Genomic DNA, 351,745 nt, shown 5'->3' with positions numbered 1-351,745 from the left:
GGGTAAGGGGGGGCACTCTAAGCTATCCCCTTTAGTTCCTTACTTAAAGCTCTTTACTCTAAGTCTCTTACTTAAAGCTCTCACTACGGGTTATTGTGATTAATATTATTAACAATCACAATTAACTTTAAGTCAGACCTTCCAGTAACAGACTCTGAGCCTCATACCAGAATGCCTAATCGATGGTCTGAGCAATCTCCATTTTCTCTTTACACCTCCAGTCTCCTACTTTGGGGTCTGGAGTTCTTTTTGTACCAGTCAACTAGTACAGACATCCAGTCACCAACCTCAAGAGGAGACGTCATGCATGAGCCCCTTGTTCATCATCTGGCTGTTACTCTGGGTCATCGACCATCTGGTTCTTTGGCTGGCAGCTAGAATGTTTTCTACCACAAAAATCTGAGTACCCATCTAATACTTCATTCCTGACCAGTTTCCCCCATAGGGTCTGGCAGGGCTAGATTAATGATATGTTATAACAACACGACCCAACAAAGACCACTGGTCATCCACCCAGCTCCAGCCGCAGCTCAGACACAAGGTGAGGCACAAGGTAGACACAAAGTCATTGACTCAATGGTCTCAGCTGCCCTATCGTTGCGACTCCACACCCTTCTCGTTACTTACCGGATAGTTATCAATAATCAGGAGAAGATTATTATGGCAACGGCAAAGAAAGCAGCGAAAACCCATATCGGCCTCGACAGTAAACAATCGGCAAAACTCGCCGAAGCGCTGAACGCGCTGTTGGCGAACTATCAGGTGCTGTATATGAACGTGCGCGGCTATCATTGGAACATTACCGGCCCGCAGTTCTTTGAACTGCACGCGAAGTTCGAAGAGACATATAACGATCTGCTGACCAAGGTGGACGAGCTGGCGGAACGTATTCTGACGCTGGGCTCGCAGCCGCGTCACGCTTTCAGCGACTATCTGAAAACCGCCGACATCAAGGAACACACCAACGTGACCGATGATAAGGGCACGCTGCGCGGCCTGTTGGAAGGGTATTCAATCTTGCTGCAACAGCAGCGTGAACTGCTGACGGTGGCGGCGGACGCCGGCGACGAAGGCACCGCGTCGCTGATGAGCGATTACATCAAAGAGCAGGAAAAACAGGTCTGGATGCTCAACGCCTATCTGGGTAAATAACCCTGGCGCCATAACAAAACAGTCCCTTACGGGACTGTTTTCGTTTTACCACTCGCAGGATACCGCAAACAGCAGCGCGCGCCGATGCTGATCGTCCAGGCGGCGCCGCACCCGGATGATATGGCGATTGCTGCACGACTGGCGCTCCAGCCAGCGATGCCGGCGGCGTTGGCTCTGCCGCAACATGCGCCAGCGGCCCACTTCATTTCTACTGCGTCTCATAATTCCGTCACTCGTTCGTCTAATGCCAACCGCGGGCATTATAGCCCTTTCCGCCCGTGATCCAAGCCGCCGTTATCGGCGGCACAGCGGACGCCGCGCGGGCAAAAGCCGCCCTTTCATTTTCAGCAAGTGCCTTAACTTCATCATATTTATGTAACATAAGCGCCGATAAAAGGTTTCGCCTTGCCCGATCTGTGCGTACACTCATCATTGGTGGTTTGCGAACGGGATTTTTCGCCTTTATGACAACATTTTATACCGTAATCAGTTGGCTCATGGTGTTCGGCTACTGGCTGCTGATCGCCGGCGTGACGATGCGCATTTTAATGAAACGCCGTGCGGTTCCCTCTGCCATGGCCTGGCTGCTGGTTATCTACATTCTGCCGCTGTTCGGCATCGTGGCCTATTTATCGTTCGGCGAGCTGCATCTGGGCAAGCGCCGGGCCGAGCGCGCCAAGGCCATGTGGCCGTCGACCGCCCGTTGGTTGAAGGAGCTGAAAGAGAGCCGCCGCATCTTCGCCACCGAATACAGCGAAGTCGCCGAACCGCTGTTCCAACTGTGCAACCGCCGCCAGGGCATTGACGGCGTCAAGGGCAACCAGCTGCAGCTGCTCACCACCACCGACGACACGCTGAAAGCGCTGATCCGCGACATCGAGCTGGCGCGCCACAACATCGAAATGGTGTTCTATATCTGGCAGCCCGGCGGCCTGGTCGATCAGGTGGCCGAATCGTTGATGGCCGCCGCGCGGCGCGGCGTACACTGCCGCCTGATGCTCGACTCCGCCGGCAGCCTGCAATTTTTCCGCAGCCCCTACCCGGCGATGATGCGCAATGCCGGCATCGAAGTGGTGGAAGCGCTGAAGGTCAACCTGCTGCGCGTGTTCCTGCGCCGCATGGATCTGCGTCAGCACCGCAAAGTGGTGCTGATCGACAACTACATCGCCTATACCGGCAGCATGAACATGGTCGACCCGCGCTACTTCAAGCAGGATGCGGGCGTCGGCCAGTGGATCGACCTGATGGCGCGCATGGAAGGCCCGGTGGCCACCACCATGGGCATCGTCTATGCCTGCGACTGGGAGATTGAAACCGGCAAGCGCATTCTGCCGCCGCCGCCGGACGTCAACATCATGCCGTTCGAACAGGAGAGCGGCCACACCATTCAGGTGATCGCCTCCGGCCCCGGCTTCCCCGAGGAGATGATCCACCAGGCGCTGCTGACCGCGGTCTATTCCGCCCGCGAGCAGCTGATCATGACCACGCCGTACTTCGTGCCGAGCGACGATCTGCTGCACGCCATCTGCACCGCCGCCCTGCGCGGCGTCGAGGTCAGCATCATCGTGCCGCGCGACAACGATTCGATGATGGTGCGCTGGGCCAGCCGCGCGTTCTTCTCCGAGCTGCTGGAGGCCGGCGTCAGGATCTATCAGTTCGAAGGCGGCCTGCTGCATACCAAGAGCGTGCTGGTGGACGGGCAACTCAGCCTGGTCGGCACCGTCAATCTGGATATGCGCAGCCTGTGGCTGAATTTCGAGATCACGCTGGTGATCGATGATGACGGCTTCGGCAGCGATTTGGCCTGCGTGCAGGAAGATTACATTGCCCGTTCCAAACTGCTGAACGCCAAAGAGTGGCTGAAGCGGCCGTTCTGGCATCGCCTGGTCGAGCGCCTGTTCTACTTTTTCAGCCCGCTGCTGTAAAAGCCGCGACGAGCGTGCTTTAATAGCGCCAAATCATTTGTTATCAGGATTTTTTTATGGATTTGAATAACCGCCTTACCGAAGACGAAACGCTGGAACAGGCCTACGACATCTTCCTCGAATTGGCCGGCGACAATCTGGATCCGGCGGATATTCTGCTGTTCAACCTGCAGTTTGAAGAGCGCGGCGGCGCCGAACTGTACGACCCCTCCGAAGACTGGAGCGAGCACGTGGATTACGATCTGAACCCGGACTTCTTCGCCGAGGTGGTGATCGGTCTGGCGGACAGCGACGGCGAGCCGATCAACGACGTGTTCGCCCGCGTGCTGATCTGCCGCGAGAAAGACCACAAGCTGTGCCACATTCTGTGGAAAGAGTGATTCGCCGATAGCATATCGGATAAAAAAAAGCCCCGCTCATTCAGCGGGGCTTTTTGTTGCCGGCTAGCGGCGCATTACAGCGGATCGACCTTCAGGCACGAAACCGCATGGCGGAAACTGCCCTCCAGCAGCGGGCGCGTCTTGGCGCACTCCGGCCCGGCGATCGGGCAGCGGGTGCGGAACACGCAGCCGGTCGGCGGGTTGATCGGCGAAGGCAGCTCCCCTTCCAACAGCTGGATCTGCTTTTCCTTCTCCTTGTCCGGATCCGGGATCGGCACCGCCGACATCAGCGCTTTGGTGTAAGGGTGCTGCGGATTGTGGTACACCTCGTCATAGGTGCCCAGCTCCACCGCATGGCCCAGATACATCACCAGCACGCGATCGGAAATGTGCTTCACCACCGCCAAGTCGTGGGCGATAAAGATCAGTGACAGCCCCATCTCGCGCTGCAGCTGCTGCAGCAGGTTCACCACCTGCGCCTGAATCGACACGTCCAGCGCGGAGACCGGCTCGTCGCAGATCACCAGCTTCGGCTCGAGGATCAGCGCGCGCGCGATGCCGATACGCTGGCACTGGCCGCCGGAAAACTCGTGCGGGTAGCGGTTGATCAGGTTAGGCAGCAGGCCGACCTTCAGCATCATCGCCTTGACCTTGTCCTTCACTTCCTGACGCGGCATTTTCGGGTAGTAGGTGCGCAGCGGCTCGGCGATGATCTCGCCGATGGTCATGCGCGGGTTGAGCGAAGCCAGCGGATCCTGGAAAATCATCTGGATATCGCTGCGGGTTTTGCGCCAGTCGGCGTCGCTCATGCCCAGCAGATCTTTGCCCAGCCAGGCGACGCGCCCGCTGGTGGCTTTCACCAGGCCGATGATGGCGCGCGCGAAGGTGGACTTGCCGCAGCCGGACTCGCCGACCACGCCCAGGGTTTCCCCCTCGAACAGCCGCAGCGTGACGCCATCGACCGCTTTCAGGGTTTTCGGCGGCTGCCAGAACCACTGTTTGTCGTCATGAATGTCGAAGTGCACTTTCAAATCGGCCACTTCGAGCAGCACTTTCTTGTCGGTTACCGCTGTCATACCAACGCCTCCACCGGTTTAAAGCAGGCGCGCAGGCGCCCTTCCCCAAATTGCTCCAACGGCGGAGCGCTCGCACACTGTTCCATGGCGTACGGGCAGCGCGGCTGGAACGGGCAGCCTTTCGGCAACCGCAGCAGGTTCGGCGGGTTGCCGGGAATGGTCAGCAACGCTTCGCCTTCGGCGTCGAGGCGCGGCACCGCGTTCAACAGGCCGATGGAGTACGGATGGCTCGGCTGGTAGAACACCTCGCGCGCGCTGCCGTATTCCATGGTGCGGCCGGCGTACATCACCAGCACCTTGTTGCAGATGCCGGCCACCACGCCCAGGTCGTGGGTGATCATGATGATGGCGGTGTTGAATTCGCGCTTCAGTTCGTTGAGCAGCGTCATGATCTGCGCCTGGACGGTCACGTCCAGCGCGGTGGTCGGTTCGTCGGCGATCAGCAGCTTCGGCCGGCACAGCAGCGCCATGGCGATCATCACGCGCTGGCGCATGCCGCCGGAAAACTCGTGCGGATACATGCGCATGCGCTTGCGCGCTTCCGGCATTTTCACCGCGTCGAGCATGCGTACCGACTCTTCGAAGGCTTCGCTTTTGCTCATTTTCTTATGCAGCATCAGCACTTCCATCAGCTGTTCGCCAACGCGCATATAAGGGTTGAGCGAGGTCATCGGGTCCTGGAAGATCATCGAGATCTCTTCGGCCCGCAGCTTGTTGAGCTGATTTTCCGGCAGGTTGAGAATTTCACGGCCGTTGAATTTGGCCGAGCCGCCGATGCGGCCATTGCTGGCCAGCAACCCCATCAGGGCGAACGCGGTCTGCGATTTGCCGGAACCGGATTCACCGACGATGCCCAGCGTTTCGCCGGCGCGCAGGTCGAAGTTCAGATCGTTCACCGCCGTCACGTCGCCGTCCGGGGTGGAGAACGTGACGCGCAGGTCTTTCACGTCCAGCAGCGGCGACGTTTTGACGCCGGCGCCGGTTTGCAGTTGAGGATGTTCAATGGTGCTCATGATTGCACTCCTTAACGATCTTTCGGGTCGAGGGCGTCACGCAGGCCATCGCCGATAAAGTTGAAACAGAACAGAGTGACAACCAGGAAACCCGCCGGGAACAGCAGCAACCACGGTGAAACTTCCATTGAGTTGGCGCCGTCGCTGAGCAATGCGCCCCAGCTGCTGAGCGGCTCCTGCGTGCCCAGCCCCAGGAAGCTGAGGAAGGATTCGAACAGGATCATGCTCGGCACCAGCAGCGAGGCATACACCACCACCACGCCGAGCACGTTCGGCACAATATGGCGCAGCACGATATTGCGCGTGGAGACGCCGCACACCAGCGCCGCTTCGATGAACTCCTTGCGCTTGAGACCGAGGGTTTGGCCGCGCACGATACGCGCCATATCCAGCCACGACACCATGCCGATCGCCACGAAGATAAGCAGGATGTTCTGGCCGAAAAAGGTCACCAGCAGGATCACGAAGAACATGAACGGGAAGGAGTTGAGGATCTCCAGCAGGCGCATCATCACCGAGTCGACCTTGCCGCCCAGATAGCCGGACATCGCGCCGTACAGGGTGCCGACGATCACCGCCACCAGCGCCGCCGCCACGCCGACCATCAGCGAGATTCGCCCGCCGATCGCCACGCGCACCAGCAGATCGCGCCCGGAGGAATCGGTGCCGAAATAGTGCCCCGATTCCACGCTTGGCGCGGCGGACATCATCGCCCAATCGGTATCGTCGTAGGCAAACTGCGACAGCATCGGCGCCAGCACCACAAACAGCGTGATCAACACCAGAATGAACAGGCTGCTGACCGCCGCACGGTTGTGCATAAAGCGCCGGCGCGCGTCTTGCCACAGGCTGCGTCCTTCCACTTCCAGCTTCTCGCTGAAGTGTTCCAGAGCTTCGCTGTTCTTTTTAGTCAACATCATTCGCGTGCTCCAGATTAATAACGGATTTTCGGATCGATGACCGCATACAGCACATCGACGATCGCGTTGAACAGAATGGTCAGTGCGCCCACCAGAATGGTCAGGCTCAATACCAGGGAGTAGTCGCGGTTCAGCGCGCCGTTAACGAACAGCTGGCCGATCCCCGGCAGACCGTAGATGGTTTCGATCACCATCGAACCGGTGATGATGCCGACGAACGCCGGGCCCATGTAGGACAGCACCGGCAGCAGCGCCGGCTTCAGCGCGTGGCGGAAAATGATGCGACGCATCGGCAAGCCTTTGGCGCGCGCGGTGCGGATGAAGTTGGAGTGCAGCACTTCAATCATCGAGCCGCGCGTGATACGGGCGATGCTGGCAATATAGGCCAGCGACAGCGCCACCATCGGCAGGATGATGAATTTAGGCGCGCCGCCGTTCCAGCCACCGCCCGGCAGCCATTTCAGCGTGATGGCGAAGATCAGCACCAACAGCGGCGCCACCACGAAACTGGGTATCACCACCCCGGTCATGGCGAACCCCATCACCGTGTAGTCCCATTTGGTGTTCTGATTCAGCGCGGCGACAACGCCGGCGCTCACCCCCAGCACCACCGCCAGCAGAAACGCGGCCAGGCCGAGTTTGGCAGAAACCGGGAAAGAGCCGGCGACCAGATCGTTGACCGAATAGTCCTTGTATTTAAAGGACGGGCCGAAGTCTCCCTGCGCAAGCTGCGCCAGATAATGACCGTACTGTTTCCAGATCGGGTCGTTCAAATGATATTTGGCTTCGATATTCGCCATAACTTCCGGCGGCAATGCGCGCTCCCCGGTAAATGGACTGCCGGGCGCCAGGCGCATCATGAAGAATGAGATGGTGATAAGGATAAATAGTGTCGGGATCGCTTCCAGCAAGCGACGAAGTATAAATTTAAGCATTGCCCTAACCCTGTGCGACAGCCTGATGACGGCTTATTATTCTCAACATGGGCCGGCGGCCTGCGCCGCCGGCTCTTACCGTATCAATGCTTGATGATGTACAGGTTTTTGTCGTACACGTTATCAAGCGGGTCTTTGCCGGTGTAGCCACCGACGTAAGGTTTCACCAAACGGGCGTTCACGTAGTAATACAGCGGAACGATGGCGGAATCCTTATCCAGCTGAACTTCCGCTTTCTGATACAGATCGGCGCGCTCGTCTTTGGTCTTCGCGGTCAGCACGTTGGCCATCAGCTTGTCGAACTCGGCGCTCTTGTAGTGCGGGGTGTTACTGCTGCTGTCGGACAACATCATGTTCAGGAACGAACTCGGTTCGTTGTAGTCGGCGCACCAGCCGGCGCGCGCCACGTCATAGGTGCCCTGATGGCGGGTATCCAGGAAGGTTTTCCACTCCTGGTTCACCAGCTTCACGTCCACGCCCAGGTTTTTCTTCCAGATGGAGGCGGCGGCGATCGCCAGCTTCTTGTGCAGGTCTGAAGTGTTGTACAGCAGGGAGAAGGTCAGCGGTTTGCCCGGGCCGTAGCCGGCTTCCGCCAGCAGTTTCTTCGCCGCTTCGTTGCGTTTTTCCTGCGTCCAGCCGAACCACTCCGGCGGGGTCAGCTTGGCGCCGTCGGTGTATGGCGGCGTAAAGCTGTAGGCCGGCAGATCGCCCTGGTTTTTCACCTTGTTGACGATGATGTCGCGATCCATGCCCAGCTTCAGCGCTTCACGCACGCGCGCATCGGTGAACGGCGCCTTCTGGTTGTTGATTTCGTAGTAATAGGTGCACAGGTAAGGATCGACATGCACCTCTTTCGGGATCTCTTTTTTCAGCTTCTGGAACAGTTCGATCGGCATGTTGTTGTAGGTCATGTCGATTTCGCCGGTGCGGTAGCGGTTAACGTCGGTCACTTCCGACGAAATAGGCAGGAACGTCACTTTATTGATGATGGTTTTGGCGTTATCCCAATATTCCGGGTTGCGTTCCAGTACGATGCGTTCGTTGACAATCCAGTCTTTCAGTTTGTAGGCGCCGTTGCTGACGTAGTTGGCCGGCAGCGTCCACTTCTCGCCAAACTTCTCCACCGCGTCTTTGTAAACCGGCTTCATGGCGTAGTGCGGGGTCATTTCAACCAGATAAGGCACCGACTCGCTCAGGGTCACCTGGAAGGTGTGGTCGTCGATGGCCTTCACGCCCAGCGTCGACTTGTCTTTTTTACCGGCGATGATGTCATCGACGTTTTCCACATGGGCGTACTGCAGGTAGCTGGCGTAAGGCGACGCGGTTTTCGGATCCACCACGCGCTGCCAGCTGTAGACGAAATCTTGCGCCGTTACCGGCTTGCCGTTGGACCATTTGGCGTCTTTACGCAGGTGGAAGGTCCAGACTTTGAAATCCTTGTTATCCCAGCTTTCCGCGACGCCCGGCACGATGGAACCGTCCGGGCTGTTGTTCGCCAGGCCTTCCATCAGATCGCGGGTGACGTTGTTTTCCGGCACGCCCTCGATTTTGTGCGGATCCAGCGACTGCACTTCGGAACCGTTGTTTTTGACGATTTCTTGCTTGTCGGCCAGCTGCACGCCTGCAGGAACGTCGGCGGCAAAGGCGGAGGTGGTTGCTGTGATGCCCAGCGCGGCGATGACGCCGGCGGCAATGAGCGTTTTCTTCGTGATGTTGGTCATACTTATCGACTCCAGTTTTTTATTATCACAGGCTCTTCGTGGAACCTGCGTTGCCCGTAAGCGGACTCTGTTTTCCCGCCGCCGCGGAACGAATGCGGCGGCCGGCCTTCCCTATATTCCTCAGCGAACTAGCGCCAGGAATACCCCTTTTACTGCTTGATAATGTACAGATTTTTAACGTCGGTATAGTCCAGCGGATCTTTGCCGGTGAACCCGCCCACCGTCGGCTTGATCAACCGCGCGCTGACGCGGTAATAAACCGGGACCAACGCGGAGTCTTTGTCCAGCTGCGCTTCCGCCTGCTGATAGAGCGCGGCGCGCGCGGCCTCATCCGGCGCCTTCAGCGTGGCGGCCATGATGGCGTCGAACGCCGGGCTCTTATAGAACACGGTATTGATGCTGCTGTTGGACAGCACCAGGTTCAGGAACGCGCTGGGCTCGTTGTAATCCCCGCACCAGGTGGCGCGCGCCACGTCGTATTGCCCCTGATGGCGGCTCTCCAGCGACGTTTTCCATTCCTGGTTGCGCAGCGTGACCTCAGCGCCCAGGTTCTTCTTCCACATCGACGCAGCGGCGATCGCCTGCTGTTTGTTTTGATCGGAGGTGTTGTACAGCAGCGAGAATTTCAGCGGCTTGGCGTCGCTGTAGCCCGCTTCCGCCAGCAGTTTCCTGGCTTCGGCGTTGCGCTGTTCCTGGCTCCAGCCGGCCCACGCGGGCGGCGTGAAGTTAGCGCCTTCCGTGAAGGTCGGCGTGAAGCTGTAGGCTGGGATCTGCCCCTGGCCCATGATCTTGTTGGCGATGATGTCGCGATCCAGCGTCATCTTCACCGCCGTACGCACGCGCGCATCGGTGAACGGCGCCTGCTTGTTATTGAGCTCGTAATAGAAGGTGCACAGATAAGGGTTAACGTGCAGCTGTTCAGGCATTTCGCGTTTCATCTTGACGTACAGGTATGGCGGAATGGCGCTGTTGGTGATATCGATCTCGCCGCTGCGGAAGCGGTTAACGTCGCTGACTTCCGAGGTAATCGGCAGGAAGGTCGCCTGATTGATCACCGTCTGCTTGTTGTTCCAGTAGCTCGGGCTGCGCTCCAGCACGATGCGCTCGTTCACCACCCACTCTTTCAGGCGGTAAGCGCCGTTGCCGACGTAGTTGGCAGGCAGCGTCCATTTATCGCCGAATTTCTCCACCACCGCCCGCTTGACCGGTTTGAGCGACGTGTGGCTCAGCATGCTGATGAAATACGGCACCGGCTCGCTCAGCGTCACCTGCAGCGTTTGATCGTCCAGCGCCTTGACGCCGAGGGTCTGCGGGCTCTTCTTACCGGTCAGGATGTCGTCGATATTCTCGACTTTGGTGTATTGCAGGTAGCTGGCATAGGGCGAGGCGATTTTCGGATCGGCCAGACGCTGCCAGCTGTAGACGAAATCTTGCGCGGTCACCGGGCTGCCGTCGCTCCACACCGCGCCGGGGCGCAGGTGGAAGGTCCATTGCTGATAATTCTGGTTTTCCCAGCTCGCCGCCGCCGCCGGCACCACATGCCCGTTGGCGTCGGTGCTCACCAGCCCTTCCAGCAGGTTAAGAATGATATTGCTTTCCGGTACGCCCTCGACCTTATGCGGATCCAATGAAGCCACTTCGCTACCGTTGTTGATCACAATATTCTGCTGCTGCGCCAACTGAACGCCGGCCGGCACCTGCGCCGCCCAACCGCTATTTACGGCGCCGGCGCCCAGCGCGCCGCTAATCAACAAGGTCAAAGAAGTACGCTTCAGGGTTTGCTGCATAATCGAGGCTCCTTTTCACCGACAAGCATCGCTTATCGAAGTTTGTGAAGTGTTTATAAGAATTCTAAATAAACGGATACCAGCAAAAATCATTCCCGTTTTTATGGCGCATTTCAGTTAATTGACCACGGGAAAGTTGCTCGGAAATTAGCAGAAGCCAAATTCCATAGCCAATAAATTTTACGAAAATGTTAAGCAATTCTCTTTTATCGCACGAAGCCCGATCCGTCCCCTGCGTTAGAGGCCAAGAAAAATCAATGTCATTGATATGATTTTAAAGGCAAAAAAACCGAATTCATTTCAATTGAAACCGTCAGCACGATCTCACCGCCGCGAAAAGAAACATTCAGTTAACAATCCAATCATTCAAAGAACAAACACCTGTCTACGGGCGGTTAATCACTAATAACACCTGGATGAAAGTGAGACAAGCCCCACAGAATGATGTGACTAATTTAACAACAGCTTTACCGTTGAACGGGGGCAAAATGCGCGAAAAGGGGGGAGGAAAAGTGTTTGAAATAACGCTCAGCGTTTTTTTTGAGCAGCAACATGAGATTTATGCAACATAAGAGTGCAACGGCATAATTTTTATTCACTCTGTGCACTATAATAATGCGAACCAATAAATAATTTAAACTTTAAAATTAATTTTAGCCGCGCCGACGCGAAAGGTACGCGGCTAAACAAAGGGTATTACAACAGGCCGGGGAATATCGCCTTAATGCCGGTAACGATAAACTCGATGCCGAGCGCCATCAGCAGCAGACCCATGATACGGGTGATCACGTTGATGCCGGTCTGCCCCAGCAAACGCACCAACAGCGGCGCGGCGCGGAACAACAGCCAGCAACAAAAGGCGAACAAGGCGATCGCCACCGTAAAGCCGAGCAGGCTTTGCCAGTTGTGATAACGGGAACTCCACACGATGGTGGAACTGATCGCCCCCGGCCCCGCCATCAGCGGCAGCGCTAGCGGCACCACGCCGATGCTTTCGCGGATCGCGCTCTCCGATTTCTCCTGTTTGTTTTGCTTGTCTTCCCCCAGCTTGCCGCTGATCATCGACATGGCGATGGTCACCACCAGAATACCGCCGGCGATGCGGAACGAATCGATAGAGATGCCGAACATCCGCAGGATCCCTTCACCCAGGAACAGCGACGTCCACAAAATGATGGCGACCGACAGGTTGGCGGTCAGGTTGGTTTTATTGCGCCCCGCTTCCGCCTGGTAGCTGGTCATGCTGATAAACACCGGCAAAATGCCCACCGGGTTGACCAGCGCAAACAGACCGACAAAGAACTTGATAAAGCCGGAAAGATCCAACAGAGATTGGCCCACAGATGCTCCGCATTAATCGCTATAAAAAAGGTGTGCTGCCTATGCGCGCTAATGTAATGGAATTGGCGCGGGTAATCCATCCGGCCCAAGCAGCATTTTTGACTGTCAGCAAGTTATGCAACGAAACAAATGCCCTTTGTTAAAGTGATGTATGGCCTTTTGATTTTTTATGTTGAAAAAAGAGTCATCGCTCACAGTTATCAAGAATGATTCCCAACACCGGCAAGCTGAAAGGTGTCAGCTTGCACTTTTCATGATTTAGATCACAAATCGACTACCCAACAGTGGGTAAGCTCTTAGTCGTAGTCAGGGAGTAGAACAAAGTCGGCGGCAGCCCAGCCGGTTCCCTTCTCCTCACTGCCTGCCCCTCCGGTTGGCGTAGGGTGAAGCTCTTTAAGCAAATCAGCAGCATGCGAAGAAATAACGCGGGAAAGCCCCGGTATTCAAATCACCGTTTATTCCCATTATGACTATACTAGTGGCTCGCACGGCTTATTTACTGAAAGAGTTTAACATTATCAGGAGAGCATTATGGCTGTAACGAATGTCGCTGAACTGAACGAGCTTGTCGCACGTGTCAAAAAAGCCCAGCGCGAATATGCCAACTTCACTCAAGAGCAAGTGGATAAAATTTTCCGCGCTGCCGCCCTCGCCGCTGCTGATGCCCGTATCCCGTTGGCCAAAATGGCCGTGGAAGAATCCGGAATGGGTATCGTCGAAGACAAAGTGATCAAAAACCACTTCGCTTCCGAGTACATCTACAATGCCTATAAAGATGAAAAAACCTGTGGCATCCTGTCTGAAGATGACACCTTCGGTACCATCACCATCGCCGAGCCTATCGGCCTGATTTGCGGTATCGTCCCTACCACCAACCCAACTTCTACCGCGATCTTCAAAGCGCTGATCAGCCTGAAAACCCGTAACGGCATCATCTTCTCGCCGCACCCGCGTGCGAAAAATGCCACCAACAAAGCCGCCGATATCGTGCTGCAAGCCGCTATCGCCGCCGGCGCGCCGAAAGACATCATCGGTTGGATCGACCAACCGACCGTCGAGCTGTCCAACCAGCTGATGCACCACCCGGACATCAACCTGATCCTGGCCACCGGTGGCCCGGGCATGGTGAAAGCCGCCTACAGCTCCGGCAAACCGGCCATCGGCGTCGGCGCCGGTAATACGCCGGTGGTGGTAGACGAAACCGCAGACATCAAGCGCGTGGTCGCGTCTATCCTGATGTCCAAAACCTTCGACAGCGGCGTTATCTGCGCTTCCGAACAGTCGGTCATCGTCGTCGACTCTATTTATGATGCGGTACGCGAACGCTTCGCTTCCCACGGCGGCTATCTGCTGCAGGGTAAAGAACTGAAAGCGGTGCAGGACATCATCCTGAAAAACGGCGGTCTGAACGCGGCCATCGTCGGGCAATCCGCACCGAAAATCGCCGAGATGGCAGGCATCAAAGTGCCGGCCAACACCAAAGTGCTGATCGGCGAAGTGAAGCTGGTCGACGAGTCCGAACCTTTCGCCCATGAAAAACTGTCGCCGACGCTGGCGATGTACCGGGCCAAAGACTTCGAAGACGCCGTCGCCAAAGCCGAAAAACTGGTCGCCATGGGCGGTATCGGCCACACTTCCTGCCTGTACACCGACCAGGATAACCAAACGGCTCGCATCGCCTACTTCGGCGATAAAATGAAAACGGCTCGCATCCTGATCAACACCCCTGCTTCTCAGGGCGGTATCGGCGACCTGTATAACTTCAAACTCGCGCCTTCGCTGACGCTGGGTTGCGGCTCCTGGGGTGGTAACTCCATCTCTGAAAACGTCGGACCTAAACACCTGATCAACAAGAAAACTGTAGCGAAGCGAGCAGAAAACATGTTGTGGCATAAACTTCCGAAATCGATCTACTTCCGCCGTGGCTCGCTGCCTATCGCGCTGGAAGAAGTGGCGACCGACGGGGCAAAACGCGCCTTCATCGTGACCGACCGTTTCCTGTTCAACAACGGCTATGCCGACCAGATCACCAAGGTTCTGAAGTCTCACGGCATCGAAACCGAAGTGTTCTTCGAAGTGGAAGCCGACCCGACGCTGAGCATCGTGCGTAAAGGTGCCGAGCAGATGAACTCCTTCAAACCGGACGTCATCATCGCGCTGGGCGGCGGTTCGCCGATGGACGCTGCGAAAATCATGTGGGTGCTGTACGAACATCCTGAAACCCACTTCGAGGATCTGGCGCTGCGCTTCATGGACATTCGCAAGCGTATCTACAAGTTCCCGAAAATGGGCGTGAAAGCGAAGATGATCGCTATCACCACCACCTCAGGCACCGGTTCGGAAGTCACGCCATTCGCCGTCGTGACCGACGACACCACCGGGCAGAAATACCCGCTGGCCGACTATGCGCTGACCCCGGACATGGCGATTGTCGACGCCAACCTGGTGATGAACATGCCGAAATCCCTGTGTGCCTTCGGCGGTCTGGATGCGGTCACCCACGCGCTGGAAGCCTACGTCTCGGTGCTGGCGAACGAATACTCCGACGGCCAGGCGCTGCAGGCGCTGAAACTGTTGAAAGAGTATCTGCCGGCCAGCTATAAAGAAGGCGCGAAAAACCCGGTTGCTCGTGAACGCGTGCACAACGCCGCCACCATCGCCGGTATCGCTTTCGCCAACGCCTTCCTTGGGGTTTGTCACTCCATGGCGCACAAGCTGGGTTCGGAGTTCCACATTCCGCACGGCCTGGCCAACGCGATGCTGATTTCCAACGTTATTCGCTACAATGCGAACGACAACCCGACCAAGCAGACGGCCTTCAGCCAGTACGACCGCCCTCAGGCGCGCCGCCGCTACGCTGAAATCGCCGACCACCTCGGCCTGAGCGCTCCGGGCGACCGCACCGCGCAGAAGATTGAGAAACTGCTGGCCTGGCTGGACGAGCTGAAAACCGAGTTGGGCATCCCAACCTCCATCCGCGAAGCGGGTGTGCAGGAGGCGGACTTCCTGGCGAAAGTCGACAAGCTGTCGGAAGACGCGTTCGACGACCAATGCACCGGCGCCAACCCGCGCTATCCGCTGATTGCCGAACTGAAGCAAATCATGCTGGATACCTTCTACGGCCGCGAATTCAGCGAAGCGGTAGAAGAGGAAGCTGCCGCTCCTGCTGCCGCCAAAACCGCGGTAAAGAAGCCCAAGAAATAACGGTTCCGTGAACCGATAAAAAAACCCGCCACACGGCGGGTTTTTTATTGCGCCCGAGGCGCTGCATTTCGACTCAGGTCACCAAAACGCTTCAGCGGGCTTTGGCGGCGTTTTCTCCCCTACTCCAGGGAGTGAATCGCCTCTTTATAATGCTTGCGGCAGACGGAGACATAGCTCTCGTTACCGCCAATCACCACCTGCTCACCGGCGTGCATCGCCTGGCCGTTTTCATCCAACCGCAACACCATATTGGCTTTGCGCCCGCAGTGGCAGATGGTTTTCAATTCCACCAGCTTATCAGCCCAGGCCAGCAAATATTGGCTGCCGATAAACAGCTCACCGAGAAAATCGGTACGCAGGCCGTAGCACAATACGGGAATGTCCAGTTGGTCCACCACATCGCACAATTGCTCAACCTGGGCCTTGGTCAGGAACTGGCTTTCATCCAGCAGCACACAATGCACCGGCTGCTGTTGATGCTCCTGCTGAATCATGGCGTACAGCATCGAGTCGTTGTTATAGAGCTGGGCCTGCGAGGATAAACCGATGCGCGAGCTGACTTTGCCTACCCCAAAGCGGTGATCGATCTCCGCAGTGAACACCAGCGTGCGCATACCACGTTCTTGATAGTTATATGAAGACTGTAGCAGCGCGGTGGACTTGCCGGCATTCATCGCAGAGTAATAAAAATAAAGTTGAGCCATGGCCCCACAACTCCGATGGTATAAGAAATATTCAAATGTTGATTAGGACGGTGAGTGTACCATAACCCGCCCCCCGGCTCAGCCCAAAGCGAGCGAATATTGCGTTCGCCGTAATAATGCGCTTTCAAGCGAAACATATCCTTCTGTCGGCCCGTTCTTTTTACCGCTATTTACAGGATAATGTATGCCTGTCATCACTATTAATTCTTGCTAATGGTTAAGCCGGTCATTTGCCGATTAATGCATAATCCCCCCTTTCACCTCGGCAGGCGCCGCGACCGCGGCGGAGTGCTTGCCTATTATACGTGAGGCCAATACAGGGCATTTAATCACCTTCGTTCTCCCCCGACGTTTCCTGACGCAATCTTTACCCAGATACCCCTATTGTTTACAATGTCTGCCTCGCCATGACGTGATTAAGCCCACAGAACCCATTGTAATATTGATATAAATTACAGCGATAACTTATCGATGAAAGCCTTGCGCCACGCGCATTTTAAAGCATGCCTGCTGAAATTTTGACTTAAGTGCGGTGAGGGTAATAGTTAACAGCCCTTCCTATATTAGTCGGACAGATCCGATTAACGGTTTTTTAAAAGGTAAATTTGAGTATTCAAGTCAATTTGGCTATTGCAGAAAGGAAAATAGCACTCTATTATTATCGAGACGCCCCCCACCAATATAATTTGAGACTAGGACAATGAGCGAAGCATTAAAGATTTTGAACAACATCCGCACTCTGCGCGCCCAGGCAAGAGAATGCACACTGGAAACGCTGGAAGAAATGCTCGAGAAACTGGAAGTTGTTGTGAACGAACGTCGCGAAGAAGACAGCCAGGCTCAAGCAGAAATCGAAGAACGCACCCGTAAACTGCAGCAATACCGCGAAATGCTGATTGCTGACGGTATCGATCCGAATGAACTGCTGCAAACCATGGCTGCCAACAAGGCTGCCGGCAAAGCAAAACGTGCAGCACGTCCTGCTAAATACCAATATAAAGACGAAAACGGCGAACTGAAAACCTGGACCGGCCAAGGCCGTACCCCTGCGGTGATTAAGAAAGCTATCGAAGAGCAAGGTAAATCTCTGGATGATTTCCTGCTGTAATAGCGATTCAGTCCGTATCTGAAAGGCTCCCTGCGGGGGGCCTTTTCATTTTAAAGCTTATAGCCGTGATCCCGCCTCATCCCTTTTCTTTTAGTAAATATCCTAATTCGCATTTTCCTCCTTGCACGAAATCCCAGTGAAAAAAAAGGGCCCTAAGGCCCCTTTATCGCATTTACCCTCGTTCAATTATTGAACCTGGTAGAATGCCTTATACCAATCAACAAAGCGCTTCACACCCTCTTCAACGCTGGTTTCCGGCTTAAAACCAATGTCACGATAAAGCTCTGCGGTATCCGCGCTGGTATCCATCACGTCGCCAGGTTGCATCGGCAGCATATTCTTGCGGGCCGTTACCCCCAAAGCCTGCTCCAATGCCGTGATATATTCCATCAGTTTAACGGGGGAGTTATTGCCGATATTATAAACATGATACGGCGCGGAACTGGTCGCCGGCGATCCCTGTTCAACGGTCCATGACGGATCTGCCTGCGGAATAACCGCCTGCAGCCGCACAATAGCCTCGGTGATATCATCAATGTAAGTAAAGTCACGGTGCATTTCACCGTGGTTATATACATCGATGCTCTCCCCCGCCAATATGGCCTTGGTAAACTTGAACAGCGCCATATCCGGACGCCCCCAGGGACCATATACGGTAAAGAAGCGCAGCCCCGTCGTCGGAAGACCGTATAAATGAGAGTAGCTGTGTGACATCAGCTCATTGGCTTTTTTGGTTGCCGCATACAGTGACACAGGGTGGTCGACAGAATCTTCGGTAGCAAACGGCAGCTTGCGATTGAGGCCATAAACAGAGCTGGAGGACGCGTAAAGTAAATGCTCGACCTTATTATGCCGGCAGCCTTCCAGCACGTTCAAATGGCCGATCAGGTTGGCGTCCGCATAAGCCAACGGGTTGACCAGCGAATAACGCACGCCGGCTTGCGCGCCCAAATGAATGACGCGCTGAAACTGATGCTCGGCGAACAATGCCGCCATGCCTTCGCGATCGGCCAAATCCAGCTTGATAAAGCAGAATCCCGGCTTATCCGCCAGTCTGTCCAGACGGGCCGTTTTCAGGCCCACGTCATAATAGTCATTCAGGTTATCGATGCCGACAACCTGATGCCCGGCGGTCAACAAACGCTCTGCAACGTGATAACCAATAAACCCTGCGGCGCCTGTAACCAGGAATTTCATGGTCACTCCTTAAATAACCGGTTTAATCGATGCGCCGCGGCCAATCGCATAGTAGGTAAAGCCACGATTCGCCAAACGCTCCGGATCGTACAGGTTACGTCCATCGAAGATCACCGGCTGTTTCAACGCACCCTTGATCACGTCGAAGTCCGGCGCGCGGAAATTCTGCCATTCGGTGCAAATCACCAGCGCATCGGCGCCGTGCAACGCAGCCTCTTTGGTGCCCATCAGTTTCAGATCGTCACGCTGGCCATAGATGCGCTGAACTTCGTTCATCGCTTCCGGATCGTAGGCTTGAACGGTGGCGCCGGCAGCCCACAGTTGCTCCATCAGAACGCGGCTGGAGGCTTCACGCATGTCATCGGTATTCGGCTTGAACGCCAGGCCCCACAGTGCGAAGGTTTTGCCCTTCAAATCGCTGCCGAAATAGTCTTTGATAAAGCTGCTCAGCTTGTCTTTCTGTTGGTAGTTGACCTGCTCTACCGCCTGCAACAGCTTCGGTTGGTAACCGATCTGCTCCGCCGTGCGGATCAAGGCCTGTACATCTTTCGGGAAGCAAGAACCACCGTAGCCACAGCCAGGGTAAATGAAGTGATAGCCGATGCGTGAATCGGAACCGATGCCCTGGCGCACTTTCTCGATGTCCGCGCCCAGCATTTCCGCCAGGTTGGACATTTCGTTCATAAAGCTGATTTTGGTCGCCAGCATGCAGTTGGCGGCGTATTTGGTCAACTCCGCGCTGCGGATATCCATCATGATCATACGATCGTGATTGCGGTTAAACGGCTCGTACAGCTCGCGAATAGGCTCGATCACCTCTTTATTATCGGTACCGATCACGATGCGTTCAGGGCGCATGCAGTCAGCCACCGCAGCGCCTTCCTTCAGGAATTCAGGGTTGGACACCACGTCGAACGGCACGTTGCTGCCGCGCTTAGCCAGCGTTTCCGCCATCACCTGACGCACCTTGTCCGCCGTGCCGACCGGCACGGTGGATTTGTCGATCACCACTTTGCGATCGGTCATGTGCTCGGCGATGGTGCGCGCCACCGCGGTGACATATTTCAGATCGGCTGAGCCGTCCTCATCCGGCGGCGTGCCGACGGCGATAAACTGGATATTCCCGTGCGCCACGCCCGCTTTGGCATCGGTGGTGAAATGCAGGCGCCCGGCCTCATAGTTTTGCTGCACCAGCGGCGCCAGGCCCGGCTCAAAAATCGGGATATTCCCTTTTTTCAGGTTTTCGACTTTTCGCTCATCAACATCGATGCACATAACGTCATGGCCAACTTCAGCCAGCACCGCGGCCTGTACCAGCCCCACATAACCAATACCAAAAACTGTTACTTTCATGTGAAAATCCTAGTTTTTCAAATTAAGACGAAAGATCAAATTACTTCTTGTCAGCGGCAACAACCTGTTGCAGCCACTGAGAAAATTCTTTGCCCAGGCTGGCATGACGCATGCCGTACTCTACAAAAGCCTGCATGTAACCCAGTTTGTTACCGCAGTCATGGCTCACGCCTTTCAGGTGATACGCTTCCACCGTTTCCTGCTGCATCAGCATTTCGATGCTGTCAGTCAGCTGAATTTCATCGCCGGCGCCTGGAGGCGTTTTCGCCAACAGCGGCCAAATATCGGCGGACAACACGTAACGCCCGACAATCGCCAGGTTGGAAGGCGCTTTATCCGGCGACGGCTTCTCGACCACGCTGACCATCGGCGCGCTTTCGCCCGGTTGCAGATCGACGCCCTTGCAGTCGGCTACGCCGTAGTTTCCGACATCCTTATGCGGCACGGGTTCAACCATGATTTGGCTAACGCCGGTGGTTTCGAAGCGCTGCAGCATTTCGTGCAGGTTGTCTTTTTTCGGATCGGCGCTGTATTCGTCGAGGATCACGTCAGGAAGCACCACCGCGACCGGCTCATCGCCCACCATCGGGTAGGCACACATAATTGCGTGCCCCAGGCCTTTGGCATTGCCCTGACGAACCTGCATCACGGTAACGCCTTTCGGGCAGATCGACTGCACTTCATCCAGCAATTGGCGCTTGACGCGTTTTTCCAGCATCGCTTCGAGTTCGAAACTGGTATCAAAATGGTTTTCGATCGAGTTCTTGGAGGAGTGGGTGACCAGCACAATCTCGTTAATCCCCGCCGCAATGCACTCATTGACGACGTATTGGATCAGCGGTTTATCAACCAGCGGCAGCATTTCTTTCGGAATGGCTTTGGTGGCTGGCAACATCCGCGTACCCAAGCCTGCAACCGGGATCACGGCTTTTCTGACTTTGCGATTTACAGCAGGCATTATTTCCTCTCTTAAAGCTAAAGCGCTCATTTTATGAGCTTGGCTCGATATAAAAAAACCTTCGGAGTATACCAGCTTATACGCGCCGAGCATTAGCCGGAACACAAATAGAAAACATTTAGGACTATTACCCGTTCGGATAATCGGGAGAATAAATAAACGGTTTAATTACCGATAAGTGAATAGCTTAAGATCTCGCCGATCGCTGCCTGTTATTCAGCGCTGAGCATCAGCCGCAATCGGCCACCGCTGCCCCATACCTGACACTGCCAGGCGGCACAGCGCTGACTGATCTGATTCATGTAGGTAGCTCCCAGCGTCCCCAGCGGCACGCCGTTGTTCAGCTGGATTTGATTGTCACCGGTATTGACGTTGGCATGCAGCCCGGCGGAAACCAGGATCAGGTTTTTATTTTCGGCGTGATAATATCCCAACAACAGAGGGAATTGACCGTCTAATTTCCCCTGCCGCAATAATTGATTAACCTGCTTTAACAATGCCGACATTTGCGGCAGACGATGCTGTTGATTAGCCAGATGATCTTGCAGCAGCCCATTAAATAACGCGCGCAACAGCAAAGCCGCCAATACGCCATTATCGCCGGCGCGCGTGACGTCCAGACAATAGAATGCCAGATCCTTTTCTGACAAGGCGGCGATATCCAGCACCAGGCCGGGATTTTCGCCGGTGGTTAACTGCCGATAGTTGATCCGGCAATGCGCAATGGTCTGCTGTACCGGCGGCTGCAATTGTTTAAGCAGTTTGACGGCTTCGGAAGGATTTTTGCTCAGCGCGTCCCAATCCTGAAACAGTTCAACCTCTTCAATCGCCTGGGAGGTGAACATATTGGGGTATAAGCACGCCAGCACCGCTTCACGCAGGCGGTTGAGATCGGTCAGCGGCTTGAGCAGCACATCCTGCACGCCCAACCGCAGCACCTTGGCGATGTCAGCCATCTTGTCGGTGGCCGAGATCACCAGCACCGGGATCTGTACCCCCTGCAAACGCAGGTGTTCAACGAATTCGATACCGCCCATTTCCGGCATCGCGAGATCGCACAGAATCAGATCCGGCTTGAAGTCATCGACGGCACTCAACGCCTGTAAACCGTTGGTCGCCTCGCCGGTTTCAGCGCCCAGCGAGGCCAAATAACCGACCAGCACCGAACGAAAAACCTGTTCGTCCTCAACGATCAAGATGCGCTTGTGAGTAAGTGGTAATGCCATCAGCCGAGCCTCGTCCCTTTCCATAGTGTAATAGTGGCTCAAAAAGGTCACTTATGCTCGTCTGAAACAGACTGACCGCGCAATGCCAACCGAGAACCGAGAATTATCTATTTTTTATCAACGGCAACAACCGATCCAGTTGTTTTTCCACCGCCAGCAATCCCGCTTCGATCGCTTCGTTGGCGCGGTGGAAATCCAGCGTCGAGATTTGCGGGCAAAAAGGTTGAATCAGCACATCCGGCGGATCGCTCGCCATCCGGTTGCGCTTCAGGCGATTTTCCAGCATTTGAATCGAGGTGCCCATGACCTCCATCGCCGTGGGCGCCGTCGCCGGTTTGCGCTGCCGCATTCTGCCGATGCGCTCCCGCAGACGCCCGCGCCAGGTGGCCGCAGGCGCATCGTCCGGGCTTTCTTCCTCGATACGTATCGAGAACAGATCCTGCTGCATCAGGTGCGCGTCATGCTGCAGATCGACCGCGATGACGATATCGGCGCCCATGGCGCGGCAAAGCGACACCGGCACCGGATTGACCACCGCGCCATCCACCAGCCAATAGCCGTCGGCCCACACCGGTGCCAACAGGCCAGGCATGCTGCAGGAGGCGCGTATCGCCTGATGAATATCGCCTTCAGTCAGCCACAGCTCACGCCCGGTGCTGAGATTGGTCGTCACGGCGCCGAACTTCAGCGCACATTCGGCGATATCATTGATCTTCAACAACTGTCCGACGGCGTTAAACACCCGCTCGCCGCGCAACAGGCCGCCACGGTGCCAGGAAAAATCCATCAGGCGAATCACGTCCCAATAGCTGAACGATCGCACCCACTGCTCCATCGCCGGCAGACGATGGCTGGCGAACGCCGCCCCCACCAACGCGCCGACGGAGCAACCGGCCACGATATCAACCTCAATCCCCAGTTTCTTTATCGCATTAATCACGCCGATGTGCGCCCAGCCTTTGGCCGAGCCCGCCCCCAGCGCCAGTCCGATCTTGATTTGCCGCATAGCGCCATCCTCGCGGTGAAAGGTGTTCTCTGCTTTCAGGGTAGATTGTCACTGACGAATATTGTTAGGTAACATATGCGCTAAATTCATTTTCTGCCTCGTGTTCTCAGGAGTTATTTTGCCCGAATCATGCCCATGCGGCAGCGGACAGGCGTATAACGCGTGCTGCGCCCCTTTTATCAGCGGTAATCAGCCGGCGCCCACGCCCGGTCAGCTGATGCGTTCACGCTTCACCGCCTACGTGAGTCATAACGTCGACTATCTGATCGCCACCTGGCACCCCGACTGCGGCGCCGAAGCGTGGCGCAATGCAATCGTCGACAGCTTTAAAAATACCGAATGGTTAGGCCTGACGATCGTGGAAGAGAAAGCCGGTCATGAGCCGGAAGAAGGCTTCGTCGAATTCATCGCCCGCTTTATCGATGGCGAAAGCGGCGAACCGCAGGCGATGCATGAGCGCTCGCGCTTCCTTCGTCGCGATCAACGTTGGTATTATATCGACGGCACCAAACCCCAGCCCGGCAGAAATGCGATGTGTCCCTGTGGCTCAGGGAAAAAATACAAGAAGTGCTGCGGGCGCTAGCCGGCCGGCGCTTCACGTTTACGCCTGCGCAGACAGGCCGTTCAGTATCAGACAGGATCCTCAAACCCATGCCACACCAAAATGTACAACGGAAAGTGTTACGCACCATCTGCCCGGACGCCAAAGGGCTGATCGCCAAGATCACCAACATCTGTTACAAGCACGAACTCAATATCGTGCAGAATAATGAGTTCGTCGATCACCGCACCGGGCGTTTCTTCATGCGCACCGAGCTGGAAGGCATTTTCAACGACAACACGCTGCTGGCCGATCTGGACAGCGCGCTGCCGGAAGGTTCGCTGCGTGAGCTGCACAGCACCGGGCGCCGGCGCATCGTGGTGCTGGTCACCAAAGAGGCCCACTGCCTGGGCGATCTGTTGATGAAAAGCGCCTATGGCGGCCTCGACGTTGAAATCGCCGCCGTGATCGGCAACCACGACACGCTGCAATCGCTGGTGGAGCGTTTCGATATTCCTTTCCATCTGGTGAGCCACGAAGGCCTGACGCGTGAACAGCATGACCGCGAAATGACGGCCAAGATCGATCAATATCAGCCGGATTACGTGGTGCTGGCCAAATATATGCGCGTGCTGACCCCGGCCTTCGTGCAACATTACCCGAATCAGGTGATCAACATTCACCATTCGTTCCTGCCGGCGTTTATCGGCGCGCGCCCTTATCACCAGGCCTATGAGCGCGGGGTAAAAATCATCGGCGCCACCGCCCACTACGTTAACGACAATCTCGACGAAGGCCCGATCATCATGCAGGACGTGATCCACGTCGATCACACCTATTCCGCCGAGGATATGATGCGCGCCGGCCGCGACGTGGAGAAAAACGTGCTTAGCCGCGCGCTGTATCAGGTGCTGGCGCAGCGCGTCTTCGTCTACGGCAACCGCACCGTTATTCTTTAATCGCTCAATAAATCGGTGCATTTCGTTCAGGGATGCACCGCCAAGAATAAAAAAACGGCAAACGATTCATTTTCTGCATTTCAATGCTTTACACATCCGCTTCATTTGATATGATGCGCCCCGCTTACCGAGACAGCGCTCTCGCAAGCAAGGCCAGTTAAATAGCCATGTATATGGTGGGGTTCCCGAGCGGCCAAAGGGAGCAGACTGTAAATCTGCCGTCACTGACTTCGAAGGTTCGAATCCTTCCCCCACCACCATCTTCTCTCCGCCAGGAGCGAGGACGCAGTAAAGAAACCGGCCAGGTTTCTTCCGGATAAAACTGGAACGACAATTTGTAAATCCATGAATACCATGGTGGGGTTCCCGAGCGGCCAAAGGGAGCAGACTGTAAATCTGCCGTCACAGACTTCGAAGGTTCGAATCCTTCCCCCACCACCATCTCTTTATAGAAAACCCCAAATAAACTTAAAGCACATCGCCTCCATAATGCTCCGCACCGGGGAAGGATGAGAAGCTTCGATAAGGTTCGAGTCTCACGCAGTGAGACAACGCGCTTCAGCGCGGCCCGCAGGGTGAGTCGCGCAGCGACGAATTATCCTTCCCCCACCACCATCTCTTTATAGAAAATCCCAAATAAACTTAAAGCACATCGCACCCATAATGCTCCGCACTGGGGAAGGATGAGAAGCTTCGATAAGGTTCGAGTCTCACGCAGTGAGACAACGCGCTTCAGCGCGGCCCGCAGGGTGAGTCGTGCAGCGACGAATCATCCTTCCCCCACCACCATCTTTTATAAAATCCCCCAAACCTCATCAAAGCACATCGCATCTATCACTCGCGCTTCGGGAAAACTCACACCGTCGAACGGCGCTCTCATCCGGCGTTTTATTTCCGCCTCCCAGCCGTAACTTGAACTCCGGCCGACAATTCGCTATACCACTGGCTTCTTTTGCGCAGTAAGGAACAGGTGGATGCGAAACAATATTTGCGTTTTTTGTGGCGCCAGCGAAGGCGTCAATCCCGCTTATGCCGAGCAGGCTCGTCAACTGGGGCAGCTGCTGGCCGCACAGGGGCGCCGTTTAATCTACGGCGGCGGCAAAAAAGGATTGATGGGGATCGTGGCGGACGCGGTGTTGGCGGCGGGCGGTGAAGCTGTCGGCATTATCCCCGAGCGCCTGGTTGAAGCGGAAACCGCGCATCGCGGCCTGACTGAATTGGAAGTGGTGCCGGATATGCACACGCGCAAAGCCCGTATGGCGGCGCTGGCGGACAGTTTTATCGCCCTGCCCGGCGGCATCGGCACGCTGGAAGAGCTGTTTGAAATCTGGACCTGGGGGCAAATCGGCTATCACAACAAACCGGTCGGCCTGCTCAACGTCAACGGGTTCTACCGCCCGCTGAGCCAGTTCCTCGAGCACGTCGCCGATCAGGGCTTTATGCGCCACGACTACCTCGGCACCCTGCACATCAGTGAATCGGCGCAAACGCTGCTGCAACAGTTTGACGACTATCAACCCAAAAATTACGACCGCTGGGCGAAATAAAGCCGCTGCGCAGCCAGCGGTCCCGCCGCTGTCTGCGTTACATTTCCCGCCAAACTCTGCTACTATCACAGCACATTTTTCTCGTGAAAACGGCACCGCTCATGAAGTTTGTCTCTTTTAATATCAATGGACTGCGCGCGCGTCCGCATCAGCTGGCGGCAATTATCGAACAGCACCAGCCCGACGTGATCGGTCTGCAAGAAACGAAAGTTCACGACGACATGTTCCCGCTGGAAGAAGTCAGCCAGCACGGCTATCACGTGTTCTATCACGGGCAAAAAGGCCATTACGGCGTAGCGCTGCTGACCAAAGCGGAGCCTCTGGCCGTGCGCCGCGGTTTCCCGACCGATGAAGAAGATGCGCAGCGTCGCATCATCATGGCCGATCTGGCTACGCCGCAGGGCACGCTGACGGTGATCAACGGCTACTTCCCGCAAGGTGAAAGCCGCGACCACCCGATCAAATTCCCGGCTAAAACACGCTTTTATCAGGATCTGCAAAACTACCTGGAGCAGCAGCTGTCGGCTGAATCCCCGGTATTGATCATGGGTGACATGAACATCAGCCCAAGCGATTATGACATTGGCATCGGCGAAGACAGCCGCAAACGCTGGCTGCGCACCGGCAAGTGTTCCTTCCTGCCGGAAGAGCGCGAATGGATGGAGCGCCTGCTGAACTGGGGGCTGGTGGACACCTACCGCCACGCCAACCCGGGGCGCAGCGACGAATTCTCGTGGTTCGACTACCGCTCCAAAGGGTTCGACGACAACCGCGGCCTGCGTATCGATCTGCTGCTGGCCAGCACCCCGCTGGCTTCGCGCTGCATCGCCACCGGCATCGATTACCAAACCCGTGGGATGGAGAAACCTTCCGACCATGCGCCGGTGTGGGCGGAATTTACGCTGTAAACTCATCACCCCGGCGCTCGCCGGGGTTTTACTCTGTGAAGCCAATGAAAATTATCGACGTGGTAGCCGCCATTCTGGAACAGAACGGCCGCATTTTGCTGGCCCAGCGCGGCGCAGGCAGCGATCAGGCCGGTCTGTGGGAGTTTCCCGGCGGCAAGGTTGAAGCCGGCGAAAGCCAGCCAGAGGCGCTGGCGCGCGAGCTGGATGAAGAGTTGGGGATTTGCGCCCGTATCGGCGACCATGTGGGCAGCAATCAGTGGCAGCAAGGCGAACGCCTCATCCGGCTGCATGCCTGGCGAGTCGCGGAGTTCTCCGGTGAATTGCAGCTGCATTGCCACTCGGCGCTGGTCTGGGTCACGCCGCAACAGGCGCAGGAATACGCCCTGGCGCCCGCCGACGTTCCACTGCTGGCGGACTATATCGCCGCGCAAGGCGATGCGCGCTGAGCGCGGCGATAGGTTACATCGTCACTTCTTCAATCGCACCCAAATCAAGGGGTTGGTGCCGATGGTGTTAGGCTCACGCACGCACTGCAGCACTTCCCCTTCGACTTTGAGCACCGCCCCTTCGGAATAATTCTGGTTCTGGTAGACGCAACAGCGATTGCAGGGCTGCGCCGGCGGCGGATTGACGCCGCTTTTGGCCGTGCCCCAAATCTCCGGCGAAACCGGCAACACCACGTCCACATCGCCGCGATTGGCGGCGGCCAGGCCGGAAAACACCAAGACAGCGGCGGCTAAAACCCCACTGAGTCCATGCTTCATTCACTCTTCTCCTGCGCCTTGCCGGCGCTTTTCCTGCGTTTTTTGCCCCCGCTGGAAGGCGGCGGCGGCAACCCACGAAACGCCATGCTCGCCCGGCTCTGCTTGGCCTGATAAATCAGCTCTTGCAGCGTGCCGACCAACGGCTGCATAAAGTCCTGATAGCGGCAGGATTTCTCGCTGATTTGCGTCAGCGTGGCTTCCCAGTTGGCCGTCATATCAGGACGCGCAGCAAGATCCGGCAGCGAGTGAATCAACGCGCGCCCGGTTTCGCTGGAGTGAATATAGCGCCCCTTCTTGTACAGAAACGCCCGTTTGAACAGCAATTCGATGATCCCCGCTCGCGTCGCTTCCGTACCTAAACCATCGGTCGCCCGCAGGATTTTCTTTAACGCTTTATCTTGTACGAACCGCGCGATGCCGGTCATGGCCGACAACAGGCTGGCGTCGGTAAACGGCCGCGGCGGCTGCGTCTGGCGCTCCACCACTTCACCGCGCTCGCACAGCAGCTCATCGTCCTTGGCCACCACCGGCAGCGGCGCGCCTTCGTTTTCCTCGTCGCGCTCCTTGCTGCCCAGCAGCGTACGCCAACCGGCCTCCGCCAGGAAACGCGCCTTGGCGATGAATTTGCCGCCGGCGATATCCAGCTCGATCACGCATTTGCGGAACACCGCATCCGGACAGAACTGCATCAAGTACTGGCGCGCCACCAGCCCATACACATTCCGTTCATCCTGCGTCAGATTCACCTTGCCGGCGCGGGCGGTGGGAATAATGGCGTGGTGCGCATCGACCTTTTTATCGTCCCAGCAGCGGTTGCGGCGATCGCTGTCGATCACCGGCTGCGGATACAGCTCAGGCTGGTGCACGCTGATGGCGTTCAGCACCGCGTGGCGGCCGGCGAAATGTTCTTCCGGCAGATAGCGGCAGTCGGAACGCGGATAGGTGATCAATTTGTGGGTTTCGTACAGCCGCTGGCAAACGTCCAGCACCTGTTGCGCGCTGAGGTTATAGCGCCGGGCCGCCTCGATTTGCAGCGTAGAGAGCGAGAACGGCAGCGGCGCGGTATCTGATTCCCGTTTATCATTATAGGACGTGACCAGGGCCGGCTGCCCCTCGATGCGCTTGACCACGTGCTCCGCCAACGGCCGGTGCAGCAAACGCCCCTCTTCATCCTGATAAGGTTCGCAGGACTCGCTGGGTTGCCACAGCGCCACGAAGCGCTCTTCTTTCGGCGTGACGATGTGCGCCTTGACCTCAAAGAAGTCTTTTGGCACGAAGTTTTCGATCTCTTCATCGCGGCGCACCACCAATCCGAGCACCGGGGTCTGCACCCTGCCCACCGACAGCACGCCGTCGTAACCGGCGTTGCGGCCCAGCAGCGTGTAGGCGCGGGTCATATTGATGCCGTACAGCCAGTCGGCGCGCGAACGCGCCAGCGCAGACACGCACAACGGAATGAAATCACGGTTGTCGCGCAGACGCTCGACAGCACGCTCCACCGCCTGCGGATTGAGATCGTTGATCAGACAGCGGCGCACGTTCTGGCGCTTCTCCGCCGTCAAATCCAGGTAGTCCAGCACCTCATCCACCAGCAGTTGCCCCTCGCGATCCGGGTCACCGGCGTGAACCACTTCATCGGCTTCGTGCAGCAGCTTTTTAATGGCGTTGAGCTGTTTGCTGACCGAAGGGCGTGGCTGCAAGCGCCATTTTTCGGGGATGATTGGCAGATCCGCCAACGACCAGCGCGCATAGCGACTGTCATAGGCGTCAGGCTGGGCCTGCTCCAACAGATGGCCGACACACCAGGTCACCACGTCGTTGTTGCCACAGGCGATATAGCCGTCGCCGCGGCGATGCGGCTTGGGCAAGACGTCGGCAATGGCGCGCGCCAAACTCGGTTTCTCGGCTATGAACAGTCGCATTAATCACCGTTTTTCTGGCTGAACGTCATCAAGAATTCTCTTACTTCTGCATAGTTCCCGCGGAAGACGATCCGCTGGGCTTTCTTTTCCAACTGATAGCAATACATCGGATCGTAGTACTGCTGCAACAGAGGCGCCAACCACTCGCGGTGCGCGTCGCCCTGGCCGCTGAGGCGCTGCGCCCGCAGCGCCGCCTCCAGCCGCTGCGTCAACTGCTGGAAGCGCTCCAGGCCCAAACGGCGGCGAATGGCGAACAGGCCATGATGCAAATAGTCGTCGTACTGCCGCCAGCCCTCTTCCATGCCATAGGCCTGTTCGAACTGTTCGCGCATACCGTCGATATATTCGGCCTGCAAGCGCGCCAGACGAATATCGAACGGATCGTCGATCACCGCCACCGGCGCCTGCTGCATGCCGTTGAACAACGGCAACGGCAGATTGTTGCTGCCGATGATCCGCCCTTCGTCTTCCAGCACCCAACGGCGGCTGCCACCATGCTGTTTTTTCAGCAATAACACAGCCAGACGATTCTCAAAATCTATCTGCGAGCTCTGCCCCGCCAGCGTTCGGCCAAAAGATGAACCGCGATGGCGCGCCGCGCCTTCCAGATCGACGCCGTCGGCCAGTTCGTTGACCAGCAGCGTCTTGCCGCTGCCGGTATTGCCGCCCACCAGGACCATCGGCAATTGCGCGCTTTGCGTCAGTACACCGAGCAGATAATTGCGCAGCGCTTTATAACCGCCAGTGATACGCGGATAATCCACGCCGGCCTCGAGCAGCCATTGCTGCACCAGCTGCGAGCGCAGCCCGCCGCGGAAGCAGTAAATATAGCCTTCGGGCCGCGCTGCGCAGGCCGCCAGCCAGGCGGCGGTGCGCTGTTCGCGCAGTTTGCCGTTCACCAGGCTGTGGCCGAGCGCGATCGCCGCCTGCTGCCCATGCTGCTTATAGCAGGTGCCGACCGCCTGGCGTTCGCTGTCGATCATCAGCGGTAAATTCACCGCCTGTGCGAAGGCGCCCTGCTGAAATTCGATCGGTGCGCGCACGTCAATCAGCGGCACGTCCTGCAGGAAAATGCGTGGGTAATCGTCGCTGTCCGGCCTTCCTTGCATGTCGGACACTACACGACCTCGATCAGCGGCTTACCGGCCGATGCCACATGCAGCTCACCGATGGCGTTGAGGGTGATACCGTGCTGCCCGGCAATCGCCAGCACCTGCGCTTCCGCCTCTGGCAATACCGCCAACAGCAAGCCGCCGGAGGTTTGCGGATCGCACAGCAGCTGGCGCTGCAAATCGCTCATCTCGCCCACCAGATGGCCATAGCTGTCGAAGTTGCGCCCGGTGCCACCCGGCACACAACCTTCGGCGATATACGCTTCGACGTCCGGCAGCTTCGGCACCCGATCGAACCAGACCGTCGCCTGCAGACCGGAGCCCTGGCACACCTCGCTCAGGTGGCCCAGCAGGCCAAAACCGGTGATATCGGTCATCGCCGTGACGCCCGCCACCTCGGCAAAGTCGGCGCCCGGCTTGTTCAGGCGGCACATCACTTCGGTCGCCAGGCCCTGATGCTCAGTGCGCAGTTTGCTTTGTTTCTCGGCGGTCGTGAGCACGCCGATGCCCAGCGGCTTGGTCAGATAGAGTTTCGCCCCGGCCTGTGCCGCGCTGTTTTTCTTCACCCGTTCGGTATTGACCACGCCGGTGACCGCCAGGCCGAAAATAGGTTCCGGCGCATCGATGGAATGGCCGCCGGCCAGCGCGATCCCCGCCTGCTGGCAGGCGAAACGCCCGCCGTCGATCACCTGCTGCGCCACCTCCGGCGGCAGTTTGGCGATCGGCCAGCCAAGAATGGCGATCGCCATGATCGGTTTGCCGCCCATGGCGTACACGTCGCTGATGGCGTTGGCGGCCGCAATGCGGCCGAAATCGAACGGATCGTCGACGATCGGCATGAAAAAGTCGGTGGTGCTGATGATGCCGACGCCGTTGCCGATGTCGTACACCGCCGCGTCGTCGCGGGTTTCATTGCCGACCAGCAGGCGCGGATCGACAAACTTTTCTCGCTCGCTGTGCAAGATGGTTTCGAGAACTTTCGGTGAGATTTTGCAGCCGCAGCCAGCGCCATGGCTGTACTGGGTTAAACGGATCGCTGGCGATGTCATAGTCCACTCCCTTCGGTAACGGCACTCAAGATAACATAGGGTAGCGCTTGCCGAAGGGATTGATAAGAGCAGGTCGCCGATAAGCGAACGGCCTGCTCAGAAACCATGCGATTTTGCGGGGTTTGGCGCATTTTCGCCGCGCCCCGCGGGAGAAAACTCAGAAATAGCTGACGAAAGGCGTGCTGTCCGGCGGCGTCACCTTGGTGGCGGCCTTCAGCTGCGGCGTGCCCAGATAGAGGAAACCGACGATCTCGTCCTGCTCGCGGCAGCCGAAGGCTTCGCGCACCAGCGCATGCTCGGTCCAGGCGCCGGTGCGCCAGATGCCGTTAAAGCCCTGCGCCAGCGCCGCCATCTGCATCGCCTGCACCGCGCAACCGGCGGAAACCACCTGCTCCCAGCGCGGCACCTTGGTCTCTTCAGTGCAGTGCGCAATGACGGTGATGATCAGCGGCGCGCGGAACGGCGCCTTGGTGGCCTTTTCGATCGCCGCTTCGTCCAGTTGATCCTGTTTCGCCGCCGCCTGCAGCAGCTGGCTGAAGCGCTCCAGACCCTGATTTTCGATCATCACGAAACGCCACGGCTGCAGCGCGCCGTGATCGGGCGCACGCAGGCCCGCGTTGATGATATTTTGGCGCACTTCCCCCGCCGGCGCCGGTTCCGCCAGGCGCGAAGCCGAGCGGCGATTCAATAAAAGATCCAGAGCATCCATCGTAAACTCCTGATAACAATTTTCATTCCGGCCACGTTAACATAGCTAAACGACGAGTTACAGCCTCGGCGATAGCGTCTGTGTGCCACGATTTAAAGCTGACATTTCCCCGGCCGCTCATTAGGATAGCGGAACATTCTCGACTCTTGTTGGAGAGCACATGCGCACATTGTGGCAAATTATTGCCGGCATTTTCCGGTGGACATGGCGTCTGCTGAATTTTATCAGGGAACTGATCCTTAACCTGTTCCTGGTCTTGCTGATCCTGGTTGGGGTTGGCATCTATCTGTCCTTCCAAAGTTCCTCCACCACGACGGCCCCGGCGCGCGGCGCGCTGCTGGTCGATTTAAGCGGCGTGGTGGTCGATCAGCCCTCGGTAAACAACCGGGTGCGGCAATGGGGCCGCGAGCTGTTGGGCGCCTCCAGCAGCCGTCTGCAGGAAAACTCGCTGTTCGACGTGGTCGATAGCATCCGCAAGGCCAAAGACGATAAAAACATTACCGGCATGGTGTTGCAGCTGAATGACTTCGTCGGCGCCGATCAGCCGTCGCTGCGCTATATCGGCAAGGCGCTGCGCGAGTTCCGCGACAGCGGCAAGCCGATCTTCGCCATCGGCGACAGCTACAACCAGACGCAATACTTCCTGGCCAGCTACGCCAACAAGGTCTATCTGTCGCCGCAGGGCGCGGTCGATCTGCACGGTTTCGCCACCAACAACCTGTATTACAAGTCGTTGCTGGACATGCTCAAGGTCACCACCAATATCTTCCGCGTCGGCACCTATAAATCGGCGGTCGAACCGCTGATCCGCGACGATATGTCTCCGGCGGCGCGCGAAGCGGACAGCCGCTGGATTGGCGGCCTGTGGCAGAACTATCTGGAAACCGTCGCGGCCAACCGCCAGCTGACGCCACAGCAGCTGTTCCCGGGTGCCGCCGGCGTGCTGAGCGGCCTGCAGGCGGCCGGTGGCGACACCGCTCGCTATGCGCTGGACAATAAGCTGGTGGACGAGCTGGCCTCGCGCACCGCGATCGAAAATCAGCTGGTCAAGACCTTCGGCTGGGATAAACAAGCGAACGATTTCAACGCCATCAGCATCTACGACTACCAGCCGAAGCCGGACGCCAATCAGGGCGGCAAGATCGCCGTGGTCTTCGCCAACGGCGCCATCATGGACGGCCCGCAGACGCCGGGTAACGTCGGGGGTGATACCACCGCCGCCGAACTGCGTCAGGCCCGTCTGGATCCGGCCATCAAGGCCGTGGTGTTCCGCGTCAACAGCCCGGGCGGCAGCGTCAGCGCATCCGAAGTGATCCGCTCCGAACTGGCCGCCGTGCGCGCCGCCGGCAAACCGGTGGTGGTTTCGATGGGCGGCATGGCCGCGTCGGGCGGCTACTGGGTTTCGACGCCGGCCGACTACATCATCGCCAGCCCGAGCACCCTGACCGGTTCCATCGGCATTTTCGGCATCATCAACACCTACGAGAAAACCCTGGATACGCTGGGCGTGCACACCGATGGCGTGGCGACCTCGCCGCTGGCCGACATTGCGGTCACCAAGGCGCTGCCGCAGGAGTTCTCGCAGATGATGCAGCTGAACATCGAAAACGGGTATAAGAACTTCCTCGATTTGGTCGCCAAATCGCGCAAGATGACCCCGCAGCAGGTTGACCAAATCGCCCAGGGCCACGTCTGGCTCGGCAGCGACGCCAAGGCCAACGGCCTGGTCGATCAATTGGGCGATTTCGACGACGCGGTGAAAAAAGCCGCCGAGTTGGCGAAGCTGCAGCAGTGGCAGCTCAACTGGTTCGTCGATACCCCAAGCCTGAGCGATATGGTGCTCAGCCAGTTCGGCGTTTCCGTTCACGCCATGCTGCCGGCGGCGATTCAAGCCATGCTGCCCGCTCCGCTGGCCTCGGTCGCCAACGCGGTGAAAGAACAGCCGGGCTTGTTCAATAACCTGAACGATCCGCAAAACCGTTATGCGATCTGTCTCACCTGCGGAGAAGTCCGCTAACAAATTATTCTGCAGCCCGGCCATCGCCGGGCTTTTTTTCTGCCGCCATGCCCCTATAATTCAGCCCATCTTATCTTTGTTAAAATCATGACCATGCAAAAGAAATCCATTTACGTCGCCTACACCGGCGGCACCATCGGCATGCAGCGTTCCGATCACGGCTATATCCCGGTTTCCGGCCACCTGCAGCGCCAGCTGGCGCTGATGCCCGAATTCCATCGCCCGGAAATGCCGGATTTCACCATTCATGAATATGCGCCATTGATTGACTCTTCGGATATGACGCCGGAAGACTGGCAGCACATCGCCGACGACATCAAGCAGAACTACGATCGCTACGACGGCTTCGTGATCCTGCACGGCACCGACACCATGGCGTTCACCGCGTCGGCACTCTCCTTCATGCTGGAAAACCTGGCTAAACCGGTGATCGTCACCGGCTCGCAGATTCCGCTGGCGGAGCTGCGTTCCGATGGCCAGACCAACCTGCTCAACGCGCTGTATCTGGCGGCCAACCATCCGGTGAATGAAGTCAGCCTGTTCTTCAACAACAAGCTGTTCCGCGGCAACCGCACCACCAAAGCGCACGCCGACGGCTTCGACGCCTTCGCCTCCCCGAATCTGCCGCCGCTGCTGGAAGCCGGTATTCACATTCGCCGCCAGCAAGGCATCGACAGCCCGCCATGCAACGGCGCGCTGCGGGTGCACGACATTACGCCGCAGCCGATCGGCGTGGTCACTATCTATCCGGGCATTTCCGGCGCGGTGGTGCGCAACTTCCTGCTGCAGCCGGTCAAAGCGCTGATCCTGCGTTCCTACGGCGTCGGCAACGCGCCGCAGAAGGCCGAGCTGATCGACGAGTTGCGCGCGGCTTCAGAACGCGGCATCGTGGTGGTGAACCTGACGCAGTGCATCTCCGGGCGCGTCAATATGGAAGGCTACGCCACCGGCAACGCGCTGGCGCACGCCGGGGTGATCAGCGGTTTCGACATGACGGTGGAAGCCGCCCTGACCAAGCTGCACTACCTGCTGAGCCAGCCGCTGACGCCGGAACAAATCCGCGCCCTGATGCAGCAAGACCTGCGCGGCGAACTGAGCATCAACGGTTAACCTACTGAACTCTGGAGCGGCGATGAAAACGGCCCTGTTGTTGATCGATCTGCAAAACGATTTCTGCCCCGGCGGCGCGCTGGCGGTCACTGCGGGCGACGCCGTCATCCCGGTGGCCAATCAGGCGATCGCCGCCTGTCTCGCGCGTGGCGAGCCGGTGGTGGCCAGCCAGGACTGGCATCCCGCCAATCACCGCAGTTTTGCGGTGAACTCCCATGCGCAGGTCGGCACCCTCGGCGAGCTGGAAGGCCTGCCGCAGGTGTGGTGGCCGGTGCACTGCGTGCAAGGGAGCCACGGCGCCGATTTTCACCCCCAGTTACAGCGGCAACATATCAATGCCGTTTTTCGCAAAGGGCAGGATACGGATATCGACAGCTACAGCGCGTTCTTCGATAACGGCCACCGAGCGCAGACCGAACTGCACGGCTGGCTGCAATCGCAGGGCGTCCGGCGGCTGGCAATCATGGGCCTGGCGACCGACTACTGCGTGAAGTTCAGCGTGCTGGATGCGCTGGCTGCCGGCTATCCAACGCTGGTGATCGTCGACGGCTGCCGCGGCGTGAATCTGCAGCCGGACGACAGCGAGCGGGCGCTGCAGGACATGGCGTGCGCCGGTGCGCAACTGGTTACCCTGTCACAGTTTCTCGCCCACTAACCCCTCCCGGGCGCCAGCGGCGCCTTCTCCGAGCGGCGGCGAAACTTCGACGCCGCTCACAATATCGCCCTTCTTCTCCGCCAGCCGCTTGTGAGCAGCAGGCGCTTTTGCTGTTATGGCTGCGACGCTTTTGGCGTCAATCGGTTATACGCATCCGGGGCCCACTGAGCCCGGCTTTATTGTGACCGCCCCTGGCGGTACGGTCGGCCTTGCCGACCCAAGGAGACAGACATGAAAATAACCCGAAAACTGCTGCCTTTGCTGGCAGCGGTGCAGTTGGCTATGGCCGGCGCAGGCACGGCCCAGGCGGCTTATCTCTCCGTCGGCTACTTCAACGGCGGCGGCGACGTCACCGCCGGCCCCGGTGGCGACATCGACAAGCTGGACGTCACGCAAATCACCCACCTCAACTATTCGTTCGGACTGATCTACAACGGCGAGAAAGACGAAACCAATGCGGTGTTGAAAGACCCCGCTCGTCGCCACCAGATCTACCTGTCGCCGAAGGTGATGGCCGATCTGCAACGGCTACCGACGCTGCGCAAGCAGAACCCCGAGCTGAAAGTGCTGCTGTCGGTCGGCGGCTGGGGCGCACGGGGTTTCTCCGCCGCCGCCGCGACTGCGGAAAACCGGGCGATATTCATCCGTTCCGCGCTGCAGGTGATCGCCCAGTATCAGCTGGATGGCATCGATCTGGACTGGGAATATCCGGTGAACGGCGCCTGGGGGCTGGTGGAAAGCCAACCGGCGGATCGCGACAACTTCACCCTGCTGCTGAAAGAGCTTCATCAGGCGCTGGGTAAAGGCAAGCTGTTAACCATCGCCGTCGGGGCCAACGTCAAAAGCCCGCAGGAATGGGTCGATGTGAAAAGCATTGCTCCATACCTCGACTACATCAATCTGATGACCTACGACATGGCTTACGGCACACAGTATTTCAATGCCAACCTGTACGATTCAAAGCGTTGGCCAACCGTGGCGGCCGCCGATCGCTATAGCGCCGATTTCGTGGTCAAGAATTATCTGGCTGCCGGCCTGAAACCGGCGCAGATGAACCTGGGTATCGGTTTCTACGGCCGGGTTCCGAAACGGGCGACCGAGGCGGGTATCGACTGGGACAAGCCGGACGCCGCCAAACATCCGGTGACGCAACCTTACTTCAGCGCGCGAGAAACCGCCCTGTTCAGCGCGCTGGGGCTGGATCTCAGCAAAGACACTTACTTTAAATACCACGATATCGTCAGTAAATTGCTCAACGATCCGCAGCATCGTTTTCGCGAGCACTGGGATGACGACGCCAAAGTGCCTTACCTGACGCTGCAATCCGCCGAAGGCAAGCCGCTGTTCGCAATCTCCTACGAGAATCCGCGTTCGGTGGCCATCAAGGCCGAATACATCAAAAGTCAGGGATTGGGAGGGGCGATGTTCTGGGAGTACGGCGCGGACGATAACAACCAGCTGGCGCAGCAGCTGGCGGAATCGCTGGGGATTAAGGGCGAAAAACGGTGAATCGACGGGGCGATGGCGACATCGCCCCGCTTTCATTAGGGAAGCCTTACTGCGGTTTGAGTTTGGCCAACGGCTCGGCAACGAACTGCTGTTTCAGCTCTTGCTTGCTCTTCATCACGATCTGCCCGTCGGTGCCGATGCTCATGTGCTGCGGATCGACGTTGTTCATCGACTGCCACAGCATCACCGCCTGCAGGCTGTTTTCTTTTTGCTCCGGCGTCAGCGCCACGCCGTCCGGCCATTTGCCCAGCTCAACCGCCTGTACCAGGCGCTGGTATATCTCGGGCGTCATCGCCGCAATCAGATCTTTCACGTCCATCAGAGCCCTTCTCGCTTACGGATGAATAATTAGCTGAATCGATTTTGTTGGTTAAATTACCACTTAACCAGCCGTTTGGTCGCCATTTTCGCCATCGGTAAAGCTCAGTGAAGCGGAATTGACGCAGTAGCGATCGCCGGTCGGCTGCGGGCCATCGGGGAAAACGTGCCCCAGGTGCGCGTTGCAATGGCCGCAGCGGATTTCAACACGATGCATATTATGTGAATTATCATCAAGATAACGGATAGCATCGGCGGAAACCGGCTCATAAAAGCTCGGCCAGCCGCAGCCGGAATCGTATTTGGTCTCGGAATAGAACAGCGGCTGGTTACAGCACAGGCAATGGTACACGCCCTCGCGCTTGTTGTGCAGCAATTTGCCGCTGAACGGCGCTTCGGTGCCGCGCTGTTGCGTCACATAACGTTGGATTTCATTCAGTTCCGTGACCGGGTGACCGGGGGTTGTCTCTTTAGCCATTTGTGCTTATCTCTGAATGTGGATAATGTCAACGAAAACAATGATTAATAATAACAAAAAATTAACACCGCTGCAGGGGTTTTTGGCCTAAACTGTAGCCCATAAAGGCCACGTCACGATGATATGTGATAGCGATCACACATCTTGCGTATGCTGACTTTATACTTGGCGGCTTGTCCCCATATAACGGATGAGGCCGAGCGCAAATGGACTGTGCAATAAGCGTGCAAAACCACCCTTCCGGTTTGACTTGCCGCAAGAATTGACACGATTCCGCTTGACGCTGGGTAAGGTTTTTGTAATTTTACAACCAACCTTTTATTCACTAACAAATAGCTGGTGGAATATATGACTATCAAAGTAGGTATCAACGGTTTTGGCCGTATCGGTCGCATTGTTTTCCGTGCTGCTCAAGAGCGTTCTGACATCGAGATCGTTGCAATCAACGACCTGTTGGACGCAGAGTACATGGCTTACATGCTGAAGTATGACTCTACTCACGGCCGTTTCAACGGTACGGTAGAAGTTAAAGACGGCCACCTGGTTGTTAACGGCAAAACCATCCGTGTTACCGCAGAGAAAGACCCGGCTAACCTGAAGTGGAACGAAGTGGGTGTTGACGTGGTTGCTGAAGCGACCGGTATCTTCCTGACCGACGAAACCGCACGTAAGCACATCACCGCCGGCGCCAAAAAAGTGGTTCTGACTGGCCCATCCAAAGATGCGACCCCGATGTTCGTGCGCGGCGCCAACTTTGATAAATATGCCGGCCAGGACATCGTGTCCAACGCCTCTTGCACCACCAACTGCCTGGCGCCACTGGCTAAAGTCATCAACGACAACTTCGGTATCGTTGAAGGCCTGATGACCACCGTTCACGCGACCACCGCAACTCAGAAAACCGTTGATGGCCCGTCCCACAAAGACTGGCGCGGCGGCCGCGGCGCATCCCAGAACATCATCCCTTCTTCTACCGGCGCAGCGAAAGCGGTTGGCGTTGTTCTGCCAGAGCTGAAAGGCAAACTGACCGGTATGGCGTTCCGCGTACCGACGCCAAACGTATCCGTTGTTGACCTGACCGTGCGTCTGGAAAAAGCGGCTACCTACGAAGAAATCAAGAAAGCCATCAAAGACGCCGCTGAAGGTTCTATGAAAGGCGTTCTGGGCTATGTTGAAGACGACGTGGTTTCCACCGATTTCAACGGCGAAGTGCTGACTTCCGTGTTCGATGCCAAAGCCGGTATCGCACTGAACGACAACTTCGTGAAACTGGTTTCCTGGTACGACAACGAAACCGGTTATTCCAACAAGGTTCTGGATCTGATCGCTCACATCTCCAAGTAATGGCATGATGTTAAGCTGATAATGAGGGCGACATTTTTGTCGCCCTTTTTTATTTGTCTCTCCGGCAAACAATAGGTCATGAAATGAACGAGAAAATTTTCACCCTGCCCGTTTCCGAACAGATTTCGCCATACATCAGCCAGCGGCAACTCGATGAGCTGGGCGTGGTTGTGGTGTCGCATCCGAAAGTGCGCGCGGCCGTCGCGCTGCAGGGCGCCCATTTGCTGGCCTGGCAGCCCAGCGGTGAGCAGCCGGTGATTTGGCTCAGCAACAATACCCCCTTCGCCAAAGGCAAGGCCATCCGCGGCGGCGTGCCGATCTGCTGGCCGTGGTTCGGCCCGGTGGCGCAACCCTCCCACGGTTTTGCCCGCAACCAGCCCTGGAGCCTGACGGCGCACGATGAAGATGACAACGGCGTCATCCTGACCTTTACGCTGAAGGACAATGAGCAGACCCGCAAATTGTGGCCGCACGCTTTCACGCTGATTGCCCGCTTCAAGCTGGGGGCGGAGTGCGAAATCGAACTGGAATCGCACGGCGATTATCAGGCCACGGCGGCGCTGCACAGTTACTTCCAGGTCGGCGACATCGATCGGGTCAGCGTGGCGGGTCTGGGCGAGCCTTATATCGACAAGGTGGCGGGCGGCGCAGAGGCGCTTCAGGAAGGCGAAGTAACCTTCGTCGGCCAAACCGACCGCGTCTATACCCGCCCGGAGGCCTTCAGCCAGATCCGCGATCCGGCGCTCGCGCGCACCATAGAGGTTCACCACCATCATATGAGCGACGTCATCGCCTGGAACCCCGGCGTGGAGCTCTCCTGCAGCATGGGGGATATGCCGAACGACGGTTACAAGACCATGGTCTGCATCGAGACCGGGCGCGTCAGCAAACCGCTGGTCGCCGCCGGCGAGCAGCCCGCCCGTTTGGGCGTGACCTTCCGCAGCCGTAAGAAGGCCTGAGGCGCCGCGCGCGACAGCGCACTGCAGATGTGCAAAAGGGGCGCCAGCGCCCCTTTTTGATGCACGCCATGCACGATAATCGTGCAATGCGTGATTAGAAGGTGTAGCTCACACCCGTCATCAACAAACCGGTGTAGGATTTATCCACCATCGGGCTGTCTTTCACTTCATCCGACAACTTCACATAGCGGCCGAGGAAGAAGGCGTTCCAGCTTTTATTGATCTGGTAATTGGCGCTCAGCTCAAGGTACGGCGCCCAGCTATCGCCTGGGGTGTAGCTGTCCAGGCCGCTGCGGCGCGATTCATTGGCGCTGACGCCGTAGTAATATTTGTTCTGGTTTTTGCTGTTCCACATCACGCCTACGCCCGGGACCAGCGTCAGCGCGTCCAGATCAAACTTGTACAGATAAGCCACATCGCCCACCAGCCCGTTGCTGTAGTTCAACGTGTCGCCGGTGAAGGTGGTGCGGAGGGTGCCCCACTCCGCGTGGTGCGAATAAGCCAGGCCGGCCATCAGCGTGCCGCGGCGTTTGTCGAGACGCTTCATGCGATCGTCATCGCTGTCGCCAGGGCGGTAGCCCCATGGCGTGTAGTAACCCATGATGCTCAGCTGGTTTTCTTGATCTTTCCACAGGTAGTAACCGGCGGTCAGAGTACGGAAGTAGAAGTCGTCACCTTCATAGTCGATGACGGGCACCGGATATACGCGATCCTGATAACCGCGATACGCGTCCGGGCTAACCAGCGCGCCGGCGCCGAGTGACCAGGTTCCCGCCTGAGCACTTTGCGCACAAACCATTGCGGAAGCGATAATTGCTAGCGTTTTGAGTTTTGAAATCTTCACTGGTTCTTTTTCCATAAATTACAGGGTTAATAGCCGCAATAGTTTATGTGAAAATTTAGTTGCGCGCCTAATCTTTACAATAGAAAACGACCAAGATCGAATAACTTATAGCGGAATTATGAATTAATCATGGCGGAACGATGACGTTTCATCCTGCAGGCCGCGCCAGACAAGGCATTTGGCTTCCACTGTAATAACTGAGTCATTGATATGACTTAAAAAAAGCTTTTTCTGCGGCAGGAAATTTTCCGGCAAGCAAACTAAGCTTAAATCAGAAGGTGAATTTATCCTGAGCCCAGTGGCAAACAGCGCAACTCGCGATAATAAGCGCACCAAGTTGGCATACGGGTTGCTGTACTCAGGCGTATTCTCATCTTCCGGGGGCCAGAACACTATCACACGCTCTCTTTAACCTGTGCTAATAACGAAAGGACGGGCATCATGAACATATTTGACCACTATCGCCAGCGCTACGAAGCTGCCAAGGACGAAGAGTTCACACTGCAGGAATTTCTTACCATTTGCCGGCAAGATCGCAGTGCCTATGCCAACGCGGCCGAACGTCTGCTGATGGCTATCGGTGAACCTGTGATGGTCGACACTGCGCTAGAATCACGCCTGTCGCGCCTGTTCTCCAACCGCGTGATCGCACGCTATCCGGCCTTTGAAGAATTCTACGGCATGGAAGAGGCCATCGAACAGATCGTCTCTTACCTGAAACACGCCGCGCAGGGCCTGGAAGAGAAGAAACAGATCCTTTACCTGCTGGGCCCGGTGGGCGGCGGTAAATCCTCGCTGGCGGAGCGTCTTAAGGCGTTGATGCAGCGCGTGCCCATCTACACCCTCAGCGCCAACGGCGAACGCAGCCCGGTCAACGATCATCCGCTGTGCCTGTTCAACCCGCAGGAAGATGCCTCGATCCTGGAGAAAGAGTTCAACATCCCAAGTCGCTATCTCGGCACCATCATGTCGCCGTGGGCGGCGAAGCGCCTGCATGAGTTCGGCGGCGACATCACCAAGTTTAAAGTCGTCAAAGTGCGCCCTTCCATCCTGGAGCAGATCGCCATTGCCAAAACCGAACCGGGCGATGAGAACAACCAGGACATCTCGGCGCTGGTCGGTAAAGTGGACATCCGTAAGCTGGAGAACCATGCGCAGAACGATCCGGACGCCTACGGCTACTCCGGCGCCCTGTGCCGCGCCAACCAGGGGATAATGGAGTTCGTCGAGATGTTCAAAGCGCCGATCAAGGTGCTGCACCCGCTGCTGACGGCGACCCAGGAAGGCAACTACAACGGCACCGAGGGCATCTCCGCCCTGCCGTTCAACGGCATCATTCTGGCGCACTCCAACGAATCCGAGTGGGTGACCTTCCGTAACAACAAGAACAACGAAGCGTTCCTCGATCGCGTGTACATCGTCAAGGTGCCTTACTGCCTGCGCGTGTCGGAAGAGATCAAGATTTACGACAAGCTGCTGGATCACAGCGAGCTGACCCACGCGCCCTGCGCGCCGGGCACCCTTGAGACGCTGGCGCGCTTTAGCGTGCTGTCGCGGCTGAAAGAGCCGGAGAACTCGAGCATTTACTCGAAAATGCGCGTGTATGACGGCGAAAGCCTCAAGGATACCGATCCGAAAGCCAAGTCCTATCAGGAGTACCGCGACTACGCCGGGGTTGACGAAGGCATGAACGGCCTCTCCACCCGTTTCGCCTTTAAAATCCTCTCGCGAGTATTCAACTTCGATCACGCCGAGGTGGCGGCCAACCCGGTACACCTGTTCTATGTATTGGAACAGCAGATCGAACGCGAACAGTTCCCGCAGGATTTGGCAGAGAAATACCTGGAGCACCTGAAAGGTTATCTGATCCCGAAATACGCCGAATTTATCGGCAAAGAGATCCAGACCGCCTATCTGGAATCCTACTCGGAATACGGGCAGAACATTTTTGACCGTTACGTGACCTACGCGGACTTCTGGATCCAGGATCAGGAGTATCGCGATCCCGACACCGGTCAGCTGTTCGACCGCGAGTCGTTGAACGCCGAACTGGAGAAAATCGAGAAGCCGGCCGGCATCAGCAACCCGAAAGATTTCCGTAACGAAATCGTGAACTTCGTGCTGCGCGCCCGCGCCAACAACAACGGCCGTAATCCGAACTGGACCAGCTACGAGAAGCTGCGCACCGTGATCGAGAAGAAAATGTTCTCCAATACCGAAGAGCTGTTGCCGGTCATTTCGTTTAACGCCAAAACATCGACGGACGAGCAGAAGAAACACGACGACTTCGTCGACCGCATGATGGAGAAAGGCTATACCCGCAAGCAGGTGCGCCTGCTGTGTGAATGGTATCTGCGGGTCAGAAAATCCTCATAACGCCTCAGGTAAGCGGCATTATCAGGGCCATGTCCACAGTCATGGACGTTGCAGCGCAGCCCAGGGAGGGGCTGGCATATTGCGCTGTCGCGGCCGGGACATGAAGAGTTGGCAACGTCGTTTGGGGGAAGTATGGCCTATTTCATTGACCGGCGGCTGAACGGCAAAAACAAGAGCATGGTGAACCGCCAGCGCTTCTTGCGCCGTTACAAGTCGCAAATCAAACAGTCGATTGCCGAAGCCATCAACAAGCGTTCGGTCACCGACGTAGACAGCGGGGAGTCGGTCTCCATCCCCACTGACGATATCAACGAACCGATGTTTCATCAGGGGCGCGGCGGCACTCGCCATCGCGTTCACCCGGGCAATGACCACTTCGTGCAGAACGATCGCGTTGAGCGGCCTCAGGGCGGCGCAGGCGGTGGCGGCGGCCAGGGCAACGCCAGCCAGGACGGTGAAGGCCAGGATGAATTCGTCTTCCAGATCTCCAAAGACGAGTACCTCGATCTGCTGTTCGAGGATCTCGCCCTGCCCAACCTGAAAAAGAATCAGTACAAGCAGCTGACCGAGTTCAAAACCCATCGCGCCGGCTATACCGCCAACGGCGTGCCGGCCAACATCAGCGTCGTGCGTTCGCTGCAGAACTCGTTGGCGCGACGTACCGCCATGACCGCCGGTAAAAGACGCGCGTTGCACGAGCTGGAAGACGCGCTGACCCAGCTGGAAAACACCGAACCGGTGCAATTGCTGGAAGAGGAGCGGCTGCGCAAGGAAATTGCCGAACTGCGCAAGAAAATCGAAAGCGTACCGTTTATCGATACCTTCGACCTGCGCTACAAAAACTATGAGCGCCGGCCGGAGCCTTCCAGCCAGGCGGTGATGTTCTGCCTGATGGACGTGTCCGGTTCGATGGATCAGGCGACCAAAGACATGGCCAAGCGCTTTTACATTCTGCTTTATCTGTTCCTGAGCCGAACCTACAAGAACGTCGAGGTGGTCTATATTCGCCATCACACCCAGGCGAAAGAGGTGGACGAACAGGAGTTCTTCTATTCGCAGGAAACCGGCGGCACCATCGTCTCCAGCGCGCTGAAGTTGATGAACGACGTGGTCGAAGAGCGTTATGACCCGGCGCAATGGAATATCTACGCCGCGCAAGCGTCGGACGGCGACAACTGGGCCGACGACTCACCGCTGTGCCATGAGCTGTTGGCGAAAAAGATCCTGCCGATGGTGCGTTATTACAGCTACATAGAAATCACTCGCCGCGCTCACCAAACGCTGTGGCGCGAATATGAGGATCTGCAGGCAAGATTCGATAACTTCGCCATGCAGCATATCCGAGAACCGGACGATATCTATCCGGTATTCCGCGAACTGTTTCGCAAACAGACCGTGTGAATAACGTCGCGTGAATGTCACCACAGCCGGAAAACGCCGTTTTCCGGCTGTTTCTTTTTCGCATTATATATTTACATCACCTATGTTTGATTTTTAGGCAATGGCAATATCAATAATAAGTCAGATTCCCCAGAACGGCCGTCTCTATTATTTGTTCTTCTGAGGTTATTCCTAAACATTCGCCTCTGTGCCCACACGGCTTGATAGGAATATTCCCATTCAGTTATCGTTACCCCGTCGCTTAAGTCTCTTCCTAAGCGAAATTTGCCTCATTTTATTTTTCTATGGCTTCTCAGCCCGCTGCGGCGGGCATTTACCTGTCAGCAGGTTAGACATCATGATCGATTACACCCTCTATGGCCTCAACAAGCACGATGTTGATGAATACCATAAGCAAATATGCTGCCTGCTTGGCAAAAACGTGCTGCTGGTGCTGACCGCCAACAAGCCGATAACCAAACAGAACCTGCTCGCCAGCCTTATCCAGGAGATAGAAAAACAGCCCGATGATTATTTTCAGCGGTTGCATCGTGCAGCCATAGAAATGATCGGCGTTAACGGACGCTAAGGCGATATACGTAAGGCAGGTATCTACGCCATTATTGCCGCCGCCGTCGTGTCGATGATGCTGTTGATTATTAATATCGATAGCGATATCAGCGAAGGGATAGCCTGCCGCAGAATGTCATCTTTTAGTCCGAAAACCCTTTCTGCCCTTGCTGTATTTCGCGCCGGCCACCTCATCAATCAAACCCGCCACCTCATCGGCATGGAAACCAGCGAGGTCAGCGCATTTCCACCGTATGAATCGCCGAATATCCCCTGCGCGACGCCGTCCCAGAATCAGCGTACCAGCACGATAATGGGTTGCGTGCTCATTGCCGACTCCTTCATCTCATAGACTGCGCCGTAGACAGATGAATGGCTCCCCTTAAGGGAGGCGCGTGGCTGCCTTCGGCGCCACGCAGTCCCCATTTTTTATAGTCAGCTTCACGGCGTTCAACAATGGCGACGACGAGTTAGCGTTCCCGGTTTTCCGGCGTCGCCACGGCCTTATCGAAGCGGCTTACGCCGCAAGGGGGGAGAAAAAAACGATTAAAACTAGGATTTTTACCCATGTCGATCTAAAATTTCGCGCAAAAACAAAGAGAAGTAAATTTAGCCCAACGGAAAAAGGAATGAAGTTGTGAAGGAAATGATCTCCATTGTTTTTATGGCATGCCTGCTGGCGCTGCTGTTTTCGTGGCTGTTCGTCTACGGTCTTAACATTCATTAAACCCGCAACGTCCACAATCCCCCTCCCTGGCCGGCTGGCGGCGCATCGTGACTGATGCGCTAGAACCGGCGCCTGAAGGGTTCACGTACCGCCAAACCCACGCCAGCTCACCTTAGCCGTCCGTCCGCCAATACATCATTAATTTTTATGATTCATAACCCCCATCGCGTTCCCCCCTTCACCGGCTCTTTTACTACTTAGGGGAGTCACCTCCAGAAAGAGGGTTTGCCTGACGCGAAATGTTACCGGTAACTATGCTGTTGATTTCTTTTGGTAATAAACGTAAGACCGTTAATAACCCTACGTTCTTTATAGAAATAAATTATGCATTCTTATGGATAAAGGTTTGAATAAACGGCCTTTGGTCATTGATTATCACCCGCCAAGCTCCTAGAATTCGCGCGTAAAAATACAACTGGGATCGGGTTTCATGTCGTCGCTGTGGGTTGCAACGCAATACTGTTATTTTATCGGCCTGTTAGTTTCTATGATTTTCACCTACCTGGTTAGCCGGGACACCGTCAAAATTCGCTGTATCAGCGCGCTGACCATCGGGTTAACCTGGCCGTTAAGCCTGCCGGTGGTGTTGCTGTTTTCGCTGTTCTGACGCCCCCAATACCTCGCGTGGGTTTTTAAACAGGCATGCTAATGAAAAGAGGCCGACCACCGGCGCAGTGGATTTTTGGCGCGGGATAAAAAAACGCCAGCGCAAGGCTGGCATGAAAATTGGAAGCAATGTGAGCAATGTCGTGCCGGATCGGGGGGCACAGAAGGAGACAACCCTTTTCCCCTCACCGGCGATTCAAATGATAATACGTCTCATTATTGAATGTAAAGTCATTTCCCTGCGTAACTCTTCCCCCCTGGAAAAATATCAGCCGCGCGGCGCACGCCAGCGTTGATACAGCCGCCCTGCGCCCCACACCAGCAGCCAGAGAAAAATATTCAACCCCAACCATAACATCAGCAAGTAGAAGAACGTCTGATAACCGGGTATGCCCCGATCGGCTGAAAACGGGTTAAAGTGGAAAAATTTAACGATCGCAAACGGGTTAAGATTGAAACGGTCAAACACGGCCGCCGTCAACAACGGCGGCAACAACGTATAAAACGCCAGGCTGAACAGCAGCAGGATTTTTGTGCCCGAGGTGTTTTTATAATCTTTCATATCAATGTATTACGTCTTCCATTGTGGTGTGAACACCGCCAGGCGTTCACACGCCAATCGACCCCGCAAGCGCAAAAGAGTTCCAGGCAAACGCGGAAATAAAGCCGATCCGGCGTTTAATTGTCATTTAGCGCTCGGGTGATATATACCCTGTGGATTTTAAATTACGATGTCGCCGCGCCGCCTTCAACCGCAGCGTTCGCATGGCATCATCAGGAGGCATTAATGAAACCGGACGCACTCTCTCTGCCGCCGAACCCGAAAAAGCTCAAGGTCATCTACGGCTGGTATATTTACGTGATCTATAGCCTGCTGGTTTTCAACATTTACATGGCGGTCTACAACGTCTGCGTTCGGCATCCGATCGAGGCCCCGCTGCTGTCGCTGTTTCACAGCCTGTTCCTCGCGCTGATGCTGCAGCAGGTGCTCAAGAAGAACGTCGTTTTCGCCTGGGTCTTGCTCAGCTATTTTATTCTGATGCGCCTGTATTACGCCAATGTGCTGCATGTTGAGTTCACGCTGGTGAGCCGTGGCCTGGTGCTGCTGATTCTGACGCTGCTGCTTACCGGCGCCGTGGCCGTCGGGCAACTGGCCACGCCGCCGCAGCGGCATGACTGGCTGGCGAGGCTGGGCTGGCGGCAATGGGGAGCGCTCACGGCGCTGGCGGCCATCCTGACGCCGCTGATTACCACCGACTATCTGGGATAAACAGGGGGCTATTAGGGGATGTGCGGTTCGGAAATGTCTACGATACGGCAGATTTTAGTGTAGTTACCCGCCTTCTCACAGATCTTGTCCGTGACGAACATGCCAAGGTAGCCCAGCAGCAGCAAGTAGCCGACCATGCACAGAATAAAGATAAGCGTTCTCACCGATAGCGACCAACCTGACAAGAGTATCCCGAATATCATAACCTGAACGCGGCGCTTTAAAAGGATTTCATGCGCACACAGCCCTCATCGGCGCACGTTCTGTAGTAACATTAAGCCACCACGCAACCGCCGGATACGCCGATGCACCATCTGATGTTAGACATTGAAACCCTGGATATAAAACCCAGCGCCGTCATTCTGGTGGTGGCGGCGGTGTTTTTCGATCCCCGAACCGGGGAGCTGGGCGCCGAATTCGAAGCCGCCGTCAGCAGCCAGAAAGACCAGCCGGGCCGTACCATTAGCCTGGATACGGTCGCCTGGTGGGCGAAACAGTCCGATGAGGCCCGCAAACAGGCCTTCAGCGGCACCGAGAGCCTGAAACGCGTACTGAGCAGCCTCAGCCGCTTTATCCATATGAACAGCACCGACACGGTGAAAGTCTGGGGCAACGGCAAAGAGTTCGACTGCGCGATCCTCGAACACGCCTTCCAGCAATTTGAAATGCCCTGCCCGTGGAAATTCTGGGATACCCAGGACGTGCGCACGGTGATCACGCTGGCGGAACTGCACGGCTTTAACCCGAAAAAAGCCCGCCCGTTCGAAGGTATGCCGCATCGCGCGCTGGATGATGCTCGCCACCAGGCCCGTTATGTGGCCGATACCGTCTCGGCGCTCTATTACCGCCAAGGGGCGCAGCGCTGACCCGCTTTGCCCCTTTTCATTTGCCGCCAGAGTCTCTACTCTAGCCCTCTTTGTCACTTGGACGTGCCTTTCCTGTTATGCAAAAATTTCTGTTTATGCTTCTCAGCCTGGTGCTGCTCGGCCCATTAGGCATCGATCTTTACCTGCCGACCATTCCCGCCATTGCCGTCGGCCTGGGCAGCAGCGAAGCGCTGATCCAATCCACCATTTCACTGTTTATTCTGGTGCTTGGCCTCGGCCAGGTCATCGCCGGGCCGCTGGTGGATAACTATGGCCGCAAGCCGGTGGCGCTGGCCGGCATTATCCTCTACATGATCGGCGCCGCGATGGCGGCGCTGGCCACCAGCCCGACGGTTTTCATCGCTTCGCGTCTGCTGCAAGGGGTGGCGGTTTGCTGCACCGCCGTCGTCGCCTTCAGCGGCGTGCGCGATCGCCTGAATGGCGACGATGCCGCCCGCGCTTTCGGCTTTCTCAACGGCACGCTGAACATCATCCCGGCGCTGGCGCCCCTGCTCGGCGGCCTGCTCGCCGAAGCCTTCGGCTGGCGCGCCCCCTTCTGGTTCCTGGTCGGCTACGCGCTGCTGGTGTTGGTGCTGATCGCGCTGCGCCTGCCGGAAACTCGCCCTGCCGACACCGTGCCGGTCAAAGGGCTGCCGGTGCGCCAATACGCGCGCATCCTCAGCGATCGCCGTTTCCTCTCCTTTGCGGTGGTGAACTCCGGGGCGATGGGCATGGCGCTGACCTACGTTTCTCTGGCGCCGAACGTGCTGATGGGCACCGCCGGCCTGACCCCGCTGCAATTCTCGCTGGTGTTCGGCGCCAACGGTTTCTGGATCATGCTGGTCAGCTTCTTCGCCAACCGCATCATCCACAAGGTCGGCCGCCCGGTTTGTCTGGCGACCGGCGGCATGTTGATGGGGCTGGGCTGTCTGGGCCTGCTGCTGGGCGTCATGCTACTGCCCGCGACGGCGCAAGCGCACTGGCTGGCGTATATGTTGCCGGTCGCCAGCGCCTGCGCCGGGTTGGCGTTCGTGATGGGCCCGGCCACCAGCTACGCGCTGGAGCCGTATTCCAATGAGGCCGGCGTCGCGTCCGCGCTGGTCGGTTTCGTGCAGATGGCGGGCGGTGCCGCGCTGGGTCTGGTGGCGATGGCGTTGCCGCTGCAACCGAAGCTGTCGCTGGCGCTGGTGATGCTGGCGGGCTGCCTGCTGGCGCTGCACGCGCGGCGGCTCAGCAAGCAGATTAAAGGGCAGATCAGAAAAGTCGCCTGAGCCGCGGCTCAGGCTTCAATGGCGACCGGCACCCGCGCCGCTAACGCCGACAGCAGCTCATAGCCCAACGTTCCTGCCGCCGTGGCCACCTCGTCCACCGGCAGGCGTTTCCCCCACAGCTCCACTTCGGCGCCCAGCTCGACTTGCGGACAGGGCGTCAGATCCACCGCCAGCATATCCATCGATACCGTTCCCAGGGTGCGCGTCAGCACGCCGTCAACCCATACCGGCGTGCCGGTCGGCGCATGACGCGGATAGCCGTCGGCGTAACCGCAGGCCACCACGCCAATACGTTGCGCGCCGGCGGCGCTGTAACGGCCGCCGTAACCCACGCGATCGCCAGACTTCAGCTGCTGAATGCCGATGATCTCGCTGCTCAGCGTCATCGCCGGCTGCAACCCCGTCGCCGCAACGTCATTCCAGCACCCGCTCGGCGAAGCGCCATACAGAATGATCCCAGGGCGTACCCAACTGCCGTGGGCAGAAGAATGCCACAGCGTGGCGGCCGAGTTGGCCAGGCAGCGCGGCAGCGGGATATCGGCAGCGGCCGCCTCGATGGTAGCCATCTGCTGGGTCACGCCTTCCGGGCCGTCGGCGGTGGCGAAATGGCTCATCAGCGTAAGCTCGCCGATGTTGGCAACCACCTGCGCCCTGCGCCACACCTCGTGCAGCCGCTCGGGTGCGAACCCCAGCCGATTCATGCCGCTGTTCACTTTCAGATAGACATTGAGCGGTGCGCTCAGCGTGGCATCGGCGATCGCCGCCAGCTGCCAGTCGCTGTGCACCGCCGTCGTCAGGCGATAACGATCGAGCAACGCCAAATCCTGCGGCTGGAAGAAACCTTCCAGCAGAAGAATCGGCCCTTGCCAACCCGACTCACGCAGCAGCACCGCTTCGGCCAGATCCAGCATGGCGAAGCCGTCGGTTTGCGCCATGCTACGCCAAACGTGTTTGATGCCGTGGCCATAGGCGTTGGCCTTGACCACCGCCCAGACTTTGGCGCCGGGGGCGAAACGGCGCACCACCTGCAGGTTATTTTCAATTGCGCCAAGATGCATCGTGGCGGTTATCGGACGGGGCATCGCTTCTCCTTGGGGCAGCGTACAGCGGCCACGCGCGCCTGCGCGTGGCCGGGAAAGTCTATGACAGCGTCGACGATTAACGCGCGGGATGCACGTCGTTCAGCGGAACCGCGTGTTGCTGGCGAAACCCGGCGCTGTAACGCGCCACCGCCAGATCATCGGAAGGGATCGCCGGCGTAATGCCGGACATCAGATCGGACAACAACTGCCCGGAACCGCAGGCCATCGTCCAGCCCAACGTACCATGCCCGGTATTGAGATACAGGTTCTTCAGCGAAGTGCGGCCGACAATGGGCGTACCGTCCGGCGTCATCGGCCGCAGGCCGGTCCAGAACGTCGCGTCTTCCACTCTACCGCCGTTCGGGTAGAGATCGCGCACCACCATCTCCAGCGTTTCGCGCCGTTTTTGCTCCAGCTGCGTATTGAAACCGACGATCTCCGCCATGCCGCCGACGCGGATGCGCTGATCGAAACGGGTGATGGCGATTTTGTACGTCTCGTCCAACACCGTGGAGAACGGCGCCGCCGCTTCATCGGTGATAGGAATGGTCAGCGAATAGCCCTTCAGCGGATAAACCGGGATAGAAACCAGGCCGCGCAGCAGCGCCGTGGAATACGAACCGAACGCCACCACGTAGCTGTCGGCTTTAAACACGTCCTCGCCGCACTGCACGCCGGCGATCTTGTCGCCCTCCACCAGCAGGCGGTCAACGCTGCGGTTGAACAGGAAGGTTACGCCCGCCTGCTGCGCCATTTTCGCCAGCTGCTGCGTAAACAGCTGGCAATCGCCGGTTTCGTCGTTCGGCAGCTGCAGGCCGCCGGTCAGCTTGTGCGCCACCTGCGCCAGCGCCGGCTCGACGCTGCCGAGCTGGCCGGCTTCCAGCAATCTGTAAGGCACACCGGCATCTTCCAATACCGCAATGTCTTTCGCTGCGTTTTCGAACTGTTGTTGGGTGCGGAACAGCTGCAGCGTGCCGCCCTGGCGACCTTCGTACTGGATGCCGGTCTCCTGACGCAGCGCCTTGATACAGTCGCGGCTGTATTCCGCCAGGCGCACCATGCGGCCTTTGTTGGTCATGTAGTGTTCGGTGTTGCAGTTTTTCAACATCTGCCACATCCAGCTCAGCTGGAAGCTGCTGCCGTCGAGGCGGATCGCCAACGGCGCATGGCGCTGGAACATCCACTTGATGGCCTTCAACGGCACGCCCGGTGCCGCCCAGGGCGCGGCATAGCCCGGTGAAATCTGCCCGGCGTTCGCCGCGCTGGTTTCCAGTGCCGGACCTGGCTGACGATCGATCACCGTCACCTCATGCCCTGCCTTCGCCAAATACCAGGCACTGGCTACGCCCACCACTCCACTACCTAAAATTACCACTCGCATCGCTGACTCCAGCCCAAGGCTTCACAAAGCATAATCTTCTGCTCACAGGAAATTAACTCAGTGAAAAAATCCGTCCAACAACTTCGTCATCAAACGTGACAATATTCACAATTAATTTATCGTCGATGAGCCGAGCATTTGCAATAGCCGCTCGTAAATAGCGATAAGATGCGGTTTAGAAGGGATTATAGCGTCAGACCGCCGCTGAATCGATAGCATTGCTATCAATGATAGCAGCCAAAAAAGGCGTAATAAGCAACATTGATTTAACAGAATATAAAAACATCAGCCAACATATAAACAGAATAAAAACCCAATAAAACAAAAAATACCAACATAACAGACAAAAATGAATCCCCTCTCCCCGCAGCAGAAAAAACGCGTAAAATTTCGGCAAAAAATTAACCTTGTTTTCACTACTGGATTAAAACAGCCGAGCCCTTAGCCCCGCCCGTTTATGTTGAACGCGGCAGCACGATATGAACGTTGAAGCCAGAAGCAGATCCTAAAGTTCACACTGTTGCTTTTCTGGAGAACCCTTTATGTTCATCGCCATCTACCGGTTCTCAGTCAAAACCGGGCACGAACACGCCTTTCGCCTGGCCTGGCTTGAGTTGACCCAAGGGATCTATCTGCAGCGCGGCAGCCTCGGCTCGCGCCTGCATCGAGATATGAGCGGGAAGTTTATCGGCTATGCGCAATGGCCAAGCCGAGCCGCATGGGAAAACGCCGGTGATATTCAGTTGGATGAACGCTACCGGCAAGCCCGGGAGCGAATGCGGGCGACCCTGTTGGCGGATGAAACGCTGTTTGAAATGGCAGTGACGGACGATTACCTGCAAATCAGACCGTTTGACTGAGCACAAGCCCACATAAGCGGGCTTGTGGTGACGTGAGCGAGTGGCATCAATGATGCAGCATCTCGTCCACGACTTCTTTGGTCTGCAGTTGGAATGGGTAATAAGTCGGCCAGTTGTCCATTTCTTTCAGCAACGCTTCCTGCGACGTGTTGCCCATAAAGATATGGAAATGCGCCGATTTGCGCGGGCCGATAATATGATCGCTGAACTGCACGAATTTCGGCGCCAGGCTGCCGGCATCCTGGCATTCGAACAGATAACGCACGCCCTTCTTACCAGAGACATACGTCAGGATCTTATGCCCGGCGTACTTATACTGACAGGCGCTGGATTGGTCGCCGCGATGAAACTCCATGACGCCGTTTTCAATGCCGATGGTATCCACATCGGTAGCATACCCTTTTCGGTAATACGCTTTTACTTCCTCGAAGGTCTTGCTCTTATCCTTTGCCGCTTTCTTCTTGAACACCGGGTCAAGATCCCCATTGAGCAGATAAGGATACACGGATTGCCAGACGCCCTCCCAATCCGCCAGATTGCGATCTTTGACGTCCTTATCGTCGAACACGCCCGCCTCCGCTTTTTTTTCCACCTCCGTCAGCGGCTTGCCATGTGAATGATGCCCGTGGGCAAACGCCTGCCCGCTGATAAACAGTGCGGCCAGCGCCACCGCCAGTTTGCCAAAATGCCTCGCCAAAATGCGCTCCTTGTCCGTTATTGAGAAAAAACTAAAAGTTACAATATAACATAACATTTTTCAATCCCTGTCGCGCAGCAGGCAGTGTGTTGCGCGCCCTTGCCGCAGGGCTATACTCGGAGAGGGAGCCAAGTGCTGAGGCGCTTTCTGCCGGGACGGGCGCCGGATTGACCGCCGCTCGCTCCCGTGCGTACCGGCATTTTTATTTCACTGATTTGCAATGGTTAATTATGACTTGAACTATGCTTGATACAGGGTCTGCCGTTTGAGCAAGACCCGTGAATAATGAGGGTGCGCTGATGACTACTTCAACACATGAAAAGGTCAAGGATGACAAACGTCTGAGCGATGGACCGGACTGGACGTTCGAACTGCTGCAGGTGTATTTGGAGCAGATTGACCGCGTCGCCAAGCATTACCGGCTCGACACCTACCCCCATCAGATCGAGGTGATCACCTCCGAGCAGATGATGGACGCCTATTCGAGCGTCGGCATGCCGATCAACTATACCCATTGGTCCTTCGGCAAGAAATTCATCGAAACCGAACAGCGCTACAAACAGGGCCAGCAAGGGCTGGCGTATGAAATCGTCATCAACTCCAATCCCTGCATCGCCTACCTGATGGAGGAGAACACTATCACCATGCAGGCGCTGGTGATGGCGCACGCCTGCTATGGCCACAACTCGTTCTTCAAGAATAACTATCTGTTCCGCAGTTGGACCGACGCCAGCTCCATCGTCGATTATCTGCTGTTCGCCCGCCACTACATCAGCCAGTGCGAAGAACGCTACGGCGTCGATGAAGTGGAGCGGCTGCTGGACTCCTGCCACGCACTGATGAACTACGGGGTCGACAGGTACAAACGCCCGCAGAAAATCTCACTGGTGGAAGAGAAAGCGCGCCAGAAAAGCCGCGAAGAGTATCTGCAAAGCCAGGTGAACACGCTGTGGAAGACCCTGCCACGCGTCGAACGTGAAGAGTCGCCGGAGCAGGCGCGCCGCTATCCGAGCGAGCCGCAGGAAAACATCCTCTATTTTATCGAGAAAAATGCGCCGCTGCTGGAACCCTGGCAGCGTGAGGTGCTGCGCATCGTGCGCAAAGTCAGCCAGTATTTTTATCCGCAAAAACAGACTCAGGTGATGAACGAGGGCTGGGCCACTTTCTGGCACTACACCATCCTCAACCATTTGTACGACGAGGGCCGTGTGACCGAGCGGTTTATGCTGGAGTTTTTGCACAGCCACACCAACGTGGTGTATCAGCCGCCGTACAACAGCCCGTACTATAACGGCATCAACCCTTATGCGCTGGGCTTCGCCATGTTCCAGGACATCAAGCGAATCTGCCAGTCGCCAACCGAAGAAGACCGCTACTGGTTCCCGGACATCGCCGGCAAAGACTGGCTGGACACCTTGCACTTCGCCATGCGCGACTTCAAGGACGAGAGCTTTATCAGCCAGTTCCTGTCGCCCAAAGTGATGCGCGATTTCCGGTTGTTCACCGTACTGGACGACGATCGCAACAACTATCTGGAAATTGCCGCGATCCACAACGAGGCCGGTTACCGGGCGATCCGCCAGGAGCTGTCGGCGCAATACAACCTGAGCAATCACGAGCCGAACATTCAGATCTGGAACGTGGATCTGCGCGGCGATCGCTCGCTGACGCTGCGCTACATCCCACAGGAACGCGCACCGCTGGATAAGAGCCGCCGCGACGTGTTGAAGCACCTGCATCGCCTGTGGGGCTTCGACGTGATCCTCGAACAGCAAAACGAAGACGGCAGCGTGGAGTTGCTCGATCGCTGCCCGCCGCGGCCGACGCCGCTGTAACCGCCACAACGACAAAGGGCACCGCATGGCGCCCTTCGTTATTTCATCGACACGCGATTAGCGACGCGCTTCGGTCAGATCGCTCGGCATGGTGCCCTGCATGCTCTGCCAAATCGCCCCGCTGTCTTTACCGTAGTTGCGCACGGTATCCATCACCTGGTCGTACAGCTTCTCATGGCACAGCGTGGACAGCTTGCTGTAGAAGGCCAACGCCAGCTTGCGCGCTTCCGGGTTGGAGAAGTAGTAACGGCCCACGCGGGTATACAGCCCTTTCAGGCCGTTGAAAATCAGGCCGTAGATCGGGTTGCCGGAAGCGAACGCCAAGCCGCGGAAGATCTCGTAATCGAGCAGATTGAAAGCGTCCGCCTGATCTTCCACCTCGGCGGCTTTCGCCAGCACTTCCTGCGCCTGCTCAGGATGATTGCGCACCGCGGCGCGAATAAAGATCGACGCGATATTGGTACGCACGGACAACAGGTTATCGATCAGCTGCGGGACGCTTTTGTGATCGAGACGGGCTACGGTCTCAAGGATATTGAGGCCGGACGTTTCCCAGAAATTGTTCACTTTGGTCGGTTTGCCATGCTGAATGGTCAACCAGCCATCGCGGGCCAGACGTTGCAACACTTCACGTAACGTAGTGCGCGTGACGCCAATCAACTCCGAAAGCTCACGCTCCGCGGGCAAAATAGAGCCAGGGGGGAAGCGATTATTCCAAATACTCTCAATAATGTACTCTTCCGCGAAACCGGCAGGACTCTGCGCCTTTATGACCATGTGTTTGACGTTCCGTTGCGACGATAAAATCAGTAAAAGTAATCAGCTCATCATACCAGATCGCGCTGACATGACATAGCGTGAGCGAAAAACAATAAACGAAAGTGTGCATAACGTGGCAAAAAACGAGCAAAAACACCGGCCGGCAGAAATTTGCCGCCGTAAAACAAGCTCCGGTTGCGCCCGCCCCCGCCGCATTGTTAGGGTACGTGCTACGACTGATTTAAGGATGCATAAAGGACAATGGAAACAACCTTGCGCAGCGCCCTGCTCAAAAATTTTCTGGGGCAATCTCCCGACTGGTACAAACTGACCATTCTCATTTTTCTGGCGATCAACCCCCTGGTGTTCTTTTTCGCCAGCCCGTTTATCGCGGGCTGGCTGCTGGTGGTCGAGTTCATCTTTACCCTGGCGATGGCGCTGAAATGCTATCCGCTGCTGCCGGGCGGCCTGCTGGCGCTGGAGGCGGTGGCCATCGGCATGACCAGCCCGGCGCAGGTTTCGCAGGAAATCGAACATAACCTGGAAGTGCTGCTGCTGCTGATCTTTATGGTGGCCGGCATCTACTTTATGAAGCAGCTGCTGCTGTTCGTGTTCACCAAGCTGCTGCTCAACATCCGTTCGAAAACGCTGCTGTCGCTGGCGTTCTGCCTGGCCGCCGCCTTACTTTCCGCCTTCCTCGACGCGCTGACGGTCGTGGCGGTAGTGATCAGCGTGGCCACCGGCTTTTATTCCATCTATCACAACGTGACCTCGAATCGCCCCGATGGCGACATCGGCGATGACAGCGATTTCGCCGGTGAAGAGCGTAAACAGACGCTGGAGCAATTCCGCGCCTTTCTGCGCAGCCTGCTGATGCACGCCGGCGTCGGCACCGCGCTCGGCGGGGTCATGACCATGGTGGGCGAGCCGCAGAACCTGATCATCGCCAAAAACGCGGGCTGGGGCTTTATCGATTTCTTCCTGCGTATGGCGCCGGTCACGCTGCCGGTGCTGGTGTGCGGCCTGCTGGTTTGTTGGCTGGTAGAACGTTTTCGCCTGTTTGGCTACGGCGCGCAGTTGCCGGAGGCGGTGCGCGACGTGCTGAAAGAGTATGACCGCAAGGCCACCGCGGGCCGCAGCAAGCAAGAACGGCTCAAACTGGTGATGCAGGCGCTGATCGGCGTTTGGCTGGTGCTGGCGCTGGCCTTCCACCTGGCGGAAGTGGGGCTGATCGGCCTGTCGGTGATCGTGCTCGCCACCTCCCTGTGCGGCGTGAACGATGAGCACGCCATCGGCAAAGCGTTCCAGGAAGCGCTGCCGTTCACCGCTCTGCTGACGGTGTTTTTCACCGTGGTCGCGGTGATCATCGAACAGCACCTGTTCAGCCCGGTGATCCAGTTCGTGCTGCGCGCCGAGCCCGCCTCTCAGCTTTCGCTGTTCTATCTGTTCAACGGCCTGCTGTCGTCGGTTTCCGACAACGTGTTCGTCGGCACGGTTTACATCAACGAGGCGCGCACCGCGCTGGAAACCGGCGCTATCGGGCTGAAGCAGTTCGAGCTGCTGGCGGTCGCCATCAATACCGGCACCAACCTGCCATCGGTTGCCACCCCTAACGGGCAGGCGGCGTTTCTGTTCCTGCTGACGTCGGCATTGGCGCCGCTGGTGCGTCTGTCGTATGGCCGCATGGTGTGGATGGCCCTGCCTTATACGGTGGTGCTGACGGTGGTTGGCTTGCTGTGCGTCCAGTTCACGCTGGAACCGGCGACCGAGCTGTTGACCCAGTGGCATTGGCTGACGCTGCCGCCCGTCGACGCCGTCGGCCACTGAAACGGTGCCGGCAGGGTGAACCGACTATTTTTACGCTCAATCCAGCCCAGGTGGCTGGCAGCGAGGAGGAATTGGTTTACACTGCCGGTTCAATTGCTTACTGCATGGAAGAATCTAGATATGTTGCAATTCTTTAACCGCTGTTCACAAGGACGCGGCGCCTGGCTGCTAATGGCCCTGACAGCGTTGGTGTTGGAACTGGTCGCGCTCTATTTTCAGCACGTTATGCTGCTGCAGCCGTGCGTGATGTGCATTTATGAGCGTTGTGCGCTGTTCGGCATTCTCGGTGCCTCTCTGGTGGGCGCCATCGCGCCGAAAACCCCGCTGCGCTACGCGGCGATCTTGCTGTGGATCTACAGCGCCTGGGAAGGCCTCCAGCTGGCGTGGAAGCACACCATGATCCAGTTGCACCCTTCGCCGTTCAATACCTGCGACTTCTTCGTGAGCTTCCCTTCGTGGCTGCCGCTGGACAAATGGCTGCCGGCGGTGTTCCACGCTTCCGGCGACTGCTCCGTGCGCCAATGGCAATTCCTGACGCTGGAAATGCCGCAGTGGCTGGTCGGCATCTTCGGCGCCTATCTGCTGGTGGCGCTGATTGTGCTGATCGCACAATTTGTTCGCCCACGTCGCCGCGATCTGTTCGGCCGCTGATCGGCTGACAAACAACAACGGCGCCGAAAGGCGCCGTTTTTTTAGGTATTGCTGTCACATTCCGAGATAAAACCCTCTCAGGTATGTGTAAGGAAGTAAACGAGCACGATCAGCGCTCCAGCCACGGCAAACAGACGGACCATTTTCATTGTTATACTCTCGAACTTGCGGGAGAGCGGCCAAATTACCCAACTTATCGTTTGAAAAGAAGCATCCTGGCGCGGTTAAGCGCGTAATTTACATAACATTAAACTTCTGCGACGCCGGCGGGTAAAAACAGGCTGCGCCAGCGCGGCCCTCCCTACCTACAGGCATCAATAAATTACCGTTACTTATGAACGACTGCACCTTTGTCACATTCAGAGCACAATATTTTGGTGAAGTTTACCCATAAAATCCTTATAGTATCGGCAAAGTGAGTACTACCGATTTCCCTGGTGTTGTTGTGTGTCTTGCCCCTCATCTTTGCAGGGGCTTTTTTCCCCCCTACCTCCTATTACGCAAGCCCCTATCATCCTTGAATCAAATGTTGAAATTTCCCTCTGTCCGGCCTCGAGCGTCAACGCCATTCGCACGCCAATGATTAAAATCGTTAGCTCAATAATGCAAGAGGGCGGCATGTCTGAACACGCCGCCCTCTTGCATGAAGCCCCATTTTGCCCTGCAGGCGCCCGCCTTTATCTGGCCCAGTCCGGCTTGTTGAGGATATGATCCTGCCAGTCCACCACTTCGCTCTCGCGCACCGCGATATGCCGCACCGTGATGCGCTCGCCGTGCATCGCCGCCTTGGATCCGCTCAGCAGCGGATGCCAGGGGAACAGCGGCTTGCCTTCGCCGATCAGGCGATAGGCGCAGGTCGGCGGCAACCAATCGAAGGTGGTGAGGTTCTCGCGCGTCAGTTTGATGCAGTCTTCTTCCAGCTCGAAGCGCCGCTCGTAGTTGCGGCATTGGCAGGATTTGATGTTGAGCTGGTTGCAGGCTACGTTGGTAAAATAAATCTCGTCGGTATCTTCGTCGATCAGCTTATTCAAACAGCATTGCCCGCACCCGTCGCACAGCGATTCCCACTCTTGTTCTGACATTTCCGCCAGCGTTTTCTGTTGCCAAAAAGCGAGTTGTGACATGTTAGCGTCCGGTTTCGGTAAATGGATAAGTCACCTGCGCACAGGTTCGAGGGGGGACTATATAGACATTTTAGCCGCAAGATGCAAGCTTTGCCGCCGACGGCGCCGGCGGCGAGAGATCAGATCACGCGGGTACTGAGCATTTTGCCGTTCAGGCTGATTTTCAGCATGTCGCCGGAGGCCATCGGGCCCACGCCCTGCGGCGTGCCGGTCAGGATGATGTCGCCGGCGCGCAGCGTGAAGAAACGGCTCATGTAACTGATAAGCGGCAGGATCGGCGTGATCATGTCACGCGTATTGCCCTGCTGGCGCAGTTGATCGTTAACGGTCAATGACAGCTCGGCGTTTTGCGGATCGCCAAATTCCGCCACCGGGATAAACCCCGACATCGGGCAGGAACCGTCGAAAGCCTTGGCCTTTTCCCACGGCTGACCGGCCTTTTTAAAACCCGCCTGCAGATCGCGCAGCGTCAGATCGAGCGCCACGCCGTAGCCGGCGATCGCCCGCGCAACGCGGTCTTCGTTGGCCTGTTTCAACGGCGTGCCGATCAATACCGCCAGCTCCACCTCATGGTGCACCGCACCGAACTCTTTGGGGATAGCCACCGGCTGGCGAATATCGCACAGCGCCGTTTCCGGTTTGATGAACACCACCGGCTCGACGGAAACCGCACTGCCCATTTCCTTGATGTGATCGGCGTAGTTGCTGCCGACACAAACCACCTTGTTCACCGGAAAATCGAGCAGCGAACCCTGCCAGTCTCTATGTTGATACATACCGCTTCTCCCAAACTGTGGAGGCTTGGCGCGCCAAGCCGATTATTGGTGTGCCGGATCAATGCCCGATCGCGTCCGCCATCATACCCACGGCGATGGCGAAATAGTAAGAGCGATTCCAGTGCATGAGGGTGCGGAAATTATCATAGACCAGGAACGTCCGCCCCTGGAGATCATCCGGCGCGATGATCCAACCGCGCTGGACGGCATGCGGCAATGCACTGCCATCCGCACGACGCACCCCGCGCTGTTGCCAGGCGTTGACGCTGCGCGCCTGCGCGTCTTTCAACCCCAGCTCGGATCGCTTGAAACCGGCGGGCAGTTTAACCTCGCGCCCCCAGCCGATACCGGGCTGCCAGCCCTCCTTGGACAAATAACTGGCCGTAGACGCAAAGACGTCATCAATGTTATTCCAGATATCGATGCGCCCGTCACCGTCGCCGTCCGCCGCGTAGCGCAAGAAGGAGCTCGGCATAAACTGGCATTGCCCCATCGCGCCGGCCCAGGAGCCTTTCAGCGGCGTATCGCCGACGTGCCCCTGCTCGACTATCTGCAAAGCCGCCATCAGCTCCTGGCTGAAAAAGGCCTCGCGGCGCCCTTCAAACGCCAGCGTCGCCAGCGCGGACACCACGTCTTCCCGCCCCTGAATCTTGCCGTAGGCGCTCTCCATGCCCCACAGCGCAATGATATAGCGCCCCGGCACCCGGTAGCGCTCGCTGGCGCGCGCCCATTGCGCCTGGCGCTGCCGATACAGTTCGCGCCCTTGGCGCACCTTGGCGGGCGACATCACCCGCCGCAGGTAGTCGTCCAGGGTAATTTTCTGCTCCGGCTGATTGCGATCGGCCTTGATCACCCGATCGACGAAATGGATTTGCGCAAAAGCGCGGTCAAGGGTGCCCTGGCTGATGCCCTGCTCCCGCGCCCGGCGCTTGAGCTGCTCGACATACGCCGGGAACTGCGCCGGATCGCGGCCGCTCGCCGCCAGCGTCGTCTCCTGAGCCGCCTGCGGCGCGCCGGGCATCAGCACACCGCCCAGCGCCAGCCAGGCGGCCAATACGGTTCTTCTCGCCGAACGTGTCATCGCGCCTCCCTTGGCCGTGGCGACTGTCTCAGGCCTTGTCGCCCGCCAGATGCTGATTGAGCAGGTTTTCAACCGGCGGCGGGAACTGCAGGTAATAGCCTTCGTCTTTCAACGCCTGCTTCACCTTTTCGATATCCGCCGAGGCCAATTTCTTGCGCTCATCGAGCGAAAGCATCATGGCGAATTGCGGCACGCCGAAACTTTTCATCAGATCCTCTGGCACACGAGAGAAATCGTCTTTTTTTTCGACATAAAGATAAGTTTGATCGCGTTTCGGGCTTCTATAGATCACACAAAGCATTTTTTTAACTCTATTTAATTGAGGGAGCGTCTTGCCTGGATATAACTCTGACTATAACATGCTTATAGTACATCGGAATATCGCACCCCGAGTGGTATTCCGGGGATTTAAAGTTGCTGAGACTGAGTCAGGATAGATGTCACAATCGCCAATTGAGCTAAAAGGCAGCAGTTTTACCCTATCGGTTGTTCATTTGCATAATTCGCAGCCCGAGGTAATACGTCAGGCGTTACAGGAAAAAGTTGAGCAAGCGCCCGCTTTTCTGAAAAACGCCCCTGTTGTTATCAACGTCGCAACGCTGGAAGGCGATGCGAACTGGAAAGAACTTCAACAGGCTGTCGCGGCAGCAGGTCTGCGCGTTGTGGGTATCAGCGGTTGCAGAGATGAGCGTCAAAAGCGCGCGATAGCCCGCGCCGGGCTGCCGCTGCTGAGCGAAGGCAAAGGCCAGAAAATGGCGGCGCCGGAGCCTGCACCTGCGCCAGTGGTGGCGGATAACGCCCCCGCCAAAACGCGCATCATCAGTACGCCTGTCCGTTCCGGCCAACAGATTTACGCCCGCAACTGCGATCTCATCGTGACCAGCAGCGTCAGCGCCGGCGCCGAACTGATTGCCGACGGCAACATTCATGTCTACGGCATGATGCGCGGTCGCGCACTGGCAGGCGCGTCAGGCGACACGCAATGTCAGATTTTTTGCACCCACCTGGCGGCTGAGCTAGTCTCTATCGCAGGGCAGTACTGGTTGAGCGACCAAATCCCGTCCGATTACGTCGGGCAGGCCGTACGACTCAGCCTGTTGGATAACGCTTTAACCATACAACCTTTAAATTAAGCCCTTTTGACAAGGAATCCATTTCATGGCACGCATTATTGTTGTTACATCGGGTAAAGGGGGCGTTGGCAAGACCACTTCGAGCGCGGCCATCGCTACCGGCCTGGCCCAGAAAGGCAAGAAAACCGTCGTGATCGATTTCGATATCGGCCTGCGTAATCTTGACCTGATCATGGGCTGCGAACGTCGGGTAGTGTATGATTTCGTGAACGTGATTCAGGGCGATGCCACGCTGAATCAGGCGTTGATCAAAGACAAACGCACTGAAAACCTCTATATCCTGCCTGCTTCGCAGACGCGCGACAAAGACGCGTTGACCCGCGAAGGCGTTGAAAAAATTCTCAACGATCTCGGCGAGATGGATTTTGACTTCGTGGTGTGCGATTCACCGGCCGGTATCGAAACCGGTGCGCTGATGGCGCTGTATTTCGCCGACGAAGCTATCATCACCACCAACCCGGAAGTGTCTTCGGTACGCGACTCCGACCGTATCCTGGGCATTCTCTCCTCCAAGTCACGCCGCGCCGAGAAAGGCGAGTCGCCCATCAAGGAACACCTGCTGCTGACCCGTTACAACCCGGGCCGCGTCAGCCGTGGCGACATGCTGAGCATGGAAGACGTGCTGGAAATCCTGCGCATTCCACTGGTGGGTGTGATCCCGGAAGACCAGTCCGTGCTGCGCGCTTCCAACCAGGGTGAGCCTGTCATTCTGGATGCCGAGTCAGACGCCGGTAAGGCGTACGACGATACCGTTTGCCGCTTGTTGGGGGAAGAACGCCCATTCCGCTTCATTGAAGAAGAGAAGAAGGGTTTCCTGAAACGCCTTTTTGGGGGATAAACCATGGCCTTATTAGACTTCTTTCTGTCCCGCAAAAAACAGACAGCCAATATAGCCAAGGAACGGCTGCAGATTATCGTCGCAGAGCGTCGTCGGGGGGACAGCGAGCCCCCGTATCTGCCTGATCTGAAACGCGATATTCTGGCGGTTATTTGCAAATACATTCAGATCGATCCTGAAATGCTGCACGTGCAGTTCGAGCAGAAAGGGGACGATATTTCGGTACTTGAACTTAACGTGACATTACCGGAATCGGAAGAAGCAGCTAAATGATTGCGACGCATTAATTACCCCCTGTATATTTTATGCAGGGGGTAACTGTATGTGCATCCAGTTATTAAGCTTTATCGGCAGTAAAAAAGTGATTTTTCCCTTTGGGACTATTCCCAATTAACTTTGCCGCCGCCTCGTTTAAAGTAAATTCTGGCCAGATTTACCTTCAACGCATTATTTCCTGCCTATATTCACCCGAGCAGAGTTTCCCTACCCTGCCCTGGTGATAATCAGCGATTAATAATCTTTCAGGATGTCCTGCAGCGGTGCCATTAATAGATCGCCACGCCAGCCGCTGATTAATTCAGGGCGACTTTCGCCGTCTTTCAGTTGCCAATGCCAGTTCAGCAATTGGTTAATTTGGCGACGGGATGCCAGCAGCTCGCTGCTCAACCCGCTTTGCTCGCTGACGGTAGCGATCGCCGCCTTGATGTCTTTGAACACCTTCTTGTAGCCCGGCTGATCGATCAGGTTAGCCAACGGCGCCGGCAGCTCGGATTCGTCCAGCGCTTCGGCCTCCGCCACCAGCGCCAGCAGCGTTTTACCGTGATAACGGATCTCCGGCCCGCTCAGGCCCAGCGAATCCAGTTCTCCCAGCGAAGACGGCATATAGCGCGCCACCTGCCACAGGTTTTCCTCACGCACAACGAAGTTCACCGCCAGATCGCGCTCGCGCGCCTGGCGCAGCCGCCATTCTGCCAACTTCTGCAAACAACCGAGCTGACGCGGGCGCAGCTGCCAGGCATTGCTGATTTCGCGATAGGCCAATTCCGGCGCCAGCGCCTCACTGCGACGCTGGCACAGCAGTAGGCACTCGTTGTTGGCCGCCGCGGTCCAACCGGCCTCTTCGGTCTCCTGCACCAGCTGTTTGGCCATCGGCAGCAGATAGAACACGTCGGCGGCTGCGTACACGCACTGCCTTTCGGTCAGCGGACGCGCCAGCCAGTCGGTGCGCGACTCGCTCTTGTCCAGCTCAACTTTCATATACTCCGCCACCAGCGTCGCGAAACCGCAGGAGAGCGGCCGGCCGGTAAACGCCGCCAGGATCTGGGTATCGACCATTGGCGTCGGCAGCGTTTTAAAGGCGTTGAGAAACACTTCAAGATCTTCACTGCCGGCATGCAGGAACTTCACCACGGCGGTATCGGCCAGCAGGTCGACAAACGGCTGCCATTGCTTGATCGGCAGAGGATCGATAAGGGAGAGTTGTTCACCGTCGTAGAGCTGGATCAGGCCCAGCTGCGGATAGTAGGTGCGCGTTCTGACAAACTCGGTGTCCAGCGCAATCTGGGCATGCTTTCTCGCCTGCTCGCAGACCTGCTGCAATCCGGCATCGGTAGTGATCAACTGATAATTCAAAACATCATTCTCTTGTAGGATTCAAACACAACAACGCCGGCATTCACCGGCGTTGTCGATAGTCAGGCGCAAGAGCGAAACCTAGGCGGCATCGGCCGGTTTCGGCGTTTTTAGCTCATCGCGCAGTTCTCGCCGCAAAATCTTGCCGACGTTCGACTTCGGCAATTCATCGCGGAACTCAACAATTTTAGGCACTTTATACCCGGTCAGGTGCCGACGGCAATGGGTCAACAGCTCTTCCTTGGTCAGCGAGGCGTCTTTCTTCACCACGCAGATCTTCACCGTCTCGCCGGAGACCTCGCTGGGCACCCCGATCGCCGCACATTCCAGCACCTTCGGATGCTGGCTGACCACGTCCTCGATCTCGTTCGGGTAAACGTTGAAACCAGAGACCAGGATCATGTCTTTCTTACGGTCGACGATGCGCACAAACCCCTGCTCGTCCACGGTCACCACATCACCGGTCGCCAACCAGCCATCTTTCAGCACTTCGTCGGTAGCTTCCGGGCGTTGCCAATAGCCTAACATAACTTGCGGGCCTTTGACCCACAGTTCGCCCGGTTCTCCCGGCGGCACATCCTGGCCATTGTCGTCCAACAGCCGAATATCCGTCGACGGCACCGGTAAGCCGATGCTGCCGCTGTAGTGTTTCAGATCGTAAGGGTTGCCGGCCACCAGCGGCGCGCACTCCGTCAGGCCATAGCCTTCCAGCAGGTGTTTGCCGGTGGTTTTCTCCCACTTCTCGGCCACCGCTTTTTGCACCGACATGCCGCCGCCGACCGAGAAACGCAGCGTGGAGAAGTCGAGTTTGTGGAACTCTTCGTTGTTCAGCAACGCGTTGAACAAGGTATTCACCCCGCTCATGGCGGTGAACGGGTATTTGCCCAGCTCCTTCACCAGCCCCGGAATATCGCGCGGGTTGGTGATCAGCAAATTGCGCCCGCCCAGATCGATAAACAGCAGGCAGTTCACCGTCAGCGCGAAAATGTGGTACAGCGGCAACGCCGTCACCACCAGTTCCTGCCCTTCACGGAACAGCGGCGAGTAGGCGGCTTTGGCCTGTTCGAGGTTGGCCTGCATGTTGCGGTGCGTCAGCATCGCGCCTTTCGCTACGCCGGTGGTACCGCCGGTGTATTGCAGGAAGGCCAAATCGGTATTAATGATGTCCGGCTTTACATATTGCAGACGGCGTCCGCGCTGCAGCGCGCTGCGGAATGAAATGGCGTCCGGCAGGTTATATTTAGGCACCAGGCGCTTGATGTACTTGACCACAAAGTTGACCAGCGTGCCTTTGGCGGCCGAAAGCTGATCGCCCATGCGCGTGAGGATCACGTGCTTGACCTGGGTGTTGAACACCACTTTTTCCAACGTATGGGCAAAGTTGGAGACGATGACGATGGCGCTGGCGCCGCTGTCGTTCAACTGGTGTTCCAGCTCGCGCGGGGTATACAGCGGGTTGACGTTAACCACCACCATACCGGCGCGCAGAATGCCGAACAGGGCGATGGGGTATTGCAACAGGTTAGGCATCATCAGCGCGACGCGGTCGCCCTTCTTCAGGCCCAGTTCATTTTGCAGGTAAGCCGCGAAAGCCCGGCTGCGCTCTTCCAGTTTGCGGAAGGTCATCACCTCGCCCATGTTGATAAAGGCGGGCTGATCGGCATAGCGCTGCACGGCATGCTCAAACATTTCGATCAACGACGAATAGCGATCGGCATCAATCTCTGCGGGCACATCTGCCGGATACCGTTTTAACCAGACCTTATCCAAGGTATTACTCCTGAAATCATTACTAATTATCATCGCAGCCTCAAACTCGCAGCCTAACCATAACAATATTTTAACTCAGCAGACCAGTGCAGGTTTTAAACATTATTCAGGTTGCGATGTACGTCACTAATTGTCGGATATTCCTTATCCCAAAAAGCAAAAGGGCGGCCTGAGCCGCCCTGTCAAATGTGTTCACATCAAGCGTATGCTACTCGGTTACGATGGTTTGCACCTGTGCCGGGCCGGGATTGTACCAACCATAGCCTGCGCCCCAACCGGGTCCCCACGGGCCACCGCGCCAGCCCCAGGGGCCCATTGGCGCAGGCGGCATCACCACCTGCTGCACCAGGTGCCAGCGTTTGAAACCGGTCACGTTCATCGTCACGAAGCGATACGGCGTCATGCCGATACGCCCCTCTTTCAGGCCGGTAATGGGGCCGACGACGGTCACCAACTGGCCTTTGAAATCAACCGGTTCGAGGAAACCGTTTACCGTGGCCAGCAAGCGGCCGCGCGACGGTTCGCCCAAAATCGGCCGCGCACCGCTGTCGAGCGGCACCGCCGCGATCTCCAGCACCGTGCGCCCTTGCTCGTTGGCGACGTTTACTACGGTGCCGCCGAAGCGGGCTTCCGCGCCGGTAAATAGATTAGGTGCATTTTGTACCGAGGAAAGCTGAGTCACCGGCGAAGGGGTGGAACCTTTGATCGCATCCGGTACGGTGACGCACCCGGACAGAACCAGCGCGCCGCAGGCGACGGCCAGCAGCGACAGCTTTTTACTTGCAGTGCGGATTAACATGGTCGCAATCTCCTGAAATGGCTGTAACTTTGACCGCGTTTCATCGTTCAAGTTGCAGGCTTTCATCGCCCGGCCTCAACAACAGCACAATAGGCCGCGCTTACTCGCGGCCCGGCAGTTTTTTCCAGGTGACTTCATTGCGCAGATAGGTCGGCTCGGCGTTTTCCACCGCCACCGCCAGCCCCAGTTGCCAGGCGTGCAGCGCCAGCGGCAGCATGTCTTGCGCCTGCGGCAACAGCATCTGCCCGTCACGCACGCTCAGCGTAGACCCCTTGACCAGATCGGGATAGGTTTGCCAGCCGGTGCCGACGTGGGCCCATTCGCCCTGCAGGCGCTGCGCACGCTCCAGCGCCTGCGCCGGCGACAACACCGCCTCGCCTTCGCTTTCCAACCAGCTACCGTCCGCCTGGCGTTCGAACTGCCCCCAGTAGACTTCGCCCATGCGCGCATCTATCGCCGCCAGCACCCGCTCCGCCCCGCAGACGCGCCAGGCGCCCTGCGCCATGGTTTGCAGCGTGGAAGTACCGAGCATCGGCAGATCGGCGCCCAGCGCCAGGCCCTGAGCGATGCCAATGCCGATGCGCACCCCGGTAAAGCTGCCGGGGCCGCGGCCAAAGGCCAGCGCATCGAGCTGGTTGAGCGCCAGGCCGGATTCCGCCAGCACCTGCTGCACCATAGGTAAAATACGTTGCGTATGCTCGCGTGGGCACAGCTCAAACAGGGCGTGGATTTCGCCTTGATTCCAGACGGCGACGGAACAGGCTTCCGTCGCGGTATCGATCGCTAAAATTCGCGTGGACATGCCAACCTCTGGCGGGAATAAAACTGGGTTTTTCATACAGGGCGCGCATTGTAGCACAGCCCCGTAAGCCCTTCATCTTTCACGTGGCCGACGTGTCGGCAGCCTGCAGGAAGGCGATCGCCTGCTTCAAATCGCGGGTGCGCGGCGTAGGCGGCAGGCTATTGAGGAACACCTCGCCGTAGGGCCGCATGACCAGACGGTTATCGCAAATCACCAGCACGCCGCGATCGTCGGTGTCGCGGATCAAACGGCCCACCCCCTGTTTCAGGGTGATGACCGCATCCGGCAGCTGCACGTCATTGAACGGATCGCCGCCGCGCAGGCGGCAATCTTCAATGCGCGCCTTCAGCAGCGGATCGTCCGGTGAAGTGAACGGCAGCTTATCGATGATGACGCAGGACAGCGCATCGCCGCGCACGTCCACCCCTTCCCAGAAGCTGCTGGTCGCCACCAGCAGCGCGTTACCGGCGGCGACGAACTGCGCCAGCAGCTGCCCTTTGCTGGTTTCCCCTTGCAACAGCACCGGCAGCGTCATCGTGGCGCGGAACTCTTCCGCCAGCTCGCGCATCATCTGGTGCGAGGTGCATAAAAAGAAGCAGCGGCCGTTGTTGGCTTCAATTAGTGGCCGCAGCATGCGCGCCAGCTGGCGCGCTCCGCCGCGCTGATTCGGCGAAGGCAAAAAGCGCGGCACGCACAGCAGCGCCTGCTTGGCATAGTCGAACGGGCTCGGCAACAGCAGCGTTTTGGCCTTGGTCAGCCCCAGCCGTTCGGTGAAGTGGCCCAACCGCTCGTTGACCGACAGCGTGGCCGAGGTAAAGATCCAACTGCCGGGCTTCTCGTCCAGCATTTCGCGGAACCGATCGGCTACCGTCAGCGGCGTCAGCGCCAGCACGAAATGGCGCGAGTTGCATTCATACCAATAGCTGTAGCCCGGCTCCGTCACCGCCTTCAGCCGCTTGAGGCGCGCGCGGTACAGCGTGGCGCGCTCAAAGGCGGCGTCCAGCAGCGCCGAACGCCCCAGCGACAGTTTCATCACGTCATAACACAGCTCCAACGCGTCATCGAGCAGCAACAGAGCGCGCTGCACGTTCGGTTCACCGAGCACGTCACGCAGATTGCCGCGAAAACCCGGCTCGCCCAGATTCAGACGGAAATCTTGCGTGCTCAGGCTGAGACGGTCGGCGCTTTTTTGCAGTTGAGCGGCGTCGCGCACCTCGGTGCGGTAGGCGATGGTGATGTCCTTCGCCAGATCCAACAGTTGGCGGCTGGTGAGCTGTTGGCCGAAATACTGGCTGGCGATGTCGGGGATTTGGTGCGCTTCGTCGAAAATCATCACCTCGGCTTCCGGGATCAGCTCGGCGAAACCGCCCTCTTTCACCACCATATCCGCCAGGAACAGGTGATGGTTTACCACCACCACATCCGCATCCATCGCTCGGCGGCGTGCCTTGACCACGAAGCAATCCTGATACAGCGGGCAATCGCTGCCCAGGCAGTTGTCATTGGTGCTGGTCACCAATGGCCAGACGAAGCTGTCTTCCGCCACTTCGCTGCAGGTGCTGATGTCGCCCTCTTTGGTCTGCGACGACCACTTGCGCAGCTGCACCAGATCGATCAGCGTCTGCCCCGCCAGCTCGCCGCCGGCCATCGACTGCTGCTCCAGCCGCTCCAGACACAGATAATTGGAGCGCCCCTTCAGCAGCGCCAGCTTGCCTTTGTACTTCAACGCCTTGGCGACGGTTGGCAGATCGCGCGCATACAGCTGATCCTGCAACGCTTTCGAACCGGTCGAGATGATCACTTTGCGATCGGCGCGCAGCGCCGGCGCCAGATAAGCGAAGGTTTTGCCGGTGCCGGTGCCGGCTTCCACCACCAGCTCCTGCTTGAAATTGATTGCCTCGGTGACGGCTTGCGCCATCTGCCGCTGCGGCTCACGCGGTTTGAATCCCTTGATAGCCTGCGCCAATGCGCCGTCTGTTGCAAAATCGTCTGTCACGCTGTCTCTCTGCCGGTGTCATTCAGCGGTGATTATGCCAAGCCTGCCGCCCGGCTACCACCCACTTTATCGCCGCGCTTTTTCATTACCGGCTGTGCTACCCTTAGCGGGACTATGATATGGAGATAAGCAAATGAATATCGAAAGAATTGATCCCGATCAGCGCTGGTCCGAAGCCGTGGTGCACAACGAGACCGTTTACTACACCAGCGTGCCGGAGAACCTGGACGACAACGCGACCGCGCAGACCGCCAACGCCCTCGCCGCCATCGACGTGCTGCTGGCGCGCGTAGGTTCGGACAAAAGCCGCATTCTGGACGCCACCATCTTCCTGGCCAACAGCGCCGACTTCGCCGCGATGAACGCCGCCTGGGACGCCTGGGTGGTCGCCGGCAGCGCGCCGGTGCGCTGCACCGTGCAGGCGCAGCTGATGAATCCGAAGTACAAGGTGGAAATCAAAATCATCGCCGCGCTGTAAGCCTGAGCGCAGACGAAAAAAAACCGCAGACGGCAACGCCTGCGGTTTTTTATTGCCCGTTATCAGGACAGTTTAAGGATCACCATCCCCATCAGCAGCAGCGCCAGGCCAATCCAGCCTTTGGCGTTCAACCGCTGGCCGAACATGATCCAGCCTGCGGCGATGGTGGCGGCGATACCGAAACCGCCCCACAGCGCATAAGCGATCGACAGATCGATGCCCTTCACCGCCTGCGCCAGGGCGCTGAACGCGCCGAGCACCGACAGCAGCGACAACAGCCCCAGCCAAACTTTACGGAAGCCGTCCGACATCTTCAGGAAGATGTTGGCGATGATTTCCAGCACGATCGCCAGCCCCAGGAACCCAATGTGGTACAACTCAAACTGTTGCATGGTTGTTACCTCGCGGGCTGACCTGTTTTCGCTCTTTGCGGGTACCGGATTTCACCAGCATGATGCCGGCGATCAGCGTAGCCAGACCCAGCACCTTCAGCGCCGAGATTGGCTCGTCGAACCACAGCACGCTGAACAGGGTAATGAACAGAATACCGATGCCTTCCCACAGCGCATAGGCCACGCCCAGCGCCACGCGTTTTACCGCTACGGACAGCAACACATAAGACGCGGTGATCATCACGTACATCACGATGTGCCCGATCATGCCGCCATTGACGCTGGCGTATTTCATCGACAAGGTGCCGATGATTTCGGTCATGATGGCCAAACCTAAAAAGATCCAATAAATCATAATTTTTCTCCCAAACGGCGAATAACGCGCGCCAAGGCATATTTATCCCGATTTATCTCGTCGAACGGCCGCATTGCGGCGCGCAAGACGCAGAGATCCCTGGGGATAAACTGACCCAAACGCAAAAAGAATGTTTTCCCGGCTGAACGATAGAGCGAAGGCGAAAGCCCGCTACCGGCACCGGTTAAGGGAGAAAGACGCTATAGCTCGCTGCACCAGTGATGCTCACTGGCAAGGATCGCAGACAGGAAGAGTTGGCACGTAGAGGTTCTGAGGGTAATTCCGTTAATAGTCATCATAATCGTTCTCTATTATCAGCCGCACACCGTGCGATTTGCCCAATATCCTCATGAAAGTAAAATTTTCGACTGAGATATTTTTACCACAGCCAAAATAAGAAAGCAAACTGCCGTTTTCATAAAAATCGAAAAAAAACGGGTTAAAAATAAGAACGTTAATCACAATAAAAATTAAAAAAGGCTCAACGGAGCGTTGAGCCTTGCGATATTCGCGGCGCGCAAATAAGCACCAACCCCAGGCGCGGCGCGGGTTACAACGCGGCCCCGCTGACGGCGTTGCGCGCCAGTTCAGTGATGCGCGCGTAGTCGCCGCTTTCGAGCGCGTCCGCCGGTACCAGCCAGGAACCGCCGATGCAAAGTACGCTGTTCAGCGCCAGATAATCGCGGTAGTTGTTCGGCGTAATGCCGCCGGTCGGGCAAAAACGCACCTGCGGGAATGGGCCGCCGATCGCCTGCAGCGCCTTCACGCCGCCGTTGGCTTCCGCCGGGAAGAATTTGAATTCGCGCAGGCCGTGATCCATACCCTGCATCAGCTCCGAAACGGTGCTGATGCCCGGGATCAGCGGGATTGGCCCCGCCGTCGCCGCCTGCAGCAAGGCTTCGGTCAGCCCCGGGCTGATGACGAACTGCGCTCCCGCCTCGGTCACCTCCCGCAGCTGCTGCGGATTGATCACCGTACCGGCGCCGATGATGGCCTCCGGCACCTCTTTGGCGATAGCGCGGATCGCCTCCAGCCCGCAGGCGGTGCGCAGCGTCACCTCCAATACCCGCACGCCGCCGGCAACCAGCGCTTTCGCCAGCGGCACCGCCTGCTCCAGCTTGTTGATCACGATAACAGGCACCACCGGCCCTGCCGTCAGGATCTGCTCGGCGCTGGTTTTCCAGTTTTTCATCGTTATTTCTCCATTACTCGCGGTTAACAATGGCACGCCCCTGCCACAGGGCTCCGCGCAAATGCGCGGACGTCCGGCCGTACCGTAAGTGATGTGGCCCACGCGCAGATCGCAGGCAAAAAAAAGCCGGCAGACAGGCTGCCGGCATTGCGCATTACTCGAACTCGTTCCAGGAACGGCCGTCGCGGGTGATCATCGCCACCGAGGCCACCGGCCCCCAGGTGCCCGCCTGATAAGGCTTCGGCGCCTCGTTGTCGGCTTTCCATGCGTCCATGATGGAGTCGACCCACTTCCAGGCCTCTTCCACTTCATCGCGGCGCACAAACAGCGCCTGAATGCCGCGCATGGTCTCCAGCAGCAGGCGCTCGTAGGCGTCCGCCACGTGCTCCTGGTTGAAGGTTTCCGAGAAGCTCAGATCCAGCTTGGTGGTCTGCAGACGGTGCTTGTGATCCAGCCCCGGCACCTTGTTCAGCACCTGAATTTCGATGCCTTCGTCCGGCTGCAGGCGGATGGTCAGCTTGTTCTGCGGCAGCTGTTGGTAAGAGTCGCTGAACAGGTTAAGCGGTGGGTTTTTGAAGTACACCACCACTTCCGAGCATTTGGTCGGCAGACGTTTACCGGTACGCAGGTAGAACGGCACCCCGGCCCACTGCCAGTTGTCGATATCCACGCGGATGGAGACGAAGGTTTCGGTGCTGCTGCTCTTGTTCGCCCCTTCCTCTTCCAGATAACCCGGCACTTTCTTGCCCTGGACGAAACCGGCGGTGTACTGACCGCGCACGGTGGTTTCCCGTACATTGGTCTGATCGATGCGGCGCAGCGAACGCAGTACCTTCACCTTCTCGTCGCGGATACGGTCGGTGGTCAGATCCGCCGGCGGCGACATGGCGATCATGGTCAAGATCTGCAGCAGGTGGTTCTGGATCATGTCGCGCATCTGGCCGGCCTGGTCGAAGTAACCCCAGCGCCCTTCGATGCCCACCTCTTCCGCCACGGTGATCTGCACCGAATCGATGGTGCGGTTATCCCAGTTGGATGCGAACAGCGAGTTGGCGAAACGCAGCGCCAACAGGTTCAGCACTGTCTCTTTGCCGAGATAGTGGTCGATACGGTAAACCTGGGATTCGTTGAAGTACTCCGCCACCTGGTCGTTGATCACGCGGGAAGACGCCAAATCGGTGCCCAACGGTTTTTCCATTACCACGCGCGCCGGCTCATGGTTCAGTTTGGCTTCGCCCAACCCTTTGCAGATGGCGCCGAAGGTGCTTGGCGGCATGGCGAAGTAGTTGATGGTGGTGCGGTGTTTCTGATCCAGCATTTTACCCAATTTGGTAAAGTTCTTGCTGTCGTTGACGTCCAGGTTGCAGAAGTCCAGGCGTGCGCTCAGCGTGGCCCAGAGTTCGTCATCCAGTTTTTCCTTCATGAAGGTGCCAAGCGCTTCCTTGACCACTTCGGTATAGGCTTTTTTATCCCACTCCGCGCGGCCGACGCCGATGATCCGCGTTTCCGGGTGGATGTGTCCGGCTTTCTCTAACTGGTACAGGGAAGGCAGCAGCTTACGGCGCGCCAAATCACCTTTCGCGCCGAAAATAACCAGGTCACACGCCTGGGCTGTAGAGGTTACCGCCATGTTCATCTCCTCGTTGCAGGATATTTGTAATTTTCTTACATTACTAATGTACTCTGTTTGACTACGGCCAGCAAACCCAGCGCAGAAGCAGAAAAAAAGACCTCAATATTCCAGTGGAAGCGCCAATGTGCGCCAGCGCCCTCGTCCCGGGCAAAACTGTAATTTTTCGTCTTTTTTGACGCTCTGTTACCATTATGAAAGTTAGACACAGGTCATATTCTGGTGAAAAAAGCCTGCATACGCCCTGTCGAGACTGCCAACGGTTACCAGCACGTAGTATATTTTCACTAAACCGGCATTGATTTCTCCTTTGTTTGAAATCGTCATACCCTATCGATTCCAGGTTACAGCCGCTCGTTTGGCGTCTGCTTGCACGGCAAACACGGGCGAGATTCGACGCTGTTGCTTGAAAGCCACAGGGATAAAACCATGAGTGACTCTCGTTATATGAATACGCTGGACAAAATCCAGAGCCATCTGGAACTCCTGAGCAAATCTGAAAGGAAAGTCGCCGAGGTGATCCTGGCCTCCCCGCAGACCGCCATTCACTCCAGCATCGCCACGCTGGCGCGCATGGCCGACGTCAGCGAACCCACCGTCAACCGTTTTTGCCGCCGCCTTGATACCAAAGGCTTTCCCGACTTCAAACTGCATCTCGCCCAAAGCCTGGCTAACGGCACGCCCTACGTAAACCGTAATGTCGAGGAAGACGACAGCGTCGATGCCTATACCAGCAAGATCTTCGAATCGGTCATGGCCAGCCTGGATACAGTAAAGGCAAATTTGGATATTGCCGCAATCAATCGTGCGGTTGACCTGCTCACCCAGGCAAAAAAGATCTCTTTCTTCGGCCTGGGCGCCTCCGCGGCGGTGGCGCACGATGCGATGAACAAATTTTTCCGCTTCAACATTCCGGTGGTCTACTTCGATGACATCGTCATGCAGCGCATGAGCTGCATGAACTCCGGCGAAGGCGACGTGGTGGTGCTGATCTCACACACCGGCCGCACCAAGAATCTGGTGGAGATGGCCCACCTGGCGCGAGAAAACGACGCCACGGTACTGGCTATCACCTCGCGCGACACCCCGCTCGCCCAGGCGGCGACCCTCGCTCTGCTGCTCGACGTGCCCGAAGACACCGACGTTTACATGCCGATGGTGTCGCGGATCGCGCAATTAACGCTCATTGACGTGCTCGCCACCGGATTTACCTTGCGCCGAGGGGCTAAATTCAGAGATAACTTGAAGCGGGTCAAAGAAGCGCTCAAAGAATCGCGCTTTGATAAAGGCGTGGTCATTCCCAACAGTTTTGATTCGTGACCCGACGAAGAAAAAATCGCCGTTCAACAGACATTTGAATGACGGCATCAGAGGCGGTACCCTGTTAACATGCTCATGCGGGTAACCCGGGTGAAATATCAGTGTTGTAAAATTACATTTCACGCCTGGTTTCGTTATCCGACGTTATCGCAACACCAATATTTGCTTCACCAGTCAACGGAGTAATACATGTCCAGACGGCTCAGAAGAACCAAAATCGTTACCACCCTGGGTCCGGCTACTGACCGCGACAATAATCTGGAAAAGATCATTGCCGCCGGCGCCAACGTAGTTCGGCTTAACTTCTCCCACGGCAGCCCGGAAGATCACCAGGCTCGCGCTGACAAAGTGCGCGAAATCGCCGCAAAACTGGGACGTCACGTCGCTATACTCGGCGATCTGCAAGGGCCGAAAATCCGCGTCTCCACCTTCAAGGAAGGCAAAATCTTCCTCAACGTGGGCGATAAATTCCTGCTGGACGCCAACCTGTCAAAAGGCGAAGGCGATAAAGAAAAAGTCGGTATCGACTATAAAGGCCTGCCTGCCGACGTGGTGCCGGGCGATGTCCTGCTGCTCGACGACGGCCGCGTTCAGTTGAAAGTGCTCGAAGTTCAGGGCATGAAAGTGTTTACCGAAGTGACGGTCGGCGGCCCGCTGTCCAATAACAAGGGCATCAATAAGCTCGGCGGTGGCCTGTCGGCCGAAGCGCTGACCGAAAAAGACAAGGCGGACATCGTGACCGCCGCCAAGATTGGCGTCGACTATCTGGCGGTTTCCTTCCCGCGCACCGGTGAAGACCTGAACTATGCCCGCCGCCTGGCGCGCGACGCCGGCTGCAACGCCAAGATCGTGTCCAAGGTTGAGCGCGCCGAAGCGGTCTGCAGCGACGAAGCGATGGACGACATTATTCTGGCCTCCGACGTGGTGATGGTTGCCCGTGGCGATCTCGGCGTCGAAATCGGCGATCCGGAACTGGTCGGCATTCAGAAGAAACTGATCCGCCGCGCCCGTACCCTGAACCGCGCGGTGATCACCGCAACCCAGATGATGGAGTCGATGATCACCAACCCGATGCCGACCCGCGCCGAAGTCATGGACGTGGCCAACGCCGTGCTGGACGGCACCGACGCCGTTATGCTGTCGGCGGAAACCGCCGCCGGCCAATACCCGGCGGAAACCGTGGCGGCGATGGCGCGCGTTTGTCTGGGCGCCGAGAAGATCCCGAGCATCAATGTTTCCAAACACCGCCTGGACGTGCAGTTCGACAACATCGAAGAAGCGATTGCCATGTCTTCGATGTATGCCGCCAACCACCTGAAAGGCGTTACCGCGCTGATCGCCATGACCGAGTCCGGCCGCACCGCGCTGATGATGTCGCGCATCAGCTCCGGCCTGCCGATCTTCGCCATGTCGCGTCATGAGCATACGCTGAATCTGACCGCGCTGTATCGCGGCGTGACGCCGGTGTATTTCGACAGCCACAAAGACGGCGTGATCGCCGCCAATGAAGCCGTCAATCGCCTGCGCGACAAGGGCTTCCTGGTCTCCGGCGATCTGGTGATCGTTACCCAGGGCGACGTGATGGAAACCGTCGGCACCACCAATACCAGCCGTATCCTGCGCGTCGAGTAATCCACGCCGCAGACGAAATGCCGGCCGGCTCACGTTGGCCGGCATTTTTTTTGCCCCTGCACCGCCATGAACGACGGAGAACGCCATGCTCCACCAACACAATCCCGCAGCGAGCGGTGATGAGCTCGATCTCGACGGCCACGGCCTGACGCAGCTCGACGAGTCGCCGTTAGCCGGCCACGCGCTGCGCAAGATTAGCCTGTACGATAATCAGCTGACGACCCTCCCTGTCGCCCTCTTCAGGCACCGAAATCTGCGGGTGCTGAATATCTCCTGCAATCAGCTCGACCGCCTGCCGCCGGAGATTGGCCAGTTGCAACAGCTCGAGATGTTCGACTTTGGCCACAATCGCGCAAACGAACTCCCCGAAGAACTGGGGCAACTGCATCGGTTGAAATACCTCTATCTGAGCGATAACGGCTTTAGCGATCTGCCGCGCTCGCTGGCGCAGCTGCAGCAGTTGGTTTACCTCAACGCGACCGACAACCATTTAACCGTTTTGCCACAGGCGATACCGAGGCTGACGGCATTGCAGGAGCTGCGTTTATACAACAACCGCATCGGCAACCTGCCCGCCGAAATCGGGCAACTGCACGCGCTGCGCGAACTGCATATCATGAAAAATGCCCTGACCTCGCTGCCGGCGGAAATGGCACAGCTCGGTGAGCTGGAGATACTCGACGCGGCAAACAATGCCATCGCCGAGCTGCCGCAGGCCTTCTGTCGGTTGCCGCGGCTGAGCGAGCTGAACCTGCGTTTCAACCAGCTGACGCGCCTGCCGGAAAATATCGGCGAGCTGACGGCGCTGAGAAGTCTGGATCTGCGCGCCAACCGCCTGAGCGACCTGCCGGAAAGCCTCGGCGAACTGAGCCGACTGCGCAAACTGGACCTGCGCTGGAATGATTTCACCCGCACGCCTAAAGTCGTCGACATCCTGCGGGCTCGCGGCTGTAGGGTGCATATATGAAGAGACGCCGGCCGGATTGCGGCCCGGCCGGCGTTAGCGGCAGAAAGGATTAACGATACAGATCGTCGCGCGAGTAAGGTTCAATCTCCCCTTCCTTGCGCGTCTTCAGCAGTTTGAGGATCCAGGTATACTGCTCCGGATTCGGGCCCACCAGATTTTCCACTTCTTCATTCATGCGGCGGGCAATGCGCGGATCGTCGGCTTCGGCCAGATCGTCCATCGGCTCGCGAATATAAATATCCAGCATGCTGGTTTTGCCGTCGTACACCGGGAACAAAGGCACGATCGCCGCGCGACACACCTTCATCAGCCGCCCCACCGCCGGCAGCGTCGCCTTATAGGTGGCGAAGAAATCGACGAACTCGCTGTGCTCGGCGCCGTGATCCTGATCGGGCAGATAGTAACCCCAATACCCCTGCCGCACCGAACTGATAAACGGTTTGATGCCGTCGTTGCGCGCGTGCATGCGGCCGCCGAATTTACGCCGCACGGCGTTCCACAGGTAGTCGATCAGCTGATTGCGCTGGTTGTGGAACATCGCCGCCATCGGTTGGCCGCGCGCGGCCATCAGCATCGCCGGCACATCCACCGCCCAGCCGTGAGGCACCAGGAAAATCACGTTGCGCCCTTCCGCCCGGATCTTGTCCAGCACCTCTTCACCGTGCCAACGCACGCGCTTGAGCACTTTCTCGGGCTTGGTGCAGGCCAGCTCCGCCATCAGCACCATCGACTGCGGCGCACAGGCGAACATCTGGTCGATAATGTGCTCGCGGTCGCTTTCCGGCAGCCCCGGCAAGCAATACAGCAGGTTGATGCGGGCACGGCGGCGCGCGCCCTTCGCCAGCTTGCCGGCCAGTTTGCCGACCGCACCCAGCACCGGATCGCGCAGGCGCGCGGGCACCAGCGAAATGCCAGCCATCAGGCCGGTTCCCAACCACACGCCCCAGTAGCGCGGATATAAAAAGGCTTTTTGAAACTGCGGGATGAACTCTACGTTCGATTTCTTCTCGTTTTGCATGCACATGCTCTTAGCTTAGCGATTCGGCTAATCATAATTGCCATCACCGATTTTGCAATTAACAACCGCGAACCGCCCAGATAAAACAACATCGGCCCGCAATCAGGCCGATGAAATTAGCGGCGCCGAAGCGCCGGAAAAAGGGGGACGTTAATCCAACTGCAGTTGAGGAACCACTTCCTTCACCTGTGCCAGATAATCGCTGCGGTCTTTGCCGCCCAGCCCTTCGGAACGCGGCAGCTTGGCCGTCAGCGGGTTCACCGCCTGTTGGCCGGTCCACAGTTCAAAGTGCAGGTGCGGCCCGGTGGAGCGGCCGGTGTTGCCGGAGAGCGCAATGCGATCGCCGCGTTTCACCTTCTGGCCCGGTTTCACCAGCAGCTTTTTCAGGTGCATATAGCGCGTGGTGTACTGGCGACCGTGACGGATCGCCACATAGTTGCCCGCCGCGCCGCTGCGCTTGGCGATCACCACTTCACCGTCGCCGACCGCCAGCACCGGCGTGCCGACCGGCATGGCGAAATCGACGCCTTTGTGCGGCGCCACGCGGCCGGTCACCGGGTTCACGCGGCGCGGGTTGAAGTTGGAGGAGATGCGGAACTGTTTCATGGTCGGGAAACGCATGAAGCCGCGCGCCAGGCCTGAGCCCTGGCGATCGTAGAATTTGCCGTCTTCGGCGCGGATCGCGTAGTAATCCTTGCCGCCGGTGCGCAGACGCACGCCCAACAGCTGGCTTTGCGATTTCTTGCCGTCGAAATGCTCGCGCGACATCAGCACGGAGAACTGGTCGCCTTTGCGCAGCTTGCGGAAATCGAGCTGCCACTGCAGCGCCTTAATCACCGAGTTGATTTCGTTACGGCTCAGCCCGGCGTCGCCGGCGCTGCTGACGAAGCTGCCGTTGACCCGACCGCTGATCACGTTGTTGCGCCATTCGCCCTGCTGTGCCTCTTTCGACTCTTTGAAGCTGTTGCCGACGCGGTCATAGGTGCGGGTTTCGCGGCGGGAAACTTCCCAGGTCAACTGCTGCAGATCGCCCGCATCGTTCACGGTCCACGACAGCTGTTGGCCGATCTTCAGATTACGCAGGTCGCGGTTTTGCGAGGCCAGCAGCGTGACATCCGACATATCGATGCCATATTGCGTCAGAATGCTGCCGAGGGTGTCGCCGGTGGAAACCACATATTCATGCACGCCATCGTCGCCGGCGTCTTTCTGATCCAGCTCATCCTGCGGGATTTCGTCATCGGGGGTGGGTTGGTCGGCATCAATCGGCTCACTGGCTTCAGGGAGCAATGACCGCATCTGGCTGGATTCTAACTCGACGCTCTTGGCGATGGGATTGTGTTCTGGGTGGTAAACAAAAGGCCGCCAAACAGCGACGGCCAATGTGACGACTGTCAGCGACCCCAGCATGACGCGGTGGGGCCGTGGCAGGTTGTTATACGCCAGAGCGATAGTTCGGACTATCTGCTGCACTCGATATTATCCTCATAAGCTTTACTTCAGGCAGCTCACGTACTGGTTTGACAGCTGAGTCAGGAATTTCCCGTAGCTGTCCTTCCCCAGCGCGATGCCGATGCCCAGCGGGTCCAGCGTTCCGGAACGCACTTTGGTACCCTTGGCGACGGCATTGATTACGGCCGGCCTGAATTGTGGCTCAGCAAAAACGCATACCGCTTTCTGCTCAACCAACTGTGTTCGAATTTGGTGTAGGCGCTGTGCTCCAGGCTGAATTTCGGGATTGACGGTGAAATGGCCCAGCGGACTCAAACCGTAGTGTTTCTCAAAGTAGCCGTAAGCATCATGAAAAACAAAATAACCCTTACCTTGCACAGGCGTAAGCATGTTACCAACATTTTTGTCAGTTTGCGTCAGCAGATTCTCGAACTGGCGCAGGTTTGCGTCTAATTTGTCCTTATTTTGCGGCATAAGTTCCAACAATCTGTCGTGAATCGCGATCGCGGTCACTTTTGCTATCTCCGGCGACAACCAAACGTGCATATTGTGCTCGCCGTGATGATGCCCATGATCGTCATCGGCATGGTTATGCGCTTCGCCTGCATGATCATGATCGTCGTCCTCTTCGCCTTTCATCAGCAGCGGCTTCACCGCCGGCAGTTCGCTGATGGCCAGCTTTCGGGTCGCCGAGATCGGCACCAACGCCTTATTCAGGAACGCCTCCATATCCGGCCCAACCCACAGCACCAGGTCCGCGGAACGCAAGCGCTGGATATCGGAAGGACGCAACGCAAAATCGTGCGGTGAAGCGCCATCCGGCAGCAACACTTCGGTCGGCGTCACGCCGTCGGCGATGGCCGAAGCGATAAAGCCCAACGGACGAATCGAGGTCACGACCGCAGCGGAAGCGCTGCTCAGCGGGCCGGCCATCAACAGTGCGCTGGCCAGCAGCGTGCGCTGCAGCCATTTATTTTTCTTTGCCATCATCAGTAATCCCATCGTTTTCATCAACAAGGCGTGATATTATAACATTCGCTTCGTTCTGCAACCTGTAATCTCGAGATGTCTACACTGATAACGCTAAAAAATATCTCCGTCGCCTTCGGCAGCCGCAAGGTGCTGTCGAACATTTCCCTCAGCCTGCAACCCGGCCGTATTCTCACGCTGCTGGGCCCGAACGGCGCGGGCAAGTCTACGTTGGTGCGCGTGGTGCTGGGATTGGTCAAACCGACCGCCGGCACGCTGGAGCGTGAGCCCGATCTGCGCATCGGCTACGTGCCGCAAAAGTTGCACCTCGACGCCACCTTGCCGCTGACCGTCAGCCGCTTTATGCGCCTCAAGCCCGGCGTAAAGAAAGCCGACATTCTGCCGGCGCTCAAGCGCGTGCACGCCGCTCACCTGCTCGACCAGCCGATGCAAAAGCTCTCCGGCGGTGAAAACCAGCGGGTGTTGCTGGCGCGAGCGCTGCTGAACAAACCGCAGCTGCTGGTGCTGGACGAACCCACGCAGGGAGTGGACGTCAACGGCCAGCTGGCGCTGTACGATCTCATCGATCAGCTGCGTAAAGAGCTGGGCTGCGCCGTGCTGATGGTATCGCACGATCTGCATCTGGTGATGGCGAAAACCGACGAGGTCTTGTGCCTCAATCAGCACATCTGCTGCTCCGGGGCGCCGGAGGTGGTGTCGATTCATCCCGAATTCATCGCCATGTTCGGCAACCGCGGCGCAGAGCAACTGGCGGTGTATCGCCACCATCACAATCACCGCCACGACCTGCAGGGAAGAATTGTCTTGAAGAAAACCGGGAGCCGCGAAGCATGATCGAACTGTTACTTCCCGGCTGGCTGGCCGGCGTGTTGTTGGCCGGCGCCGCCGGGCCGCTGGGCTCCTTTGTGGTCTGGCGCCGCATGTCCTACTTCGGCGACACCCTGGCGCATGCCTCGCTGCTCGGCGTCGCCTTTGGTCTGCTGCTCGACATCAATCCTTTCTATGCGGTGATCGCCATTACGCTGCTGCTGGCTCTGGCCCTGGTGTGGCTGGAACGCCGCCCGCAGCTTTCGGTGGATACCCTGCTCGGCATTCTGGCCCACAGCGCCCTGTCGCTGGGCCTGGTAGTGGTGGCGCTGATGTCCAACGTACGGGTCGATCTGATGGCCTATCTGTTCGGCGATCTGCTGTCGGTCACGCTGAGCGATATCATGATGATCGCCGGCGGCGTCGCCGTGGTGCTGTTGGTGCTGTGGTGGCAGTGGCGCGATCTGCTGTCGATGACCATCAGCCCGGAGCTGGCGCACGTCGACGGCGTCAATCTGGCGCGGGCGCGCACCGTGCTGATGCTGGTGACCGCGTTGACCATCGGCCTGGCGATGAAATTCGTCGGCGCGCTGATCATCACTTCGCTGCTGATCATTCCCGCAGCCACCGCTCGCCGCTTCGCGCGCACGCCGGAACAGATGGCCGGCGTCGCGGTGCTCCTCGGCATGGTGGCCGTCACCGGCGGCCTGACTTTCTCGGCGTGTTACGATACGCCGGCCGGCCCTTCGGTAGTGCTCTGCGCCGCCGTGCTGTTCACGCTGAGCCTGTTAAAAAAACAGCAGGCTTGATTGAAGCCAGAACCAGAATATGACGAGGGCCGCAGATGCGGCCCTTTCTACTGCTGACAGAGGAGGAAAAAACGCGGTTTTTCCTCCTCTGTGGTGAGCAGCCGAAAATCAATGAATTGATTTTCCTTATTTTTTATATGCGCCTTCTATTAATCCGATAACGTCATCAAGTTCAATATTAACGTCAAGGGCCGCAGATGCGGCCCTTTTGTATGGAGGATGGCAAACTTATGCTTCGCGTTCCAGCCCGAAATGCCGGTAGGCATGCTGGGTCGCCAAACGGCCGCGCGGCGTGCGCTGGATAAAGCCCTGCTGGATCAGGAACGGCTCGATCACGTCCTCGATGGTTTCGCGCTCTTCGCCGATCGCCGCAGCCAGGTTGTCCAGCCCGACCGGGCCGCCGGTAAACTTGTCGATAATCGCCAACAGCAGCTTGCGATCCATATAGTCGAAGCCTTCGGCGTCAACGTTGAGCATATCGAGCGCCTGCGCCGCCACCGCGCCGCTGATCACGCCGTTGGCGCGCACCTCGGCAAAGTCGCGCACCCGGCGCAACAGGCGGTTGGCGATACGCGGCGTACCGCGCGCACGGCGGGCCACTTCATGGGCACCCTCGTCGGACAGCTCCAGCCCCAGGCAACCGGCGCTGCGCGAGACGATGTGCTGCAGATCCGCCACCTGATAAAACTCCAACCGCTGGACAATGCCGAAACGATCGCGCAGCGGCGAGGTCAGCGAGCCGGCGCGGGTGGTGGCGCCCACCAAGGTAAACGGCGGCAGATCGAGCTTAATCGAACGCGCCGCCGGCCCTTCGCCGATCATGATATCCAGCTGATAGTCTTCCATCGCCGGATACAGCACCTCTTCCACCACCGGAGACAAACGGTGGATTTCGTCGATGAACAACACGTCGTGCGGTTCGAGGTTGGTCAGCATCGCCGCCAAATCACCCGCCTTCTCCAGCACCGGGCCGGACGTGGTGCGCAGATTCACGCCCATTTCGTTGGCCACGATGTTGGCCAGGGTGGTCTTCCCTAAGCCCGGCGGGCCGAAGATCAGCAGATGGTCGAGCGCGTCGCCGCGCTGCTTGGCCGCCTGGATGAAGATCTCCATCTGCTCGCGCACGTGCGGCTGGCCCACGTATTCGGTCAACAGCTTGGGACGAATGGCGCGATCGAGGACTTCTTCCTCGTTGATCGGTTCGGCGGAGATCAGGCGATCGGCTTCAATCATTATCTACCTCTTAGCGGCCTTACAAAGCCGCGCGCAGCGCGTCGCGGATCAGGGTCTCGCAGTCGGCGCCCGGTTTGGCAATTTTGCTGATCATGCGGCTGGCTTCCTGCGGCTTATAGCCCAGTGCCACCAACGCCGAGACAGCTTCGGCTTCTGCGTCCGCTTCCGGCGCGTTGGCGGCGGCGGACGGCAGGCTGATCTCGCTGCTGCTGTTGAACAGATCGCCGTTCAGCCCTTTGAAGCGGTCTTTCATCTCTACCACCAGGCGCTCGGCGGTTTTCTTGCCTACGCCCGGCAGCTTGACCAGCGCGGTGATCTCTTCGCGCTCCACCGCGCTGACGAACTGCTGCGCGGACATGCCCGACAGGATCGCTAGAGCCAGCTTCGGCCCGACGCCATTGACCTTGATCAGCTCGCGAAACAGCGCGCGCTCCTGCTTGTCGTTGAAACCGTACAGCAGCTGCGCGTCTTCACGCACCACGAAGTGGGTAAACACGATGGCCTCTTGCCCCAGTTCCGGCAGCTCGTAAAAGCAGGTCATCGGCATGTGTACCTCATAGCCCACGCCGTTCGCCTCCAGTAACACCAGCGGCGGCTGCTTTTCCAGAATATTTCCCCTGAGACGACCTATCATTTACCCTCCTGCAGAATGACCGGGCATGGCGCCCTGCCATGCCGTTGCTGGTAAAGCTTATAACATAAAAAAGGCTGGATGAATATCCAGCCTGAGCAATCATCGCTTTGCGTCAGCGCAAACGCCCGCGCGCCAGGTTCAACCGCCCTTCGCTCATCCGCAGCACGTTCTGGCTGAGGTGGCAGTGGGTAATGGCGATGGCCAGGGCATCGGCGGCGTCCGCCTGCGGGTTGGCCGAGAGTTTGAGCAGCGAGCGCACCATGTGCTGTACCTGCGCCTTTTCGGCCGCGCCGGTGCCGACCACGGTCTGTTTGACCTGCCGCGCCGCATACTCGAACACTTCCAGATTCTGATTCACCGCCGCGACGATCGCGACGCCGCGCGCCTGGCCGAGCTTGAGCGCCGAATCCGGGTTCTTGGCCATAAACACCTGTTCGATGGCGAAGAAATCGGGCTGAAACTGGGTGATGATCTCACTGACGCCGGCGTAAATCAGCTTCAGCCGCGTCGGCATGTCGTCCACCACCGTGCGGATGCAGCCGCTGGCGATATAGCTCAACTGACGCCCCTGCTGGCGGATAAGGCCATAGCCGGTGACGCGTGAGCCGGGATCGATACCGAGTATGATCGCCATATCTACATCCACCTTGCATGCACGGCGCCGCCGAACGGCGGCGCCCGTTTTACCGGATTACAGCGTCGCCGCCACTTCGTCGGAGATTTCACCGTTATGGTAAACTTCCTGCACGTCGTCGCAGTCTTCCAGCATATCGATCAGGCGCAGCAGCTTAGGCGCGGTTTCCGCGTCCATGTCGGCCTTGGTCGATGGGATCATCGACACTTCCGCCGCTTCGGCTTCGAAGCCCGCCGCGGTCAGCGCGTCTTTCACCGCGCCCAGGCTTTCCCAGGCGGTGAACACATCGATGGCGCCGTCGTCATAGGTCACGATGTCTTCCGCACCGGCTTCCAGCGCCGCTTCCATCACGCTGTCTTCATCCAGGCCCGGTGCGTAGGTGATCACGCCCTTCTTGGTGAACAGGTAAGCCACGGAACCGTCGGTGCCGAGGTTGCCGCCGCATTTGGTGAAGGCGTGGCGCACTTCCGCCACGGTGCGGTTACGGTTGTCGCTCAGGCATTCGATCATCACGGCGGTGCCGCCAGGGCCGTAACCTTCATAGATGATGGTTTCCATATTGGTATCATCATCGCCGCCCACGCCGCGCGCGATTGCACGGTTCATGGTGTCGCGCGTCATGTTGTTCGACAGCGCCTTGTCCATCGCCGCGCGCAGACGCGGGTTGGAATCCGGATCGCCGCCGCCCAGCTTGGCGGCCGTGACCAGCTCACGAATAATCTTGGTGAAAATTTTACCGCGCTTGGCGTCCTGCGCCGCTTTACGGTGCTTTGTGTTGGCCCACTTACTATGACCTGCCATAAAAAATCTCCGAAAAAAACTACTGGACTGAATTGATCACGAACTCTTCAATCGCCTGCTGATTGCTCCACGACTTGGTCAACTTCACGGCCTCGGCCGCCTCAAGCCATTGGTAAGCGTGATGCTCGGTAATCACCGGATCGCGCTCTTCGGGCAACGCCAGACAGAACCAGTGCTCTTTATTGCGCGTGGTTCCCGGCGCATAGCGATGTCGCAAATGGACAAAGAGTTCAAACTCCACGCAGCGCTGGCAATCGAACAACGGCAGGTGCTCTGCTTCGATATCGATGCCGACTTCTTCCATGACTTCACGCCGCGCGGCATGCGGCGGCGACTCATCCTGTTCCAGGCTGCCGGTGACCGACTGCCAGAACTCGGTATCGTCGCGCCGCTGTAACATCAGCACCCGACCACTGGATTTCGCGTAAATCACTACCAGGATAGATTCAGGGCGCTTGTAACTCATCACTCGCTCTCTTGTTCCGCACCGGCTTTCTTTACCACGCTGATCGCCAGCTCCTGCAGCGCAGCCGGGTTGGCGAAGCTCGGCGCGTCGGTCATCAGACAGGCCGCCGCGGTGGTTTTCGGGAAGGCGATGACGTCGCGGATGTTGTCGGTGCCGGTCAACAGCATCACCAGACGATCCAGGCCGAAGGCCAGGCCGGCGTGCGGCGGCGTACCGTACTTCAGCGCGTCCAGCAGGAAGCCGAACTTCTCGCGCTGTTCGTGTTCGTTAATGCCCAGAATGCTGAACACCGTCTGCTGCATTTCGCTACGGTGGATACGCACCGAACCGCCGCCCACTTCGTAACCGTTGATCACCATGTCATAGGCGTTGGCGATGGCGTTGACCGGCGCTGCCGCCAGCTCTTCCGGGCTCATGTCGCGTGGCGAGGTGAACGGGTGGTGCATGGCCGCCAGGCCGCCCTCTTCGTCTTCTTCGAACATCGGGAAGTCAACCACCCACAGCGGTGCCCAGCTGTCGAGTTGGGTCAGCGCCAGATCGCGCCCCAGCTTCAGGCGCAGCGCGCCCATCGCATCGGTGACAATCTTGACGCTGTCGGCGCCGAAGAACAGGATATCGCCGGTCTGCGCATCGGTGCGCGCCAGGATGCCTTCCAGCACGTCTGCACTGAGGAATTTGGCGATCGGGCTCTGCACGCCTTCCATGCCGGCGGCGCGGTCGTTGACCTTCAGCCACGCCAGGCCTTTGGCGCCGTAGATGTTGACGAAAGCGCCGTACTCGTCGATCTGCTTGCGGGTCAGCTGCGCGCCGCCCGGTACGCGGATCGCCGCCACGCGGCCTTTGGCGTCGTTGGCCGGGCCGGAGAAGACTTTAAACTCGACGTCCTTGACCAGGTCGGCCACGTCCACCAGCTCCAGCGGGTTACGCAGGTCCGGCTTGTCGGAGCCAAAGCGACGCATCGCTTCGGCGAAGGTCATGACCGGGAAATCGCCCAGATCCACGCCCTTCACGTCCAGCCACAGTTCGCGCGCCAACTTCTCCATCACTTCACGCACCTGATCGGCGGTCATGAAGGAGGTTTCGACGTCGATCTGGGTGAATTCAGGCTGACGGTCCGCACGCAGGTCTTCGTCACGGAAGCATTTGACGATCTGGTAGTAACGATCGAAGCCGGACATCATCAGCAGCTGTTTGAACAGCTGCGGGGACTGCGGCAGCGCGTAGAATTTGCCCTTGTGTACGCGGCTCGGCACCAGGTAATCGCGGGCGCCTTCCGGCGTCGCCTTGGTCAGCATCGGCGTTTCGATATCGAGGAAGCCGTGGCTGTCCATGAAGCGGCGCACGAAGCTGGTGATTTTGGCGCGGGTCTTCAGACGCTCGGCCATTTCCGGGCGGCGCAGATCCAGGTAGCGGTATTTCAGGCGCGCTTCTTCGCTGTTGACCTGATTGGAGTCCAGCGGCAGCGGCTCGGAGCGGTTGATGATCTCCAGCGCGTGGGCGAACACTTCCACTTCGCCGGTGGCCATATCTTTATTGATCTGGCTGTCCGGACGCGCACGCACGGTGCCGACGATCTGGATGCAGAACTCATTGCGCAGGTCGTAGGCCTTGTCGAACGCCACTTTCTGGTCCGGATCGAAGAACACCTGCACGATGCCTTCGCGGTCGCGCATATCAATAAAGATCAGGCCGCCGAGATCGCGACGACGATTGACCCAACCACACAGAGTGACTTCCTGGCCCACGTGGGACAGATTCAACTGCCCGCAATATTCAGTACGCATACGCTATCCTTTTACACAGCCGATGCCGCGCCGGGCTACTGCGCCCCTGTCGCGCGGCTGTTATCTGATAAATTCTACTTGTTACCCGGTTTAAAATCCGTCGCATACCAGCCGGTGCCCTTAAGCTGGAAACCGGAGGATGAAATCAACTTGGTCAACGCGGGCTGCCCACACGCCGGGCAGTCTGCCAGCGGCGCATCGGAAAATTTTTGCAATTTCTCTAACCGATGGTTGCAAGCACCACATGCATATTCATAAATCGGCATAGGTCGTTGGATTAAAGAGTGTTGAAAAAAGGGAGTCATTATAAAGGAAATTCATCCGCCCGATAAGTGCGAACACAGCATTGTTACTGCACTAAATGGCGCGTTTTTGCTCGAATCAACACATCGGTTAACAAATTTCCCATTAACCTGCGACAGTTTTTTCACGTAGCCTGATTCTCCCCCGGTTTTGCGCCGAACGCAGCTCGCCCGGCGCGCCGATCAGTTTTTATCCACTTCGCAACGAGATGAAATCCATGCTGAAACTTGACGCCCAAACCACCGCTCTGGTGCTGATCGATTTGCAAAACGGCATTCTGCCCTACGCCGGCGGCCCGCACAGCGCCGACCAGGTGGTGGCGAACGCCGCCCTGCTGGCCGCTCGTTTTCGTCTGCTGAGCGCGCCGGTGCTGCTGGTGCGCGTCGGCTGGTCAGACTCCTTCGCCGAAGCGCTGAAACAGCCGGTGGACAAGCCGGCTCCCGCGCCCGCCGGCGGCTTGCCGGCCAGTTGGTGGGAATTCCCCGCGCCGCTGGCGGTCTGCGACAGCGATATTCTGGTCATCAAGCGCCAATGGGGCGCCTTCTATGGCACCGATCTGGATTTGCAGCTGCGCCGTCGCGGCATCAAATCCGTGGTATTGGGTGGCATATCCACCAATATCGGCGTGGAATCCACCGCCCGCGCCGCCTGGGAGCATGGCTATGAGCTGGTGATCGCCGAAGATGTCTGCAGCGCGCAGAACGCGGAAATGCACCGTTTCGCGTTCGAACACATCTTCCCGCGTTTGGCGCGGGTGCGCGACACCGGCGAAATTCTTGCCGCGCTCGAGCGGTAACGTTAAGTTGTAGCCTGATAAGCCAAGGACAAGTAAAGGAAGACGACGCCGTGATCTATATCGGACTGCCGCAATGGCAACATGCAGCCTGGAATCGCATCGGGCTGCGTGATTTGGCGGATTACAGCCGCTATTTCAACTGCGTGGAAGGCAATACCACCTTCTACGCGCTGCCGAAGCTGGAAATCGTGCAGCGCTGGCGCGACATGACCGGTGACGATTTTCGCTTCTGCTTCAAATTCCCGTCGGACATCAGCCACAAGGCCGCCCTGCGCAACTGCGCCGCCGAGCTGCAGGCGTTTTACCACTGCCTGAGCCCGGTGCATCAACGCATCGGCCAACTGTGGCTGCAGTTGCCCGCCGCCTTCGGCCCCGATGAGCTGCCGCGCATGTGGCAGTTCTTCGCAAGCCTGCCGAAGGAATTCACCTACGGCGTAGAAGTGCGTCATCCGGCGTTTTTCGCCAAGGGCGAGGAAGAGCGTGCGCTGAATCAGGGATTGCACCAGCGCGGCATCAATCGGGTGATCCTCGACAGCCGCCCGGTGCATCACGCCGCCCCCGACACCGCCGCCGTGCGCGATGCCCAGCAGAAAAAGCCAAAGCTGCCGGTGCACGCTCTGGTCACCGCCGACCAACCGCTGGTGCGCTTTATCGGCGGTGACCAATTGGCCGACAACCTGCGCTGGTTCGAGGCCTGGCAGCAAAAACTGCCGCTGTGGCAGCAACAGCATCAGCCCTATCTGTTTATTCATACGCCGGACAACGGCGATTCGCCCCAGCAGGCGCAAAAAATTTGGCAGCAGCTACGGCTGGCGATCCCCGATTTGCCTGCGCCGCCGGACTGGCCAGAACAAGATGCACTGTTTTGACCTATTAATCTGACCAATAACATCAAATATTTCCCCGCGACAGTGAATACAATGACGGCTATGATGCTGGCTGCCAGTTTTGGTTAGGGAACGGAGTTAAAAATGGTAAGCGCGCTTTATGTGGTGCTCGGCGCATTGTTGTTGATCAAACTCTCTTATGACGTAGTCAGATTAAGGATGCAGTACCGCGTAGCCTATGGCGACGGCGGTTTCTACGAATTGCAGACCGCCATCCGCGTGCATGGCAACGCCGTTGAATACATTCCGATTGCTGCCGTCTTGCTGGTGATTATGGAAATGAACGGCGCGGAAATCTGGATGATTCACCTTTGCGGCCTGATGCTGATGGCCGGGCGACTGGTGCATTACTACGGTTTACGCAACCGCGAGGTTCGCTGGCGCCGTTCGGGCATGGCCGCGACCTATATCTCTTTGTTGTTGATGGTTCTGGCAAATATCTTCTATCTGCCCTGGGATCTGATTTTCAGCCTGCACTGATCTCGTTTTATCATCAGGCGGCCGCGCCGCCTGCTTCCGCTCCGCTTTTTTGCGCTTTTCTGTTAGACTACGCAGCTTCGAATTCTGAACTGATTTGCCGCTATGCCAAACCGCGATACCCTTTTTTCCGCCCCCATCGCCAAACTGGGCGACTGGACCTTTGACGAACGCGTCGCCGAAGTGTTCCCCGACATGATCCAACGCTCCGTTCCCGGCTATTCCAACATCATCTCGATGATCGGCATGCTGGCCGAGCGCTTTGTGCAACCCGACAGCCGGGTGTATGACCTGGGCTGCTCGCTGGGTGCGGCGACGCTGTCGATGCGGCGGAATATCAAGGTGCCCGGCTGCAATATCGTCGCCGTCGACAATTCGCCGGCGATGGTGGAACGTTGCCGCCGCCATATCGACGCCTTCCGCGCCGACACGCCGGTCGATGTCATCGAAGCCGACATTCGCGACATCGAGATCGAGAACGCCTCGATGGTGGTACTGAACTTTACGCTGCAGTTCCTCGAACCGGCCGATCGCCTGCGTCTGCTGGAGAAAATCTATCGTGGCCTGCGCCCGGGCGGCGCACTGGTGCTGTCGGAGAAGTTCAGCTTTGAGGACGCTGAAGTCGGCGAGCTGCTGTTCAACATGCACCACGATTTCAAACGCGCCAACGGGTACAGCGAGCTGGAGATCAGCCAAAAACGCAGCATGCTGGAAAACGTGATGCTCACCGACTCGGTGGAAGCGCACAAGGCGCGCCTGCAACAGGCCGGGTTCGAGCATGCCGAAGTGTGGTTCCAATGCTTCAACTTCGGTTCGCTGATCGCCCTGAAAGCGGGGGATGCGCAATGATCGAGTTCGGTGATTTCTATCAACGCATCGCCAAAAGCCCCCTCAGCCATTGGCTGGACACGCTGCCTGCGCAGCTGAGCGCCTGGCAACGCGAATCGCTGCACGGCAAATTCAAACAGTGGTTCAACTCGGTCGAGCATTTGCCGACGCTGACCCCAACCCGTCTCGATCTGCTGCACGGCGTGCGCGCCGAGATGGAGCCGGGCCTGTCGCCGGGCCAGCTTGAAGGCATCGAGAAAATGCTGCGCACCCTGATGCCATGGCGTAAAGGGCCGTTCTCGCTGTATGGTATCGATATCGATACCGAATGGCATTCCGACTGGAAGTGGGATCGCGTGCTGCCGCACATTTCCCCGCTGGCCGGCCGCACCATTCTCGACGTCGGCTGCGGCAGCGGTTATCACCTGTGGCGCATGATTGGCGCCGGCGCACACCTCGCCGTCGGCATCGATCCGATGCAGCTGTTCCTGTGTCAGTTCGAAGCGGTGCGCAAGCTATTAGGCGGCGATCAGCGCGCCCACCTGCTGCCGCTCGGCATCGAGCAATTGCCGGAATTGGCGGCGTTCGACACCGTGTTCTCGATGGGGGTGCTGTATCACCGCCGCTCGCCGCTCGATCATCTGTATCAGTTGAAAAACCAGCTGGTGGCTGAAGGTGAACTGGTGCTGGAAACGCTGGTGGTGGAAGGCGATCGCCACCAGGTGCTGGTGCCGGGCGATCGTTATGCGCAGATGCGTAACGTGTATTTCATCCCTTCCGCCGAGGCGCTGAAATGCTGGTTGGAGAAGTGCGGCTTCGTCGACGTGAAGATCGCCGATATGTGCGTCACCAGCCTCGAAGAGCAGCGCCGCACCGACTGGATGACCAGCGAATCACTGGCCGAATTCCTCGATCCGAACGATCGCAGCAAAACGATCGAAGGCTATCCGGCGCCCCTGCGCGCCGTGCTGACCGCCAAAAAGCCCTAGCGCTCGCTAATCGGGCCGGCCTGGGCCGGCCCGACGTTACCCGTTGTTGACATCGACAATCCGCAGCTCATACACCATGGTCGCGTTCGGCGGGATCTGCGGCGCATAGCCCGTTTCACCGTACGCCAACGCCGGCGGCACCACCATCGTCAGCGAACCATGATTTTTCAGATGGCCGATCGCCTCGCGGAACAACGGCGGATAGGCAGAGAGCGGCTGTGACATCACCTTCCCACTGCGATCCATATCCTGAATCACGCTGCCGTCGGTTAAACTTTCCTTCACCACGATGTCCACCCGCGCGTTTTCCTTAATGGCTTCATCACCCGCATAATCGATGCGATACCAGAAACCGGAAGGCGACTTCTGCGTGCCCTTTTTCTTTTTAAACTCGGTGACGAACGCCTCGCCCTTGCTGGTTTGCACCTTCGCAGCCTGGTTCCGGGCGTCGTTCACCGCTTTTTCCGACTCCGCCAGCGCACGGGTCAACTGCGCATCGCTTAGCTGGTAATGGCCGTTGAAGGTATCGATCACGCCCGCCAGCAGCACGGTTTTATCGGGATTGATGCCCCAATTTTTACGCTCCGCCAGCATCGTTTGAATATCGCGCCCCAAAGCGACACCGGCAGCATAGCTCTGTTGCGCCGGCTTTTTCTCGAGCGCCTGCGCATCCGGCAGCCATTTGGCGCGAGAGCGCAGCCCATCCAGCTCCTCACGCAATGCCTGCTGCGTTTGGTTGGCGTCCGCTAGCGCCAATGCGTTTTTTTTCGCCTGCTCCGTCGTTCTCGCCAGTTGCAGCGTTGATTTTTCGCTTTCCGCCACCGCCGTTGCCAGCCGCTGCGCCAATGCCTTCGCCTGCTCGGTTTGCGTCTTGTTTTTTTCCTGTAGCTGCGCCAGCTGTTGCTGAAGTTCTCCCGTCGCCTTGACGGCTTCGGCCTTTTGCTGTTCCAGCGCCGTTTTCAGGCTTTTCTCTTGCCGCTCGGCCTGTTGCCGTTGTTCATCCAGCTCTTTCTGCCGCAGTGCCAGCTGTTGCTGAAGTTCACCCGTCGCCTTGGCGACTTCGGCCTTTTGCTGTTCCAGTGCCGCTTTCAGGCTTTTCTCTTGCCGCTCAGCCTGTTGGCGTTGTTCATCCAGCTCTTTCTGCCGCAGTGCCAGCTGCTGCTGAAGTTCTCCCGTCGCCTTGGCGGCTTCCGCCTTCTGTTGCGCCAGCTCAGCGGCGGCCGCTTGTTTGTCCTGCTCATAACGCTGGCGCGCTTTATCGTTGGCGGTCTGCGCCGCCGTCAGTTTCTCCTGCCAGGCGTTATCCGCCTGTTCAGGCAACGCCGCCAGCCGTTGTTCCAGCAAGGCGATACGCCGATCGCGCTCCTCGGTTTGTTGTTTTTCCTGCGCTAACGCTGCCTGCGCCTCGGCGATCTGCGCCTGAGCCTTGCGCTCCTGCGGCGTCAGGTTCAGCGCCCGTCGCACGCCGCTGGCGAAGTCGCTCAACGCGCTCAGATCGGGAGCAGCTGTCGGTTTATCGGCAGTCGTCAGGGACGACGCAACCCGCAACGCGGTCAGCTCCTGCTGCAGTGATTGAATAGCGGTTTGCTGTTGCTCCAATCGAGCCTCTTTCTCGCGCAGCGTCTTTTGCAACTGCGCCAGTTGCTTTCTCTGCGAGCTCGTTTCACGCGGTTGAACCGGCCGGGGCGCCGACTTTTGGGTTTCCCGGGAGGGAGTAACCGCGGCGTCAGCTGCCGGTGCGTCCTGCCGCTGGTAGCGCTCGGCGAACTGCAGTAATGCCGGCACATCGTCATCCGCTGCGGCCATCGCTGGCGCAAACGCCAGCGGTATCATCAGGCTCAGTAATGCCTTTCTCGCACGAGGGGTCATTGGGCGCGCTCTCCGCGCTCAGCCAGGCCGGTCATCATGGCAGAACTGATGTCTGCGCACAGACGGCTGGTGCGATAACGATACAGGGCGTCGACGGTTTCCTGCGTGCCCGTGTTGACCCGCTGGCGTACCCCGGCATACTGCGCGGCGCCGCCCATCAAGGTATCGAATTCACGTTTGAATTTTTGGTATTTTTCGTTATCCATGCCGCGCATGGCATCCAACTCGCGCTGGCACTGCTGTATACGCTCGGCTTCACGCTGCCGCTTGTCTTGTTCCGCAATGTCTTCTGCGCTGGGCGGCTTACTTAATGTAGAAACAGGCCGCTTGGCGGTCTGGCACCCGCTCAGGGTCAAGGTCAGCAAAAGCGCAGCGGTCAAACAGTGTGCCGTTCGGGTCATTATCGTTATCTCCTTGTTAAGTCCGCCGCCAACGCGCTCCGCGGCTGCATCGACGGCTCTCCTCATTAATGCTGTGATGTTCCGGCCATAGGCCGGCGATGAACGGGTATGAAAATGCAGACGTGGCGATGAGCGGCAGAGCGCAAATCATTCACCACGAAAATGCATACCAAAAAATCATTTAATATTATGATATTTAAAGGATTTTAACTCACAAACTTATCAGCAGGGCATGATGAGCGCAAGAAGAGATGGGGGGCAGTGCGACAGAGAAACAGCGTGAAACGGGCACCGCGTCTTCGCAAGACATAAAAAAAGCCCCGGCAAAACGCCGGGGCCTGGTACTTGCGTGATCGCCGAGGGCTCAGTGACACGCAAAGGGGTCTTACGGCCCGGAAACCGGTTGTCAAACGCGGTTAGCTGCGTGTTTATGCGCTTTGCGCCAGGGGATCAACCAAGGCCAGCGCGTTTTTCATCGCCTCCACCATTTCGCCATCCACGCAATAATGGCTAAATTCGTCAAACTCGTTATCGGAGCACATGGTGACGCCCGCCTTGCGGTAACGCATGGTCGACGGCACCAGGTGACCGGAAGAGCTGTGCAGTTCATGCAGGCCAATATCGACAAACTTGTGCAGATTGCTGAGGCGCACGCCGGCACCCGCCATGATTACCGGGCCCTGACTGGCCTGGCGCAAATCGCGCAGCAACGGCAGGCCCAGTTCGGCGCTCTGCTGCTGGCCGGAGGTCAGAATGCGCGCCACGCCCAGCTCGCTCAGTTGCTCCAACGCCACCATCGGGTTCTGGCACATGTCGAACGCGCGATGGAACGTCACCGCCATGCCCTCGCACAGCCTCATCACTTCGCGCATGCGCGGCAGATCGATGTGCCCTTCTTCGTCCAGCATGCCAACCACTACGCCGGGGAACCCCATCTCGCGGATCTGGCGGAGATCCTGTTTGATCACCTCGAAATCCACCGCGCCGTAGCAGAAATCGCCACCGCGAGGGCGAACGATCGGATGCACCGGGATCGAAACCCGCTCGCGCGCCAGACGCAGCGTGCCATAGCTCGGCGTCAATCCCCCCTCGCTCTGGCTGGCGCACAACTCAATGCGATCGGCGCCCGCCCGTTCGGCCGTCAGCGCACAGTCGACGCTAAAGCAACAAACTTCCAGTTTTATCATTGTCACCCCCAGATAACGGCCAACATACGGCGGCAATTGTTCATTTCTTCATTTCTCACGTAGGCTCATGCATAGGCATAAACCGGCTCAGGGTTGTAACTATGGCATTCAATTTTGATCAATGGGTAGACCGCAGTCACAGTGACAGCGTTAAGTGGGATAAATATCGCGGCAGCGACATCATCCCGCTTTGGGTCGCCGACAGCGATTTCACCTCACCGCCGGCGGTGATCGAAGCCCTGCAGCGCCGCGTGGCGCACGGCGTATTCGGCTACACTCACCCATCCCCTGATCTTATTGAGGTTTTTACCCGCCGCATGGTAGAGCGCTACGGCTGGCACATCAAGCCCGAATGGATCATTTTCCTGCCTGGGCTGGTGTGCGGCCTGAACCTGTGCGTGCGCGCCTGCACCGAAGAACACCAGAGCACGCTGGCCCCCTCTCCCATTTATCCGCCGTTTCGCAAAGCGGCCAAATTCGCCGGGCGCGAGCACCTCGCGGTGCCGCTGAAGGCGACCGGCCAACGCTGGGTGCTGGATTTTTCCTCGCTGCATGATCGGCTGAGTGGCAACGAGAAACTCCTGTTGCTGTGCAACCCGCAGAATCCCGGTGGCACCGTTTATCGCCGGGATGAGCTGTTGCAGCACCATCAGTTCGCTCGCGAACATGATTTAATCGTCTGTTCGGATGAGATCCACTGCGAACTGCTGCTTGAGCCCGGCGTGCGGCATATCCCTTTCGCCACCCTGAATGACGATGCGGCCCAACGCAGCGTGACGCTGATGTCGCCGTCAAAAACGTTTAATCTCGCCGGACTGGGCGCTTCACTGGCGATTGTTCCCAACGAAGCGCTGCGACAAAAGCTGAAACGCGCGCGCAGCGGTATCGTGCCGGAGGTCAATCTGTTGGCGCTGGTGGCGGCGCAGGCGGCTTATCAATACGGGCAACCCTGGCTGGATGAGCAGTTGATTTATCTGCGCGCCAATCGCGATCGGCTGATAAAGCGTATCAACGCCATGCCGGGTTTGACGTTGCTGCCTGTCGAGGCCACTTACCTGGCCTGGATAGACTGCAGCGCGTTGCCGGTGGATAACCCGCATCAGTTCTTCGAACGTGCGGGCGTTGGGCTAAGCGCCGGTTTGGACTTTGGCGATCGACACTTTGTGCGGCTTAACTTTGGTTGCCGATGGGCCCTGCTCGATGAAGCGCTCGATCGCATGGCGCGAGCCTGTGCGGCACTGCCTGGCTAACCTTGTTCGCTGGCGACGATGTCTCGAATGGAATAAGGATGAAACTTGATCGTGACCGTTCCGTCGGTGATGGCCAGCGTCGGGTTCGGCAGCCGTTCGCCCTCGCCTTTTGGCGAGCTTTGCTTCAGCTTGATCCCCGGTGCCAGCAACGCTTCATCGGCCAGGTGGCTCAACGCCCGGGCGTACAGCGTCTGCGGATCGCCACTGAGCACTAATTCAACGTGTTCCCAGCCTTCGTGCGGATAGCGTTTCTCCCCCGGATACGGCAGTTCGATGCAGTCTATCCGCCACGGCCCAACGGCCAGTGGCTGAGACAAATCGAACAGACAGATAGGTCGCCCGTTGATCATCGATTCGGACAGCAGTGTCCCGCACTGCATCAGCCCCTGGCGCCAGCGCTCGGCGGTGGCGTTCTGGTGACAGCGCAGAGAGATGTGATCGGCGGTAAACGCGGACAGATCAAGCCGCAATTTGGCGGCAAATTGGTGCAACGCCTGTTCGAAACGCGGCAGGTCGAGCTTCAGATCGTCAAGCTCGGCAATGGCCTGCAAGGGAGTGGTCATAGGAACCTCAAAACAACGGGGCGCAAAGTTAAACGCCGTAATTTACACGCTGGCGACAGCGCTCGCCAGCGTTGCGAAGTTTTTCGGCGGCAGTTCAGCATGATTTTTGGTTGCGGGCACGGAGAATAAAAGCCGGATTTTTATTAAGGTGACAGCTTATTAAATCAACGGGAAAATAAAAAATAAGATTTTTCGCAAGACATTATACCTTTTCTTTATGACGCTATGATTTAAGTTATTTTGCACAAAATCCTCTGCAGGCCATTGGTCAAGCCGATTGAATCGCTGGGTTTAATCAAAACGACTCACTTATCAATGTCGCACAAATCCGCAATCACAACCCATTGTAAAAGAAGAAAATAAAACGCATTAATTGATTAAAAGCTAAGGATTATCTTAATTTAACCCCAGACAATTGATTCACCAAGACAACTCGGCTACTTTGGAGGAAATTTAAATTCGAGATGATCATTATGTTATTGCTGACGATATCCTTGGTGTTGATAATTATCGCCGTATACGCCATCTACCGTCATTTCAAATCACGCAGCGTCAACACGCTGGATGCCGGTCGCCGCAATAAAAAGCGCTAGCTTCGCAACTCTCCCCTCCGTACATTCTGTTCAGCTCATTCCGCTTTTCACCTTCCGGCAATCAACGCGCCGCACCCGACAACTGTTTCATCGCAGCGGCCGCGCCAACTGCTGACGGACTCCGTCAGATCGGTTACAATTGCAGGCTGTTTTGTGGCGGTCGCCCATCGCGCCCGCCACCGTTGAATCCCACAGGGGCTGGCTTCAGCCCCTCGTTCGTCATTAAGGTAACCCGGTGAATATTCAGGTTCTTCTTTCAGATAAAGTCAGCCAGGCGCTGATCGCCGCTGGCGCGCCAGCCGATTGCGAAGCGCAGGTCCGCCCTTCCGCCAAGGCGCAGTTTGGTGATTACCAGGCCAACGGCGTGATGTCCGTCGCCAAAAAGCTGGGCATGCCGCCCCGGCAGCTGGCGGAAAAAGTGGTGCAACTGCTGGATCTCGGCGACGTCGCCGGTAAAGTGGAAATCGCCGGTCCCGGCTTTATCAACATTTTCCTGAACAGCGACTGGGTCGCCCGCCAGGCCGACCAGGTGCTGAACGCACCGAAACTGGGCATTGCGCCGGTTGAGCCGCAAACCATCGTTATCGACTACTCCGCGCCGAACGTGGCGAAAGAGATGCACGTCGGCCATCTGCGCTCCACCATCATCGGCGACGCCGCGGCGCGTACCCAGGAGTTTCTGGGCCATAAAGTGATCCGCGCCAACCACGTCGGCGACTGGGGCACCCAGTTCGGCATGCTGATTGCCTACCTGGAAAAAATGCAGAACGAAAACGCCAGCGACATGGGCCTGTCCGATTTGGAACAGTTCTATCGCGAAGCCAAGAAGCATTACGACGAAGACGCCGAGTTCGCCGAGCGCGCGCGCGCTTACGTCGTGAAGCTGCAGGGCGGCGATCAGTACTGCCTGAAAATGTGGCGCAAGCTGGTCGACATCACCATGGCGCAAAACCAGCTGACCTATAACCGCCTGAACGTCACGCTGACCGAAGACGACGTGATGGGCGAAAGCCTGTATAACGCGATGCTGCCGGGCATCGTCGCCGATCTGAAAGCCAAAGGGCTGGCGGTGGAAAGCGAAGGCGCCACCGTGGTGTTCCTCGACGAATACCAGAACAAGGACGGCGATCCGATGGGCGTCATCATCCAGAAAAAGGATGGCGGCTATCTCTACACCACCACCGATATTGCCTGCGCCAAGTACCGCTACGAAACCCTGGGCGCCAATCGCGTGCTGTATTACATCGACTCCCGTCAGCATCAGCACCTGATGCAGGCCTGGACCATCGTGCGCAAGGCCGGTTACGTGCCGGAATCCGTCTCGCTGGAACACCACATGTTCGGCATGATGCTGGGCAAAGACGGCAAGCCGTTCAAAACCCGCTCGGGCGGTACGGTGAAGCTCTCCGATCTGCTGGATGAGGCCATCGAACGCGCCGAACAGCTGATCGCCGGCAAAAACCCGGACATGCCGCAAGACGAAATGAAGACCGTGGCCCGCGTGGTCGGCATCGGCGCGGTGAAATACGCCGATCTGTCGAAAAGCCGCACCACCGACTATGTCTTCGACTGGGATAACATGCTGGCCTTCGAAGGCAATACCGCGCCTTATATGCAATACGCCTATACCCGCGTGGCATCGGTATTCAAGCGCGCCGGGATCGACGAAAGCAGCCTGACGCTGCCGCTGACGCTGACCGAAGAGCGTGAAATTGCGCTGGCTACCCGCCTGCTGCAGTTCGAAGAGGTACTCACCACCGTCGCGCGTGAAGGCACGCCTCACGTCATGTGCAGCTACCTGTACGATCTGGCCGGCTTGTTCTCCGGTTTCTACGAGCACTGCCAGATCCTGAACGCCGACAGCGAAGAAGCGCGTCAGAGCCGCCTGAAGCTGGCGCTGCTGACCTCGAAAACGCTGAAAACCGGTCTGGATACGCTGGGCATCGAAACCGTCGAACGCATGTAAACCGCACCGCGCGGAAAGCAAAAAGGTCGCCTCGGCGACCTTTTTTTGTTCTTGCTTTCGGCTCAGGCGGCGCGGCGCGCAAAGTCGCGCGGGCGGAAGCCCAACCCTACCAGCACGCCAAAGTAGGCCACCACACCGGCCACCACCACCGCAGCCAAACGCAGCAAACGTTCCAGCATATTGCCCTGATCCCAGGCCGGCATCAGCCACATCACGCCAATCAGCACCGCCGACATCACCAGCACGGCGATCACCAGCTTGGTAAGGAACAGCGCCCAACCCGGCTGCGGCTGGAAGATCTTCTGCTTGCGCAGCTGCCAATACAGCAGCGAGGCGTTCAGGCAGGCTGCCAAACCGATCGACAGCGCCAGGCCGGCATGCTTCAGCGGGCCAATAAACGCCAGGTTCATCACCTGCGTCATAATCAGCGTGATGATGGCGATCTTGACCGGCGTTTTAATGTCCTGCCGCGAATAGAAGCCCGGCGCCAGCACTTTAACCACGATCAACCCCATCAGCCCAACCGAGTAAGCCACCAGCGCGCGTTGCGTCATCGCCGCGTCAAAGGCGCTGAACTTGCCGTACTGGAACAGCGAAACGGTCAATGGCTTGGCCAAAATGCCGAGCGCGATGGCGCTCGGCAACGCCAGCAGGAAGCACAGACGCAGCCCCCAATCCATCAGGCGCGAGTACTCGTCATGGTTGCCGCTCGAGAAGCTTTTGGCCAGCGACGGCAGCAGGATGGTGCCCAGCGCCACGCCCAGCACGCCGGAAGGAAACTCCATCAGGCGGTCGGCGTAGTACATCCAGGACACCGAGCCGGACACCAGGAACGAAGCGAAAATGGTGTTGATGATCAGCGAGATTTGGCTCACCGACACCCCGAGGATCGCCGGCCCCATCTGGCGCATCACCCGCCAGACCCCGGCGTCGCCCAGCTTGAGGCGCGGCAGCACCAGCATGCCTATCTTGCGCAGATGCGGCAGCTGATACCCCAGCTGCAGCACGCCGCCCACCACCACCGCCCAGGCCAGCGCCAGCACCGGCGGGTTGAAATACGGGGCGGCGAACAGCGCGAAACCGATCATGCTGACGTTAAGCAGCGTTGGCGCAAAAGCCGGGATCGAGAAGCGGTTCCAGGTATTGAGGATCGCCCCCACCAGCGACGCCAGTGAGATCAACAAAATATAGGGGAAAGTGATGCGCAGCAGCGCCGACGTCAGGGCAAACTTGTCGGGCGTATCGGTAAAGCCCGGCGCAGTAATGTAAATAACCCAGGGCGCGGCCAGCATCCCTAGCACCGTCACCACCGCCAGCACCAGCGTCAGCAGCCCGGAGACGTAGGCAATAAAAGTGCGCGTCGCCTCTTCACCCTGCTGGCTCTTGTATTCGGCCAGGATCGGCACGAAGGCCTGCGAAAACGCCCCTTCGGCAAAGATACGGCGTAACAGATTCGGGAGTTTGAACGCCACGAAAAAGGCGTCCGTTGCCATGCCGGCCCCGAACACGCGCGCGACGATCGCATCGCGGGCAAAGCCCAACACCCGCGAAAACATCGTCATCGAGCTGACGGCAGCCAAGGATTTGAGTAGGTTCATGTGGTTGTCTGATAGGTACCGTAAATATCAACGCCTGCAACAGCAGGCGTCAGTGAAACAATCGGCTCAGTTTACGCATCCGGAAAAGAATAGCTACCGCCATATGTTACATAGAGTTATCCCGCAGCAAACGCTCGACCACCCGCTGGGCGGCCAGCGCCTGTTCGCCGCCGGTTTCCGGCGCGCTCTGGTTGGCGACGGCATCAAGGAAATGCCGCACCGCACCGTCGAAGCCGCGTTGCACCAGCGTGCTTTGCCAGCCCGGCACCGGCTGCTCCAACTCGCCCTGCGCATCTTCACGCAGCCAGTGGCGCATATCGATCAACTGATACAGCGCGCCGTCGGTCACCGCCTGCACGCTTTCGCGCTGGCTGCCGCCGCGGCGATGCATACTGGTCGTCACCTGCGTGTCGCCGCAGGCGAAGTGATGCTCGGCGTACAGCATTTCACCGGCGGCGTTGGCGCGCAGGCTGCCGCTCAGCAGTTGCTCCCGCCCGCCCGCCAGCCACAGCGCAGTGTCCACCACGTGCAGGTAATCATCCAACAGGGTAAAACGCAGATCGTGCGGGCCGACGCTGTCCGCCCGATGTTTATCCATGCGAATGGAGGCCGGCTGATTCATTCGCTGTTTGAGCTGCCGGTAAAGCGGCGCGAAACGGCGGTTGAACCCCACCATCAGCGTTTTGCCTCGCCGCTCGGCCTGCTCAAGCAGCTGCTCGCCCTGCTCCAGCGTCTCCGCCAGCGGTTTATCGACGTAAACGTGCACGCCGCGGTTCAGCAGCTCGCCTATCACCGAAAAATGGCTGGCGGTGCTGCTGTGAACAAAGACCGCATCGCACTGTTCGGCCAGGCTGTCCAGACGGGAGAAACAGGCCATACGGTAGCTGTCGCACAGCGGCTGCGCTTTTTGCTGATTGGGCGAAAAACCGCCCACCAGCGTCCAATCCGCCGCCTGGCCGAGGATTGGCAGATACGCCTTCTGCGCGATACTGCCCAACCCCACCACGCCTACACGCAATTTAGTCATTCGCATCCCTCGCCAACAGCTGTTGCAACTGCCGTTTCAGCTCCGCCACTTCGCTTTCCAATGCGCTGACTCTGGCGCTCAGTTCGCCGTCGTCCTCAGCGTCGAACGCCGCCGGCGGCGCTTCATCAATCTGGCCGCTGAACAGATGCATGAACCGGCTTTCGCGCTTGCCCGGCTCACGCGCTAGGCGCACCACGAACGGGCCATCTTCGCGCGTGGCCAGTTGCTGCAGCACCTGTTCGACCTCGCTGACATCGCTGAACTCGTGCATCCGATTGGTGCGGGTGCGCAACTCGCCCGGCGTTTGCGCGCCGCGCAACAGCAAGGTGGCGATCACCGCCAGTTCGGCAGGCGAGAGTTTCAGCTGGCCAAACTCAGAGTTGCAAAACCGCTGTTCGTACTTCACCACCCGATTGCCGAACCCGCTGAGGGTGCGCAGGAAATGTTTGCGCAGCAACAGATCGAGCAGTTGCTGCACTTCGCTTTCGCTCAGGTCCATCACCGGTTCGCGGTTGGTTTTTTGGTTGCATGCCAGCGTAATGGCATTCAGCGAAAGCGGGTATTGATCCGGTGTCGTGACCTGTTTTTCCAACAGGCAGCCGATAACCCGAGCCTCTCTGGCGTTCAATTCATATTTCATCGTTTGGCCTCAACGTGGGGGTAGCCACTCTTTATTGGTGTATGCCGTCAAAACGTGGTCTTGCCACTGGCCGTCGATCAGCAGGTAATCCTTGGCGTAACCTTCGCGTTCGAATCCCAGACGCGTCAGCAATGCGCCGCTGCGCTGGTTGTGTGGCATATAGTTGGCCATGATGCGGTGCATGCGCTGTTGGCGCAGCATATAGCGGATGGCGGACTGCAAGGCTTCGAACATCAGCCCTTGCCCCTGCCACTTTTCCCCCAGCGAATAGCCGAGGAAACAGGCATGAAACGAACCGCGCAGCACGTTGCTGAAGTTCGCCACGCCGCGCACTTCCTGCTCTTCTGGATCGAGCAGGATAAAATAGTAAGCGCTGCCCTGCTTTTGCATTTCGGTGATCATGCCCAGACGCGCCTGCCAGCCGGAAGGATAACAGTGGCTTTCGTCGCGCACCGGCTCCCAGGGTTTGAGAAAGGCTCGGTTCTCGGCATAATAATCCGCCAGACGGTAGGCATCCCGTTCATTCACTAAACGGACCACCATCCGGTCGGTTGTAAGACGTACTTTTGGCGATGCAGAGCGATAGCCGAACATCATTTCCCCCGCAGTCAAAACGGTTCGATAAGAAGTATTTATTGGGAAGCCGCGTGGATAATTATCCGGCGCCGATCTGATGCCATGACTTTATTTTGCCAATAGCGCCTCAGAACCGCACTTCCCCGCATTCAATATAACCGTAGCCCGCCCCCGAGGTAAAATCCCGGTCGCTCAGTAAATCGCCGAATACGCGTTTTACGGCGTTTTTCCGCCCATTTTGCAGCACAGGTAACACCTTGACGATAAAAAAATATTATCTACACGCCCCCTGTCGCCGTAGGGGAATTGGGTAGAGAATGGAAGCGTTGTTCCCCCCTCTTTCTTTAATTGCTCATGGTGAAGCATGTCTCTGGTGTCGCAAGCACGCAGCTTGGGTAAATATTTTCTGTTGCTCGATAATCTGCTGGTGGTTTTAGGCTTCTTTGTCGTTTTTCCGCTTATTTCGATCCGCTTTGTCGATCAATTAGGATGGGCGGCGCTGATCGTCGGCATCGCGCTGGGTTTGCGGCAGCTGTTGCAACAAGGGCTCGGCATCTTTGGCGGCGCCATCGCCGATCGCTTCGGCGCCAAGCCGATGATCGTCACCGGCATGCTGCTGCGCGCCGCCGGTTTCGCCACCATGGCGATGGCCGATGCCCCCTGGATCCTTTGGTTCTCCTGTGCGCTTTCCGCCCTCGGTGGCACATTATTCGATCCGCCGCGCACCGCTTTGGTGATCAAGCTGACCCGTCCGCACGAACGCGGCCGTTTTTTCTCGCTGCTGATGATGCAGGACAGCGCCGGAGCGGTAGTCGGCGCGCTGATCGGCAGTTGGCTGCTGCAGTACGACTTTCACTTTGTCTGCTGGGTTGGGGCGGCGATCTTCGTGCTGGCCGCCGGCTGGAACGCCTGGCTACTGCCGGCTTATCGCATCTCTACCGTGCGCATACCGATGAAGGAAGGCATGTTGCGGGTCCTGCGCGATCGCCGCTTCCTCACCTATGTCCTGACGCTGACCGGTTACTACATGCTGGCGGTGCAGGTAATGCTGATGATGCCGATCGTGGTCAACGAAATCGCCGGTTCACCGGCGGCGGTGAAATGGATGTATGCGATTGAAGCGGCGCTGTCGCTATCGCTGCTCTATCCGCTGGCGCGTTGGGGAGAAAAACACTTCCGGCTAGAGCAGCGCCTGATGGCGGGCCTGTTGCTGATGACGCTCAGCCTGCTGCCGATCGGTCTCGCCACCAGCTTGCAGGGTGTATTCACGCTGATCTGCTGCTTCTATCTGGGATCGATCATCGCTGAACCGGCGCGCGAAACGCTGAGCGCTTCGCTGGCCGATCCGCGTGCGCGCGGCAGCTATATGGGCTTCAGCCGCCTCGGCCTGGCGCTGGGCGGCGCGTTGGGTTACACCGGCGGCGGCTGGATGTACGATACCGGCCGGACGATGAACATGCCGGAGCTGCCCTGGTTGCTGCTTGGTGCAGTAGGCTTCGCTACGCTGCTGGCGCTGTACTGGCAGTTCAGCCCGCGGCGCGGCGCGTCGATGATGCTGCGCGGCGGTTGACGCCATAGAAATCCGGCCGAATCGGCAACAGCTGCTATCCTGTTAGTAAAAACACCCACAGGAGCCCGTCGGCATGAGTGAAGAAGCAAAATTACCGCAACTACTCGAACATATGATACTGAACTTGCGCATGATTTATGCGCGCGCCACCCTGGTGGAGAAGGCGCTGGCCCATATCCTCGCCAGCGACGCCGGCCTGAAAAACGATATTATCAAACAGCTGCAGGTCGTCACCGCCGCCAACGAACGTGACCGAATCGATCTGGATGAAGCTCGCATTCACCTGATCGATGTGCTCAACTCAGTACCGGCCAAGAAATAACGCCCCCTGGCCCGCGCCGATGCGCGGGCAATTTCGCAATAACGCACCATCCAACACACGCACGTCAAGACAGCCTCGATAAGCTGTGGTAACTATTGCTGTTAAAACCTGACAACCCGGAGCAAGCATGAAACTGTTTATTTACGATCATTGCCCATTCTGCGTGAAAGCCCGCATGATTTTCGGCCTGAAACGTCTGCCGATTCGCCTGGTCACGTTGCTCAACGACGATGAAACGACTCCGTTTAACCTGATCGGCCAAAAAATGGTGCCTATCCTGGTCAAAGACAACGGTGAAGCGATGCCGGAAAGCCTGGATATCGTGCGCTATGTCGATGCTCTGGACGGCAAGCCGGTACTGACCGGCCGCACCAACCCGGCCATCGCCGAGTGGCTGCAGCGGGTCGGCGGTTACAGCGCGAAATTGTTGTTGCCGCGAATTGCGCATGCCGATTTCGAAGAGTTTGCCACCGACAGCGCCCGCCGTTACTTTATCGATAAAAAACAGGCGTCAATCGGGGATTTCGCCGAGCATCTCGCCAATAGCGCGGATCTGATCGCCCAGTTGGAAGCCGATCTGCAAGCGCTGTCGCCGCTGATCGTCTCCCCCGACGCGGTGAACGGCGAACTGTCCGAGGACGATATTCACCTGTTCCCGCTGCTGCGCTCATTGTCGATCGTCGCCGGGGTTGCGCTGCCGGATAACGTGGAAGCCTACCGCAACCGCATGGCGCAGCGCAGCGAGGTGCCGTTGCTGCTGGATATGGAGCAATAACGTTTGAGCAACCAAAAGGATATGGCGTACTGATGCTGAAAATGGTGCTCGCCACCGCTCGCGATCGGGCGCGGCTGAAGGAAATTACCTCCGTTCTGATCCGTTACGGCCTGCAAGACGTTCTGCGTCTGCTGGGCCTGGGGGCTTTGCTGCGCGGCGCCCGCGCTGGATCCGCCCAACAGAACGCCCAACCCCTGCCTGAGCGGCTGCGCGAAGCGCTCGAGGCGCTGGGGCCTACCTTCGTCAAATTCGGCCAGATCCTGGCCACGCGTTCCGACCTGCTGGATCCGGCCTGGACCGACGAACTGGATCGTCTGCACAGCCGGGCAGCGGTGTTGCCATGGGAAACGCTGGCGCCGCAGATCGTTGCCGACCTGGGCGGCGAGCCCGAGCGGCTGTTCGCAGAATTCGATCGTACGCCGCTGGCGGCGGCGTCGATGGCGCAAATCTACCGCGCACGCCTGCACAGCGGCGAACAGGTCGTGGTCAAAGTGCTGCGGCCCGGCCTGGCGAAAACCATCCACGCCGATCTGCGGCTGCTGGCCTCGCTGGCGGAAACCGTGGAGCAGCAGAGCCCCGCGCTGGCGCGCTATCGGCCGCGGCAGATGGTCAGAGCGCTGGCGACGGCGCTCAATCATGAACTGGATTTGACCCACGAAGGGCATAACTGCGACCGCGTCGCCGGGATGTTTGCGCGTCAACCTGACGTCGTCGTGCCGAAAATCTATTGGCAATGGTCTTCCCCGCGCCTGTTAGTGCAGGAATACCTGCCCGGCACCGCGCCGGAAAACCCTCAGCAGCTGGCGGCGGCGGGCTTTGACGGCCCGCTGCTGGCGCAACGCGGCGCCCGCGCCTTTATGAGCATGGTACTGGAGCATCGGCTGTATCACGCCGATCCTCACCCCGGTAACGTCATGGCGCTGAGCGGTGACCGCGTCGGCTTTATCGACTTCGGCATGGTGGGCCAGTTGTCCGAGCGGCGGCGCAACCAGTTGCTCCTGCTGCTGCAGGCCATCGCCGATCGTCAGTCCGAAGGCATCGTCAACACGCTGATCGCCTGGTCGGACAGCGAACCGCTGGATTTGATGGATCTGGAGCTGGCGGCGCAAAACTTTCTCGACAAACAGGCCGCCGCCACTCTGACCTTGGGCAAGGCCCTGACCGACTTGCTGGTGATGGCGCGTGAGCACCAACTGGCGCTGCCGCCCGATCTGGTGCTGCTGTTCAAGGCGTTAATCACCGCCGACGGCGTGCTGCACCGATTGGATCCGGCCTTCGACATCGTCGCCACGCTCAAACCGATGCTGCAACAAACGGTGCTGCAACGTTATGCCCCGGACGCCGTGCGCCAGCGGCTGTTGGCTCTGGGCGGGGAAGCGCTCGACGCCGGAGAAGAACTGCCGCAAACCCTGCGGCTGATGGTGCGCCGTCTGAAACGCGGGCAGCTCAATGCCGATATCAACGTCAGGAACCTCAGTCAGTTGAGCAAAGCGCTGGAGCGCGCCGCCGTCACCCTGGCTATCGCTATCGTCACCGCCGCTTTTGCCCTGGGCCTGGCGCCTTATCTGATGCATTCTTCGCTGCGGCTGTGGGGCATTCCGCTGTTCCCGCTGTTGGGGGGCGCGGCCTGCCTGGCCGGCGTGGCGCTCTTGGCGCTGCGATTGCGGCGTTGACGCTTTCGGCGTTATCCGATAGGTGTCGCCCGCTTTTGCGCGCACTATCCCCTGCACATCGCCGCCTGCCGTTTTCAGGGGCAGGCGGAACGTTTATAATGATTAATCAATTATCTGCAGCACTTTTCGCCAGCAGTCGCAATGAGGCATTAATGAAGAAGATCCTGATGGGCGCAGCCGCCCTGCTGTTCGCCGGCGTATTGGCCGGTTGCAATCAACTGACCCAGTACACCCTGAGCGAGCAGGAAGTGAATGATTACCTGCAGAAACACAACGACTATCAGAAGCAGATCGGCGTGCCCGGCCTGGTGGACGCCAACATCGTACTGACGCAGTTGCAAAGCCAGATTGGCCGCAGCGAGCCGGGCAAGGTCACCCTTTCCGGCGATGCCAAGGTCAATATCACGTCGATTCTCGGCCCGCAGGCGGCGGATCTGAAGCTGACGCTGAAAGCGCAGCCGGTTTACGACCGTGCACAGGGCGCCATTTACCTGAAAGACATGGAACTGACCGATTACAGCGTGCAGCCGGAAAAAATGCAGACGGTGATGAAAGCGCTGACGCCATATCTGAACCAGTCGCTGAAGTCTTACTTCGACCAAAAGCCGGCTTATGTGCTGAATCCTGACAACAGCAAAACCGAAGCGCTGGCGAAAAAACTGGCGAAGGGGTTGGAAGTGAAGCCGGGCGAGTTGGTGATCCCGTTTAGCGACTGACCGCCTCTTGATGCATCAAGCCCGCCGCCAGGCGGGCTTTTTATTGCGGAAAACGATTACTGCGGCGCGCTGTAGGCGATCTCGCCGGTGTTGCAGTTGAGCGTCACGTTGTAGGTTTTATCCGCTTTGGTGCCGCGCACCGTCAGCGGCACCTGCCACACCTGATCCTTGCCGGTGATGGCATCCGGGCTGATCCAGGCGATCGGGGTAGCGGTGCCCAGCAGTTTTTTGTCCGCCTCCCAGCGCGTGATGCGGTTCTGCAAGAAGTCGCGCTTGACCTGGGCGGCGATATCCGCCGGCTGCAGCCCCGCACACTGCCCCACCTTGGCGCTGCGTTGCTCTTGAACCTGCGCCCACACCGCAGTCGATGCTCCCATCATGGCCAACAAGGCGATAGCCAAAGCCGTTTTTTTCATTTCTCCTCCCGTTGTGATTAGCGCTATCCGGGCGCCCATCCCTGGCTCACAACAGGGTTTCGGCAAAGGGTTACCGTTTGACGAACTCGATGACAAACAGCGCATCCAGGCCCGGATAGATTTCCTTGATCACCTGCTTCAGTTCGCCGAGCGACATGTTCTCCTGCTGTGCATGGCGTTCGGTCAGCGCATCCAGGCGCACCGGCGTTACCGACAGCACTTCGATAAAGCAGAAAAATACGCCGTCTTCATTGCGGCTTACGCGCAATACCTCGCCCGGTTCGAAGTGCGACTCACTGGCATCCCGAATGGTGATGGTTTTGCGCCCCGCCAGAATGTCTTGCTCAAAGCGGCTGAAGAAAGTTATTTCACGGCTCATTTTAGATCCTTTTTCATCACAACACCGCAACATAAGCCATTATGCCGCTTGCTTTTCTGACGCAGATCCCTCTTTTGAGTTAGAGACCGTTTTTTTCGCTTTGTTTTCCGCCGGTTTTTTGCCGGTTTCCGCCGGCGATGCGCCGCGCAGAATCAGACCCAGCGCATCCTTATTCTCCGCCAGGAAGAAGCTCAGCCCTTCGCGCTGTTCGTCGTCCAGGTTCAGCGGCGCCTGTTGCAACCACTCTCCGAGGTTATCCGCCAAATCCAGCATTTTGTCGTAGGCGTCGGCTTCTTTCTTGCTCGCGAAAGTCATTTTTTCCTCACCGTTTCTCACCACCACATATTTAACTTCAACCGCCATGCGTGCGTCCTCAAATACTCAAACAACTGTAAATACATACAGTATAAATAGATAACGGCGGGAAGGCAAACCGCCGCCCGCCTTCGGCTTATTTCAGCAGCCGCACCTTGCAGCTCTTGCCTTTGATTTTGCCCTGTTGCAGCTGTTGCAGCGCCTTGCGTGCGCTGGCTTTACGGATCGCGACGTAGGCATGCACCGGGAACATGTCGATCTTGCCCACTTCCGCCGCCGTCAGCCCGGCATCACCGGTCAGCGCGCCGAGGATATCGCCGGGGCGGATCTTCGCCTTGCGGCCGCCGTCGATGCACAGCGTCACCATCTCCGCCTCCAGCGAGCCGTTGGCCGCCCCGCTCAGCTCGGACACCGGCGCCCAATCGACGGTCATCTGCAGGTAGTCTTCAATCGCATGCGCCCGCGCCATTTCCTGCGGCGTGCACAGGCTGATCGCCAGCCCGCTCATGCCGGCACGGCCGGTACGACCGATACGGTGCACGTGCACTTCGGGATCGAACGCCAGTTCGTAGTTAACCACCAGCTCCAGCTCTTTGATGTCCAGCCCGCGAGCGGCGACGTCGGTCGCCACCAGCACCCGGCAACTGCGGTTGGCGAAGCGCACCAACACCTGGTCGCGATCGCGCTGCTCCAGATCGCCATGCAGCGCCAATGCGCTGATGCCGCGGGCCTCCAGGGCCTCAAGCACCGTCTGACAATCGCGTTTGGTATTGCAGAACACCACGCAGGACGCGGGTTGATGATAACGAATGGCCGACACCAGCAGCGCCGGGCGCTGATCGCGCGTGGTCTCATAGAAACGTTGTTCGATGGCGGTCTGCGCTTCGTCATCGCCCACTTCGACGCTCAGCGGCTGGCGCTGAACGCGTTCGCTGATGCGTTCGATACCCGCCGGATAGGTGGCGGAAAACAGCAGCGTCTGACGCTGCGGCGGCGTGTAGCTGATCACATCGTCGATGTCGTCGGCGAAGCCCATGTCCAGCATGCGGTCGGCCTCATCCAGCACCAGCACCTTCAGTTCGTCCAGCAGCAGCGTTTTCTTGCGCAGGTGCTCCTGAATGCGCCCCGGCGTCCCCACCACGATGTGCGGCGCGTGCACCAGCGAATCGAGCTGCGGCCCCATCGGTTGGCCACCGCACAGCGTCAGGATTTTGATGTTTTGCGTGAAACGCGCCAGGCGACGCAGCTCTTTGCTCACCTGATCGGCCAATTCACGGGTGGGACAGAGCACCAGCGCCTGCGTGGCGACCTGAGCGACGACGATATTATTCAGCAGACCAATGCCGAACGCCGCCGTTTTGCCGCTGCCGGTTTTCGCCTTGGCGCGCACGTCCCGCCCTTGCAGAATGGCGGGCAACGCGGCGGCCTGCACCGGCGTCATTTTGGCGTACCCCAGTTCGTTGAGGTTGGCCAACTGTTCGGCTGGCAGCGGCAGGGAAGAAAAAGAAACTGTGCTCACGGCGATAACTCTTATATGACGAATGGAATGGCGGCGCGCCCGCAGGTTGGCGCCGAATCAGCGGCAAATGATAACAGAGATGGGCGGCGTTACGGGCAGCGGGCATAAAAAAACCCGCCGGCGGCGGGTTTCTTGGCGGCTCCGTCGTTAAATGGCGACGACGTTGGCTGCGGCTGGGCCACGTTGGCTGTCCTGGATGGAGAACTCAACCTGCTGGCCTTCAGCCAGGGTCTTGAAACCATCGCTAACGATAGCGGAAAAATGAACGAAAACGTCTTTAGAACCGTCGGCAGGCGTGATGAAGCCGAAACCTTTGCTTTCGTTGAACCATTTAACGTGACCAGTGATCTTGCTCATTTGTGTTTCCTTTACTTGATAAACCTGCCTTGACGGCACGAGACGCGAAAACCATGCGATATGTGGGCCTTCTTTCGTCGTCGGTTATTAACGCATAATCGCCCATGCAGGGCAAATATTTCTGCTTGTTATAAAAACAGCAAGTTAGCAACAAACTTGGCGCAGCGGCTGCGCACGCAATCGTTTTCGTATATACTGCCCGCCGATCATCAATCCGCTTACTTTCACCGATCTAGGTACGAAACTATGTTAACGATTGGAACCGCCCTGCGCCCTTCCGCCACCCGCGTTATGTTGCTCGGCTCCGGGGAGCTGGGTAAAGAAGTCGCCATTGAATGCCAGCGCCTCGGCCTGGAAGTGATCGCCGTCGATCGCTATCCCGACGCCCCCGCCATGCACGTGGCGCACCGCAGCCACGTCATTAATATGCTGGACGGTGACGCGCTGAAAGCCGTTATCGAACAAGAGCGGCCGGACTATATCGTTCCCGAAATCGAAGCGATCGCCACCGCCATGCTGGTCGAGCTTGAACGCCAGGGCCACCGCGTGGTGCCCTGCGCCGAAGCCACGCGCCTGACCATGAACCGTGAAGGCATCCGCCGTCTGTCGGCGGAAGAGCTTGGCCTGCCCACCTCCAGCTACCGCTTTGCCGACAGCGAGGCGACTTTCCGGCAGGCGGTCGAGCACATCGGCTACCCGTGCATCGTCAAACCGGTGATGAGTTCTTCCGGCAAAGGACAAAGCCTGATCCGCACGCCTGAGCAACTGCAAAGCGCCTGGGATTACGCCCAACAGGGCGGCCGCGCCGGCGGCGGCCGGGTGATCGTCGAAGGGCTGGTAAGATTTGATTTTGAAATTACGTTGTTGACCATCAGCGCCGTGGACGGCGTACATTTCTGCGCGCCGATCGGCCATCGTCAGGAGGATGGGGACTATCGCGAATCCTGGCAGCCGCAGAGCATGTCAGCCGCGGCGTTGAGCCGCGCTCAGGCTATCGCGGAGAAGGTGGTGAAGGCCCTGGGCGGTTTCGGCCTGTTCGGCGTGGAGCTGTTCGTCTGTGGTGACGACGTGATCTTCAGCGAGGTGTCTCCGCGGCCGCACGATACCGGCATGGTCACGTTGATCTCACAGGATCTGTCCGAGTTCGCCCTGCACGTTCGCGCATTTCTCGGGTTGCCGATTGGCGCCATCCGCCAGTTCGGCCCTTCCGCTTCGGCGGTGATCCTGCCACAGCTGACCAGCAGCGATGTGCGCTTCGGCGGCCTGGAACACGCGCTGCGCGGGCACAGCCAGCTGCGCCTGTTCGGCAAACCGGAGATCGCCGGGCAGCGTCGCCTGGGCGTAGCGCTGGCGACAGCGGAAACGACGGAACAGGCGGTGGAGCAAGCGAAACAAGCCGCCGCCGCCGTGGCGGTCAACGGCTGATACTCACGGGGCCGCTTACGCGGCCCCGATAACGTCAATAGTCTTCGTCTTCTTCAGCATCGTCATTCCGCGACGCCTCCGGGGCGGCCTCATGCTGCTCGTCTTCATCATCGTCATCGAACAGTACCGCAACCTGAGCGCCCTGATGCTTCTCGCGAATTTCCTGCGCAACGCGAGCAATGGCTTCACCGCTGCTCATACCCTGCTCCATCAGTTGATGGATGCGATCCGCCGCTTCCTGCTGCTCCGCGTGACTCAGTAATGGCATACCTGCATGCATGTGTCGTTTTCTCCGGCAAAAGGGAGAAGGAGTATACGCGCTAACGCGGCGGATCCCAACGTCTTGTGACTCAGGCCGGTTGCGAGCAGCCGTTATCGCTGCGCCACTGCTTCAGCCGATGCCGCCACAGCATGACATGCCACCCCTGTTTCAGGCCGCGCGCATTGGCGAACATCGCTCTGTCGATGCCGCGCTGATAGAACTCTTCGGTGATTTGACTCTGGGCAGCCGGATCCGGCTCACGACGAATGCTGTGGCAAATGCCCAGCGCTTCGCGGGTGATTTGCCAATGGAAAGCCGGGCGAATGGCGACAGTGCCGGCATAGTGCCGGTTGAGCCGCTCCAGCATCTCGACGATTTTCATATAGTGGCGTTGATAATCCACGTTCGCCTGACCGGTGCGACGACGGTTGCTGATCGATTTGTCGTGCACCCGTTGACGGTACAGCGGCGTGCTTAAATATTTGACCCGTTTGGCATTAAACATGACTTCCGTTGTCCAGGGAATATCCTGGTGATGCAATCCCTGCTCGAAATAAAGCCGATGCTGGCGAATAAAGTCGAGGCGATATATTGCCAGCCATACAACGTGAATAAACTTTCGCGATTTCAACGCACGTTCAAACCACTGTACGCCGGTGATAACGTCGGTGGTACGCAAACGCGCCTCGGGAAAAATCGGCTGCAATTCATCCTGGCTGGTGAAATAGCGTTCGCCATTGCATTGCATCACGTCTAATTGGTGTTGTTCCGCCTGTTCCAGCAGCGTGGAATACATGTCCGGCGCCAGCACATCGTCGGCATCGGGAAACGCCACATATTTGCCTCGGGCAACGGCGAGCCCGGCATTGCGCGCGTTAGAAACACCGGCATTGGCTTGATCGATCACACGAATATGCGGATGCGCCGCCGCGTAACGGTGTGCGATCTCCCCCGAACCGTCGGTGGAACCATCGTTAACGATGATCACCTCCAACCGCTGCTCACGCTGGGCCAGCAGCGAGGCCAGGAAAGGCTCCAATAATTCCCCCGCATTGTGCATCGGGACGATCACGCTCAGCATTAACGACATAGGCAGCTCTTTAATGATAATGTAACAAAACAATAATTTTACTTTTCTAAAAGACGCATAGGGTTCAGCGCACGCTGAAATAGCGTGACGCCTGCAAATTCCCGCAGCGGCTAATGGAACCGAACCTGCTTTTCTTTATTCAAACCAGCGCCAGAAAGCGCTGATTAATTAACCCATTAATTCCAAAGGGCGGCGACGCTGGCTAGAATCAGGCAAAACCACGCCGCTCCGCATCTAATCACAAGCAGAAATAATAAATTTATGAAATTAACGAATCTTTTTTTATATTTTTCGGGCCTTGCGCCCGCGGTAAATAGGCTTCCAGTGCATTTGACGTTAAATTTTTAACATATCGAAGTATAATCAATGGCGCAAAAAATGCCTTATTTCAGGTTTATTGAACTGCCGTTTATGTGAACTGTGCTGCATGCCGCGCATGGCAAAACATGCATGACGTGACCGTCTATGGCACACTAGCCGCCAGATATCGCCGCCCTCACAGCCAGGTTTATTGACGTTCATGAGCGTAACCGCCCCAAACATAAAATCGTTGCCCTACAGCCGCAGTGCCCTGATGACGCTTTTCGCCCCGCTTTCAGCACAGCCCTGGGCGATGCTGCTGCATTCTGGCTTCGCCGACCATTCGCATAACCGCTTCGATATCCTGGTCGCACAGCCGCGCGTTACGCTCACCACCCAGGGCGCCGGCACGACAATCGAAAGTGACGGCGTCACCATTGAGTCTCAGGAGGATCCGTTCTCCCTGCTGCAGCAGCAGCTGGCGGCGCAAGGCTGGCAGCCGGTGTTTAACCCGGATCTGCCGTTTCAGGGCGGCGCCCTGGGGCTGTTCGGCTACGATCTCGGGCGCCGGGTGGAAACCTTGCCGCAGTTGGCTGAAGCCGACCTCGCTCTGCCGGACATGGCGGTGGGCATTTATGACTGGGCATTGATCGCCGACCACCAATTGCAAACCCTGACGCTGCTCAGCTATGGCGATGTGGAGCAGCGCTGGCGCTGGCTCACTAGCCAAACCGCGCCGACGGAGCGCCCCTTCACGTTGCTGAGCGGCTGGCGTGCCAATATGAGCCGCCGGCAATACGGCGAGAAGTTCCAACGTATTCAACACTACCTGCGCAGCGGCGACTGTTACCAGATTAATCTGGCGCAGCGGTTCTCCGCCGACTATCAGGGGGATGAATGGCAGGCGTTTTGCCGACTGAGCGCCTGCAACCGCGCGCCGTTCTCCGCTTTCCTGCGGCTGCCGCACAACAGCGTGCTGAGCGTCTCTCCCGAGCGCTTCCTGTGGCTGGCGCAGCAGCGCATCCAAACCCGCCCGATCAAGGGTACGCTGCCGCGGCTGGCGGACGCGGAACAGGACGCCGCACAGGCGCGCCGCTTGGCCGATTCGCCCAAGGATCGCGCTGAAAATCTGATGATCGTCGATCTGCTGCGCAACGATATCGGCCGCGTCGCCCAGCCCGGCAGCGTACGGGTGCCGGAACTGTTCGTCGTGGAGCCGTTCCCCGCCGTGCACCACCTGGTGAGCACCATTACCGCCACCCTGCCGGAGCAGGCCTCAGCCACCGAGCTGCTGCGCGCCTGCTTCCCCGGCGGTTCGATCACCGGCGCGCCCAAGGTGCGCGCGATGGAAATCATCGAAGAGCTGGAGCCGCAGCGGCGCAACGCCTATTGCGGCAGCATCGGTTACCTGAGCGCCTGCGGCACCATGGACACCAACATCACCATCCGCACGCTCGTCACCGAAAACGGCCGCATCCACTGCTCCGCCGGCGGCGGCATCGTGGCGGACAGCCAGGAGCAGGCGGAATACCAGGAGACCTTCGACAAGGTTGGCCGTATTCTGCCGCAGCTTGGGGAGTATGCCCCGTCGTGATCCCATCGAACTCACCGGCCTCGCTGCACGCCTTTATCAGCCGTTTTCAACTGCAGCTGCCGCAGGCGGCGCAGATCTCGCACAATGTGCGCCCGGCGGCGGTGCTTATCCCGATCGTCTGCCGCGCCGAGCCGACGCTGCTGTTGACCCGCCGCGCCGACTCGCTGCGCAAACATGCCGGCCAGGTGGCCTTCCCCGGCGGCAAGACCGACGCCGAAGACGGATCGGCGATCGTCACGGCGCTGCGGGAAGCGCAGGAAGAAGTGGCGATACCGCCGCACGCGGTGACCGTCCTCGGCCAAATGGCGCCGCTCGACAGCAGCACCGGATTTCAGGTCACGCCTATCGTCGGCCTGATCCCGCCGGACGTGCAGTTCCGCGCCAACGAGGGCGAAGTGGCGGACGTGTTCGAGATGCCCCTGCGGGAAGCATTGACCCTGTCGCGTTACTACCCGCTGGATATCCATCGCGCCGGCCGCACGCACCGCATTTACCTCTCCTGGTATCACAGCCAGTTTATCTGGGGGCTGACCGCCGCCATCATTCGCCGCCTGGCGCAACAGGTCAGTATTTAGCCCGCATTGCGTGATCTGACTCGCAATCTGACATGGCCGTCGGCGTCAGCTGCAGGTAAAGCGATCGAAATCACTTCATTTGATCGCTTTTTCAACTACCGTTCCGGTTGAATGGTTTTAAAAAAACTGTAAACCCTCTCTTAAACCTTACGAAATACCTGTAAAATACCACCGTCCGAGATAAACCACTGTAGAAACAGGGATTAAGCCGGCGGCGTTCAGCACGGAAGGCTGGCGCGATTACCGCTAATGGAGCTTGGGCGAAAGCGGATACCCCGCTTAAGGGTTCGCCCCGGGTAATCAGGAAAAAAAGCGACACCACGGATTATTTAATTTCATGCGAAAAAGGCAGCCGAACCCGCACGGCCCTTTTACAATATCGCTGTTCCCTGCGCGGTTTTTAACCGCCGCAGCCATAACAATACGTCTCTTTAAGGAGTTTTAGCGTGATTAGCGTTTTCGACATGTTTAAGATCGGCATCGGCCCGTCCAGCTCTCATACGGTTGGACCGATGAAAGCCGGCAAACAGTTTGTCGACGATCTGGTAAATAAAGGCCTGATGCCTTCTATCACGCGTGTTGCCGTAGACGTTTACGGCTCACTCTCATTGACCGGCAAAGGTCACCATACCGATATCGCCATCATTCTCGGCCTGGCCGGCAACATGCCGGACACCGTCGATATCGATAGCATTCCGGGTTTTATTCGCGATGTAGAACAACGTCAACGCCTGATGCTGGCCAACGGCCTGCATGAAGTCGATTTCCCGCGCGACGGCGGCATGGTCTTCCGCAGCGACAACCTGCCGCTGCATGAAAACGGCATGCAGATCCACGCCTTCGCCGGCGATAAAGAAGTGTACAGCAAGACCTATTACTCTATCGGCGGCGGTTTCATCGTCGACGAGGAGAACTTCGGTAAGGACGCCGAGCAAGAGCTGCAAATGCCCTATCCGTTCAACTCCGCGCGCGAAATGCTCGATCACTGCCGCGAGACCGGGCTGTCGCTGTCCGGCATGGTGATGCAGAACGAACTGGCGCTGCACAGCAAGCAAGAGATCGAGACCTACTTCGGCAACGTCTGGCAAACCATGCGCGCCTGTATCGATCGCGGTCTGAACACCGAAGGCGTGCTGCCGGGGCCGCTGCGCGTGCCGCGCCGTGCCTCCGCGCTGCGCCGCATGCTGGTGGCGTCGGACAAACTGTCCAGCGATCCGATGAACGTGATCGACTGGGTCAACATGTTCGCGCTGGCGGTTAACGAAGAAAACGCCGCCGGCGGCCGCGTGGTCACCGCGCCGACCAACGGCGCCTGCGGCATCGTGCCTGCGGTACTGGCTTACTACGATCACTTCATCGAGTCCGTCAGCCCGGATATCTACATCCGCTACTTTATGGCGGCGGGCGCCATCGGCGCGTTGTACAAGATGAACGCCTCCATTTCCGGCGCCGAAGTCGGCTGCCAGGGTGAAGTCGGCGTAGCCTGCTCCATGGCGGCGGCCGGCCTGGCCGAACTGCTGGGCGGCAGCCCTGAACAGGTGTGCGTGGCGGCGGAGATCGGCATGGAACACAACCTGGGGTTGACCTGTGACCCGGTCGCCGGCCAGGTGCAAGTGCCGTGCATCGAGCGCAACGCCATCGCCTCGGTCAAGGCGATCAACGCCGCCCGCATGGCCCTGCGCCGCACCAGCGAGCCGCGCGTTTCGCTGGATAAGGTGATCGAGACCATGTACGAAACCGGCAAAGACATGAACGCCAAGTACCGCGAAACGTCACGCGGCGGCCTGGCAATCAAGGTGCAATGCGACTGACAGATAACCCCGCCGCCCGGCGGGGTTTTTTATGGGTAATCAATTCATTGAACGTTTTAGTGACAATGTCACAAAAAAAATATCCTGCATTTTTCTCATCGATCCGGCGGTTAGCCTGCAAATTGGCCTTCTGTTTTACCAAACTGAAATAATTTACTGAGTTACCATCAATCTTGTATAACCTCAGGCTAGAATTAGCCGAGCGCAACTTAAGGATCAATGGCCTGACTGTGACTCGGAGCTGGATTACCGAACAAGGATTTACCGGATGTTGATGACCCACCTCGCCGCGTCCCGATATCGTTACTACCGTTGGCTGCTGGCCGGAGCGGTGGGCGCGGCTATTCTGTTGGTATCGCTGTATACCCGTTACTATCAAGAGGTCAAAAGCATCGAGTTGAGCCAACACACGTTGGCCACCCGCACCGTCGGCAAGCTCAACCAGTTGCTGACGCCGGCGCAGCTGCAGGCGGAACGCAGCATGGACATGCTGAACCAGCCCTGCGAGAACGTGTCATCTACCCTGCGCTTTCGCGCCGCGCAAAATCAGGCGCTGCGCGCCATGTTGCTGGTGAAGAACGGCATTATTTATTGCTCCAGCCTATTTGGCGCCCGTCATTATCAGCTGGCCGCGGTGATGCCTACTTTCGTCAACAGCGACGCCAGGCTGGCGCTGCGCCCCTCGCTGGCGGTGAGCAAAGGTCTGCCCACGCTGGTGCTGTGGACGCCATCGCCCCGCGATAAAACCAGCGGCGTGCTGCACGTATTCAATATCGAGCTGCTGTCCAACTTTTTACTCGAGCCGCAGGAGCCTTACGTTCAGCGCGTGGTGCTGAACGTGGCCGACAGCAGCCTGGAATACGGCCGCCGCGAAATCCTGAGCCGCGATACCCTGACCAACGATCTGCGCTACACCGCTGGCTCCGCGCTGTATCCGTTCTCGATTTCGCTGTTCGGCCCGCAGATCGGCATGCTGGCGCTTTCCGCCCTGCCGCGCCATATTCCGCTGGCGCTGCTGATCAGCCTGTTGGCCGCCTATGTGGTCTATCTGCTCACCGCCAACCGCATGAGCCTGTCTTATCACATCGGCCATGCCATCACCCATCGCGAGTTCCGCGTCTACTGCCAGCCGATCATCCACAGCGATACCGGGCGCTGCGCCGGCGTCGAGATGCTGCTGCGTTGGAAAAAGAAACGGCAAGGGTGGATCTCGCCCGACGTGTTTATTCCGCTGGCCGAGCAGCATGAGCTGATCATTCCGCTCACCCGCTACCTGATGAGCACCGTGACGGAAAATCTGCAGCTGTTCCCGCCCCGGCCGTCGTTCTACATCAGCATCAACGTCGCCGCCGAGCATTTTAAAACGCTCAATATCATCGACGATATTCGCCAGATTTGGCTGCCGGCGCACCCGATGCCCTCATTGATGCTGGAGCTGACCGAACGCACCGCGCTGTCGGCAATTCAGTATGACCAGATCCGCACGCTGAAAGACATGGGGATCATGCTGGCCATCGACGATTTCGGCACCGGCCACAGCTCGCTGAGCTACCTGAAGAACCTCAGCCCGGACGTCTTGAAGATCGATCGCGGGTTTACCGCCGCCATCGGCACCGACGCGGTCAACGCCACGGTGACCGACACCATCATTACGCTGGCGCAGCGCCTGAAGCTGAAACTGGTGGCAGAGGGGGTGGAAACGGAGGAACAGGCCGACTATCTGCGCTCACGAGAGGTCAATGCCCTGCAGGGATATTATTTCGCCAAGCCGATGCCGATCCACGTTTTCCCACTGTGGTTGCAACAGTACGAATCGCGCGTCAGGAAAGCGGAAGAGGATCCGCCGGAGGCCTGAGCCCCCGGCGGGAGGGTTACGCGTGCGCCGTCTCGTCCAGGACGACGCGGGTAACGCGCACCAGTTCGATACGGTATTCGGACACCTCAACGATATCGAACCGCAGGTGGTTGAGCTCAATGCTATCTCCCGCCACCGGCATCTGCCCGTAGTGAGCCAACAGCAGCCCCGCCAAGGTGGCGTAGTCGGCGGTGGGGCTGACCAGGTCATCGCAGGCCAGCGCCTGTTCCAGCGAGTGCAGATCGGTTCCGCCCTTCACCAGCCAGCCGTCGCCTTCCGCCACGATGTCCGGCGTTTCGTCCTCGTCCGGGAATTCACCGGCAATCGCTTCCAGCACGTCCAGCGGCGTCACCAGCCCCTGCACCACGCCGAACTCATTGGTGACCACCACCAGACGCCCTTTGGCGCGGCGCAGCACCGCCAGCAGCTTGATGACGTCCATGGTTTCCGGCACCACGATCGGCGGCGTGCGGGCGGCGAACTCGGCGATATCTTCCCCTTGCTCCAGCGCCACCAGCAGATCCTTGGCGCGTACCACGCCGACGATCTCATCCACCGAATCGCGGCACACCGGGAACAGGCTGTGTGGCGTATCCAGCAGCTGTGCGCGCACCTCCTCGCGGGAGCGCTCGCAGTCGACCCAGGAAATGTCAGTGCGCGGCGTCATCACGCTGCGCAATGAACGCGAGGCCAGCGTCAACACGCCGCTGATCATATAGCGCTCTTCCGCCGCAAAGGTTTCATCCCTCGGCAAGGTGACCGCATCGTCCGTCTGCTGCGCACGCTGCTGCCCCATCAGGCGCATGATCGCTTCCGCGGTGCGCTCGCGCATCGGGCGACGCGCTTGATGCTTGATAAAGTTGCGGCGCGCGATCTGGTTGAACAATTCAATCAGGATCGAGAAGCCAATAGCGGCATACAGGTAGCCTTTAGGAATATGCAAGCCGAAGCCTTCGGCGATCAGGCTCAGGCCGATCATCAACAGGAAGCTCAGGCACAGCACCACGATGGTCGGGTGCGCGTTGACGAAGTTGGTCAACGGCTTCGACGCCAACAGCATCACCGCCATCGCGATCACCACCGCCGCCATCATCACCGGCAGATCGTTCACCATGCCCACGGCGGTAATCACCGCATCAAGCGAAAATACCGCGTCGAGGATCACGATTTGCACCACCACCGCCCAGAACTTGGCGTAACCGCGGTTAGCGCCGTCTTGATGCGTCTGCCCTTCCAGCCGTTCATGCAGCTCCATGGTGGCCTTGAACAGCAGGAATACCCCGCCGAACAGCAGGATCAAATCGCGGCCGGAGAAGCTGAAATCGCCGACGCTGAACAGCGGCGTGGTCAGGGTTACCATCCAGGAGATCACCGACAGCAGGCCCAAACGCATCAGCAATGCCAGCGACAGGCCGATAATGCGCGCCTTATCGCGCTGCTTCGGCGGCAGCTTGTCGGCCAAAATGGCGATGAACACCAGGTTGTCGATGCCCAGCACGATTTCCAGCACCACCAGCGTCAGCAACCCCGCCCAAATAGAGGGGTCCATTAAAAATTCCATATCAGACTCCAGAGAAAAGTGGGAATGAGCGCACGCCGCTCAGACGTGACGATGCCGCCGCTGCATGGGTGCAGTCGACAATAGCAAGGTGACGGGATGGGATTGCCGGGAGATGGCCGAAGGGCCGAACAGCATATGCAACGCCAGCGGGTGGCGGGTGAAACCTGGAAAAACAGTAACTTCGGTGACAGTCCATAGGGAGGGCTGAGGCCCTTCACTCCTTAGTAATGAAAGAAGGAATTACTGTATCAGGATTTTTCTGGGGGACAAAGCGGCTTTTTCAACGGCGGTTTAGGGTGACGTCCCCGCCATGTCATCTGCGACAGCTAAGATTTCTCCGAGCATTCAATAGCGGAGCAGCGTCACAAAAAATATTTTTTCACTCACTAAAATAAATGTCGCGTTCGTGAAGTATTGCGCACAGGCATTTGAAACTGCGTGAGAAATGTTAGGCGTGCGTTTCTTTTTTTCTACCATAATGTATCTGAACCGCGGAAGTGACTGCCAAGACGGCGCGGAGAAACGACACAAACCGCGCCTGGAGTTCAACGAGGAGGTAGCGAGTGGCAATAGCTATTATCATCGGCACACACGGGGCTGCAGCGGAACAACTGCTGAAAACGGCGGAGATGCTATTGGGCGAGCAGGACAACGTCGCCTTTATAGACTTCGTTCCCGGTGAGAATGCCGAGACGTTAATCGTCAAGTACAACGAGAAAATCAGTGGGTTGGATACCAGCGGCGGCGTGCTGTTCCTGGTGGATACCTGGGGCGGCAGCCCGTTCAACGCCGCCAGCCGCATTGCGGTCGACAAGGAAAACTATGAGGTCGTCACCGGGGTCAACATTCCGATGCTGGTGGAAACCTTCATGGCGCGGGACGACAACCCCGCCTTCGATGAACTGGTGGCGCTGGCGTTGGAAACCGGCCGTGAAGGCGTGAAAGCGCTGAAAAAACCGCAGGAAGAACCCGCAAAACCCGCAGCACCCGTCGCCAAAGCCGCTGCCCCTCAGGCGCCGCTGGGGCCGAATGACCACATGAAAATCGGCCTGGCGCGCATCGATGACCGCTTGATTCACGGCCAGGTCGCTACCCGCTGGACCAAAGAGACCAACGTCAGCCGCATTATCGTCGTCAGCGATGAAGTCGCCGCCGACCATGTGCGCAAAACCCTGCTGACCCAGGTCGCCCCGCCGGGCGTCACCGCCCACGTGGTGGACGTGGCGAAGGCCATCCGCGTCTGGAACAACCCGAAATACGCCAACGACCGCGTGATGCTGTTGTTTACCAACCCGACCGACGTCTTGCGTCTGGTGGAGGGCGGCGTGGATATTCAATCCGTCAATATCGGCGGCATGGCGTTCCGTCAGGGGAAAACCCAGGTGAACAACGCCGTTTCCGTCGATGAAAAAGATATCGAAGCGTTTAAGAAACTGAACGATCGCGGTATCGAGCTGGAGGTGCGCAAGGTCTCGTCCGACAGCCGGCTAAAAATGATGGACCTGATTAACAAACTCAATTAGTGGCGCCAGCCGCTGATTATTTTACTCAGAGCTTTTTTGGTCATAGGAGAAGTGCAATGGAGATCACCACTCTTCAGATTGTGCTGATATTTATCGTTGCCTGTATCGCCGGGATGGGTTCCGTCCTCGACGAGTTTCAGTTCCACCGTCCGCTGGTCGCCTGTACCCTGATCGGCTTCATTCTCGGCGATATGAAAACCGGCATCATTATCGGCGGTACGCTGGAAATGATCGCCCTGGGCTGGATGAACATCGGCGCGGCGGTCGCGCCGGATGCCGCCCTGGCGTCCATCATCTCGACCATTCTGGTCATCGCCGGCGGGCAAAGCGTCGGCGCCGGTATCGCCCTGGCCATTCCGCTGGCGGCGGCCGGCCAGGTGTTGACCATCATCGTGCGCACCCTCACCGTGGCCTTCCAGCACGCGGCGGACAGCGCGGCGGAGCGCGGCAGCCTGCGGGCCATCACCTGGATCCACATCGGCGCCCTGCTGCTGCAGGCGATGCGTATCGCCATCCCGGCGGTCATCGTCGCCATCTCGGTCGGCACCGCCGGGGTACACGCCCTGCTCAACTCGATCCCGGAAGTGGTCACCAGCGGCCTGAACATCGCCGGCGGCATGATCGTGGTGGTCGGTTACGCGATGGTGATTAACATGATGCGCGCCGGCTACCTGATGCCGTTCTTCTACCTGGGTTTCGTGACCGCCGCCTTCACCAACTTCAACCTGGTGGCGCTCGGCGTCATCGGCGTGGTGATGGCCGTGCTGTATATCCAGCTCAGCCCGAAATACAACAAGTCTCAGGTTGTCCAGGCCGGCCCGGCTAACGCGAACGATCTCGATAACGAACTCGACTAGGAATAGGTGAGAGAAATGGTTGATACAACTGCTCAAAAGAAACTCACGCCGGCCGATATTCGCGGCGTATTCCTGCGCTCGAACCTGTTCCAGGGTTCGTGGAACTTCGAACGCATGCAGGCGCTGGGTTTTTGCTTCTCGATGGTGCCGGTGATCCGTCGCCTGTATCCGGAAAACAATGACGATCGCAAACAGGCGATCAAGCGCCACCTCGAGTTCTTCAACACCCACCCTTACGTGGCGGCGCCGGTGCTCGGCGTAACCATGGCGATGGAAGAGCAACGCGCGAACGGCGCGCCGATCGACGACGGCGCGATCAACGGCATCAAGGTCGGTCTGATGGGGCCGTTGGCGGGCGTCGGTGACCCGATTTTCTGGGGCACCGTGCGGCCGGTGTTCGCCGCGCTCGGCGCCGGCATCGCCATGAGCGGCAGCCTGCTCGGGCCAATCCTGTTCTTCGTGCTGTTCAACCTGGTGCGCCTGTTGACCCGCTACTACGGCGTGGCCTACGGTTACCGTAAAGGGGTGGATATCGTCAACGACATGGGCGGCGGCTTCCTGCAGAAACTGACGGAAGGGGCGTCCATTCTCGGCCTGTTTGTCATGGGGGCGCTGGTCAACAAGTGGACGCACGTGAATATCCCGCTGGTGGTGTCCAAGATCACCGACCAGACCGGGCATACCAACGTGACCACGGTGCAGACCATCCTCGACCAATTGATGCCGGGCCTGGTGCCGTTGCTGCTGACCTTCGCCTGTATGTGGCTGCTGCGCAAGAAAGTCAACGCGCTGTGGATCATCATCGGCTTCTTCGTCATCGGTATCTTTGGCTATTGGATTGGCCTGCTGGGCCTGTAATCGTTCGAAACGGCCGGGGGGCAACCCCCGGCTTTTTTATGTGTGGAGCAAGAGATGTCACTGACCGACGCCGTACTGATGCTGTTTATCACCCTGCTGTTGCTGTACTCGCTGTATGACGAATTCGGCATGGATCTGCTGAAAGGCAAAACGCGCCTCAAGGTGCTGCTCAAACGCCGCCACCGCCTCGACAGCCTGATTTTCGTCGGCCTGATCGCCATTCTGATTTACCGCAATGTCACCGACAATGGTGCGGTATTAACCACCTACCTGCTTATTTCCTTGGCGCTGCTCGCTATCTATGTTTCTTATATTCGCGCTCCAAAGATGGTGTTTAAAGCGCAGGGTTTTTTCTTCGCCAATGTGTTTGTTGAATATAACCGCATTAAAGCCATGAATTTATCGGAGGACGGTATTCTGGCCATCGACCTGGAACAGCGCCGGCTGTTGGTTCAGGTGACACACCTGGACGACCTGGAGAAAATTTATCAATTTTTCGTTGATAATCAATAGATAAATAAATAACCGCTTTGTTACCGCTCAAACCTTGCGCGGCCTGTGGGTAATTAATGGGCTGCGTCACTTTCACTCTGACTATTATTTCCGCAACATTGTTACCCACGTCTACATTATATTCCCACATGAAATTAGATTAATGAAAACGAGTCTCAATTAAGCGCGAACATCACGCCAGAATAAAGTTGTCGGTGGCGGAAATAATATGGTATGGTTGCGCCGTCATTGGGGAGTAGCCGGTTTCTGGAGAATAAAACGCCAGAAACGCCCGTATCAACATACTCGTTTCGCCGTATGAAACGTGGTGCGGGCAGCCAGGTAAGGTTGGCGAGACCATAGACACGTAACTCCGTCGTTTGGTTGGGGGTGGGTTACGTGTATATGGAGCCACCCGGCCGAGGCTATTTCACATGAACCTTTCAGCAACACTCATTCTCGCTTTCGGCATGTCCATGGATGCTTTCGCCGCTTCGATCGGCAAAGGCGCCAGCCTGCATCAACCCCGTTTCCGCGAAGCGATCCGCACCGGCCTGATCTTCGGCGTGGTCGAAGCGATCACCCCGCTCATCGGTTGGGCCATCGGCCTGTTCGCCAGCCAATACATCATGGAATGGGATCACTGGGTCGCCTTCTCGCTGCTGTTCATTCTCGGCATGCGCATGATTGTCGAAGGGGTGCGCAACAAGCCCGATGAAGAAGAGAAGGTCAAACGCCACGGTTTCTGGATCTTGGTGGCTACCGCTATCGCCACCAGCCTCGACGCCATGGCTATCGGCGTCGGCCTGGCCTTCCTGCAGGTCAATATCGTGCACACCGCCATGGCCATCGGTTGCGCCACCATGATCATGGCGACGCTGGGCATGATGATCGGCCGCTTTATCGGCCCGCTGCTGGGCAAACGCGCCGAGATCCTCGGCGGCGTGGTGCTGATCGGTATCGGCGTCAACATTCTGCTGGAGCATCTTGGCTACCTGGCCTGAGGCGCTCGCGCTACAAAAAAACCTGCCGCGGCAGGTTTTTTTGTTTCTGGGCTCACTGCGCCTGTTAAGCACGGCGCCGGTACAACGCCAGCACGAAATCCGTTTCGCACTCAAACTTGCCGCCGTGCGCCAGCCGCTGCTGCACCTCCGGCGTAGCGCGCCAGGCGAACGGTGTCATCTGCAGCAGGTTGGCGGCCTGTGCGCCCGGCAGGACCGTCGTATAGGCCAGCGCCTCTTTACGCTCGCACTCGAAACCGTCGAACTGTTCGTCCTGCTCGGCATGCAGCTGCACCTGCTGGTACACCTGCTCTTTCAGCTGGTACAGATGACGCGGGCCCGGCGAAACCGTCACCACCACGCCGCCCGGCTTCACCACTCGCGCCAGCTCCGCCGCCTTGCAGGGCGCATAGATGCGCAACACCGCATCCAGCGCCGCGTCGGCGAACGGCAGGCGATGGCTGGAGGCGACGCAGAACGAGACCGCGGGATAACGCTTGGCAGCGTAGCGGATCGCCACCTTGGCGACGTCCAGCCCATAAACCGCCATATTGCGCTGCTGCGCCAGCCGTGCGGCCACGGCGGCGGTGTAATACCCTTCCCCACAGCCTATATCCAATAACGCGCCTGCATCGGCCGCCAGCGCCAAATCCAGCCACTCTGCCACCTGCTGTTGCAGCGGCTGATAAAAACCGCCGTCGAGAAACGCGCGCCGCGCCTGCATCATTTCCGCGCTGTCTCCCGGCTGCTTCGATCGCTTGTGCTGTACCGGCAGCAGATTGACGTAGCCTTCTTTGGCTTGATCGAACTGATGATTGCCGTCGCAACGCCAGCGTTGCGATGAAAAATGCAGCGGTTGATGACACAGGGGGCATTGATAGGACATGAATGGGCTTCCAGAAAGACAGGGCGCGGCTAGTCTAAAGAAGGCGTCGGCTCGATGCAAGGCTCATCCCCGCTCGCTGCGGCCGCCAACAACACCTGGTCAAGCGGGGAAAAAGGCTGGCTACACTGTGAGTCTGTTTTCTCACGCAGGTGAAAATAACTTATGAGCGATCGTTCCGCGCTGCTCGATGCGGTGCCCCACATTCAGCACGGCTTCGGCAGCAAACTCGCGCTGCTGCCGGGGCATCTGCTGCCCTACAGCGCCACGCTGCCGGAAAAGAAGCAGGTGCACGGCACCCGTATCGTCGAGGTGCTGCAACCGGCGCAGGCGTGCGGTGAAGCCGACGGCTTCTACACCCGCCAGCCCGGCATTCTGCTCGGCGTGCTGACGGCGGACTGTCTGCCGGTGCTGTTCAGCCGCCGCGACGGCGGCGCCATCGCCGCGGTTCATGCCGGCTGGCGCGGGTTGCTGGACGGCATTCTGGAACAGATGGCAGCGCGCATTCGCCAGGACGGCGACACCGCCGACTGGGTGGTCTCTATCGGCCCCGCCGCCGGCGCGTGCTGCTACGAAGTCGACGAAGCGCTGGTGGAGAATTTTAAACAGCGCCTGCCGCTGCCCGCCACGCTGATCAGCCCGCATTATCGGCACCTGGATCTGGCCGCGATTGCCGAACACAAGCTGGCGGCGCTGGGCTTCGCCGCCGTTGACCGCGCCGGCAGTTGCACCATCTGCACGCCGGACGTCGACCCGCAGCGGCCGCAGCGCTTCAAGTACACCAGCTATCGCCGCAACAGCCATCGGCGCGCGCAGGATCCGACGCATCCGGGGATCAAAGGCCGCAACCAGTATGCCGGCATCATCATCGCCGCCGGATGACGGAAACGAAAAAGCCCGCGCGGAGGCGGGCTTTTTGTACAGCTGACGCTGATTAGATAGCAGTAACGTTTACTGCAGATGGGCCTTTCTGGCCATCTTGGATTTCGAACTCAACGTTCTGGCCTTCAGCCAGGGTTTTGAAGCCGTTACCCTGGATTGCAGAGAAGTGTACGAACACGTCTTTGCTGCCGTCAGCCGGGGTGATGAAACCGAAACCTTTAGACTCGTTGAACCACTTAACTTGACCTTTGATCTTTGCCATCTTGAGTATTTCCTTTGGATTGTTTAAACCGCCCGTGGGCGTTACATAGACAAACTAGAGTCGTTACTGCTTGAGGCACTAAGATAAGGATCGGCAGAGAAGCGGTATTCAACGCTAACGTCTTTACTCAGAACTTCTTTACTGAAAATGCCACACATATACAGAACTGTACCTCGTTTTACCCAGATGCGTTATCACATACTCTGTATGCGATGGCAAGCCATTTTTAATCACTGAACGACATGTCGCACATATTTGAAACGGTCGAGCGCCGCATTTGCTTAAATAGCCCAAAAGATGTTGAAGCATCGGCTATTTTCTGCTTGCCAAAATCACTGCGCCAGACCCCGCATTCTGATAGCGTTTTAACAAAACTTTCATCGTTTTGACGCCTCTCCCTCTCGGCACTTTCGCTTTTTTGCCGCTTATAGCGTTAAAAAATTTGAATCTTTATGGAATGTCATATGCAACATTTGAATATCGATGAACGGGGGCCAATTTATTCAATGCTCCTCCGACCCTTTAGCGCCGGAAAGCGCATTCATCGTCGGTCTTCAACCCTGCCGCCACAGGGTGAGAACCCCATCGCGTCGGAAGGCGCAAGTGAAGCGGGTACCGCGGGCAACGGTTGCATAAGCATGCAACCTCCAGACGCCTCTCCCGCTGGCCGGTTGTTTCATCCTAAATAATCCGAAAGCCACGAGTCTGAATAACCGGAATAATCTTATGAATAGCGAAAGTGTGGCATGGAATTAAATCTTGAAGATCGGGTGGTTATTTGAATCACCACCCGTGCTTATCGATTCTGCTAATTACCGCCACGCTTTCAAACCGTTGATCTTATTCTTTCCCCGGTACCGCAGGGCGAAGAGAGAACGCTTGCTGCGAGTCCTGCAACGCGATGCGCTCGCCAATCTTCAACGGGTGGAATTGATGCTGATCCAGCCCCGCCTCGCTCAGCGCCAGGTTCAACTGCTGCGGCGGCTCGTCGAGCGATTCGTCCGCCAATTCGAATACCCCCCAATGGATGGGAATGGCGCGCGGCTGATTCAGCTCGCGATACAACGTCACCGACTGCTGCGGATCCATATGCTGCTCCTGCATGAACCAGCGCGGCGCATAGGCGCCAATCGGCAGCGCCGCCACGTCGAACGGCCCCAGCCGTTGACCGATCTCCGCCAGCCGTTCCGAATAGCCGCTGTCGCCGGAAAAATAAAACCGCAGCGCCGGATGGTGGATCACCCAGCCGCACCACAACGAGCGATTGCGATCCCACAGCGTGCGCATGCTCCAATGCCGCGCCGGCGTGGCGTAGACCGTCAGTTCGCCCAGCGACAGGCTCTGCCACCAGTCCAGTTCATGCACCTTCAGCCGATAGCGGCGAAACCAGCGCTTCAATCCGAGCGGCACGATAAACTCGGCCTGTGGAAAGCGCCGCGCCAGCTGCCGCACCGTGCGCCTGTCGAGATGATCATAATGATTATGGGAGATCAGCACCGCATCCACCGCCGGCAGTTGCTCCACCGTCAGCGGCGTCGGCGTTCTGCGCTTCGGGCCGTAGAAGCTCAGCGGCGATGCGCGTTCGGACAACACCGGGTCGATCAGGATATAGCGCCCGCCCAGCCGCAGCAGCATTGACGCATGCCCAAGCCACCAAATGCTGTCATCGCCGCCGCTGAGATCTGCGGGTTGCCACCAACGCTCGGTAAATTGCGCGTAGCCCTGCTGCGGCGGCCTGGGCAGCCCCTGCCGCTTGCGTTCATCCTGCCAACGCTGCAGGTCGCCCTCCTGGCGCTGCGAGGGTTCCGGGTTGCGAAATCCCTCCGGCGTGTGATGCGCCTTGGCCGCGTCGTAATAACGGTTGATTCTCTTCATCCTGCCTTTTCTCCCGACCACTGCGCCCTGCACGGGCATGACTTTCAGTGTAACAAACCCGATGAAGCTCGCACTTTGTCAGCCGTGCGCTGCATCTCGGGACCTTTTGCCGTATGCTGTTGTCTCACTCCGGTGAGACAGCCAGGGCCGCCAAGAGCCCGTTAAGACTCTCTTAAGATCTTTGTGATTGACTTGTAGGGCATACAGAAAAGGAGAAGTTATGAGTCGTTCTACATCCCGCAAATCAGGCATCGGCCTGGGGCGCCGTATTCGCAGCGCGCTGCTGGCGCAGAAGCAATACTGGAAAATGTATTTCGCCATGAAGCTGCGCCGTCTGCGCGTACCTGCCCCGCTGGTGGTGCTGGGCGGTTCGCTGCTCGGATTCTTCATGCTGACCCTGCTGATGCTCAGCGTGGTCGCCATCGACGTGATCAGCACCCTGCTGCTGCTGTGTCGGAAACTGCTGGGGCGGGGGCATAGTGAGGGGCGCGCCTTTATGCCGCGCGGCTAACGAGAAAAGAAGCGGAGGCGCGCAATACGCCTCCGCAGCATACCGATTAACGCTTGGTGCCTTTACGGCGCGTCAGCATAAACCCGCACCACAGCACCGCAATCCACACCGGCATCAGCAACACCGAAATGCGGATCCCTTCGCTGAAATACATAATCACCAGAATCAGGCTGAGGAACGCCAGGCACAGGTAGTTGCCGAACGGGTACCACAGCGCCTTAAAGCTGGGAATGACGCCCTGGCGGTTCTTGGCGGCGCGGAATTTCAGGTGCGCCAGGCAGATCATCACCCAGTTGATCACCAACGTTGAAACCACCAGCGCCATCAGCAGCTCAAACGCCTTGCCGGGCATCAGGTAGTTAATCAGCACGCCAATCGAGGTAATCAACGCCGATAGCGCAATGGACAGCACCGGCACGCCGCGCTTGTTAACCCGCGTCAGCGCCTGCGGCGCATTGCCCTGGCTGGCCAGCCCGAACAACATGCGGCTGTTGGCATAAACGCCGCTGTTGTAGACCGACAGCGCGGCGGTCAGCACCACCACGTTGAGCACGGTCGCCACCAGATTGCTGTTCAACGCATGGAAAATCAGCACGAACGGGCTGCCGCCTTCCACCACTTGCCCCCACGGATAGAGCGACAGCAGCACGGTCAGCGAGCCGATATAGAAGATCAGAATGCGGTACACTACCTGATTGGTGGCTTTGGGAATGCTGCGGCGCGGATCGGCGGCTTCCGCCGCGGTGATGCCGACCATTTCCAGGCCGCCGAACGAGAACATGATCACCGCCATCGCCATCACCAGCCCGGAGAAGCCGTGCGGCATAAAGCCGCCCTGCTGCCACAGGTTGGTGATGCTGGCCTGCGGGCCGCCGTTGCCGCTGACCAACAGCCAGGCGCCGAACACGATCATGCCGACAATCGCCACCACTTTGATGATGGCGAACCAGAATTCGGTTTCGCCGTACAGGCGCACGTTCACCAGGTTAATCAGGTTGATCAGCACGAAAAACAGCGCGGCGGAGGCCCAGGTGGGGATCTCCGGCCACCAGTACTGAATGTAGATGCCGACAGCGGTCAGTTCCGCCATGCCGACCAGAATGAACATCGCCCAATAGTTCCAGCCGGAAAGAAAGCCGGCGAAGTCGCCCCAATATTTATAGGCAAAGTGGCTGAACGATCCGGCGACCGGCTCCTCCACCACCATTTCGCCCAGCTGGCGCATGATTAAAAACGCGATAAAACCACCGATGGCGTAACCCAACAGCACGGCGGGGCCGGCCATTTTAATGGTTTGCGCAATGCCGAGAAATAAACCGGTACCGATGGCGCCCCCGAGGGCAATAAGCTGTATATGTCTGTTTTTTAAGCCGCGTTTTAGCGGAGTATCCTGATGCTGACCGCCCATCTTATCCTCATATGGCGTACACCCTTGCCGCTGTCGGCCAAGATTTCACCAATCAATAAATGTATCTGCGGGCGGCTTTTTAACACTTAACCCCGTGAGCATCAAGGAGAAGCGCCCCGAGACGGCGGGCCGGAGCGCGATTTTTTAACCGTGAGAAAGCATGCAACGGTGGCGTTCAGCCAGGCATACCGCACAGTTTGGTCAGGTTGCGCGCGCCGATCATCAGCGTGGCGACATAGGATTGGCGACGCGTGACCACTTCCACCGCCACGCGATCGTTTTGATATTTTATCAGGTAGGTCGAGGGCCAGCCCTGACGGCGCTGGCCGAAGCTTTCGGCATGACGATCGATCGCCGCATGGGCAATCACCAGATGAGACAAGTTTTTATCACCTTTGATAATGCGCTTCATAAACAGCCTCCGCCAACGACAGCTCTGTTATTAGAAAAAGGAGAAACTCTTACCAATCACCGGTATTGTTCGACTCAGTTAGCCTGTCGGCTCATCAGGAAGCAGATCATCGCCGCGCGCAGCGGGCTGGCGCTGTCCGCCTGCCATTCACCGCCCTGGGTGCTCATGCGCGCCTGCCATTGCGGGCTGTCGCTTTGGTTATCGGGGTTCAGACTGATTTTGTTGGCGCAAATGATCGGCCAGGCATCGGAGGGATTCTTGCAGTAATCTTTACCTTTCACACCACCGTAGGGATACCACTTGTCCGGGTTCTCTCCGGTCAGCAGCGCGATGCTGCGGTTCACTTCGGCATCGCTTTCTTCGTACCATTTAATCATCGGCTTCATCCATCTTTCGTAAGGTTCGCGCTACATTACGATGTCTGTACGACAGTTTTATGACAGCGCCGCCGGTTTTCACATTATCTCTACTAATGCTTTGCCCCCTTTATCTTTCCTGAGCGCCTGCGTACACTTTTCTCTCTGTTCTGCGCCCAGGAAACGCATGCATGTTGACCGGCCTCAACCATCTGACGCTTGCCGTCAGCGATCTCGATCGCAGCTTCGATTTTTATCGTCATCTGTTGGGTTTTACCCCGCACGCCCGCTGGCAAGGCGGCGCCTATCTTTCGTTGGGGTCATTGTGGCTATGCCTTTCGCTGGATGAAAGGCGCACGCAACAACGCGAGCGCGATTACACCCATTACGCCTTCAGCGTAGCGCCGGAACACATTGAACAGGCCAGCCAGCGGTTGCGCCAGGCCGGCGTCGAAGAGTGGAAAAGCAATCGCAGCGAAGGCGAATCACTTTATTTTCTCGATCCTGATGGGCATCAATTGGAGATCCATGCCGGCGATTTGGCCAGCCGCCTGGCGGCATGCCGGGAAAAACCTTATCAGGGCATGGTGTTTTACTGAGGCGCCCCGGCGGCAGCGCCAGCCGGAGCATCATGCTCAACGTTCGGGGATAAAACCTTTGAAATCCAGCGCGGGGCTGAGATCGTCGTCGTCAGCAGCAGCGCCGTCAGTGCCAGCGCGGTGCGCCATACGCTTCAACAGCGCCGTTTGCTGACGCTGTTGCTCGGCAATCTCTTGCAGCAGGCGAATCTGCTCGTTGGCGCGCACGCTGGCGCGGTTCACCAGGAACCAAACCCACAGCCCGGCCAGCAACGCCACGGCGGCGAGGGCCAGCGACAACAGGCCGTTCTGGCCAAAACCTAAATCATACATGAAAAACCCTATCTACTGCGACATTCAGGCCGCCATCTTAACACTCGCGGCGGCCGTGCGAACATCCCTGCCGAAAATTGCTTACCAGGGCACGAAGCGGGTCACCGAACAGATGCCCAACGCAAAATTTCCACCATCGTCGCAATAGCTGTCCAGCGCCAGCAGGTAGAAAAACAGGCAGGCAGCGACGGCCGTCATTATCACGAGGATTTTTTTTCGCAACAAATTTAGCAGCCTCATTGTTATCTGGGTAATCTATCGCGCATGTTATCACAGCGAAGTTAAACGAAGTTTAACTTTTCGTTTAGATTTCTGGCTATCGCCCGGTTTTCAGACTGTTACCCTTGCCCTCGCATGCGCGCCGTGGCTAGATGCTCCCTCAGGGACAACGAGGAAATGCGATGAGTAAATTGATTAAGTGGGTACTGGTGTTGGCGGTCATTTACGGCGGCTTTTTGATCTCGGGTTACGGCGTGCTGATCGGCAGCAACAAAAACGTTGGCGGGTTGGGATTGCAGTGCAAATACCTGACGGCGCGTAACGTGGCGATCGCCCAGTACGTGAATGGCGACAACGGTTTCATCGGCGTAGCCGACTGCCCGCTGTTCAAGAAAATCGAAACGGTGGTGGATTAACCGCCACCGCCCGACGCCGCCGCTCTGCGGCGGCCCCGCCTCAGTTGCGGGTAAACTTCATCTCGATCAGCGCAATCGCCTTGTCAATCGCTCGGCGGGTCACCGGATCGGCGCCAGCAGGGTGCGTGGAGAAATCGATGCTTTTGAGCTGACCCGCCATCTTGTCGCGCACTTCGGTCGGCGCAATCACGTCGATAACGTCCAGAATCTGTTTGATGACCAGTTGGCAAGCGACCAGATCGGAAGCCAATTCCTGCTCGTTGCTCAGCATGTCAGACATAATAACTTTCCTTCTTGATTCAAACGCCGCACAGAATAGCATGACGTCCGCGCCATTGCCCGCTCTCCCCGTCTTTTTCCCCTTCTGCGCACCGCCGGGCAAAAGCCCGCGGCGGATTAGCCTATACTTGCAGCATGACGGTGGCAAAAACCACCCCCAAGCCACAACCAACAGGAGAAAGTTATGGCGAATCACAATGTGAAATCCTGGGCGACAGTGCGTGAAACTTCGGTGGAGATCGCCGAAGCCATTTTTGAACTGGCAGGGAACGACGAAGTGTTGGCGCAGAAAATCTGGGAAGAAGGCAGTGACGAAGCGCTGGAGAAGGCCTTTGCCAAAACCACCGCCGACCAGCTTTATTGGGGAGAGGAAACCGTCGAGCGGAAAAACGTTTGAGCGCCTGCGCAACAAAAAGCCCGGGTTTCTGACCCAGGCTTTCCCGATTGGCGTTCGCCCCGCTCAGCGGCGTGCAATATCTCTTGCTCTCACGGTTCTTCACCTCCCACACCTTCCGCGTTTTTCATGCTCATCACCGGCATCGCCATAAAAGCGCCGACGCCCACGATTACAACCAGAGTAATAATCACTGTCATTAACATGCGATCACCCCATCAACGTTGAGTTGTTACGGCTGACTCTGTTTTGGCGGTTACTTGCTGCGGCCTTCTTTGCGTCCCCCACCGAGGCGGTGACCGTCTCAGATTAGCCGTTTTTCCTTTCGGCTGACAAGCGGCGGTTAAGCGGTTTTTCCGAATAATTGCCGCCCGACACCGGCGGCGTTTTTGTCCACGGCGGCAAGTTGTGTATACTTCACCGCTATGTAGGTCTCACACTGACGCACTGATGATACAAGAACACCACCTCTCATTGGTCTGCGCCCTCAGCAAATGGGTCGAAACTCACCTCGGACGAGTGATCCATCTCGAAGAGCTGGCCGAGTACTCCGGCTACTCGCTGTGGCACATGCAGAAGCTGTTCAAAGAAGCGACGGGGATTTCGCTCGGCAAATACATTCGCGAACGCCGTCTGGCCGGCGCGGTCTACCAACTGCGCAGCAGTGAAGCGTCGATCTTCGATATTGCCCTGGACTTTGGCTTCGGTTCACAGTCTCACTTCACGTACATGTTCAGAAAGCGTTTTAATATCACGCCCTATGATTTCCGCCAGGATTTGAGCGTCGATCTGCATATCGATCCGCCGCTGCACGTCATTCACCAAAAATCCGCCTGAAGCCCGCCGCAAACCGGCGGGTTAACGCGCCGCCCATGCCGCCAGTATCGCGATCGCGGCCGGCAGCGCCTGCACCCACAGAATTTTGCGGCTGGCGGTCAGCCCGCCGAACACGCCGGCCGCCAACACGCACCCGAGAAAGAACAGCTGCAGCGCCATATCCCCACGCCAGTAGCTCCATGCCAACCCCACCGCCAGAAAGCCGTTGTACAACCCCTGATTGGCGGCCAACACCCGGGTGGCGGCGGCGAACTCCGCCGTCGTGCCGAATGCGCGCCTGCCGAGTGGCGTACGCCACAGGAACATTTCCAGCACCAGGATATAAAGATGGAGCGCTGCGATGAGCAGCAGCAAAATATCGGCAAAGAACTTCATGAGGATCCCGGTCGTTTATTGAAGATGCCATCAATTATAAACTCCGCCTCTCATCTTCCCACCGGCGGAGATAAAAAAACCCGCCGAGGCGGGTTTATGCAGGAGTCATTTTTTGAGGTTAGTTTAATACGGCGACCAACAATGCCGCGACAGAGGCCCAAAACAGCGCCGTGGCAACCACGACATGGGACAGTCTTGCACGATAGAGTACCTGGCTCATAATGACCTCACTGACATCTGACTAACGGGAGACAACCTTACTTCCTGAGGATTATCCTAAACTTCTTCTCGCTGTCATTATATGCGCCAGATCACTTTTCCGCCGATAAACCTTATATTGTCGTAAAGCTGGAGCCGCGATCACATTAATTGCGCCTTATTAGAGCGAAATAAGCCGAATAATCGCGGCGATTATATCCTAACGCTATCAAACATCGCTCCAGGGCAGGCGTGGCGCGGTCATGCGCTCACCAGAATAACCGCTAACCGCCGGGAAGCGCGGCGCCCCTTGTTCCCAATCATGCTGAGCCCGAGTAATTTCAGCCTTGCTATGGCCAACGAAATTCCACCAGATAAGGATCTCTTCGTTTAATGGCGCCCCACCGATTAATAATCCCCGGCTGCCCTTTTGCGCATTTAACCCAATAGAGTTATTCTTCATGCCCAAATAGGCGAACTCATCAGGTGAAAAAGTTTCACCATTAAGTTCAAATGCACCAATAAGGGGCAAAAAGCCGATTTCATAATCATCGCGCAGCGGCAATTCGATCCTCGCCGCTTCCTGCCATTCCAGATCAATGGCGATTAATGGCGAAAGCGTAAACACCGGTGAACGGTAAGCGCCAAATTCCCCCACCAGCAAACGGTGATTCACGCCGTTATTCTGCCATTGCGGCAAGTCAGGATAATGATCGAAGCGTGGCGCCATGTCGGCATGTTCGGCCGGCAGCGCGATCCATAATTGTGCGGCATGCAATCGCCGTTGCTCACCCACCGACTGTTCGGTATGCGCAATGCCGCGCCCTGCGGTCATCAGATTAACCTGGCCCGGGCGAATCACCTGCTCACTGCCGAGGCTGTCTCGGTGCAGCACCTCCCCCTCTATCATCCAGGTGAACGTTTGCAGCCCGATGTGCGGATGCGGCCCCACATCCATGCCGGGCGAGGTGCCGTTGAATACCGTCGGCCCGGCGTGATCGAGAAAACACCAGGCGCCGACGGTGCGCCGCTCCCGGGTTGGTAACGCGCGGTTGATCGGGATGCCCCCCACTTCTGCGTTACGCACGGCAATACGTTGTATCTGGCGCACGCCGTCAACGACAGGGCATTCGCGTGCAGGTGAAGAGAGCGTAGGACGTGACTGACTCATCGCAAAGACCTCCTGAATGGCGCCGATTCGCCAAGGGTAACCGCCCAAGCTTAACACAGGACAGCTTCCCCACAGAGCGGCGACGCTCCGGCGCAGTTGCGCGGATCAGGACGCTTTGATATAGCAACTCATGATGTCTATATCGTCCTGCGCGTGCCTGAGATCGGAGAAATAGGTCACGCCAAAGAGAATTGATACCACCAGCAGCACGGACACCAACAGGCCGATAATCGCCAGCAGTTTGGTCTCATCATGGAGATTAGGCTCCATTTTATCTCCCCTAGTTAATCGCGTCAGGTCACCCACAGCGTGACCGCCAGCGTAAAGATAATCAGTGAGCAGGACGCCACCGCCAACACGACGATCGCAAATTGCGCATCACCCAAGGTTTCTCGATAGTTTTTATCCGTTGAGGCGTTACGCTGTTGTTTCACTAAATCGGTTTCACTCGTTCAACTGCTGCATTGCTGTTTGACGGGGCAAAACATCCCCTCAGAATAAGGCGCCTACGTTGCCGCCTTGGTCGTTCCGGCTCAACCGGGGGAAGACGCTATCAATTTTCCCCATCAGGGTCAACACCGCGCCTGCCGGCAAGCAAGCGGGTACACAGGGGAAATGTAACCGGCATCAAGATCGCAGGGAAATAAGAGACACCTATTGCAGAGGACAAAAAAAAGCCCGGTACGCAACCGGGCTATGGCAGACCGACGCGTTATTGCGGGATACGCAACACCTGCCCAGGATAAATCTTGTCCGGGCTCGACAGCATCGGCTTGTTGGCTTCGAAAATCTTGTTGTACTGATTGGCGTTGCCGTACATCTCTTTAGAAATGGCGCTCAGCGTATCGCCCTTCTTCACGGTATAGAAGCGGCTCTCGGCGTCGGGTTGCGTCACCGCCACCTTATCCTCCACGCCGCTGATGCCCGCCACGTTGCCGACAGCCACCAGGATCTTCTCTTTTAACTCCTGGCTGACGGCGTCGCCGGTCACTACGGCTTTACCATCGATCACCTGCACATTGACTTTGTCGGTGCCCGGCAAGCCGCTCTTATCGAGATGCTCCTTGAGTTTGGCGCCTTGATCTTCGGCGGAGGCATTGCCGGTGACTGTGTCCCACAGTTTTTCGCCCGCTTCTTTGACGAAGTTAAACAAGCCCATATTCACTCCTTTTGATGGTTTCACTAATGCGTTTAAGTAAGGCTTGTTAAGCTTAGCATCGACAAAAGGATATGCCATCCGCTCACGGCGTCAGAAACGGTTAGAGTATTCCGAAAGTGCAGTCAACGGCGTTTCGGTGGCGATTAATCGCGCAATGATGCTGAAAAATCGCGCTTTTTTACCTACACTGTTGCAGACAGAGCAACTCGACGAAGGAGGCGTGCAACGATGTACGCATTGGTGATGTTTGTCTGTTATCTGGATGGTGGCTGCAGTGAAATGGTGGTCGACATATTGCGCGACGAGCCGCAATGCCTGGTCGCAATGAAGGAACAGAACTTGCGACACGCCGGCTGTTATCCCATGGAAGAGTTTATCGACGGCTTCTGGTTGCCAGCCAGCGAATACTCGGATTTTTAACGCCCTCCCCGCGCGACGCTGAGGAATTTCTGATTTCATCGGAAACTGCGTCTTCCTCCGAGGCATAAGGCCGCTGTTTTGCTAAATTGCGGCTCCCGAAGAAGAAAGAGACAGAGAAAGGTCATGCCAGCATCGGCTCACTCCAACGAGCAATATGAAACTCTGCTGCACGACGTCAGCCTGGCGTTAGGCGACGCAGTGTTGCAGTTAATCCAAAACCATAAAAAGGTCTCCGGCGGCAATATTCTTTCACAGCTGGTGAACGAAATAGAGCGTGAGCAGGATCAGCAACGTTTCGCCGCGCTGCGTTCCGCCATTGAGCTGGTCGGGCTGGCGCCCAAAGGCTGAGATCCCGATAAAACGAAGGCCGGGCTTGCGCCCCGCCTGAGGTTAATGACAAGCCTGATGACATTGCCAGGTTTACCGAAAACAGCATTTAAAATAAGGGAAATCAATTCATTGATTTTCGGTTGCTCACCACAAAGAAGGAGAAACCACGCTTTTTCCGCCTTTGTCAACGAGCTAAGGCGGGGCTTGCGCCCCGCCTGATTACCAATCCCGACACAGGATGAAGGTAAGGGAATTGCAGATTAGAAGCGATACGTCAGGCTGACGGCAACGATATCATCGTTGGCCAGTTTCAGTTTGTTATCGTCGCTCAACTGGTTGATTTGGTAATCAACGTAGGTGTACATATTTTTGTTGAAGTAGTAAGTCGCCCCCACTTCCACGTACTTCACCAGGTCGGCATCACCGATCCCTTCGATATCCTTGCCTTTGGACTGCACGTAAGCCACGGAAGGACGCAGACCGTTCTCGAATTGATACTGGGCCACAACTTCGAAGTTTTGCGTTTTATTGGCGAAACCGGAAGTGCCGTTGACGCTGATCGGCGTCATGTTGCGGGTTTCGGCATACATCGCAGCCAGGTAAACCTGGTTGGCATCGTATTTCACCGCAGTGGTCCATGCGGTGGCGCTGTCGCCTTTACCGTACTGCAGCGCTTTTTGAGCGCTGGTGCGGTTGGAGTCGGAGAACGCCGCCGCTACGCCGATGCCGGAACCGCCGATGTCCTGATAGTCCAGAGACAGGCCGTAACCGTCGCCGTTTTGCTTGGTCACGCTGCGTCCGTCGCCATCGTTTTTACCCTGGTACTGCACCGCCAGATTCAGGCCGTCCACCAAACCGAAGAAATCACGGTTGCGGTAGGTGGCCAAACCGTTGGAACGGGCGGTCATAAAGTTATCGGTATAGCTGTAGGAGTCGCCGCCGAACTCCGGCAGCATGTCGGTGTAAGCCTCGGCGTCATAGACCACACCATAGTTGCGGCCGTAGTCGAAAGAACCGTAGTTGCCGAATTTCAGCCCCGCGAAGCCCAGACGCGTTTTGGTGCCGGTAGTGCCCTGCGCTTCGTCATGATTGGCCTGGACGTTGTATTCCCACTGGCCGTACCCGGTCAACTGATCATTGATTTGCGTTTCGCCTTTGAAGCCCAGGCGAACATAGGTCATATCACCGTCGTTGGATTTACTGTCGCTGAAATAATGCTTGGCGTTAACACGGCCGTACAGGTCGAGTTTATTGCCATCCTTATTGTAGATTTCAGCCGCGTTGGCGAAGGAGGTGATCGCCCCGAGGGCGACAGCTAAGGCTAATACACTGCGTTTCATCATTTATTTTCCTAGATATTATAATTAGAACCCTGCCCGTCACGCCCATTTATAATTTGGGCTGTGATTTTATCTTTTGGTATTTTATGAGCACCCCTAATACGGGGGTGATGTGACATTAGCATCATGAATCAAAACTTAAAATCAAAAAGTTCATGAAACAACGAGGAGAAAGCATGTTTATTTGTAACCAAACATTACAAACCAAGCACCGCACAACTCATTGAATATATGAATATTTTGCCACATAAGTTATAACCAAAATGGTGCAGCGCACTAATATGGTGCATTTAGGTTTCGTTTTGCGTGCTTTCTGCGCGATTCAAAGGTAACAACAAAATTAGCATGGTTATTAAAAACGTTACTTATTTCACATTTTTGTCTTAACATATTCACCAGGCAATTAAGACTTTCAGCTAATCATCTGACACCGCCTTTTATTCATTCACATAAGGGAATCTCTTCGGAACGAATAAAATTCGCCTTACGGCAATTAAAATAGCGGGAAATAGCAGACTAAAATAATGAAGGGAATAACGGCGGCGCGCTGAGGGCGCCGCCGTGGATAAATCAATACAGCGTAGAACGGGAAACTTCGCTCAACAACATACCGGCACGCAGGCCCAACGCCACACCGGGGTTAGGGAACAGTATCCACGCCCCCTCCTGGCCCACGCGATACTCCTCCTGCGGCTGCTCGCACAGCAACATCCCCGGTTTCAGCTCGGTGAAGTTGGCCGTGTCATCCTCCAGGTGCAGCTTGAAATCTTCGCTGTGCTTGATCAACGAGTGCATCACACGGAAAACCCGAATCTCGGCGCCCGCACGCACCGGCGACGGCCCTTCGCTGACCGCCGCCCGCAGCGCGCGATCGATGGCGGCGAACTGCTGCAGATCGTTACTGCCGAACGGCCGCGCCTTGCCCAACTCGAGCGTACAGCTCGCCGCATTGAGATGTTCGCTGGAGTAGTGGCTAAAGGTACCGCCCGGCGCGCTGTGCACCACCAGCGCATCCAGATCGGCGGCATCCAGCAGCTGCAACATCGGCTCGCTGTACGGGCGTTTCTGGAAGGGCAGAATGCCGAAGCGCGGCAAACGCGATTCACGGATGGCGGTGTGCAAATCGTAGTGGAAACGCGCCGCCTGCTCGCCATCGAAAAAGGCGGCGAGCGCACGCTCCAACTGCTGCGCACGCACGGTTTCGCCGCTGGCGGCGAAGTTGCGGTAGCGGCCGCCGAACATGCGGTTCATATCGCTGTGCAGATAACGCTTGCCGGCCCGCATCGCCGCCGGGTTACCCAGCACCACCAACAGCCGCACCTTCAGCGGCAACCGGCCGGCCAGCAGATCGCCGACCAACTGATTGAGCAGTTCAATCGGCGCTGTTTCGTTGCCGTGCACGCCCGCCGACATCACCATCGCCTGGCGGTAAGGCTGCCGCGGCGTGAGCTCCAGCACCCCTTCCCCCTGCCAGCGCCAGCGCAGCTGTGGTGTTTCACCCTGCCATTCGACGGGTTCGTTCCCTTCCAGCGTCAGGGGCAGTAGATCGATCATGCCGCCTCCCTTAGCGTTGGAATGGATAGATGGAACCGAGGCCGAGGATCGACGTCAGCGCATCCAGCGCCTCGCGCCCTTCGCGCAGCAGCAGCGGATCGGCCAGGTCATCCTGCGTCAGGCGATCGCGGTAATGACGATCCACCCATTCGTTCAGCGTCGCAAACAGCCGCTCGTTCATCATCACGCGCGGATTGACCGCTCTCAACTCTTGTTCGTTGAGCGCCACCCGCAACCGCAGGCAGGCCGGGCCGCCGCCGTTGCGCATGCTTTCGCGCAGGTCGAACACGCGGATTTCATCGATCGGGCCGCCGCTGCCGACCATGTCGTTCAGATAACGCCACACGCCGGCGTGCTGACGCGACTCTTCCGGCACCACGATCATCATCCTGCCGTTCGGTTTGGTAAGAATTTGGCTATTGAACAGGTAGGTCGCCACCGCGTCCGCCACCGAAACGCGCTCGGTCGGCACTTCGATCGCCACCAGCTCGCTGTCCAGCGACGCCATCTTGCGGCGCACTTCATCCAGCGCCTGCTGCTGGCGGTGAAACGCCTGCTGGTGGTGGAAAAGTACGTTTTGGTTGCTGACCGCAATCACGTCGTTATGGAACACGCCCTGATCGATCACCGCCGGGTTTTGCTGCACAAAGACCGTATGCTGCTCGTCCAACTGGTGCAGGCGAGCGATCGCCTCACCGGCTTCGCGCGTCTGGCGCGCCGGATAACGCGCCGGCGCCGTTTCGCCGCCGAACTCCTGCCGACCGTAGACGAACACCTGCACGCTGCGCTTGGCGTAGTCGCCGCCCAAACGGTTGTGGTTGGCGGCCCCTTCGTCGCCGAACAACGCCACCTGCGGCAGCGCCTCATGGTGGGCGAAATGCCGATCGTCGCTGAACATCGCCCGCAATACGGCGGTGGTGGTTTCCGCTTCGATGGCGCGGTGGAATTTGTTGTTCAGGTTGGCGGCGGTGAAATGCACCTTGCCGTCGGCGCTGTCCGCCGAAGGCGACACGGTGGCCGCATTGGCGGTCCACATGCAAGATGCCGAGCTGAGCGCCGACAGCAGGCGCGGCGACTGGCGCATCGCCTGCGCCAGCACCGCCTCATCGCTGCCGCTGAAACCCAGGCGCCGCAGCATCGGCACATGCGGCCGCTCCTGCGGCGGCAATACCCCTTGCTGGAAACCGAGATCGGCCAGCGCCTTCATTTTCAGCAAACCTTGTTTCGCCGCCAGCTTTGGGTTAGATACGCTGTTTTGGTGCTGCGTCGAGGCCTCATTGCCGAACGACAGCCCGGCATAGTGGTGCGTCGGCCCCACCAAACCGTCGAAATTGACTTCATATCCTGACATGGCTATCCCCTGGGGATGGTCTGCGGCGGCGCCATCGCGCCGCCGCAGACGATTAACGGAACGACAAGCCCGGCGAGAGCGTCGCCGGCAGCGACAGGCTTTCGCTTTCCAGCGAAGCCATCGGCCAGGCGCAATAGTCCGCCGCATAGAAGGCGCTTGGGCGATGGTTGCCGGAGGCCCCCACGCCACCGAACGGCGCCGCGCTGGACGCCCCGGTCAGCGGCTTGTTCCAGTTGACGATGCCGGCGCGCGCTTCCAGCAGCAAGCGCTCGAACAACTCGCGCTGCGGCGATACCAGCCCCACCGACAGGCCGTAGCGCGTCCGGTTGGCGAGCTGTAGCGCTTCGTCGAAATCGCGGTAACGCACGATGGTGGTCAAGGGGCCGAAATACTCTTCGTCCGGTACGCCGTCCACGCCGGTCAGATCGACGATGCCCGGGCTGAGCAGCGAACTGCCCGGTTCCAGCAGGCGCATGCTCAGCAGCGATTTGCCGCCCAGCGCCAGCAAGCGCTGCTGCGCGTTCAGCATGTTTTCCGCCGCGGCTGCCGACACCACCCCGCCCATGAACGGCTGCGGTTCGGCATCCCAGCGGCCGACGCGCAGTTCGCCCGCCACCTGGACCAAACGTTCGATAAAGGCGTCGCCTTCCGCCCCCTGCTTCACCAGAATACGGCGTGAACAGGTGCAGCGTTGGCCGGCGGAGATAAACGCCGATTGGATAGCCAGGTTGACCGCCGCATCGCGATCGTCAAAACCGTCGACGATCAGCGCGTTGTTGCCGCCCATCTCCAACGCCAGGATCTTCTCCGGCTGCCCCGCCAATTGGCGATGCAGGTGATAGCCGGTGCCGGCGCTGCCGGTGAACAGCAGGCCGTCGATATCCGCACTGGCCGCCAGCGCTTCGCCGGTCTCGCGGCCGCCTTGCACCAGGTTGATCACCCCGTCCGGCAGGCCGGCCTGCAGCCACAGCTTCAGGGTCTCCTCGGCGGTCAGCGGCGTCAGCTCGCTCGGTTTGAATACCACGCAGTTGCCGGCCAACAGCGCCGGCACGATATGGCCGTTCGGCAGATGGCCGGGGAAGTTGTAAGGCCCGAACACCGCCAGCACGCCGTGCGGACGATGGCGCAGCACCGAAGCGCCGTCGGCCATCGCCGTCTGGCTAAAGCCGGTGCGCGTCTGATAGGCCTGCAGCGAAATGCCCACCTTGCCGATCATCGCCTGAATTTCGGTCAGCGTTTCCCAGCGCGGTTTGCCGGTCTCGCGGCTGATGGTTTCCGCCAGCGACTGCTTGTGTTCTTCCAGCAAGGCGGCAAAGCGTTTTACCAGCTGTTCGCGCTGCTCGAACGGCGTACGCGCCCAGGCCGGGAACGCGGCGCGCGCGGCCTCGCAGGCGGCGGCGACGTCGTCGGTATCGGCGGCGTTGGCGCGCCACAGCGGCTGGTTGCCGACCGGATCGGCCTTGCCGAACTCGGCGCCGCGGCCCTGCCGCCAGACGCCGTTAATCAACAGTGCAGGATGAGACATCATGCTTTCTCCTGTGCAATAAGGGGGAGCACCCGCACCGGGCTGCCCTGTTCGACGCCCAGCGCCGCGGCGGTGGCGGCGTTGATATGCAGGCGGTCGTCATACAGTTCGGCATTGACCAACAGTGCGCGGTAGTGCTGATAGTTGTCGTTGGCCACCAGATGCACCGGCGCATCGGCGCGCATCGGCGTGTCATCCAGCACCACTTTCACCAGGCGGCTCTGCTTCACCGCACGGATGTGGTCGATCTCGGCTTCCAGCGTCGGGCCGCCGTCGAAGATATCGACGTAGCCCTGATAGCTCAGGCCTTCCGCCTCCAGCAATCGGCGCGCCGGCAGGGTTTGCGGATGCACTTCGCCGATCACTTTCTGCGCGTCTTCGGCCAGGAAATCGACATACAACGGGTGTTTCGGCATCAGTTCGGCGATAAACGCCTTTTGCCCGGTGCCGCTCAGGTAGTCCGCCTTGGCGAACTCGATGGAGAAGAAATGGCGCCCGACGCTCTCCCAGAACGGCGATCGGCCGTTTTCATCGGAGAAACCGCGCATCTCGGCGATCAGGCGCCGGGAGAAACGTTCGCGGAACGCGGCAATAAACAGGAAACGCACCTTCGACAGCAGCTTGCCGTTCTCGCCGTGACGATAATCCGGATCGAGGAACAGCGTGCACAGCTCCGAATGGCCGGTATGATCGTTGCTGAGGAACAGCGTCGGCACCGATTTATAGACGTTCAGCTGTTTGGAAGCGTGCACCTGCGTGCCGACGCGGAAGCTGTACCAGGGTTCCGCCAGGCCGACGGCCACTTCGATCGCGCAGACCCCGACCACCTGACGGCGCTCGCTGTCTTCCAACACGAACAAATAACACTGGTCACTTTGCGGAAGTTCGCCTTGCCAGGTTTTTAACGCCCGCTCAATGCGTGCCGACAGGGTATCTTCATTTTGCGGCAGTGAAGTGAGACCGATGCCGGATTTACCGGCCAGCGTCAATAAATCCGCCAGATCGCGACGCTCTATAGGGCGAATAATCATCATAATGCGAACCTCTTCTGAATCAGGCTGCGCCGGTGAAGGCGCAGCCCGCTGATTAGCTGCAAATGCGCGCCACGGCGCGCGCGAATCGCGCCAGCCCCTCTTTCACATCCTGCTCAGGGATGATCAGCGACGGCGTGAAACGCACCACGTCCGGGCCGGCGATCAGCGCGATAACGCCTTCTTCGTTGGCCAGTTGGGTGATCTGCTTCGCTTTGCCGGCATAGTCTTTCGTCAATTGGCAGCCGATCAGCAAACCGCCGCCGCGAATGTCGGCGAAGATCGGGTACTGACGGTTGATGTCGTTCAACCCGTCGATAAACCACTGGTGACGCTGTTTGACGCCCTCCAGCACTTCCGGGGTGTTGATGATTGAGAACACCGTCCCCGCCACCGCCGTCGCCAGCGGGTTGCCGCCGTAGGTGGTGCCGTGGGTGCCGACGCCCAGCGTTTTCGCCAGCGCATCGGTGGTCAGCATGGCACCGATCGGGAAGCCGCCGCCCAGCGCTTTGGCGGTGGTCAGCACGTCCGGTACCACGCCGTACTGCATGTAGGCATACAGGTGGCCGGTGCGGCCGACGCCGGTCTGCACTTCGTCGAAGATCAGCAGCGCATTATGGCGATCGCACAGCTCACGCAGCCCCTGCAGGAAACTGGCTTCCGCCGGCAGCACGCCGCCCTCGCCCTGGATCGGCTCGACGATCACCGCGCAGGTGCGATCGTTGATAAGCTCGGCCGCCGCGGCCAGATCGTTGTACGGCGTATGGGTGATGCCGCCCGGCAGCGGCGCAAAGTCCTGCGAGTATTTTGGCTGGCCGCCGGCGGACACGGTAAACAGCGTGCGGCCGTGGAACGCGTTGTTGAACGCCACAATCTGATCTTTACCGGCGCCGTGCTGGTCGTGCGCATGCTTGCGCGCCAGTTTCAGCGCCGCTTCGTTGGCTTCGGCGCCCGAGTTGCAGAAGAACACCTTGTCGGCGAAGGTGGCGTCGATCAATTTTTTGGCCAGGCGCAGTACCGGTTCGTTGGTATAGCCATTGCCCAGATGCCACAGTTTGCCCGCCTGCTCCACCAGCGCCGCCTTGACCGCCGGGTGCGCATGCCCCAACGCGTTAACCGCGATGCCGCCGGCGAAGTCGATGTAAGACTTACCCTGCTGATCCCACACCTGCGAGCCTTCTCCCCGCACCAGAATAAAATCGGCAGGGGCATAAACCGGGACCATCCAGTCATCGAAAGACTGGCGGGTAACTGCGATTGGCTGTTCCATAGTGACCTCATAATCTCAGCAAAGGCTGAATTTTGACTGTAAGGGCCGCTCAGGCCCGGCTAGGCCGCCACATTGCAAAAAAACCGTTGTTCAAAACCGACTTTCACGGCGGAGAAAATGCTGCCCCTTACCGCTGATTTAGAAACAAATCTGTTACATAAAATCGGTTTTTCACTATTTATGGCGTATATCCGGTCCCTGAGCGGGGAGTAAATGTTAACGAGCAGTTAAAATACATGTCGTTTGATAAAGAGTGTAGAGCAGCTATCGTGCCAAAACGGGATTTTTACCGGATTTTGCTATTTTTGACGTTAAAACAACGGCTTATATTGCATAGTTATTCATTTTCTATGCATTGGTAATGCATAAATTAAAAAATAAGGCCTAAAATCATCATTGCGCGCGAAATCCTATTCAATTGCGAAAAACTTCAGGATTTCTGATCGGGCTCGCAAAAATAATTTCGTCCGATTTGCTCGCTATCACACTTTTTGCCCCCAGCGGGTGCAGCGGTGCGCCAGAATGGTGCATCGCGGCAGCGACGCGAGACCCCACCGGTCAAAAGGGGCCACGCTGGCCGCGGCTCCTGCTTTGTGCGCCAGCGACTACACTGTGATCCTGACCGCCCCTTCTCTTCTGCGCACAAGGAGTCCCCATGCCCAAGAAAACCGTCGATCTCAGCCAGCCGCACGCCCAACACGACATCCGCGCGTTTCTCGACGCGCTGAATGCCGGCGGCGGTAAACCTATGGAACAGATGAAGCCCAAAGAGGCGCGCAGGGTGTTGGAGGACGCGCAACGCAGCGTCGAGGTGCCGCTGCGCGAGGTCGAGATCAGCGAGAAAACCATTCACGTAGAAGGTCAGGATATTCTGCTGCAGCTGGTGCGGCCGGCCAGGGTCAAAGAGGCGCTGCCGGTATTCATGTTCTTCCACGGTGGTGGCTGGGTGCTGGGCGATTTTCCCACCCATGAACGGCTGGTGCGCGATCTGGTGCACAGCTCAGGTGCGGCGGCGGTGTTCGTCAATTATCCCCGCTCACCGGAGGTGCGCTACCCTGAGGCGATCAACCTGGCTTACGCCGCCACCGAATGGGTGGCCGAGTACGGCGAGAAGATCAACGTCGACGGCTCGCGGCTGGCGGTGGTCGGCAACAGCGCCGGTGGCAATATGGCGGCGGTGGTCAGCCTGATGGCCAAACAGAAAGGCATACCGGCGCTGCGCTGCCAGATCCTGCTGTGGCCCGTCACCCGCGCCCAGTTTGATACCGATTCCTATCATCAGTTTGCCGAAGGCCATTTCCTGACCCGCAACATGATGAAGTGGTTTTGGGACAGCTACGCGCCCGATAAGGCGCAGCGCAAAGATATCTACGCCTCGCCGCTCAACGCCACGCCGGACCAGCTGCGGGGGTTGCCGCCGGCGCTGGTGCAAACCGCCGAGCTGGACGTGCTGCGCGATGAGGGCGAAGCCTACGCGCGTCTGCTCGATGCCGCCGGCGTCGAGGTCACCTCCACCCGCTATAACGGGCTGATCCACGACTACGGCCTGTTGAATCCGCTCGCCCACGTCCCGGCGGTGCATTCGGCGATCCACCAGGCCGGGCGCGCGTTGAAGCACTATCTGTCCTGACGCCAGGTGTGCCGTTCAGCCTGCCGCCGCTAGCCCCCGGATAAGCTTGGCTAAGGTTTTGATCGCCTCTTCAAAGCGGTCGTTCCATTCAAAAGAGGCGTTGAGACGGAAGCAGTGGTTGAAATGGTCGCCGGTGGTAAACATGCGCCCCGGCGCGATGCTGATGCCCCGGGAAAGGGCCCGCCGGTACAGTTCCATCGACGACAGCGCCGGATCCAGCTCCAGCCACAGGAAGTAGCCGCCGTCGGGCTGGCTGACCTTCACCGTCGGCGGGAAATGGTGGGCGATCGCCTGACGCATCGCGCTTTGGCGCTGGGCCAGCAGGCGCCGCAACCGCCGCAGATGGGTATCGTAGCCGCCGTGCAGCAGATAATCCGCCAGCGCCATCTGGGTCGGCACGCTGGTGGAAACGGTGCTCATCAGCTGCAAACGCTGGATCTGCTGCGCATAACGCCCCGCCGCCACCCAGCCGACGCGAAAGCCCGGCGCCAGGCATTTGGAAAACGACGAGCAGTGCAGGATCTGGCCGCCGCTGTCGAGCGCCTTGGCGGGCAGCGGCCGTTCCGCGCTGAAGTACAGTTCGCCGTAGACGTCGTCTTCAATCAGCGAGATCTGCCGTTCGCGCAGCAGCGTCACCAGCCGTTGCTTGTTGGCCTCCGGCAGGGTGGCGCCCTGCGGGTTCTGGAAATGGGTCATCAGCCAGCAGGCTTTGATCGGATACTGGTCCACCGCCTGCTGCAGCGCGTCCAGATCGATGCCGTCCTGCGGATGGGTGGCGATCGCCACCGCCTTTAACCGCAGCCGTTCCAGCGCCTGCAGCGCGCCGTAAAACGCCGGCGATTCGATCGCCACATAGTCGCCCGGCTGGGTCACCGCCTGCAGGCTGAGGCTGAGCGACTCCATCGCCCCGGCGGTGATGACGATTTCGTCCGGCGCGACCTGCATGCCGCTCAGCGCATAGCGTTGGGCGATGTGCCGCCGCAGCGCGTCGTTGCCCGGCGGCAGGTTGGCCAGCGAACTGTGCGGCGTGAACTTGCGCGCCACGCTGCTCAGCGCGCGCGCCAGCTTCGGCTGGGCGAACAGCGTGGCGTCGGGAAAGGCCGAACCGAAAGGCACGATATCCGGATCCTTGCAGGCCTGCAGCACGTCGAAAATAAAGGCGTTGATGTCCACCTGCTCGCTCAGCAACAGCTTCTCGCCGCGCGAAGGCTGGGGCAGAGGCTGCGGGCGCGCCGCCACGTAGTAGCCCGACTGCGGGCGGGCGACGATCCACCCCTGGCTCTCCAGCAGTTGGTAAGACTGCACCACCGTCATCAGGCTCAGTCCGGCGCGTTTGCCGCTCTCGCGCAGCGAAGGCAGCTTGTCGCCCGCCCGCCACACCCGGTTCTGGATCTGTTCTCTAATCTGCTGCGCAAGCTGCTCGTATCGGGTCATAACCATTAACTGTTATATGAAAAAGTAAAATAACTGTCACTATTATAGTCACTGTACTCCGTGCTTAACTTAACGCCAAGTATTTCACATAAAAATGACAGCTATACTCAAGAGGTTAATTTATGTTCAACCCTAGGAGGCGCCATGCTGGGTCTTGATGCACTGGAACTCGCCAGAATACAGTTCGCCTTCACCGTGTCTTTCCATATCATCTTCCCCGCCATCACCATCGGTTTAGCCAGCTATCTGGCGGTGCTGGAAGGATTATGGTTGAAAACGCACAATGAAGCCTACCGTGAGCTTTACTACTTCTGGTCAAAGATTTTCGCCGTCAACTTCGGCATGGGCGTGGTGTCCGGGCTGGTGATGGCCTATCAGTTCGGCACCAACTGGAGCTTCTTCTCCGAGTTCGCCGGCAGCATTACCGGGCCGCTGCTGACCTATGAAGTGCTGACCGCCTTCTTCCTCGAAGCCGGTTTCCTCGGCGTAATGCTGTTCGGCTGGAACCGCGTCGGCCCCGGCCTGCACTTCTTCGCCACCTGCATGGTGGCGCTCGGCACGCTGATCTCCACCTTCTGGATCCTGGCTTCCAACAGCTGGATGCAGACGCCACAGGGGCATGAAATCATCAACGGCCAGGTGGTACCGGTCGACTGGCTGAAGGTGATCTTCAACCCGTCCTTCCCGTACCGCCTGCTGCACATGTCCACCGCCGCCTTCCTCTCCTCGGCGTTCTTCGTCGGCGCCTCCGCCGCCTGGCATCTGCTGCGCGGCCGCGATACCCCGGCGATGCGCAAAATGCTGTCGATGGCGATGTGGATGGCGCTGATCGTCGCGCCGGTGCAGGCGCTGATCGGCGATGCGCATGGCCTGAATACGCTGAAACACCAGCCGGCGAAGATCGCCGCCATCGAAGGCCACTGGGAAAACCCGCCGGGCGAAGCCACGCCGCTGATCCTGGTCGGCTGGCCGGACATGGAGCGCGAAGAGACCCGCTTCAAGCTGGAAGTACCGTACCTCGGCAGCCTGATCCTGACCCACAGCCTGACCGAACAGGTACCGGCGCTCAAATCCTTCCCGCCGGAAGATCGCCCCAACTCCACCGTGGTGTTCTGGTCGTTCCGCATCATGGTCGGGCTGGGCATGCTGATGATCCTGGCCGGGGTGTGGAGCCTGTGGCTGCGCTGGCGCGGCGGGCTGTATCAGTCGCGTCCGTTCCTGTACTTCATCCTGTGGATGGGTCCTTCCGGGCTGCTGGCGCTGCTGGCGGGCTGGTTCACCACCGAGATCGGCCGCCAGCCGTGGGTGGTGTACGGCCTGCTGCGCACCAAGGACGCGGTCTCCGCGCACGGCGATCTGCACATGAGCATCAGCCTGCTGGCGTTCATCATCGTCTACTGCTCGGTGTTCGGCGTGGGCTATTCCTACATGATGCGCCTGATCCGCAAAGGGCCGCAGCCGCATGAACACCAAGAAGACAATACCGAGGGCCGGCCGGCGCGTCCGCTGTCCGCGGTCAACGATACTCTGGACGACAGGAGCTGAACATGGGCATCGATCTTCCGCTGATTTGGTTTGTGATCATCGTGTTCAGTACCATGATGTACGTGGTGATGGACGGTTTCGACCTGGGCATCGGCATCCTGTTTCCGTGGGTGAAAGAGAGCGGCGACCGCGATCTGATGATGAACACCGTCGCCCCAGTGTGGGACGGCAATGAGACCTGGCTGGTGCTGGGCGGCGCCGCGCTGTTCGGCGCCTTCCCGTTGGCCTACTCGGTGATCCTCGACGCGCTGGCGATCCCGCTGACGCTGATGCTGATCGGGCTGATTTTCCGCGGCGTGGCCTTCGAGTTTCGCTTCAAGGCGACGCCGGAGAAACGCCATATCTGGGACAAGGCGTTCATCTGGGGCTCAATCTTCGCCACCTTCAGCCAGGGTGTGGTGGTGGGCGCCGTGATCAACGGCTTCCCGGTCGAAGGCCGCACCTACGCCGGCGGCGCACTGGACTGGCTGACGCCGTTCGCGTTGTTCTGCGGGCTGGGGCTGGTGGTGACCTACGCCCTGCTAGGCTGCACCTGGCTGGTGATGAAAACCGCCGGTGATCTGCAGGCGCGCATGTATCATCTGGCGACGCCGCTGCTGGCGATCCTGTTGCTGGTGCTGGCCGCGGTCAGTATCTGGACGCCGATCGCGCATCCGGAAATCGCCGCCCGCTGGTTTACGCTGCCGAATTTGTTCTGGCTGCTGCCGGTGCCGGTGCTGGTGCTGCTCAGCGCCTGGGGAATTCAGCGCGGGGTGAAACGCGGCGCGCACTACTCGCCGTTCATGCTGACGCTGCTGCTGGTGTTCCTCGGCCTGAGCGGGCTTGGCATCAGCATCTGGCCGCACCTGATCCCACCGGCCATCAGCCTTTGGGACGCCGCCGCCCCGCCGCAGAGCCTCGGCTTTATGCTGGTGGGCGCGCTGTTCATCATCCCGATCATTCTGGTCTACACCTTCTGGAGCTACTACGTGTTCCGCGGCAAGATCAGCCATGAACACGGCTATCACTGAGAAGGGAGGACGCTATGCAAGATAAAACGGCAACCGCCGCGCCGGCGCCCTGGTGGAAACGCATCGGCTGGCTGGTGATCATCTGGAGCGCCAGCGTGCTGGGGCTGTTCGTGGTCGCCTCGCTGTTCCGCCTGCTGATGACCGCGGCGGGCATGAAGTCGCATTGACGCGGCGCCTTATCTGGCCGCGCTGGTGGGAAAGTAGAAGGAAACCACCAGCGTGACCAGCGGCAAGGCGCCGATCTTCACCAGTTCGAACGTTTGTCCGAGCACTTCATTTTTGTCCCAATACGCGTGGGCGGCGAATACGCCCACGCTGACCGCGAATATCCCGCACAATACCTGGCGCGCCAAGCGCAGACGCTCCATTTCGTCGAAGACCAACACCTGCTCCAGATAAACCTGGCTGGCCTCATCGCGCAGATTACGGCTTTCGATGTTCATGGGAAGATCTCCACGACCCGCCCCACCGCTTCAAGCTGTTCACCCTTCTCCCGTACAATGCCAAGAGAAGTACCATCCTGTTTCATCCAGTACTTATCGGCAAGGGTAATCAGTGCAAACGCCATTTTGATTACCTCGGTTTTTTCCATCCCATGACGCCGGGCAATATCGTTCAGATCATCATCAATTTTATTCGATAACCGAATCGGCAAGCTGCGCATAGTCCACCTCCTGTGGCCGTTGATTCACAGGGGGAAAGTCTACTGGAAGGGCAACTATCGTTCAATTAGTGAACTGCGTAACACCTCGCACAATCCGCATGCAACGCTAATGCGGTTTGCGCCCCATCGCGCTGAGGAAGCGCTGCTGCAGGCGCAACAGCTCCTCCAGCTCCAGCAGGCGGTAGTCGATGCCGAAACGCGGCGCCACCTCGCCGATGATGCGGCTCAGCGCCGGGTAATGACGGTGGCTCCAGTGCGGGAACAGATGATGCGTCAAATGCAGGTTCGCCCCGCCGAGCCAGTATCCCAGCCAACGCGGCCGGGTCAGCCAGTCGAAGGTGGTGGCGAACACATGGTGATACCAGCCGTGCGGCATCGCACCCTGCGCCGGCGCCTGGTAAAAATTGGCCTTGGCCCAGTGGGTGCCGATGATCAACATCACGAACAGCAATGACGAAAGCATCTGGCTCAGCAAATAGACCAGCAGGATTTGCCCGATGCCGATGGCCGGCGGCAGCAGCCAGCACGGGATCGCCAGCGCCAGCAGCAGGTGCGCCGCCTTGCCCGCCAGAAATCCGCACCAGCCGCGCACACCCTGCTGCGCCATGCGTGCCGCCACGCGGGTACGGCCCGCCCGATCCAGCCAGTCGAACAGCCAGATGTAGTACGGGAACGTCAGCGCCGCCACCAGCGGCCAATAGTAGCGCTGGGCGCGCATAAAGGGCCGCCAGCGCTGGAACGGCGTTTGCCGCAGCACGCCGTTGGCGTCGATGTCGGGGTCGTAATGTTCGATATTGTTATGGGCATGGTGGAACAGCACGTGCCGCACACGCCAGCAGTCGGGATCCAGCCCCAGCGGCACGCTCACCAGGGCGTTCAGCCAGCGGTTGGCCCAGGGCCGACGGAAAAACGCGTTATGTGAGGCATCGTGCACCACGTTCACCGTCAGGAACATGCCGATAAAGATAAAACCGAAGTAGCAAGCGAAAAACGCCCAGCCGTTTTGCTGCTGCAGGCTCAACCCGTAACACAGGCCGCACAGCGCCAGCAGCAGCGCCACCTTCGCCAGCATGCCGCCGTCGGCGAAGCGGTGATCGCCGTTGGCCGTCAAATAATGCTGGGCGGCCTGCATCAGCGCACGATGTAGCCCACTGTCGTCACGCCGGTAGGCTAACGGACGCAGCGGCTTCATGGCTGCCCCATCCGGCGTAAGAAGCGCTGTTGCTGCGCCAGCAGTTCGCGATAGCCGATGCAGCGGTACGCCATGCCGTGCCGATGCGCCACTTCCGCCACTGCGGCGGCCAGCGCCGGGTAGTGGCGGTGATTCCAGCCGGGAAACAGGTGATGGGTCAGGTGATAGTTCAGCCCGCCGGTCAGGTGCTCCAGCCAGCGCGGCTCGGGCTGCCAGTCGCAGGCGGTGGCGAAATTGTGCCGGTACCAACCGTGCGGCATGCTGTCACCCGCCGGCGCCGGGTAAAACTCGGCCTGCGCCCAGTGGGTGCCCAGCAGCAGGAACACCACCAGCAGCGAGGCAAACATCTGGCTGAGCACGTAAGCCAACAGCACCCAGCCCCAACCGATGCCGTGCCGGTGGCACAGGATCAGCGGCACCACCAGCACCAGCGCCACATGAAGCAATTTGCACAGCACGAACAGCGTCCAACCGCCGCGCCCCGCCAGCACGCGTTTTTCCCGCAGCGGCGTTTTATCGAGCCGATCGGACCAATCGAAAATCCACGCGATGTAGGGCAGCGAGAGCGCGGCGATCAGCGGCCAGTACAGATGCTGATAGCGCATATGCGGCCGCCAGCGCTGGAACGGCGTCTGGCGGAAAAAGCCGTTCTCTTCGGTGTCCAGATCGTAGTGTTCGACGTTGGCGTAAACGTGGTGGTAATCCACGTGCCGCGTGCGCCAATAGTCCGGATCGACGCCCAGCGGCAGCGTCACCAGCCGCCCCACCAGGCGATTGGCCCAGGGCGCGCGCAAGAAGGCGTTATGCGAAGCATCGTGGTTGACGTTGACGTTGAGCAGCATGCCCATGGCCACGAACAGGAAATAGCAGAGGAAAAACGCCCAGGGCTGATGCTGCATCAGGCTCAGGGCATAAAACCCGACGCACAGCGCCAGCAACAGCGCGGCCTTGGCCAATCGCGCGGCATCGGCATAGCGATGATCGCCCGCCAGGCAGGCGTGCGCCGCGCGCTTGAGATCGCGGTGAAACGCCTGCTCGCCATCGGCGGGAAAACGCAGCGGCGGCAATAAGTCAGCCATGCGGTTCCTCCACGGCGGCCGGCGCGGCCACTCGCCCCCAGCCCAGCGCCACGCACAGGGCATGCAGCGCCACGGCGGCCATGGCGATATGCCAATAGCGCTGCGGCCAGCCAAGATAGCCGATAAACAGCAGCGGCATGCCCAGAGCGATCAGCAGCCAGACGGCGCTCGCCCACCGCCGCCCTTCCGTCATGCCACCCAGCGCTACCGAGCCCAACGCCAGCAGCACCAGCAGCGCCATTTGCGGCCAGCTGATGTCGCCGTAGCCGTAACCGTATTGGTAGACGTAACCGACCACCAACGAGAACAGCAGCATGGCGCCGCTGAAGACGCTGAGCGCCGAACGGCGGTCGCGCGGCCGGCCCGGCGCCGGGCGCCATGCCAGACGGAAATAGCGCAGAAACGGCAGATTGCTCGCCCAGAACGGGTTGGCGGACGGCCGATCGCCCCCGACGCCGTAGCTGAACGGCGTGGTCGGCAACGCCGGGCAGAACGTGCCGAACAGCTTGTCCCAGAAGATAAAGCTGCCGCCGAAGTTCTTATTGGAATACGCCATGTCCTTGACGTGGTGCACCCGGTGGTGCGCCGGCGTGACCAGGATTTTTTCCAGCACGCCCAGCTTCGGCGTCAGCGCATTGTGGTTAAACAGCTGAATGCTGTAGTGAAAAATCGACACCGTGACGAACACCGACAGCGGCACGCCCGCCAGCGCCAGCAGCAAAAAGAACGGGATCGACGTCAACGACGAATACCAGGAGTTGCGCACCCCCAGCGACAGGTTGAAGTGCTCCCCCTGATGGTGCACCACGTGTACCGCCCACAGCACGCGGAAACGGTGATGCAGACGGTGCAGCCAGTAGAAACCGAAGTCCCACGCCAGCAGGGCGAACAGCCACATCAGCAGCGGCGGCCAGGCATTCAGCAGCCCCAGACTGAAATGCGCGGCCACGTAGCCGTAGCAGGTGATCTCCAGCCCGCGGAACAGCCACAGCATGATATGGCCGGAGTTCAGGTTAAACACCAGATCGTGCCAGTTGACCGGCTCACGGCGCCCCCACTGCAGCGCCACCGCCTCGGCCACCACGATGAACAGCATGAACACTATCGGCAACGCCAGATCGCTCATCCCATTTCTCCTTTAACCACCCGCCGGCGCAGGGTCTTGATGCGCAGGGCCAACCACCCGGCGCACAGCGCCAGCAGCGCGCCGCCGGCCAGATCGACAAACAAATGGCGGCGCAGCTGCAGAATGGAGAACGCGATCGCCACGCCCCACAGCATCCACAGCGCCGTTCGCACTTTGCGCTCGCCGTCGCTCAACGCCCACACCGCCAGCACCGTCAGCGCCATATGCAACGAAGGCAGGCAGTTCTGCGGCGAATCCACCTGGGTTAACGCCGCCAGCAGCTGTGCGCTGATCCCAACGCCATCGTTCCGCGGATAGGCCATGGTGGTCGGCCACAGCAGGTAAACAGCCCCGGCGCCCAGCGCCGTCAGCTGCATCGCCAGCGTCAGCCATTTGATTCGCTGCAGCGGCGCCAGCAAATAGCCCGCCGGGACGATGAGGAAGAACGACAGGTAAAGCCAAATGGCCGCCGGGCTGAACGGGATCGCCCGATCAAGCGCCGACGGCGGCAACAAAGTTCCCGTCCCCTGCAGGCGATCGGTCAGGCTATACACCACCCCGACCGTCCCCCAGCCGAGCAACATGTGCCCTAGCCTGAACAGCGTATTTTTCATGCTTCCTCCGCCTGGCGCACGATGCGCCGCCGCTTGCGATCGAACTGCGGCAACACCGCCTGCGCCGTCAACCGCCATTCGAGCCGATCGGTGGCGATGCCCTGGCGAGCGAACAGCGCGATCAGCTGCGCCTGGCAGTGCGCCAACGCCGCCGGGCTGCAATCGGCGATCAACTCCAGCCGCTGCTCGCCGCGCTGGATCAGGCGGTAATCGCTGGTCAGCGGCAGCGCATTGGCGATCGTCCGGCTGCAGGCATCGGCGAACACCGCCTGCGGTTGCCGCTGCGCATCGGGCAGCATCAGCTGATCGTCGCGCCGCCCTTCGATACGCGCGATCGCGCGCGTCGGCTGCCCGCACGGGCAGGGTTCCTTGCGCAGTACCAGCACATCGTCCAGCCGATAACGCACGATCGGCTGCGTGCTGCGGGTGAAATCAGTGATCAGCGGCGTGAAACGCAGTTCGTCGATCCACTGCGGTTCAATATGCAAAAACTCTTCGTTCAGATGCAGGGTGCCGTGCGCGCAGGTCGCGGCCAGAAACCCCTCGGTAGCCTGATACACTTCGCCAACCGCCGGAAACACCTGCATCAGCAGGCGGCGATCCTGTTCTTCCAATACCTCGGCGACCGAAATCACTTTTTTGACCGGCAGCTTCACCTGCCCGGCCAGCACCGCCAGCGCCAGGGCGCGCAGCACCTGCGCCGGCGCCACGATGATGCTGGGCGCCTGCCGTTCCAGTGAGGGCAGATGCTCGCTGAACGGCGCCAGCAAATCGTAAAACGCCAGGCTCAGCCAACGGTTGTTTACGCTGTGATAGAGATTATTGTCCGCCCGCAGAAACAGCGCGACACGCTCACCGGCCAGCAGCCCGTCCGGCAGCATCTTCGCCAGCATGCCGCCGGCCCACACCTGCTGTTCGCGCGGGCTGACGACAAACACGCCGCGCTGCCCAGAGGTGCCGGACGACAACCCGACGCTGTAGCGCCCGATCTTTGGCGTGAAATCGCGATCCGCCTCGCTGCGCTGCGCGCAGGCCAGCACCGCCTCCCGGCTCAGCCCGGCGGTATTCATCCGGTCGAACTGCGCCATCATCAGCGCCTTGTCCATCTGCGGCCATTCGGCGAACGGCCGGCGGCTGAAACACTGAAAATAGGGGCTCTTGCTCAGCACCCGGCGGGCAAAGCCCGCGAGCTGCCGGGCCTGATGCGCCTCCAGCGCCGCACGATCGCCAAAGCGCAGGCGCCGGGCGCGGAAGTAGTGCCAAAGGGTCATGAAGGGGATCACAGGTCCCCCTCGTGGCACAGCAAAATGTTGACCTGGCCGCCCGCCCACAGTTGGTTAAGCCGCTCCAGCGTGCGGGTGTACGCCGCCGCATCGTCCATCACCAGATTGGCCAGGCGCGAGGGTCCGCGCAGCGTCTGGTAGCTCTGCGGCGACCAGGCGGCGTCGCTGGCCAACAGCGTCCAGCCGGCGTCGGTGAGGATAAAGGCGCCGATATGGCCGGCCGCATGCCCCGGCAGCGGCACCAGCACGATTTGTCCTTCACTGCCCGGCAGCGCGTAACCGCGATCGAACGGCGCCAGCAGTGCGGGCAACGCCACCGAGGGAAAAGACTCCATAAACTGCAGGCGGCTCTCGAAATCCGCCGGGATCAGGCCGGGAATAAAGGCGCGCTTGAGCGCCGCGAAACCGCGCAGCCCGCGGGTTTGCTGCCAGCCTTCGCCGCAGCAAATAAAATCGAGGCGGCTGAAATCCTGCAGCCCGGCGATGTGATCCGCGTGAAAGTGCGAGACGATCAGCGCCTGGATGTCGCCTTCGGCGTAACCGGCTTCGCGCAGCTGATGCGCCAACGACTCGGCGGGATCGAAATAGACCGGCGTCATGCGGCGGTAAAGGCTGAACAGCCCCGACTGCGTGTGCTGCTGAAAATAATGCGCATAGCCGGTATCCCACAGCCAGCGGCGCTCTCCCACCTCCAGCAGATAGGCGCGCGCCGGGAATTTACACACCCGGAACCCGGCGCCGCGCAGCGCCATGCAGCCGATATGCGTGCAATAGCCCACTTCAAATACGGTGACCTTAGCCATGCTGTATGCCTCCTTGCTGCCGCAGCCACTCGCCGGTCAGGCGGATCCCCTCTTCCATCGAGTAACGCGGCCGATAGCCCAGCTCTTCGATCGCGCGGGTCTGGCTCAGGGTCATGTCAAAATGCACCGCCGCCACGCTGTAGCGCGTCAGCAGCGGTTCCTTGCCGCTCAGCGTTGCCCACAGCTCCATGCCGCCGGCCAGCGCCTGCAGCAGCGGGTAAGGCACGGCCTGCAGCCGGTAACGCAGCCCCAGCTCCTGGCGCAGCAGTGCATCCAGCATCTCCGCCAGCCGCTGCGGTTGGTGGTTGGTGATGTTATACACGGCGCCGGACGGCAATCCGCGCTGCCGGCTGGCCAGCTCCATGGCGTGCACCACGTTGGGAGCAAAGGTCAGATCCAGCAGCGCTTGCCCGCCGCCGGGCAGCCGCAGCACGCCGCGATCGCGTTCGAGCTGCTGCAACAGCCGCGGCACGATCACCCGATCGTGCGGGCCAAACAGGCCGCGCGGCCGCAGCATAATATAGGTGGTTTGCGGGTAGATTTTCGCCTGCGCCAACAACCGCTGCTCGGCGGCGTGCTTGCTGGCGGCATAGTGATTGGCGAAGCGCCGGGCGCGATAACCCTCATCAAGATCGTAATGCGGCTGAAAATCGAAGTAGATTGCCGGCGTGGAGATATGCACGAAGCGCCGCACGCCGCAGCGCCCGGCCGCCTCCGCCAGTTTCTCCGTCGCCGCGGCGTTGATGCGGTGAAATTCCGCTTTGCTGCCCCAGGGCGAAGACTTGGCCGCACAGTGCCATACCCACTCGCAGTCGGTCACCAGCTCCCGGCACTGCTGCGGCGTGGCCTGCGCCAGATCGCGCGAGTAAAATTCAGCGCCCATCTGCCGCAACGCTTCGCCGGCCCGCTCATCGCGGCCGGTGGCTCGCACCTGATGCCCGGCCTCCAGCAACCACTGCGCCGCGTTGCGCCCCAGCCCGCTGGTCGCCCCGGTCACTAGCACCCTCATGGCAGCAACACCATGCCGGCCAGCGCCAGCCCGGCGGCGGTGCCGATCAGCATCACCGGCTGGCCGGGGTTGAAGCGCCCGCTGGTCACGGCGGCATGCAGCGCGGTCGGGATAGAGGCCGCCACCTGGTTGCCGTGATGGCGGTAGATGTCCACCAGCGCCTCGCTGGAGACGTGCAGCCGTTTGCGCATATGTTCGAGCGACAAATGGCTGGCCTGGTGCGGCACCACGGTGGCGATCTGCCCCAGAGTCAAGCCGCTGGCGCTCAGCAGCCGGTCGAGGTAGTCCTCAATCAGCGCCGATGCCTGACGGAACAGCGGTTTGCCCTGCATATGAAACAGGAAGTCTTGCTCGCACATCCCGGCACGCGGGTTGCGGCGCGTGCCGCCGGCGCGGATCTCGCACAGTTCGCTGCCGGCGGGATAGGTTTCCACCAGGCTGGCGAGGATGCCGCCTGTGCCGTCACCGCGCTCCACGATGGCGCAGGCGGCGCCGTCGCCGAAGATCAGCGACGACTCTTCGTGCTGCCAGTCGATGCCGCGCGAAGCGAGATCCGCCGAGACGATGGCGATACGCCGATACGTCCCGGCGTTCAACAGCCCCGCCGCCACCTGCAGCGCAGAGATAAAGCTGACGCAGCTGCTGTTGATGTCGAAGCCCGGCGTACCCGGCGCCAATCCGGCGATCTTGAGAATATGCGCGGCAGAGCACGGCAGCGCCTGTACCGCTATCGCCGAAGCGGAGATCAGCAGGTCAATCGAAGCGACCGGAATAGTGCTGCGGGCCAGCGCGTCTTGCAGTGCGGCGGCGGCGAGCTCGGCCTGGCTGGCGTCGTCGTCGGCGTGATAGCGGTAAACGATGCCCGAACGCTTTTCAACGTAGCCGGCCGGTTTCCCCAGGCGGGCATCGAGCGTAGAGGAGGCCACGCGGTTGGGCGGCAACGCGGCCCCGGTGGCGATGATTTTCAGAGGCAACAGCTCGGGTGAGCGACATTGTGTGGTCATTATTGTTATTGATTAACCTGACTATCCATAAAGCGATTCTCCCGCGCGGCGCGAAGGCCATGCGGATCATCCCCGGTTTTTATGTCCCAAAAGGCCTTTCATCAAGGCGCTATCTCTTGTTATCGGCTACCACGGGCCGACGTCCGTCGGCGCAAGCATAAGCGTAACATGACTGAGATAGTTAGTTTACGACAAGGCGGCGAGAATGGGCAGACGGCGGGGGAATTATCAGAATAGCGCCGCCGCTGGCGATCGGCGGCGGCGGGGTCAGGCTCAGCGGCGGTTGCGCACCAGCTGGTAACGGCGGGTCAGATACTCTACCGGCGCACTCCAGATATGCACCAGGCGGCAGAACGGGAACAGCACGAACAGCGTCATGCCCAGCACCATGTGCAGTTTGAAGATAATCGCCACCCCTTCCAGGTGCGCGGAAGCGCCGGCGTGGAACGTCACCACCGCCTGCGCCCAGGCCACCAGCTTCATCATTTCGCTGCCGTCCATATGCTGGGCGGAGAACGGAATGGTCAGCAGGCCGAGGCACACCTGCACCACCAGCAACGTCAGGATCATGATGTCGGCGAAGCTGCTGGTGGCGCGCACCCGCGGGTTGGTCAACCGGCGCTTCAGCAGCAGCGCGCCGCCGATCAGCGTCATCAGGCCGCAGGCGCCGCCGGCGATCATCGCCAGCTTCTGCTTCACGTCGATCGGCAGGAAGGCCTCATACATCCAGTGCGGCGTCAGCATGCCGAGGAAGTGGCCTGCGAAGATGCCGATAATGCCGATGTGAAACAGGTTGGACGCCAGCCGCATGCCCTTTTTATCCAGCATCTGGCTGGAGCCGGCGCGCCAGCTGTACTGCCCGTAGTCGTAACGCAACCAGCTGCCAATCAGGAATACCGCGCCGGCCAGATAAGGGTAAATATCGAAGAAGAACTGATTCAAAAATTGCATGATTAGCGTCCTTTGGTTCCGGTTAACGCATCCGTCAGATCCAGATACTGTGGCGCTACCGCGCCGGCGAAGCGCCGCTGGTGCGCCGTCTGCTGGGCGGAGGCGCAGCCCTGTTCGCCGAGAAACTTGACCTGCTCCTCTTCCCACACCGCATCCAGCGCCTGCGGCGTATCGTCACGCGCCTCTTGCGCCACCTGGGTTTCCAGCGTCTGGGCCTGCACCTCGCTGCCGGACAGCAATAGCAGCAGATCGAACAGCACCGCATACGGGCTTTCGCGCTGTTGCAGGCGCGCGCCCAGCAGCGCCAGGATCGGCGCGATGTCCTGCAGCCCTTCCCGCGCCTGCGCCGCGCTGCGGCTGGCCAGATACTCCAGGTACAGCGGCAGGAAATCCGGCAGCTCGCGGCTGTCGATCTCCAGCCCGGCGGCACGGTACTGCGCCATCAGATCGACCATCGCCTGGCCGCGATCGCGCGACTCGCCGTGCACGTGCTCAAACAGCAGCAGCGAGGTGGCGCGGCCGCGATCGAACAGCTCGCAATAGTCGGCCTGCGCGTCCAGCAGCGGGCGGGCGCACAGGCGGCGGATAAACAGAATCAGCTGCGCGCTGTGGTGCAGATCCAGCTCGCTGGCCGGCTCCAGCGCCTCAATCAGCGCTTGCTGATGGTCAAACAGGACCTGCTCCGGGTAATCCAGCAGGCGGGCGATCACTTTCAGGCTGATCATGAGGCGTCCTCCGGCCGCGCGGTTTTCGCGGTCACGTCGATGGCGTCGATGCGGCGGCTGTTGAACAGGTTGAACTTGCCATCGCTGCCGTGGCAGCCGTCGCCGAAGCTGAAACCGCAGCCTTTGCTTTCCGGGAAGGCTTCGCGCGCCAGCTCGCGGTGGCTCGACGGCACCACGAAGCGATCTTCATAGTTGGCGATCGCCAGGTAGCGATACATCTCCTGCGCCTGCGCTTCGCTCAACCCGACCTGCTCCAGCGCGCTGGTGTCCACCACGCCGTCGACGGTTTCCGCCCGCTTGTAGTGGCGCATCGCCAGCATGCGCTTCAGCGCCAGCAGCACCGGCTCGGTATCGCCGGCGGTCAGCAGGTTCGCCAGATACTGCACCGGAATGCGCAGGCTCTCGACGTCCGGCAGCACGCCGCTGTGCGCCAGCTCGCCGGCGTCGGCGGCGGACTGAATCGGCGACAACGGCGGCACGTACCAGACCATCGGCAGAGTGCGGTATTCCGGGTGCAGCGGCAGCGCCAGCTTCCAGTCCATCGCCATTTTGTACACCGGCGACTGCTGGGCGGCTTCAATGACCCCCTGCGGCACGCCGTCCGCCAGCGCCTGAGCAATCACCTTCGGGTCATGCGGATCGAGGAAGATGTCGAGCTGGCTCTGATACAGATCCTTGTCGTTCTCCACCGCCGCCGCCTGCTCGATGCGGTCGGCATCGTACAGCAGCACGCCGAGGTAGCGAATGCGGCCCACGCAGGTCTCCGAACAGACCGTCGGCTGCCCGGCTTCGATGCGCGGGTAGCAGAAGATGCACTTCTCGGACTTGCCGCTCTTCCAGTTGAAGTAGATTTTCTTGTACGGACAGCCGGTCAGGCACATGCGCCAGCCGCGGCACTTGTCCTGGTCGATCAGCACAATACCGTCTTCGCCGCGCTTGTAGATCGCCCCGCTCGGGCAGGTGGCGACGCAGGCCGGGTTGAGGCAGTGCTCGCACAGGCGCGGCAGGTACATCATGAAGGTGTTTTCGAACTGGCCGTACATCGCCTTCTGCAGGTTAACGAAATTCTTGTCCTGCGAGCGTTTTTCGAACTCCCCGCCGAGGATCTCCTCCCAATTCGGGCCGCTTTCGATCTTGTTCATGCGCTGGCCGGTGATCAGCGAGCGCGGGCGGGCCACCGGCTGGTGCTTGCCCTGTTTGGCGGTGTGCAGATGCTGGTAGTCGTAATCGAACGGCTCGTAGTAGTCGTCCAGCGCCGGCACGTCCGGGTTGGCGAAGATTTTCGCCAGTACGCCGACGCGGTTGCCCATGCGCGGTTCCAGCTTGCCGTTGATTTTACGGATCCAGCCGCCCTTCCATTTTTCCTGATCTTCCCAGGCGTGCGGATACCCGACGCCGGGCTTGCTTTCCACGTTATTGAACCAGGCGTATTCCATACCTTCACGGCTGGTCCAGACGTTCTTGCAGGTGACCGAACAGGTGTGGCAACCGATGCACTTGTCCAGATTCAGCACCATGCCGACTTGCGAACGAATTTTCATTTGCTGTTCTCCTGCTGACTGCCCTGCGCGTAGTCGTTGCCTTCGTCGTCCAACCAATCAATGCGGTTCATCTTGCGCACCACCACGAACTCGTCGCGGTTGGAGCCGACGGTGCCGTAGTAGTTGAAGCCGTAGGCCAGCTGCGCATAGCCGCCGATCATGTGGGTCGGCTTCGGACAGGCGCGCGTCACCGAGTTGTGGATGCCGCCGCGCTGGCTGGTGATCTCCGAGCCCGGCAGGTTCACGATGCGCTCCTGCGCGTGGTACATCATGGTCATGCCGGCCGGGATACGCTGGCTGACCACCGCGCGCGCCGTCAGCGCGCCGTTGGCGTTGAAGGCCTCGATCCAGTCGTTGTCCGCAATGCCCAGATCTTTGGCGTCGTCTTCGCTCAGCCAGACGATCGGGCCGCCGCGCGACAGCGTCAGCATCAACAGGTTGTCGCTGTAGGTGGAGTGAATGCCCCACTTCTGGTGCGGCGTCAGGAAGTTCAGCGCCTTCTCCTTGTTGCCGTTCGGTTTGCTGTTGAGCAACGGCTGCGCGGCGCGGGTGTCGATCGGCGGCCGGTATACCAGCAGGCTTTCACCGAAGGCGCGCATCCACTCGTGATCCTGATACAGCTGTTGACGGCCGCTGAGGGTGCGCCACGGGATCAGCTCGTGCACGTTGGTGTAGCAGGCGTTGTAGGATACGTGTTCGTCCTCCAGACCGGACCAGGTCGGGCTGGAGATGATTTTGCGCGGCTGCGCCTGAATGTCGCGGAAGCGAATTTTCTCGTCTTCCTTGTTCAGCGCCAGATGGCGGTGATCGCGGCCGGTGACGTTGCTCAGGGCCTCCCAGGCTTTTACCGCCACCTGGCCGTTGGTTTCCGGCGCCAGCGACAGGATCACTTCCGCCGCGTCTATCGCGCTCTCGATCTTCGGCCGCCCCGCCGCCGGGCCGTCGGCCTTGACGTAGTTAAGCTGCTTGAGGAATTCAACCTCGGTTTGGGTGTTCCAGCTGATGCCCTTGCCGCCGTTGCCCAGTTTGTCCAGCAGCGGCCCCAGCGAGGTGAAGCGCTCGTAGGTGGCCGGGTAATCGCGCTCCACCGCGATGATGTGCGGCGCGGTTTTGCCGGGGATCAGATCGCATTCGCCTTTCTTCCAGTCCTGCACGCCGTAAGGCTGCGCCAGTTCGGCGGCGGAATCGTGCTGGATAGGCAGGGTCACCACGTCGGTTTCCTGGCCCAGATGGCCAACGCACACCTCGGAGAAGGCCTTGGCGATACCCTTGTAGATCTCCCAGTCGCTCTTCGAATCCCAGGCCGGATCGACCGCCGCCGACAGCGGATGGATGAACGGGTGCATGTCGGAGGTGTTCATGTCGTCTTTTTCATACCAGGTGGCGGTCGGCAGCACCACGTCGGAGTACAGGCAGGTGCTCGACATGCGGAAATCGAGCGTCACCACCAAATCCAGCTTGCCTTCGCCGCCCTGCTCGCGCCATTCCACTTCCTGCGGCTTCACGCCGCCCTGCTGGCCGAGATCTTTCCCCTGAATGCCGTTTTCGGTGCCCAACAGGTATTTGAGCATGTACTCATGGCCCTTGCCGGAGGAGCCCAGCAGGTTGGAGCGCCAGACGAAAAGGTTGCGCGGGAAGTTCTGCGGATTGTCCGGCTGCTCGGCGGCGAAGCCCAGCGAGCCATTTTTCAGGCTGTCGACGGTGAACTCGACCGGCGACTGACCGGCCGCGCGGGCCTGCTCCGCCAGGCGCAGCGGGTTGGTGCTCAGCTGCGGCGCCGACGGCAGCCAGCCCATGCGCTCGGCGCGCACGTTGAAGTCGATCAGGCTGCCGCCGAAGCGCGATTTGTCCGCCAGCGGCGACAGCAGCTCGTCGGTGCCGACGGTTTCATAGCGCCATTGGCTGGAATGGTTGTAGAAGAACGAAGTGCTGTTCATGTGGCGCGGCGGACGCTGCCAGTCGAGGCCAAACGCCAGCGGCAGCCAGCCGGTTTGCGGCCGCAGTTTTTCCTGGCCGACGTAGTGCGCCCAGCCGCCGCCGCTCTGGCCGACGCAACCGCAGAAGATCAGCATATTGATCAGGCCGCGGTAGGTCATGTCCATGTGATACCAGTGGTTGACGCCGGCGCCGACGATGATCATCGAACGGCCGTGGGTCTTCTCGGCGTTTTCCGCGAACTCGCGGGCAATGCGGATGATGTTGTGGCGCGACACGCCGGTGATCTGTTCGGCCCAGGCCGGGCTGTAGGCCTTGACCTCGTCATAGTCGGCGGCGCAGTTGGCGTCGCCCAGCCCGCGCTCGAGGCCGTAGTTGGCAAGCGTCAGGTCGTACACGCTGGTCACCAGCGCTTCGCTGCCGTCCGCCAGCTGCAGGCGTTTCACCGGCAGTTTGTGCAGCAGGATCTCGTCCAGCGCCACGCTGTTGAAATGCTCGCTGTCGGCGCCGCCGAAGTACGGGAAGCCCACCTCGGCAACGTCGTCATGCATGCCCAACAGGCTGAGCTGCAGCTCGACTTCCTGTTGCGACTTGCCCTCGCGCTGTTCCAGGTTCCACTTGCCCTTCTCGCCCCAGCGGAAGCCGATGGAGCCCTGCGGCGCCACCAGATCGCCGCTGCGGCTGTCGATAGCGACGGTTTTCCACTCGGGGTTGTTTTCCTGGCCCAGTCCGTCCACCAAATCGGCGGCGCGCAGCAGGCGGCCGGCGGCGTAATGGCCGCCTTCACGCGCTTCCAGCAGCACCAGCATCGGCATGTCGGTATAGCGGCGCACGTAGTCGCGGAAGTAGCCGACTTCGCGATCGAGATGGAACTCTTTCAGCATTACGTGGCCCATCGCCAGCGCCATCGCGCTGTCGGTGCCCTGCTTCGGATTCAACCAGTGGTCGCACAGCTTGGCGACTTCGGCATAGTCCGGCGTCACCGCCACGGTTTTGGTGCCCTTGTAACGCACTTCGGTAAAGAAGTGGGCGTCCGGGGTGCGCGTCTGCGGCACGTTGGAGCCCCAGGCGATAATGTAGGAGGAGTTGTACCAGTCGGCGGATTCCGGCACGTCGGTCTGCTCGCCCCAGGTCATCGGCGAGGCCGGCGGCAGATCGCAATACCAGTCGTAGAAGCTCAGGCAGGCGCCGCCGATCAGCGACAGGTAGCGGGCGCCGGCGGCGTAGGACACCATCGACATCGCCGGGATCGGCGAGAAGCCGATGATACGATCCGGGCCAAAGGTTTTGGCGGTATAGACGTTGGCGGCGGCGATCAGTTCATTGACCTCCTGCCAGCTGGAGCGGACGAAACCGCCGCGGCCGCGCGCCACCTTGTAGCTTTTGGCTTTTTCCGCATCGCCGACGATAGAGCCCCAGGCCGCGACCGGATCGCTGTGCTGCGCTTTCGCCTCGCGCCACAGCTTGAGCAGACGCTTGCGCATCAGCGGGTATTTCAGCCGGTTGGCGCTGTACAGGTACCAGGAGTAGCTGGCGCCGCGCGGGCAGCCGCGCGGTTCATGGTTGGGCAGATCGGGGCGGGTGCGCGGGTAGTCGGTTTGCTGGGTTTCCCAGGTCACCAGGCCATTCTTCACGTAGATCTTCCAACTGCAGGAACCGGTGCAGTTCACGCCGTGGGTGGAACGCACCACTTTGTCGTGCTGCCAACGGCTGCGGTAGCCGTCTTCCCAGTCGCGGTTGGTGTTCAAGGTCTGGCCGTGATCGCCAGAAAAAGGCTCCGCCAACTGCTTGAAATAGCGGAAACGGTCTAAAAATTTGCTCATCCGGAATGCTCCTGAAGGCTCTTGTCGTTATAAGAAGACATGCTCAATCTGCCGCCAGCCTACTGACGGCCAACCGGCGGCAAATTGATTGCGATCAAGAGAAAGCGGGAGGCGATACACGCGCCGAGTGAGAAATACCACCAAAGTATAGGTGCGACAAACGAGATTAATATGTTGAATTTAAATGAATAAATCAGGAGTGGAAGACAGAGACTGACGGGCGAGAGGCAAGATGGGGTATTTGGGGGTAGGACGCGGGAGAAACCTCCCGCGTAACGCTAACTCGACGCTTTCAGCGTTGGAGCCACAGCGTCGCGGTGCCCACGGCGGGCAACGCCAGCTGGATCTCCGCCCCCCCTTCCTGCTGCCGCCAGCCCGCCGGAAGGCGCAATCGGGTGCTTCCCTCTCGATAGTAAGGGTTGGCTACCAGCAGCAAGGCGCGATCGCCCAGAACAAACATCCGCGCCGGCATTTGAGGGTTGCTTCCCGCCAGCGGCGTCGATTTTCCCGTCAGCAGATAAGGGGTGAAGGCGGCGATTTGCTGCGACACGGCGGCCACACCGCGCCAGGTGGCGTCAAACTCCCGTTGGTCGAAGCGGCCGGTTTTGCGCTTGTAAAACAGATCGGTATAAGAATAAAACAACAGCCCCTTGGCGCCGCCGATCAGCGCCTGCCAGGCCTGATTGCGGATTTCCGCCTCTGACGGCGGATGTGGCTTGCGGCGGGCGTCATAAGCGGCATGATCCATGATTTGCATCACCACCCAGGCCCCGCGCGCCTGGCGGGCGGCCTGCACCGTCAGTTCGGTATAACGCGTGGTGCGCGTCAGATCGCGATCGTTCCCCACCGGGTAAGGGTCGGTCGCCAAAATGTCGCTGCTGTTGAAGTGAGCGTCCAACTCCCCGGTTTTGTTCAACACCTGGAAGGTAGGATGATCGCCGTCAAGCCGCTTTATTTGCAGGTTTTTTTCCTCGATCTTATCGAGATATTCCGGCCCCAGCTCATCGTTGATGTACCAGGCGAGCAGGTTGGGCTGAGAGCGCAAGCGCTGCACGTACCAGGCCGTCAGCGCCGCATAATCGCCGCCGCGCACGGCCGGCGCGAAGCGGCTGCCGCGGTACTGATCTTTGACAGAGTAAATGACCAGCAGCCCGCGCTGGCGTGCGTTGCGGAAAAAGGCGTAAGGGTCTTTCTTCTCCCCATAATCATAATTCAGCACCGTGTTGAATCCCGCCGATGCGATGCGCGCCAAATGCTCATCGGTCGCGACGTTGGCGTAAATGCCCAACGGGAAAAGCCGTTGACCGTCGCGCAGGGTAAAGCCTTCGCTGTCGATCGCCACTTTGGCCGCAGGCTGCCCGACGCGAAAAGACAGCTCGCTGTCCGGTGCCGGCCGGGATTGCTGCCCGGTGACCTGCTGACGCAGGCGGTATTCGCCCTGGGCCAGGCCGGCCGGCAGTGGGTATTCGATACGGCGCTGCCCTTCAACCTGATAACGGTCGCGGCTACGGTGAACAACCTGCCCCTCGGCATTGAGCAATTCGCTGTCGACTTGCAAACGCTGCGGCTGCGAAGTGACGACCAGCGTGTCGACCTTCCCCTGTGCCGACGCGCCGAGCTGATACAACGCGGGCGTAGGCGCTCGAGCACACGCATAGGCGTCGTCAAACCAGGCGGTACCGGTGCTCCCCTTGCGCAGATAAACGCCAAACGTGATTCGCGCCGCCTGCGGCGGCACGGTATAGCTGGCGTTCACCTGCCGCCAGCCGCTGTCGCCGGTCACCCCAGCCGGATAGCTGCCTTCCAGAAAGCGCCCCTGCGCATCAAAGCTCTGCAGATAAACCCCGGCGCCGCCGTCGCGGCTTTGCCCGCGTACGCCGCGGGTCTTGAGCCAGACGCCAAAATCGATCGTCTGTCCGGGCGCAACCTGCAGCGCCTGGTTGAAGGTGCGGTACTGCGCGGCATCTGCATTGTCATAGCGCAGACTGCCATTGCCGCTGTGCGTATCGCCGTCGGCCTGCGCGCCCTGCGCTCGCCAGCCGCCGAGCCCCTGCTCAAAGCCGGGGTTGGCCAACAGATTGGGTTGGCAGCTCTGCGCCAGAGCCGAAGCGCCCCACAAGGCGCAACAGCCCAGAACCACCCTCTGATACATCCCCCTCATGGTCATTTCCTTTTCACCACGGCATTGAACAGATAGGTGGCGAACAGATAGCAGGATTTCTGATAAGACAGCCCCAAATGCTGACGGTAAATCCGCCATTGCCAGTCCGCGGCGCGGATTTTGTTGCCCGACAGCGAATGGGTAGACAATCGATAACAGGCCAGCGGTTCGGGAATGCAGTAGGCCAGGCCGTTACGCGCCTTCTGCAGCACCGCCAGCCACATCAAATAGTCCTCATGGCCCACTTTTTGCTGATACACCTTACCGATGCGCTTCTGGTTGTAGATGCCGGTGAGATTGCCGATCCAGTTGCTTTTCAACATGTCCTGATAGCCGATAAGCTCTTCCGCGCCACGGGTATTTTTGATCAATTTCAGGTCGTCTTCGAAGGTGTAGTAATGGGAACACACCACGTCGTAGCGGCGGGTTTGCAAAATGCTCGCCTGGCGCGACAGCTTGTTGGGGAGCCATACGTCATCGCTGTCGCAGAAGGCGATATAGTCGCCGTTCGCCGCCTCAATGCCGATGTTGCGCGTTTCCGCCACGCCCTGATTATGCTCATTGCGTATATAGGTGAGGCGATCGTGGATAAACGGCCGCACCACCTCGGCAGTATCGTCGGTGGACGCATCATCGATCACATACAGGTGATAATCGGTAAATCGCTGGTTCAGCACGCCTAGAATCGACTCTTTGATAGAGTTCGCGGCATTGTAGGCCGGCATGATTACGGATATCTTTTCCATTTTGTCCTCACTCGGTGAGCTGTTGCCACTGGGGATAAATACGTTCGGGAGAAAAACGGCGAGACTTCTCTAACGCGGCGACAGAAAAGTGCTCGCGCAAACCCGGATCGAGCATCAGTTTGATCACCCCTTCGCTGAAGGCGGCGGCGTCGTCATCGGGCACCAGATAGCCGTTGACGCCGTCGTCTATCAACTCGGCCGGGCCGGTCTTGCAGTCGTAGGCCACCAACGGCAGGCCGAAACTCATGGCTTCGATCAACACCATCGGCAATCCCTCATAGCGAGAGGTCATCAAATACAGGCTGGCCTGGCGATAATAGTCCGCCACGTCGGCGGTGGCCGGCAGCAGACTCACCTGCCGCGCCAGCCCGGCGTCTTCAATCTGCCGCCGCAGCGCATCGCGCTCCGGGCCGTCGCCAATAATCAGCAGCCGCCAATCCGGCACCTGCGCCGCCACCCCTCGCCACAGCGCGATCAGACGATCGAAGCCCTTCTGATTGCTCAAGCGCCCCACCGCCAGCGCCACCTTTTGCTGCAGCGCCGGCGTTGGCGCCTGTGCGCGGAACGGCGAAACGTTCTCGATCACCCGACATTTCCCGGCCCCCACCCAGCGAGCGATGGCGTCGCTATCTTGCCGCGTCAGGAAAATCACGCGATCGCTCAGCCGGTAAACCAGCAACTTCAGCCACTTAAATACGCGCGGATACTGGTGAAAGCTGACGTGCTCACTCAACAGCAGCCGGCTGCGGGCACAGAACAAACGCAGGAAAGGCGTCATCACCACCGACAGTTTCCCCATGGAAACGGTAATGATCACGTCCGCGCGTTCACGCCGCAGCGCGAACGCCAGCCGCCACGGCCAGAACAGCGAATCGCCACCGCCGCAGCGCAACCGGACGTCGCTCGCCAGCGGAAAGAAGCTCCGCTCGCCAAACAGCGAAAACACCGCGACCTCGTAACCCGGCAAACGCGCCAGCGCATTGGCCAAACCGCTGGCGACCCGTTCAGTACCGCCCTTGCCCGCCATATTTTCGATAACGATGATTATCTTGCGTGGTTGCATGTCATCTCCTGAATCCCTGGCGCACGTTGCGCAGCAGCCGGCCGCCAACCGAGAACAACCCCAACCGCGCCAGACAATCGCCATACCATTTGATCATCTTGAACTTGCCGCTCAGGCTGTGCCGCACGATGCGCGACGAGTAATAATTGAACGCCTGGGCGTTTTCCGAATACAGCGAGGCCAGCAGATGCTTACAGGCGAATCCGCTGATATGGCGATCGCTGGGGCTGAGGAAGGTATTGATAAAGCGGTCGCTGGCCTCCAGATTAAGCTTCGCCGTCATGCGCCCGTAGCGCCCCACGTCGAGAAACACCCCGCCGCCGGCGTCATGCGCCACTTGCGCGCCCAAATTGGTGGCGTTGACCAGAAAGCCCCAATCCTGATGCTTGTTGAGAAACTCGGGAAATAAAAAGCGGCGATCGCTTTTTTTACGCATGCTGATGGTGGATGACCGAATATCGCCCATTTCCAGAAAAAGAAAATCTTCGCCGGAAGAACCGGATTTGTAGTGGAAGTTGAAGTCGCGTACCGAATCGCCGCTCACCTCCGCATAGTTGCCGAAGATAATATCAATCTGGCGATCTTCATGCTTCTTCATGCGGCGAATAATATAGTTGGTTGTGAAGTAATCATCGGAGTCGAGGAAAAACACGATCTCCGATTGCGCTAACTTGGTGCCTAAGTTGCGCGATACCGCCGCATTGCTCTTCTGTTTTTTCTCATGCAGCATCACATTGCTATTGGTCGCCGCTATCTGGCGGATAGATTTGATGTCATCCTCGTCAGAGCAATCATCAACCAAAATCACCTGATAGTCGAACCCTTGGCAAGCGTTGAAAATTCGCTTCAGCGTTTTAGGCAGGTAGCGCGAACTATTATAAATAGGGATCACGATAGAGAAATCCATTTCTTAACCCTCCAGCTTAGAATTTATTATTTCTTTTCCACGGCAAAGCAACAATAACGACACGTTAAATACCGGGACCAAAAAATAGGTTTCCGTCAAGGTTGTTAACAGGAAAACCACCACCACCCAGCGCATGAATCGACTCAGCCTGCGCATATTGCCCAACAAGTGAAAATAACAAAAAAGCATGACAACAGAGGCGATGCCACCGGCCGAATAAAACATGGCGATGAAGAAGAAATCGACTGGCTTATACGGCTCTATATTCATGCCGAACAGCGGATTGGGTAGCCCCACCGCCTGAAACATCTGCCAGGAGAACCAGATCCGGCCGGTCAGCGCCTGGTTCAAGAGCACGTCCAATGCCGGATTGTTCCCCCAGCGTATAACGCTGGCGAATTGAAAGCCGACAATGACCAACGTCAGCGCGATGCAGACTTTTCTGTTGGGGGCGACACGCAGCAGCGGCGCCAGCCAAAACAGCAGCAGCATCAACAACGCCAGCATAAAACAGGTGCGAGAATAGGAATACATCAGCACCGGGAGAATTAACGCCGATACCGCCAACGAAGCGATATTTTTCATTCCACGCGTTAATTTCGCATGGTCGATCAGGCACAGCAGTGTGGCGAACAAGGCAAAAGAATAATACGCCAGGGTATTCGGGTTATCGAACCCCAGCGTTAATCTGTTGCCATAACGTTCATCAAGGTAAACAAACCCATCAGTGTAAAAGGTATAGGGAATAACCACCAGCAACCCTGCCACCACAAAGGTGATGGCAAACATTTCAGCGCCACGCCCCATTTCGATACGACGAAATAAAATTATCACCGCCGTGCTGAATACCGCACCAAACAGATAATCACCATGCCCGGTGGCAATATTCATAAGAAACAGCAGAACCAAAAAACCCGCAACCGCCTTTTCCGCCAGCGTAGCGATAAAAAATGCATAACCGACATAGAGCAACATCAGGCCATTCAGCCCCAGCACGGCTTTATTAATCAGCTCGCTGTTGAACGATCCCGAGGTCAGGAAGGTTTTCACGAAAAACATCAGCAGGAAGGTCAATACGATGGATTGATTGATCAAATCCCGCGACTGATTATAACCGGCATTGGCATGCATTTGAAAATTGGAGGCGACTCTTTGCATAAGCGTTTACTCAGTAAAATAACTGCCCCATTCCTGCTCAATGTTTTTCGGCATCAGCTTGCTTAGCCCCGCACCAGGCGTAAACGTCAACTCACCGAAATACACCTTCTCGCCGACCTGGTAGAAATCCACGCGCACATAAGAGAACTGCTGCGCCGTCTGGCGAGCCAAACGTATCATTTCATCCAGCCGCGTAGGGCGCGGCATCGGTTCGTCGGCATTGGGCAGGCTGATACGGATTTCGGTGCGGTTCCAGTCGACATCAAAAATATCGCGCCGATGGGTGCCGAAACGCTGATAATCCACCTGGATGAACATGCGAATTTCATGATTGTCGTTGAAACAATGAAACTTGATATCGTTCGGCACCTGTTCGCCATCCAGCAACATGCGCTCCACCATGATGCAGGGTTCAATATCCAGATAATGCTTTTCGCGACTCTGCTCATAAAAGTTGCTGCGCATCCACGCGTTGCTGAGATCGTACAACTCTGCGTAGCTAACCTGCCGCTTGTCGAACACCAACCGGTTATAACCGCTGCCGTGGTTGGCCTTCAGCACAAAGGCGTTGGGCAATTGCCTGAACATCTCGTAGCTGAGTTCAGTGCCATGCGCATACAGCTCCACCAGGTACTCCTCACCCCACAGACCGGCGATAAATTCACGTACCTTGAACTTGTCCGACAAGGTGGTGTAGATGCTGCGCGGGTAAATTTTGCGGCGCATGATCTTTTCGCTGAAGCCGGTCGGTTTTGACAGGTGCGGCAGCTTCTTGAAATAGAGCGCGTATTTAACCTGATGGTGCCAGGCATCGGGCAGGCGCTTGGAAATGTTTTTAACCAGGATGTTTAACATGCTCTCTCCTTAATTTGCTGACAAGACGCGGCAGGCAGTAAAAACAGGTCAGCTGCAGTCGGGTAATTTTTCCGCCACGGAATAAACTGTTCAGCACGAAGAATGAAATGAATTCCGCCAGCAGCGTAGACACCGCCGCGCCGATCAGGCCATAGCGCGGGATCAGCAGCAGATTCATCACCACGTTCGCCACAGCCACCAACGGCATCTTGATGGCAATAAAGCGATAGCCGGCGAACAGCACGATGCTGCGGTACGAAACCGTCCCCATGACCGAAAACAGCGAGGTCAGCGTACAAATAGCCAGGATGCTGGCGGCCGGTTGGAAAGCGGCGCCGTACAGCAGCGCAATGGCCGGGTGGGCGAACCACCACAGGCCCAGCAACACCGGCAACGACAGGCCCAGGACCACCAGATAAAGCACCCGGATACGGTACTCCTGCTCCAACGGATCGCGGCAGCTGGCAATGCCCGGCATCAACGAGGTGATCAGCGCCATCGGCACGAAAACCCAGCCTTGGCTAAGGGTGGTGGCGGCGCTGAACCAGCCTACCGCCTGCTCGCCGACCAGATTGCCCAGCATGATTTGATCGATGCGGGTATAGATCACTATCGACAGGCTGGAGATGGCCAACGGCAGCCCCACCTTTAGCAAGTAACGGCCGTAGCGCCTGGCCTGGCGCGGCGTAACCCGCGGCGAGGCCGCAGCTTCCCCACGGAATAACCAGAGGCGCACCAGGTAAGGCACGGCGCTGCTGAGGATGTAGGGTACCGCGAACCACACCAGCGGCAGCGCGGCGCTCACCAGCGCCAGCCGCAGCCCGATCGACAGCAGCAGCGCCAGGTTGTTGATCAGCGTATTGCGTTTCGACTGCAGGCGGGCATCGTAATAAATCTTGTACACGTCCTGAATCGAGAAATAGGCGCTGACAAGCAGCAACAGCGTCATCAGTTGGCTGGCGGGCGTTTGGCTGAAATAGCTCCATATCAGTATCGGCAGCGCCACCACCAGGAACAGCCGGCGGCGCAGGCGTATTGACGCCAGCATCAGGCGAATGCCGCTCGGCTGTCGGCGGGCGACGCGGTTGAAAATGATGCTGTCGGCGCCCAACTGCACCAGTGGCACCACGATGGCGATCGTCGCCAACAGATAGTTGAGCGCGCCAAACTGCGCGGGCCCCAGATAGCGCGCAACGTAAATGGAGACGAAGATGCCGGACAGGCTGAGCGAAACGCGTTCGAGCATCAGCCACAGGGCATTGGTGATAATGGCCTTCACCCGCTTACTCCCCTGCCTGCGGTCGTTCTTCCCGATGGCTTGGGTAGGCGAAGTTGTAATAGCTCATGTCGGTTGCCGCCTTCTTCACCATGCCGTTGAGGATCACGCCCTTGATCGTCACCCCATTCTGTTCGAAGCGGCGCATGCTGGTTTCGATCTGCTTGACGGTATTCACCTCAAAGCGCACCACCAGCAGCGAGGTGCCCGCGTGATTGCCGACGATCGCCGCGTCCGTCACCGCCAGAATCGGCGGCGTGTCGATCAGCACCAGATCGTAGTTTTGCCCGGCCCAGCGCAGAAAATCGGCGAAACGGCGGTGCATCAGCAGTTCGGACGGGTTCGGCGGCACCTGGCCGCGCGGCACGAAGTCCAGGTTGGCGATGGCGGTTTTCCGCACCGCCTGTTCCGCCGTCACGTTGCCCACCAGCATGTCGGACAGGCCCTGATGCCCATCATCCGCCAACCAGCGGTGCAGGAAGCCTTTGCGCATATCGGCGTCGATCAACAGCACCCGCTGCCCGGCCTGCGCCACCACCACCGCCAGGTTGGTGCTGGTAAAGCTCTTGCCGCTTTCCGGGCTGGCGCCGGAGACCATCAGAATGTTGTTTTTGGCCTCCATCATGGCGAAATGCAGGCTGGTGCGCAGGCTGCGGATCGCTTCCACCGACAGATCCGTCGGTTCGGCCACCGCCAGGATCGGCAAGCGCCGGCCGCCGGATTTGGGCAGCAAATGGCGCTGCTCGCGGTTGCGCTTGACCTGCCACGGCGACAGCGGCACGGTAGCGTAGACGTTGATGCCCCGCTTCTCCAGGGTATCGATATCATTGATGCCGCGATGGAAAGCCGCGCGCAGCAGCACCACCGAGGCGGCGCCTCCCGCCCCCAGCAGCAGCGCCAACAAGACGATCAGCATCTTCTGCGGCTTAATCGGCCGGATAGCGGTTTCCGCTTCGTCGATGATGCGAACGTTGCCCACCGTGCCGGCCTTGCTGATGCTCAGCTCCTGCTGCTTGTTCATCAGCTGCATGTAAACCTGCTGATCCACCTGCACGTCGCGGGTGAGGCGCAGGATCTCCTGCTGCATTTTCGGCAGCGTCTGCACCTGTTTACCCAGCCGCGCCTTTTCCGCCTCCAGCGTGGCGCGCTTTTCCAGCAGCGCCCGGTAAGCCGGGTGCGCGCGGGTATAGAGCTTGGAGATCTCCGCTTCCTTGAAGGTCAGCTCATTGAGCTGGGCTTCGAGCTGCACCTGAGTATCCAGCACCGATTTGGCTTCCAGCGACAGATCCACCGAGTCGTTTTGCTGGCGGAACTGATTGAGCTGGGTTTCGGCATTGTTCAACGAGGTTTGCGTTTGCGGCAATTGCTCTTGCAGGAACGCCAGCATGCGCTGCGCCTCTTCCGTTTTGCGGTCCACGTTCTGTTGCAGGTAGTTGTCGGTGATGTTCTTCAGCATCGCCTCGGCGCTCTGCGGATCTTCGCTCGGCAGCGTAAAGGCCATGATGCCGCTGTCCTTGCCGCCCGGTACCACGTCCAGGTATTTGCGCAGATCGTCCACCGCTTCTTGACGCGCGACTTTGACCACGGTAAAGCTGGCGCCCGGCGCCGCGTCCAGCGCCGAGACGGTCATGTTCCAACCGCCCTGCGCCACCGGCTGCCCGACCACGCCGCTGAACAGTTTGTCGCCGTCATGGCTCAATTCGTAATGCTGCCCGTCGCGCACCGTCAGCGTCAGCGCTTCGCCCTGCATGTCCGCCGGCGTCGTCAGCGTGGTGATGTTCAGCACCGGCGGCTTTTCACCGCTCAACCGGGCAAGGCCTTTACCGAACACCGGGAAATAGTCCGGGCTGACGCGCACCGTCAGGCCGAGGGCGTCCACCGTTTTGCCGAGCACGTAGCGTGACTTGGCCAGCGTCACCTCATCCTGCGTCGCCGAGCTTTGCCCCATCGTGCTGTCCAGCGTTTCACGCAGCAGCGAATCGCCGGACAGCTGCTTCTCCACCTGCACCACCGCCGTGGCCTGATATACCGGGGTGGCCAACAGGGCGTAGGCGACGCCCAGCACGCCGGCCAAACCGGTCACGACGGCGATCCGCCAACGGTTATCCCACAGCGGCCCGATCAGCCGCTCCCACTCCAGCTTTTCATCTTGTTCGGCCACCATCACGGACAGCGCATTGTTTTTCATCTTCTGTTCCTTATTCACCCTGCGGAGTTACCAGTTGCGCACGCGCAAGGTAGCCTCGCTGAGATCGTTAAAGCTGCTGATGGTCGGCACCAGCTGGCTGATCAAACGGTTCCAGCGCGCGATCGGCGCCGCAGTGACGTACACGACGTCGTAAGGTTGCAGCTGAAATTCAGCGCCCATCGCCAGCGCGCTGGCGTCGGAGAGATCGAACTGATACAGCGTCGCCAGCCGCTGCGGCGTTTTACCGCCGCTCGGCCGGATCACGAACACCCCGGTCGCATCCGCCACCGTCTGGCTGATCCCTTCGGAAGATCCGAGGGCTTCGGTCAGGGTCATGCCGCTGCGATCCATCTTCAGCGTCGCTTGCTTGCCCACCTCGCCCATCACGAACACTTTCAATTCGTCATTGCGCGGGATGTAGAGGATGTCGCCCGGCTGCAGCAGCGCGTTCTGGCTGATGTCGCCACGCTGCATCAGCGCCTGCAGCGAAATAGCCCGCTCTTTGCCCTGATGGGTCAGCACCACGTTGCGCCAGTCGGCGTTGTCCGTCAGGCCGCCGGCGGCGTTGATCGCGTCCAGAATGGTCAACGGCACGTTGGTGATCGCCTGTTGGCCGGAGGTTTTCACTTCGCCGGTCACGTAGGCCTTCTGCGAACGAAAAGCGGCGATGCTGACGTCCACCTGCGGGCTTTCCACGTACTGCGCCAAACGGCCGGCGATCAGGCTGCGCACTTCGGTGACGGTCTTGCCCACCACCGCCACTCGCCCGATATAGGGATAAAAGATCGTGCCATCTGCATGCACCCAGTTGCCGGTATCGCTGGCGCTGCGGTACTGCCCGGCCGGCGTGGTCAACTCGGGGTGATCCCAGACGGTGACGTTCAACACGTCGCCGACGCCGATGCGGTATTGATAGTTCTGCAACCGCTGATCCAGCGCCGGATTCGGCCGGGCGACCGGTTCTACGCGCCGCATTTTCTGCAGCAGCATCGGCGACATGCGGTAAACCTGCACCTGGTCATTCAAATCGAAATCGTCGTCCTGCTGCACGACGATGGCTTTTCCGCTGGTCGGTAAATGTGAGCCGGGGACCACCGTACACCCGCTCAACAACGCGGAGGTGAAGGCCAACGGCATCAAAAGAGGCAAATGAAAATTCATGGAAGTACCGTGATAAGCGGGCTGCTGCCGCAGCCCGTGAGGGGATTAACGGCCGACGGTCGGATTATCGCTGAACACCGTCGCCTGACGCGGTTCGCGCAACATGGCGAAATAACCGCAGAAACAAAACAGAAACGCCACCAGCATCAGGCTTTCCTGCAGCTGCAGCACTTCGCTGCAAATGCCGACGCAGGCCAGCGTCACCGCCAGCATGGTGCTCATCGCCAGCGCCTGGCGCGCATTGAGCCCGCGACGCATCAGAATATGGTGCAAATGATCGCGGCCCGCTTTGAAGGGGCTTTGGCGGCGCAACAGGCGGCGCACCATCACGGTCACCATGTCCATCAGCGGAATGGCGATCAGCCACAGCGCGGTGACCGGGCGCATTACCGCCTGCGGCCCCTGAGTCGCCAGCAACACCAGCCACAGCACGCTGAAGCCGATCACCATGCTGCCGGCGTCCCCCATAAAGATCTTGTTGCGCGCGCCGAACAGGCTCAGGTTGAACAGCAGATAAGCCGCCAGCGCAGCGATCAGGCCCAGGCACCACAGCGCCAGATCTTCCCGGCCGCCCAATCCGAACAGGATGGCCAACGCCACGAAGGTGACGCAGGACAAGGCGCCCAGCTGCCCATCGATGCCATCCACCATGTTGTAGGCGTTGATCGCCCCCCAGACCGCCAGCGGCGTAAGCAGCAGCGCGCCATAACCGAGCATCACTTCCTGATGGCCCCAGACATAGCCCAGCGAGGAAAGCTGCATCCCTGCCGCCAGCATCATCGCCAGCGCGATCCCTCCCTGCACCATGACGCGCGGCGCCACGGGCAGATCAAAGCGGTCATCCAGCACGCCCAACACCACCAGCGCCGTAATGCACAGCAGATAGACGGTGCTGTCGGGCAGCCAGGCGGGTTGCCACAGCGTCATCAGCATCAGCGTCAGGTATATGGCGATGCCGCCGACCAGCGGAATATGTCCCAGATGTTGCTTGCGCGCATTGGGCTTATCCACCAATCCCACCGTCAAGGCGGCCCGGCGGGCAATAAGCACCCAGGCGACCGCCAGCACAAATATCACGCTCAGTTGATATAACATCGTTCCTCCAGCGAATAAGCACGCTACCGCCCTTGAGTTACAGCTCCCAATGCGCTATTAACAAAAACAAAATTGATCCGGCCAGGATATAAGTCAGCATGAGTTAATCCTGAAAAATACAGATTTATCCGCTTGTCGGCGGAAATACGTAAATAACGTCAGCGTGCGGTTAAGTTATCTATCAGAAAACTCATATTTAATGGTTCTTTCGATTGCCGAATCAAGTTCAACCGGCGCCACGAAATTATTTTGCACATTACTTTTAAATTGCGTTCTGGCGCAGAATTTCTGCACTCTGACGCGGCTGATTGGGAATTTTTTACGACTTATTTTACTCACGACATCCAATGCGGTCGCCCCGCATATGCCCACCACATAAGGAATGCGAATCGTCTTATTTTCTCTGCCCAGCGAGGAGGAAATTACGTCGACCAATTGATTCATCGTAAAGTCCGGTTTATCGACGTAGTTGCTGACCTGATAACTTGACTGCTGGTCCAACGCATGTTCCAGCCGCGCGGCAATATTTTCAACGTAAGCCATCGACTTCATATTATTGCCGCTGCCAATCATCACGAATCGGCCGCTGGCGATCTGGCGGAACAGGTTATACACATTGCCCCGGTTGCCTTCACCGAATACCACCGTCGGGCGGATGATGGTCAGTTTGTTTGCGCTATCCGCCTTGCGCCACGCTTCATAAACGTATTCCGCTTCGAGCTTGGACTTGCCGTAATGGTTGAAGGGATCGAAACGTCCCCCTTCATCGGTTTCCTGCTCGACGAACCCGTAAACGGCCACCGAGGAAGTGAAAATGATTTGGCGGATATTCAAGGCGGAGGCGGTCATGCAGACATGGCGTGCGCCTTCGACATTGACCTGATAATAGAGCGAAATAGGATCGACGTTGTCCTGATGCTCCGCCGCCAGATTAATGATGGCGTCACAGCCCGCCAGCGGTTCTTGCAGGGTCTGGGGCTGTGTCACGTCGCCATACTGATAGAGCGCCGGAAAATGTGCGCTGGGTTGCTTGTCAACGATGACCAACGTCAGATCATCGCGCGCACTGAGACGTTTTGCCAGGCGTGTTCCGATAAAACCGGAACCCCCGATAATAGCTACTTTACGCTTATCCATAATTTGTCACTCAGCAGGTTCTCATTATTCCTGTCACCTCGATGGAAACAGGACGCTAATATGCGTTAGGTAATGAGTTCCAGACTGGACAAATCGAACCTGGCTTTCAAATAACAAATAATGAAATAAAAGATTTCATCAAATGTAAAATTATCGCTAAAGATAAAACCTCATTCAGCGCTAATTTTTAACATCGTAAGCAACTTGATATTGCAAGGTTTTGTTCGGCAATATGAGATTAATCCGACCTTTACCCGGCGTAGAAGAAGTCTCATATTTTACCGGCAACTTAAGCTGCCCTTGCTTGGGGTCGACACATTCGATGGTCGCCTGCTCCATGCTCTCGCCCTGGTACAGGCAGAGCAAGGTTTGCGGGCTGTTGGTATGGGGATTATTCAGCGTCAGCGTCAACACCACGCGCGTGTTGTTCTGAATATCATTGATCACCGGTGGACGAGTTTGGTTGCCGAGCACATATGAAAAATGTGAAATAACCAGCAACGAAGCGAATACTGTCAGGTATTTCACTACGCGGCTGGCGGGCATGCTGAAAAAACGCCGCACCGTCGTCGACTTTTTTTCACGCGTGGGTTCGTGGGCTGACTCTACCGTTGCAACAGGCGCAGCCACCAGCGTCGATTTACGCGGCTTATCTATTTTTTCATCGTTTGTTTCAGACGACTCACTTTCATTTTCAGAAAGTTCCGCTTGAATATCAACGCCAATATTTTCATCGCCATTTAATATATCATCATCAGCGTAGCCCTCATCCTCGGATATAAAGTGAAAAGCCGATTGATTTTCCACCTTGTAACCCAAACGGGGAATGGTTCTGATAAGCGTATGTTCCGTGTCGCTAATTTTTTGGCGAATAGATTTAATTGTTTGATTTATCGTTGAATCTGAGCAGTAAGTTCCTTTCCAGATATTTTCTATAATTTCCGTTCGGGTAACCAGCTCTGGCGATCTGGCGACAAGCAGCGAAAGAATTTGATACTCCTTCCAACGCAGACGAAATTTCTCCCCGGCAGGAGTCAGAACATCGAGATTCCTAATCTTTATTCTTTTATCAAGATTCACTTTTAATTTCCTTAGCGTGCCTGTCCTGCACACTTTGTATAGAAATATCAAAAAATGTCAAGAAATTAAATGTAAACTCAACAGGTTGCATTCATCGGATATTGGCCTTTATAAAAATTTTCTGATTTCATTTTTTACATTAGGCCTTATTAAGGATGTTCCGTTTACCCAAATGACTCTTTTTCCCTGCTGGCAACATGGATTTCTTTCATGGCTACCGTAAAATTCAAATGGTCACCTCATTGATTTAAAAAGGAAAAACTAACGGTGTTGTTAGATTGTTAATCGAATAAAATTGTGAAATTTCATTCTTATCCGTGAATTCATTGTGTTTTTCCACCTAATCTGATTGTCAGATAGACTACAAAAAGCCGGAAAAAACAGAATGAGAGTTATCTGATTTAACCCCGTTACACATTCCACTCAGTGCGTGCAGCATCTATGACAAAATCCTATTACTGATTTTATAACAATCGCACTAATTATGCCTTACCGTCCCGGAAATTTCATTTAATCTGCGGAAAGATATTAACGCCTTAATGTAAGAATACTCTCAATAAAACGGAAAAAACGTACAAATAATATAATCCGTTTTGGCGAAAATATTCCCACATTGAGAGATAGTGCTATAAAAAAAGAAAAAAACGGCAAGCGGAGATGAGAATTTTACCTAAAGACAGAAAATTTCACTGAGGAGGCGAGGAGAGATGACTCGGAATGAGCGAAATATCCCTCCCCTGCCGGGAGGGATTGAGAAAGACGTTTGATACTCAGGCTTTTTTCTTGCGGCCATACACCGCCCAGGTGATCACCACGCACAAGATATAGAACACCAGGAATACTTTCATTGCCCCCGCCGGCGAACCGGTCAACGCCAGCGAGGTGCCGAATGCCTGGGGAATGAAGAAGCCGCCGGCGGCCCCGATCGCCGAGATAAAGCCCAATGCGGCGGCGGAGTCCGTCACCGCTTCACGCTGCGCGCTCTCGTCGCTGCCGCCGGCCGCTTTCACGCGATCGACAGTGATTTTACGGAAAATGACGGCGATCATTTGGAAAGTCGACCCGCTGCCCAGCCCCGCAGTGAGGAACAGCACCATAAAGATGCCGTAGAAGGCGATGAACGAACCGCCCTCACCCGCCGTCGGCAAGGTCAGGAACAGCAGCGCGGCGAACACGGCCATCACCACAAAGTTGATCAGCGTCACCCGCACGCCGCCGAAACGGTCAGACAGCGCGCCGCCGACCGGCCGCGCCAGCGCACCGAGGAACGGCCCGAAGAATGCGTAATGCAGGATCACGATGTCCGGGAATTGCGTCTTCGACAGCATCGCGAAACCGGCGGAGAAACCGATGAAAGAACCGAAGGTCGCAAGATACAGCAAACTCAGCATCCACAAATGCCCACGCTTGAGCACCGGCAGTTGCTGGCGCAGCGAGGCCTTGGCCGCCGCCAGATCGTTCATGCCGAACCAAGCCGCCAGGGTGGCAACCAGCAGGAAAGGCACCCAGACCCAGGCGGCGTTTTCCAGCCACAGCTGCCCCCCCTCCGCCTGATTTTGCGCCGTGCCGCCAAACAGGCCGAACAGGCTGAAAGAAATCGCCAGCGGCGCGACCAGCTGCATGACGCTGACGCCCAGATTTCCCAACCCGCCGTTGAGCCCTAACGCGCCGCCCTGGCGCGCTTTCGGGAAGAAGAAGCTGATGTTGGCCATGCTGGAGGCAAAGTTGGCGCCGGCGAAGCCGCACAGCAGGGAAATGATGACGAACACGCTGTACGGCGTGCTGCTGTCTTGCACCGCGAACCCCAGCCACAAGCACGGCACCAGCAGGAAGCAGGTGCTGATGGCGGTCCAGCGACGGCCGCCAAACAGCGGGATCACGAATGAATACGGCACGCGTAAAATAGCGCCCGACACCGACGGCAGCGCCGTCAGGAGGAACAGTTGGTCGGTGGTGAAGTTGAAGCCCACCTTGTTCAGGTTGACCGCGACGGCGCTGAACAGCATCCAGACGCAGAAGGCCAGCAGCAGGCAGGGAATGGAAATCCACAGGTTGCGGGTGGCGATGCGATGGCCACGCTGCTGCCAAAAGGCGCTGTCTTCAGGACGCCAGTCCTGAATCAGCGCACCGGTTTTCTTTGATGAAGGCGTTGCAAGTTGCGACATAAAAACCTCAGACACGGGGGATCATTCTGCACACCCTAGGGGGCGGCCCCGGCGGCAAAGTTGATGTATATCAACCCGAATGCAAGTAGTTGGCGGCATAAATAGCGCCTTCATCCCCTTAGGGGTACGCCCCGAATAAAAATTAAATCAATTTAAATCAACGAATTAGGAAAAATCACGCCGCTACTCTCACCGCTTCACCGTCCCGCCGGAAACTAATGGGTACTTCATTCGAGGTATGGGGTTATGCTCAGGGATAATCAAAAATACGGCTGAATCGTTACTTGTTTACCCCGTCGCCGCCTCTCCCCCTGAGTTTCAGCGGCGCCAAATGCCAGGAACCCACGCTTATGAAACGCCTGTTGGCCCCGCTTTCGATCGTGAATCAGGTCGCCCTGCTGATGTTGCTGTCGGGCATTCTGGGCGTGGCCGGCATGGGGATTTCCGCCTGGATGTCGCAAAGCATTCAGGGCAATGCGCACGCCATCAACAAGGCCGGCTCACTGCGTATGCAAAGCTACCGTCTGCTGGCGCAGGTGCCGCTGGATGAACGGCATGAAGCGTTGATTCACGAACTGGAGCGCGACGAAAACAGCCCCGACCTGCAGCGCTCGGTGGAGCAGGAAGGGTTGACGCAACCTTTCGACGCCTTGCGCGACTACTGGCAACAGACCCTGCAACCACGCCTGCGCAGCGCGCAGCGCCCGGCCGACGCCGCGCCGCAGGTGGCGCACTTCGTGCAGCTGCTGGATAAGCTGGTGTCGGATATCGACAGGCAAACCGAGCGCCGCCTGCTGATGGTGACGCTGGTGCAGGCCGGCTTCATCGCGCTGACCCTGCTGCTGCTGATCGGCACCACCTGCTACCTGCGCCGCCGATTGCTGCATCCGTGGCGACAGCTGGTGGAAATGGCGTTGGCGGTGGGCCGCGGCGATTTTAGCCGCCGCTTCGCGCAGCGCGGCCACCAGGATGAAATGGCGTCGCTCGGCGGCGCGTTGAACACCATGTCCGACGAACTGTCGGCCACCTACAGCGGGCTGGAGCAGCGCGTGGCCGAGAAGACCGCGGACCTGCAGCAAAAGAATCAGGTGCTGAGCTTCCTTTATCGCGCCAGCCGCCTGCTGCACGCCAGCGAGCCGCTGTGCAGCCGCCTGACGCCGCTGCTCAACCAGCTGCAAACCCTGACGCCGCTGCGCGCCATTCAGGTGCGACTGTATGAAAACGACAGCCGGGAACCGCTGCTGCAGCTGAGCGGCAACCAGCCGCTGCGGCCGGAGCATTGCCATAACCCGGTGTGCAGCGCCTGCCTGAACGACAGCGACCGCCAGCATCCCGACAATCCGTCGCTGAGCTGGAGCCTGAGCGACAAGCTCGGCGACTACGGCGTGATCGTGGCGCAGCATGCGCCGCAACAGCCGCTGAACGATGAGCACCGCCAGCTGATCAACACCTTGGTGGAGCAGCTGACCAGCGTGCTGGCCATCGAGCGTCAGGTCGACCATCAGCAGCAGCTGATGCTGATGGAAGAACGGGCGGCGATCGCCCGCGAGCTGCACGACTCCATCGCCCAATCGCTTTCCTGCCTGAAAATGCAAATCGCCTGCCTGCAGATGCAGGGCGAAACGCTCTCTTCCGCCAGCCAGGCGCTGGTGCAGCAGATGCGCGAAGAGCTGAACGGCGCCTATCGCCAGCTGCGCGAGCTGCTGACCACCTTCCGCCTGCAATTGACCGAACCGGGCCTGCTGGCGGCGCTGCAATCGACGGTGGCGGAGTTCAATCCCAAACTGGGCCTGACCATCAGCCTCGATTACCAACTGGGGCCACGCACGGTGCCGGCTTACCAGGCCATTCACCTGCTGCAGATCGCCCGCGAGGCGCTCAGCAACATCCTTAAGCATGCCGCCGCCAGCGAGGTGAGCATTCAGGTCATCAACAAGCGGGGCGAAGTGACCCTGAGCGTATGCGACAACGGACGCGGCCTGCCGGCCGAGACGTCTCGCCCCGACCATTACGGCTTGATCATCATGCGCGATCGCGCCAAGAGCCTGCATGGCCGCTGCGATATTTTACCGCGCAGCGGCGGCGGCACCGAGGTGCGGGTCAGCTTCACGCCGGATAACCACGCCATCGACTAACGGAGACACCATGACGACAGAAACCGCCGCCACAATCTTACTGATAGACGACCACCCGATGCTGCGCAACGGCGTAAAACAGCTGATTGGCATGGACGCCCGCCTGCAGGTCATCGCCGAAGCCAGTAACGGTGAACAAGGGGTCACGCTGGCGGAGCAGCACGATCCGGATCTGATCCTGCTCGACCTGAACATGCCCGGCATCAACGGGCTGGAAACGCTGGATCGCCTGCGACAGACCGACCTCTCGGGGCGCGTCGTGGTGTTCAGCGTGTCCAACCATGAAGACGACGTCGTCAGCGCGCTCAAACGCGGCGCCGACGGCTATCTGTTGAAAGATATGGAGCCGGAGGATCTGCTGAAGGCGCTGCATCAGGCGGCGGCCGGGCAGATGGTGCTGAGCGAAACGCTGACGCCGATCCTCGCCGCCAGCCTGCGGGAAAACCGCCCCAGCGCCGATCGCGATATTCAGCAATTGACGCCGCGCGAGCGGGATATCCTGAAGCTGATCGCCCAGGGGCTGCCGAACAAGCTGATCGCCCGCCGCCTGACCATCACCGAGAGCACCGTCAAGGTGCACGTCAAACACCTGCTGAAAAAGATGAAGCTAAAATCCCGCGTCGAGGCCGCGGTGTGGGTGCTGCAGGGTAAAAACGGTTAATCGCCGCCGTACAGCGGCCCGGTTTGCGCCGGGATCGGCGGCGGCGTCAGGGTTTTGATCGGCAGCAGGCTCGCATCATCACCGGCGGTCGCCGTCAGCGGCGGCGCCACTTTCAGCTCTATCCAGTTGGAGGTCACGCGCTGCTGCTTTTCGTCCTCCAGCGTGACCGACAGCCGGTAGCTGTTGGCGGCGCCCGGCGCGTCGTCCCACGGCGGCACGATCGCCGTCCAGCCCTGCGGATCGTTGGCGTTATGCGGCGGCGTCAGGCTCAGCGCCTGCGTATCCCCCTGCCAACTGACGTGAGCGATGCCGTTCAACGCCTTGATTTCCAGCACCAGCGGCACGGTTTCCCCTGCCTGCAGGCTCCACGGCGGCGTGGCCAGGAACACCTGCAGCGTTTTGCGCTGGCGGAATTCCAGCACCGGCACGTTCTTGCGTTCGATGGGATCGTAGCGGCTGCCGCGCAGCGACTTGGCCTGCGCCACATACTCCGGCGAAATCTGCTTCGCCAGCGGCACCCCGAGCCGATAACTCAGCGCCAGTTCGACCTGATCCTGGCTCTGCCCGCCCGCGCCAATCTTATGCAGCGCCTTCATCGTCACCAGCGGTACCGGCGTGTAATTGAGCCCCAGCTGCATCGCGCGCGGATCGTTTTGTTTTTTGCCGCTGCCAAACAGATCGACATTATCGCCCAGATACTGCTCATAGCTGAGCGAACCGCCGATCTGGCGATAAAACGGCAGATAGCCTTGCGTCGTGATGTCGTAACCGCGCGCCGGACGGCTGAAAAACACGCCATCGCCGGGCTGTTGCGCCAGCGCCGACAGCGGGTAGTAATAGTTGGTGGAGAAACGCAGGTAGTCTCCCCAGGCTTCCGCGCCGACGCTGCCGCGATTGCGCTGCCGGGCGAAATCGCTGTCGAGCGCCGTGTTGTAACCCAGCAGCCAGTCGCCGACGATCCAGCGCTGCCCCAGCGCAAAATTGCCGAGCGCCCCGGCGCTTTGCTGCAGCCAGCCGATCTGGCTGTAGGTCAGCAATCCGTCGACGTCGTACAGCGGGCTGAATAACTGCCCGTTGCTGCCGGTAAAGTCCCCCTCACCGGTCATCTTCAGCGATAGCCGGGCGGTGCCCAGCGGTGACAACAGCTCCTGCGCCTGTTGCTGCAGCGTGTCGGCCGCCTGGCCGAGCAGGTAATCCTCGGCGCGGCTGCGCATCTGCTGACGGGAAACGTTATTCAGATCTTTTTCGCCAAACTGCTTGGCCATCTCGGCCCACTGCTTCTCGCGCGCGGCATCGTCGGGCGCACCGCCCAGCTCCGGCAAACTCTCGGCCGGATCCGCGGCTTGCCGTTCGGAAGAAATAACGGCGTCCGGCGCCGGCGGGGATTCGGCGCACACGGGCGCCGCGCCGGCCAGCCACACCAGCGGCCCGGCCAGCCAGGCCGCCCGGCGGCGGCGCCAGAGTCGTTTTTTGATTTTGATGAGTCCTGCCTGAATTTCGTCTTTCATGACACCGTTGGCCTCCCTCCCTCCTGGAGCATGCCAACCCACTGCTTTGCTGCCGCCTTTCCCGCGGCAGATCTGAAAAACCTTACGTCCCGGCCTGTCGGGGCGCCTCTCCCTTAAAGCCTAACGGCTTGACGAGCAGAAACAATAGGATAAACCCCAATCACCTCTCAGTGACGCCGTCACTTACGCCATTGGCCGCTCCATTCCGGCCGCCAGGTGAATTCACACCCTTTTAGCGCCGATTTTGCCGATAAAAAGCGCAGCAACCCACTACTGCGCGCCACCGCGCATGGCATTGTATCACTCTGCAATACCTAAAGTGGCAATGCGCACGACTGCGCATTTCTCACAATCCACCGCATTTCACTCCGATGAAATACGCATTTTGCCGTTATTTTAAACATCTGTTTCACGACTGACGGAGCCTTGATGTTTCTTTTCTCACTGTGGCACGCACTGTTTTTTACCGCGCTGCTGTCGGCAGGAATGGTCGCCTTCGCGCTCATCACCCGGCTGGAGCGAACGGCGGCCGTGCGCGCCAGCCCGCCGAGATTGCGCCGCCGCAGCCTGCTGCTGACGGCCTTGGGTGTGGCGTTGGCGACGCTGCCTTTCGACCCGCCGGCAGCACACCGGCTGTGGTTACCGCCGGCCGCGGCGCTGCTGATCGCCCTGGCCTGGCTGGACTGGCGCCACCGCTGGCTGCCGGACCGGCTGACCCAGCCGCTGCTGTGGGGCGGGCTGTTGTGCAATCTCGACGCTCGCTGGGCGCCGCTGGACGATGCGGTTATCGGCGCCGCCGCCGGCTACGGGGCGTTGTGGCTGCTCAACGCGCTTTATCGACAGCTGCGGCGGCGTAACGGCATCGGCCAAGGCGACTTCAAACTGCTGGCGGCGCTGGGCGCCTGGCTCGGTTGGACGATGCTGCCGCTGCTGGTCTGCCTGGCGGCAATGTTCGGATTAGGCATGGCCTTGGCGCGCGGCCTGCGCAACCGTCGCGCCTGGCGAACGCCGCAACCTTTCGGCATCGCCTTGGCGGCCGCCGGCTGGCTGTTGCTCTTGATGAACGCCGGCCAGAACGCGCCGGCGTTGTTCGGTGAGTTCTTCAGCGTCTCGATCAGCCGATTGAGCAATCCGGCCACTTCTGCCGTGCTGGCCGTTGCCAGATTGGCCAGTGGCTGGAAACCATAAAAACTGTTCCGGCGTCACAACCTCACCGGCGGCGAGCAAGGTTGCCGCGCGCTCCACTGAAGCGTTTCCGTTATTGTCCATAATATCTCCTGAGGTGATGTGTCCGCCTCATTGCGGACAACCGCGGTGAAAGACGTAAACAACGCCGCCTTTCAGCGCCAATTTATCAGCGCCATGTGAGCACGTTATGAAATTTCATTTTATTTCATCCTGACAAAACCTCTCACGATTCCAGGTTGCAGCAGCAAGCGATTTCACGCACGGGCGACCTTTGGTGCGACAGAAAGCTCGGCCAGGCGCGCTGCTTTGGCGCTACTTGTTGACCCGATCCAGATACAGCATGCTGTTGGCGATATCCAACCGGGCACCTTTGACGTTGTCGCGCAATGCCACCAGCGTTTGCCCCTGCAGCGCCACTACATAGGGCGAGCTGGCCTGCAGTTCCCGTTGCAGCGCGGCATAACGTGCGCGGCGCGCGGCGCTGTTGCCCTCTGCGGCCGCGGCACGCGTTTCCGCGCTGATGGCGGGAATGCCCCACTGGGTGCGCCAGGCCAGGGTTTTCGGCCCACCGGGCACGTTGTAGGCAAAGGCGCTGGCGTTGGTGTTCGGATCCAGGTAGTCGGCGCCCCAGTAGGTGAAGATCGCCTGAAAATCGCGGCCGCGCATTTTGCCCCACAGGTCGCTCTCCACCACCGGATGGATATCCAGCCGCAGCCCGGCCTGCGCAAAGCTGGCCTGCAGCGCCTGCGCGATGTCAGTGTACGGCGGCTGATTGATGACGATAAGATCGAGGCGCGTACCTTCGGCAATACCGGCATCGCGCAGGATCTGTTTGGCTTTACCCACGTCGAGCGTAAACGGCCGATCGTCGAGCGCCCCGTCCAATCCCTGCGGCAAGAAGGCCTGATGCACGCGATATTGCCCTTTCAGCAGTTGCTCGGCGATGCTTTGATAATCCACCAGCCAGCGCGCCGCCCGCCACAGCGCCGGATTGCCCAGCGCCGGGTTGTCTTTGCTGCCGGTGTTGAAACCCAAGTAATAGACCCGGGGCGCATCGGCCTGCTCGATGCGCACGCCAGACGCGTTGCGCAGCGAGTCGAACTGGTCGGCGCCCAGATCGTAGGCCACGTCGGCATCTCCTTTCAGCAACAGCAAACGGCGGGTGCCGGCGTCGCTGACGTTCTTGAACAACACCGTTTTCAGCCGGGCCGGCGACGGCGCATAGTCGTTGCGGCCAAACAGCAGCGCTTCGTGCGGCACATAGTTGTTCACCCGATACGGGCCGCCGCCGGCGGAATGGCCGCGCAGCCAGGCATTGCCGTAATCCCCCTGCTGCGCGTGCTCGTTCAGCAGCTTTTCATCCACGATCGAGGCCACATTCGCCGTCAGCAGCCGCAACGCCAACTCGCTGCCGATGTTGGCGGGCCAACTGAGTTGCACCTGGTTATCCCCCACCTTCTTCAGCTGCTGCTCAACGTTATCCGGCGTCCAGCCAAACTCACCGAGAATAAACGACGGCGCCTTGTTCAGCTTCACCGCGCGAACCAGCGAGAAAATCACGTCTTCGGGCCGCAGGGGATTGCCGGAAGCGAAGCGCTGCTGCGGTTTCAGGGTAAAGATCAGGCTGTGGCCATCGGCGCCCGCTTGCCAACTGGCGGCGGCGTCCGGCGCCAGCGTTTGCGGCGCACCGCGATCCGGCGCCACCAGGCGCTGATAGAGGTTGACCAGATTGGCCGAGCTGACGGTTTCAAAACTCTCCGCCGGATCGAGGCTGATAATGCCCTCCAGCGAACTGACCACCACCAAGGTGTCCTGCGGGGTGGCGGCCTGCGCACCTAACGCGGCCGCCAGCGCGCCATACAATAAGGTTGGGATTAACCGTTTCATCGATACACTCTCCACTATCACGCGGTTGCGCTGTTTTTCGAGTGTAGGGGGTAAGAATTAACGGAAGAACGACGATAAATTGCTTTATTTATTACCAGGATGGATATGCCCGCCGCGTTGGCGGGCATAGGGTCAAACGATGATGCGGCCGTGCGCCATCGCCACCGAACGATCGCACATGTGGTCAATCACGTCCGCATCGTGGCTGACCAGCACCATCGTCAGATCGCCCGCCTGTTTCAGCTCGTTGAGCAGGTTGAGGATCTCCGCCTGCACCGACATGTCCAACGCCGAGGTCGGCTCATCCAGCAACAGCAGCTTCGGCCGCAGCAACAATGCGCGCACGATCGCCACACGCTGACGCTGGCCGCCCGACAGCTGATGCGGGTAGCGCTCCAGCAGGCGCGGATCCAACCCCACCTGGCGAAAGCCCGCGCTGATTTTACGTTCAATGTCGCTTTCCTGCAGCAGTTTGAGCGGCTCCGACAGCGTACGCAAAAGCCGGTGCTTGGGGTGTAGCGAAGCATAGGGATCCTGAAACACCATCTGCACCTCGCGCCGCAGTTCGCCGGTAAACGCCTGGCCCGGCTGCAGGCGCCGCCCCAGCAACTCAAAGCCGCCCTGCCAGCTGCCATTCAGCCCGGCCAGCACCCACAGCAACGAGGACTTGCCGCAGCCGGAAGGCCCCACCAGCCCGAAACACTCGCCCGGCTCGATGCACAGGTTAACCTCATGCACCACGGTGCGCAGTTCGTAGCCTTGGCGGTGACTGACGCTCAGGTTCTCCAGTGCAATCACGCTCATTTCAACGTCTCCAACAGCGCGCGATCCAGCACCGGCAGCGGTTTGCCGCGCGTCTCGCGGCTCGGCCGACACGCCCACAGCGTGCGAGTATAAGGATGCGTGGCCTCCGCCAGCTCTGCTGCCGGCAGCTGATCCAACAGCTCGCCTTTGTACATCACCAGCACCCGCTCGCAGTGGTGCGCCACCTGCTGCAAATCGTGGCTGATCAGGATCAGCCCCATATTGCGTTGCGCCACCAGGTTTTCTATTAGCTGCAGCACCTGATCGCGCATCTGGTGATCCAGCGCCGAAGTCGGTTCGTCGGCAATCAACAGCTGTGGATCGTTGATCAACGCAATGGCCAGCATCACCCGCTGCCCCATGCCGCCAGAGAGCTGATGCGGATAGCGGCGGCACAGCGCAGCCGGATCGGGCAAGCCCACCGCCGCCAGCATTTCCAGCACTTTTTCACGCCGCTCGGCGCGGCTCAGCTTCGCATGCAGCACCAGCGGCTCCTCCACCTGACGGCCGATCGGCTGATTGGGATTCAGTGCATGCTTGGGATCTTGCATCACCATCGCCACCCGGTCGCCGCGCAGCCTGCTCCACTGGCGCTCGCTCAGGCGCGTCAAGTCTTCATCGCCCAGCGTCAGGCGCTGCGCCTGCAGCTGCAACGGCGGCGGCAATAGCCCCATCAGCGCACGCGCGGTCAACGATTTGCCGGAGCCGGACTCACCGACCAGCGCCAGCCGCTCCCGCCCCATGCTGAACGAAATATGCTTCACCAACGTCACCGGCTGTGGCCCCGGCACGCCGATCGCCAACCGCTCGACGGTCAATAAGGTGTTATCAGTGTCCATGACGAGGATCCATTTTGTCGCGCAGGCCATCGCCCAGCAGGTTAAACGCCAGGCTGGCGAACAGGATCGCCCCGCCCGGCGCGGCGGCGACCCACCATTGGTCGAAAATCACTTTACTGCCTTCGGCCACCATCGAGCCCCATTCGGCGGTCGGCGGCGCGACGCCCATGCCGAGGAACCCCAGACCGGCGGCGGACAGGATGATGCCGCCCAGGCTGAGCGCTGCGCGCACCACCGCGCTCGGCAGGCATAAAGGCAAAATATGGCCGACCATCAGCCGCAGCCCGTTGATGCCCTGCATGCGCGCCGCCGCCAGGTAATCGCTGCGGCGCAGCGCCAGGGTTTCGGCCCGCGCCTGGCGGGCAAAGGCCGGCCAGCTGGTCAATGCCAGCGCCAGCGCGCCGTTCATCAGCCCCGGCCCCATGACCGCCACGAACGCCAGCGCGATCACCAAGCTCGGCAGCGACAGAAAAATGTCGGTCAGGCGCATCAAAATGCGCTCTACCCAGCCGCCGAGATAACCGGCGCCAATGCCGACCAGCAGGCCGATGGGAATGGTCAACACCAGAATCAGCGACACCAGAATCAGCGTCGGCCGCGCGCCGTAAATCACGCGGGAGAGCAAGTCGCGGCCAAAGCCGTCGGTGCCCAGCCAATGTGCGGCGGAAGGCGGCAGTAACCGCAGCTCGATATGCTGCAGATTGGGATCGAAAGGCGCCAGCCACGGGGCCAGCAGCGCGGTGACGATCAGAATCGCCACCAGCGCCGTGCCCAGCGTCAGCGTGGTCAGGCGCCGGCCACGGCGGTAACCGACGGCCGGCTCGCTTTGCGGTTCGTGTTCAGAGAGATATTGGCTCATCGGGTTCGCGGATCCACTAAATAGGTCAAGGCGTCGGCCAGCGCATTCAACAGCACGAAACAGGTGCCGATCAGCAGCGTGGCACCGAGGATCGCCGGCGTATCGGCGGCAAACAGCGCCGAGGTCAGGTAACGCCCGACGCCGGGCCAGGCGAACACCGTTTCGGTCAATACCGCCCCCTCCAGCAGGCTGGCGTAAGAGAGAGACAGTACGGTGATCAGCGTGCCCAGCACGTTGGGAAACACATGGCGCAGCAGAATGCGCAGGCGCCCGGCCCCCTTGGAACGCGCCAGCGTCACGTATTCCTTGTTGCACTCTTCCAGCATCGCCGCCCGCAGCAACCGAGTAATGCCCGCCATCGACAACAGCGCCAACGCCACTACCGGCAACCACAGGTGGCCGATGGCGTTGTAGAACATGTCGCGATCGCCGGACAGCCAGCTGTCGATCAACACGAAACCGCTACGCGGCTCCATGCTGTACAGGTAGATGTCGTCCAGCCGCCCCGGCCCCGCCGACCAGTGCAGCGTGGCGTAGAACAGCAGCAGCCCGAGCAGGCTCAGCCAGAAAATCGGCACCGAATAACCGATCAGCGAAAGCAAACGCGCCGCGTTATCCAGCCAGCTGCCCGGTTTGAGCACCGCCAGAAACGCCAGCGTAATGCCGCCGAGGGCGCCGAGGATAATGGCGCAGGTGGCCAGCTCCACCGTCGCCGGGAAGGTACGCAGCAAATCGCTCAACACCGGCTGGGCGGTGATGCGCGAAATACCCAAATCGCCGTGCGCCAGGTGCACCAGATAACGCCAAAACTGCACCGGCAACGGCTGATCCAACCCCAACTCATGCCGCACCTGTGCGTAGGTGGCTTCGCTGGCATGATCGCCCGCCACCTGCAGCGCCGGATCGATCGGCGCCAGGTGCGACAGCATGAAGGTGAACAGCAGCAGGCCAAGCAACGTCAACGCCAGCGACAGCGCGCCGCCGAGCAGCCGCCCGCCCCAGCGCCAATACCGCCGGGCCGCCCCGGTGGAGGCGGACAGTTCAGCGGCCATTACTTGCTGACCTTGCTGTAGAACACCATGTCAGGGTTGATGCCCTGCACATAGCCCTTGAGGTTGTCACGCACCGCAATCAGGCTGCGCGCCTGCAGGCCGATGACGAACGGCGAGCTTTGCTGCACCTGTTTTTGCAGTTGCTGGTAGTCGGCCACCCGTTTGGCGGTGTCGTTTTCCGCGGTGGCGGCCAGCGTCAGCTTGCTCAGCGCCGGGATCTGCCAGTTGGCGCGCCAGGCCAGCGTCTTGCTGCCGTCTTCCGGGTTGTAGGCGAAGGCTGCGGCGTTGGTGTTAGGGTCGAAATAATCCGGCCCCCAGGAAGTCAGCGTCGCATCGTAGTTAAGCGTTTTCACCTTGGTGGAGACCTGCGAGCTGATGCCCGGCACCAGTTCCACCTTCACGCCGCCCTGGGCAAAACTGGCCTGCAGCGCCTGGGCGATATCCAGGTACGGCGGCTGGTTGTTGACGTCCAGACGGAAACTGACGTTGCTGAGCCCCGCTTTGGCCAGTATTTCTTTGGCTTTCTGTGGATTGAAGCTGTACGGCTGATCCTTGAGCGCACCCAGATAACCGTCCGGCAGGAATGCCTGATGGCTCTGGAACTGCCCTTTCAGCAGATCGTCGGCGATGCCTTGGTAATCGAACAGCCAGCGCGCCGCCTCCCAGAACGCCGGATTGCCGAGCGCCGGCGACGCCTTGGCGTTGAACTGCAGGAAATAAAGTGAGGCGTAAGGAATGGCCAACGGTTTGACGCCCGGCTTGCCCTTCAGAGCCGCCATCTGGTCTGCCCCCAGGTTGCGCGCGATATCGGCATCGCCCTGCTCGATCAGCAAACGGCGCGCGGCCGGATCGGGCACGTTTTTGATCAGGATAGTTTTCAGCGTCGGCGCCCCTTCCGGCGAGCCTGGGTTGGCGTCCAGCACCACCACCTCGTGCGGCACATAGGTGCGGATTTTGTAAGGGCCGCTGCCGGCGGAGTGGCTGTTCAACCATTGGTGCCCCAGATCGTCGCCCTGCTGGTGCGCCAGCGCCTCTTTGGCGTCGACGATCGACGATACCGGCGCCGACAGCAGGCTGAGCACGAAGGCCGGGCTGACGTTTTCACTCCAGCTGATTTTTACCTGGTGGTCATCCACCTTGCTCAGGTGTTGCTCCACGTTCTTCGCGTTCCAACCCAGCTGCGTCAGGATAAACGACGGCTCCAGATTGAGTTTTACCACCCGTGAAAGCGAGAAGATCACGTCTTCCGGCCGCAGCGGATTGCCGCTGGCGAACCTGGCGTCCGGGCGCAGGCTGAAAGTCAGGCTGCGATTGTCGGCTCCGGCCTGCCAGCTGCTGGCCAGGGTTGGCTTGAGATCGATAGGGTTGTGCGGATCGGACTGGATCAGACGCTGATACAGGCTGTTGAACGACTGCACCGTGGTTAACTCAAATCCCTGGGCCGGGTCAAAGCTGACCACGTCATCGATAGACTGCGCGATCACCAGCGTGTTGGCCGGCGTCGCCGCCTGCGCGTTAACGCTGGCCGCCACGGCTAAAAACAGCAAAGAAGGAACGAGCGCTTTCATCTGAAACTCTCCAAGCGGATGGAATTTATAATAATTTCGCGAGTGTATGCGAGCACGATCGGCAGCTGAAGGTACTTAAATCACTATAGATATTCTTTTTATGTATATAGATGGGGTTTTGATTATTAGGGAGAGTATTGCACGCCAGATCGCACGCTCACGGCAGCTGGCCGCAATGGATAACTGTCTTTGCGGCGCAGTTCGCAGCGATGAAAGGCGGGGTTTGAGTCAGTTTCATTGGGTGATTAACGTCAGTTCGGTCACCCAAGGAACGGGCAAATGGAAAACCATCCATCAGAAAATAGCGTCTCACACCGGCATGAGAGAGCGATAGAGCAAACGCTGGCAGACATGAACAGCGTCCTGCTTGAGTCGGATCTGTTTATGACTCGTCTGACGGTACAAGACCGGCGCTGGCAAAAAGGCAGAAAAAACGGGCATACGTTAAATTGGCGCTCTCTTTTTAAATATCATGCCCAAACGCCGATGAGTTTCGCTTTCGTCTATCGGCAAATGGCCAGCCCGCTGAGCCGCGCCGGCTTTTGCCTGTGCCGTTATCTCCAGGCAGAGAACGTTATCGAACTTGTCGCGTTGGAGAATTTCTCCCTGCGTGAAGCGCAACATCCACTGAAAGGCAATATGCTGCGCAACTGCTTGCAGGTACTGTATCTGTATGGCCTGAACCTGCAAGAGCAGAGGCTGACGCCGGTGCCTCCGCCGGACATACTTATCAGCCACGCAATCAATCACCGCGTGTTGGCGCTGTATACTCGTCAGGCCGGCTTTGAGGTGATACCCGGGACCATGACATGTAAAACCAGCTTCAACGCACTGAAAAAGTACATACAATCGCTGGAAAAGTACGGGGCCAAATGTGATAAGGTGCGTATAAATAACGAGCAGAAAGGAAGCCAAAATGGAAAATAAGGATCTGACCGACCCTACGCTCTCCATTCAAGAGCAAAAACGCATCGCCATCGAGATTTTGCGCCAACACCATCGCTGGGAGATGGCCAACCCACGTCCGCCTGAAGAACTCCCGGAATGGGAAGCCATCGGCCCGTTCAGAAAAAGTAAACGTCACCTGATCGAACGTACCGACGACTAATCCCCCTTCCCCGTGGCAATCCGGCGGGGCCCAGCTGTCCGATTAAATCTGGTAGTCAATCACCGCATCCAGCTGCGACGAGAAAACCTTGTCCTTGATTTCGGTCAGCGACAGCGTCGGGTTGCACAGTTGGATAAAGCGCCAGGCATAGTTGCGCTGCAGCTGGCTGCGCTTGAGGCCCAGCCATACCGTATTGGGTTCAAACAGGTGCTCGGCGTTGAGGCTCACCAACCCGCGATCGCGCTCTTTTTCATACGACATGTCCGCCAGCACGCCCACGCCCAATCCCAGTTCGACGTAGGTTTTAATTACGTCGGAATCCTGCGCGCTGAGCGCGATGTCCGGCGTCAGGCCCGCCGCTTTGAACGCCGCATCCAGCTTCGCGCGCCCGGTAATGCCCTGGCGGTAAGTGATCAGCGGCAAGGTGCTGAGCATCTCCAGCGTCACCTGCGGCTGGCGCGTCAATTCGTGCCCTTCCGGCACCAAAATGGTGTGATGCCAGCGGTAGTACGGGAACGCCGCCAGCGACTCGTCGCTCATCAGCCGCTCGCTGGCGATGCCGATATCGGCTTCGCCGGCGGCCAGCATCGAGACGATCTCTTCGGGGCTGCCCTGATTGAGCACCACCCGCACCCGTGGATAAAGCGCGCGAAACTCTTTGATTACTCCCGGCAGGCTGTAGCGCGCCTGGGTGTGCGTCGTCGCGATATGCAGCTGCCCCGAATCGTTGCTGCTGAAGACGTCCGCCAGGCGACGGATGTTGTTGGCGTCGTTGAGAATGCGTTCCGCCACCACCAGCAGCTCTTTGCCGGGCTCGGTCATGCCCAACAGCCGTTTGCCGCGGCGAATGAATATTTCGATGCCCAGCTCTTCTTCCAGCTCGCGAATATGCCGGCTGACGCCGGACTGCGAAGTAAATAAGGTATTGGCGACCTCGGTCAGGTTGTAGTTGCAGCGCGCCGATTCGCGAATAATTTTTAATTGTTGAAAGTTCATCCCCGTCTCCCTGTTTCTTGCGGTAGCGTCTGCCATATTGATACGGAGTCCTGCGGGGCTGAACAAATAAGAAATAGCCTTTAGTTATGCAATTTAATACTAAGTGAATTATTTATCGTGACTCTCGGGGTGTGAAGACGGAGGAAAATGATGAATGGCTTTAAAAATAACGAGATAAATAACCACACAAAGAGACAGGCTTAAATAATCATGCAGAATAAAGTTATTAAATAGAGGTATTAGATATATGAAAAAGGGCTCCGCACGCTGAGCCCTTTACTGTCTGCCGCCCCGCCAACGCCTCAGGCCGTGGCCCCGAAAGCGCCGGGGCGGTTCTGCTGCAACCATTGCTGCACGTAACGCACCAGATCGCCGATGCAATCATCCTGCATGCCGTGGTGCTTCAGCTCGTTATCCAGCGCAAACAGGTATTGCGCGTTGGTGCCCAGCGGGCCGCTGGCGCTGGCGATCAATGGCGCGATCACCTGGTGGCTGGTGTCTGCTTCAAACAGCGGATGCTGCGGGTTCATCACGAACACCAGCGCCGTGACGGCCTCATCGCCCTCCAGCTGCAGCTCACACCAGGTCGGCACGTAGCAATCGGTGATCATCTCGCGCTTCCACAGCAGCTCCAGCTCTTCGCGCAGCTTGCTCTCCGGCAGACGAAACGCCAATCCGGTGGTCTGGCCGCCCTCTTTCAGCGCCAGCATGCGCCCCGGCTGATGAAGCGTGCCGCGCCCGGCGGTCAAACGCATGCAGAACGCCCGATGCCAGCCCTGCAGTATGGCTGGCCGCACTTCTTCCGATTCGAAAACCGGATTCCACATCAGCGAACCGTAACCGAATACCCATACCGGGCTGTGATCCGGCCGGCGCGATAATGTGCACGCCAACGAGGCTGCGCGCTGTTCAGGCGTCAGCAACAGCGACTCCTCAATAGCGCCAAAGGCGGTTTTGCAATCCGCTTTTTGCAGAAAATCTCGCGTTAACACTGTTACAACCTCCCGGGAATACGATTTCTCGTCCTCCCTCGCCACTACTGAACCTTTGCAATTTTATTTTTTAGTGCGGAATTTTATTAATTCAATAACCGCTCCGATTAATAATGACCATATTCTTTTCCCGCCGCGCAATCAAGTTGCAAAGCGGCGTTAACGTGGAAAAGTATTTGTACTGAGCAGCAATAATATTAATTGCCGAGGTCAGCATAACGTCTGCGCGATTTTTACCGGGCATGAAAGGCGTTACTTTTTGTGCCAGCGCTCATCGTCACCCTTGCGATAGCTTTGTTTGACCGCTGCCCAGGCCACCTTGTGCGCCGTCTCTTCCCGGCCGGCGTCACCGCGTCGATCTTCAGGATCCCGATATTGTTGCCAGGCGCTGTTGAACGCTTCTTTATAAATCGCCTGCGCATGGGCCGGCAGCACATGCTTCACATTGTCCGGCAAGTCGTTCGTGTCTTGGTATGGCATCACGTCCTCCCGTGCGTATTGCGTGAACCTTAAGCCTAGCTCACACGCAGTTGCGCCTCAATGAGCAAACAATTCTCATTATCAAACGGCATGGTATACTCACCGCCAAACGAACTATAAGGAGATCCCCGTGACTACCGAAGCCCCTCGCTCACGCGCCCCCTACCTGATCGCCGTCAGCGCCGTGCAGGACATTACGCCGCACCTGCGCCGCATCACCTTTACCGCGCCCGATCTGCGCTACTACCCGGCCAACGCCGCCGCTGCGCACATCAAAGTCTTTTTGCCGCTCGCCGACCAAACTCAGCCGGATCTGCCGACGCTGACCGAAAACGGCCCGCGCTGGGCCGCGGACGCCGTGCGCCCGATCGTGCGCACCTATTCTATTCGCGCCGTGCGCCCGGAACAGGCGGAAGTGGACATCGAATTTGCGATTCACGATCACCGAGGCCCAGCGGTCGACTTTGCGCGCCAGGCGAAAATCGGCGATAAAATCGGCATCAGCAACCCGGGCGGCCCCAAACCGATGCTGCCGGCGGCCGATTTCTACTGCCTGGCGGGCGATCCTTCCTCGCTGCCTGCGCTGGCCGCGCTGCTGGAAAACCTGCCGCCGCACAGCGCCGGGCGCGCTTTCGTCCGCGTCGACAGCACCGCTGACATGATTGACCTGAAAAAACCCGCTGATGTTGAAGTCAATTGGATCGTCGGCGGCACGGAGAAAACCGACGAACTGATCGCTCAGTTCCGCGCACAGTCCCTGCCGCAGGGCGAAGCGCACTTCTGGCTCGCCGGTGAAGATCGCCTGGTGGTGGGGTTGCGCCGCTACCTGCGCCGTGAACGCCAATGCGATCGCAATCGTCTTTATGCCGTACCTTACTGGCGTGAGGGGCTAAATGAAGAGGGTTACCACAATAAACGGCATGAAATCATGGATAATATTGATGACTGACGGTCTCATTTTCCTTTATTAACCAAGCGGTAAATGAGTAAACACAACTTTTCTCAAATCTAACGTTAAAAATTGGCGTTACTGCGTAAAAGTAAGTAAATAAAACCGCACCCCGTGCGGTTTTTTTGCTACCCTGATCACATAAAGCAAGCAATTGCTTTCTCAGATAAAAACAACATCACACCGGCGCCGCGGGTGTATCCTAATATAAAATACCTACTGGAAACGCAGAGTTGCCGTGCCACGGCGACCGGCGCCGACGGGCTACGCTGTTTGAGAAGGAGTGCCACCCTCATGAAGTCGCAACACGATCCTGGCCGATCCACCAAATCTCGCCACACCGAATACTCGCTGATCTTTCCCATCGCCGCGCTGGTGGTGTTGAATCTGTGGAGCAGCACCGCTAACTTTCCGCTGATCGTCGGCATCAATATTCTCGCGCTGGTGGGGATCCTCAGCAGCGCCTTCAGCGTGGTACGTCACGCCGACGTGCTGGCTCACCGGTTGGGCGAACCCTACGGCTCGCTGATCCTCAGCCTGTCGGTGGTGATCCTCGAGGTCAGCCTGATCTCGGCACTGATGGCCACCGGCGACGCCGCGCCGGCGCTGATGCGCGACACGCTGTACTCCATCATCATGATCGTTTCCGCCGGCCTGGTCGGCTTCGCGCTGCTGCTCGGCGGGCGCAAATTCGCCACCCAGTACGTCAATCTGGGCGGCATCAAACAGTACCTGATGGCGATTTTCCCGCTGGCGGTGATTGTGCTGGTATTCCCGAGCGCGCTGCCGGGCGGCAACTTCAGCACCGGGCAAGCGCTGTTGGTAGCGCTGATCTCCGCCGCCATGTATGGCGTGTTCCTGGTGATCCAGACCAAAACCCACCAGAGCCTGTTCGTGTACGAGCATGAAGACGACGACGGCGACCCGCATCACGGCAAGCCTTCTTCCCACAGCAGCGCCTGGCATGCCGCCTGGCTCATCGTGCACCTGATCGCGGTTATCGCCGTCACCAAGTTCAACGCCAATCCGCTGGAAGGTCTGTTGACCAAAATGAACGCGCCGGCGCAGTTCACCGGTTTCCTGGTGGCGCTGCTGATCCTGTCGCCTGAAGGGCTGGGCGCGCTGCGCGCCGTGTTGAACAATCAGGTGCAACGCGCCATGAACCTGTTCTTCGGCTCGGTGCTGGCGACCATCTCCCTGACCGTGCCGGCGGTCACCATCATCGCCACCCTGACCGGGCAGACGCTGATCTTCGGCCTGCAAACGCCGCATATCGTGGTGATGCTGACGGTGTTGCTGCTGTGCCAGCTGTCGTTCTCGACCGGCCGCACCAACGTGCTGAACGGCACCGCCCACCTGGCGCTGTTCGCCGCCTACATGATGACTATCTTCGCCTGATCAAAAAGGGGCGCACACCGTGCGCCCCCGCCTTCGTTTATACCGAGAAGAATATCGCCGCGGCGATCCCCCCGAACAAAATCCACTTGATGATGTAGTAACCGGTGCGATTCCAGGCCTTTAGGCGTTTCCCCACCCGGCGTATCGCATAGATGTATTTGAACATCTTGTTGACGCCGCCGGTGCGATCGCCCTCTTCATTCGGCGCGGTGGCGGCGCTCATCAGATTGCGCCCCAGCCAGTGGTTCACCGCCTGCGCCCAGCGGTAGCGCATCGGCCGTTCGATGTCGCAGAACAGGATCAGACGGTTCTGCCCGCTCTGGTTTTCCGCGTAGTGCAGATAGGTTTCATCGAACATCACGCCTTCCCCGTCGCGCCAGCTGTAGCGCTCGCCGTCCACCTCAATGAAGCAGCGGTCATCGTTGGGGGTAATCAGCCCCAGGTGATAACGCAGCGAACCGGCGTAAGGGTCGCGGTGGCGCGGCAAACGGCTGCCGTCCGGCAGTTCGGCGAACATCGCCGCCTTGACCGAAGGCAGACTGCGCAGCAGTTCCGTGGTCTGCGGGCACAGGGTCATGGCCGAAGGATGGCTGTCTTCATACCATTTCAGATAAAAGCGCTTCCAACCGGTCTTGAAAAACGAGTTGAAACCGGCGTCGTTGAATTGATCGGACGCCTTGATCTGCTGGATCTCCATCAGCTTCTGTCCTTCGTCGCGGATGGTTTCCCAGTTATCTCTCAACACCGCCAGCTCAGGAAACTGCTCCGGCTTCAGGTACGGCGTGGTCGGCACGCGGGAAAACAGATACATGAAGACGTTCAATGGTGCGGTAAAGGTGGAATGGTCAGACAGCTGCCGCCACACGTTGTAGCGCACCCGTCCGCGGTAATGCACATAGACGACGCATAAAATAAGCAAAATCAGAACGATGTATTTCATGTTTGAATCGCATCAAGGAACCTACACGCTATGCGCCGCACGGCGCACACCCCAGATAATGTCCTTTTGGCGGCACAGGCAAATTGCGCGCCAATCTGGCACTCACTAATCATTGACGCTAACTCAACGAAAATCTATACAAAAAACCACAATAATTTACACAAAGGTTAAACGAAATGATAAATGAGGGGCGATAAAAAAGGCCGCCGAAGCGGCCTTTCCATTAGCGGATAGGTTAACTGTAAGCGTTGAGCGTGCGCTGGCACAAAGCGGAACGCACGCAGTCCTGTTTTTCAAAGCGGATAACGCCGATCATCTCGTCCTCTTCGAAGCGCTCCAGGGCATCGCTGAGGCCGGATTTCACGCCGCGCGGCAAGTCGCACTGGGTCACGTCGCCGTTAACGATAACCGTCACGTTTTCTCCCAGGCGGGTCAGGAACATTTTCATTTGGCTGGCGGTCACGTTCTGGGCTTCATCCAGGATAACGACCGCATTTTCGAAGGTGCGCCCGCGCATATAAGCGAACGGCGCAATCTCTACCTTGCCGATTTCCGGGCGCAGGCAGTACTGCATAAAGGAAGATCCTAAACGACGTACCAGAATGTCATACACCGGGCGGAAATAAGGCGCGAACTTCTCGGAGATATCCCCCGGCAAGAAACCGAGGTCTTCATCCGCCTGCAAAACAGGACGGGTAACGATAATCCGATCCACCTCTTTATGAATCAGCGCCTCCGCCGCCTTGGCGGCGCTGATGAATGTTTTGCCACAGCCGGCTTCGCCGGTGGCGAAGATCAGCTGCTTATTCTCTATGGCTGATAAGTAATGACCCTGAGCTTCGGTTCTAGCCTCGATGGGTGAGCTATCGCGCTTGTCTCGCGCCATGCCGATAGACTCGACTCCCCCCATTTGCACCAGCGAGGTCACAGACTCTTCTTCCAGCTGGCGATGACTACGAGCGTCACGACGAATAACGCGTTTCGCTTCACGACGTGCTTTGATCACTGCTTTCTGTCTACCCATAGTGGCACCTTACAGTTTGTTTCACCTACCGCAACGGCCTGGCCGCGCGATTATGTTTCACACACGTATTAGGTTTTGGCCTCCTCCGAGCCAATAAGAGCCAAGGGACAAGGTGAATTGACGGCAACGCTTAAGCGCCGTGTCTTCACGGGACAACGCGGACTGCATCTGTAAACGTGGAGTAAAAAGTGATGAGATTCGGTAGCGATAAGAGTGCGGAGTTGCCGGTAAAAGAGAGTCGGAGAGAGAACCCTCGTTACAACGAGAAATCAGGTGAGATGTGTTATTTTTTCTTTCCAGCCCAACCAAGGACTTTACCATTAGCGATCCCCGCAGTGATATTTACAGCTTCAAGCTGTGCACCGTGTGAAAACTACCGCCAGACGATTACAGTATAATGACATTCAATCTCGTCGCGTTACTAAAATGTAAAAAATTTTAATATCTTTTGTTTTCAGTTGGCGCTAAAACACTATATCACGCTCTACACGTCATTCCAGAAAAATTTTTACCCCCAAAATATCAATGAATTGCAATTAAAAACCGCAAATGACACTTTGGTTTCTCGATTAAATTTTGCGCAATCCAAAGCCGGTGAGCCGTGCAGATTTTTTTAATCCGCAGGCAAAGCATCGAATTGAACTTCGTCGCGCAATGTCCCGCGCAATAGGCAATACAAAGTAAAACGAGGCGGAAGATCGCGCCTCGTCATTGCGCACTCAGGCCTTGAGCAAGCCGCTGGCCAGATAGTCGCCGCCCTCTTTCACGCCCGGCAATACGAAGAAATACCCGCCGCCGATCGGCTTGATGTATTCCTCCAGCGCTTCGCCGTTGAGCCTTTTTTGCACCGTCAGGAATCCTTTTTCCAGATCGGCCTGATAGCAGACGAACAGCAGCCCCATTTCCAGCTGCCCGGCATTCGAGACGCCAAGGGAATAGCTGTAGCCGCGCCGCAGCATCAGGTTGCTTTGGCTTTCCGGCGTGCGGGGGTTCGCCAACCGAATGTGCGCGTCCATCGGTATCACCTTGCCGTCGGGATCGTTCGCGTAGTTCGGCTCGTCATGTTCATGCTTCATGCCGAGCGGCGCGCCGCTGTGCTTTTCGCGGCCAAAGATGGTTTCCTGCTCCTGCAACGGCGTGCGATCCCAAAACTCGACGCGGAAGCGAATAATGCGCGCCGCCTGGTAGCTGCCGCCCGCCGTCCACGCCGGCTCGCCGGCGCCGTCGCCAACCCAAACCACTTTATCCATCAGCGGTGTGTCGTCGGTTTTCGGGTTGGCGGTGCCGTCTTTGAAGCCCAGCAGGTTAATCGGCGTTTCTTTGCCTTTGCTGCGCGCCGCATGCGCCGAGATGAACCCTTCCCGCTTCCAGCGCACGCTGAGCAGATCCGGCGAATGCTTGATGATATCGCGCAGCGCGTGGAGAGCGGTTTCATTGGTGTTGGCGCAGATCTGCAGCAGCAGGTCGCCGTGGCACAGCGCGGCGTCCAGCGCATCGTTGGGGAAGCGCGTCATCTTCTGCAACCGCAGCGGTTTTTGCGCCTGCAGGCCAAAGCGTTCGTCGAACAGCGATGCGCCGACCGAAACGGTGATGGTCAGGTTGTCCGGGTAAATCTCCGGCCCCATGATGCCCGAATCGAGCGGCGGCAGCTTGGCATCCACTTCCGGCGCCTTGCCGCCGTGGGTCAGGAACGCGATGCGATCGGTCAGCAGCCGGAACAGACGCTCCAGATCCGCTTTGCTGGTCGCCAGCACGTCGAACGCCACCAGCATCATCGCCGCCTGTTGCGGCGTCAGCACCCCAGCCTGATGGCGACCATAAAACGGCTGTTTCTGCCAACGCTCATCCTGCGGCGTCGCCAACGGCTCCGCCGCGTTGCCCGCCGCCTGCGCCAGGCGGCTGCCGCCCAGCGCCAGTGCGCCCAGCCCCAGCCCTTGCAGCAAACGGCGCCGCGAAGGCGAGGCCGCCCCCTGCGATTGCGGATGCGGCCCGCTGTTCGGGCCTGCCTTGTTGCTCATAATCCTATGCCTCAGTCCAGGCCCAACACGCCGCGCAGTTGAGAAAGGTCTTCCGCCAGCGTGGTGATCGGCCCTTTCAACGCGTTGCGATCGGCTTCGCTCAGCTTCTCGTAGGACTCATAGCCCTCTTTGGTTTTGTACTTCGCCAAAATGGTGTCCACGGTTTTGAAGTTGGCGTCAATCTTGTCCAGCAGCGGCTTGTTGGCCTTGACCAGCAGCGGACGCAGCAGGTTGACGATCTTCTGCGCGCCGTCGACGTTGGCCTGGAAATCCCACAGGTCGGTGCGGCTATAGCGGTCTTCTTCACCGCTGATCTTGCTGGCCGCCACTTCTTCGATCAGCCCGGCTGCGCCGCCCACCACCTTGCTCGGCGGGAAGGTCAGTTCACCCACGCGTTTTTGCAGCTCAACGGTGTCCTGATACAGCCGATCGGCGTATTTATCCATGTCTTTGGTCGAGTTGTCGGCAAACAGCGCCTTCTCCAGACGGTGGAAACCGGTGAAGTTAGGGTCCGCCGATTTCTTCTCGTAGTCGTCTTCACGGGCGTCGATACTGCCGTCCAGATCGGAGAACAGCTCGGCGATCGGCTCGATGCGCTCATAGTGCTGACGGGTCGGCGCATACAGCTTGCGCGCTTGCTCCACGTTGCCGGCCTTCACCGCGTCGGTGAACAGCTTGGTCTGTTTCACCAGCCCATCGACTTCTTTGGTGACGTAGACTTTGTATTCGGCGATCGGGCCAACCAGATCCAGCGCGCTCGGCTTGCCGTCGGTGGCGCCGTTGGCCGCCGCAGTGACGGTCAGTTTGCCTTTTGGATTGCTCAGCAGCCCGCAGGTCATATCATATTCGCCCGCTTCCAGCGTGGCTGTCATTTTCTGGGTGAAGCCCGGCGCGATGTTCTCGCGCTCTTCCACCACCATCACCCCTTTCAGGATTTCCCATTCGACGTTTTTCTGGCTGGTGTTATGCACCACAAACTGCGTCTTGCCGGCCGGCACGGTCAGCTGCATCGGTTCGCACTGCTTGTCGTTGACCGTGACCTTGACCTGCGGCACGTCCGCCGCCAGCGCATCGATGCTCAGCGCAAACGCTGGGATAGCCAGTAATGCTGCGTGCAACGCCTTGCGGCGAAATAACGGAGTAGACATACGAGATTCCCTATTAAACATTAATGATTGATTTTACGTTGCGCCGGAGCCGCTGCCGGCTCCGCGCGCTGCGGCAGGAAAAAGAAAATCAGCGCCGGGATCAGATACAGGAAGTAGACCGCCACTTCGCTGACCGTCGGCGCTTCCTGATAACCGAGAATGCCTTCCAGCAGGGTGCCGAACAGCGAATGGGTCGACAGGGTGCTGCTGAAATCGAAGGCGATGTCCTGGAAGTGGTTCCACAGACCGGCCTCATGGAAGGCGCGGATCGCCCCCGCGGCCAGCCCGGCGGCGACGAACAGAATGAACAGGCTGGTCCATTTGAAGAATTTGGCCAGGTGCAGCTTCACCCCGCCCCAGTAAATCATCATGCCCAGCACGATGGCGGCCGCCAGGCCGAGCACCGCGCCGATCGGCGCCGCGGCGCCCACGTCTTGCTGGAACGCCGCCAGCAGGAAGAACACCGACTCCAGCCCTTCGCGCGCCACGGCGAAGAACACCATCGCCACCAGCGCCCAACCCTGCCCTTTGCCGGCGCTGAGCGCCTGATCGATCGCCCCTTCCAGATGCACCTTGACCGACTTGGACACTTTGCGCATCCAGAACACCATATAGGTGAGGATCAGTACCGCCACCACCGCGACGATGCCTTCGAACAGCTCCTGCTGCTTCTGCGGGAACTCGCCGGTGGTTTCATTGATGAAGATGCCGAGCGCCAGACACAGCGCCGCGGCGACAATCACGCCGATCCACACCGCGCCCAGCCATTGGCTGCGCTGCGTGCGTTTCAGGTAGCTGGCGATCAGGCTGACGATCAGCGCGGCCTCCAGCCCTTCACGGAACATGATAAGAAAGGGAACGAACATAAATAATCACCCCTGAAAAGACCGCGGCGGCAGAGAAAGCTGGCTCGACATGCGCTGCGCAACTCTGTAAAGAAACGTAAAATGCAACGAGAGTGATTATCATTCTGCCAAGAAGAAATACAAGAGGCGCCAGCGTGATTTTTTCTAATCAAATGTCACCAGGTGTTGGATGACGGCGATCGGCAGGCAAAAAAAAGGGCGCGTTACGCGCCCCTTGCTGACTGACATCGAACGGCGTTATACCGTTTTATACTCGGCTTCCGCCTGATCGAAACGCTCGGTCATGGTGGCGGATGGCCGGCGGCCCATCAGGCTCACTACCACGATAGCGAGGCAGCCCAGAATAAAGCCCGGGATGATTTCATACAGGCCCAGCCATTCGTACTGTTTCCAGACGATAACCGTCACCGCGCCGACCAGCATGCCGGCCAGCGCGCCGTTGCGGGTCATGCGCGACCACAGCACCGAGATCAGCACGACCGGGCCGAAGGCGGCGCCGAAACCTGCCCAGGCGTAGCTCACCAGGCCCAGCACGCGGTTCTCCGGGTTAGCCGCCAGCGCGATGGCGATCAACGCCACCACCAGCACCATCACGCGGCCGACCCACACCAGCTCACGCTGGCTGGCGCCTTTGCGCAGGAACGCCTTATACAGGTCTTCGGTGATCGCGCTGGAGCACACCAGCAGCTGGCAGCTCAGCGTACTCATGACCGCAGCCAGGATCGCCGACAGCAGCACGCCCGCCACCCATGGGTTGAACAGCAGCATCGCCAGCTCGATGAACACGCGTTCGCCGTTCTGCGACACGTTGCCGGCTTGATCCGGGTTATTGGCGAAGTAAGCGATGCCGAAGAAACCGACGGCGATGGTGCCGGCGAGGCACAGGATCATCCAGGTCATGCTGATGCGGCGCGCGCTGCGGATGGTGCGGTGAGAATCCGCCGCCATGAAACGCGCCAGGATGTGCGGCTGGCCGAAGTAGCCCAGGCCCCAACCCAGCAGCGACAGGATGGCGACGAAGTTCAGCCCCTTCAGCATGTCGAGGTTGGCCGGGTTCTGCGCCTGGATCACCAGCATCGAGGTATCGATGCCGCCGACGGCGAAGATCACGATCACCGGCGTCAGGATCAGCGCGAAAATCATCAGGCTGGCCTGCACGGTGTCGGTCCAGCTCACCGCCAGGAAACCGCCGATAAAGGTATACAGGATGGTCGCTGCGGCGCCGGCCCACAGGGCGGTTTCGTAGCTCATGCCGAAGGTGCTTTCGAACAGGCGCGCGCCGGCCACGATGCCGGAGGCGCAGTAAATGGTGAAGAACACCAGGATGACGATGGCCGAGATCACCCGCAGCAGCTTGCTGTTGTCTTCAAAGCGGCTGGTGAAATAGTCCGGCAGCGTCAGGGCGTTGTTGTTGGCTTCGGTATGCACGCGCAGCCTTCCTGCCACCAGCTTCCAGTTCAGGTAAGCGCCGATGGTCAGGCCGATGGCGATCCAGCTTTCGGAGATGCCGGAGAGGAAGATGGCGCCCGGCAGGCCCATCAGCAGCCAGCCGCTCATGTCGGAAGCGCCGGCGGACAGCGCGGTCACCACGCTGCCCAAACTGCGGCCGCCGAGAATATAGTCATCAAAGTTGTTGGTTGCCCGGTAGGCAAGCAGGCCGATCAGCACCATCCCGAAAATGTACACCAGGAAGGTCACCAGCATAGGTGTGCTCATTGTCATTTAATTCTCCACTTTCATTATTATTCGCGTTTCGCTCCGGCCACGCCGGCGCCGGTAAACCCACGCGCAATGCATTTCACTGGCCGCCGCGCCGGAACGTGGCGCAGCCTGCGAGCGAGTGCAGGTAAAATAGTTTCTGCCCGTAATTGTTGACCGTCGGTTATCCTAGATGAGCCTTTCATCAACCAACAAGATATTTAACAACAAAGTTACACAAAGTTTACCCTGCGTCACATTTACCGGGCTCAAAGGTTGCACTCACGACAAGCAAAATGAGTTGCACCCGGTCATTACCCTTATATACCGCAAGGTAAAACGCCTGCGGCCGCATAAACCCCGCCGCGTTCGCTCAATAACGCAACATTCATGCCAACTGCCGATGTTAAAAAATCGATGAAACTCACACTTCGCTCATCAGCCTGATTTAACAAGGTTGCACAAAGTTGCAACATGCAGGATATTGTCTGCATTCTTAACCCCACACATCTCACGAACCTATCCCAACAGGCTTTCCGGCCTGCCGTTTGTCTAGCCTGTTGGGATAGGTTCTAAACACAGGAGTTGGATTGGCATGGGCACTACCACAATGGGCGTGAAACTCGACGAGGCAACACGCGACCGGATCAAGAGCGCCGCGCAGCGCATCGATCGCACGCCGCACTGGCTCATCAAGCAGGCCATCTTTAATTACCTCGAGCGTCTCGAGAGCGGTACCGATATTCCTGAAATTCCAGCGCTGGCCGCTGCAGGCCAGCCTGAAGCGGACGACATTATGCCGCAAGCGCAGGAAGAGTCACACCAGCCATTCCTCGATTTCGCCGAACAAATTCTGCCGCAGTCGGTCACCCGCGCCGCCATCACCGCCGCCTATCGTCGCCCGGAGACCGAAGCGGTGCCGATGTTGCTCGAACAGGCGCGATTACCCGCCGATCTTGCACAGGCCACTCACAAAATGGCCTATGGCATCGCCGAGAAGTTGCGTAACCAAAAAAGTGCAAACGGCCGCGCCGGCATGGTGCAAGGCCTGCTGCAAGAGTTCTCCCTCTCCTCGCAGGAAGGCGTGGCGCTGATGTGCCTGGCGGAAGCGCTGCTGCGCATTCCGGACAAACCGACCCGCGATGCCCTGATCCGCGACAAGATCAGCAACGGCAACTGGCACTCGCACCTCGGGCGCAGCCCGTCGCTGTTCGTCAACGCCGCTACCTGGGGCCTGCTGTTCACCGGCAAACTGGTGTCCACGCATAACGAAGCCAATCTGTCCCGTTCGCTGAACCGCATTATCGGCAAGAGCGGCGAACCGCTGATCCGCAAAGGCGTGGACATGGCGATGCGCCTGATGGGCGAACAGTTCGTGACCGGCGAAACCATCGCCGAAGCGCTGGCCAACGCGCGCAAGCTCGAAGATAAAGGCTTCCGCTACTCCTACGACATGCTGGGCGAAGCCGCCCTGACCGAGGCCGACGCCCAGGCCTACCTGGTTTCCTACCAGCAGGCGATCCACGCCATCGGCAAAGCCTCCAACGGCCGCGGCATCTATGAAGGCCCCGGCATCTCCATCAAGCTGTCCGCCCTGCACCCGCGCTACAGCCGCGCGCAGTACGAACGCGTCATGGAAGAGCTCTACCCGCGCCTGCTGTCGCTGACCCTGCAGGCACGCCAGTACGATATCGGCATCAACATCGACGCCGAAGAGGCCGACCGCCTGGAGATCTCGCTCGATCTGCTGGAGAAGCTGTGCTTCGAACCGCAGCTGGCCGGCTGGAACGGCATCGGCTTCGTGATTCAGGCCTACCAAAAACGTTGTCCGTTCGCCATCGACGCGGTGATCGACATGGCGCAACGCAGCCGCCGTCGCCTGATGATCCGTCTGGTGAAGGGCGCCTACTGGGACAGCGAAATCAAACGCGCCCAGATGGACGGCCTGGAAGGCTACCCGGTCTACACCCGCAAGGTCTATACCGACGTTTCCTACCTGGCCTGCGCCCGCAAGCTGCTGTCGGTGCCGAACCTGATCTATCCGCAGTTCGCCACCCACAACGCCCATACCCTGAGCGCCATCTATCACCTGGCCGGCAACAACTACTACCCTGGCCAGTATGAGTTCCAGTGCCTGCACGGCATGGGTGAACCGCTGTACGAACAGGTGGTGGGTAAAGTGGCCGACGGCAAACTGAACCGCCCTTGCCGCATCTATGCGCCGGTCGGCACCCATGAAACGCTGCTGGCTTACCTGGTGCGCCGCCTGCTGGAAAACGGCGCCAACACCTCGTTCGTCAACCGCATCGCCGACGCCACCCTGCCGCTAGACGAGCTGGTGGCCGATCCGGTCAGCGCCGTGGAAGCGCTGGCGGCCAGCGAAGGCCAGATTGGCCTGCCGCACCCGCGCATTCCGCTGCCGCGCGAGCTGTACGGCGAGAAGCGCACCAACTCCAGCGGTCTGGATCTGTCCAACGAACAGCGTCTGGCTTCGCTCTCCAGCGCCCTGCTCACCAGCGCCAGCCATCCATGGCGCGCGGAACCTATCATCGATGCCGAGTTGGATCAGGGCGTCGAGCAGCCGGTGATCAACCCGGCAGAGCCAGGCGATGTGGTCGGCTACGTGCGTGAAGCCACCGAAGATGAAGTCAGCCGCGCGCTCGACGCCGCCGCGGCCGCCGGCCCAATCTGGTTCGCTACGCCGCCGACGGAGCGCGCCGCGATCCTCGAACGCGCCGCCGAGCTGATGGAAAGCCAGCTGCAAAGCCTGCTGGGCATTCTGGTGCGCGAAGCCGGTAAAACCTTCAACAACGCCATCGCCGAAGTGCGCGAAGCGGTCGACTTCCTGCACTACTACGCCGGCCAGGTGCGCGACGATTTCGCCAACGACAGCCACCGCCCGCTGGGCCCGGTGGTCTGCATCAGCCCGTGGAACTTCCCGCTGGCGATCTTCACCGGCCAAATCGCCGCCGCGCTGGCGGCCGGCAACAGCGTGCTGGCCAAACCGGCCGAGCAAACGCCGCTGGTGGCCGCGCAGGCGGTGCGTATTCTGCTGGAAGCCGGCATTCCGCAAGGCGTGCTGCAGCTGCTGCCGGGCCAGGGTGAAACCGTCGGCTCAACGCTGGTCAACGACGCCCGCGTACGCGGCGTGATGTTTACCGGCTCCACCGACGTCGCCGGTATTCTGCAGCGCAGCATCGCCGGTCGTCTGGATCCGCAGGGCCGCCCGACGCCGCTGATCGCCGAAACCGGTGGCCTGAACGCCATGATCGTCGACTCTTCCGCCCTGACCGAGCAGGTGGTGACCGACGTGGTGGCCTCCGCCTTCGACAGCGCCGGCCAGCGTTGCTCCGCGCTGCGTATCCTGTGCATTCAGGAAGACGTGGCCGAGCACACGCTGCAAATGCTGCGCGGCGCGATGGCCGAATGCCGCATGGGTAATCCGGAGCGCCTGTCCACCGACGTGGGCCCAGTGATCGACGCCGACGCCAAAACCGGCATCGAACGCCACATCCAGGCGATGCGCGCCAAAGGCCGCAAGGTATACCAGGCCGCCAAAGGCAGCGCGCAGGATGAGAAAGAGTGGGCGCGTGGCACCTTCATCAAGCCGACGCTGATCGAACTCGACAGCTTCGACGAGCTGCAAAAAGAGATCTTCGGCCCGGTGCTGCACGTGGTGCGCTTCCAGCGCAACAATCTGGACGCGCTGGTCGATCAGATCAACGCCGCCGGTTATGGCCTGACGCTGGGCATTCACACCCGCATCGATGAAACCATCGCCCGGGTGACCGAACGCGCCAAGGTCGGCAACCTGTACGTCAACCGTAACATGGTTGGCGCGGTGGTCGGGGTGCAGCCGTTCGGCGGCGAAGGTCTGTCGGGCACCGGCCCGAAAGCCGGCGGCCCGCTGTACCTGTACCGTCTGCTGGCCAACCGCCCGGACGACGCGCTGCAACGTACGCTGCACCGTCAGGACGAAGAGCGCCCGATGGAAGCCACCGCGCGGCCGCCGCTGCTGGGCGCGCTGCAATCGCTGGAGAAATGGGCGGTCACCAGCCAACAAGGCGAACTGGCGGCACTGGCGCAGCGCTATGCGGAGCTAGGCCAGGGTGGCACCGTACGCCCGCTGCCGGGCCCGACCGGCGAGCGCAATACCTATGCCCTGCTGCCGCGTGAACGCGTGCTGTGCCTGGCGGATAACGAAGCCGACGCGCTGATCCAGTTGGCCGCCGTGCTGGCGGTCGGCAGCAGCGCGCTGTGGCCGGAAGCGGAACTGCAGCGCAATCTGTTCCGCCGCCTGCCGAACGATGTGCAGGCGCGCATCGCCTTCAGCAAAGACTGGCAGCAGGACAAGGTCGAGTTCGACGCCGCCATCTACCACGGCGATGCCGACCAGCTGCGCACCCTGTGCGAGCAGATCGCGCAGCGCGGCGGCGCCATCGTCTCGGTGCAAGGCTTCGCCCACGGTGAAACCAACATCCTGTTGGAGCGCCTGCTGATCGAACGTTCGCTGAGCGTCAACACCGCCGCCGCCGGCGGTAACGCCAGCCTGATGACCATCGGTTAACGCATCGTCAAGGCGGCCATACATTGCCGCCTGATTGGCTCACCGCTACGCAAACCCTGCACTCGTGCAGGGTTTTTTTATTGCCCGCAGCCCGGCCAGCCGTTAGCGTCTTGTTATCCTTGCATGAGGATGTGTCGCCTCATGGGCGATAACAATAGGGTGAGCTTAGAACGGATTTGTTTGCTTGAAAGCCGCAGCAGACCGCTACGATTCGCATTGACTCTCGGGTTCGGCAACATCCGGGATACGGCAGCCGCAGCGCGAAACGAATTGTTGAAAGCGGAGTAAATGCGGGCGGGGGAAGCTCCCCCGCCGCCTTATTGATTCCGGAACTTGTCGAGGAATTGCTGAGTGCGCTGGTGCTGCGGGTTGGCGAACAGCGCTTTGGCCGGGCCCTGTTCGACGATGCGGCCGTGATCCATAAAGATAACCCGGTCGGCCACGTCGCGGGCGAAACTCATCTCATGGGTGACGATCACCATGGTGCGTTTCTCTTCCGCCAGTGAGCGCATGGTATTGAGCACTTCCCCTACCAGCTCGGGATCGAGCGCCGACGTCGGCTCATCGAACAAAATCACCTCCGGCTGCATCGCCAGCGCGCGCGCAATAGCCACTCGCTGCTGTTGCCCGCCGGACAGCCGCCGCGGATAAGCCTGCTCCTTGCCGCTCAGCCCCACCTTGGCCAGCAACGCGCGGGCGCGCTGTTCCGCGCTGGCTTTCGCCTCGCCCTTGACGACCACCGGCCCTTCGATGATGTTTTCCAGCACCGAACGATGCGGGAACAGGTTGAAGCTCTGGAACACGAAACCGACCTGCTGACGCAGCGCGCGCACCTGATTTTTCTGTTTGCTCAACGGCTTGCTGCCGTCGATCAGGATGTCGCCGACGCGAATGGTGCCGGAATCCGGCTCCTCCAGCAGGTTGATGCAGCGCAACAAGGTGGTTTTCCCCGAACCGCTCGGGCCGATGATCGCCACCACTTCACCGGCGTCCACCGCCAGATCGATCCCATGCAGCACCGTCTGACCCTTGAACTGCTTGGTCAATTGCTTAACTTCAATGGCACTCATGCGCTACTCCTGATCCTGGCGATTAACGTGGGCTTCCAGACGGTTTTGCAGTGCGGAAAGCAGGGTCGCCATCACCCAGTAAATCAGCGATGCCGCCAGGTACATGGTGAACACTTCCAGCGTGCGCGAGGTGATCAGCTGCGCCTGGCGGAACAGCTCCGGCACCTGAATGGTGGCGGCCAGCGAGGTGTCTTTCACCAGGCCGATGAAGCTGTTGCCCAGCGGCGGCAAGGCGGTGCGCGCCGCCTGCGGCAGGATCACCCGGCGCAGGGTTTGCCAACGGGTCATGCCGATGCTGGCGGCGGCTTCCCACTGCCCTTTGTCGATCGACGAAATCGCCGCGCGCAGCGTTTCCGAGGTGTAGGCGGCGGTATTGAGCGACAGGCCAATCAGCGCCGCCGGGAAAGGATCGAACTCGATGCCGAACTGCGGCAGACCGTAATAGATCATAAACAGCTGGGCGATCAACGGCGTGCCGCGGAACAGCGACACGTAAATGCGCGACAGCCACGCCAGCGGCCAAAGCGGCGAAAGGCGCATCAGCGCCAGCAGAAAACCAAGCAACAGGCCGAACGCCATACCGCCCAGGCTAAGCTGAAGCGTCAGTATTGCGCCCTTCAATAAAAATGGCGCTGAATCCAGCGCCAGTTGAATACTTTCGTGCATTATTTAGTTACGTCCGCGCCAAACCATTTCTCGGAGATCTTCGCCAGCGTGCCATCTTTTTGCATCTCGGCGATCGCCTGGTCAATCGCGGCCAACAGCTCCGGGTTGTTCTTGCGCAGCGCCACGCCGGACTCCTGGCGGGAGAACGCCGGGCCGGCTACCGCCAGCGTATCGCCGGTTTTCTTCACCAGATCCAGCGCCGCCAGGCGATCCACCAGAATGGCGTTGATGCGGCCGACGCGCAAATCCTGATACTTGGTCGGGTCGTCGTCGTAGGTACGCACGTCCACACCCTGCACGTTCGCGCGCAGCCATTGCTCATAGTTGGTGCCCAGGCCAACGCCGACCTTCTTGCCCTTCAGGTCTTCCGGCTTGGTGATGGTGCCTTCGTTGCCTTTTTTCACCAGCGCCTGAATACCGGAAACGGTGTAAGGGGTGGAGAAATCATATTTCTTCTTGCGCTCATCAGAGATGGTCACCTGGTTGATCACCACATCGATGCGTTTTGATTCCAGCGAAGCCAGCATGCCGTCCCACTTGGTCGGGTTCAGCTTGGCCTTCACGCCCAAATGTTCCGCCAGCGCGTTGGCGAAATCCACTTCGAAACCGGTCAATTTGCCGTCTTCACCCTGGAAGCTGAACGGCGGATAGGTGCCTTCCAGCCCGACGATCAGCGTGCCGCGCTGTTTCACCTGCTGCAGCAGATTGTCGGCGGCGTAGGCTTGAGTCGCCAAACCGGCGGCCAACGCGACGCCCACCACGCCCAACAGCCATTGACGACGAACTTTCGCAAACATCATAAACACCCCTGTGTGTTATTTATCTTTTTTGATATCAGCACTTTAACAGTGCGACCGCCCGCATAAAGGAATATAACCTTATAAATATAGTTCAAAATGGAATAACAAGCGGTATTTACACCTGCGGATGGTAGGCGAACAGCGCCGGCGCACCGCCGGTGTGGACGAACAGGATAGGCCCTTCGTCGCGGAAACGCCGCTGGGCGATGCCGTCGATCAAACCGGCCATCGCTTTGCCGGTGTATACCGGATCCAGCAACACGCCTTCTTGCTGCGCCAGCAGCTGCACCGCCGCCATGCCCTCTTCGTTCGGCATGCCGTACTGCGGCGCGAAGTAATCGTCCCACAGCGCGATCGGCGCCAGTTCGTCGATATTCAGCGAACAGGCCAGGGCTTTCTGGATCTGCTCCACCTTCGGCAGCTGATCGATCACGGTGCGCGAGACCGTCACGCCGATCAACTCGGTTTCGGGCAGCAGCTGTTGCAGCCCCACCGCCAGCCCGGCATGGGTGCCGGCGCTGCCGGACGCCACCACCACCGAACTGAACGCCACGTTGCTGCGTTGGCTCTGTTCGGCGATTTCTAATGCGCACTGCACGTATCCCAACGCGCCCAAGGCATTGGAGCCGCCCACCGGCACCACGTAAGGCCGGAAGCCCTGTGCCTCGAGGCGCGTCGCCAGTTCCGCCAACTGCTGCTGCGGATCGTGCAGCGCTTCGCACATCACCACCTCGGCGTTGAACAGGCCGAGCAACAGGCGGTTGCCGTTGGTCAGGTAGTTTTCCGCACGGGTATCGATGGGATTTTCCAGCAGCGCGACGCAGTGCAGGCCCAGTTTCGCCGCCACCGCCGCCGTCTGGCGCACGTGGTTGGATTGAATGGCGCCGGCGGTGACCAGCGTATCGGCGCCTTGACGCAGCGCATCTGCGGCCAAAAACTCCAGCTTTCTCAGCTTGTTGCCGCCCATCGCCATAGGGGTGACATCGTCACGTTTAAGGTAAATTTCACGGCCGAGGTAATCGGAGAGACGGGACAGTTTTTCCAACGGTGTGGCGGTGCCAACCAGATCCAGACGCGGAAATTGCGCCAGTTGTTGTTGCAGGTTCACTACTTCCCCCCAGGGAATCGAATATCGACATCTGATAACCGATAGATTTAGCAGATGTGAACTGAATAATCATCCTTTATCACGGGGGGAGCCGCAGATCCCGGCCAGCGGCCGGGGAAAGTCTCAGTAGCTGCGCTGCCAGGCGAGATACTGATCGTATTTGCGCAGCGCAATGCGGTAGTTGTTGTGCGCCGCGCTAGGCAGATCGTCAATGATGCGCTGATGGCTGGCGCAGTTGGCGAATTTGTCCGCCGGGTAATTGCGCGCCACCAGCATTTCATCCAGCCGGCGCAGCCGCACCACGTACTCGCGAATGGTGCTGTGGCTCATCTCGGTCTGTTCGAACAGATATTGCTTGAACGCCATGATGTCGAAATAACTCGGGTGGCTATTGCAGGAAATCTCGCTGCAAAAGCGGCACAGTGCGGTCAGCTCATGCTGCACGTTTTGCCAGACCGCATCGTCGATCGGCTGATCCATGCGCGCGATGGCTTCTTTATTGATGATTTTGCCGCGAAACACCAGCGCCATGCGGTCCAACAGCTTACCGCACTGGGAGCAATGCGTCTGGCTGTGCTTGTAATCTTTCAGGTAACGGCTAAGCGGCCGTTTCTTCAACAGTATTCCTGGCATAAGGGGCAGTCCGATTGTCGCATGAGTCATCGAGTTGAGGGGCGGCGGGCCGCCGTCAGGTATCGTTCGCCAGCCGCGCGCGCAGGCGCTTGATCGCCTGACTGTGCAGTTGGCTGACGCGGGATTCCCCGACGTCCAGCACGGCGCCGATCTCCTTGAGATTCAACTCTTCCTGGTAATACAGCGTCAGCACCATTTTTTCGCGCTCCGGCAACGCCTCGATGGCGTCGATCACTCGCTGGCGCAGGCTGCCTTCCAACAGGTGATGCAGCGGGTTGGCCTCTTCATGTCCTTCCAGCATCGGTTCCGCGTTCTCGCCATGCTCCTCGCGCCATTCGTCGTAGGAGAAAAGCTGGCTGTTATTGGTGTCCAACAGAATTTGACGGTACTCATCCAGCGAGATATTCAGCGTCTGCGCCACTTCCGTCTCGCTCGCCGGGCGGCCGTAACGCTGTTCCAGCTGCCGCATCACCTGCGCGACCTCGCGCGCATGGCGCCGCACGCTGCGCGGCACCCAGTCGCGGCTGCGCAGCTCGTCGAGCATCGCGCCGCGAATGCGCTGCACCGCATAGGTGGTAAAGGCGGTTCCCTGTAGGGCGTCATAACGCTCAACGGCGTTCAGTAGCCCGATTCCCCCGGCCTGCAGCAGGTCGTCAAGCTCCACGCTGGCGGGCAACCTGACCTGCAGGCGCAACGCCTCGTGGCGCACTAACGGCACGTAGCGCAGCCAGAGAGAATTTTTGTCCATCACGCCTTCGGCGGTATACAGATCGCTCACTATGTCTTAAACCTGCGGATAAGAGAGTCAGCGCTATTATGCGTAGGGGGCGGAATGCCAATCGGCTGAACAGTCGCACAAAACGGGCTTTATTTGCGCCATGTAATAACCGTGCGGTGCGCGAGCATAAAAAAACCCCGCCGAGGCGGGGTTTCTTTGCGACAGTTAATCGGGAGAGACGATTAACGCAGCAGGGACAGAACGTTCTGAGTAGACTGGTTAGCCTGTGCCAGAACAGAGGTGCCAGCCTGTTGCAGGATGTTGGCGCGGCTCATGTTGGACACTTCGGTCGCGTAGTCGGCATCCTGGATACGGGACTGAGAAGCGGACAGGTTGTTAACGGTGCTGTTCAGGTTGTTGATAACAGAATCGAAACGGTTCTGTACCGCACCCAGGGAAGAACGCAGGGAGTCAACCTGAGACAGCGCTTTGTCCAGGGTCGCCAGCGGATCGGCAGTTTTTGGCTCGGTGGACTGCTCAGCGCCCTTGGTCACTTTACCGGTAGCGTCTACGCTCGCCTTGAAATATTTGGCATCGGCACCGGTACCTTCCTGGATCACGTAAGATTTACCGTTGTCGTAAGAGTGCAGGTTAGCCGCATCTGGGCCGCTTGCAGCAACTTCTTCCTTCACAGTTGTTGTCGCGCTGGTATCGGTCAGACCAGTGGTTTCAGCAGCAGCAATTGCAGTGATGTCACCAGAGGTTTTGTCGATGGTTGCTTTATAGTTCTTACCATCGGTACCAACAGCATAGATATCACCGGTAGCATTGTCCTTCAGGAAGCTGGCTGGCGCAGCACCATTTGCTTGTTTGTTCGTGGTGTTGGTGATGGTGAGATCTTTGCCTGTTTGTACGTTAGTCGCTTTTGCACCAACTTTAGTCGTATCAATGCCATCAGCCACGCTGAACTTTTCCAGACCCAGCGTTTTAGCGTTGATGTCTTTCAGTTCGATATCGATGGTTTCGCCGTCGTTCGCGCCAACCTGGATGGTCAGTTTCTGATCTGAGCTCAGCACTTTCACGCCGTTGAAATCGGTCTGCTCGGAGATGCGGTTGATTTCAGACAGACGCTGAGAGATCTCGTCCTGGATGGACTGCAGGTCGCTGGCAGAGTTGGAACCGTTCTGAGACTGTACGGTCAGACGACGGATGTTCTGCAAGTTGTCGTTAACTTCGTTCAGTGCGCCTTCAGTGGTCTGCGCCAGGGAGATACCGTCGTTGGCGTTGCGAGAAGCCTGAGTCAGGCCTTTGATGTTTGCAGTGAAACGGTTGGAGATAGCCTGACCCGCAGCATCGTCTTTCGCGCTGTTGATACGCAGACCGGAAGACAGACGCTCAATCGCAGTGCCCAGAGAAGACTGAGATTTGTTCAGGTTGTTCTGCGCCATCAGCGACAGGCTGTTAGTGTTGATTACTTGTGCCATTGTTTGCTTTCCTTACGAGTCAGTTGCGTTCTTCGCAACACAGTTAAAAGGTTCGGGCTTGTTTGCCCACGGCGTCAACCACCGTCCCCTCAGGTATCGGCCCTCCCCTAACAACCTTTAGCAATTTTTTAAAATTTTTTGCGCGGCCGGCAATGGCAGAAATAACGCGGTTTTTCCCTCTTCTATTGCGCCATCGTTTTTTTGTTTTTTTCAGTAAACTTTTTCACCGCTGGGCCGATAACGCGTAAAGCGAATAAAGTCATTATCAAGGAGAAGCACGAATGGCATCGATCAGTTCATTAGGCATCGGCTCAGGACTCGACCTTAACGGTTTGCTGGACAAGCTGACCAAAGCGGAACAACAGCGTCTGACGCCGTACACCACCCAGCAGACCAGCTATAACGCCCAGTTGACCGCTTACGGTACGCTGAAAAGCTCGCTGGAGAAGTTTGACAATCTGAGCAAAGACCTGGCCAAGCCAGAGTTCTTCAACAACACTACCGCCACCAAGCACGATCAGTTTACCGTGACCACCACCGACAAATCGGTGCCGGGCAACTACTCGATCGAGGTGTTGAAGCTCGCGCAGCCGCAAACGCTGACCACTCAGACGCCGATTGCCGACCAGCAGGCCAAACTGGGCACGCCGGGCAGCAGCGATCGTTCCATCTCTATTACGGCAGGCAACCCGCCGAAAGAGACCAAGATCCCGCTCGGCGACGATCAGACCTCACTGGTCGAGATGCGCGACGCCATCAATAAATCGAAATCCGGCGTCACCGCCAGCATCATGCGCGTCGGCGACAATGACTATCAACTGGCATTAAGCTCCACCACGCCAGGCGAAAAAAACACCATTGCGGTGCAGGTCAATAACGACGACAAGCTCGGCGCCATCCTCAACTACGATCCTAAAAATCCGCCTAAAGATGGCAGCACCGCGATGAAGCAAACCGTGCCCGGCCAGGATGCGGAAATCGTCGTCAACGGCACGAAAATCAAGCGCAGCACCAACTCGATCGCCGATGCTCTGCAGGGCGTAACGCTCGATCTGAAAACCACCACCAAGCCCGGCGAACCGCAAAACCTGGTGATCGGCATCGACAAGAGCGGCAGCGCCGACAAGATTAAAGAGTGGGTAGATAACTACAACTCGCTGCTGGACACCTTCAATTCGCTGACCAAATACACGCCGGTCAAAAGCGGTGAAGCGCAGAATGCCAAAAACGGCGCGCTACTGGGCGACAACACCCTGCGCGGCATCCAGTCTTCGATCAAGAGCGCCCTCAGTTCGGCACAGGACAACCCGGAGTTGAAAGGCCTGGGCAACCTCGGCATCACCACCAACGTCAAAACCGGTAAGCTGGAAATCGACAGCACCAAGCTGAACAAAGCCATCGACGAAAAACCGGATCAGGTTGCCAACTTCTTCGCCGGCAACGGTAAAGACACCGGCATGGCCACCGAAATCCACAACGAGATCCAGAACTACGTCAAATCCGGCGGCATCATCGAGAACTCGACCAAGAGCATCAACACCAACCTCGATCGCCTGAACATTCAGATCACCACGGTCACGGCCAGCATTCAGAACACCATCGACCGCTATAAGCAGCAGTTCGTTCAGTTGGATACCATGATGTCCAAATTGAGCAGCACGGGTAACTATTTACAACAGCAATTCTCGACAAAGTGATCCCTTAACCAGGTAACAGGTAAAAGAAACAACATGTATAACAGAAGCGGCACTCAGGCCTATGCACAGGTCAGTCTGGAAAGCGGCGCCATGAGCGCCAGCCCGCACCAGTTAATCGTGATGTTGTTCGACGGGGCGCTCAGCGCCCTGCTTCGCGCACGCATCCTGATGAACCAGGGCGATATCGCCGGCAAAGGCATGGCGCTGTCCAAAGCCATCAACATCATCGACAACGGCTTGAAAGGCGGCCTGGACCCTCAACAGGGCGGCGAAATCGCCGAAAACCTGGCGGCGTTGTACGACTATATGAAACGGCGCCTGATGCAGGCCAACCTGAACAACGACGAAGCGGCGATCGCCGAAGTGGTCAAACTGCTGGAAAACATCGCCGATGCCTGGCGCCAGATCGGCCCCAACTACCAACCTTCGCAGGACGCCGTGTAATGGAACGTCAACAGCAGCTGTTAGCCGCTTATCAACAAATTTACAGCCTGAGCAGCCAGATGATCGCGCTGGCGCAAACCGGGCGCTGGGAGGAGCTCGTCGAGCTCGAATTCGCTTACGTGACGGCGGTGGAAAAAACCGCCGCCTTTACCGGGCAAGCCGGCCCTTCCATGGCGTTGCAGGAGATGCTGCGCAATAAGCTGCAACAGATCCTCGACAACGAAACCGAGCTCAAACGTCTGTTACAGCAGCGCATGGATGAGCTGAAAATGCTGATCGAACAGTCCACGCGCCAGAACGTGGTCAACAATACCTACGGCCAGTTTCATGACCGTGCGCTGTTGCTGGGGGAGCCACAGGTCCGATAAGATCGACAATACTGACGAAAATGGATTAAATAGCACTATGCGCTATTACTCTCGGGTTACGTTAGGATATTAATCTATGGCATTTGAATTATTCAGTTTATGGGTAATTGGTAAAATGCGCGCTTCGAGCCTGGCTCTCACTTTAATGGATAAACATTATCCCGACACGGACGTTTTCTGTTCAGCAGGAAATTGATTTTTGATAGATAAAACACGCCGCTGTGTTTCACGGCCCATGGAAAAATGTTGCTCCGACGCGGATCAAAGCGTAAAGATATTCTCAGATAATGGCTGCGAAATGAATATCGATGGAACGTACAATTAATCTCTGTCCAGGAATTGGCGCCTCAGCGCACATCATTCAGCATACTGAATTATTATTCCCTTCAGTCTATTTTGAGCAACCACATCTGTATCTGATACAACAGGGCCATAAGCGCGTACGCTGGCAACAACGCGAGGTGGTGGCCCATGCCGGCGAGCTGTTGATAATCGACGGGGGGCAAACGGTGGATATTATTAACGGCCCATCCGAAGAAGGCGTTTTCAGTTGCCAGTTGCTGACCTGCGACCCACTGCTGCTCACCGTTCAGCCTCCGGCCGAGGACTCGCCGGCGCCGATGCCGTTTGATGCCGTCCTGGCGCTGCGCAGCCTCCCCTGCGCCCTGAAGCACAGTTTCGAGACCACCAGCCTGGCGCTGGCGCTCCGGCAGCGCTTTCCCACCATCATCGTGCGGCACAAGATGCTGGAAATTCTGCTGTGGCTGGCCCAATTCGGCATTCGCTTCATCCACAACGAAGCCAAAGACCTGACGCAGCGCGTGCGCCGCTGCCTGGCGACCGACCCGCACAGCATTTGGACGGCGGCGAAAGTGGCGGAAAGCCTGTCGATGAGCGAAGTGATGTTGCGCCGCAAACTGTCGATGGAAAATACCGCGTTGCGCAACCTGATGATCGACGTGCGCATGAGTAGCGCACTGGCCCTGCTGCAGTCGACCGACTGGCCGATTTCCGCCATCGCGCAACATGTCGGCTATGAAAGCGCATCACGTTTCGCCGAACGTTTTCGCAAACGCTTCGGTTTCGCCCCGACCGCCATTCGCGGTCACCAAAGGATTATGGAGCCAACCTCCCAGGGAGTCGAAACGATGGCCACCGGAGAAACCTAAATAGACGCGTAACAAAATGGTTTTATTTGGCACAGGTCCCTAACGATTGTCACAATGCTGCGACATGCAACGCAACGTCGATCCGCCGAAGAGCGAATTAAATGATGCGTAATGAAAAGCGATTATTTTTTCTCTGCCAATCACGTTTGTTGGTGCTGTGGCTGTTGGTATTGCCGTATGAAGAACAGAGGGTGCGTTTGCTTACCGCACAATAAAACGGCCAGGCTTTTTATCGCCTGGCCAGACTTCAGTCCAGTTTAACCAGAACGCCAATTAACACGACGAGTACCGTCAGCATTAAAATACTGATCAGACGCCATCTGGATTCGCTTTTAGTGCTCATTGACCTGCCTCGAATAATAACCCTACTAATCGGGCCATAATAAACGGCTGGCTGCGCACCCAATAAGCCTGACAGCGCCGTTTTCGTCCCTCTATTCGGTACATTAACGCCCATTTCCTGTCGGCTGTCGCGCCGGCCATTACCGGAGCGGCGCAGCAAGCGCCAATTTTCCCGGCAGCTCCGCCACCAGTTTGTCCACCGCCAGCCGCACTTTGAGCGGTTGGTAAGGCATATAGGGCCACACTGCATTCACCGGAAAACTGAGGCTGGACTCACCGCGCATGATCTCCACCAGCGTCCCGGCCATCAGCCGATCGCGTACCAGCCACTCCGGCAGCCAGGCAATACCGGCGCCGGCGGAAACGGCATCGACGATCCCCTGCATGTCATCCATCATCATCTTGGCCGGTGGCCTGAACGGCCGCAGCTCGCCGTTTTCACCGCGAAGTTGCCAGGGCAACACGGCGCCGGCGTGCAGATACCCCACCGCCTGATGCCGGCTTAATGCCTCCACCGAAGTCGGTGCGCCGCAGCGCTGCACGTAGTCGGGCGAAGCGCACAGCAGCATGCCGTGTTCGCCCAGGCGTCGGGCAACCAGACTGCCGCTGTCCGCCAGTTCGCCGATGCGAACCGCCAGATCGAACCCCTCGTCGATCAGATCGATCCTGCGGTCGCTGAACGAAATTTCCAACGACAGTAACGGATGCTCATTCGCCAGCGCCGTCATCAAAGGCGCAATACACAGATGGCCGAACAACACCGGCATCGAGATCCTGAGCCGGCCGCTGACCTGCATCTTGCCGCTGTCCAGCTGGTTTTCCGCCGCCTGAACGTTCGCCAACGCCTGCCGACAGTGCTCATAGTACAGCGCCCCTTCATCCGTCAGGCTCAGGCTGCGGGTGGTGCGCATAAACAACATCACGCCAAGCCGCGCCTCGAGCCGCGACACAATTTTGCTGACCGCAGAACGTGTCAGATGCAGTTTTTCTGCGGCGGCGGCAAAACTGCCGCCTTCCGCCACGGCGACAAAGGCCGGCAGCGCGCTGAGATCGCTTTTCATCTTAATGCTTCCAAATTGGAATCAATGAAGTGAAAACCTATCACCACTGGTGAAGATCGAGCAATGATAACCTGCAGTCATTCCGGAGTGCCCGGTGAAACCGCCAATTACCGTCTGAGGACAACAGCATGAAAAAAATACTGGTGCTCAAATCCAGCATTATGGGAAACGACTCGCAGACCAACAACCTGATTGACCGCTATCTGGCGGAACGTCGGGCCAAAGGATATGAAGATCAGATCGTCGAACACGATCTGACGGCGTTGGATCTGCCGGTATTGGACGGCGAGCTGTTCAATGCGCTGCGCGGCGCAGATAATATCAGCCCACGCGCCAAAGCGGCGGTGGCGCTTTCCGATCGGTTGATCGCCGAACTGAAAGGGAGCGATCTGCTGCTGATCGGCGCGCCGATGTACAACCTCAACGTCCCCACCCAGCTGAAAAACTGGTTCGATCTGGTGGCCCGCGCCCGGCTGACGTTCAACTATACCGCCACCTACCCGGTCGGGCTGGTGGAAGGCGTCAATGCAGTGGTGTTCAGTTCACGCGGCGGCGTACACGCCGGCCAGCCGACCGACGCCGTGACGCCCTACCTGCGCTCGGTGCTGGGGCTGATGGGGATCGGCGAGGTGCAATTTATCTATGCCGAAGGGCTGGATATGAAACCGCACGGCCTCACTCAGGGGCTGGCGAATGCCCACCAGCGGATCTTGGCCTTGGTGGGCTGAAGCAAACGCACGGTAGCATTGATTTGTTATAACATAACAAATATGATGACCACGTCGACGCCACCTCGATGAGGTGTCGACGCTCCTACATCACATAAAGTTTTATCGCACTTTGAGCCAGCTATTCCGATAGCTGGTTTTTTTTGCCTGCGATAATGAAATGCTACCGGAGCCGCGGGTTCAATCGTGGCGGGCAGCGCGTTTCATTTCTCGCTCGCCGGGCGACTGCGTTTTGACGGACAGCGGCGCAACAAACGCTTTCCATTCCTTGCCGGCTTCCTGATGAGCCGCGTTTTTTTGGGCCGATGAATAGTCATCGTTTTGCCCGGCGCATCCGGACAGCGCCATAATGCCCACAGCAAGATACAGCGATTTGCACATCATCCTATCCTGATAATTAACCGTCGCTATAGGGTAACAGCGCCGACCCCAATGTCACTGCAAAATGACCGGCACGTTCATCACACCGGCATATTCATGATGTCCTGGTAGGCCGCGACCAGCTTGTTGCGCACCTGCACGCCCAGCTGCAGCGAGACCGATGATTTCTGCAGATCGACCATCACATCGTTCAGGCTGATGCCCGGCACGCCCAGTTCGAAATCCTGCGCCTGCTTGCGCGCCGTTTGCTGGGTCTCGCTGATCTTGCCGAGCGCCGCAGTCAGTTCGCTGGCGAAGCTGACGCCCTGCGGCGCCGTATTCTGCCCCATCTTGCCGGCCTGAACCGCCATGGTCTGCATCTGCTGCAGCACCCCTTCAATGCCCTGAATCGCCATCTGGTCCTCAATCATCTCGTCTCGCCGGGTGACGTTTCACCCTGCACTTCTCCAATGATGCACACCCTAGCACAGCGTTTTCAGACCTAAAGCGGCTAATTAACTGCAAAAAACCCGGCTTATCGGGCAATCGGAATCGTCTGATAAGGCGAATAATGGCCTGCCCAGAAATGGGAGCGCCGCTATTTAGAAGATATGTGTATCAGGGAGTCTGTTTTGTCACACAACGCTAACCATACCGTTCATCAGCCTGGCAGGGAGCTGCTCAGCGGCCCATACGGGATCGTGAGCGCCATTGAAGGACGAGACCTAAAATGAGTGCTTCGATAACCGCCGGCGAAAGCCGCGACAACGGCCTGCAGGCCATCTGGAATCGTCTGCGCGCCAACCCGAAAATTCCGTTGCTGGTCGCCGCCTCCGCCGCGATCGCCATCGTTGTCGCGCTGCTGTTGTGGGTGAAAAGCCCTGACTACCGCGTGCTGTACAGCAATCTGAACGACCGCGACGGTGGCGCCATCGTCACCCAGCTGACGCAGATGAATATCCCTTACCGCTTCGCCGAGAATGGCGCAGCGCTGCTGATCCCGGCGGAAAAGGTGCATGAAACCCGCCTGCGCCTCGCGCAGCAAGGGCTGCCGAAGGGCGGCGCCGTCGGCTTCGAACTGCTGGATCAGGAAAAATTCGGCATCAGCCAATTCAGCGAACAGATCAACTATCAGCGCGCCCTTGAGGGCGAGCTGTCGCGCACTATCGAATCGCTGGGGCCGGTGCAAAACGCCCGCGTTCACCTGGCGCTGCCTAAACCTTCGCTGTTCGTGCGCGAACAGAAATCCCCTTCCGCGTCGGTGACGCTGACCCTGCAACCCGGCCGTGCGTTGGACGACGGCCAGATCAACGCCATCGTTTATATGGTGTCGAGCAGCGTCGCCGGCCTGCCGCCGGGCAACGTGACCGTGGTCGATCAGGCCGGGCGCCTGCTGACGCAGTCCGACGGCACCGGGCGCGATCTCAACGCCTCGCAGCTGAAATACGCCAACGAAGTCGAAAACGGCTTCCAGCGCCGCATCGAAGCGATCCTCGCCCCGGTGGTCGGCAGCGCCAACGTGCGTGCGCAGGTCACGGCACAGATCGACTTCGCCACTCGCGAACAAACCGATGAACAGTACCAGCCGAACCAGCAGCCGGACAAAGCCGCTATCCGCTCTCAGCAAACCAGCCTGAGCGAGCAGATCGGCGGGCCACAGGTGGGCGGCGTGCCGGGCGCGCTGTCCAATCAGCCGAGCGCGCCGGCCACCGCGCCGATTGAGACCGCCAAGCCGGCCACCGCCTCAGGCAACAATGCCAACGCCAACGCCACAGCGCAAAACGCCGCGACCACCCGCAGCACGGCGGTCAACGGCGTGCCGCAAAATACCCGTCGCGACGCGACCACCAACTACGAGCTCGACCGCACCATTCGTCACACCCAGCAAAAAGCCGGCACCGTGCAGCGTCTGTCGGTCGCCGTGGTGGTCAACTATCTGGGCACCGATAAAGACGGCAAACCGCAGCCGATGAGCAAAGAGCAGCTGGCGCAGATCGAAGCGCTGGTGCGTGAAGCGATGGGCTACTCCAGCAGCCGTGGCGACACCCTGAACGTGGTCAACACGCCGTTTACCGACACTCAGGTGACCGGTGGCGAACTGCCGTTCTGGCAAAGCCAGTCGTTTATCGATCGCCTGATCGATGCGGGCCGCTATCTGCTGGTGCTGCTGGTGGCCTGGCTGCTGTGGCGCAAACTGGTGCGGCCGCAGCTGCAACAGCGCCAGGCGGCGCAACAGGCCGCCGTCGCCGCCGCCAACGCCCCTGCCGCCAAAGCGGTCGACAGCAGCAAACCGAGCAACGAGGAGCTGGCGCAGCGTCGTAAATCGCAGCAGCGCGTCAGCGCAGAAGTCCAGAGCCAGCGGATCCGCGATCTGGCTGACAAAGACCCACGCGTGGTCGCTCTGGTAATCCGCCAATGGATGAGTAACGAGATATGAGCCTGACCGGAACCGACAAAAGCGCCATCCTGCTGATGACGCTGGGTGAAGATCGCGCGGCGGAGGTGTTCAAACACCTCTCCTCGCGCGAAGTACAGCTGCTGAGCGGCACCATGGCCGGCATGAGCCAGGTTTCACACAAACAGCTCGGCGAAATACTGACCGAGTTCGAAGACGACGCCGAGCAATACGCGGCGCTGAGCGTCAACGCCAGCGACTACCTGCGTTCGGTGCTGGTCAAGGCGCTGGGCGAAGAGCGTGCCGCCAGCCTGCTGGAAGACATTCTCGAATCGCGCGAGACCACCACCGGCATGGAAACGCTCAACTTTATGGAGCCGCAGAGCGCCGCCGATCTGATCCGCGACGAACACCCGCAGATCATCGCCACTATCCTGGTGCACCTCAAACGCGGCCAGGCGGCGGATATCCTGGCCCTGTTCGACGAACGCCTGCGCAACGACGTCATGCTGCGTATCGCCACCTTCGGCGGCGTGCAGCCGGCGGCGCTGGCGGAGCTGACCGAAGTGCTGAACAACCTGCTCGACGGCCAGAACCTCAAGCGCAGCAAAATGGGCGGGGTGCGCACCGCCGCCGAGATCATCAACCTGATGAAAACCCAGCAGGAAGAAGCGGTCATCGACGCGATGCGCGAATACGACGGCGAGCTGGCGCAGAAGATCATCGACGAGATGTTCCTGTTCGAAAACCTGGTGGAAGTCGACGATCGCAGTATCCAACGCCTGCTACAGGAAGTGGAAGGCGAGTCGCTGCTGATCGCCTTGAAAGGCGCCGAGCAGCCGCTGCGCGAGAAGTTCCTCAAGAACATGTCGCAACGCGCCGCCGACATCCTGCGCGACGATCTGGCCAACCGTGGGCCGGTGCGCATGTCGCAGGTGGAGAACGAGCAGAAAGCCATCCTGCTGGTGGTGAGACGCTTGGCGGAAAGCGGCGAAATGATCATCGGCGGCGGCGAGGACACCTATGTCTGATCGCATTAACACCCTGCCCTGGCAGCCCTGGTCGCTCAACGATCTGGGCGAACAGAAACCGGCGATCGAACTGCCGCAGTTGCCGGATCTCGAACTTGACGATCCGTCGCCGGACGCACAGGCCGAATTGCAACAGCAGTTGGCGACGCTGCGCCTGCAGGCGGAGCAACAGGGCCAGCAGTTGGGCTATGCCGACGGCCAGCAAAAAGGCTATGAGGCCGGTTTTCAGTCCGGACTGGAGGAAGGCCGCCAGCAAGGGCTGCTGGAAGCGCAACAGCAGCAACAGCCGCTGACCGCCCACTGGCAGCAGCTGGTCACCGAATTCCAGCACACGCTGGACGCGCTCGACAGCGTGATCGCTTCGCGGCTGATGCAGCTGGCGCTGACCGCCGCCAAGCAGGTGCTGGGCCAGCCGCCGGTGTGCGACGGCACCGCCCTGCTGGCGCAGATCCAACAGCTGATCCAGCAGGAACCGATGTTCAACGGCAAGCCGCAGCTGCGGGTGCACCCGGACGACTACTCGCGCGTCGAGCAGCAGTTGGGGGTCACCCTCAGCCTGCACGGCTGGCGCCTGTTGGCGGACGGCGAACTGCATCCGGGCGGCTGCAAAATCAGCGCCGAGGAAGGCGATCTCGACGCCAGCCTGGCGACGCGCTGGCATGAATTGTGCCGCCTGGCGGCACCGGGAGAAGTCTGATGACCGCGCGTCTCGGCCGCTGGCTGAGCTCTCTGGATACGCTGGAAAAACGCATCGCGCGCGCGCCGATGGTGCGCCGCTACGGCCGCCTGACCCGCGCCACCGGATTGGTGTTGGAAGCCACCGGCCTGCAGCTGCCGCTCGGCGCGACCTGCCTTATCGAACGGCACGACGCCGGTGAGGTGCAGGAAGTGGAAAGCGAAGTGGTCGGCTTCAACGGCCAGCGGCTGTTCCTGATGCCGCTGGAAGAGGTGGAAGGCATCGTGCCGGGCGCGCGGGTTTACGCCCGCATCGCGCCGGAAGGCCAAAGCGCCGGCAAACAGCTGCCGCTCGGCCCGGCCCTGTTGGGGCGGGTGCTGGACGGCAGCGCCAAACCGCTCGACGGCCTGCCTTCACCGGACACCGGTTACCGCGCGCCGCTGATCACCGCGCCGTTCAACCCCTTGCAACGCACGCCGATCGAGCAGGTGCTGGACGTGGGGGTGCGCACCATCAACGGCCTGCTGACCGTCGGCCGCGGCCAGCGCATGGGCCTGTTCGCCGGCTCCGGCGTCGGCAAGAGCGTGCTGCTCGGCATGATGGCCCGTTATACCCAGGCGGATGTGATCGTCGTTGGCCTGATCGGCGAGCGTGGCCGCGAGGTCAAAGACTTTATCGAGAACATTCTCGGCGCCGAAGGCCGAGCGCGATCGGTGGTGATCGCCGCGCCGGCGGACGTCTCGCCGCTGCTGCGCATGCAGGGGGCGGCCTACGCCACCCGCATCGCCGAGGATTTCCGCGATCGCGGGCAGCATGTGTTGCTGATCATGGACTCCCTTACCCGCTACGCCATGGCGCAGCGTGAGATCGCCCTGGCCATCGGCGAGCCGCCGGCGACCAAAGGCTACCCGCCTTCGGTCTTCGCCAAGCTGCCCGCGCTGGTGGAACGCGCGGGCAACGGCATCAGCGGCGGCGGTTCCATCACCGCCTTCTACACCGTGTTGACCGAAGGGGACGATCAGCAAGACCCGATCGCCGACTCGGCGCGCGCCATCCTCGATGGCCACGTGGTGCTGTCCCGGCGCCTGGCGGAGGCCGGCCACTACCCGGCGATCGACATCGAAGCGTCAATCAGCCGCGCCATGACGTCGCTGATCGACGAAGAGCATTACCGCCGGGTGCGCACCTTCAAACAGATGCTGGCCAGCTATCAGCGCAACCGCGATCTGATCAGCGTCGGCGCCTACGCGGCGGGCAGCGATCCGTTGCTGGACAAAGCGATGACGCTGTATCCGCAGATGGAAGCCTACCTGCAACAGGGCATCTTTGAACGCAGCGGCTACGATGAAGCCTGTCAACAGCTGCAGCAGTTGATTGTTTAACGTCACCAGAGGCGCACAGCGATGAAATCACAGTCACCCCTGATTACCCTGCGCGATCTGGCGCAGGATGCGGTGGAACAGGCCGCGCAACAGCTGGGCCAGGTACGGCAGGCGCAGCAGGCGGCGGAGCAACAGCTGTCGATGCTGCTCAACTATCAGGACGAATACCGCCAGAAGCTGAATCATACGCTCTGCGACGGCATGGACAGCTCACGCTGGCAAAACTACCAGCAGTTTATCGGCACGCTGGAACAGGCCATCGACCAGCACCGCCAGCAGCTGCTGCAGTGGGGGCAGAAAGTGGATCATGCAGTGAAGCAATGGCAAGACAAACAACAGCGGTTGAACGCTTTCGAGACCCTGCATACCCGCGCCATAACGGCGGAGCAGCAGCAGGAGAACAAACGGGATCAAAAACTGATGGATGAGTTCGCTCAACGCAGTGCACAAAGGAATATCAACCCATGAATCTGAACGCCCTGCCCGGCCTGGCCTTACCCGGCGACGCCGGCGGCCTGGCCGAACTGACCTCGGCGCTGGATGAAAGCCAGCTGTCGTCCGCTTTCGCCCAGCTGCTCGGCGCCCGTTTCGCACCCGCCGCCGACGGCAAACAGCCGCCGGTCGCGCTGAGCACGGACGATGAACGCGCCCCGGCCCTGAGCCGCAACCAGCTCAATCAGCTGCTGGCCACCTTCGGCGAGCGCGGCGGCCTGCTGCAGAACCCGACAACCGCAGCCAACGCGCTTTCGCCTGAGGGCGCCGAGGGCGAGGCGCCCGCCGCCGGCGACAAACCGGCGCAGCCGCCGATCGCCGCCGCCAAAGAGCTGGATGCCGCTACGCTGCAGGCGCTGTACGCCATGCTGCCGGCCGCGATCGTCGCCCAGACTCAGCCAGCCGAAGGCCAACGCTCGCTGCCGGTGGATAGCGCTGACGAAGCAACTGCGCTGCAGCCCGGCAACGGCCAGCTGAACATCGCGGCGGCCGGTGATAAAACCGCCACACATTCATCGGCATCCCCTGCTCCGTCGCCGACGGGCGCGAAAACGCCTGCCGCCGACGGCGATATTGCCACGGCGGTGCTCCCGCAACCGACCAACGGCGAACGCGCAAGCACCGCACAACCGCTACAGGCGGGCGATACGCCACAGCCGCCGCCGCTCAATCACGCCGTCGCCCTGGCCGCCGCCAGCCCGACGCAAACCGCCGCCCCGGCCAGCGCACTGGTGACCGCGCCGCCTGCGCCGCAGCTCAACGCGCAGCTGGGCAGCCCGGAGTGGCAGCAGGCGTTGAGCCAACAGGTGCTGATGTTCCACCGCAACGGCCAGCAGAGCGCCGAGCTGCGCCTGCACCCGCAGGAGTTGGGCGCCCTGCAGATCACGCTGAAGCTGGACGATCAGCAGGCGCAGCTGCACATCGCCTCCGCTCACGGCCAGGTGCGTGCGGCGGTGGAAGCGGCGATGCCGCAGCTGCGTCACGCGCTGGCGGAGAGCGGCATCAACCTGGGGCAAAGCAGCGTGGGCGGCGAGTCCACGCCGCAATGGCAGCAACAGGCGCAGCAGCAGGCTTCCAACGGCCAGGGGCGTGCCAGCTATGCGGAACATCATGGCGGTGACACTGCGGCCGCCGAGGGCGTCAGCGCACCGGTGGCGCTGCAGCGCATGGCCAGTGCGGTCAACGGCGTCGATATTTTCGCCTGAGCCGCCGCAAACGCCCAAGCTGGCACCCATTTCCGCGTCTATTCAGGCTATTGCACGCCGCAATAGACGCGATAATACCTTTACATGTCATGCGTGCGGCTTTGCCGCGCGCTATGCCCGCCGCCTCGCCGGCCGCGGGTGGAACAACAGGAATTAGATTTGGCTATGTCTCAGAACACCCTTCCCGCAGCACCGAAACGCTCCCTTCTGGTCATCCTGCTGGTGTTGATCAGCGTCGTCGCCTGTGGCGCCGCGGGCTACAGCTGGTGGCTGCTGCAACAGCATAAAAACGGCGCCGAACCGGCCGCCGCCAAACAGCAACCGCCGGCCGCGCCGGTGTTCATGCCGCTCGACACCTTTACCGTCAACCTGGTGACGCCGGACAACAACCCGGATCGCGTGCTGTACATCGGCCTCACGCTGCGTCTGCCGGACGAAAGTACCCGCCGTCAGCTGAACGATTTTCTGCCGGAAGTGCGCAGCCGTCTGCTGATGCTGCTCTCCCGTCAGGAAGCGAGCCAGCTGGCCAATGAACAAGGGAAGCAACGGTTGGTGGCGCAGATTAAGGACGTGCTCAGCCCGCCGCTGGTTAAGGGACAACCGAAGCAGGTGGTCAGCGATGTGCTGTTCACCGCCTTCATACTGCGGTAATCACTATGGGCGACAGCATTCTTTCACAGGCAGAGATCGACGCCTTGCTCAACGGCGACAGCGCGGGTGATGAACCCGAAGCGATAGTCGGCAAAGAGAGCGAGGTCAAGCCTTACGATCCGACCACCCAGCGCCGCGTGGTGCGCGAGCGTCTGCACGCGCTGGAAATCATCAACGAACGTTTTGCCCGGCAGTTCCGCATGGGGTTGTTCAACCTGCTGCGCCGCAGCCCGGACATTACCGTCGGCCCGATCAAAATCCAGCCGTATCACGAGTTCGCCCGCAACCTGCCGGTGCCGACCAACCTGAACCTGGTGCATCTGAACCCGCTGCGCGGCACCGCCCTGTTCGTGTTCGCGCCGAGCCTGGTGTTCATCGCCGTCGATAACCTGTTCGGCGGCGACGGCCGCTTCCCGACCAAGGTCGAAGGCCGCGAGTTCACCCCGACCGAACAGCGGGTGATCAAGCGCATGCTGCGCCTGGCGCTGGACGCCTACGGCGACGCCTGGAGCGCCATCTACAAGATCGACGTGGAGTACGTACGCGCCGAAATGCAGGTGAAGTTCACCAACATCACCACTTCGCCGAACGATATCGTGGTCACCACGCCGTTCCAGGTGGAGATCGGCGCGCTGACCGGCGAGTTCAACATCTGCATTCCGTTCGCCATGATTGAGCCGCTGCGCGAGCTGTTGACCAACCCGCCGTTGGAAAACTCGCGGCAGGAAGACAGCCATTGGCGCGAAACGCTGGTGAAGCAGGTGCAGCACTCCGAACTGGAACTGATCGCCAACTTCGTCGATATCCCGATGCGGCTGTCGAAAGTCCTGAAGCTGCAGCCGGGCGATGTATTACCGATAGACAAGCCGGAACGCCTGATTGCCCATGTGGACGGCGTACCGGTTCTGACCAGCCAATACGGCACGTTGAACGGGCAATATGCCCTGCGTGTTGAACATTTGATTAACCCTATTTTGAATGCTCTGAGTGAGGAACAGCCCAATGAGTGATCCTAAGCAACCGTCTGGCGAAGGAAAGGAATCCGTAGACGATCTGTGGGCTGATGCGTTTAACGAGCAGCAGTCCTCAGAGAAATCCGGCGCGAGCACCGAAGGGGTGTTCAAGTCGCTGGAAGCTCAGGATGCGCTCGGCAGCCTGCAGGATATCGACCTGATCCTGGATATTCCGGTCAAGCTGACCGTGGAACTGGGGCGCACCAAGATGACCATCAAAGAGCTGCTGCGCCTGTCGCAAGGCTCGGTGGTAGCGCTGGACGGCCTGGCCGGCGAGCCGCTGGACATCCTGATCAACGGTTACCTGATCGCACAAGGTGAAGTGGTGGTGGTGGCCGACAAGTTCGGCGTGCGCATCACCGACATCATCACCCCGTCCGAACGCATGCGTCGACTGAGCCGCTGATGACCGTCGCGGCGCCCGTTACCGTCCAAAGCAGCCAACCACCCGCCGCGCCGGCCTTGCCGGCCGGTTCGGTGTTGATGCAGGTCAGCAGCGCGCTCGGCGGCATTCTGCTGCTGATCCTGCTGGCCGGTTGGCTGTTCCGCCGGCTGGGCTTCGCCCCGCAGGCGCGCAACAACAAGCTACTCAACCTGCGCGCCAGTTGCCAGGTCGGGCAGCGCGAGCGCGTGGTGGTGGTGGAAGTCGACGACACCTTGCTGGTATTGGGCGTCACCGCCCAGCAGATCACCCCGCTGCACACCCTGCCTGCCCCGCCGAAAGACGAGGGCGCGGCCGACGCGGCGACGCCGGCGGACTTCCGCCAACTGATGCAAAAAGTTCTGAAACGCCCGGAAAAATCGGCATGACCTCAACTCTTCATACCCTCGTCCGCCGTCCGGCGGTTTGGCTCCCTGCCGCCCTGCTGTTCATCAGCCCGGCGGCTTTGGCGCAACTGCCGGGGCTGATCAGCCAGCCGCTGGCCAACGGCGGCCAAAGCTGGTCGCTGCCGGTGCAGACGCTGGTGCTGTTGACCTCGCTGACCTTCCTGCCCGCCATGCTGCTGATGATGACCAGCTTCACCCGCATCATCATCGTGCTCGGGCTGCTGCGCAACGCGCTGGGCACCCCGTCGGCGCCGCCGAACCAGGTGATGCTGGGGCTGGCGCTGTTCCTGACTTTCTTCATCATGTCGCCGGTGTTCGACAAGGTCTATCAGGATGCCTACCTGCCGTTCAGCCAGGACAAGATCGGGTTGGAGGTCGCGCTGGATAAAGGCGCGCAGCCGCTGCGCGAATTCATGCTGCGCCAAACGCGCGAAACCGATCTGGCGCTGTACGCCAGGCTGGCCAATCAGCCACCGCTGGCCGGCCCGGAGGCGGTGCCGATGCGCATCCTGCTGCCCGCCTACGTCACCAGCGAACTGAAAACCGCCTTCCAGATCGGCTTTACGGTGTTCATTCCGTTCCTGATTATCGACCTGGTGGTCGCCAGCGTGCTGATGGCGCTGGGGATGATGATGGTGCCGCCGGCCACCATCTCGCTGCCGTTCAAGCTGATGCTGTTCGTGCTGGTCGATGGCTGGCAGCTGCTGCTCGGCTCGCTGGCGCAGAGTTTCTATTCGTAACCCCCGACCGGAGAACGCGAGATGACACCTGAATCGGTTATGGCGCTCGGCACCGAAGCGATGAAAGTGGCGCTGGCGCTGGCCGCCCCGCTGCTGCTGGCGGCGCTGATCAGCGGCCTGGTGGTCAGCCTGCTGCAGGCCGCCACCCAAATCAACGAAATGACGCTGTCGTTCATCCCCAAAATTCTGGCGGTGGTGGCCACCATCATCATCGCCGGCCCTTGGATGTTGAACCTGCTGCTGGACTACATGCGCACCCTGTTCAGCAACCTGCCCACCCTGATCGGCTAACCGTGCTCACCTTCGACAGCGCGCAGCTCACCGTTTGGCTCAGCCACTATTTTTGGCCGCTGCTGCGCATTCTGGCGCTGATAAGCACCGCGCCGGTATTCAGCGAAAAGCAAATCAGCAAAAAGGTCAAAATCGGCCTTGGCGGGCTGATCGTCATCCTGATCGCGCCGACGCTGCCCGCCAGCAATATCCCGATCTTCTCCGCCGCCGGCCTGTGGCTGGCGATTCAACAGATTCTGATCGGCGTGGCGCTGGGATTGACCATGCAGTTCGCCTTCGCGGCGGTGCGCCTGGCGGGCGAAGTGATCGGCATGCAGATGGGCCTGTCGTTCGCCACCTTCTTCGATCCCAGCGGCGGCCCGAACATGCCGGTGCTGGCGCGCCTGCTCAACCTGCTGGCGATGCTGCTGTTCCTCAGCTTCGACGGCCATCTGTGGCTGATTTCGCTGCTGGCAGACAGCTTCCACACCCTGCCTGTCCAAACGCAGCCGCTGAACGGCAACGGCTTCCTGGTACTGACCCAGGTCGGCTCGCTAATCTTCATCAACGGCATGATGCTGGCGCTGCCGCTGATCTGCCTGCTGTTGACGCTGAACATGGCGCTCGGCTTGCTCAACCGCATGACGCCGCAGCTGTCGGTCTTCGTGATCGGTTTCCCGGTAACCATGACCTTCGGCATCATGACGCTGGGCATGATGATGCCGATGCTGGCGCCGTTCTGCGAACATCTGTTCGGTGAAATCTTCGATCGGCTGGCGGCGGTGATCGGCGGCATGACCTTCTGAATCCCTGCTCCGCCCCTTCTTTCCCTCCCGCTTCCCTCTGAGACAAAATGGCAATAAAAACGCTTTCCTGGAACAAAAGCCTGAGAAACGTCTTTTATCCGGATTAAGGTTCAAATGTCTCCGGCGGCTTGAATAAATAAAACCCCGACCTAGAATAGACCCGGTAACAAAAAAAATATCGCCTTGCACCTCCTTGATTTTCCGCGGCGATAAAATACGTTTATCTCGAGTAAAAAATAAAAACAACTCAGTCACGCATTGTTAAATGCGCGGCAGATAACTGACACCCTGAATAAATGCGTCCGGCGCCTGCCGGCTGCAGGGCGCAGCATCGACCTTTGCTAACCACAGGAGCGAGATCATGATTAAGGCGAAAAGCAACCGCAAGGCACGCCGGTTATTCGGTTTGACCCACTGGAAAAGCAACAAGTTTAGAGTTTCTTTTACCGAGACGGCCGACGGCGGGAAATGGAAAGTGGTGAAGAAAAAGAAATAGCACCACTATTTATCGTCAGGGAAATAATATCCATCACGATTTTTCCGCCACTGATTTCAATAATGCCGTTGCGCATTAAACAGGGGTGACAATCGTATTATTTCTTTCTTGATGAAAAAAAGGCGCGTCACTCAGTCAGTAGTGGGAGAACAAGCGACGCGCCAAACGAGTGCGCCCGGTTTCAAGAAGCCTCCCTCCCCGCGGGGCGGAGAGGGTATTTTCTAAGCGCACTAAAGGGAAACCCGTCGCGGTCAGGCAACGGGGTATTGCTCTTAACGATTCATCTGGAACAGCGACATGCCCTGCATATCGCTGAAGGTTTTATACGACGCCTGCAGCGCCGCCTGCTGCATAAAGTAAGACGAAATAGACTCGGCCAGATCGGCATCCGTCAACGCGCTCATCTGGACCTGGTTGGTCATGTCGCGCTCTTTGCCGATGCTGTCCAGCTGATCCATTTCCTGCAGCTGGCTACCCAGCTCGGCGCGCACGCTCAGCACGTTGTTGTAAGAGTTGTCCAGGCCGCGGTTGGCTTTCGCCAGCGCATCGTTCACCTGCTGCCTGGTGGCCTCATCGGCGCCCTGCAGCGGGGTTTTCAGCGCGTTCAGCGCGATATCGATGCTCTCGAACACGTTGCTGACCGGCGCGCTGCCGTCCGGCTCAGGCTTCGGGTTGCTGGTCAACGACATGAACACCGCGTTGCCGGTATGGCCGATGGTCATGGTGCGGTTGGCGTCCACTTTCTGCTGAACCGTCTTGTCGCCGCCCTGATAGCTGACGGTGCCACCGTTGTCGACGAACGGCGCCTTGTCGTTCACGTATCCGCCGAACATATAGCGGCCGTTGCCGTCGGTGCTATTGGCCTGGTTCAGCAGCTGATCTTTCAGCCCCTGCAGCTGGGTGGCCAGCGACTGACGGTCGTTATCGCTTTCGGTGCCGCCGGCGCTGACGATCAGCGCCTTCATGTCCGCGATGGTGGATGTCGCGCCGGCCAAGACCGTTTCTTCCATCGACACGCTTTGGCGAGCGAAAGTGCGCGCCAGCGTGTATTGGCTGTTTTCCGCCTGCGACTGCGACAACATCACCGCGCGCGACGCCGCCAGCGGATCGTCGGACGGGTTGATCACCCGCTTGCCCGAGGAAAGCTGCTCGGCGGCCTTCATGAACAGCGACTGGTTGCCCGTGATGCCGTTCATGTTCTGTTGGTACATCATGCTGGTGCTCATGCGCATGCTGTGGGTTCCTTACTCTGAGCGGCCGGCGCCGTTATCGGCGCCGGTTAACAATAAAATCAACGAATATTCAGCAGCGCATCGAACAGCGAGCTGGCGGTCTGGATCACCTGCGCGTTGGCCATGTAGTACTGCTGGAAACGCAGCAGCTCACCGTACTCTTCGTCGAGGTTGACGCCGGACATCGACTGCTGTTGCGCGCCCAGCTGCGTCACGATCTTGGCCTGCGACGTGGCGATGGCCTTGGCGGCAGCGGTCTGGTTGCCGACGCCGCTGACGATGCCGGCGTAAGCGCCGCTCAGGGTCGCCTTACCGTCCACCAGGTTTTTGGTTTGCAGATCCAGCAGCTTCTTGGCGTTTTCGTTATCGCCGCGGCCGCTGTCGTCTTTACCGGCGGCGGCAATCTTGGATGAATCGGTGATGGCCACTTTCAGATTGCCCGCCACGTCGCTGACCGGCTTCACGGTGAAGCTGTCTTTGGCCTGCGCATTGCCGTCGATGCTCACTTCCAGCCCGTCGAAGTTCAGCGTCGGTTTGCCGTCGGCGCTGGTGCCCTGCGTGGCGTTGACTTTCACGTTGTCGGGCAGGCGGCTGACCTGCCAGTTGCTGCCGTCGAACTCGACGCGATAATCGTTGGCCTTCACCTTGCCGGTGTCGGTGTAAGCGACCGACAGCGACGCATCGCCGGTGTTGCGGGTGTTATCCACCACCCGGCCGCCGCTGAAGCTGAAGAAGTCGCCGCCCGCGTCGCCGTTCAGGTCGAAACCGGCGCGATGCTGCTGGTTGAAGCTATCCGCCATCGCCAGCGCCAACTGGCCCAGCTGATTGCGCACGCCGTCCAGCGTCTCGCTGCGGAATTTCAGCACGCCGCTCAGCGTGCCGCTGGTGATCTGGCCTTCCGGCACTTCGCTGGCGCCATTGCCGCGGTTATAGCCGATGGTCAGACGAGAAGGATCGCTGCTGGAAGGCACGGCTTCCACCTGATAGGTGTTGCTGCCCTGCACCAGGGTCAAACCGTTGGCGAAGGAGACGGTATAGGCGTCGCCGTCCTGCTGCGTGACCTGTACGCCCACCAGCTGGTTCAGCTCGGTAACCAGCTGATCGCGCTGATCCAGCAACGCATTCGGCTCGCCGCCGGCGCTGCCGCGCAAGCGGGTGATCTCGTCGTTCAGCTTGGCAATCTGTTGGCTGTAGCTGTTGATCTGCTGCGCCGTATCGCTGATCTGCTGATTGACGCCGCTGTCCATGTCGCGCAGGAATTTGTCGGTGTTGTTGAACTGGTTCACCAGGCCGTTGGCCTTGCCCAGCACCGTCTGGCGCGCGGCGTCGTCACCGGCGTTGCTCACCAGGTTCTGCAGATTGGTGAAGAAATCCTGCATGTTGGTCGACAGCGGGTTGGTTTTGCTCGCCAACAGGTTGTCGATCTGCGAAATCTTCTCGTAATAGGCGTTTTGCGCCCCGAACGAACTCTGTGCGCCGCGCAGCTGGTTGGTGATGAACTGGTTGTACTCGCGGTTGACGCTGGTGACGGTGACGCCGTTGCCGATAAAGCCGCTCATGGTGGCCATGCCGCCGTTCTGCGCCAGGATCGCGGTCTGGCGGTTGTAGCCCGCCACGTTGTAGTTGGAGATGTTGTTGCTGACGGTACTGAGCGCCACCTGAGCCGCATTCAGCCCGCTCATCGCGGTATTGATTAAGCTATTGGACATCGGAATTCCTTATGCTGCGGCGCCGGTGGCCCACAGGGTTCAAATTGAGCTGCTGAGCCTGTTCGCTCAGCCTGTCTCGGTTATCGGCAAAAATGAGAAGAACTTGAGGAAAAAAAGCGGCAATGCGGTCAGCCTCCGGCCAGCCTTCATTACCGCCTATCCCCTCAATAATTGGCGCCGCAGCAAGGCGACAAGCATGACGGGGATTTAGAACAACTCGTTCAGATCGTGGGTATAGGCTTTGATCGCCTGTTCCCCCGCGCTCTTCATCTGCTGGATCACGCTGACCAGTTTGCTGGCGTACTGCGGGTCGGTGGCGTATCCGGCGCGCTGCAACGCATGCGCCGCCTGCTCCGGGCTGCGCGCGGCGGCCACGTCGGCGTAGCGCGGGTTGTTGGTCAGCAGTTTGACGTAATCGGCGATCGCTTCGACATACGAACCGTAAACGCGGAACTTCGCCTTCACCTTCTTCGCCGCGCCCTGTTCGAACTCGGTGGTGGTGATCTCCGTCACCGGCCCGTTCCAGCTGCCGCCGGCCTTGATGCCGAACAGGTTGTAGCTCGGCGTGCCGTCTGAGGTCGGGATCTCGCGCTGCCCCCAGCCGGACTCCAGCGCCGCCTGCGCGACGATCAGCTGATGCGGAATGCCGCTCTGCTGGCTGGCGACCTTCGCCGGTATCGACAGGCGAGCGACGAAGTTGCCGTTGTTGAGCGACAGCGGCGCGGCGGCCGGCGGAGCTTTCGGCATCGCGCGGCGCACCATCTGCTCCAGCGCCTGGTTCGGCAGCGTTTGCAGCACCTCGTTATCCAGCGCCATCGGCGACAGGCCCGCCGTTTCGCTCGGCACCGCGTTGGCGTTGCTCATCTGCTTGACCATCATGTCCGCCAGCCCCAGCCCTTTTTGCGACATCTGCTGGGCGATTTGCTGGTCGTACATCGAGGTATAGAGCCGCGTTTGATCGCTGCTCAATACCCCGTCCTGCGGCAAGGCGGAACGCATGCTTTTCAGCATCATCTGCACGAACATGCCTTCCACCTGCTGGGCCACCTGCTTGAGGTTGCCCTGCGGGTCGGCCGCCGCGTCGCGCTTGAGGCCGTTCAGCGCCTGGGCGTCATAGGCCGCGCCCGACATCGCCATCAGATCGCCGGCCATCAGATGATTTCCAGCTTGGCGCGCAGGCAGCCGGCGCTCTGCATCGCCTGCAGGATCGACATCAGGTCGATCGGCGTGGCGCCCAGCGCGTTCAGCGCGCGGATCACGTTGTTCAGGTTGGCGCTGGCGTTCACTTTCTGCAGCGATCCGCCCTGCTGTTGCACCGAGATCTGGGTGTTTGGCGTCACCACCGTCTGGCCGCCGCCGAACGGCGTCGTCGGCTGGCTGACGGTGTTCTGCCGATCGACCACCACCGACAGATTACCCTGAGCGACGGCGCAAGAGTCGAGGATCACATCGCGGTTCATCACCACCGAACCGGTGCGCGAGTTGATGATCACTTTGGCGTCCATCGCGCCGACGTTGACGGTAATGTTTTGAATCTCCGCCAGGAAGCGCACCTGAGAGCTGTTGCCCTGCGGCACCAGCACCTGGATCGTGCGGGCGTCGAGCGGCGTCGCGGTGCCGCCGCCGCGTTGGCGGTTGATGGCGTCGCTGATCTGCTGCGCCAACGTGAAATCCTCGTCGTTCAGCTGCAGGTTGAGAACGCCGCCGCTGCCGAAAGTGGTCGGCAGCTCACGCTCGATGGTGGCGCCGTTGCTGATGCGCCCGCCCGCCAGCTGGTTGACCTGCACGCTGCTGCCGCCGGCCGCCGCGCCCGCGCCGCCGACCAGCACGTTGCCCTGCGCCAGCGCATAAACCTGGTTATCTACGCCTTTGAGCGGCGTCATCAGCAGGGTGCCGCCACGCAGGCTCTTGGCGTTGCCCATCGAAGAAACCACCACGTCGATGTTCTGCCCGGCGCGCGAGAACGGCGGCAGTTTGGCGGTCACCATCACCGCCGCCACGTTTTTCAGCTGCATGTTGGTGCCCGGCGGCACGGTGATGCCCAGCTGCGACAGCATGTTGCTCAGGCTTTGGGTGGTGAACGGCGTCTGCATGGTCTGGTCGCCGGAGCCGTCCAGCCCCACCACCAGGCCGTAGCCGATCAGGGCGTTGTCTCGCACGCCCTGCACCGTCACCAGATCGCGGATGCGCTCCGCCGCCGCCGGCAAGCACACCAGCCCGACGCACAGCGCGATAAACCATTTTTTCAGCATCAGTCAATCCTTAGAACGGTGAAACATTTAAGAAGAAACGCTGCAGCCAGCCCATGGTCTGCGCTTCGTTGATATAGCCATTGCCGACGTATTCGATACGCGCGTCCGCCACCTGCGTCGAGGTCACCGAGTTGTTGCCGCTGATGGTGCGCGGGTTGACGACGCCGGAGAAGCGGATGAATTCCGTGCCCTGGTTGATGGCGATCTGCTTTTCCCCCACCACGTGCAGGTTGCCGTTGGCCAGCACCTGGTTGACCGTCACCGTAATGGTGCCGTTGAAGGTGTTGTTGGCATTGGCGCCGCCCTTGCCGCCGAAGGTGCTGTCGCCGGAAATGTCCATATCGGCGCGCGCATTGCCCAGCAGGCCGTCGAGGTAACGCGGCGAGGTGGCGACGCCGAACTTGCTGGCGCCGTTGCGGCTGGCGTTGGCGGAGGAGCTTTTGCTGGCGCTGACGTTTTCCTGCAGCACGATGGTCAGGGTGTCGCCGACGTTGCGCGGACGGCGGTCTTCGAACAGCGGCTGGTAGCCGTAGTTCATCGGCTGCACCGTCTGGAAGATCGAGCCGTTCGGCATCTGCGCGCTGGCCGGCGCCGGTTGCGCCGTGGTCGCGCCGTCCACCAGCGGTTTGTGCGGGATATAGGCGCAGCCGCTCAGCGTCAGCATCACCATGCCCGCCAGCCAGCGTTGTCCCTGCCGCGGCAGGATTGCCATCGAATATGTGGTTACCACGGGTATCGCCTTTGTTTCACGAAAGAGAATGACGGGCGCGGCAAGCCGGGCCCGTCAATGACAGATTACAGTTGCGTCAGCTTTTGCAGCATCTGATCGGAGGTCGATACCGCTTTGCTGTTGATCTCGTACGCGCGCTGAGTCTGGATCATGTTGACCAGCTCTTCCGCCACGTTGACGTTGGAGGTTTCCACGTAACCCTGATACAGCAAACCGGCGCCGTTCAGCCCCGGGGTGCTCTCGTTCGGCGCACCCGAGCTTTCGGTTTCCTGGTACAGATTCTCGCCCACGCTCTCCAGACCGCTGTCGTTGACGAACGTGGTCAGCGTCAGTTGGCCCACCTGCTGGGCGGCGGTTTGCCCCTGCTGGGTGACGCTGACGATGCCGTCGCGGCCGACGGTGATGGACAGCGCGTTAGCCGGAATGGTGATCGCCGGCTGCACCTGGAAACCGCTGGAGGTCACCAATTGGCCGTTCTGATCGATCTGGAACGACCCGTCGCGGGTATAGGCCTGGGTGCCGTCCGGCAGCATCACCTGGAAGAAACCCTGCCCCTTGATGGCGACGTCTTTACTGTTGTTGGTCTGCGACAGATTGCCCTGGCTGTGCAGACGCTCGGTCGCCACCGGACGCACGCCGGTGCCGATCTGCAGGCCGGAAGGCAGCGTGGTCTGCTCGGAGGACTGCGCCCCCGGCTGACGCATGGTCTGGTACAGCAGATCTTCAAATACCGCACGCTGGCGTTTGAAGCCGTTGGTGCTGACGTTCGCCAGGTTGTTGGCGATCACGTCCATGTTGGTCTGCTGCGCGTCCAGACCGGTTTTGGCAATCCATAAGGATGGAATCATCGGTTATTTCCTTGCTGCTTAACTCACCGAGAGCAGTGAGTTGGCACGCTGTTCGTTTTCATCCACGCTGTGGATGACCTTCATTTGCATTTCAAAACGGCGGGCGTTGGCGATCATGTCGACCATAGTCTCCATCGGCTTGACGTTGCTGCCCTCCAGCACGCCCGGCATCACCCGCACCTGCGGATCGTTTTGCAACTGATTGCCGCGCTGCTGTTGGGTTTCCGGCGTCAGGCGGAACAGCCCGTCGTCACCGCGCATCACTTCGCGCGCATCAGCCTTCACCAGCTTCAGGCGGCCGATCTGCGCGATGGTGTTCGGCGGATCGCCGGCGTTCAGCGCCGAAATGGTGCCGTCGGCCGCAATGGTGATCTCCGCCGACGGCGGCACCTCGATCGGGCCGCCGTCACCCATCACCGGCAGCCCCTGCACCGTCAACTGCCCGGTGGAGGAGATCTGAATGTTGCCGTTGCGGGTATAGGCCTCACCGCCGCCCGGCAGGCTCACCGCCAGGAAACCGTCCTGCTGCAGCGCCACGTCCAGCGGACGCGCGGTGTAGTTCAGCGCCCCCTGGCTCATGTCGGCGCCCGGCGTCGACGCGGTCACCAACGTGCGCGTCGCCAGGCTCGGCCCGTCGACCGGCACCGCGCGCAATGCGGCGAGCTGGGCGCGAAAGCCCGGCGTCGACGCGTTGGCCAGGTTGTTGGCGGTGATGGACTGCTGCTCCAGCGTTTGGCGCGCCGCGCCCATCGCGGTATAAATCGCGTGATCCATAACTCGGCCCTATTAGCGCAGGCTAACCAGCGTCTGCAGGATGGAGTCCTGCGTCTTGATGGTCTGGGCGTTGGACTGGTAGTTACGCTGCGCGACGATCATGTTCACCAGTTCCTGGCTCAGATCGACGTTGGAAGATTCCAGCGCGCCGCTGGTCAGCTTACCGAAGCCGCCACCGCCCGACAGACCGACGCGCGGCTGACCGGACGCGCCGGTTTCCTGCCAAACGTTATCGCCCTGCGACGCCAGCCCTTCCGGGTTGGAGAAGTTGGCCATGACGATCTGGCCCAGCACCTGGGTCTGCTGGTTGGAGTAGATGCCCACGACGGTGCCGTCGTTGTTGATTTGGAAGTTGGTGTATTCACCGGCGGCATAGCCGTCCTGCGCCACTTTGCTCACCGAGTCGCTGCCCACGTTCTGCTGCATGCTGCCGGCGAAGCTCAGGGTGAAGTTTTGCGCCGGTGCGCCGTCTTTGGCAGTCATCGGGATCACCATGCTGAACTCGCCCGGCGCGCCGTTGGTGCTGGTGGTTTTCACCAGGTTGCCGCTGGTGCTGAACTCCATGGTGCCGGCGTTCACTGGCGCGGCGCTGCCATCCTGGGTATAGACCTGCCACTTGTTGTCGTCGGTCTTGACGAAGTAGGCGTTGATGTTGTGCGCGTTGCCCAGCGAGTCGTAAGCGGTGATGGTGTTGACGTAGTTGTAGCTGTCCTGTTTGGTCGGATCGAAGGTCTTGTTCTCCGGCACCTTATGGGTGGACTTCAGGTTGGTCACCATCTCGCCGGAAGTGGACGCCTTGGCGTTCATCATGCCTTCAGGAATGCTCAGCGGCACCGGGTTGGCGCCCTGCTGGATGGTCGGCGGGGAACCGGCCGCCGGATAACCGGTCAGCTGCAGGCCCTGCATGTTGGTCAGGTTACGGTTCTCGTCCAGCTTGAACTGGCCGTTGCGGGTATAGAAGATGCCGCCGTCTTTATCCTGCATGCGGAAGAAGCCGTTGCCGTTGATGGCGATATCCAGCGCACGGCTGGTGCCGGTGGTGGTGCCGCCCTTGAAGTTCTGGGTGATGCCGGACACCTTGACGCCCAGACCAACCTGCGAACCGGCGAACATGTCGGCGAAGGAGACGCTGCCGGATTTGAAGCCCGCGGTCGCGGAGTTGGCGATGTTGTTACCGATCACGTCCAGATTGGTTGCTGCCGCGTTCAAGCCGCTGACTGCCTGAGAAAAGGCCATGTTATTCTCCGAATAGTGGTCAGGCTATCGTCCGATTGAGCCTGATGCTTAGGGTTATAAGATCTGTCGCACGTCTTCCAGGGTGGCGTTGCCCGCCAGGCCGAGATCCAATTTGGCGCCGTTGCCGTCGCGGATCACGCCGTTGACCAGCCCGAAGTGCAGGCTGCGCGCCACCAGCTGCTCGCCGTTGCCTTTGGCGTTAACCGCCACTTTGTAGGCGCCGTCAGGCGCGGTGGTGCCGTCATCCAGCGAACCGTCCCAGGTGAAGGCGTGTACGCCGGCGGTCAGGCCGCCGATTTCGATGGTGCGCACCACCTGCCCGCTGGCGTTGGTGATGGTGGCGGTCACCTGATCGGCGGCGCGCTCCAGTTCCACGCCGAACGGCGTGGTGCTGACCTTGCCGTCCTTGCTGCCGACCAGAATGTTGTTGCCCGGCACCATTACGCCGTGACCGATCAGCGCAGTCGCCTGCAGCGACTGATTGCTGTTGATCTGGCCGGAGATCGACCCCAGCGTGGTGTTGAGCTTTTCGATGCCCTGAACGGTGTTGATCTGCGCCAGCTGCGAAGTCAGTTCGTTGTTCTGCATCGGATTGGTCGGATCCTGGTTTTTCAACTGCGCCACCAGCAGCGTCAGGAAGCTGTTGTGCAGATCCTGGCTGTTGGTATTTTTGCTGTTGTTACCGATGACGGTGTTGTCCAACGACTCGTTGGTGGTTGCGGCGATAGCCATGGGAACCTCCGGTTACTGACCCAGCGTCAGGGTTTTCATCATCATCGACTTGGTGGTGTTGAGCACCTCGACGTTGGCCTGGTAGCTGCGGGAAGCGGAGATGGTGTTGACCATTTCCCCCACCACGTCGACGTTCGGCATGCGCACGTAGCCTTTGGCGTCCGCCAGCGGGTTGCCCGGCTGATACACCAGACGTTCGGGCGCCGGATCGTCCACCACCTGGGCGACGCGCACGCCGCCGGTCGGCTGCCCGGGCGCCGCCGCGACCTGGAACACCACCTGCTTGGCGCGGTAAGGCTCGCCGTCCGGGCCGGTCACGCTGTCGGCGTTGGCCATGTTGCTGGCGCTGACGTTCATGCGCTGGGATTGCGCCGATAGCGCCGAGCCGGAGATATCAAAAATGTTCAGTAAAGACATGCGCCTTATCCTTGTTGCAGCACGGACATCATCCCTTTGATCTGCCCGTTGAGCAGCGTCAGGTCGGTCTGATATTTCAGGCTGTTATCGGCAAAGTTGGTGCGTTCGCGATCCATGTCCACCGTGTTGCCGTCCATCGATGGCTGGTCCGGCACCCGGTACAACAGATCGAGCTGCGGCGGCTGCAGGGTCTGCGCCGGGATGTGGCGCGCCGCCGTCAGGTTCAGCGACATGCCGTTGCCGTTGACGCGCCCTTGTTCCAGCACTTTGTTCAATTGGCTGGCGAAATCGATATCCCGCGCCTGATAACCCGGCGTGTCTGCGTTGGCGATATTGGCGGCCAGAATTTCCTGCCGCTGGGCGCGCAAGTTCAGCGCCTCTTGGCCAAAGCGCAGAGCCGCGTCCAGTTTGTCGAGCATGCTCCCTCCGCGAGGTTAGAATTTGGAGTCGACAGCATAAACGCCCGCCGCGCCACCCTATCGCGGGAATAAACGCAAAATGGGGCGCTATTTATCTGCTTAGCCTGCGCGCGCTGCGGGTACACTTACGCGTATCCCGATGAGGCTTGAGAAGATGACGATGAAAGGTAAAATGCTGCTGCTTATCGGCCTGCTGTGCAGTCTGAACGCGCGCGCCGGCGATCTGGCGACGCAAATCGAAAGCTTCATCCAAGGCAAGTTCAGCGGCGAACCGGTGCAGGTGAAAGTGCGGGTGCGCACGCCGCCGGCCCAATGGCCCGCCTGCGAACTGCCGCAGCTGTCGCTGCCGCCCAACGCGCGGATCGCCGGCAACGTCAGCATTTCGGCGCGCTGTGGCCAGGAGCGGCGTTTTATCCAGACGCAGGTGCAGGTGTTCGGCCGCTATCTGGTTTCAGCGCGCGGCATCAGTGCCGGCAGCCGGTTGACCGCGGCGGATCTGACGTTGAAAGAAGGCCGGCTCGATACCCTGCCGCCGCGCGCGCTGACCGAAGCGGGCAAAGCGTTAGGCGCCGTCAGCCTGCGCAACATCAGCCCCGGCCAACCGCTGACCCTCGCCATGCTGCGCCGCGCCTGGATTATCAAGGCGGGGCAATCGGTGCAGGTCAACGCGCAGGGCGAAGGATTCAACATCAGCGGTGCGGGCAAGGCGATGAACAACGCCGCCGCCGAAGACAGCGTGCGGGTGCGCATGGCGTCCGGGCAGATCGTCAGCGGCGTGGTCGGGGACGACGGCGCGATCCGCATTACGTTATAAAAAAGTAAAGGTTCCGCAAACCTTGCCGATAAGACAAATCAAGCAGCATTTTATCGGCCAGCAGGGCCGCAACACTTTCATTGCAGCGTCGTCGCCCGAGAGCGGTCACGGCGTAAACGGAGATGGACCATGAGTATCGATCGCACCCAGCGGTTACAGCCGGTTTCCACTGTGCAACCGCGTGAAACCCCGGCCGACAACCCGCTCCAACCGCGTAAGGCCGCCGTGGCCGAAACGGCCGTCAGCGGCACGCAGGTCAAGCTGAGCGAGGCGCAGGCGCGCCTGATGCAGCCGGGCACCCAGGATATCGATATGGGCCGGGTCGAGGCCATCAAGCAGGCGATCCGCAGCGGCGAACTGAAGATGGACGCCGGCAAAATCGCCGACGCGCTGCTGCAAGACGCGCAGAGCGACATTCAATGGATCGCCGGGCGCGACTGACGGCGCGGCGGCGAGTAGCGGTAAAGGATAAGTCATCACTATGGAAAACCTGGCACAACTGCTGGATAAACTGTTGGAAACGCTGCAGGCGCTCAATGGCGTGCTGGAGGAAGAGCACGACTTGCTGTGTTCCGGCCAGTTGCCCGGCGTGGCGCTGCAGCGCGTAACCGATGCCAAAAGCCAGCTGCTGGCGACGGTCGCCTACCTCGAGCAACAGCGCCTGGGGCAGGAAAAAGCCTGCGGGCAACGCGCGCCCTACGCCAGCCATGCGCCCCTGGCCGATCGCTGGCAACGCGTTCAACTGCTGAGCCAAACGCTGCGCGAAAAGAATCAGCACAATGGCCTGCTGCTCAATCAGCAGATCGACCATAACGCTCAGGCGCTGGCGATCCTGAGCAAGAACAATAAATCGCTGTATGGCCCGGACGGCCAGTCGCACGCCGGCAGCCTGCTCGGCAGAAAAATCGGCGTCTGACCTGACTCATTTCGCCCGGTGAACGCACCGCCGGGCGCGGGTTTCCCCGGTTATGCGCAGCCTCTCGCATTTTCTTCTTACCGCTTTCTGAATTCCCTTAACGCTATGCGCCAGGCTGCGCAGAACGGATATTTTCCTGTTCCCCATCACTCCCTATTTCGTCATCTTAGCTCGGTCGTTAAACATCTTGATCTGTACCCATCAAGGGTATATTTTCACACGGAGAGTGAATGACCGACATTTATCTCACAAAAGCCTTCCAGACATTTGCCGGCGACGAACGCATCAGTGACGCCACGATAGTGAAAGCGGCGCGAGAGATGCAAAATCAGTTGTACGACGCCAATCTCGGTGGTTGCGTTTACAAAAAACGCATCGCCCGGATGGGGAGTGGAAAACGGCGCGGGTATCGGGTCTTAATCGCAACGGCAGATGAAGGCAGGATCTTTTTCATGTATGGCTTTGCCAAAAACGAAAGAGACAACATCAATCAGGATGAGTTAATTTCCTGGCGGCATTTGGCGGCGCTGTATCTGGATTATTCACCATTCAGACTGTATCAGCTGGTCAACTGCGGGGAATTAATAAGGTTACAACTATGAGCAAGATGCTGAAATCGATCCACCAGGAAGTTCAGGGCCTGCACCGCGCCGGTTTCGTCGACGACGTGACCATGCGCACCTTCGACATGCTGTGCCTGCGGCCGGTGAAACAGTTCGGGCCGGCCGAGATCCGCGCATTGCGCGAACGCGAAAACGTCAGTCAGCCGGTGTTTGCGCTGTATCTTAACGTCAGCAAAAAGGCGGTGCAGAAATGGGAGCGCGGCGAAGCGCAACCGAACTCCGCCGCGATGAAGCTGTTGACGCTGGTGGAACGCAACGGCCTGGCGATCCTGGCCTGAGGCGCCCCTCCCGCCACTTCGCTCACCGGATGAGGTCGGCAGCCGTCGGCCAGACAATCGAAGTTGAAATCAGAACACATTAAACAGCCCTCGATACAACAAGGAACTATCCGATGTATATTATCGATTCTATTAATTGCTTCATATCGAGAGCCAGCGAATCGGCCTATTGAATAAAACGCTTCAGGGTATTTATATTCATGCCATAAATGCCCGTAGCTTACATTTACCTTACCTGTTTTTGTTACTTAAACGGCGTCAATTTAGACGCTCGCAGCTTATAAAGCTCATTGTTTTTCGCTTTAAACTGCCCATCGATAATACCGCCATACCAATCGCCATACATCGGATTCGGGAAGATAATAAAACGCTTGCCAAATTCTTGCTGCACATCCTCCATCATTTTATTCCTTTCAGCCTGGCTTTTACCTTTTGAATCAATAAAGTCAGCCAGATTGTCGCCAAAATACAGCACGACGTCATACTGGCTTTCCAGCGCGTCGCGACGACTCTGTTTACCCTGCATCTCCGGTGTTTTTAACAAAAGATTTTCTTTTTTCGCCTGAGGCAAATTAATGCGGCGTAAATTTTTTAGCGTCACGTCAATCTGCGACTGCTTTCTGTCACTCAGGTAGAAAATGGTAACGCCGTTTTCATCGGCAAACCTCAGGAAATCGATAGCGCCGGGCACGGCTTCCGCCGCTGCCATGTCGACCCATTCGTCCCAACCGTCAAGCAAAAACGACTGGTTCTTTATCAACCAGGCCTGGTGCGGGCTGTCATCCAGCACGGTCTCATCAAGATCCAGCACGACGGCACGCGGCTTCTCCGATTTATTCTTTAATTCCTGCTCAAGTCGGAGCTTGCCCAACTGATACCCTTGATAAAAAGCCGCCCGTGCCTCTGCCGCATTCTGATACCACAATACCGACATGGCGAATTGTTCCGTGAGGCAACTGGCGGGCAGTTCAGTCCGGGAAGGATCGCAGTGATTATTTGACGAAGCGGTGAAAGCCACGCATAAAAGTAATAATGGCATGTATGATTTTAAAATTTTCATAGATACTCCATATAAGTTTAATTTTATGAGAGTACGGCGAGGATTATTTATATAGTTAATACATTGCGCATAATTTACTGAGGGACGGGTAAATTAACGCCCTTCACGCACATTTAATCTTCATAAATTTGAAGATTAAGCGGAAATTACAATAAAACAAAGAGAGAAACAACGTATAAAAATAGGATTATGACTGTTGTCACATAAACAGGCTCCAAATTGTGCCGCGCGACAAAATCGGCCGTGAGTCTTGAATTTCCAGGCTCATTTTATCGCTTAAGCATAACGCCGGCCGGCGCCAAACTACCCCGCCGAACCGGGCGGCGATCTATTCGTAATTGACGATCACCTGATTGCCAATCACCCGCAGCGGCGGGTTCAGCCCGCCTTGTGACTGCACGTAATAGACAAAGCGCAATTCCGCATTGGCCGGTTCGCCCTGCAGACCGTTGCTGCTGCCGCTGCCGCTGCCGAGCGGAATGCAGCGGTTTACCGTGCAGAGCTGGGCCTGCAGCCCGGCCGGCTCCGGCCCCAGCAAACGGTAGCGCCAGCTGACGCGGGTGATGCGCGCATTGGCGTCCGGCAGCGCGTTCGGCGGCCGCAAACCGGCGGACTCATCGCCCATGCCGCCCTGTTCCAACGTCACGCCCGCCCCTTCGGCCACCCAAGAGCCGGACACCGCGCCGGCAGTCAACGGGGCCAGCAAACACAGCACGAACAGACAGCGTTTCATCAAGCGGCTCCGATGGTCGAGGTCATGCGAATCTGGCGATCGTCGTTGATCTCGAGGTTGGACAGCACCACGAGCTGCGGCAGGCTGCGACGCAGGAAGCGCGCCAGTAAAGGCCGCAGCGCATGGTTAACCAACAGCACCGGCGGCGCGCTGAGCATCTCTTGCCGCTGCAGCGCCTGGCGCGCCTGCTCCAGCAGGCGATCGGCCAGCCCCGGCTCCAGACCGCCGCCGCCCTGCAACGCCTGCAGCAACAGACGCTCCAGTTGGGTATCCAGACCGATGACCTGGATCTCGCCGTTGCCCGGGAACCACTGCTGCGTGATCGCCCGGCCCAGCGCCACCCGCACCACGGTGGTCAGTTCATAAGGATCGCTCTGCGCCGGAGCGTGCTCCGCCAACGTTTCGACGATGGTGCGCATATCGCGGATGGAGACGCGCTCGGCCAGCAGGTTTTGCAGCACCTTGTGCAGCGTGGTCAGTGATACCACGCCCGGCACGAAGTCTTCGGTCAGCTTCGGCATCTCCTGCGACACGCGATCCAGTAACTGTTGGGTTTCCTGGCGGCCAAACAGCTCGCTGGCGAACTGGCCGATCAGGTGATTGAGGTGTGTCGCCACCACGGTGCTGGCTTCCACCACGGTAAAGCCTTGGATCTGCGCCTGCTCGCGCAAGGCACTGTCGATCCACACCGCCTCGAGCCCAAAGGCCGGATCGACGGTTTTGTCTCCCGCCAGCTCGCCCACGGCATTGCCGGGGTTGATCGCCAGCCAGCGGCCCGGCTGCGCTTCACCGCTGCCGATTTCGACGCCTTTCATCAGGATGCGGTAGCTGGCAGGCGGCAGTTCCAGGTTGTCGCGAATGTGTACCACCGGCGGCAGATAGCCCATGTCCTGCGCGAATTTCTTGCGGATCCCGCGGATACGCCCCAGCAGCTCGCCGTTTTGTTGAAAATCGACCATCGGAATCAGCCGGTAGCCCACCTCCATTCCCAGCGGATCTTCCAACTGCACGTCGGCCCAGCTGGCTTCGGCGGCCTGCGGGTTGTCCGGCATCACTGGCTCTTCAACCGCTCTCGGCGCCTGTTGTTCACGGCCGCGCAGCCACCAGGCAAGACCCAACAGAGCCGCGGTAAACAGCAGGAACACCAGGTTCGGCATGCCCGGCACCAGGCCCAACAGCCCGAGCACCCCGGCGCTCAACAGCATCACGCGCGGATTGTTGAACAGCTGGCCCACCATCTGCTCGCCGACGTCCTGATCGGTCGCGACGCGGGTGACGATAACGCCGGCGGCGGTGGAGATCACCAGCGCCGGGATCTGCGCCACCAGGCCGTCGCCGATGGTCAGCAGCGTATAGCTTTCCGCCGCCGCCCCCAGCTCCATGCCGTGTTGCACCACGCCGACCAACAGGCCGCCGACCACGTTCAGCACCATGATCATCAGGCCGGCGATGGCGTCGCCGCGCACGAATTTACTGGCGCCGTCCATCGAGCCGTAGAAATCGGCCTCCTGGGTGACTTCGGCGCGGCGTTTCTTCGCTTCGTCCTCGCCGATCAACCCGGCGTTCAGGTCTGCGTCGATCGCCATCTGCTTACCCGGCATGCCGTCCAGCACGAAGCGCGCGCCCACTTCGGCGATACGCCCCGCCCCCTTGGTGATCACCATAAAGTTGATCAACACCAGGATGATGAACACCACGATACCGATGGCGAAGTTGCCGCCCACCAGGAAGTGGCCGAAGGCCTCCACCACGCGGCCGGCGGCGGCGGAACCGGTGTGCCCTTCCAGCAGGATGATGCGCGTCGACGCGACGTTGAGCGACAAACGCAGCAGCGTGGAGAACAGCAGAATGGTCGGGAAGGCGGCGAATTCGAGCGTGCGCTGGGTGAACATCGCCACCAGGAGCACCATGATCGACAGCGCGATGTTGAAGGTAAACAGCAGGTCGAGGATAAACGCCGGCAACGGCAGCACCATCATCGACAGGATCAGCAGGATCAACACCGGGCCGGCCAACACCTGCCACTGCGTATCTTTAAAATTGCCCGGCAAACGAAGCAGGGAGGCCAAATTAGCCATCAGAGTCACTCTCTTTTGCAAAATCCAGTGCTTCCGGCACCGGTAAACGTTCAGGTTTTTTCGGGATCAGGCCGCCCTCGCGCCGCCAGCGGCGCAGCTGGTACACCCAGGCCAGCACTTCGGCGACCGCGGCATACAGGGTGGCCGGAATATGTTGCCCAATCTCGCTGTGTCGATACAGCGCACGCGCCAGCGGCGGCGCTTCCAGCATCGGGATGCGGTGTTCCGCGCCGAGCTCGCGGATGCGCAAGGCGATTTCACCGGCACCCTTGGCCAGCACTTTCGGCGCACTCATTTTTTTATCGTTGTACTGCAACGCGACGGCGTAGTGCGTCGGGTTGGTGACGATCACGTCCGCCTTGGGCACATCGGCCATCATGCGGCGCCGGGCGATCGCCCGCTGCTGCTGACGAATGCGCCCCTTGACGTGCGGGTCCCCTTCCTGATCCTTGAATTCGTCGCGAATATCCTGCTTGGTCATCTTCAGCTTTTTGAAGTGGCTCCACAGCTGATAGAACACGTCGAACGCCACCATCGGCGTCAGCCCCAGCACCACCAGAAAACCGCAGAACAGAATCATCTGCAGCGCATTGCCCAGCGCATCGAGCGGCTGCTGGGTCATCAGATGCAGCATCGCCGCCCAGTTGTGCCACAGATAGAGGCCGGTCACCCAGCCGACCAGCGTCGCTTTCAGGATCCCTTTCAGCAGCTCGGCCAGCACCTGGCTGGAAAAGATGCGCTTCAACCCGGACAACGGGTTCAGCCGTTTCAAGTCGAATTTGATCGACTTGCCGCTGAACAGGATGCCCCCCAACAGCATCGGCGCGGCGAGCGCCACCAGCACCAGCCCCGCCATGATTGGCAACAGCGCCAGCACCGCCTGGCGCAGCAACATGCCCAGTTGGCGCAGCATTTGTTTATCATTGCTGACCATGCCGTGGTCGAAGTTCAAGCCCTGCGTGAGCATCGCCGCCAACTGTTGCGCCATGTTGCTGCCGGACATCAGGATGATCGCCAGGCCCGAGAGCAGCATCAGTACCGAGGTCAGTTCGCGGGAACGCGGGATCTGGCCGTCTTCACGCGCCTTCTCCAGCCTGTGGGGCGTGGGGGCCTCGCTTTTTTCCAGATCGCTGTCTTCAGCCACGAAACGCCGTTCCTGTGTCGGGAGGGTAAAGAATGGCGGTCAGCATGCCAAAAAATTGGCGATGTCATTGAAGGAACAACGGGGGAAAAGGCGGGTTATTTAGGGGATGAGACGAAAACTGCGCGGAATGTTGTCGGGGCGCGCCGCTGCGCGCCCCGATAAGCCTCAGAAACCGAGGCTGTCGAGCAGATCGTCGACCTGCGCCTGGTTGGCGATCACGCCGACGCCGTTCTGGTCGAGCTGCGGGCCGTTCAGCAGGCTGTCGTTCGGCCGTTTTTCCTTCACCGGCTGCTCCGGCATGTTTTCCATCAGCACCATCAGCAGCTGCTTTTCGATCTCCTGCACCACGTCCATCATGCGCTTGATCACCTGACCGGTCAGATCCTGGAAGTCCTGCGCCATCATGATCTCCAGCAGTTGGGCGTTGGTGAAGGCCGTATGGCCCGGCACCTGATCCAGATACTGGCGCGTGTCGTTGACCAGAGAACGCGCGTCGTCCAGTTCGATAGGATTGGCGAACCACTCGTCCCAGCGCCCCTTCAACGCGTTCGCGCCGGATTCCAGCTCCGCCTGGCGCGGTTGCGCCGCCTCCACGCAGTTCAACGCCCGTTCCGCCGCCTGCGCCGTCATGGTTACGACATAGTCAAGACGGTCGCGCGCATCCGGGATCGCCTCTGCCGCCTGGGCGATCGCCTGATCGAGCCCCAGTTCGCGCATGCTGTCGCGCAGCATTCGGGTCAGTTGGCCGATGCGGGAGATGATCTCTCCCGCGGTCGCTGCATCGCTGGCAGGCATTGGAATGTCTCTCATCGCCCTCTCCTTACATGCCCAATTTTTCAAAAATCTTGTTGAGCTTTTCTTCCAGCGTCGCCGCCGTAAATGGTTTCACTACATAACCGCTGGCGCCGGCCTGCGCCGCCGCGATGATATTTTCTTTCTTGGCTTCCGCCGTCACCATCAATACCGGCATCGCGGCCAGCGCGCTATCGGCGCGGATGGTTTGCAGCAGCTCCAGCCCGTCCATGTTCGGCATGTTCCAGTCGGACACCACGAAGTCGAAACCGCCGGCGCGCAGCTTGTTCAGCGCATCCGCGCCGTCTTCAGCTTCTTCGACGTTGTTGAAGCCCAGCTCTTTGAGCAGATTTCTGACGATGCGACGCATGGTGGAAAAATCGTCCACAACCAGAAATCTGAGGTTCTTGTCTGCCATTGTTACTCCTGAAATAGTTAACCGTTTAATGATGCAAAACCGCAGGCCGCCGCGCGGCGAACCTGGGTCATATCGCCGCCGAGTAGACCCTGCGGACTAAAATCAAATGCGCAATGCCTGGCCGCCGGCGATCTGCGCCAACATGCGCTGGCTCATCCTGTCCAGCTCGACCACTTCGCTGACGCCGCCGCCGGCGATCGCCTCGCGCGGCATGCCGAACACCACACAGCTCGCCTCGTTTTGCGCCAGGGTATAGGCCCCGGCGCGGTGCATCTCCAGCATCCCCGCCGCCCCGTCGTTGCCCATGCCGGTGAGGATCACGCCCACCGCATTGCGGCCGGCATATTGCGCCACCGAGCGGAACAGCACGTCGACAGACGGACGATGGCGGTTAACCGCCGGGCCGTCATGCAGCTTCACCTGATAGTTGGCGCCGCTGCGCGCCAGTTCCAGGTGGCGGTCTCCCGGCGCGATGTAGGCATGGCCCGGCAGCACGCGCTCGCCGTCCTCCGCTTCTTTCACCGTGATCTGGCACAGCTTGTTCAGCCGCTCGGCGAACGAACGGGTGAAACCGGGCGGCATGTGCTGGGTGATCAGCAGCGCCGGACTGGTGGCAGGCAGCGGCTGCAGCACCTGGCGGATCGCTTCGGTGCCGCCGGTGGAAGCGCCGATGGCGATCAGTTTTTCACTGCTCAGCAGCGGCGCGTGGCTGAGGATCGCCGGCGCCGGGCTGTTGGAACGCTGCGGCAGGCGCGCCCTGGCGGCGGTGCGGATCTTCTCGGCAATCAGCTCGCTGTAAGCCAACATGCCTTCGCGAATGCCGAGCTGCGGTTTGGTCACGAAGTCCACCGCGCCCAGCTCCAGCGCGCGCAGCGTGATTTCCGAACCTTTGCCGGTCAGCGAAGAGACCATCACCACCGGCATCGGCCGCAGGCGCATAAGCTTCTCAAGGAAATCCAGCCCGTCCATGCGCGGCATCTCGACGTCCAGCGTCAGCACCTGGGGATTAAATTTTTTGATCAGATCGCGCGCCACCAGCGGATCCGGCGCGGTCGCCACCATCTCCATGTCGGCGTGGCCGTTCACGATTTCCGTCATCAGCTGGCGCATCAGTGCCGAATCGTCTACGCATAACACTCTGATTTTACTCATTACCTCTCCTTGGTCAGCCCATACACGGTCTGCCCACGCAAGTAGAAATCCCGGCTGATCTGGCTGAAATTCTCGGAGTGGCCGGCGAACATCAGCCCCCCCGGCTTAAGCAAGGGAACGAAGCGGCGCAGGATGCGCTCCTGCGTCGCCTTATCGAAATAGATCATGACGTTGCGGCAAAAAATGGCGTCGAACTGCCCCGGCAGCGCCCACTCCGGCGCCAGCAGGTTCAGCGGCTGAAAGTTCACCCGCGCCGCCAGCTCCGGCCGCACGCGCACCAGCCCCTGATGCGGCCCGGTGCCGCGCAGGAAATAGCGCTGCATTTGGGTCGGCGTCAGGGTGCGCAAATCTTCCTGGCGGTAAACGCCCGCTTCCGCTTTTTCCAGCACCTGCGTATCGATGTCGCTGGCCCAGACCTGGCAACTGCCGGCCCGCTGGCCCAATGCATCGCTCAGCGTGATGGCGATCGAATACGGCTCTTCGCCGGTCGAGGCTGCGGTGCTCCACACGCTGTAGCCGTTCGGCCGCGAGCGCGCGTGTTCCGCCAGGATCGGGAAGTGATGCGCCTCGCGGAAAAAGGCCGTCAGGTTGGTGGTCAGCGCGTTGATAAACGCCTGCCACTCCGCGCTGTTCGGATCGCTTTCCAGCAGCGCCAGGTAGTCGCCGAAATCGTGCAGTCCCAACAGCCGCAGCCGGCGCACCAGACGGTTGTAAACCATCTCGCGCTTATGCTCCGCCAGCACGATGCCGGCGCGTTGATAAATCAACTGGCTGATACGGCGAAAATGCACGTCCGACAGCGGCAGGCGCTGCACCATTTGCGTCAACATCGACGCAGTATCCCGGTTAGAAGTTGACGGCACCTGTTTCATGCCACCTCACCGGGGAAACACGTGCTGCTTATGCGGTTTAACAATCTTGGGCTTCCTTTACCACGGGTGAAACTGCGTTGTTGCTGTTACCTGGCGCGACGAAGTTATCGTCCGCCAGACGGAATACCGCGACCGCGTCAGCCAGGGTAATGGCCTGCTCTTCCAGCGCGGTGGCGGCAGAAGCGGACTCTTCCACCAGCGCGGCGTTCTGCTGGGTGACCTGATCCATCTGGGTCACCGCCTGCGTCACCTGCTCGATGCCGCGGCTCTGTTCATCCGAAGCCGACGCGATCTCGCCCATGATGTCGGTCACGCGGGTCACCGAACGCACGATGTCCTGCATGGTGGCGCCGGAGTTTTCCACCAGCACCGAGCCGTGTTTGACGCGGCTGACCGATTCATCGATCAGCACCTTGATCTCTTTCGCCGCCTGTGCGCTGCGGCTCGCCAGGTTGCGCACTTCGCCGGCGACCACGGCGAAACCGCGCCCCTGTTCACCGGCGCGCGCCGCTTCCACCGCCGCATTGAGCGCCAGAATGTTGGTCTGGAAGGCGATGCCGTCAATCACGCTGGTGATGGCGCCGATTTTCTGCGAACTGTTGGCGATATCGTGCATGGTGGTCACCACGTCGCCGGCCAGTTCGCCGCCCTTGGCCGCGGTGGCCGAGGCGTCGCGCGCCAGCTGAGAAGCCTGCCGCGCATTGTCGGCGTTCTGTTTCACCGTGGCGGTCAGCTGTTCCATGCTGGCGGCGGTTTCTTCCAGCGACGCGGCCTGCTGCTCGGTGCGGGAAGAGAGATCGTTGTTGCCTTCGGCGATCTCCTGCAGGCCGATCAGAATCGACTCCGCGCCGTCGCGCACCGCGCCGACGGTGCCGATCAGCGACTGCTGCGTGCGTTGCAGGCTGGCGAACAGCATGCTGATTTCATTGCGGCCATACACCTGAATCGGCGTCGCCAAATCGCCGGCGGCGATGCGTTCAAAGTGGCTGCGGATCTGGTTCAGCGGCTGTACCAGCATGGTGCGTAACCACCACATGGCGCTGCCGGTCACCACGATCAGCATCAAGACCGCCCCCGCCAGCATCAGGCCCGCCAGCGTGAAGGAGAACTGGTTGGCGTCTCTGGCTTCGCTGATGTCGCCGTTGACCAACTGCAGGTACTGCACGAAGTCGGCTTCGAACAGGTCCTGGGTTTTCTGCGTCGGCTGATCCATAAACGCCTGCAGCTCCCCTTTCTCCAGGAAGCCGATCAGCTCGCGCAGCGCGCCGCGCAGCCGCTCGTAGCTGGCCTTGGTGGTTGCCGTCTGCTGACTCTGTTGCTCACTGCTGCGCTCAACCGCCATGAACTGATTGAAATAGAGATCGGCCTTCTGCAGCGAACTGCGGGCGCTGCTCATCAATTCGTTCACCTGCTCCTGCGGCAGTTTCAGCGCCGCACGGGTGCCGGCGCGGTTCAGCGTATTGCGCGCCTGCAACAGCGACACCCAGCTCAGGCTGAGCGAATCGCGCTGCTGGCTGCCGAGGGTGATGATGTCGAGGTTGTGGTTATCGGAGCGAAACGCGGAATACGACAGGCCGCTGCTGGCCAACTGCAGAACGCAGAAGGTCATCAACAACAGGAACAAGCTGGTAGAGATACGGATTCGGTTAAACACTGTGAACCTCCTTGCAGCCGGCCGGCGACCGGCCTACGTAGGGGAAAGGGCCGCTGCGAGAGAGGCCCGATACCGGTCAGAACGTTTCCCAGTTATCCTGCAGATCGCTGGCGTTCATTTTCTTATGATTGATTACCGGTGTTACCGTCGCCTTGCTGGTGACAGGCGCTTTAAACTCTTCCTGGCCCTCCGCCCTCAGGCGGAATACCGCCACCGACTGGGTCAGCATGCTGGCCTGTTCTTCCAGCGCCGCCGCCGCCGAGGCGGATTCTTCCACCAACGAGGCGTTCTGCTGGGTCACGCGGTCCATTTCCGCTACCGCCTGGCCAACCTGATCGATCCCGCGGCTCTGTTCGTCCGACGCCGAGGCGATTTCGCCCATGATGTCGGTCACGCGGGTGACGGCGTTGACGATGTCGCCCATGGTTTCACCGGCGCTCTCGACCAATACGGAACCCATATCGACGCGGCTGACCGAGTCTTCGATCAGGCCTTTGATCTCTTTGGCCGCCTGCGCGCTGCGCTGCGCCAGGTTGCGCACTTCACCGGCCACCACCGCGAAGCCGCGGCCCTGCTCGCCGGCGCGCGCCGCTTCCACCGCGGCGTTCAACGCCAGGATGTTGGTCTGGAAGGCGATGCCGTCGATCACGCCGGTGATATCGGCGATTTTCTGCGAGCTGCCGGCGATGTCGTGCATGGTCTGCACCACGTTGGCCACCACCTTGCCGCCCTTCTGCGCGGTTTCGGAGGCGCTCAGCGCCAGCTGTGAAGCCTGACGGGCGTTTTCGGCGTTCTGTTTCACCGTCGCGGTCAGCTGTTCCATGCTGGCGGCGGTCTCTTCCAGCGAAGCGGCCTGCTGCTCGGTGCGGGAAGAGAGATCGTTGTTGCCCGCGGCGATTTCAGACGCGCCGCTGTAGATGGCATCTGCGCCCTGACGCACGCCGCTGACGGTTTCGATCAGTTCGCTTTGCATGTGTTTCAGGCTGGCCGCCAGCACGCCCATTTCGTTGCGGCTGGTGACCACGATCTGCTGAGTCAGGTCGCCGGCGGCGATCTGTTTGATGTGGTCAATCATGCGGTTCAGCGGGCGCACCAGGATATGATGGATGCCGGTCCAAACGAGCACGATCACGGCCAACACGACCAGCAACACGATCACCAGCGTCCAAATGGCCGAGGAGAACGACTTGTTGCTGTCTTCTACCGCGCCTTGGTACAGCGTGTCGTTTTGTGCCAGGTAGGTGTTGTAGATCTGCTCGAAGCCATCCTGATAGCTTTGTGTCGGTTGATCGAAGAAGGCATTGATTTTGCCTTCGCCCAACAGCTGAATCAGTTCGGTCAAAGCACCGTGCAAGATGTCATACTGTTGCTTGAGTTTTTCCGCGGACTGCACGTCCTGACGCGGATCGAGAGGGATTTTTTCATAGGCGGCGTAATGCTGTTCCGCGACCGTCAGCATGCTCTTCGCCGAAGTCAACAGATCGGTGACGGTGGCACCGCTGCCGATTTTGTTGGTATCCATCATGTAACGAATACCCGCTCGGTTCAGGGTATTACGAGTCTGCAGCAGGTTGACCCAGCTTTCGTTCAATTCAGACTGCTGCTGGCGGATCGTTTGCAGGACGGTAAAGTTTTCCTTATCGCTTTTCAGCGAGGAGAAAAAGAGTCCGCCCGAAATCAACTGCAAGGCGCCAAACAGCACCAACACCAGCAACAGGCTGGTGACCACCTTCATACGATTTAACATGATTTCCCTTGTTGAAGCCCGCGCAGACAGGCTCTGATGACGTTGAATGTGAGAGTTATCGGCGCCGTGCGGCAAAACTTTATGCGGGAAAGTAACTATTTTTAGTGGGGGTTCCGGGCGCGGTCTGCGGCGCCGCGACAGGTCAGGAAGAGTGATGGATGAAGGGGGCAGCGCCCTGCCCCCTGGGGTCATGAATCAGACGCTTTTCGCCACGCTGTCGACCAGCGACATCTCTTCGCTGCTCAGCAGCTTTTCGATATCCACCAGGATCAGCATGCGCTCGCCCAGCGAACCGAGACCGGTGAGGTATTCGGTCGCCAGCGTCACCGCGAACTCCGGCGCCGGGCGGATCTGCTCGGCGGTCAGCGACAGCACGTCGGAAACGCCGTCGACCACGATGCCCACCACGCGCTGACCAAAGTTCAGCACGATCACCACGGTGTTTTCATCGTAAGACACGCTTTGCTGCGAGAATTTCACCCGCAGATCGATGATCGGGACAATCACGCCGCGCAGGTTGGTGACACCCTTGATGAACGCCGGCGTGTTGGCGATGCGGGTCACCTGATCGTAGCCGCGAATTTCCTGCACCTTGAGGATATCGATGCCGTACTCCTCATTGCCCAGGGTGAAAATCAGAAACTCTTGCCCTACCGTTTCGCCAGCCAATTTGCTGACGGCTGCCAATCCTGCCATATCATTCACCTTTTAAATCAATAAACTCATTATTATGCGGCGGCGTCCGTCAGACGCTTTTCACGGTTCAAGGTTTGCAACGCCGAGACATCGACGATCAAGGCCACGCTGCCGTCGCCCAAAATGGTCGCGGCGGAGATGCCCGGCACTTTGCGGTAGTTGCTTTCCAGATTCTTCACCACCACCTGGTGCTGGCCGATCAGCTGATCCACCAGCAACGCATAGCGGCGGCCGGCGCTTTGCAGGATAACGACGATGCCCTGCGTGGCGTCGGTTTTGGCGCCGTCCACTTCGAATACCCGATACAGCTCCACCAGCGGCAGGTATTCGCCGCGCACCTGCAGCACGCGTTCGCCCCCGGCCAGCGGATGCAGATCTTCCGCCTGCGGCTGCAGCGATTCCATCACCGCGTTCAGCGGCAGGATAAAGACTTCGTCGTTCACCTTGACCGACATACCGTCGAGGATCGCCAGCGTCAGCGGCAGCAGGATGCGGATGGTGGTGCCTTTACCGGCCTGCGAACGGATCTCGACGTGGCCGCCCATCTCCTGAATATTCCGTTTCACTACGTCCATGCCGACGCCGCGGCCGGAAACGTCGGTCACCTGCTCGGCGGTGGAGAAGCCCGGCGCGAAGATCAGCATGCCGACTTCTTCGTCGCTCATGCTGTCGCTCACCGCCAGCCCTTGCGACGCGGCCTTGGCGAGAATTTTTTCGCGGTTCAGGCCGGCGCCGTCGTCGATAACCTCAATACAGATGTTGCCGCCCTGATGTTCGGCCGACAGCACCAGATTGCCCACCGCCGATTTGCCGGCGGCGATGCGGGTGGCCGGCTCTTCGATACCGTGATCGAGGCTGTTGCGCACCAGGTGCGTCAACGGATCGATGATGCGTTCGATCAGGCTCTTGTCCAGTTCGGTCGAGCTGCCCTGCAGCGTCAGCTCCACCTGCTTGTTCAGCTTGCCGGCCAGATCGCGCACCAGGCGCGGGTAGCGGCTGAAGACGTATTCCATCGGCATCATGCGGATCGACATCACCGACTCCTGCAGATCGCGCGCGTTACGCTCCAGCTGGCTCATGCTGTTCAGCAGATCGCCGTGGTTGACCGGATCGAGCGTGCCGGAGCGCTGCGCCAGCATCGACTGGGTGATCACCAGCTCGCCCACCAGGTTGATCAGCTGATCCACCTTTTCCACCGCCACGCGAATGCTGGTGGACTCGCTCGCCTTGGCGCGCGCTTTCGGCGCTTCCGCCGCTGCGGCGGCCGGTTTGGCGGCAGGCGGCGCGGCGCTGGCGACCGGCGCTGGCGCAGGTTCCGGCACGGCGACCGCTGCCGGTAAGCTAGCTTCTGCGGCGGCCGGTTCGCTCGGCGTCGGCGTCGAGAAGCTGATTTGTTCCGGTTCCAGCACGAAGCACAGCACGGCGCTGATGTCGTCTTCGCTGGCGGAGGTGAGCAACGTCACGTCCAGACTGTGTTCCGTCTGATGAGGGTCTTTAACCTCGCCGAGGTTGCCCAGTTCTTCCAACATCAAGGGAATTTCACTGGCTTTTAGCCCGTTCAGGCTGATGCGCATGCCGCCTTCGATCGCCGCCGGCGCGGCCGCCGGCTTCACGACAGGCTGCTGAACGGCCGGTTGAGCCGCGGGCGCCGCCTGCTGCTGTTGCGCTTCCAACGCCAGCTGGCGCAGCGCCTGGCAAATGTATTCAAAGCTTTCGGCGTCAGGCTGTTGCGAGGTTTTATAGGCGTCCAGTTGCTCCTGCATAATGTCTTTGGTTTCCAGAAACAGGTTGATAATCTCGGTGCTCAGGCTCATTTCCTGGCGTCTTGCACCGTCCAGCAGGTTCTCCAGCAGGTGGGTGGTTTCCTGCAGCACCGAAAAGCCAAAGGTCGCCGCGCCGCCCTTGATCGAGTGCGCCGCGCGGAAGATGGCGTTCAACGGCTCGATATCGGGGGCCAGCGGATCCAGCTCCAGCAGATGTTGCTCCATGTCGGCCAGCAACTCGTCCGCCTCATCAAAGAAGGTCTGATAAAAATCGCTAATGTCCATGCTCACGGGGTCACCTCTGGCTGTGAGTCGCGGTTAGTCGGTGCGGGTGCGGCCGCCGGTTGTTCCGGCGCCTGATCGGCCGGGGCTATCGCCGGGGATACCTGCGCTGGGACGCTCGGCGCTGGCGTTGACGCCGCCGGCTCCGGGGCTGCCGCCGAGGGCTCCGGCGTTTGGCTGGCCGGTGCAGTCGCCGACGGCGCCAGCTGTTTCAGGCTGTCCGGCTGGGCGATATCCATCGCGTTGCTTTCGGCATTTTCATGTTCGATGCCTTCTTGCGTTTGCTTATTCAGCACCAGCACGGTGATGCGACGGTTAATCGCGTCATCGGCGCCGTGCTGTTTCAGGCTCATGGTGGCCGCCATGCCCACCACCCGCAGCACCTTGCCTTCCGCCAGGCCGCCGGCGATCAGCTCGCGTCGGGAGGCGTTGGCGCGATCGGCCGACAGTTCCCAGTTGCTGTAGCCGCGCTCGCCGGTGGCATAAGGGATATCATCGGTGTGGCCGGACAGGCTGATCTTGTTGGGCAAATCGTTGAGGATCGGCGCTATCGCCCGCAGAATATCGCGCATGTAGCTCTCGACCTGCGCGCTGCCGGTTTTGAACATCGGCCGGTTTTGGCTATCGATAATCTGGATGCGCAGCCCCTCGTCCATCATGTTGATCAGCAGATGCGGGCGCAGCGCCTTCAGGCGCGGATCGGACTCAATCAACTCATCCAGCTTTTCGCGCAGCTTGTTCAGGCGCAGCTCTTCGGCGCGCTTGTCCGGCGAATCGACCTGCTTTCTCACCAGGCCGTGCTGCTGCGTAGGATCGTCGCCGCCGCCCGGGATCGGGCTGCTTTCGGAGCTGCTCTTGTCGCCGCTGGTCAGGGCCACCTTGAGCGGCGTGCGGAAATATTCGGCGATTTGCGTCAGCTCCTGCGGGCTGGCGATCGCCAGCAGCCACATCACCAGGAAGAACGCCATCATCGCCGTCATAAAGTCGGCATAGGCGATCTTCCAGGAGCCGCCGTGATGGGCGGCATGATGTGACTTGCGCTTTCTGACCAGAACGACCGGATGATTCTGTTTCATGCTTCTTCTTCTTCCGTCGCCTGCTGCGCCGGCGCTTTCACGCGGCGCACGTGTTCTTCCAGCTCAACGAAAGAAGGACGTTCGGTGGTATACAGCGTTTTGCGGCCAAACTCGACGGCGATCTGCGGCGCGTAGCCGTTCAGGCTCGACAGCAGCGTGACCTTGATGCACTGCATCATCTTGACGTTTTCGGCGCTCTTCTGGCGCAGCAATGTGGCCAGCGGCGAGATGAAGCCGTAGGCCAGCAGAATGCCGAGGAAAGTACCGACCATGGCGTTGGCGATCAGCGCGCCCAGTTCCGCGGCCGGCCGATCGGCCGAAGCCAGGGCGTGCACCACACCCATCACCGCCGCGACGATACCGAACGCCGGCAAGGAGTCGCCCACCATCGCCAGGCTGCCGGCGGGCACTTCGCTTTCCTGCTCGTAGGTTTCGATCTCTTCGTCCATCAGCGCTTCGATCTCGAACGCATTCATATTGCCGCTCACCATCAGCCGTAAATAGTCGGTAATGAACTCCACCAGGGTGTTATCGGCAAGGATGCGCGGATAATTAGAAAAAATTTCACTTTCTTGCGGATTATCGATATCGAACTCGAGCGACAGCATGCCCTGCTGGCGCGATTTGGCCAGCAGGCGGAACAGCAGCGCCATCAGATCCATGTACAGATCTTTGTTGTATTTGGAACGGCGCATCAGCCGCGGCAGCGCGCGCAGCGTGGCTTTGATTGCCTTGCCGTTGTTGCCGACGATGAAAGCGCCGACCCCCGCCCCGCCGATAATCAGAAACTCCGCCGGCTGATACAACGCACCGAGATGGCCGCCCACGATCAGGTAGCCGCCAAACACCGCACCCAATACCACCAGATAACCCAAAATAACTAGCACACGCATTCCTTAAATTAACAATGTGGATGGAAGGTGGGGCAAACGCGCCCTGGCGCACTGACCAGGCTGCGTGTCTGGGGGCGGCATGCCGCCCCTGCGTATCACACGTCGGTATTCATTGCCGAGAGCCGGCAATGTGGCGGCTCAAATGGCGCGTTTGACCTGCTCGTCCAGCAGTTGAGGAATAATATCGGCCAGTTGCGGCGAAAGTTTACGTCTTTTTACGGCGCGGGATGGGGGTTGGCATAAACTGCAGATGAAACCGTTCAGCGGCTGGTGCGCGTGGGTGATAAATGCGCCGCCGCAGCAGCTGCAGGCAGAGAGCTGCAGCATGCCGCTGTCGACGAAACGCACCAGCGTCCAGGCACGGGTCAGCGCCAGCAACGGCGCCTCGCCGGCCTGCTGAGGACACTGCTCCAGGTAGAGGCGATAGGCTTTGATCACCGCCTCCACTCCGCTGCACTGCCCGCTTTTCATCAGAAACAGGTAGGCGTTGTAAAACATCGACGAGTGAATATTTTGTTCCCAGGTCATAAACCAGTCGGTTGAGAACGGTAACATTCCTTTTGGCGGCGGGCTGCCGCGTAACTCCTTGTAAAGTTTAATCAAGCGCCCGCGGCTGAGCTGGGTTTCGCTCTCCAGCATCTGCAATCGGGCTCCCAGCGAAATCAGCTCCATGGCGAGCTGAATGTCCTTGGCTTCTTGAACGATACTTTTCTCAACCATCATCAGGCTCTTTTCTTCGTCGGGCTAGCGTCTTTACTCGATAGCTCTTGCAGTAAATGGCTTGATAGCAAAATGCCGGTATGGATTTGTTGCAGATCGTCGACGCGCGACTCTTTGGTCAGGCGTTCGATGGTCTGGCTTTCGTTAAAGCGGAAGTGGCAAACCAGCTGGTTGGTCTCGGCCAGTTTCACCATTTGCGGCAAAGTCAGCTGCGCCAGCGCATCGGCCATGGCTTCATCAACACCAAGACGGAACATCGCGGAGGCTTTTTCATCGTTGATCAAACGCTGTGCTAAAAGTAAATATGACAGATTGATGTCATAAATATGCTTAAGTAATTCAGACGTACCCATATTCCCCATCCCGACAGACTATGTTTAAAAACATACGCTGGGTGATAAATTTTATCGCCCGTGACCTGGGTTGTTTCCCAAAGCTGGCAAATTAATCTCTCAAAAACGACTGCTATAATTTTCAACAATCGCTAAATTTGACCACTGTTCAGTATTTGCTACGAGCGTAAACCAACGTGTATGGATGTACAGCATTCTGCTTCGATAGTGTTTAGTCACCATGAAACTATTTTTACAAATTTAATAAGATTATTCCTAAAGCAGCGCAACTCTACCCCCGAACCATTAGCACACACAATGTAAGTGAGAGGCAATTTTAAATACAATGTGACATAGATCACAAAAATAAAAAATAATTAAGCCAAATACACCCAAATACGCTCACTTATTAACCGCCATTTTGTTCACAAAACAGCCATAGGTAAAAAAACGTCTTAAAAACAATGTTTATCCGCCAAAAAATTATCTTTTTTAGATCAATTCGAACAAAAGCATCACCAAACCAAAATAACAGAACAAAAATCTGTATATAGGCGACAAACTCAGTATAAATAACCATTTGAGTTACTAAAAAATATCCAAGCTGAAAAATAACCTGCGTAAACTATAAGGTTATTAGCTATCGGATTTGACTTAAGCCCTCAGCCTGAAGCTGTTCTAATTTTCCGCATCAGGTGATTATGGCTTATCAATGATTCGCAGGCGTAGTGAACAAGCTAACAGACGTAACGATATGTTTCCGTATTAGCGCGATGCAAGAATGCTTTTTCTACATTAGAGTTCCCCAAAACGACATATCGGCAGCAATCCATAAAACTTTAATGCCTTTTATTTCTTTTTCTGTCGCCGTGATAATTCTCTCTTCCCCAAAGATTATTTACATGGCTGACGTTTTCATCACTTTATTGTCATAAAATAAAACGCAGTTTTGTTTTACTCTTCATATTTCTCCATCGAGAAAAACGGCTTTTCAGCGCAAGCGACGACGACAAACACCGCCCAAGGCCGCAGCGGCACCACGGACGGTGAAAAAATCACCGCAAAAGATGGCCTGGCGCGGCGCCGCGAGCTTGTGCACGGCAAGAACGACGACGCTTCGGCCGTCAGCCGCCCTGAGACTTTCCCTATTTATCCGTTTATCAGCAGGATGAGATTGCTGACGGCGCACTGGCATATTATGATTTATCAAAGCGCCGCTACGTGCGGCGTGACATCATTACCCGGTGCAATTTATCTACTTGAAATGATTTTTGTCAGGTCGTACATCGCTGCCTCGACGGCGTCGCCGTGAGCCGCCGATGTGTTATTCACCCGGCTTTAACTATTAACAGGCTATATTTTAATCATGACCGATACGCTCGAATATCTGCTGACATTCCGTAAATGCTCCTCTTTGGACAGCCTGGAGAAGGTGTACGACAAACTGAACTACTCCATTGAAAATGATAAAGAAATGAGCAACATGTACCGCGCCGCCGACCACCGTCGCGCCGAGCTGGTTGCCGGTAAATTGTTCGATCTGGGCAAGGTGCCGAAAACGCTGTGGGCGCAGGTGCTTTAATTCAGTGAAATTACGTGCGGCAACGGTTTTATCTTTTATTGCTATATAACCGGGGTAAATTCGGCTTTTATTGCCGCGCGTGATGCGAAACACATTTATTCCCCCCGCCAGGCTCTACCCTTTATCCGACGCAGTACCTCCGCTAAGGCCGCCGATGCAGCAGCCTGGAATGCGATGGATACAACAAGGAGTGGGATATGGGGTATCAAAACGTTCTGGTCACCGTCGCCGTTGCCCCTGACAGCCACCGCCTGGTGGAAAAAGCCGTCTCCATCGTCCGCCCTTACGGCGGCAGCATCACCTTGTTAAGCACCCTCGCCAACCCGGAAATGTACAATAATTTCGCCGGGCCGATGCTGGGGGATTTGCACTCGTTGATGGAGGAGGAAACCCGGCTGTTTATGGAGGAACTGCGTCAACGCGCCGGTTACCCGATCGCCGATGCGCTGATCGTGCATGGCGAGCTGGGTGACAGCCTGGAATACGCCAGCCGCCGTCAGCCGTTCGACCTGCTGATCTGCGGCAATCATCGCGACGGCATGATGAATAAGGTCTCCTGTTCCGCCGCCCGCTTTATCAATATCAGCCACATCGATGTGCTGATCGTTCCGCTCTAAGGCTAAGCACATTCGGTAACGTTGCCTTGCCGCCCCTGGACTAGGCTTAACGCATCTTGTTTGTCGCAACGCAAAGGAGCTTTCGATGTCCCCTTCTTCTCAACAGAACCGCCGCTTCCTGCTGGCCTCGCGTCCGCACGGTGAACCGACGGCGGCCAACTTCCGTCTCGATACCGTCCCCGCACCGCAGCCCGGCGCCGGACAGCTGGTGCTGCGCACCGTTTATCTGTCGCTGGATCCTTATATGCGCGGGCGCATGAGCGATGCCCCCTCCTACGCGCCGCCGGTGGAGATCGGTCAGGTGATGGTGGGCGGCACGGTATCGCGCGTAGCGGCTTCACAGCATCCCGATTTCAACGTCGGCGATTGGGTGTTGGGTTATGACGGCTGGCAGGATTACGCCCTGTCTGACGGCAGCGGCCTGCGCAACCTCGGCCCGCACCTGCCGCATCCTTCCCGCCTGCTGGGCGTGCTGGGCATGCCGGGATTTACCGCTTACATGGGGTTGCTCGACATCGGCCAACCGCAGGCGGGAGAAACGCTGGTGGTGGCCGCCGCCAGCGGTGCGGTCGGTTCGGTGGTCGGCCAAATCGGTAAGCTGAAAGGCTGCCGCGTCGTCGGCATCGCCGGCGGGGCGGAAAAATGCCGCTATGTGGTGGAAGAGTTGGGTTTCGACGCCTGCATCGATCACCGCGCCCCTGACTTTGCCGAACAGCTGGCGGCTGCCTGCCCTAAAGGCATCGACATCTATTACGAAAACGTCGGCGGGGCGGTGTTCGACACCGTACTGCCGCTGTTGAACACCAAAGCGCGCATTCCGGTGTGCGGCATCATCGCCCATTACAATGCCACCGGGTTGCCTGCGGGGCCGGACCGCTTGCCGCTGCTGGAGGGGCTGATCCTGCGCAAACGCATCCGTATGCAGGGCTTTATCATCTTCGACGACTACGGCTCACGCTTTGACGAGTTCCTGCAACAAATGAGCAGTTGGGTCGAGGAGGGGAAAATCAAGTTCCGCGAGGACATCGTCGACGGGCTGGAGCAGGCGCCGCAGGCGTTTATCGGCCTGCTGCAGGGCAAGAACTTCGGCAAGCTGGTGATCCGCGTCGCCGACGAATAACCTCTAGCAGGGCGTGGTACACCACGCCCTGCTTTTAGTCGCCGAATCGCACATCCTCCTCTACCGTCCTCGGCCGTCAGCGTCACCTGCACGATAGTGCGCACCGCTCCCACCCTCGCCGCCAGCGCCCTGCTCGGCTTGCCCGGATGCGCCGCCGCCGGCAAACGCGCAACGCGTACGCATTCTCCCGCTGCCTGACGAATTGGCCATCACGTCTTTCCCCATTGAGCCGATCGCCGGCCGGCAGGCGCAGCGCGACCCGGTCTTAATCTGGCTCTGCGGCCTGATAAGCCAAATCGCCTTCGCTCCCTGTCCACATTAATAATTGCTGCATTATCAACCGCTCACCCCCTCGACCAACGGCCTGCAGAGGGGGCTTTCCACGCCCACCAAATAGGAATCATCCGAATTAACATTCGGAAAATTTATATATTTGATCATCTTTAAGTGGCAAATGGTAAGGATAAAAAACAGTCAGTGACTTTTTTTACGTAAAAAAAGAGTTGTTTTATAAGCACGTTGACTTAAGTGTTACAGATTTATTCTTTGGTATTACCAATTACCCAATAATTTGAGATAAAAAATGGTCTGCGCGCATGTATATGTTTTAGATGATTAAAACCAAGATCGTGAGCAAGTTAACGAATTGAGCATTGATCCACAAGGCTATTTTGCAAATGCAGAGCTCTATTGTAGACTGCACAAATCGTGCCTTTGTGTAAACTTTGTTAAATCTTTCGTCAGTTCCTGTCTCCATTCGTGACAGATACGCCATCGGGATCGCGCGTCAATTCTCGTGCGGTAGCTATGCCTAAAGCGGGGAATAGTATGGATCGCCTTATCATTGCGCACACGCCTTTGCCCTCCCATCAGCTGTTGTTCAGAAGCCTTTCCGGTGAGGAAAAACTGGCCGGATTGTTCGAGTTCGACGTCGAGCTGCTCAGCCCCGACAATCGGCTCGATCTGAAAGCGCTGCTGGGACAAAAAATCACGTTGGAGCTGCGGGGCAATCCGCTGGCGCCGCGCTATCTCAACGGCAATATCACGCGCATGACCCTCTCCGGAAGGGAAGCCGGCGGCAACCGTTACTATATCTACCGCGCCGTGCTGCGCCCCACGCTGTGGTATCTGACGCAAAACCGCGATTTTCGCATCTACCAGGAAAAGACCGTTCCCGACATCCTGACTCAGGTGCTGGGGCAGTATCAGGTGAAAATCGATAACCGCCTGAGTTACGACTACCGCATCTGGGGGTACTGCGTGCAGTACCAGGAGAGCGATTTCGATTTCATCAGTCGCCTGATGGAGCACGAAGGCATCTATTACTATTTCACGCACCAGCAAGACGGCCATACGCTGGTGCTGGCTGACGCGCCGTCGGCGCATCAGGAACTCGCCGGCTACGCCAGCATTCCCTATCAGCTCGCGGAAGGCGGCCTGGTGGAAAACAAAGACAGCATCAACAGCTGGAGCGTTTCGGACGCCATCACGCCCAGCCTGTATAGCCTGGATGACTACGATTTTCGCAAGCCGCGCGCGCGGTTGCTGGAGGCGCGGCAGAATCCCGCCTCGTTCGCGCAGGACAAAGCCGAGGTGTTCGACTGGCCCGGGCGTTATACCGATCACGCCCACGGCCAGTTTTACGTCAAGGTTCGCCAGCAGGAGTTCGAAGCGCAGCACGAGCAGATGAGCGGCGAAGGCAGTTCGCAGGGCATTGCGCCCGGCTACCGTTTTCAACTGATCCAGGCGCCGCGTATGGAGGACAACCGCGCCTACCTGGTGGTCAGCGCGCATTACTTCATGCAGGAAAACAGCTACGCCAGCAATGATAACGACGTCGGCGAGCAGCGTACCGAATTTCAGGTCGTTCCGGCGGACATCAATTGGCGCCCGGCGCGCATCACGCCCTGGCCGAAAACCCACGGCCCGCAAACTGCCGAAGTGGTGGGGCCGGAAGGCGAAAGCATCTGGACCGATAAGTATGGCCGGGTGAAACTCAAATTCCGTTGGGATCGCCACGGCAGCGGCAATGAAACCAGTTCCTGCTGGGTACGCGTCTCCAGCGCCTGGGCCGGCTGGAAATACGGCGGGATCCAGATCCCGCGCGTGGGCGAAGAAGTGGTGGTCGACTTTATCAACGGCGATCCGGATCGCCCTATCATCACCGGCCGCGTTTACAACGAAGACAGCATGCCGCCGTGGGATCTGCCCGGCGACGCCACCAAAATGGGCTTTATGAGCCGCAGCAAAGGCGGCGGCGCCGACAACGCCAGCTTCCTGTTCCTGGAAGACTCGCCCGGCAACGAATCTTTCGACATGCACGCCGAACGCAACATGAACATGACGGTGGAAAACGACAAGAACGTCAATATTGACGGCAGCCGCACCACCACCATCGGCCGCAAGCAGGACGACACCGTCACCGGCGACGCCACGTTCCTGTACAAAGCGAAACGCACCACCACCGTCGATGGGCTGGAAACCGCCAACCTTAACGCCCACCAGACGGTGAACATCAAAGGCGGCCGCGACCTGACGATTATCGACGGCGGCGATAAAATCGACATCACCGGCAATCAGTCCTTCAAGCTTGACGGCGCGCAGACGCAAAACATTACGCAAACCCAACACGTCACGGTGAAGGGCAATCAGACCCTCGACATTACCGAAGGGCAACAAACCAGCACCATCAAGCAAGGGCAAACGGTCAACATCACCTCCGGCGGGCAGCACACCACCATCACCGCCGGCGGGCAGGAATTGACGGTTAAAGGCGGCGGCCAAACCGCTACCGTCACCGGGAATGTCACCGAGACCTACAAAAACGATCAGAGCACGACGATCACCGGTACGCTGACCATCAAAGCGAAAACGATCAACATCACCAGCGCGGACGGCGTGTCGGTGCAGACACCGAGCTGGAAAGATAACTGCCACGGTTGGAAATGGGTGGCGACCGGGGCCAACTTCGCCTTCTACGGCTCCAATCTTGCGTTGACAGGAGCCAGCCTGAAACACACGATGCTGGATATCTCGCACAATCCGCTGGCGATCAGCAAAACCAATTTCAAGCTCAGTAACGATCCCATGACGTTCACTCAGCTTGGCGCGCTGGTGACCAACGGCGCCTTACGGTTGAGCACCAAGGCGCTGGCGATCTTTTTATAAAGGGACTCCCATGTCGAAGGCCAAAAATGTTCTCACCGTTATCGGGTTGATTTTATTGGCTCCTATCCTCAGCCTGGTGGGTTTTTTCAAATTCATCACGGTCGATATCTGGGGTTATTTCAAACATATCGGTTCTTCCCTCAGCGTGATGGAGAACGGTATTTCCGCCTCCGGGCAAATCGTCAGCATTCGCCAGACCAACCTGTGGGACGGGAATCGGCCGGTCTGCGAAGTCGAAGTCAAATACATCGCCCAAGACGGAAAAAACCATACGGCCGTGGCGAAAGGCCCAATTAGCGTCGTGGATCTGCCGCGTTATCAGCCGGGCCATTTCACCGCGATCAAGTACGACCCGAAGAACCCCAAAAAAGCGGTGATCGAAGAGCTTTCCCGGCTTTGAGCGAAAAGGCTCCTTTCAATCACGCGATCCGATTGCAACGCTCTGCCAACGGCTTATCGTTCATCGGTTCGCTAACTCACCTTGCATAAGGAAGTGTCACGATGGGCGCGTTCATTGCCTTTTCGACGCAGGACAGCCTCTGGGGACAAATCCTGTTTACCTTCTTTGGCATCCTGGTTGGCTGCGTCTTGCTCGCCGCGATCGGCAAAACCTTTTTGTCGGCCAGCCGAGCGGCCGCGTTGCCTGCGCGGTTGCTGATCTTTGTCGCGCTGATGCTGGCGCTGCTGAAATACAACCAGCAGGTGATGTCTGCGGTGAATGCCCCCGCAGAATTGATCGGGTTCCTGATTTTGCCCGGCTTTTTGATGGGTTACCTGGGTGCGGCGCCCACCGGCAGACTGGCGCTGGCGATAGAGCTGCCCTGTTTTGCGGCGCTCGCCGCGCTGCTGATTCTGGGCACCGCCGACGTCGAATTTTTTGCCCCCTATCACCTGGAGAGCGCCAGCCAATTTATCGCCAAGGCGATCGCCGCGGCATTGTCCGTCGCCGCCGTGCTGTTGGCTCGCGGAATAAACGGGAAGGACGGCGCACTGTCCTCTTGATCATCCCTTTCGAAGCGGGGCCCTCCCCGCATTAACGATCGGCGCTGAACGCCGCATCGTTTTCTTCATCTGTTGTGACATAGCCTGATATCTATTAAACCGAAAAACGGATTGTTTTTGAGCAGCAGCCTGGCTGCCAGCTGATATCCACAGGAAGCTTTACACACACAATGAAAGTCGTAAAACCTCTGCGCCTCAGCGCGCTTCATCGCCCCTTCTCTTGGCAAGGGCAAAACCATCTGGGCGTTTCCGTTTTGGCCTTGGCCGATATGGGGGCCTCCCCGCGCCTGCGTCCCGAACCGGAGCTGTGGCAGTTGGCCGCCGAAGAACTCACGCTGAGCGGCGGCGTGCTCGATTTGGCTATCCCCAAAGCCTGCGCGGAGTTTCTCGCCACCGGTAACGCCTACACCCACCATCAACAAGACAAAACCGCTTGCGCCGTAAAGATCCAGCTGGATTCGCTGGAAAAAACGCTGGTGGTTTTCGGCGATCGCCATTGGATCAACGATCGTCCCTCCACTCCCCTCCCTTTTGCAGAAATGCGTCTGGACTGGCGCCGGGCTTACGGCGGCACCCAGTTCGCCGATAATCCGCACGGCATCGGCGCCACTCCAGAAACATTTCCGCAGGGCCGCATCCATCGCCTACCCAATATTGAACCGCTGCAGGGGCGCCTCGCGTCTCCTCGGCAAAGCGCGCAACCGGCAAGCTTTGACGCGTTGGATATCACCTGGCCGCGCCGCTTCTCCCGCATCGGTAAAAACTACGACGCCGACTGGTTGAAAAACGGCTTTCCCGGCTTCGCCAACGATATCGACTGGCGCCTGTTCAACATGGCGGAAAGCGATCAGCAGTTTCCTCAACGCGACAGCTTGCCGCCCCGCGCCGCCTATCGAATTTGGAACATGCACCCTTCAGAACCGGTGCAGCAAGGTCATTTGCCGCCGTGGCGCACACGCTGTTTCATCAACCGGCTGCGCGGCGACGAAACGCATTTCGAAGAAATCGCGATGCGCCACACCACCGTCTGGTTCTTCCCCCATCGGGAACAGATGCTGTTGATTTATCAGGGCAGCACACGCATCAATGAAGACGATGCCGCCGACGTGATGCAGCTGATGCCGGCTTTGGAAATCGAAGGCGAGTCCCGCTCCACCGTGCATTATCGGCAGGTGTTGACCCAGCGGCTGGATAAGGAACGGGGTGCTCTGCACGCGTTTCGTGAGCAAGAGTTGTTGCCGGAAGCGTGCATCGGCGCCTGGCTGGATACGGAAACGCCGACGCAGCAAAGCCCGATGGCGGAAAATATCGCCGCCTACGAGCACCGGCAGCGCGAAGAGCACCGCCAGCGCCTGCTGCGTGAAGGCCAGGACATCGATGAACTGTTCCCGCTGCCGTCGCAAGACGCGCCGCCGAAGCTGGACGAGCTTGCCGAATTCGTCGAGCGTCTGGAAAGCCAGGCCGAGGCGCAGTATCAGGACATGCTCAAGCTGGCGCAAGCCGAGGGTATCGATCCGCGCAATCCCGGTGGGGATCACGTGCCGCCATCCGGTGCGGAAAGCTACCAGCAGCAGCGCGATCTGCTGTTCCAGGAGGCGCGCCGGCATCCCGACGCGTTCAGCGAAAAACAGCTGGGGGAAAGCGAGCGCGCGCTGCACCAAATGTATTTAATGTCGGCACAGGCGCAAAGCCCTGCGCTGCGTTTAAGCGGCGATCTGGCGCAAATCATTCGCCAACGCGTCACCGCCGCCATGCTGCGTGATAAGGATCTCAGCGGTCTTGATCTCACCGGCGCCGATCTGTCCGGCATGGATCTCTGCCAGGCTAACTTGCGCGGCGCTTTGCTGGAAAACGCCAACCTGCGCCAAACCCAACTGGTGGGTTGCGACCTTCGCGAGGCGATGCTGGCGCGCGCCGATCTCAGCGGCGCCGTCTTGCAGCAGGCCGATCTGAGCCACGCCTCTTTGGCCCTGGCGAAATGCGAAGCGACGGATTTCGGCGGCGCACAGCTGCACGAAACCAACATTCAGCAAACGTTGTTTCAACGCTGCGATTTCACGATGGCCTCATTACGCGATTTGCTGGGATACGAAACCTTGCTCGGGCAGTGTGATTTCAGCCGCGCCACGCTGGCCAACATTACGCTGATGGAGCTGCAACTGGAGCAGCTGACATTCAGCCACGCCCGGCTCGACAAAGTCAGCTTCGTCAAATGCCGCTTGCAGGCGGTGAACTTCGATCGGGCGCGGCTTGAAAGCTGCGCCTGGGTTGATGCCGAGACGCAGAGTCTCAGTTTCCGCGCCGCACGCCTCACGGCCTGCGCCTTCGCGGCAAAGACGCTGCTGCCGCAGGCGGATTTCAGCGACGCGACGCTAAACCAGTGCAATTTACGCCAGATGCCGTTGCAGCGGGCCAATTTCAGCCGTGCGCGTCTCAATAATTGCGACCTGTCGGAAACCCGGTTGAACGACGCCGATTTCCGTCAGGCCAACGGCAGCGGCAGCCTGTTCATTCGCAGCGATCTGTCTCGCGCCAACCTGCGCGACGCCAATTTCATTGCGGCGATCCTGCAAAAATGCGTGCTGTCAGGCGCCGACCTGCAGGGCGCCAATCTGTTCCGGGCCGACCTGTCGCAGTCGCAAGTGGATCAGGCGACCCGGCTCGAGGGCGCCTATACCGCCAGGGTGAAAACATTGCCTCGCCACAACGGGAAGGAAGTATGACCTCAAAGCCAGAGCAAATACGCCAGCGCGTGAAACGCGGCGAGCTGATTGCCGGTGAGGATTTGCACGGCCTGTCATTCGCCGGTATGGATTTGGCCGGCGGCATGTTCAACGAACTGAACCTGAACGGCGTGAACTTCTCCGATTGCGATCTGCGCGACAGCGTCTTCAGCAATTGCCGGCTCGAACAGGCGCAATTTGCACGGGCGAACCTGAAGCAAACGGCCTTCAACCAGTGCGCCATGTCGGGCGGCCGCTTCAGCGAGAGCCATATCGAACTGACGATGTTCAACGACTGCCGGCTTGAACAGGGCGACTTCAGCCGGCTGGCGCTCAACCAAAGCCACTGGATGTCATGCCAATTGGCCGGCGCGAATTTTTCCGCCACTCAGCACGATCGCACCACCTTTTACGAAAGCCCGCTCGACGGCGCTGCGTTGAATCAGGCGCGGTTATCTCTTGTCACGTTCTTCCGATTAAATCTCCGTGACACAAGGTTTGAAGGGGCAGATTTCGACCGCGTCACGTTTTTTGAATGTGACCACCGCGGCAAAAGTTACGCCGGGCAGCGCCTGATCGCCTGCCAGTTTACCGATAACCAACTGGACGACGTCGATTTCAGCCAGGCGACGCTGCGTCAAAGCAACTTCAAGGGCGCTTCGCTGCGGCGCGCCAACCTGGCGGGCGTGCAGGCGCAGCAGTCACTGTGGCTGGAGGCCAATCTGACCCACGCGCAGTGCCGCGGCGGGCAGTTCGATCAGGCGATCTTCAGCGAAGCGACGTTGGACGCCGCCAACTTCAGCCAGGCGCGCCTGTATCAATGTGTATTCCAGCACAGCCGCGCGGCGCGCTGTGATTTCAGCGACAGCGACCTGACCTACGCCGACTTTTGTTATGCCGACATCGGCGCCGCCGATTTCCGCCGCGCGCGCTTTATGCGCACCCGCATGCACCGCGCCCATCAGCAGCAAACGCGCTGGGGCGATCGCAGCGGAATTCTCGAGCGCGACGAAGAGCTGTACGCCGCCGAAACCTGGAGCGCACAGCGCCAGAGCCGAATCTGAATGCATTGACCACTTCACGAGGGGATCACCATGAGCGTTGCCAACACAACCCGCGCCGTCAACATCGCACCGCCCCAGCAGGCCGCCGGCCAGGTCGTCAACCTGTTGCCGGACGGCAGTCTGGTGGTGGAGTGCGAAGGCCGCGGCTGGCATTGCCGCCGGGCGGCGAGCTGCCTGCTGACGCCGGCACTCGGCGATAACGTGCTGGTCGCCGGCTGCGGCCACCAGCTGTGGGCGATCGCCGTCCTTGAGCGCGCGGAACCGCAAAGTGCGGCGCGGCTGAGCGTTGCAGGCGATCTGCACATTGAAACGCCGAGCGGCTCGCTGTCGCTGCACGGCGCGCAGGCGCTGAAACTGAGCGGCGACGCCATGACGCTGCAGGCCAACAGCGGCGACTGCCAGGTCGACAAGATGAAATACAGCGGCGAAGAGCTGTCGGCCTTCGTCAGCGTCAGCCGCCTGGTCGGCAAACGCTGCGAGTCGCTGTGGCATTCGGTCAGCCAGATCAGCCATTCGCTGTTCCGCAAAGTGCGCCAAACCGAGCACGTGCGCGCCGGGCGGCTGGATTACCAGGCGGAAGATTACGCCCGCATTCATGCCCGCAACACGCTCATTACTTCAAAAGACATCACCAAGCTGGATTCGGAACAAATCCACGTCGGATAACCTGCGGAGGCCTTTTATGTTTGCCAACAGCCAAATGATCGGCGTGGACCTGGCGTTTCCCGACGTCTGTCTGACGCCAAGCCCGGCGCCGGTACCCGTGCCCTACCCGGATATCGCCCTGGCACCGACCGCCATCCCGAACGCGTTCAACATTCTGTTCGTCGGCACCCCGGCGCACAACATGGCGACGGTGACGCCGCTGACCAACGGCGATAACCCCGGCGTGGCCACCGGCGTCGCTTCCGGGACGGTGATGGGGCCGTCCCGCCACCTGACCGGCGCCTTTACCGTGCTGCTCAAAGGCACCCCGGCCACCCGGCTGACCAGCCTCAGCCTGCAGAATTCCACCAACGCGCTCGGCATGCGCATCGTGCCGAGCCAATTAAAAGTGTTGCTGCTTGCGCCCTGATGACGGCGCCCTATTACACAGCCATTCAACAAGAGCAAAGAGGATATTGTGAAAAAACGGATTACCCTGACGCTGCTGACCACCCTGACGCTTGCCGGTTGTTCCACGCCGCCGCCACCGCCGCCGGCGCTCAATAACGACGCCATCGTCAGCAGTGAGGTCAACGGCGTCACGCTAAAGCACCGCGCCGCGGTGAGCGCGCCGCAACAGTTCAAGCCGATCGGTGAGGAGTACCGCAGCCTGTACGCCGCCAGCATCATGAGCAGCCCGAATTATACCGGCACCGCCGTCGGCAGCCTGGACAACGCCGCCGCGTTCTACGCGCTGGGCGAAGTGGAAAACAACTGGCTGGCGATCTCCGCCATCCGGGGCGGCGACCTGGTGGGTTACATCCAGGCCAACGCCGGCGTACCGGAAGCGCGCTACAAATCGACGCTGCGCAAAGATCTGCCGCGCCGCGCGCGCGCCGCCAAACAGGACTGCGTCAAAGTCGGCGGCGACAGCAAGGCGTGTAAAAACGCCGGCTCAGCCACCTGGATCCTCCAGTAGTCAGCACGCCTGCGGGCGACGAGATTCCCATGATGACGACCCCTATCGCTTCCCGCTGGTGCGGGATGCTGTTTTTGCTGCTGGGCGCGTTGGCGCTCGGCGGCTGCATGTCTTCCGCCAAAAGCGTGCCGTCGCGTTACAGCCTGGTGTTCGATGCCGATCGCCAGGTCAACGCCGCCGCCGGCGCGCAACCGGCGCCGATAAAAATTCGCGTGCTGCTGCTGCGTTCGGATGCGGAATTCATGGATGCCGACTTCTTCAGTCTGCAAAACGACGCCAAAAGCGTGCTCGGCAACAGCCTGCTGGACAGCGATCAGTTCTTCCTGACGCCGGGCCAGACCGGCAAAAAACTCGGCGGGCAAAGCGCGTTGGATGCGCGCTACATCGGCGTGATCGCCGAATATCAAAATCTGGACGGCAAAACCTGGCGCCTTTCACTGCCGCTGCCGGAACCCACCGAAACCAATTTCTATAAGGTATGGCAATTCTCGCCGGATGAGCTGGAAGCGCATATCGTCGCGGGCGTGAGTGGCCTGCGCCCCGTAAAAAAGGTCGACTGACCTACCGCTGCGCTGAAGCGAAGTAACTATAGGTGTGATGATGAAAGATGCTCATAAGGTTGTCTGGACGGAGGGGATGTTTTTGCGCCCCCACCATTTCCAGCAGGCGGAAAACTATCTCGAAGGCTATATGCGCAACTGGGGCCAGGCCCACAGCGGCTGTTTCTGGGGTTTCCTCACCCTGGATCTGGACCAAACGCTGCTGCGCCAGGGCAAGATTGCCCTCAACGCCGCCAGCGGCATCATGCCGGACGGCACGCCGTTTCGCTTCGCCGGCGCCCAGCAGGCGCCCGCGCCGCTGACCATCGCCGAAAACAAGACCGGTGAAAACGTAGTGCTGGCCCTGCCGACCTACCGCGCGGGGCGTGAAGACGTGATCTTTCAGGAAAGCCCGGAGGCGCTGGCGCGCTATCTGGCTTACGAGAACGAAGTCGACGATCTCAACGCCGTCTCGGTGGGCAGCGCGGCGCTGCAGTTTGGCCGCCTGCGCCTGCGGCTGATGCTGGAGAGCGAGCTCAACGCCGAATGGACGGCGCTCGGCGTGACCCGCGTGCTGGAAAAACGCGGCGACAACAGCCTGCGCCTCGATACCGCGCAGATCCCGCCGATGCTGAACTGCCAGGGCAACCCGGTACTGAAAACCTTCATCAACGATCTGCAGGGCCTGCTGCAACAGCGCAGCCAGCAGATGAGCCAGCGCCTGCTGCAGCCGGGCCGCGGCGGCAGTTCCGAAATGGTCGATTTCATGCTGCTGCAGCTGATCAACCGCCACCTCGGCCAGGTGAGCCACGCCTACCACCTCGACCATCTGCACCCGGAGCGCCTGTTCGCCGATTGGCTGCAGTTCGCCACCGAGCTCGCCAGCTTCTCGGCGCAGCGCACCCCGGAAGGCCGTCTGCCGGTGTATGACCACGACAACCTGGCGCTGTGCTTCGGCAAGCTGATGCTGTTGCTGCGCCAGGGGCTGTCGGTGGTGCTGGAAGACAACGCCATTCAGCTGACGCTGGTCGAACGCTCCCACGGGCTGAACGTCGCCACCGTGCAGGACGCCAAAATGATGCGCGACTTCGGCTTCGTGCTGGCGGTGCGCGCCGACGTGGCCGCCGAGGTGTTGCTGACCCATTTCCCGGCGCAGATGAAGATCGCCCCGGTCACACGCATCCGCGATTTGGTGCAGCTGCAGCTGCCAGGCATCGGTTTGCGCACCATGCCCGCCGCGCCGCGCCAGATCCCCTATCACGCCGGCTACACCTACTTCGAGCTGGAAAAAGGCGGCGACCTGTGGAAACAGATGGAAAAATCCAGCGCCTTCGCCCTGCACCTGGCGGGCGAATTCCCGGGGCTGGACATGGAATTTTGGGCGATTCGCAGCCATACGGACCGGTAACCTATGACTCAGGAAAATAGCATGGCGCCGGCGGCCAACCCGCTGGTGGACGCCGCCAACCCGCTGCTGAACGCCATTTCGCAGATCCGCCAATCGGCCATGCACGCCAACCCGGCGCAGCTGCGCCAACAGCTGATCGACGAAATGCGCCGCTTCGAGATCCGCGGCCAACGCGCCAACCTGCCGTACGAGGTGATCATCGGCGCGCGTTATTGCCTGTGCACCGCGCTGGATGAAGCGGCGGCGCTGACCCCGTGGGGCAGCAACAGCGTGTGGTCCGGCAGCGGGCTGCTGGTGACCTTCCATAACGAAACCTGGGGCGGCGAGAAATTCTTCCAGCTGCTGGCCAAGCTGTCGCAAAGCCCGCGCGAGCACATCAACCTGCTGGAGCTGATCAATTATTGCCTGCTGCTGGGCTTTGAAGGCCGCTATCGGGTGATGGAAAACGGCCGCTCGCAGCTGGAAACCATGAAGCAGCGCCTGCTGCAGCTGATCCGGTCGGTGCGCGGCGGCTATGCCCCGCCGCTGTCGCCCCATGCGCTGGATCTGCCGGTACAGCAGAAACTGTGGCGCCCGCTGGTGCCGCTGTGGGCCTGCGTGGCGCTGACCGGCTTCCTGGCTTCGCTGCTGTTCATCGCCCTCAACTGGCGGCTGGGCGACAACACCAGCCCGGTGCTGGCGGCGATTTACCAAACCAATCTGCCGCAGGTGGCGATCGGTAACCCGGCGCCGGCCGCGCCGCCGACGCTGAGCCTGAAAAGCTTCCTGCGCAAAGAGATCGCCGAAGGGCTGGTGGTGGTGCGCGACGAAGCGCAGCAAAGCGTGGTGATCCTCAAAGGCGACGGGCTGTTCGACTCCGCCGCCACCACGGTGCGCGCCAACTATATTCCGGTTATCGACCGCATCGCCGCCGCCATGAACGGCGTCAGCGGCAAAATCCTGGTCACCGGCTACAGCGACAACGTGCCGATCCGCAGCGCCCGTTTCGCCTCCAACTGGGAGCTGTCGCTGGCGCGCGCCGAAGCGGTCAGCGCCCGGTTGCAAAAGCACCTCGCCAACCCGCAGCGGGTCAAGGCCGAGGGCCGCGGCGAAAGCAACCCCGTCGCGCCGAACGATAACAAAGTGAACCGCGCGTTGAACCGCCGGGTAGAAATTACGCTGTTGGTCGCCCCGGAAAATACCCAGGCGGAAATCAACGGCTTGCCGCAAGGAACCGGAAAGTAATGCTCAGTACGTTATTCTCCATCATCACCAGCCGCCTGCTGTGGGGCTTTGTCGGCATTACCGCGCTGGCGTTCATCATCTGGATGATCGGCCCGCTGGTGGCCATCGGCGACTATCGCCCGCTGGAGCCGGAACTCAACCGCCAGATCGCCATCGGCGTTATCTACCTGATCTGGTTCCTGTGCCGCCTGATCCCGCGCCTCTACAGCGCCTGGTTCAACAGCCGCCTGCTGAGCAACCTGCGCGCCGCCGAAGCGGTGCCGGCGGAAGACGGCAAGCCCGAGGTCAAACAAGACGATCAGTTGGCGCAGCGCTTCGACGAAGCGGCGCAGCTGCTGAAAAAGGCGCGCTTCACACCGGGCCAGGGCGACGGCAAACACCGCTGGATGACCCGTTTCAGCCGCCAGTACCTGTACCAGCTGCCGTGGTATGTGATCATCGGCGCGCCCGGCGCCGGCAAGACCACCGCGCTGGTCAACTCCGGCCTGCAATTCCCGCTGGCGGATCGCTTCGGCAAATCCGCGCTGCGCGGCGTGGGCGGCACCCGCAACTGCGACTGGTGGTTTACCAACGACGCCGTGCTGCTCGACACCGCCGGCCGCTACACCACGCAGGAAAGCCAGCGCGAAGAAGACGCCGGCGAGTGGCAAAGCTTCGTCGCGCTGCTGAAAAAATACCGCACCCGTCAGCCGATCAACGGCGTGATGGTGACCATCAGCGTCGCCGATCTGCTGAGCGACAGCGCCGAAGCGCGCGCCGCCCAGGCCAGCGCGCTGCGCAAACGCCTGATCGAACTGCACGAACAGCTGGGCATTCACTTCCCGGTCTATGTGCTGGTCACCAAAACCGACCTGCTCAACGGCTTTATGGCCTACTTCGGCAGCTTCGACAAAGCACAGCGCGACCAGATCTGGGGGTTCACCTTCCCTTACGAGCGCTCGCGGCAGTCGGACTTCAACCTGAACGCCGCTTTCGAACAGCAATACGCCCTGCTGCAACAGCGGCTGGACGCGGCGCTGCCTGATACGCTGCTGATGGAGCACGACGCGCGCCAGCGCGCCGAAAGCTACCTGTTCCCGCAGGAGTTCGCCGCGCTGCGCCCGCTGCTGAGCCAATACCTGGAGCAGGTGTTCGCCACCTCCAGTTTTGAAACCCGCTTTACCCCGCGCGGCATCTATTTCACCAGCGGCACCCAGGAAGGCCTACCGTTCGACCGGGTGATGGGCGAGCTGAACCGCTATCTGCAGCTGCCGACGGCAAACTCAGGGGCGCAGGCCAACGCGGCCTGGGACAGCGTGGGCCAGGAAGCGCCAATCCCGGCGGCCAAGGGCCAAAGCTTCTTCCTGAAAGAGACGCTGGAATCGGTGGTCTTCCAGGAATCCGGGCTGGCGGGCAGCAACCGCTGGTGGGAATACCGCAACCGCGCCCTGCACTGGGCGGGTTACATCGCGCTGGCGGTGATCCTGGCGGTGCTGGCGATGCTCTGGTTCACCAGCTACGGCAACAACAAGGCCTATCTGGCGGAAGTGGCCGCCAAAGTGCCCGGCGTCGAGCGCCAGGGGCAAAACCTGACGCAGTTGGGCAACGGCGACATGTTCTCGCTGCTGCCGTTCCTCAACAGCCTGCTGCACCTGCCGGACAGCCAAAACTTTTCGCTGGACGATCCGCCGTTCACCTACCGCATGGGGCTGTTCCGCGGCGATCAGGTGGGCGACGCCGGCAATGCGCTGTACCAAAAAGCGCTGAAAGAGCTGCTGCTGCCGCAGGTGGCGCAACAGATCGCCGCCACGCTGCGCAACGACAACCACGGCGATGCGGACTTCAGCTACGAAGCGCTGAAGGCCTACCAGATGCTGTATCTGCCAAAGCAGTACGACGGCAAATTCCTGCGCGCCTGGGTGATGCTCAACCTGCAGCGCAACCTGCCGCAGGGCAGCACCCAGAAACAGCTGCAGCAGATCGAATGGCATCTGGGCCAGCTGCTGGATGCGCAGATCCAGGCCTCGCCTTACGCCAAAGACGACCCGCTGGTGGCGCAGGCGCAGGCCGCCATCAACCGGGCGCCGCTGTCGCAGCGCGTCTACGGCCGCCTCAAGCGCCTGCTGCTGAAGCAGACCGACATCAAGCCGGTCAGCCTGGTCGATTTGGCCGGCCCGCAGACCGAGCTGGCATTCAGCCGCAAAAGCGGCAAACCGGTGACCGACGGCGTGCCGGGCCTGTTTACCTCGCAGGGATATTGGAAAGCGTTCAACGACAACATCGATCCGGTGACCGACACCCTGCGCAAGGAAGACGTCTGGGTGTTGAACAGCCAGACGCCGGAGCAGAAGAGCGCCGACCTGACCAAGACCATCCGCCAGCTGTACATGCAGGACTTCATCAGCGCCTGGGATGAGCTACTGGGGGATATCCAGCTGGCCAACATCGGCAACCTGACCCAGCGCATCAGCAGCGCGCGCCTGCTGTCCGGCAATCCATCGCCGATGCGTAACCTGCTGGTCAACGTCAGCAAAAACGTCACCCTGCGCGACGAGAAAAGCGACGCCGACTCCCGCTCGCTGCTGGCCAAAACCGAAGACAGACTGAATCAAAACGCCAACCGCACGCTGGAAGCGCTGTTCACCAACCGGCCGGCCAACGCCGACGGCGACGTATCCGCCCAGCCGGAACAGCTGGTGATGGCGCACTTCGCGCCGCTGCTGGAGCTGGCGCAAAGCCAGGGCGAAGGCAATAAGGCGATCCCTTTCGACAGCGTGCTCAAGCAGGTCGATGAGCTGTACAGCTATCTGACGGCGGTTCAGGGCGCGGCCAACAGCGGCATGTCGGCGCCACCGAGCGACATCATCCCGCGTCTGCAGGCCGAATCCGGCCGCTTGCCGGTGCCGTTCAAACAGATGCTGCTGTCGCTGGCGATCGGCGCCAGCAGCGACACCCAGCGCAAAGAGATGGAGAACGTGAAAAAGCGCATCAGCTTCGAGGTCGGCAGTTTCTGCCGCCAGGCGATCGCCGGCCGTTATCCGCTGGTGGCCCGGGCGCGCCAGGAAGTGACGCCGGACGATCTGGCGCGCATGTTCGCGCCGAACAGCGGGCTGATGGACAGCTTCTTCCGCGACAACCTGCAGGGCAAGGTCGACACCACCCGCGCCAACTGGCGCTTTACCCCCGGCGTGGACGGCAAGACGCTGCCCGGCGGCGAGGGCATCCTGCGGTCGTTCCAGCAGGCGCAGCGCATCCGCGACGCCTTTTTCGCCAACGGCACCGCGACGCCCTCTTATCGCGTGACCGTGCGGCCGGTGCGGATGGATAACGACATCCTCAACCTGACGCTGGATATCGACGGGCAGCTGTTCAAATACAGCCACGGCCCGCAGGTGCCGCTGGTGGTCAGTTGGCCGGGCACCCGCAATACCAACCAGGTGCATCTGCAGCTGGCGCTGGCCAACGGCACCACCGCCAGCCTGGTGACCAGCGGGCCGTGGGCGCTGAACCGCCTGGTGGATATGGCGCAGTCTTCGGGCACCGGCGGCCTCGGCCGCCAGGCGACCTTCAATCTTGACGGCCACCGCGTCACGCTGGAGTTCACGCCCAACAGCATTCGCAATCCGTTCCAACTGCCGGCCTTCTCGTGCCCGTAGCCCCGAAAGGACATGACCATGAGCACTGATTCAAGCGCCCCGACGAGCATCGGCTGGTACGGCAAACTCCCTTCCGCCGGCGACTTCCTGCAACGCCGCCTGCCCGATCCGGTGGTCAACAACTGGGCCCACTGGTTCCATAACGGGCTGGTGAATTTGCAGCGCGATGCGCAGGGGCCGAACGGCCACCCGTTCAGCAACGCACCGGTGTGGAACTTCGTGATCCCCGCCACGCTCGGCAGCCCGTACGTGCAGATGGGTTGCCTGTTGCCGGCGCGCGATCGCGTCGGGCGACGCTACCCGATCTGCGCGCTGCGCCTGTTCAGCCAACAGGATTGGCGGCCGCAACAGCTGAACATGGCGGCGAGCTGGTACCAACAGCTCGGTTATACCCTGCTGAACGGCGTGCGCAACGGTTTCTCCGCCGAGCAGATCGACCGCACGTTGCAGGCGATCCCGGCACTGCCCAGCCCGCCGGCGGAAGCGGATTCCGAGATATTGTCGATTATCGGTTTCCAGCATCCGGACGTGCCGGGCCTCGGCTGGCAACAGGCCGCCGACTGTTTCGACCCGGCGCAGTACACCAGTTTCTGGTGGACCAATCAGGCCGACGGACACCCGCTCTACACCCACGTGCACAGCGGCAACCTCACCGTGCAGCTGTTTTCACTGCTGTTCGAGCCCAACGGCTGGGCGCGCCCCGGCCGCGGCGGCCAGTACCCGCAAATGTTTGATTAACATCGCTCGTTGAAGGAAATTTTATGGCTATCGACACCGATACCCTGCTGACCCCGGTCGACGCGGACAATCCCTGCGGCGACAACCTGGAATACGACGCCGACTTTCTGGCAATGGAACAAGCCGCCACCGGCAAGGCCGAACAACAGTTCGGCAGCACCATCATCCCGGAAGAAGCGCCGGATTGGGTGCAGGTCGAACGCCTCGCGACCTCGCTGCTGACGCGCACCAAAGACCTGCGCGTCATGCTGTATCTCACCCGCGCCTGGACCCAGCTGCGCGGGTTGCCGGGCTACGCCGACGGGCTGACGCTGATCCACCAGTCGATGGCCCGTTACTGGGACGCCCTGCAGCCGCCGCTGGAGTTCGACGGCGAGGCCGACCCACTGTTTCGCATCAACGCGCTGGCCGACCTTGGCGACAAAGCCGCGCTGGCCGCCAGCGTGCGCGCCGCGCCGCTGCTGAAAAGCGCCGCCGGTGAAATCTCGCTGCGCGATGCCGGCGCCCTGCTCGACGGCAGCAAGCAGGAGTGCCCCAACTTTCCCGGCGGCCGCGCACGGCTGCAGGATGAACTGGCGCAACAGGATCGCCCCGAAGGCGCCCTGGTGGCGCGCATCGCCAACACCCTGAGCGCCATTCGCGGCGAAGTGACCCGTCATCTGGGGGAAAGCGCGCTGCCGGAAATGAGCGCGCTCACCAAGGTCTTTTCGCTGGTGGCGCTCGCCGGCCAGAGCGATGCCCCGGCCGCCGCCGAACCCGACGCCCCGCCGGAAGCCGCCGCCGTGCAGCCACTAACCGCCGTGCAGAGCGCCACCGCCCCGCTCAACTGGCGCAGCGCGCAGATCCAGTCGCGCGACGACGCCCAGCTGATGCTGGACAAGGTGAAAAACTATTTTCGTCTTCATGAGCCGAGCCACCCGGCGCCGCTGATGATCGATCGGGTCCAGCGGTTGATTACGCTGGACTTTATGCAAATCGTCCGCGATTTGGCGCCCGATGGGCTTAACCAACTGGAGACCATTCTCGGTCGCCCCGACAACGAGGAGAACAGCTAGCCGCCGACCTTTGTTCTCTTGACGCATCCGATACCGTCTGCCCCTGCGCAGACCCGAATCAGAACCTGACTCTCCCAGCCGGACGAGGCGCGTTCCCAATCGCCATTAGATGGAGTAAATCATGTCAAACTCGAAATCCCGCAGCGGGCAGAAATTCATCGCCCGCAACCGCGCGCCGCGCGTACAGATTGAATACGATGTCGAAATTTATGGCGCAGAGCGCAAAATCCAGCTGCCGTTCGTGATGGGCGTGATGGCGGATCTGGTGGGGAAAGCGGTCGATCCGCAAGCCAGCGTAGAAGAGCGCAAGTTCATGGAGATCGACGTCGACAACTTCGACGAGCGCATGAAATCGCTGAAGCCGCGCGTCGCTTATCAGGTCGACAACACCCTGACCGGCGAAGGCAAGCTGAACATCGATCTGACCTTCGAAAGCATGGAAGACTTCTCCCCCGCCGCCATCGCCCGCAAGGTCGACGCGCTGGACAATCTGCTGGACGCCCGCACCCAGCTTTCCAACCTGCTGTCCTACATGGACGGCAAGAACGGTGCCGAAGAGCTGATCTCCAAGATCTTGCAAAATCCGGCGCTGCTGCAATCCCTGACCGACGCGCCGAAGCCGGCGGTTAACGACGAAAACAACGAGCGTGAGGATTAATCGATGAGCAACTCGCCTCAGCAACAAAATGCGTTGCAGACCACCGAGACTTTTTCCAGCGATGAATTCAGCGCGCTGCTGAACAAAGAGTTCCGGCCGAAGACCGATCAGGCCAAAGAAGCGGTCGAGAACGCGGTGAAAACCCTGGCGCAGCAGGCGCTGGAAAACACCGTCACCGTTTCTTCCGACGCCTACCGTACCATTCAGGCGCTGATTGCGGAAATTGACGAAAAGCTGTCGCAGCAGATCAACCAGATCATTCACCACGACGACTTCCAGAAGCTGGAAGGCGCCTGGCACGGCCTGCATTATCTGGTCAACAACTCCGAAACCGACGAGATGCTGAAGATCCGCTTTATGAGCATTTCCAAGCAGGAGCTGGGCCGCACGCTGAAGCGTTATAAAGGCGTGGGTTGGGACCAGAGCCCGATCTTCAAGAAAGTCTACGAAGAAGAGTATGGCCAGTTCGGCGGCGAACCGTTCGGCTGCCTGGTGGGCGACTACTACTTCGATCACAGCCCGCAGGACGTGGAGCTGCTGGGCGAAATGGCCAAGATCGGCGCCGCCTCGCACTGCCCGTTCATCGCCGGCACCGCGCCAAGCGTAATGCAGATGGAGTCCTGGCAGGAGCTCTCCAACCCGCGCGATCTGACCAAAATTTTCCAGAACACCGAGTACGCTGCCTGGCGCAGCCTGCGCGAGTCGGAAGACGCACGCTACCTGGGCCTGGTGATGCCGCGCTTCCTGGCGCGCCTGCCGTACGGCATCCGCACCAACCCGGTGGACGAGTTTGACTTCGAAGAAGACACCGACGGCGCGACCCACGGCAACTACACCTGGACCAACGCCGCCTACGCCATGGCCGCCAACATCAACCGTTCGTTCAAAGAGTTCGGCTGGTGCACCGCCATTCGCGGGGTGGAATCCGGCGGCGCGGTGGAAAACCTGCCGTGCCACACCTTCCCGAGCGACGACGGCGGCGTGGACATGAAGTGCCCGACCGAGATCGCCATCAGCGATCGCCGCGAAGCCGAGCTGGCCAAAAACGGCTTTATGCCGCTGGTGCACCGCAAAAACTCCGACTTCGCCGCCTTTATCGGCGCGCAGTCGCTGCAGAAGCCGGCGGAATACTACGATGCCGACGCCTCCGCCAACGCCCAGCTTTCCGCGCGCCTGCCGTACCTGTTCGCCTGCTGCCGCTTCGCGCATTACCTGAAGTGCATCGTGCGCGACAAAATTGGCTCCTTCCGCGAGCGCGACGACATGGAACGCTGGCTGAACGACTGGATCATGAACTACGTGGACGGCGATCCGGCCAACTCCTCGCAGGAAACCAAGTCGCGCAAACCGCTGGCCGCGGCGGAAGTGCAGGTGGAAGAGATCGAAGACAACCCGGGCTATTACAGCGCCAAGTTCTTCCTGCGCCCGCACTACCAGCTGGAAGGCCTGACCGTCTCCCTGCGCCTGGTGTCGAAGCTGCCTTCGCTGAAGCAAAACGACGCGTCCTGATGGGCTGAAGTCAGGCCGCGATAGTGCGGCCTGGCTGATACATCAACCTCATCACAGGGAAAGAAAGATGAAGACAAAACGGTTTTATCTGGCATCGCTGTTGGCTGTCGTCTGCTCGCTCTCCGCCACGCCGCCAGCTTTCGCAGAGCAGACATCGATAGCGCATTTGACGTCCGATGATGTCAATCTGCCAGGCAGCGACTTTTTCCGTTTCTATCGCAGTGCAGATAAACAGGAAAAAGAGAAAGCGCGAATTTATTTGCTGGGCGTGTTGGACGCGACGGAAGGAAAAAGCTGGTGCCAATACAGCCAGCTACAAACCGTCACTCTGCAGGAGTTTGTGTTCGAATTCTTTAATAAACTTCCCGCTGCGCGCCTGCACGAAAGGGCTGCCCCCCTGATTGAAGAGGCTCTTGCAACTCGCTTCCCGTGCAAAGGAGGCAAAGCATGAAACCTTTATATCGTCAGCTAAAAAGCAGCCATTACTCCTCTGATTACTCTAGCCCGGGATATTTGGCAGCAGAAGCCGTTTACGCTGAGATTGGTTATGAGCTTGATACGCTTCTAAAGCAAAACCCTGGTTATGCCAATACCTGTGCCGTCCGCATGAGCCTGGCGCTGTTGAAAGCCGGCATCAGCTTCAAAGGCCGCCTGCCAATCAAAAAAGGCGCCTATAAGGGTAAAACGATTGAACCTGGAGCCAAACTGCTGGCCGATCAGTTGCATCGCTCCAGTAGTTTTGGCAAAGCCAACATTTTCTTTAATGCTCCAGATGCAGAGAAGGGTATCGGTAATAAAAAAGGCGTCGTGTTCTTCAATAAAATAACCAACTATGATGGCGGACACATTGATCTTATTGAACCAGAAAACTCGCTATTGACCTGCCATTCCCATTGCTATTTTAACTGCAAAGAAGTCTGGTTTTGGGAATTAAGCTAGTGTTCCATCAGCTGACCAGTAAAAGCATGAGGTTTGGTTTAACTGCATGCTTGCTCATAGCAGGCAATCCAGAACGCACATGGACCAAGATAACGCGAAATAATTAAGCATTGAGCCATTAGCACTTAATAGTGGCTCGGTAACCCGTACCGATAGTTTTCGGTATTTAATAAGGTGCATGGCACAAGGATATAAATTGGTAATGCATTACCACACTTGCAATTCCTGCTGCTATTACCTGAGTTTTTCAACGTAACGTTAATACTACTGTTAACCCTTAATAAAGAGTGAAGAAACTATGGCTATTGATATGTTCCTGAAAGTTGAAGGTGCCAGCGGCGAATCTAAAGATTCGAATCACAAAGGCTGGACCGACATTACTTCTTTCTCCTGGGGCGCTTCTCAACCGGGCAATATGGGCGTTGGCGGCGGCGGTGGCGCCGGCAAAGTGTGCTTCAACGATCTGCACGTTAACGCGCTGGTCGACAAGTCAACCCCGGCGCTGCTGAAGCACTGCTCCAGCGGTAAGCACCTGACCAAGGTTGAGTTGTCTGTCTGCAAGGCGGGCGGTACTCAGGTTGAGTACGTTAAAATCACCCTGGACGACGTGCTGGTCACTGCAGTGCAGTACACCGGCGCAGGCGGCGAAGACACCGTGGGCGTCACCTACTCCTTCCAGGCGGCGAAAGTGAAACAGCAATACTGGGAGCAGAGCGACAAAGGCGGCAAAGGCGCCGAAAGCAGCGCAGGTTGGAACATCAAGGAAAACCGCGAAGCTTAATTTGTATGCCCCCCGGTTACGGCCGGGGGTCTAATATAGGGAAATAACAATGAATAATAACCGCCCCATTTTTTCAGCCGCATGGGCTGCAAGCACTAAAATATATAACGCGCAATATTCAGCTCAGAATGTTGCCGAGATTATCGGTGGGCGTGTAGCCATGAATATTGCGCCTAATGGAAAGTGGGAAAACACCTGCGCTGTACGCATGAGCTACATCTTGAATAAATCTGGCTTTCCCATTCCTTATGTAAAAGATCAGACCGTATCAGGTGCCGATCGTCAATGGTATTTTTTTAGAGTTAAAGATCTTATCGCTTATTTGACAAAGATCTGGGGCAAACCCGACCTTCGAGTCAAGTTCCCTCCTCCAGGTGGTGGTGAATTAGCAGGAAAGAAGGGGATCATATTGTTTGAAATTGCAGGTTGGAGCGATGCCGGAGGACATGCTACGCTCTGGAATGGGAACGGCGATTGTTATGATCATTGTTATTTCAATGAACCAGAAGCTCGCTATACAACAAATTACGCTAACTTTTGGGTATTGAGATGAAAAAAATCCTTATCTCCTTTTTTTGTCTATATGCCACTTGTGCTATAGCACAGAAAAATCAAGAAGAACCTATTGAAAAGTGGCCACCGCAGGCAGCATACAGAAACTATTTGCAAAACTATAAAGATATCGCTCTAACCTACTGCATTTCAGTCGCTTATAAGACATCACCAGAAGCCAGCAAAGATGCAATTGCCTCATCGAATGGAATCGATGCGTGGTCATACTATGCAATTCGTGATGAAGAATCCCCTATCATTGCGCTGACAAAGCAGTACTTGCAAAAGAATTACAATGCTAAGGATGGGAAAAGCCGCTTAGACTTAATGAAGTGCATGGATATGTACCATAGTAAAGATCTTGACAAACTTGCGAAAGACTATGTTCAGCGCCCTAATGATAATTGGGTGAAAGACAATCCGGATAGAATAAATGAAAATCCTCCTCGGAAATAATCAGTGAAAAGAATCTTACTGACTGTGGCCATCGCCGCAACGTTGAACGCTAATGCAGCGACAAAAATTGACTACTCCCCTGCCGAGTACCTCAAAAACTACGCGCTTAGCGTTTGTATCGCCGAGGGGTACTCAGCAAAAGAAGTCAAAAACGATGCCGCCGCTGCCGCCAGGGGTTACATGGAGTTCGGCGATTATTCTCTGGAAGCGCATACCGCTGTCAGGGCGCTGGCAAAAGAATTTCTGGCAAAGCCCTATGACAGCATGTCTGGGGAGCCGATGACGATGGCAAAGTGCATCGATCTTGTACATAGCCAAGCGTTGCAAGCCATCATCAAGAAGTACCAAGGGAAAGACGACAACTGATATCAAAGTTGCTCAAACGACGGCTCGTATCAAAGGTTATCTCGGATGAGAAGATATACGTACTTTTTAATGTCTCTGCTGCTCGGAAGCCATGTAGCCCTTGCTGAAAACTCGCTCAATGCTTTATCGCAAGAGGCACTATATAAAAATTGGTTAACCAGCCGCTGCATTGGGAAGTCCATTGACTCAGAAAGAACCAAGCAAGACGCCTTCCGTTCCGCTTCCGCCTATTTAGAATTGAGTAAACTGCCGATGGATGCATTTGAACAAGGTGAAAAACTGGCTGAACAGTACGCAAATAAAAATAGCCAAGGCTCAGTTCAAGGGACTTACCATACTTTAGATTGTCTTTCACTGCAGAACGCCAGTGAAGCTGAAGCCATTTTTAAACGTTACTCTAAGTAATAGTCAGGATTGTTGAATCCAATTTCATAAAGTTATCAACTCAAGAAAATTAAAATTTATTGATTATTAACATGACTCCAGACGTCACGCTATCAACTTACTCATATGGATTCTTACTTTCCTATTTTTCATTGTCACTCATAACTTTAGTGGCATTATATTACTTAAAAAAATTATCGGCTCGCAAACACAATTATCCATTTTTTGTTTTCAACTGTCTCATTGTGGTTGTCATGGGTGTCATACAGCTCTCAATTTTTGCATACGGGAATGATTTTCTTAATCTCTTCTACCCACTAGGCAACGATAACTATGACTCTATACACTACGGCAGTTTGATATTCACCTTTATCTACTTAACTCAACTACCAAAAAAAACCTATTACAAAAAAGAAAAGAATAGAAGTTAGCCATCTGATTAGATGACTAAATCAACATACGCCCAAAGCAGTCTAAAATCCCCATCAGCAGGAATGCCTTATGCGATTTTCCATTGTAAAAAATAAAAGCGGCCAGGTTCCGCCGCAGAGCAGTTGCGATTTTCTGCCGCCGGGCGGCACCATCGGCCGCAGCGTAGACAACAACCTGGTGCTGCCGGACGAAGAGCGCGCCATTTCTCGCCTGCAGGCGATTGTGCATATCTCCGCTGACGGCGAATGCCGCATCACCAACCGCGGCAACGTTACCCGCGTGCTGCTGAACGACATTCCGCTGGAACGTGGCCGCCAGGTTGAACTGCAGGACGGCGACGTGCTCGGCATCGACGATTACCAGATTGAAGTCAGCGCGCTGCAACAGCACGCCGCGCCACAGGCTCAAGCGGTGGCCAAGGCCGCCGCCGTTGCCGCTGTTACGGCCCCTGCAGCCGCCGCCAAAGAAAAATCCGCCGCGCCAATCCCCAACGAAATCTGGGACAGCCTGGTGGAAGAATTCACGCCGAATGCGCCGGCCGCCGCCACAGTCACACCGCCGCCGGTCGCCAATCCAGGCAACCACCCGCTGCTGGATACCCCCGCTCGCGAGCTGAACCCGGCCGATCCGCTGGCGCAGTTGGCGGGCGATGTCGATCTGCGCCAGTTGCAACAGCAGCAAACCGATCCGGCGGCGCTGTTCAACACCGACACCACCTTTGAGCGCGAACACATCCTGGCCGATACCACCCCCAGCGCGCTGCTGGCGGAGCAGGCTGCGCCGCCGCGCCCGGCGGCTCCCACCCAAAAAACGCAGCAACCGGAGCAAGAGCTGGATCCGCTGGCGCTGTTCGGCGGTTCATCCGCTCCCGCTTCGCCAGAAGCGTTGAACAGCAACGATCCGCTGGGGCTGCTGATGGGCGGCGCCGTGCCGCTGGCCCAGCCGGAGGAACCGGTACAGCCGCCCGCGCCGCCGTCTCCGCCGCCGATCGCCGCACAACCGCAAGCGCCGCGCCCACAGCCGACGCCACCGCCCGTGCAAATCCCCGAGCCGCAGCCCCAACCCACGCCGCAGTTCAGCCAGCAGGAACCACCCGTGCAGCCGCCCCGCCCGCGCCAGGGCAACCGCCTGGGTATCGATCCGGTTGCCTACCAGTCCGCCCAGCGGCAACATGCCGCCGCGCCGAATGGCGACACATTGGAAGGGCCGTTGCTGGCGGCGCTGCTGCAAGGCATCGGTCTCGACGATCTGCAGCCGCAGCCGCACTTCGACGAACAACAGATCCGCCAGGCCGGCCGCCTGCTGAGCCTGTTCTCGCAAGGCACCGTCGCCCTGCTCTCATCCCGCTCGATCCTCAAGCGCGGCGTGAAGGCCGAGATGACCATGATCCTCGACGAGGCCAACAACCCGTTCAAGCTGCTGCCTTCGGGCAAAACGGTGCTGATGCAGATGTTCGGCAGCCAGATGCCGGGCTTTATGCCGCCGGAGCAGGCGGTGCGCGACGCGCTGATCGACCTGCAGGCGCACCAGCTGGGGATGATCGCCGGTATTCGCGCCATCATCGCCGCCATGCTGCAGTCGTTCAACCCGGAGCGTCTCGAAGAGGAAGCGCGCAAGGAAGGCGTGGCGCCGCGCCTGTCGCTGCCCGCCAACCGCAAGGCTGCGCTGTGGGACTACTTCGTGAAGAACTATCAGCAAACCTCCGGCGAGATCGAGGACGATTTCCACACCCTGTTCGGCGAAGCCTTCCTGCACGCCTATGACGTTGAAGTGAATCAATACAAAGACTCACAGACCAAACCGGACGCGTAATGAATATCACCATAGCCTCTACCTCCAACCAGGGCGGCCGCGCCTCCAACCAGGATCAGACCGGCGAGGTGCTCGGCAACCGCGCCGCCTGCTTCGTGGTGTGCGACGGCATCGCCGGCTTTCCGGGCGGCGATATCGCCGCCAAACTGGCGCGCGACACCATTTTGCAAAACTTCGACGGCGAAAAGCACCTGAACGCCCAGAGCATTCGCCAGCACATTACGCGCGCCAACGCCGCCATCCACCAGCAGCAGCGGCAGTCGGACGAATACAGCAAGATGGGCACCACGCTGGTCAGCCTGTTTATCGATCGCGATTATCAGCTGGCCTACTGGGCGCACGCCGGCGACAGTCGCCTGTATCTCTTCCGCCGCGGCTACCTGCATGCCGTTACCACCGACCACAGCCTGATCCAACAGATGCAGGACGCCGGTTATCAGACCAACGGCATCAACAGCAACCTGCTGTATTTCGCACTGGGGCTCAATGAAGAGCGCGACGCCACCTACAGCGACGTGCTGCAGCTGGAAGACGGCGACGTTTTCCTGCTGTGCACCGACGGCTTCTGGCACAGCTTCAGCCAGGCCGAACTGGAACAGTCGCTGCACATGGTCAACTCCCCCAACGAGTGGATCGCTCTGATGCAGCAGGCATGGAAGAAAAACAATAACAGCGATAACTACAGCGCTATCGCCGTCTGGATTGGCTCACCGCAGGAAACCACCCTGCTGCATTCGCTGGCGGATGCGGAGCGGTTTCTGAGCCGCGACTGAGCAGCGCACATTCACAGCAAGGTTCACTATGAAATATTGGATGCCGGGGCTCGTCGCCCTGATGGCGGTGCCGACCGCGCAGGCGATGAACTATCGCCTGGTTTACTCCCCCAGCCAGAAGCTGGAAGTGTTTATCGATGACGTCAAAAACAGCAATCCGGCAAGCTGGTGCGGCAAAAGCATCCCGCTGCGCATCGTCTCGGCGCAAAGCCAGGATCCGGCGGTGCTGAACGACTTCCTGCCGCGCGTCGGCAATCTGCTGGAAAAGCAGTGCCCGAAAACCGGCCACCTGCCCTGGACGCTGACCGACAAGCGCGGTGAGAAGCTGGCCAGCGGCGAGGCCGCCAAAGCGCGCGGCTGGAAACCGGTGGTCAAACAGGAGGCCGTCGAGCAGCCGCAGACCCCGCCGCAGCCGGCGATCCCTGCGGCGGTAGCCGTGACCTCTCCGCAAGCGGACACCGCGCCGGCTCAGCGTTTCAGCCTGCCGCAGGGCTGCCACTTCCGCACCTTCTGGCGTGACGAAGCCAACGGCGGCGCGCTGTTCATTCCCGCCGGCGACGCGCTGCGCTGCGGCGAGGACGGCTGGCTGCAGGGCAGCGGCGCGGTCACGCTGCAACAGGGCGGGCAAACCCTCTCGCCGACGCTGTGGTTCCTGCAAGGCTATCCGCTGGCGCAGATCAACGGCGGCGATCGCGCGCTGACCGTCGTCAGCGCCAACGCCCAGCGGCTGGTTCTGGGCGGCAACCCGCAGGCGCCGGGCAGCTTCCTGCTGCTGAGCTTCGAACCGAAGCTGCACGCGTGGGCGTTCAACGGCGAAGCGATCGTTGAAATGCCGCGCGTCGACGCCGCAGACGAGAACAAGATCAAACAGCGCCTGCAGCAGGCGCAAACCGCCTGGCAACCGCTGCTGAGCGCCCCCGCTCCGCTGACCTTCAAGCTGGTGGAAAAGCTGGCCGCAGACCGGGTCGATCCCGCCAGCGGCAGCTACCTGTCGGTTAACGGCGCCACTCACTGATTATAAGGAAAGCCTGTGAAATCATTAGCAAGCATGCTGCAAGGCCAGTCGATCGGCGCGGCCATCACCGCCGTCGAAAACGATATCAAGGCGAAACCGGCGGATGCCGACCTGCGCGCCGCGCTGGTGCAACTGCTGTGCCTGAGCGGCAACTGGACGCGCGCCAACGCGCAGCTGAAATCCTGGCAGGCGTTGAAACCGATCGCTCAACCGACCACGCTGCTGCTGATGCAGTCGGTCAACGCCGAGCTGCAACGCCAGGCGGTGTTTGCCGGCACGGCCGCGCCGGCGCTGCTGCGGCAGGATCAGCCCTGGCTGAAACTGATGGTGCAGGCGCTGCATCAGGATGCGCAAGGGGCGGCCGAACAGGCCCAGGCGTTGCGCGATGAAGCGCTGGAGGCCGCCCCGGCCGGCGCCGGGCGGTTAACGCTGGCCGAAGGCGACCAAGAACGGCAACTGCGTTTCGACTGGCTGACCGACGGTGACGGCCGCCTCGGCCCGGTATGCGAGCTGGCGCTGAACGGCGTTTACTACTGGCTGCCGTTCGCCGACATCGCCGCGATCCAGTTCCAGGCGCCGCAGAGCGCCATCGATCTGGTGTGGAGCCATGCGCTGGTGCGCCTGACCGACGGCCGCGAACAGGTGTGCCAACTGCCCGCCCGCTACCCGCTGGCCGAAGACAGCGACGACGCGCTGCTGCTGGGCAAACGCACCGAATGGCAACCGCTGGGCGACGGCACCCACTATGCGGGGCTGGGCTTGAAGACCTGGCTCAGCGAAAGCGACGAATTCCCGCTGCACAGCCTGCGGCAGCTGAGCTTCGACGCGAGCGCCTGACCATGAACGACAAGCGCCCCCCCCACTACGACGGCGGCGATCTGCACCGCCAGGGCTATCGCTATCGTCAGGACAGCGAACGCCTGACGTCACGCGACAAAATGCAGCCGGTGCTGCTCGACATGCTGACCGACGACGAGCCGCAGAAAAAACAGGAGGCGCAGGTGCGCAACCTGGTGTCGCACAGCGAACTGCGCCGCCGGGTGCTGCGCGATCTGCAGTGGCTGTTCAACTGCGTCAACAGCGAATCCAATCTGGATCTCGGCGATTTTCCGCAGGTGCGGCGCTCCACCCTGAATTACGGCATCGCCTCGCTGGCGGGCAAGCGCATGTCGGACATCGAATGGCTCGACATTCAGCGCGCGCTGACCGAGTCCATTCTCCATTTCGAGCCGCGCATTTTACCTGAGGGGCTGCAGGTGCGCTGCATCTCGGACACCGGCTCACTGGAGCTGCACAACGTGTTGTCGATCGAAATCAAGGGCCGCCTGTGGTGCGTGCCCTATCCGCTGGAGTTTCTGTTCCGTACCGATGTGGATCTGGAAAACGGCCACTTCGATCTGAAAGACATAGGGTAAGGCGATGGACAGTAAACTTTTAGACTATTACAACCGCGAGCTGGCCTATCTGCGCGAGATGGGCGCCGAGTTCGCCGAACAGTACCCGAAGGTCGCGGGCCGTCTCGGCATGCGCGGCATCGACGTGGCGGATCCTTATATCGAGCGCCTGATGGAGGGCTTCGCCTTCCTCACCTCGCGCGTGCAGCTGAAAATGGACGCCGAGTTCCCGCGCTTTTCTCAGCGCTTGCTGGAGATCATCTACCCCAACTACCTGTCGCCGACGCCGTCGATGGCGATCGCCGAACTGCAGCCGGACAGCAGCAAAGGTGACATCAGCAACGGTTTCGTGGTGCCGCGCGGCACCATGATGGACAGCCAGACGCTGAAGAAAAGTGGCATCACCTGCAGCTACGCCACCGCCCATGACGTCACGCTGCAGCCGGTGCGCATCGCCGCCGTCGAGCTGGGCGGCATTCCGGCCGATATCCCGTTGGCCTCGCTGGGGCTGCAGCACAGCGGCTGCGTCAGCGCGCTGCGCATTCGTCTCGAGTGCTACGAAAGCGTGACGCTCAACAACCTGCAGCTGGATCAGCTGATGTTTTACCTGGCCGGGCCGGACATGCAGGCGCAGCAGCTGCTGGAACTGCTGATGCAGCACAGCGTCGGGCTTGTCTGCCAAACGGTGGAGCCGCAGCCGCAGCGGCGGGCGCTGGCGCTGGACGGGCTGCGGCAGGAGGGCTTCGCCGCCGAACAGGCGCTGCTGCCCAACGACCTGCGCAACTTCGAAGGCTACCGGCTGCTGCAGGAGTACTTCGCCTTCCCGGCGCGCTTCCAGTTCTTCAGCGTCAACGGCCTGCGCCCGCTGCTGCAAAGCGTGCGCGAAGGGAAAAAGGCGCTGCGCCAGTTCGAAATCGTGGTGCTGCTGGATCGGCACGACGCCGCGCTGGAGCGGGTGGTCGACGCCGCCCATTTGGCGCTGCACTGCACGCCGGTGATCAACCTGTTTCCGAAGGTCGCCGAACGCATCGCGATCAACGAAAAAAACCACGAATACCATCTGGTGGTCGACAATATCCGGCCGCTGGATTACGAAGTGTTCTCGGTGCAGCGGCTCGGCGGCAGCGCCAGCGAAAAACGCTACGAGCAAGAGTTTCGGCCGTTTTACAGCACCCTGAGCGCGGACGACGGCAACTATGGCGCCTACTTCTCGCTGCGGCGCGAACAGCGCACGCTGTCGGAGCACGCCCGCCGCTACGGCACCCGCACCGGCTATGCCGGTTCGGAAGTGTTCGTGTCGCTGGTGGACGAGCGGCAATCGCCGTGGCACAGCGATCTGAAATACCTCACCGCCGACGTGCTGTGCACCAGCCGCGACCTGCCGTTGATGTTGCTGCAACAGGATCAGGGCAACTTCGTGATGCCCGATTCGATCCCGATCAAGCAGGTCTCGCTGCGCAAAGGCCCCACCCCGCCGCGCCCGGCGCTGGCCGAAGGCATGATCACCTGGCGGCTGATCAGCCAGCTGCAGTTGAACTACCTCAGCATGATGGACGGCGATCCGGAACAGGGCGCCGCCAGCCTGCGCCAGCTGCTGGGGCTGTACGGCAACCTGAGCGAGCCGGCGATCGCCAAACAGATCCAGGGCGTGCGCCACTGCAACCTGCGGCCGGTCTATCGGCGAGTGCCGGAGCCGGGCCCCATCGTGTTCGCGCGCGGCATCGCCATCGATCTGACGGTCGATGAGCAGGCGTTCTCCGGCAACAGCCCTTATCTACTCGGCAGCGTGCTGGAGCGCCTGTTCTCACGCCTGGTGGCGATGAACACCTTCACCGAGATGACGCTCTCCAGCCAGCAGCGCGGCGAAATCGCCCACTGGCAGGCGCGCATGGGCAAAAGGACGCTGATATGAGCGCGGAGATGATTGCCACCGAACTGGCGCCGCAGCAGATCAACGCGCTGTATCGCCTGCCGGACGACTTCTGGCCGCGGCTGCGCAGCGCGCCTTACAAGCACGATCTGTTTCAGCTGCTGCGCCGCATCGACGCCCAGGGCGGCCAGCCTTACCTGCTGGGGCGCGCGCCGCTGCCGCGCCACGAGATGCTGCGCCTGGGCCAGGAGCCGTCGCTGTCGTTCGCGCCCTCCACGCTGGCGCAGGTGGCGCCGCGCGCCAACAGCCCGCTGCACGACGTCTCGATCTTCAGCTTCGGTCTGTTCGGCCCCAACGGGCCGCTGCCGCTGCACCTGACCGAATACGTGCGCGAACGGGTGTACCACCACCAGGACACCACCCTGCTGGCGTTCACCAACCTGTTCCATCACCGGCTGACGCTGCTGTTTTACCGCGCCTGGGCCGACGCGCAGCCGACGGTGTCGCTGGATCGCCCGGACAACCGGAGCTTCGACGAATACCTGTCGAGCCTGATCGGCATCGGCCAGCCGGCGCAGCAGGAACGCGACAGCATCAACGCCCACGCCAAACATTTTATGGCCGGTCATCTGATTCGCCACAGCCGCGATCCGGAAGGCCTGAGCAAGATTTTGCAGCAGTATTTCAAGGTGCCGGTGCGCATCGTCGAAAACGTGCCGCACTGGCTGCGGGTGGAACCGCGCGAACAAGCTCGGCTCAAGGCCGGGCGCGGTGCGCCGCGGCTCGGCGAGTCGGCCTTTCTCGGCATCGCGGTGCGCGATATTCAGCACAAATTCCGCATCGAGCTGGGGCCGATGCCGCAGCAAGACTATGACCGCTTCCTGCCCGGCGCCGACCTGTGCCGGCAGCTGCGCGACTGGGTGCGCCAATATCTGGGCATCGAGTTCGTCTGGGAAGTGCGCCTGATCCTGGCGAAAGAACAGGCGCACGGCATCCAGCTCGGCGGCGCGCAGCGACTGGGCCTGAGCAGCTGGCTGGCCGACGATCGGCGGCAACGCGATCTCGACGATCTGATCTTCAGCCCTGAACCGCTGGAAAATCCGTTCTGACCCTATTTCGGCCGGCGCCCTACGGCGCCAGGCCACTCTGAGACCTGAGGAAAACCATGTCTGAAATCAGCCGCTCGGTATTATTTGGCAAACTGGATAGCCTGTTATTCACCTCTCTGGAAAGTGCGACGGCGTTTTGCAAGCTGCGCGGTAACCCCTACGTCGAACTGGCGCACTGGCTGCATCAGCTGATGCAATCGCCGGACGGCGATCTGCAGCAGATCGTCCGCCACTTCGCGCTGGACGAGGCGCAGCTGGCGCGCGATATCGTCGAGGCGCTCGATCGCCTGCCCCGCGGCGCCAGCGCCATTTCCGATCTGTCCGAGCACATCGACAGCGCGGTAGAACGCGCCTGGGTCTATGGCTCATTGAAATTCGGCGCGGCGCGCATCCGCGGCGGCCACCTGCTGCTCGGCATCCTGAAAACCTACAGCCTGCGCCATCTGCTGAAGGCCATTTCCCCACAGTTCGAGCGCATCAACGCCGATCTGTTGATGGAGCAGTTCGCCGCCATCACCGCTCACTCGGCGGAAAACACCCAGGATGCGCCGGCGGAAAGCGGCGTCGAGAACGTATCCGGCGCGGCGCGCAGCGGTGAAAGCGTGCTGGCGCAGTATGCCCAGGATCTGACCGCCAGAGCGCGCAACGGCGAGATCGATCCGGTGGCCGGGCGCGATGAGGAGATCCGGCAAATCATCGATATCCTGATGCGCCGCCGCCAGAACAACCCGCTGCTGACCGGCGAGGCCGGCGTCGGGAAAACCGCGGTGGTGGAAGGCCTGGCGCTGCGCATCGTGGCCGGCGACGTGCCGCCGCAGCTGCGCGACGTGAAGCTGTGCCTGCTGGACATCGGCATGCTGCAGGCCGGCGCCGGTGTCAAAGGCGAGTTTGAAAAACGGCTGCAGGCGGTGATCGACGAAGTGCAGTCCAGCCCGACGCCGATCATCCTGTTTATCGACGAAATTCACACCCTGATCGGCGCCGGCGGCGCCCAGGGCACCGGTGACGCCGCCAACCTGCTGAAACCGGCGCTGGCGCGCGGCCAGCTGCGCACCCTCGGCGCCACCACCTGGTCGGAATACAAGAAATACATCGAGAAGGATCCGGCGCTCACCCGCCGTTTCCAGGTGGTGCAGGTGCATGAGCCGAGCGAAGACAAAGCGCTGCTGATGCTGCGCAGCACCGTCAGCCCGCTGGAGCAACACCACCGCGTGCTGCTGCTGGATGAAGCGGTGGACGCCGCGGTGCGGCTTTCGCATCGCTATATTCCTGCCCGCCAGTTGCCGGACAAGGCGGTGGCGCTGCTGGATACCGCCTGCGCGCGCGTGGCGGTCAGCCAACATGCCGAGCCTGCTCAGGTCGAAGACTGCCGCCACCGCATCGATGCGCTGCAGATAGAGTTGGATATCGCCCGCCGCGAGGCCAAGGTCGGCATCGGCGATCCCCTGCGCCCGCAGGAGATTGAAGCCCAGCTGACCGCGCTGCGCCAGGAATTGGAACAGCTGACCGACCGCTGGCAGCAGGAGCTGGCGCTGATCCAAGAGATCATCACACTGCGCGCACAGCTGCACCAACAGGAAGCGGAGCCTGCCGACGAAGAGACGCAGGCTGGCCCTGACGCCGACGCGCTGCGAGCTCAGTTGGGCGAACTGCAGCAGCAGTTGAGCGCGCTGCAGGGCGAAGCGCCGCTGATCTTCGCCGCCGTCGACGCCAACATCGTGGCGGCGGTAGTGGCCGACTGGACCGGCATCCCGCTGGGCCGCATGGTGAAAAACGAGATTGAGGCGGTGCTGCAACTCTCCGACACCCTGAACCAGCGCGTGATCGGCCAACGCCATGCGCTGGATCTGATCGCCCGCCGGGTGCGCACTTCGCGGGCGCGGCTGGACGATCCGAACAAGCCGGTCGGGGTGTTCCTGCTGGCCGGGCCGTCCGGCGTCGGCAAGACCGAAACCGCGCTGGCGCTGGCGGAAACCCTGTACGGCGGCGAGCAGAACGTCATCACCATCAACATGAGCGAATTCCAGGAGTCGCACACCGTTTCGACGCTGAAAGGCGCGCCCCCGGGCTATGTCGGCTACGGCGAAGGCGGCGTGCTGACCGAGGCGGTGCGCCGCCGCCCTTACAGCGTGGTGCTGCTGGACGAAATCGAAAAGGCGCACCCGGACGTGCATGAAATCTTCTTCCAGGTGTTCGACAAGGGCTGGATGGAGGACGGCGAAGGCCGCCATATCGATTTCCGCAACACCATCATCATCCTGACCTCCAACGTCGGCACCGATCTGATCGCCGGACTGTGCAGCGATCCGGAGCTGCTGCCGGAGCCGGATGCGCTGAGCGGCGCGCTGCGCCAGCCGCTGCTGTCGGTGTTCCCGGCCGCCTTGCTCGGCCGCCTGCTGGTGGTGCCGTATTACCCGCTGACCGACGCTACGCTGGGCAACATCGTGCGCCTGCAGCTGGGCCGCATCCAGCGTCGCCTGGCGGAGAATCACGACATCGTCTGCACCTTCGACGACGCGGTCATCGAGCAGATCGTCAGCCGCTGCACCGAGGTGGAGTCCGGCGGCCGCATGGTCGACGCCATCCTGACCAACACCCTGCTGCCGCAGATCAGCCACACCCTGCTGACCGGCAGCGCCAACGACCAGCGCTATCGCCAGCTGCATATCGCGCTGCAGAACAACGAATTCATTTGTCAATTTCAGGCATAACGCCGTGGCCGCCGAGACGGCGGCCCTTTGAACACAGAGAGTCATCACTATGTCGGGAACCGGGATAACCAAACCGAATTCGAACAGCCTGCCGAGCGGCTATCGATTCAACGAATTCGAGATCCAGGAAGCGATCGGCGAAGGCGGCTTCGGCATCGTCTACCGCGCCTACGATCACCAACTGGAACGCACCATCGCCATCAAGGAGTACATGCCGACCTCGCTGGCGAAACGCAACGACGATCTCAGCATCGGGCTGCGCGGCGAGCGCTTCGGCAAAACCTTCCAGGCCGGGCTGAACAGCTTTATTCAGGAGGCGCGCCTGCTGGCGCGCTTCTCGCACCCCGGCCTGCTGCACGTGCTGCGCTTCTGGGAAGAGAACGGCACCGCCTACATGGGCACCCAGTTTTACAGCGGCACCACGCTGAAGAACCTGCAGGCGCAGCAGCCGGAGAAGATCGACGAGGCGTGGATCCGGCGGCTTCTGCCGCCGCTGTTCAGCGCCATCAACACCATCCATCAGGAAGGCTACCTGCACCGCGACATCTCGCTGGATAACATCCAAATCCAGGAGAGCCAGCTGCCGGTACTGCTGGACTTCGGGTCGGCGCGCAAAGAGATCGGCAACCTGTCGGACGAAACGGAAATCATGCTGAAACCGGGTTTCGCGCCGATCGAGCAGTACACCGAGAACAGCGACGGCGAACAGGGGCCCTGGACCGATATCTACGCGCTGGGCGCCGTGCTGCACACGCTGATCGTCGGTTCGCCGCCGCCGGTCAGCGTGGTGCGCAGCATCGAAGACAGCTATCAGCCGCTGGCCGAGCGCCGCCCCGCCGGCTACTCGCCGGAGCTGTTGCGCACCGTCGACCGCGCGCTGGCGCTGAAACCGGAGGACCGCCCGCAGACCATCGATGAAATGGCCGAGCTGTTGCATCTGCCGATCGCCGATGAAAATGAAATCATCAGCACCCCGGCCGCCGCGCCGGAGAACCTGCTGGTGGCCGCCAACCCGGCTGCTGCCGCCGCGGCCGCCGGCGCCGTTACCGCGCGCAGCACCCAATTCTCGCGGCCGATGATGGCCGGCGCCGGCGTCGCGGCGCTGCTGGCGATCGGCGCCGTCGCCTGGCTGAGCGGCGGCCAGGATGATACCCAGGCCGTAGCACAAAACACCGAGACGTCACCGGCGCAGAAAACCCTGACGGAGCAGCCGAGCGCGCCGCAAACCGCGCCATCTGCGCCGGTGGAACCGCAAAAGGCGGCGCCGCCACCGCAACCGGTAGCGCTGGTGTACTTCAAACTGCAGCCGGGCGAACAGGTCAGCCTCGACGGCAAGCCGCAGCAGGTGACGCCGGGCGAAAACGGCTTCGCCAGCCTGAATCTGGCGCCGGGCCGTTATCAGCTGGAGATCCGCCACAACGATCGGCTCCGCCAGCAGCAACTCAGCATCGACAACGCCGGCACCTGGCTGGTCAATCCGGCCACCGCCGGTTAATCCCGTTCTGCCCCCCCGCCGCGGCGGGGGTTCCCCTTTTTCATGAGACTGACGCACCACTGCCCACCATCATTGGCCGCGCGGCAAGGCCGCTGCAAGGTCGGGGTATGCAGGGCACGACGTCAATCACAGAGGATGTTCTCATGTTGGATCGCATTATTGCGCACACGCCGCTGGGCCAGGAGCAGCTGCTGTTCCGCTCGCTGGACGGTATCGAGGCGCTTTCCACCCCTTTCGACTTCTCTATTGAATTGCTGAGCACCGACGCGCGGCTCGATCGCAAAGCGCTGCTCGGCCAACCGCTGACGCTGGAGATCCCGACTCAGGGCTTTCTCAGCGCCCCGCGCTACCTGAATGGCAAGATCACCGCCATCGCCGTCAGCAGCGAAGAGATCGGCGGCACGCGCTACGCGGTGTATAACCTGCACGTGCAGCCGGATCTGTGGCCGATGACCAAGGATCGCAACTTCCGCATCTTCCAGGAACAGACGGTGCCGCAGATCGTCAAGACTCTGCTGGCGGAGCACAACGTGCAGTTGGAAGATCAGCTGACCGGCGACTATCGCCTGTGGGGCTACTGCGTGCAGTACAACGAAAGCAGCTTCAACTTCATCAGCCGCCTGATGGAGTTGGAGGGCATCTATTACTATTTCAAACACGAGATGGGCAAACACACGCTGGTGCTCGGGGATGCGCCCCACCACCACCAGCCCTATCCCGGCTACGAGATGATCCCCTACCACCTGACGCCGTCCGGCGGCAGCACCAGCGAGGAAGGCATCAGCCAGTGGACGTTGTCCGATCGCGTCACGCCGGGCATCTACAGCCTGGACGACTACGATTTCCGCAAGCCGAACGCCTGGCTGTTCCAGGCGCGGCAAAACCCGGTCTCGCCGACGCCGGGGCAGATCGACGTCTACGACTGGCCGGGCCGCTACACCGAGCATCAGCAGGGGGAGTTCTACGCCCGCGTGCGCCAGGAGGCCTGGCAGGCTGAGCATCAGCAGATCCGGGGCACCGCCACCGCGATGGGCATCGCTCCCGGCAGCACCTTTACGCTGTATAACGCCCCGCACGCCGACGACAACCGCGAGTACCTGACGCTGCAGGCCAACTACCATCTGAAAGAGAACCGCTACGCCAGCGGCGACGATCAGAGCAGCGAACACCGTATCGACTTCACCGTGCTGCCGGCGGACGTGCCCTGGCACCCGCCGCAGCAGGCCACCTGGCCGAAAACCCACGGGCCGCAGACCGCCCGGGTGGTCGGCCCGGCCGGCGAATCAATTTGGACCGACAAATACGGCCGCATCAAGGTGAAATTCCACTGGGACCGCTTCGGGCCGAAGGACGACGGCAGCTCCTGCTGGGTGCGCGTCTCCAGCGCCTGGGCCGGCCAGGGCTACGGCGGCGTGCAGATCCCGCGCGTCAACGACGAAGTGGTGGTGGACTTTATCAACGGCGATCCGGATCGGCCGATCGTCACCGGGCGCGTTTATAACGAAGCCAGCATGCCGCCGTGGGCGCTGCCGGCCGCCGCCACCCAAATGGGCTTTATGAGCCGTTCCAAGGACGGCACCGCCGACAACGCCAACGCCCTGCGTTTCGAAGACAAGGCCGGCGCCGAACAGGTGTGGATCCAGGCGGAACGCAACATGGACACCCAGGTCAAAAACGATGAGAGCCACAGCATCGCTAACGACCACACCCACCTGGTGGGCGGCAACCAGATCAAACGGGTGGTGCTCAATCAGGCCAGCGGCGTCAAAGGCGAGGCCTCGGCGCTGACCGGCAAAACGCGCAGCGACGCCGTGGTCAACGCCTTTACCCTCGGCTCCGGCGAATCGCTGCGGCTGGAGTGCGGCGAAAGCGTGATCGAGCTGCTGGCGAACGGCCAAATCAACATCACCGGCACCAGCTTCAATATCACGGTGAAAGAGGACGGGGAGATCAATACCGGCGGCCAGCTGGATCTCAACCAGCCCGGCGGCGCCGCGCGCACCGCCGCGCCGGGCGGCGGCCATCAGGCGGCGATCCAGAGCGCCGTCGATCAGCTGTTCCCTAAAGAGTAGCCAAGTGGCACGCAGGGAAAGCCGGTTAACGCCGGCTTTCGGGCGGCGGCGCCGGCAAAACCGGCTGCCGCTGTAACCCCTTTTGGCAAGGAGGCGAATGCGCTGGCGGCAAAGTCACCGACGTTTAGCCAAAACAACGGGCTGAAGCTGTCCCGTTCATCGATTCAGCCTTCCTTATCATCAACGCCCCCTCACCACTTCTTCACCGTCTGGTAAATATCGAGGTCGAAATAGCCGTCGGCTTCGCAGTCGTTGCGATAGTGCTCATAGCTTACCCCCTCAACCGGCTGATAGCCGCTGGCCGGCAACAGCTTCTGGTAGAACTCGCCCCACACCCGCTCGAAGTCGCCATCGCTGATGCGCACGTGGTAGACCGCGTACTGCCCGGCGGGCAGCGTCTGCACGGTAACGCCCTCGCTGCCCGCCGGCAGCGCGAAATCGTCCGCCACGCTCATCACCACGTCGGCGCGCAGCTTTTCCGGCGCCACTTCCGCCGGATCGTCCCAATACAGCACCAGCCATTTGCCGAACGGCACGCCGTGGCGCTGCCGCCATGCCAGCAGTTGCTGCGAGCCCTGTGGGATCGTCTGCGGATACGGCCCCACGACTCTCACCCCCACCACCTTCTCCGCCGCCTTATCGATAATCCTCACGCTCATCGCCCTTCCCCCTCACATTGTCTCAGGCGCCGATTTCGGTGCGCACGTCCAGCAGCTCGGGGAAAAAGGTCAGATCCAACGCCTTTTTCAGGAAGCTGACGCCGCTGGAACCGCCGGTGCCCGACTTAAAGCCGATAATCCGCTCCACCGTTTTCATATGACGGAAGCGCCACAGATGGAAGCTCTCTTCGATATCCACCAGCTTCTCCGCCATTTCATAAGCTTCCCAGTAGGTTTGCGGGTTGTCGTAGATCACTTTGAACGCCGGCAGCAGATCCGGGTTGCGCTGGTAGGGCTGCGTCCAGTCGCGCTCGAGGCACTCCTGCGGGATCGGCAGGCCGTGGCGTGCCAGGTACAGCAAGTATTCGTCGTACAGGCTCGGTGCTTCGAGGATCGCCTTCAACGCGGCGTGTTTTTCCGCGTCGCTGCTGAACACCGCCAGCATCGCCGCATTCTTGTTGCCGAGCAGGAACTCGATCGAGCGATATTGGTGCGACTGGAAGCCCGACGAGCTGCCCAGCACGTCGCGAAACTCGACGTACTCCGACGGCGTCAGCGTTTCCAGCACCGCCCACTGTTCGAACAACAGCCGCTGGATCTGTTTGACGCGCGCGAGGATTTTGAAGCAGTGGCTGAGTTTGTCCTGCTGCACCAGCCGCAGCGCCGCCTGCAGCTCATGCAGCATCAGCTTCATCCACAGCTCGGAGGTTTGGTGCTGTATCACGAACAGCATTTCATCATGATGCGGCGGGTTGGAGAGCGGGTGCTGGCAGTCCAGCAGTTGGTCCAGGCACAGGTAGTCGCCGTAGCTCATGCGTTTGGAAAAATCGGTGACAATCGCGCTTTCTAATTCCCGTTTGTTCATCTGTGATCTCCGTTGCGCCCAGCGCCACATCGGCCTGGAACGTGCCGCAAAGAGAAAACAATAGTACAGAACCCGCCGCCCCGAAGGGCGATAAACGAGAGGTGCTTCGCAGATCTCACTCATCTGCGCCGCCCCTCTCGCCCCGCTTTACCCTATCAGCCCAAACAGGTCGTTGAGCGACTCGCTCATGGTCGGATGGGTGAACAGCTGATCGCGCAGCCGGGTATAGGGCAGCCCGGCGTCCATCGCCGTTTTGACGATGTTGATCATCTCATGAGCATCGCGGCACAGCAGCGCCACGCCGAGGATTTGGCCAGTCTGCGCATCGACCACCGCCTTCAGCAGGCCGCGCGTGTCGCCCAGCACGCGGGCGCGCGGGATCGCCGCCGCCGGCAGAGTGGCGACCTTAATGTCGCGCCCCTGCTGCCGGGCCTGATCTTCGCTGAGGCCGATACGCGAGAAGCTGGGGGTGATGAACACCGAGTAAGGCACCGCGCCGCGATCGGCCGTGCTGCGTTTACCCGCGCCGAACAGGCTGTCGCGCACAATGCGGAAATCGTCCAGCGAGATATAGGTAAACTGCGGCCCGCCGTTGACGTCCCCCAGCGCCCAAATATGCGGCACGCTGCTGCGCAGTTGCGCGTCCACCCGCACGGCGCCGCGCTCATCCGTCTCAACGCCGGCGCGCGCCAGCTGCAAACCTGCGGTGTTCGGCGCGCGCCCGGCCGCCACCAGCAGCGCATCGAACGACTGCACGCCGCCCTGATGCACCACCTCAACGCCCCCTTCCACATCGCGCACCTGCTTCACGCCGGCGTTAAACGTGAAGCTGACCCCGGCGTCGCTCAGGATTTGCTGTATCGCCTGCGCCATATCGCGGTCTTCCCGGCCGAGCAACGCATCCGCCTCTTCGAATACCGTCACGGCGCTGCCGAACTGCGCGAACATCGAAGCGAACTCCAGCCCGATATAACCGCCGCCAATAATGCCCAACCGCGCGGGCCGCTGCGTCAACTGCAGCAGGCCGGTGCTGTCGTAACTCCGCTGCGAGCGATCCAACCCGTCGATCGCCGGCCAGCGGCTGACGGCCCCGGTGTTGATGAAGATGCGCTCGCCGCTCAGCACCTGCGTTCCCGCCGCGCCCTGCACGCTGATGCGATGCGGATCGATAAACTCCGCCCGTCCGTCGATCACCGTGACCTGTTCAAGCCCCGCCAGGTTTTGATAGTTTTTCTCCCGCAGCAGGCCGGTCACCTGCCGCTTGCGCGCCATCGCCTGGCTGAACGCCTGTTCGCCCGGCCCGTGAAGCTCGGCATCGTGCACCAGCGTTTTGGTCGGGATGCAGCCGATGTTGATGCAGGTGCCGCCATACATCTGCGCCGACGCCTCCACCATCGCCACGCGCCATCCCTGCCCGGCCAGAAAGGCCGCCAGCGTTTTGCCGGCCTTGCCAAAACCGATGATAATCGCCTGATAATCGTACATTGTGTCGCCTCGTCTCGTGATGTTCATCGCCGGTCAATCAGCGTATTGCGGCCTCAATTAGCCGCTCCAGCGGCCTCAGCGCCGCGATCTGTCGTTCGTCGGCCCCGGCGCTCCGCTTCAGACTTTCCGCCGGGTGGTAGCTGACCTGCGTTTTGCCCCGTTCGTCTTGCGCAATCAGCACCCTGAACGGCAGATCCAGCGCCAACGCCGGCCGCGCCAGCATCAGCGGCGTGCCCGCCAGCGGGTTGCCCAGCACCAGCACCGTGGTGGGCGGCATCGCCAGATGATGCTCACGCGCCGCTTTCGCGTGATCGAACTCGGCGAACAGCGTCACGCCCTTCTGCTCGGCCGTGCTGATAATGCGCTGACGCGTTTGCTGATAAGCGTAGGCGCTCTCTACCGTTCGGATTTCTTGCCCCATCGTCCCCTCCGCCACGGCAGAACAGGCCAGCATCATCAGGCTGCCGGCCACGGCCCGGTTCATGACGCTCATGCGACCTTCCCCCGCCACTGTTTCTCGAGCAAACTGCGCGCCGAATCCGCCATGATCATCACCGCGCCCGCCAACATCAGGGTGTCCTTCAGCACCAGACGCCCGGCGCCGGAGAGATAAGGGAAACCGTGATGCGCATCGCCCAACGCGGGCACCCAGGCCTCCGGGGTGGTAATCAAAAAGGTCAGCGTCACCAGCGGCGTGCAAAAGGAGAGCATGCCGCCCAATAGCCCCAGCCATTTGGAGAACGGGTTGGCCAGCACCAGCAGCGCGATCGCCACCTCCACCACGCCCAGGCCGTTGGAGAAGCCATAGGTATTGTTGGCCTGCTGCCAGGCGCGGGCGGCGAGGTTCAGTTCGCCTTCGTGCGTTAGGTGCGCCTGATAGTCCTGCGGCATGTCATAGAAAAACGACATCAGCGGGCTGTTGGCGACGAACGGCGTGATGCTGTCCGCTTCGTAAGGGATGAATTTGAGCAGGCCAATCCATAAGAAAACGATGGCGATGCTGAGGCGAATCAGCGTTAATCCCAGCTTGTCGCCCTTGCTCAGAAAGAATAGTATTTTCATTACCGGCTCCATGTCATTGATAACTCATGCATCGCAGCGGCGCCCTCCGCATCGCTGCACTATCGAACCGATCTTAGTGCTTCGCATTACGCCGGCCCATTGCCGAAACAATCAGCTTCTTAGCCAGGAGTCTCAAAATGGATCCGCTCAGCCAACTGTTGATGCTTAACGACATGCGCGGTTATGTGGCGCGCGATTGCCATTTCAGCGGCGAGTGGCGCTCGCCGCATGCCGCCGGGGAGTGGAGTCAGATCCGCTGGCACATGGTGCTGGCGGGCAGCTGTCGGCTGGAGATCCCCGGCGGCCGGCCGGTACCGCTGGAGCAAGGCAGCCTGCTGTTCTTGCCGCACAACTCCGCCCACCGCCTGCTGCCGGAGAGGGCCGACAGCGCCACGCACCTGCTGTGCGGCGTGCAAATCTTGCCGCACAGCGCGTCGCCGCTGCTGGCGAGCCTGCCGGAATGTTTGTTGTTCAACAGCCGCCAACAGGGGCGGCTGGCGCTGCTGCAGGCGACCGGCCAGCTGCTGAGCGATGAGTTCAGCCAACAGGGCCAGGGGCACAACGCCATTGTCAGCCAGACCATGGCGCTGCTGTTCGCGCTGGCGATCCGCGCCTGGCTGGCCCAGCCAAATCAGAGCGGCAATCTGGTCGCCGCGTTGCTGCATCCGCAGTTGGGCAACGTGGTTGAACAGATGCTGCGCCGCCCGCAACATCCCTGGACGCTGGTTGAACTGAGCAAACAGGCCCATATGTCGCGCGCCAACTTCGCCCGCGTCTTTCGTCAGGTCACGCAGCAAACGCCGCTGCAGGCCCTTACCGCCATCCGCATGCAGCTGGCGGCCCGGCTGCTGGCGCGCCAGGCGTTGCCGCTGAGCCGTATCGCCGAACAGGCCGGCTATTCGTCGGAGGTGGCGCTGCACAAAGCCTTCACCCGCCACTTCGGCCTGACGCCGGGAAAATTCCGCCAGCAGGCCGCCGATGCGCCGCCGGACGCTTGCCCGATCCCGGCGTAACCTCCCACCCCGCCTTACTGTTTAGTAAACAACTCGGCCGCCGCCTGACAACTCTCACAAATGCGCGATCCCATGCGGGTTTCGCCCCGGTTGCGGCTTGCCTGCGCCTGTCTTCCCTTATAGATTGCAGGCTAACGGCAGGCAGCAAGGTATCGGCAAATGGCAAATATTCGAGATGTCGCACGGTTGGCCGGCGTCTCTATCAGCAGCGTGTCGAACCTGCTGAATAATCGCAGCCACCAGATGAGCGCGCAGACCCGTGAGCGCATCGAACAAGCGATGGCAACCCTGGGGTATCGGCCGGCCCGAACGGCGGCGTTACCCGCACCGCAGGCGAAGATCATCGGCCTGCTGCTGCCGTCGATCGTCAACCCGAGCTTTTCGGCGCTGGCGCATGCGGTCGACGGTGCGGCGCGGGCTCACCGTTACCGCGTCTTGCTCGGCAACGCCTACCGCCAGGAACAGGAAGAGGCCGCGTTTATCGACGATATGTTCCTGCACGGCGTGCGCGGCATCATCGTGGCGGCGAGCGACATTCGCCAGACTCATTTTGTTCGGGCCGCCGAGCGAGGCATGAAGATTGTCAGCTACGACAGCCCGTTCGCCGAGCCGATGGCCACCGATACCCGGCTGTTCGACAGCGTGTCGATGGACAATATCGCCGCCGGGCGCCTGGCCGCGCAGCACCTGCTCGAACGCGGCTGCCGACACATTGTGTTCGCCACCGAAGCGACGCTGACCGTCGGGCGCAGCCACAAGATCGACGGTTTTCTAAGTGCGCTGGGGCACAGCCTGAGCGAACGCCAACGGGTGATCGAAGGTAAAGCCAACAGCGCCTACGGCGACACGGAAATGTTCGAATTAGGGCTGACGCTGGCGCCGCGCGTGCTCGCGCTGACGCCGCGCCCGGACGGCATCGTGGCGATTAACGATGCGCTGGGCATCGGGCTGATGGTGGGGCTGCGCGCCGCCGGCGTCCAGGTGCCCGCAGACATCTCGGTGATCGGCATCGACAATATCGCGCTGGCCGGCCTGGCCGAACCGGGGCTGACGTCCGTCAGGCCGCCGCTGGCGGAGATGGCGCAGCTGATGGTCGAGCGCCTGATCGGCCGCATCAACGATGATGCGCAACCGCCCGGCGAGTTTCTCTTCCCGCCGACGGTCATCAGCCGGCGCTCGGTCAAAGCCGCCGGCTAACTGAAATAACAGCGTCTTCCCCAGGCGATGCGCCGCGGCATCGTCCGGATCGGTGTCAGCCAAAACAAAGGAACAGGCCGTCGCGCTTAAGGGATGCCCGCGCCTCAATGAATCAGCGTCGTGCCGTTATTTAACGTTCAGCTCAGGGTAATGAGCCGGGCCTCTATTATTCCGATTAACCACATTGGAAATATCAAAATGAAAATAAGCAAGCCGCAGGATATTGAACGCAGCGCTATCAGGAAATTGACGCTGCATATTGTCCCCCTCATGATTTTATTGTATTTCCTGGCGTTTCTCGATCGCAATAACATGGCCTACGCCGCCAAAGCGCTGGAAGATAACCTGGGCCTGACCGCCTCGGCCTTCGGCTTCGCCTCCGGGATTTTCTTTATCGGCTATTTCCTGTTTGAAATACCCAGCAACGCCGGCACCATTAAATTCGGCCCGCGCATCTGGTTCGCCAGAATATTAATTTCCTGGGGCATCTTCGCGACCCTGCTCGGCTTTGTGCGCACGCCGCTGGAGCTGTATATCTGCCGTTTTATGCTGGGCGTATGCGAAGCCGGGTTCTTTCCCTCGGTGGTGTATTACTTTACGGTGTTCTTCCCGGAAAAATACCGCACCAAAATCCTCGGCATGTTCATCATCGTCCAGCCGCTGTCCAACGCCGTCGGCTCGCCGATTTCCGGCTTTATTCTCAATATTCAGCATGACTGGTTCGGGTTCGCTCCCTGGCAGCTGCTGTTTATCCTCGAAGGGTTGCCGCCGATCGTCATCGGCCTGCTGATCCCGTTCCTGATCAAGAACTCGCCCAAGGACGTCGGCTATCTGAACGTGGAGGAAAAGGCCTGGCTGATGAGCAACGCCGGCCGCTCCAAATCCGGCTCTAAAATCACGCTGGGCGACTTCCTGAAAGGGATGAAAAACAAGAAATACCTGCTCTACGCGCTGCTCAACTTCGGCATGGTGTGCGGCATTTACGGCTTCGGCACCTGGCTGCCGTCGATCATTACCGCCCTCTCCGGCAGCGATATCTTCCGCGTCAGCCTGCTGGCACTCATTCCCTACGGCCTGGCCGCGCTGCTGGTGTACCCGTGGAGCCTGTGGGCCAGCAAAACCAAAAAGCTCGGCGTATTCGCCGGCCTCAGCATGGTGGTCGCCGCTATCGGCCTGATGGGGGCGGTGACATTTTTTAAATACGATCCGCTCGTCGCGCTGTCGTTCCTGTGCATCGCCGCCATCGGCATCTACACCGCCGTACCGCCGTTTTTATCCATGCCCGCCAATATTTCCACCGGCGCGGCCGCGGCAGCCGGGCTGGCGGTGGTCAGCTGCATCGGCAATATCGGCGGCTTCGTCGCGCCTTATGCGGTGGGCGTGTTGAACGATCTGACCGGCAGCAGCGCGCCGGGGCTGTTTTTCCTGGCCTCGTGCCTGTTGGCCACCGGGTTGATCTGCATTTTCTACTGCGCGAAACAGCGTGAAGGCGTCATCAATACTTAACGAACCAATAAGGAGTCAATCATGGGCGATCTTGCGGGCAAAAAGGTGTTTATCACCGGGGCGGAACAGGGCATCGGCCGCGCCACCGCAGAGCGGCTGATCAAGGCCGGTTGCGACATCTATTTTCACTATCACAGCGACGAAAGCGGCCCTAAAGCGCTGGTGGCGCTGGCCCATTCATTGGGGCAAAAGGCCGCTTACGGCTACGCCGATCTCATCGATAGCGACGAAACGCGGCGCTGCGTTTCGGCCGGCGCCGAGTTTCTCGGCGGCATCGACATTCTGGTCAATAACGTCGGCGGCATCGTCGGGCGGAAATGGCTGGGCGAGATCGACCGCGCCTTCTGGCAAACCGTGATCGACGTGAACATGACCACCATGCTGAACGTCACGCAAAGCGCGCTGCCGTTCCTGAAGGCGGCAAACGGCGCCAGCATCGTCAACCTGGCGTCGCAAGCCGGCCGCGCCGGCGGGCACTCCGGCTCGCTGGTCTATTCCGCCACCAAGGGCGCGGTACTCACCTGGACGCGCTCGCTGGCGGCAGAGCTGGGCGAACACGGCATCCGAGTGAACGCGGTGGCGCCCGGCCTGATCCTCGGCACCCGCTTCCATAATCGCCACACCACCCAGGCATCGGCGGAGGAAACCGTTCGCGCCATCCCGCTGGGCCGTGCAGGCACGCCGGACGACGTGGCGCGCGCCATCACCTTCCTGGCGGCGGAGTACGACGGCTTCATCTCCGGCGCCACCCTCGACATCAACGGCGGCATCTACCGCATGTAATTCAACCGCGGGCGGCATGGCTGCCGCCCCCTCATTCAGGAATCGCTTTATGATCAAATCCGCCATCACCCACCCGCCGCTGCTCGCCGCGCTGGCGCAATGCGGGCATAAAACCCAGGTACTGATCGCCGACGGCAACTACGCCTGCGTGACGCACGCGCCGAAAGACGCCACCGTGGTCTATCTGAACCTGGCGCCCGGCACGCTCGCCGCCCCGCCGATCCTGGAAAAACTGCTGGCCTGCATCAACGTGGAAAGCGCGGCGCTGATGGCCTGCCCGCCGGACTTCACCAACACCATCGAAGCCGAATACCGGCAACTGCTGCCGGCGCAGTGCCCGGTCGAACACCTGCCGCGCGAGGCGTTCTACGCCGCGGTCAAATCGGATCGGACGCTGCTGGTGATCGCCTCCGGCGAGCAGCGCCGCTTCGCCAACCTGCTGCTGACGGTGGCGCCGGGGGGGTGAACAGCGTGAAGAAATTGAGGATGAGAAAGAGGGGGGGATCCCCCTCTCTTGTCGTTACCGGTTCGCTCGATTTTTCCCATGCGCCAACAAGGCGTCAGTTATAGGTCATGGTGAAGGTGGCAGTGCCATTGGCCTGACCGGCGATTACCCGAGCGTTAGTCTGATAATAGCGGGCGGTAAAGGGATACCATACTTGACCACCGGTTCCTGGATAGGTGCCGAGCAACGTTTGCGTACCGAATTGCACAGGCGCACCATGGTTGTCCAGCACTTCAATCCCCACCCCGCTGGCGGCGATGCCGATACTGGCCGGATCGATCGCCATCACACCCGCCACACCAGAAGCGTCAGCCGTCGCATCAATCGTGATATTGACACGGGTACCGGCATCACAAAGCAGGGGAATAAAAAACGAAGTAGGTGCAGTTCTAAATCCCACGCCGGTAAACTCGCTGCGTTTGATATTTCCCATCGGCACCTGAATGGTGGTATTGGTCACCGAACAGGCCACGGTATTCACATTCGATTCGCCAAAGCTGAAGTTATAAACGTAGGTTCGGCTCACGATGCTGGCCCGAATGCGCCCCGGAATCGTTAACCTGCCGCTGCCGGTGGTGGTGGCGACCTTCACCAGTTCAAAGCGAGTGGCGCCGCCCCAGGACGCACCGCAATACCGCCGCCAGGTCGTTGGCGTATCGGCAACACATCCCCCCCAAGTAGCGTCTCGAGAGAAATCCCCGGTAAATCGCAGGCCATAACCTCCGCCAGGCGTGACTACCCGCATCGCCAACCCCGTGATCCCTACGCTAAACAGTTGCTCGCCGTTATACCTGACGGTGGTGGTGCCTTCCGCCGACCAACGCATGGTTTGAACCACAGATTCATCGCAGTGAACGAAGTTGCCGCGGCTGCTGAGGGAATTTGAAGAAATCGACGCCACCACGCTGCCCACCGGTGCATCGCGCTGGACGATCACATCGCCGAAGTTGATGGATTCGCCGTCCGTCGCGCTGCCGGATAAAAAGGTACAGGTGGCTTGCGCCGCGCTCGAACACAGCCCCAGCAGCGCGAACAGCCCTCCCGCCGCCAGCGTTTTCATCTTAATCATCATGTTATCTACTCTCATCATTCGTTGAATTACCGGCACACGGCCGTAACCGGCAGCACCGCGGCGGCGGCCTCCGCCGACGGTAGCGTGAATGCAACCTGACACTGCTGGCTGGCGGCATTGCCCCACTTCACCTGCAGCTGCCCCTGCTCCGGCACGCCGCTCAGGTACAGCTGGCCATCCGGCCCGACGATGCCGCTGTTCTCCAGTGCGCCAGCCTCCTGCTGCAGCGCGGCAATGGCCCCAAACGGCACCGGTTTGCCCTGATAGCTCAGCGTCATCAGCACGCGGTTGCCTACGCGAGTTTGGAAATCCGCCAGCACCAGTGCCCCCTGGGTTGGGATCACCGTCTGGGTATTGGTGTCGATGTCCACATCACCGCCCAGCGTTTCTGTGTCCAGCGCGATGCGGTTCTTGCGATAGGTGCCGACATAAGGCACCACCGCGTAGCCGCGCCAATCGGTACGCACGCCGGTATTGTTCTGCACTTTCGCCCCCGCCGCGCCCGGCGCCCGCACCAATGCCAGCGTATCCCCTTGCTGCTGCGAGAAGGTCACGCCGTAAGGATGCGCCACAATCCCCCCCTGCAGGCCATAGTTGATCTGCCGCGAGTCGCGGGTGTAGCTGTACCCGGCCTGCATTTCGCCATAGGTGCCCTTGTAGTTGGCGCCGAGACTGCCGCTGGCGCCGTCGCCGCGGTTGCCGTAGCTCTGCTGGAGGCTATAGCTCAGGTTGTTATCCGCCAGTGCAGTGCCGTTCAGCCCTATCTGCTGCGCCGTGCTGCCTCGCTTGCTGCTGTTCAGGCTGTAACTGGCCCAGCTGTTGGGCAACCACTTGCTGAGCGGCACCTGCACGTTGAACGCCACTTGCTGGTCATTGGGGTTGTTGCCCGGCGTCTGGCTGTAGGTGTAGTTCAGCCCGTAGGCGATGCCGTCGTAACTCAGGTTGTAGCCGGCGCTCAGGCTGCGCTCATAGCCGCCCTCTCCCCAGTAGTCCTGCTGGTAGGCCGAGAGCGAAAGGCTGCCATACTCCCTGAAGGCCTGGTTGATGTTGATCTGCGCCCGGCTGCGTTTGTTGTAGTTCTGCCGCCAGTCGTTTTCGTTATACCCCCCCAACTCATTGGCCTCCTGGAAGTCATAGAAGCCGCGGGTCGAGTAGCGGTAGCCCGCCAGGGTGAAAGTGGTGTTGGTAGCCTCAACGTCTTTGGCGTACTGGAAGCGGTAAGACTGGCCGCTGTGGCGGCTGCCGTCGCGCAGCTCGGTTTTCGCCTGCGTGATATCCATCGACAACGAGCCCCAAACGCCAAAGCCGTGTCCGACCCCAAGCACCTGCGCATTGTAGCGGTCGGCCAGCAGCAGACCGCCGTAGGCCGTGGAGTCATGCGGCAGGCCGTAGATCAGGGTTCCCTGGCCAAAGGTGGGCGTCAGCGCCGCATCGGTGCCGGAACGAAACTCCCCGGCGGTGAAGGCGTATTTCATCCGCCCCTCGCGCAGCATCACCGGCACGGCGGCGAACGGCTGTACAAAGTGACGCTCGGCGCCGCTGGCCTCGGTAATGGTCACCTCCAAATCGCCGCTGGAGGCGGTCGGATACAGATCGGTTATCGCAAACGCACCTGGCGAAACATAGGTCTGGTAAATGATGTAGCCGTTTTGACGCACGGTCACCTGGGCGTTGCTCTGGGCGATGCCACGCACCACCGGCGCAAAGCCTCTCAGGCTGTCTGGATACATGTTGTCATCGGAAGCCAACTGCGCCCCGCGGAACTGTACGCTGCCGAACACATCGCCTGGCGTCGCGCTGTCGCCCAGCGTCAGTTGCCCTTTCAGCGATTGAATATCACGCTGCAGGTAGGTATTGACGTTATCCCAATGCCGCTGACCGTTGCCTTCGTTGTAGGTCGAATAGTTACGCAGCCGCCAGGCGCCCAGATTCAGGCCGGAACGCAGGTTGAGGTAGTAATTGTCCTCGGCGCCGGCGCCTTTGTGCCGCTGGGTATTGGCGCCGCTGAACGTGTAGTTGAGCAACGCCGCCGGCATGCCCTGATCCCACTGTGCCGGATCGACATAGCCGCGCGCCTCGCTGGTCAGCGCCGCCTGCGGGATGCTGAGGTTCAAACGCTGCTGGCTGAAGTCGAACTGACTGTCGGCATCGGGGATATAGTGGCCGAGATCGTTCAGCGGCAGTTTGGGCGGCAACTGTTGCAAGGCCGGGAAAGCGTCCACTTTCACGCCCATGGCGTCAAGCTGCGTCGGCGTCAGTTCCGGTCGCAGTTTGCCCGCCACCTCAACAAAGGTGACATCCCGGGTCTCGATCTGATTGCCGTTGAGATAAATATCCACTCGGTAGACGCCGGGAAGTTGCCCGCCGCGCACCGAAAACTGTTCCAGTTCGAGCGCGGAGGCGGCGCTGTTTCCCAGCTCCAACGCGGCAGGGTTAAAGTAATCACGCGCCTGTACGGTCGACGCCGCAAAACCCAGCGCCAACAGCGACGGCATCATCACCGCCAGACGGGTTCTCTGACTGCGCTCGATACCTGCGGCAGCGGGACGGGTGATCCGATTACGGTGCTGTTTTTCCATAACAAAAACGTTCTCCCCCTACGACGGCAAAAGGTTCCCCTCCCACGCGTCGTTATGGGTAAATGGCTGTAGGTATGTTGTGTGGTAATTGCGCGAGGTGTTGCGAGATTGAGCGCTAGAACGCCTGATTGGCCGCCGGCGTGATGCCGCCATAATCGTTGATCGCCTGCCAGCTCACCTGAGCGCCGGCCCCGACCGGCATCGGCCAACTCAGTGAGCCTTTAGGCCCAACGGTGCCCGCCTCTTTGATCTCCTTACCGCCAACCTTGACGCTGTAGAACGCCACATAATAAGGCGTGGGGTTATTCACCCGCAGCTGGTTGCCCTGGCGGCTGAACGTGAGCTTTTGATAGGCTTCGGCGGCATTGCCACTCAACCCTGAAGGCCGATAGATCAGCTTGATGCGCGTCTTGACCGAGATCAGCAAACGGTTTTGATCCGACGGCTCGGTGGAAGGAATGGATTTAATATTCAGCCAATACAGCGATTCCCGATCATCCGGCAGTTTCCCGCCGGTGCGAACGATACGCAGCACGTTTTCCTGGCCGGCATCCAGACGGAACAACGGTGGCGTAATCAGAAACGGCGGCTTGCTGCTGCCGCTCCCCGCGGCATTTTCTACCCAGGACTGGATCAGGTACGGTGCAGTTTTTTCCGGGTTATTGACGGAAATAGCGGCCTCTTTTTTAGCGCCGTCATAAATAACCCGGGTACCGCCGACCACCACGCCGGCCCAAACACACTGCGCGGCGCTCAGCAAACCCACGGCAAGGCAAAGCGATTTAACCCCTGGTAACACGATAGCTTCTCCCACTTTTCATTAACGTGGTGAATCAGATAAACAGCGGCGCCGAATGACGCCGCCACAACAAGATGGGCTTCCCTGCCCGGCGGCGAAATGACGCCCATCTACTTTCGCCGCGCTCATCTCTTAAATGGCGGTGCTGACCGCCAAGCTGGTTTAGTTGTAAGAGATAGTGAAGTCGCTGACGGCATTAGCGGTACCGGCCTGTACGGTCGCCGCTGTCGCCATGTATTTGGCAACGTAGGTAAAGGTGGTTGGTGCCGTGGTGGACAGCGCCTTGCTGGCGGATCGGATGCTGACCGGCAGTTGGGTCACGGAGTCTTCTTCATAGATCCCCACACCGACGCCGGTCGCCACACCGGTGCCCGGGGTCAGCGCCAGCAGGGTGCTGTTGGCGGTATCAGCCTGGCCATCGAAAACAACCGAAGCGGTGGCTGCAGAGGCAGGGCAAGATTCCAGCGTCACGTTGAAACGGGAAGCGCCGGAGACCGCACCCGCCGCGTCAAAGCTGCTTGCACTGATGGTGCCCAGATTTACCGTTTGGGTTTTGGTGCCGGCACTGACCGTACAAGCGGCATCGGTGATATTACCGGTGAAGTTAATGGTACCGTCGGCAGCCTGAGCCACAGAAGCAAACGCGGAACCCGCCAGAATAACCATTGCGATAGTTGTCTTGTTCATCATGATGTTGTTCACTTATATCCTTTGAGTAAATTCCAGCCGTCAGGAACCCTATCAAGCAGGTGAATTGCTCCATAACGGCGACATGAGTGGGCAGTGCCATCTTCTTTATGCAGAGAGTCACTGCGCCAATAAAACCCCTGGGTGTTGGGTTTTACTTTTCCCTCTGCCGAGGCAAAGAGAAAAATAAAATCCGAGCACCTACGCCCCCTATAAAGCATTGCCGATAGCATAATGTTTTTTGCTGGCCAATATTTCATTCAGGCTATTCAACCCAGCACGGCGCAAACCGCTCAATTTATAACGACTGACCGTACGGTAAGAAATCCCCATCGTTCTAGCAATATCGCAAGGACGCTCACCTTTCAATAAGGCGCTTAATACCTCTCGCTCCTGTGGCAAATAGCAATGTTCATCGCCATATTCAGCCACGGCATCTTTTTCTGAAAACAAGATGCGCGCGATTATCGTAATCAATTCATTTAATGCGACCTGTTTGCTGACCACCGCATCGAACCCCGCCGCCAGAAACGTTTTGCTCAACACCGCAGAGGATTTATCCATTAACAGAATACGACCTCTCGTCGGGTATCGGGACAAATTCAGCAACCGAGAAAAATCATCGGAGTGGTTGCCTATTCCGCAAATCACCATATCGATAGGTTTTCTTTCAACCAATCGCAGCAGGTCATAGTATGACTTCGCCACCCCGGCAATATGCCAACCCGGTATTTTTCCGCACAGCAAAGTAATACCTTGCACCGTATATTGACAGCTATCTAAAATAGCGATGCATTTCTCTTTCTTATCCATTGCCACTTTTTTAGCGCCCTCTCTATCGAACCGTTAATTGCGCCGTTCCATAGTGAGCTATATTGACGCACCGCGGCCTAAATAAATATCAGGCAAGGTTGCATTGCGTGTAGTCCACGCATGATTATCGTGTAAGGCAATGATGACAAATTATTTCGTTGCAGTATCTAAATACGCTCATTAAACTGTGTATTACGATGAAGACGGTGTCGCCGCGCAGAAACACCGCCACTTATTAAGCGGGAAGATGAAATGAATAATGTATTGATCGTGGACGATCATCCGGTCGCTCGGCTGGCTGTCAGAATGTTGTTGGAAAAAGACGGCATGGTGATCGTCGGCGAAACGGATGACGGTCTTGAGGCGCTGAAGCTCGCCCGGCAACTTCTCCCCGATCTCATTTTGGTTGATATCGATATTCCCTCACTAAACGGCATTGATGTCGTGCAACGCCTGCGCAATAACGAATTCCGGGGCGGCATTCTGGTATTGACGGGCAAAGATGACGAACACTACATCAAACGCTGCGCCACCGCCGGCGCCGACGGTTTTATCAGCAAACGCAATAATCTCACCGAACTTCATGATGCGGTGCGTGCGATAAGAGGTGGCTACGGTTACTTCCCGCTCAATCGGGCGCGTCTGGAAGCGGCAAATGCGGCGCCGCTGGATGACAAAGGCAAGATCGCTTCGCTTTCCGCCAAAGAGTTGCAGGTGCTGCGTTTAATGGCGCGGGGCTTAAAAATCATCGAAATTGCGCAGCAAATGCGGATCAGCGATAAAACCGTCAGCACCTATAAACGCCGACTGATGCAAAAGCTTGAGCTGCAAAATATGCTCGAACTGTACGACTTCACTCAACGCAACAACCTGGACTGAGCCTCTGCCATGCGCCATATGCTGCTTTGCATTTTGTTGTTGCTGTCAACGCCGCTGCTCGCAGAGCCTCATGCCGAAGCCCCCCAAAGCATGAAGCTGTTCAGCCGCGAAACCGTCACGCCGCTCAATTTCACGCTCAGCGACGACGACTGGCGTTGGCTGGGGCAAAAGCGCGAAGTCAATATCGCCACCTACGCCCCCGAAAATCCACCTTTCGCCATTATTCCCGAATCGGGCACCTTCGAAGGCATCTCCGCCGACTATGCCTTGCTGGTATTGCGCTATCTCGGCCTGAGATTCCACGTACTGCATTATCCTAATCGCAACGCCGCGCTGGATGGGATGCGCAGCGGCAAAGTGGATATTTTGCTGGATGACGACGGCGGCCTGTTGACGCAGCAACCTGGCCTGATTAAGAGCATGCCTTATATGCCGGATCATCCGGCGCTGGTCTCCCGCGAGACGGCCATGTCCAAGCCAATGCCGGTGCTTGCCGAGGCGCGCATCGCGCTGGTGCGCGGATACCTGAGCGACGACTGGGTGGCGAACCATTACCCCAATGCAAAAATCACCCGCTATCCCTCGCCGCAAAGCGCCTTGTCTTCGGTGGCGTTCAGTGAAAACGACTATTTTATCGGCAGTCTGACCACCGCCAGTTTTTTAATCGAGCGCAACTACGCCACCACACTGTCCATCGCGGACATCTTCCCGCAAGAAGATACCGGCCCCCGCTTCGTTTTTCGCGAGGCGGACATTCCGCTGCAACGTTCCGTTGATGCCGTGCTGCAGTCGATATCCCCCGTTCAACACAAGGTCATCTTCCGTCATTGGAGCCAAGGCCCCAATCTGTGGCTGTATCAATCTCGCTTGCCGTTAACCGAACGCGAACAACGCTGGCTGTCGCAACACAGCGAACTGCGCGTAGTCATTAACCCGCTGTATGCACCTTTCACTTTGTTTGACACACAAAAACAGTTTCACGGCATTTCAGCGGACATTTTGCGGCTGATCCATCTGCGCACCGGCTTGAATTTTAAGGCGGTGGAATCCGACACCATCGGCGACATGTTCGATTTGGTCAAACAGCAACGCGCGGATTTTATCGCCGCCATGAGCTACAGCACGCCGCGGGATAAACAGCTGCTGTTTACCCGCCCTTACGTGTTGCCGCCTTTCGTCTTGGTCGTCCGGGATAGCCTGACCGCTCCGCACGCCTTAACGGATCATCTCACAATCGCCATCACCCCCGACAACGCGCTGCGGCCATGGCTCAAAGCGCAATATCCATCGCTGACGCTGATCGATGCCGAAAACGCCAGCGTAGCGATGCAAATGGTCAACGAGGGCAAAGCGGACGGCGCGGTGAACAACCTGATCGGTGCCCGTTACCTGATCGATCGTTATTTTCGCGGGAAACTTAAGATCGCTTTCCGGTTGGGCGAACACCCCGCACGCATCGGTTTTGCCGTGGGGCGCGATCAACCGGAGTTATACAGCATCCTCAACAAAGCGTTAGCCGATATTCCACCGCGTGATATCTCGATGATCGCCAACAAATGGCAAGGCACGCCGGATGTCAAACTGGATACCTGGGCGGTTTATCAGAGTGAGTTTTATTGGTTGGCCGGGGTTTTCGCCGTGTTAGTCATCACCTCGCTAATTTGGAATTACTATCTGCATCGCGAGATTCGCCTGCGCAAAGAGGCGCAGACCAAACTGCAAGAGCAGGCCACATTCCGGGAAACGCTGTTCAACGGCACGCCGGTGCCGGTTTATGTGGTCGATGCCGGCGGCAACCTGATCAACTACAACCCAGCCTGGGCACTGTTTTTTACCGGTGAAGGCGAAAGCCTCAGCCGCTTGCCGTTGAATTCCGCCAAACATCCGCTGGCTGATATTTTCCACGATATTCGCCCGCTGCTTACCGACACCGTGACACCGGCGTCATCACCTAAACACTACCGGGTCTATAACGGCGTGGAAGAGCGGGTCATTGTTCATCAGGCGGTCACCTATCAGGATCATACCGGCGCCGTGGCGGGGCTGATCGGCAGTTGGCAAGACATCACCGAACATGAAACGTTGTTGGCCGCGCTGTCGAATGCCCGGGAACGGGCAGAGCAGGCCAACAGAACCAAAAGCACCTTCCTGGCGACCATGAGCCACGAAATACGCACGCCGATCAGCGCCATTATCGGTCTGCTGGAATTGGCAGTCACTACGCCGGAACAACAACGTGCAGAAACGGAAAAAGACTCCATCCGCGTCGCCTATGACTCCGCCCTGTCGTTGATGGGCCTGATCGGCGACATTCTTGACCTGGCAAAAATCGAATCAGGCAAACTGGAATTAACGCCGGAATGGGTGCGGATAGACGATTTGGCTCTGCCTGTCGTTCACGTCTTCGACGGCCTGGCCAGGCAAAAAGGCATCACGCTCGAATGTCATATCGATGCCTTGCATCCCGACGAAGTGTATCTCGACCCGATGCGCCTGCGGCAAATATTGTCAAATCTGGTGAGCAACGCCATTAAATTCACCGACCAAGGCTTAGTGAACGTGCAAATCCACTGTTTGCCGGAGAATGAAAACCAAGCGATGCTGACGCTTATCGTCACCGATACCGGCGTCGGTATCGCGCCCGAAGAGCAAGCCACCATTTTCGCGCCCTATGTGCAATCCGAGGCCGGTAAGCATCAGCAGGGTACCGGTTTGGGGCTGGCGATCTGTGCACAATTGGTGTCAATGATGCAGGGCACCATCGATTTACACAGCCAACCCGAACGCGGTACGCGAATTACCGTCTGCATTCCGGTAGAGCACCGCCAACATCTGTCGATTGTCGCCAGCGAACGAGAAGTCATCACCAGCACCGAACAACCGCTGTGTATCCTGGCGGTTGACGATCACCCGGCGAATCGGCTTTTGCTCACCCGCCAGCTTTCCCGCCTGGGTCACCAGGTCATTGAAGCGGAAAACGGGCGGCAAGCGCTGGAGCTTTGGCTGACTCAGCCCATCGATCTGGTGATCACCGACTGCAATATGCCCGTTATGGACGGACTCGAACTCACCCGCCAGCTTCGCCAACAACAGAGGAAACCGCTCATCATCCTGGGCTTGACGGCCAATGCGCAACCGGAAGAACGCGTGCGTTGCATTGCCGCCGGCATGGACGACTGTTTGTTCAAACCGTTGCGTTTATCGCAGTTGGATGCGCTATTAAAACGGCTCCCAAGGCAGTCTGCCGAATGGGGGAAGGAAAGCCGCGTTACCCTGCAGGAATTGGTCGACCTGCCCGCGTTGGAGGGCCTGGCGCAGCAGGATAAAACGTTGTTGCGTCATCTGCTGCTTGCTACTCGCGAAGAAAATGCGCGTGACATGCAACATAGCCGTCAGTTGCTCGATGAGGAGAATTGGCAGGGATTGGCTCGCAGCCTGCACCGCCTGGCCGGTGCGACCCAAATCGTCGGCGCCGCCGAAGCGGAAAATCATTGCCGCAGTTTGGAGCAGTATTGTGAAAATACCGCCGCCCCGGATAAAGAACAGGTTGCGCAAAAATTGCACCTGGCCCTCTCCGCGCTTCAGCGCCTGAATCAGGCGATTGACGACTTTACCGCAGAGTGATGACGTCCCCCAGCGCGATAATCGCGGGGGGGAAGGTCTCTACTTCACCTTGAGATGAAACTCTTTGCGATAGCGTGATGGGGACGTTTTGAATTGCTGTTGAAAATGCCGCCGCATGGAAAGCGTAGAGCTGAAGCCAGCCACCAGGGCAATTTGTTCAATCGATTGGTCGGTTTTTTCCAGGAATCGCTGGGCGAGAGCCAGCCGTTGGCTTAACAGCCATTGCGTGAGGGTTGTCCCCGTCGACTGTTGGAATCGCCGGGTAAACGTTCGACGACTCATGTACGCTTTATCCGCCAAAGCCTCGACGGTATGAGGAAGTTGCAGATTGCTGACCGCCCAATCCAACGCCTTCATAAAGCGGTCTCCCCCCTGAGTATTGCATACCGCATGTTCAATAAACTGCGCTTGCCCCCCCTGGCGATGCGGCGGCACGACTAATTGGCGGGCCACCCTATTGGCGACTTCGGCGCCGCATTGCTGCCTGACCAAATGCAGGCAACAGTCAATACTGGCCGCCGTACCGGCTGATGTGATCACATCGCCATCGTCCACATACAGCACGTCACGATCGATAGAAACGGATGGATAACGCCGCATAAAATGCGGCATCCAATTCCAATGGGTTGTCGCGGGACGACCATGCAACATCCCGCTCTCAGCCAAAACGAACGCCCCCATACACAACCCGACCACTTTTGCGCCGCGCGAATGGGCGCGCTGCAGGGCCGAGATTAATTCCGCAGGCGGCATGACGGTGGGGTCGACCCAACTGGGGATAATGACGATATCGGCGTCATCCAACACCGATAAATCATGCTCCGCGATAATGGAAAAACCGGCGTTCGTTCTTAATGGTCCTGGCTGAGCGGCGCAAACCGTCATCTGATAATAAGGCATACCTTGCGGATTAAGGGCTTTTTCGAATACGGCACAGGGCACGGAAAGATGAAAGGGAATGATGCCATCAAAAACGACAATCCCTATCTTGGTTAATGACATGAGATTTCCTCAGCGTTTTCCCTCAAGTTTGGCTCAAAACGCTCGTTATTGCGTAGTTATGTATCTCGTCTCTGTGCGATAACGGTGACAAGATTTATACGTCTTCAAGACGTGGATACTTTATTTTAATGATAAATCGGGAGAAATGAGATGCGAAAAATGATCGCTTACAGTGCATTGGCTTTGTCTATGGCAGCATATAGCATGGGTTCACATGGCGCAATAAAACCCGCCGACCAGGCGCCTACCATTCGCACGCTGTCCGGTGCGGAAAATACCCGGAGTTTAGACAAAAACGCCACGGCGCTGATCGTTATTGATTTCCAAAATGAATACTTCGAGGGGAAAATGCCGATTCCCGACGGGAGAAAGGCATTGGACAACACCAAACGATTGATCGACTTTGCACATAAACATAGCATGCCGGTCTATTTCGTCCGTCATATTGGCCCGGCAAATGGCGCCTTATTTGCTGAAAACAGCAGGTTCGCCGAATTTCATCCGGCATTGCAACCCACACGCGCTGATTATGTCGTCACAAAAACAACGCCGAGTTCATTTGTCGGCACCGATCTTGACAAACAGCTCAAACAACGCGGCATCAAACAACTGATTGTCACCGGATTAATGACGCATATGTGCGTGTCTTCCACCGCGCGCGACGCTGTGCCATTAGGGTATAACGTGATCATTCCCGAAGACGCTACCGCTACGCGCGATCTGGCTACCTGGGACAATAAAGTGGTCGATCATAGAACATTGCAGCAGGCCGCCCTTGCCGGCGTCGCCGACGTTTTTGCTGAAATCAAAACCACACAGCAAGTTCTGGCGCTGCCTGTCGTAGGCGATTAAACATTCAACTCGGGTTGCCACTCAGGCAACCCGATATTCGGCGCTGCGACGGCATAACAACCTCACCGAATTATCGAAAGGATGACAAGACTATCATCCTTTCCTTACAAAACACTCAGGAATAGCTGATATTTTCCACCCCCTGAAATACATATAGTTTTCTCGTTGTCAGCGTGGCTGCAATTAAACATCATAAAGGCATAAGGGTTCCCATGTTTCGATATATTCTTTACGAACTGCCATTCGGAGTCCTGTTTTCCGTCATGATGACACTCGCTCTAATTCTCATTAGCGGGATTGCCTATTTTATTTTTTCAGGACTTTGACACTAAGGTAAATTCACATGAAAAACCGCGCAATGCTTTTTATTTTACTCTCCGCTATCGCGGCCGGCGCCGGCGCAAAATCGCTATCAACGCCGTCACTTTCTCTCTCGCAAGCCACTCAGCTGGCCAATACGGCGATCAAAGCGTGCGCCGCTAAAGGTTATAACGTCAGCGTGACCGTAGTAGACGCCGCAGGCTTGACCCGCGCCGTTCAACGTATGGATAACGCCGGGCCTCATACCCTCGAAGCCAGCTATAAAAAAGCCTATACCGCCGCGTCAAGCGGTGTGATGACCAGCCAATTGCTGGAGACCTCGCAGAAATACCCGGCGGCGCAAAACCTCTCCGACATTCCGGGTTTCTTGCTACTGGGCGGCGGGGTGCCGGTCAAAGAGAACGACAAAGTCATCGGCGCCATCGGCATTGGCGGTGCACCTAGCGGCAGTGTCGATGAGGCTTGTGCATTGGAAGCCATCACGCAAGCCCGCTGAAAACAGCAATAACTCATCATCGTGACGCACACTCTCGGAAAACGGAAGGCAGCGCCCTCTTGCCTGCCCATTTAACAAGGACATAATCATGAAACATCACTCTCGCCTGCTCTTGCTGCCCCTGATTTCATTGGGCGTATCTGCCGCCATGGCGGCCGAAGATCCCAAGAGCGGTTACTACGGCGCAATCAATGCCATCGAGACCCGCCAGCAAGCGCACAATATGGATCTCAGCGAGCGCCCCGGCATCGGTTCCTTCGTCGCCGGCAACGAGAAGCAAAACTTCCTCAATGGTTCACTGGCCGCCGGTTATCAATACGGCAACGGCTGGCGAACCGAGGGAGAATATGTTTTCAAGAAAAGCAATGAGTACACCAGCGGCTCATCGACCTTCGCTACCAGCTTCAACCACATGACAACCGATTCGCAGCGCCTGATGCTCAACGTTTATCGTGACTTCATGCTCACGGATAAATTCGCCGTCTACGCCACGGCCGGCGTCGGCATCGCCAAAATCGACGTCGGCGGTTGGCAGGGCAATGATACTCGCCACTTCGCCGACAGCACACAAACTAATTTCACCTATTCCCTGGGTGCCGGCGTGTCTTATGAGGTGCTGGAGAATCTGACCGCTTATGCCGGTTACCGTTATGTCGATATGGGCAATGTGGAGAGCGGGCGCAACACGTTCGTCAACGCCCGAGGGCTACAGGATGAAAACTTGCGCGCTCGCCTGACGAACAATGAATACCTGATTGGTATCCGTTATACGCTGTAAGATATATGACGCTTATCACCTGCACCGCCAAATGATGATAACCATGGCTCATAACTTTATTTTATTAATGAGCTTCAATAATTTCTATGGCACTCTTCACTGATTTATTACTGATTATATCGTTGACACTTTTAAGTCTTTTTAGCTTTCATCAACATATTAAGAAAAAAAGAGGAAAGAAACTGCTCCCCAACAAATACTTACCGGGCAGAGCACCACGAAACAGATTACGCTGAACTTATTTACTCTCATTCTCTTACTTTGTGTCTATCCCCAAGCGCCTGTTTCTCTCAGGCGCTTTTATTCTCATCCGCACGAGTATTCATGGAGAAAAAAAATGAAAATAGCGATCGGGCTGGCAATAGGTTTTACTCTCTCACCGTTATCTTTCCCTACCCTGGCCGAAACAATGAAGAATCCAATCAGCATTCACGTTTTAAACCTCCAGTCCGGGGAACCCTCGATCGGGATGACGGTGCTCCTGGAGCGGCAAGAGGGGCAGAACTGGCTCCGACTCTCTTCACAGACCACCGATTCTCAAGGTCGCATTGCTGCACTTTACCCGAAAAATGAGATCGTTAAGCCAGGGGTTTATAAAGTCACGTTCGAAACGCAAGCGTATTTCACTCAGTATCAGCAAATTTCATTTTATCCAGAAGTCCCCGTTATCATTCATATCGAAGACCCAAACAGGCATTATCACATACCGCTGTTAGTCAGCCAATATGGCTATTCAACCTACCGTGGCAGTTGACGTGGCATTATCCTCTCCCTCTTCCGGCGGCGGTGATGACACCCGCCGTCATCTTTCTCTTACAGTCATTCACGCCTTCCTTTCAATAAAAACCGGTAATGCTGACAGCCAATAAATCGCCTCCTGATATAAATGTCACTCCCTTTTCCTTACGATGAATTCAAAAAAGTGAAATGAATGAGATTCACGTCTTCTAATTTAAATATTACCTATGGGAACCCCATGATGAAAAATAAGATACTTATGCTAAAGGCTATCGCCATTTCCTATTTGATTACGATGGCACCGGCATACGCCACACCATCCGGAAACATCACCTTTTATGGTTTCATTACGGAGCCCACCTGTCTTTCGTCAGTACTGAATGAAAAATTCAACGTGGATTGTTCCAAGCGCAGCGATAAACCAGAGTCAGTCTGGGAACTCATCACCCATACCGAATTGGAATATCTTGGAACCAATAAAAATCTGGCGATCGCCCATATCGTCTATCGCTAAAGTTTCAGCCCACGCCGCCAGTGTTCACCCACGGCGTTTTTCTTCCTTCGGCTCGGCAGCGCGCGTCTCCCCCAGCCGCACCACCGGTATGTCTGCCAGCCGGGTGGTGTAGGCCGGCGACAGCATTTCGCGCTTCATTTGCCACGGCTTGACGATCCCCTGCCCGGCGAACCACACGCGCCCGCGCCCTTCCTGATTCAGGCGATCGAGGGTCGCCATCAACCGCTCGCTGTTGCGGCGCGGCGGGCAGTCGTCGAACAGATCGATTTGCGCCATGGCGGCGGCGCTGAAATCCCCCAGCACCACGCCGCCCTTCAGGTAACGTCGCCCTTCCTGCCAGATGCTTTCCAGCGCGCGCACCGCCATGGCGATGATGTCGCGGCTGTCGTTGCTCGGGGTTTGCAGCCGGGCGGTGCCCATATTGCTGTAATACCCTTCGCCCGCCGAATGCGGGCTGGTTTTGATAAACACCGACACGTTGCGGCAGTAGCGCTTTTCCTGCCGCAGCTTTTCGGCGGCGCGTTCGGCATAGCTGCAGATGGCCTCGCGCATGTGCGGGTAATGCGTCAGCCGCTGGCCGAACGAGCGGGAGCAGATGATCTGCTCTTTGGCGGCCGCCTCATCTTCCCACCGCAGGCACGATTCGCCGCGCAGCTCGCGTATCGTGCGCTCCAGCACCACGCTGAAGGTTTTACGCGCCAGTCGGGTATCGCAGTCCGCCAACTGCAGCGCTGTGTGAATACCCATCACCTGCAGCTGGCGAGTCAGGCGGCGCCCCACGCCCCATACCTCTTCCACCGGGATCAGCGCCAGCAGCTTGCGCTGGCGCGCTGGATCGGATAAATCCACCACGCCGCCGGTGCCGCGCCATTTCTTGGCGGCGAAGTTGGCCAGTTTGGCCAGCGTTTTGCTCGGCGCAATGCCGACCCCGACCGTTAAATGCAGCTCGCGCCGGATGCGATCGCGCACCCGCTGGCCGAACTGCTCCAGCGCTTCGCAGTGCGCCACGCCGTCCAGCCGCAGAAAGGCTTCATCCAGCGAGTAGATCTCCACCGCCGGCGCCATCTCTTCCAGCGTATCCATCACCCGGCGGGACATATCGGCGTACAGCGCGTAGTTAGAGGAGAACACCGCGACGTTGCGGCGGCGCATCTCCTCTTTGATCTTGAAATAAGGCGCGCCCATCGGCACGCCCAGCGCCTTCGCCTCGGCGCTGCGGGCGATCACGCAGCCGTCGTTGTTGGACAGCACGATCACCGGCCGCCCGCGCAGATCGGGCCGAAAGATGGTCTCGCAGGAGGCATAGAAGCTGTTGACGTCTACCAGGGCGAACATGGTTACCGACCTTTCATCGTCAGTGGGTTGTTATTCATAACGGCACCAAATTACTGTTCATGTATACAGTATTTGTATTTTTCTGGTGACGATCAAGTAGAAACCACCCCATCGCTGCTATCCGTTTGATGCGCATTGGCTTTTAACTCAGCCTCCGTTTACCTGGAGCCAGGTTTTTCATTAACGGCGAACTTCACGCAGATCGAAACGAATCGGAATGTTCACGCTGAATTCCGCCTGCCCCGCTGCGATCTCGTTGCCGGGCGCGGGCAGTGGAGAAGCGCGCTGCGGTAACTGAAGCGCCTCCCGGTCGAGCGAAGCAACCCCACTCGATCGCAATAGCTTCACGCCCAGCACGTTCCCCTGCCGATCCAACGTCACGGCAACCTGAACAATGCCCTGGCGCTGCTGGCGTACCGCCAGGGCCGGGTAGCGTTTGAAACGGCTCAAATGCGCCAACAGCAGGCCGCTCCAGACCGAGGCATCCTGGCTCGGCTGCGACGCCACGCTGGTTTGCGGCGCGGCAACACGCTTTCCATCCAGAGACGGCGGCGCGCTGGTGCTTGATGCTATTGAGCTTGCAGACGCTATTTTTTCCTGTTCCTTTTGCCTTGGACGCGGCAGTTCCGTCTTCGGTCTGATGGGGTCGTTCCGTTGCCCTTTGGCCTTGCTCTGCTGCTCCGTCGCACGCGGCGCATGAATCAGCGGAGGCATCGCCGCCTCCGGTTCCCGGTTGGCCTGCCGTTGCGCCACCGCCTGCACCTGGCGCACGCCGGTTGGCATCGGCTCTGCGTTGGGGATCGATTCCGCCTGCTCGGCAACCATCATCAACACCATCGGTTGCGCCGCGGGCAGCAACGGTGGCACCAGGTGATAACCAAGGCCAAACAACAACGCACCATGCAGACCCAACGCCAACACATTGGCGGTAGCCCAGCGCAATCGCCCGCCTGTAGGCGGTAAAGATAAATCGGCAGGTAATACGTTGTGATTCAACATGGAAAACGATACTCAGGTTAAGCGTGAAACAGACCAACGTACGCAGCGGTCAACGGCGGTCGGGGTATGTCAGAAAGGTCGTTTAGGCACGCGGCACCGGGCAGGGAACGAGAAAGAACAGACTAAACGAAAAGGAAATACCATAATGGCAGAGTAAAAAACTTTATGACACGGTAATGAAGTATTTTGACAGCATATTTACCCTAACCGGCAGCGCACCGGGCAGAGCCGCAATGACGCGCTCGGGGTCAGCCAGCGGGAACGCACCGGAGAGCCGCAGGCCGGCTACCTCCGGCCGGCAGCGAATAACGCCCTGACGATAACGCCCCAGCTCCATCAGGAAGTCGTCCAGCCGCATGTTGTCGGCCAACAGCATGCCTTGCCGCCAACCGGGCTCTTGCGTCACGCGGTACGGATCGCCAATGCCTTGCCGTCTTAATCTGCCGCCCTGACCGGCGTTGAGCACCGCGTTCCGATGCGCCGGCGAAAGGATCGTGACTCGGCCAAGATAAACGGCGATATCACTGTAGGTTTCCCACAGGCGAACGCTGAAGCGAGCAGCCTGCGCCACGATCTCGCCCTGCGGCAGCCTCACCGTCAACGCGCCGCTTTCCGGCGGCAGATTCACCATCATTTCACCTTCCAGCAATGCGGCCTGCTGAAGGCTGACGTTGACCGCCGTTTGCGTGTTCAGCATCAACTGCGCGCCATCCGCCAACGCGACGGTTTGCTGCTCCCCCACCGCCGTGCGGTAATCCGCCAGCCAGGGGCGCCATGGCAGCGCGCCAGAACCGATGCCAACCGACCCTACCACGCCGATGGCCGCCAGGCTTCTCAGCAACCGGCGGCGTTGCGGGTTTGGCAACTGCGACAGACTACGCTGCGCCGCCGCCCCGTTAAGCAGAGAAAAACGGGATGAAAACGCGGCGATATGCCGCCAGGCGCGTTCATTTTCCGGTTTCGCCTGATACCAACGCCGCCAGTTTTCCCTATCCGCGTCGCTTGCCTCTTCCGACATCAGCTGGGTTAACCAGGCGGCGGCCTCACGCGCGCTCTGCCGATCGATATCCGATTCCATCATGGGTTCCGCACCTGCCGTTACGCCGCCAATGCAAAGAAACAGTGCAAATTGGCGCGCTGCAGATATTGCTTTACCGAACTGGTCGACACCCGCAAACGTTCAGCGATGTCGCAATAACGCATGCCCTGCAGGTGCGCCAACAGGAAAGCCTCGCGAACGTGCGCCGGCAATCCGTCCAACGCCTGATCCAACTGTTCGAGCATTTCGAGGGTTTGTTGACGGACCTCCGGCGAGGGCGCCTCGATCGCCGGCAGCTCGCTCAAGGCCTGCAGATAGCTCTCTTCGATTGTTTTACGCCGGTAATAATTCGCCACCAGCCGGCGCGCCACGGTCGCCAGGAAGGGGCGTGGTTGCCGAATGGCAAGCAACTGCGGACTCAGTAAAATACTGATGAACGTATCCTGCGCCAGGTCTTCGGCGTGATGCGCGCACCCGACCTTCTGTCTCAGCCAATGGCATAGCCAACTGTGGTGCTCAAGGTAAAGCTGTTGAGCAAACCCGTTGGCTGCCGCGGCCTCTTTCCTTGCCATTCGGTGACACCAATTGATAATGAGATTGAAAATGATAATTATTATTATTTTAAAATTGTAACTTCTGTGTCAAGCGATTGCTGATGATTTATAAACGGCGAAAAAGTAGGGAAATACGGGAGAGAAAACGTGAAAAGGGGCCAAAATGGCCCCTGTTAGCAGGATATTCAGAAACGTTGGCTAACGCTAAACTTGATGTTGCGCCCTACGCCGGACACCGATTCGCCCAGGTAAGGGTAATAATCGCGGTTGAACAGGTTGTCCACCGCGACGCGAGCTTCGAAGCCCTGCAAACCGCTGGGCTGCCACGAGGCGAACAGGCCGTGCAATGCATAACCCGACGTTTTCGGCAGCGCCCAGACAACGGCCATCGGATCGCCGTCGGCCGGTGAACGATCCTGTTTACGCACAAAATCGCCGGTCCAGCCGAAGGCCATGTCCCACTGCGGTACTTTCATACCCAGCATCGCGTGTGCCGTAACGGGTGGAATTTCGGCAATCCAGGTTTCGTTGCCCCACGGATCGCGCGGTGAAGCGTCGCGTTTGCCGCGAATCGAGGAGAACGACAGGCTGCCGAACAGGCTTTCGCTGTCATAAAACGATTCGAGCTCCACGCCCTCAATGGTATAGCCCGGCAAGTTGCGATAGTTCGACAACGGTTGCCCACATTGGCCCCCATGCCGTGCGGCGTCGCACACTACGCCGCGACGATAGAAAATCTCGTCCTTGCCGCGATTGCGGAACAGCGTAGTGCGGATCTGCAGGCTGTCTCGCGCCATCAACACATCGTTGAAGTCCAGCACCGCGCCAAGGCGCACGCCCGTCATGCGTTCCACCTGCAGGCCGCGGCTGGTGCCGGGCACGCTGGAAGCGGCGTATTGCACTTCGTACTGTTCGTCGATCACCGGGGCGCGCCAGGTGCGGCTAACGTCGGCAAACAGGGACAGATTCGACGTCGCTTTCCACATCACGCCCAAATGCGGCGACCAGCCGGTATAGGTCACGCTGCTGTAATCATGGCCCACGAGCGGATCGCTGTCGTTATAGCGCGGCGCCCGGTTCGGTTGCCCGGTATTGGTCACATGATCGTAACGCACGCCCGGCGTCACGGTCAGGCTGCCGAAGCTGACCGCATCCTGTAGATAAACGCTGCGGGTTTCCTGTTCGCCCGCCGGCATGTAATACGGCTGGAAATAGCCGTAGTTGTAACTGGCGTTTTTCACCTGCGAGGGGTAATACATCAGGGTATCGCGCTGGTGTTTATGCCAACGCGCGCCGAGCAACAGCTTGTGTTCCAGCGGCCCGCTGGCGAAACGGCTTTCATTGCTGACGTCAAACTGCCGATCGGTATAGTTCACCCAGCTTTCATTGCCCAACGTACCGAGATAGCTGAACTTTGAAGCGGAATCCGGCCGCTTGTCATGCTGTTCTGTCTTCGAATAGGCATAAGACAGCGTCAGATTCAGCAACGGCTGCGCTTCCGGCGCCAGATTCCATTTCACCGAGTAATTGGTGTCCGTCTGGTCGCGATACACCAGAATGCGGCGCCACGCTTCTTCCCGGCCATATTTATCGATATCCGCCTGGCTGGGCGCGGCGATATCGTCCCGCTTGGCGGCAAAAGGCTGCCAGCCATCGGAATCGGAGCGCATCGCCGATAGCGTCAGCGTTTGCGCCTCGCTCAGATAAATATTGGTTTTTAACAGGTAGGAAGCCTGATCGTTGGCGGAATAGGCAAAGCGCGTGCCGTCCGGCCGCTTCAGGTTGCCGCCGTCACGCTTGCTCATGTAGATCAAACCGTCGGCAAATCCTTCCGGCGTACGGCCGTACAACGCACCGCTGTAAATGCCCTGGCGATCGTTGGTGTGGTAGCTGTATTTCAGCAAGCCGCCAAAATCTTCGCCCGGCAGCAGCATATCCCCGGCATCTTTGGTCTCCAGCGTAATGGTTCCGCCAAAGCCGCCATTGCCGTTCAACAGATTGTGCGGCCCCTTATCGACCTCAACCTTTTTCAGCAATTCGGGTTCAATGAATACCGAACCCTGCCGATATTTCTCAAATCCCTTCGGCGCCCCGTCCAGCACCACCTTCACATCTTCCATGTCGCCCATGCCCCAGATATTCAGGCTTTGGCCGCCCGGGCGCGGCGATCCCGCCATCCCTACGCCGGGCAAGCGATCAAGCAAACTGGCGATATTGTCTGCCTGCACGCGTTCGATGTCTTCTTTATCCAGCACCGAACGGCCGGCGGCGACGCTGTCGGACAAACCGCCGACCACCGACAGCTCCGGTATCGTCAACGGCTGAACCGGCCCGGCGTCGACCAACCGATATCCCTGTGCGGTTTGCTGAGCGCGCAATCCGCTGCCCGCCAACAGCGTATTGAACGCGTCGGTGAGGCGATAATGTCCCTGCAGGCCCGCGGTGCTTTTTCCACGCGTCTGTTCGGGCGTGAAAATCACTATCACGCCGGCCTTAGCGGCCGCCGTCTGCAAGGCGGGCGCCAGATCACCGGCGGGAATGGCGAAAGAAAGGATAGCGGGCTGTTCGACCGCCGAGGGTGATGCCGACGCACCGGGTGCCGCCATCGCGGAGGTAAGCATGCCCGATAGTGCGCATCCTATCCCGATAGCGACGCGCTTCCCGGTAATGCGTTTGGCTGATGTGAACGTACGCCCTGCGCCGTTCTTGTTTTTTATGGCCATGAAGGATTCCCCTGAGTGTATTGAACTGGAAACTCAGTAGAGAGGTCACGCCAACGAAAAGATCGGGCAGAAAAAAATGAAAAAAAGGGCCGAAGTTACCGCGCCGCGTAGACGATAAAGGTCACCACGCCGAAGATCTCCAGCTGCGCCTCGTCGTCGAACACGATCGGCGCATAGGCGGGATTCATCGGCAACAGCCGCACGTCGGGGTGGCGCTGCAGCTTTTTGACGGTGAATTCGCCGTCCACCGCGGCGATCACGATATTGCCGTGCTCCGGCGTCAGGGCGCTGTCGACGATCAGCAGATCGCCATCCTGGATATTGCCGTCGATCATCGACTCGCCGCTGGCGCGCACGAAGTAAGTGGCGTTGGGGTGCCGCACCAGCAGCTTGCCGATGTCCAGCCTGCTCTCGACATAGTCCTGCGCCGGGGAAGGAAAGCCGCAGGCCACGCGATCGGCAAACAGCGGTAACGTTAGGGGTTCACCTGGTGAAAAAGCATACAACCTTGAATTGCTCAGCATAATCATAACCAACCTGTATATTTATACAGTTAAGCATAAACAAAACGCGAACGCGTGCAACCCCCAATCCCCCTGCGGATCGCGCTTTCCCGCGTAATATAATAATTTTCTGAGTGATTTTTCCTGCAGCTTTTGGCGTTCTTCGCGTGTGTTTACACACATGATACCCACCAAAACTGTGGATAATGCGGCCCTCAGACCGTTGGCGTATCGATGGGCAGGATGAGTGAGGGATTGTCATTGCGAACGGCGCCGACGGCGGGCGATACCGGTTGCCAGACGAAACCCTCTGCCTGCAGGCTGTACACGTCAGCCTGCATTTGACCAGAGGGCGGGACTAAGCGGGTGTCGCGCGCGGCCGTCGGTCTCTGCTGCGTACAGCGCCGCAAAGAACAGCGGCAGGCCTTGCCTCACGGGAGGAACGGCGGACGGCTTTACAAAATGACGCCAATAAAATTGCGACTGGCAATGGCATCAATGGGACGGCCAGAGACGAAAGTCAGTACGTTATGCCAGGAGCTTGGGATAACCCGACAAACGCTGTACCGCCACATTTCCCCTGATGGTCCACTGCGAGCTGACGGTATAAAGCTGATCAACCGGGGATAATTTTAGCGGACGGAAAAATCTGGAGTTCCGGCGTAGAACCCCGAATAAGGAATAATCCTTAATTCATTTCAGGATTATTAATTCCATCTAAAACCTCTCGGCAATATTCTTTTTTATAGGCTTCATCATTACTTAATGACTTAACCAAAAAATCAGCATTTTTCCAACCATTATCCCAATGCGTATCGAATCCTGACTGTTCATACTTTAATGTTCTAGTTAATGAGTCTTTTATTTGTTTTTTATATTTATCAATTTTCTCATTGGTTGCCCCACAAACATCATGTGCAACACGAGCATTTGAGCCAGAAAAACCTATTGCTGAAATTGCCATCGCTTCATTTGATTTGTCGAAATCATTCGCATATGCCACAGCATTAGATAAAGCGAATATGACAAGAGCAGGTATGGTTTTTTTGTATGAAATCATCTTTCACCTCTACTCATTGATTGTTCATGGGGTCAGTTTGGATATCGAAAATTATTGTACATTAAGGCTGCTTTTTAATCAGTCTCAACTTCTTTATAGAAGGCCTGAATGCGACAAACTTGGGAAGTACTGTAGCCTGTCGCGTCTGCTGTTTCTCGGATGCTCAGTTTCCTAATCTGTCGGTAGTGCCTGATCCATCCTGCACGCTCCATCTCGCCGCTGGCGCGCACGAAGTAGGTGGCGTTGGGGTGCCGCACCAGCAGCTTGCCGATATCCAGCCTGCTCTCGACATAGTCCTGCGCCGGGGAAGGAAAGCCGCAGGCCACGCGATCGGCAAACAGCGGTAACGTCAGGGGTTCAGCTGGTGAAAAAGCATACAACCTTGAATTGCTCAGCATAATCATAACCAAACTGTATATTTATACAGTAAAGCATAAACAAAACGCGAACGCGTGCAACCCCCAATCCCCCTGCAGATCGCGCTTTGCCGCGTAATATAATAATTTTCTGAGCGATTTTTTTTTACGCCTGCTAAGGGTTTCACCGACCCTTGCACACACGTTATCCACCAAAACTGTGGATAACCTGGTGGGGTCGCCGGCAGACGTCATTCCCTGCGCGAGCGGGATCAGAATCCTGTATAATCCCCACACCTGCTAATAAGAATTCATCCCCGTCGGCGCCTCGTCACCGACGGTCACGAGAACGTTATGAACAAGCACCTGCTCCTCGCAGAAACCGACGATATCAAACAGGAATGCCTGTCGCGCCACGCGGTCTGGCAGCGCAACGATCTGGCCCAGGCGCAACAGGATTGGCTGGCGGAAGAAGTGCCGGTCGCCCTGGTGTACAACGGCATTTCCCACGTGGTGATGATGGCGACGCCGAAAGATCTGGCGGCCTTCGCCATCGGTTTTTCGCTGTCCGAAGGCATCATCGCCTCCCCCGACGATATCTACGACATCCGCCAACAGCCGGCCTGCAACGGCATTGAAGTGCATGTGGAACTCTCGAGCCGCCGTTTTATGCAGCTGAAAGAGAAGCGCCGCAGCCTGGCCGGCCGCACCGGCTGCGGCGTCTGCGGGGTGGAGCAACTGCAGGAGGTCGCCCAGCCCATCGCGCCGCTGCCCTTCACGCAACGCTTCGATTTGGCCCTGCTCGACCGGGCGTTGGCGCAGCTGCAGGAGGTGCAAACGGTGGGAAAACTGACCGGCTGCACCCACGCGGCGGCCTGGATCCAGCCGGATGGCGCGCTCAGCGGCGGGTGTGAAGACGTCGGCCGCCACGTGGCGCTCGACAAGCTGCTGGGCTACCGCAGCCAACAGGCGTGGCTGCAAGGGGCGGCGCTGGTGTCGAGCCGCGCCAGCTATGAAATGGTGCAAAAATCCGCCATGTGCGGCGTCGAGATCCTGTTCGCCGTTTCCGCCGCCACCCGCCTGGCGGTCGAGGTGGCCGAGCGCAGCAACCTGACGCTGGTGGGCTTCAGCAAGCCAGGGCGCGCCACCGTCTATACGCACCCGCAGCGGCTCTGGCAATCGACGACGGCGGCATAGCGCCGCCGGATAAGAATCGACTATTCTCAATAGCAGGACACCAGGAAGCACCCACGTCATGATAATTCGCCCGAACCAGAACTGGTTTTTTCGCCTGTTCGCCTGGCACGGTTCCGTGCTGTCAAAGATCACCTTTCGCCTGTCGCTGAACGTGCTGATGTCGATAGTGGCGGTGATCAGCTATCAATGGTACGAACAGCTCGGCGTGCATTTGACCATCGCGCCGTTCAGCCTGCTGGGTATCGCCATCGCGATTTTTCTCGGCTTTCGCAATAACGCCGGCTACAGCCGCTTTGTCGAAGCGCGCAACCTGTGGGGCTCGCTGCTGATTACCGAGCGATCCCTGCTGCGCCAGATAAAAAGCCTGCTGCCGGACGAACCGGCGGTGCACCAGAAGGTCGCCAAGCTGCTGATCGCCTTCAGCTGGAGCCTGAAGCATCAGCTGCGCGCCACCGATCCGACCGCCGATCTGTACCACAACCTCAGCAGCAAAGAGCTGGCGGAGGTGATCGCCAGCCCGATGCCGACCAACCGCATCCTGCTGATGCTGGGCCAGGAGATCGGCAAGCTGCGCCGACGGGGGCTGCTGAGCGACATCACCTTCGAGCTGCTCGACAACAAGCTGAGCGAGCTGTCCCACGCCCTCGGCGGCTGTGAACGGCTCGCCAGCACGCCGGTGCCGTTCGCCTATACCCTGATCCTGCAGCGCACCGTTTACCTGTTCTGCAGCCTGTTGCCTTTTGCCCTGGTGACCGATCTGCATTACATGACACCGTTTGTTTCGGTGTTCATTTCCTATACCTTCTTATCCTGGGACTCACTGGCCGAAGAGCT

At 59.2% G+C, this 351,745-nt stretch carries 344 protein-coding genes, 2 tRNA genes, 2 other RNA genes, 2 pseudogenes and 1 riboswitch (1 of these 351 only partly in view); of the genes and pseudogenes, 161 read left to right on the top strand and 189 right to left on the bottom strand.

The window, feature by feature from the left end; genetic code table 11:
• Positions 1–660 precede the first annotated feature (660 nt).
• Positions 661–1,152, top strand: coding sequence for a Dps family protein (locus ABTW55_RS20520; RefSeq protein WP_004932132.1), 492 nt, complete (start codon positions 661–663; stop codon positions 1,150–1,152).
• A gap of 45 nt (positions 1,153–1,197) precedes the next feature.
• On the opposite strand, the gene ABTW55_RS20515 is transcribed toward ABTW55_RS20520, so the two are convergent.
• Positions 1,198–1,374, bottom strand: a complete 177-nt coding sequence (locus ABTW55_RS20515; protein WP_025159792.1) for a YciY family protein — start codon at positions 1,372–1,374, stop codon at positions 1,198–1,200.
• Between the two features lie 242 nt (positions 1,375–1,616).
• Between ABTW55_RS20515 and cls the strand changes: the two genes are divergently transcribed.
• Positions 1,617–3,077: a cardiolipin synthase gene (gene cls, locus ABTW55_RS20510; protein WP_033634781.1), complete on the top strand. Its 1,461-nt coding sequence runs from the start codon at positions 1,617–1,619 to the stop codon at positions 3,075–3,077.
• 56 nt (positions 3,078–3,133) lie between these two features.
• Complete coding sequence (locus ABTW55_RS20505; protein WP_004932139.1) at positions 3,134–3,457, top strand: HI1450 family dsDNA-mimic protein; 324 nt, start codon at positions 3,134–3,136, stop codon at positions 3,455–3,457.
• Positions 3,458–3,531: 74 nt separating this feature from the next.
• Here ABTW55_RS20505 and oppF read toward each other — a convergent pair whose 3' ends face one another.
• The 7 genes from oppF to ABTW55_RS20470 all read right to left on the bottom strand — a co-directional run bounded on the left by oppF (position 3,532) and on the right by ABTW55_RS20470 (position 12,250).
• Positions 3,532–4,533, bottom strand: a complete 1,002-nt coding sequence (oppF, locus tag ABTW55_RS20500; RefSeq protein WP_025303071.1) for a murein tripeptide/oligopeptide ABC transporter ATP binding protein OppF — start codon at positions 4,531–4,533, stop codon at positions 3,532–3,534.
• Positions 4,530–5,546, bottom strand: a complete 1,017-nt coding sequence (locus ABTW55_RS20495; protein ID WP_033634782.1) for an ABC transporter ATP-binding protein — start codon at positions 5,544–5,546, stop codon at positions 4,530–4,532. The genes oppF and ABTW55_RS20495 overlap by 4 nt, the downstream gene beginning before the upstream one ends.
• A gap of 11 nt (positions 5,547–5,557) precedes the next feature.
• Positions 5,558–6,466, bottom strand: a complete 909-nt coding sequence (gene oppC / locus ABTW55_RS20490) for an oligopeptide ABC transporter permease OppC (RefSeq protein ID WP_033634783.1) — start codon at positions 6,464–6,466, stop codon at positions 5,558–5,560.
• A 14-nt stretch (positions 6,467–6,480) separates the two neighbouring features.
• On the bottom strand, positions 6,481–7,401 hold the full coding sequence (gene oppB / locus ABTW55_RS20485) for an oligopeptide ABC transporter permease OppB (RefSeq protein ID WP_033634784.1): 921 nt from the start codon (positions 7,399–7,401) through the stop codon (positions 6,481–6,483).
• 83 nt (positions 7,402–7,484) lie between these two features.
• Entirely contained in the window at positions 7,485–9,122 is a 1,638-nt protein-coding gene (gene oppA / locus ABTW55_RS20480) for an oligopeptide ABC transporter substrate-binding protein OppA (protein WP_033647597.1), read from the bottom strand.
• Positions 9,123–9,271: 149 nt separating this feature from the next.
• Positions 9,272–10,909 (bottom strand): ABC transporter substrate-binding protein, encoded by a 1,638-nt coding sequence (locus ABTW55_RS20475; RefSeq protein ID WP_039565814.1) that lies wholly within the window; start codon positions 10,907–10,909, stop codon positions 9,272–9,274.
• A gap of 696 nt (positions 10,910–11,605) precedes the next feature.
• The gene (locus tag ABTW55_RS20470; protein ID WP_015378089.1) at positions 11,606–12,250 is read right to left on the bottom strand and encodes a YchE family NAAT transporter; all 645 of its coding nucleotides are present in this window, start codon (positions 12,248–12,250) and stop codon (positions 11,606–11,608) included.
• A gap of 531 nt (positions 12,251–12,781) precedes the next feature.
• On the opposite strand from ABTW55_RS20470, the gene adhE reads away from it, so the two are divergent.
• Positions 12,782–15,454 (top strand): bifunctional acetaldehyde-CoA/alcohol dehydrogenase, encoded by a 2,673-nt coding sequence (gene adhE / locus ABTW55_RS20465; protein ID WP_038877249.1) that lies wholly within the window; start codon positions 12,782–12,784, stop codon positions 15,452–15,454.
• Positions 15,455–15,573: 119 nt separating this feature from the next.
• Here adhE and ABTW55_RS20460 read toward each other — a convergent pair whose 3' ends face one another.
• Complete coding sequence (locus ABTW55_RS20460; RefSeq protein WP_033634789.1) at positions 15,574–16,158, bottom strand: thymidine kinase; 585 nt, start codon at positions 16,156–16,158, stop codon at positions 15,574–15,576.
• 700 nt (positions 16,159–16,858) lie between these two features.
• Here ABTW55_RS20460 and hns point away from each other — a divergent pair.
• Entirely contained in the window at positions 16,859–17,266 is a 408-nt protein-coding gene (gene hns, locus ABTW55_RS20455) for a histone-like nucleoid-structuring protein H-NS (protein WP_004932170.1), read from the top strand.
• Between the two features lie 186 nt (positions 17,267–17,452).
• Here hns and ABTW55_RS20450 read toward each other — a convergent pair whose 3' ends face one another.
• The 5 genes from ABTW55_RS20450 to rssA form a co-directional block, all read right to left on the bottom strand.
• Complete coding sequence (locus ABTW55_RS20450; protein ID WP_033654362.1) at positions 17,453–18,463, bottom strand: NAD-dependent epimerase; 1,011 nt, start codon at positions 18,461–18,463, stop codon at positions 17,453–17,455.
• Positions 18,464–18,472: 9 nt separating this feature from the next.
• Entirely contained in the window at positions 18,473–19,816 is a 1,344-nt protein-coding gene (locus tag ABTW55_RS20445) for a UDP-glucose/GDP-mannose dehydrogenase family protein (RefSeq protein WP_033634791.1), read from the bottom strand.
• Positions 19,817–19,856: 40 nt separating this feature from the next.
• Positions 19,857–20,774 carry a UTP--glucose-1-phosphate uridylyltransferase GalU gene (galU, locus tag ABTW55_RS20440; protein WP_033634792.1) on the bottom strand — a complete coding sequence of 306 codons (918 nt, stop codon included), beginning with the start codon at positions 20,772–20,774 and terminating at the stop codon, positions 19,857–19,859.
• Positions 20,775–20,986: 212 nt separating this feature from the next.
• Positions 20,987–22,000: a two-component system response regulator RssB gene (gene rssB, locus ABTW55_RS20435; protein ID WP_033634794.1), complete on the bottom strand. Its 1,014-nt coding sequence runs from the start codon at positions 21,998–22,000 to the stop codon at positions 20,987–20,989.
• Between the two features lie 103 nt (positions 22,001–22,103).
• Positions 22,104–23,006: a patatin-like phospholipase RssA gene (rssA, locus tag ABTW55_RS20430; RefSeq protein ID WP_033654364.1), complete on the bottom strand. Its 903-nt coding sequence runs from the start codon at positions 23,004–23,006 to the stop codon at positions 22,104–22,106.
• Positions 23,007–23,124: 118 nt separating this feature from the next.
• On the opposite strand from rssA, the gene ABTW55_RS20425 reads away from it, so the two are divergent.
• The 9 genes from ABTW55_RS20425 (at position 23,125) to ABTW55_RS20385 (ending at position 27,407) form a co-directional block, all read left to right on the top strand.
• Positions 23,125–23,589: a YchJ family protein gene (locus ABTW55_RS20425; protein WP_039565804.1), complete on the top strand. Its 465-nt coding sequence runs from the start codon at positions 23,125–23,127 to the stop codon at positions 23,587–23,589.
• 68 nt (positions 23,590–23,657) lie between these two features.
• Entirely contained in the window at positions 23,658–24,506 is an 849-nt protein-coding gene (purU, locus tag ABTW55_RS20420) for a formyltetrahydrofolate deformylase (protein ID WP_016927485.1), read from the top strand.
• A gap of 175 nt (positions 24,507–24,681) precedes the next feature.
• Positions 24,682–24,766 (top strand) — tRNA-Tyr (locus ABTW55_RS20415).
• Between the two features lie 96 nt (positions 24,767–24,862).
• Positions 24,863–24,947, top strand: a tRNA-Tyr gene (locus tag ABTW55_RS20410).
• Between the two features lie 47 nt (positions 24,948–24,994).
• Positions 24,995–25,121, top strand: a non-coding RNA gene (locus tag ABTW55_RS20405) — RtT sRNA.
• 47 nt (positions 25,122–25,168) lie between these two features.
• Positions 25,169–25,295, top strand: a non-coding RNA gene (locus tag ABTW55_RS20400) — RtT sRNA.
• A 185-nt stretch (positions 25,296–25,480) separates the two neighbouring features.
• Positions 25,481–26,053 carry a TIGR00730 family Rossman fold protein gene (locus ABTW55_RS20395; RefSeq protein ID WP_004932190.1) on the top strand — a complete coding sequence of 191 codons (573 nt, stop codon included), beginning with the start codon at positions 25,481–25,483 and terminating at the stop codon, positions 26,051–26,053.
• A gap of 101 nt (positions 26,054–26,154) precedes the next feature.
• The gene (xthA, locus tag ABTW55_RS20390; RefSeq protein ID WP_033647602.1) at positions 26,155–26,961 is read left to right on the top strand and encodes an exodeoxyribonuclease III; all 807 of its coding nucleotides are present in this window, start codon (positions 26,155–26,157) and stop codon (positions 26,959–26,961) included.
• 44 nt (positions 26,962–27,005) lie between these two features.
• Positions 27,006–27,407: a pyrimidine (deoxy)nucleoside triphosphate diphosphatase gene (locus tag ABTW55_RS20385; RefSeq protein ID WP_033654369.1), complete on the top strand. Its 402-nt coding sequence runs from the start codon at positions 27,006–27,008 to the stop codon at positions 27,405–27,407.
• A gap of 21 nt (positions 27,408–27,428) precedes the next feature.
• Here the strand turns inward: ABTW55_RS20385 and ABTW55_RS20380 are convergent, their stop codons facing one another.
• From ABTW55_RS20380 to ABTW55_RS20360, 5 genes are all read right to left on the bottom strand, one after another.
• A complete protein-coding gene (locus tag ABTW55_RS20380) occupies positions 27,429–27,725 on the bottom strand; it encodes a YnjH family protein (protein ID WP_033654371.1) in 297 nt (98 codons plus the stop codon).
• A complete protein-coding gene (locus ABTW55_RS20375; protein ID WP_033647606.1) occupies positions 27,722–29,647 on the bottom strand; it encodes a DNA topoisomerase III in 1,926 nt (641 codons plus the stop codon). The genes ABTW55_RS20380 and ABTW55_RS20375 overlap by 4 nt, the downstream gene beginning before the upstream one ends.
• On the bottom strand, positions 29,647–30,756 hold the full coding sequence (gene mnmH, locus ABTW55_RS20370; RefSeq protein ID WP_041035426.1) for a tRNA 2-selenouridine(34) synthase MnmH: 1,110 nt from the start codon (positions 30,754–30,756) through the stop codon (positions 29,647–29,649). Before mnmH ends, ABTW55_RS20375 begins: the two co-directional genes overlap by 1 nt.
• A gap of 8 nt (positions 30,757–30,764) precedes the next feature.
• Positions 30,765–31,808 carry a selenide, water dikinase SelD gene (gene selD / locus ABTW55_RS20365; RefSeq protein WP_060421347.1) on the bottom strand — a complete coding sequence of 348 codons (1,044 nt, stop codon included), beginning with the start codon at positions 31,806–31,808 and terminating at the stop codon, positions 30,765–30,767.
• Positions 31,809–31,965: 157 nt separating this feature from the next.
• Positions 31,966–32,517, bottom strand: a complete 552-nt coding sequence (locus ABTW55_RS20360) for an NAD(P)H nitroreductase (RefSeq protein WP_004932204.1) — start codon at positions 32,515–32,517, stop codon at positions 31,966–31,968.
• A gap of 160 nt (positions 32,518–32,677) precedes the next feature.
• Here ABTW55_RS20360 and sppA point away from each other — a divergent pair, with 160 nt between their 5' ends.
• From sppA to ABTW55_RS20340, 4 genes are all read left to right on the top strand, one after another.
• On the top strand, positions 32,678–34,534 hold the full coding sequence (gene sppA, locus ABTW55_RS20355; RefSeq protein WP_033634806.1) for a signal peptide peptidase SppA: 1,857 nt from the start codon (positions 32,678–32,680) through the stop codon (positions 34,532–34,534).
• Positions 34,535–34,627: 93 nt separating this feature from the next.
• Entirely contained in the window at positions 34,628–35,644 is a 1,017-nt protein-coding gene (gene ansA / locus ABTW55_RS20350; RefSeq protein WP_033638505.1) for an asparaginase, read from the top strand.
• A 22-nt stretch (positions 35,645–35,666) separates the two neighbouring features.
• Positions 35,667–36,299 carry a bifunctional nicotinamidase/pyrazinamidase gene (gene pncA / locus ABTW55_RS20345; protein WP_060421349.1) on the top strand — a complete coding sequence of 211 codons (633 nt, stop codon included), beginning with the start codon at positions 35,667–35,669 and terminating at the stop codon, positions 36,297–36,299.
• A 231-nt stretch (positions 36,300–36,530) separates the two neighbouring features.
• Complete coding sequence (locus ABTW55_RS20340; protein WP_060421350.1) at positions 36,531–37,808, top strand: glycoside hydrolase family 18 protein; 1,278 nt, start codon at positions 36,531–36,533, stop codon at positions 37,806–37,808.
• 46 nt (positions 37,809–37,854) lie between these two features.
• Here ABTW55_RS20340 and ABTW55_RS20335 read toward each other — a convergent pair whose 3' ends face one another.
• Positions 37,855–38,127 (bottom strand): YeaC family protein, encoded by a 273-nt coding sequence (locus ABTW55_RS20335; protein ID WP_033634809.1) that lies wholly within the window; start codon positions 38,125–38,127, stop codon positions 37,855–37,857.
• Positions 38,128–38,190: 63 nt separating this feature from the next.
• Positions 38,191–38,604, bottom strand: coding sequence for a peptide-methionine (R)-S-oxide reductase MsrB (msrB, locus tag ABTW55_RS20330; protein ID WP_060421351.1), 414 nt, complete (start codon positions 38,602–38,604; stop codon positions 38,191–38,193).
• Between the two features lie 348 nt (positions 38,605–38,952).
• Between msrB and gapA the strand changes: the two genes are divergently transcribed.
• Positions 38,953–39,948 (top strand): glyceraldehyde-3-phosphate dehydrogenase, encoded by a 996-nt coding sequence (gene gapA / locus ABTW55_RS20325; RefSeq protein WP_004932222.1) that lies wholly within the window; start codon positions 38,953–38,955, stop codon positions 39,946–39,948.
• Positions 39,949–40,031: 83 nt separating this feature from the next.
• Complete coding sequence (locus ABTW55_RS20320) at positions 40,032–40,907, top strand: D-hexose-6-phosphate mutarotase (RefSeq protein WP_033634810.1); 876 nt, start codon at positions 40,032–40,034, stop codon at positions 40,905–40,907.
• Between the two features lie 94 nt (positions 40,908–41,001).
• On the opposite strand, the gene ABTW55_RS20315 is transcribed toward ABTW55_RS20320, so the two are convergent.
• Positions 41,002–41,766, bottom strand: coding sequence for a MipA/OmpV family protein (locus tag ABTW55_RS20315; RefSeq protein ID WP_033647613.1), 765 nt, complete (start codon positions 41,764–41,766; stop codon positions 41,002–41,004).
• Between the two features lie 108 nt (positions 41,767–41,874).
• Positions 41,875–42,150: a hypothetical protein gene (locus ABTW55_RS20310; RefSeq protein WP_154067234.1), complete on the bottom strand. Its 276-nt coding sequence runs from the start codon at positions 42,148–42,150 to the stop codon at positions 41,875–41,877.
• A gap of 42 nt (positions 42,151–42,192) precedes the next feature.
• Between ABTW55_RS20310 and yeaG the strand changes: the two genes are divergently transcribed.
• From yeaG to ABTW55_RS20280, 6 genes are all read left to right on the top strand, one after another.
• A complete protein-coding gene (yeaG, locus tag ABTW55_RS20305; RefSeq protein ID WP_004932230.1) occupies positions 42,193–44,127 on the top strand; it encodes a protein kinase YeaG in 1,935 nt (644 codons plus the stop codon).
• A 132-nt stretch (positions 44,128–44,259) separates the two neighbouring features.
• The gene (locus ABTW55_RS20300; RefSeq protein WP_033634813.1) at positions 44,260–45,528 is read left to right on the top strand and encodes a YeaH/YhbH family protein; all 1,269 of its coding nucleotides are present in this window, start codon (positions 44,260–44,262) and stop codon (positions 45,526–45,528) included.
• 337 nt (positions 45,529–45,865) lie between these two features.
• Entirely contained in the window at positions 45,866–46,096 is a 231-nt protein-coding gene (locus ABTW55_RS20295) for a hypothetical protein (RefSeq protein WP_004932237.1), read from the top strand.
• 54 nt (positions 46,097–46,150) lie between these two features.
• Positions 46,151–46,429, top strand: coding sequence for a hypothetical protein (locus tag ABTW55_RS20290; RefSeq protein WP_146224370.1), 279 nt, complete (start codon positions 46,151–46,153; stop codon positions 46,427–46,429).
• Between the two features lie 43 nt (positions 46,430–46,472).
• Positions 46,473–46,718 carry a hypothetical protein gene (locus ABTW55_RS20285; protein ID WP_060421355.1) on the top strand — a complete coding sequence of 82 codons (246 nt, stop codon included), beginning with the start codon at positions 46,473–46,475 and terminating at the stop codon, positions 46,716–46,718.
• Positions 46,719–47,234: 516 nt separating this feature from the next.
• Entirely contained in the window at positions 47,235–47,411 is a 177-nt protein-coding gene (locus tag ABTW55_RS20280; protein ID WP_033634815.1) for a GhoT/OrtT family toxin, read from the top strand.
• 267 nt (positions 47,412–47,678) lie between these two features.
• Here the strand turns inward: ABTW55_RS20280 and ABTW55_RS20275 are convergent, their stop codons facing one another.
• A complete protein-coding gene (locus ABTW55_RS20275) occupies positions 47,679–47,972 on the bottom strand; it encodes a hypothetical protein (protein WP_033647615.1) in 294 nt (97 codons plus the stop codon).
• A 225-nt stretch (positions 47,973–48,197) separates the two neighbouring features.
• Between ABTW55_RS20275 and ABTW55_RS20270 the strand changes: the two genes are divergently transcribed.
• Positions 48,198–48,680 (top strand): hypothetical protein, encoded by a 483-nt coding sequence (locus ABTW55_RS20270; protein ID WP_033654383.1) that lies wholly within the window; start codon positions 48,198–48,200, stop codon positions 48,678–48,680.
• Between the two features lie 11 nt (positions 48,681–48,691).
• On the opposite strand, the gene ABTW55_RS20265 is transcribed toward ABTW55_RS20270, so the two are convergent.
• Positions 48,692–48,844 (bottom strand): hypothetical protein, encoded by a 153-nt coding sequence (locus ABTW55_RS20265; protein ID WP_223479875.1) that lies wholly within the window; start codon positions 48,842–48,844, stop codon positions 48,692–48,694.
• Between the two features lie 141 nt (positions 48,845–48,985).
• On the opposite strand from ABTW55_RS20265, the gene ABTW55_RS20260 reads away from it, so the two are divergent.
• Complete coding sequence (locus tag ABTW55_RS20260; protein ID WP_060421360.1) at positions 48,986–49,546, top strand: 3'-5' exonuclease; 561 nt, start codon at positions 48,986–48,988, stop codon at positions 49,544–49,546.
• Positions 49,547–49,623: 77 nt separating this feature from the next.
• Complete coding sequence (locus ABTW55_RS20255; protein ID WP_033634821.1) at positions 49,624–50,817, top strand: multidrug effflux MFS transporter; 1,194 nt, start codon at positions 49,624–49,626, stop codon at positions 50,815–50,817.
• 8 nt (positions 50,818–50,825) lie between these two features.
• Here the strand turns inward: ABTW55_RS20255 and dadX are convergent, their stop codons facing one another.
• Together dadX and ABTW55_RS20245 are read right to left on the bottom strand one after the other, a co-directional pair.
• Positions 50,826–51,899 carry a catabolic alanine racemase DadX gene (gene dadX / locus ABTW55_RS20250; RefSeq protein ID WP_033654386.1) on the bottom strand — a complete coding sequence of 358 codons (1,074 nt, stop codon included), beginning with the start codon at positions 51,897–51,899 and terminating at the stop codon, positions 50,826–50,828.
• 76 nt (positions 51,900–51,975) lie between these two features.
• Positions 51,976–53,280 carry a D-amino acid dehydrogenase gene (locus tag ABTW55_RS20245; protein ID WP_033647620.1) on the bottom strand — a complete coding sequence of 435 codons (1,305 nt, stop codon included), beginning with the start codon at positions 53,278–53,280 and terminating at the stop codon, positions 51,976–51,978.
• Positions 53,281–53,822: 542 nt separating this feature from the next.
• Here ABTW55_RS20245 and ABTW55_RS20240 point away from each other — a divergent pair.
• Complete coding sequence (locus tag ABTW55_RS20240; protein WP_060418882.1) at positions 53,823–54,140, top strand: antibiotic biosynthesis monooxygenase; 318 nt, start codon at positions 53,823–53,825, stop codon at positions 54,138–54,140.
• A gap of 46 nt (positions 54,141–54,186) precedes the next feature.
• On the opposite strand, the gene zinT is transcribed toward ABTW55_RS20240, so the two are convergent.
• Positions 54,187–54,837: a metal-binding protein ZinT gene (zinT, locus tag ABTW55_RS20235; RefSeq protein WP_060421363.1), complete on the bottom strand. Its 651-nt coding sequence runs from the start codon at positions 54,835–54,837 to the stop codon at positions 54,187–54,189.
• Positions 54,838–55,136: 299 nt separating this feature from the next.
• Here zinT and ABTW55_RS20230 point away from each other — a divergent pair, with 299 nt between their 5' ends.
• Positions 55,137–56,672 (top strand): SpoVR family protein, encoded by a 1,536-nt coding sequence (locus tag ABTW55_RS20230; protein ID WP_004932268.1) that lies wholly within the window; start codon positions 55,137–55,139, stop codon positions 56,670–56,672.
• A gap of 57 nt (positions 56,673–56,729) precedes the next feature.
• Here ABTW55_RS20230 and fadR read toward each other — a convergent pair whose 3' ends face one another.
• Positions 56,730–57,449 (bottom strand): fatty acid metabolism transcriptional regulator FadR, encoded by a 720-nt coding sequence (gene fadR, locus ABTW55_RS20225; RefSeq protein ID WP_033634827.1) that lies wholly within the window; start codon positions 57,447–57,449, stop codon positions 56,730–56,732.
• Between the two features lie 243 nt (positions 57,450–57,692).
• On the opposite strand from fadR, the gene nhaB reads away from it, so the two are divergent.
• Entirely contained in the window at positions 57,693–59,258 is a 1,566-nt protein-coding gene (gene nhaB / locus ABTW55_RS20220) for a sodium/proton antiporter NhaB (RefSeq protein ID WP_049212905.1), read from the top strand.
• 120 nt (positions 59,259–59,378) lie between these two features.
• Entirely contained in the window at positions 59,379–59,909 is a 531-nt protein-coding gene (dsbB, locus tag ABTW55_RS20215) for a disulfide bond formation protein DsbB (protein ID WP_033634829.1), read from the top strand.
• 677 nt (positions 59,910–60,586) lie between these two features.
• Here the strand turns inward: dsbB and ABTW55_RS20210 are convergent.
• The 4 genes from ABTW55_RS20210 to ABTW55_RS20195 all read right to left on the bottom strand — a co-directional run bounded on the left by ABTW55_RS20210 (position 60,587) and on the right by ABTW55_RS20195 (position 63,191).
• On the bottom strand, positions 60,587–61,033 hold the full coding sequence (locus ABTW55_RS20210; RefSeq protein WP_025159803.1) for a YcgN family cysteine cluster protein: 447 nt from the start codon (positions 61,031–61,033) through the stop codon (positions 60,587–60,589).
• Between the two features lie 119 nt (positions 61,034–61,152).
• Positions 61,153–61,809 carry a fumarylacetoacetate hydrolase family protein gene (locus ABTW55_RS20205; RefSeq protein WP_033634830.1) on the bottom strand — a complete coding sequence of 219 codons (657 nt, stop codon included), beginning with the start codon at positions 61,807–61,809 and terminating at the stop codon, positions 61,153–61,155.
• Between the two features lie 58 nt (positions 61,810–61,867).
• Positions 61,868–62,890 (bottom strand): lytic transglycosylase domain-containing protein, encoded by a 1,023-nt coding sequence (locus ABTW55_RS20200; protein WP_060421365.1) that lies wholly within the window; start codon positions 62,888–62,890, stop codon positions 61,868–61,870.
• Positions 62,891–62,918: 28 nt separating this feature from the next.
• A complete protein-coding gene (locus tag ABTW55_RS20195; protein ID WP_033634832.1) occupies positions 62,919–63,191 on the bottom strand; it encodes a YcgL domain-containing protein in 273 nt (90 codons plus the stop codon).
• Between the two features lie 136 nt (positions 63,192–63,327).
• Here ABTW55_RS20195 and minC point away from each other — a divergent pair, with 136 nt between their 5' ends.
• The 3 genes from minC to minE are packed head-to-tail and all read left to right on the top strand — an operon-like array spanning position 63,328 to position 65,134.
• Positions 63,328–64,023: a septum site-determining protein MinC gene (minC, locus tag ABTW55_RS20190; protein ID WP_025303113.1), complete on the top strand. Its 696-nt coding sequence runs from the start codon at positions 63,328–63,330 to the stop codon at positions 64,021–64,023.
• A gap of 25 nt (positions 64,024–64,048) precedes the next feature.
• Complete coding sequence (gene minD / locus ABTW55_RS20185; protein WP_016927452.1) at positions 64,049–64,861, top strand: septum site-determining protein MinD; 813 nt, start codon at positions 64,049–64,051, stop codon at positions 64,859–64,861.
• Between the two features lie 3 nt (positions 64,862–64,864).
• Positions 64,865–65,134 carry a cell division topological specificity factor MinE gene (gene minE / locus ABTW55_RS20180; RefSeq protein ID WP_004932303.1) on the top strand — a complete coding sequence of 90 codons (270 nt, stop codon included), beginning with the start codon at positions 64,865–64,867 and terminating at the stop codon, positions 65,132–65,134.
• A gap of 237 nt (positions 65,135–65,371) precedes the next feature.
• Here minE and rnd read toward each other — a convergent pair whose 3' ends face one another.
• From rnd to ABTW55_RS20155, 5 genes are all read right to left on the bottom strand, one after another.
• Positions 65,372–66,493 (bottom strand): ribonuclease D, encoded by a 1,122-nt coding sequence (rnd, locus tag ABTW55_RS20175; RefSeq protein ID WP_033634833.1) that lies wholly within the window; start codon positions 66,491–66,493, stop codon positions 65,372–65,374.
• A gap of 81 nt (positions 66,494–66,574) precedes the next feature.
• Positions 66,575–68,263, bottom strand: a complete 1,689-nt coding sequence (fadD, locus tag ABTW55_RS20170; RefSeq protein ID WP_033654397.1) for a long-chain-fatty-acid--CoA ligase FadD — start codon at positions 68,261–68,263, stop codon at positions 66,575–66,577.
• 208 nt (positions 68,264–68,471) lie between these two features.
• The gene (locus tag ABTW55_RS20165) at positions 68,472–69,062 is read right to left on the bottom strand and encodes a Slp family lipoprotein (protein ID WP_033638506.1); all 591 of its coding nucleotides are present in this window, start codon (positions 69,060–69,062) and stop codon (positions 68,472–68,474) included.
• A 100-nt stretch (positions 69,063–69,162) separates the two neighbouring features.
• Positions 69,163–69,864: a tRNA (adenosine(37)-N6)-threonylcarbamoyltransferase complex dimerization subunit type 1 TsaB gene (gene tsaB / locus ABTW55_RS20160; RefSeq protein WP_060421368.1), complete on the bottom strand. Its 702-nt coding sequence runs from the start codon at positions 69,862–69,864 to the stop codon at positions 69,163–69,165.
• Between the two features lie 79 nt (positions 69,865–69,943).
• Complete coding sequence (locus tag ABTW55_RS20155; RefSeq protein WP_049211978.1) at positions 69,944–71,860, bottom strand: ATP-dependent DNA helicase; 1,917 nt, start codon at positions 71,858–71,860, stop codon at positions 69,944–69,946.
• 133 nt (positions 71,861–71,993) lie between these two features.
• Between ABTW55_RS20155 and ABTW55_RS20150 the strand changes: the two genes are divergently transcribed.
• A complete protein-coding gene (locus ABTW55_RS20150; protein ID WP_060421372.1) occupies positions 71,994–72,338 on the top strand; it encodes a RidA family protein in 345 nt (114 codons plus the stop codon).
• A gap of 62 nt (positions 72,339–72,400) precedes the next feature.
• Here ABTW55_RS20150 and mdtI read toward each other — a convergent pair whose 3' ends face one another.
• The 4 genes from mdtI to zwf form a co-directional block, all read right to left on the bottom strand.
• Positions 72,401–72,730, bottom strand: a complete 330-nt coding sequence (gene mdtI / locus ABTW55_RS20145; RefSeq protein ID WP_060421374.1) for a multidrug/spermidine efflux SMR transporter subunit MdtI — start codon at positions 72,728–72,730, stop codon at positions 72,401–72,403.
• A complete protein-coding gene (mdtJ, locus tag ABTW55_RS20140; protein WP_033634840.1) occupies positions 72,717–73,085 on the bottom strand; it encodes a multidrug/spermidine efflux SMR transporter subunit MdtJ in 369 nt (122 codons plus the stop codon). Before mdtJ ends, mdtI begins: the two co-directional genes overlap by 14 nt.
• 550 nt (positions 73,086–73,635) lie before the next feature.
• On the bottom strand, positions 73,636–74,277 hold the full coding sequence (locus ABTW55_RS20135) for a bifunctional 4-hydroxy-2-oxoglutarate aldolase/2-dehydro-3-deoxy-phosphogluconate aldolase (protein ID WP_060421376.1): 642 nt from the start codon (positions 74,275–74,277) through the stop codon (positions 73,636–73,638).
• Positions 74,278–74,431: 154 nt separating this feature from the next.
• Entirely contained in the window at positions 74,432–75,907 is a 1,476-nt protein-coding gene (zwf, locus tag ABTW55_RS20130; RefSeq protein ID WP_033634844.1) for a glucose-6-phosphate dehydrogenase, read from the bottom strand.
• Positions 75,908–76,354: 447 nt separating this feature from the next.
• On the opposite strand from zwf, the gene ABTW55_RS20125 reads away from it, so the two are divergent.
• The 3 genes from ABTW55_RS20125 (at position 76,355) to ABTW55_RS20115 (ending at position 79,826) form a co-directional block, all read left to right on the top strand.
• Positions 76,355–77,227: a MurR/RpiR family transcriptional regulator gene (locus ABTW55_RS20125; protein ID WP_033634845.1), complete on the top strand. Its 873-nt coding sequence runs from the start codon at positions 76,355–76,357 to the stop codon at positions 77,225–77,227.
• Between the two features lie 189 nt (positions 77,228–77,416).
• Positions 77,417–78,859, top strand: coding sequence for a pyruvate kinase (gene pyk / locus ABTW55_RS20120; RefSeq protein WP_019452801.1), 1,443 nt, complete (start codon positions 77,417–77,419; stop codon positions 78,857–78,859).
• Between the two features lie 85 nt (positions 78,860–78,944).
• Positions 78,945–79,826: a leucine-rich repeat domain-containing protein gene (locus ABTW55_RS20115; protein WP_060421378.1), complete on the top strand. Its 882-nt coding sequence runs from the start codon at positions 78,945–78,947 to the stop codon at positions 79,824–79,826.
• A gap of 49 nt (positions 79,827–79,875) precedes the next feature.
• Here the strand turns inward: ABTW55_RS20115 and lpxM are convergent, their stop codons facing one another.
• From lpxM to znuA, 3 genes are all read right to left on the bottom strand, one after another.
• On the bottom strand, positions 79,876–80,844 hold the full coding sequence (lpxM, locus tag ABTW55_RS20110) for a lauroyl-Kdo(2)-lipid IV(A) myristoyltransferase (protein ID WP_033638507.1): 969 nt from the start codon (positions 80,842–80,844) through the stop codon (positions 79,876–79,878).
• Between the two features lie 150 nt (positions 80,845–80,994).
• On the bottom strand, positions 80,995–82,317 hold the full coding sequence (mepM, locus tag ABTW55_RS20105) for a murein DD-endopeptidase MepM (RefSeq protein ID WP_033654402.1): 1,323 nt from the start codon (positions 82,315–82,317) through the stop codon (positions 80,995–80,997).
• A 21-nt stretch (positions 82,318–82,338) separates the two neighbouring features.
• A complete protein-coding gene (gene znuA / locus ABTW55_RS20100; protein WP_060422318.1) occupies positions 82,339–83,283 on the bottom strand; it encodes a zinc ABC transporter substrate-binding protein ZnuA in 945 nt (314 codons plus the stop codon).
• A 78-nt stretch (positions 83,284–83,361) separates the two neighbouring features.
• Between znuA and znuC the strand changes: the two genes are divergently transcribed.
• Together znuC and znuB are read left to right on the top strand one after the other, a co-directional pair.
• Complete coding sequence (znuC, locus tag ABTW55_RS20095) at positions 83,362–84,120, top strand: zinc ABC transporter ATP-binding protein ZnuC (protein WP_060421383.1); 759 nt, start codon at positions 83,362–83,364, stop codon at positions 84,118–84,120.
• Complete coding sequence (znuB, locus tag ABTW55_RS20090) at positions 84,117–84,902, top strand: zinc ABC transporter permease subunit ZnuB (protein WP_060421135.1); 786 nt, start codon at positions 84,117–84,119, stop codon at positions 84,900–84,902. The genes znuC and znuB overlap by 4 nt, the downstream gene beginning before the upstream one ends.
• A gap of 228 nt (positions 84,903–85,130) precedes the next feature.
• On the opposite strand, the gene ruvB is transcribed toward znuB, so the two are convergent.
• The 7 genes from ruvB to ABTW55_RS20055 form a co-directional block, all read right to left on the bottom strand.
• A complete protein-coding gene (gene ruvB / locus ABTW55_RS20085; RefSeq protein ID WP_025303125.1) occupies positions 85,131–86,135 on the bottom strand; it encodes a Holliday junction branch migration DNA helicase RuvB in 1,005 nt (334 codons plus the stop codon).
• A gap of 19 nt (positions 86,136–86,154) precedes the next feature.
• Positions 86,155–86,769 carry a Holliday junction branch migration protein RuvA gene (gene ruvA, locus ABTW55_RS20080; RefSeq protein ID WP_033634852.1) on the bottom strand — a complete coding sequence of 205 codons (615 nt, stop codon included), beginning with the start codon at positions 86,767–86,769 and terminating at the stop codon, positions 86,155–86,157.
• A gap of 112 nt (positions 86,770–86,881) precedes the next feature.
• Complete coding sequence (gene ruvC / locus ABTW55_RS20075) at positions 86,882–87,403, bottom strand: crossover junction endodeoxyribonuclease RuvC (protein ID WP_004932367.1); 522 nt, start codon at positions 87,401–87,403, stop codon at positions 86,882–86,884.
• A gap of 57 nt (positions 87,404–87,460) precedes the next feature.
• A complete protein-coding gene (locus ABTW55_RS20070; protein ID WP_004932370.1) occupies positions 87,461–88,204 on the bottom strand; it encodes a YebC/PmpR family DNA-binding transcriptional regulator in 744 nt (247 codons plus the stop codon).
• 19 nt (positions 88,205–88,223) lie between these two features.
• Positions 88,224–88,670, bottom strand: a complete 447-nt coding sequence (gene nudB / locus ABTW55_RS20065; protein WP_004932373.1) for a dihydroneopterin triphosphate diphosphatase — start codon at positions 88,668–88,670, stop codon at positions 88,224–88,226.
• Positions 88,670–90,454 carry an aspartate--tRNA ligase gene (gene aspS, locus ABTW55_RS20060; protein WP_043147580.1) on the bottom strand — a complete coding sequence of 595 codons (1,785 nt, stop codon included), beginning with the start codon at positions 90,452–90,454 and terminating at the stop codon, positions 88,670–88,672. The genes nudB and aspS overlap by 1 nt, the downstream gene beginning before the upstream one ends.
• A gap of 74 nt (positions 90,455–90,528) precedes the next feature.
• Entirely contained in the window at positions 90,529–90,720 is a 192-nt protein-coding gene (locus ABTW55_RS20055; protein WP_033632845.1) for an FmdB family zinc ribbon protein, read from the bottom strand.
• Positions 90,721–90,974: 254 nt separating this feature from the next.
• Here ABTW55_RS20055 and ABTW55_RS20050 point away from each other — a divergent pair, with 254 nt between their 5' ends.
• The 5 genes from ABTW55_RS20050 to cmoB all read left to right on the top strand — a co-directional run bounded on the left by ABTW55_RS20050 (position 90,975) and on the right by cmoB (position 94,734).
• Positions 90,975–91,553 carry a hydrolase gene (locus tag ABTW55_RS20050; protein ID WP_060422320.1) on the top strand — a complete coding sequence of 193 codons (579 nt, stop codon included), beginning with the start codon at positions 90,975–90,977 and terminating at the stop codon, positions 91,551–91,553.
• 53 nt (positions 91,554–91,606) lie between these two features.
• Positions 91,607–92,422: a DUF72 domain-containing protein gene (locus ABTW55_RS20045; RefSeq protein WP_101428030.1), complete on the top strand. Its 816-nt coding sequence runs from the start codon at positions 91,607–91,609 to the stop codon at positions 92,420–92,422.
• A gap of 102 nt (positions 92,423–92,524) precedes the next feature.
• Complete coding sequence (locus ABTW55_RS20040) at positions 92,525–92,920, top strand: MAPEG family protein (protein ID WP_004932387.1); 396 nt, start codon at positions 92,525–92,527, stop codon at positions 92,918–92,920.
• Between the two features lie 102 nt (positions 92,921–93,022).
• Entirely contained in the window at positions 93,023–93,766 is a 744-nt protein-coding gene (gene cmoA, locus ABTW55_RS20035; RefSeq protein ID WP_033634856.1) for a carboxy-S-adenosyl-L-methionine synthase CmoA, read from the top strand.
• On the top strand, positions 93,763–94,734 hold the full coding sequence (gene cmoB / locus ABTW55_RS20030) for a tRNA 5-methoxyuridine(34)/uridine 5-oxyacetic acid(34) synthase CmoB (RefSeq protein WP_041035475.1): 972 nt from the start codon (positions 93,763–93,765) through the stop codon (positions 94,732–94,734). Before cmoA ends, cmoB begins: the two co-directional genes overlap by 4 nt.
• 36 nt (positions 94,735–94,770) lie before the next feature.
• On the opposite strand, the gene ABTW55_RS20025 is transcribed toward cmoB, so the two are convergent.
• From ABTW55_RS20025 to cutC, 3 genes are all read right to left on the bottom strand, one after another.
• Positions 94,771–96,603, bottom strand: coding sequence for an FKBP-type peptidyl-prolyl cis-trans isomerase N-terminal domain-containing protein (locus ABTW55_RS20025; RefSeq protein ID WP_060421389.1), 1,833 nt, complete (start codon positions 96,601–96,603; stop codon positions 94,771–94,773).
• Complete coding sequence (locus ABTW55_RS20020; protein WP_033654407.1) at positions 96,600–97,004, bottom strand: hypothetical protein; 405 nt, start codon at positions 97,002–97,004, stop codon at positions 96,600–96,602. The genes ABTW55_RS20025 and ABTW55_RS20020 overlap by 4 nt, the downstream gene beginning before the upstream one ends.
• 428 nt (positions 97,005–97,432) lie before the next feature.
• Positions 97,433–98,191: a copper homeostasis protein CutC gene (cutC, locus tag ABTW55_RS20015; RefSeq protein WP_033634860.1), complete on the bottom strand. Its 759-nt coding sequence runs from the start codon at positions 98,189–98,191 to the stop codon at positions 97,433–97,435.
• Between the two features lie 101 nt (positions 98,192–98,292).
• Between cutC and ABTW55_RS20010 the strand changes: the two genes are divergently transcribed.
• Entirely contained in the window at positions 98,293–99,441 is a 1,149-nt protein-coding gene (locus tag ABTW55_RS20010) for a MalY/PatB family protein (RefSeq protein WP_060421391.1), read from the top strand.
• On the opposite strand, the gene ABTW55_RS20005 is transcribed toward ABTW55_RS20010, so the two are convergent.
• The gene (locus ABTW55_RS20005; RefSeq protein ID WP_033647652.1) at positions 99,438–100,004 is read right to left on the bottom strand and encodes a VOC family protein; all 567 of its coding nucleotides are present in this window, start codon (positions 100,002–100,004) and stop codon (positions 99,438–99,440) included. The two genes, ABTW55_RS20010 and ABTW55_RS20005, sit on opposite strands and share 4 nt — an antisense overlap.
• Positions 100,005–100,832: 828 nt before the next feature.
• On the opposite strand from ABTW55_RS20005, the gene argS reads away from it, so the two are divergent.
• Positions 100,833–102,563 (top strand): arginine--tRNA ligase, encoded by a 1,731-nt coding sequence (argS, locus tag ABTW55_RS20000; RefSeq protein ID WP_033634864.1) that lies wholly within the window; start codon positions 100,833–100,835, stop codon positions 102,561–102,563.
• A 62-nt stretch (positions 102,564–102,625) separates the two neighbouring features.
• Here argS and murJ read toward each other — a convergent pair whose 3' ends face one another.
• From murJ to rimJ, 4 genes are all read right to left on the bottom strand, one after another.
• Complete coding sequence (murJ, locus tag ABTW55_RS19995; protein WP_033654412.1) at positions 102,626–104,161, bottom strand: murein biosynthesis integral membrane protein MurJ; 1,536 nt, start codon at positions 104,159–104,161, stop codon at positions 102,626–102,628.
• 106 nt (positions 104,162–104,267) lie between these two features.
• Positions 104,268–105,188: a Gfo/Idh/MocA family protein gene (locus tag ABTW55_RS19990; protein ID WP_060387872.1), complete on the bottom strand. Its 921-nt coding sequence runs from the start codon at positions 105,186–105,188 to the stop codon at positions 104,268–104,270.
• The gene (locus ABTW55_RS19985; protein WP_033647660.1) at positions 105,181–105,828 is read right to left on the bottom strand and encodes a YceH family protein; all 648 of its coding nucleotides are present in this window, start codon (positions 105,826–105,828) and stop codon (positions 105,181–105,183) included. Before ABTW55_RS19985 ends, ABTW55_RS19990 begins: the two co-directional genes overlap by 8 nt.
• Positions 105,829–105,837: 9 nt before the next feature.
• Positions 105,838–106,422, bottom strand: a complete 585-nt coding sequence (rimJ, locus tag ABTW55_RS19980) for a ribosomal protein S5-alanine N-acetyltransferase (RefSeq protein ID WP_033638511.1) — start codon at positions 106,420–106,422, stop codon at positions 105,838–105,840.
• 346 nt (positions 106,423–106,768) lie between these two features.
• Between rimJ and mdtH the strand changes: the two genes are divergently transcribed.
• The 5 genes from mdtH (at position 106,769) to ABTW55_RS19955 (ending at position 111,460) form a co-directional block, all read left to right on the top strand.
• On the top strand, positions 106,769–107,974 hold the full coding sequence (gene mdtH, locus ABTW55_RS19975) for a multidrug efflux MFS transporter MdtH (protein ID WP_060387873.1): 1,206 nt from the start codon (positions 106,769–106,771) through the stop codon (positions 107,972–107,974).
• A 73-nt stretch (positions 107,975–108,047) separates the two neighbouring features.
• Positions 108,048–108,296 carry a hypothetical protein gene (locus tag ABTW55_RS19970; RefSeq protein WP_033634870.1) on the top strand — a complete coding sequence of 83 codons (249 nt, stop codon included), beginning with the start codon at positions 108,048–108,050 and terminating at the stop codon, positions 108,294–108,296.
• A gap of 127 nt (positions 108,297–108,423) precedes the next feature.
• Positions 108,424–109,071, top strand: coding sequence for a glutaredoxin 2 (grxB, locus tag ABTW55_RS19965; protein ID WP_060421394.1), 648 nt, complete (start codon positions 108,424–108,426; stop codon positions 109,069–109,071).
• Positions 109,072–109,103: 32 nt separating this feature from the next.
• Positions 109,104–110,744 carry an AarF/ABC1/UbiB kinase family protein gene (locus ABTW55_RS19960; RefSeq protein ID WP_060421396.1) on the top strand — a complete coding sequence of 547 codons (1,641 nt, stop codon included), beginning with the start codon at positions 109,104–109,106 and terminating at the stop codon, positions 110,742–110,744.
• A 152-nt stretch (positions 110,745–110,896) separates the two neighbouring features.
• Positions 110,897–111,460 (top strand): lipoprotein, encoded by a 564-nt coding sequence (locus ABTW55_RS19955; RefSeq protein ID WP_004927555.1) that lies wholly within the window; start codon positions 110,897–110,899, stop codon positions 111,458–111,460.
• A 56-nt stretch (positions 111,461–111,516) separates the two neighbouring features.
• Here the strand turns inward: ABTW55_RS19955 and yebF are convergent, their stop codons facing one another.
• From yebF to cspC, 5 genes are all read right to left on the bottom strand, one after another.
• A complete protein-coding gene (gene yebF / locus ABTW55_RS19950; protein WP_041035491.1) occupies positions 111,517–111,876 on the bottom strand; it encodes a protein YebF in 360 nt (119 codons plus the stop codon).
• Positions 111,877–111,946: 70 nt separating this feature from the next.
• Positions 111,947–112,255 carry a N(4)-acetylcytidine aminohydrolase gene (gene yqfB / locus ABTW55_RS19945; RefSeq protein ID WP_004927562.1) on the bottom strand — a complete coding sequence of 103 codons (309 nt, stop codon included), beginning with the start codon at positions 112,253–112,255 and terminating at the stop codon, positions 111,947–111,949.
• A gap of 39 nt (positions 112,256–112,294) precedes the next feature.
• Positions 112,295–112,618: a YebG family protein gene (locus ABTW55_RS19940; protein ID WP_033634876.1), complete on the bottom strand. Its 324-nt coding sequence runs from the start codon at positions 112,616–112,618 to the stop codon at positions 112,295–112,297.
• Positions 112,619–112,706: 88 nt separating this feature from the next.
• A complete protein-coding gene (gene dbpA, locus ABTW55_RS19935; RefSeq protein WP_060421399.1) occupies positions 112,707–114,089 on the bottom strand; it encodes an ATP-dependent RNA helicase DbpA in 1,383 nt (460 codons plus the stop codon).
• A gap of 147 nt (positions 114,090–114,236) precedes the next feature.
• Positions 114,237–114,446: a cold shock-like protein CspC gene (gene cspC / locus ABTW55_RS19930; protein ID WP_004927572.1), complete on the bottom strand. Its 210-nt coding sequence runs from the start codon at positions 114,444–114,446 to the stop codon at positions 114,237–114,239.
• 246 nt (positions 114,447–114,692) lie between these two features.
• Between cspC and purT the strand changes: the two genes are divergently transcribed.
• Positions 114,693–115,871: a formate-dependent phosphoribosylglycinamide formyltransferase gene (gene purT / locus ABTW55_RS19925; protein ID WP_060421401.1), complete on the top strand. Its 1,179-nt coding sequence runs from the start codon at positions 114,693–114,695 to the stop codon at positions 115,869–115,871.
• A 34-nt stretch (positions 115,872–115,905) separates the two neighbouring features.
• On the opposite strand, the gene ABTW55_RS19920 is transcribed toward purT, so the two are convergent.
• Both ABTW55_RS19920 and ABTW55_RS19915 read right to left on the bottom strand, forming a co-directional pair.
• Positions 115,906–116,151 (bottom strand): YoaH family protein, encoded by a 246-nt coding sequence (locus ABTW55_RS19920; RefSeq protein WP_033634881.1) that lies wholly within the window; start codon positions 116,149–116,151, stop codon positions 115,906–115,908.
• A 70-nt stretch (positions 116,152–116,221) separates the two neighbouring features.
• Complete coding sequence (locus ABTW55_RS19915; RefSeq protein ID WP_060421404.1) at positions 116,222–117,223, bottom strand: glycosyltransferase; 1,002 nt, start codon at positions 117,221–117,223, stop codon at positions 116,222–116,224.
• A gap of 520 nt (positions 117,224–117,743) precedes the next feature.
• Here ABTW55_RS19915 and pabB point away from each other — a divergent pair.
• The 4 genes from pabB to ABTW55_RS19895 all read left to right on the top strand — a co-directional run bounded on the left by pabB (position 117,744) and on the right by ABTW55_RS19895 (position 123,358).
• The gene (gene pabB / locus ABTW55_RS19910; protein ID WP_060422323.1) at positions 117,744–119,117 is read left to right on the top strand and encodes an aminodeoxychorismate synthase component 1; all 1,374 of its coding nucleotides are present in this window, start codon (positions 117,744–117,746) and stop codon (positions 119,115–119,117) included.
• Positions 119,114–119,692, top strand: coding sequence for a CoA pyrophosphatase (locus ABTW55_RS19905; protein WP_033654422.1), 579 nt, complete (start codon positions 119,114–119,116; stop codon positions 119,690–119,692). The genes pabB and ABTW55_RS19905 overlap by 4 nt, the downstream gene beginning before the upstream one ends.
• A 446-nt stretch (positions 119,693–120,138) precedes the next feature.
• Positions 120,139–121,503: an L-serine ammonia-lyase gene (gene sdaA, locus ABTW55_RS19900; RefSeq protein ID WP_033634884.1), complete on the top strand. Its 1,365-nt coding sequence runs from the start codon at positions 120,139–120,141 to the stop codon at positions 121,501–121,503.
• Positions 121,504–121,771: 268 nt separating this feature from the next.
• Positions 121,772–123,358, top strand: coding sequence for an EAL domain-containing protein (locus ABTW55_RS19895; protein ID WP_033634885.1), 1,587 nt, complete (start codon positions 121,772–121,774; stop codon positions 123,356–123,358).
• Between the two features lie 16 nt (positions 123,359–123,374).
• On the opposite strand, the gene ABTW55_RS19890 is transcribed toward ABTW55_RS19895, so the two are convergent.
• Positions 123,375–124,919 carry a TerC family protein gene (locus ABTW55_RS19890; RefSeq protein ID WP_033654423.1) on the bottom strand — a complete coding sequence of 515 codons (1,545 nt, stop codon included), beginning with the start codon at positions 124,917–124,919 and terminating at the stop codon, positions 123,375–123,377.
• Positions 124,920–125,482: 563 nt separating this feature from the next.
• On the opposite strand from ABTW55_RS19890, the gene manX reads away from it, so the two are divergent.
• From manX to mntP, 5 genes are all read left to right on the top strand, one after another.
• Positions 125,483–126,442 (top strand): PTS mannose transporter subunit IIAB, encoded by a 960-nt coding sequence (manX, locus tag ABTW55_RS19885; RefSeq protein ID WP_033654424.1) that lies wholly within the window; start codon positions 125,483–125,485, stop codon positions 126,440–126,442.
• Between the two features lie 56 nt (positions 126,443–126,498).
• A complete protein-coding gene (locus ABTW55_RS19880) occupies positions 126,499–127,299 on the top strand; it encodes a PTS mannose/fructose/sorbose transporter subunit IIC (RefSeq protein WP_033634888.1) in 801 nt (266 codons plus the stop codon).
• Between the two features lie 15 nt (positions 127,300–127,314).
• Positions 127,315–128,157, top strand: coding sequence for a PTS mannose transporter subunit IID (locus ABTW55_RS19875; protein WP_033634889.1), 843 nt, complete (start codon positions 127,315–127,317; stop codon positions 128,155–128,157).
• A gap of 54 nt (positions 128,158–128,211) precedes the next feature.
• A complete protein-coding gene (locus ABTW55_RS19870; RefSeq protein WP_033647681.1) occupies positions 128,212–128,670 on the top strand; it encodes a DUF986 family protein in 459 nt (152 codons plus the stop codon).
• Positions 128,671–128,888: 218 nt separating this feature from the next.
• A riboswitch (yybP-ykoY riboswitch) is annotated at positions 128,889–129,076 on the top strand.
• Positions 129,077–129,083: 7 nt separating this feature from the next.
• A complete protein-coding gene (gene mntP, locus ABTW55_RS19865) occupies positions 129,084–129,653 on the top strand; it encodes a manganese efflux pump MntP (RefSeq protein WP_033647683.1) in 570 nt (189 codons plus the stop codon).
• Between the two features lie 64 nt (positions 129,654–129,717).
• On the opposite strand, the gene rlmA is transcribed toward mntP, so the two are convergent.
• A complete protein-coding gene (gene rlmA, locus ABTW55_RS19860) occupies positions 129,718–130,536 on the bottom strand; it encodes a 23S rRNA (guanine(745)-N(1))-methyltransferase (protein WP_060421406.1) in 819 nt (272 codons plus the stop codon).
• 162 nt (positions 130,537–130,698) lie between these two features.
• Between rlmA and pgeF the strand changes: the two genes are divergently transcribed.
• Positions 130,699–131,415, top strand: a complete 717-nt coding sequence (gene pgeF, locus ABTW55_RS19855; protein WP_033634893.1) for a peptidoglycan editing factor PgeF — start codon at positions 130,699–130,701, stop codon at positions 131,413–131,415.
• A gap of 52 nt (positions 131,416–131,467) precedes the next feature.
• On the opposite strand, the gene cspE is transcribed toward pgeF, so the two are convergent.
• The 3 genes from cspE to ABTW55_RS19840 form a co-directional block, all read right to left on the bottom strand.
• Positions 131,468–131,677: a transcription antiterminator/RNA stability regulator CspE gene (gene cspE / locus ABTW55_RS19850; RefSeq protein WP_002221949.1), complete on the bottom strand. Its 210-nt coding sequence runs from the start codon at positions 131,675–131,677 to the stop codon at positions 131,468–131,470.
• 41 nt (positions 131,678–131,718) lie between these two features.
• Positions 131,719–131,835: a DUF2627 domain-containing protein gene (locus ABTW55_RS19845; RefSeq protein ID WP_002211058.1), complete on the bottom strand. Its 117-nt coding sequence runs from the start codon at positions 131,833–131,835 to the stop codon at positions 131,719–131,721.
• A 682-nt stretch (positions 131,836–132,517) separates the two neighbouring features.
• Entirely contained in the window at positions 132,518–133,552 is a 1,035-nt protein-coding gene (locus ABTW55_RS19840) for an MBL fold metallo-hydrolase (protein ID WP_060421409.1), read from the bottom strand.
• Positions 133,553–133,772: 220 nt separating this feature from the next.
• Between ABTW55_RS19840 and ABTW55_RS19835 the strand changes: the two genes are divergently transcribed.
• The gene (locus ABTW55_RS19835; protein ID WP_033647690.1) at positions 133,773–134,063 is read left to right on the top strand and encodes a hypothetical protein; all 291 of its coding nucleotides are present in this window, start codon (positions 133,773–133,775) and stop codon (positions 134,061–134,063) included.
• Positions 134,064–134,109: 46 nt separating this feature from the next.
• Here ABTW55_RS19835 and ABTW55_RS19830 read toward each other — a convergent pair whose 3' ends face one another.
• The 3 genes from ABTW55_RS19830 to ABTW55_RS19820 form a co-directional block, all read right to left on the bottom strand.
• The gene (locus ABTW55_RS19830) at positions 134,110–135,471 is read right to left on the bottom strand and encodes an amino acid permease (protein ID WP_060421412.1); all 1,362 of its coding nucleotides are present in this window, start codon (positions 135,469–135,471) and stop codon (positions 134,110–134,112) included.
• Between the two features lie 175 nt (positions 135,472–135,646).
• Positions 135,647–135,883: a DUF4060 family protein gene (locus ABTW55_RS19825; protein WP_025303167.1), complete on the bottom strand. Its 237-nt coding sequence runs from the start codon at positions 135,881–135,883 to the stop codon at positions 135,647–135,649.
• A 74-nt stretch (positions 135,884–135,957) separates the two neighbouring features.
• Positions 135,958–136,260, bottom strand: a complete 303-nt coding sequence (locus tag ABTW55_RS19820) for a phage protein NinX family protein (protein ID WP_004927682.1) — start codon at positions 136,258–136,260, stop codon at positions 135,958–135,960.
• 170 nt (positions 136,261–136,430) lie between these two features.
• Here ABTW55_RS19820 and fos point away from each other — a divergent pair, with 170 nt between their 5' ends.
• Positions 136,431–136,838 carry a fosfomycin resistance glutathione transferase gene (gene fos / locus ABTW55_RS19815; RefSeq protein ID WP_060421415.1) on the top strand — a complete coding sequence of 136 codons (408 nt, stop codon included), beginning with the start codon at positions 136,431–136,433 and terminating at the stop codon, positions 136,836–136,838.
• 36 nt (positions 136,839–136,874) lie between these two features.
• Here fos and ABTW55_RS19810 read toward each other — a convergent pair whose 3' ends face one another.
• Together ABTW55_RS19810 and ABTW55_RS19805 are read right to left on the bottom strand one after the other, a co-directional pair.
• A complete protein-coding gene (locus tag ABTW55_RS19810; protein WP_033647694.1) occupies positions 136,875–137,150 on the bottom strand; it encodes a YebO family protein in 276 nt (91 codons plus the stop codon).
• Between the two features lie 81 nt (positions 137,151–137,231).
• On the bottom strand, positions 137,232–137,390 hold the full coding sequence (locus ABTW55_RS19805) for a PhoP/PhoQ regulator MgrB (RefSeq protein ID WP_004927688.1): 159 nt from the start codon (positions 137,388–137,390) through the stop codon (positions 137,232–137,234).
• 161 nt (positions 137,391–137,551) lie between these two features.
• On the opposite strand from ABTW55_RS19805, the gene ABTW55_RS19800 reads away from it, so the two are divergent.
• Positions 137,552–137,785, top strand: a complete 234-nt coding sequence (locus tag ABTW55_RS19800; protein ID WP_004927690.1) for a YobH family protein — start codon at positions 137,552–137,554, stop codon at positions 137,783–137,785.
• Positions 137,786–137,825: 40 nt separating this feature from the next.
• On the opposite strand, the gene ABTW55_RS19795 is transcribed toward ABTW55_RS19800, so the two are convergent.
• Entirely contained in the window at positions 137,826–138,065 is a 240-nt protein-coding gene (locus tag ABTW55_RS19795; RefSeq protein ID WP_004927692.1) for a DUF2766 family protein, read from the bottom strand.
• Positions 138,066–138,248: 183 nt separating this feature from the next.
• Between ABTW55_RS19795 and ABTW55_RS19790 the strand changes: the two genes are divergently transcribed.
• Together ABTW55_RS19790 and ABTW55_RS19785 are read left to right on the top strand one after the other, a co-directional pair.
• Entirely contained in the window at positions 138,249–138,461 is a 213-nt protein-coding gene (locus tag ABTW55_RS19790; protein ID WP_004927694.1) for a YccJ family protein, read from the top strand.
• A 447-nt stretch (positions 138,462–138,908) separates the two neighbouring features.
• Positions 138,909–139,295, top strand: a complete 387-nt coding sequence (locus ABTW55_RS19785; protein ID WP_004927697.1) for a helix-turn-helix domain-containing protein — start codon at positions 138,909–138,911, stop codon at positions 139,293–139,295.
• Positions 139,296–139,316: 21 nt separating this feature from the next.
• On the opposite strand, the gene ABTW55_RS19780 is transcribed toward ABTW55_RS19785, so the two are convergent.
• From ABTW55_RS19780 to lysM, 5 genes are all read right to left on the bottom strand, one after another.
• A complete protein-coding gene (locus ABTW55_RS19780) occupies positions 139,317–139,670 on the bottom strand; it encodes a DUF1304 domain-containing protein (protein ID WP_033634900.1) in 354 nt (117 codons plus the stop codon).
• A gap of 427 nt (positions 139,671–140,097) precedes the next feature.
• Entirely contained in the window at positions 140,098–141,039 is a 942-nt protein-coding gene (locus tag ABTW55_RS19775) for a pirin family protein (RefSeq protein ID WP_033634901.1), read from the bottom strand.
• 105 nt (positions 141,040–141,144) lie between these two features.
• Positions 141,145–141,309, bottom strand: coding sequence for a hypothetical protein (locus tag ABTW55_RS19770; protein ID WP_162846224.1), 165 nt, complete (start codon positions 141,307–141,309; stop codon positions 141,145–141,147).
• Positions 141,310–141,332: 23 nt separating this feature from the next.
• Complete coding sequence (locus ABTW55_RS19765) at positions 141,333–141,473, bottom strand: hypothetical protein (RefSeq protein WP_162846225.1); 141 nt, start codon at positions 141,471–141,473, stop codon at positions 141,333–141,335.
• A 278-nt stretch (positions 141,474–141,751) separates the two neighbouring features.
• Positions 141,752–142,198 carry a peptidoglycan-binding protein LysM gene (lysM, locus tag ABTW55_RS19760; protein WP_033634902.1) on the bottom strand — a complete coding sequence of 149 codons (447 nt, stop codon included), beginning with the start codon at positions 142,196–142,198 and terminating at the stop codon, positions 141,752–141,754.
• A gap of 228 nt (positions 142,199–142,426) precedes the next feature.
• Here lysM and ABTW55_RS19755 point away from each other — a divergent pair, with 228 nt between their 5' ends.
• Positions 142,427–142,618, top strand: coding sequence for a YebW family protein (locus tag ABTW55_RS19755; protein WP_004934567.1), 192 nt, complete (start codon positions 142,427–142,429; stop codon positions 142,616–142,618).
• Positions 142,619–142,741: 123 nt separating this feature from the next.
• Positions 142,742–142,966, top strand: coding sequence for a biofilm development regulator YmgB/AriR family protein (locus tag ABTW55_RS19750; RefSeq protein ID WP_033634903.1), 225 nt, complete (start codon positions 142,742–142,744; stop codon positions 142,964–142,966).
• Positions 142,967–143,208: 242 nt separating this feature from the next.
• Here ABTW55_RS19750 and ompC read toward each other — a convergent pair whose 3' ends face one another.
• The 6 genes from ompC to ABTW55_RS19720 all read right to left on the bottom strand — a co-directional run bounded on the left by ompC (position 143,209) and on the right by ABTW55_RS19720 (position 151,019).
• Positions 143,209–144,291, bottom strand: a complete 1,083-nt coding sequence (gene ompC, locus ABTW55_RS19745; RefSeq protein ID WP_033634904.1) for a porin OmpC — start codon at positions 144,289–144,291, stop codon at positions 143,209–143,211.
• A 567-nt stretch (positions 144,292–144,858) separates the two neighbouring features.
• Entirely contained in the window at positions 144,859–145,842 is a 984-nt protein-coding gene (gene astE, locus ABTW55_RS19740) for a succinylglutamate desuccinylase (RefSeq protein WP_060421418.1), read from the bottom strand.
• A 10-nt stretch (positions 145,843–145,852) separates the two neighbouring features.
• Positions 145,853–147,193, bottom strand: coding sequence for an N-succinylarginine dihydrolase (gene astB, locus ABTW55_RS19735; protein WP_060421421.1), 1,341 nt, complete (start codon positions 147,191–147,193; stop codon positions 145,853–145,855).
• A 52-nt stretch (positions 147,194–147,245) separates the two neighbouring features.
• Positions 147,246–148,718, bottom strand: a complete 1,473-nt coding sequence (gene astD / locus ABTW55_RS19730; RefSeq protein WP_060422326.1) for a succinylglutamate-semialdehyde dehydrogenase — start codon at positions 148,716–148,718, stop codon at positions 147,246–147,248.
• Entirely contained in the window at positions 148,718–149,752 is a 1,035-nt protein-coding gene (astA, locus tag ABTW55_RS19725; RefSeq protein ID WP_060421424.1) for an arginine N-succinyltransferase, read from the bottom strand. The genes astD and astA overlap by 1 nt, the downstream gene beginning before the upstream one ends.
• 52 nt (positions 149,753–149,804) lie before the next feature.
• Positions 149,805–151,019: an aspartate aminotransferase family protein gene (locus ABTW55_RS19720; RefSeq protein ID WP_033647702.1), complete on the bottom strand. Its 1,215-nt coding sequence runs from the start codon at positions 151,017–151,019 to the stop codon at positions 149,805–149,807.
• Between the two features lie 655 nt (positions 151,020–151,674).
• Between ABTW55_RS19720 and ABTW55_RS19715 the strand changes: the two genes are divergently transcribed.
• Positions 151,675–152,649, top strand: coding sequence for an alpha/beta hydrolase (locus tag ABTW55_RS19715; protein ID WP_043147591.1), 975 nt, complete (start codon positions 151,675–151,677; stop codon positions 152,647–152,649).
• 15 nt (positions 152,650–152,664) lie between these two features.
• On the opposite strand, the gene ABTW55_RS19710 is transcribed toward ABTW55_RS19715, so the two are convergent.
• Positions 152,665–154,083 (bottom strand): PLP-dependent aminotransferase family protein, encoded by a 1,419-nt coding sequence (locus ABTW55_RS19710; RefSeq protein WP_033647705.1) that lies wholly within the window; start codon positions 154,081–154,083, stop codon positions 152,665–152,667.
• Positions 154,084–154,227: 144 nt separating this feature from the next.
• Here ABTW55_RS19710 and ABTW55_RS19705 point away from each other — a divergent pair, with 144 nt between their 5' ends.
• The 3 genes from ABTW55_RS19705 to ABTW55_RS19695 are packed head-to-tail and all read left to right on the top strand — an operon-like array spanning position 154,228 to position 156,805.
• Complete coding sequence (locus ABTW55_RS19705; RefSeq protein ID WP_060421427.1) at positions 154,228–155,628, top strand: cytochrome ubiquinol oxidase subunit I; 1,401 nt, start codon at positions 154,228–154,230, stop codon at positions 155,626–155,628.
• 2 nt (positions 155,629–155,630) lie between these two features.
• Positions 155,631–156,638 carry a cytochrome d ubiquinol oxidase subunit II gene (gene cydB / locus ABTW55_RS19700; RefSeq protein ID WP_033634913.1) on the top strand — a complete coding sequence of 336 codons (1,008 nt, stop codon included), beginning with the start codon at positions 155,631–155,633 and terminating at the stop codon, positions 156,636–156,638.
• Positions 156,639–156,652: 14 nt separating this feature from the next.
• Positions 156,653–156,805 carry a DUF2474 domain-containing protein gene (locus ABTW55_RS19695; protein WP_071605360.1) on the top strand — a complete coding sequence of 51 codons (153 nt, stop codon included), beginning with the start codon at positions 156,653–156,655 and terminating at the stop codon, positions 156,803–156,805.
• Between the two features lie 9 nt (positions 156,806–156,814).
• Here the strand turns inward: ABTW55_RS19695 and ABTW55_RS19690 are convergent, their stop codons facing one another.
• The 27 genes from ABTW55_RS19690 to ABTW55_RS19560 form a co-directional block, all read right to left on the bottom strand.
• Positions 156,815–157,081 carry a hypothetical protein gene (locus ABTW55_RS19690; RefSeq protein ID WP_060421429.1) on the bottom strand — a complete coding sequence of 89 codons (267 nt, stop codon included), beginning with the start codon at positions 157,079–157,081 and terminating at the stop codon, positions 156,815–156,817.
• Entirely contained in the window at positions 157,078–157,302 is a 225-nt protein-coding gene (locus tag ABTW55_RS19685) for a hypothetical protein (RefSeq protein WP_025303190.1), read from the bottom strand. Before ABTW55_RS19685 ends, ABTW55_RS19690 begins: the two co-directional genes overlap by 4 nt.
• A gap of 106 nt (positions 157,303–157,408) precedes the next feature.
• Positions 157,409–158,494 carry an acyl-CoA desaturase gene (locus tag ABTW55_RS19680; RefSeq protein ID WP_060421434.1) on the bottom strand — a complete coding sequence of 362 codons (1,086 nt, stop codon included), beginning with the start codon at positions 158,492–158,494 and terminating at the stop codon, positions 157,409–157,411.
• The gene (locus ABTW55_RS19675; RefSeq protein WP_060421437.1) at positions 158,491–159,573 is read right to left on the bottom strand and encodes an acyl-CoA desaturase; all 1,083 of its coding nucleotides are present in this window, start codon (positions 159,571–159,573) and stop codon (positions 158,491–158,493) included. Before ABTW55_RS19675 ends, ABTW55_RS19680 begins: the two co-directional genes overlap by 4 nt.
• Positions 159,566–160,699: a sterol desaturase family protein gene (locus ABTW55_RS19670; protein WP_060421440.1), complete on the bottom strand. Its 1,134-nt coding sequence runs from the start codon at positions 160,697–160,699 to the stop codon at positions 159,566–159,568. The genes ABTW55_RS19675 and ABTW55_RS19670 overlap by 8 nt, the downstream gene beginning before the upstream one ends.
• Positions 160,696–161,313, bottom strand: a complete 618-nt coding sequence (locus ABTW55_RS19665; protein ID WP_033647711.1) for a phosphatase PAP2 family protein — start codon at positions 161,311–161,313, stop codon at positions 160,696–160,698. The genes ABTW55_RS19670 and ABTW55_RS19665 overlap by 4 nt, the downstream gene beginning before the upstream one ends.
• A complete protein-coding gene (locus tag ABTW55_RS19660; protein WP_060421446.1) occupies positions 161,310–162,596 on the bottom strand; it encodes a F390 synthetase-related protein in 1,287 nt (428 codons plus the stop codon). Before ABTW55_RS19660 ends, ABTW55_RS19665 begins: the two co-directional genes overlap by 4 nt.
• Positions 162,593–163,399, bottom strand: coding sequence for an MBL fold metallo-hydrolase (locus ABTW55_RS19655; protein WP_049212719.1), 807 nt, complete (start codon positions 163,397–163,399; stop codon positions 162,593–162,595). The genes ABTW55_RS19660 and ABTW55_RS19655 overlap by 4 nt, the downstream gene beginning before the upstream one ends.
• Entirely contained in the window at positions 163,392–164,408 is a 1,017-nt protein-coding gene (locus ABTW55_RS19650; protein WP_049212717.1) for an NAD(P)-dependent oxidoreductase, read from the bottom strand. Before ABTW55_RS19650 ends, ABTW55_RS19655 begins: the two co-directional genes overlap by 8 nt.
• Positions 164,405–165,412, bottom strand: coding sequence for a 3-oxoacyl-[acyl-carrier-protein] synthase III C-terminal domain-containing protein (locus ABTW55_RS19645; RefSeq protein WP_060421449.1), 1,008 nt, complete (start codon positions 165,410–165,412; stop codon positions 164,405–164,407). The genes ABTW55_RS19650 and ABTW55_RS19645 overlap by 4 nt, the downstream gene beginning before the upstream one ends.
• 273 nt (positions 165,413–165,685) lie before the next feature.
• Complete coding sequence (gene narI, locus ABTW55_RS19640) at positions 165,686–166,363, bottom strand: respiratory nitrate reductase subunit gamma (protein WP_025303199.1); 678 nt, start codon at positions 166,361–166,363, stop codon at positions 165,686–165,688.
• A 2-nt stretch (positions 166,364–166,365) separates the two neighbouring features.
• Positions 166,366–167,088 (bottom strand): nitrate reductase molybdenum cofactor assembly chaperone, encoded by a 723-nt coding sequence (narJ, locus tag ABTW55_RS19635; protein WP_033647718.1) that lies wholly within the window; start codon positions 167,086–167,088, stop codon positions 166,366–166,368.
• Complete coding sequence (gene narH, locus ABTW55_RS19630) at positions 167,085–168,629, bottom strand: nitrate reductase subunit beta (protein WP_060421453.1); 1,545 nt, start codon at positions 168,627–168,629, stop codon at positions 167,085–167,087. The genes narJ and narH overlap by 4 nt, the downstream gene beginning before the upstream one ends.
• Positions 168,626–172,387: a nitrate reductase subunit alpha gene (locus ABTW55_RS19625; RefSeq protein WP_060421455.1), complete on the bottom strand. Its 3,762-nt coding sequence runs from the start codon at positions 172,385–172,387 to the stop codon at positions 168,626–168,628. Before ABTW55_RS19625 ends, narH begins: the two co-directional genes overlap by 4 nt.
• Before the next feature lie 292 nt (positions 172,388–172,679).
• Complete coding sequence (locus ABTW55_RS19620; protein ID WP_060421458.1) at positions 172,680–174,539, bottom strand: carbohydrate-binding protein CenC; 1,860 nt, start codon at positions 174,537–174,539, stop codon at positions 172,680–172,682.
• Between the two features lie 11 nt (positions 174,540–174,550).
• Positions 174,551–175,294: a glycosyltransferase family 2 protein gene (locus ABTW55_RS19615; RefSeq protein WP_033634927.1), complete on the bottom strand. Its 744-nt coding sequence runs from the start codon at positions 175,292–175,294 to the stop codon at positions 174,551–174,553.
• A 7-nt stretch (positions 175,295–175,301) separates the two neighbouring features.
• Complete coding sequence (locus ABTW55_RS19610; RefSeq protein WP_033653670.1) at positions 175,302–176,357, bottom strand: glycosyltransferase family 4 protein; 1,056 nt, start codon at positions 176,355–176,357, stop codon at positions 175,302–175,304.
• Position 176,358: 1 nt separating this feature from the next.
• A complete protein-coding gene (locus tag ABTW55_RS19605) occupies positions 176,359–177,264 on the bottom strand; it encodes a glycosyltransferase family A protein (protein WP_033647723.1) in 906 nt (301 codons plus the stop codon).
• A gap of 3 nt (positions 177,265–177,267) precedes the next feature.
• Complete coding sequence (locus ABTW55_RS19600) at positions 177,268–178,422, bottom strand: hypothetical protein (RefSeq protein WP_033647724.1); 1,155 nt, start codon at positions 178,420–178,422, stop codon at positions 177,268–177,270.
• A gap of 6 nt (positions 178,423–178,428) precedes the next feature.
• On the bottom strand, positions 178,429–179,277 hold the full coding sequence (locus ABTW55_RS19595) for an ATP-grasp fold amidoligase family protein (RefSeq protein ID WP_048321684.1): 849 nt from the start codon (positions 179,275–179,277) through the stop codon (positions 178,429–178,431).
• Complete coding sequence (locus ABTW55_RS19590) at positions 179,258–180,556, bottom strand: flippase (RefSeq protein WP_039565578.1); 1,299 nt, start codon at positions 180,554–180,556, stop codon at positions 179,258–179,260. Before ABTW55_RS19590 ends, ABTW55_RS19595 begins: the two co-directional genes overlap by 20 nt.
• A gap of 4 nt (positions 180,557–180,560) precedes the next feature.
• On the bottom strand, positions 180,561–182,741 hold the full coding sequence (locus tag ABTW55_RS19585; RefSeq protein ID WP_033647729.1) for a polysaccharide biosynthesis tyrosine autokinase: 2,181 nt from the start codon (positions 182,739–182,741) through the stop codon (positions 180,561–180,563).
• Between the two features lie 27 nt (positions 182,742–182,768).
• A complete protein-coding gene (locus ABTW55_RS19580; RefSeq protein ID WP_033647730.1) occupies positions 182,769–183,902 on the bottom strand; it encodes a polysaccharide export protein in 1,134 nt (377 codons plus the stop codon).
• Positions 183,903–183,947: 45 nt separating this feature from the next.
• On the bottom strand, positions 183,948–184,997 hold the full coding sequence (wecA, locus tag ABTW55_RS19575; RefSeq protein ID WP_060421461.1) for a UDP-N-acetylglucosamine--undecaprenyl-phosphate N-acetylglucosaminephosphotransferase: 1,050 nt from the start codon (positions 184,995–184,997) through the stop codon (positions 183,948–183,950).
• Positions 184,998–185,171: 174 nt separating this feature from the next.
• A complete protein-coding gene (locus tag ABTW55_RS19570; protein WP_060421464.1) occupies positions 185,172–186,134 on the bottom strand; it encodes an NAD(P)-dependent oxidoreductase in 963 nt (320 codons plus the stop codon).
• Positions 186,135–186,314: 180 nt separating this feature from the next.
• Positions 186,315–187,214 carry a helix-turn-helix domain-containing protein gene (locus tag ABTW55_RS19565; RefSeq protein WP_033647733.1) on the bottom strand — a complete coding sequence of 300 codons (900 nt, stop codon included), beginning with the start codon at positions 187,212–187,214 and terminating at the stop codon, positions 186,315–186,317.
• 770 nt (positions 187,215–187,984) lie between these two features.
• On the bottom strand, positions 187,985–189,379 hold the full coding sequence (locus tag ABTW55_RS19560; protein ID WP_033647734.1) for a NarK family nitrate/nitrite MFS transporter: 1,395 nt from the start codon (positions 189,377–189,379) through the stop codon (positions 187,985–187,987).
• 350 nt (positions 189,380–189,729) lie between these two features.
• Between ABTW55_RS19560 and narX the strand changes: the two genes are divergently transcribed.
• Positions 189,730–191,514, top strand: a complete 1,785-nt coding sequence (gene narX / locus ABTW55_RS19555; RefSeq protein ID WP_060421467.1) for a nitrate/nitrite two-component system sensor histidine kinase NarX — start codon at positions 189,730–189,732, stop codon at positions 191,512–191,514.
• 10 nt (positions 191,515–191,524) lie between these two features.
• Positions 191,525–192,175: a two-component system response regulator NarL gene (narL, locus tag ABTW55_RS19550; RefSeq protein ID WP_016927346.1), complete on the top strand. Its 651-nt coding sequence runs from the start codon at positions 191,525–191,527 to the stop codon at positions 192,173–192,175.
• Here the strand turns inward: narL and ABTW55_RS19545 are convergent.
• Positions 192,172–193,683 carry a YchO/YchP family invasin gene (locus ABTW55_RS19545; RefSeq protein ID WP_033653663.1) on the bottom strand — a complete coding sequence of 504 codons (1,512 nt, stop codon included), beginning with the start codon at positions 193,681–193,683 and terminating at the stop codon, positions 192,172–192,174. The genes narL and ABTW55_RS19545 overlap by 4 nt on opposite strands.
• Positions 193,684–194,112: 429 nt before the next feature.
• On the opposite strand from ABTW55_RS19545, the gene ABTW55_RS19540 reads away from it, so the two are divergent.
• Positions 194,113–194,871 carry an A24 family peptidase gene (locus tag ABTW55_RS19540; protein ID WP_230199929.1) on the top strand — a complete coding sequence of 253 codons (759 nt, stop codon included), beginning with the start codon at positions 194,113–194,115 and terminating at the stop codon, positions 194,869–194,871.
• 312 nt (positions 194,872–195,183) lie between these two features.
• On the opposite strand, the gene ABTW55_RS19535 is transcribed toward ABTW55_RS19540, so the two are convergent.
• From ABTW55_RS19535 to ABTW55_RS19510, 6 genes are all read right to left on the bottom strand, one after another.
• Positions 195,184–196,758: an ABC transporter substrate-binding protein gene (locus tag ABTW55_RS19535; RefSeq protein WP_060421470.1), complete on the bottom strand. Its 1,575-nt coding sequence runs from the start codon at positions 196,756–196,758 to the stop codon at positions 195,184–195,186.
• Between the two features lie 132 nt (positions 196,759–196,890).
• Positions 196,891–197,562, bottom strand: coding sequence for an ABC transporter ATP-binding protein (locus ABTW55_RS19530; RefSeq protein ID WP_060421473.1), 672 nt, complete (start codon positions 197,560–197,562; stop codon positions 196,891–196,893).
• A complete protein-coding gene (locus tag ABTW55_RS19525) occupies positions 197,559–198,401 on the bottom strand; it encodes an ABC transporter ATP-binding protein (protein WP_060421477.1) in 843 nt (280 codons plus the stop codon). Before ABTW55_RS19525 ends, ABTW55_RS19530 begins: the two co-directional genes overlap by 4 nt.
• The gene (locus ABTW55_RS19520) at positions 198,391–199,260 is read right to left on the bottom strand and encodes an ABC transporter permease (protein WP_043147604.1); all 870 of its coding nucleotides are present in this window, start codon (positions 199,258–199,260) and stop codon (positions 198,391–198,393) included. Before ABTW55_RS19520 ends, ABTW55_RS19525 begins: the two co-directional genes overlap by 11 nt.
• Positions 199,257–200,312, bottom strand: coding sequence for an ABC transporter permease (locus ABTW55_RS19515; protein ID WP_060421480.1), 1,056 nt, complete (start codon positions 200,310–200,312; stop codon positions 199,257–199,259). The genes ABTW55_RS19520 and ABTW55_RS19515 overlap by 4 nt, the downstream gene beginning before the upstream one ends.
• Complete coding sequence (locus tag ABTW55_RS19510; protein WP_033647743.1) at positions 200,312–201,880, bottom strand: ABC transporter substrate-binding protein; 1,569 nt, start codon at positions 201,878–201,880, stop codon at positions 200,312–200,314. Before ABTW55_RS19510 ends, ABTW55_RS19515 begins: the two co-directional genes overlap by 1 nt.
• A 279-nt stretch (positions 201,881–202,159) precedes the next feature.
• Here ABTW55_RS19510 and ABTW55_RS19505 point away from each other — a divergent pair, with 279 nt between their 5' ends.
• The gene (locus tag ABTW55_RS19505) at positions 202,160–202,807 is read left to right on the top strand and encodes a hypothetical protein (protein WP_060421483.1); all 648 of its coding nucleotides are present in this window, start codon (positions 202,160–202,162) and stop codon (positions 202,805–202,807) included.
• Positions 202,797–202,988, top strand: coding sequence for a hypothetical protein (locus ABTW55_RS19500; protein WP_033634949.1), 192 nt, complete (start codon positions 202,797–202,799; stop codon positions 202,986–202,988). Before ABTW55_RS19505 ends, ABTW55_RS19500 begins: the two co-directional genes overlap by 11 nt.
• A 42-nt stretch (positions 202,989–203,030) precedes the next feature.
• Here ABTW55_RS19500 and cbl read toward each other — a convergent pair whose 3' ends face one another.
• The 3 genes from cbl to chaB form a co-directional block, all read right to left on the bottom strand.
• On the bottom strand, positions 203,031–203,984 hold the full coding sequence (gene cbl / locus ABTW55_RS19495; protein ID WP_033634950.1) for an HTH-type transcriptional regulator Cbl: 954 nt from the start codon (positions 203,982–203,984) through the stop codon (positions 203,031–203,033).
• A 302-nt stretch (positions 203,985–204,286) separates the two neighbouring features.
• On the bottom strand, positions 204,287–204,976 hold the full coding sequence (locus ABTW55_RS19490; RefSeq protein WP_060421485.1) for a gamma-glutamylcyclotransferase: 690 nt from the start codon (positions 204,974–204,976) through the stop codon (positions 204,287–204,289).
• Positions 204,977–205,228: 252 nt separating this feature from the next.
• Positions 205,229–205,456: a putative cation transport regulator ChaB gene (gene chaB / locus ABTW55_RS19485; RefSeq protein WP_033647745.1), complete on the bottom strand. Its 228-nt coding sequence runs from the start codon at positions 205,454–205,456 to the stop codon at positions 205,229–205,231.
• Positions 205,457–205,586: 130 nt separating this feature from the next.
• Here chaB and ABTW55_RS19480 point away from each other — a divergent pair, with 130 nt between their 5' ends.
• Both ABTW55_RS19480 and chaA read left to right on the top strand, forming a co-directional pair.
• Positions 205,587–206,405: a siderophore-interacting protein gene (locus ABTW55_RS19480; RefSeq protein WP_033634954.1), complete on the top strand. Its 819-nt coding sequence runs from the start codon at positions 205,587–205,589 to the stop codon at positions 206,403–206,405.
• A 294-nt stretch (positions 206,406–206,699) separates the two neighbouring features.
• Positions 206,700–207,803: a sodium-potassium/proton antiporter ChaA gene (gene chaA, locus ABTW55_RS19475; protein WP_033647747.1), complete on the top strand. Its 1,104-nt coding sequence runs from the start codon at positions 206,700–206,702 to the stop codon at positions 207,801–207,803.
• A gap of 37 nt (positions 207,804–207,840) precedes the next feature.
• On the opposite strand, the gene lpxO is transcribed toward chaA, so the two are convergent.
• From lpxO to putP, 6 genes are all read right to left on the bottom strand, one after another.
• Positions 207,841–208,743: a lipid A hydroxylase LpxO gene (lpxO, locus tag ABTW55_RS19470; protein ID WP_033634956.1), complete on the bottom strand. Its 903-nt coding sequence runs from the start codon at positions 208,741–208,743 to the stop codon at positions 207,841–207,843.
• 235 nt (positions 208,744–208,978) lie between these two features.
• Positions 208,979–209,767 (bottom strand): phosphate starvation-inducible protein PhoH, encoded by a 789-nt coding sequence (phoH, locus tag ABTW55_RS19465; RefSeq protein WP_015378226.1) that lies wholly within the window; start codon positions 209,765–209,767, stop codon positions 208,979–208,981.
• A gap of 719 nt (positions 209,768–210,486) precedes the next feature.
• On the bottom strand, positions 210,487–211,785 hold the full coding sequence (gene efeB, locus ABTW55_RS19460; RefSeq protein ID WP_033647748.1) for an iron uptake transporter deferrochelatase/peroxidase subunit: 1,299 nt from the start codon (positions 211,783–211,785) through the stop codon (positions 210,487–210,489).
• A gap of 11 nt (positions 211,786–211,796) precedes the next feature.
• Complete coding sequence (efeO, locus tag ABTW55_RS19455) at positions 211,797–212,933, bottom strand: iron uptake system protein EfeO (protein ID WP_033647749.1); 1,137 nt, start codon at positions 212,931–212,933, stop codon at positions 211,797–211,799.
• A 20-nt stretch (positions 212,934–212,953) separates the two neighbouring features.
• The gene (gene efeU / locus ABTW55_RS19450) at positions 212,954–213,799 is read right to left on the bottom strand and encodes an iron uptake transporter permease EfeU (protein WP_049212392.1); all 846 of its coding nucleotides are present in this window, start codon (positions 213,797–213,799) and stop codon (positions 212,954–212,956) included.
• Positions 213,800–214,036: 237 nt separating this feature from the next.
• Entirely contained in the window at positions 214,037–215,521 is a 1,485-nt protein-coding gene (putP, locus tag ABTW55_RS19445) for a sodium/proline symporter PutP (RefSeq protein WP_033647752.1), read from the bottom strand.
• A 571-nt stretch (positions 215,522–216,092) separates the two neighbouring features.
• Here putP and putA point away from each other — a divergent pair.
• A complete protein-coding gene (gene putA, locus ABTW55_RS19440; RefSeq protein WP_060421488.1) occupies positions 216,093–220,064 on the top strand; it encodes a trifunctional transcriptional regulator/proline dehydrogenase/L-glutamate gamma-semialdehyde dehydrogenase in 3,972 nt (1,323 codons plus the stop codon).
• A gap of 317 nt (positions 220,065–220,381) precedes the next feature.
• Here the strand turns inward: putA and tcyN are convergent, their stop codons facing one another.
• From tcyN to ABTW55_RS19405, 7 genes are all read right to left on the bottom strand, one after another.
• The gene (tcyN, locus tag ABTW55_RS19435; RefSeq protein WP_033647754.1) at positions 220,382–221,134 is read right to left on the bottom strand and encodes an L-cystine ABC transporter ATP-binding protein TcyN; all 753 of its coding nucleotides are present in this window, start codon (positions 221,132–221,134) and stop codon (positions 220,382–220,384) included.
• A 3-nt stretch (positions 221,135–221,137) separates the two neighbouring features.
• A complete protein-coding gene (gene tcyL / locus ABTW55_RS19430; RefSeq protein WP_033634963.1) occupies positions 221,138–221,800 on the bottom strand; it encodes a cystine ABC transporter permease in 663 nt (220 codons plus the stop codon).
• Positions 221,800–222,600: a cystine ABC transporter substrate-binding protein gene (tcyJ, locus tag ABTW55_RS19425; RefSeq protein ID WP_033653651.1), complete on the bottom strand. Its 801-nt coding sequence runs from the start codon at positions 222,598–222,600 to the stop codon at positions 221,800–221,802. Before tcyJ ends, tcyL begins: the two co-directional genes overlap by 1 nt.
• Before the next feature lie 115 nt (positions 222,601–222,715).
• Positions 222,716–223,708 (bottom strand): D-cysteine desulfhydrase, encoded by a 993-nt coding sequence (locus ABTW55_RS19420; protein ID WP_025303239.1) that lies wholly within the window; start codon positions 223,706–223,708, stop codon positions 222,716–222,718.
• A 123-nt stretch (positions 223,709–223,831) separates the two neighbouring features.
• The gene (gene fliZ / locus ABTW55_RS19415; RefSeq protein WP_033647756.1) at positions 223,832–224,341 is read right to left on the bottom strand and encodes a flagella biosynthesis regulatory protein FliZ; all 510 of its coding nucleotides are present in this window, start codon (positions 224,339–224,341) and stop codon (positions 223,832–223,834) included.
• A 55-nt stretch (positions 224,342–224,396) separates the two neighbouring features.
• Entirely contained in the window at positions 224,397–225,119 is a 723-nt protein-coding gene (locus tag ABTW55_RS19410) for an RNA polymerase sigma factor FliA (RefSeq protein WP_004934752.1), read from the bottom strand.
• 182 nt (positions 225,120–225,301) lie between these two features.
• Positions 225,302–226,543, bottom strand: coding sequence for a flagellin FliC (locus ABTW55_RS19405; protein WP_033647757.1), 1,242 nt, complete (start codon positions 226,541–226,543; stop codon positions 225,302–225,304).
• Between the two features lie 281 nt (positions 226,544–226,824).
• Between ABTW55_RS19405 and fliD the strand changes: the two genes are divergently transcribed.
• The 4 genes from fliD to ABTW55_RS19385 all read left to right on the top strand — a co-directional run bounded on the left by fliD (position 226,825) and on the right by ABTW55_RS19385 (position 230,221).
• Positions 226,825–228,240: a flagellar filament capping protein FliD gene (fliD, locus tag ABTW55_RS19400; RefSeq protein WP_033653648.1), complete on the top strand. Its 1,416-nt coding sequence runs from the start codon at positions 226,825–226,827 to the stop codon at positions 228,238–228,240.
• A gap of 33 nt (positions 228,241–228,273) precedes the next feature.
• On the top strand, positions 228,274–228,684 hold the full coding sequence (fliS, locus tag ABTW55_RS19395) for a flagellar export chaperone FliS (protein WP_033634970.1): 411 nt from the start codon (positions 228,274–228,276) through the stop codon (positions 228,682–228,684).
• Positions 228,684–229,052 (top strand): flagella biosynthesis regulatory protein FliT, encoded by a 369-nt coding sequence (fliT, locus tag ABTW55_RS19390; protein WP_004934765.1) that lies wholly within the window; start codon positions 228,684–228,686, stop codon positions 229,050–229,052. Before fliS ends, fliT begins: the two co-directional genes overlap by 1 nt.
• A gap of 308 nt (positions 229,053–229,360) precedes the next feature.
• Positions 229,361–230,221: a helix-turn-helix transcriptional regulator gene (locus ABTW55_RS19385; protein WP_041035600.1), complete on the top strand. Its 861-nt coding sequence runs from the start codon at positions 229,361–229,363 to the stop codon at positions 230,219–230,221.
• A 482-nt stretch (positions 230,222–230,703) separates the two neighbouring features.
• Here the strand turns inward: ABTW55_RS19385 and ABTW55_RS19380 are convergent, their stop codons facing one another.
• Positions 230,704–231,624 (bottom strand): LysR family transcriptional regulator, encoded by a 921-nt coding sequence (locus tag ABTW55_RS19380; RefSeq protein WP_041035602.1) that lies wholly within the window; start codon positions 231,622–231,624, stop codon positions 230,704–230,706.
• Positions 231,625–231,752: 128 nt separating this feature from the next.
• Between ABTW55_RS19380 and ABTW55_RS19375 the strand changes: the two genes are divergently transcribed.
• A complete protein-coding gene (locus ABTW55_RS19375) occupies positions 231,753–232,352 on the top strand; it encodes an FMN-dependent NADH-azoreductase (protein ID WP_060421495.1) in 600 nt (199 codons plus the stop codon).
• 180 nt (positions 232,353–232,532) lie between these two features.
• Here ABTW55_RS19375 and ABTW55_RS19370 read toward each other — a convergent pair whose 3' ends face one another.
• Both ABTW55_RS19370 and fliE read right to left on the bottom strand, forming a co-directional pair.
• A complete protein-coding gene (locus ABTW55_RS19370) occupies positions 232,533–232,733 on the bottom strand; it encodes a hypothetical protein (RefSeq protein ID WP_039565525.1) in 201 nt (66 codons plus the stop codon).
• Positions 232,734–232,813: 80 nt separating this feature from the next.
• Positions 232,814–233,128, bottom strand: coding sequence for a flagellar hook-basal body complex protein FliE (fliE, locus tag ABTW55_RS19365; protein ID WP_033638515.1), 315 nt, complete (start codon positions 233,126–233,128; stop codon positions 232,814–232,816).
• Between the two features lie 314 nt (positions 233,129–233,442).
• On the opposite strand from fliE, the gene fliF reads away from it, so the two are divergent.
• The 14 genes from fliF (at position 233,443) to sra (ending at position 244,697) form a co-directional block, all read left to right on the top strand.
• Entirely contained in the window at positions 233,443–235,149 is a 1,707-nt protein-coding gene (fliF, locus tag ABTW55_RS19360) for a flagellar basal-body MS-ring/collar protein FliF (protein WP_060425363.1), read from the top strand.
• Positions 235,146–236,138, top strand: a complete 993-nt coding sequence (gene fliG, locus ABTW55_RS19355) for a flagellar motor switch protein FliG (RefSeq protein WP_033634975.1) — start codon at positions 235,146–235,148, stop codon at positions 236,136–236,138. The genes fliF and fliG overlap by 4 nt, the downstream gene beginning before the upstream one ends.
• Complete coding sequence (gene fliH, locus ABTW55_RS19350; RefSeq protein ID WP_060421498.1) at positions 236,131–236,835, top strand: flagellar assembly protein FliH; 705 nt, start codon at positions 236,131–236,133, stop codon at positions 236,833–236,835. The genes fliG and fliH overlap by 8 nt, the downstream gene beginning before the upstream one ends.
• Complete coding sequence (gene fliI, locus ABTW55_RS19345; RefSeq protein ID WP_060421501.1) at positions 236,835–238,196, top strand: flagellar protein export ATPase FliI; 1,362 nt, start codon at positions 236,835–236,837, stop codon at positions 238,194–238,196. The genes fliH and fliI overlap by 1 nt, the downstream gene beginning before the upstream one ends.
• Positions 238,197–238,217: 21 nt before the next feature.
• Positions 238,218–238,664, top strand: coding sequence for a flagellar export protein FliJ (gene fliJ, locus ABTW55_RS19340; RefSeq protein ID WP_047571550.1), 447 nt, complete (start codon positions 238,218–238,220; stop codon positions 238,662–238,664).
• Positions 238,661–239,893: a flagellar hook-length control protein FliK gene (locus ABTW55_RS19335; RefSeq protein ID WP_060421504.1), complete on the top strand. Its 1,233-nt coding sequence runs from the start codon at positions 238,661–238,663 to the stop codon at positions 239,891–239,893. Before fliJ ends, ABTW55_RS19335 begins: the two co-directional genes overlap by 4 nt.
• 165 nt (positions 239,894–240,058) lie before the next feature.
• A complete protein-coding gene (gene fliL, locus ABTW55_RS19330; RefSeq protein ID WP_033634980.1) occupies positions 240,059–240,544 on the top strand; it encodes a flagellar basal body-associated protein FliL in 486 nt (161 codons plus the stop codon).
• Positions 240,545–240,549: 5 nt separating this feature from the next.
• A complete protein-coding gene (fliM, locus tag ABTW55_RS19325) occupies positions 240,550–241,554 on the top strand; it encodes a flagellar motor switch protein FliM (protein ID WP_033634981.1) in 1,005 nt (334 codons plus the stop codon).
• Positions 241,547–241,963, top strand: a complete 417-nt coding sequence (gene fliN / locus ABTW55_RS19320; protein ID WP_004934799.1) for a flagellar motor switch protein FliN — start codon at positions 241,547–241,549, stop codon at positions 241,961–241,963. Before fliM ends, fliN begins: the two co-directional genes overlap by 8 nt.
• Positions 241,963–242,367 (top strand): flagellar biosynthetic protein FliO, encoded by a 405-nt coding sequence (gene fliO, locus ABTW55_RS19315; protein ID WP_033647771.1) that lies wholly within the window; start codon positions 241,963–241,965, stop codon positions 242,365–242,367. Before fliN ends, fliO begins: the two co-directional genes overlap by 1 nt.
• Positions 242,364–243,125 (top strand): flagellar type III secretion system pore protein FliP, encoded by a 762-nt coding sequence (fliP, locus tag ABTW55_RS19310; RefSeq protein WP_025303257.1) that lies wholly within the window; start codon positions 242,364–242,366, stop codon positions 243,123–243,125. The genes fliO and fliP overlap by 4 nt, the downstream gene beginning before the upstream one ends.
• Positions 243,126–243,146: 21 nt before the next feature.
• The gene (gene fliQ / locus ABTW55_RS19305) at positions 243,147–243,416 is read left to right on the top strand and encodes a flagellar biosynthesis protein FliQ (protein WP_004934803.1); all 270 of its coding nucleotides are present in this window, start codon (positions 243,147–243,149) and stop codon (positions 243,414–243,416) included.
• A 2-nt stretch (positions 243,417–243,418) separates the two neighbouring features.
• Positions 243,419–244,201 carry a flagellar biosynthetic protein FliR gene (gene fliR, locus ABTW55_RS19300; RefSeq protein WP_033647774.1) on the top strand — a complete coding sequence of 261 codons (783 nt, stop codon included), beginning with the start codon at positions 243,419–243,421 and terminating at the stop codon, positions 244,199–244,201.
• A gap of 361 nt (positions 244,202–244,562) precedes the next feature.
• The gene (gene sra / locus ABTW55_RS19295) at positions 244,563–244,697 is read left to right on the top strand and encodes a stationary-phase-induced ribosome-associated protein (RefSeq protein ID WP_086556932.1); all 135 of its coding nucleotides are present in this window, start codon (positions 244,563–244,565) and stop codon (positions 244,695–244,697) included.
• Between the two features lie 272 nt (positions 244,698–244,969).
• On the opposite strand, the gene flgL is transcribed toward sra, so the two are convergent.
• Both flgL and flgK read right to left on the bottom strand, forming a co-directional pair.
• On the bottom strand, positions 244,970–245,929 hold the full coding sequence (gene flgL / locus ABTW55_RS19290) for a flagellar hook-associated protein FlgL (protein ID WP_041035613.1): 960 nt from the start codon (positions 245,927–245,929) through the stop codon (positions 244,970–244,972).
• Between the two features lie 59 nt (positions 245,930–245,988).
• A complete protein-coding gene (gene flgK / locus ABTW55_RS19285; protein WP_060421507.1) occupies positions 245,989–247,638 on the bottom strand; it encodes a flagellar hook-associated protein FlgK in 1,650 nt (549 codons plus the stop codon).
• Here flgK and ABTW55_RS19280 point away from each other — a divergent pair.
• Positions 247,631–247,849 (top strand): hypothetical protein, encoded by a 219-nt coding sequence (locus tag ABTW55_RS19280; protein ID WP_033653639.1) that lies wholly within the window; start codon positions 247,631–247,633, stop codon positions 247,847–247,849. The two genes, flgK and ABTW55_RS19280, sit on opposite strands and share 8 nt — an antisense overlap.
• On the opposite strand, the gene flgJ is transcribed toward ABTW55_RS19280, so the two are convergent.
• The 9 genes from flgJ to flgB all read right to left on the bottom strand — a co-directional run bounded on the left by flgJ (position 247,846) and on the right by flgB (position 255,046).
• Positions 247,846–248,790, bottom strand: a complete 945-nt coding sequence (gene flgJ, locus ABTW55_RS19275; RefSeq protein ID WP_060421510.1) for a flagellar assembly peptidoglycan hydrolase FlgJ — start codon at positions 248,788–248,790, stop codon at positions 247,846–247,848. The genes ABTW55_RS19280 and flgJ overlap by 4 nt on opposite strands.
• A complete protein-coding gene (locus tag ABTW55_RS19270) occupies positions 248,790–249,890 on the bottom strand; it encodes a flagellar basal body P-ring protein FlgI (protein ID WP_004934816.1) in 1,101 nt (366 codons plus the stop codon). Before ABTW55_RS19270 ends, flgJ begins: the two co-directional genes overlap by 1 nt.
• A gap of 10 nt (positions 249,891–249,900) precedes the next feature.
• Positions 249,901–250,602, bottom strand: coding sequence for a flagellar basal body L-ring protein FlgH (gene flgH, locus ABTW55_RS19265; RefSeq protein ID WP_060421513.1), 702 nt, complete (start codon positions 250,600–250,602; stop codon positions 249,901–249,903).
• 83 nt (positions 250,603–250,685) lie between these two features.
• Positions 250,686–251,468 (bottom strand): flagellar basal-body rod protein FlgG, encoded by a 783-nt coding sequence (flgG, locus tag ABTW55_RS19260; protein WP_004934819.1) that lies wholly within the window; start codon positions 251,466–251,468, stop codon positions 250,686–250,688.
• 18 nt (positions 251,469–251,486) lie between these two features.
• On the bottom strand, positions 251,487–252,242 hold the full coding sequence (locus ABTW55_RS19255) for a flagellar basal body rod protein FlgF (protein ID WP_060421516.1): 756 nt from the start codon (positions 252,240–252,242) through the stop codon (positions 251,487–251,489).
• 12 nt (positions 252,243–252,254) lie between these two features.
• Positions 252,255–253,478 (bottom strand): flagellar hook protein FlgE, encoded by a 1,224-nt coding sequence (gene flgE / locus ABTW55_RS19250; protein ID WP_033634993.1) that lies wholly within the window; start codon positions 253,476–253,478, stop codon positions 252,255–252,257.
• A gap of 54 nt (positions 253,479–253,532) precedes the next feature.
• Positions 253,533–254,210, bottom strand: coding sequence for a flagellar hook assembly protein FlgD (flgD, locus tag ABTW55_RS19245; RefSeq protein ID WP_033634994.1), 678 nt, complete (start codon positions 254,208–254,210; stop codon positions 253,533–253,535).
• Between the two features lie 12 nt (positions 254,211–254,222).
• Positions 254,223–254,627: a flagellar basal body rod protein FlgC gene (flgC, locus tag ABTW55_RS19240; RefSeq protein ID WP_004934826.1), complete on the bottom strand. Its 405-nt coding sequence runs from the start codon at positions 254,625–254,627 to the stop codon at positions 254,223–254,225.
• A 5-nt stretch (positions 254,628–254,632) separates the two neighbouring features.
• Complete coding sequence (gene flgB / locus ABTW55_RS19235; protein ID WP_033634995.1) at positions 254,633–255,046, bottom strand: flagellar basal body rod protein FlgB; 414 nt, start codon at positions 255,044–255,046, stop codon at positions 254,633–254,635.
• A 160-nt stretch (positions 255,047–255,206) separates the two neighbouring features.
• On the opposite strand from flgB, the gene flgA reads away from it, so the two are divergent.
• From flgA to ABTW55_RS19210, 5 genes are all read left to right on the top strand, one after another.
• Entirely contained in the window at positions 255,207–255,860 is a 654-nt protein-coding gene (gene flgA / locus ABTW55_RS19230; protein WP_060421519.1) for a flagellar basal body P-ring formation chaperone FlgA, read from the top strand.
• A 129-nt stretch (positions 255,861–255,989) separates the two neighbouring features.
• Positions 255,990–256,301 carry a flagellar biosynthesis anti-sigma factor FlgM gene (flgM, locus tag ABTW55_RS19225; protein ID WP_033653635.1) on the top strand — a complete coding sequence of 104 codons (312 nt, stop codon included), beginning with the start codon at positions 255,990–255,992 and terminating at the stop codon, positions 256,299–256,301.
• A 40-nt stretch (positions 256,302–256,341) separates the two neighbouring features.
• Positions 256,342–256,776, top strand: a complete 435-nt coding sequence (locus ABTW55_RS19220) for a flagella synthesis protein FlgN (protein ID WP_033634998.1) — start codon at positions 256,342–256,344, stop codon at positions 256,774–256,776.
• Between the two features lie 230 nt (positions 256,777–257,006).
• Positions 257,007–257,378: a type II toxin-antitoxin system RelE/ParE family toxin gene (locus ABTW55_RS19215; protein ID WP_033647787.1), complete on the top strand. Its 372-nt coding sequence runs from the start codon at positions 257,007–257,009 to the stop codon at positions 257,376–257,378.
• A complete protein-coding gene (locus ABTW55_RS19210) occupies positions 257,375–257,677 on the top strand; it encodes a DNA-binding transcriptional regulator (protein WP_033653634.1) in 303 nt (100 codons plus the stop codon). Before ABTW55_RS19215 ends, ABTW55_RS19210 begins: the two co-directional genes overlap by 4 nt.
• 244 nt (positions 257,678–257,921) lie before the next feature.
• Here ABTW55_RS19210 and ABTW55_RS19205 read toward each other — a convergent pair whose 3' ends face one another.
• The 16 genes from ABTW55_RS19205 to flhD form a co-directional block, all read right to left on the bottom strand.
• Positions 257,922–258,737 (bottom strand): 5'-nucleotidase, lipoprotein e(P4) family, encoded by an 816-nt coding sequence (locus ABTW55_RS19205; protein ID WP_033653633.1) that lies wholly within the window; start codon positions 258,735–258,737, stop codon positions 257,922–257,924.
• A gap of 328 nt (positions 258,738–259,065) precedes the next feature.
• Positions 259,066–259,470, bottom strand: a complete 405-nt coding sequence (locus ABTW55_RS19200) for a flagellar protein FlhE (RefSeq protein WP_033653632.1) — start codon at positions 259,468–259,470, stop codon at positions 259,066–259,068.
• Positions 259,470–261,548: a flagellar biosynthesis protein FlhA gene (gene flhA / locus ABTW55_RS19195; protein ID WP_033635001.1), complete on the bottom strand. Its 2,079-nt coding sequence runs from the start codon at positions 261,546–261,548 to the stop codon at positions 259,470–259,472. Before flhA ends, ABTW55_RS19200 begins: the two co-directional genes overlap by 1 nt.
• Positions 261,541–262,692: a flagellar biosynthesis protein FlhB gene (gene flhB, locus ABTW55_RS19190; protein ID WP_015378261.1), complete on the bottom strand. Its 1,152-nt coding sequence runs from the start codon at positions 262,690–262,692 to the stop codon at positions 261,541–261,543. The genes flhA and flhB overlap by 8 nt, the downstream gene beginning before the upstream one ends.
• 165 nt (positions 262,693–262,857) lie before the next feature.
• The gene (gene cheZ, locus ABTW55_RS19185; RefSeq protein ID WP_004934858.1) at positions 262,858–263,502 is read right to left on the bottom strand and encodes a protein phosphatase CheZ; all 645 of its coding nucleotides are present in this window, start codon (positions 263,500–263,502) and stop codon (positions 262,858–262,860) included.
• Positions 263,503–263,512: 10 nt separating this feature from the next.
• A complete protein-coding gene (gene cheY, locus ABTW55_RS19180) occupies positions 263,513–263,902 on the bottom strand; it encodes a chemotaxis response regulator CheY (protein WP_004934862.1) in 390 nt (129 codons plus the stop codon).
• Between the two features lie 102 nt (positions 263,903–264,004).
• Complete coding sequence (locus ABTW55_RS19175) at positions 264,005–265,054, bottom strand: chemotaxis response regulator protein-glutamate methylesterase (RefSeq protein ID WP_033635003.1); 1,050 nt, start codon at positions 265,052–265,054, stop codon at positions 264,005–264,007.
• Positions 265,054–265,926, bottom strand: coding sequence for a protein-glutamate O-methyltransferase CheR (gene cheR / locus ABTW55_RS19170; protein WP_033653631.1), 873 nt, complete (start codon positions 265,924–265,926; stop codon positions 265,054–265,056). The genes ABTW55_RS19175 and cheR overlap by 1 nt, the downstream gene beginning before the upstream one ends.
• Before the next feature lie 37 nt (positions 265,927–265,963).
• Positions 265,964–267,580: a methyl-accepting chemotaxis protein gene (locus ABTW55_RS19165; RefSeq protein WP_033653630.1), complete on the bottom strand. Its 1,617-nt coding sequence runs from the start codon at positions 267,578–267,580 to the stop codon at positions 265,964–265,966.
• 76 nt (positions 267,581–267,656) lie between these two features.
• Complete coding sequence (tsr, locus tag ABTW55_RS19160; RefSeq protein WP_060421521.1) at positions 267,657–269,327, bottom strand: methyl-accepting chemotaxis protein; 1,671 nt, start codon at positions 269,325–269,327, stop codon at positions 267,657–267,659.
• 195 nt (positions 269,328–269,522) lie between these two features.
• Entirely contained in the window at positions 269,523–270,023 is a 501-nt protein-coding gene (cheW, locus tag ABTW55_RS19155; RefSeq protein WP_025303271.1) for a chemotaxis protein CheW, read from the bottom strand.
• A gap of 32 nt (positions 270,024–270,055) precedes the next feature.
• Positions 270,056–272,077: a chemotaxis protein CheA gene (cheA, locus tag ABTW55_RS19150; RefSeq protein ID WP_060421524.1), complete on the bottom strand. Its 2,022-nt coding sequence runs from the start codon at positions 272,075–272,077 to the stop codon at positions 270,056–270,058.
• Positions 272,074–273,144, bottom strand: a complete 1,071-nt coding sequence (gene motB / locus ABTW55_RS19145; protein ID WP_060421526.1) for a flagellar motor protein MotB — start codon at positions 273,142–273,144, stop codon at positions 272,074–272,076. The genes cheA and motB overlap by 4 nt, the downstream gene beginning before the upstream one ends.
• Positions 273,141–274,031, bottom strand: coding sequence for a flagellar motor stator protein MotA (motA, locus tag ABTW55_RS19140; protein ID WP_015378266.1), 891 nt, complete (start codon positions 274,029–274,031; stop codon positions 273,141–273,143). Before motA ends, motB begins: the two co-directional genes overlap by 4 nt.
• A 144-nt stretch (positions 274,032–274,175) precedes the next feature.
• A complete protein-coding gene (gene flhC, locus ABTW55_RS19135) occupies positions 274,176–274,760 on the bottom strand; it encodes a flagellar transcriptional regulator FlhC (RefSeq protein WP_016927281.1) in 585 nt (194 codons plus the stop codon).
• Positions 274,760–275,110 carry a flagellar transcriptional regulator FlhD gene (gene flhD / locus ABTW55_RS19130; RefSeq protein ID WP_060421529.1) on the bottom strand — a complete coding sequence of 117 codons (351 nt, stop codon included), beginning with the start codon at positions 275,108–275,110 and terminating at the stop codon, positions 274,760–274,762. Before flhD ends, flhC begins: the two co-directional genes overlap by 1 nt.
• Before the next feature lie 928 nt (positions 275,111–276,038).
• Between flhD and ABTW55_RS19125 the strand changes: the two genes are divergently transcribed.
• The 37 genes from ABTW55_RS19125 to ABTW55_RS18945 all read left to right on the top strand — a co-directional run bounded on the left by ABTW55_RS19125 (position 276,039) and on the right by ABTW55_RS18945 (position 316,916).
• The gene (locus ABTW55_RS19125; protein ID WP_060421533.1) at positions 276,039–276,401 is read left to right on the top strand and encodes a hypothetical protein; all 363 of its coding nucleotides are present in this window, start codon (positions 276,039–276,041) and stop codon (positions 276,399–276,401) included.
• Between the two features lie 54 nt (positions 276,402–276,455).
• Entirely contained in the window at positions 276,456–276,671 is a 216-nt protein-coding gene (gene ydgT / locus ABTW55_RS19120) for a transcription modulator YdgT (RefSeq protein ID WP_033635010.1), read from the top strand.
• A 197-nt stretch (positions 276,672–276,868) separates the two neighbouring features.
• Positions 276,869–277,288, top strand: a complete 420-nt coding sequence (gene uspC, locus ABTW55_RS19115) for a universal stress protein UspC (protein WP_033653626.1) — start codon at positions 276,869–276,871, stop codon at positions 277,286–277,288.
• 85 nt (positions 277,289–277,373) lie between these two features.
• Positions 277,374–278,408, top strand: coding sequence for an NADP-dependent oxidoreductase (locus tag ABTW55_RS19110; protein WP_033653625.1), 1,035 nt, complete (start codon positions 277,374–277,376; stop codon positions 278,406–278,408).
• 828 nt (positions 278,409–279,236) lie between these two features.
• On the top strand, positions 279,237–281,576 hold the full coding sequence (locus ABTW55_RS19105) for a type VI secretion system Vgr family protein (protein WP_033647800.1): 2,340 nt from the start codon (positions 279,237–279,239) through the stop codon (positions 281,574–281,576).
• Positions 281,577–281,586: 10 nt separating this feature from the next.
• Positions 281,587–281,976: a DUF3592 domain-containing protein gene (locus tag ABTW55_RS19100; RefSeq protein ID WP_033647801.1), complete on the top strand. Its 390-nt coding sequence runs from the start codon at positions 281,587–281,589 to the stop codon at positions 281,974–281,976.
• 101 nt (positions 281,977–282,077) lie between these two features.
• Complete coding sequence (locus ABTW55_RS19095; protein WP_060421536.1) at positions 282,078–282,578, top strand: hypothetical protein; 501 nt, start codon at positions 282,078–282,080, stop codon at positions 282,576–282,578.
• 170 nt (positions 282,579–282,748) lie between these two features.
• Entirely contained in the window at positions 282,749–285,301 is a 2,553-nt protein-coding gene (locus ABTW55_RS19090; protein ID WP_060421539.1) for a DUF2169 domain-containing protein, read from the top strand.
• Positions 285,298–286,365, top strand: a complete 1,068-nt coding sequence (locus tag ABTW55_RS19085; protein ID WP_033635019.1) for a pentapeptide repeat-containing protein — start codon at positions 285,298–285,300, stop codon at positions 286,363–286,365. Before ABTW55_RS19090 ends, ABTW55_RS19085 begins: the two co-directional genes overlap by 4 nt.
• Before the next feature lie 30 nt (positions 286,366–286,395).
• On the top strand, positions 286,396–287,031 hold the full coding sequence (locus ABTW55_RS19080; RefSeq protein WP_060421542.1) for a DUF3540 domain-containing protein: 636 nt from the start codon (positions 286,396–286,398) through the stop codon (positions 287,029–287,031).
• Between the two features lie 16 nt (positions 287,032–287,047).
• Positions 287,048–287,440: a DUF4150 domain-containing protein gene (locus ABTW55_RS19075; RefSeq protein ID WP_004934933.1), complete on the top strand. Its 393-nt coding sequence runs from the start codon at positions 287,048–287,050 to the stop codon at positions 287,438–287,440.
• A gap of 48 nt (positions 287,441–287,488) precedes the next feature.
• Complete coding sequence (gene tagV / locus ABTW55_RS19070) at positions 287,489–287,989, top strand: type VI secretion system accessory protein TagV (protein WP_060421546.1); 501 nt, start codon at positions 287,489–287,491, stop codon at positions 287,987–287,989.
• 29 nt (positions 287,990–288,018) lie between these two features.
• Complete coding sequence (gene tssJ, locus ABTW55_RS19065; protein ID WP_048321733.1) at positions 288,019–288,549, top strand: type VI secretion system lipoprotein TssJ; 531 nt, start codon at positions 288,019–288,021, stop codon at positions 288,547–288,549.
• 40 nt (positions 288,550–288,589) lie between these two features.
• Positions 288,590–289,936, top strand: a complete 1,347-nt coding sequence (tssK, locus tag ABTW55_RS19060) for a type VI secretion system baseplate subunit TssK (RefSeq protein WP_033638522.1) — start codon at positions 288,590–288,592, stop codon at positions 289,934–289,936.
• A 21-nt stretch (positions 289,937–289,957) separates the two neighbouring features.
• Entirely contained in the window at positions 289,958–291,160 is a 1,203-nt protein-coding gene (locus tag ABTW55_RS19055; protein WP_080431134.1) for a DotU family type VI secretion system protein, read from the top strand.
• Entirely contained in the window at positions 291,160–294,795 is a 3,636-nt protein-coding gene (gene tssM, locus ABTW55_RS19050) for a type VI secretion system membrane subunit TssM (protein ID WP_060421552.1), read from the top strand. Before ABTW55_RS19055 ends, tssM begins: the two co-directional genes overlap by 1 nt.
• Positions 294,796–294,813: 18 nt before the next feature.
• Positions 294,814–295,533, top strand: coding sequence for a type VI secretion system-associated protein TagF (gene tagF / locus ABTW55_RS19045; protein ID WP_033647808.1), 720 nt, complete (start codon positions 294,814–294,816; stop codon positions 295,531–295,533).
• A 23-nt stretch (positions 295,534–295,556) separates the two neighbouring features.
• Positions 295,557–296,588, top strand: a complete 1,032-nt coding sequence (gene tssA / locus ABTW55_RS19040) for a type VI secretion system protein TssA (protein ID WP_060421555.1) — start codon at positions 295,557–295,559, stop codon at positions 296,586–296,588.
• Positions 296,589–296,709: 121 nt separating this feature from the next.
• On the top strand, positions 296,710–297,246 hold the full coding sequence (tssB, locus tag ABTW55_RS19035) for a type VI secretion system contractile sheath small subunit (protein WP_033635026.1): 537 nt from the start codon (positions 296,710–296,712) through the stop codon (positions 297,244–297,246).
• Between the two features lie 3 nt (positions 297,247–297,249).
• Positions 297,250–298,755, top strand: a complete 1,506-nt coding sequence (tssC, locus tag ABTW55_RS19030; protein ID WP_016927259.1) for a type VI secretion system contractile sheath large subunit — start codon at positions 297,250–297,252, stop codon at positions 298,753–298,755.
• Between the two features lie 67 nt (positions 298,756–298,822).
• Complete coding sequence (locus tag ABTW55_RS19025) at positions 298,823–299,206, top strand: Rap1a/Tai family immunity protein (protein WP_060421560.1); 384 nt, start codon at positions 298,823–298,825, stop codon at positions 299,204–299,206.
• On the top strand, positions 299,203–299,694 hold the full coding sequence (locus ABTW55_RS19020; protein ID WP_033653618.1) for a T6SS effector amidase Tae4 family protein: 492 nt from the start codon (positions 299,203–299,205) through the stop codon (positions 299,692–299,694). The genes ABTW55_RS19025 and ABTW55_RS19020 overlap by 4 nt, the downstream gene beginning before the upstream one ends.
• Before the next feature lie 298 nt (positions 299,695–299,992).
• A complete protein-coding gene (locus ABTW55_RS19015) occupies positions 299,993–300,475 on the top strand; it encodes a type VI secretion system tube protein Hcp (protein WP_004961372.1) in 483 nt (160 codons plus the stop codon).
• Positions 300,476–300,524: 49 nt separating this feature from the next.
• Positions 300,525–301,028: a type VI secretion system amidase effector protein Tae4 gene (locus tag ABTW55_RS19010; protein WP_071883819.1), complete on the top strand. Its 504-nt coding sequence runs from the start codon at positions 300,525–300,527 to the stop codon at positions 301,026–301,028.
• On the top strand, positions 301,025–301,483 hold the full coding sequence (locus ABTW55_RS19005) for a T6SS amidase immunity protein Tai4 family protein (protein ID WP_033653617.1): 459 nt from the start codon (positions 301,025–301,027) through the stop codon (positions 301,481–301,483). The genes ABTW55_RS19010 and ABTW55_RS19005 overlap by 4 nt, the downstream gene beginning before the upstream one ends.
• An 18-nt stretch (positions 301,484–301,501) precedes the next feature.
• Positions 301,502–301,849 carry a T6SS amidase immunity protein Tai4 family protein gene (locus ABTW55_RS19000; protein ID WP_202637606.1) on the top strand — a complete coding sequence of 116 codons (348 nt, stop codon included), beginning with the start codon at positions 301,502–301,504 and terminating at the stop codon, positions 301,847–301,849.
• Positions 301,850–301,918: 69 nt separating this feature from the next.
• On the top strand, positions 301,919–302,254 hold the full coding sequence (locus ABTW55_RS18995) for a T6SS amidase immunity protein Tai4 family protein (protein WP_230199928.1): 336 nt from the start codon (positions 301,919–301,921) through the stop codon (positions 302,252–302,254).
• 480 nt (positions 302,255–302,734) lie between these two features.
• Positions 302,735–304,477, top strand: a complete 1,743-nt coding sequence (tagH, locus tag ABTW55_RS18990; protein ID WP_060421563.1) for a type VI secretion system-associated FHA domain protein TagH — start codon at positions 302,735–302,737, stop codon at positions 304,475–304,477.
• A complete protein-coding gene (locus ABTW55_RS18985; protein WP_049234725.1) occupies positions 304,477–305,250 on the top strand; it encodes a PP2C family serine/threonine-protein phosphatase in 774 nt (257 codons plus the stop codon). The genes tagH and ABTW55_RS18985 overlap by 1 nt, the downstream gene beginning before the upstream one ends.
• Before the next feature lie 28 nt (positions 305,251–305,278).
• Positions 305,279–306,265, top strand: coding sequence for a hypothetical protein (locus ABTW55_RS18980; protein ID WP_039565453.1), 987 nt, complete (start codon positions 305,279–305,281; stop codon positions 306,263–306,265).
• Positions 306,266–306,280: 15 nt separating this feature from the next.
• Positions 306,281–307,102 carry a type VI secretion system accessory protein TagJ gene (locus tag ABTW55_RS18975; RefSeq protein ID WP_265093611.1) on the top strand — a complete coding sequence of 274 codons (822 nt, stop codon included), beginning with the start codon at positions 306,281–306,283 and terminating at the stop codon, positions 307,100–307,102.
• 2 nt (positions 307,103–307,104) lie between these two features.
• Complete coding sequence (locus tag ABTW55_RS18970; RefSeq protein WP_047571529.1) at positions 307,105–307,680, top strand: type VI secretion system baseplate subunit TssE; 576 nt, start codon at positions 307,105–307,107, stop codon at positions 307,678–307,680.
• 4 nt (positions 307,681–307,684) lie between these two features.
• Positions 307,685–309,571, top strand: a complete 1,887-nt coding sequence (gene tssF / locus ABTW55_RS18965) for a type VI secretion system baseplate subunit TssF (RefSeq protein ID WP_049211930.1) — start codon at positions 307,685–307,687, stop codon at positions 309,569–309,571.
• On the top strand, positions 309,568–310,638 hold the full coding sequence (gene tssG / locus ABTW55_RS18960; protein WP_060421565.1) for a type VI secretion system baseplate subunit TssG: 1,071 nt from the start codon (positions 309,568–309,570) through the stop codon (positions 310,636–310,638). Before tssF ends, tssG begins: the two co-directional genes overlap by 4 nt.
• Positions 310,639–310,694: 56 nt before the next feature.
• Positions 310,695–313,349: a type VI secretion system ATPase TssH gene (tssH, locus tag ABTW55_RS18955; protein WP_060421568.1), complete on the top strand. Its 2,655-nt coding sequence runs from the start codon at positions 310,695–310,697 to the stop codon at positions 313,347–313,349.
• 49 nt (positions 313,350–313,398) lie between these two features.
• Positions 313,399–314,844: a serine/threonine-protein kinase gene (locus ABTW55_RS18950; protein WP_060421570.1), complete on the top strand. Its 1,446-nt coding sequence runs from the start codon at positions 313,399–313,401 to the stop codon at positions 314,842–314,844.
• Between the two features lie 143 nt (positions 314,845–314,987).
• Positions 314,988–316,916, top strand: coding sequence for a type VI secretion system Vgr family protein (locus ABTW55_RS18945; protein ID WP_033653607.1), 1,929 nt, complete (start codon positions 314,988–314,990; stop codon positions 316,914–316,916).
• Between the two features lie 191 nt (positions 316,917–317,107).
• On the opposite strand, the gene sbmC is transcribed toward ABTW55_RS18945, so the two are convergent.
• The 5 genes from sbmC to rclC form a co-directional block, all read right to left on the bottom strand.
• Positions 317,108–317,575, bottom strand: coding sequence for a DNA gyrase inhibitor SbmC (gene sbmC / locus ABTW55_RS18940; protein ID WP_060421573.1), 468 nt, complete (start codon positions 317,573–317,575; stop codon positions 317,108–317,110).
• A gap of 22 nt (positions 317,576–317,597) precedes the next feature.
• Positions 317,598–318,440: a tryptophan 2,3-dioxygenase gene (kynA, locus tag ABTW55_RS18935; RefSeq protein WP_033635042.1), complete on the bottom strand. Its 843-nt coding sequence runs from the start codon at positions 318,438–318,440 to the stop codon at positions 317,598–317,600.
• A 147-nt stretch (positions 318,441–318,587) separates the two neighbouring features.
• Positions 318,588–319,925, bottom strand: a complete 1,338-nt coding sequence (gene rclA, locus ABTW55_RS18930) for a reactive chlorine resistance oxidoreductase RclA (RefSeq protein WP_060421575.1) — start codon at positions 319,923–319,925, stop codon at positions 318,588–318,590.
• A gap of 37 nt (positions 319,926–319,962) precedes the next feature.
• The gene (locus ABTW55_RS18925) at positions 319,963–320,379 is read right to left on the bottom strand and encodes a DUF302 domain-containing protein (protein ID WP_060422329.1); all 417 of its coding nucleotides are present in this window, start codon (positions 320,377–320,379) and stop codon (positions 319,963–319,965) included.
• Positions 320,380–320,414: 35 nt separating this feature from the next.
• Positions 320,415–320,987, bottom strand: coding sequence for a reactive chlorine resistance membrane protein RclC (gene rclC, locus ABTW55_RS18920; RefSeq protein ID WP_089185404.1), 573 nt, complete (start codon positions 320,985–320,987; stop codon positions 320,415–320,417).
• 137 nt (positions 320,988–321,124) lie between these two features.
• On the opposite strand from rclC, the gene ABTW55_RS18915 reads away from it, so the two are divergent.
• The 5 genes from ABTW55_RS18915 (at position 321,125) to ABTW55_RS18895 (ending at position 325,952) form a co-directional block, all read left to right on the top strand.
• The gene (locus ABTW55_RS18915) at positions 321,125–322,000 is read left to right on the top strand and encodes an AraC family transcriptional regulator (protein ID WP_048321737.1); all 876 of its coding nucleotides are present in this window, start codon (positions 321,125–321,127) and stop codon (positions 321,998–322,000) included.
• A gap of 159 nt (positions 322,001–322,159) precedes the next feature.
• The gene (locus tag ABTW55_RS18910) at positions 322,160–323,197 is read left to right on the top strand and encodes a LacI family DNA-binding transcriptional regulator (protein ID WP_060421580.1); all 1,038 of its coding nucleotides are present in this window, start codon (positions 322,160–322,162) and stop codon (positions 323,195–323,197) included.
• A gap of 270 nt (positions 323,198–323,467) precedes the next feature.
• Positions 323,468–324,703, top strand: coding sequence for an MFS transporter (locus ABTW55_RS18905; RefSeq protein ID WP_174158565.1), 1,236 nt, complete (start codon positions 323,468–323,470; stop codon positions 324,701–324,703).
• A gap of 21 nt (positions 324,704–324,724) precedes the next feature.
• Entirely contained in the window at positions 324,725–325,486 is a 762-nt protein-coding gene (locus ABTW55_RS18900; RefSeq protein WP_060421585.1) for an SDR family NAD(P)-dependent oxidoreductase, read from the top strand.
• A gap of 49 nt (positions 325,487–325,535) precedes the next feature.
• The gene (locus ABTW55_RS18895; RefSeq protein ID WP_041035686.1) at positions 325,536–325,952 is read left to right on the top strand and encodes an RbsD/FucU domain-containing protein; all 417 of its coding nucleotides are present in this window, start codon (positions 325,536–325,538) and stop codon (positions 325,950–325,952) included.
• Positions 325,953–326,046: 94 nt separating this feature from the next.
• Here ABTW55_RS18895 and ABTW55_RS18890 read toward each other — a convergent pair whose 3' ends face one another.
• The 5 genes from ABTW55_RS18890 to ABTW55_RS18870 all read right to left on the bottom strand — a co-directional run bounded on the left by ABTW55_RS18890 (position 326,047) and on the right by ABTW55_RS18870 (position 331,941).
• Entirely contained in the window at positions 326,047–327,063 is a 1,017-nt protein-coding gene (locus tag ABTW55_RS18890; protein ID WP_060421588.1) for a fimbrial protein, read from the bottom strand.
• A 26-nt stretch (positions 327,064–327,089) separates the two neighbouring features.
• Complete coding sequence (locus ABTW55_RS18885) at positions 327,090–329,642, bottom strand: fimbria/pilus outer membrane usher protein (protein ID WP_080431176.1); 2,553 nt, start codon at positions 329,640–329,642, stop codon at positions 327,090–327,092.
• 115 nt (positions 329,643–329,757) lie between these two features.
• Entirely contained in the window at positions 329,758–330,444 is a 687-nt protein-coding gene (locus ABTW55_RS18880) for a molecular chaperone (RefSeq protein ID WP_373681957.1), read from the bottom strand.
• A gap of 159 nt (positions 330,445–330,603) precedes the next feature.
• A complete protein-coding gene (locus tag ABTW55_RS18875) occupies positions 330,604–331,131 on the bottom strand; it encodes a fimbrial protein (RefSeq protein ID WP_230200587.1) in 528 nt (175 codons plus the stop codon).
• A 207-nt stretch (positions 331,132–331,338) separates the two neighbouring features.
• Positions 331,339–331,941 carry a LuxR C-terminal-related transcriptional regulator gene (locus tag ABTW55_RS18870; RefSeq protein WP_060421596.1) on the bottom strand — a complete coding sequence of 201 codons (603 nt, stop codon included), beginning with the start codon at positions 331,939–331,941 and terminating at the stop codon, positions 331,339–331,341.
• 252 nt (positions 331,942–332,193) lie between these two features.
• On the opposite strand from ABTW55_RS18870, the gene ABTW55_RS18865 reads away from it, so the two are divergent.
• Both ABTW55_RS18865 and ABTW55_RS18860 read left to right on the top strand, forming a co-directional pair.
• Positions 332,194–332,820: a response regulator gene (locus ABTW55_RS18865; protein WP_033635052.1), complete on the top strand. Its 627-nt coding sequence runs from the start codon at positions 332,194–332,196 to the stop codon at positions 332,818–332,820.
• Positions 332,821–332,910: 90 nt separating this feature from the next.
• On the top strand, positions 332,911–336,444 hold the full coding sequence (locus ABTW55_RS18860) for an ATP-binding protein (protein ID WP_080432591.1): 3,534 nt from the start codon (positions 332,911–332,913) through the stop codon (positions 336,442–336,444).
• Positions 336,445–336,483: 39 nt separating this feature from the next.
• On the opposite strand, the gene ABTW55_RS18855 is transcribed toward ABTW55_RS18860, so the two are convergent.
• Positions 336,484–337,446 carry a GlxA family transcriptional regulator gene (locus tag ABTW55_RS18855; RefSeq protein ID WP_033635053.1) on the bottom strand — a complete coding sequence of 321 codons (963 nt, stop codon included), beginning with the start codon at positions 337,444–337,446 and terminating at the stop codon, positions 336,484–336,486.
• Between the two features lie 150 nt (positions 337,447–337,596).
• Here ABTW55_RS18855 and ABTW55_RS18850 point away from each other — a divergent pair, with 150 nt between their 5' ends.
• The 5 genes from ABTW55_RS18850 (at position 337,597) to ABTW55_RS18830 (ending at position 341,145) form a co-directional block, all read left to right on the top strand.
• Positions 337,597–338,298, top strand: coding sequence for a cysteine hydrolase family protein (locus tag ABTW55_RS18850; protein ID WP_060421599.1), 702 nt, complete (start codon positions 337,597–337,599; stop codon positions 338,296–338,298).
• Positions 338,299–338,641: 343 nt separating this feature from the next.
• Positions 338,642–339,115, top strand: a complete 474-nt coding sequence (locus tag ABTW55_RS18845; RefSeq protein ID WP_033635055.1) for a heme-binding protein — start codon at positions 338,642–338,644, stop codon at positions 339,113–339,115.
• Positions 339,116–339,203: 88 nt separating this feature from the next.
• A complete protein-coding gene (locus ABTW55_RS18840; RefSeq protein WP_060421602.1) occupies positions 339,204–339,893 on the top strand; it encodes an outer membrane protein in 690 nt (229 codons plus the stop codon).
• Between the two features lie 337 nt (positions 339,894–340,230).
• Positions 340,231–340,647 (top strand): hydroxyisourate hydrolase, encoded by a 417-nt coding sequence (uraH, locus tag ABTW55_RS18835; RefSeq protein WP_060421604.1) that lies wholly within the window; start codon positions 340,231–340,233, stop codon positions 340,645–340,647.
• 222 nt (positions 340,648–340,869) lie between these two features.
• A complete protein-coding gene (locus ABTW55_RS18830) occupies positions 340,870–341,145 on the top strand; it encodes a type 1 fimbrial protein (protein WP_060421607.1) in 276 nt (91 codons plus the stop codon).
• Between the two features lie 24 nt (positions 341,146–341,169).
• Here ABTW55_RS18830 and umuC read toward each other — a convergent pair whose 3' ends face one another.
• The 6 genes from umuC to umuD all read right to left on the bottom strand — a co-directional run bounded on the left by umuC (position 341,170) and on the right by umuD (position 348,325).
• Positions 341,170–342,480, bottom strand: a complete 1,311-nt coding sequence (umuC, locus tag ABTW55_RS18825) for a translesion error-prone DNA polymerase V subunit UmuC (protein ID WP_060421610.1) — start codon at positions 342,478–342,480, stop codon at positions 341,170–341,172.
• 180 nt (positions 342,481–342,660) lie between these two features.
• The gene (locus ABTW55_RS18820) at positions 342,661–343,371 is read right to left on the bottom strand and encodes an energy transducer TonB (RefSeq protein ID WP_200761770.1); all 711 of its coding nucleotides are present in this window, start codon (positions 343,369–343,371) and stop codon (positions 342,661–342,663) included.
• 271 nt (positions 343,372–343,642) lie between these two features.
• A complete protein-coding gene (locus tag ABTW55_RS18815) occupies positions 343,643–344,560 on the bottom strand; it encodes a FecR domain-containing protein (protein WP_060421612.1) in 918 nt (305 codons plus the stop codon).
• A 17-nt stretch (positions 344,561–344,577) separates the two neighbouring features.
• Entirely contained in the window at positions 344,578–345,090 is a 513-nt protein-coding gene (locus ABTW55_RS18810; protein WP_025303329.1) for a sigma-70 family RNA polymerase sigma factor, read from the bottom strand.
• Between the two features lie 167 nt (positions 345,091–345,257).
• Positions 345,258–347,795: a TonB-dependent receptor gene (locus tag ABTW55_RS18805; protein ID WP_049234747.1), complete on the bottom strand. Its 2,538-nt coding sequence runs from the start codon at positions 347,793–347,795 to the stop codon at positions 345,258–345,260.
• 95 nt (positions 347,796–347,890) lie between these two features.
• Entirely contained in the window at positions 347,891–348,325 is a 435-nt protein-coding gene (umuD, locus tag ABTW55_RS18800) for a translesion error-prone DNA polymerase V autoproteolytic subunit (protein ID WP_033635060.1), read from the bottom strand.
• A gap of 396 nt (positions 348,326–348,721) precedes the next feature.
• On the opposite strand from umuD, the pseudogene ABTW55_RS18795 reads away from it, so the two are divergent.
• Positions 348,722–348,928, top strand: a pseudogene (locus tag ABTW55_RS18795) (resolvase); the annotation flags it as partial.
• A 58-nt stretch (positions 348,929–348,986) separates the two neighbouring features.
• On the opposite strand, the gene ABTW55_RS18790 reads toward ABTW55_RS18795, so the two are convergent.
• Both ABTW55_RS18790 and ABTW55_RS18785 read right to left on the bottom strand, forming a co-directional pair.
• Positions 348,987–349,358, bottom strand: a complete 372-nt coding sequence (locus ABTW55_RS18790; RefSeq protein ID WP_126171699.1) for a hypothetical protein — start codon at positions 349,356–349,358, stop codon at positions 348,987–348,989.
• A 212-nt stretch (positions 349,359–349,570) separates the two neighbouring features.
• Positions 349,571–349,762 (bottom strand): annotated as a pseudogene (locus ABTW55_RS18785) (DNA polymerase V); the annotation flags it as partial.
• Positions 349,763–350,068: 306 nt separating this feature from the next.
• Between ABTW55_RS18785 and fdhD the strand changes: the two are divergent.
• Positions 350,069–350,911 (top strand): formate dehydrogenase accessory sulfurtransferase FdhD, encoded by an 843-nt coding sequence (fdhD, locus tag ABTW55_RS18780; RefSeq protein ID WP_025303336.1) that lies wholly within the window; start codon positions 350,069–350,071, stop codon positions 350,909–350,911.
• A gap of 58 nt (positions 350,912–350,969) precedes the next feature.
• Positions 350,970–351,745, top strand: the 5' portion of a protein-coding gene (locus ABTW55_RS18775; protein ID WP_033635062.1) for a bestrophin family protein. It continues 142 nt past the right edge of the window; only the first 776 of its 918 coding nucleotides appear in the window; its start codon is at positions 350,970–350,972; its stop codon lies off the right edge, out of view.

It is taken from the genome of Serratia sp. SM04 (assembly GCF_040280225.1).
Classification (GTDB): Bacteria; Pseudomonadota; Gammaproteobacteria; order Enterobacterales; family Enterobacteriaceae; genus Serratia; species Serratia sarumanii.
The sequence above is the reverse complement of the archived record's forward strand: the minus strand, read 5'-3'. Positions and strand labels throughout refer to the sequence as shown.

Bases quoted from the DNA above. Each gene is read 5' to 3' on its own strand.
- fliN (WP_004934799.1), top strand. From the start codon at position 241,547: ATGAGTGATCCTAAGCAACCGTCTGGCGAAGGAAAGGAATCCGTAGAC.
- grxB (WP_060421394.1), top strand. From the start codon at position 108,424: ATGAAACTGTTTATTTACGATCATTGCCCATTCTGCGTGAAAGCCCGC.
- ABTW55_RS19775 (WP_033634901.1), bottom strand. From the start codon at position 141,039: ATGAGTCAGTCACGTCCTACGCTCTCTTCACCTGCACGCGAATGCCCT.
- ABTW55_RS19010 (WP_071883819.1), top strand. From the start codon at position 300,525: ATGAATAATAACCGCCCCATTTTTTCAGCCGCATGGGCTGCAAGCACT.
- ABTW55_RS20315 (WP_033647613.1), bottom strand. From the start codon at position 41,766: ATGGAAAAAGAACCAGTGAAGATTTCAAAACTCAAAACGCTAGCAATT.
- ABTW55_RS19015 (WP_004961372.1), top strand. From the start codon at position 299,993: ATGGCTATTGATATGTTCCTGAAAGTTGAAGGTGCCAGCGGCGAATCT.
- fdhD (WP_025303336.1), top strand. From the start codon at position 350,069: ATGAACAAGCACCTGCTCCTCGCAGAAACCGACGATATCAAACAGGAA.
- sbmC (WP_060421573.1), bottom strand. From the start codon at position 317,575: ATGAGCGTGAGGATTATCGATAAGGCGGCGGAGAAGGTGGTGGGGGTG.
- ABTW55_RS19085 (WP_033635019.1), top strand. From the start codon at position 285,298: ATGACCTCAAAGCCAGAGCAAATACGCCAGCGCGTGAAACGCGGCGAG.
- ABTW55_RS19100 (WP_033647801.1), top strand. From the start codon at position 281,587: ATGTCGAAGGCCAAAAATGTTCTCACCGTTATCGGGTTGATTTTATTG.
- ABTW55_RS19960 (WP_060421396.1), top strand. From the start codon at position 109,104: ATGCTGAAAATGGTGCTCGCCACCGCTCGCGATCGGGCGCGGCTGAAG.
- cspE (WP_002221949.1), bottom strand. From the start codon at position 131,677: ATGGCAAAGATCAAAGGTCAAGTTAAGTGGTTCAACGAGTCTAAAGGT.
- ABTW55_RS19780 (WP_033634900.1), bottom strand. From the start codon at position 139,670: ATGAAGTTCTTTGCCGATATTTTGCTGCTGCTCATCGCAGCGCTCCAT.
- chaA (WP_033647747.1), top strand. From the start codon at position 206,700: ATGAAGTCGCAACACGATCCTGGCCGATCCACCAAATCTCGCCACACC.
- ABTW55_RS18995 (WP_230199928.1), top strand. From the start codon at position 301,919: ATGTCTCTGCTGCTCGGAAGCCATGTAGCCCTTGCTGAAAACTCGCTC.
- fliZ (WP_033647756.1), bottom strand. From the start codon at position 224,341: ATGCCAGGAATACTGTTGAAGAAACGGCCGCTTAGCCGTTACCTGAAA.
- sppA (WP_033634806.1), top strand. From the start codon at position 32,678: ATGCGCACATTGTGGCAAATTATTGCCGGCATTTTCCGGTGGACATGG.
- cheY (WP_004934862.1), bottom strand. From the start codon at position 263,902: ATGGCAGACAAGAACCTCAGATTTCTGGTTGTGGACGATTTTTCCACC.
- ABTW55_RS20495 (WP_033634782.1), bottom strand. From the start codon at position 5,546: ATGAGCACCATTGAACATCCTCAACTGCAAACCGGCGCCGGCGTCAAA.
- purU (WP_016927485.1), top strand. From the start codon at position 23,658: ATGCCACACCAAAATGTACAACGGAAAGTGTTACGCACCATCTGCCCG.
- ABTW55_RS20340 (WP_060421350.1), top strand. From the start codon at position 36,531: ATGAAAATAACCCGAAAACTGCTGCCTTTGCTGGCAGCGGTGCAGTTG.
- ABTW55_RS19535 (WP_060421470.1), bottom strand. From the start codon at position 196,758: ATGAAACGGTTAATCCCAACCTTATTGTATGGCGCGCTGGCGGCCGCG.
- ABTW55_RS19090 (WP_060421539.1), top strand. From the start codon at position 282,749: ATGAAAGTCGTAAAACCTCTGCGCCTCAGCGCGCTTCATCGCCCCTTC.
- tssB (WP_033635026.1), top strand. From the start codon at position 296,710: ATGTCAAACTCGAAATCCCGCAGCGGGCAGAAATTCATCGCCCGCAAC.
- gapA (WP_004932222.1), top strand. From the start codon at position 38,953: ATGACTATCAAAGTAGGTATCAACGGTTTTGGCCGTATCGGTCGCATT.
- ABTW55_RS19205 (WP_033653633.1), bottom strand. From the start codon at position 258,737: ATGAAAATTTTAAAATCATACATGCCATTATTACTTTTATGCGTGGCT.
- efeB (WP_033647748.1), bottom strand. From the start codon at position 211,785: ATGAGCAACAAGGCAGGCCCGAACAGCGGGCCGCATCCGCAATCGCAG.
- ABTW55_RS19685 (WP_025303190.1), bottom strand. From the start codon at position 157,302: ATGCGCAGCTTGCCGATTCGGTTATCGAATAAAATTGATGATGATCTG.
- selD (WP_060421347.1), bottom strand. From the start codon at position 31,808: ATGACATCGCCAGCGATCCGTTTAACCCAGTACAGCCATGGCGCTGGC.
- ABTW55_RS19655 (WP_049212719.1), bottom strand. From the start codon at position 163,399: ATGGCTAAGGTCACCGTATTTGAAGTGGGCTATTGCACGCATATCGGC.
- uraH (WP_060421604.1), top strand. From the start codon at position 340,231: ATGAAAATAGCGATCGGGCTGGCAATAGGTTTTACTCTCTCACCGTTA.
- purT (WP_060421401.1), top strand. From the start codon at position 114,693: ATGTTAACGATTGGAACCGCCCTGCGCCCTTCCGCCACCCGCGTTATG.
- wecA (WP_060421461.1), bottom strand. From the start codon at position 184,997: ATGTTATATCAACTGAGCGTGATATTTGTGCTGGCGGTCGCCTGGGTG.
- rclC (WP_089185404.1), bottom strand. From the start codon at position 320,987: ATGAAAATACTATTCTTTCTGAGCAAGGGCGACAAGCTGGGATTAACG.
- ABTW55_RS19500 (WP_033634949.1), top strand. From the start codon at position 202,797: ATGGAAAATAAGGATCTGACCGACCCTACGCTCTCCATTCAAGAGCAA.
- ABTW55_RS19600 (WP_033647724.1), bottom strand. From the start codon at position 178,422: ATGCAAAGAGTCGCCTCCAATTTTCAAATGCATGCCAATGCCGGTTAT.
- ABTW55_RS18790 (WP_126171699.1), bottom strand. From the start codon at position 349,358: ATGATTTCATACAAAAAAACCATACCTGCTCTTGTCATATTCGCTTTA.
- adhE (WP_038877249.1), top strand. From the start codon at position 12,782: ATGGCTGTAACGAATGTCGCTGAACTGAACGAGCTTGTCGCACGTGTC.
- tssC (WP_016927259.1), top strand. From the start codon at position 297,250: ATGAGCAACTCGCCTCAGCAACAAAATGCGTTGCAGACCACCGAGACT.
- fliD (WP_033653648.1), top strand. From the start codon at position 226,825: ATGGCATCGATCAGTTCATTAGGCATCGGCTCAGGACTCGACCTTAAC.
- ABTW55_RS19375 (WP_060421495.1), top strand. From the start codon at position 231,753: ATGAAAAAAATACTGGTGCTCAAATCCAGCATTATGGGAAACGACTCG.
- flgG (WP_004934819.1), bottom strand. From the start codon at position 251,468: ATGATTCCATCCTTATGGATTGCCAAAACCGGTCTGGACGCGCAGCAG.
- ABTW55_RS19615 (WP_033634927.1), bottom strand. From the start codon at position 175,294: ATGGAAAAGATATCCGTAATCATGCCGGCCTACAATGCCGCGAACTCT.
- astB (WP_060421421.1), bottom strand. From the start codon at position 147,193: ATGTCAGGATATGAAGTCAATTTCGACGGTTTGGTGGGGCCGACGCAC.
- ABTW55_RS19710 (WP_033647705.1), bottom strand. From the start codon at position 154,083: ATGACCCGATACGAGCAGCTTGCGCAGCAGATTAGAGAACAGATCCAG.
- ABTW55_RS19805 (WP_004927688.1), bottom strand. From the start codon at position 137,390: ATGAGGCTGCTAAATTTGTTGCGAAAAAAAATCCTCGTGATAATGACG.
- ABTW55_RS20230 (WP_004932268.1), top strand. From the start codon at position 55,137: ATGACTACTTCAACACATGAAAAGGTCAAGGATGACAAACGTCTGAGC.
- galU (WP_033634792.1), bottom strand. From the start codon at position 20,774: ATGCCTGCTGTAAATCGCAAAGTCAGAAAAGCCGTGATCCCGGTTGCA.
- ABTW55_RS19675 (WP_060421437.1), bottom strand. From the start codon at position 159,573: ATGGCTGACTTATTGCCGCCGCTGCGTTTTCCCGCCGATGGCGAGCAG.
- fliO (WP_033647771.1), top strand. From the start codon at position 241,963: ATGACCGTCGCGGCGCCCGTTACCGTCCAAAGCAGCCAACCACCCGCC.
- rimJ (WP_033638511.1), bottom strand. From the start codon at position 106,422: ATGTTCGGCTATCGCTCTGCATCGCCAAAAGTACGTCTTACAACCGAC.
- ABTW55_RS18985 (WP_049234725.1), top strand. From the start codon at position 304,477: ATGAATATCACCATAGCCTCTACCTCCAACCAGGGCGGCCGCGCCTCC.
- aspS (WP_043147580.1), bottom strand. From the start codon at position 90,454: ATGCGTACTGAATATTGCGGGCAGTTGAATCTGTCCCACGTGGGCCAG.
- ABTW55_RS19020 (WP_033653618.1), top strand. From the start codon at position 299,203: ATGAAACCTTTATATCGTCAGCTAAAAAGCAGCCATTACTCCTCTGAT.
- ABTW55_RS19560 (WP_033647734.1), bottom strand. From the start codon at position 189,379: ATGTCGCAACTTGCAACGCCTTCATCAAAGAAAACCGGTGCGCTGATT.
- ABTW55_RS20205 (WP_033634830.1), bottom strand. From the start codon at position 61,809: ATGTATCAACATAGAGACTGGCAGGGTTCGCTGCTCGATTTTCCGGTG.
- lpxO (WP_033634956.1), bottom strand. From the start codon at position 208,743: ATGAAATACATCGTTCTGATTTTGCTTATTTTATGCGTCGTCTATGTG.
- znuC (WP_060421383.1), top strand. From the start codon at position 83,362: ATGTCTACACTGATAACGCTAAAAAATATCTCCGTCGCCTTCGGCAGC.
- ABTW55_RS18855 (WP_033635053.1), bottom strand. From the start codon at position 337,446: ATGTCATTAACCAAGATAGGGATTGTCGTTTTTGATGGCATCATTCCC.
- astD (WP_060422326.1), bottom strand. From the start codon at position 148,718: ATGTCTCATCCTGCACTGTTGATTAACGGCGTCTGGCGGCAGGGCCGC.
- rssB (WP_033634794.1), bottom strand. From the start codon at position 22,000: ATGGCATTACCACTTACTCACAAGCGCATCTTGATCGTTGAGGACGAA.
- ABTW55_RS19810 (WP_033647694.1), bottom strand. From the start codon at position 137,150: ATGTATGATTTAGGTTTTGGCCAGAACGGCCTGTTGTCGCTGGCCCTC.
- ABTW55_RS20460 (WP_033634789.1), bottom strand. From the start codon at position 16,158: ATGGCTCAACTTTATTTTTATTACTCTGCGATGAATGCCGGCAAGTCC.
- ABTW55_RS19800 (WP_004927690.1), top strand. From the start codon at position 137,552: ATGAGTAAATTGATTAAGTGGGTACTGGTGTTGGCGGTCATTTACGGC.
- ABTW55_RS19110 (WP_033653625.1), top strand. From the start codon at position 277,374: ATGTCCCCTTCTTCTCAACAGAACCGCCGCTTCCTGCTGGCCTCGCGT.
- ABTW55_RS20125 (WP_033634845.1), top strand. From the start codon at position 76,355: ATGAATACGCTGGACAAAATCCAGAGCCATCTGGAACTCCTGAGCAAA.
- fliG (WP_033634975.1), top strand. From the start codon at position 235,146: ATGAGCCTGACCGGAACCGACAAAAGCGCCATCCTGCTGATGACGCTG.
- oppA (WP_033647597.1), bottom strand. From the start codon at position 9,122: ATGACCAACATCACGAAGAAAACGCTCATTGCCGCCGGCGTCATCGCC.
- ABTW55_RS20320 (WP_033634810.1), top strand. From the start codon at position 40,032: ATGAACGAGAAAATTTTCACCCTGCCCGTTTCCGAACAGATTTCGCCA.
- ABTW55_RS19380 (WP_041035602.1), bottom strand. From the start codon at position 231,624: ATGAAAAGCGATCTCAGCGCGCTGCCGGCCTTTGTCGCCGTGGCGGAA.
- ABTW55_RS19715 (WP_043147591.1), top strand. From the start codon at position 151,675: ATGCCCAAGAAAACCGTCGATCTCAGCCAGCCGCACGCCCAACACGAC.
- ABTW55_RS20385 (WP_033654369.1), top strand. From the start codon at position 27,006: ATGAAAATTATCGACGTGGTAGCCGCCATTCTGGAACAGAACGGCCGC.
- ABTW55_RS19080 (WP_060421542.1), top strand. From the start codon at position 286,396: ATGAGCGTTGCCAACACAACCCGCGCCGTCAACATCGCACCGCCCCAG.
- ABTW55_RS19750 (WP_033634903.1), top strand. From the start codon at position 142,742: ATGCCAGCATCGGCTCACTCCAACGAGCAATATGAAACTCTGCTGCAC.
- fliI (WP_060421501.1), top strand. From the start codon at position 236,835: ATGACCGCGCGTCTCGGCCGCTGGCTGAGCTCTCTGGATACGCTGGAA.
- ABTW55_RS20070 (WP_004932370.1), bottom strand. From the start codon at position 88,204: ATGGCAGGTCATAGTAAGTGGGCCAACACAAAGCACCGTAAAGCGGCG.
- ABTW55_RS19175 (WP_033635003.1), bottom strand. From the start codon at position 265,054: ATGAGTAAAATCAGAGTGTTATGCGTAGACGATTCGGCACTGATGCGC.
- ABTW55_RS20200 (WP_060421365.1), bottom strand. From the start codon at position 62,890: ATGACACGTTCGGCGAGAAGAACCGTATTGGCCGCCTGGCTGGCGCTG.
- ABTW55_RS19595 (WP_048321684.1), bottom strand. From the start codon at position 179,277: ATGTTAAACATCCTGGTTAAAAACATTTCCAAGCGCCTGCCCGATGCC.
- cls (WP_033634781.1), top strand. From the start codon at position 1,617: ATGACAACATTTTATACCGTAATCAGTTGGCTCATGGTGTTCGGCTAC.
- flgK (WP_060421507.1), bottom strand. From the start codon at position 247,638: ATGTCCAATAGCTTAATCAATACCGCGATGAGCGGGCTGAATGCGGCT.
- ABTW55_RS19790 (WP_004927694.1), top strand. From the start codon at position 138,249: ATGGCGAATCACAATGTGAAATCCTGGGCGACAGTGCGTGAAACTTCG.
- flgH (WP_060421513.1), bottom strand. From the start codon at position 250,602: ATGGCAATCCTGCCGCGGCAGGGACAACGCTGGCTGGCGGGCATGGTG.
- ABTW55_RS19955 (WP_004927555.1), top strand. From the start codon at position 110,897: ATGAAGAAGATCCTGATGGGCGCAGCCGCCCTGCTGTTCGCCGGCGTA.
- mdtI (WP_060421374.1), bottom strand. From the start codon at position 72,730: ATGCAACAGTTTGAGTTGTACCACATTGGGTTCCTGGGGCTGGCGATC.
- minD (WP_016927452.1), top strand. From the start codon at position 64,049: ATGGCACGCATTATTGTTGTTACATCGGGTAAAGGGGGCGTTGGCAAG.
- ABTW55_RS19580 (WP_033647730.1), bottom strand. From the start codon at position 183,902: ATGAATTTTCATTTGCCTCTTTTGATGCCGTTGGCCTTCACCTCCGCG.
- ABTW55_RS20020 (WP_033654407.1), bottom strand. From the start codon at position 97,004: ATGACCCGAACGGCACACTGTTTGACCGCTGCGCTTTTGCTGACCTTG.
- ABTW55_RS19215 (WP_033647787.1), top strand. From the start codon at position 257,007: ATGACCGACATTTATCTCACAAAAGCCTTCCAGACATTTGCCGGCGAC.
- lpxM (WP_033638507.1), bottom strand. From the start codon at position 80,844: ATGCAAAACGAGAAGAAATCGAACGTAGAGTTCATCCCGCAGTTTCAA.
- tsaB (WP_060421368.1), bottom strand. From the start codon at position 69,864: ATGTCCACGCGAATTTTAGCGATCGATACCGCGACGGAAGCCTGTTCC.
- efeO (WP_033647749.1), bottom strand. From the start codon at position 212,933: ATGTCTACTCCGTTATTTCGCCGCAAGGCGTTGCACGCAGCATTACTG.
- ABTW55_RS19695 (WP_071605360.1), top strand. From the start codon at position 156,653: ATGCAAGATAAAACGGCAACCGCCGCGCCGGCGCCCTGGTGGAAACGC.
- ompC (WP_033634904.1), bottom strand. From the start codon at position 144,291: ATGATGAAACGCAGTGTATTAGCCTTAGCTGTCGCCCTCGGGGCGATC.
- ABTW55_RS20335 (WP_033634809.1), bottom strand. From the start codon at position 38,127: ATGGACGTGAAAGATCTGATTGCGGCGATGACGCCCGAGATATACCAG.
- ABTW55_RS19940 (WP_033634876.1), bottom strand. From the start codon at position 112,618: ATGGCGGTTGAAGTTAAATATGTGGTGGTGAGAAACGGTGAGGAAAAA.
- ABTW55_RS19525 (WP_060421477.1), bottom strand. From the start codon at position 198,401: ATGGACACTGATAACACCTTATTGACCGTCGAGCGGTTGGCGATCGGC.
- efeU (WP_049212392.1), bottom strand. From the start codon at position 213,799: ATGTTCGTTCCCTTTCTTATCATGTTCCGTGAAGGGCTGGAGGCCGCG.
- ABTW55_RS18865 (WP_033635052.1), top strand. From the start codon at position 332,194: ATGAATAATGTATTGATCGTGGACGATCATCCGGTCGCTCGGCTGGCT.
- ABTW55_RS19385 (WP_041035600.1), top strand. From the start codon at position 229,361: ATGGAACGTACAATTAATCTCTGTCCAGGAATTGGCGCCTCAGCGCAC.
- cspC (WP_004927572.1), bottom strand. From the start codon at position 114,446: ATGAGCAAGATCACTGGTCACGTTAAATGGTTCAACGAAAGCAAAGGT.
- ABTW55_RS19880 (WP_033634888.1), top strand. From the start codon at position 126,499: ATGGAGATCACCACTCTTCAGATTGTGCTGATATTTATCGTTGCCTGT.
- ABTW55_RS19545 (WP_033653663.1), bottom strand. From the start codon at position 193,683: ATGAAAGACGAAATTCAGGCAGGACTCATCAAAATCAAAAAACGACTC.
- ABTW55_RS20515 (WP_025159792.1), bottom strand. From the start codon at position 1,374: ATGAGACGCAGTAGAAATGAAGTGGGCCGCTGGCGCATGTTGCGGCAG.
- ABTW55_RS19680 (WP_060421434.1), bottom strand. From the start codon at position 158,494: ATGAAGCCGCTGCGTCCGTTAGCCTACCGGCGTGACGACAGTGGGCTA.
- ABTW55_RS19610 (WP_033653670.1), bottom strand. From the start codon at position 176,357: ATGCAACCACGCAAGATAATCATCGTTATCGAAAATATGGCGGGCAAG.
- ABTW55_RS20295 (WP_004932237.1), top strand. From the start codon at position 45,866: ATGATCGATTACACCCTCTATGGCCTCAACAAGCACGATGTTGATGAA.
- ABTW55_RS20260 (WP_060421360.1), top strand. From the start codon at position 48,986: ATGCACCATCTGATGTTAGACATTGAAACCCTGGATATAAAACCCAGC.
- oppF (WP_025303071.1), bottom strand. From the start codon at position 4,533: ATGACAGCGGTAACCGACAAGAAAGTGCTGCTCGAAGTGGCCGATTTG.
- ABTW55_RS20210 (WP_025159803.1), bottom strand. From the start codon at position 61,033: ATGTCACAACTCGCTTTTTGGCAACAGAAAACGCTGGCGGAAATGTCA.
- lysM (WP_033634902.1), bottom strand. From the start codon at position 142,198: ATGGGCTTGTTTAACTTCGTCAAAGAAGCGGGCGAAAAACTGTGGGAC.
- ABTW55_RS19570 (WP_060421464.1), bottom strand. From the start codon at position 186,134: ATGGATAAGCGTAAAGTAGCTATTATCGGGGGTTCCGGTTTTATCGGA.
- tagH (WP_060421563.1), top strand. From the start codon at position 302,735: ATGCGATTTTCCATTGTAAAAAATAAAAGCGGCCAGGTTCCGCCGCAG.
- rssA (WP_033654364.1), bottom strand. From the start codon at position 23,006: ATGCGGCAAATCAAGATCGGACTGGCGCTGGGGGCGGGCTCGGCCAAA.
- xthA (WP_033647602.1), top strand. From the start codon at position 26,155: ATGAAGTTTGTCTCTTTTAATATCAATGGACTGCGCGCGCGTCCGCAT.
- ABTW55_RS19785 (WP_004927697.1), top strand. From the start codon at position 138,909: ATGATACAAGAACACCACCTCTCATTGGTCTGCGCCCTCAGCAAATGG.
- ABTW55_RS20195 (WP_033634832.1), bottom strand. From the start codon at position 63,191: ATGCTTTGTGTGATCTATAGAAGCCCGAAACGCGATCAAACTTATCTT.
- dsbB (WP_033634829.1), top strand. From the start codon at position 59,379: ATGTTGCAATTCTTTAACCGCTGTTCACAAGGACGCGGCGCCTGGCTG.
- ABTW55_RS18805 (WP_049234747.1), bottom strand. From the start codon at position 347,795: ATGGCCATAAAAAACAAGAACGGCGCAGGGCGTACGTTCACATCAGCC.
- zwf (WP_033634844.1), bottom strand. From the start codon at position 75,907: ATGGCGGTAACCTCTACAGCCCAGGCGTGTGACCTGGTTATTTTCGGC.
- ABTW55_RS20135 (WP_060421376.1), bottom strand. From the start codon at position 74,277: ATGAAAAACTGGAAAACCAGCGCCGAGCAGATCCTGACGGCAGGGCCG.
- ABTW55_RS18870 (WP_060421596.1), bottom strand. From the start codon at position 331,941: ATGGATAAGAAAGAGAAATGCATCGCTATTTTAGATAGCTGTCAATAT.
- ABTW55_RS20445 (WP_033634791.1), bottom strand. From the start codon at position 19,816: ATGAAAGTAACAGTTTTTGGTATTGGTTATGTGGGGCTGGTACAGGCC.
- ABTW55_RS18850 (WP_060421599.1), top strand. From the start codon at position 337,597: ATGCGAAAAATGATCGCTTACAGTGCATTGGCTTTGTCTATGGCAGCA.
- ABTW55_RS19645 (WP_060421449.1), bottom strand. From the start codon at position 165,412: ATGACCACACAATGTCGCTCACCCGAGCTGTTGCCTCTGAAAATCATC.
- ABTW55_RS18830 (WP_060421607.1), top strand. From the start codon at position 340,870: ATGATGAAAAATAAGATACTTATGCTAAAGGCTATCGCCATTTCCTAT.
- minE (WP_004932303.1), top strand. From the start codon at position 64,865: ATGGCCTTATTAGACTTCTTTCTGTCCCGCAAAAAACAGACAGCCAAT.
- ABTW55_RS19840 (WP_060421409.1), bottom strand. From the start codon at position 133,552: ATGAAGAGAATCAACCGTTATTACGACGCGGCCAAGGCGCATCACACG.
- ABTW55_RS18895 (WP_041035686.1), top strand. From the start codon at position 325,536: ATGATCAAATCCGCCATCACCCACCCGCCGCTGCTCGCCGCGCTGGCG.
- fliF (WP_060425363.1), top strand. From the start codon at position 233,443: ATGAGTGCTTCGATAACCGCCGGCGAAAGCCGCGACAACGGCCTGCAG.
- kynA (WP_033635042.1), bottom strand. From the start codon at position 318,440: ATGAACAAACGGGAATTAGAAAGCGCGATTGTCACCGATTTTTCCAAA.
- ABTW55_RS18890 (WP_060421588.1), bottom strand. From the start codon at position 327,063: ATGATGATTAAGATGAAAACGCTGGCGGCGGGAGGGCTGTTCGCGCTG.
- ABTW55_RS19335 (WP_060421504.1), top strand. From the start codon at position 238,661: ATGAATCTGAACGCCCTGCCCGGCCTGGCCTTACCCGGCGACGCCGGC.
- tssA (WP_060421555.1), top strand. From the start codon at position 295,557: ATGGCTATCGACACCGATACCCTGCTGACCCCGGTCGACGCGGACAAT.
- ABTW55_RS19270 (WP_004934816.1), bottom strand. From the start codon at position 249,890: ATGCTGAAAAAATGGTTTATCGCGCTGTGCGTCGGGCTGGTGTGCTTG.
- tcyJ (WP_033653651.1), bottom strand. From the start codon at position 222,600: ATGATGTTTGCGAAAGTTCGTCGTCAATGGCTGTTGGGCGTGGTGGGC.
- ruvB (WP_025303125.1), bottom strand. From the start codon at position 86,135: ATGATTGAAGCCGATCGCCTGATCTCCGCCGAACCGATCAACGAGGAA.
- ABTW55_RS20520 (WP_004932132.1), top strand. From the start codon at position 661: ATGGCAACGGCAAAGAAAGCAGCGAAAACCCATATCGGCCTCGACAGT.
- ABTW55_RS19620 (WP_060421458.1), bottom strand. From the start codon at position 174,539: ATGTATCAGAGGGTGGTTCTGGGCTGTTGCGCCTTGTGGGGCGCTTCG.
- ABTW55_RS19520 (WP_043147604.1), bottom strand. From the start codon at position 199,260: ATGAGCCAATATCTCTCTGAACACGAACCGCAAAGCGAGCCGGCCGTC.
- ABTW55_RS20395 (WP_004932190.1), top strand. From the start codon at position 25,481: ATGCGAAACAATATTTGCGTTTTTTGTGGCGCCAGCGAAGGCGTCAAT.
- ABTW55_RS18910 (WP_060421580.1), top strand. From the start codon at position 322,160: ATGGCAAATATTCGAGATGTCGCACGGTTGGCCGGCGTCTCTATCAGC.
- fliE (WP_033638515.1), bottom strand. From the start codon at position 233,128: ATGGCGATTCAGGGCATTGAAGGGGTGCTGCAGCAGATGCAGACCATG.
- narL (WP_016927346.1), top strand. From the start codon at position 191,525: ATGACGACAGAAACCGCCGCCACAATCTTACTGATAGACGACCACCCG.
- ABTW55_RS18810 (WP_025303329.1), bottom strand. From the start codon at position 345,090: ATGGCAAGGAAAGAGGCCGCGGCAGCCAACGGGTTTGCTCAACAGCTT.
- ABTW55_RS19720 (WP_033647702.1), bottom strand. From the start codon at position 151,019: ATGGAACAGCCAATCGCAGTTACCCGCCAGTCTTTCGATGACTGGATG.
- ABTW55_RS18980 (WP_039565453.1), top strand. From the start codon at position 305,279: ATGAAATATTGGATGCCGGGGCTCGTCGCCCTGATGGCGGTGCCGACC.
- ABTW55_RS19920 (WP_033634881.1), bottom strand. From the start codon at position 116,151: ATGCATGCAGGTATGCCATTACTGAGTCACGCGGAGCAGCAGGAAGCG.
- ABTW55_RS18915 (WP_048321737.1), top strand. From the start codon at position 321,125: ATGGATCCGCTCAGCCAACTGTTGATGCTTAACGACATGCGCGGTTAT.
- ABTW55_RS19870 (WP_033647681.1), top strand. From the start codon at position 128,212: ATGTCACTGACCGACGCCGTACTGATGCTGTTTATCACCCTGCTGTTG.
- ABTW55_RS20505 (WP_004932139.1), top strand. From the start codon at position 3,134: ATGGATTTGAATAACCGCCTTACCGAAGACGAAACGCTGGAACAGGCC.
- ABTW55_RS20055 (WP_033632845.1), bottom strand. From the start codon at position 90,720: ATGCCGATTTATGAATATGCATGTGGTGCTTGCAACCATCGGTTAGAG.
- yebF (WP_041035491.1), bottom strand. From the start codon at position 111,876: ATGAAAAAAACGGCTTTGGCTATCGCCTTGTTGGCCATGATGGGAGCA.
- ABTW55_RS19845 (WP_002211058.1), bottom strand. From the start codon at position 131,835: ATGTGTGGCATTTTCAGTAAAGAAGTTCTGAGTAAAGACGTTAGCGTT.
- mdtJ (WP_033634840.1), bottom strand. From the start codon at position 73,085: ATGATTTATTGGATCTTTTTAGGTTTGGCCATCATGACCGAAATCATC.
- fliJ (WP_047571550.1), top strand. From the start codon at position 238,218: ATGAAATCACAGTCACCCCTGATTACCCTGCGCGATCTGGCGCAGGAT.
- flgL (WP_041035613.1), bottom strand. From the start codon at position 245,929: ATGCGCATGAGCACCAGCATGATGTACCAACAGAACATGAACGGCATC.
- fliL (WP_033634980.1), top strand. From the start codon at position 240,059: ATGTCTCAGAACACCCTTCCCGCAGCACCGAAACGCTCCCTTCTGGTC.
- rlmA (WP_060421406.1), bottom strand. From the start codon at position 130,536: ATGTCCTATCAATGCCCCCTGTGTCATCAACCGCTGCATTTTTCATCG.
- ABTW55_RS19795 (WP_004927692.1), bottom strand. From the start codon at position 138,065: ATGTCTGACATGCTGAGCAACGAGCAGGAATTGGCTTCCGATCTGGTC.
- oppB (WP_033634784.1), bottom strand. From the start codon at position 7,401: ATGCTTAAATTTATACTTCGTCGCTTGCTGGAAGCGATCCCGACACTA.
- tssG (WP_060421565.1), top strand. From the start codon at position 309,568: ATGAGCGCGGAGATGATTGCCACCGAACTGGCGCCGCAGCAGATCAAC.
- motB (WP_060421526.1), bottom strand. From the start codon at position 273,144: ATGAAACAGAATCATCCGGTCGTTCTGGTCAGAAAGCGCAAGTCACAT.
- nudB (WP_004932373.1), bottom strand. From the start codon at position 88,670: ATGAGTTACAAGCGCCCTGAATCTATCCTGGTAGTGATTTACGCGAAA.
- narH (WP_060421453.1), bottom strand. From the start codon at position 168,629: ATGAAAATTCGTTCGCAAGTCGGCATGGTGCTGAATCTGGACAAGTGC.
- ABTW55_RS19830 (WP_060421412.1), bottom strand. From the start codon at position 135,471: ATGGGCGGTCAGCATCAGGATACTCCGCTAAAACGCGGCTTAAAAAAC.
- ABTW55_RS20025 (WP_060421389.1), bottom strand. From the start codon at position 96,603: ATGACCCCTCGTGCGAGAAAGGCATTACTGAGCCTGATGATACCGCTG.
- ABTW55_RS19705 (WP_060421427.1), top strand. From the start codon at position 154,228: ATGCTGGGTCTTGATGCACTGGAACTCGCCAGAATACAGTTCGCCTTC.
- ABTW55_RS19890 (WP_033654423.1), bottom strand. From the start codon at position 124,919: ATGGAATTTTTAATGGACCCCTCTATTTGGGCGGGGTTGCTGACGCTG.
- ABTW55_RS20050 (WP_060422320.1), top strand. From the start codon at position 90,975: ATGCTGAAACTTGACGCCCAAACCACCGCTCTGGTGCTGATCGATTTG.
- tcyL (WP_033634963.1), bottom strand. From the start codon at position 221,800: ATGCACGAAAGTATTCAACTGGCGCTGGATTCAGCGCCATTTTTATTG.
- ABTW55_RS20375 (WP_033647606.1), bottom strand. From the start codon at position 29,647: ATGCGACTGTTCATAGCCGAGAAACCGAGTTTGGCGCGCGCCATTGCC.
- astE (WP_060421418.1), bottom strand. From the start codon at position 145,842: ATGATCGATCTACTGCCCCTGACGCTGGAAGGGAACGAACCCGTCGAA.
- ABTW55_RS19825 (WP_025303167.1), bottom strand. From the start codon at position 135,883: ATGAAGCGCATTATCAAAGGTGATAAAAACTTGTCTCATCTGGTGATT.
- mdtH (WP_060387873.1), top strand. From the start codon at position 106,769: ATGTCTCTGGTGTCGCAAGCACGCAGCTTGGGTAAATATTTTCTGTTG.
- pabB (WP_060422323.1), top strand. From the start codon at position 117,744: ATGAGCGTAACCGCCCCAAACATAAAATCGTTGCCCTACAGCCGCAGT.
- ABTW55_RS19585 (WP_033647729.1), bottom strand. From the start codon at position 182,741: ATGAAAAACAATGCGCTGTCCGTGATGGTGGCCGAACAAGATGAAAAG.
- ABTW55_RS20245 (WP_033647620.1), bottom strand. From the start codon at position 53,280: ATGCGAGTGGTAATTTTAGGTAGTGGAGTGGTGGGCGTAGCCAGTGCC.
- msrB (WP_060421351.1), bottom strand. From the start codon at position 38,604: ATGGCTAAAGAGACAACCCCCGGTCACCCGGTCACGGAACTGAATGAA.
- ABTW55_RS19095 (WP_060421536.1), top strand. From the start codon at position 282,078: ATGGGCGCGTTCATTGCCTTTTCGACGCAGGACAGCCTCTGGGGACAA.
- minC (WP_025303113.1), top strand. From the start codon at position 63,328: ATGTCACAATCGCCAATTGAGCTAAAAGGCAGCAGTTTTACCCTATCG.
- ABTW55_RS20270 (WP_033654383.1), top strand. From the start codon at position 48,198: ATGAAACCGGACGCACTCTCTCTGCCGCCGAACCCGAAAAAGCTCAAG.
- dadX (WP_033654386.1), bottom strand. From the start codon at position 51,899: ATGCCCCGTCCGATAACCGCCACGATGCATCTTGGCGCAATTGAAAAT.
- flgB (WP_033634995.1), bottom strand. From the start codon at position 255,046: ATGCTCGACAAACTGGACGCGGCTCTGCGCTTTGGCCAAGAGGCGCTG.
- ABTW55_RS20010 (WP_060421391.1), top strand. From the start codon at position 98,293: ATGGCATTCAATTTTGATCAATGGGTAGACCGCAGTCACAGTGACAGC.
- rclA (WP_060421575.1), bottom strand. From the start codon at position 319,925: ATGTACGATTATCAGGCGATTATCATCGGTTTTGGCAAGGCCGGCAAA.
- ABTW55_RS19625 (WP_060421455.1), bottom strand. From the start codon at position 172,387: ATGAGCAAATTTTTAGACCGTTTCCGCTATTTCAAGCAGTTGGCGGAG.
- fliS (WP_033634970.1), top strand. From the start codon at position 228,274: ATGTATAACAGAAGCGGCACTCAGGCCTATGCACAGGTCAGTCTGGAA.
- fliP (WP_025303257.1), top strand. From the start codon at position 242,364: ATGACCTCAACTCTTCATACCCTCGTCCGCCGTCCGGCGGTTTGGCTC.
- cmoB (WP_041035475.1), top strand. From the start codon at position 93,763: ATGATCGAGTTCGGTGATTTCTATCAACGCATCGCCAAAAGCCCCCTC.
- ABTW55_RS19875 (WP_033634889.1), top strand. From the start codon at position 127,315: ATGGTTGATACAACTGCTCAAAAGAAACTCACGCCGGCCGATATTCGC.
- ABTW55_RS20475 (WP_039565814.1), bottom strand. From the start codon at position 10,909: ATGCAGCAAACCCTGAAGCGTACTTCTTTGACCTTGTTGATTAGCGGC.
- ABTW55_RS19770 (WP_162846224.1), bottom strand. From the start codon at position 141,309: ATGGAGCCTAATCTCCATGATGAGACCAAACTGCTGGCGATTATCGGC.
- ABTW55_RS19670 (WP_060421440.1), bottom strand. From the start codon at position 160,699: ATGAGCGATCTGGCGTTGCCGATAGTGTTCATGCTGTTCATCGTGGTG.
- putP (WP_033647752.1), bottom strand. From the start codon at position 215,521: ATGACAATGAGCACACCTATGCTGGTGACCTTCCTGGTGTACATTTTC.
- flgA (WP_060421519.1), top strand. From the start codon at position 255,207: ATGAAAGGTAAAATGCTGCTGCTTATCGGCCTGCTGTGCAGTCTGAAC.
- tssF (WP_049211930.1), top strand. From the start codon at position 307,685: ATGGACAGTAAACTTTTAGACTATTACAACCGCGAGCTGGCCTATCTG.
- narJ (WP_033647718.1), bottom strand. From the start codon at position 167,088: ATGATCAGCCTGAAAGTGATCGCCCGCCTGCTGGATTACCCGGAGCAG.
- ABTW55_RS19915 (WP_060421404.1), bottom strand. From the start codon at position 117,223: ATGTCGTTAATGCTGAGCGTGATCGTCCCGATGCACAATGCGGGGGAA.
- ABTW55_RS19530 (WP_060421473.1), bottom strand. From the start codon at position 197,562: ATGAGCGTGATTGCACTGGAGAACCTGAGCGTCAGTCACCGCCAAGGC.
- ABTW55_RS19210 (WP_033653634.1), top strand. From the start codon at position 257,375: ATGAGCAAGATGCTGAAATCGATCCACCAGGAAGTTCAGGGCCTGCAC.
- tssJ (WP_048321733.1), top strand. From the start codon at position 288,019: ATGATGACGACCCCTATCGCTTCCCGCTGGTGCGGGATGCTGTTTTTG.
- ABTW55_RS19025 (WP_060421560.1), top strand. From the start codon at position 298,823: ATGAAGACAAAACGGTTTTATCTGGCATCGCTGTTGGCTGTCGTCTGC.
- ABTW55_RS18885 (WP_080431176.1), bottom strand. From the start codon at position 329,642: ATGGAAAAACAGCACCGTAATCGGATCACCCGTCCCGCTGCCGCAGGT.
- ABTW55_RS20240 (WP_060418882.1), top strand. From the start codon at position 53,823: ATGTTCATCGCCATCTACCGGTTCTCAGTCAAAACCGGGCACGAACAC.
- nhaB (WP_049212905.1), top strand. From the start codon at position 57,693: ATGGAAACAACCTTGCGCAGCGCCCTGCTCAAAAATTTTCTGGGGCAA.
- tcyN (WP_033647754.1), bottom strand. From the start codon at position 221,134: ATGAGTGCCATTGAAGTTAAGCAATTGACCAAGCAGTTCAAGGGTCAG.
- ABTW55_RS20275 (WP_033647615.1), bottom strand. From the start codon at position 47,972: ATGAAAGATTATAAAAACACCTCGGGCACAAAAATCCTGCTGCTGTTC.
- ABTW55_RS20005 (WP_033647652.1), bottom strand. From the start codon at position 100,004: ATGACCACTCCCTTGCAGGCCATTGCCGAGCTTGACGATCTGAAGCTC.
- pyk (WP_019452801.1), top strand. From the start codon at position 77,417: ATGTCCAGACGGCTCAGAAGAACCAAAATCGTTACCACCCTGGGTCCG.
- ABTW55_RS19665 (WP_033647711.1), bottom strand. From the start codon at position 161,313: ATGAAAAATACGCTGTTCAGGCTAGGGCACATGTTGCTCGGCTGGGGG.
- ABTW55_RS19075 (WP_004934933.1), top strand. From the start codon at position 287,048: ATGTTTGCCAACAGCCAAATGATCGGCGTGGACCTGGCGTTTCCCGAC.
- cheR (WP_033653631.1), bottom strand. From the start codon at position 265,926: ATGAAACAGGTGCCGTCAACTTCTAACCGGGATACTGCGTCGATGTTG.
- cheZ (WP_004934858.1), bottom strand. From the start codon at position 263,502: ATGAGAGACATTCCAATGCCTGCCAGCGATGCAGCGACCGCGGGAGAG.
- yqfB (WP_004927562.1), bottom strand. From the start codon at position 112,255: ATGAGCCGTGAAATAACTTTCTTCAGCCGCTTTGAGCAAGACATTCTG.
- chaB (WP_033647745.1), bottom strand. From the start codon at position 205,456: ATGCCATACCAAGACACGAACGACTTGCCGGACAATGTGAAGCATGTG.
- ABTW55_RS18945 (WP_033653607.1), top strand. From the start codon at position 314,988: ATGTTGGATCGCATTATTGCGCACACGCCGCTGGGCCAGGAGCAGCTG.
- cmoA (WP_033634856.1), top strand. From the start codon at position 93,023: ATGCCAAACCGCGATACCCTTTTTTCCGCCCCCATCGCCAAACTGGGC.
- pgeF (WP_033634893.1), top strand. From the start codon at position 130,699: ATGAGCGATCGTTCCGCGCTGCTCGATGCGGTGCCCCACATTCAGCAC.
- cheW (WP_025303271.1), bottom strand. From the start codon at position 270,023: ATGGCAGGATTGGCAGCCGTCAGCAAATTGGCTGGCGAAACGGTAGGG.
- ABTW55_RS20165 (WP_033638506.1), bottom strand. From the start codon at position 69,062: ATGTTAATCCGCACTGCAAGTAAAAAGCTGTCGCTGCTGGCCGTCGCC.
- hns (WP_004932170.1), top strand. From the start codon at position 16,859: ATGAGCGAAGCATTAAAGATTTTGAACAACATCCGCACTCTGCGCGCC.
- ABTW55_RS19755 (WP_004934567.1), top strand. From the start codon at position 142,427: ATGTACGCATTGGTGATGTTTGTCTGTTATCTGGATGGTGGCTGCAGT.
- ydgT (WP_033635010.1), top strand. From the start codon at position 276,456: ATGACCGATACGCTCGAATATCTGCTGACATTCCGTAAATGCTCCTCT.
- ABTW55_RS18845 (WP_033635055.1), top strand. From the start codon at position 338,642: ATGAAAAACCGCGCAATGCTTTTTATTTTACTCTCCGCTATCGCGGCC.
- ABTW55_RS19690 (WP_060421429.1), bottom strand. From the start codon at position 157,081: ATGAACATCGAAAGCCGTAATCTGCGCGATGAGGCCAGCCAGGTTTAT.
- tssH (WP_060421568.1), top strand. From the start codon at position 310,695: ATGTCTGAAATCAGCCGCTCGGTATTATTTGGCAAACTGGATAGCCTG.
- ABTW55_RS20150 (WP_060421372.1), top strand. From the start codon at position 71,994: ATGAATATCGAAAGAATTGATCCCGATCAGCGCTGGTCCGAAGCCGTG.
- phoH (WP_015378226.1), bottom strand. From the start codon at position 209,767: ATGGGTAGACAGAAAGCAGTGATCAAAGCACGTCGTGAAGCGAAACGC.
- ABTW55_RS18900 (WP_060421585.1), top strand. From the start codon at position 324,725: ATGGGCGATCTTGCGGGCAAAAAGGTGTTTATCACCGGGGCGGAACAG.
- flhA (WP_033635001.1), bottom strand. From the start codon at position 261,548: ATGGCTAATTTGGCCTCCCTGCTTCGTTTGCCGGGCAATTTTAAAGAT.
- ABTW55_RS19895 (WP_033634885.1), top strand. From the start codon at position 121,772: ATGTTGATGACCCACCTCGCCGCGTCCCGATATCGTTACTACCGTTGG.
- fos (WP_060421415.1), top strand. From the start codon at position 136,431: ATGTTGACCGGCCTCAACCATCTGACGCTTGCCGTCAGCGATCTCGAT.
- ABTW55_RS18860 (WP_080432591.1), top strand. From the start codon at position 332,911: ATGAAGCTGTTCAGCCGCGAAACCGTCACGCCGCTCAATTTCACGCTC.
- ruvC (WP_004932367.1), bottom strand. From the start codon at position 87,403: ATGGCGATCATACTCGGTATCGATCCCGGCTCACGCGTCACCGGCTAT.
- flgE (WP_033634993.1), bottom strand. From the start codon at position 253,478: ATGGCCTTTTCTCAGGCAGTCAGCGGCTTGAACGCGGCAGCAACCAAT.
- ABTW55_RS19055 (WP_080431134.1), top strand. From the start codon at position 289,958: ATGGCGCCGGCGGCCAACCCGCTGGTGGACGCCGCCAACCCGCTGCTG.
- cydB (WP_033634913.1), top strand. From the start codon at position 155,631: ATGGGCATCGATCTTCCGCTGATTTGGTTTGTGATCATCGTGTTCAGT.
- ABTW55_RS19835 (WP_033647690.1), top strand. From the start codon at position 133,773: ATGAGTCGTTCTACATCCCGCAAATCAGGCATCGGCCTGGGGCGCCGT.
- ABTW55_RS20255 (WP_033634821.1), top strand. From the start codon at position 49,624: ATGCAAAAATTTCTGTTTATGCTTCTCAGCCTGGTGCTGCTCGGCCCA.
- znuB (WP_060421135.1), top strand. From the start codon at position 84,117: ATGATCGAACTGTTACTTCCCGGCTGGCTGGCCGGCGTGTTGTTGGCC.
- ABTW55_RS20290 (WP_146224370.1), top strand. From the start codon at position 46,151: ATGATGCTGTTGATTATTAATATCGATAGCGATATCAGCGAAGGGATA.
- putA (WP_060421488.1), top strand. From the start codon at position 216,093: ATGGGCACTACCACAATGGGCGTGAAACTCGACGAGGCAACACGCGAC.
- fliQ (WP_004934803.1), top strand. From the start codon at position 243,147: ATGACACCTGAATCGGTTATGGCGCTCGGCACCGAAGCGATGAAAGTG.
- ABTW55_RS18925 (WP_060422329.1), bottom strand. From the start codon at position 320,379: ATGCTGGCCTGTTCTGCCGTGGCGGAGGGGACGATGGGGCAAGAAATC.
- ansA (WP_033638505.1), top strand. From the start codon at position 34,628: ATGCAAAAGAAATCCATTTACGTCGCCTACACCGGCGGCACCATCGGC.
- tssK (WP_033638522.1), top strand. From the start codon at position 288,590: ATGAAAGATGCTCATAAGGTTGTCTGGACGGAGGGGATGTTTTTGCGC.
- fliH (WP_060421498.1), top strand. From the start codon at position 236,131: ATGTCTGATCGCATTAACACCCTGCCCTGGCAGCCCTGGTCGCTCAAC.
- ABTW55_RS19370 (WP_039565525.1), bottom strand. From the start codon at position 232,733: ATGTGCAAATCGCTGTATCTTGCTGTGGGCATTATGGCGCTGTCCGGA.
- ABTW55_RS20450 (WP_033654362.1), bottom strand. From the start codon at position 18,463: ATGAAATTCCTGGTTACAGGCGCCGCAGGGTTTATTGGTTATCACGTT.
- ABTW55_RS19820 (WP_004927682.1), bottom strand. From the start codon at position 136,260: ATGATTAAATGGTACGAAGAAAGCGATGCCGAAGTGAACCGCAGCATC.
- sra (WP_086556932.1), top strand. From the start codon at position 244,563: ATGATTAAGGCGAAAAGCAACCGCAAGGCACGCCGGTTATTCGGTTTG.
- znuA (WP_060422318.1), bottom strand. From the start codon at position 83,283: ATGGCAAAGAAAAATAAATGGCTGCAGCGCACGCTGCTGGCCAGCGCA.
- flgD (WP_033634994.1), bottom strand. From the start codon at position 254,210: ATGGCTATCGCCGCAACCACCAACGAGTCGTTGGACAACACCGTCATC.
- flhC (WP_016927281.1), bottom strand. From the start codon at position 274,760: ATGATGGTTGAGAAAAGTATCGTTCAAGAAGCCAAGGACATTCAGCTC.
- fadR (WP_033634827.1), bottom strand. From the start codon at position 57,449: ATGGTCATAAAGGCGCAGAGTCCTGCCGGTTTCGCGGAAGAGTACATT.
- ABTW55_RS18950 (WP_060421570.1), top strand. From the start codon at position 313,399: ATGTCGGGAACCGGGATAACCAAACCGAATTCGAACAGCCTGCCGAGC.
- cutC (WP_033634860.1), bottom strand. From the start codon at position 98,191: ATGATAAAACTGGAAGTTTGTTGCTTTAGCGTCGACTGTGCGCTGACG.
- ABTW55_RS19405 (WP_033647757.1), bottom strand. From the start codon at position 226,543: ATGGCACAAGTAATCAACACTAACAGCCTGTCGCTGATGGCGCAGAAC.
- astA (WP_060421424.1), bottom strand. From the start codon at position 149,752: ATGATGATTATTCGCCCTATAGAGCGTCGCGATCTGGCGGATTTATTG.
- ABTW55_RS18970 (WP_047571529.1), top strand. From the start codon at position 307,105: ATGAACGACAAGCGCCCCCCCCACTACGACGGCGGCGATCTGCACCGC.
- ABTW55_RS19200 (WP_033653632.1), bottom strand. From the start codon at position 259,470: ATGAAACGCTGTCTGTTCGTGCTGTGTTTGCTGGCCCCGTTGACTGCC.
- ABTW55_RS19540 (WP_230199929.1), top strand. From the start codon at position 194,113: ATGTTTCTTTTCTCACTGTGGCACGCACTGTTTTTTACCGCGCTGCTG.
- murJ (WP_033654412.1), bottom strand. From the start codon at position 104,161: ATGAACCTACTCAAATCCTTGGCTGCCGTCAGCTCGATGACGATGTTT.
- fliT (WP_004934765.1), top strand. From the start codon at position 228,684: ATGGAACGTCAACAGCAGCTGTTAGCCGCTTATCAACAAATTTACAGC.
- ABTW55_RS20360 (WP_004932204.1), bottom strand. From the start codon at position 32,517: ATGGATGCTCTGGATCTTTTATTGAATCGCCGCTCGGCTTCGCGCCTG.
- pncA (WP_060421349.1), top strand. From the start codon at position 35,667: ATGAAAACGGCCCTGTTGTTGATCGATCTGCAAAACGATTTCTGCCCC.
- umuD (WP_033635060.1), bottom strand. From the start codon at position 348,325: ATGATTATGCTGAGCAATTCAAGGTTGTATGCTTTTTCACCAGGTGAA.
- mntP (WP_033647683.1), top strand. From the start codon at position 129,084: ATGAACCTTTCAGCAACACTCATTCTCGCTTTCGGCATGTCCATGGAT.
- flgC (WP_004934826.1), bottom strand. From the start codon at position 254,627: ATGTCTTTACTGAACATTTTTGATATCTCCGGCTCGGCGCTATCGGCG.
- ABTW55_RS19970 (WP_033634870.1), top strand. From the start codon at position 108,048: ATGAGTGAAGAAGCAAAATTACCGCAACTACTCGAACATATGATACTG.
- ABTW55_RS19605 (WP_033647723.1), bottom strand. From the start codon at position 177,264: ATGGATTTCTCTATCGTGATCCCTATTTATAATAGTTCGCGCTACCTG.
- ABTW55_RS19510 (WP_033647743.1), bottom strand. From the start codon at position 201,880: ATGAAAGCGCTCGTTCCTTCTTTGCTGTTTTTAGCCGTGGCGGCCAGC.
- ABTW55_RS18815 (WP_060421612.1), bottom strand. From the start codon at position 344,560: ATGATGGAATCGGATATCGATCGGCAGAGCGCGCGTGAGGCCGCCGCC.
- ABTW55_RS20280 (WP_033634815.1), top strand. From the start codon at position 47,235: ATGTCGTCGCTGTGGGTTGCAACGCAATACTGTTATTTTATCGGCCTG.
- mnmH (WP_041035426.1), bottom strand. From the start codon at position 30,756: ATGCAAGGAAGGCCGGACAGCGACGATTACCCACGCATTTTCCTGCAG.
- narI (WP_025303199.1), bottom strand. From the start codon at position 166,363: ATGCAATTTTTGAATCAGTTCTTCTTCGATATTTACCCTTATCTGGCC.
- ABTW55_RS20380 (WP_033654371.1), bottom strand. From the start codon at position 27,725: ATGAAGCATGGACTCAGTGGGGTTTTAGCCGCCGCTGTCTTGGTGTTT.
- tsr (WP_060421521.1), bottom strand. From the start codon at position 269,327: ATGTTAAATCGTATGAAGGTGGTCACCAGCCTGTTGCTGGTGTTGGTG.
- ABTW55_RS19515 (WP_060421480.1), bottom strand. From the start codon at position 200,312: ATGGCCGCTGAACTGTCCGCCTCCACCGGGGCGGCCCGGCGGTATTGG.
- flgJ (WP_060421510.1), bottom strand. From the start codon at position 248,790: ATGGCCGGCGATCTGATGGCGATGTCGGGCGCGGCCTATGACGCCCAG.
- ruvA (WP_033634852.1), bottom strand. From the start codon at position 86,769: ATGATAGGTCGTCTCAGGGGAAATATTCTGGAAAAGCAGCCGCCGCTG.
- ABTW55_RS20040 (WP_004932387.1), top strand. From the start codon at position 92,525: ATGGTAAGCGCGCTTTATGTGGTGCTCGGCGCATTGTTGTTGATCAAA.
- ABTW55_RS19990 (WP_060387872.1), bottom strand. From the start codon at position 105,188: ATGACTAAATTGCGTGTAGGCGTGGTGGGGTTGGGCAGTATCGCGCAG.
- umuC (WP_060421610.1), bottom strand. From the start codon at position 342,480: ATGTTCGCCCTGGTAGACGTCAACAGCTTCTATGCCTCCTGCGAGACC.
- ABTW55_RS20300 (WP_033634813.1), top strand. From the start codon at position 44,260: ATGGCCTATTTCATTGACCGGCGGCTGAACGGCAAAAACAAGAGCATG.
- ABTW55_RS18905 (WP_174158565.1), top strand. From the start codon at position 323,468: ATGATTTTATTGTATTTCCTGGCGTTTCTCGATCGCAATAACATGGCC.
- cbl (WP_033634950.1), bottom strand. From the start codon at position 203,984: ATGAACTTTCAACAATTAAAAATTATTCGCGAATCGGCGCGCTGCAAC.
- oppC (WP_033634783.1), bottom strand. From the start codon at position 6,466: ATGATGTTGACTAAAAAGAACAGCGAAGCTCTGGAACACTTCAGCGAG.
- ABTW55_RS19220 (WP_033634998.1), top strand. From the start codon at position 256,342: ATGGAAAACCTGGCACAACTGCTGGATAAACTGTTGGAAACGCTGCAG.
- ABTW55_RS19105 (WP_033647800.1), top strand. From the start codon at position 279,237: ATGGATCGCCTTATCATTGCGCACACGCCTTTGCCCTCCCATCAGCTG.
- fliM (WP_033634981.1), top strand. From the start codon at position 240,550: ATGGGCGACAGCATTCTTTCACAGGCAGAGATCGACGCCTTGCTCAAC.
- ABTW55_RS19505 (WP_060421483.1), top strand. From the start codon at position 202,160: ATGGAAAACCATCCATCAGAAAATAGCGTCTCACACCGGCATGAGAGA.
- narX (WP_060421467.1), top strand. From the start codon at position 189,730: ATGAAACGCCTGTTGGCCCCGCTTTCGATCGTGAATCAGGTCGCCCTG.
- flhD (WP_060421529.1), bottom strand. From the start codon at position 275,110: ATGGGTACGTCTGAATTACTTAAGCATATTTATGACATCAATCTGTCA.
- ABTW55_RS19005 (WP_033653617.1), top strand. From the start codon at position 301,025: ATGAAAAAAATCCTTATCTCCTTTTTTTGTCTATATGCCACTTGTGCT.
- ABTW55_RS18840 (WP_060421602.1), top strand. From the start codon at position 339,204: ATGAAACATCACTCTCGCCTGCTCTTGCTGCCCCTGATTTCATTGGGC.
- flgM (WP_033653635.1), top strand. From the start codon at position 255,990: ATGAGTATCGATCGCACCCAGCGGTTACAGCCGGTTTCCACTGTGCAA.
- yeaG (WP_004932230.1), top strand. From the start codon at position 42,193: ATGAACATATTTGACCACTATCGCCAGCGCTACGAAGCTGCCAAGGAC.
- tssM (WP_060421552.1), top strand. From the start codon at position 291,160: ATGCTCAGTACGTTATTCTCCATCATCACCAGCCGCCTGCTGTGGGGC.
- tagF (WP_033647808.1), top strand. From the start codon at position 294,814: ATGAGCACTGATTCAAGCGCCCCGACGAGCATCGGCTGGTACGGCAAA.
- ABTW55_RS20115 (WP_060421378.1), top strand. From the start codon at position 78,945: ATGCTCCACCAACACAATCCCGCAGCGAGCGGTGATGAGCTCGATCTC.
- ABTW55_RS19985 (WP_033647660.1), bottom strand. From the start codon at position 105,828: ATGAAATATGAATTGAACGCCAGAGAGGCTCGGGTTATCGGCTGCCTG.
- ABTW55_RS19650 (WP_049212717.1), bottom strand. From the start codon at position 164,408: ATGAGGGTGCTAGTGACCGGGGCGACCAGCGGGCTGGGGCGCAACGCG.
- ABTW55_RS18875 (WP_230200587.1), bottom strand. From the start codon at position 331,131: ATGATGAACAAGACAACTATCGCAATGGTTATTCTGGCGGGTTCCGCG.
- ABTW55_RS19255 (WP_060421516.1), bottom strand. From the start codon at position 252,242: ATGGATCACGCGATTTATACCGCGATGGGCGCGGCGCGCCAAACGCTG.
- uspC (WP_033653626.1), top strand. From the start codon at position 276,869: ATGGGGTATCAAAACGTTCTGGTCACCGTCGCCGTTGCCCCTGACAGC.